The sequence below is a fragment of the Sphingobium sp. Cam5-1 genome (assembly GCF_015693305.1).
GTDB lineage: Bacteria > Pseudomonadota > Alphaproteobacteria > Sphingomonadales > Sphingomonadaceae > Sphingobium.
In genome coordinates this window covers 1,637,326-2,096,423 of record NZ_CP065138.1, presented here as the reverse complement: position 1 = coordinate 2,096,423, position 459,098 = coordinate 1,637,326, and the positions used below count along the sequence as shown (strand labels likewise).

Genomic DNA, 459,098 nt, shown 5'->3' with positions numbered 1-459,098 from the left:
GTCCGCTCAGGCGTCTTCCTTCATTTTCGACCAGTTTCCGGCCTTGGCGGAGATGATCCAGACTTGTCATTGACCCGCGCTCCTGCGATATGTGTTCATGAAATGTTCTATACGTCTCTTGATCCGTTCCCCCGGTTCGCGACCTTGGCGCAGGTCGAACACCAGACGGGGATCGCGAACGCTTTCACGGCCAAAGCGTGTCGCCGGAATGCCGTTGTCCCGCAGGAACTTCTCTACGGTGCGAATCAGCATGCCTTCCAATCTCCCTCTTCGATGCGATTCGCCCCCTGCGAATCCCTAAGTGTTTTCCTATTTCTTCCCCTATTTCCTACTTGTCTAGGAAAAATCCTATCATTATGGATGAATCATGGTCGGTAATGGAGAAGATCCGCGCGTGGTGCTGGAACGGCTGATTGCCGAGCGGGGGGAGAATTATGCCGATCTGTCCCGCCTGCTGAAGCGCAACCCGGCCTATGTTCAGCAGTTCATCAAGCGCGGCACGCCCCGCAAACTGGATGAGGAGGATCGGCGGGTGCTGGCGCGCTATTTTGGCGTTGCCGAAGACCTTCTGGGTGGGCCGGGGCGCCAGGCCCCGGTGGAAAGGAAATCGCGGCCCTTGCCCGCAGTGGTGCCTGTGCCGCGCCTGTCGCTCGGCGCGTCGGCCGGACCCGGTTCGCTTGACGAGGATGAGCGGGCGGCGGGTGTCATGGCTTTCGATGCGAATTGGTTGCGCCATCTGGGCGTAAAGCCTCAGAGGGTCTCCATCATCCGGGTGGATGGCGAATCGATGGCGCCGACGCTCAATGATGGTGACGAGATCATGGTCGACCATGATGATGACGCGATGCGACTGCGCGACGGCGTATATGTGTTGCGACTGGACGGCGTGCTGATGGTGAAGCGTATCGCGATGGGGCCACGTAGAGGGCTGTTCAGTGTGCGAAGCGACAATGTCCATTATCCCGATTGGGTGGACATCGACCCATCACTGGTGGCGATCGTCGGCCGGGTCGTGTGGACGGGGCGGCGGCTCGTCTAGCTTGGCGACGCATCGGCGACCTCCTATGTGCGATGGGCAAGGAGGCCGGGATTGAACGACAATGACGCGGTGATACGCAAGGCGATCGAGTGGCGTGGCGCGCCCATGGCGCTGGCAACGGTCGTATCGACATGGGGATCGGCCCCCCGGCCGCGCGGCAGCCACATGATCGTCCATCGCGACGGCCGTTTCGAAGGCAGCATTTCAGGCGGCTGTGTTGAGGTCGACGTCCTGCAACGCGCGGAGGAGGTGATTGCGGGCCGCCCGGCGCATATCGAACGCTATGGCGTGGCTGATGGCGATGCCTGGGCGGTGGGCCTTCCCTGCGGAGGCGAGATCAGCGTGCTGGTCCAGCCGGTGGAGGAGGGGAGCTTCGCGCCTGCGCTGTTTGACCGGATTGCCGATGCCCGCGATGAGGGGCAGTCTCTCACCCTTGCCACCGACCTTGGTACAGGCATCACCCGCGAGGCAGTGATCGAGGGTCAGTTCCATAACCGTTACGATCCGCCGCGCCAGTTGCTGATCGTGGGCGCGGTGCAGATCGCCCAGTCCTTATGCGCGCTTGCCCAGGCCATGGGCGTCAGACCCGTGGTGATCGATCCGCGCGGTCGCTTTCTGACAGAGGAACGGTTCCCCGGCGTCGAGTTGGACAATCGCTGGCCCGACGACGCGATCGCGACGCGCCGTCCGGGCGAAGCGACGGCAGTCGTGACGCTCAGCCATGATATCAAGATCGACGATCCGGCTCTGGCCGCTGCCCTGCGCGCGCCGACCGGCTATGTGGCCGCGCTGGGATCGCGAAAGAGCCAAGCGGCGCGGCTTGAGCGCCTGTCGGCAATGGGCTTTTCCGCAGAGCAGCTGGGGCGAATCGACGGCCCGGCCGGACTCGACATCGGCGCCGTGGGCGCGGCCGAGATCGCCCTGTCGATCGCAGCGGGCATGATCGCAGGCTTCAACGCCCGCAGTTGACCGCCGCCCTCAACAGCATTTGCCACCATTCTTTCCGCCATAGCGCGCCTCTTGCCGATCGCGGAAAAACTCGGTAGGCGTCATGACCGGCTCGCCGGGATGATGCATGTGCATGTGGCGGGCATAGCCCTCATAATCGGGCATACCCACCATCATCATCGCCATCCGGCGCATCCTGCCGAGCAAGCCGATCATTCCGCTGGCACCAGAGACGCGGGGATTTCGCGCGCCGTCGGCGCATCGGCCCGCCGAGCGGCAAGGCAGGTGCGGACGGTGAAGAACAGTAGCGAAAGCACCACCGTCAGGAAGATGGCGACCAGTCCGGCGTCCACCCGGTCGTTGAAGATGATCTGCTGCATTTCCGCCATCGACTTGGCAGGGCTGAGCAACTTGCCCTCATTCGCCGCTGCCGAAAATTTCGCTGCATGAGCAAGGAAGCCGACTTTCGCGTCGGTTGAAAACAGCTTCAGCAGTCCGGCCGACAATGTGCAGACCAGCAGCCAGGCGGTCGGGATCATCGTCACCCAAGCATAGCGGTTCCGCTTCATCCGGAACAATACCGCCGTCGCCAGCATCAACGCGATCGCCGCCAGCATCTGGTTGGAGATGCCGAACACCGGCCATAGCGTATTCACGCCGCCCAGCGGGTCTGTGACGCCCTGATAAAGGAAGAAACCCCAGGCCGCGACCGTCAGCGCGGTGGCTACCAATCCCGGCACGATGCCCGCACTATCCTTGCAGCGCGGCACGGCCAGCCCGATCAGGTCCTGCAACATGAAACGGCCCGCGCGCGTGCCTGCGTCAACCGCCGTCAGGATGAACAGCGCCTCAAACAATATGGCGAAATGATACCAGAAGGCCTTCATCGCCGGGCCGCCGATCACATGGGAAAAGATTTCCGCCATGGCCACGGCCAGCGTTGGCGCGCCGCCCGCGCGAGAGATGATCGTATGTTCGCCCACATCCCTGGCGGTTTGTGCGATCAGGTCAGGGGTGATGGGAAAGCCCATCGCCGTGACGGCGGCGGCTGCGCTGGTCGCGTCTGTGCCAATCACCGCCGCCGGGCTGTTCATCGTGAAATAAATGCCGGGATCGAGGATCGACGCACCCACCAGCGCCATGATCGCGACGAACGCCTCCATCAACATCGCACCATAGCCGATCAGCGGCGCGTCACTCTCGCTCGCGATCAGCTTGGGTGTCGTGCCGCTGGCGATCAGGGCATGGAATCCCGACACGGCCCCACAAGCGATGGTGATGAACAGGAAGGGGAATAGTCCGCCCGACCAGACCGTGCCATTGCCATTCACGAACTGCGTCACGGCATGCATTTTGAGCGGTGGCGCCATGATGACGATGCCGATGGCCAGCGCGGCGATCGCGCCGATCTTGAGAAAGGTCGACAGATAATCGCGCGGCGCCAGCAGCAGCCACACCGGCAGCACGGATGCCACCGCGCCATAGCCGATCAGGATCCAGCACAGTTGCACCGGCGTGAAGGTGAAGACCGGACCCCAAAACGGTGATTGCGCGATGGACTGCCCATATATGATCGCCGCCAGCAGGCCGATGAGGCCGATCAGCGACACCTCACCAATCCGCCCCGGCCTTATCCAACGCGTATAGGCGCCCATCAGCAGCGCGAGCGGCACCGTGGCGGCAACGGTGAACATGCCCCACGGGCTTTCCGCCAGCGCTTTTACGACGATCAGCGCCAGCACGGCCAGGATGATCACCATGATCATGAAGGCGCCGAACAGCGCGATCGTCCCAGCTGCTTGCCCCATTTCCATGCGGATAAGCTCGCCCAGCGACTTGCCGTCGCGGCGCATGGAAATGAACAGGACCATGAAATCCTGCACCGCGCCCGCCAGCACCACGCCCGCGATGATCCAGATGGTGCCGGGCAGATACCCCATCTGCGCGGCAAGGACCGGGCCTACCAAAGGCCCAGCGCCCGCGATGGCCGCGAAATGATGCCCGAACAGGACCACCCGGTCGGTTGGGACATAATCAAGCCCGTCGCCTCGCCTTAGCGCGGGCGTGGGCCGTGCAGGATCGAGCCGCATCACATGCCGCGCAATGTAGAGCGCGTAATAGCGATAGGCGACCAGGAAGCTGCTGACCGCCGCCACGACGATCCAGAGCGCATTGACCGCCTCGCCCCGGGATATCGCAACCACTGACAGAGCGATCGCCCCGACTATGGCCGTCAGGATCCAGGGGATGTGCCGGGTCATCGCTCTCTCTATCTTTATTCGTGGAATGCGGGCGCCACAGTAAGGCCGCCCATTTCAAAGACAATCATTGATATGGGACGTCACGCTTCCGTCCGAACGGCCATTCGACCACCATGCTGGCCCACAAGGCCCACCATATGATCACCGGCTGCAACAGCAGACGTGGGCCGTGATACCACCAACTCAAATGCACGCCGTTCAATGGAATATCCTTGAGCGCATGGTTGAGATTGGCCGGCCACACGCAAAGGGCGTAAAGGGCAAGGCCGATCCCCGCGGCCTTACGCAATCTTGGGATATGCAATCCCGCAGCACCCGCAATTTCCGCCACACCTGTCAGCGCGATGATGTCAGCGGGGTGGGGCACCCAATATGGCGTGATGGCTATGAAGCCGCCTGACCGGGTCAGATGAGCCACGCCCGCGATCAAATAAAATAAGGACAATATCCAGCGTGACGCCGTCCTGACGCGATCTCGCTTGTTCGCTCTTTCGTTAAGATCAGAGCTGGACCTCCCCTTCATCCTCTCCATCCCAATAATGCGCCCTTTCCGCGCTGACCTTGATCATCACGAGGCCCGGCGTGTCGATGCCTTCGTCGAACCAGCGGTCAAGGTCGCTGTTCCAATGCGCTTTGAACGCCCCCTTGTCACGGATAAGATCAGCGCGTCCTTCTATCGCCACGAATAGCGGGCGCTGCTTCAACAACCCGCTGGAGCCCTGAAAGGCCAAGCCAACCTTTGGGTCGCGCTCGATATCGTGGACCATGACGGTGTTGTCGGTGGTGAAATAATAGCTGTCGCCATCATAATCGACGTCGCGATTGTTGCTCATTGGCCGTGCGGCGATCTGGCCACCTTCAGCGCGGGTGGAAAGCATGGCGAAGTCGATATCCTTCATCTTGTTCGCCAGCTGCGGCAGCGTGAGGTGGGCCATCGGACACTCCTTGGTTGAGACCATGCCCAACGTCCGAGTGGCGGATCGGCTCCCGAGACTCGCTATCAGCGCAATAGGAACATATAGTGAACATATCAACTCGAAAGGATCAGCCATGCGCCATGACATGCGCGCCGACACCAAATATCGTCTCTTTTTCGCGCTGAAACCGTCGGCTGTCATCGCGCGGCAGACTGATCATTTCGCGGAGACACTGGGCGGCGGGGAGCGCCGCATACGGCTGGAGCATCAGCATGTCACGCTGGCCGTGACCGCCGATTATGTCGAATATCCCTATGCGGTGATCAAGGCGTTGTTGCGGGCGGGGACTATGGTGGAAGCGGAACCTTTTGACATGAGGCTCGACCGACTAAGCTTCAGTAATCGTTCCGCCGCCCTGCGCCCTTCGCGATCCCTGCCTTTGCTCAACCAATTACAGAAGTCGATCATCGACGCGATGCGGGCGGCGGGCGTGGCCTTGCGCCCCGGCTGGACCTTCAGCCCGCACCAGACGCTATTCTACAGGGATGGCCCTCCGGCGCAGCAAAGTATCGACGGCTTCCTTTGGTCGCTCGATCAGTTTGTCCTGGTTTGCAGCCATGTGGGCCGCACCCTGCACGATATTCTTGGCACCTGGACGCTCAAGGGAGACGGGCAATATGAGCTGTTCTGATCCCGGCCTTGGCTATTCGGGTATATGATAGCTTAAGGCGTCAGCGAAGGGAGGGCAGCGTCAACTGCCCCGCTTTAACAGAGTCTTGTCACCCTTCGGTGACGCTCGCCAGAACGGCAGCCCGAAGTTCCGCTATGCCCATGCCCTTTTCGCTTGAGGTCGGGATAATCTCCGGATGGGCAGCGGGCCGTTTCCGGACGGCATCGCCAGTCGCCTGTATAATTTCGGCGAGATGGCTGGCCTTTACCTTGTCCGCTTTGGTCAGGACAATGCGATAACTGACGGCCGCCGCGTCCAGCATGTCGAAAATCTCATTATCGACATCCTTGATGCCATGACGGCTGTCGATCAGCACGAGTGCGCGCTTCAGCTTCGCCCGCCCGCGCAGATAGTCGTTCACAAGGAAGCGCCACTGGCGCACCATGTCCTTGGGCGCGCGCGCATAGCCATAACCAGGCATATCGACGAGGCGAAAGCGCAGCGGGTCGCCGACATCGAAAAAGTTCAGTTCCTGTGTCCGTCCCGGCGTGTTCGACGTGCGGGCAAGCCCGTTGCGGCCCGTCAGCGCGTTCAGCAGGGACGATTTGCCGACGTTCGATCGGCCCGCAAACGCCACTTCATTGACCGACATGTCGGGCAGGAACTTCAAATCCGGCGCTGACTTGAGAAAGCTGATCGGCCCGGCGAACACCTTGCGTGCTTCCTCGATCAACTCTGCCTGTTCCTGCTCGTCCACTGGAATATCCGCCTTATTTCGCCGGAGCCGCGCTCAGCGCAGGGTGGCGCTTGTAGAGCCACCACTGCTGCAGCATCGACAGGCAGTTGTTGGTGATCCAGTAGACCAGCAGGCCTGCAGCAAACGGTGCCATGATGAACATCATCATCCACGGCATGATCGAAAAGATCTGCTGCTGCATCGGGTCCATCTGAGCCGGATTGAGCTTGAACTGGAAGAACATGCTGATGCCCAGCAGCAGCGCCAGCACGCCGATGCCCAGGAAGGCCGGGGGTGTGAAGGGGAGCATGCCGAACAGGTTGAGGATGTGCAGCGGATCGGGCGCGGACAGATCCTTGATCCAAAGGACGAAGGGCTGATGACGCATTTCGATCGTCAGCTGCAACACCTTGTACAGGGCGAAGAAGATCGGGATCTGGATGAAGATGGGCAGGCAGCCGGCGAGCGGGTTCACCTTCTCGCGCTTGTATAGCTCCATCATTTCCTGCTGGAGCTTGGGCTTGTCGTCCTTATATTTCTCCTGCAGCGCCTTCATCTTGGGCTGCACCGCCCGCATCGCCGCCATGCTGGCAAACTGGCGCTGGGCGACGGGGAACATAAGGGCCCGGACCACGAAGGTCAGGCAAATGATGGCCACACCGAAATTGCCGATATGCTCGAACAGCCAGTGCAGCAGCGCGAAGATCGGCTTTTCGAACCAGTAGAACCAGCCCCAGTCGATAGCCCGATCGAACAGCGGAATGCCCGCATCCTGATAGGCTTCAAGTGTCTTCACTTCCTTCGCGCCCACGAACAGGCGCACCGTCTGGGTGACGGCCTTGCCCGGCGCCAGCATGGTCGGAGCCAGGCTGTAGTCGGCCTGATACTGGATACCAGCACCTTTGCGGAACTGACCTTCAAATGCAGCCTTCTGATCGGGGACCAGTGCCGACAGCCAATATTTGTCGGTGAAGCCCAGCCAGCCGCCTGTGGACTGGAAGCTTTGGCTGGACGGACCCTTGTTCAGATCCTTATAATTCACATCATAATTGGCAGCGCCGTTGAACACGCCCATCGGGCCGATATGGATGGTCCAGGTGTCCGGGTCCTTGGGGATGCCTGTGCGATTGATGTAGCCATAAGGCTTCACCCCGACCACGCCTGTACCGCTGTTCACGACCTTCTGCCGCGCGGTGATCATGTAATTCTCATCGACCGAAAGACGGATTTCGAAAGCCTGGCCCGCACCATTGTCCCACCGCAGTGTCACGGGGCTGGTCGGCGTCAATTCCTTCGCATCGGCCGTCCAGACGGTGCTCGCGTCAGGCGCCTTCAACCCTTCGCCTTGCCAGCCGAAACCAGCGAAAAAGGCGTCCTTCGTGCCAGAAGGGCTATAGAGCCGGATCGCGGGCGAATTTTTCGCGATCGTTTCGCCATAGGTGGGCAGCACGATATCGTCGATGCGCGCGCCCTTCAGGTTGATGGAGCCGGTCAGCTTGGGCGTGCGGATCGCGACACGCGGGCTCTCTTTCAACACCAGGGCGCGATCGCGAATCGCGGACGGACTGCTCGCTACCGGGCTTGATCCCTGCGCCACCGGCGTGGTCTTGCCGCCTTCGATCTTCGTCGCGGGCGGGTTCGCGGCAGGGAAGAAATGCTTGGCGATATAGGGCCAGCCGAACAGGATCGCTGCGGTCAGTAGCACCGCCAGAACAATATTCTTCTTGTCGTCCACGCTTGTCGGCTCCGCCGTGTCTTGTGAAAATTCGTATCAGGGCACCGGGTCGTAGCCCGAACCGCCCCAAGGGTGGCATCGCATTAGCCGCTTCGTGGCGAGCCAGCTACCCTTCACCGCACCATATTTGCGGATGGCCTCTATGGCATATTGCGAACAGGACGGCGCATAGCGGCAGCTGGGGGGCAATATGCGCGACGGGCCGAGTTGCCAGAAGCGCGCGATCAGAATGAGCAAGCGAGCGATCATTGCTCCTGAGCGCTCTGTTCGCGGGAAGGTTTCTTTCGCGGAGGTCCTCGATGGGTGCCCGCAGGGCGGCTCATCACCTTGCCCAGGGCCTTTTCCAATTCCGACCGGAGCAGGGCGAAGTCGCGCTCGATACCTTCGGAACGGCCGATCAGCACATGGTCGGCGCCCGCGATCCCGTGGATGGGCAACAAGTCCCGCGCCAAGACGCGAAAACGGCGCTTCATCCGGTTGCGGATGACAGCGCCGCCAATCTTTTTCGTAACCGTGATGCCGATACGCATCGCCGGATCGCCATCGCCACGATCGCGCACCAGCAGGACAAAGCCCGGCATCGGTGCGCGCCGCCCACGATTCGCCGCCAGGAAATCAGCGCGCCGCCTCATCATGGCTGGCGCGCGATCCGGCGGCGCGTCGTTCAGGCGCTCAGGCTCTTGCGGCCCCGCGAACGGCGGGCGCGGATCACATTGCGGCCGCCGGGGGTCGCCATGCGAGCGCGGAAACCGTGACGGCGCTTCCGAACCAGATTGCTCGGCTGATAGGTGCGCTTCATCGTTCATTCCTCAAAGCAAAACGTCAAAATCGGGCGTGACAAAAAAGGGCCGCCGATGGGCGACCGCATGTCAGGGGGCGTCCGATAGGCAAAAGCGGGAGATGAGTCAATGGCGGAGGAGGGGGGATATGCTCAACATGTTCCCTCTCCCCTTTAGGGGAGAGGGCTAGGGAGAGGGGAGCAACGGATGTGCTGTGCGTTCCCCTCTCCCACCTTCGCTACGCTCGGCACCTCGGCCAGAGTCACGTGCCTCTGGCCGACCCCTGAAGGGGAGAGGGAGTGGTGGCCCTTACTTCGCCCGCGTCGCCGCGACAGCCTGCTTCAGCGCGTCATAGCCCACCGCACCATTCAACACCTGATCGCCCACGACGAATGTTGGCGTGCCCGTGGCGCGCAGCTTTTGCGCCAGCGCGATGTTCGACTGAATTTCACCATCATATTTGCTGTTGGCCATGGCCGCCTCCGCCGCCTTGCCGTCTATGCCGACCTTGGCGGCGGCGCCCAATATGGTGTCTCGCGTGACCTTCCCGCTCGCATACAGCGCCCGATGGAAAGGCATATACTGGCCTTTTTCCGCCGCCAGCAGCGACACCTTGGCCGCATCAGCGCTCTCGTCGGACAGGATCGGCAACTCGCGATAGACGACCTTCACCCCCTTGTCCTCGCTCACCAGCTTGGCGAGGTCGGGCAGGGACGCACGGCAATAGCCGCATGCGTAATCGAAGAATTCGACCACCGTGACATCCCCGTTGGCCGCGCCTTCCCACGCGCCCGCATAGGGCGTTTCGATGGCCTTGCGACTTTCGCCGATGCTGTCGGACACGCGTTTTGCCTGCAACCGCTCGACCGCTTCGGGAATGATTTCCGGATGCTCCAGTATATAGTCGCGCACGATCTTCTCGATCGCAGCCTTGTCTCCGGCGGCCACGCTTCCGCTACTCTGCATGCCTAGAGCCGCGCCAGCGGCAGTGGCGGCGATGAAGGCGAGGGCGCCAATCGTCATCTGGATGGTCCTGTTGGAAAGGGCGGCGCGAATGCCGGGTCGAGAGGTTTCGGTCATTTCTTCTTTCGCTTCTGCTCGACGGCTGCGCGGGACACCATGGCGATATCCTGCGCCCGCAGATAGTCAACCGTGCCGGGCTTCAATCCCTGCATGGCCGCGTCCGCGCTACGCAGCGCCATCTGGTCGTCACCCATCAGCGCATAGCGTTCCGCCGTGGCCAGCGCCGCGCGGGGCGTGTCACCGCGCCGTTCATAAACGACGCCGAGCTGATACCAGGCGAAAGGATTTTCCCGGTCGCGCGCCACAGCATTACGCAGCACCTGTTCGGCTTCGGCGAAGTTCTTGTCATCCTCCGTCGCGATAAGCGCATGGCCCAGCATCGTGGCGATCAGGGGCTGCTGCGTCAGTTTCACGGCCTCGCGCAGCGGCGGGATGGCGTCGGCGGGCTTGCCGCTTTCCAGCAGTACCTGGCCTTTCAGCTCCAAGAAATAAGGGTCATGCGGCTGCGCTGTCAGAAGGGCGTTCACCTCGGCGATCGCTTTGTCGGGATAGGCGCTTTTATGCCAGGCGTAGGCGCGCGCATAATGCGCCGGGATCGACTGATCGCTCTCGGGATATTTGATCAGCGTCTGAGTGGGTTCGGAAACGAAGCCGACCAGCTTGGCCTTGATACGTTCGAAGCGGGCTTCCAGCTTCGGGTCGATCGGTTTGTCCCACGCGGGATCGACCGTATACACTTCCCGCAGGACATTGATGCGTTCGCCGGATAGCGGATGCGTGCGGCCGTAGCTGTCGTCCTGCGGGATCGCGAGACGATATTCCTGGTTCTGCAACTTCTTGAAGAATTCCAGGCTGCCCTTGCCCGACAGGCCGGACTTGCTCAAATAGCGCGCACCTGCAAGGTCGGCCGAGCTTTCCTGCGCGCGCGAAAAGGCGAGATATTTGCCCATCGCCGCTTGCTGGCCCATTCCCAAAATGCCCATGCCCGCTTCCGCGCCGCCCGCCGCAATCGCAGCGGCGCCCAGAACCAGGCTGAGCAGGGTGATGCCGGTTGCGGCCTTCATGCCTTCCGAGGAACGGATGATATGGCCACCCTCGATATGGCCGAGTTCGTGGGCGACGACTCCTTGCAGCTGGTTCACATTGTCGGCCGCAGCGATCAGGCCGCTATGAACCCAGACATATTGGCCACCTGCCACGAAGGCGTTGATTTCCGGGTCGTTGAGAACCAGCACCTGGACATTGCGCGGCTCCATTCCAGCGGCGCTGACGAGGGGTCCCGACATGTCGGCCATGAAGGCTTCGGTCTCGGCGTCGCGCAGTATCTGCTGCGCCATCACCGGCTTGGCGACCAGGGCCAGCGATGCAACCGCGATCGCAGCGGCACGCAGCCAGCGGCGCATCATGGCCGATCACCATGGGGCAGGGACGTAGGCAGCATGCCCGCGCCCCTGCCAGCATCACCATGAACTCCGCCTGAAGCGAGAACGCCGCCGCCATTCCGGAAAACCGGCAAGGCGGCGGCGTTGCTCATCGGGCGGACGTCCTTACTGACCGAAGGTGCGCTGCCACCATCCACGGCGCGGTGCGCTTTCTTCGTCGGCCGTCTCTTCGCCATCTACCGTCGAGACCGCGCTCTCACCAGCATTTGCTGCCGTTGTTGCGTCAGCTTCCGGTGGGACGGCCCCTGCGATCGCGGGAGCCTCTGCCGCGTCCTGGGCAATGGCCTCAACCTTCTTGCGACGCGTGCGCTTGGGCTTGGCGGGCGCCTCGGCTTCCGGTTCCACGCTCACGACTGGTTCGGCTGGCGCTTCGGGAGTGGCCTCTGCCTTCTTGCGCCGAGTGCGCTTGGGCTTGGCGGGTGCTTCCTCGGCTGCCGCTTCGACCGGAGCCTCGGGGGTCTCCACGAGCGCTTCTACGACTTCCTTTGCCTTGCGAGCACGGGGGCGACGGCGCGTCTTTGGCGCCTCCTCCTCCGCAGGCGCGTCGGGCGCTGCTTCTGCTACCGTCTCGGCGACAGGCTCGACAGCGGCGGGCTCGGAAGCCTCGACGGCTTCGCTCGCCGCCTCGTCGGCAACCGCTTCGCCCTCGCGACGACGGCGTCCGCCACGGCGACCGCGACGGCCACGACGGCGACTGGCCTCTTCGCCTTCGCCATGGGCCTCGACAGGCTGTCCTTCCGTTTCTTCGTCAGCCGATTCGGCTTCTTCGCCAGTTTCGTCGACCGGGGCACCGGTAGCCTCTGCTTCGCCCTCGGCATGATGATCGTCACGCTGGCCGCCACGACGACGGCGGCGACGACGACGACGACGGCCGCCTTCGCGATCCTCGCCCCGGTCGCCGCGCTCTTCGCGCTCGGCCGCCTCGACTTCCTCGATTTCCTCTTCTTCCAGCTCCTCGACGATATCGAGGTCATCTTCTTCCTCGACGATCGGAGCATAGCTCACCACCCGTTCCGGACGCGGGCCGCTGGCTTCCACCGACATGCGCGCGCCTTCGACCTCGCCATCCGGCAGGATTGCGATGGTGACGCCGTAACGCTGCTCGATTTCGTCCAGCTCGCGGCGCTTGTTGTTGAGGACGTAGAAGGCCGCTTCCTGGCTCGCGCGCAGCGTGACCAAGTTGCCGCGACCACGCGCCGCTTCCTCTTCCAGCATGCGCAGCGCGCTAAGGCCCGCCGACGACGCCGTGCGGACCAGACCGGTGCCTTCGCAATGCGGGCACTGGCGGGTCGATGCCTCCAGCACGCCGGTGCGCAGGCGCTGGCGGCTCATTTCCATGAGGCCAAAGCCCGAGATGCGGCCGACCTGAATGCGGGCGCGATCGTCCTTCAGCGCCTCCTTCATTGCCTTCTCGACCTTACGGATGTTGGAGTTCATCTCCATGTCGATAAAGTCGATGACGACGAGGCCAGCCATGTCGCGCAAGCGGAGCTGACGCGCGATCTCGCGCGCGGCTTCAAGGTTGGTGGCGACGGCGGTCTGCTCGATGCCATGCTCACGCGTCGACCGGCCCGAGTTGATGTCGATCGACACCAAAGCTTCGGTCGGGTTGATGACGAGGTAGCCGCCTGATTTCAGCTGCACGACCGGATTGTACATCGCGGCCAGCTGATCCTCGACGCCTGCTCGCTGGAACAGCGAAACGGCGTCGGCATATTGCTGCACCCGGCGCGCATGGCTGGGCATCAGCAGCTTCATGAAATCCTTGGCGGCCTTATAGCCATATTCGCCCTCGACGATGACCTCTTCGATATCCTTGTTGTAGATATCGCGGATCGCGCGCTTGATGAGGTCGCTGTCATTGTGGATCAGTGCGGGCGCTTCGGACTTCAGCGTCTTTTCGCGAATCTCGTCCCACAGGCGGGCGAGATAGTCGAAGTCGCGCTTGATTTCCGGCTTGGTACGCTGAAGGCCAGCGGTGCGGACAATGCAGCCCATGGTCGAGGGCAGATTCATCTCCGCGACGATCGTCTTTAAGCGCTTGCGGTCGGCAGCATTGCTGATCTTACGCGAAATCCCGCCGCCATGCGACGTGTTCGGCATCAGCACGCAATAGCGACCGGCCAGCGACAAGTAGGTGGTCAGCGCCGCGCCCTTGTTGCCGCGCTCTTCCTTGACGACCTGTACCAGCAGCACCTGACGGCGCTTGATGACGTCCTGAATCTTGTAGCGGCGGCGCAGCGCCATGCGCTTGCGGCGCAGTTCGTCGGCGGCTTCATCGCCACCGCGCTTGCGACGGCTACCCTTTGCGGGGCCTTCGCTGCTTTCGGCGGCTTCGCCTTCATCCTCTTCATGGTGCGTGGCTTCGACCAGCTCCAGACCATCGTCGCCATGATGATCATCGTCATCCTCGAAATCGGCACGCAGCGCGGCCTCTTCCTCGGCATGCTCGCGCTCTTCACGCAGCAATGCTTCGCGATCTTCGCGCGGAATCTGGTAATAGTCGGGATGGATTTCGCTGAACGCCAGGAAGCCGTGGCGATTGCCGCCATAATCGACGAACGCCGCCTGGAGCGAGGGTTCTACACGGGTAACCTTGGCGAGGTAGATATTACCTTTGAGCTGCTTGTGCTCGGCCGATTCGAAATCAAACTCCTCGATCCGGTTACCTTTGACGACCGCGACCCGGGTTTCTTCCCGGTGGCGCGCATCGATCAGCATACGCATTGTCATTCATTATTCTCCGGCGAAGGCGGCCAGCGGCACTGGGCCGGGCTGCCACGCGATAGTGGGGGGACGAACGCAGTCGCGCCGCCAGCGGCGCGGGTGTTGCTATCGTCCGGTTTGACAGGAAAAACTGCGCTTCTGCTGCATCGGCAGGGCCGGGCAAATCGCCGGTCCGCTCCATCCACGCCGCATCGCCCGCTATCGGGCTCAGCGTGGAATGGAAATCATGCCTCATGCAGCGTCAACCTGTTCGTCGCATCGGGCCTCAAGCGCCTGGGCGCCCGCCGATGCTGCCGTGAAAGTTCCTGATGAAGAACCGGGCCTAATATGGGCGTTTCTTTCAGGAATGTGAATGGGTAGCAGCCTAAGGCCAGCCTAGCAACGTCCCCCGCAAAATTGTTTGGTCCAGGACGAATGCTGCCATTCCCGCGTTTAATCGCCCAACATGGTGAAGCAAAGGTAAACATGGCGGCAATGACCGCCGCTGAAATGGGGCTGGACGGCATGGGGCGGTGCGGGGCACAAGCGCGCCATGCTGCACGCCCTTGCCTTGGCAACTGCTTTTCTGGCCGGTCCTCAGGGAGCGGAGCGCATCAGCTTCGACAAGCCAGCGTCCATGGCGCCGCGTCCGGCCAAGCGGCTGCACAGCATCACCGTGCCGATCCCGCCGGTGGCGCGCGGACTCTCGCTTCCGCGGGTGGAAGGATCAGCCGACGCGTCACGCCCGCTGATCGTCATCGATGCGGGGCATGGCGGGCATGATCCCGGCGCGATCAACGCGGAAACCGGCGAGCGCGAAAAGGATCTGACGCTAGCGATCGCGAAGGCGATCCGGGATCAGCTGGTGAAGTCGGGCAGACTTCGCGTCGCGCTGACGCGGGATGACGACCGCTTTCTGGTCTTGCAGGAACGTTATGGCATCGCGCGGAAGATGAATGCGGACCTCTTCATTTCCGTCCATGCCGATTCGGCGGACAATCATGAGGCGCGGGGTGCGACAGTCTATACCCTGTCGGAAGTGGCATCGGATCGGGAAGCGGCGCGGCTGGCGGCGCGGGAGAACAGGGCGGACGTTCTGAACGGCGTCAATCTGGGCGGGCAGACTGACCAGGTGTCGTCGATCCTGATCGATCTTACTCAGCGCGAAACAATGAAGGAATCAGCGAATTTCGCCCGCCTTCTTCAGCGGGAGGGGGCCCCGTTCCTGACGTTTCGCAGCACGTTCCACCGCTATGCCTCACTCATGGTTTTGAAGGCGCCGGACACGCCGTCGGTCTTGTTCGAAACCGGCTATCTCAGCAATGCCGAGGATGCCGCCTTCCTGGCCTCGTCCGAAGGGCGCAGCCGCATTGCGAAGGGCGTTGCGAAGGCTGTCGAGATATATTTCGCCCGCAAGCTGCCCCTTGGCGGCGGCTGACCGGGGCGCGGCCCGACGATCCGCACTGGCGCTGGCCGCATTTTGACCTTAGAGCCTCCTCTCGTCATGGAAGAGGCCCGTCCCCACACCGCCCGCTTGTCCTTTGCCGACCGTTTGCGCGGGGGTGGACGCGCGTTCCGGGAAAGGCTTTCTCCCCTTTGGCAGCGGCGCTGGTTCCGCTGGGCGGCGATCGCGCTGGGCGGGATTTTTCTCGCCTTCCTGCTGTTCTGGATCATTTTCGCGCGGGGCCTGCCCGACGCGGCGACGCTGCTGGAATATGAGCCGCCGCTGCCCACGATCGTGCGCGACATCGATGGTCAGCCGGTGCACAGCTATGCGCGCGAACGCCGGGTCCAGCTGCAATATAGCGACTATCCGCCGCTTCTGATCCGCGCTTATCTGTCGGCGGAGGATAAGACTTTCTTCGAACATCATGGCGTCGATATTCCGGGCTTCTTCGGCGCCGTGTTCGACTATGTGACGAAGATCGGCTCCGGCCAGCGCGCCAAGGGCGGGTCGACCATCACCCAGCAGGTGGCAAAGAACCTGCTGATCGGCGATGAATATTCTCCCACGCGCAAGGTGAAGGAGATGATCCTCGCCTATCGCATGGAAGGCGTGCTGACCAAGCAGCAGATCCTCGAACTCTATTTCAACCAGATATTCCTCGGCCGGAACGCCTATGGCGTGCAGGCGGCGGCGCGGGCCTATTTCGACAAGGATGTGGGCGACCTGAAACTGCACGAGATGGCTTATCTCGCCATCCTGCCCAAGGGTCCGGCCAATTACCGCCCCGAAAGTCCGACCGGCCACGAACGCGCGCTCGACCGGCGCAACTGGGCGCTGGGCGAAATGTTCAAAAATGGCTGGATCAGCCAGGCGCAATTGGACGAAGCGCGGGCGCAACCGCTGGGCACGGTGCCACCGCATGGCTCCAGCTTCGACGCGCGCGCGGGCGGCTATTATATGGAAGAGGTCCGACGCCGCCTGATCGGTCTGTTCGGCGAAAAGGCGGAGGATGGCCCCAACAGCGTTTATGCAGGCGGCCTGTGGGTGCGCAGCCCCTATGATCCCAAGTTGCAGGAAGGCGTCGCGACGGCATTGCGCAACGGCCTGCTGCGTTTCGACGCGGGCAAGGGCTGGTCCGGTCCGGTGGGCAAGATCGACATGGCGCGCGGATGGAAGCGCGAACTGGCGGCAAGCTATATCGGGATCGATTATGCGGACTGGCGCATAGCGGCGGTTATCGACCGCAATTCTTCGGGCGCCGAAATCGGCTTTTCCGATGGATCGACCGGAACGCTGCCCGCCAGCGCCGCGCAGATGCCCTATCGCCGCGTGGGTGGCCCCGCATTCAACGGCATGAAGGCGGGAGACCTGATCGCGGTAGCCCGCAACGGATCGAGCTGGGCGCTGCGCAACGTGCCCGAAGTGTCCGGCGGGATGATGGCCGAACAGGTCCATTCCGGACGCGTCCTGGCGATGCAGGGCGGCTTCGACAGTCGCCTGTCCTCCTATAATCGCGCGACGCAGGCGATGCGTCAGCCCGGTTCGACCATCAAGCCGTTCGTCTATGCCGCCGCGCTCGACGGCGGGATGACGCCCGCCTCGATCATCGTCGATGGGCCGCTATGCGTTTATCAGGGTGCGGGCCTTGGTCAGAAATGTTTCCGCAACTTTTCCGGCGGCAGCGCCGGGCCGCAGACGATGCGCTGGGGCGTGGAGCAGTCGCGCAACCTGATGACGGTGCGCGCCGCCAGCCAGACCGGCATGGATCGCGTCGTGCGCACGATCAAGGCGATGGGGATCGGCGATTATCAGCCCTATCTCTCCTTTGCTCTGGGCGCGGGCGAAACGACGGTAGAGCGGATGGTGAACGCCTATGCGATGCTCGCCAATCAGGGACGCCAGCTGTCGCCCAAAGTGATGGATTATGTGCAGGATCGGCGCGGCAAGGTGATCTGGCCGCTGCGCTGGCGTGCTTGCGATGGCTGCAACATGGCAAACTGGGACGGAAAGCCCATGCCGCGCTTTGGCTTTGAAGGGCGGCAGGTGATGAACCCGATGACCGCCTATCAGGTCGTGCACATCGCCGAGGGCGTGATCCAGCGCGGCACCGCGACGGTCCTCGCCGACCTCAAGCGGCCACTGTTCGGCAAGACCGGCACTACCAACGGGCCGACAAATGTGTGGTTCGTCGGCGGATCGCCCGACATCGTCGCGGGCGTCTATATGGGCTATGACCAGCCGCGCAGCCTGGGCGGCTGGGCGCAGGGTGGCCGCATCGCTGCGCCGATCTGGAAGGCGGCGATGGCGCCCGTGCTGGAAACGATGCCCAAGACGCCCTTCGTCGCCCCCGCGGGCATCCGCATGGTCACGATCGATCGCCGGTCGGGCAAGCGCGTCTATGGCGTCTGGCCAACCGACGAGCCCAAGCCCGCGGTGATCTGGGAAGCGTTCAAGCCCGAAACGGAACCGCGCCGATCGATCCGCAAGGAAGAGGTGGCCGCTCAAGAACAGGCCGCCGCCCGGCGCGAGGCAGGGTCGCAGACGCGGCAGCGCACCGACAGCGACTTCCTGCAGGATCAAGGCGGGATTTACTAGGGCGTCGTGCTTTTTATCTGAACCCCTCAACCCGTTCGGGCTGTCCAAACGAGTCACTTGCCTCGTTTGGATGTCGAAGCCCCTTTCTTTCTAAAAAGAAGTGGAGCCGTTGGCTTCGCCGGCCTTCGGCTCGACAGGCTCACGGCGAACGGCAAAAGGAGGTGGTGGCGCCGATTTAGAGCTCGAAGCTCCAACCTCCCGCCTTTGCTGACCCGTTATTGCGCCTTTGCGCGCAACCCGCCGGAGAAGCGCTTCATCAGAAATGCAAGGCCCCCGACATAGGCTGCCGCTGTCACGATGGCGACGGCCGCAGCGGCGAAATCGGCGTCCCTTTCAAATATGATCGGGTTGCCGAGCGTCAGCAGCAGCATGAAGGCATTGTTGACTATCAGGCTGGCCTGGCCGCGAATGAGCAGATAAACGGCAATGACCACGCCAGCCGCCGCGATGGCCATTCCGGCCATGCCAAGCACAGTCGGTAGGCTGTGCACCAGAAATGCCAGCCCCAATCCGCCAAGGGCACCGCATAGCGCGGGTGCGAACTCCGCAGGATTCATGCCCTTGATACCAGCCCAATAAAGCACGAAGATAAAGCCGAAGAAAAGGAAGCTCGCCACGCCCAAGGCGGATCCGATGGCGTAGAAAATGCCGATGATCGGCACGAGCGCGAGTATCACGAGAACGGCCTGCGCCGGTGCGGGATGGGTAGATTGTCGTTCAGCCAAGATGTCGTTCCTCTCCTTGCGCCTCTTTTGGGCGTGGTCGAGGTGTATGGCATAGCCTCTGGAGGGACAAGGCTTGCCTGGCCTGTTGGGAAACTGGGCTGACATGGTTCCGAGGATTGAATCTTCCCAAATCCGCTGCCCTCGGATAGGGGCAGGCGTTTAGTGCGTTTCCTGCCTGATGCCGGGGAGCGCCCCGAATTGTCTGGAGAGTTCCCATGCGCGCCGAAGCGCAGCAATATATCGACCGTATCGACGCCGCGCTGGACCTGCTGCGCCGCTTCCTCGACTGGGATCGCGCGCTGCGCCGCCTCGACGAGTTGAATGCGCGCGTCGAAGACCCGACGCTGTGGGACAATCAGAAGATGGCGCAGGAAGTCATGCGCGAGCGGACGCGGCTGGAAGCCGCGATCGGCGCGACCCGTGCGATCGACAGCGAAAAGACCGACACCGCCGAACTCATCGAAATGGCCGAGGCCGAGGGCGATGAGGATATGGTCAATGAAGGCGTCGCGTCCCTGAAGGCGCTGGCCGATCGCGCGGACGAGGACAAGATCAAGGCGCTGTTGGCAGGCGAGGCCGATGCGAGCGACACCTATCTGGAAATCCACGCGGGCGCTGGCGGCACGGAAAGCCAGGACTGGGCCGAGATGCTGTCCCGCATGTACCGCCGCTGGGCGGAACGGCGTGGCTACAAGGTCGAACTGGTCGATTATCAGGCGGGCGATCAGGCGGGGATCAAGTCCGCGACCTTCCTGTTCAAGGGCGAAAATGCCTATGGCTATGCCAAGACCGAAAGCGGCGTGCACCGGCTGGTGCGCATCAGCCCCTATGACAGCTCGGCGCGGCGGCACACCAGCTTCTCGTCGGTCTGGGTCTATCCGGTGATCGACGACAATATCGAGATCGAGGTCAATGAAGGCGACCTCAAGATCGACACTTATCGCGCGTCGGGCGCGGGCGGGCAGCACGTCAACACGACCGACTCCGCCGTCCGCATCACCCACATTCCCTCGGGCATCATCGTCGCGTCGCAAAATGACCGGTCGCAGCACAAGAACCGCGCAACGGCGATGAACATGCTGAAGGCGCGGCTCTACGAAGCCGAGTTGCAGAAGCGCGAGGCGGCGGCATCGGGCGAATATCAGGCTAAGACCGAGATCGGCTGGGGGCACCAGATCCGTTCCTATGTGCTTCAGCCCTATCAGCTGGTGAAGGACCTGCGCACCGGCGTGACTTCCACCTCTCCCGACGACGTGCTCGACGGCGCGCTCGACCCGTTCATGGCGGCTGCCCTGTCGCAGAAGGTGACGGGCGAGAAGGTCGATGTGGAGGATGTCGACTGATGATGCGGGCGGCGCTGGCGGGATCATTGTTCCTGCTGGCAGGCTGCGGCCTGTTGTCATCCGCCAAGCAGGATGACCGGCCTGCCGCCGCGCGCGACTTTCCGAGGGCGGACAGGCCGGTCGCGCCCATCGTGTCGACCCGCTGGTCCAGCGAAGAGGCGCGCGATCGCGTCAACGAAGCCGAAGACATCATGGACCGGGCGGGCATCCGGCCAGGGATGACCGTGGCGGATATCGGCGCTGGCGAAGGCTATTATACTGTCCGCCTCGCAAACCGGGTGGGTGCCAAGGGCCGCGTGCTGGCCGAAGACATCATGCCCGAGGTGATCGAGGCGCTGTCCCGCCGCATCACGCGGGAGGATTGGCGCAATGTGAGTGTGAGGCTGGGCGCGCCGGAGGACCCGAAGCTGCCCGAAAACAGCTTCGACCGGATACTTATGGTCCATATGTATCACGAGATCGCGGAGCCCTATGCTTTCCTGTGGAACCTCAGCCCCGCGCTCAAGAAGGATGGCGAATTGATCGTCGTCGATGCGGACCGGCCGACCGGGCAGCATGGCACACCACCGCGCCTGCTGATCTGTGAACTCGCAGCGGTTGGTTTCCGGCTGGAGGAACTGGTGCCCAAGCCAACCGCGGGAGGCTATTTCGCCCGCTTTCGGCGAGTGACGGCCCGGCCAGCGCCGCAGAGTATCGTGCCCTGTGCCTTGAAAAACGAAACCAACGTAAATTAACGGTTTCTCACGGGCAAAAGGTAGCTAATGGCGAGTTAACCATGATTCTGTGCGCCATCTTGACCTTTCCATGGTTGGATGGCCCGTGGGAGAAGCTCGCTATGACGAACCAAAGCCCATTCCCGGCGGGTAACGCCGAACAGCGGCGGCACAGCGCACGGCACAAGATGTTCGGCCCGGTGACATTATGCGTAGGCGATGCCCAGATGCGCGGGCATTTCCTCGACCTATCCACATCAGGCGCGCTCGCCCATTGCGAAACACCGCCCACCGATGGCAGCTATGTCGAGGTGAAAGCCTTCGGTGTTGAAACCAGCGGCCGGGTCGTGTGGGCGCGGGGCAAGCGTTTCGGCATCCAGTTCAGCCAGCCGATGACGGATGAAGCGGTCGATATAGTCATCCGGGGCGGCTGAGCTTCAACCGCGCCTGCGCCATCTCCTGAAAAGCGAGGCGCTGACAAGGCCGCCGCCGATAAGGGCTGCGATCGCTCCTCCGGCTGATGCAAGCGCCCAGGCACCGGCGGCGAGCAGGCCGGTCAGAAAATCGACGATGATCAGCGTGAGGTGGATCATGGCAGAAGGACCGCTGGCCTAGCGGCCCAGTTCCTTTGCTTCCTGATATTTGAGTTCCAGGAAGCGGTTCTGCACCGCCAGCTTGTCGATGTCGCCGCTGGCCAGCGTCTCGCTGATCCGGGCGAGTTCGGTGTCGATGACGTTCAAACCCTCTACCAGTTGCTGCTCCGGAACGCGGCCGTTGCGTTCCTGGCGGCGCAGTGGGACGGGGATGGATTCATAGCCCGTGACCAGTTCGGGCAGGTGATCGGACAGCAGCTTGCGGATTTCCTGCGCCGCGGGTTCCCGCTCGCTGAGGCGTTCAAGCTGGGGGCCAAGCGTCTCCAGCTTGACGCCGATGCTGTCTGCTAATGTCACGGCGGGGGCGGGGAGGGCCTTGCGCTGGTTGTCGAGCCAGATTTCGGTCTGAAGCGGCAGGGCGGCAAGCGGCGCGGCTGCAAGCGCCTGCGTCCGGACGCGCGGTTCGGAGGGGAGGAGAGCGATCAGCAGCAGCGCCGCCATGATAAGCCCCAGCGCGATCATGACGCCGGTCGTGCCAAGTGGGACGAAAAAGCCCGTGACCATGCTGCCGATGAAGATGGCAAGCACTGACCAGAAGGCCCATTTCATCTTGCGCATCAGGGCAGCGCCCCGCCTCTGCCGCGCTCGTGCCGAAAGGCTGTGCCCGCGTTCGCCGTGACGGCGAAGCACTGCCTCGGCATCGGCCAGGACCCGGTCTGACCTGCTCACCGCCTCATGCCTCGATCGCGCTCAGCAGCGGGTTTTCGGCGCGCGCCTGCTCAGCGGCCTGCGCCTGACCTTCGGCGCGGGCGATATAGCCTTTCGACTTCTCGACCTCGGCCGTCAGCGTGTTCACCGTCGTCTTCATATTCTCCAGCGCTTTGGCCTTGAACGTGTCGATATTGTCCATCGTGTCGTAGATATTCTGGAAAGCGCGTTGCAGCGTTGCGATGGGGATCGTGCTGGACGCGGCCTGCTCATGGATTTGCGCCGTCTGGTTCTTCAGCATCTCACCGGTCGAATCGATCATGTTCGCCGTGGTCGTGTTGAGCGCCGTGATCTGTTCGAGGACCAGCTTCTGTCCCGCGAGCGCCTGCGCCACGGTGACGGCGGTGCGCAGCGCGGCGACAGTGGTGGTGCTGGCGCGATCGACGCCCTTTACCAGCTCGACATTGTTCTTCTTGACGAGGTCGAGCGCGAGATAGCCCTGCACCGTCACGGCCATCTGCGTCAGCAGGTCCTGTGTGCGCTGGCGAATGTAGAAGAGCGCGCTTTCCCGGATCGCCTTGGCCTTGGCGGGGTCGGCGGAGTCGAGTTCCAGCGCCTTGGCCTCCAGCCGCGCGTCGAGCGTCTTGGAGATGTGGATCATCTGCTCCAGACGGCCCATGGTCGCCCACATATTCTGCCGCTCGACGTCAATGGCGGCATTGTCCTTGATCAGCACGTCCTTGCCGCTGGCAAGGGAGCCTAGGATCGAGTTGATGTGGCCCTGCGCACTTTTGTATCCGTCGAAATAGTCGCGCAGCTTGTTGCCAAAGGGGATGATGCCGAACAGCTTCTTGGGCGCGAGCAGGCTCCCGCGCTTGCCGGGGTCGAGATCCTCGACCGTGCGGCGCAGCTCAGCAAGGTCCGCGCCCACCTTGTTGTCGCTGTCCATCGCGCGCACGGGACGATCGAGGAAGCGGTTGGAATGGCCCGCCGCCTCGGCAATTTCCTTGCGGCCCATATTTGTCAGCTGGTCCACCCGCTGTCCGAACTCCGGCGAGTTGGCGTCCTGCGCAACGAGATCGGCGATGAAGCCATCGACCTTCTCGTCCAGCTTGGAGCGCTTTTCCTCATCGAGCGGCACGAGACCCGCGGCCTTTTCCGGCGCGACCGGCGGCACCGGATCAGGCGGCGTCAAGTTGAGCGTGTCGGCTGTCGCCGTGGTGGGGGCGGTGCTGGCCATAACGTCTCCTTCAAGCTGTTATATGTAACTATAACAGTGGTGCTTCAATGCGGAATATGGTCCCGCGTTCCGGCCGATGCAAATGCGCCCCTCGCCCTTGCCGCAACGCATCATTTCCTGTAGGGGCGCGCGCGATACTCTGGTCAGGCGTGGTGCCGGCCGGGAAAACCAAAAATCCCGAAGGCAGATGCATGTCCCTGCGTAATATCGCGATCATCGCGCACGTTGACCATGGCAAGACCACCTTGGTCGACCAACTTTTCCGCCAGTCCGGCACCTTCCGCGACAACCAGCGCGTGGAAGAGCGTGCGATGGATTCCAACGACCTCGAAAAGGAACGCGGCATCACCATTCTGGCGAAGCCCACTTCGGTCGAATGGAACGGCACCCGCATCAACATCGTCGACACGCCCGGCCACGCTGACTTCGGCGGCGAGGTGGAGCGCATCCTCTCGATGGTCGATGGCGTCATCCTGCTGGTCGATTCGTCGGAAGGCGCGATGCCCCAGACCAAGTTCGTGACCGGCAAGGCGCTGGCGCTGGGCCTCAAGCCCATCGTCGTCGTCAACAAGGTCGATCGTCCCGACGAGCGCATCCAGGAAGTGCTGGACGAAGTGTTCGACCTGTTCGTGACGCTTGAAGCTAATGACGAACAGCTCGACTTCCCCGTCCTCTATGCCTCGGGCCGTAATGGCTATGCCAGCGAAGACCCGCAGCGCCGCGAAGGCACGCTGGAGCCGCTGTTCCAGAAGATCGTCGATCATGTGCCGCCGCCGTCGCTGGAGCAGGACGCGCCGTTCAGCTTCCTGGTGACGCTGCTCGACCGCGACAACTTCCTCGGCCGCATCCTCACTGGTCGCGTCCAGTCGGGCACGGTCAAGGTGAACCAGGCGATCCACGCGCTCGACATGGACGGCAAGGTGATCGAAACCGGCCGCGCGTCGAAGATCATGTCGTTCCAGGGCCTTGACCGCGTGCCGGTCGATGAAGCCAAGGCGGGCGATATCATCAGCCTTGCGGGCCTCACCGTCGCGACCGTCGCCAACACCATCTGCGACACGTCGGTCACCGTACCGATCCAGGCGCAGCCGATCGATCCGCCGACGCTGTCGATGCGCTTTGCCGTTAACGATTCGCCGATGGCGGGCCGCGAAGGCAGCAAGGTGACGAGCCGCATGATCCGCGACCGTCTCGCGCGCGAAGCCGAATCCAACGTCGCGATCAAGGTCACGGAAAGCGACGATAAGGACAGCTTCGAAGTCGCTGGCCGTGGCGAATTGCAACTGGGCGTTCTTATCGAAACCATGCGCCGCGAAGGCTTTGAACTGGGCATCTCGCGTCCGCGCGTGCTGTTCGGCGAAGACGAGAATGGCAACAAGACCGAGCCGTATGAAACCGTCGTCATCGACGTGGACGATGAATTTTCCGGCACGGTCGTGGATAAGATGAACATCCGCAAGGCCGAGATGACCGACATGCGCCCCTCGGGCGGCGGCAAGACCCGCATCACCTTCTCCGCCCCGTCACGCGGCCTCATCGGCTATCATGGCGAATTCCTGTCCGACACGCGCGGCACCGGCATCATGAACCGCTTGTTCGAGAAATATGGCCCCCACAAGGGCAAGATCGAAGGCCGCAAGAACGGCGTCCTCATCTCGAATGGCGCGGGCGAAGCCAATGCCTATGCGCTGGGTCCGCTGGAAGAACGCGGCATCCTGTTCGTCGGTGTCGGCGAAGCGCTCTACGAAGGCATGGTGATCGGCGAGAATGCCAAGCCCGAAGACCTTGAAGTCAATCCGATGAAGTCGAAGGCGCTCACCAACTTCCGCGCCAGCGGCAAGGATGACGCCGTCCGCCTGACCCCGCCCAAGAAGATGACGCTGGAGCAGGCGATCGCCTATATTGACGATGATGAAATGGTCGAAGTGACGCCCAAGAACATCCGGCTGCGCAAGCGCTACCTCGATCCGAACGAGCGCAAGCGAATGGCGCGCGCCAAGGCGGCTTGATGCAAAAAGGCCGGTGTCGAAGGACACCGGCCTTTTTCATTATGGGGTTCGGTCTGACGCTGGCGGTTGGGCCAAAGGCTCATCGGGTCGCGCGAAGGAAGCTACTACCGCCCGTCTATGAATTAAGTTATACTTAACCCATGGGGGACACACGCTTAATCGCGCTGGCAGCTATGCTGTCCGCGTTCATCGCATCGGCGCCGCTTACGGCTCAGACGCCTCGGCCCGGCACTTTGGAAACCTACAAGGACTGGACCATCGGTTGCGACAATCGCAGCCGGTGCGAAGCCGTGTCCTTGTTGCCGGAAGGCGCCGACTGGCCGGACAAGCCGGTCATGCTGAGCATTCAGCGGGACGCCGGTGGCGCGTCCGAGCCGGAAATCTCGATGAGCCGCGACGCAAAGGGGCAGGAAGAGGTCAGTTTCCTGGTCGATGGCCGGAAAATCGCGACGACGGCCAGCAGGGATGGGGAAGCCCAGCTGCAAGGACCGCAGGCGTCGGCGCTTGCCATCGCCATGGCGCGGGGGTCGAAGCTGGAGCTACGGTCGGCTGGCACGCTGATCGCGCGCCCCTCACTGGCCGGTGCCGCCGCCGCCATGCGCTATATGGATGCAAGGCAGGGACGCGCGGGCACGATGGCGGCGCTGGTCGCCACAGGTCCGCTGGCGGCCAGCGCCGTGCGTGCCGCGCCGCCGATGGTTACGATAAGGCGGGCGCCCATCCCGGCTGGCGCCGCTCCGGTGACGCTGTGGCGCGAGGAACTGGCGGCGCTTGGCAAGTTCACTGCCTGCGCCGACGAGATGCGCGACGCCTCCCCGCCGGAGCTTTACCGCCTCTCCCGAACCGAGACGCTGGTGCTGGTTCCCTGCGGCGCGGGCGCTTATAACTTTTCCGCAGTCCCGGTGATCGCGACCGGCATTCCGGGACGGCGCAGCTTCCGCTACGCGTCCTTCGACTATCAACCGGGGTGGAGCGAGAATGCGGCCAAGCCCATGCTGGTCAACGCATCCTGGACTCCCGAAAGCGCGTCGCTGGAAAGCTATGCCAAGGGCCGGGGCCTGGGCGATTGCGGCAGCAGCGAAAGCTATGTCTGGGACGGCGTCAGGTTCCGGCTGGCCTCCGCCAGCGCCATGGGCGAATGCCGTGGTGCGTGGCACTGGATCACCACCTGGTCGGCAAAGGTCGTGCAATAGGATTGCGGCGCCTTTGACGCACGCCTCTTAGCGAGAGGCGCCGGGAACCCATTTGATGTCGTCTGCGCCATTACCATTCAGGCGTCGGGCAAGGACGAAGAGCAGGTCGGACAGCCGATTGAGATAGGCGAGCGCCTGAGGGTTGAGCGCAACTTCCGTCGCAGCCGCCGTAGCGCTGCGTTCGGCCCGGCGCGTGATGGCGCGGGCGAGATGGACGGCGGCTGCGGCTGGCGACCCGCCGGGCAGGATGAAGCTGTCCAGCGGTTGCAAATCGGCGTTCATGGCATCGATCTGATCTTCCAGCCGCTTGACCTGCGTAGCGATGATCCGCAGCGCCCAGGGCACGTCCTGCCCATCCGGCACGGGGGTCGCGAGGTCTGCGCCCAGATCGAACAGATCATTCTGGATCGTCGTCAGCCATTCTGCTTCGGGCCGTTCGCCAATGGCCAGGATGGCAAGGCCGATCGCGCTGTTCGCTTCATCGACATCGCCGACCGCCTGCATGCGCGGCGCATGTTTGGGCAGGCGCGATCCGTCCACAAGGCCGGTCGTGCCCGCGTCGCCGGTGCGGGTGTATATCTTGTTGAGCTTCACCATTAGGGGATCAGCCGTTGCCCTTCATCAGCAACAGGATGGCGACGATGATGACAGCCGCTGCCTGAAACAGGATGCGGTTCATCATCATCTTGTTCTGCTTGAGGCTGGAAGGGCTGGGCGTGCCCTCCGGCGCGTTCAGCTGCTCCTTCGTTGTCTGAAGAAAGGCGATGATGCCCCGGATCAACGCAAAGAGCGTCGCGGCCATGGCAAGGATGAGGGCGATGACGAGAACGGTATTCATGGGCTGAATCTATGACTTCGCCAGTGAAATGCCAACCGGAAAGCGCGCCCCGCGCAGATCGGCGGCTAGGGCGGCGGGATCGACGCCCTGCGCGCGCAGGTCCGCAAGGGCGATCGAACCATCACGCTTGGCAAGACGCTTGCCGTCCGCGCCGACGAGCAGCGGATGGTGACAATAGACGGGCGTCGGCAAGTCGAGCAGCGCCTGAAGCAGCCGATGCACGTGCGTCGCGGCAAACAGGTCTTCCCCGCGCAGCACATGGGTCACGCCCATCGCGGCATCATCGAGGGTGCAGGAAAGATGGTAGCTTGCGGGTGCATCCTTGCGGGCGAGGACGACATCGCCTGCGGGCTGAGGCCTTGCTTCTATCATTTGTTCCCGAAGGGGCAGCGCGGAGGTGGGGAGGGACGCAGACTTCCAATACAGTTCCCTCGCGGCCGCAACCGCCTTCGCCATATCCAATCGCCATGCATGGGGTTCGCCCGCCGCGATCCGCCGTTCGCGCTCGGACGGAGGCAATGCGCGACAGGTGCCCGGATAAACAGGCCCCTCTGGCCCGTGCGGCGCGCTGGTGCTGGCCGCGATGTCGGCGCGGGTGCAAAAGCAGGGGTAGAGAAGGTCCATCTGCCGCAACCTTTCCAGCGCGGCTTCATAATGATCAAGCCGGTCGGACTGAAAAGCGATCTCACCATCCCACGCCACCCCCAACCAGTTGAGGTCCTCCACGATGCCTGCGACATGCTCGGGGCGGCTGCGGGTGCCGTCGATATCCTCGATGCGGAGGTGAAACGAGCCGCCATTGGCGCGGGCAAAATCCATGGCCAGCAATGCCGACCAGCCATGGCCGATATGCAGCCTGCCGGTTGGGCTGGGAGCGAAGCGCGTTACCACATGCTGTGGCGGTGAGGATTGGATCATACAGGCCCTTGACGGGTCGGGGTGGTTAATGCTGTCATGTTGCCGTCACGTTCCTGATCAATCAGAAACCTGGCAAATGGGGGTTCGAGGGTTCTTATGTACCATCCCGACCTGATACGACATCCGGAAAACTGTCCGGCGCTGGTCCTGAACGCGGACTATACGCCGTTAAGCTATTATCCGCTCAGCCTTTGGCCCTGGCAAACCGCTATCAAGGCGGTTTTTTTGGAACGGGTGGACATCGTCGCCAGCTATGAGCGGGAGGTGCACAGCCCCAGCTTGCAGATGAAGATCCCCTCCGTGATCGCGCTCAAACAATATGTGAGGCCATCGGAACATCCCGCCTTCACCCGGTTCAACCTGTTCCTGCGCGACCGCTTCACCTGCCAATATTGCGGGTCGCCCAGTGACCTGACCTTCGACCATGTCGTCCCCCGTCGCGCGGGTGGACGGACGACCTGGGAGAATGTGGCCACGGCATGCTCGCCCTGCAATCTGCGAAAGGGCGGGCGCACGCCGAAGGAAGCGGGCATGCGCCTGCATGTCACGCCGATCCGGCCGACAAGCTGGCAGTTGCAGGAACATGGCCGCGCCTTTCCGCCCAACTATCTGCATGAAAGCTGGCGCGACTGGCTGTACTGGGATGTCGAACTGCTGGCCTGAAAGCCTACAAGCCCGTCAGCTAAGGCCGGGAATCCAGTCCAGATCCATATCCTTGTGCCGATTGGTATAATGGCCAATCTCTTCCAGCCTCGCCATGTTCAGCAAGGTGATGCGACCGTTCGCCCGGCTGATCAGCCCTTCCTGCTCCATTTGCCGCACCATGCGGTTCACATGGACCGACGTCAGCCCGATGGCGTCGCCGATTTCCTCCTGCGTCAGCTTCAGGTCGAAACTGTCGGTAACGCCGTCATCCGTGACGCGCAGCCGATCGAAAATGTCGAGCAGGAAGGATGCGACGCGCGCCTTGGCCGACGTGCGCCCCAACGATGCGAGCCGATCGGTGAGGGCGACCTTTTCCGAACTGGACAGCAGAAACAATAGCGCCGCGACCCTGGGATATTCCTCCAGCAACCGGCGCAAGGCATGCTTGTCGAACGGGCAGACAATGGCGTCGGACAGCGCGACGAGCGATTCGGGCGCCTTGTTGTAGATCGTGCTGGCGGAACCAATGAAGTCACCAGGGAAATAGACGCGCAAAATCTGGCGGCTACCATCGGGCAGGATGACGAAGCTCATCACCCGCCCTTCACGCAACACGAACAATTCGGTCACGGTATCATTGACGCGCTGGATCATGGCTCCGCGCTTTATCTTACGCGGATTTTCCTCCAGCCTGGTCAGCGCGTTCCTCTCCTCGTCGGACAAGGGCACGTGCTTTGCGAGCCTGTCCGCGAAACAACCTGTCGCCACCCACAGCACCTTTATCAAATTTGTCGTTACGGTGGCAAAACGCCCCTTTCGCCTTTTGGCTGCATTTGCGGGCCGCGCACTAAACTCGATCAATTTCAGCGACCCGAAAGTGCAAATGTTTCGCGAGCCTATTCCGGGAAGCACTGTCGCGTTAACCGCAATGATCGCTCGCGCCTTGCGCCAGACGCAATTAGCGTTAAGACCCAGCCGATGGACCGCATTCAAATACGCGGCGGCAAAAAGCTCAGCGGCCGCCTTCCCATCTCCGGCGCCAAGAACGCCGCGCTGACCCTGCTGCCTTGCGCGCTGCTCACGGATGAGCCGGTCACGTTGCGCAACCTGCCGCGTCTGGCGGACGTCGACAGCTTTGGTCACCTGCTGAACCAGCTAGGCGTATCCACCATGATCGAAGGCGCGCGGCCGGAAGATTTCGGGCGCGTGATGACGATGCGCGCGGGACGGGTCACATCGACCGAGGCGCCCTATGACATCGTGCGCAAGATGCGGGCGTCGATCCTGGTGCTCGGCCCCTTGCTCGCCCGCGCGGGTGAAGCGCGGGTTTCGCTGCCCGGCGGCTGCGCCATCGGCAACCGGCCGATTGACCTGCACCTGAAGGCGCTGGAGGCGTTTGGCGCGGTGATAGAGATCAACGCGGGCTATGTGCGCGCCTCCTTGCCCGATGGTGGGTTGCCGGGAGGCATCTACACATTCCCAGTGGTGTCTGTGGGCGCCACGGAAAATGCCCTGATGGCCGCCGTCCTCGCAAAGGGCACCTGCGTGCTGGAAAATGCCGCGCGTGAACCGGAAATTGTCGATCTGTGCAAATTGCTCATCGCGATGGGCGCGGATATCGAAGGCGTTGGGACCGACAAGCTGATCATCCACGGTCGCGACCGGCTGCATGGCGCTACCTACAGCGTCATGCCCGACCGGATCGAGGCAGGCAGCTACGCATGCGCGGCGGCGATCACCGGCGGCTCGCTGGAACTGGCGGGTGCCTGCGCCGATGACATGCACGCCATTCTCGCCGCACTTCGCGATGCGGGTGTTCAGGTCGATGAGCTGAAGGACGGCATCAGAGTGTCGGCGGACGGCAAGCTGAAGCCGCTGACATTGTCTACCGCGCCCTTCCCGGCATTCCCGACGGACATGCAGGCGCAGTTCATGGCCATGTTGACCAAGGCCGACGGCGCATCAGTGTTGACCGAAACCATCTTCGAAAACCGCTACATGCATGTGCCCGAACTGGCGCGCATGGGGGCGGACATCGGGGTTAACGGCCGCACCGCAGTCGTGCGGGGCGTCGACCGTCTGGTGGGCGCGCCCGTGATGGCGACCGATCTGCGCGCGTCGATGAGCCTTATTCTCGCCGGGCTTGCCGCCGAAGGGGAGACGCAGGTCAATCGCGTCTACCATCTTGATCGGGGCTATGAGCGGCTGGAAGAAAAATTGTCGGCCGTGGGCGCGGATATCGAACGGGTCAGCGATGGCTGACGGCAGGGGGCTGGAGACGGATCGCGCGGCCGTGCTTGCGCGCTATGATCTGGATGCCGGCGGCTTTCAGACGCTGGACCAGATAACCGACTTCGCCTCCGCGCTTTGCGAAGCGCCGATCGCTCTGGTCAGCATCGTCGAGGACGAACGCCAACGCTTCCTGGCTCGCACGGGACTGGATGCGGAAGAAACGCCGCGTGATGTCTCCTTCTGCGCCCATGCCATGCAGGATGGCGCGATCTTCGTCGTGCCGGACGCCAGTGCCGATCCGCGCTTCGCGGCGAATTCCCTGGTGACCGGCCCGCCGCATATCCGTTTCTATGCCGGGGCGCCCTTGCTCAATGGCGAAGGCGTGCCGCTGGGCGCCCTGTGCATCATCGATGACAAGCCGCGGGGCGACCTCACATTGCTTCAGCGTCAGGGCCTTTCCCTGCTCGCGCGCCAGGTGATGATGGAACTGGAAGGCCGCCGTCGCGATCAGGATATCATCGCCCAGCAGGTCAAGGATGCCGAGGCGGTGGCGGAAAGCGACCGGCTGTTCCGCACATTGGCCGACACCATGCCGCAAATGGTCTGGTCCACGCTGCCCGATGGCTATCATGATTATTATAACGCGCGCTGGTATGAATATACCGGCGCGGCCGAACATTCGACGGATGGCGACGGCTGGAACGGCAACTTTCACCCGGACGACCGCGAACGCGCATGGAAGTGCTGGCGTCATTCGCTGAAAACCGGCGAGCCTTATGAGATAGAATATAGGTTGCTCCATCACAGCGGTGAATATCGTTGGACGCTGGGCCGCGCTCTGCCGATCCGCGATGATGAAGGCCGCATTACGCGGTGGATCGGCACCTGCACGGAAATTCACGAGCAGAAGCTGATGATGGAGGAGCGCGAGATTATCGCGCACGAACTGTCACACCGGATCAAGAATATCTTTTCGGTGATCGCGGGGCTGATCGGGCTATCGGCGCGTCAGGACCCGGCGATCCGCGCGGTGGCGGATGATTTGCGCGACCGGATCATGGCGCTGGGGCGCGCGCATGACTTCATCCGCCCGCACAGCGCGGAGGGCGACGAATATCTGCGGCACAGTCGCCTGCGCGGTATATTGGAGCAAATCTTCGCGCCCTACAGGGATGCGGGGGAAAGCCGCATCGTATTTTCCGGCGAAGATCCCGCGATCGATGACCGATCGGCCACGCCGATCGCGCTGCTTTTCCATGAACTGGCGACCAATGCGGCCAAATATGGCGCGCTTTCGGTGCCTTCAGGGCGTGTCCATATCGACGTCCGGCATGAGGACGCGGACATCTGCATCGAATGGCGGGAAGAAGGCGGCCCGCCGGTAAAGCCGTCGAGCCGGGAAGGCTTTGGCAGCCGCCTCATGGCGCTCAGTGCCGAACGGCAATTGGGTGGAAGGATGCAACGCGACTGGCGGCCCGAAGGGCTGGTGATCAGCCTGTGGATTCCATCCCGTTCCATGAGCCGGGCCGTGGCTGAAATGGCGTGAAGCCGTAAATATCGGCTGTCACCAAATCCCTTTGTTCAGACGCTGCGAGGCGAAGGGTTTCGGCAATGCTGTGCGGGCGAAACGGCTTGGTTATGACGCCCAGCGCGGCTTCGGCCGCGACACCGATCTGCGCGGGATTGGCGGTGACATAGATCACCCGAACGCCATATCGGGCGGCAAGCTCCATGCCGATGCCCGGCCCGGTAGGCCCGTCGCGCAGGTTCAAATCCACCAAAGCGATATCGCAGTCATTGGCGGCCATAAGGGCGCTTTCGCGGTCGGCGGCAATGGCGCTGACCGCGAAACCCGCGTCCTCCACAATCTGCTCGATTTCCAGTGCGACGAAAATTTCGTCCTCGACGATTAGAACCTTTTTATTCATGCCTCAGCCCGCGAAACTGGACCCGATAATGTCCAGTCCGCCATCTGGTTCCGCAACAATCGAAAAAAGTCAGGAAGACGCAGCGTCTTCCTGGTTCGTCCAGAGCGTATCGAACGTGGTTCCCTGCATCAGCAGGACGCTGGCGGGGTAGCCACCATCCCCGGCCTTGCGCGCCGTTTCGGTCGCGTTTTCGACAGCGGCGTCACGGGTGGCGAAGGGGCCATAATAGCGGTTGTCGAGATTGATCTTCCAGACGCCCTCATGTTCCAGGACGATGTAGCGGGCATGGGGCAGGGACATGGGTTTAGAGTACCTCCGTATTATAATGATGCCAGGCCATGATCGCGGCGGCGCCCCTATGGGGCCGCCACCGTTCGGCAAGCGCCCGCGTCTCGCGCTCGCTGGGTCGTTCGGGCAGGCCAAGGATGCGGCCCACCTCGATCTGTACGGCGAGGTCGCCCGCAGGCCAGATGTCGGGCCGACCTTCGGCGAACAGCAGATAGATTTCGGCTGACCAGCGGCCGATGCCCTTGATCTGGGTGAGGAGGGCAATCGCCTCCTCATCATCCTCTGGCAGGGCATGCAGGTCAATCTGCCCGCTGGTGACCAGTTCAGCGAGGCTCCGGGCATAGCCCTGCTTCTGACGGGACAGGCCGCAGGCGCGGAGCGCGTCGAGATCGCGGGAGAGCAGCTGTTCCGGCGCGCATCCCTCGCCCAGTTCCGCCTCCAGCTTGCGCCAGACGGCGGCGGCCGACGCTACGCTCACCTGCTGACCGACGATGGTGCGCAGCAGCGTCTCGTAGCCCGGCTCCCGCACGCGCGGCAGGGGATAGCCGACCCGCGCTAACGCAGCGGCAAAACCGGGTTCGAGGTCGGCGATCGCGTCCAGGCTTTCGCGCAGCTGTTCCGGGGTGGTGACCATGCTCTGCTTGTTTCCGGCTCTTGATTTATCGGCGCCCCCGCCTATGAGCGGCGGTGGAAAATTTTGGGATCGAGGTACATGCCTAAACTGATAGTGGTCAACCGTGCGGGTGAAGAGCAGGCTGTCGAGGGCGACAGCGGCCTGTCCGTGATGGAAGTCATCCGTGACAACGGCTTTGACGAGCTTCTGGCGCTGTGCGGCGGTTGCTGCTCCTGCGCCACCTGCCATGTCTATGTCGATCCCGCCTTCGCGGACAAGTTGCCTGCACTGAGCGAAGACGAAAACGACCTGCTCGACAGTTCCGATCATCGCAATGAGAGCAGCCGCCTGTCGTGCCAGCTGGTGATGAACGACGATCTGGACGGCCTGCGCGTCACCATCGCGCCGGAAGACTGATCCTCTCGATCGGGGCGCCCGTTACCGGCTGACGCGCAGCGTCGCCATGGGCGCCTCGCTCGTCAGCGGGGTGATCCGCCAGACGATCCGCTTGCCCGCGGTGGTGCTTTGCGCGCCATCCTCCTGATTCTGGCTGACGATTTCCGCGTTGGTGGTCAGCGTGAAGTGGCCGTCGAGCGCCTTTGACGCATCCTCTCCCGATCCGCTTTGCCCCATGGGTTCGCGGCTCTTGTCGAACCCGTTGGAATAGCCCGGAGCCTTCACACGTACCCTGTCGTCGCCGCGCAACTCGATCGCAACGAACGGCAGGACGATTTCCGCGTCGCTGTTGAAGGGGAAGAGGAAGCTGTGGGTCAGCCGCCCGCTGATCGCATAGTCGATCTCGAACCGATGGTTGCCCATATAGCGGGCGGAGCGAAAGCCCTTCTCCTTCGAAAGGGCAGTGGCGATCGCCTGCATTTGCGCCTCGTCCCCGGAACCGCTGCCACCGCCAAATCCTTCTTCATGCCCCTTCTGCATCGCGGTTTTGTGAAGAGCGCTGTCCTTCTTTTCCGGGGAACCGTCGCCGATGGGATCATCGCCGGGCGTGCTGGAGGAGGAGCCAAGTCCCTTCATCTCGGACGACAATATCTCGCCCTTATAAGTGAAGCTGAACTGCCGGTCGGCCCGGATGTCGAGGGTCGATTCGAACTTGCCCGGCGTCACGAGACAGGCGCCCAGCATCAGGCAGCAGGCTAAAGCGCCAGCGGTGCGAAGAAATGCGGCCATGTCGTCCCCCGTTCCCATGCGCCATGGAAGGCGCACCTTTGTGGCCCCGTTACCGGCTCGCGGCGGCGTACAGGGCGATCGCAGCCGCGTTGGAGACGTTCAGGCTCTCCATGCGCGGGCTGATCGGCAGTTTAGCCAAAATATCGCAATGGGCCATGCTGTTGTGGCGCAGCCCTTCACCCTCCGCGCCCAGCACCAAGGCAACACGCGATTCGCCTATAGCGTCGCCCAATGTCGTATCGGCCTCACCATCCAGGCCAATGCGCCAATATCCCGCCTCGGCAATCTCATCGAGCGCGCGCGCAAGGTTCACCACGCGCACCCACGGCACGATTTCCAGCGCGCCGGACGCGGAGCGAGCCAGCACGCCCGATTCAGGCGGCGCATGCCTGTCCTGCGTCACGATGCACAGCGCGTCGAACGCCGCCGCCGACCGAAGGATCGCGCCCACATTATGCGGATCGGTCACCTGATCGAGCACCAGCACGGGCCGCTTGTCGTCCTGACCCGCTTCCAGTGCGTCGCCAAGCCATACGTCATCCAGCGGCTCAACCTCCGCGACGATGCCCTGGTGCGGCGCGTCCGAAGGCACCATGCGGCCAAGGTCCGCCACATCGGCATAGACGATGGGCAGCACTGGCGGCAGGTCCAGCGCATTGAGCGCGTCGCGCGTGCCCCAGATTTTCCGGACCACCCGGTTCGGATTGGCGAGAGCTGCGATGACGGCATGCCGCCCGTAGAAGCGGGGGAAGTTGCCCTTGGGCTTTGCGCTGCGATGTCCTTTTTTCATGGAAGTGCTCTTTTCACATCCGGCCATTGACAGGCAAGCCTCCATTCGCCATTGAGCGCGCCTCCAGCGTGGTAAAGGCAGTTTTGCCCGCCGCGTCAGGGCACTGGACAGGTGGCCGAGTGGTTAAAGGCAGCAGACTGTAAATCTGCCCGGGTTTCCCGTACGCTGGTTCGAATCCAGCCCTGTCCACCACCCCTACAGCCTATTTGGCTTTTGGGCGCGCCGCCTCTTTCGGGTTTCCGGCTCGCGTGCCTTTCACCCGAGCCCGCCTGAAATAAGGAACGCTGGTCATGGCGTGGCTTGTGCTTGGCATTGCTATATTCACTGAAATTTGCTGGGCGCTCAGCCTTAAATGGGCGGCGACCGTCGGCAGTTGGCAGGCGTCGGCCGTGCCGATCGCCTTGAGCTTCCTCAATATGGGCCTGTTGGCGCTCGCGATGAAGGGCATTCCTGCGGGAACCGCCTATGCGATCTGGACCGGCCTTGGCGCCGTCGGCGTCATCATCGGTGGCATGATCCTGTTCGGCGATCGCGTCGCCCCTGTACAGGCCGGTTTCATGGCGCTGATCGTCATCGGCGTCATGGGGACGAAGCTGTTCGCCCCCACCTGATCGCGCGGCGGCACCATATGGCGGAGCCGGGCGTTGGCGCGGCAACAATCATCCGTTACGCTGCTGCGCAATGACCATCGACCGTCGCGCCTTCCTGGCTGCCGCCCTGTCCGGCTCCGTCGCCTTTCCCTTCGCGCACCGGGCGCTCGCCCAAACGGAAGTGGAGCGCGTCGATGCCCTGATCGCCCGCATGACGGTGGAGGAAAAAGCGGGCCAGATGACCTGCCTCACCGACAGCTTCCGCCCCTATAACCCGCCCAATCCCCAAGTCGGCATCCAGGATGAAAAGCGGCTGGCCGAAGAGGTGCGCAAGGGCCGGGTAGGGTGCCTGTTCAACGGCATCGGCGTGGCAGGCGCCCGCCGCGCGCAGGACATCGCCGTCAAGGAAAGCCGTCTTGGCATCCCCTTGTTGCTGGCGGGCGACGTCATCCATGGGCTAAAGACCATCTTTCCCGTGCCATTGGCGGAGGCCGCGAGCTTCGACCCCGCCCTTGCCGAACGCACCGCCCGTGCCATGGCGCAGGAGGCAAGCGCGGCGGGCCTGCATCTGACCTTTGCGCCCATGGTGGATGTCGCGCGCGACCAGCGTTGGGGCCGGGTGGTCGAAGGGGCGGGGGAGGATGTCTATCTCGGTAGCCTGTTCGCCGCTGCCCGCGTACGCGGATTTCAGGGGCGCGACCTGCGCCGGGACGATTCGCTGCTCGCCTGCCCAAAACATTTCGCCGCTTATGGCGCGGTCGCGGCCGGCCTTGAATATGGCAGCGTCGATATTTCCGAGGAAACGCTGCGCGAAACCCATCTGCCGCCCTTCGGTTCAGCCTTCGCGGCGGGAGCGCTCACGACCATGGCGGCGTTCAGCGAGATCAACGGCGTGCCCGCCACCGCCGACCGCGAACTGCTCACCGATCTGCTGCGCGGCGAGATGAAGTTCCGGGGCTTCGTCTTTTCCGACTATACAGCTGACGAAGAATTGGTCGCTCACGGCTTTGCGGAGGATGAACGCGACGCCGCGCGCCTCGCCGTGCTAGCGGGTGTCGACATGTCGATGCAGAGCGGCCTCTATATCCGCCACTTGCCCGATCTGGTGAAGAGCGGCGCGGTGCCGATGGGCACGCTCGACGTCGCCGTGCGCCGCATTCTCTATGTGAAGATGGCGATCGGCCTGTTCGACAATCCTTACCGCTCGATCAGCGAAGAGGCGGAAAGAACCCGCATATTTACGCCCGCCCATCGCGCCTTGGCGCGGGAAGCGGCGGGCCGCTCAATCGTGCTGCTCCAGAACAGCGGCGTCCTGCCGATCGATCCTGCCAAGCGCCAGAAGATCGCGCTGATCGGCCCGTTCGGTGAGGATCGGGACAATCTCTACGGCCCCTGGGCCTTTTACGGCGACAAGGGGAAGGGCGTCGACATTGCCGCCGGGCTGCGTGCCGCCATGCCCGACCCTACCCAGCTGAGCATAGCCAAGGGCTGCGACATCATGACGCCGATCGACGGCGGCATCGCTCAGGCGGTCGAGGCGGCAAAGGCTGCCGACATCATCCTGCTCGCCCTCGGCGAATCGCAGGACATGTCGGGGGAGGCGCAATCGCGCACCGTCATCGAACTGCCGCCGCCCCAGCAGGTGCTGGCCGACGCGGTGGCGGCCACCGGCAAGCCTGTCATCGTGCTGCTGCGTCACGGCCGTGCTCTTGCGCTGCATGGATCGGTCGGAAGCGCCCAGGCTGTCCTCGCCACATGGTTCCTGGGATCGGAAGCGGGCCATGCCATCGCCGACATCCTGTTCGGCCGGGTCGATCCTTCCGCCAAGCTGCCGGTCAGCTTCCCCTGGGAATCGGGGCAGGAACCTTTCTTCTACGACCGCAAGTCCACCGGCCGTCCGGTAATCGACAACCGCACCGAATATCGCGCGCGCTACATGACGACGGACAACAGCGCCCGCTATCCCTTCGGCCATGGCCTGAGCTACACCACATTCACCCTCGACAATCTGAAGCTGTCCGACACTGCCCTGCGCTGGGACCGCGCGATCGAGGTGACGGCGCGGCTGACCAACAAGGGCGACCGGCGGGGCAGCGAAGTGGTGCAACTCTATATCCGCGATCGCGTGGCCAGCCGTACCCGTCCCGTGCGCGAGTTGAAGCGAATCGAGCGTGTCACGCTCGGGCCGGGAGAGAGCAAGACGGTGCGCTTCTCCCTGTCTCGCAGCGATCTGCAATTCGTCGGATCGGGCAATCGCATCATTGCCGAACCCGGCCTGTTCGACCTCTGGCTCGGGCAATCGTCCGAGGGCGGCCTTCACAGCCAGTTCACTCTCTACGCGGAGGAGACTGCGCCCACGTCCGTCCGATAAGCACCTGACCTCCGCGAGGACCGAACAGGCATTGCGTCCCTCCGCCGCGCTTTCCTACAGGGGCCGATCCATGGCATGGCGCTATCGGCTCTTTCCCACCGTGAAACCCGTCCCCCAAGGGTCCGGGCGTCACTTCGCAAAAATTCTCCTATTGCGAAATCGACGCCACCCGTCCGTACCCACGCAAATGCGTCGGCCACAACGGTGTGAACTTTGCAACGCCTTGCGTGGCTGCAAAACTCCCCGCCCGCACCTTCACCACCTTGCGCGGCTCTGCTACAGGGCGCCCCATGCTGAATATCAGGGACATCACCGTGCGGCTGGGTGGCCGTACCATCATCGACCGCGCCAGTGCCGCACTGCCGCCGCGCAGCCGTGTGGGTTTGATCGGTCGCAACGGCGCGGGCAAGTCCACGCTGATGAAGGTCATGATCGGGCAACTCGACCCCGACGATGGCGGTTGCGACATGCCGCGCGACACGCGCCTTGGCTATATCGCGCAGGAAGCGCCCACCGGGACGGCGACGCCCTTCGAAACCGTGCTGGCCGCCGACAAGGAACGCGCCGCCCTGATGGCGGAGAGCGAAGCGACCCATGATCCCGATCGCCTCGGCCATATTTACGAGCGGCTGATGGCGATCGACGCCTATACCGCGCCCGCTCGGGCAGCCCGCATTCTCGTGGGCCTTGGCTTTGACGAAGAAATGCAGGGACGTCCGCTCGACAGCTACTCGGGCGGCTGGAAGATGCGCGTCGCGCTCGCCGCGCTGCTCTTTTCCGAGCCTGACCTGCTGCTGCTCGACGAACCCAGCAACCACCTCGATCTTGAAGCGACGATGTGGCTGGAAAGCTTCCTCAAAAATTATCGCGGCACCGTGGTTGTGATCAGCCATGAGCGCGACCTGCTCAACAATGTGGTCGATTATATCCTGCATCTGGAAGGCGGGAAGATCACCCTTTATCCCGGCGGTTACGATGCGTTCGAACGGCAGCGCGCCGAACGCCTGGCCCAGCAGGAGGCCGCGCGCGTAAAGCAGCAGGCCGAGCGCGAGAAGTTGCAGGACTATGTCGCCCGCAACTCCGCCCGCGCCTCGACCGCCAAGCAGGCCCAGTCGCGCGCCAAGGCGCTGGCGAAGATGCAGCCCATCGCCGCCGCGATCGAGGACCCGTCGCTGTCCTTCGCATTCCCCAGCCCGCCCGAATTGCGCCCGCCGCTCATCACCATGGACATGGCGGCGGTCGGCTATGGCGACACGCCTGTGCTGCGCCGGGTGAACCTGCGCATCGATCCCGACGACCGGCTGGCGCTGCTTGGCCGCAACGGCAACGGCAAGACCACGCTGGCCCGCCTGATCGCCGCCCAACTGGCGCCGATGGAAGGGGCGATGAACAGTTCGGCCAAGATGAATGTCGGCTATTTCACCCAATATCAGGTGGAAGAACTCGACATCGCCGACACGCCGCTACAACACATGACGCGCGTGATGAAAGGCGCGACGCCGGGCGCGGTCCGCGCGCAGCTTGGCCGCTTCGGCTTTTCGGGCGAGCGGGCTACGCAGCAGGTCGGCTCCATGTCAGGCGGGGAACGCGCCCGGCTCGCGCTGGCGCTGATCACCCGTGACGCGCCGCACCTCCTGATCCTCGACGAACCGACCAACCACCTGGACGTCGACAGCCGCGAAGCGTTGGTGCAGGCGCTCAATGAATATTCGGGCGCCGTCGTCATCGTCAGCCACGACCGCCACATGATCGAGCTGGTGGCCGACCGCCTCGTTCTGGTGGACGGCGGCACGGCCCAGCCCTTCGATGGCAGCCTGGACGATTATACCGACATCATCTTGCGCAAGGCGGATGGCGGCAGCAGCGGCGGGGACGCGCCCAAGGCAGATCGCAAGGCGGAAAAGCGCAACGCAGCCGAATGGCGCGAAAAGCAGAAGAGCCTAAAATCGACAATCAGCAAGGCGGAAAAGGAGATGGCCACGCTTTCCGCCGAACGCAGCCGGATCGATCAGGCGCTGTTCGACCCGAAGGCAGCGACGGGTGCCGAGGCGAAGATGACGACGACCGACCTCATGGTCCGCCGCGCTTCGGTCGAAAAGAAGCTCGAAGCGATCGAGGAAAGCTGGATCGAAGCGAGCGCGGCGCTGGAGGAATTATAAGGGCCTTCAGCCCGCATCGATGCGCAAGCGCGTCAGGCGAATCTCGCTGATGCGCCAGCCGTCGGCCAGCCGCACATAGCGCTCATGATAATGGCCATAGCCATGCATCCAGCGGAAGGGCAGGGGTGAGCCTTCCTGCACCCACAGCTTGTCCTCCATCGCCCAGATGCCGCTGGCTTGGCTGTCCGTTTCGATCTGGATCTCGGGCATATGGCCGTGATGAACGGTTGTGACCTGCTCCAGCATTGGCGCCAGGCGCGCGACATAAGGCGCCGCGCCGTGGATCAGCATGCTCTCGTCCCGCTCCCCGGCGGCGTCGCGGAAATCGGCGATGAGGTCGGGTGCAAAGACTGCCTCCAAGGCCCGCCAATCTTTATTGTCCATGGACCGGAAGTAGCGCGCTTTCAGAGCATATATCGCCAAAGTCGCAGCGAACTTGTCGGTTTCAGTCAAACGTTCCTCTCCCATTTGCCCACGACTTCCTGGCCGTCTGGAAGGAACCCTAACGCAAGGAGGTGCCGCGTTCCAATCGGGCCTTTTGCGGCCGCGCCAACGACGGGTGCGGTTGTGGCCCGCGTAAACCAACGCAGCCGGACATTGCCAAAACAACTGGAGCGCGCCGCGATGTGCGGGCGCGCTCCAGCTTCAAGATTGAGGTGGGCGCGGAGCAGCGCAACCGCTCCACGCCAATCGCGTCAGAACTCACGCAGGATTTCGCGCAGCGTCGTGCCTTCATATTCGGTGCGCACCGCGCCCGCCTTCTGAAGGGCAGGGATGACGCCGTTGACCAGTTCGGGAAGCTGGCGATTGTAACCCGACCCTTCGATCAGGAACCCGTCGCCGCCCACTTCGTCCATGACAGCCATCATCTTTTCGGCAACCTGCTCGGGCGTGCCGCTGAAGTCCATGCCGCTCGCGCCCTGGCCCATGGAGAACAGGTCGCGGATCGATTTTCCTTCTTCCCGTCCAGCCTTCTTCATATGTTCCAGCGCGCTGGTGTGGCCGCCTGCCACAATGTCCTGCGGCACGGGTACGTCGAGGTCATATTGCGAGAAGTCGACATCCAGCGACGACGACGCCATCACGATATTATGCTCGAACGCGGCCTGCTTTTCCGCTTCGGTCATTTCATGCGGTCCCTCGCCTTCCGGATAGATGTTGACCGGGGTGAGGAAGAAGACCTTGATGTCGTCGGGATTGCGGCCCTGCGCTTCGGCGCGGTCCCGAATATCCTGGCGATAGGCTTTCATCCCCGGAACGCCGCCGGTCATCATGCCCAGCACGACTTCGGCATTCTTGGACGAAAACTGGCGGCCACGCTCGGACGCGCCCGCTTGCGCCAGAACCGGATAGCCCTGCGGCGATCGCAGCGTGTTCAACGGCCCGCGCGACCGGAAATGCTTGCCCTCGAAATTGATGGTGTGGACCTTGGTGTGATCGACATAGACGCCGGTTTCGGGGTTCGCGACCAGCGCGCCTTCTTCCCAGCTATCCCACAGCTTCTTGCACAGTTCGACGAACTCATCGGCAATGTCATAGCGCTCGTTCGGTGGCAGCAGTTTCTCCATGCCGAAGTTCAGCGCCGCGTTCTTCTCGCTCGATGTCACCATGTTCCATCCCGCGCGCCCCTTCGTCAGGGAATCGATCGTCGAAAGCAGCCGGGCGAGCAGATAAGGCGGGTAGAAGGTGGTCGAAGCCGTCGCGATCAGGCCGATATGCGACGTGTCTTGCGCCATCACGGGCAACAGCGGCAGGGGATCGAGCTTGGGCGCCAAGGTCGCATTTTTGAGGTCAAGCTCCATGGAACCGGCATAGCGGTCACCCACGATCGTCGTGTCTTCGAAGAAGACGAAGTCGAACTTCGCCGCCTCCAGCATCTTGGCCAATTCCTTGTGATAGGAACCGTCCGCCCACTGCGAGCCAAACTCCTTGCCATCCCCCGGCCAGGACGTCGCGCCGAACTTCGTGAAATAGCCAAGGTGGAACTTCGTGTGGGCCATAGCCTGATACTCTCTCTAAGGTTTATCTCATTAGCTTTTCAAATGGTGGCCAGCCGCGTCCACGGCAGATCATCTGCTGAGACACAACTACCCGGCCATCTGCTCCTAATAGTTGACGAATATCAACCTTTGTCAAGTGGTAGAAATAATTCCGGTTCGAGGCGTTTCAAAAAAGGCAGCGTTTCGAGCATCGCTCGACGCTTCCGCGCTTCCCCGGCGTGCCCGTCTGGCGCACCCTTCACTCGTCCCGGAATGCCCGCGCGAACTGGTTTCTCAAAGGCTTTGTCAGGTAGGAAATCATTGTCCGATTTCCGGTTTCAATGAACAGTTCCGCAGGCATGCCGGGCTTCAGCCTCAGTTCGGGATGTTCCGCGAGTTGCGCCTCATCTATTTCAACCCGCACCGGGTAGAAACTTACCTTGCCCTCGGGGTCAGCCGTCCGGTCGGCAGCCACAAAGGTCACCTTGCCTCTAATTTCCGGCGTGGACGCGTTGTTGAAAGCCGTAAAGCGGATGCGCGCCGCTTGGCCGACGCGCACATGATCGATGTCGGCGGGAGAAACCGCGCCTTCGACCAGCAGCTGATCGCTGTCCGGCACGATCTCCATGATGACCTCTGCGGGCCGCACTACCCCGCCGATCGTGTTGAAGGCCAGCTTGTCGATCACCCCGCCATAGGGAGCCCGAAGCACGCTGCGGTCCTGCGCGTCGATCGCTGACACGCTGCGCATCTGCTGCTGATTCAGGGCTCCGTTCAATTGGGCAAGGTCTGTGCCGGCCTGCGACCGACGGGCCGCGCCCAACTGGATCATCTGCTCCTGCGCTTCGGTGATGCGCGCTTGCGTCTGAGCTATGTCGGCGCGCAATGCGCCGATGCTGCCCTGAAGGTCAACGGCGGTTCGCTCCACCTGATTGAGCCGACTGATAGTGACGAGCCCCTTGTCCCACAGCTGCTTCACGCCCTTGCGTTCTGGCTCGATCAGGACCGCCTGCTGCTCCAGCGCGCGGATTTGCGATTGATACGCGCTGATCTGCTGCCGATGCTGGCGAATGCGCGATTGCAACTGCGCGGCCAGCCCCGCCTGTTCGGACTGCCTTATGTGGAACAACCTGCTTTCATCGGTCATCGCCTGCTGCGCGGCAGGATCATGTCGCATCAGTTCGCTTGGAAAGGCGATGGTATCGGCACCCAGACGCTCCGCCTCCAGCCGGGCGCGCTGCGCCAGCAGCTGATCGACGCTCAGACTGGAATATTCCGCATCCGCTCCGGTAACTCGATCGTCGAAGCGCATCAGCACCTGCCCCTTGCGGACATGGGTGCCGTTTTCGACCAGAATGTCCGCGATCACGCCTCCGGCAGGATGTGCGATCTTCTTGATGTGCGATGCCAGCCCGATATGCCCCGACGCGATCACTGCGCCACCGATCGGGATCAGCGTCCCCGCCACGCCGAACCCCAGGAACAGCAGCGCCATGGCGATCAGAACGGTCTTCAGCTTCTTCTGAACATGCTCGGCCGGATCATAGTCGGCGCCACGATCATCGGCCATGAAGCCGGTGGCAAGATTGACGTTCATCTCACGAATTTCCCGCAGCTGCGCCCTGCATCGCCACGACATTTTCCTGCGCCAGCTTGGGTTTCTGCCGCAGCCGCGCCATTATTTGTGCCGCCGGACCAAATGCCTCCATGCGACCACCGCGCATCACCATGACATGGCTCACCCGCCCGAGCACGTCGGCCCGGTGCGATATCACCACCAGAATTCCTCCACGATTGCGCACCGTTTCGATCGCGGCGGCCAGTGCAGCCTCGCCCTCGCTGTCCAGATTGGAGTTTGGCTCGTCCAGCAATACGAAGAAGGGGTCGCCATATAATGCGCGGGCAAGGCCGATGCGCTGCCGCTGGCCACCGGACAGCGCTTCGCCATCAGCGCCCACGCGGGTGTCATAGCCCTGCGGAAGGCGTGTGATCAGGTCATGCACCGCCGCTGCCTTCGCCGCCGCCAGAACCGCTTCGGATGAAGCGCTAGGATCGAAACGGGCGATATTTTCCGCGATCGTTCCGTCCAGCAGTTCGACCGACTGTGGGAGATAGCCGACAAAGCCGCCGAAATCTTCTGCATTCCATTGGTCCAGCGATGCGCCGTCGAAGCGGATCGTCCCGCGCGCTGGCCGCCAGGCACCGATCAACGCGCGCGCGAGCGAAGATTTGCCCGCTCCGCTGGGGCCAATGACGGCGCAGGCATCTCCCGCGCTCAGCTGAAACTCGACCCCGTTCGCGGTTATCTGCCTGGTTCCGGGCGGCGCGATGGCGAGCTTTTCCACCGATAGCTTTTGCGCGGGCGGGGGCAAGCGCAGCGAAACCTGCGGGGGCGCCGGAACGCGCTTCAGCAACTCCGTCAGGGTGGCCCAGCCGGAGCGGGCGCTCATGAAGCTTTTCCAGTTCGCAATCGCCTGGTCCACGGGTGCCAAGGCGCGGGCCGACAGGATGGACGATGCAAAAATCACCCCCGCGCTTGCCTTGTCATCAAGGACCAGCAAGGCCCCAACGGTCAGGATCATCGATTGAAGCGCCAGCCGCAGCATCTTGCTGAGCCCGCCCAGCGCCGCGCCGGAACGGGCCAGCTTGTTCTGGGCCGCCCCGTACATATTGTTCAACCGGCCCCACCGCTGTTGCATGCGCCCCCGCATACCAAGCGCCGTCAGCAGTTCGACGTGGCGCAAATTGGTTTCAGCCACGTTGTTGCGATAGGCGGACAGCTGTGACAGCTGCCCGGCGGGCTGCTTCATGACGCGGTTGGTGACGAGGGTCAGTGAAAACAGGATGATCGCGCCGATCAGCGTCGTGAAGCCCAGCCAGACATGCAAGGCGAACAACACGCCCAGAAAGAAGATAATCCAGGGCAGGTCGATCATGACAGACGCGCCGCCCGACAGAAAGGCGCGCACATTTTCAAGATCGCGCATCGGGCCAAGGCCGTCGCCTGGCAATTTGTGACCAGCCAGCGCCAGTTGCGATATCGCGCTCTGGACCCGGCCCGACAATTGCTGCTCAAGGGAATTTGCGACATCGGCCAGCATGCCGGATCGCATATTCTCAAAAAATCCCTGGAAGGCGTAGACGATCATGATCAGGATCGCGAGCCCGACCAGCGTCGGGATGGATCGGCTCGGCAGAACCGAGTCATATACCATCATCATGTATAGCGAACTGCCCAGCAGCAGGACGTTAAGTATCGCGCTGACGCACAGGACGACGATGAAGACCTTTTTGTAGCTGCGGACGATGTCCCACAACTCGCCCTCACGTCTCCCCACCGCCATAACCACTTCAACAACCCTTCCGAACGTCGCGGAACTGGAACAGCCACCCCTGCCGCATGCAAAAATGGCCGCGACCGTTCGGGCGGGAGCGGCGGAGTCGAGGCTGCAATCGGCAGGCCGTGCCCGCTATCTCGGCAGACGCGGCCGGACCCGTCACACACTTTGCTTCTGTCCGCATGAAGCATGCCGCGCAGGCTATCGGCCGACGCGGTGCCTCTGAATATCGTCCCATGTCCTTCAGCTTCATCACCACGGACCCGCTGGCCGCTCCCCAGGGTCGACCGGCTGAAATCGCGCGCGCGAAAGAATCGCCCCTCCGTGAAGGCAGGCCATGCAGGGCTGCTGCCCGCCCACACAATGCCCGTGAGGCGAAGCGTTACAAAAGATGGCTGAGAATAGAACGGATCGGGGACCGGCAGGCGCACTTCTGCGCGAGGCGTTAGATGGTGTGCCAACTCTATGGCTTGCTGATCAAGCATCAGGTCGCTTGAGCAATATCGGAAACTCGCGTTGATAACCGCCCAGCGTGCCCGTCGAGGCCGTTTACTAAATCTGAACGCTGATCGGCGATATAGCCTTTGATATAGCTTTAAGGATGCCGCCGCGTGGCGATTTTACGCAGTATCTTTTACCCACTGAAAGCGGTTCGCCGCTTCGGTACGAACCTGTCGAAAGACAGGAAGGGTACGGCTGCCCTGGAATTCGCCATCGTCGCACCGGCTTTGCTCGCGCTGCTGTTCGCGATCCTATACACGATGATGATATATTTGGCGCAACAGATGCTGGAGACCGCGGCTCAAAGCGCAGGGCGCCTGCTGTTGACTGGCTCAGCCCAAACGACCCAGATGGCCAATGGGCACATGGGCATGACGTCCGATGACTTCAAAGACGCCATCTGCAATGGGTATTCCGGCACCAATTCGAGCGGGCAAGCCGTCAGCGTTCCCTCGCTCCTGCCGGCGATGCTCACCTGCTCGCGGCTAACGGTCAACGTTGCCACCGCAACCAGCTATAATGTGGGCAGCACTTCCGCGCCGACATTCACGTATGACAGCAATGGCGTGCTGACCTCGACAGGGACGGGCTATATCTACCAGTCGGGCGGTAGCGGCAAAAACCGCATCGTCGTTCTCCAGTTGGTGTATCTGTGGCCGACAGGAAAAGGGCCGCTAGGCTTGAACCTGATAAATCAGCCCAATGCCAATCGGAAGCTTGTGGCAACGTCGGTGTTCACGACGGAAGATTATTCATGCAACGCATCGCAAAGCTCATGCTGAAGCGCTTCACGCAGGATGCGCGCGGCGCAGTCATCGTGGAATTCGCGCTCTGTTTGCCGGTGTTCGTGCTTATGTACACGGGCGGGGTGTGCCTGTCGGACATGATTGCCTGCAACCGCAAGGTCACCATCGCGACCCGTTCGCTGGTCGATCTCACCAGCCGAACCATGTCTCCCACGGTCGTCTACAACGCGCCGCAGAGCGCCAATGCAAAATCCTATCTCAGCGCCAGTGCGGTGGTCCTGTCGCCTTACAAGCTCAACAACGCGACCGAGCAGGTCTCGCTGCTTCGGATCTGCGACGCCACCCATGCCTATGTCGTATGGACCCAGGCACAGACGCAGAATGTCGATGGCAGCGTCGTCACGCCCACAACTTCAGAACATACTGCCGGTACGCTTCCAACTGTCGAGGCGCAGTCGGCTAATGCCGTCATCTCGATCCCGGCCGATATGATCAATTCTACTATGGTGCCGACCTCACCGGACGGATCGAATGTCTGTCAGAATCTTGTTCCCGGCGTCGCCAACAAGACCCAGGTCGGTACTGCCGGAGGCTGGCTGTACATGGGCAAGATCACTTACAATTTCACGCCATCGGTCAGTTATATACCTATCCGGACCACGGCGCTCACCCACACCATCTACATGACTCCTCGTCTTTACTAGGTGCTTGACCGATGACAAAATCCTCTTGTCTCCGTTCTTCGGCAGCGATGGCCGGCCTCGCTGCTCGTCTAAAGGCCGATCAACAAGGCGGGGCCATGATGATCATGGCATTTTCGCTTGTCCCGCTGACCTTCGTCACCGGCTTTGGCATCGATTATTCTCGCGCCATGAGCCTCCAGACGCACCTGAACGCCGCGGCCGACGCAGCGGCGCTCGCGGCTGTCGGACCCTCGATGATCCTTCAGTCGAACAGTGACGCGACTGCTGCCGCGCGCACGATGTTCAGTGCTCAGGCCAGCCTCCTGAGCGGTTACCAGGACCTGCAGGTGACACCCACGATTACGGACGGGACGTCCGGCGGCAGCGGCGCACTGGGCTATCTTCGCAAGGCTACCGTCAGCTACACGGCCAAGTCGGTCAATGTATTCGGTGGCATTTTGGGGGCTGGCACTCTGACGGTCAGCGGAACATCCTCGGCAAGCGCCGCGCAGCCGCCCAATGTCGATTTTTACCTTGCGATGGACAATTCGCCATCCATGCTCCTGCCTGCGACCTCGGATGGAGTGAGCAAGATAATCGCGGCCACCAAGACGAGCGAAAACGCGAACGGCTGCGCCTTTGCGTGCCACGCGATGCTTCCGAAAACCGACAATATTTACGTCAAGGATCAGCAAGCCCGACACATATTGCTATCGGCAGGATATTATACGTCCGGCTCCACGACCCAGAATGTCTTCTACAGATGGGATTCGTCAGCTGACCTGGTATATGACAGCGCCGGTAATCTCATGACCTCAACTTCAACGCCGACGATCACAGGCCCCACGCGAACAACATCCGGGAGTGGAGCCAACAAGAAGAACATCGATACCACTGTCAGCACTTATAACGTCACTACTTATACTGTCGCTTCCAGTTCCAGCGGCGCGTCTACCGTCAAAAAGAAAGTGACGCCGACCACGACGACGACTGTGGTCTCCACGCCGACCAACGGGGGTGCCTCGACCACCACCACGAGCACGACTACGGGCATGCCAGTGTATTCCGACTATGACACCGGATACTGGGCTGACGGTTATTGGCTCACCCATAATTACGGCAGAATCTATGGTAGCCCTTCCAGCATTATCCTGCGCAAGGACGACATGGTCTCAGCCGCATCGCAGTTGATCCCATTCGCTGCAAGCCAGGCTTCCCAATATCAGGTTACCTATCGGGCACAGATGTTCTCGTTCGACTGGACGCGATCCGGCAATAGTTCACCTGTCAGGACGCTGAACAGTCTGACTAACGTCGCGTCATACGGCAGTGGCTTTTCGGCAGCATCCCTGTTTCCGGCGGATGATTATTGGTGGAAAAACTCGATGCCGACGAGCGGGAGCAATATAGACGATAAAGCGACCGAAGTGACGAACATGCTCACCACGATGAAAAATCTCATCCCCAATGCGGGGACGGGTGCCCCGGGAGCGACGCCACAAAAGATATTGTTCCTCATCACGGACGGTATGTTGGATCAACCAAATGGCGGGGGCCGATATTTCGGACCAATGCGGAGCAGCGACCTGACTGAATGCACGGCTATCAAGGCCAAGGGCATCAAGATCGCGATCCTCTATACGCAATATCTGCCGGAATCTCTTTCCGGCGACAGTTGGTCGCAAAACAATATTGCGCCGTTTTTGCCGCCTCCTCCTTCGCCCTATCCGGCAGGAAAGGCCGGGAGTTCCGATCAGGTTCTCACCGCGCTGCAAAGTTGCGCGTCATCCGGCGTCAATGGTTCTCCGTTGGTGCAGACCGTGACAGCCGATGACAGTATCACCACGGCCCTGCTGCAACTATTCTCCACAGCACTCCAGACGGCTCGACTGGTTCAGTAGCGATCACAATTGATGTTGCCGAGTAGAACCGGCACAAGAAGGGCACTGGCGAGACGTCATTAACGCGCTGCTAACTATCCGATGTTACGCTTCGGAAGATTGTTAAAAAGGCAGCGGGTCAGCGGCGAAAATGATTGATATTCAAAATCTTTTGCGTGCGCGGATGACGCGTATCATATTGGCGACCGCCCTGATCGGGGGTGGCGCCATGGGCTTCGCGCCCTATGTGTTGAACGATGTTTCCACCCAGGCGGCGATCAATGCTCCGCTGATCAGGCTGACGGCCGCCGCCGATGGGACAGTCGCCGATCTCCCGGCGAACGGCCACTATTTCGACAAAGCCACCGGCATACATCTGTTGGACCTGTCGCAGGATACGGGCGAGGTCGCCGAGCTAAAGGCTCAAGCCGAGATGGCGCAGACGGAAATGGCGCTCAGCGAACGGCAATTGGCCGAACTGAACGGCCAAGGTCAGCGGTTGGAGCAGCGCGCGACGCTTTTTTCCGGCGCGATGGCAACGCGCCTTACCGCTGATCGCGACTCCGCGCAGGCAGATCTCGCGGGATGCCAGGCCGAACGCGCAGAGCAAGCCGCCAATCTTGCCCGCACGCGCATTCTGGCGGCGCGGGGCTTCATATCGCCCGCCGGGGTGCAGAAGGCGGAAGCCGCCGCATCGCTCAAGAGCAGCAATTGCAGCAGCGCCGCCGCCAGGCTGCGGGCCATTCAGGTTACGCGTAGTGCCGCGCAATCCGGTGTGTTTATCGGCGACAGCTATAATGACGCGCCCTATGCGGTGCAGCAGGGCGATCGTCTGCTCTTGCAGAAGCAGGCGGTCGAAAAGACGTTGAGCGACGCGACTGCCCGTTACCGTCAGGCCAGTCTGAGATTGAAGGACGCGCTGGCCCGGGCGGGCTATCGTGCCCCGGCGGGGACTTTGGTATGGGCGGCGGTCGCCAGCCCCGGCGCCGCCATTCGCGCGGGCGAACCGGTGCTCGACCTGATCGATTGCCGCCGACGCTTCGTCCAAGTCACCCTTCCAGAACGGAAGGCTGAAGTCATCGGTCCCGGCACGCCCGCAGACGTTCGCATGATCGGCTCCGATCAGTGGCTTAAAGGGCAGGTCGTGAACATCACTGGCGCGGCGGGACGGCGCCGGGAGGAATTGCTGGCCGCATCCACCTATTCGTTGCCAGAGGATCGAGAAATACTGGTCGATGTCGCCCTGCCAGCGCCCGAGCCCCGGCGGATCGATGCCGGGCGCAAATGCGATGTGGGACGTTTGGCCGAGGTCCGGTTCAGCCGCAGGCTCTGACGGCCCATGTCCAGCATCGCCACCACCGCGCCCTTCGCGCCGCTGGCGTTGCTGGTGGGATTCCTGCTGCTTTTCGGCAAGATATGGCCGTGGCGTGCGGGGCTGGTCGCGACGATCGGGTGCACCATTGTCTATTATCTGCAGTGGCGGGTCTCCCAGACGATTCCGTGGGGCGAGGGTGCGGGCAAGCTATGGTGGCCGCTGATCTGCCTACTGGTGGAAAGTGCCGCGCTGTTCGATGGCGCGATCTTGCTGGCGATCCTCTCCCGGCCGCGCGACCGGTCGGCGGAAGCTGATGCGGGGGAGGCACGGCTGCGCGCTGCATGGGAAGAAGACCCGCTGAATTTACCCGCGGTGGATGTTTTCATCGCCACCTATAATGAACCGCGCGAAGTGCTGGAAAAATCCATCCTCGGCTGCCTCGCCCTCGACTGGCCGGACGCGCGCATATGGGTGCTCGACGATGGCCGACGACCCTGGGTGCGCGATCTGTGCCTGGCAAAGGGGGCTGGCTACATCAACCGGCCGGACAACAAAGGCGCGAAGGCTGGCAATATCAATCACGGGCTGACGGTCACCGACGCGCCGTTCGTGGCGGTGTTCGACGCCGACTTCGTGCCACGCCGAGACTTCCTGCTGCGGACCATGGGCTTTTTCGAGTCTGAGCGGATCGGCATCGTCCAGGTTCCGCACAGCTTCTACAATCACGACCCCATGCAGACCAATTTGGGCCTGCAACAGGCCATGCCGGACGATCAGCGATTTTTCTTCGAAGCGATCATGCCGGGACGAGACGGTTGGGACGCCGCCTTTTGCTGCGGATCGAACTCCGTGACGCGCAGGACCTTGTTTGAATCGATCGGCGGAGGGTTGCCGGAAGGATCGATCACCGAAGACATGTTGTTGACGCTGGCCAGTTTGCGACAGGGTTATGTTACCCGCTATCTGAATGAGCCTCTGGCCTTTGGTCTTGCTCCGGAAAGCACGACCGCTTTCTTTGTTCAGCGTCAACGCTGGGCGCAGGGCGCGATCCAGATCCTGTACCTGAAGGAAGGTCCTTTGGGGCCAGGATTGAAGCTGCGCTATCGCCTGCTGTTCCTGCCCAGCGCATGGATCACGCAGGGCCTCCAATCCATGTTTGCCGTGCTGACGCCCATTTGCTTCATGCTGTTCAATCTGGCTCCGATGGTCGGCATCGATCTGGAAGCGGTCATTCACTATGTCCTGCCACTGATCGTCGCCATGCTGAGCGGCATCACGCTTCTGGCGCCGGGGCGCTATTACCCGCTTGCCGCGCAAATTTTGTCGCTGTTCCAGACCTTCCGCATTCTGCCCGTTGCCCTGCAAACATTGTTCCGTCCGAAAGGCCTTGTCTTCAAGGTCACGCCCAAAGGGTCCGACGCGGGCGGGAATCCATGGGAGAGAACGATATTGTTCGTAGCGCTCGGCCTCCTGGCGCTCAGTTTCACTGGCCTGATGATCAATGTTACGCCGGAATATCGGGTCGTGTCGCAGGTCGGCTTGCTGCCGATGGTGACCTTCTGGACGATCGTGAACATGTTCATCCTGCTGCTGGTTGCCATGATGTGCCTGGAAAAGCCGCGTGTCCGGGGTGAGGAGCGCTTTGCGCTGCGACAGGCCGTGACGATTCTGAGCGCGCAGGGAGAGATGATCCGGTCAGACAAGGGCGACATCTCCATCTCCGGTCTTGGGCTGGAGCTCGCTGAACCGGCGGAGCTGAGCGTCGGCGAGCGCTTGGATGTCGTGTTGCCGGACGTCGGCCTGTTGCGCGGATTTGTACGCCGTTCGGGCAGGCGCCTCGGCATTGAATTCGACTTTCATTCAGAGGAAATCCGTGACCGGCTGATCGTCGCGCTGTTCACGAACGAAATCCGGATCAATACCGTTCGCCCCTCTGCGGCCGCCGCCGCTCTGGCGGTCGCCAAACGCCTCTGGCTGGCGGATCTTCGGACCACTGAAGTCCTTTCCCGTATCGCCGACAGGGATCCGGCGCCTGAGAAATTAAGCGCAACCACGCGTGTCGTACCAGCCGCGCCCCAAGGACCCAAAAGGGCGCCTGAGCGCGAGACGTTCGGCAACGATAGGGTAACTCGGGCAGCCTGATAGAGCATTTCGAAGCAGATGGCATTCATCTGCTGGCTCTGATCAGTGAGGCCCGACCCTAATCATGAAGCGGCAGAGCGGTCGTCGACTTGATCTCCTGCATGGCAAAAGACGAGCTGACATCATGAAGCGGCGCAGCCTTGGTAAGTTTGCGATATATGCGATCATAGTCCGCAATGTCGCGCACAACGATCTTCAAGAGATAATCCACTTCGCCGCTCATCCGATATAGCTCCACCACTTCCGGAATGACGGAAACACCTTCGGAAAAAGCCTGGCGCCATTGATCGCTATGGTCGGATGTTCGCACCTCGACGAATACCGTCACTCCCAAACCCAGCAGGTCGCGATCGAGAATGGCGACGCGGCGGTCGATAATGCCTCCCTGCTCCATGCGCTTAATTCTTTTCCAACAGGGCGTGCTGGACAGGCCCACCTTCTCCGCGATCTCGGCAATGGGAATAGTGACATCCCGCTGAAGGATATCCAATATGCGGCGATCAAATGCGTCCAGAACCATATTCGCCAATTCTCTAAAAAAATAGAATAGGATTCTATGTAAAAGGAGTTTTTGCGAAAACAAAGGAAATAAATTCCCCTGGCGCCTGCTATTCTGGCACCCGCAGCCAAGGGGGTCTTCACATGTTTATTCAGCGGATGTTCCGGGATCATCCACACTCTGTCGATGAAACTTATGGAGAGCATCTTCTTGCGGCGGGATCGTTCGGAACCACGATGGTGCTTGCAGGCCTGGCCTGCATAATCCACGCGCTTGTGCCGGGACTTTTCGTCAATTTCGGAAGCGCGGCCATCGAGCGCCTTCATGAACGGATGGTGGTCAACCGGCACCGGCACAGGGTGGGCGCTGCTCCGCTGGCAGGATCAGATGCGGCGGACCACCGTCGATGAGTTCCATCGTTGCGCCTGATCGGTACGGTGATGTGCCGGCAACGATCGGTTTTGGCTGGCGCGATCATGTTCCGGGCCTTTTGATCGTCGCGCTGGGGACATTGGCGGCAGGTTTTCTGTCGGACCATTATGGCGCTCCCCTGACATTGATGGCCCTGTTGCTGGGGCTGTCGCTCAATTTTCTCTCGGCGGATCCACGCCTGCATCCGGGACTGGGCTTTGCTTCCCATTCGCTGCTGCGCTGGGGAATTGTCTTGATCGGGGCACGGTTGACGGTCGGTCAGGTGGCGGGGCTGGGACCGATCGCCCTGGCGTCCGTTCTGGGCGTGCTCGTCGCCACGATGGGGGTGGGCATTCTGGTCGCCCGCAAACTGGGGTGCGGCGTGGCCTTTGGAACACTGGCCGGGGGCGCCGTCGCCATTTGCGGCGCCAGCGCCGCCATGGCGCTCGCCGCGACCCTGGGCAAAAAGCGGGTGAGCGAAGCGCAGTTGACGCTGGTGCTCGTCGGCATATCCGCCATGAGCGCTGCGGCGATGATCCTCTATCCCGTGGCCGCGCACATGCTGTCGCTGTCGAATAGCCAGGCCGGGTTTATGCTGGGAGCGTCCATCCACGACGTCGCCCAGGCGCTTGGCGCAGGCTATGCCTATTCGGAGCCAGCCGGTCAGATCGCCGCCATCGTCAAGCTGACCCGGGTTGCGTTTCTGGCGCCCGTGCTGGCGGTCATCGCGCTGTTTCTCAAAGATGGGAAAAGCCGCGCGAAAGGCCTTGGGCTGCCATGGTTCGTGATCGGTTTCTTTGCCCTTGCTGGCATCAATTCGCTCGGCGTCATTCCGGAGATGGCGGGAGTCGCTGCGAACAAGGCCGCCACCGCGCTGCTTGCCGCCGCAGTGGTGGCGACGGCCGTTCGTTCGCCCCTGCCGCTGTTGATCCAGACGGGGAGACGCCCCCTGATTGTTATTTTCTGTTCCACTTTCACCGCCTTCGTGCTCGCGCTTTCGGTGGCGCTGTATGTGGTTGGCTAGCCATTCGGGCGCGGTGCGTAGACCATGCCATGGACAAGGGCGGGCGGTTGATGGCAGAAGCTAATTCTGATAAGGAGTTACAACCTTGAAGCCGCGCCTTTTTTCGATCCCTGTCCTGTCATCCGGAATCCTGGCACTGTCTGCTTCCATGGTCCAGGCGGCGCCAGATAAGGTCGTTGCCGTTCACCGCCATGCGCTGGTGATCGATGCCCATGCGGACGTGTACAATCCTCTCGAATATCCTGATCAAACCACCACGATCGACGCCGGGTCGGAGGTAGACATCGACAAGCTCCGGCAGGGCGGAGTGGATGCCGTTTTCCTGTCGGTTCATGCTCCTCAAGAGGAAAATGACGTCGGCGGGCGTGAGAAGGAACGCCGCGTTGCGGAAGCGAAGCTGGCTGCGATCAAGGACATCGCGGCCCGTCACCCGGACAAGGCAGCACTGGCGAAAACACCGGCCGATGTTCGCAAGATTGCCGCTTCGGGCCGCACCGCCATTCTCATCAGCCTGTTGAACGGCGCACCCTATTCGCAAGACAAGAATGCGGTCCAGTATCTCTATGATCAGGGCGTTCGAATGATCGGCTTTGTCCATATGGGCAATAATGAACTGGCCGACTCCTCCCGGCCCTTCGCGCGTCAAAAGACAGGCGAAAATGGCGGACTGAGCTCCTTGGGCAAGCAATGGGTGGCCGACGCCAACAGGCTGGGCATCGTGCTGGACGTATCGCAACTTTCGACACAGAGCCTGATGCAGACCGTCGCTCTCAGCAAGGCCCCGGTCATCGCCAGCCATTCCGGCATCCGATCGGTCGTCGACACCAGCCGCAACCTCACCGACCAGGAGCTTGATGCGGTGGCGAAATCTGGCGGTGCAGTCTGCGTCGTCGCTTTCAGCGCCTACCTCGCCAAATCCTTGCCGCCGGGCACGGACATCGCCCGCATCACTTCGCTGGCGCAGACTTTTTCGAATGGCTACGAAGGAATGACAGTTGAACATCGCAAGGAAGTCTACGCCGAGTTAAACAGGCTGATGCCCCGCGCCAGTGTCGAACAATATATCGACAATATCGACGCGGCCGTCAAAAGGATCGGTGTCGATCACGTCTGCATCAGCAGTGATTTCAACCATGGCGTGACCGGGATCAACGGATGGCGAAACGAAGGTGAGGCGCCGAACGTCACCGCCGCTCTTTTGAAGCGCGGCTATAGCAGCCAAGACATAGACAAGCTGTGGGGCGGCAATGTGCTTCGCGTCATGGCGAAGGTGCAGGCGCTTCGCGCGCGCTGAAAAAGGCGAGTGTGACAGCGAGTGCCCATGCGCACTAGCGCCAACTTACGCAACGCCGATTTGGGGCTAACTAAACTTGCTTTAAAGAGGAGAGGGTAAATGAAAATCATCACTGGCAAGTTTAGTGGCAATAGAGCGGCAATTTTCGCCGTAGCGCTCATGGCAACTCTGTCGATGTCGGCTTCCGCACAACAAGCAGATCTTGTTATGCGCTCGGCAAGGTCCTTGCCTGAATTCTCGCCGTTCACAAAAACCGAACAGCAGACAATCCTGGGCGTGACCGAACTACTGGAACGCTATGTTGAGGCGTATTCCGGCAAGGGCGACAGTCGCGCCTACGCGGCCCTCTGGGCTTTTCCGAACGGAGGCTTTGCTGCGAACAACGTGCTGCTGCCGGGCATGTCGTCGCCTGAGGCCGTGGCCAACGGGGTTGCCCAGCATTTCGCCCATCGGACCAGCCCGCTCAAAACGGTCAGCTCCGAAATTACCGTGCATCCGATCAATGACATCGCGGCGATCGGCCAGGTTCGGTACAATTTCCAGGACACCCCCAACAGCACTCAGAGGTCATTCACCAGCGTCTATCTGTGCGTCAAGACGAAGGATGGGTGGCGGTTCTACGTGGCTATGGACGGCAAGGACAGCGGGACTTCCTTTCTGAACGTGGCCACGAGCCATCGCGAATGGAATTTTTAGACCGGTGAGCGACGGACGAGCAAATGACGGGCAAGCGCATCCTTAAGCTCGACCCCTTCCGCTGATTTGCGACCCGGTGAAACACGCAGTAGAAGGGTGGTTAGCATAATAAGTATCGGAGAAACGCATGGAGGGGTCGCTTGAGGGCAAGGCTATTATCGTCACCGGCGCGGGTGGCGGGATCGGCCGGGACAGTTCCCGCCTGTTCGCAGCCGCGGGCGCTCGGCTCATGCTTGCCGATATCGGGGAACAGGGTCTCCTCGAAACACAAGAGGCGATCAGGGCAGACGGCTTCGACGCCGACATAGTGATCGTCGATGTCGGCGCGGAAGATTCGGTGCGGAACATGGTAGCGCAGACGATAGCGCGCCACGGTCGGCTCGATGGAGCATTCAATAACGCCGCAGTGGAACAGGCAGGCAAGGCTTTGACCGACATCAGCCTGGCCGAATGGGAAAAGTCGCTCAGAGTCGACCTGACTGGCGTATTCCTGTGCCTCAAACACCAAATTCCCGCGATGCTCCAAAATGGCGGCGGCTCGATCGTCAATACGTCTTCAAGCATCGCTAATGCCGCGATCCCAAATTGCGCGGAGTATATATCGGCTAAAACCGGAGTTTTGGGCCTGACGCGAGCTGCGGCGGCCGAATATGGCAACCAGAACATCCGCGTCAACGCCATCCTGCCGGGCATCATCCGCACGCCGATGGTCCAGCGTTTGCTGGACGATCCCCAGATTCAGGTCGTGTTCGAACGGTCGCGCGAGCGCCATCTTGTCGGTCGGTTTGGCGAACCGAGTGAGGTCGGCGAACTGGCCAAGTGGCTGCTGTCGGACGCCTCCTCGTTCGTCCATGGCGCATCGATTCCCGTCGATGGGGGAGTCGGCATAAACGGAGGATAAGCCTCCCCGCTCGATCTTTCCCAGCCGACCTCCACGCGTCGCCCGTCTTGGTGTAGGTCCAACCGACCTCACCATCGCAGGCACCCGCCGCATGAGCACGGCGGCGACGTACCTGCGGGAAGCCAGATCGCGGCCCAGCCTGGAGATTGTGACCGGCGCCTTCGCCACCCGCCTGCTGTTCCAGGGTACGCGAGCGACAGGCGTTGAAATCTGTGCCTGCGCCCGCTGACCATCGCGCCCTATTATGCCATGCCCATCTATCCCGGCGATATCGGCACCAATGGCGGCTTGGCGACGGATGCCCGTGCTCGGGTGATGGACGAGGCGGGCCGTGTGATCCCCGGGCTTTATGCAGTGGGTAACAATGCGGGATCCGCCATGCGGGAAAGCTACCCGGGCGCGGGTGTGACCCTCAGCCCGGCGCTGACCTTCGGCTATCTTGCGGCATGTGACATGACGAGCGTCAACGCCTGACAGCCACGCAAGGGTCGGTCCCGGCAGCGTCCCGCTCCGCACGTGGCGGGACGCTCCCGTCAAGCGAACGGGATCAGCCGGGCGGACGCGACGGAGCCAATCATCCTCACCGATTTTCGTTTGTAAGGCTTTTAGTTCCTTGCGTCACGGCTTCAGCCGCTTGTGCGCGCGGCATCCCCTGAAGCGCATGGAAGCCCTCCGCCAGTTCGGGCGGCGTGATCACGGGGCCGTTCTGGATATTGTCGAGGCCGAACTGCGCAATGTCGTCCGGCTCAGCGGGTGGCGTTCCCATTCCATCCAGCTTGAGGCCCGCGCGTTCAATGAACGGCGTGCGCGTCGTGCCGATTACAAGCGAGAGCACATCGATGTTGGCGGGGCGCAATTCGGCCCATAAGCCTTCGGCGAGACGCTGACTGAATGCCTTCGTGCCCGAATAGACGGCCACGCCCGCCCCACCGGCAGCGCCCGCCACCGATCCCAGGATAATGATCCCGCCTCCACCGCGAGCGGACATCGTGCGACCGAAATGATGCGCGAGTTTCAACGGCCCGACGACATTCAGATTGACGGCATTCAGGGCGGAGTCCAACGGCGTATCGAGGAAGGATGCCGGTGCGACCGAGCCCGCATTATAGATCAGCAGGCCCACGTCGATGTCGGCGCTCGCTTCTGCCACGCGGTCCAGAAAATCCGCACGCGTGACATCCATCTGCAGGATACGGATGTCTGCCCCGTCGGCCCGCAGCGCCTCAGCAAGCTGCGTCAGTGGTTCGATCTTGCGCGCAACAAGTAACAGACCGAATCCGTCGGCCGCCAGCTTCCTTGCGAAGCTTGCCCCGACGCCCTCTGATCCGCCGATGATGACTGCCCATGGCCCGTATCGTTTCAAATCCACCTTGCGTTCCTCTTCATAATTTGCGGCGGGATGCTGCATCGTGAATATTCATCCTGCGCCGCCAGCTTATCATTTTGGCCCCTGCTATAGCTCACCGGGCCGTTGTGACTCCGAACCTGCGCCCCTTGGCGTCCGCGATGACGTTGGGCGAACTTATGTAGAAATGGCCTGCCATTGCGATCTCCTGGATGACAGGCGGATGGCGTCGGGGACGGCCTGACCGCGAACCGCGTCGTCGAAGGTCGCTGCCCGCTCTGGAAGGGTCGGCTCGCGGCCTTCTATTCTCGCCTTCATCTCGCCGAACAGGCGCGCATAGGGCGGAATGTCGAAGCCGCTGGTGTGCCAGCGGTCCATCGCCGTCCGGATCAGTTCCGCGACGGGAAAGGGGGTCGGCGGCGGACTGACCAGGTCGTCCGGCATCTCGACACGCCGCGATCCGGCGGCATTCGTCATCCAGACCTCTTCTGGATCGCCATAGTTCGCTCCGCTCCACGCTGGACACGCACGTTTGGAACGCGATCTTGTCGCGAACGCCATATTTGTGGACCATCTTGTTCAGGTAGGTTAGGAGTTCCGGACCCGTCGGGAAATAGCGCGACCAGGCCGAGTTCGGCTCAAACGAATAGGAATAGATCCGGCTCTCCGTATCAACCGCGGCGCCGGGATAGGTGTTGGTCAGCCAGGTGCCGCCGACGTCGGATTCGGCCTCGATCAGCTGGTAGGAGTAGCCAGCCTGCTGGAGTTTGATCGCTGCGTTGATGCCGATCATGCCCGCGCCGACGACCATCACCTTGAGATTGGCCGGGGGCATCCGCTCCGCTGGTGTACCCGGGTGTCGGTCACGAAACCGGCATGCTGGAGCCCGACGGGGATCGACGGTTCCGGCATGTCCGTCCCGGTGGCGAGGCGGGCCATCTCGTGGAACAGTGCCCGATCGGGTGTCTGGATCAACGGGCGCTGGCCGCGCCGCATGGCCGCCAGCAGGAGCTCGCGGACTTTGGCCGCTGCGGCTTCGTCGGCCGCGGCCGGCTCCTGTCCCGGGGGTGCCGGGACGAGCATCTCGCGGGCACCTTCGATCGCCGGGCCATATTCAGCGAGGAGCGTGCGATCGCCAGTGATCGGCACCAGGCTCAGCAGGGCGACGACCGGATCGAGGATGGCGATGGCCTCGGCCATCATGTTCTGCGGTTCGGTGCCGGGCGTTAATTCCGCAGCGAGCATCTGGACACCTCTTCCCTTAATGTTTTCTGGACGCGACGGATATTGATGCCGCCGGACCTATGAACGGGAGCCTTGTCGGCGGCGACGCATATTCAGGGGGCAGCTGGCGCAACTACGGTGCCCGAGAGCATTTGATTGAGCGTGGCGCGAAATTCGTCATCCCTCAAACGGACTAGGGTCGGCACATGCTGTAGATCTTACAGCCGGTAGCCTGCCCGCGTGGTTCAGCCAGGCCCCAAGGGAGCCTTCGCGATGCGAGGCTTCACCCATGCGCTCGCTGTCGAACGGGTGCTGTCAGACAAAAGCGCGCGGAATAGCGCCGCGTGGCGGAAAATTCCCTGACATTCTCAATGTTTTGAGACTGGGTGGCGGAGCGGGAGGGATTTTGGAGGCCTACTAACGAACTGAATTATTGATATAAAATATTTTCACGTCCGCCAGCCCCACACTGAACCCCACACATCCTTCAACCATTGCAAATCCGCTAACCGCTACAACGCCGATTTCCCGCCGAATGCTCAGTTCGAATGATCGTGGTCCGCTACCTCAACGTATCGAAGAATCTCGTCTTCGACTGGGAGCGGTGCAAGAAGAAGCCCTGTGGTCCCGGGCTGGGGCTGTTTTCGATCATCCCGCGCAAAAGATTTGAGGCGGTCGCCTGATCTGATCGGCCCTCAACATCGCTATCGGGGAATAGCGCTTTTTTGGGTTCTGCCTCCAAGAATGACCTTGTCGGTGAATACCTCCGACGCCTCCCAATGATCTTGAACTTAAGCTCTTTTTTGCAGGGCTTGCGTCTCGGCGTACCAGCAGTAATCTATCCGGGCGCCGTCGACGCATGGCGCCGAGGCGTGAGAACCTCGTGCGAGATAAAATGGATCCGCCATCATTCGGCCGGGTGGCCGACGCGCATGTCCAAGCCGTTCGCGGCCAAAGGCGTTGGCGCATGTTCTCGTGCATGTTCTCAACACCCGGCTTCCTGCCGGCACCGCCTCGCCCGCTGCGAGGAGATGAGATCGATGCGATCCCAGGCCATGATCGGCGCACTACGTCACAAGACATGCGGCCCGCGCTAGGCACGGCCCGCGTGCCGCTGGACGAGGGCGATCCGCTGCCACCTGCCGATGACCGGGTGGCAGCCCCGATCTGTGTGGACGATCTTTACCGGACAGAACGGCCGGGCCTCATGCGCTTCCTCCATCGCCGAACTGCCGATGATCGCGCCGAGGATATCGTCCAGCAGGTCTTTGCCCGCCTGGTCGCACGCGCGGAGACTGATGCCGTATCCCTCAATGCCCCCGGCGCCTATCTGCGCCAGGCGGCCCATAATCTCCTGCTCGACGAGGCGCGCGCCGCCGTCCGCACACATCAGGCCCAGCATGTGTCGATCGACGATGTCGAAATAGGCGACGGAGATCCTGTCGCCTCCCTGGAGGCGCGCGACCGCCTCGCCCGCATCGAACAGGCCGTCCTGCGTCTCAAGCCGCTGACCCGGCAAATATTTCTCGCTTGCCGCCTCGATGGCTATAGTTACGCGGAAATCGCGGAACAGACGGGGCTGAGCGTGCGAGGCGTGGAAAAGCAGATGAGCCGGGCAATCAAGCAACTCGGGCGGCACCTTCGCCACCATGACTGAAGCGCCCGGCCCGATTCCACGTCGTATCCATGATACCGCCGGCGATTGGCTGGTGCGCCGCCAGCAGCATCCCGGCCCGGAGGTCGAGCAGGCCTTTGCCGCCTGGATTGCCGCCGATCGCCGCCACCGGATCGCCTATGAGCAGATAGAGCTGCACTGGGCGGACAGTGGGGGGCTTACCGGTAGCGAAGTCGGCCGGACCCGAAAATTGGTTCGCGCGCCTTTCCTGATGCGGCACAGCACCCATGTCGCGGCCGCCAGCCTTGGCGTCGTCGTGCTTCTCGGCATCGGAACGGTCGGCCTGGTGCGATACGGGGCACCCTTTACGCTCGTCGCACCGGCACAAGCCGCAACTTATGAAACCGCGCTCGGCGAAATCAGGACTGTATCGCTAGCGGACGGATCGCAGCTCACACTCGACACCGCCACGCGCGTCCATGTCTCCCTTTCCGCGGGCGAACGCCGCGTCTCGCTGGAGCGGGGCCGCGCGCGCTTTCGCGTTGCACAGGACAGCAAGCGCCCCTTCACCGTTGAGGTTCCCGGCGGAACTGTCGCTGCGCGCAGCACACTGTTCGACGTCAGCGTCGTAAGCGGAAGTCCCGTAATTGCGGTGCTCGAGGGACGGGTCGATCTCACCAGCACGGGCAGCGCCGCCTCCCGTCCGGGCCGAACGCTTGCCGCAGGGCAGACGGTAGCCCTGGACAATGCTGAGATCCCCCATCCGACGCCGGTGGGCGAAACCCAATGGGTTTCCGGCATGCTGGCGCTCGACGGCAGCCCGCTTGGCGAGGCCGTCGCCGCCATCAATCGTTACAACCGCATCCAGATACGCCTTGCCGAGCCTGATCTGGCTCGCTTTTCTGTCACCGGGGCATTCCAGGTGCGCGATCCAGACGCCTTCGCTCAGGCCGTGGCGGCAACGTTTGGACTCAGCATCGACCGATCGGATCCGGGTGTGATCCTTCTGCGTCCCGGTTCGTAGGACACCTTAGCCCTTCGCTGAAAAAACCTGTCGGGGGTTTTCAGTCCCCGGCGTCTCCCCGCCAACCAGCCACGTCGTGGCCAGGGGGGAGACACATAGCAATGGTTCGATTTCACGCGAGTTATCTGTTCAACAGCATCGCCGCCGTGGCGCTGGTGGCGGGCCCTTCGGTCGCACGAGGACAAGACGTAAAGCGCCATTCCGTTGAAGTGCCAGCGCAGGGCTTGAGCGAATCGCTCAAGGCGCTGGCACTTCAATCCGGCATCACCGTGCTCGCCGACAGCACGGTTGTCGCGAACAAGCAGGCCCCGGCGCTTCACGGAACCTATACGATCGAAGAAGCGCTGCGCATCCTGCTCGATCAATCCGGGCTGACCTATACTCGCATCGATGGTGGCTTCGTCGTGCGGCAGGGCCGCGTCGGCAGCGACAACCGCCCTGCAAGCAACCCGCAGGATATCGTCGTCACGGGAAGCCGACTGCGCGGGGCCGCGATTGCTTCGCCGGTTGTCCGGATCGGCCAGGAAGAGATACGCGATTCCGGCCAAGCAGGCCTGGGCGATGTCGTCCGCCGTATCCCGCAAAGCTTCGGAGGCGGGCAGAACCCCGGCATCGGCATGAACGTCCCCGATGCCAGCGGTGTCGATGTTGGCGGGGGCTCGTCCATCAATCTGCGCGGCCTTGGGAGCGATGCGACCTTGACGCTGCTCAACGGCCGGCGTCTCGCCTACACAGCTGTCCGGCAGAGCGTCGATGTTTCGGGCATTCCCGTCGCGGCGGTCGACCGCATCGAGGTCGTTCCGGACGGCGCCTCGGCGATCTACGGCTCCGATGCGGTCGCGGGGGTAGCCAACATCATCCTGCGCCGTGACTATGATGGCCTGGAAACCAGCGTTCGCCTCGCCAGAACCACAGACGGCGGTGATTTCCAGCAGCAATATGGCGCACTGGCCGGGCGCAAATGGGCATCAGGCGGTCTGTTCGCCGCCTATGAATATGGCAGCAACACCGCTATCCGCGCGAGCCAGCGGTCTTATGCCGCGACACGCTCCCCGGGCCTTGATCTGTTCCCGGCACTGCGTCATCACAGCGTCGTAGCCAGCGGACACCAGGACCTGGGCGGCGGCCTCACCTTCTCGGTCGACGGGCTCTACAATATCCGCTGGAGCGACCTGACATTTCCGACGGTGGCAGGTGGCGATCTCGATGAAGGCAAGGCGACCTTCTCGTCCGTCGACAAGTCCTTCGGCGTCGCGCCGACCCTTACGCTCGATCTGTCCGGCGACTGGCAGATTGCGCTTGGTGGAACCTACGGCAGGGAACGGGTCGACTATCATCAAGTCGAATGCGCTCTGACGGTGTGCAGCGATTCCGGTCCCAGCTTCTATCGCAACACCGCCAAGTCGGTCGAGATCGATGCCAATGGCGATCTCTTCCGTCTGCCGGGCGGAATCGCCAAGATCGCCATTGGCGGCGGCTATCGTGACATCGGCTTCCGGCGGTTCGTCGGGACCGGAAGCGCAGTCAACACAATCGCGTCCCAGGACAATCTGTTCGCCTTTGGGGAACTCAGCCTCCCCTTGATCGGCCCGGGCCAGAATCTGCCGCTTGCGACGAAAGTCGATGCCAGTGCCGCTCTGCGCTATGAGCGCTACCCCGGCATCGGCGATGTGGCCACGCCCAAGCTCGGCCTGTCATGGGCCATGACGCCCGACATCAGCCTGAAGGGAAGCTGGGGAAAATCCTTCCGCGCGCCAACGCTCTATCAGCAGTACCAGCCCCGCGCGGTCTACCTGTTTCCTTCCGCAGCCCTGGGCGCGACGGGGACGTCAGCGACGGCCGGGGCTATTCTCATCCTTGGCGGCAATCCCGACCTCAAGCCGGAAAAGGCGACGACGTGGTCGACCACGCTTGCCCTGCATCCACGTGCTTTGCCCGGAGCAAGCCTCGAAATCAGCTATTTTACCGTGCGCTATCGCGACCGGATCGTCGCGCCGATCACTCTGCTGTCCCAGGCGCTGAGCAATCCCATCTATCAGGACCAGATCATCTTCAACCCGAGCGAGACCGCGCAGACCGCAGCCATCGCCAGTGCGGGCACGTTCCTCAACATCACCGGGGTGCCCTATGATCCGGCGAACGTCGTCGCCATCGTCGACAATGCCAATCTCAATGCGGGACGCCAGCGCGCACGGGGCGTCGATGTCCTGGCGAGTTACAGTGCCGCGATAGCACAGAACCAGCAACTGCGCCTCTCGCTGGACCTCGCCTATCTCGAAAGCGACCAGCAACTCAGCGCAGATCAGCCAACCTATGACCTTGCCGGCGCGATCTTCAATCCGCCCCATTGGCGAGGACAGGCGGCAGTCGCCTGGACCGGTGGGAACCTGACGCTGGCGGCCAACGCCAACTATACCGGGGGAGTCAGCGACACACGCTCGACATCGGCTGTGAGCATCGGAAGCATGACCACGCTCGATCTCACTGCGCGCTATCGGGCCGATCCAGATGCCCCGCTCGGCGGACTCGAGTTCAGCCTGTCGGTCCAGAACCTGTTTAACGACAAGCCTGATCCGATCGCGACCTCGATACCCTACGACACGCCTTATGACTCGACCAACTATTCACCGATCGGCCGGATGATCGCCTTCGGGATCACCCGGCAATGGTAAGCGTGAACTTCTGTTACCGCCTTGGTTTTGCGGCCTTGTGCCTGCTGTTTCCCATAACGGCGCAGGCAAACTGCGACGACGTTCTACCTTCGGATGAAGCCCCCGTCAGGACAGGGAAGCGCGACCTCACAGCAGCAGACCTTATCCAGCTCCGCGAGATTGGCGACCCCGACTCCGCAGTTTTCAATGGCCCGAGCCCCTTCGCGGTCTCGCCGGATGGCGACCGCATCGCCTATATCATCAACCGCGCCGATCTTGCGACGAACACCTATTGCCGAGCGCTGGTCGTCAGCAGGCTCACGGGGGGCGGTCCACCGAGCATCGTCGATCGGGGCGGCGAACTCATCAAGATCATGGACGTGCAGCGCGGCTTCTACCTGCCGAGCGGTGCCACGCGTACCATTGTGCCGTCCTGGTCTCCAGACGGCCGCATGATAGCCTATCTGCGGCGCGACAACGGCGCGACCCAGGCATGGGTCGCACAGGCCGATGGCAGCGGTGCGCGCACCGTCACGCGATCTGCCGTTGACGTGGAAGCGGTGGCCTGGAGCAGTGATGGGCTACGGCTGCTCTACGGCACACGAAAAGGCGCGGCAGCCGTGCAAGCTGCGATCGATCGCGAAGGTCAGTCGGGGTGGCTGTATGATCGACGAATTTCACCGGAGATCTCCGCGCGGCCGATGACCCCGGCAACTGATGCGCTGGACGTGAGGGCCATCGATCTGCGTACCGGGTCCTTCACGCCGGCGACAGCCGCTGAGCAGGCTGCGGTGTCGCATGCGGCGCCCGCTGATATGCCGATCGATCCGAAAGCGATCGGATCAGATGGAAGCAAGGCCTATCTCGAGCGTCAGGAGAGTTCACCGCTGGCACCCGCCAGACTGGTCGTAGCAAACAGCAAAGGCAGTCGTCGTTGCGATGCCGATGCCTGTGCAGGCGGCATTCTCTCGCTCTGGCGGCAAGGTTCCTCGGTGCTCTTTCTTCGCCGGGAAGGTTGGGCCAAGGAAACAATCGCGCTTTATCGCTGGCGACCGGGCGCTTCGCCTCCCAAGCCCATATTGCGCACGACAGATGTGCTGCACGGCTGCGTGATGGCCGGAGCGGAACTGATCTGCACGCGCGAGGACAGCGCGACGCCGCGCAAGATCGTAGCCATCGACACGACCACGGGCCGTATGCGTACCATATTTGACCCAAATCCGGAATTTTCCGGCATTCGCCTGGGCTCCGTCACGCGCCTCAAGTGGCACAACAACCTTGGTCTTGAGGCATGGGGCGATCTGATCCTGCCGCCCGGTCACAAGGCAGGAACGAAACTGCCGATGGTCGTCGTGCAGTATCACAGCGACGGCTTCCTGCGCGGCGGCACCGGGGACGAATATCCGATCTTCCTGCTGGCCCAGCGCGGCTTCGCTGTCCTCAGCACCGAGCGGCCCACCTTCTTCGCGGCGGCCTTTCCCCAGCTCAGGACCTGGTACCAGATCAATGCTGCCAACCAGAAGGATTGGGGCGAACGCCGCAGCCTTCTATCCTCGCTCCTGACCGGCGTGCACATGGCGGTAGATCACGGCGATGTCGATCCCGCACGCGTCGGGATCACCGGCCTGAGTGACGGCGCTTCGACCGTGGCCTTTGCTTTGATCAACTCGAAAGCTTTCGCCGCGGCTGCGCTTAGTACCTGCTGCATGGAGCCCAATACAACGGCGACCTATGGCGGGATCGCCTGGGCGGAATGGCTACGCGGAATGGGCTATCCGCCAGCGACCCACGACAACCCGGACTTCTGGCGGGATATGTCGCTGGCCCGCAACGCGGCTCGGATTGATGCGCCACTGCTCATGCAACTTGCCGACAACGAATTCCGGCTGGCGCTTGAAGCCTTCGGTGCCCTTCACGAGCAGAACAAGCCGGTGGAGATGTATGTCTATCCCGACGAATATCATGTAAAATGGCAGCCGATTCACCGGCTCGCCGTCTATGAGCGCAATCTGGACTGGTTTTCCTTCTGGTTGCAAGGGCGAGAGGATTCGGATCCCGGCAAGATTCCGCAGTATCGTAGCTGGCGATCCATGCGGTCTGGCTCTCCTCAACCGCCTGTGCCGGTGCCAATTCGCTAGAGTCACAGGTCAAATCCTGATGCGCATTCGGATACGACGGCGACCGTGCCAAACGGTACAATGAAAGCAGGCTAGTTGATGCCAAACTTCGGATATCGCCCAGAGTCGGCAATGGCGACAGGGGGCGATTGCGGAGTGTCAGCTTGGGAGCGATGGGTCGCGACTTGCTGCCGTTTGGCAAGCAACTTGGATTTGGATTTTCGCCGGGGGTTGCGTGTACCACGGGATGTGCAATTGGCGGACACAATCAGACCTATTGACGCTAATGACGACTTTCTCCTGGGTAAGATCTGACTGGATCTGCGAGATTCGCCCACTCAGACCAAAAATGGCTGCTGCGCGTCGAACGCCGTGTCGCGCGCGCCAATTCGGAAGATGCCAGGCGATTGCGTGGGGTTGTTCAGTGATTTTCGTATGTTGCCAATAAACTTGTCATATCCGTCAGCGTATTTCCCGCCGTTCCAAACGACCTTCAGCGCCCCTGTAAACGCCCCGTTGAACGGGCCATCCATCGAGAGCTGATAGTCTTGGCAGCCTGAGAGCAGGATGACCGACGCGGCGACGTGATTCTTGGCCTCGCTGAGTTCTTCGCGTGAACCGATCTCGTCGTAGAAGTCCTTGTTGGCTAGATAAACTCGGCTCATCACATCCTGCGGCATCACACGCGGAACGCCCCCGGAGAACGCATCAACCAATTCGAACGAGACGCTATCGTCGCCGACTGCGCGCGCGGCGAGTACCGCTTGGACGTTGAGCAGATTTCCATGAAGCGCTTGCATCGCTGCTGTCTTGACCACGCTCCCACTGTGACAACTGTCCGACACGACAATGATGCGCACACCTGCCTTGAAGGCTGAGAGCGCATAAGAGAGCTCGTCGTCAATGAGCTGTCCGTCATACAGGCACCAAGTCTCGTCCAGTCCGTCGGGCTCGTCGCTGTTCAGATCTGGCACCTGCCCTCCGAAGGCGGATGTCAAGTCTGGCGATGGTTGCTGGTGTTGGAAGAAAGAAGTGACTGAATGACTGACCGGCCGGAGGCCGGTAGGATCACGTGGAGGGGCTGAAGCCATCCTTGTGGGTATGGCGGTCCAGGTAACGCATGATGATGTCATCGGTGATGTTGCCGGATGTGGTTGAGAAGTAGCCACGTTGCCAGAAGCGTTGACCCCAGTAGCGTTTGCGGATGTGCTCGAATTCCTGCTGGATTTTTCGCGATGACCGTCCCTTGGCGCGGCGCACGAAGTCGCTGACAGAAACGTGCGGCGGGATCTCTACGAACATATGCACGTGATCGCGGGACAGCGCGCCATTGACGATGATGACGCCCATCTCATCGCAGACCTGCCGGATGATCTCCCGCACCCTGAAGCGCACATCGCCGATCAGCACCTTGTACCGATACTTCGGTGCCCAGACGAGATGGTAGCGATGATGGAATGTCGTGTGACAACCGCTCTTGTAGCGCATAGCCTGTAACCTCGGGAAAAACGGAAGCTTCACGCCTTCGACGGCTTCCGTTTTTCCCGAGGTTACAGGCTTGCACGCGAGTCCATGGCTGAAGCCAATATCCGACTGGAAGTCGGAGGGGTTCCTCCTCAGAAGAGGACTCTAAACAACGGTTTGAGCGGATGTCGGGTTCGCTCTTCAGGCCGATGAAAATCTCGCGTAAGCATGGCGTAAGCACCTCGCGAACGGTATGCACCCGTAGCTCAGCTGAATAGAGCGTCGCCCTCCGAAGGCGAAGGCCACAGGTTCGAATCCTGTCGGGTGCACCAAAAACTCATAAAAACAAACTATTATGAGCTCTCAAAGCGGCGATCCAAGCGGTCTTTTTTAGGATAGAGTTGGATTGGCTACTTCATGACATGTTTAAGGGACAAGAGAGAGGCTCCATGCAGCCGCCGTGTAGAGCTACTCCGTCCGCCCTCAATCTCCCACCTTAACCGGCAGCCAAGACAAATCCTCGTCCATTGCGCCTCGCTCGATTCATACCGCTTCACGCCCATTCATAACCTCGGCTCAAATCGCAGAATCCTATGAATCAGCACCCAACCCATTTAGGAATCCCAAATGCCGAGCTGGCCTATCCTATATGAAATTTTTTTATGGCAAAAAAGACGCGTGAGACGAGAGTCCGTCGTCACTCGCAATTCTCTATTACCATCGCAAGGCCCTGCCCGCCACCGATGCACATCGTGATGAGACCATAGCGCCCGTCCGTACGCCGGAGCTCATAGAGTGTCTTAACGGTCAGGATCGCGCCGGTTGCGCCGATCGGATGCCCCAGGCTGATACCTGACCCGTTGATATTGGTCTTCTCTGGATCGAACCCCAGTTGGCTTGCGACGCCGCACGCCTGGGCGGCGAAGGCTTCATTGGCTTCGATCACGTCGATCTGGTCAAGGGTGAGGCCCGCGCGCTCAAGTGCCACCGGCACGGCCTTGACCGGGCCCAGCCCCATCACGTTCGGCGCGACACCGGCATGTCCCCAGCCAAGGACCCTGGCAAACGGCTGGAGCCCAAGCCGGTTTACCGCCTGACCACTCGCTAGCACGACCGCAGCCGCACCGTCGTTGATGCCACTGGCATTGCCCGCAGTGACGGTACCGCCCGTCCTGAACACCGGTTTGAGGCCCGCCAGCGCCTCAAGCGAAACCTCCGGCCGCACATGCTCATCGGTATCGAACAGGGTCTCGGTCTTGCGCGTCCTGATTTCGACCGGGACAATCTGCTCCTTGAAACGCCCTTCCGCGATGGCGCGGGCAGCGCGCTTGTGACTTTCCACCGCGAGTGCGTCCTGCTCTTCCCGCGTGATCTGACAGCGTTCGGCGATATTCTCCGCCGTCACGCCCATATGGATATTCTCGAACGGGTCGTGCAATGCGCCCAACATCATGTCCTGCAACGCCATATCGCCCAGCTTCTGGCCGAAACGGGTGCCCTGCACCATACGCGGGGCGTTCGACATGACTTCCGCACCGCCGCCGATCGCAATGTCACACTCGCCCAGCCTGATCGCCTGCGCGACCGAGACAATGGCCTGCAAGCCCGAGCCGCACAGCCTGTTGACATTCATCGCCACCGCTTCGACCGGCACGCCTGCATTCACGGCGGCCACGCGGCTGACATAGGCGTCCGACGGCTGGGTCGGCACCACTGTGCCGATCGCCACCTGTTCGACCATTTCCGCGGCCATGCCGGCGCGCGACAGCGCTTCCCTGATAACGATACTCCCGAGGTCGGCCGGCCGGAACGCGGCAAGCGATCCGCCGAAGGTGCCAATAGCGGTACGCGCACCACCCATAATGTAGATGTCGCTTAACTGGGTCATGGTCGATCCTTCTTTTCCTCCATGTCCGGGGAAGGCCAAAAATGGTCCGGAATGGCAAAATCACGGGGGAAACTGGCTCCCTCTCGCTCCCTCTCTCCGGCGTGAGGGAAGCATATCCGCTAGCGCATCAACACCAGTTCCTCGGCCATGCTGGGGTGCAGCGCCATGGTCGCGTCGAAATCATCCTTGGTGAGGCCTGCCTTGACCGCGATCGCGGCGGCCTGAAGGATTTCGGGCGCTTCATGGCCCAGCATATGGAGCCCCAGCACCTTCCCAGATTCCGCGCAGACGACCATCTTGTAGAGCCCGCGCTCATGGCGTTCGGCGAAGATGTTCTTCATAGGCCTGAAGTCAGAGGAATAGACCCGGATATTGCCATGGTTCACGCGGGCCTGCGCCTCGGTGAGCCCCACCCCGGCCAGCGGCGGCTGCGAGAATACGGCGTTCGGAACGCAGCCATAGTCGATTACTCGCGGCGTGCCGCCGAAGACCGTGTCCGCAAAGGCATGCCCCTCGCGGATCGCGACAGGCGTGAGCTGGATGCGGTCGGTTACGTCCCCCACCGCATAAATGCTCTCGCAGCTTGTGCGATTATGGCCGTCGACCGGAATCTCGCCCCTGAAACCAAGCGCGATCCCGGCATTTTCCAGCCCCAGCCCGTTGACATTGGGCCGGCGTCCCGTGGCGACGAGCACGATGTCGGCCTCGATCGGATCATGGCCGTCGAAATGCACGACGCGCGCCTCGCCCTCGCGCTTCTCAATCCGCCGGATCGGGCAATGGAAGCGATAGTCGATGCCGCGTGTCATGGTGATCTGCAACAGGCGGTCGCGCAACGATTCATCATAGCCGCGCAGGATCTGATCCGAACGGTTGACCACCGTCACATGCGCGCCAAGGGCGTTGAAGATGCCGGCGAACTCCATCGCGATATAGCCGGCGCCCTGAATCAACACACGCCCGGGAAATGTGGGCAGGTGAAACACCTCGTTCGAGGTTATCGCATACTCGATTCCCTCGACCTCCGGCATGACCGGCACCGCCCCGGTCGCGATGAGGATCACTTTCGCGCTGATCTCACGTCCGGAGGCAAGGCGCACCGCATGCGGCCCCGCTATCGTCGCGCGCTCGTGAAAATGCGCCACCTCATGCGCGTCGAGCGTGTTGGTGTAGGTTATCTCGAGCCGGTCGACATCGCGCAGCACGGTATCCCGCAGGCTCGCCCAGTCGAAATGCATCGCGTCGATGGTCCATCCATAGTGCGACGCGTCCCGCAGCTCCTCGGCGAAGTGCGAACCATAGACGAGCATCTTCTTGGGGACGCAGCCACGGATCACGCATGTGCCGCCGACGCGGTGCTCCTCCGCCACCGCGACTCTGGCACCATGTGAGGCGGCCACCCGGCTCGCGCGCACGCCGCCCGATCCCGCGCCGATCACAAACAGGTCATAGTCATATTCCGTCATGATCTGCTCCTGCTACCCTGACGCCGCCTTGTGATGCGGTGCGCCAGCTGATCAAAAAATGGATGGCGTTGCAGCGGCACGCATACCGGAATGCGGCACCGGCCAACGGATCACGGAAGGGCGCGAACGAGACGCGGCCAGCGTCCGTGCAAGGATGCCCGGAGGAGGCGACCGGCGTTCAACAGGCCGGCTCGGTGTCGAAACCACCCTCTTTCGCGTCGTTGAACCCGCCGAGATTATGGACTTTCTCATAGCCCATGTCCTTGAGGATCTTGCCCGCCAGCGCGGATCGGCCCCCGGACGCGCAGTAGACAATGATGATGCTGTCCTTCCGGAACGCCGGATCGTGATAAGGCGTGTCGGCAGCCGCCCGGAACTCGATCATGCCCCGCGAGACATTGACGGCGCCCTTGATCTTGCCGGTCGCAGCGACCTCATGCGAGTCGCGCACGTCCACGATCAGCACGTCACCCTGGGCCAGCCATTGCCGCGCTTCTTCCGGCGTGATCCGCGGCACGATGGCACATGCCTCTGCAAGCATATCGTTGAGGGAAATCGGCATCGTCCTGCCTCCTGATTGTGCATGTCGTTCGATTGCAAACAGCCCCGCCAATGCCGGTCGAGACTCAATTCCGTGCGGGCCCCGGTCGCCGGGCAGCCCCCGCCGGCAGGGGCCGCCCGCACATCCGCGGGCGGCCCCGTCCGATCAGAAATTATAATGAGCGGTGATGCCGTAGGTGCGGGGCGGCGCGTGCACCAGATAGTCGAACCCGAAGGCGTCCCGCAGGTTCAGGCCGTACATGAAGTATTTCCGGTTAAACAGATTGCTGCCCCACAGGCGGATCGAGAAGCGGCTCGACTCCCACCCCAGCGTCGCATTGACCAGAACATGCGACGGCGAATGAAGGTTCTGGTTTCCGTCCTTGTCATTGAAGGGCGTGAAATACTGCTTGCTGGTATAGATCAGGTTGGGCGAGAAAATAATGTCTCCGCTCCCCAGATGAGCAGCCGTCCACTCAAGCCCGGCATTGACCGTGACCTTGGGGGCGTTGGGCAGCTTGTTGCCGTCCAGATTGACGCCGGACAGGACGAGCTTGTCATATTGGGCATCAAGATAGGTGAAGGCGAGGTTCCCCTTCACCGTTGACGCAAGCCTTCCCGCCAGTTCCAGCTCCATGCCCTTGATCGTCGATCCAGGTGCGGACCGTATATAGCCGGTGGTTCCGATGACCTCGTTGAGCTGCTGGTTCTTGTAGGTCGTGTAGAAAGCCGCCGTCGTCATGTTGGCCAGACCACCGAACAGCTTTGTTTTCAAACCGACTTCATAGGCATTGACCGTTTCGGGCGGCACGAAGTCGATCGGGTTGCCGGCATAGAACTGGCTCGAGAACGAGCCGGCACGATAGCCGCGGCTGAAACTGCCATAGACCATGGCGCCGCCGTCAAACGTATAGTTCAGGCCGACTTTGCCGGTGAGGCGGCTGCTCTTCTTCTTGCCCGCGTTCTCCGGAACGATCGTGCCGTCGGGCTGGATCGAGCCATGCGTGAAGAGGATTGCCGCGGCCGCCGGATTCTGGGGATCAAAACCATAGGTCTCGAACGACGGGGCGATCGCGGGATCGGCGAACATGGTCAGGAAGGAATAGGCATTGTAAAGCCGGTTCGTATCCTTGGTATAACGCAGGCCGATGGTCACCGCGAGCTGGTCTGTCAGATTCTGGTCAAGCTGTGCGAACGCAGCATAGGAATTCCGTTCCTGCTGATATCGCTGATAGAAATACATGACCTGAACCAGGCGGTATCTTTCATTATCGGTGATCTTGTCCCAGCCATAATAGAGGCCGGCCTGCAGGTTGGTCCCGTGATTCTGGTACATGACCTTCAGTTCCTGATTGAACTGCTTGTACACGTCCCCGAAATAGTCCTGCAGGAGACCGACTTCCGGAGAGCCCGTCCCCTCCTGAGTCAGCTTCTGTTTCGCCCAGTCATAGGCAGAGAGCGACTGGACAGACAGCGTATCGGACAGTTCGTAATTGGCGACGAACTGGACGCCCGCATTCTTGACGTCACTATAGCCGAGGTCGGGCTGGTTGGTCTCGAAAAAACTCAACCCGTCGCTGGACCGATAATAGGTCGAGACACCCGAATCATTGTTCAGATGATAGATGCCCGCCTGCGTCGGCCTGCTCCTGCCGCCGGTGAACTTGAGATACATGTCCAGCCGGTCGGTCGGCTTGGCACGAATGATCAGGCGGCCGGCGACGGAATTCTTCGAATTCGCATCGGGTTCTCCGGGGGCGATATTCTTGACGAAACCATCGGCTTCCACATAATTGGCGGATGCGCGAAACCCGAGAACATCATCGATGAGCGTTCCTTCGATGGCCCCCTGCCCCCGGACTTCATTGAAGCGACCATAGCCGACCTCCACATAGCCGGTTGTTCCCGGGGTAAGGCTCGGCTTGACGGAAATGAAGTTGATCGCGCCGCCGGTCGTGTTGCGGCCATACAGGGTTCCCTGCGGACCACGCACGGCCTCCACACGCTCCAGGTCGAACAGCTGAAGCCCGTGCATGGTACGTGCACTGAGATAGTTGTCGTCTGAATAAATGCCGACCGGAGAAACCTGGTTGGCACCATATTCATTGCCGACACCGATACCGCGCATGGTGAAATTGGGCTGGGCATCGCCGAAAGCACTGGTCACCTGCAGGGAAGGGACCGCGCCACTGAGATCAGAACTCGAGGTCACGCCCTGCCGCTCGAGATCGCCCGGAGTAAGGGCCGAAACCGCGACCGGTACCTTCAGGAGTGATTGCGAGCGACGTTGCGCCGTGACAATGATGGCGGCGCCATCATCCGCGCCTGCTTTCGCTTCCCCCTTGTCGGCCTGATCCGAGCTGGCTGGGGTGGCGGAGGTCGCCTGAGGATTAGCCTGAGCCCAGGAAGGCTGGGCAATAAAGGCGGAACTCGCAAGAAGCGTCAAAACATATGATGGAATTTACCTCAATTTATCCTCCCTATATTACAATTTATATTTAAAAAATTATTTATTATTATTTCAAAACCCATCGAAAAAAGGCACAAAAAAACAGGTGCGCCACAATCAGGTTGCAGCGATTACAAATCATCACGTAACAAGATCTCGGAGGGGTTCTCTTTTACCGGAGAAGAGGGCCCTTCCTCATCACCCTACGCCTCAAAACTCGCGCTGGTCTTGGCGGCGATTTCGTCAAGGGTCACCCCCGGTGCGCGCTCGATGAGGCGGAAGGGAGAGGCATGGTCGGGCCGCTGGAACACCGCAAGATCGGTAATGATCATGTCCACTACATTGCGCCCCGTCAGCGGCAGCGCGCATTCGGGAATGAACTTGGGTTCGCCATTCTTGCTCACATGTTCCATCAGCACGATGATCTTCCTAACGCCCGCGACGAGATCCATCGCGCCGCCCATGCCCTTGATCATCTTGCCCGGGATCATCCAGTTGGCGATGTCCCCGCCCTGGCTCACCTCCATCGCACCCAGAACCGTAAGATTGATATGCCCGCCGCGGATCATCGCGAAACTTTGCGCGCTGTCGAAATAGGCCGAATGCGGCAACTCGCTGATCGTCTGCTTGCCCGCGTTGATAAGGTCGGCGTCGACCTCGCCTTCATGGGGGAACGGACCGATCCCCAGCATCCCGTTCTCCGACTGAAGCGTAACCATCATTCCCGCCGGGATATGATTGGCAACCAGCGTCGGAATACCGATGCCGAGGTTGACATAGAAGCCGTCATGCAGCTCCCTTGCGGCCCGCGCCGCCATTTCGTCGCGAGTCCAGGCCATCAGGCGATCTCCCTTTCACGTATCGTCCGGAATTCGATCTTCTTGTCGTAAGGCGCCCCCATGATCATGCGCTGGACATAGACGCCAGGCAGGTGGATGCAGTCGGGGTCCAGGCCTCCCGCGGGGACGATTTCCTCAACCTCGACGACGCAGACCTTGCCGCACGTCGCAACCGGCACGTTGAAGTTGCGTGCGGTCTTGCGGAACACCACATTTCCGGTCTCGTCCGCCTTCCACGCCTTGACGAGCGCGAGGTCAGCGAAGATGGCCTTTTCAAGGATATACTCGTCCAGCCCGTCCGGCCCGTCGAACGTCTTCACCTCCTTGCCCTCGGCGATCAAGGTGCCGACGCCTGTCCTGGTGTAGAAACCGGGAATGCCAGCGCCGCCCGCGCGCATCCGCTCGGCGAGCGTCCCCTGCGGGCAGAATTCCACTTCCAGTTCCCCCGCGAGATATTGGCGCTCGAACTCCTTGTTCTCGCCTAGATAAGAGGCGATCATCTTCTTCACCTGCCGTGTGCGCAGCAGCTTGCCGATCCCCTCATTGTCGATGCCGGCATTGTTGCCCGCGAACGTCAGTTCCTTCACGCCCGAAGCGCGCACCGCATCGAGCAGACGCTCCGGAATACCGCAAAGACCGAAGCCGCCACTGGCGATCAGCAAACCATCACGAAGCAGCCCATCAAGTGCCGCATCAGCGTTCGGATAAATCTTATTCATCACATCACCTAATAAATCTGCATTTGCGCCCGAAGGTGGAATTTAATTCTGACAAAATTTGAAATATAAATTTCAGTTATATTTGTATAATGTAAATCCCTCATCCGATTCAGCGACGTAATTCCTACGATCGCTGCGTGCGAGGCAGTCCGCGACATACGCCCCCCAGGCGGCGATGGAGAGGCTCGGAGGCCCTCCAGGCGCCCCCGGAAAGGCCGCCGAATCCGCGACATAAAGCCCGGGACATCCAAAGACCTGTCCCGTTCCGTCGACCACCCCTTGCGTGGAAGTGGCGCCGATGCACGCACCGCCAAGGGGATGAACACTGATGGGAACCTTGGTCGAGAACACCTTGGTCGACGTCGCGGCCTCCAGCTCGCTGACCCAGTCCGCGACTTCCATCACGCCCGGGCTGACCTCTTTCTGGTAATCCAGATAATAGCGGCCATCGACAAACCGGGATGTTCCTTCCGCCTTTTCCGACGCCATCGCGATCAGGATCGATTGTCGCCGCAGCCAGCGCTTGATGAACCGCGGCAGCGGATAGCCATCGACACCCTGGAACCCGGCGCGGACCATATAACTTTCATAGAGGGACTTGGCGGGACGAAAGGCCGGCCCGACCGGCAGCCCCCGGGACAGGTCCAGCGGCGCGTTTTCCTTCCAGAAGCCGAAGAAATCGCCATTGCCGCCGATGCGCTGCCCGAGCCCCGGAAGATCCCTCAACCCTTTCGCGGAACCCCGACTGGCCATCAGCAGCCTGACGGAATTCAGGCCCCCGGCGGCCACCACGACGAAGCGCGCGCGGATTTCCTTGTCGGCATTCTTCTTCAGGTCACGAAACTTGACGACATATCGCGTGCCGTCGTCGTCGCCAGTACGAGCTTCCTCCGCCTCGTCGGTCTGGTGAATGGAGAGCGCCTCGCACATGTCCATGACGACAAGCCCATCCTTCATCGCCGGCCAGATAACCGCCGCGTCCAGCGTCGTCTTCGCGCCGGAGCCTGAGCCCAGAAAACTGTTATTGTCCATTTCGCATTCACGGCGCCGCACGTCGTTCGGCCCGACCTGAGCCTTGGGTGCCAGACCGGGTTCGGCCAGCAGGAAGCTCGCCGGCCGGCGCAGGGATTCGACCTCGCGCAAGGGCTGCCCTTCGCCGATCTGATAGCGCCAGCCGGCCTCTTCAACCCGTTCGGTAGGGTCGATCGGACGCAGCGTTTCCAGCACCTGATCATAATAGGGTTCCATGGTCTCGCTGGTCAGATCGGGATGGAAACCGTCCCAGAAATCCTCGACGAGCGGACGGGAGAGCAGGCCGGCAAAGGCATGGCTTCCTCCGCCGACATTCGAGGTGCAGAAAAGCCAGAGACCATGACCGAAAAAGCCTTCGAAGAAGCCGCGCTTGTTGAGTCTGATCTCCTTCATGCCGGAAACCGGAAGACGCACGGACCGCAGCAGATGCGTGAGCATTTTGCGCCCCTGCGGCAGCGGCGTCGGGTCAGCCACGCCGATCGAGGCGGTGGGCGTGGTTTTCCGCCATGGCCCACGTTCGAGCAGGACCACCTTATAGCCGGACCTAGTCAGGTTTCTGGCGGCGAACGAACCGCCAAATCCGCTGCCGATGACCAGCACATCCGCGTGATTCACTGTATCCACGATCCCCCTCCCAGGTCAGTTGTCGTTCGATGGTCCGGATGACTGGCGTGGCGACCAGAGACTATTGTCCGTTGCTCTGGCCGCCACGGCCCATCAGGTAGCGTTCGGGCTCACGCGCCGCGATTGTCGGATTCGAACGTCGGCTGAACCGGCATCACCGACCAGGGGCTGAGACCAAGCGCATAATGCCAGGAACCACGATCGAAGCTCTTTTCGAGCTGCATGATCTTCCCGTCCTTCAGCGTGAAGATCCAAGCACAGGTCCAGGTCGCACGCTTCCCGCTCGGTTCGATCATGCCATTCTCGCCCTTGACGGGAATACCGCAATGGGACGCGGTGGCCTGGAACTTGACGACAGCGATATTTCCCGCGTCAATCCCAAAGCGCCAGTTGAGAATCTCGAAGTCGGGAACGGTCTCGATGATCGGCCCCTGCTGGACGTCGATGAACTCCGCCATGGTGGTTTCGGTCATCGCATCCGAAAAGAAGCCGCCTTTCGGATCGACCAACTTCATCGCCTGATCCCGGAAGCCAGGCGTAGTCAGCACACCGACCAGAAACTTTTGACAATCCGCCGCGCAGCGGACTTCATCCAGCTCGATCATGGGTTTTTCGAAATCGACCGGACGCTTGATGGCAACCTTCTGATTCATTACACTCACTCCTTCATCATTGAACTTTCGCTCAGACAATTGTCCTGCTTGGGACATCGTACGCGATCACCGATGCACGCCGGCAAGTCGCTGAATTGACGTGGTCATTGCGATTAGGTGCACAAGCCGCCCAACACTGCGCGATCAGGGTGCATGCTTGCCGCCGCGCTGGGCCGGGCATTCATCCGCGAAAACCAGGCCTGGATGTTCCCCGCATCTTCCGGAATGGGTTGCCCCGCGTCCTTCAGGTAATCGAGGCAGCAGAACAGCACGAGATCAACCAGCCGGATCTCTTCCCCGGCAATGAACGGGCGCCCCTCGATCAGGCCATCAAGCCAGAGAAGCCCCTCCCTCGCGGCGGCCTTCAGACTTTCCGCAGCGCCAGGAATGACGAAGACCCGGTCCTCATAATGATGCAGCCCCTCGCAAAAACGGAACGCATCGAACATGTAGAGGACAATCTTCAGCTCGACGCGCCGCAACCATTGACGCGAGATCGCGCGCTCGACGATATCCGTGCCGACGAACGGCACATCGGGATACATCTCGTCGATGAATTCGCAGATCGTCACGCTTTCGCCGATGACGGTTCCGTCATCCAGCTCAAGCGCGGGAGTCTGGCCGGTCGGATTCTTCGACGTATAGGCCTCTCCGCGGTTCTCACCCGTCAGGACATCCCATTCCACCGTGGGAATGCTCACGCCCTTTTCGACCATCAACATGCGGACCACGCGAGGGTTCGGCCCCAGTGAATTATAAAGTCGCATATCCCTCTCCCGGACGCGCAGGCATGAACCGACAGTTCGGCACAGGCCTGACACACATTCATTTTTCGTATCGAGAGTTACACGCGGACCAGCTTCACATTCTGATATGCGTTCCCTGCCGGTTAGGCTTCATGAAGCCCGCGCCGCCGCTCAATACCCTCTCAACAGGATCGGTGTACGACGCATCCCACCTGTCCAAACCACCCGAATCGGGTGGGGCAGCCAAAACATGATATGGTACCTCCAAAAATCACCTGGGAGAGCACCATGCCGATCCGTGCGCAAATGTCAGAAAGACAAGCCGCCGACGCAAAACACCGGAAGCAGCGGAGCGGGCCGCGCCGCGCCGCTGCGACGCCGCCGACCAATGGCACTCCGCTTGTCGACCGCAGCCGTCTCATCAAACTCGCCCTATCTCCCGGTGCACCCGACATCGTTGTGCTGCAGGCGCCGGCCGGCTTCGGCAAATCAACCCTGATGCGGCAGATCGAGCAAACCCTGACCCAGGCAGGAAGCGGCATGACCGGCTGGATCACGCTCGACAAGCGGGACAATGATCGCCGCTGGCACGCGGAACATCTCCGCCAGCTCATCGACGCCCTGAAAGCCCCGACAACCCCGGCAAATGGCTCCGGCGCGCCACCGGTGCAGGACGCGGACACCTCTAAATCCCATTTGCAGCGGTCTGACTGGTTTATTTCGGAACTCCTGTCGATAGGAGATAATGTCACCCTCTTCATCGACGAATTCGAAGCGGTAACGGACAAATCCATCCTGCTGTTCTGGAAGGAGCTGCTGCATCGGATCCCCAAGGGCATCCGCATCATCATCAGCAGCCGAAATATTCCCGAGATCGGGATCGCGAGGCTGCTTGTGGGCAACAAGCTCCTTGTCCTGACATCCGAAGAGTTGTCCTTCACGAAAGAAGAAACAAATGATTTCTTCAAAAAGAACATAGACAGCGATCTGCACGACGCGGAAATTGACACCATATATCGAAGAAGCGAGGGATGGCCGGCCGCAGTCCAGCTGTTCAATCTTGGCGTTTCCTATTATGGCCGCCACGAAACCCTAAACGACTTCGAGCATGGCTGCCCCCAGGCCCTGACCGAATATCTGAAAGACTGCGTGTTAAGCGGCCTCCCCGAAGGGGACAGGGATTTCCTTCTGCAAATCGCCATTCTGGACAAGCTGAACGGCAAGCTCTGCGATCATGTTCTGGGACGCGACGATTGCACTCTGAAAATCTCCGAACTCGAGAAAAACGGCCTGTTCATCCATCCACTCGATCAGGACCATGAATGGCACAGAATGCATGGATTGTTCGCCGACCTTCTCATCAAGGAAAATGCGGTTCGGCGGTCCTTTGACCCCATACCATTGCACAAGAAAGCCGCGGAATGGTTCTTCGCCAACGAAAAATATGAGGACGCGATACGACACGCGGTCGAGGCCCGGGACTATCCACTTGCCGCCGAGATTCTGAAGCGCTGGGGGTCCATCCTGATCGCCAACGGGGAAATGGCCACAGTGGCACGATGGGCGGATCTCATTCCCGCCGAATATATCACGTCCGACACCGATCTTGCCGTCAGGGTCGCCTGGGCGATGATCTTCCTGCGACGACGGCGACAGGTCCGCCTCATCCTCGATTCCCTCTCTAATGCCGATCAGCACTGCAAGCTTCGCGTTGTCCTGGCCGTTTCGGACATGTCATCCGACAATCTGAAGGCAGCACTCCCCAGAGCAGAAGCCGCAGTGGCACAATTCATGCCATCGGATGAGTTCGCGGCGTTTGAGGGCGCCACCGCAGCGAAGATCGTTGCCTATGGAGACCTGCATCGCGGCAACTTCAACGGCGCCCTCGAAGGCCTGATGCTGGCCCGGTCGCTCAACGAAGGGACCGGCGCCTCGCTCAGCGCCGGTTATACGGCCTGTTTCGAAGGCGCAGTTCTGCTGCTTGAGGGAAAGACCCTCGAAGCGGCCCGATGCGTACGCAACGGCTTGGAAGCGCAGCAGAAAATTCTGGATTCCACCTATCTCAGCGGGGTGCTTGCCACCTGCTATCTGTGGATACTTTATGAGCGCAATGACATTGACGGCGCGGCCGAGGTCCTTTCCGAATATGGCGACATACTCGGAGACACGACCGCGCCCGATTTCTTCGCCATCGGCCAGATCTGCCACTCCCGCATTCTAACCATCCAGGGCGACGGGAATAGCGCCAAGGAGATCCTCGACAAAGCCCGATTTTCCGCCATGCGCAATGACTGGAAGAGAATAGAGCAGCTGCTTCTGATCGAACAGGCGCGCCATGACAGAATGTTGCTGACCAGTGGCGCCGTTGACCGGGCGCTATCCTATCTGGCCGACATGAAGCGCGACAATGGCTACTGGGTTTCCCCGACCGAACATCTCATCGCACCGACTATAAACATTCTGAAAAATTCCTGTTCGGAAGCTCAGGAGAATTCTTATTCAGCAAAGCCGCCATCCGCGCAGGAATGCCCGCCCAGCAACAAATATTGCATGATACAAAATCACACTTGCCGGGCGATCTATTACTATCATCGCAACGACAACATCATGGCGCAGCGTCAGCTGCGAAGGGCCCTTGATACCGTGCGCAGCACGGGCCTCATCAGGGCGATGATGGATTATGGTCAGGATGTGAACAACATCGCATCAGATATATTCAACAACTATTCAGACAACGATAAAGAAGATTACAAAAATATATTTGATGATGTATTCAACAGTACATACACAAAAATATCAAAAGACGAAAAACCTTTCACAAATGAAATTTTCACGAGTAAAGAAATGGAGGTAATACCATATCTCAAATCACCCCTGTCCAACAAGAAAATCGCTCGTGAGATGATGGTTTCTGAAAATACGATAAAATATCACATAAAAAACATATACGCTAAATTGAATGTATCCACCCGCAACGAAGTATATTCAGCGCTGAACAAGCTCGATGAAAGAAGATAGCCATCGGCATATGCCAAAAGGAAAGGGTTTTGAATTTACCATGCAGGAATCATATACCATTCCGGACGTCTGGCCCCATGATGAACAGGCGGGTACCAGCGACGCCGGAAACCGCTCCACAGCGGGGCCCCGGAAGAATTGCCAATTGCCGGTGGGAACCAACCCCTTTCAGCTCTATTCCCTAGGCACGCCCAATGGCCAGAAGGTTACGATCCTGTTCGAGGAACTGCTCGCGAGCGGACAGAGCGAAGCAGAATATGACGCCTGGATGATTTCCATAGGCAAGGGCGATCAGTTCGGTTCCGGCTTTGTCGAGATCAACCCCAATTCGAAGATCCCCGCACTGGTGGACCGCTCAGGCGCCACGCCATACAGGATCTTCGAATCCGGCTCGATTCTGCTGCACCTCGCATCGCGTTTCAAAACCTTTCTTCCGGTCGAGGAACAGGATCGGGCCGAATGCCTGTCCTGGCTTTTCTGGCAGGTTGGAAGCGCACCTTATCTGGGGGGCGGTTTCGGTCACTTCTTTCATTACGCCGCCAGCCCGATGGAATATCCGATAAACCGGTTTACGATGGAAACGAAACGACAGCTGGATGTCCTGGACCAGCAACTGCGCGAACGACCGTTCATCGCCGGCGATTATTCGATTGCCGACATCGCCATCTGGCCTTGGTATGGGCGATTGGTGCTTGATCAGCTATACCCGAATGCAGCCAGATTCCTGGCGGCTGACCGATACCGCAATCTGATCCGCTGGGCGGAAACCATCGCGGAACGCGACGCCGTCAAACGGGGCCTGCTCGTCAACAACTCGGACAACGGTATAGTCGAGCGGCACAGTCCGGCCGACATTGACGCGATTCTCGGGGGCATCGACACCTGATTGCTTTCGATACCAGCATCAGCGGTTATTTTTCTCATTTCGCCAGAGGCTTGAGCGAGTCCGCCTTCTTAGACTGCGGACAGCTAATCGCGGGCTTCACGCCACTTCAATTTGCAACTTCACAGCCTGGCACTGCTTCGGCCGAAGTGCAGCAAGTGGTTCCGACAGGCTGCATCCACAATGGATGCACCATCTTGGCCAAGATGGCGCTTAGCCTTGCCGGGGCTTTCCTTCAGGAAACGGACTAAGCTCAAAGCATCAGGCCTGCCCAGCCAGCGTATTTCCAGGGATTGACCGCGTTCAGACCGACATGAAGAGAGATTCCCTTGGCCATGTGCATTCTCCTTGCCGGTTCGCCCGGTTACTGCTGCTTGTCGAGTTCTGCTTCGAGATCCTGAATGTCCTTGCGCGACTTGAGCATCGCCGCCTTGCGCGCGAGTGCGTCAGCTCGCGCGTCACGAAGAGTGGTGCCGCCCTCGCGGACCGCGTCGATCGCGGACGCGACATCGGCGGCTCCTGGGTCAGAGCCGTATTTCAGCGACGTGGGAGCGCCGCTCGCGTCGAATTCCACCGCCACGGTTCGTGACCCAAACAAGCCACCACGTCCTATCGGAAGCCGGAAGAGACCGGAAAGCTGCAGGAATCCGACCGAGGAGTCGGTCGTCAGGGGGGCGGCCTCGGGAGTCTTTTCAATGATGCAGGTCTGGGACTTGTCCGATGCACGACCCGCCTCACGCTTGACGGGCGTCTTGTCGTGCTTCTTATTCCCGTTAAGCGTGCAGGGGACCATCGATATCGCGACTGGGACCGGCCTACGGTAGTAGATCACAGCATCGGGTGCTGACGGGAGCTTGGCCACGTCTTCCGGCTGGACGTAGGCTGCGCTAGTCAATGCTGTCTGCGCGGCAGAATTGATCTTCCAGCTCACGAGCGCTCCATCATCTCCAGGGAGCTTCGAGATATCTAACGGATTGATGCGGTCGAACCATTCGCCATAGTCCAGCGGGTCAGCACTGGCCGAACCGTCAGCCGTGGGATCGATCATCACCGGCTTCGAGCTCAGAGTCAGCGCATCATTGATCGCCGAGAGACGGTCGCGCGCGCTCGCAAGCTCAGCGGTCTCGCCGGCGGTCAGACCGCTCGCGGCGAGTCTCGCCTCCAATTTCGCGATGTTCTCGACGAGACCATCCCGCTCGACGAGGAATGCGGCGATCTGCGGTCGGCAGTGCATCGCGAGCTCCTTTGGCGGCTCGCCCCGGAGGCCGGGCGCCTTGGGCCCTCCGATAACGAGTGAAGCAGCGAAGGCCGCCAGCTTGACAGTCGACACGATCACTGCCGCCCCCTGCCCCTCTACGGTCGCGTTCACCGACTTCATCGTCCCATCCGAATTTAGCAGCAATTCGGTCGATCTCTTGGCGAGAAAGCCGACGCTCGCGTCAATGCGATATAACCGCATGTAGTCAGGGACAGTCTTCGCTAGGATTTGGGCATGGGTCTCGACCACGACCCGAGGGTCGTCCGTGGTCGGACAACGAACGAGTTGCTGCGAAAAGCTGGCAGCAGCCTTCGTCTTGGGGAGAAAATAACCGAGCGCGTAGCGATCGGCCTTACTTGGAGGCGACTTGCCATCTGGAGCCGCAACAGCTGCACTTGCAGATAAGAGCACCGCTATCGCAATCCCCCTCTCAAGACGCATGTTCGAAAGGTTCATCTCGATCCTCCCAATTCGGGTTTCGGTTTCGACATCACGGACGGTGCGAAGAAGCGTCTTCAACTCGGGATGCGGGCTTGTCGGAGCCGACTGTCTAAAAGAAATCCCAGAGCATCGCCCGCGGCCAGCCGCGCACGCGAACGAGTCCACAGCGAGCACGAGAGGCGCCATAATGGGCGCGACTCCTTGGTCGTGATGTCGATCAGCGTTCCGCCGTCAGCAACGATGGAGAGGTTTCAAGAAAACGTAAAAATGCCTTTTCGGACATGTCGCCCACCATAACATCATCACCGCAATTTCTTAATCGAGGGTGCCATTCTGCAAGTCTGTTGTATAATTAAATAACTTCAATCATCCGCCTATCGTTGCTCTGAATTTACTGGATGTTGTTAAGCCCAACGAGCGGACCAAAAGCCTACGAATGTCACGCCACCTCGGATCCGGGCGGCCTTCCTTCAGGCCGCTGCGTGCATGGGGCTCGTCGCCGTTAAACGAATGCACGCTGTGAAGCGGTTGTCCTTACCCTTCTTCGACCTTCGCCGCTTAAAAATTCGTCCCAAGTTGTGACGTTTAACTGCGAGCTGCGGCCCAAGCTTCGGCGTCGACCAGTTCCATGATCCCCACGAAGCGCAAATTGCGGACTGGTCCCGGTGTTGCGAACGCCTGTGAAATCTTGTTCCGGTCGATCAAGCCAAGGCTGGCCAGGTGGCCGCAGAGCAGCATGTCGCGAATGGTCTGCCGGTTTCGCTCGAAAATCGCCGCAACAAAGCCGGTGGGCGTGCCTTTTGATCGGCGCGAAACGATGGCCTCGGGAAGATCGGGTTCGAAGGCTTGGCGTGCGGCAGCCCGGTCCCGCCCCGGCGCAAGCCAATGCCAGCTCGGTATACGCAGGCAGGCCTCGACCACCGGCTGCGAGGCGAGCGGCGAAATCGCGCGCGTCAGCGCCTGGGCATTGATGGCCTCCACCAGATTCTGCGCCGGGGCGAGCAAGGCAACATGGCTGGCCCGGCCGGGGAGGACACCCGTCGGCGGCAGGAACCACGGATGTGTGGGCGCGTCATCGACCGTGGCGCGCGCCGCATCGGAGAGAAACTCGACCGCCGGCGGCTGACGGGGGGCTGGCGAGCGACACCAAGCGCGATGCGCCGCGCGACAGGCCAGCGCCCATGTCCCTGCCTGCCCGAGATCGCCAAGTGCCCGTGCAGCGTCCCAGAACCTTCTGTCGAAACCACTGAAAACAAGGCAGTCTGCGAGGATGGAGACGGTCCGGGAGGCAAAGAAGACATTGTCACCGCCGCCGCCATCCATGAGAACATCGGCTCCGCATCGTGCGGCGGCTTCGGCGGCGATCGCATCCTGGGCCTGCGTAAAGCAGCGATGCACCGGATAGGGCATATGGGCCGCACCGGAGCGGCGGACATCGACACGTTCTGCGTCGAATGTCCTGCTCAGCAGTTCGACACCGGCCGACCGGGCCACCATCGCGGCATAGTGCCTTTCGTCGCTCGCGGCATCGTCCCCGATGAGGTTGAGACCGACGACATCGGCGTCAGCCGCCTTCAGGCTTGCAGCGACGATCGCCGAATCCAGTCCGCCCGAGAGCAGCAGGACGAGGCGGCCGTGTCCGGCGGCACGAGCCCGCACGGCAAGATGAACGGCGTTGCGTACGGCGCGGGCGGCCTCGCGAGGATCCTCGATCATCCGGTCGCGGGTGACAAACGACCAGGGCGACCATAGCGTCTCGTGCTTCACGCCCTCCGCCGATGCCACCAGACGATCTCCGCCGCGAAGTTCCTTCAGGTTTTCCAGGCAGGTTTCAGTCCGGCGCCATTCGGGATGGGCGATATGGCGCGCGAGGGCATACGGATCGACGGCGAAGCGGCATCCGAGGTCTGACAGCAGCGCCAGATCGGAAGCGATCATCAGGACGCCATCCAATCGGATGTAATAGCATCCCAGATCACCCATCGGCGCTCGCAATATCGTCACCGCCGCATCGCCGGTAATGAAGGCGACATAGCTGCCCCAGTAGCGCTCGATCAGCTTCTGCCCGCGCGACTGGGCGATGGCGATCCACATCGTTTCATCAAGTGTGATTTCCGGCCGCGTACTGCCGCGGTCGAATATCTCGCCGATCACGGCATGGCCGGCAGCGTGTGCGATTCCGTGCCTGTGATCGCTCCACAACATGAAACGGTCTGTCTCGATCAGCGGTGTGAGCGAGGTCACGTCCTTGCGTGCCATCTCGATCCGGTCTCGAGGGATCGGCTGGTCCGTAATTGCCAGCATGGCGAGAAACCGCCGGCCCATCAGATGACCAGTATCGGCGTGAAGGTGCGAACCATGTCGAAGCGGTCGTTGACGAGCCGGTCGCCATACTGGACCCAGCAATGGGCCGAGAACGGCCCGAGTTGCACACCCAGCACAACCTGCGGCAGCAATCCTTTCGCAATCATGTGCGATGCCATCGCTATCGAATGGGCAAGGCAATTGTCGAACTGGCTGGAAAAGCGTGCCGCCGAGGCAAAACCGGCCGCGATCCGATCGGCCTGCCCGTCCGGTATCGCCCTGGAGCGTGGCAACCGCGCCTTGCGGGCGGACAACCAGGAAAGCGTCCGGCCGAAACCCGCCATCTTCAATCGCAGGCGGGCCGCAGCCAGGCAGGACAAGGCGCTGATTGTCCCGGTGAAGCCCGGCGGAGGAAGGCTCAGGTCCAGCATGCTTGCCTGCGGCACCCGGACCGGGCCGCCTGGGTGAGGTGCAGCTGAAGATGATGATGGGATCAGCAGACCGCGCGCAACCAGCCCCCGCAGATGTTCGTCCTCTTGCTGGGCACCGCTTTCCACGAGATCCATGAAGCTACGCTCGGCGGCCTGCGACAGACAGAAATACCGGTCAGCCAGAATGTCGAGGAAGATGGTCCGGTCGCCGACGCGGCAGAAGGAGATGCCGTCGCGCAAGGAGAAGCCCATGATCGAAGCCCGAAGATCGGCGCGCGATCCCGTGGAACCGCGCGCCGACACCGTCAGTCTTCGGCAATGCCGAAAGGCTGCTGGCCGTTCTTGGCATCGATGACCAGGCCCGCGCCGCCCTTGGTTTCGACGCTCGCGGTACCGAGTTCGATCACATCGTCTTCACGTTCCATGATGCACTCCTTCGTCCTGCTGCGAAATGCAGCCATGGCAGACTATGGAGCGCGACTGGCTATCCGAACTTTATATGGATTCTATATCGATTTTGTTTGGCGGGCCAGTGCGGCGGCCGGTGTCAGCCAGCCCGATAGACGGCGCGCACGATATCGGCTGCGGCCCTGCGGCGGCGGCGATGATAGCTGCGGCATAGGGTTTTCAGGTCCTTGCGTTCGGCGGTCCGGACGGCCAGCCACAGCGCCTCCAGTTCGGCGCCGGCCCCGTCGAGTACATGCTCTTCGACGGTCCGAACGGCATGAAGGCGGGCGTTGAGCCGGTCGACGGCAAGTGCGTGCTCGCGATTGGCCGAATGGCGGGCGATGGCCAGAAACATCGCCGCAGTCCGGTTGGCCAGAGCCGCGTCGTCCGGGATATCGCCGAGGGGCGGCGGTGTGGCCGGGCCTGGCCATGCCCGGATCGCCAGCAGCAGCAGTTCGGCCGACCAGTCATAGAGATCCTCCAGACCCGGTTCATCCATCGCCGGGACATGAAAGCCGCCGGCAGTGCGGGTCTCCACCAGCCCCTCGCCGGTGAGTCTGTGGAGCGCGTCGCGCACGGGTGTGACGCTGGAAGCCAGAGGCGCGGCGAGCAGCGCCGGGTCGAGCCTGTCACCCGGCCGGAACTCGCGGCTCATGATCTGCGCGCGCAGCGCCTCATGGACCCGTTCGGCGGTCGACCCTGCATTCATGGCGCCTCTCGCTGCCCTCGCATGTAGGCTTCGAGCAGAGCCTGCTGGTCGGGCCTCAGCGCATCGACGGCCCCCAGCGGCCGGACCGCGTGCGCACCCAGCAGCACCGAAGGACATTGTCCCTCGAAATTGCCGAGATTGGGCCGATGCTGGCGGTATCCGGCCAGCGCGGCCAGATCGCGCGGAAATGCGCGCGCGACTTCCGGCGGATAGGCCAGCCATTGATTCTCATAAGGCTTGAGCCAGCCCAGCGAATAGCCGATCACGATCCCGCGCCGCACGTCTCGCGTGCGGTTCGCCCCGGCACCGTGAAGCGTCGATCCCAGGAACAGGAGCGCCGCACCGGGTCGCATCCCGGCGGCGAAAGGAACACCGTCCACCTCGGTCAGGGCATGGACGCCGTGGCTGCCTGCCCAAAGGCGTGTGGCGCCGTTCTCGGCCGTGAACTCGGTGAGCGGCCACATCACGTTGACGAGATATTCGATCTCGCCCACCGGTCCGCGCCACATATCCTGGTCGCGGTGCGGCAATTGCGCCGGCGCGCCGGGATGGACCGCGATCGCCTGGGTCGTATTGAGCTGGATACACTCGCACCAAGGCGCGAGCACGGCCTCGACAATACCGAGAATGCACTGGTGCTGGACCAGTGCGGCGGCCCGCGGCGTTCGTTTGAGCAGGCGGCCGAACCGCTTGGTCGTGCTGCCATAGAAGCCGCCCTGGCCGAAGGGCGTCGCGGCGAAATCACCTGCCAGTTCATCATCGAGCGCGCGAATCTGCGCAGGCGGCAGGGCATCGGGGAGGATGCACCAGCCATGGTCGAGGAGGTCGCGCGCGCGGCGGGCGATCTCGCCGGAAAGGTCGGGCATGTCGATCATTGTCGTCCTCCCTTCGCTCAGGCTGCGATGCGCCGGCCGTCGCCGATTGTCGCCGCCGGGTGGATGCCTGCGGCGGCGAGCAGGCCCGGCGTGTCGGAAGCGATATCGATGCGCAGCCCGGCCAGCATCGCGCCATCGACGTGTCGCGGCAACCCGAGCGGACGGCAGCGCCAGCCGAAGGCCAGGATCTGCTGGAACCAGCCCATTTCAGCGATCGCGCTATAGGCGGTGATGCCGTGGTCCAGCGCATGATCGACCAGTGCGGTCACCAGCGTATCGCGCACCGCGCGGCGCTCGGGTGCCCGCAAGCGGCGGTCGAGACAGAAGCGGGTAATCTCGAAAATGTCCGGCGCGCGCGGCGGCGCCTCCTCGCAGAGATCCGGGTAGAGACTGTCGAGGATGTGCGGGCGCACGGTCGGCAGCAGGCGCGCCGAGCCCAGATGCGATCCATCGGGCTCGGTAAGGATCAGATAGGTCGCATTGAGGTCGTCGAACTGGTCGACTTTATAGCGGTCCTCGAGGACCGGGACGTCCCATTTGAGCAGGTCGACGAAGACCGACTTGCGCGCGGCGAACATCGCGCGCAGCACCGCGTCCGACGTGGAGGGCGGTGCGGATTGCAGGATATGCAGCATGGCTCTTGCTCCCTTGGCCGTGATCGGCCGAGGGTCGGCGAAATGCCGGTCTCCCGGCTATGCCCGAAAAGGGGCATAGCGACGGCGGAAGATATCCGAGAAAGTGAGCGTTCCGTCGAACAGCGTCCGGATCACCAGCAATGTCCGCTTGTTCACACCATAGCGCGCGCAGGCCTGCTTGATATGCCTGGCCACCGTCTCCTCGCTGATCCCCAGGATACGGCTGATTTCCCAGTCGCCCTTGCCGCGCGCGACCCACAGCACGCAGTCGCGCTGGCGGTCGGTCAGGACCGGGCCGCGCCGGAGCAGATGCCCGCCACGTCCTATCCAGAGCCGGCGCGCCGCTTCGAAGGCGAAATTACCGGCGAGCTGCGCCAGCGGCAGCATGGCCTGCGGAAGCGGCCGTCCCGCCTCGCTCGCAAAGGAGCAGGAACCGCGCGCTTCGCCCGGAACATGAGCCGGGACAGTGAAGCCGTCGCCGATGCCCTGCACTCTCCCGAGCGCCAGGATACGATGATCGCCCGGCGTCAGCGGAATCATCGCCGCCATCTGCGACCAGGGAAAGCCGATGCTGGTGACATGGCTGGCGCGGTGCACCGGATCGCTCACGCCCAGAGCGTTCTCGTCATAATAGTCCGCCCAGCGCTTGGGATAATTATGCAGACGAATGGCCGCGTCACCGGCAGCGGCGACATCGACATGATGGCTGAGCGCGAAATACTGAAAGCCCAGTTCCACGCTGATGGCGGCCATGGCCGCCGCAAGGTCGTCGGTGCTTTCGACCGTTTCGACGATGCGCGCAAGCTGCATCGCCATGCCCGAAAAAGGCATCTGGTCCTGTCGCGACCGTCGGCGGGGTCTCGTGGCGCCCGGATTCCGGCGATCGCCCTTCCTTCGTCCTGTGGGCCAGGCGGCGGGGCCTCAAGCCGTCGCCGGGCGACTCCTGTCATGGAAGTGTCATATCATGTTGGGCAGGCGCGCAGAAGTTGTCTTGTGCGATGCAACATGCGCGTCGCCGCGCTTTTCGCGGGTTCCAGCCCGTGACGCTGCTGCGGGTGTGGCGCGAGAGCACCGCTTATGCGCGTCTGCGCGGGATCGATCGTGCCGGCCTCATGTGGGAGTGGCTGCGTCGCGACCCCGACTATATCGCCTGGTACGCCCAGGCAAGCAGCATCACCCGCGGCAGCGCCGATCCGCGCGTGTGGGGGCTGCACTTTCGCTGAAGATCCGGCCCGGTCGGCACCCGAGGCACGGATCATCTGGCATGCCGATCTCGATCCCGCGACCCTCTGCGTTGCAGCGATCCCGACCGATCGCGCCGATCCCGATGGCCTCGATCTGCAGCGGGTCGCATCTTGGCTGACCGTCGTCACCGATTCGGGAGGACGTGACCATGCCGTCCTCTCGGACGGCCACCATCATATCCGTCTCGATGTCGCGCAAGGCCGGCTGGCGGGTGAGACGTTGGTCCATCTCCACTATCGGCTGAATGGGCTCGGCAGCGCCGAGGCGGGCATCCTGCCGCTGCGCCGTCTTCTCCACCTGTATCGCCATCGCCACTTCGCCCGCACGCTGTTTCCGCATGATCCCTGGGTCGACCGCGGTATCCGGTTGCTGCGTGTCCACGACGCGCTGGCCGACGGTGCAAGCCAGCGCGAAATCGGCGCCGTGCTGTTCGGCGAGGCGCGCGTAACCGAGGACTGGAACGACCGTTCCGACTCGCTGCGTTCGCGGATCCGCCGGCTGGTGCGCGAGGCGAAGGCTCTGGCGCAGGGCGGATATCGCGATTTGATGCGGCGGCATGTGCGATTGCCGGACAAGCTGCAGCGTGACGGTGAAGACCTGTGCAACGATCGAGACTGATCTGGGCGCCTCGCGCCTGACGGCGCGACCGCGCTCTATGGCTCGGCCACGTCAATGGCTTTCCGTCGCCTTCGCCACCGAGCCCCGGCTTTCACCGGGTCTCGTCCTGTCGGTAACGATCGTCTGGCGCGGGCGGACGGGCTGCGCCCGTCCTTGACGCGGCCGCCGCGCGGACGCGCGGCGGCGCTGTTGGCGGCCTCTCCCGGTCAAGCGCGGGTGGGCGGCGCTCCCTGCTAGGCCCGCCCGCGTCGCCGGCAAGCCGGCCCTCGGCTGCGCTCGGGACCGGCTCCTCCACTGTCGTTCCGGCCCTGCGCCACCCCATCGCTGGCGCGACGGGGCCCCGGCTTGGGTGCAGGCGCCGCTCGCGGCGGGCCTTTCCGGTCGCATCCTGCCGCCCACCCCCGCTTTTCGGGGAGGCCATGCTGGTTTTGGGGTGGTTTGAGGAGGTGAACGATGTGTGCTTCCACTGGCCATCGCGTGTCCGGCAAGGGCCGCAAACCCCAAGCGAACAAGGGCGGAAAGCCGGTCCCGGCCAAGACCCGGACGGAAAGCAGCGGGACCGAGACGAACCGCGCGAACCTTTATGACGAGGTGACGGCGCGGATCATCGGCGAGCTTGAGGCAGGCCGCTTCCCGTGGGTTCAGCCATGGGGCCAGCCCGACGCGGGCGGTAGCGCGATCGGTCCCGGTCTGCCGCGCAATGCGCTGACCGCGCGGCGCTATTCGGGCGTCAATGTCCTGATCCTGTGGGGTGCGGTCATCGAGCATGGCTATCCCTCGCAGGGCTGGTTGACCTTCAAGCAGGCGCTGGAAGCGGGCGGCTGCGTTCGCAAGGGCGAGCGCGGCACGACCGTCGTCTATGCCGACCGCTTCACCCCCGAGGCCGAGAAGGCGCGCGCCGTCGAAACCGGCGGCGACGCCAAGACCATTCCGTTCCTGAAACGCTTCACCGTGTTCAACGTCGCCCAATGCGAAGGGCTGCGCCCCGGCCTCGCCCCCGATCCGATCCCCTTGCCCGAGCGCCAGATCGTGCCGGTCGCCGAGGAAGTGATCGCAGCAAGCGGCATCGATTTCCGCGTCGGGGGCGACCGCGCCTTCTATGTCCCGGCGCATGATTATGTACAGGTTCCCGCACAACCGGCCTTCTTCGAGCAGATCAATTATTACCGCACCTGCCTGCACGAACTGACCCACGCGACCGGCCACGCTTCACGGCTGGCGCGCAATCTCACCACCGGCTTTGGCACCAAGGACTATGCCCGCGAGGAACTGATCGCCGAAATGGGATCGGCTTTCCTCTGCGCCGCGCTCGGTATCGTACCGACCGTCCGCCATGCCGACTATCTGGCGAACTGGCTGGACGTGCTGCGCGAGGATAATCGCGCGATCTTCCGCGCCGCAAGCGCGGCCAGCAAGGCCGCCGACTGGCTGCTGGCGAAGCACGCCGCCGCGCAGGTCGAGGCGGTTCAGGCCGAGGCCACCCAAGGCGGCACTGGCGAACGCCAAGCCCCGCAGGACGGGAGGCTCGCAGCATGATCCTGCTCACCCCCGAACTTCACGCGGCACTGCGCATCAACGCCGACCGCTCCGCCAAGAGCGATCACGACCCCGCGCCGGTCGTCAAATTGTTCTCGCCCGTAGGCGCGGCGACATGGCTCGCGACCGAACTGCTGGACGATGGCGATACACTGTTCGGCCTCGCCGACCTGGGGTTCGGCTGTCCCGAACTCGGCTATTTCTCGCTTGGCGAGATCGCGCGGCTCCATCTGCCGTTCGGAATGACCATCGAACGCGACATCGGCTTTTCGACCAGCACCAGCCTGTCGGTCTGGGCCGACACCGCGCGCCGCGCCGGTTCGATCCGAGAGGCCCAATCGATCATCTGGCGCATCGAAGCAGCGCCGGTTCCCGAGCTTCCGACCGATCCCGACGAGGGGAACGGCGGATGACGCGCGGCGCGTAACGCCGCTTTTCGCAAAGCCGGTCCGCCCACCCGGAAAGATCGACGGACCGGCACTCACAAGGAGTGCTGACATGAAACTCGAATTCATCCCGCTCGACAAGCTGGTCGTGAGCAAGGCCAACATGCGCTACGGCAGGAAGGCGCCCGATGTCTCCGACATCCTGCCGACCGTGCGCAGCCGTGGCGTCATCCAGCCGGTCATCGTCCGCCCGAACTGTGCGGCCCCCAAAGCTGAAGATGGCGCTTATGAAATCATCGCCGGAAGCCGCCGCTTCCACGCCGCGAGGATCGTCGCCGAGGAACGCCGCGCGGCCAGGGACGGCGCTGCCGAAGCCGATGCCGACATGGCGCTGCTGCCCTGTGCGATCCTCGACGCGGGCGACGATGCCGCCGCCGTCGAAGCCTCGCTGATCGAAAATCTGGCACGGCTCGATCCCGACGAGGTGACGCAGTGGGAAACCTTCACCCGGCTGGTCAAGGAAGGCCGCAAGGTCGAAGACATCGCCGCCACTTTCGGCCTGCCCGATCTTGCCGTCCGCCGCGTGCTCGCGCTCGGCAACCTGCTCCCCGCCATCCGCGAGCTTTACCGCCGGGAAGAGATCGACGCGACGACCGTGCGCCATCTGACCATGGCGTCAAAGAGCCAGCAAAAGGCGTGGCTGGCGCTCGCCGACGATCCCGACAGCTATGTCCCGACCGGCCATCAGCTCAAAGCATGGCTCTTCGGCGGGCAGTCGATCCCGGCGCGCCACGCGCTGTTCGACATCGAGGCGAGCGGGCTTGCCACGGTCGCCGACCTGTTCGGCGACGACCGTTATGTCGCCGATGCCGATGCCTTCTGGACCGCGCAGAATGCGGCCATCAAGGCGAAGCGCGCCGCCTATGTCGAGCAGGGCTGGGCCGATGCGATCATCGTGCCGCCGTCCGATCATTTCTCGACATGGGAGTATGAGAAGGCGGGCAAGCGCAAGGGCGGGCGCGTCTATTTCGATGTTCGCGCCTCCGGCGAGGTGATCGTCCACGAGGGCTATATCAGCCGCAGGGAGGCCGCGCGCCTCGCCAAGGCGGAAGGATCGGAGAACGGTGTCGGGGGTGGGCAGAAGTCCACGCGGCCAGAAGTGACATCGACGATGCAGACCTATATCGACCTGCATCGCCACGCCGCCGTCCGCGCCGTGATGCTCTCCCATCCGAGGATCGCACTGCGGCTGATGGTTGCCCATGCCATCACCGGCTCGCACCTCTGGTCGGTCAAGCCCGAGCCGCAACGAACAAGCAACGACGAGGTGCGCGAGAGTATCGACAACAGCCGCGCCGAGGCGACCTTCGACGAACATCGCCGCGCGGTATTGGCGGTTCTCGGCTTCTCGCCCGAGGAGCCGACCGTGACCGGCGGCAATGGTGATGACTATGGCGTCGTCGGCGTGTTCCAGCGCCTGCTCGACCTTCCCGACATGGTCGTCATGGACGTGATCGCCATCGTCATGGGAGAAACCCTGGCCTCCGGCAGCGCCGCCGTCGAAGCGGTGGGGATGGAGATCGGCGTCGATATGACCCGCTACTGGCAGGCAGATGATGCCTTCTTCGAGCTGATCCGTGACCGGGAAGTGCTGACCCGCATCGTCACCGAGGTGGCGGGCGAAAGCGTCGCCAGCGCCAATCGGCAAGAGAAGACCAAGACGCAGAAACGCATCGTGCGCGATCATCTGGACGGCACCAATGGGCGCGACCGGCGCGAAAACTGGGTGCCGCGCTGGATGGCTTTCCCGCCCACCGCATATACGGCGCGCGGCGGCGTCGGCACCGTCTCTGCCCATGCCAAGGCGCAGGCCGCGCGCGAGGTCGAGCGGCGGACGCCGGGCGATGATGACCCCGATCCCAGCGCACCGGGCACGGTTATGGCCTTGCCGGACCCCGACGAAGAGGCCGGGACCGACCGGCTCGCCGCCTGATCTGTCGCGGGCGGCGGAGCGCGAAGCGCCGCCGCCCGCTGCCTTACAACCCTTGAAAATTTCGACCGCGCGCCCTCGCCCTGTCGGGCTCGGGCGCGCGGAGAAAGGAGACCCTCATGGCCGACCGCGTATCCGCGAGCATCACGATCGGCGGCACCCTGCCGCGATCGCTCCTGCCTGAACTTGCTGCCCTTGTTGAAGCGGAGGCGCTGTCCACCGAATGGGATGGCGAGCCCTTCACGCTTGCCATGTTGCCTGAAGCCGCGCCGCTCGAACTCATGGCGCATGAAGTGGCCTGGGGCCGGTTCGAAGCGCTGGAAAGCTGGTGCGTCGCCCAGGGGCTGCCCTTCGCGCGCTGGTCCGGCGCCTATGCGGGCCAATGGGGCGCCGAGCGCGCGGTGTTCACCGGCACGGGCGAGGTGCAGTGCTATGCCGCCGACGAGGACGACTATCTCCTCATCGGCCGCTGCACCGTCGAGCGTCTCGGCAGCTACGAGGCTATCCTCGCCCACTTCGCGGCGGGCGATTTCGCCGTACCGCCGCTGCGTCTGATGCCCTGAATATCGACGTGCCCCGGCCTGCTGGCGCGGCCGAGATTGGCGTAGAGCCGGCGCAGCCCTGGCGGGCCGAGGGCGATGGCCGTCCTTGTGTTTGCCTTTGTCGCCATCCGTACCGGACCCGAACCTCTGGCCTGCCGCCATTGGCCACGGGGCCGGAAATGCGGGAAGCATCGCCGTAGCCTGCTGGGGGTCATCTGATCGCGTGGTGGCGCGTCCGCGCGGTCCTCGACCAGTCCATCGCGAGGATGAACCGGCGGCATTGTCGTCAGATTTCCTACTGTACCCCGCGCCGTTTCCGGCTCCTCGGGCGCATGACCTGGGACGGCCGCAGTCCCGCCAAACCATCGCCATGCGGCTTATTTCCCCGCCCGCGCTCACCCCATGCGGCAGGCCGCATGAGGACCCCGAGCGTGCGGGCTCCTCGCGGGCGCTTCGCTCTCAAATAAGCCGCTGGCTCCGGTCCTCCGCTACCGCTCCGGCCTACCGGTTCGCGTACCTGCTTCGCGCCGTCCCTTTGGTCCGCCCATCGCCCGGAAACGGTTCGGGGCGACTTTTCAAGGAGACGAACAATGCCAGCCATCGGTTATGTCACCCGCGACGGAAACGGCTTCAAGGGCCAGCTCAGGACGCTTTCGATCCGCACCGAGATCGAGATCGTTCCCAACACCCGCAAGTCCGGCGACACCCAGCCCGACTACCGCGTGTCGGCGGCAGGCGTCGAGGTCGGTGCGGGATGGGTCCGGCGCGGCGAAATGAGCGGCCGCGACTATGTGTCCCTGTCGCTCGCAGCCCCCGAATTCGGCCCGCGCCGGCTCTACGCCAATCTCGGCCGCGCTGCCGGGCAGGATGACGAGGATGCCTTCGCGATCATCTGGAATCCCGCTGACTGAGCAAACCGCCCCGCGCCCGAACCGGGCGCGGGGCACTCGCCGCCGGCCCTCAAAAGTCAGGGCAACAAGGGGGGCGGAATCGCATGGGCCGATTTGCGACCCTGCCGAAGACGGCCGGATCGATCCATTCCGCGCTCATCAGCTGGCGCACGAAGCGGCGGCATGGATGGACCGGAATCATGGACGACACCGCGAAAGATATCGGGGCACGCGCGCAGGCCGCGCGCGAGACTTGCCCCTTCCTGACCGCCAAGCAGGCGGCCTTTCATCTCGGCCTCGCCTATTCGACGCTGAAGCGCCTGCGTCAGATGGGAACGGGTCCGAAATGCCGTCTGCACGGCCGCACCTGGCGCTATCATATCGACGATATCGAGGCCTGGTCGGTGGCCCGCGCACGCGGAGGCAACCATGGTTGAGCCGCCTCCCAAGACCCGCCCGCTGCCGCTGTTCGCCTGGGAAAAGGAGCAGCGCGCGCAGCGCCAGCGCATGGCCCGGGTCCGCCGAAAGTGGCTGCGCCGGACAGTGCTGCTTGGGATCGGCATGGCTGCCTTGGGCCTCACGATTGCCCAGCCGCCGCTGCCGCGACTGGTCTGGAACGCCAGTGCCAGCGCGCCGATCGGCCTCTATGCCGTATCGCCCGGCACCGCACCTGGACGCGGCGACATGGTGATCGCCTGGCCGCCAGCCGCAGCACGGCAACTCGCCGCGCACCGCCGCTATCTGCCTGCGAACGTACCGCTGGTGAAGCGCGTGGTGGCGGTCGCCGGCGATACGATCTGCGGCACCGATCGCACCGTGACAGTGAACGGTAGACCGGTTGCCCTGCGCCGCGCAGCAGACGCCGCAGGCCGTCCGCTGCCCGCCTGGCAGGGCTGCATCCGGCTGGCCCCGGGCATGGTCTTTCTGCTCATGGCCGAGACCCCGGACTCGTTCGACGGACGCTATTTCGGGCCGACATCTGCGCGCGATGTCATCGGCAGGGCGATCCCGCTGTGGCTGCGCTGAAGACGCTCGCGCTTGGCCTCGCGCTGCTCGCCGCGGCGCCTGCCGGTGCCAACTCGCAAGGAAGCGATCCGGTATCCCGCTGGCACGCCGAGATCGCCGAAGCCTCGGCGCGGTTCGGCGTGCCCGTGGCCTGGATTGAGCGGGTGATGCGTGCCGAAAGCGGCGGCATGACCATGCTGGACGGGCGGCCGATCACGAGCCGGGCGGGCGCGATGGGGCTGATGCAACTGATGCCGGCGACCTGGAAGGCGATGCGCGCGACTTACGGCCTCGGCTTCAATCCTCACGATCCGCGTGACAATATCCTGGCGGGCACGGCCTATCTGCGCGCGATGTACGACCGCTTCGGCTATCCGGGGCTGTTCGGCGCCTATAACGCAGGTCCGGGCCGCTATGCCGCCTATCTCGCCACCGGGCGCCCGTTGCCGGGAGAGACGCGCGCCTATCTCGCCACGGTAACGGGTACGGCGCCGCAGGAATTCTCGTCCGCGCTATCGGCTACGCGCAGTTCGCCGCCACCGTTGTTCGTCGTGCTCAGCACCGCCGCGAAATCCGGCAACCTGCCACCATCGCGCACGCCGGATGCGTCACCAGATCCGCTGTTCGCCGTTCGCGCTCCCCGCTGAGCAAGCATGGGTGGCGGCGTCGCAAGGCGTTGGTCGCGAAGACGGTGCGCATGGCAGAGGTGGGAGGGGCTCGTCTCGAGCAAGGCCCAGTATGACGGGCGGCAAAGCGGCTGTGCAAGGCCGGCGGCCCCTCCAATTTTGCCGCGAAACGGAAGGCTGCTGCGCAGCCGAGTCTTTTCGTTTTTGGCGCAACAAAATCGGTTCCTCCGCCGCCGCTTCGCGGCGCTTCCGGCTACGCCTCCAGCGGCCCTGACAGCCGCTCCGCCACCCGTCTCCGGAGGTCTGTCCTCGATGATGAGGACGTCAAGCGAAGGAGGCGATCATGACCATATTTCAGACCATCGGTGCGGCATCGGCCAAAGAGAAGGATCACGTGATGGCAACGCTGGTGGCCGGGCTGGAAATCGAGTTCGGGCGGGGTGCCGGCGAGGCTTTGGCCGCACGGTTTCTGGAGGCCGAAGAGAGCGATTTCCTGTGGGATGCGAGGGTGTCGGAGCGCTGGCTCGGGGCATATCAAGCGCAGGACGAGGAGGACTTCGAACTCGATCGGGTGGCGATCATGGGCCGGCTGGATGGCCGCTGGTTCGTCGCGGTCAGCATCATCGATGGCGACGGAAACCCGCACGGATTGATGGGGCGGCGAGGCTTCGGAAGCGAACGCGAGGCGCGCGAAGCATTCGCGGTCACGCATTGATCGCGGCATCGGAACGCCGGGGCGCAGGTGCCGGATCGGCATCGGCGTCCCGGCTTCTTTTTGCCTCGGCTCGGGCGACATGGCGGGCAACAGGATGGTGGAAATGGGCGGCAGGAGCCGGTTCAGGCGGAAGGGCGGCGTAAGGCAAGATAAAGCTATGGCACTGCCGCTCCATAAGCCATTGTCTGCACATCGTTATTTGACCAGATTGACGGCACTGCCCTTGATGTACCGGTGCCATCGCCCGCGAAATCGGGGGGATTCCGCCACATTCAGTGGCACCGGTTTTCTTCTGTTCCGGCGCGGGTCATGCTCGCCCGCCCAAGCCTTTCGGAAGCAGTAAGATGGCCGACGACGACAGCTTCGAGCCGCACCTCGGGCGCCAGCGCAACCAGGGTGGCAAGCGCCCCCGGCGCTATCTCGGCCGCGTGCTCGCCGCGACCAATCTTGCGCGCGGCGGCGGGGTTAGAAGCAGGCCGGCCAGCGGTAGCTTCACCGGCAGCCGGATCGGGCGCGGCGCGGGCGTTGGCCGCCTGCTCGCCAGCCGAGGCGGTCTTGCCGCCGCGAGCCGGCGCCGTGTCATCGTCAAGGCGAGCGTGGTCAAGCTCGCCGGCAAGGGCGCGTCGGCCGCCGCCGCGCATCTGTGCTATCTCCAGCGCGACGGCACGACGCGCGATGGGACACGCGGCGCGCTCTACGGACGCGATGCCGATGCCTTCGACGGCAAGGCGTTCGGCGAGCGCGGGGCCGGTGATCGCCATCAATTCCGCTTCATCGTCTCGCCGGAGGACGGCGATCAATATGACGATCTGAAACCGCTCACCCGGAGGTTGATGGGCCGGCTCGAAGAGGATCTGGGCACGAAGCTCGACTGGGTCGCGGTCGACCATTTCAACACCGGCCATCCGCACACCCATATCGTCGTGCGCGGGAAGGATGATCGCGGTACCGATCTGATCCTTGCCCGCGACTATATGACCACCGGCATTCGCGAACGCGCCGCAGAACTGGTCGATCTCGATCTTGGTCCGCGCACGAGCCGCGAAATTCAGCAGTCGCTGCGCGCCGAAATCGAGCAGGAGCGTCTGACCTCGATCGACCGGGCCTTGCTCAAGGGCGCGGATGCCGAGCGGGTGGTCGCAAGCCATGCTCGCGATGGGTTCGACCAGACGCTGCGGGCTGGCCGGCTGGCGAAGCTTTCACGCCTGGGCCTGGCAGAGTCGCTCGGCGCCGGTCGCTTCCGGCTCGCCCCCGACCTCGCCGACTCGTTGCGGCGCCTGGGCGAACGCGGCGACATCATCCGCACCATGCAGCGCAAATTGTCGCGCGCCGCAGTTGGTCGGGCGCCGGTCGACCAAGCGATCTACGATCCCGCCGCGCCCGATGCGCGTCCGCTGGTCGGCCGCGTGCTGGCGCGCGGGCTCGCCGACGAGCATGCCGATCGTCACTACGTTATCGTCGACGGCACCGACGGGCGCAGCCACTATGTCGCGATCGGCCGAGGGGCGGAAACCGACATGAGTTTGCCACAAGGTGCGATCGTGCGGATCGAACCCGTCAGGCCGACGGTGCGGGAGGTCGATCGCACCATTGCCAGCATCGCCGCCGCCAACGGCGGGCGCTACGATGTGGATACCCATCTGCGCCACGATCCGACCGCGACCGAAGCCTTCGCCGAGACCCATGTCCGGCGGCTCGAAGCGATGCGACGGACGGGCGGCATCGTCGAGCGTGAGCCCTCGGGCCGCTGGATCATCGCGCCTGATCACCTCGATCGAGTGGAAGCCGATGAGGCGGCGCGCCTGCGGGACCGTCCAGTCGCGATCTCCTTGCTGTCGGCACAGCCGATCGAGCGGCTGGTCGATGCTGACGCCGCGACCTGGATCGACCGGGAGCTAGTGTCGGGCAAGCCCGAGCCCGTTCGGGACGCCGGGTTCGGCCATGATCTGCGTGAGGCCCAGACGCGTCGGCGTCAGTGGCTGGTGGCGCAGGGATTTGCCGAGGAAGCTGGCAGCGGGATGACGTTTTCGACTGGCATGATCGCAGCACTCCAGCGGCGCGAGTTGCTCCGGGTGGCGGAACAGCTTTCGGAGGAGCTCAAGATGCCGTTCCGGGAGGCGAATGAGGGCGCACGTGTTGAGGGCGTCTACCGGCGACAGGTCGATCTCGTCAGCGGGCGGTTCGCGCTGATCGAACGGAGCAGGGATTTCACGCTCTTTCCGTGGCGCCCGGTGCTGGAGAAGCAGATCGGGAAATCGGTCTCGGGATTAATGCGCGGCGACGGCATCAGCTGGTCGATCGGACGCGGTCGGAGCGGGCCGGGGATTTCATGAGCAGACACTGTGTTTGCGCGAGTCCGTTCTCTTTCAGAACCGCCCTTACTTTCAAACACTCCGGCCGCTAAACGAGATGCCTGATAGCTCGTATCTTCCGACACAGCCACCGACAGCGATACTTCGCAATCGGCTTCTGACACTATGTGAACAGCTGACAAGGATAGAATCCGTGATCAACGATGCAGTAGAGAACCGTTGGGCGATGTTGCCGGGCCAGAAGTGGGCTACACCTTTACAAGCAAAAACATGGCTTATCGAACAACGCCGCTTGCTCGGATGGTCACACAAGGACGTGGCCAACGCCTTTTTTGAATGCGCCGTGCGGAGCGATTTGTACAGCGGGCCTGGCGGTGGTGCCCTGTTCGATCGGGCAACCGAGAAACGCGTCGCCCGTTTTGAGCGGGAGGGCCAGCATATCCCGGACTGGGTATATTGGCTGCCGCTCGTCATCCAGCACGCCCAAGTGCCACTCGAAGATCGCTGGGAATGGGAACGCGAGAATATTCCCGAACACAGCGATTCGCGCCGCGATCGAGAGGAAGAGGAATATCATTCCCGGCTCTTCGAACTCGATGGCAATGAGATCGCGTTGATTACGCGTTTCCGCGAGATGGATGCAGATGAACGTGACGTCCTCCGCTTTGTCGCGGAGCCCAAGATGCTGCGATGGTGGATGGATATCGTGAAGCGTGCGGCTGAGCGGGACACGGATTTGGTCACGCTCCTGAACAAAGCGTTGTCGCAGCCCGGTGCCGGCGCCTGATGGAGATCAGGCGGTGACCGGGTTGTCCGTGCAAATTCTCATTCCCGTTATCGCCTCGCTCGGCGCCGCCCTAGTCGCCGGTATCGCGAGCTATGTCGCAGGGCGCGGGATGCGCTCGCATGAGTGGAAGCTTGGGCTCGTGCGCGAGCGGCTATTGGAGCGGCAACGGCTCTACGCGAAGTTCATCGCGGAAGCGGACCGCAATGTGCTGCTCATCGCAGGAGCCGGTGCGAAGTCGATCGACAACGTCATGCCGTTGCTTGCGCTCTACGCCGAGATATCCCTTCTCTCCACGGATGCCGTACAGCGGCGTGCGAAGCGGGTTTGCGATTTGGCGATTTCAGCCAACGGCATCGAAGGCAGTGGGCAGGATGGCGATCACTTCGCGGCGAAATCCGCGTTCGTTGATGCGGCCCGGAGCGAGCTGAGAACGATTGAAGCCGGCGCGCGCTCGGCAGCACCCTGATCGATGGTCCGGTCGTGCCGGATTTGGTCCTATTCGACGATCCTCAGCACGTATAGCGCTCATCGTCGCGGCTCCGGTATTGCAATTTGAATGGACCAGCGTAGTTTCTGGCACGCGCCGTCATCGTCGGCGCGGCCGCTGCCTTGGCGAAGGATCATTGATCCAACGAATTTTGCTCTGATGTGACCGCAACTTTATTCGGCCGCCAGAGAGATGAGCAGCGCATCTTCAAGGCCGGAATGAAGGATGCGACGATGTATTCTACTCTTGATGGCGCCAAGAAATGCGCCAAGCAACTCAAGCGCCTCCTGCAGGCGAGCGCGATGATTTTTCCGCTGTCCGAATGCCAGAATGCTGTCGCTTTGGCGGGCGGCTATCGCAGTTGGCACGACCTCAACGCCCGGATCGGCCAGCGGCAGGGCGCGGCCACCCCGTATGATTATTGGGGGAATCTGATTAAGGCGCTGCCGCAGCCTTGCCATCGTCCGGTTTCGGCCTTTCTCGACCAGAAGGCCAAGGGATCTCTGACACCTTCCGACCTGTGGGTGCGCGACGTCCTCCCCTATGCGGTCAGTCTTGAGATTGTTCTTCGGGCGAACGCATCGTTGCTGCGGCCTGGGTCGGGTCCGGGGCAGCGCCTGCGCCTTGCGATCGTTTCGGGAATGCTGCTGAATGTCGAAGGCGGTTCAGGCTTCACGCCAAAGCTTGATCCCAAGCGGCTAGGGCTGACCTTTGAGGGAACGCCTGCATCGATACTGCCGAAACTCGCGCACGATCCGAAATTCGATGTCGCCCTTCGCGCTCTGGTCGATGCCGACATCTTGATGGTCGAGAAGGACATGACGATGATCCAGATCGCGGAAAGTTCGGAACTGCGGGCAGAGATTCTGAGCCGGGCGTCGCAATGGGGACAGCCGCAGACACCGCCGGTCGACTATGAACAGATGGACGACGATTTGGCGGCCGCGCTCGCACATCAAGAGGGGATCGAATGGCGCGATGCTGGTCCCAAAGTCCCTTATGATGAACTGGAGTATAGAGGGATTCTCCTCCAGAGTCGCTATTCGGTCGCACGCGAATTCCAGACGACGAAGGCCGTCGTGGACGCCATGACTGATGACGTGCGGTTGCGTGTCTCAACAATCTGGTGTGATTCAAAGGCCTCCGCCGTCTACAGCGTCACGGTCACGCTCGGCATGGATCGACGCGGACTCGCCGATGACATCTGTGACTGTTTCCGCGCCGCTGCCAGCGGGTTCAACGGCATTTCCGTTGAACATGGCGACGACCAGCAATTCTTTGACCCCGAATGGCCAGGCGATGAACAGCTTGAGCTACTGGCTTAATCGCAAAGGCCCGGCCTGAAAGTCTATATACTCGCCGACGATGGGGATGAGCGCATCCGCCGTCGCCGGCGTGTAGGACGGCGAATGGCACAATAAGCCAACATCGAACGATGCGGTCGCGGCGAAGTCGTCCAGTGTCGCCATCGCAAATGGAACGGGCGACAGGGCTAAGTCCGGCGCCAGCTTGACGAGGCGCCAATAGTCTGGCGAGGCGCCGTCCGCTGGCAGGTCCGGGCGCGTATATGCCTTCATCTCGATATAGCCCGATTCAACGTCCCCATTGCGGAAGTGAATCGCTGTCAGATCCTTTCCGCGCCGGGCCGGATGGACGTAGGTCAGTCCCGAGATGAAGTCCGCGGCGAGCGCATAGGCGAGCCAACTGCCCAGACTAAGGGCATGGTCGCCGCGCTTCGGATCACGTCGCTCAGCAAGGGGCAAGGCCACATGCTTGATGAGGTGCACCCAGGATGCGTCGCCCATCCCGAGATCAGCGTGCGCATCGACATGGACGACCTCGAGCGGTCGGCGCGCATCACCCACCAGCGCGCGCATGACGTCGAAGGCGCCGTCATGATCGTCCACGAACCAGCCCGGAATCGGCTGGTCCCTAGACAGGCCGCACTGGCGCTCCAAGAAATCGCGCAGCCGCGCTTCCGTCCATGGCTGATAAGCCTCGGGATCGAGGCGCCCGCCACCGTTGCGATAGAAGGCGACGGAACTGAGGAAGGCATCAAGGTCGATATCGAGGAAGCGCATCGCGTAGGTTTGCCGGGTCGGTCGGAACGGCGCAAGCAGACGCCAACGGTCGTTCGCTCAATATGGCGGATTGGTAACGGCCAGCGGGTGCGGGTCGGCGAGCCCCCAGAACCGGGTGGTCGCACGGATATAGCGCACGAGGTCAGCCTTCCGAAGGCGAAGATGTTCGCTCGCAACGGACGTGCCCGGCAGCAGGTCGAGATAATCCGTGGCCGCGTCGTCCCACAACTCGGGCGCCAGCGCGCGCAGCCTGTCACAGGATGGCCCCTCACCGTGGCGCACGACATTGGCGACGACGAACATCTGGGTCAGATCCTCGCCCAGCCGATCGATTGCCAAATCGACCCCCGCCTCTCGCGCGCACCCTGCCAATAGCGCCTCGAACCCGCGCAGTCGGCTCATATCTGTCTGGCCCAGGTCGTGAATCGCGCATGCCCAGATGCTCATCTGCCGCTCGAAGACACCGGCCAAGGACAAGGTGAACGCCTTGGCGGCTTCGTTGCCCATGTAGTTGTCGACCTGCGCCGCGGCACGGTCGAGAAACTGATCAAGGGTCGCGGCCACCCCAGTCTCCAGCACGGGATGATGCGGCAGGCTATCCAGCGCGGGGAGGATGACCCGCTCGAACAGTCGCGCTAGATTGGCTTGGAAGACGCGCGGCAGCGCATCCTTGGTCGCGTCCATGCAAAATCCTCCCAGATCGTGTGTCTCGTGTTGAAGTGAATGATTATCGCCGGCTTGCGAATCGTCATAGCATCGCTGACATCTGGAGTGACGGCCGGGCAAGGATAAGCCTTGGCATCGGTAGGGATGCCACAACGGACGCAAGCGCGAGATGACCGATACGCCGCCCGATATTGAGCGCCTGATACAGGATGTGCTCGCCGATCTCGGCTTCGACGCCGATGCCGGGGAAGTCGCCAAGCGCGTGCGCAGACTCAATCATGGGCTCCCGGCCGAGGACGAATTTGCCGTTATCTGTGCCTGGCTTGGACGCACGCGACTGCTGCACAAGCTCGACCAGCACCAGATTCCGGCCCAGTCCAAGTCCGATTTCCAGGTGCCCGATATTCTGGCGATGTTCGAAGCTGGCGGGCCTTTCCTGATCGAGGTCAAGGTCTGCAACGATCGGACGCTGTCGTTCAAACCGGACTATCATGCCCGCCTCATGCGCTACGCAGATCAGATGGGCCTGCCACTGCTCCTTGCCTGGAAGCATTATTCCCTGTGGACCCTGGTGGACATTCGCCACGTCACGCTTGCTCGCAAGAATTTCAACATCAGCCATGGCGAGGCAATGCGGCAGAATCTCCTCGGCATCCTCGCTGGCGATGTCGCGTTCAAGCTGGCGGAAGGAGCCGGCATCCATCTCGACATCGCCAAGGAGCAATTGATCGAGACTCGCCCCACCGACGGTGGTTTCGAGGAGACATGGCAGATGCGGGTGACGGGCGTGCATTTCACGGTTGGAGGTGGCGCGGTGCGGACCAATCTCCATCCGGAAACCACCCAGCTCTTGGCGACATGGGATCTTCAATCCTCAGAAGAGCACTCGCCCACCCATATCCGCCAGAGCTTCACCGTGGGCGCGGAAGGCATCGAATTCGCGCACCGGGCGCTTGTTGGCTTGCTGGCGTGGGAGAAGCGTGCGGACGAGCCGACCAACTGGCGGACATTGCTTCGATCACCCGAGATCACCCGCAGCATCGCGCATTTCGGCGCTGCGCTTGAACGCGGGCTGGCCGAGGGCGTGGTTCACCACATCCTTCACCAGCACCCCGTCACCGTCCCGGACTTCATTCGTCAAGAAAACTGAGTTTTCATCTAGTAATTGAAAATATAACTCAGTTGATATACATCGACCTCAAAGGAGACTGCCGATGGCGATGATCGGAGACGAACTCAGAGCGATGCGCGTCCGCAAACGATGGACGCAATCGCAGCTTGCCACCCATCTGAAGGTCACGCCGCAATATGTCGGCATGATGGAGCGCGGGGAGAAGGACATTCAATCCCATGTCGAGGATGCGGCGCGCAGCGCGATGGGCGATTCCGATCATCCCGATCTCTACGTGCCCGATGGTGCGCTCTACCGAGAAGCACAGCAGGCCGTTCTCACCGCCCTGCGTCAGCATCCCGATCTGAGCCTGAATGGTTTTCGCTACACCGGCTTCGACAAGGATCCGTTCGAAGGCGCGAAATCCGAGCATGAGAGCCGGGCTCGGCTCTTTTCGGATGATAGCCTGGCGCAGGTCGCGACGGCCATCCGGTGGATCGACAGCGTCAAGAAGATCAAGACCTACAAATGCGGTTCCTATGGCGCGAAGCATCGAGCCGAAAAGTGGGGCAAGGAAAATGGCCTTGCTTCCTATGTCGCCAACGGCGCGCTCATCGCTGCGGCCGTTCATCGCAAGGTCGGCCTTCGCCGGGAACAGAACAATCCGAACGCCGAACTGGCCCTGGACCCCGATCCGATGCCGGAACCGAAGTCGGGCACCTTCGCGCACTGGCTGCATAAACAAGTCAAGCGGAACGACCCCGTCGGTGATCTCGCCCGCGATGCGGCGCAGGACCGCACTTTCCCGGTGGATACCAGCAGCGGCCCAAAGCTGCGATCCTATATGCGGTCCTGCTGGGCGAGCGACGCGGCGATCGACGCGCTTGAGGAGGCCCTGACGGAATGGCGCGGCACCAAGACACGCCGTGTCGCCAAACCCGCAACCGGCCTTTGACAGGGGGGCTCATGGGCGCGCGCAATCGGAAGCTCAGCACCGCAGAATTTCTCCTACAGCATCCTCGTTGCTGTTTTTGCGGAGGCCGCCGCCCGGCCGTCGAGCGGGACCATGCGCCGGCACGGATCGTGTTTCGCGGCAAGCACGGGCCTGACCAGTTCGAGTTTCCCGCCTGTGCGGAATGCAACCGCGCCGTGGCGCTGAGCGAGCAGGTCACGGCCTTCTATGTGCGCAGCATCGATCAAAGTTACGAGACGCTCGACGAGGAAGAGTATCAGAAGCTGATCGACGGCATCGTCAACAACGCCCCCGACGCGCTGCCCTACCAAGATCGGTCGCGGCCACCGGCGCCCTATACCCGCTATATCGCGCCGGATGCCGAAGAGCGCACGGTCTCGATCCCGAAGATCGCGAAGACGCATCTGGAGCTGTTCGGCACCAAGATGCTCTATGCGATGTATTATCGCGTGACCGGCACGCCGGCGTCCTCGTCGCTGCGGCGGCTGGTCCATTGGGCGCAGGCTGGCACTCCCGCAGCGGACCAGATTCGGCAAAATGCCAACCAGTGGTTCGATGATCTTCAGGTGGCCAAGCGCCCCAATGTCGATCTCGGCAACCAGTTTCGCTATCAGACCGGCCACAATCCGGCACATGGCTATCTGGGCCTGCATATGTCGTTCGGCGAGGCGCTGGTCTATTTCTGCGTCCTCGGCCCGGCCCGTGAGATGATCCGGCTCAAGCCCAAGCCCGAGCTCTATCAGAGCATCAAATCCCTCGGTGATCGCATCAGCGTGCGCAAGCCTTAGGAATGGCGCCGCTCAAGCTGCTGGGGTATCGGCGGGTTCGCCCGTCATCAGTGCGTCGGCCGCCACGATCAGGTCTTCACGGTCGGCGAGTGCGGCGGTCTGGCCGAAGGCGATCAGCGCCATCGTTGCCGAGAACTGGATGACCTCAAGCAAGGCGCCATCCTCGAAACAGGGTTCGATATAGTCGCCATCCAGCCGGCGCGAGACTTGGTGAATGCCGCCATGTGTATAGCCGTGCATCGCCTTCATGGCACTGTCCTTCACGTTCGACAGAAATTTGCTGTCAAAGCCCGGCTTCTGCTCGACCGCGTCGATCAGCTCTCCAAATGTTGGGTCGATCCGATCCTTGGCGCTGAAGGTCTCGATCTCGGCGTCACTGGCGCAATGGTGCAGCCAGGCGCCGCGTACGAAGCATTCGAATTCGCTGCGCACCAACGCGAAGGCGCTCGCGCAGATGTTTGCCCCAATCAGATTGTGGATGCCCGATCCGTGCTCGATCGCCAGATCGAAGAGCTGTGCTGGAATGCGATGACGGTGGTCGCCCTTCAACTCGATGCCGACGAGGTTTTCACGGATCCACGTGATCTGCCCACATGCGCTTTCGAGCGCAGCCTTGACCTCGTCAGAATGCGCCTTGACCTGCATCGTCCAATCCCCTGCGCTATAGCGCCCACACCGGCTTCGGCTTCCTAACTAGGCCGTTGCCTCTGCCCTTGGCGATGACAATGGCTCCGTCCCTTCGCTGAGGATGGCCAGGTATCGACGATAGCCAAACACGCGGCCTCGTCGCCTACCGGTGATCTCCTCGACCACCCCAAGCCGTTCGAGGTCTGAGAGCGCCGCATTGACCGTCGGCGCCGACAGCCCAGTCCGTCCGACCAATTGGTTCGCAGTAAGAAACGGGTTTTGCTGGAAGAGGTCGTGGACGCGCAACGCTGATCCGGCACGGTCGCTTTCGGCCGTGATGCGTTCGCGATCCTCCTTGAACAGATCGACGATGCGGGTGGCGGCGTCGAAGGCTTGGTTGGCGGTGTCAGCTACGCCGGCGAGGAAGAAGTCGAGCCAAGCCTCCCAAGCTCCCCGTTCGCGGACCTCCTGCAGCAGCCGATAATAGTCGTTCCGGTGAGTCTTCAGATACAAGCTGAGATAGAGCAGCGGCTTGCGCAGTACGCCGTTGACGCACAGGTACAGCGTCACCAACAACCTGCCGATGCGGCCGTTGCCGTCGAGGAAGGGGTGGATCGTCTCGAACTGGACGTGAAGCAGACCTGCCTTGATGAGTGCTGGCAGCCGAGACTCCTCCTCGTGCATGAACCGCTCGAGGGAGTCGAGGCAGCCATCGAGTTCCGTGGTTGGAGGCGGGACGAACAGCGCGTTGCCCGGGCGGGTGCCACCGATCCAGTTCTGCGACCGGCGAAACTCGCCGGGACTCTTGGTGCCACCTCGGCCGCTTTGCAGCAGTCGCTCGTGCATCTCGCGAATGAGGCGAAGCGAGAGCGGCATGTCTTCCAACCGTTCGAGGCCGTACATCATGGCATCGACGTAGTTCGATACCTCGCGAATGTCGTCGATCGGCTGCCCGGCCTGCGCCTCGGTTTCGAATCGGAGCAGGTCGGAGAGCGTCGATTGCGTGCCCTCGATCTGGGATGAAAGCACCGCTTCCTTCCTCACATACATGTAGAGGAAGAGTTCCTGACGCGGCAGCAGCATGGTGATGCCGTCGAGGCGGCCAAGGGCACGCTCCGCGAGGCTGAGCCGGTCGAGCAGCGTCAGCACGTCGATCGGCGGTTGAGGTGGGAGCGGCGGCGGCACGAATGCCCGGACCATCTCCCCGGCGACGGGAGTCTCCACGAAGCGGCCCAGCCGCGGATTCGGTTCTGGATCAGCCATGCGCACCAATATGCATGTCGCGCCTTATTTAAGCAATAACCACTTCACTTAATTAGCAAATGAGCTAAGATAAGCGGACTTAAATAAGGGAGACGGCAAGGTGCGCGATCATCTGGAACACACGCGGGATAGCGTTCGTGCGTGACGCGCGATCATCGGCGCACCGGTCAATGTGGTCAAGGCTTGCCAACGTCATGGTCTGCCGCGAGAATCCCCTTCATGCGGAGTGACATCGACCATCTACCCCCAGTCCAGCAAAGTGAACTGGACCGCGTGAAGCAAACGCTCATGGGCGAATTTGCCGATGCGATCGCGCGCGCGAACCAGCCGTGGAAGAAGAACGGCAAAATCCTCAAGATCATCCTGTTCGGCAGTTATGCCCGGAGCGACTGGGTGGATGAGCCGGAGAACGGCTACCAGTCGGATTTCGACCTGCTGGTCATCGTCAGCCACGCGGATCTAACCGACGTCGCCGATTACTGGTATGTCGCGGAGGACAAGATCCTGCACGACAGCGCGATCGCGCGGCCGGTGAACATCATCGTCCATACGCTGGACGAGGTGAATCAGGCGCTGAGCCGGGGCGAGTATTTCTGGACCGACATCGCCCGCGACGGGATCGTGCTCTACGAGTTGCCGGGCAACGCGCTTGCGACACCCAAACCGCTGACAGCCGCGGACGCCTATGAAATGGCGTCGGCCTATTTCGAAGATTGGGTTGAGAAGACCAACGACGCGATAGAGATAGCCGACTTCTGCATCTCAAGCGGGAAGCGAAAGGACGCAGCTTTCAACCTCCACCAAGCGACGGAACGCGCCTACATCTGCTTCCTGCTTGTCCGCACCCTCTATTTTCCTCGCTCGCACAACATCAAGTTCCTGCGTTCGCTTGCCGAAGACAGCGAACCGCGTCTGATCGAGGCTTGGCCGCGCGCCACCAGACTCGACCGTCGCCGGTTCGAATTGCTCAAACGCGCCTACGTCGAGGCCCGCTACTCGGCGAGCTATGAGATCGGCAATGACGATCTCGACGCCCTGTCGCAATCGGTCCGTGCCCTGCGTGACATCGTCGAGATCGTCTCGCCCGAACGCCTCGAAACACTGAAAGCCGACGCTGGCCTCTAATCGCTAGGCACCTGCTTTCGGATAGCCTTCCGTGCCGGCATCCAACCGGAACAGGCCGACACGAGCCCATCTGCGCCCATCAGCACCGTTCAATTTTCGGCGTCTGTCACCGAGTCTGAAACCGCCCGAACCGGTCCTTTCCGGCGGGCTGGAGCCTCGACGTGACACCCACCAAACTGCTCATCGGCCAGATCATCGTCGTCTTCGCCATCGTCCTGCTGGGCATCTGGGCGGCGACACAATGGGCGGCCGCCATGCTGGCCTATCAACCCGAACTCGGAGCGCCCTGGTTCCGGTTCGACGGCGTGCCGGTCTATCATCCCTGGGCGCTGTTCCCCTGGTGGTATCACTATGACGCCTATGCCCCGCACATCTTCGACCGCGCGGGCATGTTCGCTGGCGCCAGCGGCTTCATCGGCTGCGCTGCGGCAATCTTCGGTTCGCTGTGGCGCGCGCGCCAGTCGAGCAATGTCACCACATACGGTTCGGCTCGTTGGGCAAGCCGCCGCGAAATCGTGCGCGCTGGACTGCATCGCGACGCCGGCATCATGCTCGGCACGCTGCGCGGCCGCTATCTGCGCCATGACGGCCCCGAGCATGTCATGGCATTCGCGCCGACCCGCTCGGGCAAGGGCGTGGGCCTCGTCGTGCCCACCTTGCTCTCCTGGACCGGCTCGGCGGTCATCCACGATATCAAGGGCGAGAACTGGACGCTGACCGCCGGGTGGCGCGCGCGCTTCTCGCACTGCCTGCTGTTCAATCCCACCGATGCCGCCTCGGCGCACTACAATCCGCTGCTGGAAGTCCGGCGCGGCGTTAACGAAGTGCGCGACGTCCAGAACATCGCGGACATCCTCGTCGATCCCGAGGGCGCGCTCGAACGCCGTAACCATTGGGAGAAGACCAGCCATTCGCTGCTGGTCGGCGCGATCCTCCACATTCTCTATGCCGAGGAAGAAAAGACGCTCGCGCGGGTTGCGACCTTCCTCTCCGATCCGCAGCGCAGCTTCGTCGCCACGCTCCGCCGGATGATGACCACCAACCATCTCGGCGACGACAAGAATCCCAGGGTTCACCCCGTGGTGGCGTCCGCCGCGCGCGAACTGCTCAACAAAAGCGAGAACGAGCGCTCGGGCGTGCTGTCGACGGCGATGTCCTTCCTCGGGCTCTATCGCGATCCGACGGTCGCCGAGGTCACCTCGCGCTGCGACTGGCGGATCGCCGACCTGATTGAGGCCGCCCAGCCTCTATCGCTTTACCTCGTCATTCCGCCATCGGACATCAGCCGCACCAAGCCGCTGGTTCGGCTCGTGCTCAACCAAATCGGCCGCCGCCTGACCGAGCGGCTGGATCAGCCCGGCACTTCCGCGCGCCGTCATCAACTGCTGATGATGCTCGACGAGTTTCCGGCGCTCGGCCGCCTCGACTTCTTCGAGACCAGCCTCGCGTTCATGGCCGGCTACGGCATCCGCGCTTTCCTGATCGCCCAGAGCCTCAACCAGATCGAGAAGGCCTATGGCGAGCACAACGCCATCCTCGACAACTGCCATGTCCGCGTCGCCTTCGCGACCAACGACGAACGCACAGCCAAGCGTATTTCCGATGCACTCGGCACCGCGACCGAGCAACGCGCCATGCGCAACTATGCCGGGCACCGACTCGCGCCCTGGCTCGCCCATGTCATGGTCAGCCGCCAAGAGACCGCGCGCCAGCTGCTGACGCCGGGCGAAGTGATGCAGCTTTCGCCCGACGAGGAGATCGTGCTCGTCTCCGGACTTGCGCCGATCCGCGCACGCAAGCTGCGTTATTTCCGCGATCGCAATTTCACTGCGCGCGTGGCGCCCGCGCCGAAGCTGGCACAAGGGCGCTATGCCGATTGCCCGAAGCCGCGCGGCAATGACTGGTCCGACCGGGTGCGCGGCATCGATGCTCGGCTGCATCAGGCCGACGATGCCGCGGGTGGCGAAGACGATGGCGGTATGCAGCAGCAGCGCCATCCCGGCCTTCCCGAACAACCAGCCAAAGTCATCGACGCCGCCGAAACGCGCGATCCGCAACTTGTGCCTGACGATGATGATGTCGCGGCCGACAAGCGCGCCATGGATCAGGCGCAGGGTCTGAGCGCCGTCGCCCGCGGCTTTGCGATCAACGAGGGCGCCCACCGCGACCTCGTGCCCGGGCTGTGAGGCGGCGATGAAGATCCGCCAGAACCTCTATCTGGATCGCGAGATCGGCGACGCGCTTGAAGCGCTCGCCGCCGGCAATCGCGGCAACAAGAGCCACCTGGTCAACGACGCGCTCCGGGACTGGCTGGCGCGCCGGGGTTCCAAGGAAATTGACGATCTTCTGAAGGTCCGTCTCGACCGGCTGTCGCGCGAGCTCGACGGCGCGCGGCGCGACATCGATGTCCTGCTGGAAAGCCTGTCGCTGTTCGTCCGCTACCAGCTGATGGTCACGGCACCGCTGCCCGAGGCCGACGCCGCAGGCCGCGCGATCGGGCGTGACCGTTTCGAATCCTTCGTCGCCCAGGTCGGCCGCCAGATCGCGGCGGGTACACGCACGCTGGCGCCGCCCGAAGCGAAGGGAGGCAAGTCGTAATGTCGGCCCCATCCGATACTGTGTCTGCCGACCGTCGCCGCGCCATGCTGCGCACCGCGATGGGGCCGGCGATCGCGGCCGCGCTCTCCGATCCCCGCGTCATCGAAATCATGGTCAATCCCGACGGCGCGCTCCGCGTCGACATCCTCGGTGAAGGCCGGGTCGATACCGACGTGAAGTTCGACGGCTCCCAGGTCGAGCGGATCATCCGGCTGGTGGCATCGTATGCCCGTGCCGAGGTCCATGGCGAACGTCCCATCGTCTCGGCCGAGCTGCCGCCGCATGGGCAAGGCGCAGGCGAGCGCTTCGAAGGTATTCTCCCGCCGGTCTCGACCGCGCCCTGCTTCTCGATCAGGAAGCCTGCGGCGCGGGTCTATACCCTGATGGACTATGTGGCTGACGGCATCATGTCGGCCGAGGCTGCCCGTATGCTTTCGCTGGCAGTTGTCGATCGCCGGAACATCCTGATCGCCGGCGGCACCAGCTCGGGCAAGACCACGCTCGCCAATGCGCTGCTCGCCGAGATGGCGCATCTCGACGAGCGGATCATCCTGATCGAGGACACGCGCGAACTGCAGTCGCCCGCCCACGATACGGTGGCGCTGAGGACACGGGCAGACGCCGTCACCATGGGCGACCTGGTGCGCTCGACACTGCGCCTGCGGCCCGACCGCATCATCGTCGGTGAGGTTCGCGGCGGCGAAGCGCTCGACATGCTGAAGGCCTGGAACACCGGCCATCCCGGCGGGATCGCGACCGTCCACGCCAACAGCGCGTCTTCCGCGCTCTACCGGATCGAACAGCTCATCCAGGAAGCCGTCGTCACCGTGCCGCGCCGCCTGGTCGCCGAGGCGATCAACCTGATCGTCTTCATCGCCGGCCGCGGCACCGCGCGGCGCATCGAGACGATCGCCTGCGTCGCGGGCCTCGACCCCGATGGCGGCTACGCCGTCGTCGATCTCTCCCCAACCCCTGACCACACAGGAGACTGACATGCGCACCTTTCCCATTCCCAATCGTGACTGCCTTTTCCTGACCGGGCTGATGCTCGGCCTTTCGCTCACCCTGACCCGGACGGCCCATGCCAGCGGGTCCGGCATGCCCTGGGAACAGCCGCTCCAGCAGGTGCTGGAATCCGTGCAGGGACCCGTCGCCAAGATCGTCGCGGTGATCATCATCATCGTGACCGGCCTCACGCTGGCCTTCGGCGAGACGGCGGGCGGGTTCCGCCGGCTGATCCAGATCATCTTCGGCCTGTCGATCGCCTTCGCCGCCTCGAGCTTCTTCCTGTCCTTCTTCAGCTTCGGCGGCGGGGCGCTCGTCGCATGAGCCACATTGAAGGCTTCGAGGCGCCGATCCACGCCAGTCTGGGCTCGCCGATCCTGCTCGGCGGCGCGCCGCGCGCGATCGCGATCGTCAACGGCACGATCGCGGCCGCAGTCGGTCTCGGCCTCCAGCAATGGCTGGTCGGCATCGCCCTCTGGGCGGTCGGTCACAGCGTCGCAGTGTTTGCCGCGCGCCGCGATCCTGATTTCGCGCCCGTGCTGCTCCGCCATCTGCGCCAGAAGGGATATCTGGCATGTTGAACCTCGCCGAATACCGGTCGCGGGCCGACCGCCTCGCCGATCATCTGCCCTGGGCCGCGCTGGTCGCACCCGGCGTCGTCATCAACAAGGATGGCAGCTTCCAGCGCACCTTTGCCTTTTGCGGTCCAGACCTCGAAAGCGCGACCGAAGCCGAACTCGTCTCGGCCTGCGCGCGCGCCAACAATGTGCTGAAGCGCCTCGGTACGGGCTGGGCACTGTTCTTCGAGGCCGAGCGCCGCGGGAGCCAGGGCTATCCAGACAGCACATTTCCTGACGCCGCATCCTGGCTGGTCGACCAGGAACGGCGTGCCGGGTTCGAAGCCGAGGGCCAGCATTTCGAGAGCATCTATCACGGCACGCTGACCTGGCTGCCACCCGCCGACAGCAGCGACGCTGCCGGACGAAGCCTGGTCGAGCGGCCCGATGACGCGCAGGGCCGTGACTGGCGTGCCAGCCTTGCCGGTTTCATCGCCGAAACCGACCGCATCCTCGACCTCCTTTCCGGTTTCATGCCCGAAGTGCATGCGCTGAGTGATGCCGAAACGCTGACCTATCTCCACGGCGCGATATCCGATCGCCGCCACAGGGTCGCGGTGCCCGAAACGCCGATCTATCTTGATGCGCTGCTCGCCGACACGCCGCTTGTCGGCGGCCTCGAGCCCAGGCTTGGGCAGACCCACCTGCGCACCCTGACCGTGCTGGGCTTTCCGAATCTGAGCCGACCCGGCATCCTCGACGCGCTTAATCATCAGGATTTCGGCTACCGCTGGGTCACCCGCTTCATTTCGCTCGACAAGCAGGATGCGACCAAGGCGCTGACCAGGATCCGGCGACAATGGTTCAACAAGCGCAAGTCGATCACCGCGCTGCTGCGCGAGGTGATGTACAACCAGCCGGTCCAGCTCCTCGATACCGACGCGGACAACAAGGTGGTCGATGCCGATCTTGCGCTGCAGGCGCTCGGCGGCGATCATGTCGCCTTCGGCTACCTCACCACCACGATCACTGTCGCCGATACGGACCGGGCGCGGGTGGAAGACAAGGTCCGCGCAGTCGAGCGGATCGTCAACGGCCTCGGCTTCACCTGCGTGCGCGAGAGCCTCAACGCGGTCGAGGCCTGGCTGTCCTCGCTGCCCGGCCAGGCCTATGCCAACGTCCGCCAGCCGCTGGTCCATACGCTGAACCTCGCCCATCTCATGCCGCTGTCCTCGGTCTGGGCCGGGCCGGCGGAGAACCGCCACCTCGGCGCGCCACCGCTGCTCCATGCCCAGACCAGCGGATCGACGCCGTTTCGCCTGTCGACCCATGTCGGCGATGTCGGGCACATGCTGGTCGTCGGGCCGACCGGTGCCGGCAAGTCGGTCCTGCTCGCCCTGATCGCGCTGCAGTTCCGGCGCTATCCGCAATCCCAAGTCTATGTGTTCGACAAGGGCTTCTCGGCGCGCGCGGCGGTACTTGCGATGGGTGGCGCGCATCATGCCCTCGGGCTCGACGCGGACGGCGGCCCGGATGGCAAGGATGCCCTGGCGTTCCAGCCGCTGCGCCGGATCGACGATGCCGGTGAACGCAGCTGGGCGGCGGAATGGATTGCGGCGCTGCTGGCGCATGAAAAGGTCGTGGTTACGCCCGAGGTCAAGGACGCCGTCTGGTCGGCGCTGAACAGCCTCGCATCGGCACCGCCACAGGAGCGCACGCTCACCGGACTTGTCATGCTGCTCCAGTCGAATGCGCTTCGCACCGCGCTGACGGCCTACACGCTCGATGGTCCCTATGGCCGCCTGCTCGATGCGGCCGAGCAGAACCTCGCTCTGGCCGATGTCCAGTGCTTCGAGACCGAAGCGCTGATGGGCCAATCCGGGGTTGTCGCCCCGGTGCTGACCTATCTCTTCCACCGGCTCGAGGAACGCTTCGACGGCCGTCCGACCTTGCTGATCCTCGACGAGGCCTGGATCTTTCTCGACCATCCGCTCTTCACCGCCCGCATCCGCGAATGGCTGAAGACGCTGCGCAAGAAGAATGTCGCAGTGCTCTTCGCAACGCAGAGCCTCGCCGATATCGCCGACAGCAGCATTGCGCCGTCCATCATTGAAAGCTGCCCGCAGCGGATATTGCTACCGAACGATCGGGCGATCGAACCGCAGTCGCGCGCTGCCTATGAGCGGTTCGGCCTCAACGACCGGCAGATCGAACTGGTCAGCCGGGCGACGCCTAAGCGGCATTACTATTTGCAGTCGGCGCGCGGCAATCGCCTGTTCGAACTCGGCCTGGGACCGATCGCGCTGGCGCTCTGCGGTGCGTCCGATCCCGACAGCCAGAAGCGAATTGACGGCCTTCTCGCCGAGCACGGCGCAGAGGGCTTCGCGGCCCGCTTCCTGCGCTCCGCCGACCTCGCCTGGGCCGCCGACCTCATCGGCGAGTTTCCCGGCGCCGCCCGATCCACCGCTCCCCAACCTCCAGCCCCCGGAGAATGATCATGACCACAATGCCGCTCTTCAAGAAGCCCCTCATCGCCGGCGCGCTCGGTTGCGCCATTACCGGCTCGCTCGTCCTCGCGACGCTGGCGACGAGCGAGCCTGCCCAGGCGATCATCGTGTTTGATCCCTCGAACTACAGCCAGAATATCCTCACAGCCGCGCGCACGCTCGAGCAGATCAACAACCAGATTCGCATGCTGCAGAACCAGGCGCAGAGCCTCATCAACCAGGCGAAGAACCTGACGACGATCAGCTTTCCCGAATTGCAGGCGCTCAAGCAGACGATGCAGCAGATCGACCAGTTGATGGGACAAGCGCAGGGCATCCAGTTCAAGGTTGCAAGCCTCGACCAGCAGTTCCGCTCGCTCTACCCCGACAGCTTCGCGCAAAGCCTGACCACCAGCCAGCAGATGCAAAGCGCCCGGGCGCGGATGGACACCGCGCGCGGGGCTTTCGAGCAGACCATGACCGTCCAGGCGCAGGTCGTCGAGAATATCGCCGCCGACCAGGCGGCGCTGACGGGCATCATCGCGCGGAGCCAGAGCGCCGAAGGCGCGCTGCAGGCCAGCCAGGCGACCAACCAGCTCCTGGCGCTGGTCGCAAAGCAGCAGTTCCAGATCCAGACTCTCATGGCGGCACAATACCGCGCCGAGGCGATCGAACGCGCGAACCAGGCCCAGTCGCGCACCGATGCCCAGAGCGCTTCGGCGAAATTCCTCGGCTCCGGCAGCGCCTACACGCCCCAGTAGGCCCTGCCGGCCAGGGCGGCGGCGATCCCCGCGCCTCTGTCGCCGCCGTCGCCGCGGGGTCCGGCTCCCGCTCCTGCGAGACCGGGCCTCGCGGCATCCTTTGAACCAAGCATCAGGACGCGAAGCGCATGGGCGACCTCAACGTCATCGATCAATTCATGGCTGCCTTCATCCGCTACATCGACAGCGGGTTCGGCCTCCTGGGCGGCGACATCAGCTTTTTGACGCGCACGCTGATTGCGATCGACATCACGCTGGCTGGATTGTTCTGGGCGCTGGGCGGCGAGGACAATGTGCTCGGCCGCCTGATCCGCAAGATCCTCTACATCGGCGCCTTCGCGTTCATCATCAACAGCTTCTCAACGCTCAGCGACATCATCTTCCGCTCGTTCGCGCAGGCCGGGCTGACCGCAGGCGGTGGGACGATCACCGCTGCTGATCTGCTGAAGCCCGGCCGTCTTGCCGGGACCGGCTTCTCCGCTGCCTGGCCGCTGCTCCAACAGGTCAACCAGTATCTCGGCTTCACGACTTTCTTCGACAACTTCCTGACGATCGTTGTGCTGCTGGTCGCTTGGGTGATCGTGATCCTCGCCTTCTTCATCCTCGCCGTGCAGATGTTCGTCACGATCCTCGAGTTCAAGCTGACGAGCCTCGCCGGCTTCATCCTTGTGCCCTTCGCGCTGTGGAACCGCACCAGTTTCCTCGCCGAGCGCGTGCTCGGCAATGTCGTTTCCTCCGGCATCAAGGTCATGGTGCTCGCTGTCATCGTCGGCATCGGCTCGAACTATTTCACCCAGTTCACCACCGCGCTCCAGGGCCAGGAACCCGACATCGGCCAAGCCATGAGCCTGGTGCTGGCGAGCCTTGCTCTCTTCGGTCTCGGCATTTTCGGTCCAGGCATCGCCTCGGGTCTTGTCGCGGGCGCGCCGCAGCTGGGGGCGGGCGCAGCGCTCGGCACCGCGCTTGGCGCGGGCGGCATCATGTATCTTGGCGGCGCAGGGGCGGTCGGTGCTGCCCGCGGCCTTGCCGCCGCCGGCCTTGGCGCGATGCGTGCAGGCACCGCGATGGGCTCGGCGGCCTCGACCGCCTACGCGCTCGGGCAGGAGGGCGCCGGCTCCTCCAGCGTCGGCGCCGGTATCGGCGGGATGGCGAGCGCCGCGGCGGGTGCCGCGCGGTCGCGGATGTCCGCCGCGCTGGGGCTTGGCGAGGCCGCAGAGTCAGGCCGCCAGGCCGCATTCAACGCGATGACCGGCCGCACGGCATCCGCCGCCTCGGAAACGACGGATAGCGCATCGTCGATGCCCGGATGGGCGCGGGCGATGAAAGCGCAGCAGAGCGCCCGCCATCACCGCCAGACCGCCATGCATGCCGTGCAATCCGGCGACCGTGGCGGTCATGGCGCAACCCCCGACATCAAGGAAAGGGAGGACTGATCCTCATGATCTCGAATTCGACATTTTTCAGGCGCGCCGTCCAGCGATACGGACAGACACCCGAGCCCGAGACGCCCTATCAGCGCGCCGGTCAGCTCTGGGACGAGCGGATTGGCTCGGCCCGCGTCCAGGCACGAAACTGGCGGTTGATGGCCTTCGGCTGCCTCGGTCTCGCCACCGCGCTTTCGGGCGGCCTGCTCTGGCAGTCGCTGCAAAGCCGCGTCGTTCCCTATGTGGTCGAGGTCGACAAGCTTGGCGAGGCCCGCGCCGTCCAGCCCGCCGACAAGGATTATCAACCGACCGACAGCCAAGTTGCCTGGTTCCTCTCCCGGTTCATTGAGCATGTGCGGTCGGTCTCGCTCGATCCGGTGCTCATGCGCCAGGACTGGCTTTCAGCCTATGATTTCACGACCAAGCGCGGGAGCATATTTCTCGGCGATTACGCCCGCGCCGCCGATCCGTTCGGTCATATCGGCGAGCGCACCGTCTCGGTGCAAGTCACCAGTGTGGTACGCGCCTCGGACAAGTCGTTTCAGATCAAATGGGTCGAGACCGCCTACGAGCGTGGCGCCCAAGCAGGCACCTCGCATTGGACCGCGATCCTGACCACCCAGATGGTGGCACCGACCAGCGCCGATACGCTGAGGAAGAACCCACTCGGCATCTATGTCGATGCGATCGACTGGAGCCGCGAGCTCGAACCCACCAACACATCGTCAACGCAATCGGCCATTGCGCCAGCGCGCTCAGCACTGCCGCCGCCGGCAAGCATCCCCGCTGGATCGCCGCTCGATCCCAACCTCGGCGCAGCTACAAGTCAGGAAACCCAGCCATGAAAACCGCCCTTCTCGCGGCGACGGCACTTGCCTTCGCGGCTCCCGCTCTCGCCCAGAACGCGCCGACGATTCCGGCATTGCCTGCGAATACAGCGGTGCCGTCGGTTGCGGTCGCGATTCCGCCTGGCGCACCTGTCGTATCGTCACCACCGAAGGCTGCCATGCCGGTCCCGCACCGCCGCCATATGCCGCCATCGCCAGCCGAACTGCGCGTCCGGGCCGCCAATCGCGCCGCGACGCTCGAACCGGCGACCGGCGGCTATCTCAATGCAGTGCAGGTCTATCCCTACAGCGAAGGCGTGATCTACCATGTGCTGACCGCGCCCGGGCAGGTCACCGACCTCGCGCTTCAGCCCGGCGAGACGCTGGTGGCCGTGGCGGCGGGTGACACCGTGCGCTGGGTCATCGGCGATACCACTAGCGGTTCGGGTGAGACCAGGCGCACGCATGTGCTGGTGAAGCCATTCACTGCCGGGCTCGCCACCAACATCATCATCACCACCGATCGGCGGGCCTATCATCTGGCACTGACCAGCACCGCGCGCACGGCCATGTCGGCGCTTTCCTGGACCTATCCGCAGGACGCGCTGATCGCGCTGAAGGCCGCCGCCGAAGCGGCGCGCGCGGCGCAGCCGGTGGCATCGGGACTTGCCGTCGAGCAGCTGCACTTCGGCTATGTTATCACCGGCGACAAGCCCGTCTGGCGGCCGCTACGCGCGTTCGATGACGGGCGACAGACGTTCATCGAGTTCCCGGCCAGTCTCGGCGAAAGCGAGGCCCCGCCACTGTTCCTGGTCGATGCCAAGGGCAATGCCGAGCTGGTCAACTACCGCGTGCAGGGCCGCTACTACGTCGTCGACCGGATCTTCGATGCGGCAGAGCTGCGCCTCGGGCTCAAGCATCAGGACGTGGTGCGGATCAGCCGGACCGGTGAGGCGATCAGCCGGCGGAGGCCGTCATGACCGAGGGGACGACGGCACAGCCCGCCAAGCTCGATCCAGAGAGCCTGGCGCTCCGTTCGCGCCCGCCGCGAGCGATCCGGTTCAAGCGCGGCGTCATCATCGCCATCGCGGCGCTGGGATCGGTCAGCCTAATGACGGTGACATGGCTGGCACTGAAGCCACGTCTGTTTCACCGTGTCGCGGGGCAGGAGGAACTCTCCCAGCCCGATCTGCGTCCTGCCAGCGACACGTTGAACGGCTTGCCGGCAAGCTATGGCGACGTGCCCAGGCTCGGGCCGCCGCTTCCGGGCGACCTCGGCAAGCCGATCCTTGATCGCCAGCAACAACTTGCGACCGGGATCAACCCGAGCGACCAGCAACGCCAACAGGCCGAAGCAGCCGAGCGTGAGCGCCAGCTCGCCGAATTGAAGGCCGCGCGCGAATCCGGTGTGCTGGTGCAGAGCCGGCAGGTGTCCGCTGCCGAAATACCGGCTGCAAGCGTATCGGCCCCAGAAAGTCCCCAGCCGAGTTCGCCGAAACTAGCGCTCGATCCGGCGAACGATCCCAACGCGCAGGGACGCAAGGAAGCCTTCGTCGGGAACCTCGATCCGCGCGGCGACGTCAATCCCCATGTCCTGATGCCGGCGCCATCGCCCTACACCCTGTCGGCGGGCAGTGTGATTTCCGCGAGCCTGATCACCGGCCTGCGCTCCGATCTGCCAGGGCTGGTCACCGCGCAGATCACCGAGAACACCTATGATAGCGCAACTGGGCGGATCCTGCTCATTCCGCAAGGCGCGCGACTGATCGGCAGCTATGATTCGGTCGTGGCGTTCGGGCAGAGCCGCGCGCTGATCGTCTGGCAGCGGATCGTCATGCCCGATGGTTCATCGTTGCGCATAGATAACGTGCCCGCCACCGATCCCTCGGGCTATGCGGGCCTGTCGGACAAAGTCGATTTTCACACCTGGGCCCTGCTCAAGGGCGTGGCGATCTCGACCCTGCTCGGCGTGGGTGCGAACCTGACATTCACCGGCGAAAGCGACCTCGTCCAGGCGATCCGGGAGTCGACGCAGCAGAACGTGTCCCGTGCCGGCGACCAGATCACGTCCCGCAATCTTCAGATCCAGCCGACGATCACGATCCGGCCCGGTGCCCCGGTACGGCTGATCGTCCATCGCGATCTCATTCTCGCGCCGTGGCGCGAATAGGAGAAGGCCATGGTCGACCTCAAGCTTGCTCGCATTCCCGACCGAACCCCGGTGAAGCTCACCATCACGGTGATGCCTGACCTGCATCAGGCGCTCCAGGACTACGCCCTGATCTATGCCGAAGCCTATGGTCGCGAGGAGCCGGTCAGCGAACTGGTCCCGGCTATACTGTCCGCATTTCTTGATAGCGACCGCGCCTTTGTAAAGGCGCGCGAGCGTCTCGGAGCACGCGGCGGATGATAGAGACCGGTCCCCGTCTCGGTTGCAAAGACGCACTGACCATCCGCGTGCCGGACGCGGCGCGCATGCTGGGCATCGGAAAGACCAAACTCTACGAACTGATCACGGCACACGAGATCGACGTCATAAAGGTCGGGCGGGCCACGCTGATCGTGGTCAGGAGCCTTGAACGATTTGTCGAGCGCCAGTCCGTCGCGGCCGGCGCGGAGGCGCCGCAACCTCGGAAGCGCGGCCGACCACGGCATTCTTTCGCTCGGCTTGCTGCCGGGATCGGGTCTTGACGGGCGGAAGGCAAAAGTCGGCCCAGGCCTTCATCAGATCGCGCCGCTTGGCCAGGAAGTCCGTGCGCCGATAGGCCGCCTCGACCTTGTTTTCGAGTGTATGCGCCAGCGCCGCTTCGGCGATCTCGCGCGGCACATCCGTTTCTTCGGCGGCCCAATCACGGAAACTCGATCGGAAGCCATGCACGGTCGCCGGCAGGTCCATCCCGCGCACAAGTTCCAGCAGCGCCATGTCCGAAAGCGCCGAACCCGACGTGGCGCCCGGAAAGATCAGGTCACACCCTTTGATCCGTAGCGCCTGTGCCTGACGGAAAACGCCCGCGGCCTGCGCCGACAGGGGCACCGTATGTTCGACACCACCTTTCATGCGTTCGGCAGGAATGGTCCAGAGGGTCAGATCGTCATCGAGTTCGGACCATCTGGCTCCGCGTACCTCGCCGGATCGGACCGCCGTCAATATCAGGGCCTCGAGCGCCAACCTGCTGCTGCTGAGGCCGCGTGCGCGCAGGCGCTTCATGAACGCCGGCACCTCGGCGTGGGGCAGTGCGGCGAAATGTCCGGTCTTCCTGGGCTGGCGCGGAAGGCCCTTGGAAATGGAACGCATCGGCGCTTCGCAGGTCCGGAAGCCATTGGCATAGGACCAGTCGAGCACAGTACCGATACGCTGCCGGACCCGCCGGGCGGTCTCGGGAATATTCAGCCAGATTTCCGCAAGCACGTCGCGGATGATGGGCCCTTCGATCTGGTCGACCCTCAGCTTGCCGAGCTTGGGGTAAGCATAGAGTTCAAGCGTTTTGATCCACTGCTTGGTGTGCTTCCCGTTCTTCCAGCCCTTGACCATTTCCGCGTGTGCGCGCTTCGCCGCCTGCTCGAAGGTGGGGATGACGATCTCGACTTTCCGCCGCTCTTCGAGCGGGTCGATGCCGGACTTTGCGAGTTTCTTGATCGCAGCCGCCTCAAGCCTCGCATCGCGAAGGCTCACATGCCGGAGTTCACCCAGCCCGATGTCCCGGCGGCGGCCATTGACCTGGACCCGCATGAGCCAGCTTTTCCCGCCCGAAGGGGAAATCTGCAGGAGCAATCCCTCGCCATCGGAGTAACGCCCGGGCTCGGTGAGGTCCTTGATCATGGCTGCGGTCAGCTTTCCCATGGGCTGGAGGATACCATCTAAGCCCCCTGTTTTGAACCCCACCAACCCCTCACAGCCCCACACTCAGCCCCACATCAGTTTCCGGACTGCGGCGAACGGCCACGAACGCCAGCGGTCAAATCTAGCGTATTTTCAGATCTTTAATTGAATTTTCCGGGCTGTGGCGAACGCCCGCGAAGGGTGAAATGGCGGAGCGGGAGGGATTCGAACCCTCGATACGCTTTTGACGTATACTCACTTTCCAGGCGAGCGCCTTCGACCACTCGGCCACCGCTCCGCATGCACTGGAAGGCGGCTCCCTATCGTGCGGCGCGGCGGGTGGCAAGGGGATGCCGTGACTTTCCTGCTTTCAATTTCGCGGCGCTACTTCATCCGCCGTCGCGCTACGTAGACCGTGACGGATAGGCAAATGTCCGGCCGCAACCTACATTCAGGAACAAACGTCCCATTTGCGGCGATACCCTGTCCAGATGCGGCATCTATCCGGAACGGAAAGGCTGAACATGATTGTAGGCACGGTCAGGGAGATCAAGAATCACGAATATCGCGTCGGCCTGACGCCTGAAAGCGTGCATGAACTGGCGGCCCATGGCCATCGGGTGCTGGTGGAAAGCGGTGCGGGGGAGGGGATTGGCGCGCATGACGCGCTGTACGCCCGTGCCGGGGGCGAGATCGTCCCGAACGCAAGCGACGTGTTCGAAGCGGCCGAAATGATCGTGAAGGTGAAGGAACCGCAGCCCGAGGAACGCGCCGTGCTGCGCCCGGGCCAGATCCTCTACACCTACCTCCATTTGGCGCCCGACCCGGACCAGACCCGTGATCTCATGGCGTCGGGCGCTGTCTGCATCGCCTATGAAACGGTCACCGATGCTGGCGGCGGCCTCCCGCTGCTAAAGCCGATGAGCCAGGTTGCCGGGCGCATGTCGATTCAAGCGGGCGCGACAGCGCTGGAAAAGGCGAATGGCGGGCGGGGCGTGCTGCTGGGCGGCGTGCCCGGCGTCCTTCCGGCCAAGGTCTGCGTCATCGGCGGTGGCGTCGTCGGCTTCAACGCGGCGCAGATGGCGGCGGGCCTGGGCGCGGACGTCACCATCCTCGACCGCAGCCCCGAAGTGCTCGAACGGCTGGGCATCTATTTCGAGGCACGGGCCAAGACCCGTTTTTCCAACCGCGCCAATTTGGCCGAATGCGTGGCGGAGGCAGACCTCGTCATCGGCGCCGTGCTGATCCCCGGAGCCGCCGCGCCCAAGCTGGTCAGCGCCGACATGCTCAAGACCATGAAAAAGGGCTCCGTGCTGGTCGACGTCGCGATCGATCAGGGCGGCTGTTTCGAAACCAGCCATCCAACCACCCATGCTGATCCCACCTATATCGTCGATGGCATTGTCCATTATTGCGTCGCCAACATGCCCGGCGCGGTCGCGCGCACCAGCACCTACGCGCTCAACAACGTCACCCTGCCGCACGCGCTGCGCATCGCCGATCTGGGGTGGAAGAAGGCGCTGCAAACCGATCCGCATCTGCTCGCGGGGCTCAACGTCTGGGACGGCAAGGTGACCTATCAGGCGGTGGCTCAGGCGCTGGGCCTGCCCTTTACCCCGGCGGAGGAAGCGCTGGCCTGATGGCCGCCCCCTTTAATCCGCGTCCGGATTGCGAAAGTTCAACCGCCGGGTGACGGTGTAATCCACCACCCCCACCAGAAAATAGCTGATCCACTGCTTCACCAAAGTCAGCACCCCGCGCTGCGCCTTGTATCGTTCTAGCGTGATCTGTCGGCTTTCCTCTGCGCGACGGCTGATGAAGTCCCTCGCTTCGTCCGCCAGCGCCTTATCCTCGATCCGCAGCATGATCTCCAGATTCAGGAACAGGCTGCGCATGTCGAAATTGGCCGATCCGATGAAGACCGCGTCATCGATGACGATCAGCTTCATGTGCAGCTTGCGCTTCTGATATTCCCATATCTCCACCCCGCGCCGCAGCAGTGGTCCATACAGCAGCCGCGCCGCCGCCACCGTCGCGCCGTTGTCCGACCGGGACGGCAGGATCAGCCGCGCACCCTCCCGCCGCGCCGCGCGCGCAATGCGCTTCAACATGCCGCGTCCTGGCGAAAAATAAGCGGCCACCATGTCCACCCGCCGGGCATGTTCCAGGTCATGCTTCACCACCTGCGCCCAGGGGCTTAAGCGCCGGGTCGGCCCGCCGATCAGCCATCGCATCGGATCATCCGGGTCATGGTGCAGCGACGGATGCCAATGCCGCACCATCCGCCGCAACGTGCGGAAACGCTGTTTTTTGGTCGATACCCACCGCCACAGCTGCCCATACCAGTTGGTCATCGCCGCGACCTGCGGCCCGTCGATCAGAAGGCCCAGGTCCACCCAGGCATCCTCATCGGGCAATCCGAAATAGCCATCCTCCACATTGAACCCACCCAGCAGCAGCCGCCGATCATCCGCAATGGTCATCTTCTGATGGTTGCGGATCAGATAGCGGGTCGACCGCCGCGCGCCGAATCGGCCAAACCGTCCCCCCGCCTTGATCAGCGGGTCGAAGAAGGCGACGGGCGTGTCGGCCGATCCGAACGCATCGATCATCAACGTCACGGCAACGCCGCGCCCTCGGGCCGCGATCAGCCGGTCCAGCACCATCCGCCCGCTCTCATCGGCGGCGAAGATGTAATAATAAAGCTTCAGGCTGTCCCGCGCCCCATCGATCAGGCCGATCAGCGTCTCTCGCAGGGCGGGGCCATGTTCGATCACGTCCAGCCGGTGCCCCCGGATGGACAGGCCGATCCCGGCCTCGTCGCTCTTCGCTGGGGACTGCCGGTTGGTCGCCATATCCCGTTCATGCGCCTAATTGCCGCTATGCGCCACGGCTTTATGGGCTTTTCATTGACTCCGCGCCCGCCCGCTGATAGGCGCTCCCCTCACGATTTCCATCATTTTGCCAGGAGCGCCCGTTTGGCCCGCGTTACCGTCGAAGATTGCGTCGACAAGGTTACCAACCGTTTTGACCTCGTCCTGCTTGCGGCGCAGCGCGCCCGTGAGATTTCCGGTGGCGCTGAACTGACGTTGGACCGCGACCGCGATAAAAACCCGGTCGTCGCCCTGCGCGAGATCGCTGAAGAAACCGTTCTCCCGGCCGAATTGCATGATTCGCTCGTTGGGTCGCTGCAAAAGGTGCAGATCGACGACGACGACACGCCGGACGAAATCGGATCGATCGCCCAGTCGGCAGAGGCCCTGCGCCTCACCGCTGCAGCCCCGCCGCGCAACCAGAATGTCGGCGGCGACTACGACGGCTGATCCGTCCACCGGTTCGGAGAGGGAATGAGGCTCGGCCTGCGCAAGCAGGACCGGGCCTCGATCCGTTTTGGGGGGGGGCAAACTTCGTCATGCCAACGAAAGCTGGCATCTCAGGCGATAGTGCACGACCCAGCCTCACGAGATCCCAGCTTCCGCTGGGATGACGGGGTTATTTAGCTACGTCCATACTTCCCTCTCCCCTTCAGGGGAGAGGGTGCCGAGTGAAGCGAAGGCGGGAGAGGGGACTGTAAAGTCAACCTCGCTCCCCTCTCCCTAACCCTCTCCCCTAAAGGGGAGAGGGAACATCTCACCCCTCACCCCCCCAAACAAAAATCCCGCAAAGCCCGCGCATCATGCAGCGCATTATGCGGTATCCTGCTATTGGCCGCCGCACTAAATCCCGCCGCATTCACCAGCTGCAACTGCAACCCGTTCATATCCACCATCTGCCCCGGCCCGGTCACCAGCAGCGCGCAGAAATGCGCCAGATCCTCCGGCCAGTCGGCGACGATCACCGGCTCCGGATCGCCCGCCAGATAATCCGCCAGATGATGCGCAGCCTCGACCCGGCTCAATTCCATGTCGATCCCCGGCGGCACATGGCGCAGATAGGGGATGACGTTGCGCTGCACCCAGCCATGCGGCTCCTCCGCCAGCGGCAGCGACACGTAAAATTCATCGTCGCCAAATTCCGGCACCAGCGCGACGCTGATCAGCGCGCCTGCAAATCCGTTGAATTCGGTGTCGAGGAAATAGCGCATGAAAAAAGGACTGCCTGCTGGGGAAGGGGAAAGGGGGCTGTCCGCGAGATAGGGGCAGGGCGCCTCTTGCGCCAGCCTTTGATGATTTGCCTAGGATCAAGCAAGCTGCCATGCGGGGCCATCGACACAAGGACCTGCCAGTGACCCCTCGCATACTCATCGACACCGCCGCCGTGCCGGGCGGACAGGAACTGAAACTCTATAGCCGGGGCGGCGATCACATGATCGTTCTCGACCGCAACGAGCTGATGAGCAGCCGCATGAGCGGTTCGGAAAAGGCGCTAGCCGTCATGTCGCTTGAGCGTCTGAAGGGCCGAAAGGCGCCGCATCTCCTGATCGGCGGTTACGGCATGGGCTTCACACTGCGCGCGGCGCTTGCGGGCATGGGGCAGGACGGCCGCGCCACGGTGGTCGAACTGGTGCCCAAGATCATCGAATGGGCACGGGGTCCGATGGTGGAACTGGCGGCAGGTTGCCTGGACGACCCGCGAGTCACCCTGATCGAAAGCGATGTCGCGGTAGAGATCGCCGCAGGCCAGCAACGCTATGACGCGATCCTCCTCGACGTAGACAACGGCCCCGACGGTCTCACCGCGCCCGCCAACGACCGGCTCTATTCCTCTGCTGGCCTCTCCACCGCCAAGGCCGCGCTGAAGCCCGGCGGCATCCTCGCCATCTGGTCCGCCGCCCCCGACGCCGCCTTCACCCGCCGCCTCCGTGACGCGGGCTTTCTGGTCGATGAGGTAGCGGTCAAAGCCCGCGACAATGGCAAAGGCCCCCGCCACGTCATCTGGTTCGCCCAAAAACGCTGACTTAACCCTTCTCCCGCCAGCGGGAGAAGTTGGATGAAGGTGGGAACGCGACCCCTCACCCTCCCACCGCTTGCGCGGCGGGTCCCTCCCTCTCCCGCGAACGGGAGAGGGGCACGACGACCTCTTCCCGAAAACTCCGTCATCCCAGCGAACGCTGGGATCTCAGGCCACCAGACCGAACGCGACCTCCCAAGATACCAGCCTCCGCTGGCATCACGATCAGCGATCAATGCCGATCAAACCCCACATTCGGGCAAAGCCCAATCAATCGCCCCACGTCCCTTCACCTCCAAAAAGGCATTAGCCTGCGAGAAATGCCGACACCCCAAAAACCCGTTATGCGCCGACAGCGGAGAGGGATGCGCCGCCTTCAACACCAGATGCCGCGCCTGATCCACAAACGCCGCCTTCCGCTGTGCATAAGCACCCCACAGCAGGAACACGACCGGCTCCTCCTGGCCGTTGACCAGCCGAATGATCGCATCGGTAAATTCTTCCCAGCCGCGCTTCTGGTGTGACGCAGCGCGCCCCATCTCGACCGACAGCACACTGTTCAACAACAGCACGCCCTGCCGCGCCCAATGCTCCAGAAACCCATGACGCGGCGCGTCTATGCCCAGGTCGCTCTTCAGCTCCTTGTAGATATTCTTGAGCGACGGCGGCGTCCGCACCCCCGGCTGCACGCTGAAGCACAGCCCATGCGCCTGCCCCTCGCCATGATAGGGGTCCTGCCCCAATATCACCGCCTTCACATGGCCGAGCGGCGTCAGGTCCAGCGCGCGGAAATATTCGCTCCCCTTGGGAAATATGCGTTTTCCCTGCCGCTTCTCCTCTTCCAGAAACGTCTTGAGTCCCTGCATATAGGGGCGGTCGAATTCCTCGCGCAGCGGGGCGCGCCAGCTTTCGTCGAGTTTGATCGTTGCGGTCATGATCGCCTGATGACCTGCCCGGCAACGGCCTGTCAACTGCACGGCGGCCTTGCTCCGCGCCCGCAAATGAGGGAAAGGAAAATCATGCCACGCCTTTCCTTCACGACCGCCCTTTTGGCGGGCCTCGGCCTGTTTCTCGCACCGCTGCCCACGGCGGATGCCTTCGGTCCCCAGCCCAATGTGGTGCATCAAACGGCCCAATCGCGCCTGCTCGGCGAATTCTCCCGCTTCGCCGCGCTCAGCGACGGCACCGTCGGCATAGCGGTGCGCGACCTGCGCAGTGGCGAGACGCTGGAGCTGAACGGCGACACGCTCTTCCCCATGGCCAGCACGTACAAGGTCGCGGTGGCGGGCAAGATATTGTCGCTCGCCGACGCGGGCACACTGCGTTTCGATGAAAAGCTGCCGCGCCTCGGCACGCCGATGCCGGTCACGACCTTGCTCGACCTGATGCTCACCCGCAGCGACAATGAAGCGACCGACGCGCTCGTCGCCCGCGCTGGCGGGCCGCAGGCGGTCAATGGCTGGCTCCAGTCGCTCGGCATTCGCGGCCAGCGGGTGGACAGCAACACCGCCCAACTGCTCGCCCGCGCAAAGGTGGGAGCGAGCGGGGCAGGGGACGAGGTCGAAACCTCCCTGTCATCGCGCGCGCGGGATGCGCGGGACCTACCCAACATCGCCTTTGCCGCCGATCCTCGCGACACCTCCACGCCGCGCGCGATGAACGACCTCCTCTCGACCATCCAGCACGGCAGGGCGTTGAAGAAGGGCAGCACGGCCATGCTGCTCGGCATCATGGCGCGGTGCAAGACGGGCAAGGCGCGCCTCGTCGCCATGCTCCCGCCCGGCACGCCGATCGCGCACAAGACAGGCACGCTCAATGGCCTCGGCAATGACACCGGCATCATCACCCTGCCGGATGGCCGCCCGATCGCCATTTCCGTCTTCGTCATGAAGGATCATCGCGGCCACGCCGCGCGCGACCGCATCATGGCCGAAGTGGCGCGAGCGGCCTACGACTATTTCCTTTTCGCCCCTGAATCGCACACGGCCTGACGCATCGCTCTTAACATGGATTGAACTTGGCTCTAGCCCGTTCCTCCTCAGCGGGAGGATGGCATGCGCGATGTCGCGGCGTTCAGTGATTTCTGGCCTTATTATCTTCAGGAACATGCACGCCCCGCGACAAGGGCGATGCACTATGCGGGAACCAGCGCCGTTGTCCTGCTGCTCGGCCTGATGCCGTTGACTGGCCGCTGGTGGCTGCTTCCGGCCTTGCCTGTCGCCGGTTACGGCTTCGCTTGGGTGGCGCACGCTCTTATCGAAGGCAACCAGCCCGCGACCTTTCGTCATCCCCTCTGGTCCCTGCGCGCCGATTTCCGCATGTGGTTCCGCTTCCTCACGGGGCGCATGCGCCGCGATCTCGCCCACGCAGGCGTCCGCCCCGACGGATCGATCGACCCCGCCAAGCGCCTCAACCTCTAAGGCATCCCCTCCAGTGACTTGACCGCCCCCGCGGCTCTGCCACAAGAGGCGGCGATGGCCCTTACCGCCCACTTCTCCCCCTTGCCCGATCTCGCCGCGCTGGCCCCGCGCTGGCAAGCGCTTGAGGCAGCATCGGACGCCTCCTTCTTCCTGGGCTGGACCTGGACCAGCAGTTGGCTCGAAAGCTACGCCGTCCGCCCCGACCTGCTGAGCGTCACGGACGGAGAGGGCAGGGACGTCGCCCTCGCACTCACAGGCCACGCGATGCAGCCACGGCTGCTCGGCCGCTGCGCCACCCTCTCGCTCAACCAGTCGGGCGATCCCGCCGCCGACCGGCCTTATGTCGAATATAACGGCCTCCTCGCCAAACGCGGCCTGGAAACCGAATCCGCCCAAGCCTTCCACACGGCCCTCCAGCGCCGCACCGACTGGCGCGCCCTCCGCCTCAGCGGCATTACGCCCGGCTCTCCTTTGCTCGGCCTGCGCACCCACCGCGCCACCCGCCTTGACCGCTCACCCGTCTACCAAGCCGACCTCGAAGCCATCCGCGCCGCCAATGGCGACTATCTCTCCCTGCTCAGCGCCAACACCCGCAGCCAGATTCGCCGCGCCATCAAGGACCATAACGGCCTCCCCACTGTCACCGCCGCCACAGCAGACGAAGCCGCCACATGGCTCGAAGAAATGCGCGCCCTCAATGAAGGCCGCCACGATGACAATGCTTGGGAAGATCCAGCCTTCCGCCGCTTCCTCCAGACCCTCACGCGCAAAGGCATCCCCAGCGGCGAAGTCGAACTCCTCCGCTTCACCGATGAAGGCGGCCCCGTTGGCCTGCTGGTCAACTTCATCCACAGGGGCCAGGCGCTGAACTACCAGTCCGCCTTCGCCACCCCCCGCACGGCCAAGGACAAGCCCGGCTTCCTCTGCCACACCGCCGCCGTCGCGCATTATGCAGAGCGCGGCCTAACCCTCTACTCCCTCCTCGCGGGGAAGGACCGCTACAAGCAAAGCCTCGCCACGCGCGAAGAGGCGCTCGAATGGTGGGTGCTGGAACGCTTCTCGCCCGCGCTGGAAGCCGAAGCGCTGCTCCGCCGCCTGCTTAAGCGCCCAGCTTCCGCATGATCCGGTAAGCGAGCCGCCGAACGCCCTGCCGCTCCGGCGCCGCGCCGATCCGCCCCACCGGCAATCTCCGCCGCCGCAGCAGCGCGTTCAGCCCATGCAGCTCGCTCTCGGCGACGCTCCGCTCCGACCGCCAAGTCACCGACAGGCTGACCGACACGCACGCGCCATTCTCCACGAAATGCGGCGCCTTCACCGGCACATGGATTGCATCGCCGGGCAGCAGCTTCACCGCCGTCCCGCGCCCGCGAAATTCATCCCGCCAGTTCAGGTTACGATGTCCGCCCGCATGAAAAGCCTCGCTCTGCACCGCAGGCACCAACTCCTCGTCCCCCGCCGGAAAGACCGTCATCACCTTTTCGCCCATGATCTGGAGCAAAATATTATGCTCCGGGTCCATGTGAAACGGCGTCACGCTGCCCGGCGATGACAGGAAAATAAACGCCTCCCGGTTCAGCATCGGCCCCGTCCGCGCATCCACGATCGGCTCCAATTCCGCCAGCGCCGCGTCCAGCAGCGCGCGATAGGCCGCATCCCGCTCGACATTCTTCAGCACCGCCCAACTGCCATTGGTCTCGATCGTCCGGATCGTCTCCCCCAATGTCAGCCCGTTGGACGGCGTATCTTCCGGCCGCACGCCCAAAGGCAGCTTGCCCAGATTATATTCGACCGAAGCCGCAGGCATTCGCTCGGCAAGTCCCGCCAATGCCTCGATCGCCAGCAGCGGATGCCCAACAAGCCCATGATGCAACTTCACCGACGCATCCGGATAGGCGCCCGCGAATATCCTCCGCGCCTCCTCATCGAAAACCTGCGCGCTGATCGGCAAATGAGCAGTCATCCTTGTCCCTTCATATGGCTGGCGATCGCCTCGACGCCATTGGCCAGCGCGAAAGCCGCCGTCCGCCTGATCCGGTCGATCCCGCTCCCATGCAACGCCACGCGATATTGCACGATGGTCCGCCGCTCGGCCCACAGGCTGTCGATCATCGGATGATCGGGCGCGGCACAGCTGTCCATCCACCCGATCGCCGGATCACCCTGCACCGCATGCAGGTTCGCAAGCTCGATCAGCACGCCTGGCGAAAAACGCCCCATTTCCTCGTCAAAGGCGATCTTGAAGGAAAAGGCGCCCTCGCCATGGCGGAAATTCGCCAGCATCGCGATCGCCCGCCCGTCCAGGTCAATGCGCAGGAAATGCAGCAACCCGGCATCGAAAGCCGCCGCGCAAGCAGCCCGGAAAAAGGCTGCGTCCTGCGGAGAACAGCCAAGCGCCGACCCTTCGCGCCCCTTCCACCCCGACGCCTCCAGCGCAAGAAAATCGGCACACCAATGCGGCAGCTCCGCCCGATCCACCAGCAGGCGCTGGCTCACCGTGCCAAGGTCCGCCAGCCGCTTTTGCAGCCGCCTGATCTCCTTGCGCTTCTTCGCGCGCACATGCGTTTCCCAATAGGCATCCGCATCCAGATCGGATCGCAGCATGGCGCGATCATAACGATGCACCTCGCGCCGCCCCCGCCGCTGCTCGACGCACAGCGCCTCCAGCGCGGCGGCGTTCGCCCCCGCCGCGTCCAACCCCCGCAAATACAAAAATCCCGCCGCCCAATGCGCCTCATCCAAGTGCGCCAGCAATCCCCGCCAAGCCGCCACCTCATCACCCCGCCGGATCAACGGCGCGCCAAAGAAGCAATGCTCGTGCATCCAGTTGGTAACGCAGGAAAGCGGCAGGCGACCGTGCTGCGCCGCCACCGTCACCGGCAACAACCCGATCAACTTCCCTCCCGCATGTGCCTCGACCATTCGCACGCCCGGTGTCCCGGCCAGATGATCCAGCGCCGCGCACAGCATGTCCGGCGCGTAAAAGGCGTTCGCCTCCGCCGCCTCCGCCGCCAAAGCGGTCCAGCGAGCGCGCTGCGCGGGGCCATAGGCACGGGTGCCGTTGGGCAGGGGATGCGATGCCATGTCCATGGCAAAGCGCATAAACTTCAATGATTAGGGAAAGACTAAACTGCCTCATTTGGGGCAGCAGGCCGCCTCTTTGGGGGAAAGCCCTTTACATCGCGCGTCGGATTGTCTGTTAACGATGGGGCTAACCCGCGACGGCTGAAAGAGATTCCCCATGGCGACCCACCTGATCCTGTCACATAGCTTGGTGGCCGCATGACCATCCTCGTCACCGGGGCGGCTGGCTTCATCGGCATGGCCGTCGCCGACCAGCTGCTTGCCGCCGGGCGAGCGGTGATCGGCATCGACAATATGAACGACTATTATCAGGTCTCGTTGAAGCGGGACCGGATCGCCGCGCTGCAACAGCGGCATGGAAAGCTGTTCACCTTCGCCGAACTGGATTTCGCCGACATGGACGCGCTGCACGCCGCGCTCGCGGGGCAGACGGTGGAGGCGATCGTGCATCTGGGCGCGCAGGCGGGCGTGCGTTATTCGCTCATCAATCCGCATGCCTATGTCCGCTCCAATCTCGCGGGCCATGTCAACATGCTCGAACTGGCGCGCGAACGGCGGGTGCGGCACCTGGTCTATGCTTCATCCTCCTCGGTCTATGGCGGCAATGACAGCCTGCCTTTCCGCGTGGAGGATCGCGCCGATCATCCCGTCTCGCTCTACGCCGCGACCAAGCGCGCCGATGAATTGATGAGCGAGACTTACGCCCATCTCTTCCGCATTCCGATGACGGGCCTGCGCTTCTTCACCGTCTATGGCCCTTGGGGCCGCCCGGACATGGCGATGTGGATCTTCACCAAGAAGATCCTGGCGGGGGAGCCGATCCCCGTGTTCAACCATGGCCGGATGCAGCGCGACTTCACCTATGTCGACGACATCGTGAACGGGGTGATCGGCTGCCTTGATCACGCGCCTGCGGATGATGGATCGCTAAAGGCGGGGGGTAGCCGTTCGCCGCACCGGCTTTACAATATCGGCAACAATCGACCCGAAGAGCTGATGCATCTTATATCGGTGCTGGAGCAGGCGATCGGGCGCAAGGCGGAGATTGATTTCCAGCCCATGCAGCCGGGCGACGTGCCCGCCACCTTCGCGGACATCAGCGCGATCGCCCAGGATATCGGCTTCGCGCCAACCACCGGCATAGAGGTCGGCGTCCCTCGATTTGTCTCCTGGTATCGCGACTATCACGCAGGATAACAGGCAAAAACACGACACTACGCACGCTTCGGTGGAAAGTTCCGCCCCTCGACAAAGAAGCAATAATTTGCCGCGTATGTGGCAATAAAGGCGCGCAAATCTTCGCTCATGTTGGCAAATTGAATTGCCATTATGCCGTTAACGGTTCTATTCCCTTCGCCGGGACGGCTTCGAGCCGAATGGGTCGCTTATAACGAGGTTTAGGGCGGAGCGCCGGAATGGCGGCCGCGGCCATGCCGCATCGATCAGGAAGACCTGCCGTGCGTCATGGAAAAAAGGGCGAACTTGTGTCGACAGTATCGAAAATTGTGCCTTTTGGTTCCGGCAGCCGGATCGTGGAAACCGCCTGTAGAACCTTGTCCGTCGCTTCCCAGGGACTGAACGCGCTGGAGGCGAAATTCTCCGACCGCGACTTCGCCGCAATATTCCTGCGCGTCGCTGGCATGATCATGAGCGCGCGTGGGCGCCTGATCGTCACCGGCATGGGGAAAAGCGGTATCGTCGCGCGCAAGATGACGGCGACCCTGACCTCGACCGGCACGCCCGCGCTCTTCATGCACCCGGCCGATGCGGGTCATGGCGACCTTGGCATGGTGACGCCTGACGACATCGTGCTGATGCTGTCCCATTCGGGCGAATCCAACGAACTCGGCCCCATCATCCAATATTGCAAGCGGTTCGGCATCCCGCTGCTCGGCCTCACGGCGCGCGCGGACAGCACTGTCGCCAGCGCCTCCGACGTCTGTGTGCTGTTGCCCGCGGTTCGGGAAGCCTGCCCCAACGAACTGGCGCCCACCACGTCCACCACGGTCCAGATGGCCTTTGGCGACGCGCTTGCCATCGCGCTCATGGAAATGCGCGGCTTTTCGGCCGATGACTTCCACAAATTCCATCCCAATGGCCGCCTTGGCGCGCAGTTGCTGAAGGTTCGCGACCTGATGGCCGCCGGTGACAATGTGCCTCGCGTGGCCGAAGATGCGTCGCTGCTCGACGCCACCATCGAAATGACGCGCGCGCGCCTTGGCGGCACGGCGGTCGTCAACAGCGTTGGCGAACTGATCGGCGCCTTCACCGATGGCGACTTGCGGCGAACCCTCACCGATACGCGGCAACTGACCGAAACCGTCGGCCAGTTCATGACCGTGCCGCCCCTGTCCGTGGGGCCTGACGATCTCGCCTCTGAAGCACTGCGCCTGATGCACATGCATAACATCACGCTGCTCTTCGTCTGCGAAGGCGGGCGGCTTGCGGGTGCCGTCCACATGCACGACCTGCTGCACGCCGGGGTCGCCTGAACAGCATTATCGTCATTCCAGCGCGGGCGGGTTCGTCCCGTTTGCCGCGCAAGCCCCTGCGCCTGATCGCCGGGCGCACGCTGCTGCACCGGACCATCGCCATGGCGCGCGCCGCCATCTCGGGCATTGCCGACGCGGAACTGGTGGTGGCAACCGACGATCGCGAAATCGCCGATCACGCCAATGGTGCGGGCTGCGCCGCAGCCATGACCGATAGCGCCATCGCGACAGGCTCCGGCCGCGCGCTCGCCGCCGCGCTCCAGCGCCCGGCTCCCCCGCGCTTCGTCGTCAACCTGCAAGGCGACTCCCCCTTCCAGCCCCAAGGCGCCCTGCGCGCCGTCATCGCCGCGCTGCACGCAGGCGCTGAGGTCGCGACCCCCGTCATCGCCCTCGACTGGCAGGCGCTCGACGCCCTGCGCGACCATAAGCTCCGCTCGCCCTTCAGCGGCACCACCTGCGCCCGCGCCCCCGATGGCCGCGCCCTCTGGTTCTCAAAAACCATCATCCCCGCCATCCGCGACGAACAGGCCCTGCGCGCCACCCAACCACTCTCGCCCGTCTGGCGCCATGTCGGCCTTTACGGCTACACGCTCGAAGCCCTGACCCGCTTCGAGGCTACACCCCCAACCACGCTCGAACAGCTTGAGGGCCTCGAACAGCTCCGCCTCCTCGAACTCGGCATCCCCGTCACCACCGTCGCGGTCGACCCGCCCATCTTCGACAGCTCCGGCATAGATACCGAAGCCGACATCCAGCGCGTAGAGGCTCTCATCGCCACCCATGGCGACCCCACGCCCGCCTGACCTCATGCGCCGCATCTTCATCATCCGCCACGGCAACACTTTCGAAAGCAGCGCCACCGCCTGCCGCATCGGCGCGGGCACGGACCTGCCCCTCGTCGACAGCGGCCGCGCCCAAGCCGACCGCCTCGGCCAATGGTTCGCCGCGCAGGGCCTCACCCCCAACCACATCCACAGCGGCCCCCTCAGCCGCGCCCGCGAAACCGCAAGCCGCATCGCTGCCGCGCTCCACCAGCCCGTCACCGGCACGCTCCCCTGGCTCGATGAAATCGACCACGGCCCCGACGAAGGCCGCCCCGAAGCGCAAGTCCTCGCCCGCATCGGCGCACAGGCGCTTGGCGCATGGGACGAACAAGCCATCCCACCCCCCGGCTGGATCGTGAATGCGCCATCCCGAATCGCCGCCTGGCAAAGCTATTTCGCGCAAAGCGGGGAGGGCACGGACCTGCTCGTCACCAGCAACGGCGCCGCCCGCTTCGCCCTGCTCGCCCTCGGCCTCTCGCCCGCCTCGCTCAAGTTGCGCACCGGAGCCTATGGCGAGTTGACCGTCGCGCCTGACGGCGCCGTTACCCTCTGCAACTGGGACCAACGGCCCTAAACGTCGCCACAACCCAAAAAGCCTCTCCCCTTCAGGTTCAAACGAGGCAGGTGACTTGTTTGAAGGGTTGGGGCGCGGGCTCTCCCCGGATTCCGATTGCTCCTGTCAAACCACGCCGCTCACCCCACGGGCGTTGCGCTGGCCGTCACAGGTTGCAGCACGGCAGGCTTCGCCTCGGGCGCGGCAACAGATTTGTCCGCCGCCGCTTCCGGAGCCGCAGCCTGCGCCTTCAGGCTCGCCGCCGCATTTTGCAAAGCGACCGCCGCCGCTTCCAGCGCTGCCGCCGCAGAACCTGACTGTCCAGCCGGTTCCCCGGTCTTCGCGACAGTCACGCCCGCAGCCGTGATCGCCTCATGCGGAGCATCGACCCCTCCTGTCCCTCCAGCTTCTGCCGCACCCACCGCCGGAGCCGCTACCGCTGCCGGGGTTACTACCGCCGCCGTCACCACCGGCTGCGCCTCACACACCGCATCAATCCCCAGCGCGCTTTCAGAAAAGTTCGTCGCCAACTGCGGTAATTCCCGATCCTGCGCCTCGGTCGCCAGCGTCAGCAGCGTCTCGGTCATCTGGCAATAACTGCCCGCCTGCGCCAGTCCGGAATGGCTGTTGCCCAGCTTCGTGTTGAACTGCTCATAGGCGCGCTGCCCTTCGGCGATGCCGTTCACCCGCATGAAGCGCGTCTTCAGCACATTATTATAGCTGCTCAGCAGGCCCATCTTCTTCTCGACAAAGGCGGAATATTTCGCCTCTATCTCCTTGTTCACACCCTTGCAGCGCAAAGCCCCCAGCATCAGCATCACGTGCAGATCCCGGACCTTCGCCGCTTCAATCTCATAGGGTTGCCAGCATTGATTTGGACCGGAGGCGGCTACCTGGCCGGAAGAAAGCGCAACAAAACCACAGGCGGCAACTGCCGCCATCTGCAACCGTGACATGATGGACCTCGCAGAATCGAAAGAGGCGACCCGCTGATCCCGATGATAGCATTTTGCCCCAAAAATGCCATGTTTATTAATGGACAGAAGCCAGCCCGAGCGCCCGAAAAAGCGCCCCGCCACGCTCGCATTCAGCGCCCCTAGGCGCCCGTCAATTCTTCCGCTGCGGCACGGTAAAGGTGCCCGAAACCCGGCCTCCCGATCCGCCCGAAACCCCCGGCACGCCCCCGCCGGAAGACCGTCCGTCCACAGTCGACCGCCCGCTGGCAAGGTCAATCACCAACCGCCCGCCCGTCAGCCGGTTGCTGCCCTGCGTCAACGTCACATTGCCCAGCATCGTGATCAGGCGGCTGTTAAGGTCATAAATCGCCACGTTGCCGCGCGCGGTTTCATTGCCCTTGGTCACGACGACATTGCCCGAAGCGTCGATCCGGTCGACCTCCACGCCGTTCCCGCCCGTACCATTGCGATATGCGACGGTCATCCGCGCCGCAGTCAGCGTCATGCCCGCCTGGGTGACGACGACATTGCCGGACACCACCACCCGGTCGGCGCGGTCCTGCACCTCGATCCGATCGGCGGTGAAGTTTACCGGCGCGTTGCTGTCATGATTCTTCAGCACCTGCGCCCCGGCGCCCGCGAAAACCATCGCCGCGCCCAGGGCGCCAGCGCTCGACAGCAGGATCAGCGATCTTTTCATCACTTTTGCCCTTTGATGCCATTTTGTTCGATGCGCAAGCTCGCCCTGCCATTGAGCGTAACTGTCCGCGCGTTCAGGTCGGCATCCAGATGGTCGCCGCTGAACGTGCCGATGGGTATCCGGCCATCGACGCGCCCCGCGCTGCGCATGCGCCGGGTCTTGAGGTCGATGCCCACGTCCCGCGTCGTCAGCCTGTATCCGCCCGCCGCCTCGAACTGCACCGGCCCGTCCACCGCGACACGCTCCTTGTCCATGTCATAGCGCCCTTTGCGCGCGTTCAGCACCGCTGGCCCTTCGGACAGCAGGATGCGCGCCGACATGTCGTTGAGGTCCACGATCGGCTCGCGGGAGCTTTTCTGCACCGCGCTTCCCGCGCGCAACGAAAAGGGCTGCCCCTTGCTGTCCTCGCCCCGGTACAGCGCCTCGCTCACCCGCATGCGCTCCTTCGCCACCTCGACCTTGTTCTTGTCGAGCACGAAGCTCACCTTGTCCCCGCCGGTAAAGGGCGCCATCACCAGCAACGCTGCCAGCACGCCCACCGCGACCGGCAACCAGTTTTTCAGCCGCGCGACCAGCCTGTCATGGCTGCCACCCGGCCGCGCCCAATGGCGCCTGACATGACGTTGCTGATCGGCCTGTATGGACATGGGAAAGCGCTTCTAAGCCCCTTACATATGCGCGAAGATGTCGATCTCCGGCCATCCCGCCAGGTCCAGCTCGGCCCGGTGAGGAAGGAAATCGAAACAGGCCTGCGCCAGTTCCATCCGTCCTTCGCGGATCAACCGCTTGTCGAGTTCGGCCTTCAGCGCATGCAGATAGCGCACGTCCGACGCCGCATAATCCTTCTGCGCGTCCGACAGGGTGGGGGAACCCCAGTCGCTCGACTGCTGCTGCTTGCTGATTTCCTGCCCCAGCAATTCGCGCACCAGTTCCTTCAACCCATGGCGGTCGGTATAGGTGCGGATCAGGCGCGAAGCGATCTTCGTGCAATAGACGGGCGCGGCCACCACGCCCAGATAATGCTTGATCGCCGCAATGTCGAAACGCCCGAAATGATACAGCTTCAACCGTGCCGGATCGGCCAGCACAGCGCGCAGGTTCGGCGCGGCATAATCGCTGCCCGGCATGAATCGCACCAGATGCTCGTCCCCCTTGCCATCGCTGATCTGCACGACGCACAGGCGATCGCGCGGCGTGATAAGGCCCATGGTTTCGGTATCGACGGCGACGGGGCCGGGGGCAAGGACGTCTGCGGGCAGGTCCTCTTCGTGGAAATATACTGTCATCCAACCCCTCTATGGCGAAAGCGGCGGTAACTCAATCGACGCTTTTTCGGCGCTGCCAAAATGCCCCACGCTGGTTCATTCGGGCAAATGTGGCGGCAATCGGGCTAAAATCATTCGCGCATGGCTGAAAAGTTGATATAGTGATTCTCAAACCCGCATACGTGCGGTGGATTCTGCATGTCATTTCGCCCGGCATGTTTGTCCGATTTAGTCTGGGCGAAGCGAAAGTGACCAACAGGGCATGAGTTTTGATAGAGGTCGCCGCGGCGGGCGCGGCAAGGACAAGCGCGACGGTTTTGGCGACGACAATTTTTACGGCGGCGGTAACGATCGTGGCGGCTTCGGCGGTGGTTTCGGAGATCGTGGCGGTTTCGGCGGTGGTGATCGCGGCGGCTTCGGCGGCGGTGATCGCTTCGGCGGCGGCGGCGGTGGCTTCCGCAGCGGCGGTGGCGGCTTCGGCGGCGGTGGTGGCGGCTTCGGCGGCGGCCGTGGCGGCGGCGGCATGCCTGCCCAGGTCGTTGGCGAAGGCACCGGCGTTGTAAAGTTCTTCAACGGACAAAAGGGCTTCGGCTTCATCGTTCGTGATGACGGCGCGGAAGACGTGTTCGTCCACATCAGCGCCGTTGAGCAGGCGGGCCTCACCGGCCTCGCCGAAGGTCAGCAGCTCGGCTTCACCCTGGTGGACCGTGGCGGCAAGATCTCCGCGACCGACCTCAAGATCGAGGGCGAGCCCCTTCCGGTCGTCGATCGTCCGCGCGAACCCCGTGAACCCCGCGCAGGCGGCTTCGGCGGTGACCGTGGCGGCTTCGGCGGCGGTGATCGTGGCCCGCAGCGTCAGCTGACCGGCGAACGCGCCAGCGGCACGGTCAAGTTCTTCAACGCCATGAAGGGCTTCGGCTTCATCCAGCGCGACGACGGCCAGCCCGACGCATTCGTGCACATCAGCGCAGTCGAACGCGCAGGCATGTCCGCCCTCAACGAAGGCGACCGCCTGGACTTCGAACTCGAAGTAGACCGCCGCGGCAAGCACGCAGCCGTCAACCTTCAGTCGAAGGCCGACTGACACATAACTCTGCCCGCATAAGCGGAGAGGATAGAAGGGGTCGCCTGCCCGGCGGCCCCTTTTTTGTTGTGGGTTGCTGCGGCTTAGCGCCAATCGCGGTTGTTCGACCCGTCATTCAACGATCCTGAAGCCATCGTTCGTTTCTCTTGGCCCTAGGCGAGACGAACGGCGCAGATTGTAAAAATCGTGCATCTCGTGGCCCTCGTCCTTGATCAGAACAACCCATGAGGCACTACAGCTAAAGCCCGCTCCGATGGAACGCCTGGACCGGTGTAAATTCCTCTTGCCAGTATCACGCTGAGCCATCAGGTCGAGGTTAAAGCAACAAATTCACGGCTTTCGGTGGGGCATAATAATGACCGATAACGAGGACGCTGGCGAGAACACAGGAGGGACTGCTATTCTAAAAGAGATCGCAATCCCCGGCGTTGACGGAACATTGTCTGTTGCCATCGGCAAGCCGACCTTCATTCTCGGGCGCAACGGCACAGGCAAGTCGGCGCTCGTCCATCGTTTGGTGTCCGAACTGGCGCCCGATGTCGTTTATTTGCCTGGTTCGCGTCCAGCCTACTTCGATCAAGAAGGTCTGACGATGACCGCCGCGACCCGCCGCCAGTATGATCAGCATCGCCATGATTGGGACCGACAGCTAGAGACGCGTTATCGACCTGTTTCTGGAACTAATCGAAACGAAAAGGCAGTGTTTGACCTTCAGTCGAAGGAAGCGCAATATAGTCTCGACGCTACCGCCGATATCAAATTGCATGGTCGAGAATCGTCTGCCATCGACCGCCTGATGCTGCGAGATTCTCCGCTGGAGAAGGCTAATCAGCTTTTCGAGCAGGGTAATCTGCCGGTCCGCCTCAAAATGGTCAATGGTGAGGTGATGGCGACGCGGAGTGCCTCAAACCCGTACGGTATCGTGAAAATGTCGGATGGTGAGAGGTCGGCGATGATCCTTGCGGCAGAAGTGATCTCCGCTAAGCCGGGTTCCGTGCTCCTCATCGACGAACCTGAACTCCATCTACACCGTTCGATCGTAGTGCCGCTGCTGATAACGCTTATGAGTGAGCGGCAGGACTGTGCGTTTATTATCAGCACGCATGAGCTCTCGTTGCCCGCTGAGATCGAAAACGCGCAAGCACTGCTCGTGCGTGGCTGCACATGGACGGCAGCGAGCACCGTCGTCGGCTGGGAAGCCAATCTCTTGCCATCTATCGATGAAGTGCCCGAAGATATTCGTATTGATATCCTCGGATCACGCCGCAGAATTTTGTTCGTCGAGGGCGTTCAGAGTAGTATGGATCAACCGCTCTACGAAATCCTTTTCCCCGACGTGTCGGTCCGCCCACGCAATAATTGCGTCGAGGTTCAGAAAGCTGTCACGGGTCTCAGGGTGGTGGAAGCGCTGCATCATATTGATGCCTATGGGCTGGTCGATAACGACAGCCAGACGCCTGAACAAATTGCCTTGCTAGCTAAGAATAATATCTACGCACTACCCGCCTATTCCGTGGAAAGCCTCTACTACAGCGAAGAGGTGATGGCCGCGATCGCGGTGAGGCAGGTTTTGGAGACTGAAGAAAATCCAATGGCCTTGCTTGACGTCGCGAAAGCCAAGGCGGTGGAAAGCCTCACGGAAGCCCACATCGAGTTGTTGGCGGGGATGGTGAGCGCTCAGCATGTGCGCCAAGCGATCATTTCGCGCGCGCCAGATCGCCATGCACTGGTCGTCAACGGCGATGCTCCGCTGAACATAACCTTAGACACTCCCTATCCAGCGGAAGCGGCTCGCCTGCGTGCGCTGATCCAAGCGAAAGATTTAGCTGGTATCATCCAACGCTACCCCGTTAGGCGCACACAGATATTGAAAAGGCTGGCAACTGGCCTGCGCTTCAAGAATAGGGGCGAATATGAGAACGCAGCGCTCACCCAGATCGCAGCCGACCCAAATATCGCCAGCGCGGTGAGAAGCAAGCTAGGTACATTGGCAGCGGCCTTGATTCCGCCAGTCGTTGAGGCAGCAGAGGTAAACGAAATTGGTGCCCTATAAACGCCTGTGCGCGTAGGGTTGTTCCTGGGGCACGCATCGTAGCGCGTCTTATGTAGTTCGTCAGAACGCGTGTTCGCCTGCATAGCAGCCTGAATTATCTCCGGCCTAGCTTCAAGATCCATTGCCAGTTGGGGATCGTCGATCAGAGATGTCTGATTTCCAAGTGCGGCGGCCAGAAGCGGTCGTTCGCCAAGCGGCCATTGGCTGTCGTTCAGCACCGCCTGATCATCCGGCGTTTGCTGGCCAAAACCCGCATGAGGTATCGCTTCTGCAATGTAAAGATCAGCCTCGACGCCCGCTGCTCAGAGGGTGGCATGCATCCTGATGGTATCCGAGATCAACCGGTCACGCATTCCCGTTGTCAGATGCGTAGCAGGAAGGCGGCCCCCAATCCCCACGCCACCGCCGTAGCGAGGGCAGGCAAGGCCCCTCCCAAAATAGGAAAAATAGGAAACCCCCAAAAACGCGTTCAATTCGCCATTTCATTCATGACTTTGACCGGCGGCACGATCGTCACCGTCTCAAACCGCTCCTTCCGCCGCACTCCGTTCAGCGGCGGCGGAACATTCACCTGCTCCACTGGCACCCGCTGCCGCATGCATTCTCCCTTGTTCTCCCGCGCCGTCTGCCCGCAATTCCACAAGGCCCGCTGCAATCCCGTCCCGCTATTGTGAATATAGGCAAAGCTCATACTTTCCATTTGATCCCCCGACAGCGGAAACCCACTCGGAGCGCTCCCCGCCCGCCAGGCCATGATCCGACACTCCGGCCGCCCAGCGCAGAAAGTCTGCGCCATCATCGGCCAGTTATCGGGCGCCGTTCCCTTGCCAAGTTCCACCAGAAAGCTCCGCGCTCCCGGCGCGATCGCTATCAACCTTACGCCGCCGATCATTCGGCCCAGCGAGTCCGCGCCGATCGCTTCCTGCGGCTTGGCCGTCAAAGCCGCCAGACTGCTCCCACCTGACGCCAGAACGCCCGGCACCACGCTGTTCCCGTCCTGATGCGCCATCGACAGTCGGGCGATCCGCGCAATCACCGGCTCCACACTATCCCGCGCCAACCGGAAAGCAGGCGGCGTTCCCCACCATCCCCGCCAGCGAAAGAAAAGATGCGTCCCCACCGCCGTGATCTTGTCCAGGCTCCCGCTCCAATAGGGCACCACCCAATCCGTATGATAATGGGTGGCATAGCCGACCGGCTTGAACACCTTGCCCGCCAGCGCGGCCTTCGCGATCTGTCGCGCTCTGTTCCAGGCATCCTCCCCCGGTGTCCGCGCCAGCGCGCCATCGCAGGTGAAAGTGAACTGACAGCCGGTCGATCGTTCCTGCCCCTGAAACACGACCCCGCACACCGTTTTGGGGAAAGCGGGATGCCGAACCCGGTTCAGCACCACCTGCGCCACCGCGCGTTCGCCCACCGCGTCATCGCCCGCCTCGTAAAGCTGCGCCGCCGCCAGGCAGTCCGTGGCCCGCGCCAGATCGCTTTCCGAGCCAGTGAACACAAATGGCCGCGCTGCCGGGTTGGGGAGCCGCGAGAAAGGCACAGCCCCGTTGAACGCCCGCGCCTGATCACGATCCAGTGTGTAAAGTTCCACCGGCTGCACAACGGGTGCCGCTGTGGTCGGCCGCTTCATCAGCACGCGCTGCACCAGTGCCGACCGTGCCGCACGGGCAGCAGGCGCCCGTGCATCCCACCGCGCCACCAGCGCAGGCAAACCAGCGAACAGCAGGAGCCAGATCAGCCACATCGCGCGATGTGGCTGGCTGCTGGTAGAAGCGTCGATCATTCCTGACCCTGCGCCATCCTATTCGGGCAGGAAGTCAGGCACCGACAGATAGCGTTCACCAGTATCATAGTTGAAGCCCAGAACGCGGCTGCCGGGCGGAAGCTCCTTCAGCTTCTGCGCAATCGCGGCCAGGGTTGCGCCGGACGAGATGCCGACAAGCATGCCTTCCTCTCGCGCCGCGCGGCGGGCATATTCCTTGGCATCGGCCGGATCGACCTGGATCACCCCGTCCAGCAATTGCGTGTGCAGGTTCGCGGGGATGAAGCCAGCGCCGATACCTTGAATGGGGTGGGGACCCGGCTGTCCACCGCTGATGACTGGCGAAAGGGTAGGCTCAACCGCATAGACCTTAAGGTTGGGCCACAGCTTTTTGAGTACCTCGGCAACACCCGTGATGTGACCGCCTGTGCCGACCCCGGTAATCAGAACGTCAAGCGGGCTGTCGGCGAAGTCAGTCACGATCTCCTGCGCGGTCGTGCGAACATGTACGTCGATATTCGCGGCATTTTCAAACTGTTGCGGCATCCAGGAATTGGGCGTTTGCTCGATCAGCTCCAGCGCGCGCTCAATCGCGCCCTTCATGCCCTTCTCGCGTGGGGTCAGGTCAAAAGACGCGCCATAAGCCAGCATCAACCGGCGCCGCTCCACCGACATGCTTTCCGGCATGACGAGGATGAGCTTGTACCCCTTCACCGCCGCGACCATGGCCAGGCCAACGCCCGTATTGCCAGAAGTGGGCTCGATGATGGTTCCGCCGGGTTTCAGATCGCCCGACGCCTCAGCGGCCTCGATCATCGCAAGCGCGATACGGTCCTTGATCGATCCGCCCGGGTTTGAGCGTTCCGACTTGATCCAGACTTCGGTGCCTTCAGGCGCATCTGCAAACAGGCGGCTCGCCTGAATATGCGGCGTGTTGCCGATGGTTTCGAGAATATTGGCAGCTTTCATTTGGCCTTCTCCTGGCTAATCTCGGCCTCCCTTAAGTCGGGTGGGTCAAAGGTACGTGCAAGGCGCAATTCGGGAAAGAGCCGCGCCCATAAAATTGTGATGACTATAGCGCCTATCCCGCCGCCAATCACGGCCCCAACGGGACCAACCAGCGCGGCGAGGAAGCCTGACTCAGCTTCACCCAATTCGTTCGACGCCGAAATGGTGAGTTGTGAAAGGCTGGATACCCGGCCCCGCATCGCATCGGGCGTGTGAAGCTGGATCAGCGACTGGCGCACGTAAACAGACACCATGTCCGCAGCGCCCAGGAGCATCAGCGCGCCGATGCCGATCTCCATCGCAATATTGCGGGGAATGAAGGCTGTGGCGCCGAACAGGATCGTCGACAGCCCGAAGATCATGACAGCGCCCAGCATCTTCAATCCGACCTCCGACCGCATCGGCCGGAAGGAGAAGAAAAGGGCTACGATAGCTGCTCCGATGGCGGGAGACGCGGCCAGATGCCCCAGTCCCGCAGATCCAACCTTCAATATGTCGCGTGCGTAGACGGGCAAAAGCGCCGTCGCTCCTGCCAGCAGCACCGCGAACAGGTCCAGAGTGATGGTGGCCAGCACGAGCCGGTTCGATCGCACATAAGTCCACCCGTCAAGCATCTGCCGGACCGGATGGCGGCTTGTGTCGCGCGGCGGCTGTTTGACTGGAGCGATCAGCAACATGCCCCAAAGGGCAATCGCGAACAGTAGCGATGCAAAAGCATAAGCGCCCCAAGGCGTCATGGCGTAGACATAACCACCCAAGGCGGGACCGATGATCATCCCTGCCTGCCATGCGACGCTGGACAGCGCGATCGCATTGGGCAGTACGTCGCGCGGCACCAGGTTAGGTGCCAATGCGCTGTAGGCAGGCCCATTGAACGCGCGCGTAATTCCCACCACGCCGGCGATGCCGAAAATCAGGGGGAGGCCCACCCAGCCTTCATAGGTTGCAAAAGCCAGTAGCCCCGACGCCGCCATGAGCAGTGCCAAAGTCAGGCGCGCAATGGCGCGGCGGTCGAAATGATCCGCGACCCAACCCGTAAGCGGGGTCAGAAAGAAAAGAGGCACGAACTGCGCCAATCCGATCAGCCCGAGCTGAGCTGCGGCGCCCGACGTGCTCATGCTTTCGCGTGCGATATTATAGGCCTGCCACCCAAGAACGGTCATCATGCCATATTGGGCCAGTACGCCCGCCAGCCGCCCCAGCAGGTAGGCGCGGAAATCGCCGAAGCGCAACGGGTGACGGGAGTCGACGGGGGCCTTCATATGATTTCCTTACCGCCTGCATCGCATTACGCAATTACAGCGGTAGAGAATGGCAAAAGCAGTTTTTGCAGCCGCGAAACTCTCGCTTTCGTCCCCCCCTTGTTATTTTAACGGTTGGGGTCCAGCAGGATACCACTCACCGATCCATTGCGAACCGAACAGACAAAGGGAACAGACCGGCGCTCGTTGGCCGGGCCGACCGATCCTTCGACCTCCCATCCAGTCGACATGGATCTCGCTTCGACGCGACCCAATATGTGTGCACCCGGACCTGCTTCCTGACGCGCCTTGGCCGCGCAGGCATTGCGCGCTGCGGCTGCGCTATGGATAGAGCCATATCGAGGAGAGGCATAAGGTTGCCGCTTCGCGTCACGTTCCTCCTGCCGGTCACGAACGATATCGCTGACAATTGCTGCATCGGCCGCACGATGCAGATCGCGATAATCCTGCGCGTGGGCAGGTAAGGCACTCGCCAGGCTGATGGCGCAAACAGCCATGTTACCGATATGCATATCATGCCTCCTCTGAGGTTGGCCTTTATTTGAACAGGCTGCCCAATATGCCGCGCACCAGTTGTCCCGCCAAGCCGCCTGACGAGGAGCGGCGGCTGGTTCCTCCAAATACGGCCCGGCCGAGCTCATTGGCAACCTGCCGCCCGACCGAAGAGGCAGCCGAACGGGTGGCTGACTGAACGGCTCGGTCGAGGGCAGAGGGCTTGGCCGCCTCACGCGCGGCGGCCGCGTCGCGCCTTGCCTGCTCCTTGAGTTCTGCTTCCCGCTGTTTGGCCTCCAATTTTGCCTGCGCTGCGGCGGCCTTGTCTGCTTCGGCATTCGCCTTGGCGGCCTGTGAGGCAGCAGCGGCGGCTTGACCGCGGGCGGCCAATATCTCCTCGGCGGACTCGCGATCGATCGCGTCATCATATTTGCCCGCGCATGGGGAGATGGATTGAATGATCGCCCGTTCCTTTGCGTCTACCGGCCCCAAACGTGAACGGGGCGGGGCGATCAGGGTGCGCTGAACGATGCCGGGCGAACCATCCTCCTGAAGCAGCGAGACCAGCGCTTCGCCCACTTTCAATTCTGTGATCGCACTTTCAACGTCCAGGTCCGGATTGACGCGGAATGTCTCGGCTGCGGCCTTTATGGCCTTTTGATCGCGCGGGGTGAACGCGCGCAGCGCATGCTGAACGCGGTTGCCAAGCTGTCCCGCTACGTCTTCGGGAATGTCGATCGGGTTCTGGGTCACGAAATAGACGCCCACGCCTTTGGAACGGATCAACCGGACGACCTGCTCGATCTTGTCGGTCAGGGCCTTGGGGGCGTCGTCAAAAAGCAAATGTGCTTCGTCAAAGAAGAAGACCAGAACAGGCTTTTCCGGGTCTCCAACCTCGGGAAGTGTTTCGAAAAGCTCGCTCAGGAGCCAGAGGAGAAAGGTCGCGTAGAGCTTGGGGCTCTGCATCAGTTTGTCGGCGGCCAGAATGTTTACATAGCCGCGCCCTTGATCATCCACTTTCAGGAAGTCGTGAATGTCGAGCGCCGGTTCTCCAAAGAAATGGCCGCCGCCCTGGCTGTCCAGTTGCAGCAACTGGCGTTGGATGGTGCCGACGCTCGCCTTGGTCACATTGCCATAGCGGCTGGATAGTTCGTCGGCATTTTCCGCACAATAGGCCAGCATGGCCTGGAGATCGCCGAGATCAAGCAGCAGCAGTCCTTGGTCATCGGCATATCTGAAGGCGATGGAGAGTACGCCTTCCTGGGTTTCGTTCAGTCCCATGAGCCGGGCCAGCAACAGCGGACCCATTTCGCTGACGGTCGTGCGGATCGGATGTCCCTGCTCGCCATACAGGTCCCAGAAGATCGCTGGATTGTCGGCATAGCTGTAATTTTCGAGGCCAATCTCCTTGGCGCGAGCCACCAGCTTGTCGGCATTTTTTGCTGTCGGCGAACCGGCCATCGCGATACCCGACAGATCACCCTTCACGTCGGCAAGAAACACCGGGACACCCAGTGCGGAAAAGCTTTCGGCGATACCCTGCAGCGTTACCGTTTTGCCAGTTCCGGTAGCGCCTGCAATCAGTCCATGACGATTGGCACGGCGCAGGTTGAGCGTCTGTGGAATGCCGCCATCCTTGTCCGCCGCGCCAAGACCGATGAAAATGCCGTCGCTCATGCGTCATGCTCCCCAAAAGCGGCGGGCCGCGCCCGTCGGAAGTGCCGTCTTGCCATCTTAAGGGCGAGACAGGACTTCCGGCAAGCGCGACCCGCTATGATCCGTCCGATGCGCTGTTGCGGGTTATTTGTCCCGCAGGCGCACAGGCAAGAATACGGCAGGCTGGCCGCGACGTAGAACCTGCAACAGGATGGCATTGCGTCCTTGCGAAGACACTTGGCGCACGGCTGCGTCCAGCTCTGCCTGGCTAGCCACCGGCCGGTTGTTGGCGGTGATAATCACATCGCCCCGGCGCAGGCCCTTTGCTCCTGCGTCAGTCGAAGAATCCACCGCCGTGATCACGATTCCCCGTGTATCCGCCGCGATGCCCAATTGCCGAACGATGTTGGGCGTTAGGGGAATGGCCGAAATGCCCAGCGATTGCTGCGTGGCTTGCCCGCCGCTGGATTGGTCATCCTGCTGTTGATTGAAGTCATCATCCTGCTGCTGGGCGAAGCTGTTGAGCTCATCCTCTGACGGACGCTGGCCGACGATGGCGGTTACGGTCTGACGTTGACCATTGCGGAGCAGAACGATCGGCACGCGGGAGCCGATCGGCTGCGATGCAACGATGGACGACAGGTTCTGGTCCGGCGTCACTTCCTGACCGGCCACGCTGACGATGACGTCGCCCGCCTTGATACCGGCGCGGTCGGCGCCCTTGCCCGGTTCGACGCCTTGGACGAACTCGCCGCGATTTTTCGCAAGACCCAGGGAATCGGCGAGGTCTTCGCCCAGCGGACTGATCTGGATCCCCAGATAACCGCGCTTGACGCTCTGCCCTCTGCGCAAGGTATCGACGATCGGCGCCGCTTGTTCGGACGGAATCGCAAAGCCGATGCCGACGTTGCCGCCAGAGGGCGAAAGTATCTGGCTGTTGATACCAATAACATTGCCGCGCATGTCGAACATCGGGCCGCCGCTATTGCCCTGATTGATCGACGCATCGGTCTGGATGAACTTGTCGTAGGTGCCGCCGGTGCCGCGATGGACCGCAGAGATGATCCCTGCGGTCACGGTGCCCGACAAGGCGAATGGGTTGCCGATGGCGATGACCCAATCACCAACGCGCGCTTTCGTGCTGTCGCCGAACTTGACGAACGGCAAAGCCTTTTTCGGCTCTATCTTCAGCACCGCGATGTCGGTTGCCGGGTCACGGCCGATCAGCTTTGCCGAATATTCCTCGCGATTGGTGAGGGTAACCGTGATCGCATCCACCGACGCGCCTTCGGCGCCCGCGGACACCACGTGATTGTTGGTGACGATATAGCCATCAGCCGAGATGATGAAACCCGAACCGAGAGATTGGGCCTGACGGGTCTGCGGCTTGCCGCCCTGGCCCTGGCCGAACAGATCGCCAAAGGGCGTGCCAGCGAATGGGTTTTGAACCTGAACGCGCTGTCGGGTGGAAATATTGACGACGGCAGGCTGCAACTTTTCGACCATGTCGGCCAAGCTGGCAGGGGCGCCTGCGGGCGCGGCGGCCTGCATGCCCTCATTTTGCGCGACTTGCGCGCCGACATTCGGGCTGGAGGTTACGGCGATGGCGGTGCCACCAAGCAGCAGGGCGCCGGTAAGGGCATAAGCGTAACGCACTCGTGACGGTCCTCTCGTGAACTTTGGCGAAGGAAAGGCGGGACTCTGGGTAGAGTCGGATGCGCCGCCCAGCCTTAACCCTCATTGAATGAAGCTGGTTCCGAAATGATCTACAACCCTCTTCGGTATTTCACGGTTATCGATCCTTGCCTTGAAACTGTTTCAGGAACTCATTGTCGCGCGACAGCACCATCGTCGTCGAGCCCGGTCGATCGGGCGCAAAGGTCAGCCTGTAGGCCTGCATGGCGCGATAGAAATCATAGAATTGCGGGTCCTTGCCAAAGCTTTCCGAATAAATGCGCGCCGCATTTGCATCGGCTTCTGCGCGGATGATCTGCGCCTGCTTTGCGCCCTGAGCCCTGATCGTCAGCGCTTCCTGCTCACGGGCGGTTCGCATCCGGGTGAAAGCACTTTCCAGCGGAGCGCCGTCGGGCAGGTCTGCCCGTTTGATCCGTACATCGACGATCTGCGCCCCATATTGACGGGCTACGCGATTGAGACCGGCCTCAATATTGTCCATCACCTGACCGCGCTCGGGCGACAGCAACGCAGCGAAGGGACGTTTGCCAAGCTCGTTCCGAAGCGCCGAACCCAGGATCGGCCGCAAGGCATCGGAAACGCGCTCCTCATTCCCTGCCGCAATATACATGCGCAACGGATCGACGATCCGATAACGGGCGAAGGCGTCGACCTGCAAGCGCAGCTGATCGGTCGACAACACCTGCTGCCTTTCCATTTCCACTGACAGGACGCGCTTGTCGATCCAGACGATCTGATCGATGAACGGCCAGCGCAATATGACGCCCGCACCGGTCTTGCCGAACTCTTCGTTGGCACGATAGCGGTTCACGATCTTCTTCGGATCGCCAAAGCGCACGATCACACCCTGCTTTGTTTCGGGCACGATGGCAACGGTGCTGCCGATGAGCAGCAGCAGAGCTATGACGGATAGCGCCAAGGCGACGGGATGGCGAATAAGCGTCGGCATTACTGGCCCCCTTCCGCAGCGGCGGAGCCGGAAGAAGCGGACGCTCCTTGCGCGCGCCGCTTCAATTCCGGTAGCGGCAGGAACGGGGTGACATTGCCGCTCTCAACGATCGTCTTATCGACGTTGGACAGAACGCCCTCCATGGTTTCATAATACATGCGGCGGCGCGTCACGTCGGGTGACAGCTTATATTGCTCATACACCTTGTCGAATGCCGCAGCCTCACCTTGAGCCTTGGCGGTAACCTGCTGCGCGGCAGCACGGGCTTCGTTCAAATAGGTCTGGGCTGTCTGCTGCGCCGCAGATACCGCCTTGAACGCGTCGTTCACTGCGGTCGGCGGATCGGCCTGCTTGATCGCGACGCCCTGGACGCGGATACCGGACCTGTATCCATCCAGTATCGCCTGCATCCGCTGTTCGACCTGCTGCTCGATTTCAGTGCGCCCGGCACCCAACGCGTCGTCCAGGCTGGCGCTGGCGACAACCGATCGCATGGCGCTTTCGGCGACTTCCCTAACCGTTGCATCAGGGTCGGACAGCTGGAACAGATAAAGCTCAGGGCTGCGGATATTCCAACGAACCGAGTAAGCAAGGTCGATGATATTCTGGTCGCCGGTCAGTACCAGATTTTCGCTCTGGGCACTGGGTGAACCGATATCGATGGCCCGGATTTCCTCCACATCGACCGTGGTCACATTCTCGAAGGGCGCAGGCAGCGTCAGGCTGATCCCCGGCGACAAGGTCCGGCTATATTTGCCGAGCAGCGTCACGACACCGCGCTCCTGCGGGCCGACGCGGTGAAAGCAAGTGAGCACAAGCCACAGCAAGATGAGGATGCCGACGGCAGCGGGCCAAAGCGTCTTTCCGGTTGGTCGAGGCGGGAGGTTGCCAAACCCGCCGCCACCGCCTTGGCCGAAGCTTTCCCGGCTGCGGCGCAGCAGTTCTTCAATCGCGGAAGGCCCCTTGCCGCCCGGGGTCCTCCCCGGCTGCGTCCAGGGATTCCGCGGGCCGCCATCGCTTCCCTTGCCTGGACCTTCATCGCCACCCGGGCCATCGCTTTTGCCGCCCCAAGGGCCTTGGACCATTGCGCTAGCGATGCCAGGCATCCACCCGAAAAATCTCTTCATTCCGTCTCTATAGGAAGGCTGGGTCGCGAAAAACAGTGCCCTTCGCAACGATTATTGCCTAGGAGGCGCTGTCATGACCGATCTTGATAGTTTCGCCGCCCGCCTGAAGACCTTGACCGATGGCCGCGCCAGCACGCCCCGGATCAAGGATGGGATCATGAGCCTGGCGCTGGATGTAGGCGGTCTTTCACCCGAGCGGCGAGATGCCGTCGCTGCGGCTATCAGGGAAGGAGGACTGTCGGTGGCAGGTGTGCAGGATGTCCGGATCGCCATGACGGCCGAAAGAAAGGCTCTCCGTATCATTGCCGTTGCATCCGGCAAGGGCGGAGTGGGTAAATCCACCCTCTCGGCAAATCTTGCCGTTGGTCTCAAACGAATGGGTTTTGCGGTAGGTCTGGTGGACGCCGATATTTACGGACCGTCGCAGGCCAGACTGATGGCCAGCGAAGATAAAAAGCCCCAAGCGCGCGACAAGCATCTGATCCCCGTCGAAAGCCCATTAGGCATTCCCATGCTGTCGATGGCGCACCTGGTCGAACCCGGCAAGGCGCTGGCCTGGCGCGGGCCTATGGCGGGCAATGCGCTTTCGCAGCTGATCGATGCCGATTGGGGTGAGACCGAGGTGCTGGTCGTGGACATGCCGCCGGGAACCGGAGACGTGCAACTTTCGATGGTGCAAAAGCATAAGCCTGCAGGAGCGGTGATCGTATCGACGCCTCAGGATCTGGCGTTGATCGATGCCACGCGCGCGGTCAGCCTTTTCGAGCAGACGCAGGTGCCGTTGATCGGGCTGGTGGAGAATATGGCCGGGTATAGCTGTCCGCATTGCGGTGAGATATCCGATCCTTTCGGCGCTGGTGGGGCGGAAGCGGCTGGCTCAGCCATGGGCATGCCTTTCCTCGGGCGTATTCCCTTGGCGATAGACATTCGGCGCCGGTCGGATGCGGGCGACCCTCCAGCAGCGGCGGATGATGCCTCTGGTGAGGCTTTCCTTGCCATCGCCAGCAAAGTGGCGACCTGGTTGCGGGGCTAAAGGCGGGGTTTGGGAACGGTTTCATCGCATCCCGCGTCTTTAGGATGGCCAAGAAGGAAACAAGGACATGCCGCTTACGCTGCCGCAGGAAATCGCCGATCTTTTAAGGGAAACGCGGACCATCGCTTTGATTGGCATTTCCGATCGGCCCGGCCGTCCGAGCTACGGCGTCATGAAGTTCCTGCAGGACCATGGTTATCGCGTGTTGCCGGTCAATCCGCAGATTGCGGGAGAGCATGTGCATGGGGAGTTTGTCTGGGCGCGGCTTGCTGACATCGGTGTTCCAATCGACATGGTGGACATCTTCCGCCGCAGTGAAGTAGCGGGGGAGGCTGTGGACGATGCGATCGCCGCAGGGGCCAAGGCGGTATGGATGCAGTTGGGGGTAATCGATGAGGCCGCCGCTCGGCGCGCGGAGGCTGCCGGATTGAAGGTCGTCATGGATCGCTGCCCCGCCATCGACATTCCTCGTTTCAATATCCCGCCGATCAGCGCGCTTTAACGCTTTCCAGCTGCCCCAAGCCTCTTTATCAACGTCCTCATGACGCGCGCACTGCGGAGGCAGGCAAATCATAAAGGCACGGCAAGGGGGCTTGATCGGCGTACGCTTTTGGTGGGCGCTGGAGCGTCGGCTGGCCTGCTGCTGGCCTGGGGTGCATGGCCGCGCAGCTACCGCCCAAATCTGAATACAGCGCCCGGCGAAACCGTCTTCAATGCCTTTCTGAAGATCGATAAGGCGGGAAGGATCCTCGTCGTCGTGCCCCAAGCCGAGACGGGGCAGGGTGTGACCACACTACTGCCACAGATATTGGCGGATGAACTGGGTGCGGACTGGCGCACCGTAGGTGTGCAAAGCGCGCCCATCAGTCCGCTCTATGCAAACACGTTGCTGGCCAGCGAGTGGCTTGCGAGCGACTGGTCGAGGCTGGCGGGTGACTTCGGCAATTGGACGATCGAGCAATATGCGACGCGGCGTGCTCTGATGCTGACTGGCGCTGGGACGTCAGTGCCAATGTTCCACAGAGCCTATAAGGAAGCAGGTGCCGCCGCGCGCGTGCTCTTGTGTCAGGCCGCTGCGGCGCGCTGGGACGTGTCATGGGAAAGTTGCGACATTCAGAACGGCATCATTTCTGATGGCGGCCAGCGCACTTTAAAGATCGGCGAGGTAGCCGCTGAAGCAGCGGAATTCGAGCTGCCCGAGATATTGCCCTTCCGCCAAGATCAGGTTGACCGGCTCTTCGGACAGGATTTGCCGCGCCTCGACACGCCTTCGAAGATTGATGGCAGCCATAATTTCGCTGCCGATGTCCGGCTGCCGGACATGGTTTTCGCTTCCATCCGGCAGGGGCCGATCGGCGATGCCGTGCTTACAAGGGTGAACGAGCATGCTGCAAAGTCCGTCACCGGCTTTATCAAACTGGTGCGCACCGAACGGTGGGTGGCCGCTGTCGCAACCAACTGGTGGGCCGCCAACAAGGCGCTTGATCTTAGCGATCCGGTTTTTGAATTATCGAGCGCGCCGGTCAGCAGCGCTAACATTGATGCTTCGCTTGAAGAGGCCTTTTCGGGTTCGGATGGTCGGCGGCTTTATTCGCGCGGCGATCTCAAGCCGCTTTTCGACAACGCCACCATCCTCGCCAGCGAGTTTACCGTTGCTCCGGGGTTGCATCTGGCGCTGGAGCCTCCTTGCGCGACCGCGCGTGTGACCGACGGCCTCGCCGAGATATGGATGCCCGCGCAAGCACCTGCACTCGCGCGTGGCGCGATAGCGGATGCTCTCGATCTGCCTGAGCAGCAAGTGGTGCTATACCCCCTGCATGCCGGTGGTTCTTTCGGCCGGAAGATGGATTTTGAGGTGGGCGTCCAGGCTGCGTCGATAGCGAAAGACGTTGGGCGGCCCGTCCAACTGCTCTGGTCAAGGCTGGAAGATGTGATTCAGGATCGTCCCAGCGCTCCTGCCCATGCTCGTATGGCGGCAAAGCTCGGCCGCAACGGCGCGATTGAAGGATGGCTGGCGAAAGTGGCGGCGCCTTGTGCCATGACCCAGACATGGAATCGCATCGCTCACCGCAAATTGCCGCATGAAGCGAGCCGTGATACTGCCAACGCTTCCAGCCGTCTCGCTGTGGCGGGGATGGAACTGCCATATGCGTTGCCGAATTGGGCGGTCGATCATTTCCCGGCCGATGTTGGACTGCCGCTGGGCTTTGTACGTGGCAACGCTCATCTTCATGGCGCCTTTTTTACGGAAAGCTTCATCGATGAACTGGCTCATCTTGCCGGGATGGAGGCGCTCTCTTTCCGTATTCAGATGCTGGGCGGCAACCCGCGACTGGCTCACTGCCTGACGACCGTCGGATCGATGGGGGGATGGCAGGGAGGTATCGAAGGTAGCGGTCAAGGTCTGGCGGCGCATGTCATAGATGACGCTTATATCGCCGTCATGGTTGAGGCAGCGATCGAGGGTGGTCGGCTCAAGGTCGGGCGGATCATCGCTGCGGTAGATGGCGGGGAGCAGGTCAATCCGGACATCGCACGTCAACAAGTGGAAAGCGGCATCATTTATGGCCTGGCTTCTGCAATGGGGGCTTCGGTGCCTTATGCGAAGGGAATGCCCACGCGCTCGATCATCTCCCGCATGGGCCTTCCTCAGTTGCAGGATATAGGTGAGGTCACGGTGGAACTGATCCGTAGCACCGCACCCCCGGCCGGGCTCAGCGAGATTGGGGCGCCTGCGGTTGCACCGGCCATAGCGAACGCTCTCTTTACAGTTTCGGGGCAGCGATTCCGCCAGCTGCCGATCTTGGCGCGGACATGACATTGAATATGGAAAATATCGGCGTCCTTATCATCAATCTCGGCACGCCCGACGCACCAGACGCGGCGTCCGTGCGGCGTTATCTGGGCGAGTTTCTGTCCGACCCGCGAGTGGTGGAAATCCCCCAACTTCTGTGGCAGCCGATATTGCGCGGCCCGATCCTTCTTACTCGCCCGGCCAAGTCCGCGAAGGCTTACCGGGAGGTGTGGATGGAAAAGGGATCGCCGCTCGCCGTTTATACTTGTGAAACTGCTGCCGCGCTCCGGCAAATCACCGGGCCGGAGGTTAGGGTGGATTGGGCCATGCGCTATGGATCGCCGTCCATCGCCGAACGGCTGAATGCGATGATCGCCGCTGGATGCGACCGAATCCTGCTGGCGCCGCTTTACCCGCAATATTGCGCAGCAACGACGGCCACCGCTCTGGATGCTTGTTATACCGCGCTCGCGGGCCTGCGAGCCCAGCCAGCCATTCGCACGTTGCCCCCATATTTTGCGGAAGCAGCCTATATCGAGGCGCTGCGCAGTTCGACCGAAAGCCAACTGGCCGAACTGGACTTCAAACCGGATCTGCTCGTGGCCAGTTTCCACGGAATGCCTGAGCGAACGCGCGATTTGGGTGATCCCTATTATGATCAGTGCCGTGCCACCGCTAATCTGCTGCAGGAAGCGCTTGGCAGAGAAGTGAGGCTGTCGTTCCAATCACGATTCGGGCGAGCGAAATGGCTCGGTCCCGCAACGGATGAGACGTTGCGGGAGCTTCCCAGGCAGGGCGTTAGATCGGTTGCTGTGCTTACCCCCGGCTTTTCGGCCGATTGTCTGGAGACGTTGGAGGAAATCGCTATCCGGGGGCAGGAAGAATTCCTGGCGGCTGGAGGCGAGGCGTTCGCCCATTTACGCTGTTTGAACGCATCGCCGGAAGCTATCATTCTTTACCGCGAACTGATCGGCCGCGAACTGGCTGGTTGGGTTCAGGAAGAGTTTCGTCCAGTTCAACATGGGAGGTGATATGGGCAGAGTTGCTATCGTAACGGGCGGAACACGCGGAATCGGGGAAGCGATCAGCCTCGCGCTCAAACAACTGGGCTGCACAGTCGCGGCCAATTATGCCGGAAACGATGAAAAGGCGCGGGACTTCACAGAGAGGACAGGTATCGAAGCCTTCCGCTGGGATGTGGGAGATCATCAGGCTTGTCTGGACGGTTGTGCAGCGGTCGCCGAAAAACTGGGTCCGGTAGATATCGTCGTCAATAACGCGGGCATCACCCGCGACGGCGTGCTCGCCAAGATGAGTTTCGACGACTGGAATGAGGTAATGCGCATCAACCTTGGCGGTTGTTTCAACATGGCTAAGGCGACCTTCGGGGGAATGCGTGAAAGAGCTTGGGGGCGGATCGTCAATATCGGCTCCATCAACGGTCAGGCTGGCCAATATGGGCAGGTAAACTATGCTGCCGCCAAGTCTGGTATCCATGGATTTACCAAAGCGCTGGCGCAGGAAGGGGCGAAGTTCGGCGTTACCGTCAATGCGATCGCGCCGGGCTATATCGACACCGACATGGTGGCTGCGGTGCCTGCTCCGGTTTTGGAGAAGATCGTCGCCAAGATCCCTGTCGGCCGCCTCGGACAGGCCGAAGAGATCGCACGCGGCGTAGCCTTTTTGTGCAGCGAAGAGGCGGGCTTCGTCACGGGGAGCACGATGTCGATCAATGGCGGACAGCATATGTACTGATGGCGCAGGGCGACCATAGTGAAGGCGCGGTGCCGCCAACCGGGTTGCCCTTCTCGCCTCCCGTCAAGCGGAGCGTGACGATTGCGGGGCACCAGACCGCCATCAGTCTTGAACCCATATTCTGGCAGGCTCTCCGCACGGTCGCTGTGCGAGAGAGTTTGCCTCTCAATGCCTTAATCGCGCAGATCGATCTTGCGCGGTTGGCAGCTCCCAGTCCGCCTAATTTGGCCAGCGCCATACGATGCTGGCTCTTCGCTAATGCGCTGACCGGCGATAATAATTATTCGCAATAGCGTTGACTCTGCGAACAATTCGCAATAGCTGACCCCTGACGAATTAGTGAGAAAAGGGGTTTTCGTTTGATGTCCAGCAGTTCCAAATCGATCCCGTCCTTCCTGGCGCTTGGATGCGTAAGCGCAATTGCCTTTGCTTCGGCCGCCCAGGCGCAAGACGGCGCACCGGCGCCCAAGCTTGGCGGGATGACCGTAACGGACACCGCGATCGATGCCTCGGAGATCAAGGTCGAGCGAGCAGGGTCCCCTAAATATGTGCGCCCACTGCTGGACACGCCGCAGACGATCACAGTGATCAACAAGGAAACGATCCAGCAGCAGAATCTGCTCACATTGCGTGACGTGCTGTCGACTGTGCCCGGCATCACCTTCGGTGCTGGCGAGGGCGGTTTCGGTTATGGCGACCGCATCATCCTGCGCGGCCAGGACGCGAAGAACGACGTTACCGTCGATGGCGTCCGATCGGGCGCATTCCTGAATCGCAACGAAGTCTATAATATCGAGCAGGTCGAAGTTACCAACGGCGCGAACTCCGTGATGAACGGCGGCGGTTCGGTTGCGGGTACGATCAACCTCGTGACTAAGCGGCCGCTGGCGGATGACCAGACGATCCTGAATGCCGGGATCGGGACCGACAATTATTATCGCGCGACGGTGGATGCCAACAAGCGCATCAACGACCTGATCGCCGTGCGCGTCAATGCGGTATATCACGAAAATGACGTGCCCGGCCGCGACGTCGAAAATTACAAGCGCTGGGGCATCGCGCCTGCGATCACCATCGGCATCGACAGCCCGACCAGCCTGACGTTGCAATATGAGCATCTGGATGACGATGCGATGCCGCAATATGGCATTCGGTATTTCCCTGCGCTGGGTGGGATAGCGGATGGCTTTGATCGTTCGGGCTATTACGGTTTCGCCAATCTGGACAAGCAGGATAGCAAGACGGACACGTTGCAGGCGATCTTCAGCCATCAATTCAGCGACGCGGTCAAGTTTCGCAACCTGACGCGTTATGAGAATATTCGCCAGAACACCGTGACGAGCCAGCCCAACGGCGTATTCTGCCTGGATAACGGCACTGCTGGCGGCTTTAATCCAGATGCGGCCAACGGATCGTGCACGACCACTATCTATACAAGCCAAGCGGGTGAGACCCTGACAATCCCGGTAGGCTATTATTTGCCGACAGGCGGGCGCGGCAACCAACGCTTCATCCGTAATGAAACGGCCTATACCCAATTCGACCTCAGCGCAGATTTCGACACGGGTGGCGTCGAGCACAGCCTAGTCGTCGGTGCCTCGGCACTGTGGGAACGTTATAATCAGCGCCAGGGAAGCATTGGGCGCACGGCTGATGGCTTTGATCCCTATGCTGCTCCTTTCACAGTGCCTCGCGGTCAAAGCACCGCCATCCCCAACACGCTTTACAATGCCGCAGCCAGCCTGGGATTCTATAACCCGCTTGTAAGCATTGCCGATCCCAGCAGCACGATCGTCGGCCCTGCTGCAACATCCGGTCTGCAGCGTTTCTATGGCAGCAATGCTTATAACGGCCCCACCAACTTCATCCTGAGCAGCTACAATATCGGGCAGCAGACCAGCTATGCCGCATATTTGTTCGATGCCATGAAGGTCACGGACTGGTTCGAATTGAACGGCGGCCTGCGGTATGAAAAGGTCAAGGGCTGGAACCGCGCCTTCAGCTATGAGGTAGCCGGTCCCAACAGGGGGTTGTTGACGGTGCCCGCTGCGGGGGTCACAAATCCAACCTATACGTCGATCGATGACAACCTTTTCTCCTACCGTATCGGTGCAGTGTTCAAGCCGACGCCGAACACCAGCGTTTACTTGGCCTATGGCAACTCAAAACTGCCATCCAAGGCTTCGGTCGATGGCTCCTGCTCTGCAAGAAACGTTGATGGGGGCAGCGGCACTTGTAATGTGAAGCCGGAAAACACGAAGAATTACGAGATCGGCGCGAAGGCAGATCTGTTTGATGCGAAACTGCTGCTGACGGCTGCTCTTTTCCGCAACGACCGAAACCAGATCAAGGTGCTTTCCGGCGACCCACTGCTTCCTGACCAGGCATCCGACGGGCATCAGCGAGTTGAAGGGATTTCGCTGGGCGCTTCCGGTAACATCACGAGCAACTGGACGATCTCGGCGAACTACATGTATCTCAAAAGCAAGATCAAACAGGGAGTTTCCGATTACTGCCTAGCCAATCCCGGTACAAATGATCCGGCTGCTGGCAACTGCGGAAACAGCACTGCTTTCCCTGATCCAACTCGCGGATATTCACTCACCAATACGCCCAAGCATTCGGGCAGTCTGTTCACCACCTACCGCTTCGGGTTCGGCTTGGAACTGGGTTACGGCATCACTTACCAGGGCAAGTTTCTGCTCAACCAGCCAAACCTGGCACAGCTCGCGAGTGGGAACTATGTCGGTTATTACGTGCCGAGCTATACCATTCACAGGTTCATGGCCAACTACCCGATTACTGAAAACCTGAAGGCTCAGCTCAACGTCCAGAATTTCACGAACGAGAAATATGTGACGACCGTTCGTAACAACGTTGGCAACAGCTGGGCACAGCCCGCACCGACCCGTTCGGCAGTGTTGAGCCTGAACTACACTTTCTGATCACTCTCATCCCCCGGCATCGTCCCTTGCCGGGGGAAAGGGCGGATGGCGATGCACTCCTCCTCGGATCGCCATCCGCCCCGTTTCCGAAGAAATAATGGGAGTGCGATTGATTCGCATTAGAACCCGCGTTATGTGCTTGTTCCGCAGGGAATCGCCGTGAAAGGGAAAGTGGCATGCTCGATGCAGCGGAACGGTTCATTACAGATGATGCTGCATCCTCTGTTTCTCCGCTGCTCAGCCCGTCACCGTCTTCCTGTATCCAGATGCCGGAGGTCCGGACAGCCAATGCTTCGCGCTATGGTGAACGACGCCAGATCAATTTACCGACGATCCTGCTCATCACCCTCATTCACGGCGTTTTGATCTTCGCGCTCATTCATGCCCGACAACAAGTTCGGCACGTCCGCGAAGCGCGCTTGTCGGTCGTAAACTTGATGCCACCCCCGCCGCCGCCCGCTGCGGAAACGCCTCCGCCTCCGCCATCTGCTCCTCCGGTGGTCGCTCCCCCGGCGTTGGTTCAAGTGCCAGTTCCGCCGGTGCAGATCGCTACCACGCCTGATCCTTCTCCGGTCCCGGTCCCTCCAACGCCTGTTGTAATCCGGGCGCCTGTGCTGGCCGCGCCGATAGCTTCTGCCTCGCCGAGCACCGTCCAGGGCGGCGATCTTGCTACACAGATGGTGGCGGGCAAGCCGCCGCGCTACCCGATCGAAAGCCGTCGCAAGCGCGAGCAGGGAACTGTCATTCTGTCCCTGACGCTGGGCGTCGATGGGGCTGTGGAAAGCCTGACTATAGCACAGAGCAGCGGCTTTTCCCGTCTGGACGTCGCGGCGCGCGAAGCGGTGCGAAGCTGGCGGTGGAAGCCGATGATCCGGGACGGCCAGCCGGTGCGAGTCAAGGGCGTCGTTGAAATCCCCTTTGTCCTGCGCAGCGCGGACGCGTGAACAACAGGTGCTGATAGCGTTTCCGACATGCTGACCGTTATCCCCGACTTGCTCGATCCTGTCACTGTGCAGCGCGTCCGGACGCTCATCGCTGCCGCGCAATGGGTCGATGGCAATGTCACCTCAGGTCATCAGTCGGCGCTGGCCAAGCGCAACATGCAGCTTCCCGAGGATGCGCCCGAGGCGCGACAGGCGGGGCAGATCATCCTGGAAGCCTTGGGGCGCTCACCGCTGTTTATCGCTGCTGCCCTCCCGCTCAAGATATTCCCGCCCCTGTTCAACAGTTATGAAGGCGGCCAGGCGTTCGGAGTACATGTGGATAATGCCGTCCGGGTGCAGGCAGGCACCGGGTTCAGGGTACGATCCGACCTCTCGATGACCGTCTTCCTGGAAGATCCGCAACGCTATGATGGTGGCGAATTGACCGTCGAGACAAATTTCGGCGTGCAGCGGGTGAAGCTACCGGCGGGCCATGCAGTTTTATACCCTTCGTCGTCGCTTCATCGCGTTGAGCCGGTGACGCGCGGGCGACGGATTGCCAGCTTTTTCTGGCTGCAGTCGATGGTTCGGGACGATGCTGCGCGTCAGATGATGTTCGATCTCGATAGCAGCATACAGGCGCTGGCCGTCGATCTTGGCCATGATAATGTCCAGGTGATCCGCTTGACGGGCGTCTATCACAATCTGCTGCGGCGGTGGGCAGACGCCTGAAACGGCTGGCTGGCCTAATCGAGCATCGAAGCCAGAGCAGGCGTTATATATTCCTTGGCGCCGTCGTCGGTGCGGAGAATGAGGCGTGCGGCGATATCGTGACGTGTCGCCAACGCCATGCCGCGTTCATGCCCCAAGATCGTGATTGCAGTTGCCCAGGCATCTGCCAGCATCGCGCTTTTGTGCAGAACCGTGACAGAAGCGACATCATTGGCGATCGGTCTGCCAGTTGCCGGATCGATGCTGTGAGACAGGTGCGTGCCGCCCTTGGTCTGGAAGCGCACATAATCGCCTGAAGTGGCTACAGACAGGCCGCACAAGGCGATGCGGAGGGTAGGCACTGTGAGACCCGGCGGCGCCTCTACATCAACCCACCAGGGTTGGCCATCGGGCTTGAGGCCATCGCCGCGCAATTCCCCGCCGATCTCGACCAGAAAATGGCGAGCGCCCAGATCGCGGAGAGCTTCTGAAACCGCATCGACTGCGAAACCCTTTGCTATGCCAGAAAAGTCCAGCTTCACGTCAGCAAGGCGACGGGCGCTCTGATCCGCGATCTCGACCATGGTCCAGGGTGCAGGATGCGCAGGCACTATTTCTGGACCTGTTAGGCCCGATGGGCCGAAACCCCATCGTTCGACCATCTGTCCGATTGCCGGGTCAAATGCGCCGCCGGATAGATGCGCCATGGTCAACCCGGCCTTCAGGACTGTCATCATGTCTGACGGCAGCGCTGTCCAAGTCCCGGTCGGCAGTGCATTGAAGCGGCTGATGTCGGAATCGGCTTCCCAATTGCTCATCTGCGCGATGACGCAAGAAAGTACGTCATCGATTGTGCTCGCGCAGCCGGGTGGAGCATCGACGATCCGGGCCGACCAGCTTGTACCCATGGTCGGTCCGGAAAGCTCTGTAATGTATCCTGATCCGCCCCGCTGAGCCGATGGGGGCTGCGGGGGCGGCATGTCAGGAATGGCGATGCGAATGCCGGTCAGGGGGCCAGTACTTCCAAAGTGGTGACATAGGAAGCGCGGCGCGGTGCAGGAGCAGCGGGCGAAGTCGCCTGAGCGCCTTCGCCACCTTCGCGATTTCCGCCGACTGTGGCGTTCAGCCAGTACATGCCAGGCTGCGGCCATTTGATCGAAACTTTTCCGTCCTTGCCGGTGACCAGATCCTGCTGGCCCAACGTGTCGCGATAGCGGATACCGCCGGGGATCACCGTTACCTTGAGATCCGTGGCAGGCTTCCCGTCGAGAAGGAACTGGAAGGTCGCCGCTTCGCCTGTCACCAAATCGTTCGGATGGGTGACGGGCACCAATTCGATGCCAACGCCGGTCGGCTTGAATATGGTGGTGGTAGGCGCGCCCAGCGTCAGGAAAATCTCGTTGCGGTTGGTGGCTTCGATCGTCTGGATGTTGGTGGCTCCGGCCGGGATCGCTTCGGTCAGCTTCTCCTTGGTCGTGCCGCGAGGGAGGCGCTTTACTTCGCCGTTGAGGGTGTAGCTGCCCATGACTCCGGTCGAGACGCTGGCGACGCGATATGTGCCTGGCTGCGTCAGGTGAACATCGAAGGTGGAGCGATATTTGCCGGTGGCGGCGTTTTCGATCTTGCCTGCCGAGCCGTCCGGCTGTGTCACTGTGACCGCGTCGGTGCGCATAGGCATATGTTCGAAGTAGAAAAGGTCGTTGGAAACCGCCGCGTCAATGGTGACCCAGCTGTCCGTTCCGGACAGGGTTGTCGAGGACGGGAGCATCCACTGGCGGTGGGCTTGGGCAGCGCTAGTGGCCATGAGCGTGGCGAGGGTCGCTGCGATCAGATATCTGGCTTTCATGACAGTCCTCTTATTTGCTGACGCTGAGGCTGACCTGCCCCAATTCATTGTTGCCCTTTGCGCGGACGATAGCGCCGGGCTTTGCGGGCCAGCTGAAGGGCAGGCGGAGCAGTTCACGCCCGCCGACTTCGCGCGCGGCTTCCACCACTAGCGTGTAGTTGCCGGGTGAGAGTTGGCCGAGTGGGCCTTTACCTGGCGTGAAGGCGACCTTTTGCTCACCCGGAGCGCGGGTTGCTCCGGTGATACCGTCGGCGGGGACCTTCAGCGAACGGCCGGAGACGCGCCACCATTGGCGCAGGTCGCGGAGCCATTTGGTGCCTTCGCCCTTGGCCTTGTCGACATCATACCAGACCGACAGGGTGCGGGGGGTGGCGCCTTCCTTTTCCAGCCAGATGGCGACGTAGGGGCGGTGATATTCGGCGACGGAAAGGCGGGGGATGGTGACGTTGACGTTCAGCGTCTGGGCGGTGGCGGGGATTGCGGCTGCGCCGAAGGCGGCGCTGCTGCCGAGGATGAGTTTGTAGCGGATTTGCATGTGCTGCTGGTCCCCTGAATTAATGAAGGAAAAGGAGAATTAAAACGGTTGGGATGATGAGGCCTGCGCCGACGATGGGCCAGGTGCTAGGACGCTTGGCGGCGTGGAGCTGGAGGAGGAGGAGGCCGGTCATTGCGAAAACGAAACAAGCGACGGCGAAGATGTCGATGAACCATTTCCAGACGGTGCCGGTGTTGCGGCCCTTGTGGAGGTCGTTCAAATAGCTGATCCAGCCGCGGCTGGTGCTTTCGCTGGTCACCGCGCCGCTCTGCCGGTCGATCGAGACCCAGCCGTCGCCGCCGGGGCGGGGGAGGGCGAGGTAGATTTCGTCGGCGGACCATTCCGCTTCGCCAGTCGCCCGCGCGCCGATTTCCTTTTCGACCCATGCGGCGATGGGGGTGGGGAGCGGTTTCTTGGCGTCAGGGCGGTTGTCGGGGGCGACTTGTTTCAGGAGCGGCGCGGGGAGGGTCGCGGACTTTTCGATGGTCTGTGGTGAGGCTTCTACATCGGCGGCGTGGTTGAGGGTGATGCCGGTGAAGGCGAAAAGCAGGAGGCCGATGAGGCTGATCGCGGAACTGATCCAGTGCCAGCTGTGCAGCTGCTTCAGCCAGAAGGTCTTCTTCTTTTTCTTGGGCTGGAGGCGGGCAGGGGCGTGCATTGGGAGGTCGGTCCTGATGATGAGGTGGACCGGATAACGCGAACGACTCGCAATTGCAAACGCGGAGAGGGAGGAAATTGTATTAAAGTGTATGGGTTGGGTGTTTTGGGCGAGGGCGCGTGGTGGGGCGTGTTGAGGCACGAGATCCCAGCTTTCGCTGGGATGACGATGGAGGCTGAAATGAAATGCTGTTGAGGGGGCGGCGCTATTACCGCCCCAGCAGCCCCCTTGCTTGCCCCGCTATTTCCGCGAGCATCGCTACATTGGGTGCCGCAGCCGCCTTGGCGCGGTGGACGAGGGCGCGGAATTGGGTGATGCGGGGCTGCTTTTCGGCCAGCCATGCGTCGACATGGGCGAGGATGTCCTTGCCGTTGGATTTGCCGCCCTGTTCCAGGAAGTCGAGACGGACCTGCTGCATGTCGCGGGCGACGCCGGAAATGAGCAGCCTTTCCCATGGGTCGCTAGGGGCCATGCGGGCGGCGGTTGACTGAACCCAATCGATGCCGACCGTTTCGCCCAGATGGGTGAAGGCGCGGGTGAGGGCGACTTCATCGACCTTTAGCCGCACCGCAAGCGCGGCGATGCCGACGGCGCCGTCGAGCTTGAACAGACCGGCGGTGCGGCGCACAAGATCCTCTGGCGCGCCCAGCGAAGCCAAGCGGTCGATGACGGCATTGGTGCGGCGCAGGGCTTCGCTGGTGAGGAGGTCATCGACATCGTGGGCCAGCTTTTCCACGCCGCTGGCAAGCAGAGCGTGACCGGCGCCGGGCAGGGTCCCGGTGGGGAGGCTGCGCAAAATGTCGGCAATCTGTATCCGCACGCCGTTGGCGACATCGGCGAACAGGGCGAGGCGCGCCGCTTCCGACATGGCGGCGGCGTCGATGTCGGCCCAGAGGGTGCCGATGTCATAGAGACGCTCAGCGATCAGGAAGGCGCTGGCCAGATCGGCAAGCGAGCAGCCTTCCTCTTCGGCGAGTTCGAAGGGGTGGATGAGGCCTAGGCGATTGACGATGCGGTTGGCGACCTTCGTCGCGACGATTTCCTTTGCAAGAGCGTGGGCGGCAATGGCGTCCGCCTCCTTCTTTTGCATGGCGGGCGGGAAGGCAGCCGCGAGTTCCGGACCCATGCTGGGATCGAGGGCGAGCTGACCCTGTTCGATGGCATCCTGTAGCGCGAGCTTGGCCGTGGAGAGGAGGACCGCCAATTCGGGCCGGGTAAGACCAAGGCCATCCTGTCCACGCCGGAGCAGCATGTCATTGGCGGCGAGGCCCTCCACCTGCCGGTCGAGCCGCCCGCTTTCTTCGAAGGTTTCGATCAGCCGGACATAGCTGGCGAGGTCCGCCGTTCCGCCGGATTCGGCGATGGACAGGCCCAGCACCTGAAGGCGGTTATCCTCCAGCACGATGTCGGCCACGGCATCGGTCATGCTTTCGAGCAGTTTGTTGCGCGCGTCGAAGGTCAGGCGGCCTTCCGCCATTTCCTGATTGAGCGCGATCTTGATGTTCACTTCATTGTCCGAACAATCGACGCCCGCCGAATTGTCGATGAAGTCGGTGTTGATGCGGCCACCGCGCAGCGAAAAGGCGATGCGCGCGGCCTGGGTGACGCCGAGATTGGCCCCTTCGCCGACGACCTTGACGCGCAGATCCTCGGCATTGACGCGCAGACGGTCATTGGCGGGATCGCCGACATCGCCATGGCTTTGCGCTGCGGCCTTCACATAGGTGCCGATGCCGCCGAACCACAACAGGTCGGCAGGGCTTTTGAGGATGGCGCTGACAAGAGCCGCCGGTTCCATTTCGGTTTCCGGGACGCCCAGCATCGCCTGAACCTGAGCGCTTAGCGGGATGCTTTTCAATGTGCGGGGAAACACGCCGCCGCCTTTTGAGATCAGCGATTTGTCATAATCGTCCCAGCTGGACCGGGGCAGTTGGAACAGGCGGTTGCGTTCCTCCCAGCTTTTCGCCGGATCGGGGTCCGGATCGAGGAAGATATGGCGGTGGTCGAAGGCGGCGAGCAGCCGGATGGATTTCGACAGCAGCATGCCGTTGCCGAATACGTCGCCCGACATGTCGCCGCAGCCGACGACGCTGACCGGCTCGCTTTGCACATCGATGCCCATTTCGGCGAAGTGCCGCCGCACGCTGATCCACGCGCCGCGCGCGGTGATGCCCATCGCCTTGTGATCATAGCCATGCGAGCCGCCGCTGGCGAAGGCGTCGCCCAGCCAGAAGTCGTGATCCAGCGCTATGGCGTTGGCGACGTCGCTGAAGGTGGCCGTGCCCTTGTCCGCCGCGACCACGAAATAGGGATCGTCGCCGTCGTGAATCACGGTTTGCGCGGGATGGCGCACCTTGCCCTTCACGATATTGTCGGTGACCGACAGTAGCGCGCGGATGAAGATGCGGTAGCTTTCGGTGCCCTCCGCCATCCATGCGTCGCGATCGACCTGGGGGCTGGGAAGCTGCTTGGGGTAGAAGCCGCCCTTTGCGCCGGTCGGCACGATGACGGCATTCTTGACCCGCTGCGCCTTCATGAGGCCGAGGATTTCGGTGCGGAAATCATCGCGCCGGTCAGACCAGCGCAGGCCGCCGCGGGCGATCGGCCCCGCGCGCAGGTGGATGCCCTCGACGCGGGGGGAGTAGACCCAGATTTCGCGCCATGGCAGCGGTGCAGGCAGGCCGGGCACTTGCGCGCTGTCGAGTTTGAAGGCGAGCGCTTCGGCGGCGGCGTTGCTGAAGAAATTGGTGCGCAGGGTAGCCGTGATGACGGCGCGCAGCAGGCGCAGCACCCGGTCCTCGTCAATCGCGCTGACCTTTTCGAGGCCCGCATTGATGGCGGCCTGCGCCTGTTCGGCGCGGGCCGGGCCGTCCTTTGCGGCGGGGTCATGCAGTGCCTCGAACAGGGTGATGAGCTGGCGCGCAATCTCCTGTTCCCGGCGCAGCGTTTCGGCGAAGGTCGCCATGCCATAGGCCATGCCGGTCTGGCGCAGATAGCGGAACAGCGCGCGGAACAGGACGACGGCATGGGGGGCGAGACCGGCCGTCACGATCAGTTCGTTGAACCGGTCATTTTCGGCGCGGCCTTCCAGAACCTGCGCGATCGCTTCGGTCACTATGGCGGCGCGAGCGACGACTGCATCACCGCTGCCGCCCGTGGGGAGTTCAAGGACGAAGCGCTGCACATGGCCCTGTGCGCCGCCATCGACCGCTGTCGTCATTTCATCGATGACGCGGAAGCCGAAATTCTCGAACGCCGGGACGACTTCGGACAGGGCGATCACATCGTGGCTGTAGAGCTTCAGACGCAGTTGTTCGCGCGTGTCCTCACCATTGCGATAGATGCGGATCGACTTGTCGCCGGGGCCGCCAAGGCCGTGGAGCAATCGGATGTCGATGGCGGCTTCGGCTGGACCGGCGCCGTTGCGATAGGCCATGGGAAAGCCGGGCGCATAGCGTTGGGCAAGCGCGGCGGCGCGGCCGGGCTCTTCGGTTTCGGCAAGCGCTTCCTCGACGGCGGGAAGCCAGCCGCGCACCATTTGCTTCAACTGGCGGTCGAGCGGCACCTCGTCAGGCACCACGCCGCCATCGCGCAGGTCGAGCGTGATGCGCAGCAGGGCAAGGCCGCTTTCTTCAAGCGCGATCGACCAGCTGAGCACCGGCGCGTGGGCCGCTTGCGAGAGCATGTCCTGCACGGCCAGACGGCGGGCGGTGGTCAGTTCGTCGCGCGGCAGCCAGGCGAAGGCGTAGAGATGGCGGGGGAGGGCACTGGTGCCGAGCGCCAGTTTCGGACGCGGCCGGTCGGTCAGCGACATGAAGGTGAGCGCGAGCCGTTCCAGCGTTTCATGATCGAAGCCGATCAATATGTCGTGCGGCAGGGCGGTGAGCGCGTGAACGAGCACTTTGCCCGCATGGCCGCCGGGATCGAAGCCGAACTTGTCCATCAGCGCGGACAGGGCGGAACGGAGCAGCGGAACCTTGTCGGGGCTGGCCGACAGCGCCGCGCTGGTCCACATGCCCGCGTGGATCGAGAGGGCGACGACCCGCTTTCCTTCCCGCACCGGCACGATGATGAGGTCGAGCAGGACGGCGCGATGGACGCGGGAGAGCTTGTTCGATTTGATGATGAGTGGGTTACGCTTGCCTTCTTCAAACCAGGTGAAGGCCGCTTCGAGTGAGGCGGGCGCGAGCAGCGGCGTGTCATCCAGCGTGCAGATGCCCAGCTGATCCTCCGCCTTACCGTTGCGCAGGCGGCGTTCATGGCCCGTTTGCGTGAAGTGGCGCGCGAGGAACCAGCGCAGCAGCGCAGCCCCTTCGCCGTCGGGAATGGTGTCCGCGTCCCTGCTCATGGCGTCGCGCATTTTCGGCCAGTCGGCAACGGCAGCGCGGACATCGGTGAGCGTCTGGCGCAGCGATTTTTCCAGCGCGCGGCGGCCCTTCGCATCGGCACGATCCGCCTCGATATAGATCATCGATTCGCGGCGGGCGCCGGGGGCTTCGTCGTCCAGAATGGCGGTCAGCTTGCCCGCGTCGCTGCGGTCGATCGAGAGGACCGGGTGGAGCAGGCGGTAGATGGTGACGTCATGCGATGCCAGCGCATTGGCGATCGAGTCCACCAGGAAGGGCATGTCGTCATTGACGATGGCGATCCGCATGTAGCGGCCGGTTGCGCCTTCGCCGAGCGTTTCGATGGAAATGGCGAGCTGGCCCGATTTGCGGACATCGGCGGTGCGGCCGAGGAAGGCGGCTGCGGCGGCCGCTGCCTCATGATCGAAATCCTCGCTTTCGCCCGGGAGTGCGCCCCTTTCCAGCGCTGCCTCAAGCGCCTTGCGGATCGATGCGTTCACCTGCTTGGTCTTCGGCTCGGACAATGCCGTCATGCGTAACCTCTTCCCGCTGCGGCCACATGCCGCTTTGCCTGAACGGAGACGACGCTGGAACGTTGCCACACGACTCCCCGGCTCGCCTTGTTATGCGCTAGCGCCGGAAGAGGCTCAATTGGAGAAATGGAATAAAGTTACTGGCCGTCGAAATAAAATGAGCGTTGTCGTTCGCTTAGGCGGCGGCCGCGACGATCACCCGCTGACCAAGGTCCGATCCATCGGGAAGGGCGCCGACTATGGCCAGAGTGCCATCCGCTTCCCGCCGAGCGATGACGACGGCCAGGCCGTCTCCGTCGGTTGGAATGGCGAAGGGATCAATGGGCGCGGCGGCCTTCATCGCGGCGCGCGCGGTTTGGTTGGAGTCGGGCCGAGGGGGCAGGAGCGAGCGGCGCTGGGCGCGCTCGTCCCGGATCAGGGCCTTGAGGCCGCCGGGATATTCGCCGAGATAGTCGCCAAGCGTGCCGAGGCCGAGGCCCGCGCTCTTCGCATGTTCGAGTGCGGTCGCATATTCGGTGATGCGCGTCTTGTCATAGGTAGAGCCGAAGACCAGCTTCACCACGGCGGTAAGCGGGCTGCGCGCCTGGGGCTTGATCCCGGCGTCGGCCAGCATTTCGGCATAATCTTCGGGCGACGCTTCGCTCATCAGGGCGAAGTCATAGGCGAGGCCGATGGCGCGGTAGAGGGCGCCGTGGGTGCGGGCTTCGCTGGTGCGGGCCTGCTCCGCGCCGTCGCGGGCGAGGGCGAGCCAGTCGGCGAGCGGCGCGTCGTCGGCCGGGCTTTCCATGCCGGACAGGTCCAGCGTGTCGTCATCTTCGCCCGCCGCCGGACCATCGGCCCAGATCGGAGCTACGGCACCGGGCGCGGCGCTGCTGCGCAAGGCGGCATCGACTTCGCGGCCTAGCTCGTCGGCGACGGCCTGGCTCGCCAGTTCCTTCCAGCTGATGACGCCGAACACGAAATCGATCGTCTCGCCATCGGACGAAAAGGGCATGAGGATGCCGCGATAGAGGATCTCCGCCCCGCGCTGGTTGAGGAAGCCTGCTTCGAAACCGATCGGCGCGGCATTGGCGATGATCTGTAGATAATGGTCCGTCAGGCGCGACAGCAGCGAGCGGGACGGCACGTCGTTGATGAACTGGATGGCGCCGGTGACATCACACTCACGGCGTAGCGCGGATCCGAGATAGACGACCGCCGGGTTGTCGAGTCCGGTGCTGAAATCCAGAAGGACGCTGTTGGGGCCGAAATCCTCCAGATGATCGGGCGAAAGATCCTCGATCGACGGAAGCGTCCGGTCGCCCAGCAGCGACGCCCAATAATTATAGGCGCGCACCTGCATGCGTCGCTCGTCGGAGCCTACGCTGGACGGCGGCTCCATCGCCTCGTGATCGGCATAGTCGAAATCATCCTGTTCATTGGAGATTTCCTGCCCCCGCAGAGTGTCCATCCGGTCGGTCCTAATCCAGAAGAAAAGCTTTCCTGAGACTCGACACTGCCACGGGATGGTAAACATGCCGTGAAGAAGCGGCTCGCCTGACGCAGCTCGCGCGCCGCATGCCCCGGAAGAGATGATGCGCGAAGATGCATTGCCCGCTTGTCCTGCGCATCAACCGCTGTTATCTGGCCCACCCAACGCCGCTTTAGCTCAGTTGGTAGAGCACATCATTCGTAATGATGGGGTCACGTGTTCGAGTCACGTAAGCGGCACCAGAGCCTCTTCTCAAAACGTCCAAAAACGTTGATTTTCTGCGGGTTCCGAGAGATTCTGTTCTTCTCGGTGGTCTCGCTTTGTTCCAAGAAATGTCCCCAGATCTCATGAAAATGGGGGCATTTTTGGGGGCAGAGTGATGGGAAGAAGAGGAATGCCCCCAAATGGCCCTGAAAGCCGCAGAAATCCGCGCCTTTCCAGCACTTGATAGCGCCTATCGAAAGACAGATGCAAAAGGCCTCTATCTAGAGATTCGCCCGAACGGCGCGAAGCGCTGGTTCTTCAAATATCGAGTGCTGGGAAGTGAGAAACGCCTGACCCTCGGAGACTGGCCAGAGGTCAGCTTGGCTGAAGCACGCGATCTGCGTGACCAGGCCAGGCGAGAGGTTAAGGAGGGTGGAGATCCGCTCCACGACCGAAAGAAAAAGAAAATCATGGCGCGACTGAGCGCGGACAATAGCTTCCAGTCCGTTGCAGAGGATTTTATAGCCGTGAAATTCGTTGGCAACCAAAGAGCGGCGGCGACCATCGAGAAGGCGCGCTGGTATCTCTCGCAGCTTACAAAGCCGATCGGTGGCCGACCTGTCGCCGAGATAGAGCCATCCGAACTGCTCTCGGTGTTGAAGAAGCTGGAAAGGGCAGGGAAGAGGGAAACGGCGGTAAGGACGCGCGCCTTCGCCAGCCGCGTTTTTCGACACGGCGTGGCCATGGCGCTATGTAAGTCGGACCCTGCAGCGTTGCTTGGTGACGCATTGATGTCGCCGATCGTCAAGCATCATGCTGCTATTCTCGATCCTGTACAATTGGGAGAACTGCTCAAGGCCATCGACGAATATGGCGGCGGAGCGGTCGTCAAGGTCGCGATGCAAGTCTTGCCGCATGTCTTTGTCCGGCCAGGAGAGTTGCGGCTGGCTACATGGGACGAAATCGACTGGGAAGAGGCGGTGTGGCGTGTTCCGGCTGAGAGAACGAAGCTGCGCCGGCCGCACAGCGTTCCGTTATCCCGTCAATCTCTTGCACTGTTCAGAGATCTTCGCCTTCATACCGGTTGGATGGACTGGATGTTTCCGGGGGAGCGTAGCCACAAAAAGCCGATGTGTGAGAACGCCATCAACACAGCTTTGCGCCGGATGGGCTTCGATCGAAACACAGCTACAGCTCATGGTTTTAGGGCGACGGCCAGCACGCTTTTGAACGAGAGCGGTCTTTGGCATCCCGACGCGATCGAGCGAGCTTTAGCGCACGGCCACAGCAATGCAGTACGCGGCACGTATGCAAGAGGGCAGCATTGGGAGGAGCGCGTAAAGATGGCCCAATGGTGGAGCGATTATCTTGATGGTCTGAAGGTTCAAGCATTGGTGGGGCCCGTACACCAACTTAAAAGTGTCGCATGATCTTATCGAGTAGAGAACTGTAAGAAGACCCTTCTTCGTAGCTTAGTGGCCAAGTTGCATTCCCCAGTAGCGGACATATCATTGCCGCGCTTGGACCGGTCATCATGTCCGCTTTGTTTGGACAGTCCGGAACGGCTTCTCTCAGAGGCGCCGATTGGAGTAGCGGACGTTCCAGACGGCGAACGGACCTGTCAGCTTCGCGCCTTAAATCGGTCATTAGTTAGTCACAGTCGATTTTCCGAAAGTGGGGATCGACGCGATATGGTTGCAACGTCTGCAGTTGCAGACTGTTGGGAACGTCAGCATGCGTGTCGACGAAACTTTAGGGCTCCCTTAGCCCGAGCCTAGGTGACATTTCTTGTATTTCTTTCCGCTGCCGCAATAGCATGGGTCATTGCGCCCGAGCTTGGCCGGTCGCTCTAACGATAGGTTGATCCCCAATCGTTCTCCCTGACGCTCAAATTCTTCATCTCGCGCCCAAGGGAACTCTACCTTCTTCCCGGTTCGTATGCGCCCGTCGTTTGGAGATAGGCTCAGTCCATACCAAGCGGATGACCGTGTCCTGTATTTTCGGAGCCACATATGCCCCTCTAGCCGTTGCTCCGCCTCCACGTGCGGTAGATGATTGCTGTGCAATGTTAAGCCGGTTTCCCAGATCTGTTTTGGTTTTAGTGCCCGCTTTGCACCCACGGTTCTTCCGGCATTCCAAACAGGGCGCTTGCTGGCGGTGGTTTCGGTTTCAGGCATCTCCATGGTCGTTCTCCTATGGCCACATCGGCCATCTGCAGAACGCTCGCTGGCGAGGAGGCGGACGAATGGTTTCGGGGCTTACCGACCAAAGTCGGACTTCCGCAGATCTTCCAGTGAATGACGGCTTTTGACCAAAACTCTGCCGTTCGATAAGCGGCTTGGGAAGGGCAGCAATTTTCCCAAGCGCGTTAAAATGGCCCCTCGCGGGACGCGAGGAGCCAACGAGTCAGATTTCGGTGTTTTCGGCTAAGGCGAGCGCGTCTTCCACGTCGATCCCGAGATAGCGCACCGTATTCTCGATCTTGCTATGACCGAGGAGGATCTGGACGGCGCGAAGGTTGCCGGTTGCCCGGTAGATTATTGATGCCTTCGTCCGGCGAAGTGAGTGCGTGCCGTACTCGTTTCGCATCAGACCGACCCCTGTCACCCATTCATCGACGAGCCGGGCATACTGTCGGGTGCTGAGATGCCCATTATGATCAACCCTGCTCGGAAAGACATAGTCGTCCACCGTGCCGCCCCGCCGCTCAAGCCAGGCCAGTAGACTGGCCCTAGCGTCTGGAAGCAGCTCGAACTGAACAGGCCGACCTGTTTTCTGCTGCATCACGATCGCACGCGTTCGAATTTGTCCGCCGCTGACAAGGTCGCCGATCTTCATCTGCACCAAGTCGCAGCCCCTGAGTTTGCTGTCGATCGCCAGATCGAACAGCGCTCGATCTCGCAAACGGCGGCGCTGATTTAGGTAAAATCGGATCTCCCAAATCTGCTTCGGTTTCAGCGCACGCTTAGCGCCAACGGCCCTTCCGGCATTCCAGACCTGGCGCTTGGTGGCGGTGAGTTCAGTTTCAGGCAATTCCATGATCATTCTCCGATGGCCAGAGGAGTGGCCGCTCGAAGAACGCTTTGGCGCTCGATAAACAGGAAGACCCACGGCGCCTGGCGACCCCCTGAAGCCGTCCCGTGCCCGCTTGAATGGATGACCGGCACGAAACCGTCACAGATCCAGTGGGTCATGGCGTGCGCTGAGTTTTGCGAGCCGCTAACGCATGAGCCCGGCTGCCCGAAGTGCATCCTCAATCACTTTGCCCACTCCGCCGACTGCGGGCACGTCGATCAGCGGGCGCGCCGTAGGGATACCGGCACGTGGGGTTTCATTCACCGTGTTCGATCCAAATGTGAGAGCGAGGTTTTGTCTCGTAGGTCCCGCCTCGGCAGGTCTAACATGAACAGCATGCTTGTCGCTATTCACTAGGCCCCAGAATCGGCAGATGTGTCGTGTGGAGGAAATGCTGGCCTCCAGCATATAGGCACCGCTCCTGCCGCAGCCGTTCTCGCCCGCGGTGTCGAGCGGCGTACCATGGCCCATGCCGGTGATGCTGTATTCCTCGATTACCTCGTGGCCGGCGGCATCGCACCAGACGCGCCTGGGATATCCATCGACGGCCTCGATCCGCGCGGGATCGAGGCCGATCCCATGCAGAGCGCGCCACTGGGCTATGATGGCGTCGGCGTTTGTGGGGTTCACCGTCGGGTCGCCGCTGCCATGCCAGATCGAGAGGGTAGGCCATGGTCCCGGATGATCGGAGGCGCCGCGAATTAGCGCTGCAAGCTCGGCCTCACGCGGGACGTCGTGCCCGCGCATACGATCAAAAGCTTGCGGGATCGTGCTCGCGCAGCCGTAGGGCAGACCGGCGATGATCGCGCCGCCGGCGAACACCTCCGGATAGGTCGCCAGCATCACCGAGGCCATCGCCCCTCCCGCAGAAAGGCCTGTGACGAAGATGCGCGCCGGATCGATCGGGTGAGCACTGGCGACGGCGTCGATCATCTGACGGATCGAAAGCGCCTCGCCGGAACCACGGCGGCTGTCCTTCGGCGAAAACCAGTTAAAGCACAGGTTCGGGTTGTTCTGCCGCTGCTGCTCAGGAAACAGGAGGGCAAAGCCGTGCCGATCGGCCATCTCGGACCAGCCTGCCCCCACGTCGTAGCCGGCTGCCGTCTGGGTACAGCCATGCATGACGACGACGAGGGCTGCTCCATCGCAGAGAGTGGGCGGTACATAGATATGGGCGTGGAGAGCCCCAGGGTTCGAGCCGAAATTCGGAAGGCTTTCGAGGCGCCCGCTGGTCACTGCACTCATATCGGCTGCGTCACGCAGTGAAGCAAGCCGGGCTATAGTGTCGGAGAGTTTGCGCATGACAATCACCTTGGATGCAGATAGCCTGCAAAGGCGTGGTTATGACTATCTTGCTGCACCGCACAATAAATGGGGTGTCAGACCATTGATGCAAGGTACCCAAGTACTTCTTTCAGTCCGGTTGCGAAGAAACGTCCGAGTTTCCGGCGCTGACAAGTCGGACCGGCGGTCGACACCCGCGCGGCTTCACCTCCAACCGTGGGACGTCACCGTGTCATCGAACAAGGCCGGCTGGCCGTAGGTGATCTCATGTTGTGCGATCTCAACCTGCGCTGCGAGGGCTGCGTTAGGACGATGGAGATTTTGTATGCGTAACCGAAACGGTCGTCCCTGGGTATCCACCCTCGGTCTCAACGGTCGCATGCAACTGACTGGCCAAAGCTTCGACGATGCTTGTGCCGAGGCCTGGCTTCGCATCGGCCAGCGTCTCGGGCGTGCCAATGCCGTTGTCGCTGACCGACAAGGTCCAGCCGACATCGTGCATGTGATAATCGACGAGGATCCTGCCATCGCGCGCCCCGGGAAACGCATGTTTGAGCGCATTGATGACCAGTTCGGTGACGATCAGTCCCAGGCTCACCGAGATGTCGGCATTCACGCTGGTGCCGTCGGCGGTCACCGCGATCGACACCTTGTCATGATCGTGGATCATCGAGGCGCCCAGGCTTTTGCACAATTGGCTCAGATATTCCCGTAATTCGACCTCGCCCAGCCTTGATGCCACGAGTTGCTGCTGCAAAGTGGCGATCGACATCACCCGATTGTGCGCGTCGTGGAGATGCCCCCGCGCTTCATCCGATTGCACCCGCCGCGCGCTCTGCATCAGCACACTCGCAATAATCTGGAGACTGTTGGCGACGCGGTGCTGAAGCTCCTGGAGCAGGATCGCCTTCTCGCGGAGCAAGTTATCCTTGAGCTTCTCGCTAAGCCGGGCTTCCGTGACGTCCGAAATGGTCAGGAGCAGGCGGACCTGTTCCGGTTCGCCATAGTCGAGCTTGTGCGCACTCAAAACGAGGCGCCGGGGCGGCACTCCACCCTTGAGATCCATCTCATAGGCTTCGATCCTGACATGGCCCGAAAGGGTGGCGTCGAGCAGCGAGCGAAGCTGAGGCACGTTCCACTCCCCTGCGCCGAGCGTAAACACTGACTGTCCGCTGACATTCAGCGGATCAAGACCGAATGCGCGGTAAAAGGATGTGCTGCCGGCAATGACGGTCAAGTCCTCGTCGAGGAGCAACGCGGGCGCTGCGGAAGAAGTCAGGATCGCCAGCGCGAGGCCGTGCGCAACATCAGGGTGGACGGGCGGCTTCATAATGATGCCCCTTTCCGGGGAAGCCGGAAAGCTCACGGTAATGAAAGCTGCATCCGGTAATCGCGAATCGGACTTTCCTTTGAGGAGGTCGTAGACTCGTGGCTTGACCATAGCATCATCGTGCGTAAGCCCGGCATCTATTCAACGCCGGGCAGATGGTGCTGTCCCGAATTCGGGACAAGACCGGTCCAGATCAGCCATTGGCTGCCGGCGCTATCCTATAATAATCGGTCACGCGCCGACCATAGGTTTCGTCGAATAGAGGCGCCGAATCCGGCCGGAAGCTGGGGGCGCCTTCCAACAGGCGCTTGTCGATGGCGGCCACATATCCGCCCTCCGTCTCGCTGTGGCGAAAAGCCGACCAGGGAATGGGGTGATAGCTCTGCCCCAATCCGAGAAATCCCCCGGTGGACAGGATGATATAGGCGATCTGTCCGGTCCGCTCATCAAGGATAAGCTTGGCGATCGTACCCAGCTTGTCGCCATCGCGGCCATGCACGGCCTTGCCGCGAATGTCGTCGGCGGAGATCAGGACAACCGCGCCAAGGGGCGCGGCTGGTGCTTCTGCATTGGTGGCCATGGCTTGGCTCCTTTGAGTGAAAGCCAGGGGCAGCAAGCGCCACCCCGGACTGGACAAGCATTCTCAGGCAAGACTGTGCTTTAATGCGCTGGTCTGGTCGTGCCCGGCCTTCACAGAGGTGAAGGCGTCGCGAATGACGTCCCGTGTTGCGGGTTGCAGGTCGGTGTCCTTCAACGCGATTTCGAACTTGGCCTTGATATGATCCTCGCCGCGCTCGACTTCGTCGATGATCGCCTTGTCGTTCTTGCCAGTGAACGCCTGCTTGAGGTCCATGAAGCTGCGATGCGCCGCGCCCAGGAAACTGGAACTGTCCTCAGGCTCACCGCCGAGCCCGCGTACTTCCGCCTGCAGGGAAGCGACGACCTGTCTGCGATCAAGCGCGAAGCCGGCGAACAGGGTCTCAAAGCGCGTACTCTTAGCGTCTTCGGCTGCATCCTCGAAGCCTTTCAGGCTGTCGAGGGTCGTTGTGATCAGTCCGTTCAGAACCGAGATATCATGCTTGTCGCTCACGTTTTGTATCCTTTATTTGGGTAGTATTAAGAGCGGGAAGGGATGGCACCCTCCGGCTCCTCGTGGCGCTCAGTTTGCGGAGAGGGTCGATGGCAACAGCGCATCGCCCTGCTGGAGCTGTTGCTCGATGATCGGCACGCCGTTTCCGGCAACCTGTTTCAGCGACTGGTCGGCGCCGTCTTCGGCATAGCCCTTGTAAGTGGCCCAATTGCCCTGCTGAACGCGTGCGGACTGGGTGAGATAGAGGTTGTCAAACGATCCCCGCGGCGTGCTCCGCAACATCTTGAGCATCGAAGCTCGTTCTGCCGACAATCGGGTGGTCGGCCGGGCGATCCTGCGCTGGTCGTTGTTTAGCGAGGCGAGAAGCGTCTGCTGGGAGGTTTGCGCCTCCGAGATCATACGGCGCGCATAGTTCTTGACGTCGCCACGCTGTGAGCGCGCGAGGCTAAGCCGACTTGCCGCTATCTGAAACAGATTGGCATCGGATGCGGAGGCAGAGAAGGCCGGACCATCGAGGCCGTGGATGGGTGCGGCGCCCACGTCCGCGCTGGAATAGCTGCCCGTCATGGCGGGCATGGTGGACTGGGCTGGGGCGACCGTAGGGACGCTGAGCATTGCCGTCCCGAGCAGGACGGAGATCATTGAACATTTCATGTTATGTTCCTCGCGGACCCGAATCCACCAGTTGTTCCGGCAAGAAAAGGCACGTCCGCTCTTTGGCTGGAAACGCACCGTCCAGGATGGAGAGGTATCGCTTGCAGCTATCAGGGAACGATCGAGGTTCGATATCGTTGCAAATATTCCATATTTATATTTTCGGAAACGCCATGATTCACCTGCCGACTGATAGGTATTTACACATATAGAATATAATATTCATGGAACGGATGCCCCGTCCGATGATTTAATATACTCCGGGCGCGATATGCCGATGCGGCGAGATCGTCTTCTGGATTATGGATCACAGGAGAGCGATCATGGGAATCATCATGTGGCTTGTCGTCGGCGGCGTCATCGGCTGGCTTGCAAGCGTCATCATGCGCACGGATGGACAGCAGGGCATCATTCTCAATATCATGGTCGGCATCATCGGCGCCTTCATCGGCGGCCTGATTTTTGCGCGGGGCGAGATCAACAATGCGCCGCTCACGATCACGACATTTCTGGTCTCGCTCGTGGGGTCGATCATATTGCTCGCAATCGTCAACATGGTCCGCCGCGGATCGATACGCTGAGATCATCATCATCTATATGGGTACGCCGGCAATGCAGCGCTACCAGTGAAGCCATTTGAGCATGCTCACCATCAGGCACCGCACATCCTACCATTATAGGCAGCCGGTCCAGCTTGGCCCCCACCGGCTGATGTTGCGCCCGCGCGAAGGTCATGATCTCGAACTCGTATCTTTTGATCTCGATATCACGCCCGAGGCGAGCATTTCCTGGACCCGTGACGTCGCCGGCAACGCGGTTGCGACAGCGACCGTTCCAGTCATGACCGACAGCCCGATTGTCAAAAGCAGATCGGTGCTCGCCGTGAGCGCAGTCGCGTGGCCGGTGTTCGATATCGCTGCATCGGCGATCAATTATCCTTTTCGATACAGACGATTGGACGGACCTCGGCAGTTTGACCGTCATGCAGTACCCGGACGAGGCCCATCGGTTGCGTGACTGGACGCGAGGATTCGTCGCTGGAAATCCGACCGATACGCTTGCACTGCTAAAAGACCTGACCACCGGCGTTGGCAACGGGATCTTTTATCAGGCGCGAGAGGATGAAGGCACACAGTCCCCCGTGGAGACATTGAACCGCGGCTGGGGATCATGCCGCGATTTCTCGGTGTTGTTCGTCGAGGCAGCGCGCAGTCTCGGCTTCGGCGCGCGGATCGTCTCGGGGTATCTCGACAACCGGAAGGAAAACCTCGTCGGCCAGAATATGACCGGGTCCACCCATGCCTGGGCGGAGGTCTTTGTACCCGGCGCTGCCTGGATCACCTTTGACCCGACCAACCGCAGCGTTGGTGGTTTCAACCTTGTGCCTGTCGCGACCGGTCGAGGTATCTACCAGATCGCGCCGGTCAGCGGCAGCTATGCGGGGCCAACGAACATGCTGGACCATATGAGCGTGGAAGTCGAACTGCGCTGACCAGCATGCGCGGGTGGATAACAGGGTGGCTTGCCAAAAGGCCTCTCCGCCCATGGTATTTCGCAGTGCACACCCCATATCGAATTTACCGCACTCCAATGCCCAGGGCTCGAATGCGGCCGAGAGATAGTTCGTGCTCCCGCTCATGATGGAGACGAACGATGTCCTTTTTATCTATTGGCGAAACGAGTACGGACAGCGCGGTTCTTCCACTCGATCTTCCCATGACCCCGCAATCCAGCGGTGCGGAGGGTGACGCCGCGCGATCCCTGCGCGAGGACAATTGGGAGAATGAAGGCGGTCACGTCGCCGGAGCGAAGTCCCCGACGCCAACTCCCGCACTTTCCGCCAATGATGTCGAGACGCTCGAGGCTCAGGTTCGTCGCATGGAAAGCAAGCTGGCCAGCGATTTTGCCGATGGGCGGGTAGGGATGCGTTACAACACCTATGCAAATCGCTCTCGCGTCCTTCGCCAGCAAAAGGCGAAGCTTGATGTGCTGCGGGCCGGTGTTCAGTCGCAGGAGCAACCAGGATGAACGATCCTTCTGAACTAGACGAAGCCGCTGCGGCCGAGCAGATGGCTCATTACGAGATCACTCGCGTTCGGGTCGATCACTATCGCTACAAGGATTATCGCTACTCGAAGTTGAGCGACGCAGTTGCTCAGGCCAGACGTGACCAAAAGCCCTCCTGATCTTGGCCACCTGGGCATTGAGCTTTTGAAAGGACATCCCATGGAACTTTCATCGACCTTTTGCCGTATGCAGGAGATCATCCAGCGTGATCGCGCGATCAATGCGGTGTTGGAAAACATCCGCCGCGTGGCCGAGAAAGCGGCCAAGGCATGGGGCACCGTGGCTGTTGCCGCCGAACAACGCGAAGCTCGTCGCGAACGAACGCGCATCATTGCGGACATGGCCGCTCTCCAAAATGAGAGGTTGCCCAGCGAAGAGGACAGGCTGCTCAGCGAAAACCCGGACAGGGGGTTCGAAAGCCCCTGAACTGAGCCACCAAAAATCGGAGGAGATCCATCGCTTGTACGTTAGGATCCTGTGCCCGGCCATCACGGCATGCGCACATGCCGTTCCTGAATACTACAACCCTCAGGCCGCAGTATGAAGAGGCCGAGATGATCGATCCCGCAAATCCAGGCCTGCCGCACGAGTTTGCCGACCGACTAACGAAGCCGTTCACGCAGTTCCTCAGGGTCGAGGCCGCAGCCGGGGGATTGTTGCTGGTCGCTACGATAGTCGCATTGACCCTCGCAAATACGGCTTGGTCTGAGCAATTCCTGGCGTTCTGGGAGATGCAGATCGGGCTGCAGATCGGCCCCTTGGACTTTACCCGTTCAACGGGACACTGGATCAACGACGGATTGATGACCTTCTTTTTCTTCGTGGTGTCCCTGGAGATGAAGCGCGAGTTCGCTCTGGGCGAATTGCGAAACCTGCGAACGGCGGCCCTTCCTTTCGCAGCTGCGCTGGGCGGCATGATAGTGCCTGCTTCGATCTACATTGCGATTCTGGCCGGAAAAGCCGGCACGCACGGCTGGGGAACGGTGATGGCGACCGATACGGCGTTCGTCATCGGGGGGCTTGCGCTCTTTGGTTCGCGCGTTCCCCACAGCTTGCGCCTGTTCCTCATAGCCCTGGCGATTTTCGATGACATTGGCGCCATCCTGGTCGTGGCGATTGGGTACGGGAATGCCTTGAATTTCGGCGCAATCGGTCTTGCGTTTTTGGTCCTCAGTGTAATCGCCATCGCCGCTCGTCTGGGCATCAGAAGCATCCCAATATACTTTTTCTTCGGAGCCGCGTTTTGGCTGTGCCTTGACGCCTCCGGCATCCACGCGACGATCGCCGGTGTCATACTCGGGCTAATGACCCCGGCGCGAATCTGGGTGGGTGTGCCGCGCCTGCGCGCCATCCTCGGGAACGTCATGGAGCCGCGTGATCATGAGTGGAGTGGCGACACATCGGACCGCCGCGACCTTGTGGAAGCGGGCCGCGCCATCAGCGAATCCCTATCGCCGTTGGAGCGGTTGGAAATGATGCTGCACCCTTGGGTGGGGTTCGCAATCATGCCTCTCTTCGCTCTGGCCAATGCGGGGGTCGCGTTTTCAACGTCCGACATCCAACCTGTCACCGTCGCAATCTTTGTCGCGCTGGTCTTCGGCAAGCCGATAGGAGTTCTGCTCTTCAGCTGGCTGGTGCTGCGTTCCGGCCTAGCAACGCTCGGAGCAGGCCTGAACTGGTCTTTCCTCACGGCCGGCGCCTTCCTGACGGGGATAGGCTTCACTATGTCCTTTTTCATTGCGAACCTGGCTTATCCTTCGACGCTGCTGGCTGCGGCGAAGCTGGGAATTCTTCTTGCCTCGCTCGCATCGGCTGTCGTGGGCCTGTTGGCCGTTTATTGGGTGACGTGGCACAAACGAGGGAATGCCTGGTGACCATCCAACGATAAGTTCGGGCAGGGAGCTAAACTCTTTGGTCGGCGGCATCTTTGCCGGCTATGGCTATAGGATCATGCCGCAGATCATGGTCGACGCAGAAACGCGTTTTAGCGTCGGCGCGGATGATGCCATGTCGGCGGTGCCGCTAGCGGCAGATGAGACCAACCTCAGTCTACCAAAGATGATATTCGAAGTAGCCTCAAGCGGCTGCTCTTGCCGCAAGCCGTCATTCAAGTGACGAGCGGAGAACGGCGGCTTTGTCCCATCATTGACCGTTCGGCCCTCGATGAATGAACGACCGCTTTCAGGCATTGTCATCCAGTGATCGAATGACCGAGATGTTGGCGAATGCTGCGCTTCTGGGCTGGCTAGAGGCATGTATACTTACCGTAAAGCGTTTGGCTGTAAATCCGCGCCTCCCATCGTGATCGTCTGGATCCGTGGTGGTGAGTTGGCAACACCTGGATTTGAAGTGAGTAAGCGAAAAGACACCCTGACCGACGAACTCCGAGGGAAGCTCGAGAGGATCTTCGACCTTCTCGTCCGTAATCGACAATTCAACGAAGCGGTGCAGCACGCGGCCTATCGCCAGGACGTTCTGCCTTGGCCCGATACCGGTAGCAAGCTGCAATCATTGCTGCATTCCAAAGCTCATATGCAGTCTTCACCCAAGCTGGATGTACTAATGCCAACTTGGAAACAGCTGCATCAAAACTACGATGCCTTCAAAAAGGCTCGCTCACCTAGCGATTTAAACGAGGCGCTGTGGACCCTTGCCAAGCCGAATATAGTCCGAGATAGAGATAACCGACCAGTTTTTGAGGAAATTCGGACTGCGCTGGAGAAGGCGGCTGGCTTCGGTAAGAAGACGGCAGCCCTTTTCGTCAAGTCGATCGTCGAGATACACACCCTGCCAATCAATCACGACTTGCGGTTCTTGCCTGATTTCTCGATCGATCCGCAGGACAGACTCAAGATCCCTGTGGACACGGTGATCGAGCATATTTTCGGCTGTCTTGGTGCGCCGGGCGAGGACTTCACCTCCATCAATGTACTGATCGAGCAAAGCGGGCTTTCCTTCGCGGATCGACCGACCCTGTGGGATGACCTGTGGTTCTGGGGCTTCATCACGCAGATGAGCGGAAAGGAAACTGGGCGGGTAAACTGCATCAATGAACCCAAGTTCTGGTCGATCCTGGGAGCACCTGTCGATAACTGGGAACAGATCGGTGCCGCTGCTGAAGAGTTCCGGCAACTTGTTCAACCCGTGGAATATGCCTCTTTTCCAACGCTAGCTAAAGGGAACTCAGTGCGCGGAAGGCGGCCCATCCGGTAGTGCTGGCACCTGACCGAACGACCGGTTTCGAAAGCCGGCCGTGGCACTGTGAACGACTGTTCTGTCGGCGGCAGCGGACACCTCACTACACGCCTGTTCCTGTCAGCAATCGATACTGTGGTGCTTCGAAGTCGGCAATCGCGAAGCCCCAGCCGTACCGCCACGTCGCCTTTGATCACCTGGTGCCTGGCTCCGACTGCGCTATTGATCTGCTTGCTTCACCAAATCGCGCTTTGCTCAACCGATATCCCGATGAACAGCTGAAACAAGATCGGGTGCGAAGGTATAGTTGTCCATGACGTTGATGAACCCCGAGGCTCGCAGGCCGCTGTCAGCATTGACGAACGCCTTGCTGCCCGCAACGCCCAGCCAGCCATAATCGCCTTTGCCGGGGCCCGACAGGCCGACGCTGCCTCCCGCGCCAAAGCCGTCCCCGCTTGCCGGCCAATAATAGGAGGCCATGCTTGCGCCAGGCGGCAGGAGGTTAGACATTCCCAGCTTCACGGCGCTCGGTGGCATGACCGTAATTCCATCCAGCGTGCCATGGTTGGCCAGCATGGCCAGGAACCGGTCATAATCATGGGCGGACGAGACGAGCCCGGCGCCGCCAGCTGGATATGCCGGCGGATCAAGGAACACGGAATCGGTGCCGCCATCCACTTGCTCGAGGACACCATTCTTCAGCCGGTAGTTGGTGGCCAAGCGCACAGCCTGGTCGCGCGGCACCTGGAAGAAGCTGCTGCGCATCTTCAACGGAACGAAGAAGCGCTGCTCCAGCAGGCGATCGAAGGGCATGCCTGAGGCGACCTCCAGAACCCGGCCGAGAAGATCGAGGCCAACCGAATAGCTCCATTTTGCGCCGGGATCGGAAAGAAGCGGCAGCGTCGCCAGACGATCGGCGAACATCTCGAGGCTCGAAGCACTTGGTGCTGAAGCGCCATCCTGCTCCGCGCGGCTAACCCGGCTCGGCGCAAGTCCCGCACGCCGGTAGGCATCGGCAAGCGGCCCGGGCGAGGTCAGAGTGCCAAGCCCTGCGGTATGGGTCAGCAAGTGGCGTATGGTTATGGGACCGGTAGCTGGGCGGGCGTCGAGACTTTTCGCCGGATCAGTCAGCACCCGGATCGAGGAATAGGCTGGCAGGAAATCAGCGATCGGCTGATCCAGCTTTAGCTTGCCTTCCGCGATCAGCAGCATCGCCGCCATGCCGGTAATCGGCTTGGTCATCGAATAAACACGCCAGAGGCTGTTTTCATCGACGGCGTGACTGCTGCCGAACGCCAGCGTCCCACCGCTGACGTAGCGAGTTGGGCCGCTGCACTTGCCGACAGCCACCACCACACCGGGCGCAGCCTCTGTGGCGATCGTCTGATCAACCAGCACGTGAATGGCAGGATACCTAGGCGCACTGCGCGCCCAGGCGCGGTTCGGAAGCAGCTGCGCAGCGCTGGCGGCAACGCTCATCCCGAGCAGGCGTCGCCGGCTTGTCTCGCATGCAAAGCCTGGTCTCTGAGCCATCGTCTTCCCCCTCCGAACCTTGTTCTTGATGGAATGTGTCAGGCTGATGCGCCTGATTTGCAAGGGGATCGTGCCGATCTCCGCGTGCTGAGAGAAAATAACCCCGCCGGAGCAAGCTCGACGGCGGGGCCGAAGTTCAGGGAAGTGCCATTCCCAGGGGAGGGGGAGAGGGAACGACAGGAAACCAGATAGGGCGGATCGATGAACGTTCAATGAAGCTGGACGCCAGAACGGACTGGGGCCGCCGTCATCCATCCTCGACGCTGTAGAACATCGGGTTCCTCAGCCACTCGTCGATGGCGGATTCCCGCCATCCCATGCAGCGGCTGGCGATGCGGATTTGGCGGGGGAAGGTGCCGGCCGCCACCTTGCGGTAGAGGGTGGCGCGGCTGAGGCCGGTGCGGTCCAGCACGGTGTTGAGGCGGAGAATGCGGTCGGGCGGCTGAGCGGTCATGGCAAGATCCTGTATGCTGCGATGCGGTTTGCGTGCCCCTGGGCATCAGGATTGTGAGCGCTGGCCGCAGCGTCAAGCCCATGAGAATAAGGGCGTTGGGCCAGATCTGGGCATGGCGGACCATGTCGATCCACGGCGGGCCATATCGTACGCAGAAAATTTTTCGCCGATGGACTTTCCGGCCATCGGCGATGCAGCTGCTGAGCCTTTTTGAGACGGGGAGAGGCTGCGGCGCGCGCTGAGGATCAGCGCGCCTGTCTTGATTCGCGTCGTGGGTTGGTCCCTTCGGGACCGCAGGCGGTCATCGCGTAATGCGCGATGGCGTTAAGCCTCCGGCAGCGATCTGGCGGGGGAGCGTCGCTTACCCTTTAGGCCCGTCGCGCCGGCCCGCAACCGGAGCTTCGCTCCGGTCTTCCACATTCGTTGCAGCCCTGCGGGTGCAGCCCGCCTTCCTCGACGGGCCTGTTGGGTTCGCTCCTGCCGCTCCCCCGCCATTCCGGCGCCGGTTGCGGTGTTTTGAAGGAGTGAAGGCACATGGAACTCAAGCATATCGACATCGCCCGTCTGTCCGTCTCGGCCGCCAACATGCGCGCCAGGGGCAAGGCACCGGACCTTGGCAACATCCTGCCCTCCGTGCGGGCGCGGGGCGTGCTGGTACCACTGATCGTGCGGCCCAATGACCGACGATGACGATCCCGCTCTGCTCGCGCGGCTGGAGGATGCGGTGCTTCGATTGCCCCGTATCCAGCGCGATATCTTTTTGGCCGTGCGGTTAGATGCCCTGAGCTATGCCGAGATTGCCGAACGCACCGGCCTCACCACCGCCCAGGTCGAACGGCTGTTCGCCGAGGCCCTCGGCAATTTCTGCCGCAATCTCGATGACCCGACGCGGCATCGATGGCGGCGCTGGTTCCGCTGAACGACCCGCCTCGTCCGGATCATTCCGGTCGAGGTTGGCGCATCCCGAACTCCTCGCTAGGATCAACCCCATGAAAACCGGCCTCGATCATCTTCCTGCCAACAAGCAGCGCGAACTCGAACGGATCGTCCAGATCATCTTCGAGGAGTTCGAGGATGCCTTTGCGCTCTCGCGCCATGAGTGGAAGAAAGCGGGCCGGATCCTGAAAGTGATCCTCTATGGCAGCTATGCGCGCGGCACCTGGGTCGATGAGCCGCACACCGCCAAGGGCTACAAATCCGACTATGATCTTCTCATCATCGTCAGCGACAAGCGGCTCACCGATCGCATCAAATATTGGGCCAAGCTCGATGACCGGCTGATCCGCGAATATGGCATCACCGGCGGCCTCAAGACCCCGGTCAACTTCATCGTCCACACCCTGCAGGAGGTGAATGACGGCCTCGCACATGGCCGCTATTTTTTCATCGACGTCGCGAAGGACGGCATCGCGCTGTACGAGTCAGAGGCGAGCGAGCTCCACAAGCCGCAACCCAAGACGCCGCATGCCGCGCTGGAGATGGCCAAGGAATATTTTGAAGAGTGGATGCCGAGCGGCATGCAGTTCTTAGAGACTGCAAAATTTACGGCGGGAAGAGGCTGGAACAAAAAGGCTGCTTTCCTGCTCCACCAGGCCACAGAGAGCCTATACCACTGCGTCCTTCTTGTGTGCACCTTCTACACGCCCCATGTTCACAATCTGGCGTTCCTGCGCACGCAGGCCGAGCGGATCGACCGGCGGCTCTGTCATGTCTGGCCGAGCGACAATCGCCAGCAGCGCGGCCGGTTCGAGAAGCTGAAAGAGGCTTATGTGAAGGCCCGCTACTCCAAGCACTACCGCATCACCGAGGAAGAGCTGGCCTGGCTCGGCGAACAGGTTGAGGAACTCGGCCGCGTCGTGCACGCCATCTGTTCGGAACGCATCGACCATCTGGAACAGACGGCGCGGGACGCTGGCTGACGGCCTGCGCGTCGGTCAAGCCGCCCTGCCGATCTCCTTGCCCAGGGCGTCAGCAATCATCGCCGCCAGCGTCTCTTCGGCGCGTGCGCGCGCAGCGGCATCCTTCGCCACCAGATCATGCCTGATCCACTGCGGCGCGCGTTCGAGCACGCCAAGGATGATCGCTTTGGTCTCTTCGGTCATGAGTCCAGCCTATGGCCGGTCAGTCCTGATCCGGCAATGCGTCGGTAGCAAACATGCGTTGCCCGCGCCGCCGCCAGAGCATCAGCGCCCTGTCGCGCTCCCCAGTCCGTAGACGGCTTGCCGCTTCGCCGAGCAGCCCCAGGATCACCGCGCGATCGTCATCGGTAAGCGCGACAAGATCCGCCTTCATGATGAGCCCGCCGAGCTCGATCAGATGCCGCGTGCGCTCGCGCCGTTTCACCTGCCAGTCCCGCCTGTCATGCCGCGCCGCTCGGGCCTGCAGCCGGTGACGCGCGATCGCTACCCGGCGCAACGCTCCCCGGCCTGTCGCCAGCGCCGCTGCCAGCTTCATCGCGCTTGCCTGAAAAGAAGGCCGCGCCCCGTTTGCGCCACGCCTCCCGCTTCACGCTGTCGGTCGTCGTCGCGATCGCCAGCAGCGCGCCGGCGAGCTCCTCGGCGCTGAGCCCATCAGCGCCGGCCGCCATCACCAATTCGCCGAGCTGGCTCTGCTTACGGCTCTTCAAATGCCGCGCCTTATCGGTCAAGGCCTTGAGCTCGGCATCGAAGTCTCTTGGCTTGCGCATGGAGAATGTCCTTCTTGTGAACGGAAGGACATGTCAGTTATCGCTGCTCTCGATCAGCGGCAATGCTCTGGAATTTCCTGAGATCGCCGCTTCCCGAGAGTGATGAAATCTTTCGAGGGCGCGCTTATACGTCGTGCCGACGTGCGCTTTTGGGCGTATCTGGTGTGTCGCCATGGCGATCTACCATTTCTCCGCCAAGATCATCTCCCGCGCTGCGGGCTCCTCTGCCTTGGCCGCGGCTGCCTATCGCTCGGCCTCACGCCTGCATGACGAGCGGCTTGGCCGCCATCATGATTTCTCCAACAAACCAGGCGTCGTGCACAGCGAAGTGCTGCTGCCCGAGGGCGCGCCCGAAGAGTGGCGCGGTCGGGAGCAGCTGTGGAACGATGTCGAGGCCGCCGAACTGCGCAAGGACGCGCAACTGGCCCGCGAGGTGGAGTTCGCCATCCCGCGCGAGATGACTGAGGCAGAAGGCATTCGCCTGGCGCGCGACTTTGTCGAACGGGAATTTGTAAGCCGGGGCATGGTTGCTGACCTCAATGTCCATTGGGATGTCGCGGCCGATGGCAGTCCCAAGCCGCATGCCCATGTGATGCTCTCTTTACGCGAAGTGACGCAGGAGGGGTTTGGCGCCAAGGTGCGGGACTGGAACCGGACCGAACTGCTCACCCATTGGCGCGAAGCCTGGGCGGAACATGTCAATCAGCGCCTGGCCGAACTCGATATCTACGCGCGGATCGATCATCGCAGCCTGGAGGCCCAGGGGATCGATCTTGAGCCGCAGAACAAGATCGGCCCGGCTGCTTCGCGGATGGCAAGCCAAGGCCATGACAGCGAGCGGCTCGAAGAGCATCATGCCATCGCCCGCGCCAATGGCGAGAAGATCCTCGCCGACCCGAATATCGCGCTGGATGCGATCACGCATGGACAGGCGACCTTCACCACCCGCGACCTCGCCATGTTCGTGCATCGGCATAGCGAGGGAAAGGAGCAATTCGATCAGGTGATGGCGGCGGTGAAGGCGTCGCCCGATCTGGTCGCGCTCGGCAAGGATGGACGTGGCGATGAACGCTTCACCTCGCGATCCATGCTCGAGACCGAGCAGCGGCTTGAGCGTGGCGCCGCCGCGCTCGACGCGCGTCGCCATCATGGCGTCGCGTCGCGCCATGTCGATCATGCGCTCGCACGGGCAGGCAGACGCGGACTCGATCTCTCGGCCGAGCAGCGTGGCGCGCTTGAGCATGTGACCAGCGCGAACGGGCTTAGCAATGTCATCGGCTATGCCGGCACCGGCAAGAGCGCGATGCTGGGGGTGGCTCGCGAAGCCTGGGAGCATGCGGGATATGAGGTGCAGGGTGCAGCGCTCTCGGGGATTGCTGCTGAAAATCTCGAAGGTGGCTCTGGCATTGCGTCGCGCACCATCGCCAGCTTCGAGCATCAATGGGCGCAGGATCGCGAACTGCTGACCGACAGGTCCATCCTCGTCATCGACGAGGCCGGGATGATCGGCACGCGGCAGATGGAGCGGGTAATCAGGGAAGCGGAAAAGCGCGGCGCGAAGGTGGTGCTGGTCGGTGATCCCGAGCAGCTGCAGGCGATCGAGGCGGGGGCCGCGTTCCGCTCGGTGGCCGAACGGCATGGCAGTGTCGAGATCACCTCCATCCGCCGCCAGAGCGAGGAATGGCAGCGGGACGCGACACGGGCTCTCGCCACGGGACGGACGAGCGAGGCGATCGATGCCTATGACAAAGCGGGGCATGTCCATGCGGCCGAGACGCGTGATGACGCGCGGCGCGAACTGATCGATCGCTGGGAGAGGGACCGCGGCATCGACTCGCAAGCCAGCCGCATCATTCTCACCCATACCAATGACGAGGTACGGGCGCTCAACGAAGCGGCGCGCGAGCGGCTGCAGGGTGCTGGCGCGCTGGGCGAGGAGATTGAGCTCACCGTCGAGCGGGGGTCACGCAGCTTTGCAGCGGGTGATAGGGTCATGTTCTTGCAAAATGAGCGTAGCCTTGGGGTGAAGAATGGCACGCTGGCGACCGTGCAGAGCGTCAGCCAGGCGAGCATGGCGGTGATGCTCGACGATGGCCGGGCGGTGGCGTTCGGCCTCAAGGACTATGCCGCCATCGATCATGGCTATGCCGCCACCATTCACAAGGCGCAGGGCATGACGGTGGACAAGGTGCATGTGCTCGCCACGCCAGGGCTCGACCGTCATGCCGCCTATGTGGCGCTGTCCCGGCATCGCGGCACGGTCGATCTCCATTATGGCCAGGATGACTTTGCCGATCAGGGCAGGCTGGTGCGCACGCTGAGCCGCGAGCGGGGCAAGGACATGGTGTCTGACTATACACAGGCGCGCGATCCGGAGCCGCAGGCAGCGGCTGGCAGGTCGATCGCTGCTCCGGGAGGAAAAAGGCTCGGCGCCGATCCTCCAGAGAGGCCTGAGCCGCAGCAGGATATGATACAGGTGCGGGACCGCGCCATTGTCCGTCACGCCCGCGCCGTGCAGGCGATCTTCACCATGCAGGATCAAGGGCTCGACAGCACGCCCGATCAACTCCGCGCATTGAACGACGCACGCAAGGGGCTGAACGACCTGCGGCCGCATGCCGCGCTCGACGCCGAGACGGCCTATGCGCGTAATCCCTCGCTCGCAGCCTCAGCAGCACGGGGCGACACCGAGCCGGCGCGCGCCGCTATCCTCCACGAGAAGGAGGTTCGCACCAACCCCGAGCTTCGCGCCGACCGCTTTGTCGAGCGATGGAACCGCTACGCGAATGCCGCAGAACGGGCCTATGCATCAGGCGACTATGACAGCCGCCGTGCTTATCAGGATACGATGCGCAACATGGCCAAGTCGCTGGAGCGTGATCCGCAGATGGAGTCCATTCTTGCAGGTCGCAAGCGCGAACTGGGGATCGCCATCGACAGCGGACGCAAGTTGGGAGCAGAGCTGGCGTTCAATCATGGGATCGATCTGGGGCGCGGCCGGGGGCTTGGTATTAATATGTGAATGGAAGCAGATTGGCGGCTCTGCGCCAATCCAAGCCGTTTAACGCGATATCGTCACGCCTAGGAGCGGACCTTCAGATTACGACTTGGTCTGGGACATTTCTGCCCCCACAAGCGACATGTGGGACGGCAGCTCCTGTCAGCTGACATGCACTGTTTGCTCGCCCTGCATCGCAGAACGCCAGAAACGGGCCGCCAGGAGAATGTCGGCTCCCGCTCCTCGGGCGCGGATAAACAAAGCGTCTGAAGCAGCAACTGGGGAGTCCAGATCGATTAAGACGCACCCTATGGTCGGATTGAGCGTTGGGGGGTCATGAAGTTCCAAATACGCCATGAAACCACCTTTCGTTATCGGGATGCTGTGGGCCTGCAACCGCATCGCCTGATGCTTGTGCCGCGCAGTTCGCACGATCTGAGGGTGTTGGCGAGTTCTATCCGTCTGACGCCGGAAGCAGAGGTCGAATGGACGCAAGACGTGTTTGGGAACCTGGTTGCGACCGCCTGCTTTTCGGGCTCTGCGGACCAACTCGTCATATCAACGGACGTCACGGTGGAGCAGTTTGCTTCGGCATGGCCCATCTTCCGGATCGCGCCAGGCGCTCACTCCTACCCTTTCACTTATTCAGAAGAAGAAAGGGCCGATCTGGGCGCTCTCCTAAAGGCGCAACATCCGGATAATGGCGGAAGGTTTGATAATTGGGTACGCGCTTTCGTTCGCGCATGTCCGACAGACACGTTGTCGCTGCTGAAAGACATCAACAATGGCATCGCCGATGCGATCGCCTACCGAACCCGAGACGAGGATGGAACACAAGGTCCGCTGGAAACTTTAACGATGGGGAGTGGATCCTGCCGAGACATGGCGGCTCTATTCATCGAGGCGGTTCGCCACCTTGGCTTTGGCGGCCGTGCCGTCTCCGGCTATTTGCATGATCCAGACCAACTCCTGCATGATGCAGGATCAACGCACGCCTGGGCGGAAGTCTACCTTCCAGCGGCCGGGTGGATCGCATTTGACCCTACGCACCGGCGCACCGGCTCAGCGAACCTTATTCCCGTCGCAGTTGGCAGGTGTAACAAGCAGATCATGCCGGTCACTGGTGGGTACATTGGCGCAGCGGACGACTTTATCGGCATGGACGTCCACGTGAACGTCACGCTGACTTAATGGTGTAGCTGCGCGGCTTGGGTCGGTTCCAAAAAAGCTCGCTCGTTTCGGGAGAGACTATCAATGCTCGATTCTGGATTCTACGTCCAGATCCTGACCGGTATGGGCGCCATCATTTTGATGACCGCCTGGATTCCGATGGCCCTGCGGAAGATGCCTTTGTCGCTGCCGATCTTCTGCGTGGCCATCGGCGCAGCCCTGTTTACGATGCCGCGGTTAAGACCATTCGCGGTTCATCCACTGCAGTACCCCGTCCTGGTGGAGCGCCTGAGCGAGTTTGTGGTTGTGGTCGCGCTCATGGGCGCGGGTCTCAAGATCGACCGGCTCGTCGGTCTTCGCCGCTGGGTCCTCACCTGGCGTCTCCTCGCGATTGCAATGCCGATCACCATCCTGCTCGTTGCTGCACTCGCCTCCTCCCTTCTGGGGCTCGGCCTCGCGGCCGCCCTGCTCCTGGCATCGAGTCTTGCCCCCACAGATCCGGTGCTCGCGAGCGACGTCCAGGTCGGCGCACCAGGGGAGGGGGAAGAAGATGAGGCCCGTTTCGCGCTCACGTCCGAAGCGGGACTGAACGATGGGCTTGCGTTTCCCTTTGTCAACCTCGCAATTGCGCTGGCGGGCCTGTCCTTTGGAACCCAAGCGTTTGGACACTGGCTCATCGTTGACGTGATCTGGAAGGTTCTTGCTGGTCTCGGCATGGGCTATGTCATTGGAATGGGCCTGGGCTTCGTTACTTTCCACCTGCCCAACGCCGCCAAGCTGTCCCGAACAGGTGACGGTTTCGTAGCCTTGGGCGCCGCGCTCCTTGCATATGGTCTCACGCAGCTGGCACATGGGTATGGCTTTCTCGCCGTCTTCGTCGCGGCGCTTTGCCTTCGCCATGCCAGCCGCGACCACAGCTACCATCATCGTCTGCATGCATTCGCCGAAGAAGCCGAACGCCTGTTGATGATGCTGGTGTTGGTGCTGTTCGGCGGCATGATCACCCATGCAGGGCTATTCGCGCATCTGGATATTTGGACGATCTTATTCACCGCCCTGACAATCCTCGTCGTTCGCCCATTCGCTGGTCTCATCAGCCTTGCCGCATTGGAACTTCCGTGGCGGGAGAAGCTCGTAATTTCCTTCTTCGGAATACGGGGTGTGGGCACGATCTACTATCTCGCCTTCGCCCTCAATCAAGCCAACTTCCCCGAGGCGGAGAGGCTCTGGAGCGTCGCTGCCCTCGTCATTCTCGTTTCCATCGTTCTACATGGCATCACCGTGACTCCGTCCCTGCAGCTGCTCGATCAATGGCAGGCGCGACGTCAATCCTCGCGATGATGGCTGGAACGGACAAGCTGTTCCGTTTGCACTCCGATGCCGAACAGAAAGCACTCTTGTCCCCGATGGCGATGTGCTATTGTGACGTATCCCGGTTCGACTCATCCAGACAGGCCGGGGCTGAGAGACACAGGCGCTCCCGTTTGGCGAGGAGTGCACAATGTCCGCAAATGAAAGCTCTAATCCATCATTATCACTTCGCCAGGCCCGCAGTCAGGCTAATGCCGAACGACGGTGGCTCGCCCTTGGAGCCGCGCGAGAACGATCGCGGAGCGCGGCTGCCATTTCGCGTGACCGTAAGCGCCAGCTAACGTCGGCGATCGACAGCTGGGAGAATGAGGGTGGAACGGCAATTGGCGTTGCTACGTCATCGAGACCCAAGCCTCTCCGGCTCACTAAGCTGCAATGGTGCGCTGATCTATTTCGTGACGATACCACGATGCGTGCGGCCATAATCAACGGCCTGCTCATGGTGATAGCAGCAACAGTAGCCATCATATTGCTAAACAATTGAGCTGACCCAACTTTACAGCGATTGGCAGAAAAATGGATGCTACACAAAAAGGATTGGCGAGTACCGAGGTTCGATCGATGCCCGGACCAGGCGGAGGCCTCGACAAGCTACAGGAACTTCACAATCTCCTCTATGCTGCCCGCGACGCACTAGCACGTGGAGAAGCGCTGTCTACGGTCGAGAGGCAGCGATTGAACGGTGCGCTCGACAACCTCATGGCCTTGAGAAAGAGCAACAATGTGACACCGGGTGCCTCCCCGAAACGCACCTGAATAAGCGAAGCAGTACAACCCCTACATCTGACGTCCAATGCAGAGGAACACATCATGGCCAAAAGCCAGAAAAGATCCAACCGTGAAGTTCGCAAACCAAAGGCGGAGAAAACCAAAAAGCAGAATGCTTCCAACCCGTCGCAGAAACCCGGTGCGCTCGGCATCGTTACCTTGAAAAGCTGATTTGGGGGGGGCGGGTGCTTCAAAAGCGCCTGCCAACTCGTCGATCAGGGCCGATCAGGCAGGCCGCCCATGCTGTGCGGCCACCCACCAGCCAAATTGCTCCACCTCTCCGTTCATCAGAACTTCTCCTCGCCACGGCCGGGGGTGAGGAGGCTATCTCCCTCATCGCCAGCGCGGCTCCGAGCCTCATCCTCCTCTTCCAACCGGAATTCCAGAGCAATCGCTGCGTCTTCGGGGCTGAGGGCGACAGGCGCTCCCGCCTCGCGGGCCTCAGCCTGGACAGCCTCAGTCTCCCAAGCGCTTGCGGCCTTCAGCGCTCTCTGACGCACCTTATCAAGAGGCGATGCGGTAGCGACCTGTCGATGGTGCGCCGCCTCTCGTCTGCACATGGCTGAGCTGTTGGACATGGCGGGCCTACCGGCTTCCGCCCGGCGGAGCATTCCGGACCCACAGAGAAACCCAACGGGCGCGACCAGGTCGTGCAGTGTCAGATGTCGGGGCCTGCTCTGTCACGGCCGCGGACGGCAGTGCAGTGGATCGCGCCCGTTGATCGCGTTCCAGTGCCGCGGCGAGATGCGCCGGATCGATCGGATGATGCTCGACGACTGATCCTCTTTCGACCCGCAGCGTAGTAGCGACCCGATGATAGGCTGTATGGCCGTTGCCCTCCAGCATCTCTTCGTCAGTTTCCACTTCGTAGGAACCTGCTGGCAACGGTTCTGCGAACCCCGGCAGTTGAAATGGCGCTGTGAACGTTGCCGTTTTGCGTGTCGTGCGGATGGTCATGATCGCTTTCCCTCATCGAGAAGAGCGCTGTCTAGGGCAGCAGACACTGAATATCTCCCGGTTGCAGGCGGGAGCACGATGGTCTCTCTGTCACGATATGCCTGCGGCACGATCAGGGTGATGGTCTGTTATATCACAGGCCGCTCCATCACTCGCATCTATTCGTCGGAGCACGGAGGGAAAATGCCGCTGCCCTAGAATCCTATGCCTGAATGCGCACCATCGGCACTGCTGCCGCCCTCCATGCGATCAGCAATTGCCGCTTCTGTGGTGATCAGCAGCCCGGCGACTGACGCGGCATCCTGCAACGCGGTTCGCACAACCTTGGTAGGATCGATGATGCCGGATTGGAAAAGATTTTCATATTGGTCGCTTTGCGCGTTGAAGCCAAGATTCTCGTCTTTCCCATCCAGGAGTCTACCGGCGACCACGCCGCCATCAAAACCTGCATTCTCGGCGATCTGGCGAACTGGCGCCTGCAGCGCCCGGCGGACGATTTCGATGCCACGCCGCTGATTATCATTGACGGGACAGATAGCGTCCAGCGCCTTCGACGCATAAAGCAGGGCGGTGCCGCCGCCCGGCAATATACCCTCTTCGACCGCTGCCCGCGTCGCGTGCAGCGCGTCCTCGACCCGATCCTTCCGCTCCTTGACTTCGAGTTCGGATGCCCCGCCGACTTTTATGACGGCAACGCCCCCGGCCAGCTTAGCGAGCCGCTCCTGCAGCTTTTCCCGGTCATAGTCGCTTGTCGCAGTCTCGATCTGCCGTCGGATCGTTTCAACACGGCCCTGAATGGCGTCGGGCCTGCCGGCCCCGTAGACGATCATGGTCGTGTCCTTCGAGATCGACACACGCTTTGCGGTGCCCAGCATTTCGAGCGTGACATTCTCCAGCTTGACGCCAAGTTCCTCGGTCACAACGTTACTCGCCGTCAAGATCGCAAGATCTTCGAGCATCGCCTTGCTACGATCACCGAAACCCGGCGCCCTTACCGCCGCGACCTTGAGCCCGCCGCGCAACTTGTTGACCACCAACGTCGAGAGCGCATCGCCTTCAACATCCTCGGCGACGATAAGAAGCGATCGGTGCGCCTTTGCTACCGCCTCCAGGACGGGAAGCATCGCCTGCACGTTCCCCATTTTCTTCTCATGGATTAGGATATACGGATCCTCTAACTCGACCGACATCTTCTCGCTGTCAGTGACAAAATAGGGCGACAGATAGCCCCGGTCGAACTGCATGCCTTCGACCACATCCAATGCGAACTCAATCCCGGGGGCCTCCTCGATCGTGATCACGCCCTCCTTGCCCACCTTTTCCATGGCCTCGGCGATCCTGTTTCCGACGACCTCATCGCCATTGGCCGAGACGATGCCCACCTGAGCAATCTCCTGGTTGTTCGCAACGGGCTTGGATCGCGCCTTGAGTTCGGTCACCACGGCGGTGACAGCGAGATCGATGCCGCGCTTGAGATCCATGGGGTCGATGCCGGCGGATACCGCCTTCATACCCTCTCGAACGATCGCCTGCGCGAGTACGGTGGCGGTGGTGGTCCCGTCTCCAGCGTGATCATGCGCTCGGGATGCTACGGCGCGCATCATTTGCGCGCCCATGTTTTCAAACTTATTGGCAAGCTCGATTTCCTTGGCGACGGTCACGCCATCCTTGGTAATCCGGGGCGCTCCGTAGCTTTTATTGATCAGAACGTTGCGGCCCTTGGGGCCAAGTGTAACGCGCACTGCGTCGGCAAGGATGTTGACGCCCCGTGCCATGCCCTCGCGGGCCTGTTGGGAGAATTGTACGTCTTTAGCTGTCATGGCTTAAGCCCGACTTTCCTGTCGCTGGTCCGCGATCATATTGTCGCTTTCACAAGCCGGAGCCAGCGCTACCATCTGCGAGTTGGGACTCCCGAAGCGAGAGCGCCAATTAGCCTCATATGCGCCCTACCAGGGACGCTGACAAGCTTGCCAGCCGAGCAGCACCTCACATGCTCGAGACGCGAATACCGCGACAGCTTTCAGGTTGCGCACCTCGCAGCCTGAATGACCGTAGATGGCGCGTCGCCGCCCGCTGGGTCGCCGGCAGGCGATTGGCCGCCAAAGAAAATGAGATGGCCGACATACCTTCCGTCTTTTCGCCCAGTCGAGGAACTGATCTGGCTCCGGCCAGTCCTGCTATCTGCAATGAAAGGATCGGCAGATGTCAGGGCCCAGGGACCAGGTAGGTGCTACCGAAAAGGGCGCGCTTGCAGAAACGCCGCGCCAGATCCCTTGGGCCGGTTGGAAGCCCATTTTGAAGCGGGCGTGGGTGAACAGCGGGCGGCATAATCTCAGCCTGCTCTCCGCTGGCGTAGCCTTTTACGCTTTCCTCTCCTTTGTTCCTCTTCTCGGTTCACTCGTCATGACCTACGGTCTCGTCGCTGATCCAGCTACGGTCGCCAAGCATATGCGTGCTATCGTGGACCTTGTGCCAGCCGATGCGGCACGACTGATATACGAACAGCTAACGCAGCTCACCACAAGCGCAGCTGAAAAGAAAGGAATCGCCCTTCTTCTGGCACTGGCGGTCTCGATCTACGGCGCGTCCCGTGCCTCAGGGGCAATGATCGGATCATTGAACATCATCTATGAGCAGGAGGACCGTCGATCCTTGATCCGGACGGCTCTGATTGCTGCTGCGCTTGCCGCTGGCGCCGTTATCGTGGGCTTGATCGGCATCGTCGCTGCATCGATGCTCAATTTCGCCCAAGGGCTTGTAGAAGGCCTTGGAACCGTTGGTGCCGTGGCCCTGCAGGCAATCACCTGGACCATAGCCGCCGCGCTGTGCAGCTTAGCGCTCGGAGCGATGTATCGCTTTGCTCCAGACCGAGCGGATGCACGCTGGCAATGGCTTAGTCTGGGCTCCGGCTTGGCAACGCTGCTGTGGCTTCTGACGACGCTCGGCTTTGGCCTCTATGCAAGCTGGCTTGGGGATTACGACGCAACCTATGGTTCGCTTGCCGCTGTCGTAGTCCTTCTCATGTGGCTCTATGTTTCCGCATACGCCATGCTGATTGGGGCTCTAGTCAATGCCGAGGTTGAGCGGCAGACCTCGCGCGACACGACTACTGGGCCGGAAGAGCCGATGGGTGAACGTGGCGCGACAATGGCTGACACCAGCGCCGCGCTGGACCAATAAGCTTTTCGATGGTCATTGAACTTGCCTACAGGGCGCTTGGATCAATGTTGTTCCATTTCGAGTGACAGCCATCGCCTCTCATCCCATGCTGGCGAATTGGTACGCCTGGTACGGAGGGAATGGGCTTGGCCCACGACAGAGCCTCAGAGCGGCGGGATCGTAAAGGCCCAACCCGTGGGATCTTCCGTGAGTCTACGCTGGCTACGATGAGCAAGGGGATCCGCATGTGGAAGATCCGGGCGATGGGTCCCGCAGGCGGATAGAGCCATGCCCGCTAAAAATGACCCGGCCATCCTAAAACGGCCGGGTCAGTAGAAGAATTCTTTTGAAATCCTTCTGGGTCGCACCAATGTTGTGAACTCGTTTTTCTGAAATAGATAGCTTTAAATCTATCCTAGACCTTAAATATCGTTAACCTTTGGAGCTGAAACGACTTTTTTGCTATTCACTTTAATATCATGCTACCAAAAAATTCTTTGGAATTCTTATTACAGAAGAGGCGATCTGTCTTACGATGGCCATATCGAGTTACGCGTTTGCCCTGAACCGGCTATTTCCGACCAGGTGGGAACGTCCATCCGCTCTCTACGTAATGCGGGTAAAACAAGACTCTTCGGGTTCGCTCAATTGTGATAAGGTGAAACATCACCCGGTTCTAGTCGCAAGCATCCCGTGACTGAGAGACTCGAGCGCTCCCGCTTGCTGACCCGGAGTGCATCATGATTATTGATACTAAAAACAAGGCGGGACATGCCGAATGGGCAGATTATGTCATCCGCGCTGCTGCTGGAATAGCCAGTGCCGCATCGATCTTCGGCTATGAGAAAATCGTCGCTGCCGGGATTTGGCTGGCCGAACGCCACGGGCGTTCGCGGGCAAAGGCTGCTGACAATGAGTTGCGCGGTCAGCCTTGGTGGAGCAGGGGAAGGAGAGATGAACTCGCCACTGCTCTCGACGAATGGGAGAACGAGGGCGGTGGCATTTCGAGGTAGGGGAACGAAGAGCCCGCACCGCCGTATGTTCGGTAAAGCGCGAGCTTTTAGTGCAGGCCCTCGCGGCTTTATACTGTGTCGGCCTGTCGCGCTATCGCCAGTTCAATCTCCCTGATGAATTGGTCACCATACTGCTGCGTGGACACATAATCCTGTTCATCCTCCCCCAAGACATGACCTCTGCTGAACGTTTGTTTGAGGCGCATCAGAATGTCGGGCTGCTCTTCTGCGATATGACGGATCAAGGCCCGTAAAATGCGTTCATGGGCCAGTACCCGGCGTTCCAGATCAGTGTTTTCAATATTCATTGCTGAGACATTCCTTTGTTCACGCTTCTGGGAAGCCGTTGGTGATGCGGCTTTCTGCTGAAGCACGTATTTTAAACGGCCTTCTGCTGCCGCGTTTCGTTTGACAGCCATCCCTACTTCTTCAGCTGCCGATCGAAAGGCGCTAAAGCGCCTGCGCCCTCCTTGCGCATCAGACATATTCTCACCTCCGGTTGAGGAGCGCTTCGATTTAAAAGCGAGTTCCAGGAATCGCAGTTTCCTTCTGTGGACTGAACAAGCCAGGGGGCTTGCCCCGCGTCTTTACGGCGCCGCCAGGTCGTCGAAAGCCTTGTTGAGCCTGCCTACTTCGGTTTGAGTAGTCTCTCAGTCACGGCCGCCATGGACGGAGTCGAAGCCGGGATGCGCCAGTATACCACGTCCCACGTGGCGATCCTAAACCCGTTTTCGTGAATGAATGGCATCCCGAATTCGTGGCGTCCCGAGGCAAGCCGATCTGCGGGGTTTGGAATCAGGCTGGTGCGGAGGAGCATGGAACAATGGCTTGGCGATACGTCTAATACTACGAGGCGAGTCGCGGATTGATCGTGAGTGCCAAACTGAGTCGTATGGCGGCTTGATGGTCGGCCGCCCTTCTGCCTTTTGACGCCAGCTTAGGTGCATGCAAGCGAGCCTGGCCTAGTAGCCTTCTTGCCCCTCATTAGGCAATTCCTAAGCCGCTAAGATCGCTCCCAAGTTCAGCTTCTCCGAGACGCTGTGACGTAGCCACGAAGAGATGTCGCAGGAAAGGCCGCAGTTTGGCCGGAACGGAATGGTCGCTACTGGGATAAAGCGCCTGCCAGACTGGATAACGCGCTAAGATAGGCTAAGGTCGTGCTTGATGACAAACTTCGTCGAACAATCCGAGCTCGTAACCCAGTCCGAAGTACCCCAACCTCCGGCGCGTGACAGTCTTGAACGGCGGGTCTTTCGGGCGACAGCCGTCGTGATCCTAACGCTCGCTGCGGCCTACGTGCTGTGGATGCTCGTGGACCTGCTGTTGCTCCTATTCGCTTGCACCCTGGTCTCGCTGATCCTGCTGACCGGAACCAATGCCCTGCGCGGGAGGGTCCGGATGCCACTCAGCATGGCCTTGGCAGTCACAGTCATCCTGTTCATCGCAGTGATCGGTGGGGCCTTCGCGTTCTTCGGCGCCACGATGCAGGCGGAGTTCGGCGAGCTTGCCCAGCGGCTGCCGACCGCATGGGTAGGCCTGCAAGGCCGTATTGCGGCCTTGCCCATCGGCGCGGCCATCTTAGAGCGAGCGCAAGGATTGGCGCCCAGCAGCGAGGCCATAGTCAGCGCGGCGAGGACAGCTCTAGCGGCGGTTGGCGGAGCCCTGTCGTTGCTGCTGATCGTTCTCGTGGGCGGCGTGTACCTTGCGGCTCAGCCGACGCTTTACTCCACCGGCCTGCTTCGGCTCATCCCGCTCAGTGCAAGAAGTCAGTCGGCCGAAACGCTCGACGCGATCTCGATCTCGCTGAAAAACTGGTTGAAGGGACAGGCCCTAGGCATGCTGTTCGTCGGCGTTGCGACGGGCTTGGCGCTGTGGCTGGTTGGCGTGCCGGCCGCCTGGGCGATAGGCCTAGTGGCGGGTCTGGCCGAGTTTGTGCCCTACCTTGGCGTTCTAATCGCAGGGGTTCCCGCCGTGGTGCTGGGGTTCGGACAGGGAACCGCGACCGGGCTGTGGACGCTGGGCCTGCTGCTGGCTGTCCAGCAGGTACAAGGCAGCCTGATCATGCCGCTCGTCCAGAACAAGATGGTGGACCTGCCACCAGCGATCACGATTTTCGGGATCATTGCGGCCGGCATTCTCTTTGGAGTCGCCGGGGTTCTGCTGGCTACGCCGCTGACCATCGTGGTGCTCGTAATCGTGCGCCGCCTTTACCTCCACGAGGACAAGGAGGAGGTCCTCGCGAGCGCAGACGCGGCGGAGGACAGAACCGCGTGATCTTGTACTTGCAAGCGGCTTGTCGGACATGGCGGCTTTTCGATCGCCAAACCGACTGCCTGACTTGAACAAGTAGCTTGTGCTGAGAGCCGAAACGAGCAGTTGGACCGCGAGAAGTGGCGCGATGCCGATGGTCCGCTTCGTCGATGCGATCGATTGCTTCCGGCGGAACCGGACGTTTATCGGATCAGGCGCGAACGGCTGAGTCCGGTCGCATGCCGTCGAAGGGCGAGCAAAGATATGCTCCCCCTTTCATAAGCCTATGGCTTCGCGGCGACGGGCAGGCGGAATGGCGCGCCCAGTCGATTGAACGCGTTCATCGCCGCGATAACTAGCGTGAGATCGACCAAGTCCTTCTCAGCAAAGGCGGCGGCAGCGGCCGCATATGCTTCGTCCGAAGCATGGGTCGTGCTGATGTTGGTCACTTCCTCAGCCCAGGCCAGCGCTGCTCGATACTGGTCAGAAAACAGATGCGGCACCTCGGCCCAGACGGGGACCAGCACGACTTTGTCGATCGCCATGGTTTTGAGCAGGTCACGGGTGTGCATATCGATGCAATGGGCGCAGCCATTGATTTGCGACACACGTAGGAAGACGAGATGGATCAGCTCTTCAGGAAGATCCGTCTTCTGGGTTACATAATGATGGACCCCGAACAGGGCCTTGGCGCCCACGGGGGCGATTTCCGACCAGTTCAAACGCTTCGTATCGGTCATGCTGCTTTCCTCGTCACTGGCACCGATCATCGGCGCTCGCTGACTTGACGAGGGAAGCCTGTGCATCGTGACATCATGGCGCAGATATTTTTTGATCCTGCTGTCGTCATGTCACACCGGTGGCGGCCATCTCGTCATGCAGGCAGACACTTGCATCGGAGAATGGACATGAAGATCGTTATCATCGGTGGCACCGGGCTGATCGGCCGGCCGCTCGTCGGTCTGCTGCGGGCCGAGGGCCATGAGGTCGTCGTCGCCTCACCTAGCACAGGCATCGATGCGCTGACCGGCGCCGGCCTGGCGCAAGCGCTGACGGATGCCGCCGTCATGGTCGACGTCAGCAATGCCCCCTCGTTCGAGGACGCGGCCGCTCTCGCTTTCTTCCGCGGCACGACAACCAACTTGCTGGAAGCAGCACGCAACGCGGGATTGCGCCACGTCGTCGCACTTTCGGTGGTGGGGACCGATCGTCTTCAGGCATCGGGTTATTTTCGCGCTAAGCTGGTTCAGGAGCAACTGATCACGGCCGGCGGCATACCCTACACGATCGTGCGCGCCACGCAGTTCTTCGAGTTCCTATCAACCATCGCGGATGCCTACACGAGGGACAGCGCCGTGTATTTGCCACAGATTGCGCTCCAACCGGTCGCCGCAGCTGATGTCTCGGCCCTGCTTGCCGAGATCGCCACAGCTGCCCCGATCGGCGGCATCATCGAAGTGGCAGGACCCGAGCGCGCACCCCTGGCCGAGTTCACCGCCAGTTGGCTAGGCGCACGGGACGATCCACGCCGGATCAACGTCACCGCCGAACGTGACTATTTTGGCGCCCCCGCCAACGACTGCTCGCTTGTCCCGGATGAAAATTCACGGATCGCGCCCACGCGTTTCGATGAGTGGCTTGCCGCTCGCGCGGCGGAAAGCGCAGCATGAGCCGGAACCTTCCGCTCGCACTGGCCGCAGTGCTCGGTCTCGGGGCCGCCGCCAATGGCCTCTTCATGCTGATCTCACCTGGGAAATGGTACTTCGCGGTACCGGGCGTCACCACGACCGGTCCATTCAACCAGCATTTCGTGCGCGACATCGGGTTGATCTTCCTGCTCGTCGCAACCGCGATGCTCGCAGGTGTTGCTCGGCCGGCGTCGCGCGTCCCTCTGTGGTCTACCGCTGCCATCTCGCTTGCCGGCCATGCACTGTTCCATTTCTGGGAGGTGGCGGTCGGCATCTGTGGGACAGGTGCACTGGCTCAGGATTTTCCTGCGGTGACCTTACCAGCTATAGCGACGACCGCTCTGGCCCTCTGGGCCTGGCGCGATAACCAAGCATTGTCGGAGTGGGAAACTCTTGCTGCACAGTGATGAACGTCTCGCGGATTTTGAGGCTGAGCGGCCCCGACTGCTTCGCCTTGGCTATCGGATGCTTGGCTCTCTCAGCGAGGCGGAAGATATCCTGCAAGAAGCGTGGCTGCGTTGGGCGGCAACGGTGCAGAGCGTTGACACGCCGGCAGCCTATCTGACCCGCATCGTCACTCGGCTTTGCCTCGATCAGCTCAAGTCCGCCCGGGTGCGCCGGGAGACCTATGTCGGTGCCTGGCTGCCTGAACCGTTGATGGGTACTATTGAGGAAGAAGAGACGATCGCCGACGACGTGACGCTCACACTGATGCTTGCAATGGAGCGTTTGTCCCCGCTGGAGCGTGCCGCCTTCCTGCTCCACGACGTTTTCGACATGGCGCTCACCGATGTCGCGAGGACATTGGGACGCGAGCCCGCCGCCGTCCGGCAGCTTGCCTCACGCGCACGCAGGCACGTACAGCATGCGCGACCGCGTTTCACCGTGGAGGCAACTGAGGCCGATCGGATCGCGCGCGCCTTCTTCGCTGCCGCCCGCGATGGTGACGCTACCGCGCTGTCTGCGATACTGGCGCGCGATGTCGAAATACATTCCGATGGCGGCGGTAAGGTTATAGCCTTCCGCAATGTGGTGCGCGGGATCGAGCGAGCGCTTCGCTTGTTCGCCGGGCTGCGTCGCAAGTACACGTCAGCACCGACGCTACTGCGCACCGCGACGATTAACGGCCTGCCCGGTTACGTCAGCATTGATCGTGGCGACGTGCTCCAGACGACCGCGCTCGACGTGCGCGATGGGCGCATCGCGGCAATCTATATAGTTCGTAACCCGGACAAGCTTCGTCATCTGGCGGCAGCTTTCGGCACAGACCGTCATCCGCAGCACGGCCCTGAAGGTCGTGAGTTGGTCGCGAGCCGACGCCACGCGAACGGCAGCTATCCCCATATCGACGCTGCAATCCGGACATTCGCCTACCGGCCATAAGACGCCTTCCAAAATGCATAAAATCGCTTCTCGATGTACGGGTAGGGAAGGGGCGATGGCCCCCTCTAGTCTTAAAGAAAATCGCTGTGTGAGTCACAATTTGGTAAACAAACTCCAACGATATCAAGGTATTAGAACAATTTTGGGGGCAGTCTTGGGGGCATTGTCCAGGCGTGATTTAGAAAAATTTAATAGAAACAAAAGGTTAGGATAGGTATTTGGGTCCCGTAAGCGGCACCATTACCTTGCCAAAGCTACTTAAGAGCGGTTCAAACGCTACTTAATGCGCCATTTTGGCAAGAAGAAGCCCGGTCGGGGTACCCCCCGCCGGGCCGTGATCCAGCAATCCCCAGCAGTTAGGTTCGCGAGAGCGCCTTCAGCGCCGACGTGCGCAACCATCCGAAGTCGTCGCTCCGCGGGCAACCTTCACTCTCGAGCAGTGCTTCCAGCTTCGCCCCGTTCATGTCCACCCGCGCGCTCATCTCGGTGAGCGTGATCCGGTCACCGGCGAAACGCAGCACGTCGCCCCAATCCATTAGCCATTCGTCATCCGCTCCAGCAAATCGCTTGAGGAGGTGGGCGTGCTTGGCCGGCAGGTTGAGGATCTCCAGTGCATCGCGTTGCGAACAGCGGGGTGCGATTACGCCCGGCTGGGTGTGACGCAGGTCCAGATTGCGCAGCGCGCGCGCGTCCGCTGCCGAGATGCAGATCCTGTTGATCGACCCGCCGGTCATGCTGAACGCGATGCGATCGGTTGCCGAGGCATCTGTTAGCATGCGAGAGAAGATCACGCCCCAAGGCTTGAGCCCTCCCCCAATGGCGCGTGCGGCGCGGTGCAGCGGAATCGGATTATCGATGGCGTCGGAGGGGACCTGAGCCGCCTGGAGGGCGGCCACGAACTCGGCCAGCTCGCGTTTATGGAGCTGATGGGCGTCAAAGAGTGAGATCACGAACGGATGCTTTTCGATCGTGAGGAGGCCGGCATCGGCGAGCTGGGGAACCGCATACCGGGGGAGATGGAGCGCGGAGGAGAGGGCCTCGGCGCTTTTGCGGTTGTCGCGGAAGTCACGAAGCCAGACGACCTCGGCCCGGTCGAGGGCGGGGAACACGCGGTTGGCGCGGAAGCATATGCGGGTCTTCAGACGGCCGGCGCGGCGCTCTTCGGCGAGGGTGCCGAGCGGCCACCCGGAGAGGTCAACGGCATCCATCATCGCGATCTGGTCGTCGGGCGTGGTGCCTGCAGCGGTGGCGATGGGCGCCAGCACGCGGTTGATCTCCTCGCGGACGATGGTTGGCAGCACCTCGCTGTCGAGCGCAGGGATGTAGTCGGCGATGCCGGTGTAGCGGACGTTGCGCCGTGAAAGGGAGCGGTCGACGACGGCAGCCTCCAGCGCCGGAACCAGGGAATGCGGCCAGCCGCGGACGAGATCGGCGGTCTGGGAGAGCGCCTGGGTGTAACACAGCAGGTCGTCGTCGGGAGGCTGATGCCCTCGACGGGGGATGTAGGACGTCGCGGTGAGGTTAGTCAGAGCGAGCGCAAGTTCGAAGACCATGCCACCGTCCCATTCGTGCAGCGCGCCAGGAAGGTGGGCGCGTGCCGCATGGCGGGCATCTTCGGCTGGATCGATCAGGCCGATGAGGAAGGCCAGTCCGTCGCGAAAAGACGGATCGACCGTGTCGGCGGGCACGTGCGCGAGCGGCCGACAGCACCGGTCGCAGCGGTCAAGATGGTAGGCCGCGCGCCAGCTCTGGACGGCTCCGCACCGGCAGGCGTTGACGAGGTACTCCCACGTCCCTGTGTCGCAGGGCACCATCTTGTGCGACCAGGTCGCGCGGATATGGGGGCTGGCGGCGACGGCGTTAGGTGCGAAGCGGCGACGGCGGAAGACCAGCTCGTCCGCCCGGACGGTGACGCCAAAACTTTGGACAAAGCCCTCGACGTCGGAGGGCGCGTGCCGCCGCTCGGTGACTTCTTCGACGGGCTGTCGCAGGATGCTGGCAAGCAGAGCTTCGTCCAGCTTGGCGGCGATGGCGGCAGTGGGGTTCTGGGCGTGTGGGGCCCCGACCTGCTCCAAGATGACATGGGACGATGGCAAGACGTTCCTGGCCACCACGCGGGTGACCAAGCTCATCAAGGTTTCGCCCGGGATCGGTTCGATCCCGAATAGGACGGGGCCGGGCACGATTACTTCGCCTCGCCGGTGCGACGCAGGCGCAGGGGGTTGTGGTCGATGGTGCCGTCCGCAAGGCACCAGGCGTCGATCGCCTCGACGAGGCGGTCGTAGCTGAGGTGCGACTCGCCTGCGAGCAGTGCCGGTTCGAGGGCGGAAAGCACGATGTTATGGAATTCGCCGATAAGACCGTTGCTGGCCTCGCACAGGTCCTTCGCGAGCGTCGGATCGTCTAGGCCGGACTTCTCTTCGAGGATGCCGCGCGAGGCCATGCCAGCGTCGATGCGCTTCATGAACTCGATCCAGACGGGCAGATCGTTGTCCTCGTCCGTGAAGTCGTAGGGGCGCAGGATGTCTTGAGGCGCGCAGCGGTTCTTGAGCTCACGATTGTTGGCGAACAGCGACTGCGCCTCGTCTGTCCCCATCAGGACGATTGGAGCCCAGCCAAGGGTGAGGATGTTCTTGATGGTGTTGGCGGCGTCGGCTGCGAGGTGCTTCTGGCGGAAGTGGTTAAGCTCGTCGATGATGAGCAGCTCCACTCCGAACTCCTCGATGCAGAGCTTGACCCGCTCGAGGAGGAGGTCGGCCTCGCCGCGGCCGGCGTATCCGTCCCCGAACGCGGAGAGGATCGAGGTGGCGAGGCTCTTCGGCGTTCCGGTGGTGGAGAGGGTGACGTGGAGGACCGGCTTCTTGGACGGATCGCGACCGGGCTGGTTCTCCACGGACTTCTTAAGCAGCTTCGCGCAGGTGCTCTTCCCGGCACCTGAGGGCTGGAGGAACCGGTAGGCGCGGCGCTGCACGCTGCTGGCCTGATGGAGGCCCATGTGGCGGAGCGTGTCCATCTTGCGCATGGTGGCGATCTGGGCCGGGGTCGGGAAGACCATGTCTTCGAAAATGGCGAGCTTGGCGCCGACCTCCTCGGCGAGGTCCGACTGCTTCGGGGGCGTCGACGGCTGGAGAGGAGCCGCCGGATAGGAAACCACCAGCGCAGACGCGGCGCCTTCGATGGGAGCGGGCGCCTCAGGGTCGTAGAGGGCGTGGGCATTGAAAGACGGAAGCGGCTCGGCGGTGCGACGCGCATTATCGAGGCGGCGCGGAGCGGTGGTGCGCTTGTGGCGCGGGGCCGCCTTGCGGGCCTTGGGCAAATTCTCGGCCTCGTCCTTTTCCGGCTTGGGGGCGGGGTTCGTCATGGGCAGTCTCCTTCGGTGGTAAAACTGGGTGGTGTTGGGCGGACTGGGATCAGGAGCCGTAGCTGCTGTCGTCCCAGGAGGGGTCGCTCCGGCGGGCGCCGTAGGCGGCGTCCCTACGATTCTGCTCGGCGACGGTCAGTTCGGGCGCCGGCGTGCTGTGCGGCGCGTCGCGTCTGTCGCGGGAGTTGACGCTGCCCCTGCCGCCCTTGCCGCCACGCCTGGCGTCGCCGCCCTTTGCCCCGCCGGCAGCGCTGCGCGGCATGCGGCGCTTCGCGTCGCGGCGCGTGGAGGTGCGGACATCGTGCTCGACCACGGTCTCCATTCCGGTTGGCGACGACTTGATGCGCAGAAGCTCTGCGGTGTCGCCCAGATAGGTCTGAGCCTCCTGGGTGTCGTTGAGGCGCGCGGCGGCCCGTCGGTCGGCTAAGTCGGCTTCGGGCACATGGCGGGCGACCATCTTCGCATACTCCTCGCGGACGTGGAGCATCTCGTTGTCCTCCTCGAAGGCGAGGCCCTGCGCCTTGGCGTAGGCCTTGACCCGTTCATGGAGCCAGAGCGGCAGGTTCTCGGAATAGCGGGGCGTCGTGCACGGGACCGCGACGTATTCCTCGGTGAGCTCGTCGAAGATCCACGCCTGGCTGAGGTCGTTGGGATCGTATTTGACCTTCACCTCGTCAAACGTGCGCTTCTTGGTTTGCGCGACTGTGCCGCGCGCGAGGGCGAAGTGGTGGAGGAAGTCTTCGTTCGACTGCGGAAAGCGGTCGTTGGTCCCATTGGTGCCGTAGCGCAGGCCCTCCTTGATCCGGAAGCCATCACCGCGGAACTGGACCTCGTCGTAGCGGCCGACGGCGCGCTGGAAGTGGTCGGGATCGCGGACCCAGTCCCGGCCGTGCTCAGTCACCTGCTCGATCCAAACATCGAGCGGGGGACGGTCGGTGAGCCCGGAGTGGCCGTGGGTGTGGTAGTACGCCACCACCTCGGCGAAGACTTCGCGGAACTTCGCGATGGTGACGACCGCGACCTCGGCAGGATTGTAAGGCGAAGCTGGGTCCGAACAACGCGCATCTGCTCGACCATGTCGACTTCGTATTCATCGCCATCGACGTCGGCGTCTCGCGCCGGATCATCGTCGAGCAGCTCGAACGGCGGGGACTGCCATTCATCGACACGGGCATCGGTCTGGAGGCGACCGACGCGGGCCTGACGGGCGCCGTCCGCGTGACCACCAGCACGCGGGACATGCGCGAGCACGTTCGCGATGCCGCCCGAATCCCGATGGCGGTCGCCGGCGAGCACATCTACGGCTCCACCGCGCAGGTGAGCGACATGAACATGCTGGCGGCCGCGCTCGCCGTGATCCGCTTCAAGAAGCACTTCGGCTTCTATCTCGATCTGGAGCGGGAGCATCATTCGGTCTTCCAGATGGACGGGGCGCATCTGATCAACGAAGACAGGCCGGAGGAAAGCCATGAAGGATGAGGCCGCACGCAGGACCGCGATAGATGAATCGACCAGGCTGGAGCTGGCCACGCTCGCGCTGGAGGTGGGCGCGCGCCGGGTCCAGATCTACCGTAGCCATCTGGCCCGCTCGATCCGGCTCGCGTCGCCGCTGCTGATCGACGCCTGCACGTCGCAGGAGCTGGACGAGGCGGCATGGCGGGTGAAGCCCAGTGCCGACTGGCCGCACGGACCGGACGGCCGGATCGCGGTGCGCGGCTGGTCCGCCAGCGGCCGCTGCCACGATCGTCAGCGGGTGAGCGCGGTCAACCGCATGACCGGCGAGCGGTTCGAGGTGATGGACAAGCTGGTCCTTCGGATGGGCGCCAACACCGCCCACATGGTCCTCAGCGTCGGCTCGCTCGCGATAATTACGAGACGTCGCGGCGGTATTCTCTCGCTGCCCTGCGTGCTCGGCGACGCCGAACGGGCCGCCCTCGTCGGGGCGATGCTCGATCGAGCCGTCGAGCATCCGATCCTCGTCGGGCGCCCTTATCCGATCGTGGAGGTGGCGCCGCCGCGCTCTGCCCGCATGACCCTGATCAGGTTCGAAGCGGCGCCGGCCGAGTGGCGGGTTCCCTGGGCGCGGCCGTGGGAGGTGCCGTACTGACCGCGGTCATCTCACCACCAGCCCATGCGCCGGCTCAGCTGGTCGAACGCATTCAGGCATCCGGCCCAATGCTCGGCTGATCCGCGGCAGAAGCCGACGGCAAGGATCTGCGGCTGGACGTCGGGCGCCTGTAGCCTTTCCACGATGGCGGCGCGGGCGTCGACGTTCCAGCCTGTCTGACCACATGGCATCCAGATGGGATCGTTCAGTTTGGAGAGGTATTCCGCGTCGGATCCGGTCAGATTGGCGAAGCCGCCGAGCACCTCAAGCGTATGGAAGTTGTCGACTGCCTCGCCGCCGATCAGCCCGAAGTCGCGCGACCACGGCACGATCGCATCTATCATGTGGTCCGCCCACGCCGTTTTGCGCCGGTCCAGACCAGGCCATCGCTTCCACCAGTCCAACTCGACGCCGTCCCAGTACGAAAGGAAGATCGAATTTATGGCCAGCGAAGTTTGCCGGTGTCGCCGGGTCAACGGCATCGTGAACCACCTGAACAGGTCCTTCCAGCGCTCCGCCTTTGTCATGCCAAGGGCGTAGGTATGATAGAGCAGGTAGGCAGGATAGTTCGCAACACCGATGAGGGCCTGATTGCCGTTATCGGGCTGGCTCCCGACGATCGCCTTCACGGCAGATCGCATATGGTCGAACTCGCTCCCATCGCCCCACCGACCTGCGATACCGCCCATCCGGGCGAGCGGCTCGGCGACGGCTTCAAGCGCCTGCCATCTCTCTATGAGCACGTCGTTCGTCACGCTGGGGTGCTGGACCGGAAACTCCTCACTCTTGATCCGCCTGATCACTCGCTCTGCCTCGTTCGCGATCATGTCGCCGAGTTCGATCCTCCGTTCGGGGGAAGCAAGGTTCCGCTTCGTTGCGGCGATCAGCATCTCGATCGTCTCCGGCGCCGGCCGCCGGGCCTTCTCCAGAACCTCGACCCCATCGGCCAGCTGGACGAAGAAGCTGTCGGCGTCAGTGACCGGGATGACGGTGGCGGCGCGCGCGGATATTAGATCGTCGGCGGCGGTGGACGGCTCGCCCCGTGATGCCCACCATGTCGGGTAGCGCCGGTTGGGAGCACGCGTTAGCGCCGACCGTAGCGCCGGATCCCAATCGCCGGACCAGCCCGACACGATCAATCCATATTCGTCGAGGATGCGATCGAGCAGTGCATTATATTCGCCGGGGTAGGCGGCCAGTTCGTCCTCGGTATTGAGGATGCGATTGTCCAGATAGTCGCCGTGGATCTTGAGCAGATAGCAGCGGCTGTGGGGAAGCGGGCTAGCGCCGGCGAGATCGTCCACCGATTTGATGACGATCGGCTCGACGCCCACCATGCTCAGCGCCGTCTCCATTAATCGGTCGAAGTTCGTCGTGACCACGACCTTTATGAAGCCAGACTGCACCATACGGGCAATCGCATGATGCGCCAGTGTCGGGATGCGTCGCCCAGCATCCAGGTCGTCCTGCGACGGCTCGATGTAATGGTGCAGGATCGACCGGCGCTCCGTTGGCGTGACCGACAGCGCGTCGAGCAGCGAGGAATAGCCGGGCTCGCCCCCGAACTTCTCGATGTGCCATGCGGCCCAGTCGGACACATCCGTCACACCCTCTGCCGCGGCGACCCGCCGGACCAGATCGAGCGTGATGTCCCACCCCGTCGGTATCTCCGCCGCGCGGGAAATGCCTGACCCCAAGAGAAGCGCATAGACGCCAGGGTTCTCTACGACGGAAAATGCAAGGCGGGTATTCGGGTCGATCAACGGCTGTCTCCAGGGAGGGGGCATCGTTGTATCGGGCCCGGCGGGCTAGGCAATATGGGCGGGGCCAAGGGCCGGGATATTGCTTTTTCGGTGCACCACCGTTAAGTAGCAGATCGCTGAGTTCTTATGGTCCATTAAGTAGCACAATCGCCGATCCGACCAGGATTTCCGGGGTGCTACATAAACCGGCCTTAAGTAGCCTTGGCATACCTCCTCCGCCAGCATCCACTTCAGGTTGAAAAAACGGCGGAAATCTGCTAAAAATTCACTCTTTCTGGTCAGGTGCGTTTGTCGCCGTCCATGCCTGTCCGTTCCCCATTGGGGGTATCGGGAAGGGGTATGAGGCTAAAGCGTGAAACGCGATACCCCCAGGAAGCGGTCGAGGCAGATGGGATGATCGACTGATGGCGCTTTCGGACGCGAGAATCAGGGGGCTGAAACCTCAGGACAAGCCTTACAAGGTCGCTGACGAGCGCGGCCTTTTCCTCCTGATCAGCCCAAATGGCAGCCGGCTATGGAGATTGAAATTTCGGATCGATGGGCTTGATGCCCAAGGACGGTTCAAGAAGGTCGAAAAGCTACTCTCGCTTGGCGCTTATCCGGATGTGTCTCTCAAGCGAGCCCGTATATTGCGGGACGAGGCGCGGGAGGTGCATGCTACTGGCTTGGACCCCGCTCTCGAAAAGCAGAAGGCTAAGGCAGCCGCCAGGATCAGCGCGGAAAACAGCTTTTCCAAGGTGGCCGAAATGCTTCTGGAAAAGCAGGAGCGCGAGGGGCTTGCGGAAGCGACCATCAAGAAAAGGCGCTGGTTCATCAAGCTCGTCTTTCCTGTTCTGGGGAAGCGGCCAGTCTCCGAAATCCAGCCGATGGAGGTGCTGCTAGCTCTGCGGCCAATCGAGAAGAAGGGACGGCATGAGAGTGCGAAACGTGCGCTGAATTTCATCGGGCAGGTATTTCGTTACGCAGTGGCATCTCAATGGGCGGCTGGAGATCCGACGCGCGATCTTCGTGGTGCGCTGACCATACCCAAGGTCAAGCATCACGCGGCCATTCTCGATCCCGAACGGGCGGGCGAGATGCTACGTGCCATAGATGGATATGAGGGGCAGCCGCTGACGCGCTGGGCCCTGCAGTTGTCGGCGCACCTTTTCGTTCGGCCGGGGGAACTCCGGAAAGCCGAATGGACAGAGATCGATGTGGTGAAGTCCGTCTGGCGCATTCCGCCCGCAAAGATGAAGGGACGGGTCGAACATCAGGTGCCTCTGTCGCGGCAGGCTTTGGCGATCCTGACGGAGATCAGAAATCTAACCGGGAGGGGGAAGTATGTTTTTCCTTCGATCAGAAGCGCGGCAAATCCGATGTCAGAGAATACCGTCAATGCGGGCCTGCGGCGGCTGGGTTATTCAGGCTACGAGATGACGGCGCATGGCTTTCGGTCCATGGCGTCCACTCTCCTGAATGAGTGCGGTAAGTGGCATCCGGATGCGATTGAGCGGGCGTTAGCGCACAAGGATCGCGATTGCGTTCGAGCGGCTTATGCTCGTGGACCCGTCTGGAATGAACGTGTCGAAATGGCGCAATGGTGGAGTGATTATCTGGATCGGCTGAAGGACGAGCGGAAGATACTGCGTCCAAGGGACGCAAGGACCGCAACGCCATGCTCTCACCGCACCTGCTGGACTTGCTCCGTCAATGGTGGCGCGAAGGCAAGCGGCGCGGAGTGATGCTACCTCATGGCTGGCTGTTCCCCGGCCGCAGCGGCACGGATCCGGTCTCGGCTCGCCAGTTGCACCGCGTCGTGCAGTAAGCGGCCGAGCGCGCCGAGATCCACAAGCGGGTAAGCCCGCATACACTGCGCCACTCGTTTGCCACACACCTGCTCGAGCAAGGCGTCGATATCCGGGTCATCCAGGTGCTGCTGGGACACGTGAACATCAACACGACCGGCATCTATACCCAGGTCTCGAGCAAGACGATGCGGGCGGTGGCCAGCCCGCTCGACCAGATCGTGGCCGTGATGGAAGGCAGGGCACCTTCCGGTTGAGCCGGTGCGTGGGTTCCTGCACTGGAGGCTTTCGTACGCAAGCGCCCGAAACCCTTCACAGATCAGGACATTTCGTAGCCCAACCTTGAACGGCTGCTCTCGTCCAAACCAGTCACTCGTGACTGCAGATAGGGTAAAGGATCGCCTCTAAAGCTGTTTTGATGGACCCAGCCGGAGATCCATGCCCCGAGTTTGGGAAGCTTACCTCGCCAGCGCCCGTGATGCAGGTGCGTAACTTCAAGTCTGTCACTGGCAAAACCTTTGAAATTGGGTCGCGGCATGAACCACGAGTGGTTGGCGGCTACCCTCGCCGGGGTATTGCCGAACCACACAAACGCATCCACCCCTCATGTAGATCGGAAGCAGTAGATATCGGTTAGAAATGAGTACCGACCGGAAAAGGCTGTCAATTCCGTGCTGCATAACGACCCTTCTTCCGTAAATGCCAAGTGCGGTGGGGATCTTTGCAAGTCTATAGGAGGCACTATGGCAAACCCTGAATTTTATCCCCTTCCGACCTGGAGCCCGTTCTATGAACGCCCCAAGCACATATTCAAGAATTCTTCGCTTATAACGATCATAGGAAAGGCCAGACCCGGCACACTCTCTGATTTAGTCGCTTGGCCTTTAAAGCCGGAGATAGCCGAAGGTGAGTATTTCTGTCTCTGGCTAAGTCATTTTGATCGGATATTGATGGAGAATGCCACCGAACGCAACGCGCTGCTGTTTGATATTGGTATGCCTGTGTCTTACGGTGAGATGCGTGGCCGCCACTGCTTTCTTGAATATTTAAACAGTGGATTTGGAGTATCGGCCGGCCGAGAGCTTTGGGGCTGGCCGAAAAAGCATGCGGAGCTCAGTTGGGTCGAGCATGATGGGCGCTTCCATATCGAAGTTAAGAAGGACGGCTACACACTCGCCATCATCAACTTCGAAGAAAGGGAACCGCTGAACGCAAGCGCATGGCCCCACATCCCCGGCTTTGGCGACTCGGACCCTTACCTTCAAGTGCGTCCACATGGGCAGGTGGATGCGAGCGGAGCTTTGCCTCTGGATGTTATCGCTACGGACCCCGACGACGCTGCCGTGTTTCACTCTGTGAATGGCGGCGACGCAAACATCCAGTTCTTTGACGGGCCGACCGATCCGCTTTCGTTTCTGGGCCCGGTCGAAATCGTCGCGGCGCGGATCGACCGTTATGATTTTGAATTCGGTTGGCCACGAGTCGTAGCGACCGAGAATTTGCAAAATCCGAGGCAGTATTCTCAGGAACGGATGGCTTTGGCCAAGAAGCTGCGCGCACAAGCTGGATTTGGCCACTCGGACAATCCTACGCGTCTTTGACCTTTTCAGAGGAGCTGACTGATACCCTCATTACGGCGCAGATCTTGGCCACAAAGCAAAATTTCAGGGGAGGAATATGAACAAGATGACTAGATTGCTGTGCCGCCGACCTCTAACAGCAGCACTCCTGGCAACATCGATAGCAAGCAACGCGGCCTACGCGCAGCAAGCTGATGAACCTAAGGAAAAGACGTCGGCAGTGGAATCGACAGAGATCGGTGAAATCACCGTGACAGCACAACGGCGCGTCCAAAATATCCAGAAAGTAGGAGTTGCCATTTCGGCCATCGGTGCTGATGGTCTTGCTTCGTTGGGCAGGCAAGACATAAGCGCCATTACTAATCAGATACCGAGCGTACAGGCAAACACATACAGCGCGACCCAAGTCGTGTTTAATATCCGGGGCGTATCACAAAACGACTTTGCCGATTCCCAAGAGGGACCGGTCGCGTTCTATAACGATGAGGTGTATGTCGCATCGCTGGGAGCAATTAGCGGCCAAAACTTCGACCTTGAAAGAGTCGAAACCCTTCGCGGACCACAAGGTTCCTTGTTCGGTCGCAATGCTACCGGCGGGCTAGTCCAGGTATTCACTGCCAAGCCATCTCGCGAACTTGAAGGCTTTGGAACGCTCACCGTCGGCAGTTATGGCCAGATTAGCACTGAAGCAGCGATAAGTGGCCCAGTCAATGACAGCGTGCGCGCCCGCTTATCGATCTCCACGAACCATAACGATGGCTATCTGAGCAACGATCAGGGCCGCGACAAGGGCTATACCAATTTCTATGCTGGCCGTCTGCAGCTAGCGGCTGATGTCGGACCATCCACTACGCTGCTCGTGAAGGGCCAGTTGCTGCGTAACGCCAATGATTCAGCCGGATTGTATGGCCACACGACAACAATCCAGAATGAATTTGGCGTCGGCGCACCAGTAGGTCCCAACGATAATCCGTACGGCACCTGCAACGGCTGCGATCTTTTTGGTTACAAAGATGCAAATGATGACATTTACGTCAGCAATACGAACCGGCTAGGCGTGTTTGACCGTACTTATTATTCGGCTACCGCACGGCTTACACATGATTTCGGCTTTGCGACCCTCGCCTCAATTACCGACTATCAGAATCTGAAGAAGCTATATCAGGATGATGGAGACGGTAGTCCCAATGACATATTTACTTATGACTCCCGTCAACAGCTAGAGCAATGGTCTGAAGAGCTCCGCCTAAGCGGTGAGACCAGCGGGATAAACTGGACCGTCGGGGGATATCTTTTCCGTTTAAAGACTGCCAACCAATACGTTGCAGACTTTCCTTTATTTTTCGACCGTCTCGACTATTATACAGATATCCGAACCCAATCTGAAGCTGTATTCGGTCAAGTCGAATATCCATTCTCCAACGTTTTTTCCGCAATAGTGGGCGCACGGTACAGTTGGGAACGAAAGACGCTTGACTATGGAGTATCAGACAACGGTGTCCTAAATACAGTTGTAAACCGCATAACGCACCCCGAAATTTCATCTAAGACTTTCAACAATTACAGTGGCAAGGTGGAGTTAGATTTCAAGCCTAGCAATTCGGCACTTTTCTACGTGAGCGCAAATCGCGGTACTAAAGCAGGCGGATTCGGCACTCTGGGCTATGTCCCGCCAGATATTGACCGAATTAATTACGGTGAAGAAATTTTGACAAATTACGAGGGAGGTTTCAAGCTAACTCTATTTGATCGAAAACTGCACTTTAATGGATCGATATTCCATTATGATTATGATGGCTATCAAGCCTACTCGGTTATCGGTACGACCCAGTTCATTACGAACAAAGATGCGCGAATCGATGGTGTAGAACTTCAAATAGACGGAAGGGTGTCAGATGCTTTAACCTTCAGCCTGTTTGGCACCTATTTGGACGCCAAGGTCCGCGATATAGCAATGCCGACTGGCGAGCGCTTAAGCCGCCGCATGCCCCAGGCACCCAAGTGGAGTTTTGGCGGCATGGCTCGCTACGAGTGGAATGTTGGGTCAAACGAGATGGCCCTTCAGACCGACTGGAAATGGAATTCAACCCAATATTTTGATACGTTTAACTCCCCGATTAGCCTGCAGAAGGACTATGCAATTGGCAACATTCGCGCGGAGTTCAAGCCCTCTAAGGCGCCGTTCGACATTGCAGTCTTTGTCCAGAACGTTACTGACCAGAAGTACCTCGTATACAGCACCGATCTGTCTTTTATCTCGCTTGCCCAACATGTATTTGCCCGGCCACGATGGGTTGGTGCATCGATTACATTCAAATTGAGATAAGAGGCGCCGCCGGGTAGCTACCTAAGAACAGGACTCATTGATTAATCCAGAAGATGACGATTGCAGCGATGCAGATGGCCGACATGAAGGTGTGAGCGCGGCGGGTCGTAGCGGGTATGGATGCGGCGCCAGTCCTTGAGCCTGTCGAACCTATTCTCGATCTTGTGACGCTGGCGATATAGCATAGCGTCTTGCGGAATCGGCACCTTCCGGTTCCGCTTTGACGGGATGCAGGCCGTGATGTTGCGTTCGGCGAGGGCCTTGCGGAACCAGTCGGACGCCTCGAAAAACCTCTGGCGGTTACCCCGGCGTCGTGATTCACTTGCTTTCGCGATGATCGGAGGCGGTGATGGCGCGGCAGGCAGGTTTTTGGAATTACGAGGAACATCTGGCGCGGCTTACCAAGGGCGGCGATCCGCTGGTGACATTGGCCGAGGTGGTCGATTTCGAGCCGTTCCGCTACCGTCTGGAGAAGGCGCTGAAGCGCTCGGATGGGGCGAAGGGCGGCAGACCGCCCTATGATCCCGTTATGATGTTCAAGGTGCTGGTCCTCCAGGTGCTGTACAATCTGTCGGACGATCAGGCGGAGTTCCAGATCCGGGACCGGCTGTCGATCCTGCGGTTTCTGGGCCTGACGCCCAATGTGCCGAGCCCCGACGCCAAGACGATCTGGCTGTTCCGCGAGCACCTGGTGCAAGCCCGAGCGATCGAGAAGCTGTTCGCGCTGTTCGATGCGCGGCTGAATGCCAGCGGTTATCTGGCGCAGGGCGGCAGATTATCGATGCGACGGTGATCGCCGCACCGCGCCAGCACCTGACCGACGAGGAGAAGGCCTTGATCAAGGAAGGCAAGGCGGCGGACGAGATTTGGCCGGACGAACCGGCCAAGGCGAACCAGAAAGACATCGACGCGCGCTGGACGATGAAGCGCGGCAGTCTCAAGCGAAGAGGGTGTCATCACCGTCACCAAGGCCGATCCGGGCCAACATGCTTCGCTCATTGAGCGGCTACGCACGCTGTCCCGGCTCGGCCTGGCCGAGGAAGGCAGGAACGGTCGCTGGACGCTCGACCGTGAACTGGAGCCCACGCTGCGGCGCATGGGCGAGCGCGGCGACATTATCCGGACGCTGAACCGGGAGCTTCGGGAAGCAGGCATCCATCGTCCGCCCCACAACCATGCCCTGTACGATCCCGCTCAGGGCAAGACGATCACCGGCAGGGTCGTCGCCACTGGCCTGTCCGACGAGCATCGCGACCGGCGCTATCTGATCCTCGACGGCATTGATGGCCACAGCCACTATGCCGATATCGGCGAGGACCAGCAGGCTGTTCGAACGGGCAGCATCGTCCGCCTGTCGTCGGCACCGGTCGAGGTACGCGATGTCGATCGCACGGTGGCTAAAATCGCTGCCCAGCATCAGGGCCGATACAGTGTCGACCTCCATCTCGCGCAAGACAGGACGATAACCGAGAGCGCAGCAGAGATGCATGTCCGTCGGCTCGAGGCCATGCGGCGTCTGATTGGTGCGCCCGACCGCCAAGCTGACGGCAGTTGGGTCATCAGCCAGGACCATCTGGCTAACTCCGAACGCTATGAACGGGAGAAGGGCCGACGCCTGCCGGTTCGCATCGAGACCCTGTCGGTCAGGCCACTCGAACAGCTCGCCACTCATCAAGGCGCGACGTGGCTCGACCGCGAGATGGCCAGCGATCATCCGCAGCAGCTTTCCGGTGGGTCGGGGCGGATGTTAGGAAGAGCCTTGTCCAGCGGCAGGCATGGCTCGTGGAGCAAGGGCTGGCAGAACAGGAGGGACAGACTGTCCGCCTCCGCCGTGATTTGCTTGTCGTCCTCCAGCAGCGCGAGCTCAGCCGAACCAGCCAGCAGATCGAACAGGAAACCGGGCTGAGACATGTCACGCCGCGGCGCGGTGAGCCGATCGAGGGCATCTATCGCCGCGCCGTGGCCCTTGGGGACCAGCGCTATGCCGTGATCGAGAGGGCGCATGAGTTCAGCCTCGTGCCCTGGCGCCCGGTTCTCGAGCGGGCCGTCGGCAAGCCCGTGTCTGGCGTCATGCGTGAGGGTCCGATCAGCTGGACCATTGGCGGCAGGAGTAGGGGATTGGGCATCAGCTGACCGGCCGCCCTCCGACGGGCACCTCACGGCACCATGGAGACACTGTCGCCCCGTGGCGACTTGGCGGATGTTGCGGGCCATGAAGACGTTCAAGACCCGCCATCAATTCTACCTTCCCGATCACCTGTCGGCTAAGCTGGATGCATTGACCGCCAGCCCCGGCACGTCGAAGACGCAGATATTGACCGACGTGCTTAATGCTTGGCTTGAGCGCAGGGGCGCGCAGGAACTGGACCAGCGGTTAGGGCCGGCTTGACCGGCAGAACCGGACGGCCGAGCGGCTCGAGCGCAAGGTCGATGCGCTGACCGAAATGCTGGGTCTGTTCATCCGGCACCAGCTGACGCTGGTGGCAGACCAGCCGCCCTTCGACAGCGACACCGCCCGCCTGGGAAGGGCGCGCTATGTCAGCTTCATGAAGCTGGTCGAGCAGCGCCTGGTGCGACAGTGGTGAGGTGACTGCCCTTGCGAAGCCGGAGGAACAGCCATGAGCATCGAGCCATGCCCCGCGCCGATCACGGTCCGCATTAAGGATGCCTGTCGCATGACCGGAATCGGCAGGTCCAAGCTCTACCTGCTCATTGCTGAGGGCGAGATCGAAACCATCAAGGTGGGCAGTATGACGCTCATACCGGTCGCATCGCTTGAGACCTTCCTCCGCAGCATGCAGCAAGGCAGCTAAGCGCCAATTTTGGTCGTAGCCGCGGCAGGATTATGAGCTCCGAACCCGCCGTTCGCTTCAAGTGTCAGAGCGATGCTGCGCTTCAGCGTCGTCATCAAGATGGCGCGATGACGGCGTGGGTGCGATGTGGCGCTGCTCAACAGCCATATGTCTGTTCGGCAGTGTTGCCCAACGATCCGACAACGTGACCGGGTCGGATATGTGCGTGCCGAGAACAAACAGCATGGCGCCGCTTGTGACGCTGAGGAAACTTGCAGCCGCAACGACCATTTCTGTGATAGTCGCCTCATGCGCGGGCGGAAGATTCACCACCCGAAATAGCAGCTTCAGTCCCAGCCCGCCGACGACAATAAGCAAAAGCCCGGCCAGCCTGAGGCACAGATTTTGCTTTAAGCTCTTCTTCCTTACCGTCATGCCGCCCTCCATCGTGGCGTCATGGGATTTACGGAGCGGCGTATATGCTTTCGAGCGGCTGAAGTTCAGATCATCATAGTATTTGCATAGGCTTTGCCGACGCGGCGATGCGACCCGCAGCTAATCCGCCATCAGCCGGTATCCAATGCCGAGTTCATTGACGATCATCGACGGCTGTGCCGGGTCTGCCTCCAGCTTCTGCCTCAGATTGCGCACGACGATCCGCAAATAGTCGATCCGGCGGTCATGATCGTGCGGCCACGCGGCTTCGAGTATCCGCTGATGGGTCACGACACGTCCGGGGTGGAGCGCCATTTGGGTGAGGACGTCGAACTCCTTGCGGGTCAGATGCACTTCCTCGCCATCGCGCAAGATAAGTCGATTGGCGAGGTCAATTTGCACAGCACCGGAATGGACAACGGGTGCGGCGCCCTGAGCCGCCACGCGTTCCCGCAGCGAGGCGCGAAGGCGGGCGAGAACTTCCTCGCTGTCAAACGGTTTGGTGACATAGTCATGCGCGCCCAAATCGAGTGCGGCGACCTTCTGCTCGGTCGCTTCGCGAGCAGAAACGACGATGATCGGCGCGGCCAGCGCCGCCTTGAGTAACTGGATGATCTCCAGACCATCGCGGTCCGGCAGGCCAAGATCCAGGAGGATGGCATCGGGTTTTGCCCGGCGGGCCTCCTCCAAAGCTTCTGTCGCGTTGACTGCCTCAACCACGTCATAGCCGGCTCGCTTCAGCGTGCCCTGCAACAGGCGGCGGATATGCACTTCATCATCGACGACGAGAATCCGCTGGGTGCTCATATATGCTGATCCTGCTCGGTGGTGCGGGTGAGGAGATGGTCGGGGAAATGCAGGCTGAACCGGGCGCCGCTGCCATCGGTACGGTTACCGGCATCAACGCTTATGCCCATGGCTTCGGCGAAGCCCTTCACGATGGCGAGACCAAGTCCAGTGCCGCTGATCAACCGATCGGATCCCTCCAATCGCTTGAAGGTGTCGAAAACCTCCTTCTCCTGCCCTGCGGGAAGCCCAGCCCCCTCGTCCACCACCGACAGGACGAGTTCGCCATAAGTCCGTTCGGCGCGGATCGTGATCGGGGTTCCCGGATCGCCATAGCGGCCGGCATTGTCCAGCAGGTTGAGCAGGCAGTGATGGAAAAGCTGTGCATCGACATTAACGAGAGGCAGGTCGGGTGGAACGTCGAGCTGGATCGGATGCCCTTCAAGCGATCGGCGCGTGTCATGGACGGCCCTGCTCACAGCATCGGTCAGATCGACCGGTTCGATATGCAGGCGGAGCGCCCCCGCCTCCACCCGCGCCATGTCGAGCAGATTGGCGACAAAGCGGTTGAGGCGCAACGCCTCGCTTTCGATCGTGTCCAGCAGGGGGTCGTGACTGCGCTTGCGTAGTTCCGCCGCCGCGCCAAGAACAGCCGTCAGAGGTGTGCGCAGGTCATGGCTGACGGACGACAGCAGCGCGGCGCGCAGCCGGTCGCGTTCGCGCACCTTGTCGAGATCGCGCATTTCGCTTTCGAGGCGCAGCCGCTCCAGTGCGAGCGAGGTTTGATCCAGAAGGCTGGTGAGCAGCGGAAGCTGATCCGATCGGATCGGGTCCCTGCCGTCATCGCGTGCGAAGCCCATGACCGCCAGAACGCGCTCGCCTGCGCGGAGCGGCTGGAACTGCCAGTCCGATGCCGTCAGGCTGCCCGTTCCCCTCCCGGCGGGTTGGCCTGTGTCCAGCACCCATTGCGCCGCGGCCAGTTCCATCGTCTCGACGTTTACGCCCGGTTCGCTTGCGGCTTGTACGATAAGCCCTGTTCGGTGTCGCTCAAGGATCAGCACGCGCAGATTGAGCAGGCGGCCGATTTCCTGGCAGGCGGTTTTCCCCACCTCATCCCTATCGCCGAGCGCAGTCAGTTGCCGCAGATAGCCGGCGAGCGCTGCATTCGTCCGCGCGCTGGAAGCGGCGAGGTCGGCCTGCGCGCGCACACGGGCCGTCAACTGGCTGGTGACGATGGCGACGCCCAACAACACAAAGATCGAGATGATATTTTCCGGGTTGTTGATCGTCAGCGTGCCGGTGGGAGGCAGGAAGAAGAAATTATAGGCGAGGCTGGAGGCTATCCCCGCGAAGAGCCCCGTTCGCAGGCCAAAGAGGCTGGCCGCGACCATGACCGGGAGCAGATAGAGCAAACCGACATTGCCTAGGTCCAGAATATGAAAAAGCGCTGACCCGAAGGCCGTCACCCCCGCGACAAGCAATGTGGTCCAGACATATCCAGTGGGTTTGCCCCAGTGGCCGCGATGCCGTGGCCCAACGGTTCTGGCGGGACCTGTTTCATCCAGCGGCAGGACATGGACCGCCACGCCCGGCGTTTCCCGGACCAGCCGGTCCACGATTGATCCATGCCGGAATTCGAACCAGCGGGAGCGCAGGGACTTGCCGACGACAAGCTGGGTGGCGCGCGCTTCATCGGCGTAGCTTTTGAGGCCTTCGACCACGGTGGGTGCAGGCAGCGTGGCGACCGTCGCGCCAAGGCTGGAGGCAAGATTGAGCGCTGATGCGATGCGGCGCATCTCCTCCTCGCCGAAATGCTGCGCGCGGGGGGTTTCGATATGGATCGCGCTCCAGGGCGCGTGGGCGGCGTCGGATATGCGCTTGGCAGCGCGCACCAGCGCCTCTGTGCCCGGCAGTTCGCTCACCGCCACCAATATGCGCTCACTCCCCGCCCAAGTGCCGCCCAGGGCCTGCGCCCGCAGATCCTCCAGCATTTGCGCGTCGACCGTCTGCGCGGCGCGCCGCAGCGCCAGTTCGCGCAGGGCCGACAAATTGGTTTTTGAGAAGAAGTGCGCGAGTGCGCGAGTTGCCTCCTGCGGCAGATAGACCTTGCCGTCCTTCAGACGTTCGATGAGTTCGGCGGGCGGGATATCGACGACCTCGATCTCGGCCTGTTCGAGGATGCTGTCGGGAACGGTTTCACGCACCCGAACGTGGGTGAAGGAGGCGACGACGTCGTTCAGGCTCTCCAGATGCTGGATGTTGAGCGTCGAATAGACGTCGATCCCCGCGTCGAGCAGCTCCTCCACATCCTGCCAGCGTTTGGGATGGCGGCTTTCCGGAGCGTTGGTGTGGGCTAACTCATCGACCAGCGCCAGCGCGGGGCGCCGCTCCAGCAGGGCGTCGATGTCCATCTCGGTCAGGACATGGCCCTGATAGTCGATGGACCGGCGCGGCAGTACTTCCAGCGCGTGAGTCAGCGCTTGCGTTTCGGAGCGGCCGTGTGTTTCCACAATGCCAACGACGACATCGATCCCTGCCTTCTGTCGTGCAGCCCCCTGCACCAGCATTTCATATGTCTTGCCAACGCCGGGGGCGGCCCCCAGAAATATCTTGAGCCTGCCGCGGCCCTCCTGTTCCGCCGCGCGCAGAAAGGCTTCGGGTGCGGGCCGTTCCCGTTCGTTCAACGCGCCCTGCCGGAGAGTTGATCAAGCTGTCGGTTGAGCGCGAGGACGTTCACATGATCCTCACCCAGAAATCCCAGCAAAGGCTGTTCAATGTTGCGGCGAACGAGATCGCGCACCCGATTTTCTTCAAGCCCGCGCACCTGCGCTACGCGGGGCACCTGCGCCATTGCGGAAGAAGGCGAGAGATCGGGATCGAGGCCCGAACCGCTTGCCGTGACCAGATCGGCCGGGATCGGGCCGGATACGCCCTCCGCGCGGCGCTTCTCAGTATCGGTCTTTACGCGATCGGCCAACGCCTGCGCCGCCGGACCGAAATTGGAGCCACCCGAAGCGCGGCCGTCATATCCTTTGCCCGCCGCCGATGGCCGCGTCTGAAAATAGCGGTCGGAGGTGAAGGCCTGCCCGATGACGGTTGAGCCGATCACCCGGTCGCCGTCGTCGCGGATCAGGCTGCCATTGGCTGCGCTGGGGAAAATGGCCTGTCCGATCCCGGTCATCACCAGAGGATAGGCGATTCCGAGCAGCAAGGCGAACAGGATCGTCATGACGATCGCAGGCCGCAGCGAAGAGAGGAAGTCCTTGCCCATGAGAAGTTCCTTTATGCGAGACCGAGACCGCCGACGACCATGTCGATGATCTTGATGCCGACGAACGGCGCTGCCAGACCGCCAAGGCCATAGATGGCGAGGTTGCGCGCCAGCAGCGGGCCTGCCCCCATCGGTTTGTAGGTCACGCCCCTCAGCGCCAGCGGAACCAGCAGCGGAATGATGAGCGCGTTAAAGATGATAGCGGAGAGGATCGCGCTTTCCGGCGTGGCGAGGCCCATGACGTTGAGAACGCCGAGGCCCGGATAGAGCGCCACGAACATGGCCGGGATAATCGCGAAATATTTGGCGACGTCATTGGCGACCGAAAATGTGGTAAGCGCGCCGCGGGTCATCAGCATCTGCTTGCCGAGCCCGACCACCTCGATCAGCTTGGTCGGGTCGCTGTCGAGATCGACCATATTGCCTGCCTCGCGTGCGGCCTGCGTCCCGGTGTTCATGGCAACGCCAACGTCGGCCTGCGCGAGCGCGGGCGCATCGTTGGTTCCGTCGCCGCACATGGCGACCAGCTTGCCACCCTGCTGCTCCCGGCGGATGAGGTCCAGCTTGTCTTCCGGCGTCGCCTGCGCGAGGAAATCGTCCACGCCTGCCTCGGCGGCTATTGCGGCGGCAGTCAGGGGATTGTCGCCGGTGATCATGACGGTGCGGATCCCCATGCGACGCAGTTCGGCGAACCGTTCCCTTATCCCCGCCTTGACGATGTCCTTGAGCGCGATCGCGCCCAGCAGCCGGCCGTCCTGCGCAACCGCCAGCGGGGTCATGCCCGCGCGGGCAATCTCGTCGGTGATGCGGCGCAACTCGGTCGCGGCGGCGGTTTCGTCGAGGCCCGGATTGGCCTTCAGGATCGAGTCCACCGCGCCCTTCTGAATCAGCGTTCCGCCGGCTTTTACGCCCGATATACGGGTTTGAGCGGTGAAGGGGATGACCGTTGCATCGGCGGGCAGGTCCGCCCTCCTCACGCCGAATTTCTCTCGCGCCAGCACGACGATGGAGCGGCCCTCCGGCGTCTCGTCGGCCAGGCTGGCGAGCAACGCGGCCTCAGCGAGCTGGCCCGGCTGTGTGCCGTCCACAGTTCGGAATTCGGACGCCTGCCGGTCGCCAATGGTGATGGTGCCGGTCTTGTCGAGCAGCAGCACGTCGATGTCGCCCGCCGCCTCGACCGCCCGGCCCGACTTGGCCAGCACGTTGAAGCGCACCAGCCTGTCCATGCCCGCTATACCGATGGCGGACAGCAGGGCTGCGATGGTCGTCGGAATCAGCGTGATGAGCAGCGCGGCGAGGATCGCGACGGGGATCGTGCCGCCAGCATAGCTGGCAAAGCCGGGGATCGTTCCAACCGCGATCAGGAAGATGATCGTAAGGCCGACGAGCAGGATAGTGAGGGCGATCTCATTGGGCGTTTTCTGCCGCTCCGCGCCCTCGACCAGCGCAATCATCCGGTCGAGAAAGCCTTGGCCCGGATCGACCGTGACCCTGACCCCGATCTCGTCGGAGATGACGCGGGTGCCAGCGGTCACGGCCGAACGGTCGCCGCCCGCCTCGCGGATCACCGGCGCGGACTCGCCCGTGATGGCGGATTCGTTGACGGATGCTACGCCCTCGATCACTTCGCCGTCGGCCGGGATCAGGTCACCGGTGGTGACGAGCACGATGTCGCCCGCGCGCAACTGGCTGGCGGGCAGTTCCTCGATGCGGCCATTCTTAATCCGCTTTGCGACCAGTTCCGCCTTTGTGGCACGCAGCGAAGCGGCCTGCGCCTTGCCACGCCCTTCGGCCAGCGCCTCGGCGAAGGTGCCGAACAGCACGGTCAGCCAAAGCCAGACGGCCAGTTGCAGCTTGAAGCCGATTGCCAGCGCGTCGCTGCCGATGACGAGCAGGATCGTCAGCAGCAATGCAACGCAGGCGGTGACGAACATCACCGGGTTGTGGATCAGTTGCCTGGGATGGAGTTTGAAGAATGCGTCACGGATCGCAGGCACGATCAGTTCCGCCGTGAACATGGATTTGCTGGTTGGGCGTGCCATCGAGCGCTCCCTTTAGAAACGTTGTCCACTGATCATCGCGAGATGATCGGCGACGGGTCCGAGCGCGAGGCTCGGCAGGAAAGTGAGACCGCCCACGATCAGGACGATGCCGACCAGCAGCCCGACCCACAGGCCGCCCGTCGTGGGGAAGGAACCCGCGCTTTCCGGCGTGTATTTCTTGGCAGCCAGGCTGCCCGCGATCGCCAGCGTCGGTACGATCACGAAGAAGCGCCCCAGCCACATCGCGATCCCAAGCAGGCCGTTGTAAAAGGGCGTGCCGGCCGTCAGCCCAGCGAAGGCAGAGCCGTTATTGCCGGTGGCGGAGGTGTAGGCGTAGAGGATTTCCGAAAAGCCGTGCGGCCCCTTGTTGAGCGGCCCGGCAAGCCCGGCGGGCAGAACGGCGCTCAGCGCGGTCAGCCCAAGTATGCAGAGCGGCAGAATAGCAATCGCGAGCACCGCCAGCTTCACTTCCCGCGCCTCGATCTTCTTGCCGACATATTCCGGTGTCCTGCCGACCATCAGCCCAGCAACGAACACGGCAAGGATGGCAAATAGCAGAAACCCATATATACCCGCGCCGACGCCGCCGATAACGACTTCTCCCAACTGCATGTTGAACAATGGGATCATGCCGCCGAGCGCTGTAAAGCTGTCATGCATGGCGTTGACCGCGCCGCAGCTCGCCGCTGTCGTGACCACCGCGAAAAGGGCGGAGGCGGCGATGCCGAACCGGACTTCCTTGCCCTCCATATTGCCGCCGACAACACCAAGGTTGTGAAGAACGGGATTGCCCGCCGCCTCCTGCCAGTAAGTGACGGCCACGCCCAGGAGGAACAAAAACGTCATGGCCGACAATATCGCCCAGCCTTGCCGGGTGTTGCCAACGGCCTTGCCGAAGCACCAGGTAAGGCCGAAGCCGATCACGAAGATGGAGAGCATCTGAACAAAATTGGTAAGCGCGCCCGGGTTCTCGAACGGATGCGCAGAGTTGGCGTTGAAGAAGCCCCCGCCGTTGGTGCCCAGCATCTTTATCGCTTCCTGAGAAGCAACCGGGCCGAGCGCTAGCACCTGCTTTGCACCCTCCAATGTTGTCACATCTACCGAGGCGGCCAGCGTCTGCGGCACGCCAGAGGCAATAAGAAAGACGCCATAGACGATGGAGATAGGCAGCAGCAGATAGAGGGTGATGCGCGTTACGTCCGCCCAGAAATTACCGATACTGGCTGCCTCCCGCCGGGCAAAGCCGCGGAAGAAGGCAAAGGCGAGCGAGATGCCAGTGGCCGCCGACAGGAAATTATGCAGCGTCAGCGCCAGCATTTGCGACAGGTTCGACATCGCCGCCTCGCCCGAATACCATTGCCAGTTGGTATTGGTCGTGAAGCTGATCGCGGTGTTGAATGCGCCGTCCGGGCCGATTCCGGCATAGCCCATATCATTGAGCGGCAGCAGACCCTGGAGTCGTAGCACGGCATAGGTGAAGATAAGCCCGACGAAATTGAACAGCAGCATATGGACCGCATATCGGCGCCACCCCTGCTCCACAGCCGGGTCGATGCCGGACAGTTTGTAAAAGCCTTTTTCAATTGGTCCAAGCACGGCATGAAGCGGTGTGCGGCGCCCCTCGTAGAGCGCGAACAGCCACAGGCCGACCGGCTCGGTCAGCGCCACCAATATGCCGATGAAAGCGACTATCAGCATCCAGCCCTGGATGGTCATGGTCCAAGCTCCCCGTCAGAAGCGTTCGGGGCGGATGAGCACCGCCACGAGATAGAGAAGAAGGCCGATCGCGGTGAGCGCGGCCAGCGAGAGGTCAAGCGTCATCGCCGTCTCCCTCACGCATGGTCGCACAATCGGGCATAGGCGAGCGTTGCCGCCAGCAACCCGAGTAACGCGCCGATCCAAAGCAGATCTTGCATCGTCTCTTCCTTCTACCAAGCTGGTGCCAGCGCCGAGCGCAGAAGGGATAAGATGGCTATAATCCTGGTCATGCCGATTTCCCCAAAGACGCGCCGCGCTGATATCGGCAGCGATTCGTGAGGGATTTCAGATATTGCCGATGACCATTGCTTATCGAGATCGAGAGGCGGCGATCTTCATAGTATTTGCATAGGGTTGGCGATATTTCATCAGCTCTGGGAAAGTTTATTGCCCTTGGGTATTTCGCTGGACTTAGGCGAACTTCTCCTCCCGCTGAATCGCAGTCGAGACGTGTGGGGCGACCGGCTGGCGCTGGCAAAATGAGGGAGAGTGGCAGCTTGCCTCGTTCTACTATCTTACCCGGCCATTCCGCAAACGGCCAGCCGATGCCATTGAGTGCCTGCCAAACGACGTTGCCTTGCACGAGTTTTCAGAGAATCGGGCGTCGATGATTCTGAGTTTTGACGGAATTGTGACTCGAACGCGTGCCGGAAGTCGTCAAAAATGTCGGGGGGTAAGGGCGGGGTTGTCGGTCAACCTGACTTTTGAGAAAGTCGAGAAGACCAGCCATATCAAGGCGCTATTCGAGTCACGTAAGCGCACCGTAGCCTTGGCTTTATCGGCCGGGCCTCCCCCACTGAAAGCGCTGTGAGATGGTCCCTCGTGGTCCCAGTGGGAGTCGCGTTGGGCTTATGATTCGGCAGGACTGAGGGAATGGCGGTTAAATCGGCGCTCCATTTTTCATAGGCCGACTATAAGCTTCTGTGCCCTGAGGTAGCGCAGCCAATCGTTCGCTGCCGTTTCGAACATCGTAAGGCTGTCATGAGCGTGACCATCCTCCGCATGATAAATCAAGGCGAACTCTCGATCGGTATCAGCCAAACCCGGCATGTGAACCAACTCGACGGTTCCTCCGAGCCAATTTTCCTCACGGTAGGCACCGTGCTTCGCGGTGTTGGCGATATCACGAAATGCTGGCTGCATCGGGACCGCTGCCTGGATATCTTTCCGGTACTTGGCTGAATTGAAGCCGTTGCGTCGTTCTCGCTGTTGCAACTCCTTGCTCGCCCAGTCTTCCAATGCGCGGGCTGTAATCGCAAAGTTGATTGCGCCAAACATCAGTGAAATAGCATCCACTGGCCGCTTGCCATGAGCGTCCTTGATCAGGTTCGCCTCCCATCGCAATTTGATCCACATCGTCTGCGCACCGTCGCCGATCGCAAGATGGCGGGACGGGAGTGACTTACTTTTGGAGCCGGGACGCAACGGAAAACCTTCATTGAGAGAGTTGAGTAGCGCGATGGCTAAGTGGATTAGAACCCGTCATTATCGGCCGGATCTTCCGTACTGCAAGGCCTGCGAGATGGGGCCGTCGCGGATTCTCACCATATTCGTTCATCACTCAAACGCTTGGAGCGATGTAGCCCAGCCGTCCGCCCGATCACGGGAGGAAAAGACCCTACTCGATAAAGGCCAAATAGAGGTCGAAATTGCCATATTGTGCGCTGCGATAACCGGTGAAGGCCGTGCTTGTGTCACGAGGGTAACAAATCTGAGTTCAGTTCGAATTTTCTCGATAGAATGATCGCTTGTGGGAGGGGCGGGACTCATCAGGGTAGTATAAAGCTCCGGCAAAAGTCTGATAACTGCGACTAATTTGCGCGACCTTACATTGTTTGACGGCCTCGCTTGAAATGCGCATATATGTGCGCATGAATCTGAGGAGGCTCTCATGGGCAGGCGCGAGTATGATTTGGCGACGCAGGCTCGCAAGCCGACCAATGTGTCACTGGATATAGCTCTGGTAGCTGAAGCGAAACGGCTGGGCATCAATATTTCCCGCGCCTGTGAGGTTGGATTGGCTGAGCAGATTGCGATGGAGCGGGGCCGCCTCTGGAAAGAGGAGAATGCTGCCGCGTTAGAAAGCTCGAACAGCTATGTTGAACAGCACGGTCTGCCCTTGAGTCAGCATCGTCGGTTCTAATGGCTAAGTTTGATGTGTACCGATTGAAGCAGGGCGGTTCGTATGTGCTCGATTGTCAGGCAGACCTTCTGAGCGATCTCAACACTCGTTTGGTGGTCCCACTGTTGCCGATCAGCGAGGCTCCGAAACCCGCTATACGATTGAACCCGATTTTGGCTGTGGAAAGCGAAAGGCTGGTAATGGTGACGCAGTTTGCAGCGAGCGTCCCGACCCGTGAACTGGGGGATGCCGTCCAATCCCTCACTTCTGAACAAGACGCTGTTAGTGCTGCGTTGGATATGCTGATTATCGGATTTTGAAAGGGCAATCGGGTCGATTGTCGTGGCGGTCCGCAGCTATGGCGCAGGTCGCATTCGGACTTCGCATCGTACCAAAGTACCTTCAATAGGAAGTGATGGCGATCGCCGACTCCCGCTGATCCGGGTCTGCGAGATGCTCGTGAGGTTGTGCTTTACCTCTCGACCTACATCATCGTGGCGCCATTCGTATCGCGCCGTCCAGCCGGATCACTTCCCCGTTCAGCATCGGATTGCGGATGATGGCTTCGACCAGCTGAGCATATTCCGATGGCTTGCCCAGTCGGCTTGGATGCGGAACCTGGGCACCGAGCGCATCCTGCACGTCGCGCGGAAAGCCTTCCACCATCGGAGTCAAAAATATGCCGGGAGCGATGGCCATGACGCGGATCTTATGGGGAGCAAGATCGCGCGCGACCGGCAACGTCATGCCCGCTACCCCGGCCTTTGACCCCGCATAGGCAGCTTGGCCGATCTGCCCTTCATAGGCTGCGACCGAGGCGGTATTGACGATCACGGCGCGTTCGCCGTCCATCTCCTCCAGATCCGCCGCCCGAGCGGCGAACTTGGACAGCAAGTTGAAGGTGCCGATGAGGTTGATCTCTATCGTCTTGCGAAAAAGCGCCAGCTGGTGGGGGGCATTTTCCTTGCCGACCGTCTTCATCGCGGGCGCGATGCCTGCGCAATTGATGAGGATCCGCGCCACGCCATGGGCCTGTTCGGCAGCGTCCAGACCCGCCGAGACGCTGGCTTCGTCAGCTACGTCAACCTGAACGAAATGGCAGCCAATCTCAGTCGCGGTGGCGCGTCCTGCCTCTTCATTCAGATCGAAGATCGCGACCCGCGCCCCTTTGTCCGACAGCATGCGAGCCGTGGCTTTACCCAGCCCTGAAGCGCCGCCCGTGACGACGGCAGCGAAATCCTTGATGTTCATGCTTTTCTCCGGTCAGATCAGTTCGATAGCCATGGCCGTAGCCTCGCCGCCGCCTATGCACAGGCTCGCCACACCGCGCTTCAGGCCCCTATTTTCCAGCGCCGCCAACAATGTCGCGAGGATGCGCGCGCCTGATGCGCCGATGGGGTGGCCAAGCGCCGTGGCTCCGCCGTTGATGTTCAGCTTGTCCACGGGGATGTTGAGGTCCCTCGCCGCGATCATCGCCACGACAGCAAAGGCTTCGTTGACCTCGAACAGATCGACGTCTTCGACGCGCCAGCCAGCTTTATCCATCACCTTCCGCATCGCGGGTACGGGAGCGGTTGTGAACAGCGCGGGCTCATGAGCGTGCGCGGCGCTGGCGACGACACGGGCGATCAAGGACAATCCCATCTGCTCCGCAACGCTCCGCCGCGTCATGACGAGAGCGGCCGCGCCGTCCGATATCGATGAGGCGTTCGCCGCCGTTATCGTCCCGTCAGTCACGAAGGCGGGTTTGAGGTGCGGTATCTTCTGCGGCTGCGCCCGGCCAGGCTGCTCGTCGGTATCAACGATATTGTCGCCGCTACGTCCTGTGACCGTCACTGCTGCGATCTCGCGCGTGAATGCCCCGCTGGCGATCGCTTCATTGGCACGGGCGAGGGAGCGTATGGCGTAATCATCCTGTTCTGCGCGGCCGAACTGATATTCGCGCGCGGCTCGTTCGGCAAAGACACCCATCGCCTTGCCCGGCTCATAGGCGTCCTCCAGCCCGTCCATCATCATCGTGTCGATGATGCGGTCATGCCCGATGCGCGCGCCCGACCGGTGCTTGGGCAGGGCATAGGGGGCGTTGCTCATGCTCTCCATCCCACCGGCGATGATGATATCGGCCGCGCCGGATGCCAGCGCCTCCTGCGCCATGATGGCGGCCTGCATGCCCGACCCACACATTTTGTTGATGGTGGTCGCTTCGGTATTGAGGCCAAGGCCCGCAGCCAACGCCGCCTGCCTCGCTGGCGCCTGGCCGAGTCCAGCGGGAAGGACGCAACCCATGTAGATGCGGTCGACGGCGTCCGGCGACAGTGCTGCCCGCTCCATGGCGGCCTTGATGGCGGTGGCGCCAAGCTCCGTCGCCTTCAACGAGGACAGTGCCCCCTGAAAGCCGCCCATGGGCGTGCGGGCATAAGCTGCAATGACGACGGGATCCCGTTCCATAATTCAACCTTCAATAGTCAAGGGCAGCGCCCTTCGAGTTGCCAGCGGGCGTGAGCGGCCAACCTGCATGCAGTCTTACGTTGAGCGGACGATGCTGCTCAAAAACTGAACGCGCCGGTCTACGGCCTGGGTGGCGATGGCCAAGGGCAGCCAATCGAAGCCGTGCACCCCGCCGGGGTACACTTCCAGGATGGCTGCCTTGCCCGCAGCGCGCCAGCGTTGCTCCATGAACAGCGTGTCGTCGAGCAGAGGATCGTGCGTGCCCACTGTGAACAAGGCGGGCGGCATCCCAGCGATGCTGCCGTATAGCGGCGACACTTTGGGATCGAACCTGTCCTTGCCGGGGGGCAGGCCCAATCGGTGCATAATTTCGTCATGCCAGTCGAGAGGGGTAGTTTCGGCCCATGCAGCCGGACGCTGGGCGTCATGTTGAAATCATAGACGCCGTAGACAAGATCGGCTCCCACGAACGGCGTGAGGTTCGCTTCGTCGCGAAGACGCTGAAGGGTCAGCGCCGCCAGATGACCACCAGCGGAATCGCCGCCCATCACGAACGGGCCGGAAAATTCCTTCTGACCGGAGGTAAAGAGCCACCTCGCCGCTGCCAGAACATCGTCTGGCCCTGCCGGAAAAGGATTTTCGGGCGCCAGACGATATTCCGGAGCGACGACTGCGACTTCCGCCTCCCGGCAGAATCTCCAGAGGAATGACAGATAATCTTCCGGCTTTTGCGCAACCCAGCCGCCGCCATGCACATAAAAATAGGTGCCCCGTGCCTTGCCGGGTGGCTGGAGGATCATCAGACGAACAGGCTTGGCTGATGGACCCGGGATCAGCTTTTCACTGACAGCCGATTTTGGCGGCATCGGCATCAGCTTCATGCCCGGCGTACCGGCGGCTGCGACATCTGGCGTCCAGGCGGGTGGACCGTAGAAGAGCTTTCTGATCTCCTTCACATCGCTCAAAAGCTTCAAATCAGCATCATCCGCCTCAATGATAGCATTGACCCGCCTGGTCGCTTCATCGATCGAACTGGGCAGGAACCGTTGATCCAGCGTCGGCGCAAGGTCGCCTTCCGCTGGCGATTTCGCTACCGCCGCCTGTCCGAAAGCTGCCTGCGCGGCCAGGATCCCGGCAATGCTGCCAGCGAACAACTCACGCCGGGAAGTTTGCATATCCACTTTCGAATTGCTCAAGTGACCCTCCACGCAAATGACACAGGGACTTTAAAATTTGGCCTGGGCCGGTTGCGGACCAGGCCGTGATCCGATCAATATTTGAAGCCGACGGTGAATCCATAAGTTCGTGGCGCGTCCAGAACCACGGCCGTCGACAAAGTCGTCGTCGCCAGGAAATTGACGACCTTTTCATTGGTCAGATTTTCGCCCCATAGCTTCACGTAAACGCGATCCCCCGGAAGCGTGTAGCGTATGTTTGCGGCCAATAATGTATAGGCCGGTTGACGCAGCCTGTTGTCGACTTCCGTGTAAAAGCCAGAATTATGGGAGACCGTACCGACCAGTTGCCATTCACCATGGTCGGTTGGAATCTTGTAAACGCCTGTGAGAGAGCCGGTAAAGCCCGGAGCGAGCGGAAGCTTGTTGCCCCGCGCATTGTCGGCATATTGCTCATATCCGCCGCCAGGCAGGGGGCGGTAGAAGACCGCCTGATCGAAATCTCCAAACTTTGACTTCATCAGCTCAAAGTTACCCGACAGGGTCAGGCGCGGCGTGACCTGCGCATCTATGTCGACATCAGCCCCGTAAATCCTGGCTTTGGGTCCATTATAGAGCACCAGGCTGGTCGCACCCAGCCCGACGATCTGGATATTGCTGTAATCATAGTAGAAGCCCGCAACATTGAGCCTCAATTTCCGGTCGAGCAGGCTCGTCTTCACGCCCGCTTCGTAGGATATGAGCTCCTCCGCCTTGTAAGGAGGGTTTGTGATGACGTCCAAATTGAACCCGCCACTCTTGAAGCCCTTGTTGATGGAGGCATAGCCCAATGTGTCCGGCCCGAAATCATGATCGATCGCGGCGCGCCATGTCACCACGCCCTGCGACACCCTTTGATCGACGTTGGCGACTTCAACGTCTTCGGTTCCGCCGCCTGCAAGGGGCAAGGTGGCGATTTCGATCCCGTTCATCTTGCGCCGTTCCTTCGTGTAGCGCAGTCCAAGGGTAAGCCGCGTGTCGTCGGTCAGCTTGTACGTGCCTTGGCCATAAGCGGACAAGGACCGCGTGCGCTGCCGGGCATGTGCGACATCCAGAAGGGCTGGGGCGAGCAATCCGCCTTCCAGATATGTGTCCACCTGGTCGCGCGATGACAGGAAATAAGCGCCGAGCTGCCACTGGAGTCTAGACCCGGGATTGCCGATCAACTGCAATTCCTGCGTGAACTGGCGGTTTCTAAGATCGTTTGTTACGTTGACGGCATAGATCGGCGTCGCATCATAATCCAGGTCCTTTGGCAAAGCGTGGGTCTTGCGATAGGCGGTGAGGCTGACGAGCGTTGCGAAGCCCAAATCCTGCTCGATCTTGGCTGAAACGCCGCCGGACTCGCTCTTCTGCCTATCGATCGTATCGACATTGGAATCCCAATCCTTCGCCGTCTCCCTGGTGCCGAAGGCTGAAACGGTGCCCGTGACCTGATGCGGGGTCAGTCCGCCAACGGACTTATATTGCTCATAGTCGCCCGTGAGCGTGATCTTGGTTCCGTCGGTGGGTTCAAGCAGCCATTTGCTCCGCGCGGAAAAGACCAGCGGCTTGCGATGGACGTCCCGTCCGTCCGGCAGGTTGCGGCCCCAGCCATCGCCCTGGCGGCTTGCCTGAAGCGCCAAATTAGCTTTGATACCGTCCGCCAACGGCCCGCCAGCGTAGAATGATCCTTCGACTGTATCGTAATTACCGTACCCAGCTTCTCCCTCAGCCTCGAAGCGATCCGTAGGCGACCTTGTAATGACCGAAATCAGACCCCCGGTGGAATTGCGGCCGAAGAGCGTTCCCTGAGGCCCCTTCAACACTTCAACGCGGTCGACATAGTTGATGGCCAGGACGGCGGGGTTGAAGGTGGGGAGGAAAACGCCATCGATCGAATAGGCCACTGCGCTGTCATTGCCATCGACATTCGTCTGACTGCCGACCCCGCGCAAATGAGGCGGGCGGTTCGAGTTGTCTCCTGGTCCGGCGAACCCGGATATCATAGCGGTCAGGTCGTTAAGTTGAGTGACGCCTGTATTTGCCAGGGCTTCGGAAGTCATGGCGCTGATAGCGATCGGCACCTTTTGCAGGTTTTCGGAGCGGCGTTGGGCAGTTACGATGATATCGCCTAATCCCTGTTCGGGCGATGCTGAGGATGCCGGAGCATCAGGATAGGCTGGATCAGCAGGCGTCGGGGCGGCGTATACCGCCGTGGTGCTGCTCATCGTCGCAATCAATGCCATCAATTTCAGATTTTTCGACATTTTATTCCCCTCAAAATACGTTATTTATTTTGTGATCAGTTATAATCCTGATCGTTATTCAGGCCGTTTATTCAGTCTCTTTCCCGAAGAAGAAAGCGCTGTACTTTCCCGCTAGGTGTTTTTGGGATTTGATCGACAAAAGTGATTTCGCGCGGATAGGCATGTGCCGAAAGGCGTGACTTGACGTGAAGCTTCAAAGCTTCGGCCAATTCAGCGTCGGGTTCAAAACCATCGTTGAGGACTATGAAAGCCTTGATGATCTCCGTGCGTTGAGGATCCGGCTTGCCGACAACTGCCGATTCAAGAACAGCCTCATGCTCCAGCAGGGCGCTTTCGACGTCGAAGGGGCCTACGCGGTAACCTGAGGTCGTAATCACATCATCGGACCGTCCGATGAAGGAAATGCTGCCATCTTCGTTCCGTTCGCATGTATCGCCGGTGAGATACCACCCATCGACCAATGCCGATGTTTCCCGCCCTAAATAGCCGTCGAACCACATGAGCGGAGAGCGCGCACTGTCCAAGGCAAGGACGCCTGGCTCCCCCACGCCTCGTTCCAGCATTTGATCATCAAGCACCGCAATATGATGGCCGGGCAGGGGATAGCCCGCCGAACCTATGGCCACCGGGTGGGTCAGGCCATGGTGATTGCAAAGAACAATGCCTAGCTCAGTCTGGCCGTAATGATCCCGCATCGGCGCATTCAGATGTTCGGCAAACCAGCGGACCAGTTCGGGATTGAGGGGCTCGCCAGCGCTGCTGATAGCCCGCAATTGTCCGCGGACGGCGGCGGCAGGTTCCGGACCTGCGCCCATCATCATCCGGTAAGCTGTCGGCGACCCTGCGAGACTTGTCACACCAAAGGATTTGATCGTCTGGTAAGTGTCAGCAACGGAAAATGAACCTTCGAAGAATGTGGTAGCAAACCCGAGGGAAAGCGGCCCCACCACGGCATAATATAAGCCATAGGCCCAGCCGGGATCGGCCATGTTCCAGAAGACATCGTCACGGCTCAATCCGATGCCATCGAGCATGTAACGCTTGAAGGCTGCAATCGCCCGAATGGGCACATGAAGAGCCTTGGGCAGGCCAGTTGTTCCAGATGTGAACATCATCAGGAACGGATCATCCAATGTGCACGATGCCGGACTTAAGTCTCGTTCCAGACCGACAGCCTCTGACCAGAAGTCATGGTCACTTCCTTTAGGCGCAGAGGTCGTCAACACCGGGATGGCGGCAGCGCCGCTGATCTTGCTGCGATGTTCTGCGCTGGTGACGATTGCCTTCGTTCCGGCTTCGATCAGACGGTGATCGATTGCTTTAGGACCAAAGGCGGTGAATAGTGGTTGGTAAATGGCGCCGATCCGCCAGGCCGCCAAAGCGGTGATCAGTAATTCGGGCGTTCTGGAAAGTAGCCCGGCGATGCAATCGCCCTTCTTGATACCCAGCGACGCGAGGAGCCGTGCAAGCCGTTCCGAATGGATTTTGAGAGAATCGAAAGTCCATTCACTTTGCACGCCAAGAGAGTTCCGGTAACGAAGTGCGACCGCCGCCTTGTCGTCAGCATATCGATCACAGCAAATCTCGGCTGCGTTTACATGCTTGCTATCTCGTTGACGCAGTTCTCGAAGTTCTGATTCAAGATCGAATTCGCTTATCGCAGAGGCATAACTTTTGCCGTTCGGCGTCACCTGTCCCGCTCCTTTATTCAGCCGGAATTCCGATGACATCTGCCGATCGGTAATTTGTTTATGTCGCTCACCCTGGTTGCGGAGCGTGGCTGTCGTCTGATAATCGCTGCGGCGGTGAGCGAAGTCCAAGACGAATCCTCACTCGACTATGTCGAAAATCGTCTTTATCTCTTCTTTGAACGACCATCCGGGAGCGTCAGATGCGGATCGATCCGCGCCTTCTTATCGAGTTTGCAGCTGTCGCAGATGAAGCATCTTTCGCCAAGGCGGCCGCTCGTCTGCGCATCGCACAGCCTTGGCTGTCGGCACGGATCCGGCGGTTGGAAGACCTTCTAGGCTTCGCTCTCTTCACCCGCACGACCCGCAGGGTGGTATTGACGGCGCGCGGCGCCGAATTCCTCGTTGCGGCCAAAGCGGTGGCTGATGCTGTTGAGGCAGCGAACGCCCTGGCAATGGGGTTGCATCAGCCAAAATCCAAGTTGTTGCGGGTGGGCGCGGCGCCATATTCCAGGCCGATACATCAGCGCCGGATGCTGATTGAACAATTTGCAGCCCAGTACCCCAATGTCAGTTTGGAAATAGATATAGGCTGGAGCCTCGCACTTCTGGAACGGTTAAGGCAGGGCAGCATAGATCTCACTTTCATGATGGGGTCTTTCGACGAAAAGGAGTTCGAAGGAATCACGTTAAGGCGGTTTGGCCTGGCCATAACGATGTCTCGGTCGCACCCGCTGGCATCGCGGTCGTTGATTACGTCCGCTGATCTCGCAGGGCAGCGAGTTCAGGTCTTCACGAGAGGATTGAACCCGCGTTTGTGGGATGAACTTTATAAGCCGTTGCCCGCGCAGAGCGTGAGGTTTGTGGAAAATCCCGAGATGGCCGAAGGTCCCCCCGAGGAAATTGAAGATGATCTTCTCGCAGCCTTTTTCGACTTCGAGGGAGATTCACCATCGCTCCCTTCGGTCGTGCGCATAGCTTTCGATCACGCGCCCTGGTTGCCTTTCTCTTTGTTGAGACGGCATGCGGCGCTCAGCCCATCTGCAGAAGCATTTTGGACAGCGGCTAAGCTGGCAGCCGCTTAAGCCGGTTGGCCGACGAGGATGCGAGGCCCGAGGGGAGCGCTCTCGTTGTCGATCATCTGTCCCCCTTTAGGGCCGAGCCGATACGGAGCAGATCTTTCCGCGCGCGATGCCCGGTCGCAGCGATCGCAATATCAAGATGTTCGTGCAGGCCTTCTTCACTGGCATGGTTTCCGCCCGACCCTATGCGAGCACCGGACTGGTTGCTTCAATCGCCTTGCACTCGGTTCGTGCGCCCAACAATAGCGGCACGGCCATAACTTCGCTTTGCAGAAGGTCCCGCAGCTCGTCTAAAGGCAGGCCGTCAGGACTTTGAACCACAATGAATTATCGCCATTCCTTCCATGCTGGCAATAGCGCCGATGTCGTAAAGCACAGCCTGCTGATCGCCCTGGTGCGGGCCTTGCAGCACAAGCCGGGTCCGCTGACCCTGATCGACACCCATGCCGGCTGCGGGCTGTACGACCTTGGCGGCGACGAAGCCCAACGCACCGGCGAAGCCACGCAGGGCGTGCTGCGGGCCTTTGCCGATCCCAACCCGTTGCTGGACGAATACCGTGCCGCCGTACGGGCGGTGAATGTGGGTGACGAACCGCGGCTTTACCCCGGCTCACCGCGATTTCTGGCCCAGCTTTTGCGCCCGCAGGATTTCCTGATCCTGAACGAAAAGCATCCGGAAGACGCTTACACCCTGCGCGGCGCGATGCGGGGCACCAGCGCGGCTGTGCATGAACGCGACGCCTACGAACTTTGGCTGGCTATGCTGCCGCCCCGCACCGCGCGCGGCGTGGTGGTGGTCGACCCGCCCTACGAGCAGCCGGACGAACGCGCGCGTATCACCGCCACCCTCGCCGCCGCTTACCGCAAATGGGCGCATGGCGTGACGGTGATCTGGTATCCGCTGAAAGACAGCGCCACGCATTGGCGGTGGAAGCAGCAGTTACGCAAGCTCGGCATCCCGAAATTGCTGTTGGTGGAGCATTGGCTATACGATAGCGAGCAACCCGGAATCTATAACGGCGCGGGTCTCTATATCGTCAATCCGCCCTACGCTTTCACGCAGGCGCTGCCGCCACTGTTGCAGGCTTTGCGCGCCACGTTAGCGCCCGAAGGGCATAAGGGCGAGATTATATCCGGTTGGTTGGGCGATTAAAATAAGCCCTGACTACCCCCTTCACCCAAAGGGGAATTGCAGCGATTGAGGACGACTGAGAGCGTCGAGAAAAGCTGCGATACCACGGATGGAGTAAAGCTGCTGACATGCTAAGGGTATGACATGTTTCAAGCACCCGGCCGCAGCGGCACTGTAGAGATCGACGGTTTCAAATATGATTGGGAACTCTTGAGCGAGCCTCAATTGTCCTCTTCCGATGGCTGGAAGGGAATGACTGTCTCCCTACGTCAGAGAGACATGCCGCGCGAAGCCGTGCTGCAATTTCCGGCACCCAAGCGCCTGATGAAAGGATTGCCGAAAGGGCGTTTGCACATCAACGATGCGATTGCTTCGCGGGGGGTGCGGGCAGCATTATCGGCAGGATGGGATCCCGGGTCGCGAGGCAAACCCACGGTTTTCATGGTTGATGCCAATGGCGACTAGAGCATCGTGCGCAAAAGTGGGAACCGATTTTGCGCTTAAAACGATGCGATAGCAAAAAACTAGAGCGCGCGATCTGCGTCCTATTAAACGCAGCGCGCTCTAAGGGGGCGTCATGACGACCACCGGAATTACCGCCATTCCGAATGGTCGGCCAATCTCAATCTCAGCCCTCACCGAACAGAGCCCGCTGCGACGACTCGATTTCCTCAAAATATCTGCGTCTCGCATGTTTTTCGGTTAGCAGACCTAACATTCGGCCAGAATCGTCAACTATTGCCAGTTCGTCGGCCTCCCATCGGTCGAACAGTGGCAGGATGGTCTGGATATTGGCATCTGAACGGAGCGTCGCGTCGCGCAGCGTTGCAAGCTCGGCCACTCGCGCATCCCCCTCGAGCTCTGGCGCATATACTGCCGGCGTCGATACAATCCCGCGATAATGGCCGACCGCATCGGTGATGACGGCCTTGCTCGTCGATCCTAGCGGCACTCTTTTCCGAAACTCGGCCACGGTGCAATTCTCATCCAGCGATACCCAGTCCCGGCGCATCATGCGCGCGGCAGTCAGGTTTAGCACCCAGCCGATGTCGCGCGGACCGCGAATGCTTGATCCACGGAGATGAAGCCGCCACGTCGAGAAGGAATAGCCAAACAGCTCTCTTGTCACCGCGCTCGACAGCAAGGAAGCGGTCAGCACGACAGCCATCAGTCCGAAATCATGGGTTGTTTCCAGCATCAGCAGGGCCAAGGTCATCGGTCCGCCGACGATCGATACGCTCAGACCCGCCATGCCGACAAGGGCCGCATCTACAGGGTTGAGCGAGAGTCCGGTTCCTGACGCGTTGACAATGCCAGCGAAAATCTGCCCCGCCAAAGCCCCCAGGAACAGCGAGGCGAAGAACAGACCGCCCCGGAAGCCGAAGCTCAGGGAAATCACAGATGCGGCGATCTTGAGGCTCAATATAAGCAGCAGGAGACCGACGGCAGGCTTCAGGATGAGGTCGAGGTGCAATGCCCCATGCCCCGCCGACAGGGTTTGAGGAGACGCCAGAGCGAGAGGCATCAGCAGCAGTCCGCCGATCAGCGGCTTCCATCGCCCCAGTCTGACCCAGCCCTGGACCCGCACCTCTGCGAAAGTGACGAGCCGCATGATCGTGATGCCCAACAAGGCGCATAATATGCCCAGCAAGGCAAACAACAGATAATCCTCTGTAGCAATGACCCTGTTGGCAGTCGTTGCAATCAGCCAAGGTTCCACGCCCAGCGCTCGCGACACAGAAGCACCGGCCAGAGCGGCCGCGATGACGGGCGCAATTGCCGAGGGAGTATAATGGCCGATCACGATCTCGAAAGCGTAGAAGGCGCCAGTCAGCGGAGCGCCGAAAGCCGCCCCGATCGCTGCGCCAGCACCTGCCCCGACTAACGTACGCAGATCGTTACGCCGAAGTTTCAGCCACTGCCCCAGCAGCGAAGCGACGCCGCCGCCCATCTGGGCGAAGGCCGCCTCCAGCCCCACTGAAGCGCCCATTCCGTTGGAGATCACGGTTTGTGTTGCGATAACAAGATTGTCGGTCGCTGGAATACGTCCTCCATGGAGGGCATTCGCCTCGACGACGTCAATCGGCTCCCGCTTACGTCCCTTCAGCAGGAGCGCGAAAGACATCAACATCATTCCGCCCAGCGGAAGCGCCAGCAAGCGCAAGGGATGATGAATCGTTTCCAGCGCGCTCAACCGGTTGATCGTCACTCCGTAAAATATGTGCTGTAAAGCGTGCGCCAGCCCTTGCTGCACATTGGTCATCAGTCCCGCCGCGGCCCCGGCTGCGGCGGCGAGCAGGATGAAAGCTGCCTCGCTTTCACGAAGGCGCAGTCGCTGCCTGATCACGAATGACTTGATAAGCGCTTTCCAGTTTTGCCGCATTGTCCCAAAACGCCCTACAGCAGTTGTCATTCAAGACGATGAAGGAACTGCGCGCAAGCGTTCCCTGGCGCAAGGGAAACCGACGCCCTTCCCGATGTCGATCTATGACTATCGCTTTTGGCGTGCGCATCTATCGCCGTAAGACCAAGGCGGAGATGGACGTTTTCGTGGAGAAGGCGCTCCGCCGCGCCAGCGGGGAGTAGCTCGCGCTTATGCTTCGGTGGAGGGAAAAGGCTCGCTCTTGCTAATTCGAGAGCGTGACACCGCGCGTCCATCTGGTCCAATGTGAGCCTCGCCCCAAAGTGATCTCCTTAAATTCCCGGCGTGGAGCGTTCTTCGCCACCGGATGCGACTGTTCTTCCGGCCTCGCAGGCATTCGCAAGTGCAATAAATTCGCGTTGACGGGGTTGCGCTTCACCGTTTCGCGGTCCTTATTCCTATCCTCCGATGAGGAAAATTTATCTAGCGCGTGTCAGTTTTTTGGTGATTTGGAGCGCTAGGACGATGCCAGCTGAATTTGGATATCTGTTCAACGTAATGCGGATTAAAATCCGCCATATAAAGCGCATTATGCGAAGAAATAACGCATATATTTGATAAATAGTAAGTAGGCGGGCCAAAATTTACAAAAATATGACGGTGAGGGTTGCGGGGTGCCTGCGCGATCGTTAGCAGTTGTCAACATTGTCGGGCTGGCTTCTGCCAAGAAAAGGAACGCTGTCATGAAACAGGGAAAGACTCTTTCTGCATTGTTGTGCGGTGCAGCGATGACCGTGCCGACCGCTGCCTGGGCGCAGGATGCGGCCGATGGTGGTGGCGAGATCGTCGTCACGGCGACGCGCGAAGCCCGATCGCTTCAATCAGTGCCTATGAGCGTCAATGTGGCGACCGGCGAGCAGTTGCAGAAGCTGAACATTTTCGACGCCAAGGACGTTCAGCAGCTCGCTCCGGGCCTGGAGATGACCAACACTACGGGCCGTAACAATTCGACGACGCTGCGCGGTATTTCGTTCGATCCCGACCAGGGCACCGACCCTGCGGTCCAGGTCTATTTCAACGAAATTCCGACCGATGCGCAGACGGTCTACACGGCCCTTTACGATATCAAGCAGATCGAAGTGCTGCGCGGTCCCCAAGGCTTGCTGCGCGGCATCTCCGCCCCCGCAGGTGCGATCACCATCTCCACGGCGCGCCCCAGTTTCGATGAGATCGAAGGCTATGCGCAGACTACCGCTACCACGCGTGGAGGCTATAATGTGCAGGGCGGGGTTTCCCTGCCTTTCTCTGACAAGATCGCGCTGCGCGTTGCTGCACTGGTTGACGGCAATCGCCTGAACAACGTCCGCAATGTCAACACGGGCGAACGGTCGCGCAGCCGCACTGAAAGCGCCCGCTTGACCTTGGGCCTTCGTCCAACGGACAATCTCACTGCCTATATCACTTATCAGTATCTGTATGCGGACAATAGGCAGATGCAGCAGGTTATCGGATCAGGCAACACGTCGACGTTCGAAGCTGGCCCATTTCTGGGTGGTGCGCTGGTTCCGAACGCATCAACGCGTTCCGGTCCAGCCCTGGGTGTCGATGACTATGCCGCCGTCGCAGAGGGTACGAGCCGCAATATCAGTGAAAGTCACATCGTTAACCTGGCAATTGACTGGGATTTGGGTCCGGCAACATTGTCGTTTGTAGGGGCGCATCAGGATTCACGTCTGAAGGGCCAGCGTGATCTGGATGTCGGCAATGCAGTGCCCAATTACGTCTCCAACTCCTTTGGTCCAACTCCCTTCGTATACGACACGGTCGAAATGCGTTTGGCCACGAATAACAAGGAGGGCCTGGGCGGCGGCATTGGCGTCTTCTACAATAAGATGGGGGGAACGACGCGCATCTTTCAGCCAGGCGACAGCTTCATTTTCCCGTTTGAACAGAATGATAGCCTGAACACTCTGGGCGCGCTGCCTTATCTGCCCATCGCCACCCAGATTACCGTTCCGGTAGATCGGAGCATTTGGTCGTTCAACGCCAATCTTAACTTTCGTAGGGGCGGCTTGGCGATCGAAGGCGGCCTGCGTTACTCGATCATCAAGTCGGTGAATGTCAGCCGACTGGGGTTGAGCACGCCGGGCAACAGCTTGCTGTGCACCGGCGATCCAATTGTTGATGCTGTGTCCTTTGGCTGCTTACCGGCGTCCTACCCGGCAACGGACATCATTCCAGCCAGCCTGCGCAATACGTCTGACAAGCCGATCACGGGCGGCCTGACGATCAGTTACCAGTTGATGCCGTCGATGAATATCTTCGCCTCCTACGGCCACTCCTTCCGCGCCGGGAGCGTCAGCTCCGGCCTGCCCGATGGCCTCAGCGACGACCTGATCCTCACCCAGCCGGAAAAGACGGACTCGATCGAAGCAGGCGTCAAAGGCAGCTTCGCCGGACGCCGCCTGCATTATGCGGTGTCGGTCTACTATCAGAAGCTCGATAACTTCCTGAACCGTTTCAGCGGCATCTATTATCAGTCCGCCGTGGCCGCGCCGCCCACCGGCTTTTTCGATTTCAACTATAATGGCGACGCACGGATCAAGGGGATCGAAGGATCGCTGGACGGCCGGATCACGAGAGACTGGGACTTCGGCGTTAGTGCTGCCTATACTCGCGCCCGTTATCGCAACGCCCTGCTGCCGTGCAACGACTTCGCTGGAACTGGCCGCCCGAACCGGGACGGACCGGCGACCGTTACGGGGCCGGGCAATGTCAGCTTCTGCGCCAGCAACGGCCGCATCGGCGAGACGCCTGATTTCAGCCTGACCGCCAACACGGAAGTCCGTTTTCCGATGGACAGTGCTACGCCGTTCCTGCGTGGATTGTTCACGTACCGGCCCGGCTTTTATTCTGACCGGATCGATTATGATTATCGTAGCCGTGAAATGCTCAACCTGTTCGTTGGCCTTCGTGCCGAGGACAGCAAATGGGAATTCACCTTGTTCGCGAAGAATGTGCTGAACCAGAAGCGGATCGCCAACATCAGCCAGGGCAATGCCGTAGTCGGCACGTCCAGCGGCGTGGACTATGACTCGGGCTACCGCACGGTCAATGTTACCAATCCACGCGAGTTTGGACTGACGGGCAACTTCAAATTCTAAGATCAAGGCAGGGCCGGTCGGATCACCAACATATGAAGCAGCTTCATAATGATCCGGACCGGCCCCAGCGGCTGGGGTCACGTGTTCAAGTGACGTAAGCGCGCTATTCCTTTCCCTATGGAATCGTTGAGAATCTGCGGATCGAGTAGATACCAAGGTCATTTATAGTCGGCTTTTATGCATTGCCGTAATAAATTTCGTGATTTCTTAGAAAGAAATACAAATATATATTAATTTGTTATTTAAACAATATCAGAAATTATAATGAATATATTTAAAATGACGCGAATATGAAATGATATTTGTTTTTATATGACAATGTTTGTCACAAAAATGTTGTGATGGCCTCCTAATGGTGACCCCGCAAAGCATCCACTTGATGGATTTTTAAAGGGGTAATCATGAGTCGCTCTTCCACTATCCTGCTTCGGACTTCGATGAGTGCGTTGTTGCTGGGATCTGTATCCGCACCGACGCTTGCCAGTGCGGCAACTGCCGAGGCGACCGCCGCTGCTCCCGCCGCCGATACGGCGGACAGCGAGGGCATGGCCGCCATTGTCGTCACCGCCACCAAGCGGGAAACCGATTTGCAGGAAACGCCGATTTCCATGGCAGTCGTCGACACACAGGCGCTGGAAAACAGGCATGTGCAGAGCATGTACGATTTCGCGGACGGCGCCGTTCCGTCGTTGCGCGTCGCGACTTTCGAAGCGCGCCAGTCCGCGCTCACCATCGGCATTCGCGGCATCGTTCCGCTCGACGCCAACCAGCCCGCCCGTGAACAGGGCGTCGGCATCTATGTCGACGGCGTCTATATGGGCCGCCAGCATGGCCTGAACGCCGCACTGTTCGACATCGAGCGCGTCGAAGTGCTCAAGGGTCCGCAGGGCACGCTGTTTGGCCGTAACACCGAAGGTGGCGCGCTCAGCATCGTCAGCAAGGCACCGACCGGCGAATGGGGCGGCCGGATCGAAGCGGGCGCTGGCAATTATGGTAGCCGCACCGCCGACTTCCACCTCGACCTGCCGAAGGTCGCTGGCTTCTCGGTCAAGCTTGACGGCGTGATCCAGCATCAGGACGCAACCACTGAAAACCCGCTCGCGGGGCAGGTCGGCTGGAACTATTACAACCGCAAGGGCGCGCGCGCGGCCGTGCGCTGGCAGCCGACCGACACCATCACCAACGACTTCGCCTATGACGTCGCGAAGGACGAGAATACGCCCTTCTACAGCCAGCTGCTGAACTATAATCCGAACAATTGCGCCAACGGCACCCAGGCATCGCAGCCCGCCTGTACCCTGCCCGGCACGGCCTACACCAACCTGACCGGCGGCCCCGTCAAGCCCTTGCTGCCCGGTGTCGTCGTGAACGGCGACACCCGCATGGGTCAGGCCGACATCGGCGTGCCGCAGCAGGTCAGCGTCGACAAGACCCACGGCTTCACCAACACGCTGAAGTGGAACCTTGGCGACGAACTGGAGCTGCGTTCAATCACTGCATGGCGCGGCGTTGACGCGACCCAGTGGGACAATTCGGGCGGCGCGCACCGTCCGCCGCTGGTAAACCCGCCGCTCGGCAGCACTGCCGCTGGCTGCACCACGGCCGCACCCTGCGCATTCAGCCGCTACAGCCTCGCCGACCTGCGCCAGCGCCAGTTCAGCCAGGAACTGCAGGCGGTCGGCACCGTCGGTTCGATCGACTATGTTGCGGGTCTGTTCTACTTCAACGAACATGTCAGCGATGACGCCGCCACGCCCAGCTCCATGGGCGCGGTCGCCATTCGCGACGGGGCTGGCGTAATTACCGGCTACAATTATGCGCCGATCCCCTTCTGCACAGCGTCGACCCCGGCCTTCGTCGGCAAGGCCGTCAACGGCTGCTCAATCGACCGCGCTTCGGAAGTCTGGTCGAAGAGCTATGCCGCCTATGGTCAGCTGACCTGGAACGCGACAGACGCGCTGCACATCACGGTCGGCGGCCGCTACACGCATGACGAGAAGAAGGGCGTGCTGCACTATTCGCGCAACGTGAATTATGACACCGCCACTGCGGCTTTCCTGACCGGCGTTGGCTACCAGCCGCTGGACGCGACGTGGAACCGCTTCAACCCGATGGCAACGATTGCCTATGACGTCAGCAACGACCTGCACGTCTATGCGAAATATGCGACCGGCTATCGCGCTGGCGGCGCAAGCTCGCGCACGTCCAACTATCAGGCGTTCGATCCTGAAGATGTGAAGTCCTACGAAGTCGGCCTGAAGTCGGATTTCTGGAACAACCGCGCCCGGTTCAACCTCGCTGGTTACATCATGGACCGCAAGGACAGCCAGGTCGACATCAGCTCGATCCAGTTTGTCGGCAACACCAGCTTCAACAACCTGGTCACGATCAATGCGCCCGGCACCACGAAGATCCGCGGGATCGAGGCGGACCTGACGCTGAACCCGATCGAGGGCCTGACGCTGAATGCGTCTTACGCCTATACCTACACGAAGATCCCGCCGGTGTTCATCAACGCGACGGGCGTCTATCAGAACTTCTACATCGTGTTCACGCCGCGTAACGCCGCGAGCGGGTCGATCGACTACAGCCTGCCGATCGGCAGCGAAGACACGAAGCTGAAGTTCCACTTCGATGGCAACTATTCGCAGGCCACCCAGGCCTTCGACCAGTTCGCGACAAAGAATGACAGCTCGCTGATCTTCAACGGCCGCATCTCGCTGGCGGACATCGGGACCGGCGGAGGCCGCAACCTGACGCTCAGCCTGTGGGGACGTAACCTGTTCAACGAACAGCATGTCTTCCGCCGCGATCCGTCGAACAGCTTGCCGGCCGCACCGACGAACAGCACGGTCAATGGCGACATCAAAAACGTGCTTGGTGATTATGGCAACTTCAACGCGCCTCGCACCTACGGCATCGAAGCGTCCGTCAAGTTCTGATCATCTGATCTTCGCAACCTTTTGTGGCGCGCCGCCCCTTCGCGGCGCGCCATTTTTTATGCGGCTGGCAGCGTTACCGAAACCTGGAGGCCCGGGCGCGCATCGCCCAGTTCGATCGAGCCCCCATGCAACCGCGCGATCGATGCGACCAGCGGCAGGCCGAAGCCATGCCCCTTGACGTCGCCGCCGCCGGACAAGCGGCCGAAGCGATCCAGTGCTTTCGCGCGATCCGCAGGCGCGATGCCGGGGCCGTTGTCGGACACGATCAGAATTGCCCAGCCAGCTGACGCGCCCGATAGAGTGATGCGTATTTCCGAGCCCGCCGGGGTGTGGCGTACCGCATTTTCCACGAGATTGACGATCATCTGCGATAATAGCTGGGCGTCGCCGTTGACGATGGCGGGCTCCAGGCTGAGTTCTGCTATCGGATGCCCGCTGTCATCCAGCACGGCGTCCAGCGCCTCGACGCATTCGGCGACTAGATCGGCAAGGTTCACCGTCGCGAAATTCTCGCGCCGCGCCCCGCTGTCGATTTCGGCGATGCGCAGGAGTGCCGAAAAGAGGTTGAGCAATCCGTCGGCCTCGGCCTGTGCTTCATCGATCCTGTCGCGCACGGGGGCGGCCTTCGGATCATGGGCGATAAGGTTCAGCTGATTGCGCAGGCGCGCCAGCGGCGTCCGCAATTCGTGCGCCACCCCATTAGTGACGTTGCGAATTTCCTCCATCAGATGATTGATGCGGTCCAGCATGCGATTGAAAGCCTGCGCCTGTTGACCGAAGGCCGTGTGAGGATCGCTTCCGGGCACACGCTGCGACAGGTCGCCTTCGAAAATCGCATCGACGGTGCGGCGCATCTCGATGATCCTTTGGCGGATGATCAGCGTGAAAGTCGTCGCCGCCGCCAGCGCGATCAGGATGATCGAGCCGAAACCCAATAGGTAGATGCGCTTGCGGGCTGCGTTGTAATTATCAAAAGGTTCCGTTTCGGCGATCACCGCCAGCTTCAGTCCGCCTCCCAAATCCCGGACCATGACGCGGCCGTGAGAAAGACCTTTGATATCGTCCGCCAGATCGACGCTGGAGACGCCAAGGGGCAGGGGCCGCGACACGCGCACATTGCCTGCGATCTGCCGTCCATTTTTTAACAGGATGAAGCCAAGATCGGCGGTGTCGCGGTCATGTGCCGCGACGCGGATGCGGCGGCTGATCCCGCTGGCGCTGAAACCCCCGCCCTCGGGCGCCAAAGTTTCGCTCATGCCTGTGATGCGCTGCACCACCATATGGTCGATGGTTCGCAGCGTCGCGAAGTAGATGCCAAAGCCCGTGGTCAACGTGGCGAGGACAAAGAAGAACAGAAAGACGAGCGTGAGTGTGCGCAAGGACCGGGAAATCACCCCGGGATCATATAACCCAGTCCGCGAATAGTCACGATGGGATCGTCACCACCAAATTCCATCAACTTGATGCGCAGGCGGCGGATATGGGCTTCAACCAGATTAGTGGCCGGTTCGAAATCATAATTCCAGACACGTTCCAGCATCATGGCGCGAGTAACAGGCGTACCGGCATGGCGGACCAATTCCACCAGCACCTTGAATTCGGTCTTCTGTAACCGCAGCGCCTGCCCATCGCGCCAGGCGCTGTGGCGAGAGGGGGTGACCACGAGATCGCCCGCGCGCAGCGTTTCGTTGGCGCCCTTGTCCGTCCACTCCCTCGCGCGCACCAGCGCGTTGAGCCTGGCGTTCAATTCGGCCGGATCGACCGGCTTCACGACATAATCGTCAGCCCCGCTCTCCAGCCCCTCCACCTTTTGCCGTGATTGGCCGAGCGCCGTCATCATGATGACGGGGGTCAGAATATTATGTTCGCGCAATCCTTTGAGCAATGTCACGCCGTCGACCATCGGCAATATCCGATCAAGGATGATCGCGTCGAAATGCTGCGCGGCTACCATCTGGTTTGCGCATCGACCGTCTCCGACAATTGTGGAGTCATGGCCGAACACGCTGAGTTGCTCGCGCAACTGCGTCGCGAGTTCCTCGTCATCCTCGACAATCAATAAGTTCAGCGGCAATGGTCGGTCCCGACAGTGAAGCCTCGCATGAGTCTTCCCTATGACGATCGAGTTTCAAATCGATGACAGTTTAGCAGGACGTCGAGCAGGCGCTGGACCATCCCATATGCCTCGCCGCCGGATAAAGCTTTTGCGAGAGAAGGCAGGGGCTGTCGTGCCCTGTAATTATTTCCTTACAAGAAAGAGTGATTAGCGATTTTATAGCCTACCGCTGTATTTCAGCTGGTTCTACAATGCAGGCGAGAAGAAAGGAACGCGGTCGTGTCGCTTGTCATGCCGGAACCGGACCAAATCACGCTGGCGCGTCGTGGGGAGATCGTCGCCGCGCTTCGGCAAATCGTGCCCGGTGAAGGGGTGATCGACCATCCCGATGGTCTGCGCCCCTATGAGTCCGACGGTCTGACCGCCTATCGCCAGCCGCCGATGGTCGTCGTGCTGCCCGAGACGACAGCGCAGGTGTCGGCTGTCCTCGCCTGGTGCCACGCCAACCGGGTCAAGGTGGTGCCGCGCGGTTCGGGGACTTCGCTTTCCGGTGGCGCCTTGCCGCTCGCCGATGGCGTGCTGTTGGGCCTTGGCAAGTTCAATCGCGTCCTGGGGATCGATTATGACGATCGGATCGCCGTGGTGCAGCCGGGCGTCACCAATCTCGCCATCACCCGAGCCGTCGAGGATCGGGGTTTCTATTATGCGCCCGATCCATCGAGCCAGATCGCCTGTTCGATCGGCGGCAATGTCGCGGAAAATTCAGGCGGTGTGCATTGCCTGAAATACGGTCTTACCACCAATAATGTGCTGGGCTGCGAGATCGTTCTGATGGATGGCGAGGTGATCCGCATTGGCGGGCGTCAGCTTGACCCGGCGGGGCTCGACCTGCTGGGTGTCGTGGTCGGGTCGGAAGGGTTGCTGGGCGTCGTCACCGAAGTCACTGTTCGCATCCTGCCCAAGCCCGAAACCGCGCGGGCGCTGTTGATCGGCTTTGCCACCGTTGAGGGGGCGGGCCAGTGCGTTGCCGACACGATCGCGGCCGGGATCATACCGGCGGGCATGGAAATGATGGATCGCCCTGCCATCCACGCGGCAGAGGCTTTCGTGAATGTCGGCTATCCGCTGGATGTGGAGGCGCTGCTGATCGTCGAACTTGACGGGGTCGAGGCGGAATGCGCGCACCTGCTGGGCGAGGTTGAGCGGATCGCCCGCGCCAATGGCGCGGTATCGGTGCGGGCGTCCACCAGCGAGCAGGAGCGCATTGCCTTTTGGGCGGGCCGAAAGGCAGCGTTCCCGGCGGTGGGTCGGCTCGCGCCCGATTATTACTGCATGGATGGCACGATCCCGCGTCGACGACTTCCCGAAGTGCTCGAACGGATGGAGGAACTGTCCGATCACTATGGCCTTGGCGTCGCCAATGTGTTTCACGCGGGCGACGGCAATCTGCACCCGCTGATCCTGTATGATGCCAATGTTCCGGGTGAACTGGAACGGGCCGAAGCGTTCGGCAACGACATATTGCGGCTGTGCGTCAAGGTTGGCGGCGTGTTGACCGGCGAACATGGCGTCGGCGTCGAGAAGCGGGACCTGATGCCCGAAATGTTCAGCGAGACTGACCTCAAGCAGCAGCAGCGCCTGAAATGCGCCTTCGATCCTGAATTGCTACTCAATCCCGGCAAGATGTTCCCGCAACTACATCGCTGCGCCGAATTGGGGCGGATGCATGTCCATCGGGGCGAACTGCCCTTTCCCGAATTGCCGCGCTTCTGATGATGGAGCAACCGTCTCTTCCGACCCGCGAGGACGAACTCGCCGATGTGATCGCGGATGCCGCTCGTGAGGGCGTGCGGTTGGCGATCACGGGTGGTGGCAGCAAGTCCGGCTTTGGCGCGCCGATCGAGGCTCGGCCGCTGTCGATGCGGGGATTTGCCGGTGTGGTCGATTATGATCCCGCGGAACTGGTGCTGACGGTGCGCGTCGGTACGCCGCTGGCCGAGGTGGAAGCTCTGGTGGCGGAGCAGAACCAGATGCTGGCCTTCGAACCTTTCGATCATGGGCCTATTTATGGCGCGCCTGCCGGGGCCGCCACGATCGGTGGTACGGTTGCGGCAGGCGTGGCTGGGTCGCAGCGCCTTTCGCATGGCGGCGCGCGCGATCATCTGCTGGGTTTTCGGGCCGTGTCGGGGCGTGGCGAACCTTTTGTGGCGGGCGCAAAGGTCGTCAAGAATGTCACAGGCTACGATCTTCCCAAGCTGGCGGCGGGCAGTTGGGGGCGACTGTTCGCGATGACCGAAGTGACGCTCAAGGTCTTGCCGCATCCGCGCGCCTACGCCACGCGAGCGATCGAGGGGTTGGATGAGGCGCAGGCGGTGAAGGCGATGGCGGTCGCCATGGGGTCGCAAGCGGAGATCGCGGCGGCAGCGCATCTGCCCGGCTGTGGCCGGAATGGCCGGGCGCTCACGGCATTCCGTATCCAGGGTGTCGGCCCATCGGTGGCCGCGCGCGGGGCCATGCTCGACACGCTGCTCGCCGCTTTCGGCAAGGTTGAGGCGCTCGACGAAACGGAGGGCAAGCGGGTCTGGGACGGGTTGCGGACACTCAGCCCGCTACCCGCCAATCAGCCATTGTGGCGGATCAACGTTGCGCCAAGTGCCAGCCTGGCGGTGGTGTCCGCGCTGCGGCCATTGGGCGCGCAATGGCTGTTCGATTGGGCGGGCGGTTTGATCTGGATGACGTTTGATGGTGATCCTCAGGCGGTTCGCGCTGCGGCTGCGGCGGCTGGGGGGCATGCCACGCTGGCGCGGGCGCCCGCTGCTACACGCGCCGCCGTGCCCGCCTTCCACCCGCAAGCGCCGGGTGTTGCGGCGCTGGAGGAGCGGGTGCGGCGTGCCTTCGATCCGGCTAGACTGTTCGAGACGGGACGCTTTTAAGATCATGCAGACCAACTTCCCGCCTGCGCTGCTCGCCGATCCTGCAATGGCCGCGTCCGAAGCAGTGATCCGCAAATGTGTTCATTGCGGCTTCTGTACCGCAACTTGCCCGACCTATGTCCTGCTGGGCGACGAACTCGATAGTCCGCGTGGCCGCATATACCTGATGAAGGACATGCTGGAAAATGAGCGGGAGCCGACAGCGGAGATCGTGAAGCATATCGATCGATGCCTGTCGTGCCTGTCGTGCATGACGATCTGCCCGTCGGGCGTGAACTATATGCATCTGGTGGATCATGCGCGGGCCTATATCGAGGAGCGATACCGGCGGCCGTGGCGTGAGCGATTAATCCGCGCGCTGCTTGCCGCCGTGCTGCCCTATCCGGCGCGTTTTCGGGTTGCGCTCAAGTTGGCGCGGCTGGCCAAACCGGCGGCGCCGTTGCTGGAGCGGGTGACGGCGCTCAAGCCGCTGGCTGCGATGCTCGCGCTTGCGCCCGGTCAGGCTTTGCCGAAATCCAGAGCCAATCCGGTTCCCCAGCCGGTGCCCGCCGCGCGCGGCCGTGTGGCGCTGCTCCAGGGATGTGCCGAACCCGTGCTTAGGCCCGAAATTCGCGAGGCGACGATGCGCGTGCTGGGCCGCGCGGGCTTCGATGTCGTGTTCGCCCGGGGGGAGGGCTGTTGCGGGGCGCTCGTCCATCATATGGGCAAGGATGCTGCCAGCCTGGAGGCCGCGCGCCGGAATGTCGATGCCTGGACCCGCGAGATCGAAGATGGCGGTTTGAGCGCGATCGTTATTACCGCCTCGGGTTGCGGCACGACGATCAAGGATTATGGCTTCATGCTGCGCGATGACCCGGCTTATGCCGACAAGGCCGCGCGTGTGTCCGCGCTGGCAAAGGATGTGAGCGAGGTCCTGATCGACGCTCCGCTGCCTGCGGAAGAGGGACGGGGGATGAGCGTCGCCTATCATGCCGCCTGTTCGCTTCAGCACGGGCAGAAAGTGACGGAGGCACCGCGCCGATTGCTGGAGGCCGTGGGCTATACGGTTCGCACGCCGATGGAAGCGCATCTTTGCTGCGGATCGGCGGGGACCTACAATATCCTGCAACCGGAGATCGCCGGGCAGCTCGGCGAGCGCAAGGTGGCCAACCTCGCGCGGCTCAATGCCGATGTGATCGCGACGGGCAATATCGGCTGCGCGATCCAGATCGGCCAGCGGGCGGCCCTGCCGGTCGTCCATGTCATCGAACTTATCGATTGGGCGACGGGTGGTCCTGCGCCCCATGCCCTGACCCTGCTTCAGAAAGGAATCCCCACGTGACCCACATCACCCTTGATCAGGCCAACATGATCATCGCCGCTGGTTTGGCCCATGGACGCGAAATCGGGCTGAAGCCGCTGAGCATCGCTGTGCTGGATGCCGGTGGACATCTTCTCGCCTTCCAGCGGCAGGATGGGGCGTCGACGCTTCGGCCGCAGATCGCCTGCGCCAAGGCTGCGGGTGCGCTTGGCCTTGGCGTTTCGTCGCGCAAGATTGGCGATATGGCAGCCGAACGGCCGACCTTCATCGCGTCGCTGGGGCCGATCGCGCCCCATGGTGTGGTTCCAGCGGCGGGCGGCGTCATCGTCGTCGATGGCGCGGGTGCGCCGATCGGTGCGGTAGGCGTGACGGGCGACACGTCGGACAATGACGAAGCCTGCGCGTTGGCGGGGATCAGTGCAGCGGGTCTTCGCGCACAGGGTTAGGCGCTTTGCGGTCGGGTCTCCGGGGATGGGAGGCGATGGTCACCATCGCCCGGAGCTGGTCTGCCATGCGAGCTGAGCCTCATGGCGCGCCCATCAGCGTGCGGACGACGAGAAAGAAGACCGAAGGCACCACCAGACAGCCCAGCCCGGTGTGGAATGTGGCTGTCAACGCCCCATAGGGCACGAGCCGACGATCGGTCGCTGCCAGCCCGCCCGACACGCCGCTGACCGTGCCCATCAATCCGCCGAATACCATGGCGCTGCGCGGATTGTTGAGGCCGATCGCCTTGGCGACGAAGGGCGTGCCGATCATCACCAGCACAGCTTTGAAGACGCCCGTCGCGATCGACAAGGCGATGACCGACGAACTGGCCCCCAAAGCGGCGCCGGTCACCGGCCCGACGATATAGGTAACCGCGCCTGCGCCGATCGTCGTCAGTGAAACGGGATCGGTAAAGCCATAGGAATAAGCCACCGCGAGGCCCACGATGAAGGGCAGCACCGTGCCGAGCGTCAGGGCGACCGCCCCGATCAGTCCGGCCTGCCGCGCCTTTGCCACGTCGACTTCAAAAGCGGTCGCGACGATCGCGAAATCGCGCAGCATCGCGCCACCCATGATGCCGATGCCCGAGAGCATCGGAATGTCCGACAGGCCGCTCTTGCCGCCCGTGGCGATACCGCCGACGAAAGCCAGCGCAAGCCCGATGATGATCGCGATCGCCGATCCGTGGATACGGCCGCCCGTCAGAGTGCGCGATATCCAGCCGGACAGCCACATCACCAGCCCGACCAGAGCGAAGGCGACAATCAGGTTATTGGCATCGGCCACATGATCGATGATGGCGGACAAGGACGTCATGCGACGGCACTCGACGCGAGAGCCTTTGCCGCCGCCTCGCGCGCCTCGATCTCGTCCATCGTTTCGGCGTCCTGATCCATTCGGCTGATGATGGCCACGGCGGCAAAGCAGACAGCCACCGCAAGGATGGCGGCGATGGCGACCAGCGGCCCCGATTTGACGGCGGCGACCACATTCTGGTTGGCCGCCATCGCCACGACGATCGGGATATAAAGGGTGCCCCAGAATTCGACGCCCAGCATTACGCCCCTATTCATGGCTCCACGTTGCGCCAGCCATAATCGCGCGGCGATGAGCATCATCATGGCGATGCCGACGCCCCCCACATTGGCTTTCACGCCCAGCAGGGCGCCAAGAAGGTCTCCGCAGAACGCACCCACCAGCGTGCAGATTGCAAGAAGCGCGACGCCCGAGATCGTCACTGCGTCACCATTGAAACAATGTGCGGTCGTTCAGCGAACAAGGTCTTTCCGCCAAATATCCCCTGCATGATCCGTCCCCCATTTCGCCGATCACATCTCATATTGCGGCTGTTCAATCATCGTGTATGCACGACATTCGAAATCCGCAATCCTTGGTACGAAGCGTGGGAAAATCTGGCGGCGTGAAGCATGCGCCGATGTTCACACATTCTCGGGAAATGTTCGGGCTCATCCTTGCCGAGCCTCTGTGAAAGCTGCCTGCCATGACCAATCTTTACACCAGCCTCCAAGCCTGCTTCCCGGAGGATCGCCGTCGTCCGTTCGCCCATATGCTGGATGGAAACGTCATCAGTTACCAGGATGTCGAAGAGCGTTCGGCCGCCTTCGCCAACGCCATCGGCCAGCTGGGCGTGAAGGTCGGAGACAGGGTTGCGGTGCAGGCGGAAAAGAGCATCGACATGCTTATGCTCTATCTGGGTTGCTTGCGGGCGGGGGCGATCTTTCTGCCGCTCAATACGGCCTATACGGCTGGCGAGCTCGACTATTTCATGCGTGATGCCGCCCCGGCGCTGTTCGTCTGCGATCCAGTGAACCGGCCCGCGATTGCCGATCTTGCGAGCGAGGCCGGGGTTGGCTGCGTGGAGACCATGAGCAGCGATGGCGACGGCAGCCTGGTCGAACTGGCACGCGAAAGCGCTACCCAATTTGCGACAGTCGACCGTGACGATAGCGATCTTGCCGCGATCCTCTACACGTCCGGCACCACGGGACGGTCGAAGGGCGCGATGATAAGCCACGCCAATCTGGCGTCCAACGCGATGACGCTGCGGGATTATTGGCGCTACACGGCGGATGACGTTCTGCTGCACGCGCTTCCGATCTTTCATACCCACGGGCTGTTCGTGGCGACCAATGTCGTGCTCGCATCGGGCGCGTCGATGATATTTCATCCACGCTTCGATCTGGAGGCGGTGTTGCGATCGCTCCCGGCTGCTACGACCATGATGGGCGTGCCCACTTTCTACATACGCCTGCTCGGCGATCCACGCTTCGACCGGGCGCTCGTGCGGCATATGCGTTTGTTCGTGTCGGGATCGGCGCCGCTTTCCGCCGACATTCACCGCGAATTTCTGGAACGTTCGGGTCACGCCATTCTGGAACGCTATGGCATGACCGAAACGAACATGAACGCGTCCAACCCCTATGACGGCGAACGCATCGCGGGCACTGTGGGCCTGCCGCTGCCGGGAATTTCGATCCGCATCACGGACCCCGAAACTGGCCAGGAGCTGAAACAGGGCGATGTCGGGATGATCGAAATCGCTGGTCCCAATGTGTTCCAGGGATATTGGCGCATGCCCGAAAAGACCGCCGCCGAATTTCGCGACGGCTATTTCATGTCAGGCGATCTGGGATTGATCGATCAGCAAGGCTATGTCTCCATAGTAGGGCGCGCCAAGGACCTGATCATTTCCGGCGGGTACAACATCTATCCCGCCGAAGTCGAAGCCGCTTTGGACGAACTGGAGCAAGTCCATGAATCGGCCGTCGTGGGCGTGCCGCATCCCGACCTGGGCGAGGGTGTCGTCGCCGCGATCGTGGCGCGCGATCCGTCCTTCACCGACCAATCGGCCATCGCCGCAGCACTGGCGGACAGGCTCGCACGCTTCAAACAGCCGAAAAGGTTCGTGTTCGTGCAAGAGTTGCCCAAGAATACGATGGGGAAGGTCCAGAAGACGGTGCTTCGCGAAACCTATCGGGATAGCTTCAAGGCGACTTGAAGGGTTAAAGGTCCCTCAAACGTCCTGTGATTGCTGAGAGGAGGGGCGTTCCGGGGATGAAGCGTTCAGAGCCTGGCCAACCGCGCCGCGCCAACCCTCGATGAGGCGCTCCCTCTGAACAGCGGGCAGTGTTGGGCTAAACCGCCGGTCGGGCGACACGCGCGACGCGGCTTCGGGGAGTGTCGTCCAGACCCCCGTCGCCGATCCGGCGAGGAAGGCGGCGCCCAGTGCCGTGGTTTCTATGTTGGCGGGTCTGATGATGGTGAGGTTCAATATGTCGGCTAGGAACTGGCACAACCAGTCGTTGGCCACCATTCCGCCATCCACCTTGAGCTCATTAGGCTGGACGGCGCTGTCGAGTGCCATGGCGTTCAGCAGGTCCGCGCATTGGTAGGCGACGCATTCCAGCGCCGCACGCACGATATGTTCAGGACCCGTGGCGAAGGTCATCCCTGTCAGCATCGCCCTTACATGTGGGTTCCAGTGCGGAGCGCCCAAGCCGACAAAGGCGGGGACGAGATAGACGCCGCCATTATCGGGCAAGGACCGCGCCATGATTTCGGTCTCTGCCGCCGTGGCGACCAGGCCTAGCTTGTCCCGCGTCCACCGGACGGCCGCACCCGCGACGAAGAATGCCCCTTCGATCGCGTAGCTGACGCTTCCATTGGAATAGCAGGCGACGGTGGACAGCATCCGGTGCTTCGACCGGCAAATCTGCCCGCCTGTGTTCAGCATCGCGAACCCGCCCGTTCCCAGCGTGACCTTTGCGCCGCCCCGGTTCAGGCACCCCTGGCCGATCAACGCGGCCTGTTGATCCCCGACCATTCCCGCGATGGGCAGCGATACGCCCAGGATATTCTTGTCCGATGTCCCGAAGAGGCAGTCATTCTCCCGCACTTCAGGCAATATCTGCATGGGAATGCCGAACATTCGGCACAGGTCCGGACACCATGCCATCTTGCCAATGTCGAACAGCAAAGTGCGGCTGGCGTTGGTGGCGTCGGTCGCGTGCACCTTGCCCGCCGTCAGGCGCCACAGCAGGAAAGAGTCGGTGGTGCCGAACGCCAGTTGCCCCTTTTCGGCGCGGTCGCGGGCGCCGGGGATTGTTTCGAGCAGCCAGGCGAGCTTGCTGGCCGTAAAATAGGAATCGAGCAGAAGGCCGGTGCGGCTCGTGACTTCAGGTTCGAGACCATCCGCGATGAACCGGCTGCACAGGTCCGCGCCGCGCCTGTCCTGCCAGACGATGGCTGGATGGATGGGCTGTCCGCTTTCACGGTCCCACAGCAGGCAGGTTTCGCGCTGGTTGGCGATCCCGATGGCGGCGACGTCCAGCCCCGTGCGATGCGCCTCGTCCAACGCCGCACGCGCGGTCGCCACGACGTCGCGCCATATCGCTTCGGGATCATGTTCGACCCATCCGTCGGCCGGATAATATTGTTTCAAGTCGATCTGCGTGGCGCTTCGCACGGCGGCTGTTTCATCAATCAGCAGCGATCGGGTGGATGTGGTCCCCTGATCGATCGCGAGCACCGCCTTCATTCTTCCCCTCCGCGCTTGTGGTTCACGCCTGGTGCGTCGTCGCGCGGAGCGATGTGGAGGGTCACGACTTACGCTGCTGCTTAATCAAGACTGCCTGCTGCCATCGCCCCGGCGCCTTGTCCGAACGATGGATGCAGCCAGCCCAGCAGCACGGGCGTCTCTTACCCTCCAGCAGTTCCTCGCGGGTTCGTTCAATGCGGCGCTGTCGGGTCTTTGATTGCTTCGCGTCATTCACCCAGCAGATGAATTCATTCCTGCCTAGCGGCGTAAGGCTTTCCCACAGCGCCAAGATATTCGCGTCTGATCGCAAGGCGGCCTGAAGGTCTTCGTCTGCTTCGTGGACAGTGCCGTGTAGAAACGCGTTCACTACGAAAACCTCCGGGACATATGGCTAGCGGCTTAATTCCCTTTTCGCAACGCTGGGCGTGCCCACATAATTGGGGTGGTTGCGCTCGGGTTGTCCAGCTTCTGCCCGTCCGGGTGCTTTCGATATTCCTGTAAAAAACTTCCTCTGACCCCATTCACCGAGGTGGTGAACGGGATCAGAGGAATATCATTATGCCTGTTCAGTTACAGAACAGCGGGTACGATCAGAAGGAAACCCGCGTCTGGATACCGAATTCACGACGCTGGTCATAGTTGATCGCGGTGTAACCGGTCGGCGAGCCGAACAAGCTGAATATCTGACCCGGATCTACGTTGTCCCGGCGCTGATCGAAGACATTCCGGACGAAGAAGTTGAGTTCCGCCCCAATCGGCGTCCTCACACCCGCAAACGCATCCATCTTGAACGAATTGGGATAGCGGATGTTGGAGTTCGGATTGACCCGCTTGCCCTGGTAACGGCCCAGGACGCGGACGAAGGTCTGGAAATCATCCGGAAGATCTATGCTATATTCAGTGTTGAACGATGCCTGGAACTTGGGCAGCGCCGACAATGCACTGTTGGATGAGCAGACACTGACGTAGCGGCCCGGCTGGACCGAAGGCGTCCCACCGAAGTCTGGTTGCCCGTCGTTATTATAGTCGTTGCAGGGGATGTCCGCGTTGTCATATTTGGCATCGGTATAGGATGCCGACAACTGAGCGTTCCAGTTGCGGGTGATTTGACCGCGCAGTTCCATTTCAACACCACGGACGATCGCGTCACCATTATAGGTGAGATTGACCGTTGAACATGCACCTGGTGCCGTCCCCCCAGCGGGATCATAGTTACAGGCAACATTGTTGACGCGATTTATGAAGTTGTTGAACTTCTGGTAGAATGCCGACACGGCATAGGTCATGCGATTGTTAAACAGCGCGCCCTTCGCACCAACTTCAAAAGAGTCGGACTTTTCCGGGCTCCAGGTGAAGAAGGAAGCGGGAAGGCCATTCGGGCCGCCATTGGTAGCGGCAGCGGTCGTATCAAATCCTCCGGGGCGGTAAGCGCGGCCGTAATTTCCATAGACGATCAGGCTATCGGAAAATTCATGCTTGTAGCTCGCGGAGCCAGTCCACGCATGATAGCGCGACGGGTTCGTCGGATCATTCACCTGCGTCGTCGAGTAGCGCAAGCCGAGGTCCACCGTATCCTTGTCGGTGAAGTTGAAGGTCTGCGTCGTGAAATAGCCGCGATCATGCGATTTCGTCGGCGTCCCGCCGCCGAGCGTCAGGCAGGGCAAGCCAAAACCCGCCAACGGGCCGGGCGCGGTCTCGCACGCACCGTTCGCGCCGGTATAGTCGACAAGCCCGGTGAAAGGCGTCTTCACGTCGTTGAAGTAAACACCGAAGCGATAAATCCAGAAATGATCGCCCGTCCGTTCGAAGCGGACTTCGTTGGTCAAGGTCTTCGTCTTGATATCGATCTGCTGGAACAACTGAACCGGTAGCCGGAACCCAGGACCGAACGACAGCAAGCCGTTGCCAAGATCAAGATCGCGAACGGTGTTGAAGTCATTATTCTGATAGCTACCGATGTAGCTCAGCAAGTGTCCGCCAAAATCGTAGCTGGCATTGACGATGGTGGAGCGACCCTTGGTGACGAACAGATTGTCGCCGTCGGTGATCGCCGCTCGATCATCCGGGCCGATGAAACCGAACTCACCAACTGGCTGGCCTTCCGCGCTAACTACTGGGCGCAGCTGTCGCACCTTTGAACGGAACTGCTGGTGCATCACGAGGATGTTCAGATCCTCGGTCGGTTGCAGCAACAAGGATATGCGTCCAGCGTAAGACCGTGAACGATCCGTGTCGCCAGTGAGGATGTTCCTCACGCCGTTCCCATAGTTGAGGTCATACAGGCCAGCGATGCGGACTGCCACCTTGTCGGTCACAACAGGGATGCTGACGCCGCCCTGCAAGTTGACGGCTTCACGATCGCTGTAGCTTGCGCTGCCGCTTACCTCGACCTTTTGCAGGCTGGGCTGGCGGGTGCCGATAAGGATCGCGCCGGACGGACCCGTGCCGCCGCGCAACGTTCCCTGAGGACCACGAAGCACCTGGATCGATCCGATATCGAATTGAGCCTGAAGCGCCTGTGTAGGGTCAAACGGCACTTCATTCAGGTAGATATCGACCGAGCGGTTCGTCTGGCTATCCTGATCGAATGCTACGCCGCGCAGGGACACGGCCTGCTGCCGACCATCGCCCGAGGAAATCGAAAGACCCGGCACGAACTTCGCGACATCTTCGAAGCGCGTGATATTGAAGCGCTCCAACTGATCGCCACTGACCACATTGACGGTCTGCGGCGTATCGATCAGGCGCTCCACGCGCTTCTGGGCTGTCACGACGATGTCAGCCGCAGTGCCACTATCAGCGGCCTCAACATTTTGCGCTTGGGTTGCTGGCTGCGCGAACGCCGGTGCGCTCGCCAGCATGGTGCCCAACAATAATAAAGCCTTATTCACGTTCACCCTCCCTAAATTCCCCGAGTCCAAAATCGGGTATTCTTTTTATGGCCTTGCCCGCTGTCTCAATCCGTTATCCGGACAGCGTTGTCACAATCTGGCCAAACAAATCCGGGCGTTCCCCGATTTGCGCCGCGCCCGGATGGTTATTCCCATATGCTAATTTCAACAGACCTTATCCGGAGCGATAACGTCAGATTCGATCAACATCAAGCAAAACCATGTCAGATTAGCGCGGCCCTGATCAATCACGGTTCCCCATCTGCTCCCGATACGGCCAGGCACGTTCGGAAGGCTTTCCAGCCAGATAATGGTGCGTGCCGTTTCATCAGGACTTGGGGCCTTAGGTGACCACGGCCTTGGGCACGATGCGGCGCGGCAAACTTTGCTATCACTGGGCCGCTTCCCTTGCCTAATCAGATGGCTATAGAGGCGGCCTTCCGGGACAGAGCGCTATGTAGCGAATATCCTTGGCGGATTCACAAACAGGGGTAAAGCGTTGCGCGATTATCAAGCTGATTTCATTGTCGTGGGAAGTGGGGCGGGTGGCCTGGTCGGCGCGATTGCCGCCAAGTTGAATGGCCTCAATCCGCTGGTCATTGAGAAAACCGACCGTTGGGGCGGGACGAGCGCGCTTTCTGGCGGCGGGGTCTGGATACCCAATAATCCGCTGATGGAGCGGGACGGGGTGGAAGACAGTTTCGAGGCCGCGCTTGCCTATATGGAAGCGACTATCGGAGATGTCGGCCCGGCGAGCAGTAAAGAGCGCAAGGTGGCCTATCTGAATGTTGGTCCGCAGATGGTGCTGGCCCTGGAGCAGCAGGGCCTTGGTTGGGTCCGGGCACCAAGATACCCTGACTATCATCAGGATCAGCCGGGCGCGCGCGTGGGCCGGACGCTGGAGGGTGTGAACTTCGACGGCAAAAAGCTGGGCGACTGGCTTAAGACGATGCGCAAATCGGAAATGCCATCGATGGTAATGGGCACCGATGACGCGCCTGTGATACCGGTGATGTTGCGGTCGTTAAAGGCGTTCTCCAGGTTCATGGGTATCATCGCGCGCACGGCCGCATGGCGCGTGCGGGGGCGCGAGCCGTTGTGCCTGGGCGGGACATTGATGGGGCAGCTGATGGTCATCGTTCAGCACCTGGGCATACCCGTTCTTCTCGACAGCCCGCTCAAGTCGCTGATCCAGGATGGCGATAAAGTGGTGGGCGTCGTGATCGGCGAGGGGGAGGCCGAACGGCGGATCATGGCGCCGCGCGGCGTGCTGCTGACCACTGGCGGATTTGCGAAGAACAGCCAATATCGCCAACAGTTTCAGGAAGTCAGCGGCGAATGGAGCCCGGCCAGCCCCGGCGATACCGGCGACGCGCACCAGATCGGCGCGGAGGTGGGTGCCGAACTCGCCCTGATGGATGCTGCCACATGGTATCCCGTGTCGATCCTGCCGAACGGCACCATCAATGTCGGCATCTGGGAACGCACCTTGCCCGGATCGATCATCGTCGATGCTTCGGGGCAGCGCTACACGAATGAGGCGGCGTCCTATGTCAACGCCGGGCGGGCCATGCTGGACCGCGACAAGACCGTGGGAGCAGTGCCGAGCTGGCTGATCTTCGATGCCCGCTATCGCAGCCGCTATTTCTTCGGAGACACACCGCCGGGGATGAACGGGGATCTGGTGAAAAACGGCTTCTTCATCAAGGCGCCGACGCTTGATCAGCTTGCCGCGAAAATCGGGATCGATGCGGCGGGCCTCAACCGGACGGTCGAGCGCGTGAATGCCATGGCCGCGACCGGCGTCGATGAAGATTTCGGTCGTGGCAACAATGTGTACGACCAATATTATGGCGATCCCGGCAATCAGCCGAACCCGTCGTTCGGTCCCATCGACAAGGCGCCATTTTACGCGACGCGCTTTTACCCCGGTGACCTCAGCACCAAAGGGGGACTGATGGCCGATGAACATGCGCGGGTGCTGCGCGCGGATGGCAGTGTCATCGAAGGGCTGTACGCCGCAGGCAATTGCGCTGCCCCGGTCATGGGCAGAACCTATCCTGGCGCAGGCGCGACGTTAGGCCCGGCTATGGTATTCGCCTGGATTGCGGGTCATCACAGCGCAGCGGCGGCTGCGTAAAGATTGGGCAGGCCAGCGATCTTTAGGGCAATTGGCGCCGTCGTCGCGTAGATATGCGAGACGACGGCCCCATGTCCTCTGCACCGCGCGGGCGTTAGCGATATCGCGCTATGGAAAGATCGGCGGTTTCGATCGCCGGTTTCCGGTTGGAAATAATGTCCGCGATCACATGGCCGGACCCGCAGGCCATGGTCCAGCCAAGCGTGCCATGGCCGGTGTTGAGGTAGAGGTTCGGAATATGCGTAGGGCCGATCACGGGTGTGCCGTCCGGCGTCATGGGACGCAGGCCCGACCAGAAGCTGGCACGGCCAAGATTGCCGGACGCCGGAAATAAGGACTCAACCGAATATTCCAGCGTGTCGCGCCGTTTGTCGGGAAGGTTTGTCGAGAAGCCTGAAAGCTCTGCCATGCCGCCCACCCGGATACGGTCGCCCAGCCGGGTGATGGCAACCTTGAAGCTTTCATCCAACAGCGTGGAAACAGGGGCGCGTTCCGCATCGGTGATGGGAACGGTTATCGAATAGCCCTTCACCGGATAGACTGGCAGCTTGATCCCCAGCGGCGCCACCAGCAGCGGGGAATAGCTGCCCAGCGCGACGATGAACGCATCTGCCTTGATCGGTCCCTTGTCGGTTTCGACATGATCGATCGCGCCATTATCGGTGACGAGGCGCTCGATCTTGTGGTCGTGCAGGAAAGTGACGCCCGCCGCCTTTGCCATGACGGCAAGAGCGTTGGTGAACTTGAAGCAATCCCCCGTTTCGTCATTGGGCAGGCGCAGGCCACCCACGATTGGCGATGCGCTGTTCGCAAGGCCTGGTTCGGCCGCGATGCAGCCTGCCCGGTCGAGCACTTCGAAGGGAACGCCATCAGCCTTCAGCACGGCGACATCCTTGCCGATACCGTCCATTTGCTTCTGTTCGCGAAACAGCTGGAGCGTACCTTGTGTCCGTTCATCATAGGCAATGCCGGTTTCGTGGCGGAGTGCAATAAGCTGATCGCGGCTGAACTCGGCCAGGCGCACCATGCGGCTCTTGTTCACGGTATAGGCCTTTTCCGTGCAATTGCCGAGCATGGCCACCATCCAGCGCCACATGGCGGCATCGAATGTCGGGCGAAGGATGAGCGGCGCGTGCTGCATGAACAGCCAGCGCAGCGCCTTCATCGGTATGCCCGGCGCGGCCCAGGGGGAGGCATAGCCCGGCGAAATCTCTCCGGCGTTGCCGAAGCTGGTTTCCAGCGCCGGGCCGGACTGCCGGTCGATCACGACGACTTCATGGCCCGCTTTGGCGAGATACCAGGCCGAAGTTACGCCGATGACCCCGCTTCCCAGAATGGCGACCTTCATGCTGTCATACTCCGCTTTTGCTCGATGGCCTGCGCGGCGTGATATTCACGGGCGTATCGGTGGCCGAGTTGGGTGAGGATTTCGTAGGAAATGGTGCCCGCGTCGGCCGCGACATCGTCGATCGACTGATGGGGACCGAGCAGTTCGACAGGCGCGCCGGGATAGAGCAGCATGTCGGGAACGTTCGTCACATCGAGTGTGATGCTGTCCATCGACACCCTGCCGACGATCGGCACCCTGATATTGCCGATGAAGGCCGCGCCGCGGTTGCTGAGATGGCGCGGCCAGCCGTCCGCATAGCCGACAGGAATGGTTGCGATGTGCGATACGCGCTCTGCCGTGTGGGAGAGGCCATATCCAACGCCTGTTCCGGGAGTGACAGTGCGTAGCTGCGCGATCCGCGCCTCCAGCGAAACGACCGGGCGCATGGGATTGAGTCCGTTCTGCGGCGCCCCGCCGTAAAGTGCGATCCCGGCGCGCACGACCTCATAATGGGAATGGTCCAGAAAGCTGCCGCCGCTATTGTCGAGCGAACGCGGCACGTCGGGGAAGTGGCGGGCAAAATCGTCGAAGGCCACGACCTGCCTGTCATTGAAGGCGGAAGACGGGTCGTCGGCGCAGGCGAGGTGACTCATGATGAGCACGAGGTCGATGCCGTTCAGGAGCGATCGGTCAGCAAGGATCGCCTTCGCTTCGTTCGGGGAAAGGCCGAGCCGCGACATGCCGCTATCGACCTGAAGCGCTGCGGGAAGGGGGCGGCCCGTTGCCTGCGCGAGGCCCGACCAGCGTCTGATCTGATCGAGGGAATTGAGGACGGGCGTCGCGCTTGCGTCCCGGCACTGCCGTTCGGCTCCGGGCTGGAGGCCGTTCAGCACGAAAAGCTGCGCTGAACCCGGAAGGTCAGGTCTGAGCGCCAGCGCCTCGTTCAGTTGCGCCACGAAGAAGCGGCGGCAACCCGCGTCCAGCAAGGCGGATGCTACCGCCGAAGCGCCAGTGCCATAGGCATCCGCCTTGACGACGCCAGCCACCTCCGCAGGTGCCACGCGGCGCGCAATGATGCGGTAGTTTTCCACAAGGGCGTTCAAATCGATGCGTAACACCGCGCCCGCGCAATCCAGCGATCCCATTTAGCGATCCCCCTCATGCATTTTGTAGAAGGGGGATTATGCCTTTTTCTCCCAAAGTGACGCAGTATGTTCTACAATGTCGATATTATTGAGAGAATGTGCGAAGGAATTGGGCGAAATGGCCGTAGGACTGGATCAGACCGACCGTGCGATCCTGCGCTTGCTAAGGCTGAATGCGAGACGTCCCAACTCCGAGATAGCCGAGGAAGTCGGGCTGTCGCCGTCAAGCTGTCACCGGCGGATCAAGCTGCTGGAAGATGCGGGGGTCATTCGCGGCTATACGGTGCTGACCAGCCCCTTGCGGGTCGGCGAGAATAGCGTGAACATATTGGTGCAGGTGACGCTCGACAGGCAGACCGAAGATTATTTGGCACGTTTTGAACATGCCGTCAGACAATGTCCGGAAATTCGCGAATGCTTCCTGATGACGGGCGGGACGGATTATTGGCTGCGCGTTGAAACGGAAAGCGTTGCCGCCTATGAAATCATCCATAGCGAAATCCTGTCCCGGATGCCGGGCGTAGCGCGCATCAATTCAAGCGTCGCGATGCGCGATGCGCTGAGCCCGCGATCGGCGGGGCCGAGGGGCCGGTAGGGCAGGGCGTTCCCCGGGTGCAAATCGGTCAGCCTGGCTCCGCGACGGCGTCCGTTTGTACCATTCTGGGGATTTCGACGGGGAATCGACCGAGTGCGGCTTCCGGGGGCATGATGTCGCTATGCTGCCCCGTCTTGAGCGGATCAGTGTAAAAGCCCAGTGAATAGTTGCCGAAGCTGTAACCGATGAGGTCGGTGAGTTGCTGGTCGAAATGGCGAGCGATTTCGGGCGGGCAGGAGAGATATTGATTTTCTCCTGTCGCAGCCAGCCGAGCGTATAAGTGACGTTCAGGGCCTTGCGCGCGACGGTGCTGCAGTTTTCGCCGCCGCTGTGAATGACGGTGCCGTTATAGAGTAGCACGGAGCCCGCCTTCATCACCGCCTGTACGCTTTCGTCGCGGCGCGCCTGACGGGTGAACGGCCATTTATGACTGCCCGGCACGACGTGCGTGGCGCCATTTTCCTCGGTGAAGTCCTCGACGGCCCAAATGCCATTGCATTGCGGTTCGATGGCTTCAGGAATGACGCCGCCGCTGTCATCGCCGCCCCATACGAAGCGATCGCGGTGGAGGGGCTGCGCGCCCTGACCGGGCATGATCGTGATGAGTTGGGTGATGTTGAGCTGGATCTTCGAGCAATAGGGGCGCAGTGTGGCGTTGGCAGCGCCCAGAATGAGGGGGTCAACCGCGATTTCACGCACCGTTGGGCAACGCGCGATCAACCCGCCTGTGCGCTTCGTCTTGCGCCCCGCCCATTCGTCCCGCCCATTCGCGGTCTGTTCGATCCAGGGCGCGACATCCTCCTGAAGCGCCTTCAATATTTCGGGTGAGAGCATGTCCCTTATGATGCACGCACCGTCACGGTTCATTGCGGCGACTAGGTCTTCAACGCTGCAATCGGGGCTGAAAGTTTGAAGGCCCATAAATTTCCTCTCTTGGGGCTGACATGAATCCTGGCCCTTTTTCAACTGCGTCATTTTGTCCCATCGATGTTGACTATCGTCAACATTTTCGACCAATTTCCGCTCAGGCGGAACGATGGCGCGATCATTACATATTTCTAATTTTTGACACAGTTGACGATCGTCAACTTATGGTCCAACATCCGGTTAGCGCATCCCTTCGACTCGCGGCGGGCCAACGGCATTTCCGGGCGATTGGAGTGAGACGACGTCCAGTTTATCAATGGAGTGCCTGATGACCACCGACATTGCCGACCAGTTCCGTCCGTTTGCGCCGCCCTATGTGATCGAGAATGCCTACACGGAAGATCAGCGTCAGCGGATATTCAAGGTTGTGCGGGAAAATGGCCCGTGGCCGCTTATTCTGGCCGAGAATTTCAAGTCACCGGAAGAAGTCATCGCCGCCGTAGGTGGCGTAATCCCTGAAGGCGTGACCCTTACCTGGGACATGATACTGCAAGGCAGCGGCACGTTTCGTGGGTACATCGCCCGTCAGGGTGTATGTTTCTATCCAGAACTGAACGATTGCTATTATAACTCCAAGTTCCTCGAAATGTCGCGCAACTATTGGGGCGCGAAATATGCTGAGCCAGAGACGTTTCTGATCAACATTCAGGGGCCGACCCTTATCGGTGGGCCGCCGCATCTCGATGGGACGGTCTTCCGCGGAATGACCATGGAAAACACGCCGATCTGGCTTCTGTTGACGATGGCCAAGTCGCGCCTGTTCGAGCAGTGGCGGAGCAAGAAGATGCAGGTCACCGGCTGGTATTATAAGGGCAATATCGGCGGCGGCTTCAACTATTGGCCGGATGGTCCTCGTGGGGAGCCCAAGCAGATCACCGCGCCTATGTGGGGTCGCGCGGTCGTTGCCGAGAATGAAATGATGTTCCACCATGCTCAGGCGACCGGCCCGCTTGCGATGCGTCGTTCCGAAGGTCTGGATATCAGCAGCGTGATGGCACCCGATCCAACGGTCGAAGGCGGCTGGCGGATTGAGACCAACGGCGTGGTCAATCAGCAGTTGCCGGCAGATGAAGTGCGCCTGCTGGTTCATTGGGGCGCACGAGTGTTCATGGACATGGCCGACCTGAAGCGGACGTTCGACCACACGGACGACATCACGCACGACCAGGCTTTGAACATGCTGATGGACGAAGCCCGCAACCGTGGCGCTCAGTTTGAAACGCCGACCGATCCGCTGACCGACCGCGCGTTCATCGGCATGCTCAGCCAGGTGTTCGCCGTGAACGGCCCGACGAACATTCCGGCTGACATGGACGAGGCGCCGCTCGCGGCCTGATAGCGGATCGTCCGCATATCATAAGGTACGAACGAATGGCGGGTCGGGAACGGCTCGCCATTTGCGTTTCGGGGCGTGCGATGGCGCGTGCCGCCCATGATGCCAGCCATAAATGTAATTTTCCGTGGGCGTGGGCCGCAATGATTTCGCCTTGACAATGGTTGAAATACGTCAACTATTACACAGGCGAAATTGGGATCGGTCAGTCAAAGCGCTGATTGGAAGAACATAAATCCCGATCGCCGACGAACCGGTAAATATTACAGTGCCAGTTACCGCGATGTCCTGGGTAGATAGGACATTGCTACAAAAGGGGAGTAGCAATGATGCGATCAGTTCAAAATGGAATGAAGATTCTTTACGCGTCCGGCATGACGGCGTTGTGCATTGCGGGAGCCGCGCAGGCACAGGCCCAATCGGCCGCTAGTTCAAGCGTGAACACGGCCCCGGATGAAATCGTCGTTACCGCGCAGCGCCGTGACGAGCGCGCGCAGGACGTTCCCATCGCGATTACGGCATTTTCGCCAGAGCGTCTTCAGCAGCAAGGCATAACGCAGCCGCAAAATTTGCAGGCGACGGTTCCCTCTCTGGTGGTTGGCAACAACGGCAATCCCTCACGTGAAGCGCAAAGCTTTACGATCCGAGGGCAGGGTGCGACCTTCCAGGCGTCGCCTGGCGTGGTTGTCTATCTGAACGAAGTGCCGCTGCCTGCGCCGATCTCAATTCCTCAACAAGGCGGTGCCGGTAATTTCGTAGATCTGGAGAATGTCCAGGTCCTGAACGGCCCGCAAGGAACCTTGTTCGGACGTAACACGACTGGCGGCGCAGTGCTGCTCGTTCCAAAAAAGCCGACGAACGACTTTGAAGGTTATGTTCAAGGCAAGTTCGGCAATTACGACAACAAGGAGCTTGAGGGCGCGATCAACGTTCCGATCGTGGACGACAAGGTCCTGCTGCGGGTTGCCGGAGCCTATCAGGATCGTGATGGCTACACGCGGGACGTGGTCTGGAACACCGATCGCGATAATTTGCACTGGTATTCGGGGCGCGTTGGGCTGACGCTGCGGCCGACCGAGACTTTTGAAAATTATACCATGGCCTATGGGGCGAATTCCCGGACCCATGGGACCGGTACGGTCAACACGCATCTCAACGTTGCGGGACTGGCGGCCACGAGTTTTGTCGGCCTTCCTTTCTGCGTTGAAGGACCGACAATCCCTGGCTTTAGCGCATCGTGCGACGTCTACAGGGCGGCTAGCGCGGAAGCAGATGCTCGTGGACCCAGACAAACAGCCCATGGCACCAATTCGTTTCAAAGGACGAAGACCTGGGGTGTTACCAATACTTCCACGCTCAATCTGAACGAAGAGCTGACGCTGCGCAACATCATCAGCTATCAACGCTTCAAGACGACATATAGCGTCGACAGTGACGGCACCATCTTCCAGTTCGATGATGGCGATCCAAGAAGCTATCCGGCTCCCGGCGTAGTCACTTTGCCCGGCGACGGCACCCCGGTCGTCTACGATAATGCTTCGCCGACACGCCTGCCGCGCGATGATATCAAGGTTTTCACCGAAGAATTGCAGCTTCAGGGCGATTTGTTCGACAAGCTGCTCACCTTTACCGCGGGCGCGTTCTACTATGATCAGCGTCCGGCCGGGACTCAGGGGGCGGGTGCAACCGGTTTCTGTCCAGCTTTGTTCACGGGCAACCCATTGGTTTGCGGCGTGTATGATATAAGATATGCGATCACCAATACGTCCAAAGCGCTATACGCGCAGTCGACGCTGGATTTGGGACTGGTTTCGCCTGCATTGCAGAACCTGAAGGTCACCGGCGGCATTCGGTACACTTGGGATAGGGTCAGCGGCTCGGCGGGTCTGTATCAGGTAATTGCTCCAGGAGCATTCTTCTGCTTCGCCGACAATACGATCGCACCAGACGCTGCCGGTTGCTCATTCGAGGCGAATCTGAAGACCAATGAGCCGACCTGGAATATTGGTGTAGATTACAGATTCTCGCCTGAGCTCCTCGTCTATGGCAAGATCAGCCGTGGCTATAAGGCCGGTGGCATAAATGCCAATGCGGTGTTTACGACCACCCGCACTTTCCCGCCGGAGTTCGTCACATCCTATGAAGCGGGCTTCAAGTCAGATGTGCGACTGGCGGGCATGCCGCTTCGGCTCAACGCTACCTATTATTATCTGACCTATAAGGGCATTCAGCGCGCGACCGGTGACTTCAATCCCGACACTGGAGCCGCTGGCGCAAGGGTTCTTTCCGCAGATGCGCGCATCCAGGGCATAGAGGCGGAAGCGTCGCTGCGGCCGATTGCCGGTGTCGAAATCGGCGGTACATTCAGCTATACAGATGCCAAATATAAGAAATATGAGTTCGCGCCGAGCAGCCCCACTCAGGACTGTACCGGCAATGTCATAAGTGCTCCGGCGACTGTAGATCTGACCTGCATCCCGTTCCAATATGTGTCGCCGTACATCTACAGCTTCCACGTGTCCGCAGAGCAGCCGCTTGGCAGCGATCTCGGCACACTTGCGATGTTCGTCAACTATTCACACACGTCGGCGCAGCATACGGCGGGGACCAGCCTTCCTGGGGATCAGCCGGGCGAGCGGCTTGAACCATTCGGAACGCTGAACCTGTCGCTCGATTGGCGGAATGTTGCAGGTAGCCGCGTGGACGTAGGCTTCTACGCCACCAACCTGACGAACAAGCTGTATCGCGTCAGCAACAGCAATACCTATAACAGCCAATTCTTTACGGCGACGTTATATGGCGAACCCAGAATGTACGGGGTGCGTCTGCGCTACTCATTCGGAAAATGACTTGAAGTTCCGAAGAGTTGAATATGCTTAAAAATGAAGAGCGATGATATGTCAGATGTGAATAAAGTAGTTCCTTTAGGCTTCACCAAGCTGATCGTGCAGGACCTTGACAAGGTTGCGGCTTTCTATGGCGCCGTATGCGGCCTGGTCGAGGAAGCGCAGGCCGATGCGGAGATCGCAGGGCGTCCCATTCGGGAACTGTACTTCAAGTCAAATCCGCCGGGCACGGGGAACTTCACGCTGACGAAATTTCTCGACGTAGAAAAATCGACCACAGAGTCGGTTATCCTGGGGTTCATCGCCGATGATATCCACCGGTTCGTGGAAAGTGCCGCCGCCGCAGGAGGTGTTGTGGTCGTGGCTGCTTATCCCCAGCCCGAACATGGCGTACATGTGGCCTTCGTCAAAGACGTCGAAGGCAATTTGATCGAGGTGGTCCAGCTCATGTGAGGCGCGTGCCCATCACGCGTGCAAATGTGAGCGATCATCTTGTGACGTCCAGCGCCTGAAGGCTTCTGGATCAGGGGAAAGGGGGAGGTACATGGTGCCTCCCCCCACTTTCATAATGGCGCTTGTCGATCGATGATCGGCGCCGCAGTTTCAAGTCAGCCGCGGAAGTTGCCGGAATAGGCAATCTCTTCGAGAGGCTTGCGGTTGCTGGGTTCTTCGCGCGCCTGCAACTTTTCCGGAAGAGACGCGGGGTCGCCCATGCGGCCAATCGCTACGGCGGCCTCTATCCGGAACCCGTCCGGAACGCCCAGCTCCGCCCTGGTTTTGTCCATATCGATCCCGACCATGCCATGGGCGTGATAGCCCATCAGGGTCGATTGCAGCGCGATGGCCGACCAGGCGGCGCCAGCGTCAAAACTGTGCGAATGGCTGGGCTTGTCCGGCGACCCCATCGTCGTTTCGCTCAGGATGAACAAAAGGACCGAGGCTTCCTTGGCCCAGATCGCGTTGAAGGGGATCAGCAAATCGAGGAAGCGCGCCCAATTGGCGGCATCGTCACGCGTCGCATAGAGAAAGCGCCAGGGCTGATAATTGAAGGAAGAGGGCGCCCAGCGTCCGGCATCCAATATGGTGCGCAGATCGTCAGCGGCCATGACGGAGCCATCAAAGGCGCGCGGCGACCAGCGATTTAGAAACAAAGGGTCGAGGGCCGTATCGGTTTCCCGGTTGAGCGTCATGTCGTTAAGGGTCCTTTGCAAACAAGATGGATTTTACACAGGCTTTCGCCGCAGATCACCAGAAATGCTTGACTAAAAGTTGTCGCATGTCAACGTCCTGATGGCGGCGACGATCGCAGGGCCGCGCTTCGGACCATTATGTTCTGCGGTTACTATTGATCATGGTTGCCCGAGGGTCTTCGGCGCGTGCAACCTTCGTAACTGGATAGCGGAAAGTTGGAGTGGGGAGCCCTTTGATAACCCATGTCGCGACCGGTGAATAACGCTATCGACTTTTCATAAGCTGAAAGGTCAGATGACATGCGAGCAGAACTTTTCATCAATTCAAATCAGCGCTACGGGGGAGTATGACTGATCTTAAGGTGAAAAAGGCCAAGCTTGTCGCTCCTCCTCGCCCGGGAGTATACTCCCGGGGTTCCGACACGGTCGATGCAATCCTGAAGGCCGCGTTGCACGTTCTCGTCGATGAGGGCGCATCGGCGTTCACCCTTCGCCGGATTGCTGCCGAATGTGGGATGAAGGTCGGAAATGTGAGCCGTCATTTCCCGCGTAAGGAAATGCTGGTTCAGGTGCTGCTGGACGAACTGCTGAGCCCGACCGTGGGGGAGGCGAGGGTCAGCCTCACCAATCAGGGATTACCCGCCGAAGAAGCGCTCGCGCTGGTCATCGGGGGCACCTTGGACGAAACGAAGACGAAGAAGATGACCCACCTGTTTACAGAATTGTGGGCGATGGCGAACCACAATCAGTTCGTCGCGGAACGGGTCGAGATGGTCAACCAGTATATGCACAATCTGATGGCTTCCTATGTCGCCGAACTCAACCCGGCGCTTTCCCCCGAGGAAGTCGACATCGTGACCCTGTTCATCAACACGTCGATCGAAGGGTCAACGATATTGGCGGGATATGGCAAGCCGTGGGAGGCCAAGATGCCGCAACTGAAGGCCTTTGCCGTGAAATCTCTGGTCAATCTTGCCAAGACCATCACTCCCGAGGAAGTGAGAGGGCTTCGCCCGGCTGCGTGACGGTAATTGGGGGCGGGAGCAGGAGCTCTTGGCCGCGGCCATACATCAGGCGATTAAAGCGGATGCAAGTCTGCCCACTCTGAGCAGGAGGCGGCGATAGCGCCGACGATAGCCGACAGCGCGAGCAATCCCGCGATCAGCCGTTCCTGCCAAGCGAAGCGGCGTGCTGTATATAGGCGTTGCCCATTCAGATACGCATTGCCTTGATCATCGAGGCCGATGAGTGCCAGGCCGTCCAGTGAGATGACGCGAAGGTTTTCCGGCCAGTGACGTGGCCGGATGTTGGTGCGCCAATGTCTCAGGTCCGCGTAGAAGTCAGCTTCTGATATTTCGTGAACAGGAAGAGCGGCTTGTCGCTTGATTGTGACGCCACTTTGGATGCTCCTCTCACGTCAGCTGGCGGATTGCGTCAGGCGCCCATCGACCCTTTGCTTCCACCGCGATCAGTCATCAAGCCCAATGCCTCCGCCAAACACCAGCGATCGGCCAGAGAAGGTGATGGCCAAGTTCATAGATGGCATAAATTTTCTAGATTGCCGAATGTTTGGATGCCCGACAAGGATTCGAACCTTGATTGACGGAGTCAGAGTCCGCTCTCTTACCATTAGAGGATCGGGCACCAAGGCGGGTGTAGCCCGCATCGGAAGCGCGCAAATAAGCTGGTTGGATCGGCTGGTCAAGGGGCTTGCGCCGGAAAATGCCGCATAGTCCGGTCAGGAAAAAGCCCGCCGGACTGCTGACGCGTCCGGCGGGCTCTTTCACCTTCCCTTGCGGGATCGATGGGCTTGGGAGCCGCTATCCAAGATAGGAAGCGGTTCCCGTGATTTCAAAGCGTCAGTCGAGATCCTGGGTGGTAAAATCCTCACCCTGGACCGCGCCGAGCGGATCGTCGCCAATGGCGGCTTCCGGACCCTGCGCCAGTTCTGCGGCATGCTCTTCAGCAGCCGTCTTGGGCGCGATCAGATCGACCTGGCTGGAAGCGCGCAGAGCGGCCCGCATCGCTGCGTCACGCGACGAGGCGGCAACGCGCATGCGGTTCATGCCCGCGCCAGTACCCGCCGGGATGAGGCGGCCGACGATGACGTTTTCCTTCAGACCAACCAACGTGTCCTTCTTGCCCTGAACCGCCGCTTCCGTGAGGACGCGGGTGGTTTCCTGGAAGGAGGCCGCCGAGATGAACGAACGCGTCTGGAGCGAGGCCTTGGTGATGCCGAGCAGCACCGGCTTGCCAGCGGCGGGCGCGAAGCCCGGCTGGAGCTTGGCGTTGATCTCGTCCATTTCCTCGCGGTCGATCTGCTCGCCAACCAGCAGAGTGGTGTCGCCGGACTCGATGATCTCGACCTTTTGCAGCATCTGACGAACGATCGTTTCGATGTGCTTGTCGTTGATCTTCACGCCCTGCAAGCGATAGACTTCCTGGATTTCCGCGACCAGATATTCGGCCAGCGGCTCGATGCCGAGAACTTCCAGAATGTCATGCGGATCGGGCGAACCGCCGATCAGGTTATCGCCGCGCTTCACGAAGTCGCCTTCCTGAACGTCGATCACCTTGCTCTTGGGGATCAGATATTCGACCGGCTCGCCGCCGTCCTCGGGATTGATGGCGATCTTGCGCTTCGCCTTGTAATCCTTGAGGAACTGCACGCGGCCCGACACCTTGGCAATGATCGCATTGTCCTTTGGCTTGCGGGCTTCGAACAGTTCGGCGACGCGCGGCAGACCGCCGGTGATGTCGCGGGTCTTCGCGGCTTCGCGAGAGACACGCGCCAGCACGTCACCGGCCTGCACCTGTGCACCATCATCGACCGAGAGGGTCGCACCCACCGCCAGCATGTAGCGAGCAGCTTCGCCCGACTGATCGTCGAGCAGGGTGAGGCGCGGGCGCAGATCTTCCTTGGTACGGGCGGAACCGCGATGTTCGATGACCACGCGCTGGGCGATGCCGGTCGCTTCGTCGGTCTGCTCGGTCAGCGTCTTGTTGTCGATCAGGTCGACATATTTCACGATGCCCGGCTTTTCCGTGATCACCGGCATGGTGAACGGATCCCACTCGGCGAAGCGCTCACCCTTCTTCACGGTGTCGCCATCCGCAAACAGGATGGTGGCGCCGTAAGGCAGGCGGTGCGTTTCGCGTTCGCGGCCTTCGGAGTCGATGATCGCGATCTCGCCATTGCGGGCGAGCGACAGGCGACGGCCATTCTTGTCGGTGATGGTCGGCATGTCGCGCAGCTCGATCGTGCCGTCCGACAGGGCTTCCAGGTTCGACGTTTCGTTGAAGTTCGCCGCGCCGCCGATGTGGAAAGTACGCATGGTGAGCTGCGTGCCCGGTTCACCGATGGACTGCGCCGCGATGACGCCGACCGCTTCGCCGATATTGACCGGCGTGCCACGGGCGAGGTCACGGCCGTAGCACTTGCCGCACACGCCCATCCGGCTTTCGCAGATCAGCGGGCTGCGGATCTTCACCGCCTGGGTGCCGATAGCCTCGATCTGCGCGATCATAGCTTCGTCGAGCAGGGTGCCGATCGGGATGACGATGCTGCCATCTTTGCTGTCGACGATGTCCTGCGCCGTGGTGCGGCCCAGGATACGCTCGCCCAGCGAGGCGATGACGGAACCGCCCTGAACGATGGCCTTCATCTCCAGCGCCTTTTCGGTGCCGCAATCTTCCTCGACGATGGTGCAGTCTTGGCTGACGTCAACCAGGCGGCGGGTCAGGTAACCCGAGTTCGCCGTCTTGAGCGCGGTGTCGGCCAGACCCTTACGAGCGCCGTGGGTGGAGTTGAAGTATTCAAGGACTGTCAGGCCTTCCTTGAAGTTCGAGATGATCGGCGTTTCGATGATCTCGCCCGAAGGCTTGGCCATCAGGCCGCGCATACCGGCAAGCTGCTTCATCTGGGCCTGCGAACCACGGGCACCGGAGTGCGCCATCATGTAGATCGAGTTGATCTGGGCCATGCGGCCGGTCTGCGGGTCCTTGGGCTGGGCCTTGATCTCGTCCATCATGGCGTTCGCCACCACGTCGCCGCAACGGCTCCAGGCGTCGATGACCTTGTTGTACTTTTCCTGCTGCGTGATCAGGCCGTCCTGATACTGCTGCTCATAGTCAGCCACCAGCGCCTTGGTTTCGGCGACGGTGCCTTCCTTCGAATCCGGGATCACCATGTCGTCCTTGCCGAACGAGATGCCCGCCTGGAACGCGTGGCGGAAGCCCAGCGCCATAATGGCGTCGGCGAACAGCACCGTGTCCTTCTGGCCGGTGTGGCGATAGACTTGGTCGATGACGTCGCCGATTTCCTTCTTGGTCAGCAGGCGGTTGACGACGTCGAAGGGCACCTTGTGGCTCTGCGGCAGGCATTCGCCCAGCAGCATGCGGCCTGGCGTGGTCTCGAAGCGCTTCATATACTGCTGACCGTTTTCGTCGGTCTGCGGCACGCGGCTGACGATCTTCGAATGCAGCGTCACCGCCTTGGCATAGAGGGCCTGATGGACCTCCTGCATGTCGGCCAGCAGCATACCTTCGCCCGGCTCACCTTCGCGCTCCATGGACAGGTAATAGATACCCAGCACCATGTCCTGCGACGGAACGATGATCGGCTTGCCGTTCGCGGGCGAGAGGATGTTGTTGGTCGACATCATCAGCACGCGGGCTTCCAGCTGGGCTTCCAGCGAAAGCGGCACGTGGACGGCCATCTGGTCACCGTCGAAGTCGGCGTTGAAAGCCGAGCAGACGAGCGGGTGCAGCTGGATCGCCTTGCCTTCGATCAGCACGGGTTCGAACGCCTGGATCCCCAGACGATGAAGTGTCGGTGCACGATTCAACATGACCGGGTGCTCGCGGATCACCTCGTCCAGGATGTCCCAGACTTCCTTGCGCTCCTTCTCGACCCACTTCTTGGCCTGCTTCAGGGTCATGGACAGACCCTTGGCGTCGAGGCGGGCGTAGATGAAGGGCTTGAACAGTTCGAGCGCCATCTTCTTGGGCAGGCCGCACTGGTGCAGCTTGAGTTCCGGGCCGGTCACGATGACCGAACGGCCCGAATAGTCGACGCGCTTGCCGAGCAGGTTCTGACGGAAGCGGCCCTGCTTGCCCTTGAGCATGTCGGACAGCGACTTGAGCGGACGCTTGTTCGCGCCGGTGATGACGCGGCCACGGCGGCCATTGTCGAACAAGGCGTCAACGGCTTCCTGCAGCATGCGCTTTTCGTTGCGGACGATGATGTCCGGCGCGCGCAGTTCCATGAGGCGCTTGAGGCGGTTGTTACGGTTGATGACGCGACGATAGAGGTCGTTCAGGTCCGAGGTCGCGAAACGACCGCCGTCCAGCGGCACCAGCGGGCGCAGTTCGGGCGGAATGACCGGCACGACGTCCAGGATCATCCATTCGGGGCGGTTGCCCGATTCCAGGAAGCTCTCAACCACCTTCAGGCGCTTGATGATCTTCTTGGGCTTCAGTTCCGATTTGGTGACGGCCAGCTCATCGAGCAGCGCCTGCTTCTCGCCCTCAAGGTCGAGGTCCATCAGCATCTGCTTGACCGCTTCCGCGCCGATGCCGGCGGAGAAGGCGTCCTCGCCATATTCGTCCTGCGCGTCGAGCAGTTCGTCTTCGTTCAGAAGCTGGAACTTTTCGAGCGGGGTCAGGCCAGGCTCGGTGACGATGTAACTTTCGAAGTACAGTACGCGCTCAAGCTGCTTGAGCTGCATATCGAGCAGCAGGCCGATGCGCGACGGCAACGACTTCAAGAACCAGATGTGCGCGACCGGGGCGGCCAGTTCGATATGGCCCATGCGCTCGCGGCGGACCTTCGACACCGTGACTTCGACACCGCACTTTTCGCAGACGATGCCCTTATATTTCATGCGCTTATACTTGCCGCACAAGCATTCATAGTCCTTGATCGGACCGAAGATGCGGGCGCAGAACAGGCCGTCACGCTCGGGCTTGAACGTGCGATAGTTGATGGTTTCCGGCTTCTTGATCTCGCCGAAGGACCAGGACCGGATGCGCTCGGGCGAGGCAAGGCCGATCTGGATCTGGTCGAAGGTTTCGGCCTTCTGGACCGGGTTCGCGAAGTTCGTCAGTTCGTTCATAATTCAAGTCCCTCTAGAGGGTAAATTGTTCGGGGCGAGGGCAGGGAGGGGCACTGTCTTGGGGAGACAGTGCCCGACGGTTCCCTTATTCCGCCGCCTGCGCGAAGCCGTCGCCGTCTTCCTCGATCTCGTCCATCGCGGCGAGTTCGACGTTGAGGCCCAGCGAGCGCATTTCCTTGACCAGCACGTTGAAGCTTTCGGGAATGCCGGCCTCGAAGGTGTCGTCGCCCTTGACGATCGCTTCGTAGACCTTGGTACGGCCGACCACGTCGTCCGACTTCACCGTCAGCATTTCCTGCAAGGTGTAGGCGGCACCATAGGCCTGAAGCGCCCACACCTCCATTTCACCGAAGCGCTGGCCACCGAACTGCGCCTTACCGCCCAGCGGCTGCTGGGTGACGAGGCTGTAGGGGCCGATGGAACGAGCGTGGATCTTGTCATCGACCAAGTGGTGCAGCTTCAGCATGTAAATGATGCCGACGGTCACCTTGCGGTCGAAGCGGTCACCCGTGCGGCCGTCGAACAGGTCCGACTGGCCTGAGCTGTGCAGGCCCGCCAGCTCCAGCATCGCCGACACGTCGGCTTCGCGGGCGCCGTCGAACACCGGGGTCGCCATCGGGATGCCGCGCTGCAAATGCTCGGCCAGGTCGATGATCTGCTCGGCGGTGCGACCTTCGATCTGATCGGCATATTGCGGGCCGTAGGATGCCAGCAGCCGTTCCTTGACCGCGTCGGGCATGGTGCCCGGCTGCGGGTTCGGATTGGCTTCACGCCATTCCTCCAGCGCGTGCTTGAGCTGCTGGCCGAGGCCACGGGCAGCCCAGCCCAGATGCGTTTCGAAGATCTGACCGACGTTCATGCGCGAAGGCACGCCCAGCGGGTTGAGCACGATATCGACGTGGGTGCCGTCTTCCAGGAACGGCATGTCTTCGATCGGCAGGATGCGCGAGATGACGCCCTTGTTACCGTGACGGCCAGCCATCTTGTCGCCCGGTTGCAGCTTGCGCTTCACCGCGACGAAGACCTTGACCATCTTCAGCACGCCCGGGGGCAGCTCGTCGCCGCGCTGGAGCTTGTCGACGCGATCCTCGAACTTCTCGACGATCAGCTTCACCGCTTCGTCATACTGCGCCTTGACGGCTTCGATGCCAGCCTGACGGGTATCGTCCGCGACGGCGAACTTCCACCATTCATGACGTTCGACTTCGCCCAGCAGGGCCTCGTCGATCTCCACGCCCTTCTTGATGCCCTTGGGAGCAGCCGCAGCGGTCTGGCCGAGCAGCATTTCCTGAAGGCGATTGAAGGTCGCGCGGTTGAGGATGGCGCGTTCGTCCTCGCGGTCCTTGGCGAGGCGGTCGATTTCCTCCCGCTCGATCGCCATGGCGCGTTCGTCCTTGTCGATGCCATGACGGTTGAAGACGCGGACTTCGACGACCGTCCCGGCGACGCCAGGCGGCAGACGCAGCGAGGTGTCGCGCACGTCGCTCGCCTTTTCACCGAAGATCGCGCGGAGCAGCTTTTCTTCCGGGGTCATCGGCGATTCACCCTTAGGGGTGATCTTGCCGACCAGAATGTCGCCCGGCTCCACTTCGGCGCCGATATAGACGATGCCCGCCTCGTCGAGGTTGCGCAGCGCTTCTTCACCGACGTTCGGAATGTCGCGGGTGATGTCTTCCGGACCCAGCTTCGTATCGCGGGCCATGACCTCGAACTCCTCGATATGGATCGAGGTGAAGACGTCATCCTTCACGATCCGCTCGGAGATCAGGATGGAGTCTTCGTAGTTGTAGCCGTTCCAGGGCATGAACGCGACCAGCGTGTTACGGCCCAGCGCCAGCTCGCCGAACTCGGTCGACGGGCCGTCGGCGATCACGTCGCCACCCTCGATCAGGTCGCCCACCTTCACCAGCGGACGCTGGTTGATGCAGGTGTCCTGGTTCGACCGCTGGAACTTCTGCAGCGTGTAGATGTCGACGCCCGACTGGCCGGGTTCGATATCGCCGGTGGCGCGGATAACGATACGGGTGGCGTCGACCTGATCGACGATGCCGGGACGCTTGGCGGCGATCGCCGCGCCGGAATCACGCGCAACCGTACCTTCCATGCCGGTGCCGACGAAGGGCGCTTCGGCATTGACCAGCGGCACGGCCTGACGCTGCATGTTCGATCCCATGAGCGCGCGGTTGGCGTCATCGTTCTCCAGGAACGGAATGAGCGAGGCCGCGACCGATACCAGCTGCTTGGGGCTGACGTCCATCAGGGTGATGTGGTCCTTGGGCGCCATCAGGAATTCGCCCGCCTCACGCGCCGAGATCAGGTCTTCGGCCAGCGTGCCGTCGTCGTTCAGCTCAGCGTTCGCCTGCGCGATCGTGTGCTTGGCCTCTTCCATCGCCGACAGATAGACGACCTCATTGGTCACCTTGCCATCGATCACCTTGCGGTAGGGCGTTTCGATGAAGCCGTACTTGTTGACGCGGCTGAAGGTGGCCAGCGAGTTGATAAGGCCGATGTTCGGGCCTTCCGGCGTTTCAATCGGGCAGATACGGCCATAGTGGGTCGGGTGAACGTCGCGGACTTCAAAGCCAGCGCGCTCGCGGGTCAGACCGCCCGGCCCAAGCGCCGACACGCGGCGCTTGTGGGTGACTTCCGACAGCGGGTTGGTCTGGTCCATGAACTGCGAGAGCTGCGAGGAGCCGAAGAATTCACGAACGGCAGCCACGGCGGGCTTCGCGTTGATAAGGTCGTTCGGCATGACCGTCGACACGTCGACCGACGACATGCGCTCCTTCACAGCACGCTCCATGCGGAGAAGCCCGACCCGATACTGGTTTTCCAGCAGCTCGCCCACCGAACGGACACGGCGGTTGCCGAGATTGTCGATGTCGTCGATCTCGCCCTTGCCGTCCTTCAGGTTCACCAGTTCCTTGACCACGGCGAGGATATCCTCGGTGCGGAGCGTGGTGACGGTGTCCTCGGCATCGAGGTCGAGACGCATGTTGAGCTTCACGCGGCCCACGGCCGAGAGGTCATAGCGCTCGGGATCGAAGAAGAGGCCGGCGAAGAGGGCTTCGGCGGTTTCCTTCGTCGGCGGTTCGCCGGGGCGCATGACGCGATAAATGTCGGACAGGGCCTGGTCGCGCTCTTCGGCCTTGTCAGCTTTCAGCGTGTTGCGAATCCAGGGGCCGGTGGTGACATGGTCGATGTCGAGCAGTTCGAGGCGGTCGATGCCCGCCTTGTCCAGCTTTTCGAGGTTTTCAGGGCTGACTTCGTCGCCCGCCTCGATGTAGATTTCGCCGGTCTTCTCGTTGATGAGGTCGTAGGCGCTGTAGCGGCCATAGACTTCCTCGGTCGGGATCAGCAGGGTCTCAAGACCATCTTTCTCCGCCTTGTTCGCGGCGCGAGGGCTGATCTTGTGGCCAGCGGCGAACACGACTTCGCCCGACTTGGCATCGACGATGTCGAAGGCCGGCTTCTGGCCGCGCCAGGCTTCGGCGAGATAGGGAATCTGCCAGCCGCCTTCGCCACGGACGAAAGTGACCTTGTTGTAGAAGAAGCCGAGCATGTCTTCGGCGGTCAGGCCGAGCGCATAGAGCAGTGCCGTCACCGGCAGCTTGCGCTTGCGGTCGATGCGGACGTTGACGATGTCCTTGGCGTCGAATTCGAAGTCGAGCCACGAACCACGATAGGGAATGACGCGCGCGGCGAAGAGATACTTACCCGACGAGTGGGTCTTGCCACGGTCATGGTCGAACAGAACGCCCGGCGAACGGTGCATCTGCGACACGATGACGCGCTCAGTGCCGTTGACGATGAAGGTGCCGTTGCCCGTCATGAGCGGCATGTCGCCCATGTAGACGTCCTGCTCCTTGATATCGAGCACGGAGCGGGTTTCGGTGTCCTGATCGACTTCGAACACGATCAGGCGAAGCGTGACGCGCATCGGCGCTGCATAGGTGATGCCGCGCTGACGGCATTCCTCGACGTCGTACTTCGGCTCTTCCAGCTCGTAATGGACGAAGTCCATTTCGGCGGTGCCAGCGAAGTCGCGGATCGGGAAGACCGAGCGCAGGGTCTTTTCCAGGCCCGAGACATAGCCGATCGACGGGTCCGAACGCAGGAACTGCTCATAGCTCTCCCGCTGGACTTCGATCAGGTTCGGCATCTGCACCACTTCGTGGATGTCGCCGAATACCTTTCTGATGCGCTTCTTCGCGCCGGTATTGCTGATCGTGGGGAGAGCTTTGGTCGCCATTGCGTTTCCTGCCTGTAATTCGTCGCATTTTTTCGCATCGCAGCGAAATTCAGCCTGACGAGACGGGTGAAAGGGCTGATTCGCCCTTCTGCCGCCACGCAAAAAAGTGCGGGCCGGGACTGTCCGATCCGCACTGTCAGCACCTTGTGACCCACCAAATGTCGCCCAATCCCGCCGGTTTCGCGCGCCATTCGAAACCGGTCCCCGGGCGATCCAGGGGACGGTTCATGCTTGCCGGAAGGCTTGCAGGAACCGGATTTTCAAAACGCCATATAGAGACCATGCCCGCCTTTGTGAAGGGCGGATTGTCTCAATAACGATCCTGATCCGATCGCTGCGGCGGATCAGAACAGTCGTGTCAGGCCGTAGAAGCCGGCGCCGATCAGAGCGGCGGCGGGCAGCGTCACCACCCAGGCGATTACGATGCTGGAGGCCACGTTCCACCGGACGGCCGACAGGCGGCGAGATGCGCCGACGCCGACGATCGCGCCGGTAATCGTGTGCGTGGTTGAAACAGGCACGCCTAGATGCGTCGCTAGGAATAGCGTCATTGCCCCGCCCGTCTCAGCGCAGAAGCCTTGAGCCGGAGTAAGGCGCGTAATCTTCGACCCCATCGTGTGGACGATCTTCCATCCGCCGAGCAGCGTGCCAAGGCCCATCGCCGCCTGACAGGAAATCACTACCCAGAAAGGAACGTGGAAACCGCCGGTCAACATGCCCTGCGAATATAGCAGAACCGCGATGATCCCCATCGTCTTCTGCGCATCATTGCCGCCATGGCCGAGCGAATAGAGGGACGCCGATACGAGCTGGAGCTTGCGGAAGACCCGATCCGCGCCTTGGGGCGTGAAGCGGCGGAATATCCAGCTGATGATCAGGACCAGCAGCAGCGCCAGGATGAGGCCGATCGCAGGGGAAAGGACGATAGCAGCACTGGTCTTGAACACGCCGCTCCATACCACCGCGCCTAGCCCGGCCTTGGCGGTTCCTGCGCCCAGCAGGCCACCGATCAGCGCATGGCTGCTGGAGGAGGGGATGCCCAGGCCCCATGTGATGAGGTTCCAGGCGATGGCGCCCATCAGCGCACCGAAGATAACCGGCGGGTCGATAATGCTGGCGTCAACGATGCCTTTGCCCACGGTTTCGGCGACATGCAGGCCGAAGAAGAGGAAGGCGATGAAGTTGAAGAAGGCGGCCCAGGCCACCGCATATTGCGGCTTCAACACGCGCGTCGATACGATCGTCGCGATCGAGTTGGCGGCATCGTGCAGGCCGTTCAGGAAGTCGAAGGCGAGCGCGATACCGATCAGGGCGACGAGCAGTGGAAAGGCGAGATGGGCTTCCATCAGATCAGGACTCGAATGGAGCTAAGGATCAGGCGTGGTCTATGACCAGGCCGGAGATTTCGTTTGCTACGTCCTCGAACCGGTCGGTCACCTTCTCCAGATGGGCGTAGATTTCGTTCCCGACGACGAAGTCCATGGGGTTACCTTGCCGTGCCTGATTATACAGTGCCTTGAGGCCCGCCTCATGCAAGATGTCGGCATGCCCCTCCAGCTTCACCAGCCGCTCGGTCAGCTCATGCAGCCGCACCGAGTTGAGGTTCAGCGAACGCAGCAGCGGCATGGCTTCGGCCGTGATGCGGGCGCACTCCACGATAAGAGCGCTCATATCCTGCATCTGGGGCGCGAATTCCTTGACCTCGAACAGCGCAATCGCCTTCGCGGTCTGGTTCATCTGGTCGATCGCGTCGTCCATCACGCCGATCAGGCCGGTGATGGCGCTGCGGTCGAAGGGCGTCACGAAAATGCGGCGCACATCCTGTAGCACTTCGCGAATGATGTCGTCCGCTTCATGCTCGCGCGCGGATATCTCCTCGATATGCGCGTCCATGTCCGGGCCGCCCTTCAGCAGCTTGGCGAGCGCATCGGCCCCGGCGACAAGCGTCACCGCATGATCCTCAAACTGTTCGAAGAAGCGCCCCTGCTTGGGCATCAGCGCGTGAAACCACCGCAGCATTCCAGTCCTTTCGGCTTGCCATTCCTTGACCCGCAGCAGCATTCGGATGAACCAGCCCGGATCGCGCGGCGGTTCGCGAAAGGCCGCGATGATCGTTTGAAGATCGGGTTCCTCGACCGCTTTCGCGGCCTCTGCGACCGGAAACCAGCGCAGTTCCCTCTGCCCCTGCTCGGGCCATTGCGACAACTGGCCGGTCACTGCAAGGGGGAAAACTTCAACCGTGGCTTCGCGTGTATCGCCCTTTCGGCGGCGCTTGTCATAGCGGTAGCGGCCCAAAGGAGCGGGGCAGGCGATGCCGTGAATGCCCGCTTCCTCATAGGCTTCGAGTTCGGCGGCGCGGTGGCCTGCCATGCCCTTGATGCGGTTGCCCTTGGGGATGACCCATCGGCGGGTTTCGCGCGAAGTGATGAGCAGAATGCGCATCGAGCCATCGGGGTCGGCGGCATAGGGAAGGGCGGCGATCTGGCGCATTACCAGCCCGCCCCCGCGACCTTAGCCATAAAATGCCCCTCATCCATATGCGCCTTGTAACCAAACCGTCACATTGCGCAATGAACTAGGTTGGTCAGATGGATAGTCGAGCCGTCAGGCGAATATCCCGTCCGGTCAGTGGCGCATAATCCTTGAGGAAGCTGGCATGTCGCCGCGCCTCGACATCGAATATATTGTTCGCCGACAGGCTGATGGTGGTCCGGTCATTGCCTTTGATCGGCTTGAAGGACAGCGATGCGTTGACGAGCGTAAAGCCGTCGGTGCGGGTTTCGGTCGATGCGATCCTGTCCTGCGCAAAGCTATGTTCGACCTCGCCACGGAAGCTCAGGCGGTCGCCCTGAAGTTCGATCCCTCCGAGCAAACGCAGCGGCGGGATGCGGGGCGCAGGGCCTGAGCCGGTGATGGTTGCGCGGACATAATCGGCGAGGCCATCCAGATTGACCTTGTATCCGCCGACTTCCCCCAGCTTTACCGATGCCTCTGCTTCAAAGCCGAGATAGCGCGCATTGGCCTGATTATATTGGAAGCAGGGGAAATCCAGCGGCTTTCCGCCATTCACCGCCATGCAGGCGCTGTCATCGACCAGCGCATCGTAAATGTAGCCGTTGAACCAATTGTGATAGGCCGATAGCGACATGGTGTAGCCGGGGCCTTCACCGCGCAGCGTGGCTTCAACGCCCCAGCTTTTTTCCAGGTCGAAGTTCGGATTGCCAAGCTCGAACGCTTGCGTTCCGGCGTGATTACCACGCGCGAATAGCTCTTCAGCCGAGGGCGCGCGTTCGGTTCGGGCGAGGTTCAAGCCGACGCGCCAGCCGGGACGTATTTCCTGGCTGGCGCCGATCGACCCGGAAAAGGCGTCGAAGCTGCGCTGATAGGCGGGATTGAACAAGGTCGCGTCCGCATCCGCCCCCACCTTATTATGCTCATAGCGGCCACCCAGTTCGATCCGGCTGCTGCCCAGGTCGAAGGATTGAAGGGTGAAGAAGCCGAGTTGCTCTGTCCGGTTGCGGGGCAGGAATTTCTCTTCACCCTCGACATGGAAATTGCGGGCGAAGAATTGGGCGCCGACAGCGCCATCCCATCCGCCGCGCTTGGCCTGCACCAGTTCCAGCCGCGATTCAATCGACTGGTTATAGAATGTGGTGCCGACGTCCCCGGACGGTTCGATCTCCTGATGCTGATAGTCGGCGAAGCCCGCGCGGAGGCGGATGGAATCCAGAAAGCCGCCGTTGACGGGCAGTTCGGCGCGCATGTCGGCGCGGTCCTGCTTCATGTGGAGGCGGACCTGTTCGGCCTCTGATCCCGGCTCGACCGAATAGCGGACGGGGACGCCGTAGAGATTGTCCGTGTGGGCGATCGAGAAGCCGAGGTTGCCGCCATCGGTCACCAGCGCCGCCCCGCCAGCCACTTCCCAAGTGCGGGCGGCGCTGTTGGGCAGCTTGCCTCGCAGATCGGCGATGGGCGTGATGGCGGGGTCTCCGCTTGCTGCGGCTTGGGCGCGCAGGGCTGGGGTCAGGATGTAGTTGCCGGTGTCGAGATCGCCGCTCTTCGAATAGCTGCCGTCGAAGTGGACGACGATCTTGTCCGTTACCGGCGCTTCGATTTCGGCTGAACCGCTGCGTTCGTTGGCGGCGCTGCCATAATTGGCGATGCCATCGATGTGGACGGGCTCGTCAGGCACGCGGCGGGGTATGCGGCTGTCGATTACATTGACCACCCCGCCGATCGCGGAGGAGCCGTAAAGAAGGGCGGCGGGGCCGCGCAGCACTTCGATCCGGTCAGCGGTCAGGGGATTGATCGCGACGGCGTGATCGACCGAGGTGTTGGATACGTCGAAGCTGCCTATGCCGTCGGTGAGGATGCGCACTCGTTCGCCCTGAAGGCCGCGAAGGATCGGACGGGAGGCGTTGGGGCCGAAAGAGGTGGCGGAAACGCCGGGTTGATGGGCGAGGGTTTCGCCGATGGTGGTCCGCAGGTCACGTGTCAGCTCGGCGCCGGAAAGGACAGAGGTGCCGGACAAGATGTCGCCCTGGCGGCGGGGGATGATGGCGGTGACGACGATGTTGGGCTGATCATCATGATAGGTGCCGGGTTGGATTGATGACGATTGAGCGAGGCTGGGAGAGGCGAGGCAGATTGCGGTGAGGGCGCAGCTGGCGCGGAGGAGCGGCAGGGGGGAATTCATGAAGGAAACCCTTAATTGAAACGGCTTGTGAGGCGCCTCTATCCTAAATGCTATAACGTATCAATGGGGTTGGGCTTATGTTTCGAGCGGATTATCGAGGAAGGGCCAAGATCCATAATGGACCCGGGATGACAGATCAGAGGAAGAGGAATTCCGCGAGCGCGCTCACTGGCGAGTCTGTGTCGGCGCGGGTGCGCAGGGCCTGTCTGACCTCGATGGAGGGGAGGGGGCGTTCCAGGGGCAGGCGGCGGATGCCGTTCATGCGGCCGAGGTCACGCGCGAGGGGGCCGAAGGCGGCGAAGCAGCCTGCGCCTTCGCGCAATATGGTCATGATATCGAACATATTGTCGGTTTCGAGCACCGGCGCGCCCATGATGATGCCTTCCCGGTCGAGCGCTTCATCGATGATGCGGCGCAGACCGTTATTCGGCTCCATCGCGAGCGTGGGACTGATCCGCAGATCGTCGGTCGTGACGATGTCGCGCCGGGTGAGGGGATGATCCGCCCCGGCGTAAAGGTTGATCTGTTCCGACCAGCCATAGCGGGAGGCGAAGCCCGGCTGTTCCCCCAATGCGTAGAAATAGGCGATATCGACGCGGCCCTGCTCCAGTGCCGCACGCGCTTCATCGGCGAGGTGGATGGAGAGGTCGAGCGTGATCGCGATATCCTCATTCGCGGCCTCGAACGCGGCGAGCGCTTCCTGGAAATGGCCGAAAACGGGCGCGGGGGCGGCAAGGGTGATCGCCTGCCGCGCTGGTGCGGGGGATGGCTCCGCAGGCGCGGCTTCAGGCGCGACGGGCGGAGGGGAAGCAGGGGCCGGTTCGTCCGGCGCCCAGCTGTCGGACTGATCCTGCGACAAGAGGGTCATCGCCTCGGCGGTCTTGCGCCCGGCGGCAGTCAGCCGTTGATGGTCAGGCGGACCTTCAAACAGATGATAGCCAAGACGCATTTCCAGAGAGGCGATTGCGCGGGCAATGTCTTCGACCGGGACGCCCAGATCGCGGGCGCAGCGCGACATGCTGCCCGCCGCCACCATCTGCGCAAAAATGTCGAGTTGACGCAGGGAAGGCGTGGCCATGCGGCGGTGATAGTGCAATTGGGACGCGGGGTTAAGCGCGATCTTTGGCGGTGGTCAGGCGATGTCAAACTGGGGGTGGTGCGAGGCCCATCGCCGTTTGGATGAAAATCCTCAATCGGCAAGATCATGCTTGGCATTCCGGCGAGAAGGGGGAATAGCGACGATATGCCCCGCCGCAAGGATATCTGGAGATGTGGATTGGTGACGGAGCCAATCGACATTGTCCTGTCTAAAGGCCGCATCGAGGGTCCTGTCACCTGGTTGGCGGAGGAACCCGACTTTCAATTTATCGCAGACCCCTTTGGATGGCGGGATGAAGCCGGTCATCTTCACGTGTTCGTGGAACATTATGACTATCGAACGCGCCATGGCACGATCGAAGCGAGGGTCTTCGACGACAAGATGCGACTGGTTTCGCGCCATCCCTGCCTGAAGGAGCCATGGCACCTTTCCTACCCGCAGATATTCAGCGCGGAGGGCGCGGTCTGGATGCTTCCGGAAGCGCACCGATCCGGGCGGTTGATCCTGTACCGGGACAAAGGCGGGCTGGCCGACTGGCGCGCGGAATGCGACATCGAACTCGACTGCGTGGCTGTCGACGCCAGCATTTTTCACGACGGTCAGCGTTGGTGGCTTTTCTATTCGCCCGCAACGAGCCGAGCGACGAAGCAGTCGCACCTGCATGTGGCCTGGGCGGACAGTCTATGTGGGCCCTGGACCCCCCATCCGGGCAATCCGGTTCGGATCGATCGCGCGTCGGCGCGTCCTGGCGGCACGCCTGTGATGATCGGAGGCAGGATCATGCTGCCCGTTCAGGATTGCACCACGACCTATGGTGGAGCCATCCGCCCCCTTTGGATCACCCGTTTGAACGAGAAAGAGTTTGAGGCGGAGGCAGGCGATGCGCTGGGTCTTCCGGGATCAGCGGGCGCGTATCAGGATGGCATGCACACGTTGAGCGCTTGTGGTGACATGACATTATTCGACGTCAAACGCGTCGATACTTCGTTGCGCGGCCTTGCCCTTGATCTGCGCCGGAAGCTTGGCGGATATGGTCGAGGATGAGGGCTCCCGTCGCCGCGAACTTTTCCCAAGAATAACGATCCAGCATGACGTTGCGCGCCCGCTCGCCCATCGCGCTGAGCTTCGCTGGGTCGCCGAGTGTGTCGCGCAAGGCGGCGGCCAGCGCGTCCGGTTTTGCTGGCGGCACGGTAAAGCCGGTCTGCCCCTGTTCGATTGACCAGGGCAATTCCCCTACCGCCGAAGCGATCACCGGCAGCCCGGCGGTCATCGCCTCATGCGCGGCGATGCAGAAACCTTCGGAACGGGACGGCTGAACATACAGATGAAGATGCGAGAGGAAGGTTTGCGGACTGGCTGTGTAGCCGGAAAAGGACAGGTTCGATATTCCGGCCTGTGCCGCAAGGCTTTCCAGCCTGTCCCGCTCCGCGCCATCGCCTACGATGGAAATTTCGAAGGGGCAGGGCGCCGAAAAACCTTCCGACTTCAGCTTGGCGAGGGCGGCAATCAGGACATCATAGCCCTTTACGGGATGGAGCCGCCCGAGGGAGCCGATGCGGAGCGTCTCGCCGGGGGACCATGCCGTTGCCGGGGGCAGGGCGGGATCGGCCGCGAAAATCGGCCAGCACATCAGGCGATTTTTGGGCACGTTCAGGCGCTCTGCGGTCAAGGCGGTGACGGATCGCGAATCGCCGATCCAAAGGAGCGCCCGGCTTTGCAGCCGCCGCATGAGCCGCCTGTTCCATGGCTTCAGGAAAGCGGCGTGCTGCCAGCTGATTACGGGCAGGCCGAGCATTGGTCCGAGCAGAAGGCCGAGGATCGTGGCGCGCGAAAGAGAGGTCCAGATGTGGGTCGCGCCCCAATCCTGCAATTGCCGCTTCAACCACAAGGCCGCGGCAAAATGGTCGCCCGTTCCGCCCTCTCTGATAAGCGGGTCGAGGCCCGCTTCGATCATCGCGGGCGCCCCCCGCCGGTCGCGCGGGGTGAGTGCAAACACCCGTACGGTGGCTCCCTGATCACGCAGGACGCGGGTGATGGCCGGAACCGGCCGAGAGGCGCCGCCGCCCTCGACCGAGTTGATCACATAGGCGATCCGCATCGCGCTCAATGCGCGAGGCTCCTGCGCCAGGTGAGGCCAGCGAGAAGACCGCTGGCCAACAATGCTTGCCCAAGGGCCTGAATACCCGCGCCCATCAGTCCCCATTGATGGAGTAACCAGGGAAGGACGGGCAGAAAAAGCAGTCCGGCAAAGAGATTGGCGCTCATGGAGAGCGCGGGATAGCCCATTGCGGAGAGGGCGGAACTGCATGGCGGGCCGACGATCGCTATGGCGCGCGCGGCGACGAGCACGATCATGACACTGCCCGCTGCGGCATAGGCGGGACCGGCGAGCAGTGTGATGATCGAGGTGGGGAACAGGGCCACGATGAACACGACCGGGGCCGCCGCCCCGAGAGCGATAAGGATTACGCGGGTGAGCGTCTTGCGGAGCGAATGGCCGCCTTCGCCAGCCGCTATCATCCTGGCGAGTTCGGCATAGGCCGTGTTGCCCAGGATTTGCGCGGGTTGCGCGATGATGACGGTTGCGCGTTGAGCGATTGCGAACAGGCCCGCCATGGCCGGACCAAGGACCCAGCCGATGATGAGGGGCGCGATCCGCCCGGTCAGTTCGTTCAGGGTGATGTCGGCATTGCTGGCGATCATGAACCGCCATATGCCGGGATTTTCCAGGCGAGCGTTCCCCGGTCCCGGTTGAAACAAGGCCGGTCCCATTCGTCGATAGGCCTGCCAGATACCCATCGCCCAAAGGACCGCGAATTCCGCCAGCGCGGCGATGAGCCATGCGGCGAGGAAACCTTTCAGGCCCCAGCCGAACAACAAGACGAGGCTGGCGCCCATCAGGCGAACCGCAGGCTGCACCAGATTGTGAAGCGCGAGCAGGTCAAATCGGTTGATCAGCTGGAGATAGCCCGCCGGGGCGGAGCGAACGGAGCCCAGCACGGCAAAGCTGTAGGGAATGGCAAAGGCGACGGTTTCTGGCGGCCAGCCCAGGCGCGGCCCGACAAAGGGTGCGAGCACCATCGCGGCAAGGATCGCGGCAACGCCGCCTATCAACTCTGTCGCCGTCCCGAAGCGCAGCAGTCGCGCCAGACGGGGCATTGCGCTTTCCTCGCCCGCTTCCGCGCCATAGCGGACGATGGCCTGCCAGGCTGGAAATTCTATGATGCCGCAGACCGCCGTGACATAGCCGTGGACCAGGACGAGCAGCCCATAGTCGCGCGGCCCCAGCGCGCGGGCCGCGATGATCAGGTAAACAAGGCTGATGATCCCGGCACCGGCCTTGCCGCCCAGGACCAGGCCCATGCCTTTGAAGATGCGTCTGACGGTTATCATTGGTTCCGGGTGCCGGGAAAATAGCGTGATCGCCACCCATTATCTCCATGGATGGTCAAAAGTCGCGTTCCCGCAATTTGGCCTGTACCAAGCCTCTGTTCGCGAAGCGGTTCGCCAGGAACCTGTAGAAAAACCACCCTTTCAGTTTCGCGGGGGTGAAACGGTAAACGGTTCGCTCCGCCCAGGTCCAGCCCACTGATTGTCGATCCGATCGTCGATCCGATGGGAAGCAATAATGATCCCGGCTGTACCGGATGACGCCCTGGTGTCGCATCCGTTCGTACAGTTCATGATCATATAGAAGATAAGGCCATCCGGCGCTCTCAAACCCGCCGACTGCCCGCAGCGGGTCCGTGCGATAGGCATGGGCATAGCCGCCCCAATGGCATTGGCTGCGAAAGAGGCGTGCTTTGCGCATGATCTTGTTGATACGCCGCGTGCCAGCGGGGCTGGATGCGGGGGCGTAAAGGTCTATCGCCATCACGCCGACTACCGGCGCGGCAGCGGAATGCGGCGCCTCTTCGAACAGGGTCAGGCAATTTTCGACATATTGGGGCGGGTAGATGGTGTCGGCGTCGCATGAAGCGACATAGGGCGTGGTCACGGCCCCAAGACCTAGTTGCAGCGTCGGCAATTGTCCCGGCACCGCGTTGTGCAGGAAGTGCGTTTCGAGGTCGGGATAGCGGGCCATGGTCGCTTGAGCGATTTCGCTGCTGCCATCGCTGGAACCGTTATCAACGAGGATGAGAGAGAAGTGCCGGTTTGTCTGCCGACCGAAAGAGTCGAGCGTTGCTGCCAGATAGTCACGCTCGTTATAATAGGGAATGATGACCGAAAGCTTGGCAGTCATGCGGTAAGAACTTTCGGCTGCAGGGTTTTGCCGGAAAGTGCTCCGGCCAGCGTCGCGATGACCTCTGCCGCGCGCTGCGACGATGGGCGGCCGTCGAGATCGAAGCTGTCCTTGAACATCTGCTCCTGAACCGCACGATATTGGCTGGTGTGCAACTGGTCCGCGCGGGATAGGGCATCATGCAGTTGGGATGGATGGGTGATGACCTCACCCGCTCGCCAATGCGCGAAATTGGGATCGCCCTCCCAATCGATGCCGTGGCTGTTCAGGAAGATGCAGGGCCGGGGGCGCAGCAGGAATTCATAGACCTGACTGCTGGCATCGCCCAGGTAAATGTCCGCCGCCATCGTATAGCTCATGTCGGTCGAGGCTTTGCTGCCCAGATCCACATGGATGTTGTCACCATGGAGATAGCGGTTCCCGATCGTCCCGGCCCGGTTCACGCTCAGCCGGTCGATTGTCACTACGAATGGCCGTTCAAAGAGCATGACGTGCGGGGCGAACAGGAGTTCGCGGTCGTCCCTCTCGCGAAAATAGTCGAGTATGTCCCGGCCATGCCGATACCAGGATGACAGATGCGGGGAGGGGTGGGGATTATAAAGGACCACCGGCCTGCCTCGGTTCAGCGGGTGGCTTGTACCCGGTTGAGGCACCATGTCGAATTTGGGATAACCCACGATGCTGATTCTGGCGGGATCGACTTGTGCCTCGCTTATCAGGCGGCGGCGAATTTTCTCGCCCGAGCAAAGAACATGGTCGAAACCGGCGCTGGCCTTGTCAAACCCGATGGCGCGGTCCCCGGCGCCATGTCGGGTGTGCACCATGAAAAGGTCTTTGAGCCCGTACCGCGATTTCAGCAGAAGGGATGTCTTTTCCGCCACGATCAGCATGTCGAGGCTGCGAAAAAAGGGGAGATTGTCGCGATAGACGAGGAGTTTGGAGGCGGGGACCAGGCGGCCGAACAGGCGGGACAGGCGCATGGAGCGCGGCGCCAGCTTCAATTCGACATGCTGGATGCGCGTGCCCAGCCATTCCCCGGCGATCCGCTGAACTTCCGCTGACAAACGGGGGTTGGTCGTGGCTACGATGATCTCGCCAGGGAAACCGCCTTTGGCCATCGCTATGGCGACAGGAAGGCTGTGGGCGATCTGGTGTATCTGATCGTGATTGAACAGGAAACCTATGCGCAAACCACTGCTCCCAAGCAGATGCGAGATAGCAGTTCCCTTATTGCCGATCCCGAGCGGCCTGCCTCGCATTTGAGCCCCCTTAGATGGTTTCTGCATGTTTACAAGATGCCATGGCCAGGTTCTGAAAGGAGCCGTCGAAGCATTGTCCTGGCAAGTCCGCAGTTGCTGGCCTAGTCTTGGGGTTTCGATCAAAAAGGCGCGAACAGATGGGGTTTTGAGCAGCCATGGCGGACATCATCAATTTGCGGCAGGCGCGTAAGGCCAGGGCGCGGAAGGATAAGGAGAAGGTGGCGGCTGCAAATCGGGCGAGGTTCGGCCAGACCAAGGCTGAGCGTGAGGTGCGGCGGATCGAGGACGCGCGGCAGGATCGGGTGTTGGACGGTAGCCGACGAGATAGTGACGTTGACCCGGTGGAATAGTGTTTGGGGCGGCAAGCAGTCTTTAAAGGCTTTTTAGCTCTAATGAGATGAATGGATGTTCATCTCTCGCGCTTCTGCAACAATTCGTCTCTTTGTAAAATCAACTCATCGTGAATCCGTGACCATGTCTGCGGTCAATTGAAAAGTTTGTTGGTTCAGCTTGAGCTATGAGAGGATATATTCAATCTGCTCGCCCGGCTGGTGCCGCGATTGCCGCTGTTCTGGCCCTTGGTTCAACCTGTTCTTTCGCGCAGGAAACTGTTCCTGATGCGGTCTCGCCGCCTGTTGTCGTGCCGCCGGCGGTTGTAGCCCCTGCCGCGTCGGCCCCGCAGCCGATGGTCCAACCGACCGCTTCGGTTGAGGAGCGGCTGGGTGCTGCGGTGGCTGCTTCGGAAGCCGAGACTGCGGCGAAACCTGCTGCTGGTCGGCCAAAGGCGCGGATGGCTTCCACGCCGGTTCGAACTGCACCGCGGGCGCAAGTTGAACGGTCTGCTGCTGCTCCGTCGGTTGAACGGGCGGAGGCACGGCCTATGGCGGCAGCGCCCGAGCGTGAGGCCGCCGTTGGTCCGGCGCCTGCGGTGAGCGAGGCTGCGCCCGCCACACCGCCTTCCGCTGAGGCGCGCGATCTGGGCGCTGCCGATACTGGCACAAAGGAATCGCTCCTGTGGGCCCTGGGCGGTGGCGTGTTGCTGCTCGCGGGGCTGGGCGGGGCTGCCGTCGTCCGTCGTCGTCGCAACATTGCGGAGGTTGACGAGGAGGAGGTCATTGCGGCCCCGGTCACTCCGCTGGTCGAAAAGCCTGTTGCGCAAGCTCCCACCTTTATGGAGCGGGAGCCGGTGGCTGAGCCTGCCGTTGCGCGTGCGCCCATTGCGGCCGGGGCTGCTTACGGCTCCAGTCTGGAGGCGATGGTCGCCGCCGCTCCGAGCGCGGAGAATCCTTTCCGCACGCATCGCAAGCGGCTGGCCCGGGCTCGGTTCCTGCTGGCGCAACAGGAGAGGGGCGAACGAGCATCCTTTACCGATGCGCCCGCCCATGTGCCGCCGCAGACGATCCATGCCGAACCGCAAATGCAGACCGTCTATCGGATGGGCGCGGATCGGAATCGCGGGATGACATTCAAGCCGCAAACGCGCTAAGTCATCGGACCATCAGCCAGACTGGGGCGGCATCGCAGGGTGCCGCCCCGTTTGCATGACCTGCGCACGTCGATTCGGTTGCACTTGGGGCCGACCCCTGATACCGGCGCGCCGGTAATTTCGCGCCAGCTTCAAGGAAGGTCGCTCCACCCATGTCCGATAAGATCAACCGCATTGTCCTGGCCTTTTCGGGAGGGCTCGACACCAGCGTGATCCTGAAATGGTTGCAGCAGACCTACAGTTGCGAGGTCGTGACCTTTACCGCCGATCTGGGGCAGGGCGAAGAGCTGGAGCCTGCGCGGCAGAAGGCCAAGCTCATGGGCGTCAAGGATGAGCATATCTTCATCGACGACCTGCGCGAAGAATTTGTGAAGGACTATGTCTTCCCGATGATGCGCGGCAACGCGATGTATGAGGGGCTGTATCTGCTGGGCACTTCGATCGCCCGCCCGCTGATCGCCAAGCGGCAGATCGAGATTGCGAAGATGGTTGGCGCGGACGCCGTCAGCCATGGCGCGACCGGCAAGGGCAATGATCAGGTGCGGTTCGAGCTGGGCTATTATGCGCTGTCGCCCGACATCAAGGTCATCGCGCCGTGGCGGGAATGGGATCTCGCCAGCCGCACCAAGCTGATCGAGTTCGCCGAGCAGCATCAGATTCCGATCCCCCGCGACAAGCGTGGCGAAAGCCCGTTTTCGACCGACGCGAACATGCTGCACACCTCGTCCGAGGGCAAGGTGCTGGAAGATCCGTGGGAAGAAGTGCCCGACTATGTCTATTCGCGCACGGTGAACCCGGAGGACGCGCCCGACGCGCCGGAATATATCACGGTCGATTTCGAGCGTGGCGACGGCGTGGCAATCAATGGCGTGGGCATGAGCCCGGCGACGCTGCTGGAAACGCTAAACGAATATGGCCGCAAGCATGGCGTCGGTCGGCTTGATCTGGTCGAGAACCGCTTCGTCGGCATGAAGTCGCGCGGCATGTATGAAACGCCGGGCGGCACCATCTATCACCTTGCCCATCGCGGTATCGAGCAGCTGACGCTGGATCGGGGCGCGGCGCATCTGAAAGATGAGCTGGCGCCCAAATATGCCGAGCTGATCTATAATGGCTTCTGGTTCTCGCCCGAGCGTGAGATGTTGCAGGCAGCGATCGATTATAGTCAGGAGAAGGTGACGGGGACCGTCCGGCTAAAGCTGTACAAGGGTGGCGTTCAGGTCGTTGGGCGGAAATCGCCTTATTCGCTCTACAGCGAAAAGGTTGTGACGTTCGAGGATGATGCGGGCGCCTATGACCAGCGGGATGCGGCGGGCTTTATCAAGCTCAACGCGCTTCGGTTGCGGCTGCTGGGTCGGCGGGACGGCTGATTATCTCGTCATCCCAGCGCAAGCTGGGATCTTGTGCGGCCTGGCGCCTTGCCTCCTGAGATCCCAGCTTGCGCTGGGATGACGGGTATGGGGATGAGGCTCGCCCCCGTTACATATTGCGACAATTTAGCCCGTGACATGACAAGTTTGCGGGACAAGTCTTCCTCATAAGGGGTTTCAGGAGCGGCGATGGCCGTTCGTTATCCCTTGGAAGGAAGAGATGAGATGATCCGCAAATTTTTGGGCACTGCTGCTGTCGGCGCGCTGTTCGTCGGTGGGCTGGCCGCTTCGCATCTGGCGCTTGCGCAGCCGGGCGATGCTGGTCCGGGCGGCCGACATGGCGGCATGATGGCGATGGCCGATGCGAACAAGGACGGCAAGATCAGCAAGGCTGAACTGACCGCAGCGCTTGATGCGCGGTTCGCGAAGATGGACGCCAATCACGACGGCAAGCTGACGAAGGAAGATCGGGAGATCAGCCGTCAGGCGCGGCTTGACCAGCGCTTTGCCGCGCTGGACACCGACCGCAACGGGCAGATCAGCAAGGCCGAGTTCGTCGCCGGACATCAGGGTCGCTGGGGTCGCGGGGATGGCGATCGCGAGGGGCGTGAGGGCCACCGCTTTGGTGGGCGCGGTCATCATGGCTTTGGCGGCGGCATGATGTTTCATGGGCGTGGCGGCCGAGGTGGCGAGGCGATGAAGGACGGCGTCCTCACCCGCGCCGAGTTCATGGCCCGGCCTATCGCGATGTTCGACAGGGCGGACAGCAACAAGGACGGCTTCGTCACGGCGGATGAAATGAAGGCCGCGCGTCAGGCGATGCGCGAAGCATGGCAGGCCCGTCGCGGTGCGGACGCTGCGCCGAACAACTGATCATAGGGGAAGGGTGGAGGCAGCGTCGTTCACCCTTCCAAGCTGCTGATAGTCGTGACAGATATTCCTCATGAGCGAAAAACCCCATCTGCTGCTCGTCGATGATGAGCGTTCGATCCGCGAGCCGTTGGCGCAATATTTGTCGCGCAACGGGTTCCGTGTGACCGCCGTCGAAAGCGCGGCGGAGGCGCGGGTGCGGCTCAATGCCAATGCGATCGATCTGGTGATTCTGGACATCATGATGCCGGGCGAGGATGGATTGTCGCTGTGCCGCCATATTCGCGAGACGAGCGAGATTCCGGTGATCCTGCTGACTGCCAAGTCGGAGGAAACGGACCGGATCGTCGGGCTGGAAATGGGGGCGGACGATTATGTGCTGAAGCCCTTTTCGCCGCGTGAGCTGGTGGCGCGGATCAAGGTGATCTTTCGCCGGGTGGCCACGGGTGGCCAGCGGGTGACAGCGCCGGATGGGGCGACCTATGCCTTTGCAGGTTGGCTGCTCAAGACGCAGGAGCGGGTGTTGGTGGATCAGGAGGGCGTGGCGCTGCCGCTGTCGACCGCCGAATATAATCTGATGATGGCCTTTGCGACGCGGCCCAATCAGGTGCTGAGCCGGGATCAGCTACTCGACATCACTCAGGGGCGCGAGGCCAATGCCTTTGACCGGGCGATCGACAATCAGATCAGTCGGCTCCGCAAGAAGATCGAGCCGGAGCCGAAAAGCCCGACGCTGATCAAGACGGTGTGGGGCGGCGGTTACACCCTGTCCGCCGATGTGAGGAAGCTGTGAGGCGCTTTCGCCTTTGGCCGCAGAGCCTGGTGGGGCAGATTATCGTCCTGGTGGCAATCGCGCTGTTCGTGGCGCAGGCGATCAATTTCGGGCTGCTGCTGCGGGAGCGCAATCGGTTGACGCTGACGGCGCAGACGGCGCCGGGGGTCTATCGCATCGTCGATGCGCTGGACAGCCGGGGTGAGCCGCCCGCGCGCAACCGGCCGCCACGGGCGCGCTTCTTCGATGCTGCGCCGACGTTGACGGGCGAGCGGCGGCCCGAGGTCGAGCGGCGTGCGCTGGCGATGTTTGCCGATGTGGGGCTGCCCATGCGATCGGTGCGCGTGGTGGAGGAGGATCAGCGTCCGCCCCTGCGCCGGATCGACAGCATCAGGATGCGCGCCATGGGTGACATGCGTGGCGCGGCGCGCGGCGGCCGGCTGACGATGGCGGCTGAATATGCACCGGGACAATGGGTCGTGACCCAGACGCGGGCGGGCAACCGGGCGCCGCGCTTTGGCGGCTGGCTCGTGTGGCAGACGCTGATCCTTTATGTGATCGTGCTGTTGCCCCTGCTGTGGGTCGGGCGACGGCTGGCGCGGCCTTTGGGGCAGTTGACGCGGTCGGCGCAGCAATTTGCGCGCACGGGATCAGCCGACGCGGTGGAGGAGCGCGGGCCGGGCGATGTGCGCGAGCTGACCACCGCGTTCAATGCGATGCGCGGCCGGATCTTTGCGATGTTGGATGAGAAGGACCGGATGCTCGGCGCGATCGGCCATGATTTGCGCACGCCGCTGGCGTCGCTGCGGGTGCGGGCGGAGTCGGTGGAGGATGAGGGCGAGCGGGCGCGCATGTCGCAAACGATCGACGAGATGAACCGGATGCTGGAGGATATCCTGTCGCTGGCGCGGGCCGGGCGGAGCACGGAGGCGGCGCAGAAGGTTGATCTTTCCGCGCTGGCTGATGCCGTCGTGGAGGATTTCATCGAGCTGGGATCGCCCGTTGAGATGGCGGATAGTGCGCGGGCGGTGGCTTCGGTGCGGCCGCAGCAGATCAGGCGGGCGCTGCGCAATTTGATCGAGAATGCGATCGTTTATGGCGAGCGGGCGCATGTGTCCGTGGTGCGCGAGGATGGCGCGATCCGGCTGGTCGTGGCGGATGATGGGCCGGGTATCGCTGAGGATCGGATGGAGGAGATGATGGAGCCGTTTACGCGGCTGGAGGGATCGCGGAACCGGGAGACTGGTGGGGCTGGGCTGGGGCTGGCGCTGGTGCGGGCGATCATGGCGGAGCATGGCGGCGCGCTGAGGCTGGCGAACCGGGTTGGCGGCGGGCTGGAGGCGAGTTTGGTGTTGCCGGTTTGAGGGGGGATGGTGGCAGATACGAATTTCCCTCCCGCAGGCAGGAGGGGCTAGGGGTGGGTGCGAGCGCAGCGAGCTTTCGGGCTAGCCGGTGAAGACGAAGCTCGGGCGTTGCGCTAGCCCACCCCCAACCCCTCCCGCCTGCGGGAGGGGAGCAAAGTCAATCAGTGCTTGCCCGGCTTGCTCGATGTGCCGGGGGCGGTTGGGTTGAGCAACTGGACCCCGCTAGGCAATCCGGTGCCGCCCATGTCGATCCTGGTCACCTCTTCGCGCGCTACCCGCGCCGGGTTGTCGCGTTCCTTGATGGCGGCCTTGGTTTCCTCGTCCTGCCCCTGATCATCGCCGTTGTCGCCGCCACGGGTCCAGCCGAGGATGATCGACATGCGGCGGTTGCGCGGGTCGTAGATATTGCCCTTGGCGAAGGGTTCGCGGTCGGCGACGCCTTCGATGCGGGCGAAGCGGTCGTTGCCGATGCCGCTCGCTGCCAGCGTCTTGCGCGTGGCTTCGGCGCGGGCCGACGATAGCATCCAGTTGTTCATGCTCTGGCCCGAGCTGTAGGGCAGGCCGTCGGTATGGCCGCGCACGATCAGCGGGTTGGGCATGCCGCGCACGACGCCCGCCACTTCGCTCACCAGCTCACGTGCTTGTGGGAGCAGGTTGTCCGTGCCCATGGCGAACATCGCGAAATTGGATTCGTCGATCAGGTCGATGCGCAGCCCCTCGCGCGTTTCGGTGAAGCGGACGTTGCGGCGCAGCTTGTCCATGCCCTTCTTGCGGGCCATGCGCGCTTCCAGTTCCTTCTTCACCGCTTCGAACTTGGCGCGGTCGGCGGCGCGGGTGGCCTTGCCGCCCTGATCCTTGGTGCCGGTCGCGTCGCGCGGGATGGTGATGGCGAGATTCCCTTGACCGCCGGTGGTCGGGTAATTTTCCTTGCTGACCATGGAGTCGCCGCCGAACAGGCCGCTTGACCCGGCCGAGGCCATCTTCAGTTCGACCAGCGTCGGCGTGAAATAGTCGGCGAGGCCCTTGCGCTGCTTTTCGGTGGTGGCGCCGAGCAGCCACATCAGCAGGAAGAAGGCCATCATCGCCGTCACGAAGTCGGCATAGGCAACCTTCCACGCGCCGCCATGATGGCCGCCATGGCCATCGACGATGATTTTCTTGACGATGATGGGCCGGGGTTCGGGCTCGTTCCCGCCGCGCTTCTTGTCCGCCATGGCTTATTTGCCCCGCATGCCGTCGAACACCTCGGCGAAGGCCGGCTGGTTGGCGTGGGTCAGGCTGGAGCGCGCCGCTTCGATGACCAGCGGCTGGGGATGGCCGTGCAGCGAGGCGATGATGATCTGCTTGACGACATGGTACATGGCGCCGTCCGCCTCAATCACCGCGCGGCAGCGATTGGCGAAGGGGCCGACCATGCCATAGGCGAGCAACACGCCAAGGAAGGTGCCGACGAGCGCCGAACCGATCATGCCGCCCAGGATGGCCGGGGGCTGGTCGATCGATCCCATGGTCTTCACGACGCCCAGAACCGCCGCGACGATGCCGAGCGCTGGCAGGGCGTCGGCCAGGCCCTGAAGATTGTCGGCGGGCTTCAGCGCTTCGTGATGATGGGTCTTGAGGGCATTATCCATGACCTCTTCGACCGCATGCGGATCGAGCGTGCCCGAGGACACGACGACGAGGCGCAGCGTGTCGCTCATCAGGTGGATCAGCGTCTTGTCAGCCATCAGGCGGGGATATTCGGAAAAGATCGTCGAGCTGGCCGGATCTTCGATATGCGGCTCCAGCGCCACGGGGCCTTCGACGCGCAGCGTCTTCATCAGGCGCGAGACGAGGAAGATGCAGTCGAGAAAATCCTGCTTCTTATATTTGGGGCCTTTGAAGACCTTGCCGAGGCCGCCGCCCAAAGCTTTCAGGTCAGCGCCCGAATTGCCGATGATCAGCGCGCCGACGGCGGCGCCGCCGATGATGAGCATTTCATGGGGCAGGGCGTGGAGAACGGGACCGATGTCGCCGCCCGTGAAGATGAAGCCGCCAAATACCATGGCGAGCAGCACGACCAGGCCAATGAGTGCGAACATGAGTACCCCTGAAAATTCTGCCCGCCGGGCTTTCACCCGACGACGCAAGATGCGCTTTCGTCAGATGGTTAACGCGCAATGGTTAGCGGGAGGTTTAGGACGAGAGGTTTTTTGCACCAAATCCGCCTCTTCTTCGTCATCCCAGCGGAAGCTGGGATCTCGGGCAGCGTGGTGCGCCCTCTCCTGAGATCCCAGCTTTCGCTGGGATGACGGAATGAGGGAGCGTCGCAGGCTGAACCTTAGCGAATCAGGTCGAACAGCGTCTGCTGGTTGATGCGTGCGAAGGCTGATTGCGCGGCTTCGAGCTGGAGCAGCTTGCTCTTCACCGAAGAGATGACTTCGGAAAGGTCGGTCGATTCCAGGCCCTGACGGCGTTCCTTGAGGTCCAGGTCAACGCTGGTCAGCCGGTTCTCGGTTGTATCCAGCCGGTCGCTGCGAACACCTTGCTTCGCCTGTTCGATGGTGATGTGGCCCTGCCCAGCCTTGATCGCGCCCAACGCCGATTGAAGGTCAGCGTCTGTGCCGCCCTGCAAGGCGGTGAGCGCCTGGCCTAATATGCCGTCCAGCGTCATGGGCGTTCCGCCGACGTCGATCCCTTCCGAAACCTCCTGCCGGGTGCCGACCACCGCCAGCTTCAATCCACGGCTAACCGGAACCAGCACGCTCTGCGTGTCGTCGAATACCGGCACGCCTTGATAGTCGGCCTGATTGAGCAGCGAACTGATCGCATCGCGGACACCTTTTACATCCTCGAAGATCGCGGCGCGCTGTGCATCGCTCAGTGATCCGTTGCGGGCAGAGGTGACCAGTTCCTGCGCGCTGATGAGCAGGGTGTTGATTTGGTCCAGATTGGATTCGGCGTTGGCCGCGCGACCCTGACCGTAGCTGACATTGGACTGCCAGGCCGATTGCTGCGCCTGCTCCTTGCCGATTTCCGACACCTGCACCCAAGCCAGGGAATTGTCCGATGGCTTGGTCAGTGTGATGCCGGTCGAAATGGCGGTCTGCCCTTCGATAATGCCTTGAGACAATGTCTGCTGACGACGGATTTCGGCGATCAGCGTCTTGTTGGTGATGCCTACCATGGGTCAGCCCTTTCAAATGATCTGCAGAATGGCGTCGACGGTTTCCTTCGCGATCTGAAGGATTTTCGCCGAGCCGGAATAGGCCTGCTGCAAACGGAGCAATTCGGCCGCTTCCATGTCGAGATCGACGCCGCTGACCGCTTCGCGCGCGGCGATCGCCTGGTCGCTGCGGCCCTGCGCGGTTGTCTGTTCGGCCTTGATGGACGCGAGCAGGTTCGCCTGCGTCGCGATGATCGATGTCCAGCCCTGTTCGACGCTGCCATTGCCACGCAGCACGGTCGACGCGTTCAGCAGATTGCCGTTCAGCGTACCGTCCGTGGACTTGGTCGCGAGCGCTGCCGGATCGGTGATAAGAGCCGTGACGCTAGCCGCCGTCGTCCCGGACAGGAGGGGCGCGCCCGCCGCATTGGCATCGGTGCGCCCCTGCGCGTGCCAATTGTTCACGTCCGTCACGAACTGCTGCGCCAGCGTGTCCAGGCTGTTGCGGCGCTGCGCCGTTGTGTCAGCCGAGGAAAAGAGGCCGCCAAGCGTCCCGTTGGACGGTGCAGTCAGCGCCGTGCCGCCAGCGGTGGCGAGCGCCAGCGTGCCATCGGCATTGACGGTCAGCGCCAGCGCGGTTGCATTGTCGCCCTGCACGATCGTTGTGCCATTATAGTTGATCGTAGCCACGTCATGCGCGCCGAAGCTGATGTCGACATTCAAATTGGCCGACAGCGTGTTCAGCGCCGCGTCGCGGCCATCCAGCAGTTGCGCATAGGCGGATGTGCCGGGCTGCGCGCGTAGCAGGCTGTTGTTGATGCCCGCCAGCTGGGACAGCGACCGGTTGATGGTTTCGACCGACGCGGTCGCTTCGGTGGCGATGCCGCTGGATACTTGCGACAGGTCGGCCGAGGTGCGCTGGAACGCTTCGGCAACACGGCTGATGCTGTCGAGCGTGGTGACGCGCAGCGACCGGTCGCTGGGGCTGGCGGCGAGCTTGTCGATATTCTGGTACATGCCCGTCATCAGCTTACCGATGCCGGTGTCGGTATCGTTGAGCGCGCCTTCCAGATCGGTCATCCAGCGCAGCCGGGCAGTGGAGCTGCTGAGCGCCATGCCGCTGTTACGCACGGCCGCGTCCAGATAGGGATCGGATGCGCGGTTGACGCCCTGCACCTCGGTCCCGCCGAAATTCGCGCGGGCGATATAGGTCGCCATCGTCGCCGTGGACGAACCGGATTCGACGGTGGTCAGCGAACGGCGCGAATAGCCTTCCGTGCTGGCGTTCGCGATATTTTCCGAAATCGCGGCCATCGCCTGGCGGTAGGCTTTCGTGCCTGAAGCGCCGATGATGAAGAGGTCGCTCATTCGCCCTTATCCGGTGTGACCGGAGCGGCGGGGGCTTTCGGCAGGCGACTTTCATATTGGCGCAGCAGCATCTCCGCGATGCCAAGTGCGCCCTTTTCCGCCATCGTGTCTGCGGTGCGCGCGTCGGACATGTCGCGAAACTGTTCGGTCGCGCTGGAATCGAAGATGCCTTCCCCGCCGCCAGACTGGCGCATGGTGCCGATCATCTGGCGCAGGAAGATCGCCTCGAACTGCTTGGCGGTCTTCTCCAGCTGCGCCTTTTCCGGCGATGCGCTGGGCTGAACCCCTGTGGAAATCGCGTTTATCTGCATCACAACACCACCAGTTCAGCCTTCATCGCGCCCGCCTGCTTCAAGGCTTCGAGGATCGCGACCATGTCTGCGGGAGAGGCGCCAATGGCATTCACCGCCTTCACTATATCGGCCAGCGATGCTCCACCTTTAAAATTAATCATTGGTTTCTTTTCCTGATCGATCGAAATCGAGCTGGAAGGCTCCATGGCGGTGCGCCCTTGGGAGAAGGGTGCGGGCTGGACGATGCGGGGGCTTTCGTTGACGCTGACGGTCAGTTTGCCGTGCGCGACGGCCGCCGGATGGATCCTGACCGCGCCGTTGATGACGACGGTGCCGGTGCGGGCGTTGACGATGACCTTGGCGGGCGCGTCGGCGGGCTTGATCTCGATATTTTCGATCATGCCCATCATCATGATGCGGTCGGTCGCGCCGGGGGCGGCGGTGATGTCCACCGATACCGCGTCGGTCGCGCGCGCGCGATGATCGCCAAAGGTCTGGTTGATGCCATCGGCCACGCGCAGGGCGGTGGTCAGGTCGGCTTCGGCGAGGTTGAAGGTGAGGGTGGGCGCCGTGTCGAAGCCGGTAGCTACCGCGCGCTCGACCGTCGCGCCACCGGGAATGCGGCCCGCGGAGGGAATGTTGACGGAGACCTGACTGCCGTCCGCGCCCGATACGCCGAGGCCGCCGACCGCGAGGTTGCCCTGCGACATGGCGTAGATTTCGTTATCCGCGCCGCGCAGGGGCGTCATGATCAGCGTGCCGCCGCGTAGCGACTTGGCCTTGCCGAGGGCCGAGACGGTGACGTCGAGGCGCTGACCGGGCTTGGCAAAGGCGGGGAGATCGGCGGTCACGAGAACCGCCGCTGCGTTCTTGAGCGAGGGATTGATCCCCTGCGGCAGCGTCAGGCCGAAGCGCGAGACCATGCCCTTTACGCCCTGCGTCGCATAGTCGAGGCTGTCGTCGCCCGTGCCTGCGAGGCCGACGACGATGCCGTAGCCGGTCAGCTGGTTGGGGCGCACGCCCTGGAAGGTGCCCAGGTCCTTGATCCGTTCGGCATGGGCGGGGGTGGTGAGGAGAGTGGCAGCGGCCAATGCCATGCCAAAAAGGTTACGCAGTCGTCCTCCAAATCCGTTCGCCCTGAGCCTGTCGAAGGGCCTTTCTTCTTTCTTTAAGAAAGTAAGGGGCTTCGACAAGCTCAGCCCGAACGGTGGTTTTATACCCGAGGGGGAGGAGATGCGGTCGAGGATGGTCATGGCTCTGCCGGTCTCCATCAGAAGGGGCTGATCATCGAGAAGAAGCGTTGCAGCCAGCCCTGGCGGCTGGCGCGGGCGATTTCGCCCTTGCCGGTGTAGATGATCTTGGCGTCGGCCACGCGGGTCGATGCGATGCGGTTGTCGGGCGTGATGTCGGCCTGACGGACGAGGCCGCTGATCTGGATGAACTCGTCGCCGCGGTTGAGCGTCAGCGCCTTTTCACCCTTCACCAGCATCGTGCCGTTGGGATAGACCGCCGCGATCGTCACGGTGATTTCGCCGTTGAGGGCGTTCGACTGCGTCGCGTTGCCCTTGCCGGTGAAGCCCTGATCGCCGCTGGCGGCAACGTCGCTGGGCGAGAACAGCTTCGAGAACAGGCCCGTGCTGGGTGGCGTCAGGCCGATGCTGCCGCTGCGGCTGGTGTCGGCCGAATTGGTCTTGGTCGCCTGCGTGCGTTCGACGAGGACGATGGTGATGATGTCGCCGACGCTCTGCGCCCGCGCGCCGCTGGTCAGCGGGGTGTAGCCCATCGATGCCTGGAAGATCGAACCGTTCGCCGGAGGGGCGGCAGGAGCGGCAACGATGGTGGGGGCAAAAAATTGCCGCTCGGCATCGCGCTTTTTGCCGGCCATTGCCGGGGTGGTGGCAAGGGCCACCGCTCCGAGGAAAATAAGAGCCGTTCGCGCTGAGCCTGTCGAAGCGTTCTTCTTCTTTTGAAGAGAAGGGAAGGGCTTCGACAGGCTCAGCCCGAACGGGTTATGGGGGGCGGGCATCATCCGGCTCACAGCTGCTGGTTCACATATTGCAGCATTTCGTCCGTCGCCTTGATCATCTTGCTGTTCACCTCATAGGCGCGCTGCGTTTCGATCATGTCGACCAGTTCCTCGACGACATTGACGTTCGAGGTTTCGAGATTGCCCGAGCGGATGACGCCGCGACCGTCCAGCCCTGCGACGCCGACCTGCGGCGTGCCGCTGGCTGCGCTTTCGGTCAGCAGATTGCCGCCGATCGGCTGGAGGCCTGCCGGGTTCATGAAGCTGGCGAGTTCGATCTGGCCGAGCTGGGTCGGTTCGGTCTGGCCCTGAAGCGTCGCGGTGACGGTGCCGTCATTGCCGATGGTGATGCCGGTCGCGCCCTGGGGCACGGTGATCTGCGGGATCAGGGGCAGGCCATCGCTGGTGACGATCGCGCCTTCCGCCGTGGTGCTGAAATTGCCCGCGCGCGTATAGGCGATGGAGCCGTCCGGGCGCTGGACCTGAAAGAAGCCGGAGCCTTCGATCGCCATGTCGAGCGCGTTGCCGGTCTGCTGCAACGTGCCCTGCGTGTTGATCTTGCTGGTGCCCTGCATCGCGACACCGGAGCCGAGGTTGAGGCCGGTGGCGAATTTGTTCTCGCTGTCCGAATTGGCGCCTGCGGCCACCATCTGCTGGTAGGCGAGGGTTTCAAAGTCGGCGCGGTCGCGCTTGAAGGCGGTCGTGTTGACGTTCGCCAGGTTGTTGGCGATCACGCGCATCTTCGTGTTCTGCGCGTCGAGGCCGGTGCGGGCGACATGAAGGGCTGCGTTGGTCATGGTCTAACTCCGTGATGCCGTCAGGCTTGCCCAATGGCTATGCTCAACGAAAAGCAAGGTTCGTGCCAAATTAACCATCAAGCCGCATGAGCGATGCGCCGCCGTCGTCCAGCTGCTTGGCGGTGTCGATCAGCTTCACCTGCGTTTCCCACGCCCGGCTGGCTTCGATCATGTCCACCAGCGCGGAGGTCGCGTTGACGTTCGACCCTTCGATCGATCCGCCAGTGACGGTCGCGAGCGGGTCGGTCGGTAGGACGCCGCCATTGGTTTCGCGGAACAATCCGTCGGTGCCCTTGGCGATGCTGGAGCCGACCGCGCGGACGAGCTTCAAGCCATCGACGCGTTGCGGGTTCGCCGGGTCGCCGCCTTGGGGCACGCCCCAGATGCCGCCGTCCTGCGAGATGGAGACGCTGTCCATCTGCGGCAGGGTGATCGGGCCGCCTTCGCCCAGGACAGGCAGGCCGTCGCCGGTGGTGAGGAGGCCGCTGTCGGAGACTTTGAGGTCGCCGCGGCGCGTATAGGCTTCGCTGCCGTCCGCGGCCTGAACGGCGAGCAGAGCATCGCCGTTCATGGCCACGTCCAGCGGATTGCCGGTTTCGACGACCGCGCCCTGCGCCATGTCGGACGCGATCACCTGTTCGGACGCTTGCGCCCGCGTTTCGAAACCATCGCCCTTGATCCAGCGCGTCTCTGCATTGGCGATCTCCGCCCGGAAGCCAACCGTGTTGACGTTCGCAAGATTGTTGGAAATCGCCGCTTGCCGCGCCATCGCGCCGCGCATTGCGGTGAGTGCCGTGTTGACGAGCCGGTCCATGGGTTTGTCCTGTTTCTAGCGGGCGTTAGCTTGGCTTAGGTGCGCATGTTCACGATGGTGGTCGAGAGCGTATTGGCTGCTTCGATCGCCTTCGAGTTCGCCTGGAAGTTGCGCTGGGCCGAGATCAGGGCGACCAGTTCTTCCGTGATGTCCACGTTGGCGCGTTCGAGGGCGCCCGAGCGGACCGAACCATAAAGGCCGCTGTTGCCGGTGCCAAAGCGCGGCTCGCCGCTGGCCGACGTCGAGGTCCAGTGCGCGTCGCCCATCTGGCGCAGGCCGTCCTGGCTGTTGAAGGCGGCCATGGCGGTGGTGCCGAGATAGACGGTCGTGCCATCGGCATAGACGCCGGTGATTGCGCCATCCTTGCCGACGCCCACGCTGTTCAGCTGATTGCCGGTGCCGCCAGCGGGCCAGTTGGTCGGCACCTGCAGGTCGGACAGGTCGGCCGAAGTCAGGGTGCCAGCGGCAAGACCGGCAGCGATCGCCGCGCTGGGCTGGCCGGTGGTGGGATCGACCGGGATGACCTGAACGCGGGCGCCGGTGGTGTCCACGACGAAGCGGTCTTCGGTCAGCGACAGCGCGCCGTTACGCGTGAAGCTGACCTGGCTGTCGCCGGTGCGCTTGACGGTGAAAAAACCTTCGCCGGTGATGGCGAGGTCGAGCGTCTTGTCCGTGCCCTCAATCGTCCCTTGCGTGAACTGCTGGGTGATGCCCTGCACGCGCGCACCCTGACCAGCGACCTGCGTGGTCGTCTGCATCGGCGCGGCGGCGAAGATGTCGCCGAACACGGCCTTGCTCTTTTTAAAGGCGGTGGAGTTCACGTTCGACACATTGTTGGCGATGGTGGCCAGATCGGTCTGTGCGGCCTTCAGGCCGGAAAGCGAGATGTAGAAGGACATGGCGTTACTCCTTGGGTGAAAAGGATTTGGGTGATGAGGTTAGGAGAGTGAAATGGCGTCCGATGGGCTGTAGCTGCCCAATGCTGTGATGAGTTTGGATGCGCTTCCGTCAGCGGGTGATTGGACGGCGGCGATGGTGGCCCAGCTGGCGACACGGGAAGGCGTTGCGCCGTTGACGCGAATCTTGAGTGCGTCGGTGGCGACCCTGTTTCCGGCTTCGTCCTTGCCGTCCCAGTAGAAGTTGACGTCGCCTGCGGATCGGTTGCCGAGGTCGATGGTCTTCAGGACATTGCCGTTGCCGTCCATCAGATCGACGGTCGCGCCGCTGGTGGCGTCCTTGAAGCTCACTTGGCCAGTATATTGGCCATAGGAGTCAGGCGCGACGATGTTGCTTTGGACCAGCATCGACTTGCCGATCCAGCTGGCGGCGTCGCCGAGGCGCGAACCCGTCAGCTGAGAGGCGAGGCCTTTCAGCGTCTGGTTCATTTCCGCGATGCCGCTGGAGTTGGTGATGGTCGCCATCTGGGCCACCATCTGCGCGTTATCCATCGGTGCGAAGGGGTCCTGCGTCTGCATCTGCGCGGTGAGCAGGCGCAGGAAATCCGCCTGGCCCATCTCCGCCTTGCCGGTGCCGACAGTCTTGTACGGATTATAGGCGGTAAGGCCCGCGCTGTCGGTGACGGTGTTGGTCGTGCTCATTTGCCGATCCTTATGGTTTCGAGCATCAGCGATTTGGCGGTGTTCAGCACCTGCACATTGTTCTGGTACATGCGGGCGGTCTCGATCATGTCGACCAGCTCCGCGCTGCTATCCACGGCCGCTTCCCACACATCGCCGTTCGCGTCGGCGAGCGGGTGATTGGGGTCGTGGCGCTTGGTCGGCTTGGCGTCGGTGGTGAGGACGTTGGCGACCTTCACCGTGGAAACGCCGGGCTTGTCGGTGACTGATTGGAACACAGGCTTGATGGCGCGATAGGCTTCCGCCTCGCTGCCGGTGACGTTGCCTGCATTCGCCATGTTGGAGGCGGTGGCGTTCAGGCGCACCAACTGCGCGCTCATGGCGCGGCCGGCGATGTCGAAGACGTTCATGGGACCAGAGCCGCTCATGCTCATTCTCCCTTCAGGGCGCGAGTGATGGTGTTGATGCGGCCCTCAAGGAAGGAGAGGGTCGTGCGATATTTGACGGCATTTTCGGCGAACAGCGTCTGTTCGGTGCTGAGTTCGACGGTGTTGCCGTCAAGGCTGGGTTGAAGCGGGACGCGATAGCCCATGCTGTCGTCCACGGCCTTGCTCACATCCGCGATGCCGCTGCCCTGCTGGCGCGTCGTCGCTTCCTTGAGCGCTGACTCGAAATCGATGTCCCGCGCCTTGTAACCGGGGGTCGAGGCGTTCGCGATGTTGGACGCGAGCAGGGACAGGCGTTGCGAGCGAAGCGCCAGCGCCTTTCCATGTATCCCGAACAGTCCGTCTTCCAGCGACATTTCCGTCTTTCCGTCTTTTTGCCCCGAGGGGCCTAAAAGTTGTGGGTCATTCGCCGTTCTGAAGCCTGAAGGCGTGAACCGCGGGTGATCCGAACGGGTATTCGCAAGAGCCGTGCCAATTTGCGTGGGTGACGCATCGGCAGGGACAAAAATGGCGGAAATCCTTGGGTTCGGATTGCGGTGGCGGCAGGGGCGGCAATATTTTGCCGGTCTCTGGCAAGGCTTTGCCGCAGGTGATCCGGGTGAATGGGGGATTGGTTGATGTTCGGGTTTTTGGCGCAGCTATTTGATCCCCTGACGCTGATCATCATGATCGCGGGCGTGGGCGCGGTGGCGCTTTTCCAAAATGGTGGTCCGGCGATCGGGCGGGGGTTCGTGGCTCTGGTGCCGCTGCTGCGCGCCGATCCGGACAAGGATCAGGCGACGGCGCGAGCGGCCTTGCTGAAGATCGATCAGGTTGCGCAGCTGCGCGGCCTTGCCTGCACCGATCGGGTGAAGACGGCCAATCCCTTCCTGGCTGAGGCAGCGCGCCGCCTCGCCAACAGCGAAAAGACCGAGCAGTTCGAGATTTGGGCGGCGCAGGCGCTGGCCGACCGGGCGCGCCGTCATGGCTGTGCGCGCAATGTCTGGCTGTCGATTGCCGATGCTGCGCCCGCATTGGGCATGGCGGGCACGATATTGGGCCTGATCGGCATGTTTGCGGCGATGGATGATCCGGCGGCGTTGGGGCCTTCCATGGCGCTGGCGCTACTGACGACGCTCTATGGCGTGGTGGTCGCCAACGTCATTGCTGCTCCCATAGCGAGCCGCCTCGCCGACCTGTCCGAACGCGAGTTGGCGTGGCAAAAGGAGGCGGTCACCCGCATGGTCGCTATCGCACGGCGGGAAAATGTGACGACGCTGCGGGCGTCCATCCGCGAGGTTGCGTGATGACCGCTGCTGCGTCGCAAGCCCGGCGCAATCGCTGGGCGGTGAGTTTCGCCGACCTGCTATTGCTGCTGCTCGGCTTCTTCATCTTGCTTCAGGCGAGCGGGCAGAAGCGCGACGCGATGCTGGCGCAGGTACGGCAGCAATTTGGTGGGCGGGCCGTGGCCAAGGATATGGAATTGCGCGCGGCGGAGCTGTTCCTGCCGGATGAGGCTTTGTTGTCCGATCGGGGCAGGGCGGCGGTTGCCAGGGTCGGGGCTGGTTTGCGGCGGGGAACAAGCAGGATCGACGTGAGCAGTATCGGCACCGATCCGGCGCGGCGGCGTTTCGATCCGTGGGATCTGGCTGCGGCACGACTGGGCGCGGTGGCGCGTGAGTTGAAGGCGCAGGGGCTGGCTGACGATCGGCTGCGCATTCGGGGCCTTGATCAGATGGATGGCGGCACCGGCAAGGGGCAGGTGATCCGCATCGGTGAAGCTGCCGGGCGGCGTTAACGACTTGTTAGCCATGTCGGATGCTTAATGCGTGGCATGAATCTGCCTGCATCCGGAGACCTTCTGTGAACAAGCTGCCCTTCATTGCCGTCATGGTGCTGGCCGCAGCGGCTGCTCAGCCTGCGCTGGCGCAGCAGAAATTCGAGAATCTCGATCGCCTGGACGGGCTGGTCGCGATGACCGTGGGCGCCAATATTGGCGAGCCGGGCGGGCCGATTGCGCCTGTCGATCGGCGGCTGCGGCTGGCGGCTTGTCCGGTGACGCCTAGCGTCGAAGGGCCGACTTTCGGCGCGGCGATCGTCAAGTGCGATTCCCTTGGCTGGCGCATACGCGTGCCGCTGAGTGGTGGTGCTGCTGCTGCTGGTGCTGTGGCGCCGGTCGCCCGTTATGGCGCGGTGGCCCGGCCTGCGCAGCGCGATATGGTTGTGAAGCGGGGCGACCCGGTCCAGCTGATCGCTGGCAATGCGAGTTTCAGCGTGTCGCGCGTGATGATCGCGGATGAAGATGGCGCCGTGGGCGACACCATCCGCGTGCGCGAGGACAAGAAAGCAGCGCCGGTTCTGGCGCAGGTCGTGGAAATGGGCACTGTGCGCATTCCGGGATTTAATGATTTTTGAACCCGGCCGTTATAGATAGGGCGGGACGAGTGAAGGATTGTAAGCCATGATCAAATCTGTCGGCCAGAATATGAGCGCCGCCATAGAGGCTTCCCGCCTGCGGGAAGGGGGCAAGACGCGGACCTTTTCAGACAAGGGATCGGTAAGCGTGTCGTCATTTTCAGCATCGGCCAGCCCGGCTGCGCGCATGGCTGCGGAAGGTGCGCCGGTCGATATGGACCGCGTCGCGGCGATCAAGGCGGCCATTGCGTCGGGCAACTATCCGGTCGATCCGGCTGCGATCGCCGACAGGATGCTCGCGCTCGACCTGCCGGTTAACGGGTAATCCTTCCCATGCCGCTCGGGCTTGCAGCGCTGGATGACCTCTTCTCCGCTTTTGAGGAGTTGCGCACGGCGCTTGATGGCACCGACGTGGCGGCGATCGATGCCGCCGCATCTCATGTGAGCAAGAGCGCTGCCGCAGTGCGCGCGATCGGCGCGTGGCGTGCGGATGACGCGATTCGTGAACGGGTGACGGCGCTGCTTCCCCTGATCGAAGCGGCGCGGGTGCGAATCAATGTGCTGACGGATCATGCGGGGCAGCGGCTGTCGTTGCTGGCGGCGCATGGGTCGACTCAGGCTCCGTTGGTTTACGGGCGGTAACCTGATTTCCGTTCGCCCTGAGCCTGTCGAAGGGCTCTACTTCTTGAAGAAGGAAAGGGCTTCGACAAGCTCAGCCCGAACGGTTGTACAGTTTTTGATATTGGAAATGAGGCGCCCCAGAGGCGCCTTTTTCTTTCATGCTGAACGCGGCATCAACATTTATGGAGCGCGCGTTAACCAAATCTTGGCATAAGGCTTGCTCTAATGCTCCCCGGTACCAACGGGGAATTTTCATTTGTCGGCTTTTGCAGACATAGCAGCGACAGGCGCATCGAGCGGCAACCGCGTGACGAACGCGATCGCTATGGCGAGCCGCAGGACGGGCGTGGACTTCGCCTATCTGCTTGGCCAGGCCAAGATCGAAAGCAGCCTCAATCCCACAGCGCGCGCGACCACGTCGTCCGCGACGGGCCTCTATCAATTCATCGACCAGAGCTGGCTTGCCGTCATCGACAAGCATGGCAGCGAATATGGGCTGGGCTGGGCCGCCGACATGATCAGCCGGGGGCAGAATGGCCGCTATTATGTCGCGAACCCGGAGATGCGCCAGCAGATACTGGACCTGCGCAATCATCCTGAAACCGCGTCCGTCATGGCCGCGCAGCATGCCGCCGACAACAAGGCCTATCTGGAACAGCGCCTTGGCCGCGAGGCTGAGCCGGTCGATCTCTACCTAGCCCATTTCCTGGGCGTCGGCGGGGCGAGCAAGTTCCTGTCCGTGCATGATCGTGCGCCTGACGCGACGGCGGCCTCCATGTTCCCGGCGGCTGCGCGGGCGAACCGCTCCATTTTCTACGATCGCTCCGGCAGTCCCCGTAGCTTCGCAGAAATCCGGGACCGGTTCGCGTCGAAGCTCCAGCGCGGTGTCGATTCGATCAACGCCGGACCCATCCAATATGCTGATGCTTCGCTGCCCGAAGGCGCGAAGACGGTGCAGCCCGCCGATTATGTGCGGATCGAAACCCAGCGCCTTGCGAACGCGGCGGACGTCTCTGTCCGGCCCGACCCGCAAACCGCGCGCCTCGCCTATCTCATGCTCGCCACCCTCGGAAGGTAACGGCCCGATATGACTCCCGCCCAAGTCAAAGCGAAGATCTGGATGAGCGCCGCCAAGGGGGCCGTGCTGCCCGTCGCGACGCTGATGGTCGTGCTGTTCATGATGGTGCCGGTGCCCGCGTTCATGCTGGACCTGGGTTTCATCACCAACATCATGATTTCGCTGGCGGTGCTGATGGTAGCGTTGAACGCCGCCAAGCCGCTCGATTTTTCGAGCTTTCCCACGGTGCTGCTGTTCGCGACTTTGTTGCGGCTGGCGCTGAACGTCGCATCGACCCGCGTGGTGCTGGTGTCGGGCCATGAAGGATCGGACGCGGCGGGGCATGTGATCGAGGCGTTCGGTCACTTCCTGATCGGCGGCGACTATGTCGTCGGCATCTTCGTCTTTGCGATCCTGATGATCATCAACTTGGTGGTCATCACCAAGGGTGCAGGCCGCGTGTCGGAAGTCAGCGCGCGCTTCACCTTGGACGCCTTGCCCGGCAAGCAGATGGCTATCGACGCAGACCTGAACGCTGGCCTGCTGACGCCTGAAGAAGCCAAGGTCCGCCGCCGCGAAGTCGCGACCGAAGCCGATTTCTACGGATCGATGGACGGTGCGTCCAAGTTCGTGAAGGGTGACGCGGTCGCGGGTATCCTGATCCTCGCCATCAACATCGTCGGCGGCATCATCCTGGGCGTCGTCAGCCACGGCCTCAGCATGGGTGAAGCTGCCCAGACCTATATCGTCCTCGCCATCGGCGACGCGCTGGTGGCGCAGGTTCCCGCGCTGCTGCTCTCCATCGCTGCCGCCGCCATCGTGACGCGCGTAGGCAGCGAGCAGGAGCTTTCGGACCAGATCACCGGCCAGTTCGGATCGAGCAAGGCCTGGGCGCCGGTCGCCGCGATCCTGACCTCCCTCGGCATCCTGCCGGGCATGCCGCACATGATCATCCTGCCTGCCGCAGCCGTTGCGGGCTATATCGCCTGGCACCTGCGCAAGAGCGCGAAGGCCAAGGCGGCCGAGCCTGCGCCTATGCCGGAGCCCGCCAACCCAGCGCTGATCGAATGGAATGACGTGTCGGACGGCGCGATCCTCGGTCTGGAGATCGGCTATGGCCTCATTTCTCTGGTCGACGAGCGCAAGGGCGCGCCGCTGATGGCCCGCATCACCGGCATTCGCCGCCAGCTTTCCAAGGAGTTGGGCTTCGTCGTGCCGATGGTGCGTGTGAAGGACAATCTGGCGCTGGAGCCCAATCAATATCGCATCACCATTGCTGGCGTCGTCGTTGGCGAGGACGAGATTTATCCCGACGATCTGCTGGCGCTCGACAGCGGCGCGCTGGAAGGTGTGGTGTCCGGCCGCGAGGCGAAAGACCCGACCTTCGGCCTCGACGCCGTGTGGATTTCGCCCGCCAAGCGCAGTGAAGCGGTTGTCGCGGGCTATACCGTGGTCGATCCGCCGACGGTCGTCGCCACGCACCTCAACCAGCTGATTGCCATGAACGCCAGCGAGATGTTCGGCCTGGACGAAGCGCGCAAGCTGCTCGACAACCTAAAGGACGCCGCGCCGCAACTGGTCGATGGCCTGACGCCCGGCACGCTAAGCCTGACGCAGATTTCGGCGCTGTGCCGCGCGCTCCTGTCAGAAGGGATCGCGCTCAAGGACTTCCGCCGCATCTGCGAAGCGATGGTCGATGCCGCTCGGCCCGACATGAGCCATGAGCAGTTGGTCGAGGCTGTCCGTCAGCGCATCGGCGCGCTCATTATTCAGGGTCTCGTGCCGGTGAAGATGCCGCTGCCGGTCATCACGCTGGACGGCGATCTGGAAGCGCTGCTCGCGCAGGCGATGCGGGTCGCAGGCGATGCCAAGCATCCGATCGAACCGGCGCTCGCCAACCGTATCATCGAAGCGGTGGTGCAGGCGGCGCGGCCCATCATGGGGCAGGCGCGTAATTTCGCCATTGTGACCTCGCCGGTGGCGCGCCGCGCGCTGGCCCGCCTGTTCAAGCCGCATCTACCCGAAACGCCAGTGCTGTCCTTCCTTGAGATTCCCGATGGCAAGGGTGTGGAAGTCGTCGCTGTCGTAGGTGGCGAACAGCGGCCCGCGCCCCGTCACGATCCGCTTCCCACTCGCGAACGCGTCGCCTGAGGATAACTGACCCATGTTCATGAAGAAGGTCATCGCCGGTTCCGACGTCAATACCTACGGCCGGTCGAACAACAGTCCCGAGCAGCTCGCCCGGCGCTATATGCCGCTGGTGCGCAAGATTGCGTGGCATGTGCATGGCCGCGTATCGAGCGCGGTGGAGGTTGAAGACCTGTTGCAGATCGGCATGGTTGCGCTGGTCGAGGCGGCCAACGGTTTTGAGGATCGCGGCCTGGGTTTCGCCTCCTATGCGCAGATGCGCGTGCGTGGGGCGATGATCGACCATCTGCGACGCGGCGCGACGATCGCCCGGTCGGCGATGGCGAACCGCAAGCAGCTGGCTGCGGTCCGCAACCGGCTGGAACAGCAATTGCGCCGCGCCCCGCTGGAAGCCGAGATGGCAGCGGCAATGGGCATGGAGGCCGCCGCCTATCGCGAGCTCGCCGATGGATGCGAGATGGTGCAACACACCAGCATGGATGAGGTCTATTCCGACCAGTCCATGTGGTTCGCCGATGTGGAAGACCGCGCCGACGATGTGATGGAGCGAGAGTCACTGAAAGCCGCGCTCGCCAATTGCATCGGCGAACTGCCGCAGCGTGAGGCGCTGGTGTTGCAGCTCTATTTTGTTGAGGAATTGAACCTGGAGGAAATCGGCCAGGCGCTGGATATTGGCGCGGCGCGGGTCTGCCAGATTAAGAAAGCTGCATTGGATAAGCTGCGCGAGAAATTACGCGAGTGGGACTGACATATGCGTCATCCCAGCGAAAGCTGAGATCTCGTGAGGCTATGTCGCTTGCTCTCGCCTGAGATGCCAGCGTTGGCTGACGCCGCCCTCCGGGTCGCTGGCATGACGATGTTTGCTAACGATCGTTCGCGACCGCCTGCTGAAGCGGAGCCGCCCCCCGGACCTGCTCGGGATAGTGCGGTGGACGATAGCTTTGTGCCCGCCACCATGGCTCTGCCACCTGGAACAGCCCGCTGCGTTCGGCCTTCTGCCCCAAATCCTTGCGCGCAGTGACAGCGGCAAGGACAGGTGCCAGCACCAGGCCCGCGACCACCGGCATGATCCACCCGACGGACGTACCGCCCCTGATCGCCAGCACGGTTAGCAAACCGCCCAGCATGATATGATATTTGAATAGCCAGATGGCGCTGGTGATCGACATGCCGTCGCGGTCGCGGATTTGGCCGCTCCAGCTGCTTTTCCGGCCCATCAATATGCCGAATAGGTTGATCGTCTGGGTCAACATGCTGACGGGCGCCATCAGGATCGAAAGCGCGATGTCGGCGATGACTCCCCGGCTCATGCGGGCTGCTCCGCCAAAGCCGATGCGGCGGGCGGGGTCGGCCATCGCCCACCCCATCGCCAGCAGCTTTGGACCGAACAGCAGCACCGCCGTCAGCGCCAGCAGGCCGCCCGATGGCAGGATCGCGCTCGGCGGCCAGACGCCAGCCAGTGCACCGCCCAGCACCACGAGCATCAGCGCGAGCCAGAGCGGCGACGTGCAATAGGCTGAAGCGCCGACCAGCAGCTGGAAGCGGCTGACCAGATGCAATCCCCTGATCCGGGGGATGAGCGGCACATGCTGGATATTGCCCTGGCACCAGCGTCGGTCGCGGGTCGCCAGGTCGGGCAGGGAAGGGGGAAATTCCTCGAAACTGTCATCGGCCATGACCATGTGCACGTCCCAGCCACGGCGGCGAAGCAGCGCGGCCTCGATCATGTCATGGCTCATGATATGGCCGCCAAATGGCGCGCGTCCGGGCAATTCGGGCAGGCCGCAGCTTTGTGCGAACGCCTTGGTCCGCAGGATCGCATTATGCCCCCAGAACATGCCTTCGGACCCTGCCCACCAGATCATGCCCGCAGCGGAAATGGGGCCGAACAGGCGGCTGGCGAACTGCTGCCAGCGCGCGAAGAAGGTCGTCGCGCCGACGACCGTCGGCACTGTCTGGATCAGGCCGACATGCGGGTGGCGTTCCATGTCCAGCGCTAGGCGCGCCATGGTCTGGCCGCTCATCACGCTGTCTGCGTCCAGCACGATCATATAGTCATAGCCGCCACCGAAACGCTGCACCCATTCGGCGATGTTGCCCGGCTTACGCCCGATGTTGAGCGCGCGTCGGCGATAATGGACGGGGCGCGAGAAGCCCTTGCGCATTTCCAGATAGGCCTGGCGCTCAATCTCGCCATTGGCGGGGTTGGAATCGCTCAGGATGAAGAATTCGAAGCGTTCATGGCCCATGACCTGCGCCAGCGAGCGTTCCATGAACGACAGGCGGCCCATGACGCCCAGGAAATCCTCATTACAGACGGGTAGAAGCACGGCGGTGCGGCCCCGGATCGGACTAGCGAACAGCGCGCGATGGGGTTGGGCGCTTGGGCCCTTGCCCAAGGTAAGGGTGAGGAAGCCGATCAGGCTGGTCGCAAAGCCGAAGGCGATCCACGCGAACAGCGGAATGAAGAGCGCGAGATAGACGCCTTCCCATAGCGAAATGCCGTCCAGACCAATCGACCGCCGCATCTCATGAGCCGCAATGGAGGCGGGGAGTAAAGCCAGCAGCACGACCAGCATGCGCCGCGCCCATTGGTCGATATTCAGCGGCCGATGGGGGAAGTCACGCGGATGTTCCCGGAAATCCTGTTCCGGCATGGCGAGGGGCATTTCGGCGGGCACATGCTCGAACCCGCGCGCAACGGCTTGCGCCGCTTCGCCGCTCGTCTGTCCGCCACTGATTGCCATCTTTGTGTTTCCGTTCTGTGATCGTAACGGACGCAACGCGCCCGGTCTTCGCCGGTTTCTTCAAGCGCCTAGCGGATAATGCACATATTCGCTGAGCGCGGTATTGCCGGAGCGAAGCTGAACCCGGATATCGGCCGCTTTGCCGCCATCCCGCCGCAGATCGAGGGCGACACGGAAGAGGCCGGGCTGATGCAGGACCGGATAGCCGCCCTTCCTGATCAATGCAGCGCCAGCCGCATCGACCCAGATGTCCGGCCGTGCATCTTGCGCAACGCCGGAAAAGTCGAGGATCAGGCGGTCCACGCCCGCTTCGTTCGCCTGTCCGGTCCAGATGTTGGCGAGCACCGCGCCGCTGTTCGCCGGTCCACCCGCGGACGACCAGTCCAGCCGGTAGCTGGCATCGATCCTGCCGCCCGCGCGCACCGCCGCCGCCGGGGTCCAATAAGCGCAGACATTATCGACATACTCGCTGGTGGTGGGAAATTCATAGAGCCGCACTTGCCCGGCACCCAATGGCTTGCGCGACGATGCCCAGAGCGAGGGGCGACGCTCGTAGAAAACGCCGTCATCCTGATAATGGTCGAAATTCCGGTCCCGCTGCATCAGGCCGAAGCCCTGCGGATTGCGTTCGGTGAAGGCGTCGACGCGCGGGGCGGACGGATTGATAAGCGGACGCGCATGGGTCGTGCCATCGGCGCTGCCGATCGCGAGCAGGTCGGAATCATGGATTTCCGGGCGCCAGTCGGTGCGCGACGCGCGGCTTGCCTGATCATACCAGAACATGCTGGTCATCGGCATCAGCCCAAGTTCGGCAATTGCGCGGCGGGGGAACAGGGCGGTGTCCACATCCTGCCGCACGCCCTGCGAGGTCAGCTCGCTTACGAAGCGATAGGCCCCGGTTATGGAGGCGCCGTCGAGCAGGGCATAGATGGTGATACTGCTGCGGCCGGTGCGCTCCAGCCAGAAATGGGTGAAGCGGGGGAATTCCTCCTTGCCCTGTATGCTGGTGTTGATGGCGATCGCACGGGCGGACAGGCCGAACTGCTTGGAGGCGCCGGGGGAGCGGAAATAGCTGGCCCCGAGGAAGGACAGCCAGTCGCCATTGCGAGCGGCATTCATGACGCGAAACCCGGCATAGCCTGCGTCCGGCCCCAGCTGTTGCACCGCATTGTCCGCGGGGGCGTCGAACATCGTCGGATCGTATCGCAGGGGCACGGCGCGGCCGTTTTCGACCAGCTCGATTTCCACTGGCTGTTCGGCCGAGGCGCTCAACGGGAAAAGCTGAACCCCCGTGTCGCCGGGCAAATTGCCCCAGATGGTCCGGTCTTCGCGGAAGCGCGCTTTGTAGAGGGCATCATAGTCGACCTTGCGTGCGCCGGGATGATGCGGCGTTTCCCGATAGGGCTGCCGCGCGAGCCTTTGGGCGCGAGCGATCACCATATTCCATGAAAAGCGCTCGCGCCCCTGCTGGGCCAGGGCCGATCCGGGCAGGAGAAGGGTGGCGCCTGAGGCGGCGATCATCGCGCGCCGGTCGATCTTCATCATGACCGTAATGATGGGCGCATGACCGCATATTGCAAGCCTGAGCGGACCAAAATGCGGTGAAGCCTCCGCCCGGGGGGACGGAGGCTTCGATATGCTGGCCGTTTGATCGAAGGTGGTTGCCCGGCGCGGTGGGGACTGTTGATGCGCCGGGTTCCCGTGACTGGCTGTCAGGTGACCAATACCCCGCCTGTCAGTTCAGCTATTCCAGATTACTGGATCAGCTTCAGGACGTTCTGCTGGCTCTGGTTCGCCTGAGCGAGCATCGCCGTCGAAGCCTGGTTCAGGATCTGCGCCTTGGCGAGGGCGGTCGTTTCGGCCGAGAAGTCGGCGTCTTCGATGCGGCTGCGGGCGTCAGAGAGATTGGTGATGTTGTTGGTCAGACCATTGACCGTCGATTCCAGCTGGTTCTGAGCAGCACCGAGCGAAGCGCGGGTCGTTGCGACATCCTTCAGCATGGTGTCGACGTCGGTCAGGGCGGTTGCCGCGCCGGTCGTCGTGCTGACGTCCGAAGAAGCAAGGTTGGTCAGTGCCGCGAAAGCGATGTTCACCACGTCGCCGGAATTGGCGCCAGCCTGAATGTTCACGTTGCCCGCTTTGGCAGTGTAGGTTGCGCCAGCCGCGCTGTTGAAGATGCGGACGCCGTTGAATTCGGTTGTGGCGAGGACGCTCGTGATCTGCGTCTTCAGCGCGGTCGCTTCAGCGTTCAGGTTGGTGCGATCGGTGGCCGAGTAGGTTTCCGACTTCGACTGGACGGCCAGTTCGCGGATGCGCTGCAGCATGTTGGCGACTTCGCCGAGCGCGCCTTCCGCCGTCTGGGCCAGCGAGATACCGTCATTGGCGTTGCGGATGCCCTGGGTCATGCCCTTGATCTGCGAGGTCATCTGCGAGCTGATCGCGAGGCCTGCTGCGTCGTCCTTGGCGCTGTTGATGCGCTTGCCGCTCGACAGACGCTCCATGGCGGTGCTCAGCGACTTGCCTGCGAGAGCCGAAGCGTTGGCGGCGCGCAGAGCAGAAGAGTTGGTTCCGATAACAGTCATGATATTCCCTTTCTATGTCCTATCAGGTCGCTGCCATCAGGATGCTTGCGGCCTCGAAAGGGGATAACGGCGGCGCGAAAAAAGCTTTTAGGGCTGAGCGCGATTTTTTCTTCTGAATCTTAAAAACCGAGGAAAAACGGAGGCTTGCCTGCGCATGTTTTTGAAGAGGGGGCCGCAGAAGAAGGCAAATGCGGAAGAAAATTGCCGCCGACCGGCAAGGTTATTGCCGCATTAACCAGATGATAACCATGCGAAGGGCATTTGTAAGGGCATCGAAGGGGGTTGGAACGTGCGGGGGCACAATCCGGCCAAAATGATTGGGGACTTTCATGGCATCGTTAGACGTCAGCCGAGGAGTCTGCGCCCTCGTTCCGGGCCTGCAGCACTGGCTGGAAAATGCCTTTTACATGGTACGCATTGTCGATGCGCAAAGCCCGCGTGAGCGTGATGATCGTCGCGTGCTGCTGGCGACCGAGATCGGCCATGCCACCCATCGCGACATCCTGATCAACATGATCGACGGCACGCCTTCGCTTGTGCCTGCCGCCAACGGCCTGCCCGCCCGCGTGGCATTCGGTCTTGAAGACATGGCCTTCGCCTTTGCCCTGATCGCTGAGCTGGCCCGTCCCGCGAGCGTCCCGGCAGTAGGTGACGCCGCCAGCACCCGCCTGATGACGCTGGCTGGCCGGGTTGCGCGCAGCGACGCCACCGTCCTGATCCAGGGCGACACCGGCACGGGTAAGGAAGGCATGGCCCGTTTCCTTCATGCGCAGTCGGGCCGCATTTCCCACGACTTTATCGCCGTCAACTGCGCCGCGCTTCCTGAAACCATGATGGAAGCGATGCTGTTCGGTCACAAGAAGGGCAGCTTCACTGGCGCGGCCAATGCTTCGGACGGCCTGTTCCTGGCGGCTGATGGCGGCACGCTTTTCCTCGACGAAATCGCCGAACTGCCGCTGCCGCTTCAGGCAAAGCTGCTGCGCGCTCTGCAGGAAGGCGAAATCCTGCCCGTCGGCGCGACCCATCCGGTGCCGGTCAATGTCCGCATCATCGCCGCCTGCAACCGTGACCTCGCCGCCGAAGTCGCTGCTGGCCGCTTCCGTGAAGATCTTTACTGGCGTCTCAACGTCATGCCGCTGGAACTGCGTCCGCTGGCCGAGCGTGCTGGCGACGTGACCGCGATCGCCGCCGCCATGCTGCTGCGTCATCAGGATTTCGTCTGGCCGACCGCCGCCGCGCTGGAAAAGCTGGCCGCCCATGTCTGGCCCGGCAATGCCCGTGAGCTGGGCAATGTGCTTCAGCGCGCCATCGTGCTGCGCGATGGCGAGCGGATCGACGCAGACGACCTGCACATCGCCAGCGCGCCCCAGCTGCGTGTCGTGGGCGCGCCTGCCCCGGTCGAGCCGGTTCGCCTGCGCGACGTCGCTCACCAGTCGAAACTGGAGGCAGTTCGCGCCGCGCTGCGTGAGACGGACGGCCACCGCGCCGCTGCCGCCGCCAAGCTTGGCATTTCAGAACGCACCCTGCGCTACCGGCTTGCCGAGATGCGCGAACTTGCAGCGGCTTGAGGGAGGTAAGGCATGACCAGCATTTCCCCGACTGACAGCGTGATGGCGATACGCAACGCCATCCTTCAGAAGAACGCCGCCCTGCGCGACGTTGCCCAGACCGGCACGGTCGGCGGCGGTGTGGGTGTTGGCGGGGCCGAGGGCACGAAGCCCGGCGGCTTCACCGAAGCGCTCAACTCCGCGCTCCAGCAGGTGAACGGCCTGCAGAGCCAGGCTGGGGAGGCGGCTTCCGCCTTCGAACGGGGCGAAACGACTGACATCGCCGCCGTCATGCTGGCCAAGCAGCAGGCTTCGGTCAGCTTCGAAGCGACCCTTCAGGTCCGCAACAAACTCCTGTCCGCTTATAAGGACATCATGAGCATGCCGGTATAATCCATGAGCGAGAACGCACTCACCCTCGATGGCGGCGCCGCCGCCCTCCCCGCCACCAGCTCCGCCGGTTTCGGCGGCGCGAAGGGCGCCGATGCACTCAAAGCGCGCTTCACGGGCTTCATCAAGCAGCCTGCGGTGGCGAAAAGCCTGCCGCTGCTTGGCCTGCTGGGCGTCGTCGCCACGGCTGGCGCGGCATGGCTTGCGCTGCGCGAACCGCCGCAGCGCGACCTGTTCCGCGGCCTGCCCGATGCCGACAAATCGGCGGTTGCGCAGGTGCTGGACCAGAACGGCCTCGCCTATGACTTCGACAAGTCGGGCGCAATGACCGTGGCCGAGGACGATTATTTCAAGGCGAAGATGATGCTCGCCGCGCAGGGGCTGCCAAAGAGCGCGCCCGACGGCAACAGCATGATCGACAGCCTGCCGATGGGGGCATCGCGCGCCGTCGAAGGCGAAAAGCTCCGTTCGGCCCGCGAAATGGACCTTGCCCGCACGATCGAGGCGATCGACAGCGTTGAGAGCGCCAAGGTTCACCTCGCCGTCGAGCCGCCCAGCGTCTTCCTGCGGGATCGTGCCAAGCCTTCGGCATCGATCATGCTCCGCCTTGCGTCGGGTCGCACGTTGACCGACGCGCAGGTAAGCGCGATCGTTCACCTCGTCGCGTCCTCGGTGCCGGAACTCAGCCCCGACCAGATTTCGCTGGTCGATCAGAATGGGCGCCTGCTCAGCAATAATGACGGCAACGCTGCCGATGATCGTCAGCTGGCCGTGCAGGGCAAGATCGAGGATCGCTACCGCCAATCGGTGATCGCGCTGCTGACCCCCATCCTGGGCGAAGGCAAATTCTCGACTGAGGTGCGCGCCGAACTCAATTTCGCCGAACGCCAGGCGACCCGCGAAAGCTTCCCGCAGGATGAGGCGCGCCTTCGCACAGAGCAGGGGACATGGGCATCCGATCCGCGCGGTCAGGGTGCTGGCGGCGAAGCAAGCGGTGTTCCGGGCGCGCTGAGCAATCAGGCGCCGGTCAACCCGACCGTCACGCAGACTAATCCCAACGGCCAGGCCGTCAGCCAGGGCACGCAGGCCAATCAGCCCGCCACCCCGGCGAGCGCGCCGATGAAGACCGAGGAAACCTTCAACCGCAGCTTTGAGCTGGGTCGTGAAGTGTCGGTCACCAAGGATGCCGTCGGCACCGTCAAGCGCCTGTCGGTCGCTGTCGCGCTCGACAATGGCGCGGATGGCAAGCCTCGTTCGGCGCAGGAAATCGCCGCTCTGGAAGCGCTGGTGAAGGGCGCGGTCGGTTTCGATCAGGCGCGTGGCGACGTGGTCGCCCTGTCCTCGCGCAGCTTCGTGAAGGCGGAGGAAGTCAAAACCCCCTGGTATGAGGCCGACTGGGTCTCGCCGCTGGTGCGCAACCTGTCCGCCCTCGCCGTCGCGCTGCTCGTCATCTTCGGCATCGGCCGCCCGCTGCTCAAGCGCCGCGCCGCCGCTCAGGAAGCCGCCGCTGCCAACATGGCTGCGCAGGGTCAGAAGATCGGCCGCGAAATCTCGACCGAGATTGGGCGGCAGGCCAGCGTGGCCCCTGCCGGAGGTCAGGCTGTCACGCTCGACATGATCTCCTCCACTTATGACTATGCGCAGCGCGCCGACCTCATCCGCAATTTCGTGAAGCAGGACCCGGATCGTGCCGCCCTCGTCGTCCGCGACCTCCTGAAAGAAGGGAAGAAGGACAATGGCTGAAGCCATGGAAGCCCCAAATGGTCTTGGTGCGATCAAAGGTAGCGCTGCCGCCGCCGTCCTCCTGATGCTGTTCGATGAGGATGAAGCCGCGCAGATCCTCTCGCGCCTGGAACCCGACGAAGTCCGCCAGCTTGGCTATGCGATGTACGATGTCGCCGATGTCGCGGTCGAGGAAGTCAATGAGGCGCTCGACCATTTCGTGACCAAGGCGAAGAAGCGCACCACCATCGGATATGGCGCGACCCGCCATATCCGCGGTGCGATGACCAAGGCGTTGGGCGAAGAACGCGCGGAAACCATCCTGGCGCGCATCACCCCGCCAACCCGCTCCACCCAGCTGGAAATGCTGAAGTGGATGGACGCCAAGGAAGTGGCTTCCCTGATCGAGGCGGAGCATCCGCAGATCATGGCGATCGTGCTCGCTCATCTGGAAGCGCCCGTCGCCGCCGATGTGCTGCAACTGCTTCCCGCCGAATATCAGGAAGAGATCGTCTATCGCATCGCCACGCTCGGCCCCGTGTCGAACGAGGCGCTTGACGACCTGGAGCAGCTTCTGCTGCGCGGTTCCACGTCCAAGAAGCAGGGTGCGGCATCGCAGCGCGGCGGCACGATCGAAGCGGCCGCGATCATGAACAATGTCCGCAAGGAAAATGAGCAGCGGATCATGAAGGCCGTCGCCAAGCGCGACAAGATGATCGCGCAGACGATCGAAGAAGAGATGTTCGTGTTCGATAACCTGATCGACATGGATGACAAGAATATGGGCACGCTGATGCGCACCATCGACAGCTCCGTGTTGGTCGTGGCGCTAAAGGGCGCGAACGAGATGCTGAAGGGCAAGATCTTCGGCGCCATGTCCGCCCGCGCGGCGCAGGCGATCGCCGACGAGATCGAGGAACGCGGCCCCATTCGCCTTGCAGAGGTGATGGAGGCGCAAAAGCTCATCATCGCCACCGCGCGCCGCATGGCTGACGCGGGAACCATCATGCTGGGTGGCAAGGGGAACGACTTTGTTTAAGGTCTGGGACGCCAGCAGCTGCCAGGATGCGTCCAGCATCCCCTTGGGCGGCATGGGACAGGTGAAGAGCGGCAGCTTCCGCAGCCTCTATTCCGACGCGGCTCCCGCGTCCGGCAGGGCGATGCACGATACCGTGCCCGCCATGACCGACGAAGACATTATCGAGCAGGCGCGGATGGAAGCCTTCACCCTCGGCTTCGATGAAGGATGTCGGGTCGTCGGCGACGCCGCAGCCGCCGATGCCGAAGCGCGCGCGCGCTTGGCGGAAGCGCTGGAAAATCTTTCCCCCGCGCCCAGCGGCATGCTGTCCACCATGTTGTCGGCCACGGTCGTCCGGCTGGTCGAACAGATCGTCGGCGAGGTCGAAATCGATTTGGAGCGGCTGGTGCAGCGCTGCGACGCTGTCGCCGCCTTTATCGAGGATAATGAGGACAAGAGCGCGCTGCACCTGCATCCCGACGATGTCGCCATGCTGGAAGGCGAGGCAATCGGCGTGAAGCTGGTCGGCGACCCTGCCATGCATCGTGGTTGCGTACGTCTCGAAACGGCTGACGGCTGGGTCGAGGATGGCCCGGACGTGCGCCTGTCGCGCCTGCGCGCGCTGATGGACGATATGGAAGGTCGTTCATGAAGGGGATTTGGGCATGATCAAGGCTTCGCTTGCCCAGGCCGAAAGCCTGTTCGACCATCTGCAAGTCCAGAACCGTGCACCCCGCCATGTGGGACGGCTGGTCAGCCACGACGCAGGCATGCTGGAGGTCACAGGCTTCCGCAAGCCGATCGGCGCGGGCGCGCGGGTGATCGCATCGGACGGCACAATCTGCCGCGCCGAAGTCATCGGCTTTCGTGGTGACAAGACGCTGCTCGTGCCGCTCGACAATGATGTGCCGCTGGAAAATGGCGCGCGCGTCGAACCGGACAGCCAGGCGAATATGGTGCAGGTGGGCGAGGGCCTGATCGGCCGCGTCATCGACGCCATGGGCCAGCCGCTCGACCGCAAGGGACCGATCATCGCGGGCGGCAGCTGGCCGCTCAACGGCGTGAAGGGCAACGTCCTCGACCGTGGCCGCGTCACCGAACCGTTCGACCTTGGCGTCCGTGCCGTCAACGCGCTGCTTACCGCCGGGCGCGGCCAGCGTATCGCCATCATCGCAGGGTCTGGGGTCGGCAAGTCGGTCCTGATGGGCCAGATGATCGCCGGAGCCGAAGCCGACATCGTCGTCGTGGGCCTGATCGGCGAACGTGGCCGCGAAGTCAGCGACTTCCTTGAAACCAAGCTCAAAAATTCGATGAATAAGTCGATCGTCGTCGCCGTGCCCGCCGACCATCCTCCGGTGCTGCGCCTGCGCGCCGCCGCCCGCGCCACCGCCATCGCCGAATATTTCCGCGCACGCGGCAAGAAGGTGCTGCTGCTAATCGACAGCCTCACCCGCTGCGCCCATGCCCAGCGCGAGATCGGCCTCGCTCTTGGTGAACCGCCCGCAATGAAGGGCTATCCGCCCTCCGCCCTTGCGCTGATTCCCCGTTTGGTGGAACGCGCTGGCGTCGATGCCCGCACCGGCGGTTCGATCACCGCGCTCTACACCGTTCTCGCCGATGGCGACGATACCGACGACCCAATCGTGGACGCTGCCCGCGCCATCGTTGACGGGCATTTCGTTCTGTCGCGCCATCTGTCGGAACAGGCGATCTTCCCGGCCATCGACATCGGCAAGTCGCTCTCGCGCGTCATGGCCGATGTGGTGCCGGACGAGCATCGCATGGCCGCCGCCGCCTACCGCCGCCTCTGGGCCGCTTATGAGGAAAATCGCGACCTCATCCTGATGGGTGCTTATCGTCCCGGCAATGACCCGGTGATCGACGAAGCCGTGCAGCGCCGACAGGAAATCCTCGACTTCATCCGGCAGGATCAGAAGAGCCGCATCGACCTCGACACCAGCGCTGGCGCGCTGATCGCTGAGTTTGGCGCGTGAAGGGTCCGCTCAAAACCCGCCAGCGCGTGCTGCGCGTCCGCCATGTGCAACATGCCATGGCTGTCGCTGAAACCGCCCGCGCCCGCGACGAAGCAGACGGCATCGAGCGTAACGCCGACAGGCTGCGGAAGGTGCGGAGCGATCTTTTTTCCAATCCCGGCATGGCAACTGGCGCGAATTTTGCAGCAATGCAGGAACTTGCTGGTCGGCTGGAGCAGGCTGGCCGTCAGCTGGATGGTGCGCTCTACGATGCGCGCCGCAAGGTTGAGGCGAAGGAAGGCCTTACCCTGGCGGCCAATCGGGATCGCGAAATCGCCGAAAAGCTCAAGGATCGCGCCCGCGCGGACCTGGAGGAATGGCGGGAAACCAAGCTGGCGGCGCTGCCGCGCTACCGCCGGATGCAGCGGACAGGAGATGTATGATATGAACATGCTTTCCAGCCTGAAGGCACTGCTTTTTTCCTCGGCCTCGCCGGGCGTCGCGGCGATTCAGCCAGCCGCACCGGGCGATACGGCGGACTTCGCCGCGCTGCTTAATGGCACCATGGTCGAAGAGCCTGGCGCTTCTCCGGCCCTGCCGCAGATTGACGCGCAGGATGCCGCCGTCGCCCTGCCAGAGATTCCCGGCGTTGAGGGGCAGGATGCTGCTGCAACCACCCCGATTCTTCCCATGAACATCGGTCAGCCAGAGGCCACGCCTGCGCATGGTCATGTGCCGCACGGGCTTGCCATAGCGGTTGCCGCTGGCAAGGATTTGCCGTCATCATTGCCGCCTGGCCGAGCGCTGGGTCTCATCAAGCAGGCTGCTGATGCGCCAATCGATGAGCAGGCACAGGTCGAGCCTGCCGGACTTCCCGTGAAGTCTGAGGCAGGTTTGCCGAACGAAGCGCCCATTCTGCCTGAAGCCGCATTGCCGGAACAAGCGAAACAAGCGGAACAACCGGAACAAGTGGTCGAACCCCTTCACTTGCCCAAGCCGCGCCCGGACATCCGTAAGGACGACGCAGCGCCGGAAGCGATCAGTCCGGTGGTAGAGGACGCTCCTCAGGTCCCCACAAAATCTTCCCGCAAGGAAAAGGCGAAGACTGAACTGCCGCAGCAGGATGCCGTGACTGTGGCGCCAGCGCCGCAACCCGTCGCGGTAGCTGCGGATGTTCCGCCGATCGCTTCCGTGCCGGTGGTCGCAGATCAGGCGTCGGCGGACAATCCGCAAGACACCGCCGCTACGTCAAACATGCCCGCGATGGCGGGGGCGACGCCACCGGCGCCGAAAGGCTCGCCGCTACCGCGCGAAGCTGGAGGGATCGTTCCTGACAAGCAGGCCGCGCGCCGTGAGGGCAAGATTCCGTCAGCGGTTCCCGAGGCACCCGTTGCAACTGCCGGAAACGAAAGCCCGGCGCCCGAACCTGCCGTGGCAGCAGCGCCAGTCCTGAACGGCAAGCCAATGAAGGCAGAAGCGATTGCCCTGCTGCAAATCGTGCGTGAACAGGTGGCCGCGCGCCAAACGGGCGCGTCGGTGCGGGTTGGTGAACAGGTCTCGGCCGCCGCTCATGCGAAAGCCGATGCATCGGCTCGTCCTGCCGACACAGCGTTCGATCCCTCCATCCTTCCACCGCCCTCTGACGTGGTTCCGACCGTTCCTGCCGCCTCTGCGCCGCAGGGCGCCGCGCCGTCCTTGGCAATCGCCTCGCCCTCGCCTGACCTGTCCGCCAGCCTTGGCGCTCAGGTCGTCGACATGGGCGTATCGGGCCAGTGGATCGACGGGCTGGCCCGCGATATCGCCGGGCTGTCCGCAAATGGCGCGCAGGGGCGTTTCCAGATCGATACGCACCATCTTGGCGCCGTGCAGGTGGACATTCGCCATGATACGGATGGCGCCGCTGTCAGCCTGACCGTTGCCAGCGAGGCGGCGGAAATGGCCTTGCGTCAGGATAGCGACCGGTTGAAGCTGGACGCAGGCCTCGCCGCCGTGCGTATCGCCGAGGTGAAGGTCGAACGTGCGCCCGCTGTCGCCGAAGCGCATCGCGCCGAGACGGCCAGTCAGTCCTCGTCGCAGCAGCAGCAGCAACAGTCGCAGCAGGGCTCTCAAACGTCCGCCTGGGCGCAGAATGGCGGCCAGAATATGGGCCAGCCCCAGGGTCATCAAAACCGCTGGCAGGGGCGCGAAAATAACGGCTTTGGCCCTAAAGGTTCCGGCGATCCTGCCGTTCTTAACCATGCAGACGCGCAGCCCGCCGCCCATGACAGGGCGCGCGCGCGGTACGCATAGGATTTAAGGACATTCGGGGGACCGGTAGATGAGCGACGAGGCGAAGGCGAAGAAGAAAAAGGGCGGGGGCATGAAGATGATCCTGCTGGCCGCCGCCGCGCTCGTTCTGGGTGGCGCGGGAACAGCTGGCGGGCTTTATGCCGCCGGTTTCTTCAGCGCCAAGGAAGAAGGCCCCAAGGAAGATCCCAACAAGCCGGTCCTCGTCCTGGCGGGCGAGAGCGCCGAGGAAGTGGCCAAGGCCCATGGCATGGGTGGTGAAGGCCATGGCGAAGGCGGCGAAGGCGGAGGTGGCGGCACGCATGCGCCCGCGCACAAGCCGGGCAAGGGCATCGACCTGCCCACGCCCGCCAATCCGGCCGCCTATCAGGCGACCTATTTCCAGTTGCAGGCGCCCTTTACCTCCAACATGTCGGACACCGACGCCTTCGCCCAGATTTCGGTCGCTGTATCGACCTATTACGACCTGCGCGTGATCGAGGCGATCAAGACCCACGAGATGGCGATTCGCAGCCAGGTTCTGATGATGCTCGCGCAGCAGCCCGAAACGATGCTGGCGACGCCCGAAGGCAAACGCCAGCTCCAGGGGCGCATAAAGGGCGTCATAAACGATATTTTGAAGCAAAAGACGGGCTATGGCGGCATAGATAACGTTTATTTTACAAATTTCGTGATCCAATAGCCTGAAAACATTGGATTTCATGTTAATTTTTCCGTCACTCCATGCGACAAAACGTCGCATGGAAAATTAACAGATTAATGAGCCAGAAACAGCGAGTTGGCGGCGGCCGTCGCATCGGAAATCCTGGTCACCCAAGTGACCAATTGGGACGGGAGGTGGACTGATGCGCCATATGCTACTCGTTCGCGCGCAAGCGGCGCCACTCAGCATCATACGATGCCGGACGAACGGAGGCCTCTCGCGCATCAGTTCGGCAAGATTAACCTCGCGGGAAATTTCCCCAGCAATCTTTTGAGGCCGTTCTTGAACCGGAAACTCTACTTCGACAGCAACATATTTTCGCGGATCGCTCGAAAGGGCGAACTAGAAGAAGTTTGCGATTGGATTCAGTCCAATGCTGCAGCAGTCATCTTTCCAGATGCCGCCATCGCTGAAATGGACCGTATACCGGACCTTCAAGTCCGGCGGGAGCGATACCTTTCAGTAGGTCGGATATGTACGTTTCTTGACGACTGGATCATCGAGCTAGTCGCCCAGGAATTCATCGGTGAAGTGCGCAGGTGCAGACCAGAATGGTTGACGCCGCTGGTTTCTACTTCTTCGCGCTTGGAAGGTGTGAAGGAGGGACGTCGAGTGGTCTTCGATGACCTGCGCCACGGCTCAACTGATGCGGTCGAGCAAAGAGCTCAGGTCGCCCAACGACATCACTGGCTCAAAGATGAGACGAAGGGCGTTCAAAAAAACTCTCAGAGAAAGGAGTTTGATGGGATCGTTTTCGACAAAGTAACCGGAAAGGAGGTGCGCCGTTGGCCCATAGACAATTTTGAGGATAAATGGCGTATCGATTTTATGATTACATGGTGGCAGTCCGTTGGTGAGCGCCTTGCCGGTGGATTAGACTTTCAGATATGCACAGACCATGTCATTGCTTCCGACGCTTTGCGATCGACTAAAGAGTTCGATATATTCTGCTTTTCAGAGGTAAAAGCGGAAAACGTCCCCTTAAATATATTGAGAGCTGCGATTTGGGAAGCTCAACTGGAACAGCGCATTAAAGCTAGTAATGCAGGCGACAACCTGCATGCCGTCCACCTTTTCAAGACTGATTTATTTTTTACGGCAGACAAGCCGTTTTATGATCTTTTGATTGATGCAAGAAATCTAGTATCGTTTCCTGCTAAAATCATATTTGTTGACCGCGATGAGGGTCGGACGGTTGACTACTTGCAGGCCGCGTGGACGAACGCCGCGTCATGATATCCAGGGTTCGATACAAGCGCAGCTCGCGGACGCGCTGTCTGTTGCCTCATGGATCTAACCTTCTCGTAATAAGGTGCGCGTCGTAGAAAATTAATCGGTAACCGTGGTCCCTTCAGCAGGCGGGCTGCGCCCGAGTTCCATGCGATAAAACAACGCTTTAAGAGCGATGTCGCATAATCTGAAAGGGTTAAGTGACTGTTTTTAAAGAATTCGATTTAACGTTTATTTTACCAATTTCGTTATTCAATAGGGGTGCCTGAAAGGTCGGGAAGTCCCCCGGTCCACTAGGGCAGGGGACTATCATGACCGACGTTCAGACCTACGCCCTTGGGCGCGGGGAATCGCAGACACCACAGCTGCTGTCCGGACTAGACCGGCTGGGCGAAAAGCTCGGCCGACGTTTGCGTGCCTTGATCGAGCCTATCTCCGGCGTGCGCCCGCACATCGCGATGCTCGACGCGCGGGTGCTCGATTTCGGCGAATGGTCGGCGGAAGTGCCCGCCTTTTCCAGCATCGGCGTCTATCGCATCACGCCGCTCAAAGGGCAGATGCTGCTGCGCATGGACGCGGCCATGATCTCGACCCTGGTAGATTGCTTCTATGGCGGCCCCGGCAATCGCCCGTTGCCCGCGCGCGGCGAGTTCACGCCGACCGAGGACCGCCTGATCAGCCGTATTTCCGAAGGCGTGATCGCACGTCTCGTCGAAAGCTGGGCCGATATCCTGCCGCTGGAAATTGGCCTCATCGTCCGTGAAGCGGGCATCGGCTTCGCGTCGGCCGCGCAGCCGGGCGAACAGATGGTGCTGCAACGCTTCATGCTCAGCATCGCGCGCGATCAGGAATGGCCGATCGACCTGCTGTTTCCGCTTTCGTCGCTGCGTGCGGTGGAGCCGCTTATGGGCGCCAAGGCCAAGGTCGATGAAGAACGCATCGATCCCGTGTGGCAGGCGCGCATCGCTAATCGCATGCGCGACATCCGCCTGCCTGCCCGAACCGTGCTGGCACGCCCCAACCTCTCCCTCGCCGACCTCATGCAGTTGAAGACCGGCGACATCATTCCAGTAAATATCAGCCGCAGCCTGCCGCTGATTGTGGGCGATCGTATCGTCGCTCACGGATCAATCGGCGAGCAGGACGGCCGCGCCGCATTCCAGATCGAAAAGATAGCACAGGGACCTGACCAATGAGTGACATGAGCGACGCGCCGCGGATTGACGGCTTTGCCGAAGAAGGGCTGAGCCGCATGGCGAACAACCGCCAGTTCCGGCTGCTGGCCGACATTCCCGTCCGCATGTCGGTGGAGGTCGGCTCCACTTCGCTGCGCCTGGCGGAGGTCATGGACTTGGCCGAAGGCAGCATCGTGGAACTGGACCGTCAGGCCGACGACCTGCTCGACATCATGGTCAACGGCGCCCTGATCGCGAAGGGCGAGGTCGTCACGGTGAATGGCCGCTACGGCATCCGCATCGTCGATATCGCCGCCGCCGAAAGCCGCCTTGCCGGGGTCGAACGGCGCGGCTGATCGCGATCAATGCCTTTTTCTCTTGCTGCGCGCCGATCTTTCTGATTCGGAAAGGCGATTAACCATGAAAGCGGATCGCGCCCCATGTTCTGGTACTTCGTCAAACTGCTGATCCTCCTGCCGCTGGTTGGCGGGATGGCCTTTGGCGCGCTGTGGCTGTGGCGCAAATATCAGCCCGGCATGATGGCGGGGCAGGACGGCCGGTCCCTGAAGATGCTGGAGGCGCTGCCGCTCGGCACCTTCGGCAAGCTCGCCGTCGTGGAGTTCGAGGGCAAGAAGATCCTGTTATCGGTCACACGCGGCCGGATCGAAAAGATCGCGGAAGGCGATCCCTATCGTGCGGGGCGCTGAGCTTCTCCCCTCCGTTCGCCCTGAGCCTGTCGAAGGGCATCCCTTCTCTTTAAGAAGTGAAGGGCTTCGACAAGCTCAGCCCGAACGGGTGTCAGGGCGTCTGGTGATCGCCCTTCTGGTCGCAGGGCTGCTGTCTTGGTTGTTCTTAACGACTCCCGCGCTGGCCCAAGCCGCCGCCCCCGCCGCTCCCGTCGATAATGGCGGCGCGCTGACCAAGGCGATGGGCGCGATTTCGGGCGACGGCCGTTCGCTGTCGCTATCGCTGCAAATCCTCGTCCTCATGAGCCTGCTGTCGGTTCTGCCGTCGCTCGTGCTCATGATGACCAGCTTCACCCGCATCATCATCGTTCTGTCGCTGCTGCGCCAGGCGCTCGGGCTGCAACAGACCCCGCCCAATCAGGTGCTGGTCGGCCTCTCGCTCTTCCTCTCGCTCTTCGTGATGCGCCCCGCGATCGACCAGATCAACGCGCAGGCCTTCGACCCCTATGGCAAAGGACAGATCAGCATCGAGGAAGCGGTCGGCCGCTCGGGCAAGGTGCTGCACGGCTTCATGACCAAGCAGACGCGCGAAACCGACCTCAAGCTGTTCGCTAATCTTGCCGAAGCGCCTACTTTCCGCTCGCCTGCGGACATTCCCTTCTCGATCCTGCTGCCTGCTTTCGTGACGTCGGAGCTTAAGACGGCATTTCAGATCGGCTTCATGATCTTCCTGCCGTTTCTCATCATCGACCTTGTCGTCGCCTCCACGCTGATGGCGCTCGGCATGATGATGTTGTCGCCGACGATCATCTCCATGCCGTTCAAGCTGCTGCTGTTCGTGCTGGTCGATGGGTGGGCGCTGACCATGGGGTCGCTGGCGGGATCGTTTGCGACGTGAGCAAGGCAATTTCCTCTCCACCGTTCGCCCTGAGCTTGTCGAAGGGCTTCTCTTCTTTTGAAGAAGGAAAGGGCTTCGACATTCGAACGAGGCGAGTGACTCGTTCGGACAGCCCGAACGGCTTCTTGGGACGGGGATAGAAGGTGGACAACGCCGACTTCTTCATGGGCCTCGCCCAACAGGCGCTCTGGATCACGGCGCTGGCCGCCGCGCCGATCCTGATCCCCGCGCTTATCGCAGGCGTCCTCATCGGCATGGTGCAGGCCGCGACCTCCATCAACGAACAGACGTTGAGCTTCATCCCCAAGATCATCGTCGTCGGCGCGATGCTGGTGCTGTTCGGTGGGTCGATCCTTGTCCTGATCGCCGATTTCACCCGCGAGATATTTGAACGCATCCCGGACCTGCTGCAATGATCGCACCGGGCTTCGCGAATGTGGAGACGCAGCTGTGGATCTGGCTGATCGCCATGATCCGTCCGGGCGCGGCCTTCATCGCGGCGCCCGTGTTTGGCGCGCCTTCCGTGCCGCTGCCGCTGCGCTTCATCCTGTCGCTTGCCCTTGGCATGGCCGCCCTCAACAGCGTCACCATCCAGCTGCCGCAGGACGGCGTGGCCAGTTTCGCAGGCGTCATGCTGGTCGCGGGCGAGGTGCTGGCGGGCCTCGCCATGGGGTTTGCGGTGCAGATCGGTTATGCCGCCGCCTTCGTCGCGGGGGAGACGATCGGCAACGCCATGGGCCTCAACTTCGCGGCCATGGTCGATCCTTCCTCGGGCCAGCATACGCAGGCGGTCGGCACATTCCTGTCCATCCTCGCCACCTTCCTGCTGCTCGGCATGGACGGCCACCTGATGCTCGCCAGCTTCGTGGTGCAAAGTTACAAGGCGCTGCCGCCGGGCGACGCAATGCTGAGCAATGATGCGGTCTGGCACCTCGTCCAGTTCGGCGGCTCCCTGCTCGGAGCGGGCGTGACCGTCGCGCTGCCGGTCGGCTTCGCGCTGATCCTCGTGCAGATCATCATGGGCATGCTCGCCCGCAGCGCGCCCTCGCTCAACCTGTTCGCCGTGGGCATGCCGGTCGCCGTCATGGCGGGCCTCATCCTGCTCGCTGTCGCCGCGCCCGTCATGGGCGAGGGGCTGACCGCCGCGCTCAAGGCTGGCCTCGATCAGGCCCAGTCGATCGCGGAGGGCCGCTGACATGGCGGGCGATAATGGCGGCGGCGAAAAGACCGAAAAGCCAACACAAAAGAAATTGCAGGATGCGGCCAAGAAGGGCGACATCCTCCAGTCCAAGGAACTCGCAACCGCGCTTGTCGTGATGGCGGGCATTGGCTGGATCGCGGTGACAGGGCCGTCCGTCGTCGAATCCCTGTCGCAGATGCTGATCGAGGCGCTGCGTTTCCGCCGAGAGGACATTACCGATTTTGCGCCTGCCGCGCGTGGCATGAGCCTGCTCACCGGCATCGCCCTGCCGGTCGGCGGCATATTGCTCGCGACGACGCTCGCCGCGATCGCCGGGCCAGCCATCCTCGGCTCGCTCGGCTTCCGCCCCGGCGCCTTCGCGCCCAAGGCGTCGAAGCTCAATCCGGCGGCGGGCCTCAAGCGTATGTTCGGCATGCAGGGCCTGATCGAACTGATGAAGTCGGTCGCCAAGGTCACGCTGCTCGGAGCGATCGGCGTCTGGCTAATCTGGGACCGGCTGACCGCCATCATCGGCCTCGGCTCGCAGGGCCTCGCGCCTGCCATGTCCGACCTCGGCAACATGTTCATCATGACCTGCCTCATCATGGCGGGCGGCCTGTTCCTGATCGCTGGCATCGATGTGCCCGCCCAGATCATGCAGCGGTCCAAGCGCCTCGGCATGAGCAAGCAGGACATCAAGGACGAGCATAAGGAAAGCGAAGGCTCGCCGGAGCTGAAGGGCCATATCCGCCGCCGCCAGTTCGAGGTGCTGAGCGGATCGACGCGCAAGGCCGTGGCCGAAGCCAGCGTCATCATCACCAACCCGACACACTTCGCCGTCGCCCTGCGCTACAAGCCGGGGCAGGACGCGGCGCCAGTCGTGGTCGCGAAGGGCTGCGACGCGATCGCCGCCGCCATTCGCGAGCTGGCCGACCAAAATGGTGTCACCGTCCTGCAATATCCCGACCTTGCCCGCGCCATCTACTTCACCTCACGCGCCGGGCAGATCGTCAATGAAGGCCTCTACATGGCGGTCGCGACCGTCCTTGCCTTCGTCTTCCGCGTGGAAAACCGGATGGCGAGCGAGATTGATCGGCCCTTCATCAGCGTGCCCGACGATCTGCGCTTCGATGCCGATGGCCAGAAGCTCTGAACAAAATTCTCAAGGTGAACTAAATCTTAGGTATTGCTGGCCGTAATATATTCATGGGGACGCATTAGGATGGTGCGTCATGAACGAGTATGTTTCACGGAGCGACTTAACGCAGGTTGATCGGGCATCATCCCGAACGCCTTCGGCCGTGCCCGCAGTCCAGCCCATTGCAGCCCAGCAAGGCGTCGATCCGCATGCGAGCAAGCCCCAGAGCGGCGACCCGCACTCCACTCTGTCCGAAAATGATCTCGCCAGCGCGGCGGAATATGCCAGGGTGCATGCCCGCGTGGCCGACATCCTGGCACAACTGCGATCGACCTCGGCCGGGCCCACGGTTGAAGGGGCTGAGGCCGAAATTCAATCGCTGCTGCCCACACCGATGATCCTGGTGCCGTTGCCGCCCGCGTCGAAGGAAGTGGTCGAAAGCGCCGTCACCTTGGGCAAACGCATTGCCGAGCAGGCAAGCTATGCCCATGCCGCGCAGGCGCATCTGCGCCGTGGCACGGTGGATCAGCTGCTTTCAATCGAGGGTTGAGGAAAGATCGCCGCGCGCGATCTTCCTGACCCCATGAAAATCATTCCTAAAGGTCTTCGTCCTAGAGCCGTTCTCATCCTCGAAAGGACGGACGATGACCTCGGTAAGCAGCAGCATTTCAACAGCGCTCGGCATTGGGTCCGGCATCGATACCGGAGCGCTGGTCACCAGCCTGGTGAGCGCCGCCCGCGACCCGAAGCAAAAGGTCATCACCGATCGCCAGACCACCAACAATGCACGGATTTCGGCGCTCGCATCGGCCTCCAGCTCGCTCGATACTTTTGCCAACGCGCTGAACAGCCTGCTCGCCGGAACGGGTTTCGCGGGTTCGCCCGCTTCCAATGATCCCAGCATCGCGGCCGTCAGCCTGCTGCCGGGCGGCGTGCCAAAGCTGCCAGCGCAGCTTCAGGTGCAGCAGCTTGCTTCTGCGCAGACGATTGCGTCGGCGCCCGATTCAGGCGCAACCGCCGCCACCGTGCTTGGCGCGGGCAGCTTCTCGCTGACAGTGGGCACGGGCGCCGCTGTCCCCATCACGCTGGGTGCGGGTGCGACCTATGCCGATCTTGCCGCCGCGATCAACGCAGCCGGGACAAGCGTCAGCGCCAGCGTCATCACCGACAATCAGGGCACGCGCCTGGTGATGAAGGGCGCGACGGGCGACGCGAACAGCTTTACCTTCACCAACACCTCTTCGCCTGCAAACGCGGCGCTCGACGCCTTCACATGGGATGGCGCGACCGGCGGGATGACGCGTCAGGTGCAGGCCAAGGATTCGATCATCTTTCTGGACGGCGTCGAGCAGCATTATAGCAGCAACACGATCGACACCGCCATCGCCAACCTGCGCATCGACCTGAACAAGGCCGCGCCGGGCACCAACGTCACGCTGGCGACGACCGAGCCGACCACGTCGATGCGCGACCTGATGGTCGAGTTCGTCGATGCCTATAATACGCTGATGAAGGCGTTGAACACCGCCACGGCGGCTGGGGGCGACTCGTCCAGCGCGGGCGCGTTGAACGGCGAGGCATCGATCCGCGACATGAAGCGGCAGCTGTCGCAGATGACGTCGGCCGTGCTGGCGCCCACGGGAACCTACACGACGCTGTCGTCCATCGGTGTCAGCACCAATCGCGACGGCACGCTGAAGCTGGACACTGCCATGCTCGACAAGGCGCTTCTCGCCGACCCCGCCGGGATCACCCAGATGCTGAACCCGGCGGTCAAGTCGGACACGAAGCCCGGCCTCGCTGGTCTGATGGACAGCGTGCGCGACAAGATCCAGCAGACGGACGGGCCGCTGGCCACGGCGAAGAGCAAATATGAAAAGCTGGGCGAGGCGCTGACCGCGCAGCTGGAAAAGCTGAACGACCAGATGACCGACTATCAGGCGCAGCTTTCGAAGGTTTATTCGGAAATGGACAAGCGTCTGGCGGCCTTCAAGGCGACGCAGAACTATCTGGAACAGCAGGTCGCCATGTGGACCAAGAGCGATAATTGATAACAGGGGTCAGGTAAGATGTTCTACTCTCAACAGGGCTATGCAGGCAATCGCGCGGCGCGCGGCTATGCGGCGGTGCATTCGGGCAGCCGGATCGAAGGCGCGACACCCCATGCGCTGGTCAAGGTGCTGTTCGACGAACTGCTGATCGCGCTGGAAGCCACCGCGCTCGCCGAACGCAACAACGATCGTCTCAAGGTTTCCGACAAGCAGGCGCGCGCCATGTCGATCCTCATCGCGCTCGAATCCAGTCTCGACTTCGACAAGGGCGGCGACATCGCCATGGGTCTCGCCCAAATCTACCGCGAAGCGCGCCGTCTGCTGCTGCTCAGCGCCAAGGAACGCTCGGCCGATCATGCAGAGCAGGCCCGCGACATCATCGCGGAAATCGCCGACGCCTGGAACCAGATCGGGTAAGGGCTGGCGCCTCCACAGCGCACTTGCACCACCCCGGCGGCGCTAGTATAGGCGACGCTCGCAAAGGGCGGCCCGGCGGGGGCCGCCTTTTTGCGTTTTGAGACTTTTTCATCAGCCCCAGCGAAGGGAGGGCCACCATGTCGATTACGCCGCTCATGCCCGTTTACCCCCGGTGCGATGTCCGCCCGGTCCGAGGCGAGGGCTGCTATCTGATCGGCGAGCGTGGCGAGCGTTATCTCGACTTCGCCAGCGGCATCGCGGTCAACCTGCTCGGCCATGGTCACCCGAGGCTGGTGAAGGCGATCGCGGATCAGGCCGCGACGCTGATGCACACGTCGAACCTCTACGGCATGCCGCTCGGCGAGAAATTCGCGCAGCGTCTGGTCGATTCGACTTTCGCCGACACGGTCTTCTTCACCAATTCGGGCGCTGAGGCGGTCGAATGCGCGATCAAGACCGCGCGCCGCTACCATTATGCCAATGGCGAGGCGCATCGCCACAACATCATCAGCTTCGACAACGCCTTCCACGGTCGGACGCTGGGGACCATTTCGGCCACCAGCCAGCCCAAGATGCGCGACGGCTTCGAACCGCTTCTGCCCGGCTTCACCGTCGTGCCGTTCAACGATCTGGAAGCTGCCGCCGCTGCCGTCGATGAGAACACGGCCGGTTTCCTCGTCGAAACCGTGCAGGGCGAAGGCGGCGTGACGCCCGCGACCCAAGAGTTCCTCGCCGGCCTGCGCAAGCTGTGCGACGAAAAGGGCATGCTGCTGATCCTGGACGAGGTGCAGTGCGGCTATGCCCGCACCGGCACCTTCTTCGCCCATGAGCAATATGGCGTGAACCCCGACATCATGGCCGTCGCCAAGGGCATCGGCGCGGGCTTCCCGCTCGGCGCCTGCCTCGCGACGGAGGAAGCGGCCAAGGGCATGGTGTTCGGCACCCATGGCTCCACCTATGGCGGCAACCCGCTCGCCATGGCGGTCGGCCTGACTGTCCTGGACGAAGTGCTGGGCGAAGGCTTCCTCGATCATGTGAACAGCATTGGTGCGCGCCTGCGTTCGGCGTTGGAGCAGCTTATCCCCAACCACGACATGTTCGAGGATGTGCGCGGCCTTGGCCTGATGCTCGGCGTCAAACTCAAGGACAGCAGCGACGCGCGCGAGTTCGTGGCTCATCTGCGCGACAATCATGGGTTGCTGGTGGTGTCGGCGGGGCAGAATGTCGTCCGCATCCTGCCGCCGCTCATCATTGACGAGAAGCATGTCGCCGAATGCATCGAAAAGCTGTCCGCTGGTGCCCGCAGCTTCGCGGAGGCTTCAGCGGCATAGTACCAACTTCCGTTCGCCCTGAGCTTGTCGAAGGGCATTCCTTCTTCTGAAGAAAGAAGAGGGCTTCGACAGGCTCAGCCCGAACGGGTTGAAGGGTTTGATCATGACCAGACATTTCCTGAATCTATCCGACGCTGGCGCCGACGCGCTCGCCGCTATGCTTTCCGACGCCATCGACCGGAAAACCGCCCGCAAGGCCCTGCCAAAGGGCCAGGCCGACGCCGACGCGCCGCTCGCTGGCCATACGCTGGCGATGATCTTCGAAAAGAACAGCACCCGCACCCGCGTCAGCTTCGACATGGCGATCCGCCAGCTTGGCGGCACCTCGCTGATCCTCGATGGCGCGACCAGCCAGCTTGGCCGGGGCGAAACCGTGGCGGACACGGCCCGCGTGCTCAGCCGCATGTGCGACATGATCATGATCCGCACCGACGATCATGCAAAGATCGAGGAAATGGCCCGCTATGCCACCGTCCCGGTCATCAACGGCCTCACCGACCTGTCGCACCCCTGCCAGATCACGGCGGACCTGCTGACGCTGGTCGAACATGGCGTCGCCTTGCCCGGCAGCCAGTGGGCATGGCTGGGCGATGGCAATAATGTCCTCCACTCGATCATCGAAGCGGCGGGCCTTTTCAAATTCGACCTGCGCATCGCCGTACCCGAAGGCTATGAGCCCGATCACGCCTTCATCAAGGAAGCGCAGGCTCTGGGCGCGGGCATCACGCTCACGCGCGATCCCGTCGAAGCGGTGGCAGGTGCCGACGCCGTCGTCACCGACACCTGGATTTCCATGGGTCAGGCGCATGCGGACGAAAAGCTCAAAGCCATGATGCCCTATCAGGTCACGCAAGAGCTGATGGCAAAGGCAAAGCCCAGCGCGAAATTCCTGCACTGCCTGCCCGCCCATCGCGGCGAAGAGGTCGTGCCAGAGGTCATCGACGGCCCACAATCGCTGATCTGGGATGAGGCGGAAAACCGCATTCATGCGCAAAAGTCCGTGCTGCTATGGGCGGCGGGCCGCCTTGGTTGAGTTTGCCGGACATATTCCTATCTAGCAGCGAACCGGCCGGGCGATAACGCCCGGCCGCCGCTATATTCCCGCCCTGCACCGGGACTAACGGAGCTTGTCTTGAACGCATCCGATATCGATCAGGCCCTGGGCTTCACCATTCCGTCGCGTCATGCGCGCGGGCGCATCCTTCGCCTTGGGCCGGTGCTGGATCAGGTGCTTGCCGCCCATGCCTATCCCCCGCCAGTCGAAAGGCTGCTCGCCTCCGCGCTGGTCCTCGCGGCGCTGCTCGGTTCGACGCTCAAGGATGCGGGCGGACAGCTGACGCTTCAGGCGCATAACGAACATGGCGTCGTCAGCCTGCTCGTCGCCGATTACAAGGGCGGCGAAGTGCGCGGTTACGCCAAGTTCGATGCCGATCGGCTGGCGGAGCTGGGGCCTGATCCGACGCTGTTCGGCCTGTTCGGCAAAGGCTTTCTCGCCATCACCTTCGACCAGGCGGTGACTGGTGAGCGCTATCAGGGCATCGTCCCGCTCGACGGCGATTCGCTCGCGCAGGCGGCCGAACATTATTTCTTCCAGTCCGAACAAATCCCCAGTGTCGTCCAGATCGCTGTCCGCCACGAAGCGGGGCAGGGCTGCTTCGCCGCAGGCATGCTGCTCCAGCATCTGCCCGAAGGTGAAGTGGGCCGCGAACGGCTCCACACGCGGCATGATCATCCCGAATGGGAACATGTTCAGGCACTGGCCGTCACGCTCAGTGATGATGAACTTACCGACGAAGCGCTGCCGCTGACCGATATCGTCTGGCGCCTGTTCCATGAGGAAGAGGTGGTGCGCGTCACCGATCCGGTCGCCCTGACCAAGGGTTGCCGCTGCGATCTGGCCCATATCCGCAGCGTGATCGGCCGGTTCCCTGCCGAAGAACGTGCCCAAATGGCTGATGAACAGGGGGTCATTGGGGTGGATTGCGCCTTTTGTTCGCGTTTGTTTCCAGTTTCGCTGGACAGTTTCGCGCAAGGCTGACACGAATTTATTGCGACTTCGGAGCAGGTTGGGGCGTTAGCGGGGGCTGGCGCTATCAACCCGCCGGATTTGGGTGCATGAAAGGCGGTGCCGCCATGCACGCGGCGAGCCGCTCCGGAGTTCGGGATGAAATACGGGGGCTATCGAATGACGTCAGGTCTGCATGCCTTGAGCGCGGCCATCGCGATGCTGATCGCTGCATCGCCGGTCGGGTCGCAGGCGCTTTCCGAACCGCCGCTCAGGGGGCTGGAACCGGGCGAATGGGAATTGCGCGAACGGCCGGAGGAAGGCGGGAAGGGCGATATACGCCGTATCTGCCTTACCGATATTCGCCAATTGATCCAGCTTCGTCATGCTCGCAGCAGCTGCAAAAGGCTGACGATCGACGAAAGCGCCAAACGGCTGACGGTCAGCTACGATTGCGCTGGGGCAGGGGGCGGGCGCACCGACCTGCGCATCGAAACGTCCCGGCTGGTGCAGATCCACGCTCAGGGGATTGCGGGCGGCGCGCCCTTCTCCTTCAGCATGGAAGGACGGCGCATCGGCGCCTGCCATTGACCGCACCCGCTTGCGCCAGCGCGCCGGTGGCGGTAGCGGAGCGCCCATGACTGCCAATGATGGGAAAATCGCTGTCGTCCTGCTGTCGGGCGGGTTGGATTCGATGGTCGTGGGCGGCCTCGCGCGCGAGGCGGGCTATGAACTGGTGGCGCTGACGATTGATTATAATCAGCGGCATCGCGTCGAATTGAACGCGGCTGCGCGCATCGCCGCTGTTCTTGGGGTCCGGCGGCATATCGTCCTTCCGCTCGATCTCACTGCCTTTGGCGGCTCGGCGCTGACGGCGGACATCGCAGTGCCGAAGGACGGGGTGGGACCGGGCATTCCCAACACCTACGTGCCCGCCCGCAACACCATCTTCCTGTCGCTGACGCTTGGCCTTGCCGAAGTGTCGGGCGCGAACGACATCTTCATCGGCGTCAACGCGCTTGATTATTCCGGCTATCCCGACTGCCGTCCCGAGTTCATCGACGCCTTTCAGAACATGGCGGCGCTGGCAACCAAGGCGGGTGTGGAGGGGCATCCCGTCCGGATCAACGCCCCGCTCCAGCATATGAGCAAGGCCGACATTGCGCGCGAGGCGAACCGGCTGGGGATGGATGCCGGGATGAGCTGGTCCTGCTACGATCCCGCGCCGGGCGACCAGCATTGCGGGCTTTGCGACAGCTGCCGCCTTCGCTCCAGGGGTTTTGAGGAAGCGGGCCTGCCCGATCCCACCCGCTATGCCGCCAGGCCGTAGGGAGTGGTGGGATGAGCTATGCCGTCAAGGAAATGTTCCTGACGCTTCAGGGCGAAGGCGTCCATAGCGGCCGCCGCGCCGTCTTCATGCGCTTTGCCGGGTGCAACCTCTGGACCGGCCGCGAGGAGGACCGGCGTAAGGCCGTGTGCCAGTTTTGCGACACCGATTTTGTCGGCACCGACGGTGACGGCGGCGGCAAATTCGCCGATGCACAGGCGCTCGCCGACGCGGCGCTCGCCTTCTGGGGGGGCGGTGAAGAGGGCCGCTACATTGTGATGACGGGCGGGGAGCCCATGTTGCAGGTCGATGATGCCCTGATCGATGCGCTTCACGCGCATGGCTTCACCATCGCCATTGAAAGCAACGGCACGATCGCGGCGCATCCCGGCATTGATTGGGTCTGCATCAGTCCCAAGGCAGGCAGCGACGTCGTGCAACGCAGCGGCAATGAACTGAAGCTGGTCTGGCCGCAGCCGGGTAAAGGGCACAGCATCGCCGATGTGGAGGCGATGGAAGGCTGGGCTTTCGACAACCTGTTGATTCAGCCACTCGACAGCGCGGAGGCCGCGGCGAACATGCAGGCGGCGATCGATCTTGTCATGGCGCGGCCGAAATGGCGGTTAAGTCTTCAGTCGCATAAATATCTGGGGCTTAGGTAAGGTCAGGATTTTAATCATACTGCCCTCTCCTCCGTTCGCCCTGAGCTTGTCGAAGGGCTCTACTTCTTAAAAAAAGAGAAGGGCTTCGACAGGCTCAGCCCGAACGGGTTAAAGTGCAATGCTCACTAGATAGAACAAAAGAGCGGAGGCCCTACGGCCCCGCTCATCCCACCTACTTAGCCGCCACCTTCTGCTCATAAGCCACCTGGCATTCCGGCCGCAGCTTGTCCTTCTTCCAGCATTTCTTATCGAACGAGGGCAGGGTCAGCGCATAGCTCCGGCCCGGATCGCCGTAAAATTGCTCACCCGCCAGCACCAGCGACTTCTTGATCGATCCAAGACCCGTGCGCGCCACCTCATGCAGCGACCCGCGATTGGCGAAGATCGCCTGCCGCCCGACCTGACCCGCCGCCTGGCAGAAGCCGCGCTGCGCCTGGACGGTCGAATAGCCCGAATAGATGCGCGTGCCATATTTGTCGGACGCGGCCTGACCCGGCTTGCCCTTGCCAACGGTGCGCTGGAAATAGCCGAGCAGGGCTGACTGGGCGGCATCCAGTTCCGCGTCATGGTGCGCGATCATCGCATTATAATTGCTGATCGACAGCAGCGTCGGTTCGAACTGGCACTGAAGCGCCGCGACGTTGAGCGCGGCGCGCAGGTTCCACACCAGGCCCGCGCGAATTTCTTCCGCCGTGGCGCCGGGCAGGCCGAGCGCGGTCGCCGCGTCCGCGTCCGTCAGCGGCGGGCTGGAAAAGTCGGGCGGCGACCAGAAAAACTGGGCGGCGGCCGGTTGAGCCAACAGCGGCGCGGCGGCAATCATCAACCCGGCACAGATCCGGCGCAGCGTGGAACAGGATGTCATGACTTCCCCTTTTAGAATGGCGGCCTTTGTGAACGACGATCGGGCAGGGCTTCTCTTATATATGCCTCGCGTCCGGCGCCTGTATTGCGCCTGAACGTCTTGCTCCGTCTATTGATCCGACAGCACCTCCGCCTCGCCCTGCGTCGCATTGGCTGCGGCAGGTTCCGGCTGAGGCGCGGCAGCGGCGCTGTTATTCCCTCCGGCAGAGGGCAGGGCGGCCGACGGCGCTTCGCTCTGCACGCCGTCCAGGTCCGTCATGGCGTCGGTAGTCGTGCCATCGACGACCTCCAGATCCTTCATCTGGACCGTGTTGCTCCCCTTGTCGTCCTTGCCGCACGCTGCCAGCGCGGTGCAGCCGGTCAGCAGCAAGGCGGTAAAGATCATCCTCGCTTTGCAGCGCATCCGGGTCTCCCAAACATGTGATGCCCGGCGGCCCCCACCCGGCGAAGGCGCAGACCCTAGCCGTCCGATCCGCATTGCTCAACCCCCGCGCCACAGCGCCGCAACCGGCCCAGAAAGGCAGGGAAATGCGCCTTCAAAGCCGCATCCAGATCGGCCATCGAGGCATATTTGCCCAGCGCCGCGATGCTGGTGACGGGATATTCGGCAAGCCCGCACGGCACGATGCCGCCAAAATGGGACAGGTCGGGGTCCACATTGATCGAAAAGCCATGCAGCGTCACCCACCGCCGCACCCGGATGCCCAGCGCGCCGATCTTCGCCTCGCGCCCGTTGAGGTCATCGGTCCAGATACCGATCCGCCCCTCCGCCCGTCGTGCGGCAATGCCAAGGTCGCCCAGCGCATCGATCATCCATCCTTCCAGATGATGGACGAAGTTGCGCACATCCTTGCCCCGTTCCCGCAAATCGATGTTGAGATAGCCGATCCGCTGCCCCGGCCCATGATAGGTATAGCGCCCACCGCGCCCCGCATCATGCACCGGAAAGCGCGGATCGATCAGCTCTGCCGGATCGGCGCTCGTTCCCGCCGTATAAAGCGGCGGATGTTCGAGCAGCCACACCCGCTCGCCCGCCTCCCCCTCAAAGATCGCCGCCGCCCGCGCCTCCATGTCGGCGAGCGCTTCCGGGTAATCGACCGGCGCCGAATCGACCCGCCATTCGATCTGGTCGGCCACCGCAGGCGAAGGGGAAGAGGATGACATGGCACTTCCTTGACTTGGGCGAGGGGAGCGATCAAGTCTCCTCCCCGATTTTAAGTACGGGAAAAGGCGAAGATATGGCGGCGATGTCGATCGGCAAGGCATGGGAAGAAGCGGTCGCCTTCGTCGCGCGCGAACGCAGCCTGCTGTTCCCTGTCGCCCTGCTCTTCGTCGCGCTGCCCGGCCTCATCCTTCAGGAGATGACGCCGCCCGAACTCGCCGCCTGGACGATGGAAAAGGGCGCCATGCCCGACATCCCGCCCAGTTTCATCCTGTCCACGCTGATCGGCGTCATCATCATCTGGTTCGGATCGCTCGCCCTGTTCGCGCTGGCGTTAAGGCCCGGCATCAGCGTCGGCGAAGCATTGCGGCTCAGCCTCTCCCGCCTGCCCGTGCTGCTCGGCACGGCGCTTGTCGTGATCGGCGTGCTGCTTGGCATAGCCATCGTCGGCATGATCATCGTCGTCGCCTTCTCCATGGTGGCAAAGCCGGTTGCCGCAGCCCTTGCCGCGTTGCTCGTGACCGCTGGCGGCGCCGTCATGCTCTTCGCCAGCGTGCGCCTCCTGCTGCTCAACCCGGTAGTGATCGACGGCCATGAAGGCGTGATGGCCTCGCTTCGGCACAGCTGGGCGCTGACGCGCGGCCATTTCTGGCGGCTGCTCGGCTTCATCCTGGTGCTGACGCTGCTCTCGGCCATCGTGGGGTCGGCCGCGCAAGTCATCTTCGGCCTGTTCGGCCGCCTGATCGCCGGAGCGGAAGGCGCACGGCTCGTCGGCGGTGTCGCAGCTGCCGTCGTCTCGACCGTGGTGCAGGTCTATATGCTCGTCATGCTCGCCCGGCTTTATCGTCAGGCGGAGGCGGGCTGACCCAGCATCGGCACATGCGGCGCCGCATCGGCGCTCAATAAACCGGCCAGCCGAGGATCAGCGAAAATCTCGACCTCCCGCTTATAGGGCGCAAATCCCGCCCGCTGATAAAAGCCGAGCGCGCGCGGACTATCCAGCGTGCAGCTATGCACCCAGAAACGGTGCACTTCCTTGCGCCATGCTAGCGACTTGGCCTGCGCCATCAGCCATCCGCCAAATCCCTTGCCGGTCAGCTCAGGGATAAGGCCAAGGAAGCTCAGTTCGCAGTCCGGCAGAGCCCGGAAATCCAGCTCCAGCAATCCCACTTCCACGCCGCGCGGATCGGTGATCGCAAAAATCTGCACCGCCGGATCATGGATGATCGCGGTCAATTCCGCATCACTCATGACCAGGCGAGAGAACCAGAGCCACGGCTCCCCCACCCGCCGGAACAGCGAGCGATAGACTTCGGGCGCTGGCGCCTTCCACGGCACCAGCCGCAACGGAGCAGGCGGAATCGGCGCAGGCCGGGGACGCTCCACCATCTCCAGATAGGTCACGATCGTCGCAATCTGATCATTGGCGACCGGCGTCAGCGGCATGGGTTCAGCTCCAGCTCGCCATCGGCGGCAGGCTCATCAAAATCGCATCGACATTGCCCCCGGTCTTCAGCCCGAACAGCGTGCCCCGGTCATGCACCAGGTTGAATTCCGCATAGCGGCCACGCCATTCCAGCATTGTCCGATATTCTTCCTCGCTCCAGCTTTCGCCCATTCGCCGCCGCACGATCGGGGGAAAGGCTTTCAGGAACGCCTCGCCCACCGACCGGGTAAAGGCGAAATTCGCTTCAAATCCGGCATAATCCCCGCACTCCAGATGGTCGTAGAAGATGCCGCCAACGCCCCGATGCACGCCGCGATGAGGAATGAAGAAATACTCGTCAGCCCACGCCTTGAAGCGGGGATAATAGTCCGCATCATGCGCGTCACACGCCGCCTTGAACTCGCCATGAAAGCTCGCCGTGTCCTCGTCCCGGGGCAGGGGAGGGTTAAGGTCCGCGCCACCGCCAAACCAGCTTTTGGACGTGATCAGATAGCGCGTGTTCATATGCACGGCGGGCACATGCGGATTGGCCATATGCGCGACCAGGCTGATCCCCGTCGCGAAAAAGGCCGGGTTCTCTCCCGCGCCATGGATGGTCTTGGCAAAATCCGGCGCGAACTCGCCCGAGACGGTCGATACATTGACCCCGACCTTCTCGAATATCTTGCCCTTCATGACCCCGCGCACACCGCCGCCGCCGTCGCCCGGCGTCAATCCCGGCGCTTCGCGGTCCCACGGCGTATAGACAAAGGAGGCATCGCTGCCCGCCTCGCGCTCGATCGCCTCGAATTCCGCGCAGATGCGGTCGCGCAGCGATTCGAACCAGTTGCGGGCAGCCTGCTGTTGGGGATTGAGGACCAAGGTCATTGGGAAATCTCGATCATGTTGGGAATTGTCCAGTCTGGCGAAGGGCTTCGGCAACCGCGATGCCCGTGGAAACGGCAATGTTCAAGGACCGGAAGCCCGCAGCCATGGGGATTCGGACGCGCAGGTCGGCCATGTCCCGCACCGCGTCGGGCACGCCCGCACCTTCCGATCCCATCAACAGCACGTCATTTCCGTCAAAACGCACCTCCGGCAGGGGTTGCGATGCATGGCTGCTCATCAGCACCAAACGACGGCCCTCCGCACGCCGGACCTGGTCAAACGCCTCGAAATTGGCGTGGCGAGTCACCTCCGCCGCCGCGCCATAATCCATCGCGGCGCGTTTCAACTTGGCGTCGGAAAAGGCGAATCCCATCGGCATGATGATGTCCACGGGCACGGAAAAACAGGCGGCCAGCCGCAATATGGCGCCGACATTTCCCGCGATCTCGGGTTGGTAAAGAGCAATACGCATGGCCCGCGCATAAAGCAGCAGGGCAAATTGTCATAGCCATCGCCAGTTTGCTGTTGGCAAAGAAGCCACAGTGGGTCTATCAGGCCCCCGAACCACGCCAGGGGGAAAGGCGAGGCCCATATTCCGTGGGCGGCGCTACTCTCTCGATAATCAGGGCCGGAAACGGCAATGTGGCGGGTAACAGGGACGTCTTTGCAAGGGTTGAGGTGCATGGCGAGCGTTGAACATACGGACAGCCAAGGTCTATCCGGCGAAGGTGGAGTGCGTCGTCGCGACTTCATCAATATCGCCGCAGTAAGCTTCGCGGGGGTCGGGGCTGTCGCCGTCGTCATTCCGCTCGTGGATCAGATGAACCCCAGCGCGGACGTGCTGGCGCTGGCATCGACGGAGGTTGATATCTCGTCGATCCAGCCGGGTCAGGCGATCAAGACGACCTTCCGCTCGCAGCCGCTTTTCGTGCGTCATCTGACGGACAAGGAAATCGCCGAAGCCGACAAGGTTGACGTGTCCTCCTTGCGCGATCCGCAGACGCTGGAAGAGCGCACCGTTGCTGGCAAGAAGCAGTGGCTGATCACCATGGGCGTCTGCACTCATCTGGGCTGCGTGCCGCTGGGTGCCGGTGAAGGCGAGAATCGCGGTGAATTTGGCGGCTATTTCTGCCCCTGCCACGGTTCGTCCTACGACACGGCGGCCCGCATCCGTAAAGGCCCCGCGCCCAAGAACCTGGAAGTGCCGAAGTTCAGCTTCACTTCCGACACCGCCATTCTCGTAGGCTGAGGTAAGAAACCATGAGCTTTCCCTGGGCTGAGCATTATACTCCCAAGCATCCCGCGATGCAGTGGATCGACGAGAAGCTGCCGCTTCCGCGCCTCGTCTACAACGCGATTGGCGCCGGTTATCCGGTCCCACGCAACCTCAATTATTTCTGGAACTTCGGTGTTCTCGCTGGCCTCGCGCTGGTGATTCAGATCGTCACCGGCGTGATCATGGCCATGCATTATGGCGCCAACACGCTGGTCGCGTTCGGCACCGTTGAACAGACGATGCGTGACGTGAACGCGGGCTGGCTGATGCGCTATGCGCATGCCAACGGCGCCAGCTTCTTCTTCATCGTCGTCTATCTCCACATCTTCCGCGGCCTTTTCTACGGCTCCTACAAGGCGCCGCGCGAAATGGTCTGGCTGCTCGGCATCGTCATCTTCCTCCTGATGATGGCGACCGCGTTCATGGGCTATGTGCTTCCCTGGGGGCAGATGTCCTATTGGGGTGCGAAGGTGATCACCGGCCTGTTCGGCGCGATCCCGGTCGTTGGTGAGCCGATCCAGACCTGGCTGCTCGGCGGCTTTGCTCCTGGCAATGCTTCGCTCAACCGCTTCTTCTCGCTGCACTTCCTGCTGCCCTTCGTGATCGCTGCGGTCATCATCCTGCACATCTGGGCGCTGCACATTCCGGGTTCGTCGAACCCGACCGGCGTGGAAGTGAAGGGTCCGCAGGACACCGTTCCGTTCCATCCCTATTATACGGCGAAGGACGGTTTCGGGGCGGGCGTGTTCTTGATCCTCTTCGCGATCCTGTTGTTCTTCGCGCCGAACTATCTCGGCCATCCGGACAACTATATCGAAGCGAACCCGCTTTCGACGCCTGCGCATATCGTTCCTGAATGGTATTTCTGGCCCTTCTACGCGATCCTGCGCGCCTTCACCGTGGACTTCTTCTTTGTCCCCGCGAAGCTGCTGGGCGTGCTGGCGATGTTCAGCTCGATCCTGATGCTCTTCTTCCTGCCCTGGCTGGATACCTCGCCGGTGCGTTCGGGCAATTATCGTCCGACCTTCAAGAAGTTCTTCTGGATCCTGATCGTTGACGTGCTGATCCTGGGCTATTGCGGCGGCGCGCCTGCTGCCGAACCCTATGTGATGATCTCCCAGATTGCGGGCGCTTATTATTTCGCCCACTTCCTGATCATCCTCCCGCTGATCTCGCGCTTTGAACGGCCGCTGCCGCTGCCGGGCTCGATCACCGAATCCGTGCTCAACCGCTATAACATCAAGGGCGAACAGGATGCGCTTCCCGGAATGGGTGCGGATCCGCAGCCGTCGAACGCCGGCTAATAGGGGACAAGATCAACATGGTTCGCATCGGCGCATTTCTCGTCGGCCTCTTCTTTGCTGGCTGGCTGCTGATCTCCTTCCTGGTGGGCGCGGTGGCCTATGTCTCCGAACCGCCCGCCGCGACGGTGGAGCATGAATTCCACAAGCATCCCAAGGAAGTGGACTTCTCCTTTAACGGCCCCTTCGGCAAGTTCGATCAGCCCCAGCTGCAGCGCGGCTTCCAGGTGTTCAAGGAAGTCTGCTCGGCCTGCCACAGCCTGAAGTTCGTCGCTTTCCGCGACCTCAAGGGCATTGGCTACAATGAGGCGGAGATCAAGGCGATCGCCAAGCAGTGGGCGATCAAGACGCCTGACGTTGATCCCAAGACGGGTGAGATGTCGACGCGTGCTCCGGTCCCGGCGGATTACTTCCCCAAGCCCTTCGCCAACAATGTTGCGGCGATGGCGGCGAACAACAATGCGATCCCGCCGGATCTGTCGCTCATGACGAAGGCGCGCCATGATGGGTCGGCCTATGTCTACTCGCTGCTGACTGGCTTCCAGAGCCAGCCTGCTGAGCTACTGAAGCACTTCCCGGATGCCAAGACGCCGCAGGGGCTGCACTACAACCCCTATTTCGCCAACCTGAACCTGGCCATGGCTCCCCCGCTGACGGCTGACGGTCAGGTGACCTATGGCGACGGCACCAAGGCAACGGTTGACCAGATGGCGAAGGACGTGGCCGCGTTCCTGACCTGGACCGCCGAACCCAAGCTTGAGAACCGCCGCCGCGCGGGTCTGGCGACCATCGTGTTCCTGCTGATCGCAACGGCGCTGGCCTATATGTCCTACCAGAATATCTGGGCCGACAAGAAAAAGGCCGCCTGACCGCCTTTCGGCCAAGGGAATGAATAGGGAAGGGGCGCGGCGTCATGATGACACCGCGCCCCTTTTTCATTGGGAGTTTACATGGATCTAGATGAACTCGCCGCGCTGGTCCGGACCATCCCCGACTTTCCAAAGCCCGGCATCCTGTTCCGCGACATCACGACGCTGCTCGCCGATGCGGATGGCTTCTCGGGGCTCGTCAGCGGGCTTGCCGCGATCGCCCGGCCGCTCGACGCTGACATCGTCGTTGGCATTGAGGCGCGCGGCTTCGTGCTTGGATCGGCACTCGCTCATGCGCTTGGTCTCGGCTTCGTTCCGATCCGCAAATCGGGCAAGCTACCCGGCAAGACCGTCGGCATCGATTATGTGTTGGAATATGGCACCGACCGCCTCGAATTGCATGAAGGACAGATAGGGCAGGGCGCCCGCGTCCTGCTGGTCGATGACCTCATTGCCACCGGCGGGACCGCTCTCGCCGCCGCCCAGCTCCTCCGCGAACAAGGCGCCACTTTGCTCCTGGCCCTCTTCGCCATCGACTTGCCCGACCTCGGCGGCCGCTCCGCCCTCGAAGCCGACGGCATCGCCACCGCCGCCCTCCTCAAATTCCCCGGCAATTAACGGTTTCCTTCATGAATTTCCCCCGCCAACCAAATTGCGAACTAATCGCCGGAAAGCGCATCCTCTTCCTAATGGCGATCGAGGATGAATACGGCCCGCATCTCCGTTCCCGCTTCACGCCACTAATGACAGGCGTTGGCCCCATCGAAGCCGCGATCACAACCAGCCTGGCGCTTCAGCAACTTCACCAACATGATGCTCTGCCTGACCTTGTTGTGTCACTGGGCTCAGCTGGCTCCCGCGCCTGTCAGCTGGGGGAGGTCTATCAGGTCGCAAGCGTGTCCTGGCGTGACATGGACGCCTCCCGCCTCGGTTTCGCAAAGGGGGTGACTCCGTTCATAGATCACCCCGTCGATCTACCGCTGCACGCCCCTCTCGACATTCCCGCGGCGCGACTTTCAACCGGTGCAAACATCATAGGCGGCGAGGAATATGCACTTATAGACGCCGATATGGTCGATATGGAAACCTTCGCCATCACCCGAGCCTGCCAGCGCTTCACCGTCCCCCTGATGGGCCTGCGCGGCATATCCGACGGCCCAGGAGAACTGAACGATATGCTCGGTTGGACACAACTCCTCGCATTGCTTGACGAGCGGCTAGCGGTAGCAGTTGATTTACTAGCCGACACGTTGAACCAGGTGAGCAGCTAATTTCGCAAAAAGATAGCAGAGACATGCAAAACCCATCAGTCGTTCGCTGAATCGAATGTCAGTGTTGCGCGTGCCCGACCGAACTTGCGACCCCTGCGATGTCAAGGCGATGGCAGGTGCCAAATTTTTCCATATAAATCAAGGGTATAAGCTGATTTCGTGGCGGTTCTGCCCCAAATTTGCCCAGTTCGGCTGTAAGATCAAATCGTCCCAAACCGTCACCTTCATTTGCCACAATTTTGGGTTCGTCAAGAGTGTATGGGATTTTGGCGCTTTCATCACCGGCATTTGGTACCTGTATTCCCCGATGCCGGATCTTTTGTAAGCCTTCATTGATTCTTGTGGGATCGGCTTGCTGAAGAAATCTATGCTCCTCTTTCGAGCAGCGAACGGGCGCGGCCCACACGACGCGGAGCGCCGCTGTCTGCTAGGCATGCCGTGCAATTCGTTTCGTCCTGACGCTTCGCTGGACCGGTCGCCAAGTCGCTTTAAGTATTGACGAAGGCGCCGCAAAACTGGCAGTGCGCTTCCTCCTGACGGGCGGGTATAGCTCAATGGTAGAGCACTAGCCTTCCAAGCTTGTGATGCGGGTTCGATCCCCGCTACCCGCTCCAGTCAGAAACCCTTGGAAATTCGACGTTTTTTCTCCATCGCTTTTAGCATGGAGCATCTGACCTCGCGGTATCGTCGCAGTAAGCGCCGGGGCGAGGGCCTCGATCTCGTCGATAATCTCCTGTGTGGTGCGGAGCGCGAGGCCTAAAATGGCCGGATCCGGGCTGGTGTAAATGTCGCTGATCGCGAACGGGACATGGCCCAGCATGTTTCCCTGCCGCCGGTTCGCCTCTCCGATGCGGCGGCGGACCAGTGCGGGACATCAACCAGAAAATGAGTTTCGGGCCAGCCTGACGATCGCCCGGCAAGTCCGATCCCCGCTCTCCTCTTGTCCCAGGTCCGGCGGATGGTGGTGGCCACAATCCAGTGGTCGTCGGCTACGGCCACTGTCCGGGCGCGGACAGAGGTTGAACATCGCGGCCAATGTGGGAATGTCCGCACGGTAGGGGATCGGGTCACCTCAATCTGCTGACGCGCCTTGAACTGTGCCTTCTGCCCTGGATTGTGTTGATGGCGGCGGCTAGCTGCAGGACGCGGGATAGCGATCGTTCGCGCAGGACCAAGTCTTTCGGGCTGATAACCGGCCTCTGTATGGCCCATTTGCGGAAATGATCCACCCAATGACAGCGCACGCCAAATCGGGATCAGTTTTTGCCACATAGTCAATGACATACGCCAGACGATGCCGCGCGGCCTCCTGACCCGCCTTACCTTCCATCAGGATCACATTAGGGCGTAAACTCATAAGCGCGCTTGAGGTTTGTCGCTCGGCATGATTCAGGCTCCCGATCTTGGGAGATGTTGGATGGCGCGACGGCGGTATGAGCTGACGGACAGAGAGTGGCTGATTATCGAGCCATTGTTGCCGAACAAGCCGCGTGGCGTGCCGCGCGTCGATGATCGCCGGGTGTTGAATGGCATTCTCTGGCGTTTCCGATCGGGCGCTCCGTGGGCAGAGATCCCGGAGCGCTATGGACCATCGACGACCTGTTACAACCGGTTCGTCCGCTGGCGAAAGGCTGGGTGTGGGATCGGCTGCTGGCGGCGGTTTCCGCAGGCTACAATGGCGAACTGGTGATGATTGATTCCACCTGCATGCGCGTCCACCAACACGGTGCGACGGGTAAAAAGGGGGAGCCGGAGATCATGGCATGGGACGTTCCAGGGGAGGCTTTACGACCAAGCTCCACGCTCTTGTCGACGCTGATGGACGTCCTATCGGCCTGAGACTGACCGGAGGGCAGGTTCACGATGCCTGTAAAGCCGAAGCATTGATCGAGAGCATTCCTGAAGGCGCCACCCTTCTGGGCGACAGGGCTATGATAGCACCGCCATCCGCGAAGCTGCGGCCGCCAGGAACATCTGGGCCAACATCCCCAACCGTTCCAACCGAACACAGCGCTTCGGATTTTCGTCCTGGCTCCACCGCCAGCGCAATCTCGTCGAACGTTTCTTCAACAGGATCAAGCAGTTCCGGGGCATCGCCACCCGATACGACAAGAACGCTGCCAACTATCTCGCCGCCATCAAGCTTATCTGCGCGCGCCTGTGGTGCAACGCGTGATGGGTCATCGCGTAATTGCGGCTGCTTCCCTCGGGCCTCGGTTGAGGCGCACACTTCTGGTCGTCGAATCCTGAAGGAAGGAAGCAGCCATGAAGCATTATGCCGGATTGGACCTGTCGATGGAAACCACGCAGGTCTGCATTGTCGACGAAAACGGTCGCAAGCTCGTGTCGGAGAAGGAGGAGAGCTCTCCAGAAGCGATCGCCACGCTGCTGGAGCGGTATGGCCCGATCGAACGCGCGGTGATCGAGACTGGCCGCATGTCGCCGGCGATCTGCCTTGGCCTTCGCGATCTAGGCGTCCCGGTGGTGTGCATTGATGCCCGGCAGGCGCACCAGAGCCTGAAGGCGATGAAAGCGAACAAGACCGATCCCCACGACGCCGCCGGGCTCGCGCAACTGGCGCGGACGGGGTTCTACAAGGAAGTGCACGTCAAATCCCCGACAGCCCATGGCGTGCGCAGCGTGATTACCGCGCGTGGTCACCTGGTCGAGGCACGCGTCCGGCTCGACAACATGATCCGCGGTCTTTGCGCCACGTTCGGCTATCGCCCAGGTGCAGGGCAAGGAAAGGCATTCCTTGAAAGGATCATGCAGGCGGCACACATCCCGGGCCTAGGCGATGCCATCACGTCCTTGCTGTCCGTACGAGCCGAGCTGGTCGAGCAGATCAAGGAAATGGATCGCCGCCTGCGCATCATCGCCAGCCAATCGCAGGCCTGCGAAATCCTCCTGACCATCCCGGGCGTCGGCGTGCAGACATCGGCCGCCTTCGCCGCCGCGGTGGATGAGGCGGGCCGCTTCCGACAATCACGCAATGCTGGCGCCTACTTCGGCCTAGTGCCCAGACGCCATCAATCGGGCGAACTCGACTGGACGGGCCGGATCACCAAGCAAGGTGACGGGACCGTGCGCAAGTTGCTGTATGAAGCTGCCAACTCGATCCTCACCCGAAGCCGGGAGACCTTTGCCCTGAAGACATGGGCCATGAAGATCGCCAGGCGTCGTGGCCTGAAGAAGGCCCGTGTCGCGCTCGCCCGCCGCCTCGCAGTGATCATGCACGCCATGCTGCGCGACGGCACTTTGTTCCAAGCATGAGATAGAGTAGAACCTGTTTGCCAGCGGTGAAGCGTCAAGGCTGATCCGAGGGCGGTGTCCCAAGAGGGAACGCAGGGACGAGCGATCTGCGAAGGTGGTCAGATGGGCCGAAGAGCCCGCATCGAGTCAATGCAACGTTCGCCTCTGTGAGACCCGATACAGCACGACCAAGCTCCGGCTCGGCCAGTGCGGACAGATCCATGAAACCCTCAAGGGATCACACCGCCCCGCTCTGCAATTACAGATCTGCGCCCTAGTCCCCGATTGCGTCGATCACACCGGGGAAGGGTGGTCCGGGGGCGATGTCAAGGCGGCGCGTCGTTGGAATTTCTTCCCAGAAAATCAACGGAATAAAGGAATTTCTCGGAGTGTCTGCTCAGAATTTGCCCAAGTCGGTCATCGGAACGGTTCCTTTGGCGAAGGGTTGCATTGAGGAGGTGTCGGGTCAAGCTGTTCCTCATCGCAGTCAAATGAGATCAATGATTGGAGTTGATGGAGCCGAGCGCGGATACGCCATCCTCCGATCTGCAATGACCGCTAAATCTGTTGGTTAGGCGAAAGATTCTCGCATGAGTTCGCACCCAATCTCCCTTGCGGACGCATCTATTTTTTGCAACAGCACCATCGCGGTTGATTCAGGGAAGTATAATGAGAATTTGTATCGTTGGCGCAGGCTTTTCGGGAGCCACAATAGCACGCTATTTGGCCGAAAATGGTATCGCCAGCCTTGTCATCGACGAGCGAAATCACTTGGCCGGCAACTGCCATACCGAGCGTGACCCCGAAACGGGTGTTATGGTCCACAAATATGGCCCACATATCTTCCACACCGGGATCGAGCGCGTGTGGGAATTCATCAACCGCCACGGTGTGATGATGCCCTACGTCAACCGCGTAAAGGCGAACGTTGCAAACAAGGTCTATTCGCTGCCGGTCAATCTGCACACGATCAACCAGTTCTTCGGCAAGGCGTTATCGCCGAAAGAAGCGCGCGCCTTTGTGGAGTCCAAGGCACGCATGGACATTGTAGATCCGCAGACCTTCGAAGATCAGGCTCTGCGCTTCGTAGGCAACGACCTCTACGAAGCGTTCTTCAAGGGCTATACCCGCAAACAGTGGGGCTGCGAGCCAAGCGAGTTGCCCGCCTCGATCCTCAAGCGCCTCCCGCTGCGCTTCAACTACGACGACAACTATTTCAATCACCCCTACCAGGGCATGCCGCGCGATGGCTATACCGCGATCATCGCCGACATCCTCAACCATCCGGGAATCGACGTGCGCCTTGGCGTACGCCACGAGGATCTGGCCGAGGACTTCGCGCACACATTCTATTCCGGCCCGCTCGATCGCTACTTCAACTATGATCTGGGCCGCCTCGGCTACCGCACGCTGGATTTCGTACCGGAGCGCGCCGAGGGCGACTATCAGGGCGCTGCGGTTATCAACTACCCGGACGAGAGCGTCCCCTTCACCCGCATTTCCGAGCATAAGCATTTCGCGCCTTGGGAAGCCGCGAGCTTCGAAAAGACCATCGTGTTCCGTGAATACAGCCGCCTTTGCGGCCCGGACGACATCCCCTATTACCCGATCCGCATGGTCGCTGAGACAAAGTTGCTGGAACAATATGAAGCGCGGGCTGCGCAGGAACCGAATATAACATTTATTGGCCGATTGGGCACTTATCAATATCTCGATATGGATGTGACGATCGATCAGGCGATGGATGTGGCTGAAGCGTGGCTAGCCAAGGCCAAGGTCGCCAGCTTGTGATCTCTGATCGTTCTGGATCTGAGGCTATCACAGTAACGAATATGACATCACATGACTCGCGTTTGGACATTCTGAAACAGATAGGGCGGAGAATATGGGCCGCTCCGGGGGGCGTGGCAGTGCTGCCAGCAGGTCTTCTGCTGGCGGCGTATGCCACAGGTCTTTTCCAGTCCGAGATCGCACGCGCCCAGGACGAGCCCATTGTACGGCGCGAAGGTACGCTGACATATACGACGATACAGAATAATGGAGGAAAGAAGCAGGTTGGCGGGAATTACGCCGCGCTTCAGTTTTCCAATGATGCCAGTTCCGCCTTTTACGGCTGCTACAAAAATCGCAAGGCTGACAAGCGATCTGGCGGCGCCACCGTTCTTGCCGGCGACGACCTGTGCGAAGTTCAGGCGAACGGCTGGGATGGCGCCACCTATAATACCAGCGGAACGTTGAATTTTGCCGTCGATGGGCCTGTGGGCCGAAATGCGGTGCCGACAAATTTCGCAGTCTGGCTGGGAACCGCCAAGGACTCCGGGATCTCGCGAAATCAACTCGGCTTCCTGATCGATCAGCATTCCAACGCCTATTTTCGCAACGGCAATGTCGGCATCGGTTCGATCTTTGGTTACAATCCGCCCGCAACCTATGATGAAAAGCGCGCTCCGCCATTTCCCCTGACGATTGCGACCCAGAAACCAAGTGCCGCATTGGCTGCCTTTCAGGCAGGGCAATCCACCGGCGGCGCCCAAATCAATACTGAAAACGGCTATTCCGCGTCACACCCGATTTATGGTTTCTGGGGCGATCCAACAACCGGCCTTGGCCATTCGGCCGCCGGCACCGTCAACATCATTGCTGCCGAACGCGAAGTTGCTCGTTTCGATGCCAAGGGGACTATGCAAATAGCCGGCACAGCCGAGAGCGAAGCGGTGCGGCTGCGCCCGATCCGTTATGCGTCTTTACCTGCCTGCGATGCCGCCAATGCCGGGACTGTTGCCTATGTCGCTGACATTCTCAAACCCGTTACTGCCTGGCGCCAACGGATCAACGCCGGTGGTGGAAAATATTCGGCGTTCATTGCCTGTGATGGTGAGGGCTGGCATGCATTTTAGCTGAAACATCGCTGATATAGGCCCCTGACATCGTCATGATTGTCACTAGGGAAGCTCACAGGGGCTACAGCTTTCGCTATTTGAATTTTTCGACACGCACGGCAGAGCAAAACAAGGAAGTCGAAGGTATTCCATGAACGTTTCGATGGATGTAGTTGTAACAACGCATAATGATGCAGAGTTTTTGCGGGAAGCTTTGCTATCCATAATATATGGATCAAAAGGAACCAACCTTGTCCAGAGCATAGTAGTTGTAGATGATGCCTCTCGCTCATCCGAAGCAGAAATGGCCGATAGAATCGTTGATGAAATACGCCTGATTCACAGCGATATTATACTTATCCGGAACAGTGGAAATTGTGGCCTTTCTCATTCGCGCAACCGCGGTCTGCGCTTCTGTTCCGCAGAATATGTTACTTTCCTGGACGCCGATGACCTGAAGCCCGCTGGATGGGGCGCCATGGTGAAGGATATCCTTGAAGCTGAAAAGCCAGATTATCTTTTCACCGCTTCGGCATTAATCGATGATCAGCAGAATTTTTTGCCCTTTTATGACGAGGACAGATTTTCGCGCCTGTTCAAAGGGAAATCCATTCAAGCATTCGGATCCAATACACGATTTATTCCGCTTATTCTGGAGCCGCAGATCGGAAACAAATATTTCAAGCTTGAGTTTATTAACAAATACCTATTCCCTATTGGACGAAAGTTCGAAGATCTCTATCTCATTGCGAGAATGACTCTCGATCTCGACAATGTCTTGGGTGCAAATGTTATAACGCATCTTTATAATGTGACTGAACGGTCCAGCCGCGTCACTATGATGCCAAAGCTCAAAGGGGATATTATCGGCAATCTTGCAGGTCTGTCCGCGATTTACGCACATCATTTCGATTCCAAGGCAGACAAGCTACGGCTCGAACGCAATCAGGCAGGGAGCTTGAGCGCCAAGAATCTGGATCGCCAGTTGCGTGTACTCGATCTTGAACGTCAGCTAGCTTTCGCAGCGCTGAAATGCGCATTTGCCCGCATGCTCGATTGGTCGATCAACACGATCGGGATCAGCGACGTGGAAGCTTTTGCTGATCGCGCGGCCCGTGTCTTGCAGAGCATGCCGACGAATCCCTCGGTTGCCAAATTGCTGGGCGATGTCGGTGATCCCACCACGTTCAAATGGTATGACGACCTAGTAAACATTCTGATCAATGGTGACCGTGGCTACCTCGGCCAAGTCTACGCATAAAGGTGCGGCAATGAGCTCCAATATCAATAAATTGACACGAAAATTGAGCAGAAACCTGCGCAGCCTTGGCGTAACCGATGCAAAAAAATATACAGATGATGGCGAAATATGGCCTCGTTTTAACACACTTGCCGAGGCTATGAGCGGCTGCAAGGATGGAACGCGGGCGATCGAATATTATAAGACGCTGGCCGTCGGCAATGAGGTCATCCGCCCGATTGTTTCCGATAGCATCGAGCGTTTTCTTTCGGTTTATCGACCGACGATCCTGCTTCCAATTGCGCAGGATGGCGTCATCGTCGATATCGGCGCAGGCTGCGGCCTGTTTGCTGTCTTTGCCGCGCTTCTCCATCCGGACAAGCAGGTCTGGGCGTTTGAAGCAGATTCCCAGCTTTGCGATATTGCGCGCGAAGCTGTCGCCAATCTGGCCATCAAGAACATCGAATTGGTGAATAAGGCCGTCGTACCGCAGGATTGGCCAACAACCCAGAACCAGATCAATGTGTTCGAAGATGGCGTCTTCCGGTCACTGCGCACCAAGGGCAAGCAGGAGGTCGCGCTACTCAGCGTCAATGATCTCCCCTTTGGCACCACCACCCCAATCGCGCTGCTCAAGCTGGTTGCCCCAGGCATGTTCCTGCAACTGGCCTCGGAACTGGTGGAGCACAGCCAGACGCTGTTGGGTGAAGTCTGGAAGGCTGACTACGGCGCCAAAGATCATGCCATGATTTCCGCACTTCTCGACACGGTGCCGTCAGGATGCGTTCGGGACGCCGAAAGCGGACTGCTCTACAAGACCCATGCGTCTAGGCGGACCACCCGCACAAAAGCGTCATGGTCTCCGGCCATTTTCCCGGCAAAGGCGGAACCGCTGAATACGGTGATCATTCCCGTATATAATATTGGAGACCTGGTTGAACCATGCGTTGAGTCCATCATCAAATCGATCGATCGGCCAACTGAAATTCTGGTGATCAACGATGGCAGCGCCCAGGCCGAAACGCTGCAGTCGCTGGCGAAAGTCGCCAAGATGGCTCATACCAAGGTGATCGACAAACCCAATGGCGGTTGCGCTTCCGCACGCAATCTGGGCTTGCAGATTGCTCAGGGTAAATATGTCACCTTGATCGACGGCGACGATTTTGTCGAAGAATGTTTCCTGCCGCTGCTTAATGAAGCAATTTATGTCGGAGCCAGCAATATAGCTGAGATCGGATTTGCAGATTATAGCAGTATAACAGGGGAAGTATCCGACAATATCGAGCCCTATACGGACCGAGCTCTCAGAAGTGGGATGATCGGTTACGAAAGCAACATGTGGAACATTTTGCGGCGCCAGCCTGCAATATGGCGTCGCCTGTATCGCACAGAATGGTTGCGTCAGAATGGCCTGAATTTTCCTGAGCGCATTAAAGCTTATGACGATATGGAGTTTCAGTTCATCTCCCTTTATCTAAATGGGGGTGTTTCATACGCCAATGCGCGGGGTTATTATTATCGCAAGGATCGTCCGGGCCAAGATGTCAAAGCATCGGATACACGCCATTTCGGTACGTTCCAGATGCTTGTTACGATGGAAAATTTTCTGCGTAACCGACGGGCACCGCGCGACCATTTCGTGCTGTTCGACCTGTTCACCCTTGATTGTTTGAGCTGGTCCTATTCATTGATCCACCCTCAACTCCGCACGCCTTTCCTTGAAGCATCGCGGGTTTTCATGATGGGCGGCAAGAGCTTCGATCGCGCTGCCAATGTTCATTGGGAGATCAGTCAGCGTATCAATTCGCCTGATAGCGACTTTGCGCGCGATTTTTGCGCCGAAATGCCGGATCACAATGCTCTCGAACGATTCCATAGCAGCGCCCCTGCCTATATGGATCATATCTATGACTATCATTTCCCTCTGGAGGTCAGCAGCTAATCATGATGCTGACGGATCCGGGCCTTGAAACGTTACAATGCCGCGCGAATTGACGTCGGGTTGGATGAGTGAAACCGTCGAATTCTATGAAATAGAAGGGGCGCATTATATGATTCTCAGTGAGTTTGGAATTGGCCACCATTATTGGCACGAGGAGAGGCGGACAGCTATTTGTGTGCCACCAAAATGTGGTTGCTCGGCAATAAAATATGCGCTGCTGATGGCCAGCAATCCACATCTGGGTTCGCTGTTCGCGCAAGATATGTCGCGCGTTCACAACTATTCCCATTTGGTTATGGCAAAAACACCCTCGCAGATTTCGAGATCATCGCGACGTGTTTTTGTCACGCGAGATCCTATTGATCGGGTAATTAGTGCATTTGTATCTAAATTTATTATGGCTCCTGAAAATATAGTTATAAAGAATATTTGTGATATTTCGGAAGTTCCATCCGATCTCATGACATTCCGTACCTATGTTGAAACAATATCTAATATGCCGGACTCTTATCTTGATCCTCATTTTAGATCACAGGAAAGCTTTCTCGCTCTTCCTCCGGAGGAGTACGAATTTTTATCTTTGGATTTCGGCGATAAAAAAAAATATTCGGAATTTTTGGAAGGTATATATTCCGGATCAAGTGAGGAATATCTAAAATTAAATGAAAAGCATGAAGATGTTCGGGCTGGCCTATCAGCTAACTATGATTTTTTGGCTGTTCTCGGACAATTTTCAGATTTTCCAGTGAAAAAGATTCGATATTTGCGTGAAAATGGAAGCAATATACGGAAATCTTTTTTCATGTTTGATGGACTCTCGGACATAATCCGCAAAAGGTTCGATTTTGATTTTGAATTGAATGAAAAAATTTGAACCTGATTTTGCTGCCTTTTATGTAATGTATAACCTTCGTTATTTCGCGATACAGGAAGTCATGCACGGAACTGCCTTTGTCTGATCAGAATTTCGTACAATCAATATACCTGAGAGAACCGTGCGACAAGCTGGTTATGAAGATGTATGGAAATGCCCATGTTCTTGAACAAGCACTGATCTGTTCTGCAGGTAGTAAAATAAAGATTGATGGGTTATTTGGTCGTTTCTTTGCAAGCCATTGGTTCAATGAAACAAATATAGACAGGGTATTCTTTTGTTTCCGATTTCGCGGTGATATAGCTATCAGCATAATCGCTCAGGACATGGTTACGGGGCGCGAATGGATCGTTACGCAATATGCTTGCCAAGCTGATGATGAACGTGAAATCGCTTTGCCGATCGACCTTCAAGAATGCGCCCAAGCCTCGCTCTACGCGCAATTCTCCTGCAATCTTCCTTCTTCCGTCCACGATCCGCGCTGGACGAGCGATGCCCCTCCTTTGCGCTCTTGCTCACTGGCGTTGGTGGCAATTGTATCGGAGGCGCCCGAAGGTGTCTTGCACCCGGTTGAAGCTCTGGCGCGCCGTATTGCCGCAGCAGATCGCTCCGCTGTAATTGACATTCATATCATTGACCTGACGGTCGATCAGTCCTGCGCCGAAGCTGTAGCGCAAATTTCGTCGATCTGTGATTTGCCTCCTATCCGCGTGGATCCTTTTGCTCCAGGGCAGGGAGTATTGCAGCGAGCATTGGCTGTAGTGGCTTGCGGGCGCGCGACACATATTCTGATCTTATCGGGCGAAGCATCTATCGAACCGTCCTTTTTCGATCGTGTTCGGTACATATTATGCCATGCCAGAGAAGATATCAGGCTGAGCGCCACCTACCTCGATCGTCATTCGCTCCGAATTCCTGTCATGGTCGGTCCCGGATTTGCGAGAAGCCCGATCGATGCGAACGCTTGCCAACGGCCGGATTCTGATGGTTGGGGCGCCATCGCGCTTCCCCGCGAGGATATTTGTAGACATGGCCTTCCATTTCCGCTTCACGACGATGCACGCGAATATCGCCAGCGTTTGATGGACGGCGGCAGGAAGATGCTGGTTTGGCCCGATGTGGCTGTTTCAGGGCGACCGCGGTTACAGACCAGCCCGCCTTGGGCAGCATTTTATGAGGCTCGCGATGCCCTGTTCCTTCGCGTCTGGCAGAGGCGGAGCAGAACGGCAACCGCTCTTGAACTCAGCGGCAAGCTGCTGACACATCTCATTCATTATGATTATTTGCGCGCAAATCTTATGCTGAAGGGCATGGCCGCCTATCGCGCCGGCGCCCCGGCTCTACTGGCCTGGAGCGGCAAGGATCATGCTGAACTGGTTGCAGGTGCGGCACCCCGTTACAGGTGTGAAGGACAGCGCTTTCCACCATTACGCACCCGTCGTCTTTCTCCTCGCGCGTCTGGGAGATGCGCCTGGAAAATGATCAGGGCGTTAATGTCAGACCTTTTCCTACCAGGCCTCAAGCCGCTGATCCGACGTGGTTTTGTGCGAGCAGAAAATTTGACACCTTATTTCGAGCCGCGGCCAAAACTGATACTCATTCGCCATGCCGCAACCCGACGCCTAGAAGAACGGCAGTATGATTGGAAACGGTGCTGGTCTCTGGTGGCAGGTTTTGTTTGCCTGATGGTGAGGCTGGCCCTGCGCCGACGCACGGAATTTCATCTGAACTCCATGGCGTCGTTTGATTTCTGGAACGTTCATTCTGACGCCCAGCGGCAACCCAACCCTTGACTGACATGAAAAAATGACCTGGAATCGGCTCCAAAGCCTGGCTCTGCCAGATCGCACGAGGGATATATCCGCAGCCCTCTACGTCCGATCCGATCTCGGCAACCTGGTGATAGACGATCATGGCGCTGTCATCCTTCATGACGGCCAATCGGTCCGCACGGACACTTTCTTCAATGGCCTGTCTGTCGAGAAGTGGAAAGCCCATTGCCCGGTCCAGCGATTGGCGTTGTGTCTCAGAGGAGAAGGGCAACTCATCGTCCGCTTCGGGCTGCGCCGGACCGGCATGGATCGACAATGGATATATGAACGTCCGACCGATCTGAACGACGGCGAAACCGTTATCATCGACCTATCCTTTTGGCCCGACCTGCACGCCGGCTTGCTTTATTTCAGCCTGGAAGGAAAAGGCGGCCAAGCCAGTATTTATGACTGTTGGTATGCCACCAGCGATCCACCATTGCGTCCCGTTCGCATCGGCATGGTTATCACCCATTACAATCGGCCGACACATGTCCTTCCCGCCGCGCAGCGCATTGCTCAGGAATTGCTGACTGATCCTGCTTATCAGGACCAGGCAGCGCTCATAATTGTCGATAATTCGCGCAATCTCGATCCATCCGACATTCCCCAAGCGATGGTGATCCCCAACCGAAACCTCGGGGGTTCAGGCGGCTTCATGCGTGGCCTCCTCTATCTCAAAGACACCGGCAGATTCACACATGCCCTGTTCATGGATGATGACGCGGCTTGCGAGATTGAGTCCATCCGGCGCAGCATAGCGGTTTTCACCTACGCCATCACACCCCGCCTTGCCATTGCGGGCGCACTACTGAGCGCGGCCGATCCCCATCGCTTGATCGAGAAGGGAGGCAGTTTTGAAACATATTGCCACGCCCATCATACTGGGCTCGATATGCGGATTGTCGACGATTTGTTGAGCGCAGAACAAGAATCGGAGGTCGCCAATTATGGCGCATGGTGGTTTTTTGGCTTTGCGATCCATGATGTGGAACATTTCGCATTCCCCTTCTTTCTACGGGGAGACGACGTCCAGTTTTCGCTTGGCAACCGCTTCAATATACTGACTATGAACGGTATTGCATGTTGGGGTGATGACTTTGGTATAAAAGATACGCCATTCTATAATTATTTTGATAACAAGCATCACCTTATACATGCACTGTTAGGTGCCAGCGATGCAAAGTCAGCCTCTCGCGTCGCGCAAGGATTCTTCGGCGGTAAACTAAAATCCTATTGCTATGCAGCTGCCGCAGCTGTCTCACTTGCCGTCGAACATGTTTCAAAAGGGCCGCAGATCTGGGCTGATAATCCGGATATGGAGGATATTCGAAACGAATTGGCCGAATTATCTTCAAAGCAGAAAATGGCGCCGATATCTCCGGCACCCACATATTGCCTTCCAGTGCACCGCAAGTTGGGAGGCATGGGTCGAGCGCTTCGCTCGATCTCTCGCAACGGATTACGTTTGCCGCGCTGGTTGCTGCGCAACAAACCCGTTGCGCAGAGGGTGACGGCCATGGCCAATAACGCAGCGATCTTCGGCTATCGGCGCGTCTTATATTTCGACGATATGACCGGCATGGGGTTCATAGCGGAACATGATGCCCGCAAGGCGAAACGGGAGCGGGCCTTGTTCAAGCAGCGTCTGCGGCATTTTGAAGATCATTTCGATTCGCTGCGCGTCGCTTATGTGGAGGCCTTGCCCCATCTGACATCCCAAGCTTTTTGGGAAAGCGCGTTCAATGAAGGAAAGCATCCGTCAGCCATTCAGCCGGGCAAATGACCGTTCATGATACTCTATGCCCTGATCTATATCAGAAAAAGAGCGCAACATACCGTTTTCTACGACATAGACGGCATTACAGTTTTCGCGAATGAAATGCATTTCATGAGTGATGATGACCATCGCCTTATCACGACGTTTGTTCAGCAATTCATTACGACTCTTTTCCTGGAACCGCTGATCGCCGACGGCAATCACCTCGTCGATAATCAGGCAATCGAAATCAATTGCCATCGATATAGCAAAGGCGAGGCGCGCGCGCATGCCAGCGGAATAGCTTTTGACAGGCTCGAAAAGGTAATGGCTAAGTTCGGAAAATTCTTGAACATAGGACAGCAACTGACGATGATCTTCGCCATATATGCGGCAAATGAACTTGAGATTGTCGTATCCTGTGAGGCTTGACTGAAAACCGCCAACAAAGCCGAGCGGCCACGATACACTCATCGAGCGCTTGACCGTACCTCTGGTCGGCTGCTCTGCGCCGCTAACTATTCGAACAAGAGTCGATTTACCAGCGCCATTTGGCCCCAAAACGCCGATTTTCATGCCCGGTTCAATTTTCATCGACACGTTGTCGAGCACCCGATGTGGACCTCGGCGAGTATGATAGACTTTCGTGATGTTGTGGAGGGCTATCATTCCGGTGTGATCGATCGACTCATTTTGCGAATCTGCAACAGTCCCATTAATGTCAATATCGCGTTGAACCAGACCGTGTAGGATACATCATAATGCGCTTGAAATTTGGATCCGAAAAAGCCCTCACGAACGATTTCTAGACCATTGACGGTGGGTAGCAAGAGGGCAAGCGATTGTGCGCTTGTAGGTAGGACATCGACTTGGAATGCAGCTCCAGACAGGGGCACCAGCAGATATTGAGCGGGATGCCAAAGTTTTTCGATAAACTCCAGGTCTTCCGATAGTGCGCCAATGAACATTGCTAGTCCGACGCCGAACCAAGCTAGCAGTATCCAACCAAATATCACTTCCGCAACATTTTCTGGCCAGGTTATGCTGCCAGAAAAAAATGCAAAGATGAAACATAGGGCAATAAAAGCTGTCGTGGCACCGACGATCTCTAGAATGAGGCGCGAGAAATATATATCAATCGGCTTGATGTTCCGATGATACATTAGTGAGAGGTTTGGTAGCATTGAGCCAATGCAGCGAAATGTCATATTACGCCAAAGCAGGATACTTGAATAGCCTGTGATGGCAAAAGCAACGATCGGTAGGTTAGAGCCATGCACAGCCTTGAGGGCAGTCCAGATCGCCGCAACCCCCGCAGTGAATAGCATCGGTTCCACGAACAGCCACAGAAAGCCAATATTGTGCCGACCATAACGAGTCAGCACCTCGCGCATAAGCAAGGCGTAAAGCACCCGCCCCTGAACACGCATGGAGCTGGTCAGAACGCTCACTCCATATGATCCTTGAAACTGGCTAGCAGCATCGACAATATACCCCAGATTATGAGGCCCATCGCCAAGGTTGAAAAGATTCCGCGCAGTCGATGAGGTAGTGCGGCATCATCAGGCAAACTGGGCTGAACGATACGTTCGACATATGCCTGTTTACGTAAGGTATCGAGCCTCGCTTCTTCAAGCGCGGTCAGCGTCGCCGCCAATTGTTTCTGAGCAAACTGATCATCGAACAAGCGGCGCTGATATTCCGCTGCTGCATTGGACAGGGATTTTTTCCCGCCGGCCGCCCGCTGCATTTCTTCCGCAATCGCATTTTCGAGACCGTCTACACGCCCCTCGAGCGGAGCGATTTCTGAACTTGCCGGTGCGAGCGCTCGCAATTGTTGTAATTGAATGCGTGAGGCAATCAACTCGTCCTGTAGCTTGGAAACCATTTGGATCTGGCTAACCGCCTGCTTTTCGGGATCCACGACGCCCGCTCTGTCACGATATTCGGCCAGAGCGCTTGCTGCCTGCCTTGCCTCGGAGCGCGAGCGATCAACTTCCTTTTGCGCAACATCGAGTAGATCATTCCGCGCTCGCCCGTTCAGCCTGTTCACCAAGCCTTCAGCTTGCTCCAGAAGTTTCTCATTAAAACGGCGTGCATCCTGAGGATCGAATGCCTTGACGCTCAGCCTGCTGATTGACGTAGAACTTTCATACTGTATTTCGACTTTCTTATTGAAATACTCATACAAAGATTCAAACGAATTATCCCATCCAAACGGGTTAAACCGATTGAATAGAGATATATTCGAATCCCCATAAGAACGCGCAACATTGCTGTTGCGATTAAGATCGCGCAGAGCATCTCGTGATAAAAGATAATCATTGGCCGCATGAATTTCGTCGCCACTTGAAAACCCTGAATTCTTCAGTAACGTACCAAATGGATTGGTTTCAGGCTTACTTGGGCTGCGTACGATGAATCGTGACTCCGACACATAGATGTCGTTTGCAAATATACCAAAGTAAAATATGGAAACTAAAAATGGCACAGTTACACACAAGTGAAACAATCGACCCATGCCAATAGCATTTTTCAGAACTGACTTGAATTTGCCTTGCATGTAACCGTCTTTTCATGTTCAAGAATTAATTTACTTATATAAAGTATTTATCTTATATTGCAAGTAATTCCAAAAGCTGTGAAATTCTCCCAATATATCTGGCAGAATAGCGGGGAAACATCAGAGCCCAGCAGCTTGAATCGTCACAATCGGATATATTGCTGCCCCGATGATGTTAACGAATTTCTGGACATCGCTAATCGGTGCATTGGTGACGTATACCATGTCGTGATTTTGCATCATAAACCGCTGCGCAGCAAAAAATGATACCGGATCGCGCAAATTGATCCGATAAATTACTGGTATCTTCCCATCAGGGTTGACCGGAATATTATGCCCAGCATCGCCCAGAGCCGCAGGATCTTCCAAGCGAAATATAAAGACACCACGCGGATTGGCACGATCATCACGCAATCCGCCCATGCGTCCAAGCGCCTGGGCCAACGTGATGCCCCGCGCCTCGAATTCGATTTCGTCGTTTCGTCCTGTTGCGCCAAGAACCGTAAAGCTGGCAGACTTGTAGGAAATGGTCACGACATCGCTTGGACGAAGATATATATTCTGGTCAGGCTGTGCTATCAGATCATTCAGGGCCATGGTCGCGTGACGTGAGCCGCGCGTCAATTCAAGACTGACCTTGTCAACAGGTTGCTTGCTTCCTCCGGCTGCTGCCAGCGCGTCCAGCAGGCGTTCCCCCTTAAAGGTCAACGGCATCCGAGTGGTGGCCGCCACTTCGCCAACGATCGTTACCGCTGAGGCGGCGTCTTTGGAAATATTAACCACAACCTGTGGATCGTGCGCCTTGCCACGAAGACGAGAGACGATCTGAGCAGCGACTTCCCTTGGGGAGCGCCCTATCACATTAATGCGCCCGGCAAAGGGAACATCCACCTGCCCCGCGTCGTCAACCATTAGTTCTGGAAAGCTGGTACCGCGCTGACCATTGCCTATCTGCATGGTGTTGCCGGTTAGTTGAGGCGAACCGAACAAAAGCGCCGGAGGTGCTTCAAACAGGGTGATCTGCAAATTATCGCCGGACCCAATCAATGCGCCGTAGGGCTGACCCAGGCCAAATTTTTCGGCAAATCCGGCGGCCTTATAGGCTTCGCTCACCTGACGCGCGATGCCATCCGTCACTTCGATCAACAAAGCGCTCTGACCCGCATCTGTAGTGCGTTTGATCTGGCCCAGCGAAGGACCGTCACGGCTGACAAAAGAAGAATTAGCGCAGCCCGACAACAGTCCCATGACAAGAATCATGGCCATTTTGCTGGACCGCGCAACGCTCAAAGATCGCCTAGTGCGTCTTTCTCTAATCGCTGTGGTTATCAATGCGATCGAACTCCAATGGCGTAGCCCGAGCGCCTTAGCTCAGCCCCCTAGGCAACACAAGCTTGGCCTCCCCTCTGTAATCTGGTGTTGGTTTGGGGACCGCCAGAAGCAAGTTGGGAAAGCTGCGCACCAGAGTGCAGCGCTTGTGATAAAGAACTTTCGGCGAAGGCCTCGCCTTGATGAGCCTGGCAGCAAGGGGAGGGCGAATATAGATTTGCTGATCCAGTTCACCACCAATGCCGGAATAGGTTTCAACGGGGGATGAAAGTCAGCTAAGGGGCCGATGACCATGACAACAGCAGGTAATGAGTTGGCCGACAATCTTTGTCTTATGCGCTGTCTGATGTCTCCGGACCTCGCTCAACCCTCCCTGCTAAAGGGATGGAGCGCTGAGGAGGGCGCATTATATTGTGGCGAAGGCGCCCAGCGCCTGGGCGGCTTGTTCGACGCCTTTTTCGAGAGCTACTGGCGAGAGTTTTCCTCTTTGCGCCAGGTGGAATGGCGTGGCACGCTATATGGGGCTGCCCGTGTTACCCTCTTGCGGCGCGATGCGGAGAGCCGCGACGAACAAGTCTTGGCCCAATGGTGCGGACATGGTGGCGACGAAGGGGCACTTGTTGTCCTGTCAGTTCCCTTGGCCGAAGCTGGCGAAAGTAGCCTGCAAATCGAAATCGACGACGCTCGGGGTGCAACTTTGAGGGCCATGGGTTGGTGTGCGCCGGTTCCACCGCCGCGTCAGGTCCGACTTGGATTGGTGATAACGACCTATGAGCGAGAAGCTTTTCTTCGAGAAAATCTGAAGAAATTGGCCGGTCAACTCTCCGATCATGAACTATTGATCGTCAATCATGGCGCTCCGGGTCTAGGCGAACGTTTGTCGGACGCCGCGCCTTCTCACATGCCGGTACGCTTCATTGATCAGGAAAATCGCGGGGGCGCCGGCGGATTTACGCGCGGAATGTTGGAGCATTATTGCGCCGAACGGGCCAGCCACATAATATTGATGGATGACGATATCGATCTACCAACAGATATCGTGCCGCGCATGGCGGCGATACTGGCTTGGAGCGACAAACCATTCTGCGTGGGCGGCGCCATGTTTGACTATCACGCCCGCTCCCATCTTTTTTCAGCTGGCGATTATTTGCAGCCAGGCGGTTTTGGCATCCATCATGTCGCGCCCAAAGGGGGCTGCGATGTCGCCGACGCGACCGGCGTCGATTTCCTCGCCCGCATCCACAAACCGGATTTCAATGGCTGGTGGTGCTTTGCACTCCCCCTGGAGGCTCTCGACATTGTTGGCTTGCCCATGCCGTGTTTCATTCGTGGCGATGATGTCGAATATGGCTATCGCCTGAAACGAGCAGGCCTGCCGACAGTGGGTTGGCCAGGAATAGCGGTATGGCACCTGCCCTTTGCTGCGAAATCGGCAGCATGGCACATGTTCTATGATCGCAGGAACAGCTTGTTCGCCAACGCCATTCACCGTCGCGTGGGGCGATCCGCAGCAATTCGCAAACTGCTAGCCGGCTTCTATCATCATCTGCTACGTTATGATTATGATCGCGTGCGGGCAATGACGCTTGGCATTTGTGCGTTCAACGCCGGTCCTGCGGCCATGGCGGCTTGGACCTATCGCGAGCATAATGCTCTGCTGGCCGATACGCGTCGTCATGGCGACGCCGCGCTCGCTTCGATAGGAACTGTGCATTCGATGGCCGAGCCGAGGCGTCTACATGGGTTGCGTCGATCCCTGACGATGAAAGGGCGCCTGCTTGCCGATCTGCTTTTGCCTCGGCGAAAGACGGCGGCGCTGAGCCTTCCGCCTGATACAGTCTGGCGGCCTGATTATGTCAGCCGTCCTTCCTTTGTCGTGGAACATGACAAAGACGGCAACATACGTGGCGCTTTTCGATACGATCGGTGGGCTACTTGGCGGGCGCTGTGGCTATGCGCATGCGCGCTGACGGGAATGATGCGATATTTTGCCCAGCCCGTTCCTCTGGCGCATGTCCCGAAATTACGTTGATTGTGGAAGGGTCCATGTCGTTTGCCTGAAGCAAATGATCGCGATATTTGAGATGATCAAGCGAGCCGAAGGAGGAAAAACTCCCTCGTGATTCAGCATCACAGAGGTTGGTATAAATCGCAGAACCATCATTGCATAGGGTCATGAGATATGATCTAGGCAACCCCTTCTGAGTTCTGAAGGGGCGTGATGAAACCGAATCCGATCCGCAAAGCCGTCTTCCCCGTGGCGGGTCTCGGCACACGCTTCTTGCCTGCGACCAAGTCGGTGCCCAAGGAGCTGCTGCCGGTCGTTGACCGCCCGCTCATCCAATATGCGGTGGACGAGGCGCGGGAAGCTGGCATCGAACAGATGATCTTCGTCACTGGCCGCGGCAAAGGGGCGATCGAGGACTATTTCGACATGGCTTATGAGACCGAAGCCACACAGCGGGAGCGGGGCAAGGACCTGTCCGCGCTGGACGGCACCCGTCTGGCGCCGGGCAATGCCGTGTTCCTGCGCCAGCAGGAGCCGCTGGGCCTGGGCCATGCGATCTGGTGCGCGCGCGATATTGTCGGCGACGAGCCCTTTGCCATCCTGCTGCCCGACGAGTTCATGAAGGGCAAGCCGGGACGCGGCTGCCTAAAGCAGATGGTCGAAGCCTATGACAAGGTTAGCGGCAATCTGGTCTGCGCGCTCGAAGTGCCGATGGCGGAGACGCCAAGCTATGGCGTGATCGATCCGGGGTCGCGCGACGGTGCGCTGACCGAGGTCAAGGGGCTGGTGGAAAAGCCGACTCCGGGCACTGCGCCCTCCAACCTGATCCTGCCGGGCCGCTATATCTTGCAGCCCGAGGTCATGAAGATACTGGAAACGCAGGAAAAGGGTGCGGGCGGCGAGATCCAGCTGACCGACGCCATGGCGTCACTGATCGGCAAGCAGCCTTTCCACGGCGTGACCTTCGATGGCCGCCGCTTCGACTGCGGCTCCAAGGCGGGCTATATCGAGGCCAATCTGGTGCTGGCACTGGAGCGCGAGGACTTGAGCGAACAGGTCCGCCGCTTCGCTCTGGCCGAACTGGGCTTCAGCGAGGTCGCGGCTACAGCTTGATAATTGAACTGCTATCGTTAGGTGGGGTGGATGAATTAGTTAACGTTGTGGAGGCGCATGCAGGTGGAATCGATCATCACCGACTCGCCGTTGAAGCCGACGGAATCCGTCAGTCCTAGCTTATCAATCGACCCTCGCATGTGATCGGAGCTCACGCTTGGCGTAGCGCTGGGCCATCCTAAGCGACTTCCAGCCACCCATATGCATGATGGTGATGAGATCGATGCCGGTCATCACACAGTGCGACGCCCAATGATGGAGCCAGTCATAGATAGTGAAGTCGTCGATCCCGGTCCGCTTGCAGGCCATCTTGTGCTGGTTCTTGAGGGGATTGCCGCCTGGCATCGGTGTAAGCCGGGTGTCCTGGCCGTCAGGCGCATGGTCGGTAAGGTAGGTCGTAAGGTAGGTCCGCCGGAATTGCCCCCATGCCTGCTTGGGTTCCTGTAGCGACAGCTCGCCGATCCGTTCATTGAGCTTGCCGATCCGCAATATGTCGGGCAGGGCGGTCGAAGGCGTCGGCGATAATTCCCTGCGCGACCAAACATCAGCTGATGCCGCAGCTTGGTCTCATATTCGGCCATCAGGTGTGACGCAGCATCCGCGTCACTCGTTCTTGAACTGAACTCTTTGACGTCGATGCGCTTATCGCCGAGCGTGACTGAGCTTTGGATATAGTAAATGCCGTTCTTCCCACGGTGGCGAAGGGAGAGTATGTGATCTTTTCCAATAACATCTGATATTGTCGCTCCGTCGCACGCACCTTGCCGCTCGCGCGGACGTAGGGAACGCCATGTTTCGCGAAGGTACGTCGCATCCATTTGGCGGGATCGGCACTGGTCAAGTTGAGCCGTGTCAGTATGTCGCGCGGGGTGAGGAGGGACTCGCCGGAAGCGGTAGTGGATGCGCGAGGCGACGATCTGCCTCCGTCGGAAGCGGAGATGGTGGCGCCGTGAGGTTCAGGGGATGCCATCGGCATCACGCCAGTGTGTTGCGCCTCATGAGGGGCTGCCGCATCGGGCGGGCGGACGGCCGCCTTCGCAGGTTCTTTTATCGACACGACGAAGCAAACCATTTAGCTGTAGCGGGCGGTGCAACTCGGCCACGGTAAATGCCACGGCTGCGTGCAGCTCCAGCGACGGGTTTCGGAACGCGAAACCATTTATTGAACTGCGGAAGAACGCCCACCGGAACTAGCGTCATGGTGCTGTCTCAAGGTCGCTAGACTGGACCAGCTGATAGTATCGGGAACGGTTGAGACCAGTGATGCGCACCGTAGTTGCCACGCGAGCCGTGAGCGGTTGTAAGGCCTTTGCTGCCTGAGGATCCATCATATGCGCCCCCGCCGCGCCGCCGCGCCGCCGCGCCGCCTCGCGTGTCCGAACGAAGTTGCGATCACTTTCGAGGAAAGCCGCCAGCATCGCCGGGATCAGCTCGACGACGGGTTCTTCCGTGCCATAGGCCTGGGTATAAAGGGCAGCATATTCCCGCAGGGCATTCTGCAGGTCGGGCGTGATGGTGATCGCGAGCTTTACCGGCGTCCGATCGGGTAGCTTGCCAAGCTTCAGATCCGCCATGTCTATCCTCCGTTATTGCTACGCCAGGGCGCAAGAATGAGATCGCGCGTGACCAGAACCCGGACCGGCGCGCCCGGCCGGACCATGATGGTCGGCTGGATATCGAGATTGCGCTGCGTGATCTGGTCTCCGGCGCGAGCGGTGTTCGACTGGGCGGATTCCCGGATCGCCTGCACGAGGTCGCTCTCGCCCGCGATCGACAGTTCCGAGCCGACACCGAGCATGGTAGCCACGCCCACGCCCTTGAGCAGCGTCCAGGTGTGGAAATCGACCTTGTCGGCCAGCCCGGCGTAACCTGATGTGTCGGTTGCTGGCATATTGTCGAGCCTGAGCGAACTGCCATCAGGCAGGATAAGCCTTTGCCAGATTACCAGAGCCCGCCGCTGCCCGAACGCGACCACGCTATCATATTTGCCGATGAGGCGGGCGCCCTGCGGTATGAGCAGGATGTCGCCTGTCACTGTATCGAAGACGTTTTGCGTCACCTGTGCGGTGACCATTCCCGGCAGGTCGGAATTGAGACCGGTGATGAGGCTTGCCGCGATCACGCTGCCTGCAAGCAGACTGTTGGGTGATATCGGCGCCACCAGCCCTCTGGAATTGAGGTCACCGTCCGTATCCCGCGTCGAAGCGAATTGCTCCTTGCGGGTGCCAACGGCAGTTGGATTGGCGGTTGGGGCACCGGACATGGCTACGGTTGCGTCGGACGAGGCTGGCGTCGCGGCACTGCGGCCGGTCGTGGTCTGCGCCATGAGACCGGACTCCCGCGCCGCCTTGATGTCGGCGAACCGCTGTTGTCGTGCCGCCGCCGCTGTATCGACCTGTGCGGGTCCGACAGCCGCTTCGGTCCGTTCCTGGGCACGCAGGATCGGACGCCCCAGGTCGCCGGGCAGGGCCGGGCCGAGCTTCGGCGCATCTCCGTAACTGCTTGGGAGGCCCGAAAGCGCATCCGAAGCTGGCTTTGCCATCGGCTGTGACAGTTCGCTTTCCTGCACGACATGCCGGAGCACCTGCGGTTTCAATGCCATCCAGGCGATACCCACGAGGCTGGCCGACCCAACGGCGGCTATGCCGATGATTACGCCGCGTCGGAAGCGGATGGCCCGCGCGGGGCGGGAGCGAATGCTCAATGTCTCTGGATCGACCTTCGGCATGGGAGCGGGCTGGTCGGCGATGGCGGGCTCGGTCATGTGCCCCTCCGCCTGGTCGTGGGTGCGACGCGGTCGATGCGAACCACCTGCTGTTTCTTCAGCCCGAGCCGCAGTTCGGCCGCGTCGAATATCCGGTCTATGACATAGAAGCGGTCGCGCAGCCGGTAGTTTACCAGTTCGGCCTTGCCATCTGCCCCGAGGATGAAGAGCGGCGGTGCCTCGCCAACGCCAAGCGACGCCGGAAACTCCACATAGGTTTTCGATCCGTCGTCGAACGCCCGCAATGGTCGCCATGTCGGCTTGTCGCCGCTGATCGCATAGTTGAAATGCAACTGTTCGATCGCGAGGCCGGTCGCGACCGGTGCTGCAGCCTGCACCGCTTCGGCCTTGCGCTTGAGGGCCAGCAGTTCGTCCTGCGGATAGGTCCAGCGCATTGCCGACAGTGCGGTGCCGGCGGTGCTGACCAGCCGGACATGATAGGCACGGCGATCAGTGGTGATGACGAGGTTGGTCAACAGGCCGGCCGAGAAAGGCTTCACCAGCACATGCGTCTGCTTACCCTCGCCCGAGCCGCTTGTGGTATCGCCGATCACCCATCGGGCCGTATCGCCACTCGCAACGGCCACCAGGGTTTCCCCGGGCTGGAGCACAATGTCGGTGACCAGCCCCGGCGCGGCAAGACCCATGAAGATCGTGCCCTCGCCATAGGGGTAGACCTGTGCCCCGCTTACGAAGCCGGCCGCAGACGGTGCGACCGTGGCGCTTTTCGTGGCGGACTGCACAGTCTTGAGCGACGGATGCGAGGATTGGCCGTGCGCGATTGCAGGGCACGCCAGACCCAGGCCGGCAATTGCCGGCAACATAGCCAGTTTCATGGATTGGTCTCCTGGAGGTTGGACGGTTGCACACCGAGACTGGGATCGGACGGCGCACTGACGGTTGGCGCTGGGGCGGAATGCGTAGCGGCCGCTGACGTGGGTACTGCGTCCAGTTCGCGGCTCCAGTCGATGGCATCGACATAGATGCCGAGCGGGTTCTTGCGGAGCACATCGGCCGAGGCGGGTGGACGGGTGACCGTGGTGAGGATCGCGGTCCAGCGACTGGTCCCCGCCTCGGACCCGCGCTCGAAGGCTGTCTCGGTCCACTTGACCTGGAACGACTTGTCAGATGCGCGCACCACGCTGGTAACCTGCACCGACACGGTTCGCTCGCCGACATGGGCGAAGGGCGATGCCGAGTGCGCATATTGCCCAAGGAACTGCGCTCCGCGTCTGGTCGCGAAGTCATAGGCCTCGAGCCAGTCCCGGCGCATCAGCACCGGGTCGAGCGACACCGAGCGGACGTTGGTGATGAAGTGCGAGAGATGCCAGGCGACCTGCGGGTCGGTCGGCCGGTATTCGACATCGGCAGCCTGCACCGCACGCGCCTCGCCGAGCCGGTCGACCTCGACGACATAGGGCGTGATCCGGCTTTGCAGCGACTGCCAGGCGAGACCCGCCGAGGTGCCGGCGGTCAGGAACAGGCATCCGAAGGCCATCAGCCGCCAGTTGCGTGCCTGCACCCTTGCCGAGCCGATCCGCTCGTCCCAGAGCTGGCCCGCGCGCTGATAGGGCGTCTCGGGTGGCGGCGTCCGTCCATAACGCTGCATGCTTCGTTTGAAGAACATGGTTCAGTCGTTCCTTTCCTTGATGTCGGGCGTGGCGGACGCACCGCCGCGGTCGCCCTGGCTGATGGCATGGACCGCAAGCTGCCGTTGATGGCGGCTGGTCTGCTCGGCCCGCATCGCGCGCGCCCAGGCGGGTGCGCCGCTGGTCTCCCCGCCGCCGGGCTTCGGCGACGGAGAGTTCTGGTTGAGCGCATCCCATGCGGCTTGCCGCCCGCCAGCAACGGCCTCGCTGAGGCCGAGCGCGCTGCTGGCTCGTGACCGGGCGGCATGGTCGGCGGCGCGCGCCACGCCCGCAAGACCGGCGCCCGTCGAAGGACTGGCGGCGGTTTCGCGGCCGAGCTGGTAGGCAGTCGATGCGGCCGAGCCCATCGCCGTGCCCGAGCGTATGGCACCGAGCGCGGCTCCACCGATGGCACGGGCGCTACCGGCGGCTGCGCCGCCGGCAAGCATGGTCATGCCGGCTGCGCCGATCGTCGTGCCGAGGGCCGCGCCGGCGCCGAGCTGCGGCGCCCCCGATACCAGCCCGGAGGCGATCGCTGGCCCGAAGATGCCGAGGCCGAAGAGGGACAGGCTCGCGAGCACGAGGCTCATGGCCTGGCCGATGTCGGGCTCCTGGCCCTGGAGCGCGTTGGTCAGCTCGGTGAAGAAGTTGGAGCCGATGCCGACGATGACGGCCAGCACCATCACCTTTATGCCGGAGCTGACCACATTTCCCAGCACGCGCTCGGCAAGGAAGCTCGTCCGGTTCCACAGCGCGAAGGGCACGAGGATGAAGCCTGCCAGGCTGGTCAGCTTGAACTCGAGGATGCAGACGAACATCTGCACCGCGAGGATGAAGAAGGCGACGATCACGAGCCCCCAGGCGAACAGCAGCACCATGATGGTCAGGAAATTGTCGAAGAAGGTGGTGAACCCGACCATCTCGCTGGCCTGTTCGAGCAGCGGCCACGCCGCCGAGAAGCCGGTCCCGGCAAGGCGCCCGGGCTTCAGAAGGTCATCAGCCGACAGCGTCCCGCCGCCTGCCGTCAGGCCGGCCTGTGCGAACGAGCGGAAGATGATGTCGACCAGCGTCGAGAAGCTGTTCAGGATGAAGGCGAACGCGCCGACATAAAGGATTTTCCTGAGGAACCGGCCAATGACATTGTCCTCGCCGCCCATCGCCCAGAACAGGCCGGCAAGCGTGATGTCGATGCCGATCAGCGTCGCGGTCAGGAAGCCGACATCCGGTCCCAGCAGCCCGAAGCCGCTGTCGATGTAGCTGATGAACGCGGCCAGGAAGCGGTCGATGACATTGAGGTCGTTCAAGGGGCACGTCCTGCTGGAGTGAAGGGATGTCGCGGGGCATGGCGGGGAGCGGGCCACGCCCCGCGACGGCGATCGACGGCATGAGAGGGGGCACCGCCGACCGCTGGCCGGACCGGCTTTCGAGCCGAAGGGGGCTATTGCGGCGTGTAGGCCGATCCGGAGCCGAGGAACTTGCGTGTAGCCGCGCGGGCTTCCGCGGCCTGCGTGGCACGCCGCGCCTGCTCGATCGCTTCGCTGCGGAATTGCGCCGCCATCATGTGCTGGATTTGGAACTGCTGTTTGGCGGTCAAGGCGAGAAGCTGGTTCGTCGCTTGCTGGGCTGCAAGCGAGCCCTCAGCGCCCTGGCTGCGTGCCACGATCGCGGCGAGCGTTTGCGAGTCGGACTGGATGTTCTCGACCACATGAGCCTGCACCGTCATCGTCTGGCGGAACGCGCCCATGCTGGCATCGAGGCGTGCCCGGGCATCGCGCACGCGGGTGTCGCTGCGCAGTGCGGAGGAGAAATCCTGTGGGAACAGAGACTGGAACTTGTCGTCCAGCTGGTCGATCCGGAAGTCGATCGCCTGCGCGCGGCCCATCAGCCGGTCGATCTCGGCGAGCTTTTGGCGGAGGGCATCAAGCTGGGGAAAGTCGATGCGGCCCAAGTTCTTGCCCATGTTGACCAGCATCTGCGCCTCGTTTTGGAGTTGCTGGATCTGCTGATTGACCTGTTGGAGCGTGCGCGCGGCGGTCAGGATGTTCTGCGCATAGTTGCTCGGATCGAAGACGATGATGGCCTGGGCGGGCGTTGCTGGCATCATGACGCACATGGCGAGGGAACCGCCGGCGCCCAGGCCAAGAACGGCTGCGATCACATGCTTTCGGGTGAGGACGGGCATCAGATTTCTCCTTGCTGGGGCGTTTGAGCGGGAAAGTCGGCGGCGAGATCGGCCGCCCAGTCGAGGCCGGCGTCACGCAGGAAGGTTTCGGCGAAGCGACTGCGACCATGTTGGGCAAGCAGCGCGTCGATCCGGGCCTGCGCTGCCGGGTCGGAGGAGCCGCAGAGCGCCAGCGCGACAGGGCCGAGGCCAAGTTCGAACAGACGGTTGCCGCGCGCGGACTGGAGGTAATAGTGGCGCTTGGGTGTGGCCCTTGCGATCAGCTCGATCTGGCGGTCATTGAGGCCGAAGCGCGTGTAGATGTCATGGCCCTGCGGTTCGATCGCGCGGTCGTTGGGCAGCAGGATGCGCTGCGGGCAACTCTCGATGATGGCGGGTGCGATTGCGGCCCCGGCGATGTCGGCAAGGCTCTGCGTCGCAAACAACACCGCGACGTTTTTCTTGCGCAGCACCTTCAGCCACTCGCGAATGCGCGCCGCAAACAGCGGATGGTCGAGGAAGATCCATGCTTCGTCCAGGATCAGCAGCGTCGGCCGGCCGTCGAATCGTTCTTCCAGCCGGTGGAAGAGATAGGTCAGCACCGGTGCGACCGCCCCGGACTGGCCCATCAGCGCCTCGGTCTCGAAACATTGGACATCGGCTTGGCCAAGCTGCTGCTGCGCCGCATCGAGCAGCCGACCATGCGGCCCTTCCAGCGTATAGGGCTGGAGCGCTATGCGCAGGGCGTTCGACTGGAGCAGAAGGGCCAGGCCCGTCATCGTCCGCTCCTCGCGCGGTGCCGAGGCGAGGCTGCCCAGCGCAGTCCAGATCGCGTCCTTCACCTCTGGGGTGACCGGCACATTTTCATGCGCCAGTAGCGACGCGATCCATTCCGCCGCCCAGCCCCGCTCTCCAGCGTTGTCGATACCGGCGAGCGGCTGGAAAGCGAGTGTCTCGCCGTCCGCCTCCGCCGACCCGAGCGCATGGTGTGCGCCGCCCATCGCCAGCACTGCGGCCCGCGCGCTATTGCCCTTGTCGAAGATATAGACCTGGGATTGGGGATAGCGGCGGAACTGGAGCGCGATCAGGCTCAGCAGCACCGACTTGCCAGCGCCGGTCGGTCCCACCACCATCATGTGGCCGACATCGCCGACATGGGTGGAGAGCCGGAACGGGGTCGAGCCTGCGGTCTTGGCGACCAGCAGCGGCGGGCCGTCGAGATGGACGTTGCGCACCGGCCCGGCCCATACCGACGACAAGGGCATCAGGTGCGCGAGATTGAGCGTATGGACCAGCGGCTGCCGGACATTGGCGTAGACATGACCCGGCAGCGACGACAGCCAGGCCTCGACCGCATTCACGCCCTCGCGCTTGGCTGTGAAGCCGAGCCCATTGATGATCCGTTCGACCGCGCGGACCTTCTCCTCGACCGCCGCCCTGCTTCTGTCGGTGACCGTGATTGTCGTGGTGAGGTAGCCGAAGGCGACATGATCGCCGCCGAGCGCCTGGAGGGCCTGGTCGGCATCCACCACCTTGTTGTCGGCGTCGCTGTCGAGCAGTTGGGCGGGGCTGTTGTAGAGCACCTCGCGCAGCAGGGCGGTGACCGACTTGCGCTTGTTGAACCATTGGCGGCGCAGCGACGTGAGCGTCTTGGTCGCCAGTGTCTTGTCCAGCGCGATGAAGCGCGTCACCCAGCGATAGTCGAAGTCCTGGTGGTTGAGGGCATCAAGGATGCCTGGACGGCTGAGGCTCGGAAAACCGAGAATGGTGAGCGTGCGGACATGGAGGTCACCCAGCTGAGGCTCCAGCCCACCAACCAGCGGCGTGTCGGCCAGGATGCCGTCGAGATACATCGGCGTCTCGGGAACGGCGACGGGATGAGGGCGATCCGAGATCGTGCCGTGGAGAAAGGTCAGCGCCTCGCCATCGTCCAGAGGATGGACATCCGCCATGAAGCCAGAGAGCAGGTCGAGGACGCGGTCAGTTTCAGCGATGAAGCTTTCCAGCGTGCCACGCCAGTCACGTTCACCGTTCCCGTCGGGTCGTTCGATCAGCGAGCGCCCGGCACGATCGGTCGCGTCGGCGGGTGGCAGCCAGATCAGGATCAGGTGATAGCGGCTCTCGAAATGCGTCCCTTCTGCTTCGAATGCCGCCTGCCGCTCGCGATCGACCACCCAACTCGCCGCATCGGGAAAGTCACTGTCGGGGTAGGCCTGCGCTTCCCGCCGCTCGGCGTCGAAGAACAGTGCCCAGCCACTGCCGAACCGCTTGAGGACATTGTTCGCCCGGGCACAGGCGCCGACCAGTTCGGCCTCGGTCGCGGATTCCAGATCGGGACCGCGGAAGGCCAGTACACGGCAAAAGCTGCCGTCCTTGTTGAGGACAATACCCGGCGCAACCAGCGCCGCCCAAGGAAGATGGTCGGCCAGCCGTCCTGCGGTCGGTCGATATTCACGCAGATTCAGCATGCGAAATATCCCTTCTGGCGAATGTGGCGGAGGAGGACGGGCGCGAAATCGGGATCACGGCGGGCGGCCATCACGGCGACGCTGTGCCCGACCGCCCAGAGCAGAAGCCCGGCCAGCCATTGCTGGAGGCCGAGGCCGACCGCTGCCGCCAGCGTCCCGTTGACGATCGCCAGCCCGCGTGGCGCCCCGCCAAGGAGCAGCGGTGAGCCCAGCGAGCCGTGGATCGGCACCTCGAAGCCTTCGATATGCTGGCCGCTTGCCATCACGAGATCAGCGCCCCGCCGCCGAAGCTGAAGAAGGAGAGGAAGAAGGACGAGGCCGCGAACGCGATCGACAGGCCGAACACGATCTGGATCAGGCGACGGAACCCGCCGGCGGTCTCGCCGAATGCGAGGGTGAGGCCGGTGACGATGATGATGATCACCGCGACGATCTTGGCGACCGGCCCCTGCACCGATTCCAGCACCTGCTGGAGGGGTTCCTCCCAGGGCATCCCTGAGCCTGCCGCCTGGACCTGTGTGGTGACTGCGAGCGCGAGCAGGCAAACAGCGCTGGAGAGGAACGGGCGGTGAAACGAGTGACGGGAGGGTTGGATGGGAGGCATGAGTCAGGTCTCCTTGCGGCTGGGGGTTTGAAGATCGGCGAGGGCGTAGGCGCCGGTTTCGGGCACGAGACCGGTGACGCGGGCGATGGTCGACACGCGGCGCGTTGTGCCACGGCCGGAGATGAACACGATGATGTCGATGGCCTCGGCGATGAGCTGGCGTGGCACGGTGACCACCGCCTCCTGGCAAAGCTGCTCGATGCGATAGAGGGCGGCGGGCGCGCTGTTGGCGTGGACGGTCGCGATGCCGCCAGGATGGCCGGTGTTCCAGGCCTTTAGCATGTCGAGCGCCTCGGGGCCGCGGACCTCGCCCACGACGATGCGATCAGGGCGAAGGCGCATCGTCGAGCGCACCAGTTCGGTCATCGAGACATGCGGCGGCCGCGTGCGCAGGGCGACCGTGTCGGGCAGCGGACATTGCAGCTCGCGCGTATCCTCGATCAGGATGACACGGGCGTCGATCCAGGCCATTTCGGCGAGCAGCGCATTGGCGAGCGTGGTCTTGCCCGAACTGGTGCCGCCCGCGACCAGGATGTTGTAGCGCTGGGAGACTGCGGCGCGCAGCATGTCGGCCTGCCCCTTGGACATCAGCCCATCGGCGACATAGTCGTCAAGTGTGTGCAGCCTTGTGGCCGGTTTTCGGATCGAAAAGCAGGGCGCCTGGCTGACCGGCGGCAGCACGCCTTCGAACCGCTCGCCGGCGCGTCCCTCGACATGCGGCGGCAACTCAGCCGAGATGATCGGATGCTGGGCATCGACCTCGGCGCGGGCATGGCTTGCCACCAGCCGGATGATCCGCTCGACCTGTTCGGGTTCGATGCGGACCTCGGTATCGACACGGCCTTCGCCGAGCCGGTCGAGCCGCAGGGCGCCGTCGGGATTGACCATGATCTCAATGACCAGCGGGTCGCGCATGGCCGCAGCGATGTCCATGCCCAGTGCCGTGATCAGCATTCGGCGGCGACGTTCGGCGGAAAGCTGGGCGGTCATTCGCCGTGATCCGACGTCGCGGCGAGCGTGCGCCGCCCGGTCGAGACCTGGCGGCCGACCTGCGTGACGAAGGCTTCGAACCGCTTGGCGCCGAGCGCGCGGCCGGCCTGATCGTTCTCCGCGAGCGGAGTCTGGATCGCGAGCTCGAAGCGGATAAACAGCGCCAGCGTCTCGAGGATCACGAAGGTGTCGCGGTCGACGCGCCCGATCGCCTGGGTCAGCCGGTCGAGCCGGATCGCGAAGCGGTCTTCCAGTTCCGACGCGCCGCGGCGGTTGAGCCACGCGGTGACCGCGTCGACAAGGATCGCCGATTTGCTGGCGCCGGGCTTGGCGGCGAGCTCTTCAAGTCGATCGGAGAGCGGCTTGGGCAGGAAAAGCTGGTGGCGTATTCTGTTGCTGGCCTTTTCCATGGGTCAGAACCCCAGCTGCAGGTCGTCGGGTCGGCCGGAGGCTGCATCAAGGCCGTAGACCGTGCGCGCCGTGCCGAGCGCCTGGACCCTGTCCATCGCGCGGCGTTCGGCAGCCTGGTCGCCGTCGTCCTCGCCAAGGCCAAGCGGGTCGGCGATCTCCGGTTCGACCATGACGACCGGCTCGATTTCATGCGCTGGATGCCGGGCCTGTTCGAGGCCGCCAGCGTCGGCGCCTTCGTCGCCATCGGGGCCGCCGGCGAGGCGCATATCGGCACCGCGAACCTGTCCAGCCCAGTCATCGGGACGCGCAGCCGGAAGGTCGCGATAGCCTGCGGGGGCTAGCGTCGGGGCGGGCAGGACGCGCGCGGTATAGCGACGGTCCTCATAGTAGCGCAGCTTCTTCGCGCGGATCGGCGGTTGCCCCGAGAGCAGCACCAGCTCGTCGGTCGGCGCGAGTTGCATCACCTCGCCCGGAGTCAGCAGTGCCCGCGCGGTCTCCTGCCGGCTGACCATGACATGCGCCAGCCAGGGCGCGAGGCGGTGCCCGGCATAATTGCGCATGGCGCGCTGCTCTGTCGCCGTGCCGAGCGCATCCGAAATTCGCTTGGCGGTGCGTTCGTCATTGGTCGCGAAGGCAATGCGGACATGGCAATTGTCGAGGATGGCATTGTGCTCGCCATAGGCCTTCTCGATCTGGTTGAGGCTCTGCGCGATGAGGAAGGCGCGCACGCCATAGCCAGCGAGGAAGGCGAGGCTCGTCTCGAAGAAGTCCAGCCGCCCCAGCGCCGGGAATTCGTCGAGCATCATCAGGAGGCGATGCCGCCCCTTTGCAGCCTCGCCGTCCTTGCCTGTGCCGTGCAGTTCCTCGGTCAGGCGGCGGCCGATCTGGTTGAGGATCAGGCGGACCAGCGGTTTCGTGCGGCTGATGTCGGAGGGCGGCACGACGAGGTAGAGCGAGACCGGATGGGCCGCCTCGACGAGATCGGCGATCCGCCAGTCGGAGGCTGAGGTGACAGCTGCAACCGTCGGATCGCGATAGAGGCCGAGAAACGACATGGCGGTCGACAGCACGCCCGAGCGCTCATTCTCGCTCTTGTTCAAAAGCTCCCGCGCAGCCGAGGCGACGACCGGATGGACTTGCGGCGCGTCCTGCGTGCCGAGATGGTTGGTCGCCATCATCCGGCGCAGCGTTGCGGCGAACGGGCGCTGGGGGTCGGAGAGGAAGGTTGCGACCCGGGCGAGGGTCTTCTCTTCCTCAGCGTAGAGAACGTGGAGGATCGCGCCGACCAGCAGCGAATGGGAGGTCTTCTCCCAGTGGTTGCGGCGCTCGAGCGCGCCTTCGGGATCGACGAGGATGTCGGCGATGTTCTGGACGTCGCGGACTTCATTTGTGCCACGGCGCACCTCGAGCAGCGGATTGTAGCGGGCCGAGCGCGCGTCGGTGGGGTTGAAAAGGAGACAGTGCGAGAAGCGCGAGCGCCAGCCGGCGGTCAGCTGCCAGTTCTCGCCCTTGATGTCGTGGACGACAGTCGAGCCGGTCCAGGACAGCAGAGTTGGCACGACGAGGCCCACGCCCTTGCCGGAACGGGTCGGCGCGAACGCCATGACATGCTCGGGGCCGTCGTGGCGCAGGTCATCGCCGCCGATGCGGCCGAGCGCGACACCTTGGCTGTCGAGCAGCTTGGCATCCTTGATGTCCTTGTGCGTGGCCCAGCGCGCAGAGCCATAGGTCGTGAGATTGTTCGACTGCCGCGCACGCCACAGGGAGCCGAAGATGGCCGCGCCGCAGCCTATGAAACCGCCGGTTGCAGCGATGGCGCCCGCTTCGTCGAAGATGATTGGGGCATAGGCGTCGAACGAGAACCACCACGGGAAGATCGACCAAGGATGGTAGACCGGCACGCCGAACAGGACGAACCACGGCCCCCCGAGTTGGGGTTGATAGGCGAGGCTGGCCGCCGCCCATTGCGTTGCCGTCCAGATGCTCGCGACAATGATTGCCAGCACGACGAATATCTGTCCGATGAGCAGCTTGGTCGGGGTCATTTGAGCCTCCTGCGCGTGACGAGTTCGTCCGCAAGTTGAGCTCAATTTGTCAGGATGGCAGGCCGCGCATCAGTCACCTGCTGGTGACGCCAGGTGCATCCATGGGGCCATGCGAGCAGGACAGGGGTTCGATATGTGCGCTTGTTCGCCCGCGGGCAGCCAGGGTCAGTCTTGCCCATGATTCGATAAATGCCGGCATCGCCGATTGAACCGGGCCGCCGCTGCATCGCGAGGTTGATCCGAGCGGGTCGGTGGCGAATGCCATCATCGTCGCCAAGACAGGAACTGCCGATCCGGTCGAGCGCGAAACCTCGCCCATTCGCCGAGCCGGCAAGCGGCTCCGGATTGTACGGGGAGATTCTTCATTCGATCGGCAATGCAGGGAACGCCGATCGACCTAAATTGCCGACCGGGCTGGCGAAAGCGCCCGTGAGGATGTTTCCTGCGACGTGGAACGCTTCGCCTAGGGGCGAATTTCCCAGGACAATGCCGCCCGGGCCTCCGCCATCGCAGCGTCGAGCGTGGCCCTGTCCGGGGCGCTTGCGCTCAGGACGCCCAGATAGTCCTTGTTTGAATGGGTTATGGCCACCCGCTCGCCGGGTCTGCGCAGTGAACGATATTCGACGCGAAGGCCGCCATGTGTTCGCAGAAACGCCTCCGGCGCGGAGACGATCTCGCCCGCCTCGTCGGCCGGAAAATAGCGGATCGCGGCTACCCTGGCGGCAAGTGAGCACTGGCCGAGCGGTTCGCCGAGATGAAGACGAAGAATCTTTTCGAACAGCGCCATGTCCAGCGTGTGCTCGAGCATGAACTCCATATGGTCGCCGACCGTCCGGTAGTTGATCTCGACGATGCGCGGCCCCTTTGGCGTCATGACGAATTCGGTATGGCAGGAGCCGAAGCCGACACCGACCGCCTGTATTTGACCGAGTACCGCATCCTTCTGTTCAGCGGTCAGCCAGCTGCCCCAGCGTCCCTCTATCTCCACGAAATCGGGGGGCGGGCTGAGCGCCACGTGGAAACCGCCTAGGACGGCGATGTCCTTCCCGTCGCCCAGCGTTTCCAGGGTGTAGAGTTCGCCGGCCATATAGTCCTCTATCAGCACGGCCCGACCGGGATCGGCCCGCCAGACCTGTCGGCAATGCGCGACCAGCGCAGCCTTCTCTTCGCAAAAGCGGACTAGTTGACTGCCCACCCCCTCGCGGGGCTTTGCCACGCAAGGGAAAGGCACGCCGCATAGCGCGGCCAGACCGTCTTCATCAGTCACAACGGCGTGCCACAAGGTATCGATGCCCAGATCGCGCAGATGACAGCGCATCGCCGCCTTGTTCTTGGCCCGATAGGTGGTTTTCCAATCTTTGCCGGGCAGGCCGAAATAGTCAGCGGCGAGCGCGGCGCTGGTTTGCAGATGGTCGCTGTTCGAGAAGATGGCCGCAGGCCGCTCAGTACAGCGGCTGATCTCGTTGATGACCGCCACGGGGTTGAAAACGTCGCATTCGACGATCTTGTCGGGGTAGGCGGGCCGATCCGCAGCCGCGAAGTGGCGGTGATGCGCTTCGGCCTGATCGGTAAGCAGGGTTACCTCTAGGCCGAGGCGTCGCGCTGCCGGAAGAAAACCCTCGTTGACGGCGTCCGTCGGCACATGGGCGAGCAGGATGAGTGTCGGCATCGGGCAAGACCTTTCAAATTCCTGTTTTCATAGCTGCTGCTGCCCCATGAGCAGAGAAAGCTGAATGAGCGAACCGCATAATAACTGCAATTGACTCTCAATAGCGAATCATTTTATGTCATTGAAGCGGCTTGGGAAATTGATTGGGCCTGAATAGCGAGTAGCGGCGATGTCGCCGCGCCATCCGGATTGGGAAGGAGCTACAATGCAATCTTCAGCGGAACTGTCCGTCGGCAACACGCCGCTTATTGCCCTGGATCGCATGTTTCCGCCGGATATGGTTCCGGTATTCGCCAAGCTGGAAATGCTCAATGTCGGCGGCAGCGTGAAGGACCGCACCGCACATTACATGGTGTCCCAGGCGCTCGCCGCAGGCCGGATCACGCCGGAAAGCCACCTCGTCGAAAGTTCTTCCGGCAACCTCGCCATAGCATTGGCCATGATAGCCAAGCGCGAGGGCATTCCCTTCACGGCGGTCGTCGATCCCAATCTCGCCCCTGCCAACCGCTGCCTCATCGAGGCGTTCGGCGGGCACATCGACCTCGTGACGGAGAAGGATGAGGCAGGCGGCTATCTCCATACCCGCGTTCGCCGGGTCGATGAACTGGTCCGTACCATCCCGGGCGCGGTCTGGCTAAACCAATATGCCAATCCCGACAATTGGCGCGCCCATTATATCGGGATCGGCGAGGAGATCGTCCGTGAGATGCCGGTCGAGCCCACGCATGTGGTCGCGGCAGTCTCGACCTGCGGGACATTGATGGGTCTGGCGCGCCGCCTGCGCGAGCGTTGGCCGAACATCGAGGTCGTGGCGGTCGATCTGGAAGGGTCCGTCATCTTTGGCGGGACAGGCGGCAACAGGCAGATCCCGGGAATCGGCGCCAGCCGCGTGCCGGAGCAACTCGCCCTGCCCGAGGTGGATGCCGTGATCTATGCGACGGACTGGGAGTCAACGCTGGCCTGCCGCCGTCTCGCCGAGAGCCAGGGCATATTGGCCGGCGGCTCGTCGGGTACGGTCATGGCGGCGATTGCCAAGCTGATCCCGAACCTTCGCAAGGGATCATGCATCGTCACCCTGCTGCCCGATCGCGGCGAACGCTATCTCGACACGGTCTATGATCCTGACTGGCCAGCGCAGGAACGCCGCCTGACCAGGCCTTTCGCGGCATCCTTCCGCCGCTTGGGCGAACGGCCCGCGCAGGCGTCCCAACCTCGGCGCCCCAGCGCGGCGGCGTCTTCATGGATGCCGGAGGCTCATATCTTGTCGGCCAATACTTTGTCGGAGGGAGCGGCGCGATGAACACGGCTACTCTGCGATACCTGTCCCGCTCGGACGTCGCTGCGCTCGGCGGGGACCATTCGGCCCTCTATATGAGTGCGATCGAGGCGGCCTTCCGCAGCCATGCCGTCGGCGATTTCGTACAACCGCTAAAACCCTATCTGCGCAGTCCCCGTACCCAGCATATTGCGGATCGGATCATCGCCATGCCGGCCTGGATCGGAGGCGAGCAACCCGTTGCGGGGCTCAAATGGATCGGCTCCAAGCACGACAACCCGGCCAAGAGGGGGAGGGAGCGGGCGAGCGCCGTTATCGTGCTGAACGATCCCGAGACCAACTATCCCATCGCGATCATGGAAGGTGGACTTCTGAGCGCGATGCGGACCGCCGCCGTCACCGGCGTCGCCACGCGGCATCTGGCGCGGAAAGGCTTTGATGAAGCAGCCATTATCGGCTGCGGACCGATCGCCGAGCGGCAGGCCCAGATGCTGCTCGAGCAATTCGCGGACGTGAAAGCGCTGCGGCTGTTCGATTTGCGCGAAGATACGGCGAACGCGCTTGCCGCCCGGCTGCGGCGGCGCTTCGGCGACCTAGTCGTTACCGTCACGACTAGCGCCGAAGCTGCGGTTCGCGATTGTGCGGTCGTGATCACCTGCACCGTCACTGACAGGCCCTATCTCGCCTTCGACTGGCTCAGCAGGGGTAGTTTCCTGGCCAACGTTTCGATCATGGACGTGGAACGCGACGTGTTCCTTAAGGTCGACAAGGTTGTTGTCGACGACTGGGACCAGTCGAACCGGGAGAAGAAGATCATCAACCTGCTTGTCGAAGCGGGTGAGTTCTCACGCGAGCGACTGCATGCGGAGCTTGGCCAGATTATCGTCGGGTCCAGGCCCGGTCGCGAGACGGATGACGAGATTATCCTGCTCAATCCGATGGGGATGGCGATCGACGACATCGCCTGCGCGCAAGCTATCCTCCGCCGGGCCGAGGACAGGAATATCGGCACGCTCCTGCCTCTCTTCTAGGCGGATATCTCGTTGCTGGCACTTCCAGCACCTGCCGCCACGTCCCTTTTTAACGCCATCGAAAGACGCGTCTGATGACGACAGCCCTGCCCGTGCCGCGAACAACTGAAGATGCCGTCGCCATCCGCGCCGGTATCGCCGTGGAGCGCCTGCTCAACACATGGCTGCGGGAGCGCATGGCTGGCTGCATGCCGATCAAGGGGGAAACCTGCATATTGGAGGTGGGCGCGCACAGGGTGCGCGCCTCGTGCGTGCGCTCATCGCCGGGAGGTTTCCATCGCTGGCGGACGCCTGTGCTGATCGAAGGGGATGATGGGTCCGTAAAGGATACGGGTGACCCAGTTCTGGTGGCCGGCCTGATGGCGGACGCGCTCTTGCAGGAAAATGGCTTTATCTCGTCGGCCATCAAGGACCGTCTCATTAAAGCTGTCGAGGGCGCGGAGCAGCACGCGTTGGCCTGTGCAGCGCGTTCAGCAGAAGCTTCCCCCATAGGGTTGGAACAAAGCCTCTGGCATGGGCATCCCTTTCACCCCTTTGCCAAGAGCATAGACGGCTTTTCGGCGGACGATATCGAACGCTTTGCGCCGGAGCGCGCCAATGGCTTCCAGTTGCGATGGATCATCGCGGAGCCCGGCGTTGGCGCCGCCCTGTGGCGCGACAGGCAGGCCCAGGACCGCGTAAGTTCCATCCTCGCCGATCTTTCCGGCCTGCCGGAAAAGGCGATCGGCGGGCGGCTTCTGATCCCAAGCCATCCCTGGCAGGCCGCTCGCCTCGAAAATGACCCATCATTCGCCGATCTTGTTGCGCAAGGACGAGCGATCCTCACCCTGCCTACCGGTGCGACGATGCAGCCGACGTCATCGGTTCGAACCGTTTTCGCACCAAGCGCGAATATCTTCCTCAAGCTTCCGATCGCCGCACGGATCACCAATTTCGCGCGCACCAACCCGCTCGACCAGATCGGCCGGAGCATGGCCGCGGGACGGGCGCTGGCAGCGATCTCAGCAGAGGTTGCCGCCTGCGGCCTCGACATGCTCGACGAGCCCGGCGCCATCTGGGTCGATCGCCCGGGCCTCGAAGCAATCACGGGCGTCGTCCTTCGCGATGCGCCTGCGCGAGAAGCATTCGTCCTGGCAGGTCTGCTCGAGCCGTCGCCGCATGATGGCCGTCCGATGCTGGCGGCCATGGGTTGCATCCTTTCCGGTCTCGCCGAGGCGCAAGCCTGGCTACGCGCTTACGTCCAGACGGCCATCCTCCCGCCGCTCCGGCTGTTCGCCCGAACCGGCGTCAGCCTGGAGGCGCACAGCCAGAACAGCCTTCTGGCATTGGACCGGGGAAATCCGGCCCGTCTGATCGTTCGCGACCTCGAAGGGGTGAGCATCGACCGTGAGCGCTTCGAAAGTATCGCGCCCAAGCCCAGCCTTCACCTCGACCTCGATCCGTCCGTGTTCTTCCCGGCCGAGGAAGCACGCCATCGCCTGGTCTATTATCTGGTCAGCAATCAGTTGAACCATGTGGTCGCGACAATCGCGCGCCTGGCCGATATGTCGGAAACCGGCCTTTGGCGCGCCGTTATCGAGATATTGTCCACCACTGCCGAGGACGCGGAGACGGCTGGCCTCGTCACATGGCTTCTCGCTGCGAAAACCCTTCCTGCGAAAGCGAACTTCACAAGTTGCTTCGCAGGGCGCGGTGAGCGTCCGGACTATGTGGCCATCGCCAATCCTCTGCGGCTTGCCGTGCAGGAAAAGATCGCGGGACAGCAACCGACGGCGCTATTGTCATGACGTTGCTGAGGCCGACTATGACGCAGATCGCCGCTGTCGTGGACAGCGAACGACCGGTCTGCGCCTTCCTGCACGATCTCGATGCGCTGCGTCGCCACGTGCTGCGTATCGTGGGATCGCTGCCGGCCGAAGCGGAGCTCTTCTACGCCATCAAGGCCAACAACGATCCCCGGATATTGCGGATGCTTGCGCCGCATGTCGCTGGGTTCGAGGTCGCCTCCTCGGGCGAAATCCTGAGGGTACGTGAGGCGACCGGTCCCGATGTCCGGATCATCATGGGCGGGCCCGCGCGCACGAACGACGATATCGAACTGATCCTGGCGCAGGGGGTGGAGCGGCTTCACGTCGAGAGCCTGCACATGTTGCGTCTCGCGAACGCCGTGGCGGCGCAGGCAGGCACGGTACTGCCCATATTGCTGCGCGTGAATCTTGCCGGCCCAGTGCCGGGAGCTACCCTCACCATGGGAGGAGCGGCGACACAATTTGGCATAGCGCAATCCGACATCCCCGACGCGCTGAGGCTCATGAAGAACTGCCGCGCACTTCGGTTCGAGGGCTTCCATTTCCATACCGTGTCGAACAATCGGGATGCTGCCGGACATGCTGCGCTTTGCGCGATGGAACTCGATCTTGCCCGGTCCTGGGCAACCGAGCATGGGCTGGACTTGGCGGTAGTCAATCTCGGCGGTGGCTGGGGCGTCGACTATGACGATCCGGACTGGCGGTTCGACGTTGAAGGCTTCACCCGCGCGCTCGCGCCGCATGCGGCCGGTGATCTGAACCTGCAGTTCGAATGCGGCCGGATTCTCACCGCCTATCATGCCGTCTATGTCTGCGAGATTCTCGACATCAAAGCTGTCCATGGACGTGCCTTCGCCCTGCTGCGAGGTGGCACCCATCATTTCCGGCTGCCGAGTTCCTGGGCGCACAACCATCCTTTCGTGATCCTGCCCCGCGACGCCTGGCCTCATCCCTGGCCCAGGCCCGAATGCACCGACAGCAATCTGACGCTCGCCGGCGAGCTATGCACCCCCAAGGATGTGCTGGCCCGCGATGTGCCTGTCGCGCGGGCGCGGGTCGGCGATCTCGTCTGCTTCCTCATGGCGGGTGCTTATGGCTGGGATATCTCCCATCATGACTTCCTGTGCCACGCCCATCCCGAGAGCATCTATGTTGACGAGGCGGTGGCATGAGCGCGGCAATCCGCTCATCTTTTCAAGTAGCTGGGAGACGCGGGACACGCCACCGGTTCGCCGCCGCCCTTGACTTCGATCGCAATGCTGCCCTAACAGTCATTCATGCGAACGATTCGCATTATCATATATTTGGGGGCACTATATGCTTGCGATTACTTCCAGCGCCGCTCGGGCGCGCGGCGCCATCTCGACACTGGCCTTGATGGGGGCGATGGTGTCGTCACCGGCCTTTGGCGCGGAGCGCGCGGATGATGAAGCTGCGGCGGCCGGTTCGGCACGCGACGATATCGTGGTAACGGCCACGAACCCGGAATATCGCACCCCCGACACCACCGCGCTCAAGATCGACGCGCCGCTGCGCGACATCCCCCAGACGATCGACGTCATCCCAAGTCAGGTGATGCGCGACCAGCGCGCCTTGTCGCTGCAGGACGCGGTCAAGAACGTGGCCGGCATCGGCATGGCGACCGGAGACGGCCAGCGGGACCAATTCGTGATCCGCGGCAATATCGCCTATGGCGATCTCTTCATCGACGGCGTGCGCGATGATGCCCTCTATTTCCGAGACCTGTCGAACATAGAGCGGATCGAAATCCTGAAAGGCCCGGCATCCGTCCTCTACGGACGTGGTTCCTCCGGCGGTCTCATCAACCGCGTTTCCAGGAAACCGGGCACGGAAGGTGGTGAGATCGTTCTGAGCTATGGAAGCTGGGACGACAAGCGCGGCGAGATCGACCTTGGCCATGTCTTTACCGGCAATGACTTAGCAGTGCGACTGACCGGTGCGATCGAACGGTCCGACAGCTATCGTGATCAGGGGTTCCTGAAGCGCGAAGCCATCTCGCCGTCCATATTGTTCGCGCCGAGCGACCGCACGCGGATCCTCCTCCAGGCTGATTATCTGCGCGACCGCCGTCTGACCGATAACGGGATTCCGGCCTTTCAGGGGCGCCCGGTCGATGTGCCGGCATCGACCTATTATGGTGCCGCCAACGGCAGGGACGTGGACTTCAGCCAGTCGGAAGTGTGGTCCACGACGGCGACCCTGGACCATGAGTTCAGCGATCGGCTCAAGCTGCACAACGCCTTCCGCTATTATGACTATACGCTCGATCGGCAGAACACGATCCCGAACACCGTCAACGAAGCTGCCCGGACGGTGACTCTCAATCGCCAGAGCACCGATCGCGCCGAGCATGGCTGGTCCAACCAGTTCGAACTGTCCGGCACATTCTCCACCGGAGCGCTGGAGCACAGGCTGCTGATGGGTTTCGAGGCAGGCCGGCAGTCGAAATATGAGCTGCGGATCGACCGCGCCAATATCGCCACGGTCGATCTGTTCGACCCGGTGCTTCCGGTTCTGCCATTGGAAGTCGCCGGCAATCCGGGCACACACCGGACGGGCGTCTACAAGACCCTTGGCTTCTATGCCCAGGACATGATCTCTCTGGGTGAGCATTGGAAGGCGCTGGCTGGCCTGCGTTATGACCGCTTCCGGCAGGAGGTCCACCAGCGGATAGCCGGACAGCCCGATCTCGGGCGAACCGATACGTTCTGGAGTCCCCGCATCGGCCTGGTCTGGCAGCCCACCCCGGCCCAGTCCTACTACGTCTCCTGGAACAAGTCCTACCAGCCTTCTGGCGAGACATTCGCGCTCTCGACGAGCAGCGCGGACATCGCGCCGGAAAAGACGATCAACCGCGAAATCGGGGCCAAGTTCGAATTCTTCGACGGCAAGCTGTCAGCGACGATTTCGGCCTTCAACCTCAAGCGGTCAGACATCAAGGCGACCGATCCTGTCCTGCTCAAGGTCGTACCCGTGGGCGTGCAGCAAACGCGGGGAATCGAACTCTCGGCGCAGCTGGAATTGTCCGAAGGGTGGCAGGCCATCGCAAGCTATGCCTATCTCGATGCGCGCATCACCAAGTCACCGGCGCTGGATGGCGGCGTGCCTATCCAGGGCAACCGGCCGACGCTGACGCCCGTAAACAGTGCGAGCCTTTGGCTGATGCGCAGCTTCGGGGATCGCTTCGGCCTTGGCGGCGGCCTCAATTATGTGGGCGACCGCCAGGCGAACCTCGCGAACAGCGTGGTCCTGCCGGAATATGTCACCGCCGATGCGATGGCATGGGCGCGCCTGGGCAAGCTCAAAGCACAGCTCAACATCCGCAACATCTTCGACCGCGATTATATCGTGTCGGGCCACGGCACGGTTGGAAACCTCAACATGCCGGGCGCGCCGCGCTCGGCGATGCTCACGCTGCGATACGCGATCGACTAGCCCGCCGTCCGGCCACGCCCTCAGGAGAAAAGCCATGAACATCGCCACCGCTGTCAAACCCGCGCCATCGGTTCGGGATCACGGCCGCTATATCCTGAGGCGCGTGGCCGATTGCTTCGTGCGCGAAAATTACCGGGAGATCGCGCTCGGCAAGATCGTTGCTGCCAAGAACGCGCCCTTTGACAGGCTGATCGCGCAGACCGAGCATTACCTCGCCCATGAGGTTCCCGATGGCGGCACGCTCTTCCTGCCCGTCGAGCCCGACGGGTTCATGCAGGCATGGCGCGTCGGCGCCCCGCCTTTCGTTCATGTCGCCCGCCAGGGCGCGCGTCTTATCGACAGCATTACCGAGTTTCTCGAAATCATGAAGGCGGGGCTGGAGTGGGAGGACAGCGCGAACATCTCCGCCTTCCTCACAGAATGCCAGGCCGCGATCGAGCAGGGCGCGATCTGCGACGCGGTGCGGCATAGAGTCTCGCCTGCCGCGCAACGCTTGGCGAGCCATCCCGAATGGCATAGGGCTATGCTGGCCAACGACCGGCTCGCGTCCTTCCTCGATCATCCTTTCTATCCCACGGCGCGGGCGAAGCACGGCTTTGCCGCCAATGACCTCATCGCCTACGGCCCGGAATATCAGCAGGCATTTCGCCTTGCCTGGCTCGCTCTTCCCAAGGACGGCTTGTCGGTACAGGGCGAGCTTCCCAAGCAATGGCCGTCCTTCGCTGATGTGGGGCTCGACCCAGCGCACGAACAAACACACGCGCTCATGCCCGTTCATCCGTTCATGCGTGGCGAGAGAATGGATCGGATCCTGGCCGGGGCGGGACTGAGTGATTGCGCGTATATGGCGCCCAAGGACTATCTTGAGGTCGTGCCTACGCTCTCGGTGCGGGCTTTGGCCATCGTCGAGGAACCCGGCCTTCATATCAAGCTCCCGCTCGCTATCAGCACGCTCGGCCGCCTCAATCTGCGCGCGATCAAGTCCGGCACGATCAATGACGGCCATGTCGTCCATTCCCTGCTGGAGGCGATACGCGCCAAGGACGCAATGCTTCAGACGAAGCTGCTCCTGACAGACGAAAGCGGCGGAGCCCATCATGGCGGGGAGCGGTTCCTCGCCTATATCATCCGCCGCTATCCTGAAGGGCTTGATGCCTGCGAGCCGGTGCCGGTCGCAGCGCTGATGGCGCCGATGCCCGATGGTCGTCCCTATGCGCTGCATCTCACCGATCGCTATTATGAGGGGGACGTCGAGCGGTTCCTGGGCGAGTTTTGCGATCTCCTCCTGGGCGTCCATCTTCGCTTGGCGGCGCGCTATGGCATTGAACTGGAGGCCAATCAGCAGAACTCCGTCCTGCTCGTCGATCCGCGCGGCGCGGGCCTGCGCCTGCTGCTGAAGGACAATGATTCGCCGCGGATCGACGCGTCAGCCCTGCTTGCGGCTTTTCCCGGAGCGGATGCCTGGACCGGCAGGATGCAGGACGCGCGCATAACCCAGACAGATGCGGCCGCCGCCGCGCAGATGCTGATCACTATCACGATCCAGCTCAACCTGGGCGCGGTGATCGAGGGACTGGGCCGGCATCTGGGCCGGCCTGGCGCGTACAGAAGACTGCTGCGTACCGTTATCGAGCGGCAACTCGACTTGCTGGAGCGCGAGGGCATTGCTGCCGGGCCGCTTCGTTCTGCATTGCTGGAAGCGAGCCAGTTCCCGATCAAATATCTTTTGCGCGCTGCAACGCTGGAGTCGCGCAAGGGAACCGGCGCAGCCGACGTCAACAAGGCCTATGGGCATAGCGCGCCCAATTTTCTCCTTTCGGAGAGCGGAAAATGAGCCCAGGCCGCATCAAGGCCACCGTTCTCGCCTGTCATTTCGCGGGGGCGTTCGGCCCGATGGGCTTGCCGCCCTTTCTGGGTCTCATCCTGGCCGGAATCGCACCCGGCGCAAGTGAGCGCCTCATTGGCTGGCTCTACATCGTCCCAACTGCATGCCTTGCCATCTCCGCGCCTCTATGGGGCCGCCTGGCCGACCGGTGGGGCCGAAAGCCGCTACTCCTGCGCGCGCAGATCGGCTTGGCCATCAGTTTTGTCGTTGCCGGTCTCGCCGGATCGCTGCCGCTGTTCGTCATCGCACTTTGCCTCCAGGGTCTCCTTGGCGGCACGTTCTCGGCCAGCAACGCCTATCTTTCGGAAGCCCTGCCGCGCGAGCAACTGTCGCAGGCGCTGAACCTTACCCAGGCCAGCGCGCGTCTCGCGCTCATCCTGGCTCCCGCGGCAGTGGGTTTCCTGATCGACCGGCATATCGCTCCGCAGAATGTCTATCTCATCGTGGCGTTGCTGCCGCTGATCGCCGTCCTTATGCTGTTGCCTCTTCCCGCAAGGGGCGATGCCGGAACCCCTGCGATCGCAGACAACGGGGCGCGGGAGATGCCTCGCCGACAACTGCTGTCGCGCGGTGCGATCATGGCCGGGCAGACCGGCTTCACGCTCGCCATGGTCTCCACCTTTCCGTTCCTCGTGCCCTACAGCACGAAGACATTCGGCGTCGGCGCGGGCACGGCTGGATGGCTCTTCGGCCTGCCCCACATCGTCTACCTCTTCGCCTGCCTTCCGCTTGGACGACATTTGCGCGACCGCGATCCCGCTCCCTGGTTCGCCGCCGGATGCCTGATCGTGGGCGGCATGCTCGCGGTGCAGGCGTTCACCTCCTCGCTGCCGGTCTTTGCGATAGCTCGGCTCCTGCTCGGGGTGGGCATGACGCTCGGCTATGTCGGCCTCAATGCGCTGATAGCCCACACGATCGAGGACGCGAGCGCCGGCCGGACATTCGGCTGGTTCGATAGCGGCGCCAAGCTTGCAACGATAGTCGCCAGCGTGAGCGGAGGCATGATCGCGGCCACAGCCGGGGTAGGCCCGCTGTTCTTCGCCGCAGCGCTATGCGGGGTGCTGACCGCTGCCATGGTCATGCTGCTGCGCGGCACGGAGGCGTTCACCCGCTCCGCCGCTCTCAAATGAAGGCCGTCTCCATCCGAAAGACGCGCCGCACCTGACAAGGAGACAATCATGCTGATGTCCGAACCCCTCACGCCCGCTCGCGGTCACCAGGGTGACAGCCGACGCCCGATCAAGCTCAATCTCTATCGCGACTATGAGGTCGAGGCGGTGGCGCAAGCCATGGCTGGCAGTCCTGTCCTCCAAATGGGCATTCGGCTCGATTGCCTCATGGTCTCCGATTCCTATCTGATGACGCATCTCGGGCGTGACAGCACCCGGCTGGCGAGGGGCGAACAGGCGCTGTTCCTCGAAGTCATGGCGGGCCTGGTCAGGGAAGTCTCCCACCGGGCAAGGCAACTCTTTCCCTCTGAAGCTCCCTACATCGTTGGCGATATGCCGGATGGGTCGGTCACGAATGGCGATATCGCCCTGCGCAGCGCCGACAGGATGCGAAGGGCGGGTGCCGATGTCGTTAAGCTGGAGGTTCATTCGGAGGCCGTCCTTGCTGTCATCGAGCGGCTGGCCCGGGAAGGTTTCCGGGTCATGGCCCATCTGGGTTATACGCCGCAGGGCGGCGGTGGTGGTCGGGTCGGTGGATCACTCGATGGCGCGCGCGCGCTCTTCGCTTCGGCGCGGCAGGTCCGAGACGCGGGCGCTGAAAGCCTGGTGCTGGAGAAGCTGGACGAATTCGTGCACCGCGCCCTCGTCGATCGGCCGGAAGCCTTGCCGAGCTATGCGATCTTTAGCGGGAAGTCGGAAACCGGGGGGCAGTCACTCAATATCTGGGACTCTGTTTTTAAGCCCGGCTTTCGCGCGCGCTATTTCCCCCCTACGGCGCAGGAAACCGTCGATGCGTTTCCCATGGCCTATTCGGTCGAGGCAATTGCAGCGCATATCGGGACATTGCTCGGCCTGACGGCTGCAGGCGAATTCCCGCTATCCCCGCCTACCTTGCTCTCCATCGAGGACGTGGTCGCGCTCGCTTCTTGTGATCCTTGGGCGGCATGAACGAAACCAACTGGTCGCGGCGACTGATCGCGAGTGCGATGATCATTTGACCTATCAGCAGTTTCACCGGAGTCACGCTACCCGGCCAAGCCAGCATCGATGAAGCAGGGCATTAGGATGAAGACCCGTTGATGCCGACTCGTGCCTTTCTGGTGCAACCGGGAACAGCGGTAGGTGGTCCCTCTTGATTTTCGCCCTGCGCTCGGGCGTTCGCAGCGAGCGGGCTATCCCCTTTCAGTCGCTAACGCGTCTATCCGGGCAGCGGACGACAGCTGTCTTCCAAGACGGAGGTTCCAAAGTCGTCAGCTGACAGATGGCCGTCACGCATGGCTGCCGCGACGAGCTGCGCCCTGCGCTTTACGCCATAGCGGAGCCGCGCCGCTTCAATATATTCCCGGATGGTTTGGGGGCTGAGGCCGAGCTCGCAAGCAATAGCCCGGTCGGTCATTCCCCGTGCCAGCAGCCGGATACAGTCGAGCTGCCGCGGACTAAGCGTCACGACCTCGGCCTGGGACGGTTCGCTCCTTGCCAGCCGGTGAGCCTGAGCAAAGACGATGCCGCCCATCAGCCTGGCGGCCAATATGGCAAAGGGCTTGGGGACGGTACAATCGCGCATGGCCAGGGAGAACATCGCGCTCGGCAGGCCGGGCACGCGGAAGGGCAGGGTGATGCCCTTGGCGAGCCCATGTCCGGATGCGAGCGACAAGGTTTCGCGCTGGTGATCGGAAAGAGCCATGAACTGACCGATCGCCGTCCAATTGATACCATCGACGGATCGTGCGGCTGCCGCGTGAGCTGGATCGTCGAGATGCCGCTTCTCCTGGAAAATCCTGCTTATCCATCTCTCAGGGTAGGTCGTGAGGAAGATCGGGGCGTGGCCGGCCATGGCAGGCTGCGGCCGGAAAAGGGTGAAGCAGCTAAAGCCGAGCGAGCGCGCCAACGGCTCGGTGAGCGCTCCTAGCCGTTCGAGGGAAGAAGCGTTCAGCGCTTTTCGTTCAAACTCGACCAATGTCTCGAACATGAGCCTCTCCGGCAGGATCTACGTTGCAGCAGCGGCTTTGTCGCCTCGACAGCCAGTAGTAACCGCGAACGCCAAAGGAGTAACCCCCACAGATGTGGGGATTTAATCATCATCCCACATCGTCTATCTGATTCGATGTGGAGAGATCATTGCAGAATGCTCATCTGCCGATCGTCCTCAAGGCATCATAGAAAGACTTTAATCCATTGGATTCTGCGCACGCAAGTGCCGCAGCTGCATCTCCTATGATGTCGATGACCGACAAGTTTCTCCACTTCACTTCATCAAGAGGAGACGCATATGAGTGACATCGCGAATATCATCGACGAGACGCTTCCCGATGAGACCGGCAGGCGCATGGGTGAACTTCTCTTGGCGATCGGCGAATCCAGCTATGACAAGCTGACCAATGCTCTTGTGGAAAAATTCGGCCTGGACTTGGATGAAGTGGATCATCATCCCCTCAACATCAAGGCGATCATCAAGGGCAGGAAGATAACGTTTGCCAAGTCGGTCTCCTGGCCGTCGCGCACTTTCATGCTGCTGCATAGCCTTGGACATTATTATTTCATATGCGAGGCCAAGCGCAAGAATATCGAGCGATACGCCTATATATACGATCTCCGGGGCGTTCAGGCGGCGCTGCATTATTATGAGCATGAGGGCAGCGGCAACGGCCTTGATGCGCCACCCGAGATGACTGACGAGAAGCGGAAGGACCGGGTCTCTTTCGAAGTTGGCGCCAATAATTTCGCCGTCGAGATGCTGCGTTCGCTCGGCCTCTCCGCCTATGTCCCGATCATCCGGACCTATGAAGCGGGCGACATCCACTACATCGTTGATGTGTCGCGCTATGGCAAACAGGCGATCACCAGCAGCGACATAAACTATCTCCAGAAATATGTATTCGCCGGGCACAGCGTCGATCCGGCCGACGCCTATGACGATGGCGTCTTCGACGCATCACTGTTCGATGTCGATGCCATCGACTGGACATTTCTCGAAGACATCAAGCTCGAGATCCACTTCTTCTAATCCTTGCCTAATGGAGGTGTTTCCATGTTCCAGAGCCTCGCTGCTCCTGCCCTTGTGCGACCGACCGCGGAGGAGGCGGAAAACGCCGTCCGAACCTTGCTGCGATGGGCGGGTGACGATCCTGGCCGCGAAGGCCTTTCCGGTACGCCGGAACGGGTCGTCCGGTCCTACCGGGAATTTTTCGCAGGCTATGCCATGGAGCCGGTCGATGTGCTCAGCCGCACCTTCGAGGAAGTGGAAGGCTATGACGATGTCGTCGCGCTTCGTGACGTGCGCTTCGAAAGCCATTGCGAGCATCACATGGTGCCGATCATCGGGTCGGTCCACATCGCCTATCTCCCGGCCAAGCGGGTCGTCGGCATCTCCAAGCTCGCCCGCGTCGTGGAGGGCTATGCCAAGCGCTTCACCATCCAGGAGAAGATGACCGCGCAGATCGCCAATGCCATCGACCAGACATTGCGGCCCCGCGGCGTCGCCGTCATCGTCGAGGCAAGCCATCAATGCATGACCACCCGTGGCGTCCACAAGGCTGGCGTCGCGATGGTCACCAGCAGGATGACGGGCGTCTTCCGGGATGATTTCCGCGCGCGGATGGAATTGTTCGCTCTCCTCGGCTTGCCTGCCGTGCCCTGACTCGGGGCCATGTCTCTTTTGCATCTCAAGGAGTTGCTTCAGCCCAGATGTCGCGGATAGATGTCGCCTCGATGACCGGACATCGTCTTGCGGCGCTTTGGCTTTGCCTGTTCGTGATCGGATCAGCGGAGGTGGTCGCTGGTCCGATCATGCAGGTTATGGGCGATGCTTTTGGCGTTCCGGCCAGCGCAGTCGCCTATCTGCCCGCAGCCTATGGCTTCGCCTATGCTGTCATCGCATCGATCGCCGGCCCAATCTCCGACCGCTGGGGGCGCAAATGGCCCCTCATGACCAGCCTGTCGGCTTTTTCGCTATTGTGCGGCGTGCTGCCGAGTTCAGGCAGCCTCGCGACCGCCATCGCGTTGTCTGCAGCATTGGGCATGATGGCGGCGATCATCCAGCCGGTAAGCCTCTCGCTCGTCAGTGACGTCACGGCTCCCGCCGACATGGCCCGGCGCATCGGCCAGGTCTTCATAGGTCTAATGACGGCCTTCATCGTGACCCCGGCGGTGTCGGGTCTGGTCGCTGCGCGATTTGGCTGGCAGGCCAGCTACTATCTCCTGGCTTTAATCGCCGCCATTGCCGCCCTCCTCGTTGCACGGCTGTTTCCCGCCGATCGGGCGAGGTCGCGCGCGCATGTGCCGCTGCTCGCGATGCTTCGCGGAGCCCTTCGGCTCGACGAGATCAAGGTCCGGCTCGCCGCCAGCTATCTCTGGCTCGGATGGATGGCGGGGATCGGCGCGGTGGCGGCGGAAATCGCGCGGCGCAAGCTGGAAACTGGCCCTGCAGAAGCCGGGGCCGTTGCGGCCTTCTGGGGCGCGCTCATCATGGCGGGCAATCTGAGCGGGCATCGGATAGAGAAGCGTCTGGCGGGAGGAGCCTTGCCGATCATGGCCGGCATGGCGGCGATCGGCGTTCTCGCCCTCATGCTTCCTGTCACCTCCGCTATTGTCCTGGCGGGAGCCGGCGCAGCCTGGGCATTTGGCTATGGTTGCGCGGGACCGCTTCATCACGCCCGGCTCAGCAACCTTTCGGAGGAATATCGCGGGACCGTCAATTCCTATCACGCCAGCCTCCTCAACCTCGGGATTTTCTCCGTGTCGAGCCTTTACGCACTGACGCTTGGGGCGCTTTCCCTCAACATCTTCATCGCGGCCGTGGCCGCCATGGGTTCAGCCGGCGCCTTCCTCCTCATCATGGCCGCCCGGCCTCTTGGCCTCGGCAAGGCGCGGTCTGCGCAAAGCTGAACCTGTAGCGGCATGCTCTTGCAAGGCTTGCTCTCCAGCAACCGAGATGCTTGATTGACAAGGCGAATTTCCATGGGCGCCGCAGGTGACCCGCGCAGAACAGGTGCAGCTTACCGGAACCGGCGTCGGCGGTTCGTGCGGCGTCACCCAGGAGAAGGCCGCTGAGACGACGAGGGGGTGGGTCGGCGCGTTCGCCGGTGAATATCGACGATGCGAGCCCCGTGGGTCTTGCGGCGGCCGTGTCTGTCGCGGACTGCGTGCTGCGTTGCCTTGCCAGGGCTGCCTCGCGCGCGGAGCTCGCCAATGTCATGGAAGCGATCACCCGCGAGCTCGGTTTTCGTCACTATGCACTGGTCCATCATGATGATCTGCGCGGCGATCCTCCAGGACGGGTCAAACTCCTCAACTATCCCGCGGCCGCCATGGAACGGATCATCGGCCAGGGGCAGTGGCGGAGTGATCCGGTCATGCGCGGCTGCGTTTTCGCACGACGCGCATTTTGCTGGGATGAATTGCCCGGCATCATCATGATGGACCGGCGCGATCAGGAATGCTTCGCGGTGGGTCGGCGGCTTGGGCTGAAGCAGGGCATCACCATTCCCTATTTTGCCCTCGGCGAGCCGGTCGGCTCCTGTACCTTTGCGGGCGGTGGGTCACGCACATCGGTCCGCCGCTGCCTTGGCGTCGCCCAGATGGTCGGCGTCTTCGCCTTCCAGGCGGCCAAGCGAGTGAGCGGGTTGCCCGAACCGATCGCCGCGCCGCGTCCGCGCCTTCATCCCCGTCCAAGGGACTGCATCGCGCTTGCCGGGCGGGGCATGTCCAACAAGCAGATCGCCCGGGAGCTGAAGATCACGCCGCGCACGGTCGATGGTTATCTGACAGACGCTCGCCGCCTGTTCAACGTGCATGACCGGACGGAACTGGTCGTCAGCGCCATTCTCGCAGGAGAAGTCGGCCTTCATGAATTGAAGCCACGTCAACCCGAGTAATTACCCGGTCTGTTGGGACTCTCTTCCCCCTGCTTCCTTTGGATGCGTCAGTCACGATCCGGGGATGCCCTCATGCTCCATATAATCGACAATCATCTGGCAGCCGGTTGCCAGCCGCTCCTCAACTCCATGTTCGCCGACCGCAAGCGGCTCTTCATCGATCTCTTCGGCTGGGACGTGCCCGTGGTCGAGGGGCGATATGAACTGGACCAGTTCGACACCCAAGGCGCAGTCTACATCATCCTGACCGAGGACGGGGAGCATGCCGCGTCCCTCCGGCTATTGCCCACGAACCGCCCGCACATGATGGGAACGATTTTCCAGCATCTTTGCCCAGCCGGCGTTCCCGCCGGCGACGGGATCTGGGAGAGCACGCGCCTCTGCCTGCCGCAGCGCCATGGGGCCGAGCGGCGGCGGATCTTACGCAACCAGCTGATCTCCGCCATGGTGGACTTTGGCCTGGAGCGGGGGATCGAGCGCTATACCGGCGTCATCCCCGACGCATTCCGAAAGGAAGTTCTCTCCATGGGCTGGCGAGCAGAACCGCTGGGTCCTGCCGTGCCGATGCCAGGCGGGCCAGCCGGCGCCTTCATGGTCCACATTGATGAAGACACGCCGCTGCGCCTCGCATGGACCGGCACCTACGTTCCCCAAAAGCCAGAGGTGACGGCATGAGCGCGCTTGTCGATCACAAGGCTGCGACGCTCCGCCGCGATGGGTGGTGTGTCATTCGCCATGCGCTCGATGCCTCCGGGCTGAACGCTCTGCAGGCCGACCTCGAACCCGTCTTTGCCGCTACGCCGCTTTGCCAAGGCCCATTTTATGGCGAGCGGACCCGGCGCTTTGGCGGCCTGCTCGCGCGATCACCACTGGCCGAGCGCCTGGTCATGCATCCGCTGGTCCTCGATGTAGTGAGCAAGATGCTGCTCCCCTGGTGCGAGCGGTTCAACCTCAACCTCACCCAGGCGATCGAAATCCATCCCGGCGCCCTGCCGCAACTGCCGCACCGCGACCAGGACATGTGGCAGGGCCCCAAGGGCTCGGTCGAATATCTCGTCAACGTGATGTGGCCGTTGACACCTTTCAAACAGGAAAATGGCGGAACGCGCCTTTGGACCGGCAGCCATCTCCATCAGGACGCCGCCCTGCTGCCCGAAGAGGAGGCGGTCGTGCCATTCGTCGAACCCGGCGACGCGCTGCTGTTCCTGGGGTCAACGCTTCACGGCGGCGGCGGAAACGAGACCGCCGCGCCCCGGCGCGGCATCATCATGAGCTACTGCCTGGGTTGGCTCAAGCCCTTCGAGCTCCAATGGCTCGTCTATCCGCCCGGAATCGCGAAGCATTTCTCGCCCGAGCTCGCCGCTCTCGTGGGTTACGCGCAGCATCGCCCGAACCTCGGCAATGTCGAGGGACAGTGCCCCTCAATCCTTTTGCGGGGCGATATTCCCGATCATATCCCGGCCATCGACGCGCTGCGGCCTGACCAGGAGGGGGCGGTGGCCGTCTTCCTTCGCGGGCAAATGGGCGAGATGGGGTGACATGATCGCCGCATCGCCCATCGATCCCGATGCGCAGGATGCCGTAAGGCGGCTCGGTCGCTCGGCGCTGGCCTGGGAAGTGCTTCGCCGCGACCCGGCCTATCGCGCGGCTTACAGCGCCCTGTTGTTGAAGCGGGAAGGGCCGATGGCGGCCGCTCCGGCTTTCACTGCGCGTTGGGGGTTGCACTTTCCCTGAGGATCCGGCGTGCTCCTGCGCCCATGTCCTGCCGGTCTGGACGGCGGGCGTCGATCCGCGCGTCATTACGGTGGAGCTGCTGCCTGATTGCGACGGTTCAAGTCGGTGGCGGCTCGACCTTCGACGTCATGGTGTCCGTGTCATCAGCGGTATGGTGGGCCATCACATTCGCATAGACAAAGCCGGCCACGTCATCCGCCTGGACGTGGTTAGTGATATGCTCGCCGGCCGTTCCATGGCTCTGCGGGTGGTGCTGGATGTCGGGCCGAACCTGCCGTTGCAGACTGAAGCTGCCCATGCGCTGCACCGTCTCATGTCAGGGGCGCTGCGGCCGAATATCTTTCATGAGCGGCGGGCAGGCGCTTTGCTCGGGCTGTGGAGCGTTGACGCCCGCCGGGCTGGCGCGAGCTTGCGCGACATAGCTGATCTCCTCCTGGGTCCAGGGGATTGGCCGGGCGATGGTGAATACCGCAAGTCGCGGGCTCGGCGGCTATTGGCGGCGGGCGAGGCGATGATCAGGGGCGGGCCAAGCGCGATATTGAGGTGAGGGCCTATCTTATCGGGCGATTAGAATGCTCGGGTCCACATTTAGTGCGTCCGCCAGTTTTCCCAAGATCGTGACGCTGGCGGACACCCGCGCTCGTTCGATGGCCCCGACATAGCGAGCGCTGATCCCGGTAAGCCCGGCAACGTCCTCCTGCGTCAAGCCGCGCTCGTAGCGCAGCCGACGAAGATTGATCGCCAGGGCCTCCTTCAAATCCATCTGACAGCGATCAATCAGCAGGAACGAAGGTTCTAGGAACGATCGTTCCGATTCGTTATGATCGATCAGTCGATGAAGATGAAAATCCTAGGGCGAGCAGCATGATAGCGATGGTCGCAAGAACGGCCCCGGTCGGAAACAATGTCGTCGAATATGATCAGCAGCACCTGGCGCTCTATGCCGCCATCCTTGATGCTGATGCCGCGGGGCTGGACTGGAGGGACGCCGCTCCGCGCCTGATGGGCATCGACGTCATGGACGCTGGCGCGCGGGCATGTTGGGCATCGCATCTGGAGCGAGCGCGCTGGATCGTCGGCGATGGATTAGGAAATGCTATCCTGGCGTTCGGACAGCAAGAATAGCCAGCAGGATCGGCGCCTCGCGCTGAAGCGCGACCGCGCTCTACGTCTCCCTGCGCTCGCCGCCGAGCCCCTTCGGGTCTCAGCCTGACGGTGACGATCGCTGGCGTGTTTGCGGGCGCCGCGCTCCTGCGCGGCGGCGCTGTTTCTGCCTCTCCCGTATCGGCGGGTGCGGGCAGCGCTCCCGGCTAGGCCCGTCGCGCCCGGGGGCAACCCCGGCGCTGCGCTTGGGGTGCTCCACTCCCGTTCCGCCCTGAAGGTGCCCCCGGCCGCTGGAGCCGGGCCTCTTGGTCGCTCATGCCGCCCACCCCCGCCTTTGCGGGGAGGCCTTGTGTCTTTTTAGGGTGGCGCAGGAGACAGAGCATGCGTGAACCCCGGAGCCGTCGTGCACTTCGGAAGGGTGCTTGCGAAGATCGTAAGGAGGAAAGCCGGACGAGCCTCTACGACGAGGTGACAGCCCGGATCATCACCGAATTGGAGGCCGGGCGTTTGCCGTGGGTCCAGCCTTGGGGCGAGCATGGTGGAGCGGGTCCCGGCCTGCCGCGCAATGCGCTCACCGGCCGCAGCTATTCCGGCGTAAATGTGCTCCTTCTTTGGGGCGAGGTCATCGAACATGGCTGGCCTTCGCAATCGTGGCTCACCTTTCGGCAGGCGCTGGAGGCGGGCGGCAGTGTGAGAAAGGGCGAGCGCGGCGTGACCGTCGTTTATGCCGACCGCTTTACGCCGGAAGAGGAGAGGGAGAGGGCGTCTCGAGAGGGCGGCGATCCCAAGGCCGTACCGTTCCTCAAGCGTTTCACGGTCTTCAATGCCGCGCAGTGCGAGGGTTTGCGGTCAGGGCTTGCCGGTGATCCGGACCCCCTGCCCAAACGCGAGATCGTGCCCGTGGCCGAGGAGGTGATTTCCGCCTCAGGCGTCGAGTTTCGCGTCGGTGGCAGCGAGGCATTCTATGCGCCCGCGCAGGATTTCGTGGCTGTGCCGCCGCAGCCAGCCTTCTTCGATCAAGTCAACTATTACCGGACCTGCCTTCATGAACTGACCCATGCGACCGGCCACGACAAGCGGCTGGGCCGCAATCTCCTCAACGCTTTCGGCAGCAAGGACTATGCCCGCGAGGAACTGGTCGCCGAGATGGGATCGGCCTTCCTCTGCGCGGCGCTCGGCATAGCGCCTACGGTCCGCCATGCCGATTATATCGGCGCGTGGCTGGAGGTGCTGCGTGACGACAGCCACGCGATCTTTCGCGCGGCCAGCGCGGCCAGCAAGGCGGCGGACTGGTTGCTCGCCCGTCACCGTGAGGCGCAGGTCGCGCGTGAAGAGGGGAGGGTGGCGGCATGAAGCTCCTCACTCCCGAACTGCGCTTTGCGCTCCGCGCCAACGACATCGCCCGCCGCGCTCATGAAGCAAAGGGTGAGGGCTTCGACCCGCCGCCCGTCATCAAGCTCTTCAATCCGCTTGGAGCCGCGACATGGCTCGCGACCGAACTGGCGGAGGATGGCGATGCTCTGTTCGGGCTGGCCGATCTTGGCTTCGGCTGTCCCGAACTCGGCTATTTCAGCCTGGCCGAAATCGCCGCTGTCCGGCTTCCCTACGGCCTCTCCATCGAGCGCGATCTGGGCTTCGAGAGCAATTTGCCGCTCTCCCTCTGGGCGGAACAGGCCCGCCGCGCTGGTTCCATCCTCTGGGCCGAAACCCTGATCCGCCGCGCCGCCCGGCCGGGCGCGCTCCCTAATTCTCCCTTGCCCGATCCGGACAAGGGATGACGTGAAGGCGGCACGTCACGCCGCCACCCCAGTGAAAACCGGCCCCCCGACGCCGCGAAGTGTGAGGGGCCGGCACTCCAAAGGAGCAACGCCATGACACTCGTTTTTATCGATCAAGACAAGCTCTGTGTGAGCAAGATGAACATGCGCTTTGGACGGAAGGCTCCCGATGTTAGCGACATCCTGCCGACCGTACGCAAGCGCGGGGTCATCCAGACGCTCCTCGTCCGGCCCAATGGCGCCGAGGGCCATTTCGAGATTGTAGCGGGCGCGCGGCGCTTTCATGCCGCCCGCATCGTGGCGGAGGAAACGGGCGAGGCGGAGCCGTTGCCCTGCCGCATCCTCTCTGAAACCGACGATGCTGCCGCGATCGAGGCGTCCATGATCGAAAATCTTGCCCGGCTTGACGCGGACGAGGTGACGCAATGGGAAACCTTCACCCGGCTGGTGAAGGAGGGGCGCGAACTGGATGACATCGCCGCGACCTTCGGCCTGCCAGACCTCACCATCCGCCGCGTCCTCGCGCTCGGCAATCTCCTGCCCCGCATTCGCGGGCTCTACCGCGCCGAGCAGATCGACCGCACGACCGTCCGCCACCTGACCCTTGCGAGCAAAAGCCAGCAAAAGGCGTGGCTCGCGCTTCATGATGATCCTGACAGCTATGTTCCCACAGGGCACCAGTTGAAGGCGTGGCTGTTTGGCGGCCAGTCCATTCCGGCGCGCTTCGCGCTGTTCAGTCTCGACGATTACAAGGGTGCGACCGTTGCCGACCTGTTCGGCGACGACCGCTATTTCGCCGATGCAGACGTTTTTTGGGCCGCGCAGAATGAAGCTATCGAAACCCGCCGTGCCTGCTATCTGGAGCAGGGCTGGAGCGATGTCATCGTCGTTCCTCCATCAGAGCACTTTCAAAGTTGGGAATATGAGAAGGCGGCCAAGAGGAAGGGTGGTCGCGTTTATGCCGATATCCGCGCGAGCGGCGAGGTCGTTTTCCACGAAGGATATGTAACGCGAAAGGAAGCCCGCAAGGCCGAGCGCGGCGAGGTGGCGGACACAGCCAAGCCGCAGCGTCCTGAGCTTACCTCGACCTTGCAGACCTATGTCGATCTGCACCGCCACGCCGCCGTCCGCGCCGCCATGCTGGGTCATCCCGGCATCGCGTTCCGGCTCATGGCGGCCCATGCCATCACCGGATCGCCGCTCTGGACCGTGCGGCCGGAGCCACAGACGGCCCGCAATGATGGTGTGCGCGAAAGCGTTGAGACATCGCACGGCGAGACGGTCTTTGACGAACGTCGCCGCGCCGTTCTCGCCCTGCTGGACTTCTCTTCCGAGGAGCCCACGGTCACCGGCGGCAATGGCGATGAACATGGTCTTGTGGCCCTGTTTTTCCGCCTGCTGGAGCTTCCCGATCCGGCGATCATGGAGGTGGTCGCGGTCGTCATGGGCGAAACGCTTTCCGCTGGCAGCGCCGCCGTCGAGGCGGCGGGCACCGAGATCGGCATCGACATGGCCGACTGGTGGCAGGCCGATGAGGCTTTGTTCGGCCTGATCCGCGACCGCGAACTGCTAGGCCGGATGGTTGCGGAAGTGGCGGGCGAAACGGTCGCGACCGCCAACGCCGGAGAAAAGTCCCAGACGCTGAAGCGGATCATGTCCGATCATCTGAACGGCGCTGAGGGGCGGACGAAAGCAGAGCGCTGGGTCCCTCGCTGGATGCGGTTCCCGCCGAGCGCCTACACCCAGCGGGGCGGCGTCGGCACGGTCATGGCTCATGCCAGGATGGTTGCAACGCGCGCCCCCGCCACCGGACCAGAACCCGAAGAAGAGGTCGCGCCGCTTGCGCAGGCCGCGTGAACAGAGAGCGGGCGGGATTTATCCCGCCCGCGCTTGCGGCGAAAAAATCGGCCGCGCGCCTCCGCCGTCCCGGCGTCGGCGCGCGGTGTTTCCAAATGACAAGAGGAAGGCCGCCAGCGCACTATTCCAGGGCGCGGCGGGTTCGTCGATACCGGCCTCCTCGAAGCGGGAGCAGACAAACGGGCGCCAACGCCGAAGGTTTGCATGGCGTGCTCTGCCGGGACAAAAAGGCGTTGCCGGATTCGCGGACGCAGGCCGGATGACGCCGCCGATATCGTGCTGGAAGTTCCATCACATACGCCCCTCGGCGACGGGAGGAGCGACGGAGATGCCCAACCTCATGACGCTCTGCCAGAGCTGCCATGCTGGGCTCGATCCACATTTTGACCGCAGCTCGTTCGACTATGTGAACCCGTTCGACGCGGCGAAGCTGTTGCCGTGTTTCGAAGATGGCGTAGCCAACTACCGGCGCGTGACCGCATAGCAGACCGTGGCGCAGGGCATCCCCTGAAGGCCTGCGCAGCAGCGCCCGGCGGCCTCTCTTCATGGCAGGTCTGGCGCCTGCACGACTTGTCCGCGCAACGGCTTCGCCGACTTTCTTCCCCGCCCTGCGGGCTTCCTCGCGGACCAAGAAACCCGGCTCTGGCCGTCCTTCGCTGGCGCTGCGGCCTACGGTGCACGGCGTCGTACGCGCGCCTGATCGACTGCCATCGAGGCCGCACGGGGCGGCATTCGAGCAAGCACAAGGAGATTTTCCATGGCGCAGATCGGCAGCTTCACCCGCAACGAGGACGGCGTCTACACCGGCGAAATCCGCACCCTTACCCTTCGCGTCAAAGCCACGATCCGGCCCGTTGATCGCGAGCATGACAAGGCTCCAGACCACCGCGTCAGCGCTGGGGCCGTCGAGTTTGGCGCTGGCTGGACCAAGGCTGCGCGCGAGACTGGGGCGGAATATCTGAGCCTCAAGCTCGACGATCCATCCTTCCCCGCGCCCATCTATGCGACGCTCACCCAAGGGGACGACGGCGAGCACAAGCTTATCTGGTCCCGCTGATCCAGGCGCCCCGCGCCGATCGGCGCGGGGTTGCCGTCCAAGGGTGTCGAATTCAAGGCGATGGTTTTCGACACTGATGCTGCGGTGTCTTGGCCGCCATCCTCAGTGCAGCGATCGCGCTGTTGCGGTTCGCAGCCACAGGATACCGTTCCATGGAAACCGATGACGATATTGCCCGTGCCAATCGCGCCAAACGCGGCTCGCCTTTCCTCAATACCGATCAGGCAGCCGCTTACTTGAAGCTTTCGAGCCGGCTCCTCAAACGCCTGCGCCGCGACGGAAAAGGCCCGGTCTTCCGCCGCCACAGCCGCTTCGTCCAATATCATATCGACGACCTCGATACATGGTCCGCCGAGCATTCCGGCCGGGAGATCGGCGCGTGACGCGGGCACGCAAGGTGGGTGGGGATGCGCCACTCCTGGCCTGGGGTGATGAACTTCGCGCAAAGAAATTGCATCGCAAAAGGCGCGTTCGCCGCTTCGCACTTGGCGGCGCGGGTTCCGCGCTGCTTCTCGTTTCCGCCGCCTTTCCGCCTGCGCCGCGGCTTGTCTGGAACGCGAGCGCCAGCGCGCCCAGGGGCCTCTATATCGTCTCACCCGCAGCGCTGCCCGGCGTCGGCGACATGGTGATCGCGCGGGTGCCTTGGCGCTATCGCCAACTTGCCGCCGAGCGCCGCTATCTGCCCTTGAATGTGCCGCTGGTGAAGCGCGTTGCGGCCAGTGCTGGCGATGAGGTTTGCGCCTGGGGCATGGTAATCCTCGTCAACGGTCGCCGGATCGCCGATCGGCAACGCACCGACCTTCGGGGGCGATCCATGCCGCTCTGGGAGGGATGCATGCGTCTTCGAGGACGCCAGTTGTTCCTCCTCATGAACAATCGCCGCTCCTTCGACGGCCGCTATTTCGGATCGACCGAGGGTGAGGACGTCATGGGGAAGGCAGAGCTGCTGTGGCGGCGCTGAGGCTCGCCTGCGTCACGCTGATGCTCGCCATGGCCGTTCCATCGGCAGCACAGCCGACGGTCCGCTGGCGAAACCTAATCTATGAGGCATCGGACCGGTGCGGCGTGCCGGTCGCCTGGATCGAGCGCGTGATGCGCGCGGAAAGCAATGGCGACACGATGCTCGGCGGAGGGCCCATTCGCAGCCGTGCCGGTGCGATGGGGCTCATGCAATTGATGCCCGGCACGTGGGATGAGATGCGCCGAAGCCTCGGTCTGGGTAGTGATCCCGATGACCCCGCCGACAACATCATGGCAGGCAGCTGCTACCTCAGGCAGATGTATGATCGCTTCGGTTACCCCGGTCTGTTTGCAGCCTATAATGCCGGTCCGGCCCGCTATGCCGCGCATCTTGCAACCGGTCGGAAGCTGCCGGGCGAAACCATCGCCTATCTTGGCAAGGTGACGGGCTCGGCCTTGAGCGCGCCAGTTTCGCCATCAAACCCTGCGCGCGAGGGGCTGTTCGCGATCCAGCGCCAGGTCTCCGTGACCACGCGGGACGTGACCGCTGAGCCATTACAATCATCGCTCTTCGTGGTGCGCAATCATGTCCCCTGAGGCGCCGTTCCACATCACCGAAAGGGGGGAGGCTCGTCTCGATAGACCCAGCATGACGGGTGGCGGAGCGGCCATCAAGGCCCGCGGGTGCCCCCCAATTTGCTGCGCAAATCGGTTCCCCCCACGTCCGCTTCGCGGCGCCGCCCTGCGCGCAGCGGCCCTGACAGCCGCTCCGCCACCCATCTCCATGACGCCGTTCTCGATGGTGAGAACGCGAAGCGAATGGAGATCATCATGGACATGGTTCAGAGCATCGGAACGGCGTCGGATCACATCATGGCAGCACTGGTCGCCGGACTGGAAATCGAATTTGACCGCAGTGCCGGTAAGGCTTTGGCGGAGAGATTTCTTGAGGCAGAGGAGAGCGATTTCCTGTGGGACGCGAGGGCCGGGGAACGCTGGCTGGGTGCCTATGAAGGGTTTGGATCGGATGACGAAGAGCTCGACAGGATCGCGATCTGGGGCAGGCTCGATGGCTGCTGGTTCATGGCAATCATGCTGGTTGATGGCGAGGGGATGCCGCAGGGAACAATCGCGCATCGGGTCTGTGGTAGCCGAAAATCTGCGCAACATGCCATGGCCGAAGCGCGCTGAGGATGCCGCGATCGGCGGGGAGAGGCAGCGTCGGTCTGGCACTGCCCTTTCCCTTTTGCTGGGGCGAAGTGGTGAGGGAAAGGGGGAGAAGGGGAAACAAGATAAAGGCAGTGTCTCGCGACACTCCGTAAGTGATTGTCTGCACATCCTTTTTCCGCGAGACAGGCGAGCGTCGGCACGAGACATGTTGCTCAGGAATGGCGGAAATCCGCCATTGCCTGCCCGAAATCGCGAGATCGGAGGGCGTCCGGATGTCTGACGATGATCTCACGCCAAAGCTCGGTAATACGCGCGGCAATGATGGCAAGCGGACGCTCAAATATGGCGGGCGGATCCTGGCTGCGACACGGCTCGCCGGCAAGAAGACGGGCATAAAGTCGCGGCGCTTCGATGGCAGCCGCATCGGGCGCGGCGCGAGCATGGGGCGGCTCCTTTCCAGTCGCGACAGGCTAGGTGGCTATCGCGGTCGCCGCGCGATGGTGAAGGCAAGCTTGATACGGCTGCAGGGCAAGGCCGGCCAAGCCGCTCGCGCGCACATGCGCTACATTCAGCGCGACGGGGTCACGCGCGAGGGCCTGCCGGGCGAACTCTACGGCCCGGAAACCGACCGCGCCGACGGCGATGATTTCCTGAAGCGGACCGCCGGCGACCGACACCAGTTTCGCTTCATCGTGTCGGCCGAGGACGGTGCCGAATATCCGGACCTCAAGCCCTATGTCCGTCGCCTCATGACGCAGGTCGAGCAGGACCTCGGCACCAGGCTCGAGTGGGTCGCTGTCGACCACTTCAACACCGAACGCCCGCACACCCATATCGTGTTGCGCGGCGTGGATGACCGGGGCGACAATCTGATCATCGCGCGGGAGTATATTTCTCATGGCCTACGCGAGCGCGCGTGCGAGCTGGTCACGCTCGACCTTGGGCCGCGCACCGATCGGGAGATCGAGGACCGCCTCCGCCACGATGTGGATCAGGAACGGCTGACCGCGATCGACCGGCGTCTGCTCCGGCGGATGGACGCCGATCGCTCGGTGGCGGCGACCGACAACGACCCCCTCCAGCAATCGGTGGCGGCGGGGCGCCTGCGTAAGCTCAAGGCGATGGACCTCGCAGAGGACATGGGTGACGGGCACTATCGGCTCGCGGAAGGGCTGGAGGACACGCTCCGCCGCATGGGTGAGCGTGGCGACATCATCCGACTCATGCAACGCGAACTGACCGCGCGTCGGCTCGACCGCGCTGGGGTCGAGCAGGTGGTCGCCACCGATCTGCGCGAGCCGATCGTCGGGCGGTTGATCAGCCGGGGCTTTTCCGACGAGCATCGCGACCGCCATTACATGATGGTCGATGGCATCGATGGGCGGGTCCACTATATCGATATAGGACGCGCGGACGCGACCCCTTTGGTGCCTGAGGGCGCGACGGTGCGGATCGAGCCGACGAAGGCCGAGTCGAGGACCGCTGACCGAACTGTCGATGCGGTTGCTCGCGCCAATGGCGGACGCTATTCGGTCGATTTGCATCTGCGGCATGATCCCCATGCCAGCGAAGCTTTCGCCACAAGCCATGTCCGGCGCTTGGAGGCAATGCGCCGCACGGGTGCCGGACCGGAGCGTCAGCAGGATGGAAGCTGGACCATCCCAAGCGATCATTTGGCGCGGGCGGAAGGCTTCGCGCAACGACAACAACGCGACCGCCCTGTGGCGCTCGCGATCCTGTCTCCGCAGCCAGTCGGCGATCTGGTGGGAGTCGAAGCGGCTACTTGGCTCGATCGGGAGCTGGCATCTGGCGCATCCGTTGCGGTGCGCAACGCCGGGTTCGGACGCGAGGTGCGGGACGCATTGGCAACCCGGCGGCAGTGGCTTGTCGAGCAGCAATTAGCCGATGGCGACGGGCACGCTTTCCGGTTGCGGAGAGGGGCTTTGGAAAGCCTTCGTTTGCGCGAGTTGGAGAGCGTCGGCGAGCGGCTTGGCCGGGAGCTGGGAAGGGCGTTCGAGCCGGCCAGGAATGGCGAGCGCGTCGAGGGCGTCATTGCGCGGCGCTTGGACCTGGAAAGCGGCGCTCATGCACTGGTCGAGCGCTCGCGCGATTTCACGCTCGTGCCTTGGCGCGATGTGTTCGACCGCAATATAGGCAAGGATGCGGTCGGGATATTGCGCGCGGACGGGACTGAGTGGCGGTTAGGGCGCGGGCGAAGTGGGCCGACAATCTCCTGACATCTGAGAAGGCGTGCTACGGCTTCCGACAAACCGCTCTGATGCTGCGTGTTGGCCCGCCTTTTTCCCATATTTTTCACATTTGGGGAAAGCGAGCTTTTTTAGCGTGCGATCATAAAGTAACGCAGAGCAATGGGCGACCAAGAAATCATTGAAAAGCATTTATATGCCAAGCGGAGATTGGCGGTAATGCCGGGGCATTTGGCAGGTCACGCTTCTAAAATAAAGGAAAAGAATTTCTCTTTGGAAGGACGGCTGCCCTCTGCGGTTATCCTTTTGACAGTAGCGGTGGTCACCCGTGCAGCATGCATCGCTGATCCCGCGGTCCATATGGACGAAGAATTCTATCTGCTCGTAGCCGATCGCATGTGGCACGGGGTTCTCCCCTATGTCGATATTTGGGATCGTAAGCCTATCGGACTGTTTCTGGTTTACGCATTGCTGCGCCCGTTTAGCCCTAACGGGGTGGTCGCTTATCAACTTGGGGCCTTGATGAGCGCTTTTCTGACGGCACTAATCGTCAGGCGGATTTGTCTGCATTTCTGCAAGAATGTCTGCGCAACCTTGAGCGGTGTCCTGTATTTGCTCTTTATGCCTTTGCTGGGAGGGGTGGGCGGCCAGGCACCGGTTTTTTATAATCTTCTGATGGGGTGCGCCGCATTACTCGTTCTGCGAGTTCAAGATTCTTCCTGCGGCGGGCAGCCGCGCATTAGCTCTTATATGGCGATGGCGCTTTGCGGCGTTGCCTTGCAGATCAAATATACTGTTGTCTTCGAAGGAGTAACTTTTGGGTTATGGCTTTTGTGGAGAGAATGGCGTGAAAGTGCTTCAGCTGCTGCTGTGATCCGACATGGGTTTCTCCTAATTTGTATCGCGGTAGGGCCCACGGTGGCCGTTGGCCTTTTCTATGCATCAATCGGCTATTTTCCCCAATTTTTTGATGCAAACTTCCGCTCGATCACCAGGGTAGTATTGCCTGAAGGTGCTCTGAGACTACAATTTCTGGCCGGTACTATATATTCGATCCTGCCCTTGCTGATTATGGGCTTGATCGCCGCAGTACCGCTTGTTCATCGACCGTTCCACAATAGAAACCTCTTTCTCGTATCTTGGACGATAGCTGCGGTCATCGGATTTTTTGCAGTCGGCAACAATTATCCGCATTATGCACTGCCCGCCCTGATGCCGTTGAGTGTCTTAAGCGGGACTCTATTCAAGCGAGGAGGTGCGGCTGTCGGTTTGGTGGCGGGCGGCGTGTGGTACATAGTCCTGTTCGGACTTGTAATTTGGGGCGCAACGGTTGAACGTCGGCACCGTGTAGACACGATGGTCGCTGCCCTGCGCCCCTACGCCGCACACGGATGCATCTATGTAAACGACGGCCCTACCGTTCTCTACCTGCTCACGTCTTCATGTCTGCCGACCCCATATATCTTCCCTGAGCATCTGAACAATGCTGGCGAAAATGCCGCCGTTGATGCACCTTTGCAGATGAGAAAGCTGCTGCAGACACTTCCTGCAGCTATTCTGCTCGCGGATAGGGAATTGGATCATCCCCGCAATCTGATCACTGCTGGCATGGTCGAGCAAACCATCAGAAGACATTATCACAAGGTCGCTCGCGTGCCGGACGTGTTTTCGGGTAGGCAGCAAATCATATATGCCAGGAACGATCTTAAATGAGCAGCCGAACGCAGATTTGCCTTTTGCTGCTCTTGGCTTTTTTCGTTCGTGTTGCGGCACTCCTGCCCTTTTCAATGCATCATCCGGATGAGATATTTCAGTATCTAGAACAGTCACACCGGCTCGTATTCGGGTATGGCACAGTGCCTTGGGAATACCGATATGGGATGCGAAGCTGGCTGGTTCCGTTACTCGCCTCGCCGCTGGTGGCACTTGGTCATTTCGTGGCTCCATCGACGATCTTGTACGCGAAGTTACCCGCGCTTCTTCCCATAGCATCAGGCCTGTCGATCACATGGTCGGCTTGGACTTTCGGCCGGCGCATGGGCCCGCTTCAAGGGCTGGTCGCCGGATTTGTAGCCGCGACTTGGTTTGAGCAGATATTCTTCTCGGTCCATCTGTTGACTGAGGTACTGGCGACCGGGTGCATTTTGCCGGCCGCCGTTCTTCTGACAGGAAAGGACGTGTCGCATCGGCAATGGCTGTTGGCTGGATTTCTTCTCGGATTAGCGTTCATATTGCGCTTCCAATATGCACCGGCGATCGCACTTTTGCTTCTTTTAAGCAGCGGCGCCCACATCCGACGCTGCTGGATACATATTGTTGCCGGTGGCCTGGTTGCAATGATCCTCTCAACGGGGGTGGATTTGACGATGGGCCAGGTACCCTTCAGTTGGATCATAGAGAACGTTCAGCAGAATCTACTTTTGAACCGTTCGGCCAATTATGGCGTCGACCCCCCAACAGCTTTTTTCAGTATGATCTGGCAATATTGGGGATGGACCGCAGCGCCCATATTCTTGTTTCTGCTTCCTGTCATTGAGAAAAACAGGGTGATCTTTTATACCGCTCTCATCAATATTTTGATTCACATGGCTATAGGGCACAAGGAATACCGCTTCATATTTTTGAGCGTTACCATCCTTGTCATTCTAGCTGCTATGGGTACCGCGGAGCTGGCTGCCCGATACGCGACCAATCGAAAATTCGTTAAGCTCGCGCTTCTTCTTCTTTGGTTTGGTAGTTCAATCAGCTTGGGTTTGGCCGAACCGATGATATCGCGTTGGACGGCCTTCGGATCGGGCATGGAACTTGCCAGGAAATATGGCACGTCCTCCGGGAGTTGTGGGATCGCACTGCATCGAATCACATTTTGGCAGACTGGCGGATACAGTTATCTCCATCGCGATATTCCTACTTATCTTACCGGCTGGAGTGATGATGATCGAATGAGTCTGCGCGATTTCAGAAATGCAGCGCGCGGGTTCAACGCGGTTATTGCTCCTCAAGGCGCGATACCGGATGGATACGGTTTTCGTCGATTGGAATGCGCTCCCCCAGAAGCAGGATGGAGTCCGGAAGATGGTCATCTTTGCCTGTACGTTCGACCGGGCGGGTGCGAGCCGCACGCAGCCGAGCATTGGGCCGTTCAGAATGTTCTCCTGAGACATGATCAATGATTTCGCGATCTTTGCTTTTCCTTTCATTAACCGGTACGGTATATTGGTGATGCAGCGACCTCCGGGGGGATTTCATGCAGCACGCTCTACAACGGCCCGACATTAGCACTGTCTTGCGTCCGCTAGAGTTGTGCGTCGTTGTGCCGGTGCTTAATGAACGCCCGAATATTACCGAACTGATCGACCGTGTAGCCAATGCCTTAGTTGAAATCGAATGGGAGATCATGTTTGTCGATGACGGCTCTCGTGACGGTACCCCGGAACTTGTTAGTCAACTAGCCGCCACAGATCGGCGCATTCGCCTCATCCGACGGTTCAACCGACGCGGACTTTCGTCCGCTGTGATTGAAGGGATGATGGCATCTACAGCTCCGGTTGTCGCCGTGATTGATGGCGATCTGCAACATGACGAGATGCTGTTGCCAAAACTCTATCGAGCCATCGCAGAGGACCGCAAGGAGGTGGCCGTAGGAACCCGCTACTCGAGTGAGGGCTCGATCGGTAAATGGGATCAAAGGCGCGCGCGGATCAGCGCATTCGCGACAAGGCTCGCTGAAGTGATTGCACGAACGCCGCTCAGTGATCCGATGAGCGGTTTCTTTGCTGTCAGACGCGACACGTTGACGGAATTGGCGCCCCGTTTGTCCGGGATCGGCTATAAAATCTTGCTTGACATTATGGCATCGGCATCACGACCGCTAGACGTTGCAGAGTTTCCGTACACCTTTCGCACCCGTCAGCATGGCGAAAGTAAACTGGACAGTACAGTTGTTCTGCAATATCTGGAGATGCTTGTAGAGAAAAAAATCGGCCATCTGGTGCCCATCAAGTTCCTCAAGTTCAGTTGCGTAGGTGCCATTGGTTTGGGCATCCACATGGTGGTATTGTTCACTTTATTATCGCGATTTTCTTTCGGTACCGCCCAAACAGTAGCAGTACTGTCTGCTATGACATTTAACTTCCTATTGAACAACAGCTTTACTTATCGCGATCAGAGGCTGGCGGGACTACGAATGCTGACGGGCCTCCTCAGTTTCTATGCGATTTGCGGTCTGGGGGCGATCGCCAACGTCGGGGTGGGCAAAATTCTATTTGGATCGCATTATGACTGGTGGTTGGCGGGATTGGCCGGAGCAGTGGTGGGATCAGTATGGAACTATGTGATGGGCAGCCTGTTCACCTGGCGTAAGTCAAGTTGAGGCTCCATCATCGGGGGAATTCCGCTTGATCTGCCGCCTGTTCCTTCTTTAGCCGTATCTGTACATCGTATGTACCTTTTCATCGGTCTATTGCTAGCCGATATTGCGCCAGAACTCTGACCGGTTCAGGTAAATGCTTTCTTTTCGTAGACAGTGACGATCGCCCGCCCATCCCACACATAGCACAGGTGCCGCTCTTGGCGGCAGTTGGCGAGCAGGCGAGGGCGGAAAACCGCTACGCACTCGCCGCCATCGTGGCGCACGCTTTGGTAGGCGATCCCGTTTGAACCTTGGCTGCGCAGTTCCATCGCAAGAGCCTGGCTGGCGGCATAGCTGTCCGTAGCATAGAGAGCGGCATGCTCTTCACGTAGATTACGGATGTCGTGCAGCAGCGCATCTAAATCGGCCGCATACACGCGCATGTCGAGTTCCTGCGCAGGTTCCGAAGTGTATGCCATGAACCGCGCGCGGTGATGGCTGGTTTCCGCAACCGCTGTCTCGATCTCCCTGGCGGCATAGAACGAGCCGAAGCTGCCATCGGAAAACCGGCTTCCATCTGGATTGAGATGGGTGAAGGCGGCCATGATCGCGGAGGCGCCCGGGCCCGAGACACGATCCTCCGGCGGTACTAGCGTAAGGTCCCCCACCTCGTCCCGCAGCCGATCATTAGTCAGCGCTTCAATCGCGTACACCGCCTCAAGATCGGCTGGATCGGTTACGTCCTCGAACAGCGATATCGGGGGAAAGCGGCTTGCGACGATCCGGTAGCACGGCTGCCAGCGCACCAGCGCCGTAGAAATGACCTTCATCAGCCGCGCTGAGCGTCGATATATTGGCGCACCACATAGAGATCTGCGACATTGCCCGAGGTCATCCGTTCGATCGCGGAACGCCCAGCAAACAAGGGAGCTTCATTGGGCTTGCGGACCCATGCGTCAGCGGTGCGGGGCAGAAGTATCTGCAGGCCCTTGTAGATACCCAAAACGTAGGAAATTCGCTCCAGCGCATCCTTGGGAATCGCTGCAACCGCCCCACGCTTCCAGGTCTGAAAAGTGGAGCGGTTATCGAGCCCGAGAAGTTTCATCTGCTCAGCTTCCTTGAGGCCCCACGCCTCCGCAATGCGGAAGAATGTGCGCAATGCCGGACCTGTGAGATCCTTGCGGCTATGGGCTGTGGCTTGGGTGCCGACGTGGACTGTTGTCGCCATTAGCCAATCTCCTTCTTGCTGCTTATGTATAATATCTGTACATAATATCAAGATTGACCGATTTCTATTCTGCCGCCTAGCAAGGGCGAAGGTGAAGGCATGAACCTCTTCATCGTAGGGGGCGAGAGCTAACGGCAATCCGCGAAGCGGTCCCCAGATGAGATTTCGTTACTGAAGGCTGCCCAGCGCCAACTCGCGATGACGAAGGAATTGCAGAGGGCCTGCCGTTGGTTAAAGTGATAGGAAAGAGCGATCGTCATGAGGAAAATGATCGGCTGGGACGCAAGTGTCGACCAGCAATCATAGCGTCTGTAAATCGTGAACTGAGCGGGAGCCTCATCGCACACCGATCTCGATCGCTGTTGGAACCTACCGGGTGTGCTGGCGGAACCAGTCAGCCATTTCTTCTTCTGACAGTTCGCCACCCGCGAGTGCGACGAAGGCCACCACAAATTCGGCATCCGTGGCGGTCAGCTGGCTTCCATTGAGCATGAGAAATGTTTCGCTCACCACTGCTGCGGTCCTTTTGTTGCCGTCGACAAAAGGATGGTTCCGCGCGATGCCGAAGGCATAGGCAGCAGCTAAATCTGCGGCATCGGGTTGGCCGTATCCCGCGAGATTCATAGAACGGGCCAAGGCACTATCAAGTAGCCCCTCGTTCCGTATGCCGCCGTCCCCGCCATGTTCGGCCACCTGCTCGGCATGAGCGGCGATGGCGACTGCAGAAGTAACCCATATCCAACCCTGCATTGGTTATTTGGCAAGCTCACGGAGCGCGCGCTTGCGCCGAAGCATTACCTCGCGCGCCGTCGCCATCTGGGCTTCAAAATCGGAAGCAGCCGCACTTAATTCTATGCCTCGGGGCGTGGTAACCACTGAAAGGGTTTCACCCACCTGGACATTGAGGTGCGCCAAAAGATCGCGAGGTAGTATGACGCCCGCGCTATTACCAATCTTTGTGATCTTGAGAGCGCTGTTCATACGGCGGTTATAACTTATCCGCACCTAGGCGGCAAGGGCAGAATTGCTCCTACTTCAACCATCCCGGCGGATCGCGTGAGCGTTGATCGCCCCCTGGGCCGAGGCGATCGTGATGCTCGTAATTGTTGAGATCCTCGAAGCGCTTGAAGCGAGATAATCCTTTCGCGGGCGGCGCTATATGTCCAATGTCACCGTGGTCGAAGCCTGCGATGAGCTTGCGGCCCTGCCAGCCGATATCCTGACGACGAGATTGGAGGGCTTCATCGAAGCCGGCTGCTTCACCGGACGTTACGAGGGGCCGGCGCGCGGCGCGATGGAGCAAAGCTTCGAGCAGAACCTTGCGCGGATATTCGCCCGCGCCGAGACGCCGCGCCTATCGGGCGTCCAGATGAAGGCGCCGATGCACCTCGCACCCGATGGCGCTCTCCTCCCGGCCGTTGACCTACCGTTCACTCATATTTTGAAGCCTGCCGGAACCGCGGGCTTCGAGATGCTGCCGATATCGAATGGCTCTGTCTGGAACTGGGGCGCGCCGCCGGCTTTGCGACGCCCAATATCGTGCTCACTCCGATGCCGGACGGCATGTCGCCCGCGCTCATTGTCGAGCGTTTCGACATTCGACACGGCGCGGACGATCAGCGCCGGCTCGCGCTGGAGGATTTCTGCTCGGTCCTCGATCTTCCGGCATCGGCGAAATATCAGGGCATCATTGAGCGCATAGCACGCGGGCTGCGGCCGCTCTCGACGGATCCCGCTGCCGACCTCGACACTCTGTTTCGTCGCGCGATGTTCGCTTGGCTGATCGCTGACGGCGATATGCACCGCAAGAATCTCGCGCTTCTCAAGATCGCCGCACCGGATGCGAAGCCTTCACGTCGGTTCGCTTTGCGCCGCTTTATGATGCGGTTACGACGCGAGTCTTTCCCGGACTTGGCGGCGACCGGATGGCGCTCAAGCTCAACGGCAAGGATGATCGACTGGCACGCCGAGACTTCATGGCGCTCGCGCGCACCATTGGCTTGCCTCAGGGCGATGCCGATAGGGCCATTTTCGAACTGATCCACCGTCTTGCAAGCGCGGTCGAAATCGTCAGGCTTCCGGGCTTCGCGACGGACCCCGAGGCTGCTGCTACTGCGCAAGGCCAAGTGTTGGCGCTCGTCGGCGAGCGCTGCGCTATGCTCGTGAGCGATGCCCAATAGATCGGGCTTGCCCGGTGGGCATGGGCATCGTGGATGCGAGTTAACCGTGGAAGAGAAGCGAGGGAGGGCCCCGACCGTTAGATCGATAGTCGCCTCTTTCATAAATCATAAATCACGCATATCATGATTTATAGAAAGGCGTTTCATCGATCATGCTTTGGAACTGGCAACTCTCTGACTGGACCCAATTCGGCTTCGACGAGGCCCTCTTGCGCGATCGGGAGGCGCGGTTTCTCAAGGGCGCCGGTGTCATCGTCGGATCGATGCATCATCTCGATGGGGAGGCGCGTCAAGGGATCGTGATCGAGCTGATCTCGCAGGAAATGGTCGATAGCTCGGCCATTGAGGGTGAGATTCTGGATCGTTACAGCGTCCAGTCCTCCATTGCCCGCCAACTTGGCTTTGCGGCCGACAAGCGTCGTTCCAATCCAGCTGAGGCCGGTGCGGCCGAGTTGATGGCTGACCTCTACAGGCGCTATGCCGAGCCGTTGACCGATCGGCTCCTGTTCGACTGGCATAAGATGCTGATGAATGGGAGGCACGATCTGGCAGCCATCGGCACATATCGGACCCATGCCAATCCCATGCAGATCGTGTTCGGCGCGCTGCATGCGCCCCGCGTTCATTTCGAGGCGCCGCCGTCAGGCCGGGTGGCAGAAGAGATGGAGCGGTTCATCACTTGGTTCAACGATAGCGCGCCGCAGGCCAACTTGCCCGTGCCTGCGATCACGCGGGCGGCGATAGCCCATCTCTGGTTCGAGACCGTCCACCCTTTCGAGGATGGCAATGGCCGCCTGGGTCGCGCCATAGCGGAAAAGGCGTTGGCGCAAAGTCTGGAGGCGCCGACGCTCACCGCCTTGGCGACCACCATCAACCGCCACAAGAAGGCCTATTATTCGCAGCTGCATCAGGCTAGCCGGACCAACCAGATTGATGCCTGGATGGGCTGGTTTGCCGACATCGTGCTGGAGGCGCAGGGGCGTACCATTGAGAGCATTCGGTTCTTGATCGAAAAGACCCGCCTGCTTGACCGTCTGCGTGACAGGATCAATGCACGGCAGGAAAAGGTGTTGATCCGCATGATGGCGGAAGGACCGGACGGCTTCGTCGGAGGCCTGAGCGCCCACAATTATCGTACGATCACCGATGCCGCCTCGGCGACCGCAACCCGTGATCTAGCGGAACTTGTCGAACTTGGCGCGCTGGATCGGGTCGGCGAGCGGCGCTACGCGCGCTATCATCTGACGATCGCCAGCAAAAAAGGGCGGTGACGGCGCGGACGGGTACGTCCAATTCAGTGGGCCGAGTGGCGCATCTGTTTCACTTGGTGCGATAATGGCCCGGACAATGTTGAAATCGTGGACTACCATTGAAAGGAGAACGCTCATGACCATGCTGCAAGTGCCGGTCCATCCCGGCGAAATCCTGAAGCATGAATTTTTGGAGGAAATGGGTATTAGCGCGGGGAAGCTGGCAAAGCATATCCATGTACCCCGCACGCGGATCGAGCGCCTATGTGCGGAGGAGACTTCCGTCACCACTGATACCGCTATGCGGCTGGCGCGGGCGCTGGGCACGACCGCTGAGTTCTGGCTAAACCTTCAGGCGCATTATGACCTACTGGTGACGGACGCAGCGGACATAAAGGAAATAGATCCGCTGCTTGCAGCCTGACCCTCTGTCATGCCATCCCGAGCGGCCATTCTTCTCCAAGTGGAGCAAAAAAGTGGAGCCGGTTCCCGCCGCCGATTCCACCTTTTGGCCCGCTCCCTTCAGCTCAATTTGTTGATGGACTCGCGCATGTGATCCACGCTGACGCTGGAATAGCGCTGGACCATCCGCAGTGACTTCCAGCCGCCCATGTTCATGATGGTGATGAGATCGATGCCCGCCATGACGCAGTGAGACGCCCAGTGATGGCGCCAGTCATGAACGGTGAAATCCTCGATCCCCGCGCGCTTGCAGGCCGTCGCATGCTGGTTCTTGATCGGATTGCCGCCGGGGATCTTCGACTTGCGCGTGTCCGAATATGGTTTGCCAAACCGGTTGAGAAAGACGTGGCCCTTTGTCGGCCGTCCTCGTTTTTCCCAGATCGGCCGAAGCACATCGAACAGGCGAGGATGCATCGGCACCGACTTGATGACTGCGTTCTTGCTGTGATTGAGCCGGATCGATCTTTCCTTCATGTCGATCCCGTCGACGCCCCACTGTATCTGCAAGGCTGTCTGGATCCGCGGACCCTGGAACGCCAGCATGATGATAATCGGCTGGATGTGAGGTGAATAGGCTGCGATCAGCCGATCGCGGTCTTCCTTGCTAAGGAAGCGCACCCGCTCATTGTTGAACGGGATTGCCTTGATCCGCAGCGGCGGAAGATCGTGCAGATCGTAATGGACATTGATCGCTGCCTGAAACACCGACCGATAACGATCCTGACCACCCGGGTCATGGCCGGTCAGGTAAGCGCGGCGAAAATGCTCCCATGCCTGTTTGGGTTCGCGCAGGCTGAAGTCGCCGATGATGCCATTCAGTTTGCCGATGCGCAGGATGTCGGACGCGCAAGGAGGCTTGGCCTTTGACAGATAGCTATCGAATGCGTCGGCGATGGTTCCTTGAGCGACGAGCGCAGCGGGACCGAACATGAGCTGGTGACGCAGCTTCGTTTCATGCTCCGCCATCAGATGGGCCGCCGCATCGCGATCGGTTGTCCTCAGGCTGAACTCTTGGACCTCGATATGCTTGTCCCCAAGCGAGACCGAACCTCGAATATAGTAGATGCCTTTCTTCCCACGGGTACGGATTGAAAGCATGTGATCTTTTCCAGTCGGATGTGATGTCGCGCCTCCGCCGCGCGGATTTACCCGCATTCCTGAAGGCGAGACACGCCATGTTTCGTGAAGATGTGGCACATTCCGGTGCACGCACGGCGTCGGCCATGCTGGCCTAAGAAAGAGTGCCACGAGACTTCGAAGGCTTGTGTGTGTTGGGGGATCGCGGGCTCTATGGAGCTCGAAGGCAGCGTGTCTTCTTTTGCCTGCAGGTGAGATTGCCTGCTTTGTGGTGACGCAGCACCGTTTCGCTGGCGTAATATGCGCCCGATGCGCAACCGTAGAAACGACCCGTCCGTCGGTCGATGATGAGGCATCATGCGGCTCTGCGCGACCGCGTCTGCGAGGCGCGAACGAATCGGGATTTCGCGGGGTTCGCCCGGCATTTCCATGCCCAGAATTTGCCCAAACAGGGTGCAATTTGCCCAAAATTTGCCCAGAAAAGTCGTGGGCACGGCAGGACTGAACGCCGTCTTCGGGCAAACAAAAACCCCGCCAAACCGTTGATTTGACGGGGTTTTCGATGGTGGGCGTGGCAAGGATTGAACTTGCGACCCCTGCGATGTCAACACAGTGCTCTACCACTGAGCTACACGCCCACGGGAGTTGCGCCAATAGCGGGGGGTGGTGGGGTGTGCAAGCGCGAAATTCGCTTAAAAGCTAATTCTCTGGACAGAGGGTGTGCAGCCCATATTGTGCGGGGAAAACAGGGGGCGCCGTCGGCATGAAGGACATCCACAACGCAGCGGGAGGAGCAGCCGCGCCGCTGCCCTTTTACCGCCAGCTTTACGTGCAGGTGCTCGCCGCCATCGCGATCGGGGTACTGATCGGCCATTTCTTCCCGCAAACGGGCGTTGCGCTCCAGCCGCTTGGCGACGCCTTCATCAAGCTGGTGAAGATGATCATCGCGCCGGTCATCTTCCTCACCATCGTGACCGGCATCGCGGGCATGAAGGAATTGGGCGCGATCGGGCGGGTGGCGGCGAAGGCATTCGCTTACTTTCTCACCTTTTCCACCCTTGCGCTGATCGTCGGGCTGATCGTCGCCAATGTCGTGCATCCGGGCGCGGGGCTGAACGTCGATCCGGCGACACTCGACGCGGGCAAGGTCGCGGAATATCAGCAGCAGGCGCATGACCGGTCGCTCATCGGCTTCCTCATGGACATCATCCCCGCCACGTTGATCTCGGCCGTCGCGGATGGTCACAACATCCTTCAGGTGCTGTTCGTGGCCATATTGTTCGGCATCGCCCTGACCCTGATCGGTGACAAGGCGGATCCGCTCATGCAGATACTGGAATCGGCCAGCCACGCCATTTTCAAGCTGGTGTCGATCCTGATGAAGGCGGCCCCTATAGGCGCGCTTGGCGCCATGGCCTTCACCATCGGCAAATATGGCGTGGGCGCACTGGCGAACCTCGCGGAGTTGGTCGCGACCTTCTACCTCACATCCTTGTTGTTCGTGCTGGTCGTGCTGGGCCTTGTCGCCAAGCTGATCGGCTTCAATATCCTGCACCTCATCCGCTATCTGAAGGCGGAACTGCTGCTCGTCCTCGGCACATCTTCATCGGAAGCCGCGCTGCCCAGCCTGATTGAGAAAATGGAAAGGGCAGGGTGCCGCAAGTCAGTCGTCGGGCTGGTGGTGCCGACGGGGTACAGCTTCAACCTCGACGGCACCAACATCTACATGACGCTGGCGGCGCTGTTCATAGCGCAAGCGACCAACGTCCATTTGAGCATCGGGGACCAAATCCTGCTGCTGCTGGTCGCTATGTTGTCCAGTAAGGGCGCGGCGGGCGTTACGGGCGCAGGTTTCATCACGCTCGCCGCCACGCTCTCGATCGTCCCGTCCGTGCCGGTCGCGGGCATGACCCTGATCCTCGGCGTCGATCGGTTCATGAGCGAATGCCGCAGCCTCACCAACTTCATCGGCAATGCGGTCGCGACGGTGGTCGTGTCGGCGTGGGAGAAGGGCCTCGACCGCGAGCGTTTCGCGGCTGCCATGGCAGGCAAGCCACTGCCGCCGACCCCCGACATGGAAGAAGTCGTCCCGGGCTAAGCGGCTTTCAGTTCAGCTCGCTCATGCTGGTGCTGCCGAAAAGCCGGTCGATCTCCATCACCAGGTCGCGCAGGTGGAACGGCTTGGACAGCACCTTGGCCTGCGGCACAGCTTTTCCCGCCTTCAGCGTCACGGCCGCAAAGCCGGTGATGAACATGATCCGCATGTCCGGCGCGACCGTGGCCGCATGCTGGGCCAGCTCAATCCCGTCCATCTCGGGCATGACGATGTCGGTCAGCAACAGGTCGAAATGATCGTCGTCGATATGCGGCACGGCCTGCGCGCCGGTGGCGACCGCCACCACCTCATATCCCGACCGCTCCAGCGCGCGGGCGAGATAGACGCGCATGCTGTCATCATCCTCGGCCAGCAAAATACGAACCATCGCTTGGATCAATCTCGTCTCTGGCCGGTGTCGGCCGATCTCGTGCGGCACCCCTCGCGGGTGGCGCTGTATGCCATTATATGCGACAACCGGCATATATATCCAGCCGGGTAACCATTTTTGCCGCGCCCTGTGGAAGGAGATGATTTGAGCTATCCCGCACCGTGCGCCCCGGCCCAATCCACAGCCTCTCATGATCTTTACGGACCCGACCGCCCGATCGCTCCGGTGGTTATTTCGGTGCCCCATGCCGGGCGCGAATATTCCCCCGCTCTGCTGGGCAGCGCCAGAGTCGCGCCGGACATATTGCGACGGCTGGAGGATCGCTGGGTGGACCTGCTCGCCCATCCGTTGATTGAGCGAGGCTATCATGTGCTTGTCGCGCGCGCGCCCCGCGCGATGATCGACCTCAATCGCCATGAACGGGAAATCGATCCCGCGATGGTGACGGGCCTGCCCCGCGATGTCCCCCTTCAGAGCAGCGCCAAGCTGCGCGGTGGCCTTGGCCTTCTACCCCGCCGCCTGCCGGGCGCCTATGAACTGTGGCAGCGGCCCATCGGGTGGGACGAGGTCCGTCGCCGGATCGACACGATCCATCGGCCCTACCATGATGCATTGACGCGCATGCTGCGTGCGGCGCGCGAAATCCATGGCCACGCCGTACTGATCGATCTCCATTCAATGCCGCCGCTCCCCGCTGCTGCTGCCGGACAGCCTGCGCCCAGCGTGGTGCTGGGGGATCGCTTTGGCCGGGGTGCGTCGGCGCGGCTCATGACGCTGGCGGCCGATGTACTGGAGGGCCATGGGCTGACGGTGGCGCAGAATCATCCCTATGCGGGCGACCATATGATCGAACGCCATGGGCATCCGGCCCATGACTTCTATGCCATGCAGGTGGAGGTTGACCGCAGCCTTTATCTCGATGCCGCCTTGGACAACCCCGGTCCCGGCCTGCCAAGGGTTCAGACAGCCATCAGATCCTTGATCGACGCGCTGGCCAGCGAAGCGCCGCGCGCGGCCTATCCGCTCGCCGCTGAATAGCCACATATGCAAAAGGCCAGGGCGCTACCTGCGCCCCGGCCTTTGCCTTGCTTGCATCTCTATGCGCGCATCATTCCAGATGCTGATCAGGCAGCGCGTGCGTCGGCCTTGAACCCCAAAGGGCGTAGAAGAGGATGTAGAGTTCGCAGACGGCCGTCAGCAGGAAGCTGTTTTGCAGGCCATAATTGTCGGCCAGCCATCCCTGCACCACTACCAGCGATCCGCCAGCGATCGCCATGATCAACAGGCCCGAACCTTCCTCGGTCAGCGGCCCCAGGCCGCGGATGCCCAGGGTAAAGATGGTCGGGAACATGATCGAATGGCCCAGGCCCACCAGGATCAGCGACCACATGGCGACCGGCCCGTGGGTGAAAACCGTAACCAGCATCACGATGAAGGCACCCGTCGCGAAGAAGGCCAGCACCTTGCCCGCGTCCACCTTTTGCATGATCGCCGATCCGACGAAGCGGCCGACCATCATGCCGCCCCACAGGAAGCTCAGGTAACGGCCTGCCTGCTCATGCGTGAGGTTGGCGATATCGGGCTGGCTGACGAAGTTCACGAACAGGTTGGCGACGCCAATTTCCGCGATCAGGTAGATGAAGATGGCGGGGATGCCGAAGACAAGGTTGCGGTGCGCCCAGAGCGAATGCTTCTTGCGTTCTTCCTTGGCCAGCCGGGTCGCCGACGATCCCATGGCGGGCAGGGGAAAGCGGGCGATCACGATCGCGAGGACCAGCAGGACCATGGCGACCAGAGCGTAGGGCAGGATCACCGATTGGGCATCCGCCAGCCGTTCCGCCGGGGTCAGAACGATGTCGGCGCTCGATGTGCCGCCCTTGGAACGTCCCAGGATCAGATAGGCGCCGAACAGCGGAGCCAGCATCGTGCCCGCCGAATTCATCGCCTGCACCAGATTGAGGCGCGAAGAGGCCGTCTCGGGCTTACCGACGACGGCCACATAGGGATTGGCCGCGACCTGCAACAGGGTGATGCCGCTCGCGATGATGAACAGCATGGCCAGTGTGACGCCATAGGATGGCAGGCTGGCCGCCAACATCATGCCCAATGATCCCGCCGCCATGATCAGCAGCCCGATGACCAGCGATTTCTGGTAGCCTACGCGTTCGATGAGCTTGGCCGACGGGATCGATGCCACGAAATAGGCGATAAACCAGACGGACTCGATCAATGTTGTCTGGGTGTAGTTCAGTTCGAACACGCTGCGCAGGTGCGGCAGCAACGTGTTGTTGATGACGGTGATGAAGCCCCACATAAAGAACAGGCTCGCCAGCAGCGTGAGGGCAGGCCCGTATCGGGCGGTGGGGTGGTCGCCCGCCGTCAGAGTGGCTGATGATGATGGAAGTGCAGGCATTCATCTTCTCCAACAGGCGCCAACAGGCTTGTGCTGCTTCAATTTGTCCGAGTATATAGCTGCCCGTCGGGCGTCAATATACCCCGGCGATAGGGGGATCCTATGCACAGGGGCTGGATCAGCCATGCTTTTCGAACATCGTCGTCCTATTATTTTGCATGTCTGATGGCAAGCACGTCAGCGTGGGCGGGTGAAGCCAGCCGCGCTCCCGCAGGACAGCTTCCAGACGGCACGGCGGTCGAAGCGATCACGCTCTCTAACGACCACGGCGTTTCGGCCCGCATTCTTACCTATGGCGCGACTTTGCAATCGCTGACGGGGCCGGATCGGGACGGGAAGCAGGCCGATATACTGCTCGGTTATGATGATCTGGCGGGCTATCTGGCTCGGCCCGATTATTTTGGCGTGACCGTTGGCCGCTATGCCAACCGCATCGGGCAGGGTCGCTTCACTCTGGATGGTCAGACCTACCAGTTGCCCCTCAATGACAAGGGCAATACGCTGCATGGCGGCGGCAAGGGGTTCGACAAGCAGGTATGGAAGGTCGTGTCGGTTCGCCGCGAACCACGGCCCGAAGTCGTCCTCTCCTACAGCAGCCCGGATGGGGAGGCGGGCTATCCCGGCCAGCTTGACACGCGCATCAGCTACGCACTGGACGAAAGCGGCGGCCTGACCATCAGTTTCGAGGCGAAGACGAGCAAGCCCACGATCGTCAACCTCACCAACCATGCCATATTCAATCTGGCGGGCGAGGGCGCACCGGGCGGTGCCCTTGGTCATTTGCTGACGATACCGGCCAAAGCCTACACGCCCGTCGATGCGGGCCTCATTCCCACTGGCGAGATCAGGCCGGTCGCGGGAACGCCGTTCGACTTCCGCGTCCCTCGCCGCGCGGACGATGCCGTGCGCGATGGTAGGGATCAGCAAATCAGATTCGGACGCGGCTATGATCATAATTGGGTGCTGGACAAGGGGCAGACGGCGACGCCGGAACTGGCTGCGCGTCTTGAGGACCCCGGCTCAGGGCGCGTGCTTGAAGTGCTGAGCACGGAACCTGGCCTTCAATTCTATTCCGGCAATTTTCTCGACGGGACATTCCTTGGTAAAAATGGTCATCTCTACCGCATGGGCGACGGCTTCGCGCTTGAGCCGCAGAATTTCCCCGATGCGCCCAATCATCCGAACTTCCCTTCGGCCCGCGTCGATCCCGGCAAACCCTATCGCCACGTCATGATCTATCGCCTCTCGGTAAAGCGCTGACCCATGGCGCAATGGCAACTCATCAAACGCGACATGCGCGACATGCTGGGCGAGGGCACTCTCTGGTCCGCGCGCGACAATGCCGTCTATTGGACCGACATCATCGCCCCCGCGCTCAACCGCCTGTCACTGACCGATGGCCGCATCGACCGCTGGGCCATGCCGGAGCCGATCGGCTGGGTCGCCGAGCGGCAGGGGCGCGGCTTCATCGCCGGATTGCAGAGCGGTTTCGTGCGGCTCTCCCTCGATCCGCTAACGATCGAACCGTTCGGTGATCCCGAACAGCATCTCCCCGGCAACCGCATGAATGATGGCAAGGCGGATGCGCAAGGGCGCATCTGGTGTGGCACGATGGATATGGAGCAGGAAGCGGACAGCGGCGCCTTTTACCGGCTTGATCCGGACGGCCGCTGGACTCAGATGGACAGCGGTTATCGCGTGCCCAACGGTCCTGCCTTTTCGCCCTGCGGCAACTGGCTTTATCACACCGACAGCGCGCGCCGCATCGTCTACCGCTTTGCCCGTACCGAAGGCGGCGGCCTTTCCGCGCGGGAAGTCTTCATCCAGTTCGGCGACGCGGACGGCTATCCCGACGGCATGACGGTGGATGCGGACGGCCATCTCTGGATCGCGCATTGGGGCGGCAGCCGCATCAGCCGCTTCACGCCGGATGGCAAGCTCGACCGTGCCATCGCCTTGCCCGCGCAGCAGGTGACGAACATCTGTTTTGCAGGCCCCGCGCTCGATCGCATGTTCGTGACTTCGGCGGCCGTTGGATTGCCGGACAGCGACTATGACGGCGGCCTGTTTGAGGTCGATGCGGGCGTGAAGGGCATGCCGACGCCGCTCTACGCAGGCTAGGCGGCGGGCGGGGCGGAGCTTTCCCGCCGCACCAGCTCGAAATCGAACTGCGGCGCCTTGGCGGGCCGGTTGATCAGCGCGTCGATCACGGCCGCCCCCATCTGCGCCAGCGGTTGCCGCACGGTCGTGAGCGGCGGCCAGGCCGTCGCGCTGGCGGGCGTATCGTCGAACCCGACCACCGAAAGATCGTCCGGCACCCTCAAGCCCCGCTGCCGCGCCAGTTGCAGAACGCCCAGCGCCATGTCGTCGTTGGTCGCAAAGATCGCAGTCGGCGGCTCTGCCAGCCCCAACAGCATCTCGCCCGCAGCGATCCCCGACGGATAATCAAACCCGCCCTCGACGAACAATTCAGGCTCCTCGGCCAGCCCCGCTGCCGCCAGCCCCTCACGGAACCCGTCCACGCGATGCGTCGCCGCCTCATGCGCGGGCGGGGGCGTGATGACGCCGATCCGGCGATGGCCGAGGGCAAGCAGATGATCGGCCACCATCCGTCCCGCAGCCCATTCCGGTGTCACGATATTCAGGCTCTGTCCGCCATTCGGCCCCGCAATCCGCGCGCAGGGCAATTTCTTGCCAGCAAGCCATTCCAGCACGGCGGGGTCGTCGGACAGGGGAGGCGCCAGGAATACGCCATCGGGGCGTAGCGCCGCCGCCAGCCCCTCCAATATGTCGAACCGCTCTTCACCCGCCAGCGGGATCAGCTCGACCACCAGATGGTATCCCAATTCCCGGCACCGATTGACGGCACCCGCCTGAATGCCGCTGATGTAGCTTGCCACCGGATTATTGTAGAGGAAGGCGATCATGAACGATCGTCCGCCAGCCAGCCTCCGCGCGGACTGGTTCGGGCGATAGTCCAGCTCTGCTATCGCCGCGGTCACCCGGTCCCGCAGTTCCTCGCTGACATTGGGCGCCTTGTTGACCACGCGCGAGACCGTCTTGATCGAAACGCGCGCCAGTGCCGCCACGTCATTGATGCTGGCCATGAAACTCCCGGCGAATTGCGCCCAATCCTGTGTGACAGCCCCATTGCATCTTTCCGGCCTTGGCACGGAAAGGCCGCCCGGCACAAGGCTGAGGCGCACGGAGCCCGGGATCGCGCCGGATTTTCGGCTTCCAAAGCAAAAAGGGACTTGATCGATCAAGCCAAATGTCTAAAGAAAGACAGCGTTGTCATTCCCTGAATGGCGATGAGGTCATCCCGGACGGCTACGGGCTAACTGCACGAGCACGCGGCTGTCCGGGATGCGCTTTCCCGTCATCATCGAAAAGCTCGGCGGGCATCTGGCGCGGGCGATCCATGTCCGCCATGCCGCCTCCCGGCCATTTTGCTGAACGATGCGAATCGCTCGTTCTGCCTCGGCGTGATCATAGCCGATTGCCCGCTTCGCCGCCCTGACCTTCATCAACCCCGTTTATGCAACCAGGGTTAAGAGCTTTTCACCATCTTGCGGCAATTCGGGCGGTTGGCGGTTCAAAAACAAAGCGTTATGCTGGGGCGTCCCAATTTTTCGAAAGCTGCTTTGTTGGACATGGTGCTGCCCGCTCAAGACGCTCCTCACCGATGGACGCCATTGTTCGCGGCAGCAGAGCGTCTGGCGAACGCCCGTTCGCTGGAGGATGTGGTGGAAGTCGTGCGGACGGCGGCGCGTGTCATCGCAGGGGCGCAGGGCATCACGGTCGTGCTGGCGGAAGGCGATGACTGCATCTACGTCGCCGAAGATGCCGTCGAACCCCTGTGGAAGGGGCAAAGGTTCCCGCGTTCAGCCTGTGTTTCCGGCTGGGTAATGGCGCATGGGGAGGCAGCGGTCATCCCCGATATTTTCGCCGACGCGCGCGTTCCCCATCAACTATATGCGGACACCTTCGTTCGCAGCATGGTGATGACGCCGGTCGAAACCGGATCGCAGCCGATGGCGATCGGCGCTTATTGGTCGCGCGCAAATGCGCCGGACGATTTTTCGGTCGATTTGCTCGGCCAGCTTGCCCGGCTTGTCGGGGCGGCCGTGCGCAACGTGTCGTTGCAGACCTCGTTCGAGATCATCAATCGCATAGGCGCCGCTGTCGCCGCCGAGTCAAATCTGGACATAGTCGTTCAGACGATCACCGACGCCGCCGTGGAACTGACCGGCGCTGAATTCGGCGCCTTTTTCTATAATCTGATCGGCCAGCAGGGTGAGAGCTACATGCTCTACAGCCTTTCGGGCGTTCCGAGGGAAGCCTTTGCCGACTTTCCCATGCCGCGCAACACGGCCGTTTTCGCGCCCACTTTCCTGGGCGAGGGCATCGTCCGATCCGATGACATCCGGCAGGACGCCCGTTACGGCCACAATGCCCCGCACAAGGGCATGCCGCCCGGCCACTTGCCCGTCACCAGCTATCTCGCGGTGCCGGTCATCTCGCAAAGCGGCGAAGTGCAGGGCGGCCTCTTCTTCGGTCATCATCTGCCCGGCCGCTTCACCGCCGAACATGAAAAGATCATGACCGGGGTTGCCGGGCACGCGTCGATCGCCATCGATAATGCCCGCCTCCACCACAAGGCGCAGCGGGAAATCGCGGCGCGAACGGTGGCGGAAGGGGAATTGCGCCAGCTGAACGCCACGCTGGAACAGCGGATCGAGCAGCGTACCGAGCAGATCCGCGCTGCCTTCAGCGAACTGGAACAAAGCGAACGGCGCTTCGGCCTGCTGGTTCAGGGCGTGACCGATTACGCCATGTGCATGCTGGACGCGAACGGCACGATCACCAACTGGAATGCCGGGGCGGAACGGATCAAGGGCTATACGGCCCATGAAATCGTCGGGCGTCACTTCTCCTGCTTCTACACTGATCCGGACCAGCAAGCGGGCATGCCTGCCCACACCCTTCAGGTCGCGGCCAGCGCCGGACGGTTTGAGGCTGAAGGCTGGCGAGTGCGCAAGGATGGGTCCGAATTCTGGGCCAGTATCATCGTCGACGCCATTCATGACGATCAGGGCCGTCTGATCGGATTTGCAAAGGTGACGCGCGACCTCACCGAAAAACGGGCGGTCGAGGAACAGCTGCGTCAGGCGCAGAAAATGGAGGCGGTGGGGCAACTCACCGGCGGCATCGCGCACGACTTCAACAACCTGCTGACCGTCATCAACGGCAATATCGAACTCGCGCAGCGCAATCTGGAAACGGGATCGGACCCGGCCAAGATCAGCCGTGCGATCGCCAATGCGCGGCAGGGGGCGGAGCGTGCGGCGTCGCTCACCCAGCGGCTGCTCGCCTTTTCCCGGCGGCAACCCTTGTCGCCCAAGCCGCTGTATCTGGACCGGGTGGTGGACGGGCTTTCTGATCTGCTGAAGCGTGCCCTTGGCGAGCTTATCGAGCTGAAAACGGTGAGCGGGCCGCATCTATGGCTGGTAGAGGCTGATCCCAACCAGATCGAAAGTACGCTGCTAAACCTCGCGGTCAATGCCCGCGATGCCATGGCGGACGGTGGAACGCTGACGATCGAAACCGGCAACGCGCATCTGGACAGCGGCTATACCGCCGCTTGTGGTGACGTGACGCCGGGCAATTATGTGATGATCGCGGTCAGCGACACCGGCACCGGCATGGCGCCCCCTGTTCTGACGCGCATCTTCGAACCCTTTTTTACCACAAAGGAAATCGGCCGGGGTACGGGGCTCGGCCTCAGTCAGGTCTACGGCTTCGTCAAGCAATCGGGCGGCCATGTCGAAGTGCTGTCGAAACAGGGGCAGGGGACCACCGTCAAAATCTACCTGCCGCGCTTTATCGGAGAGGCGGATGAGGCGCGGGAGGAAAAGGCCGCCGCGCACGACCTGTCAGCCAATGGCGAAACCATATTGGTGGTGGAAGATGACGACGGCGTGCGCGCCTATTCCGTCGAGACTTTGCGCGAACTTGGCTACCGGGCTCTGGAGGCAGCCGACGGCAACGCTGCACTGCGCCTGATCGAAGCGGAGGATCAGCCGATCGACCTGCTTTTCACCGATGTGGTCATGCCGGGAATGTCCGGCAAGGAGTTAAGCGAAAAGGCCCGCGCATTAAGGCCTGATCTCAAAATCCTCTATACCAGCGGCTACACCCGCGACGGCTTCCTACGCGACGGAAAGCTGGACCCGGGTATCTCCCTGCTCGCAAAACCCTTCACACTACAGGAACTGGCAAGCCGCCTACGCGACCTGATCGATCAAAGCTGATCGGGAGCCAAAAAGCTCCCGGTTGCCCTACAACCTCCGTTCGCCCTGAGCCTGTCGAAGGGCTCTACTTCTTATAAGAATGGTCATGCTTGGCCCGGCATGTGGGGAGCAGGATTCAGGGGATCAGCATTTTATTGGCGCAGAAGCGCAGAGGGGCTGCGGGTTGGGCGGTGCCGCGCGTTGAAAAGCGAGCGGGATCGGGGTTTGCCGCCGACGGGAGGCGCGTGGGTCGAAAAGTCTCGAATTCCTCTGCGATCTCTGCGCCTCTGCGCGAACAAAGATGGTTGCTCTCGCCATGCGGCGGCGCTCAATGCTCTAAGAACCCGCCCCCGGCCCGGAAAGCGCAACATCCATATCCGCCAGCGCCAGCCGCAACAGCTCCGCCATCGCAGATCGCGCCCCGTCCGCATCCCGCGAGGCAATCGCATCGAACACCGCACGATGATCCGCGAAAGGATCGCGCGGCGGCGACTTCTTCCGCTGCTTGAATGTCGTGGTCCAACTGACCGCCGCGCCCACCGAACTTGCCAGCGCAGCCAGAGCGTCATTTTGTGTCGCGGCAAGGATAGCGTGGTGAAAACGCTGGTCGGCCGCACGTCCCTCTTCGGACGAAAGGCCATGATCGCGCATGCTCATCAACGCCTGCTCCATCGCCGAAAGCTGTTCATCGGTGCGCCGCCGCGCCGCCAGCTCCGCCGCTGCCGGTTCGATTACGCCGCGCAGTTCAAACAGATCGCGGACAAAGGCCGGGTCGGCTTCTCCCGCGAACATCCAGGCCAGCATTTCCGGGTCCAGCACATTCCAGCGGCTGCGCGGCAGGACGCGCGTGCCCGCCTTGGGTCGGCTTTCCAGCATGCCCTTGGCCACCAGAATGCGCACCGCTTCCCGATAGGCGGTGCGGGATACGCCCAGTCGTTCGGCGGCCTCGATCTCGCCTTCGAAAATATCGCCGGGCTTGTGGACTCCCGCGACGATGGCGGTGCCCAGCTGCCGGGCGATGGCCTGATGGATGCGAAGCCCGCCTTCCTCATGTCCGAACTTGCGTTCGGCTGGACGCTGGTCTTCGCTCCCCAATGCCTTGCTCCTTTGGTCTAATCGTCGAACGCCGCCGTAGGGCAATGCTTGCCGCAAAGGAAGGCGTCAGCCACCAGTCGCAGCGGGCTGGTATCCGCATTGATCGCGCCTTGCCCCACCAGCTCGACGAACAGCCGGTACATATCGGGATACTCATGGTCGGGTGCCTGCACCATGACGTCCCCGTTCAGCGTCAGGCGGTTTCCGCCCTCTGACAGGATCAGCGCGCCATCGTCTGTCTCGACCGCGATGTCCCATGTCTGCGGGCCGGTCTGCCGCCAGTCGAACGCTGCATTGATCGGCGCGCCTGACGCGCTCGCCATCTTCAGGGCGGCGGCGATGGGGGCGTCCTTATTGGATGGAACTTCCAGGCTGGCGGACAGCATCGTCACCGGCTCCGGCATGATTTCGGTCAGGATCGACAGCGCATTGATGCCGGGGTCGAACACGCCAAAGCCGCCCGCTTCCCAAATCCACGGCTGGCCCGGATGCCAGTGCCGCACATCTTCGCGCCATTCGATCGAAACACGCGTGACCTTGCGCACGGCGAGCCATGCCTTTGCCTGCCCCACGGCGCCGGCATGGCGACTGTGCCAACTCGCATAGAGCGTCACGCCCTGCGCCTTCGCCAGAGCGATCAGCGCCTCGACCTCCGTCACCGTCGCGCCGGGGGGCTTTTCCAGAAACACATGCTTGCCCGCCAATATGGCCTTGCGCGCGGCCTCGTACCGCACCTGCGGCGGCTGGCACAGGATCACCGCATTCATGTCCGGCTCTCCCGCCAGCATCGCGTCGAGCGTAGGGTAATTGTTCACCCCGTCCGCCCGCGCGTTGCGGCTGGCGACCGCCACCAGATCGATGCCGCTTGTCTGTTCGATAGCGGGCAGATGCTGATCGCGGGCGATCTTGCCCAAGCCAACCAGTCCCGCCTTGATGATCCCGCTCATGGCGTCTCCTTAGCTCTTAATGATTGTCGCGCGGCAGGCCTTGAGTCTGCGCAATCCGCTGGAATTTCTCCGCACCCTCCAGGATCGCGCCCTTGTCCAGCTGCCCCACCAGCGCCCGCTGGATTTCCTGCCACGGCGTCTGCGAAGCGGGATAGGCATAACCCCCCTCTGCCCGCAGCGCCGCGCGCCGCGCCTCCAGCTCCTCGTCGGGAATAAGCACATTCACCTTCCGCGCCTCCAAATCCATCCGCACCCGGTCCCCGGTCTTCAGCAGCGCCAGCCCGCCCATCGCCGCAGCCTCCGGCGACGCGTTGAGGATCGAAGGGCTTCCCGAAGTCCCCGACTGTCGCCCATCGCCGATGCAGGGCAGGGCGGACACGCCTTCGGTGATGAGGTAAGCAGGCGGCCGCATGTTCACGACCTCCGCCGCGCCCGGATAGCCGATCGGCCCCGCGCCGCGCATGAACATCAACGTGTCTGGCGTGATGCCCACCGCCGGATCATCGATGCGCGCATGATAATCCTCCGGCCCGTCGAATACGACTGCTGGCCCCTCAAAGGCGTTGGGATCGGCAGGGTTGGACAAATAGCGCTGGCGAAATTCCTCACTGATGACGCTCGTCTTCATGATCGCCGCGTCGAACAGATTGCCCGATAGCACCAGAAACCCCGCCTCCTCCTTCAAAGGCTGCGCAAAGGGCCGGATGACATTCTCATCCTCGATCGCCACCCCTCGGCAATTCTCCCCCATCGTCCGCCCGTTGACAGTCATCGCGCCCTCGCGGATCAGGCCCTGCGCGATCAGCTGCCCCACCACCGCAGGCACGCCACCCGCGCGATAATAATCCTCGCCCAGATATTCGCCCGCAGGTTGCAGGTTCACCAGCAGCGGCACGCTATGCCCCACCGTCTCCCAATCCTTCAGCGGAAGTTCAACACCGACATGCCGCGCAATCGCCGCCAGATGGATCGGCGCATTGGTCGATCCCCCGATCGCCGAATTGACCACGATCGCGTTATGAAAGGCATCCAGCGTCAATATGTCGGACGGCTTCAAATCCTCCGCCACCATCTCCACGATCCGCTTGCCGGTACGCCACGCCGCTTCCTGCCGATCGCGATAGGGCGCGGGGATCGCCGCCGTTCCCGGCAACATCATCCCCAGCGCTTCGGCCAGCGAGTTCATCGTGGTCGCCGTGCCCATCGTGTTGCAATAGCCGGTCGAGGGCGCCGACGACGCCACCAGCTTGATGAAGCCCTCATCATCGATCTTACCCGCCGCCAGCAGCTGCCGCGCATGCCAGACGATCGTGCCCGACCCCGTCCGCTGCCCCTTGTACCAGCCGTTCAGCATCGGCCCGACAGAAAGCGCGATCGCAGGAATATTCACCGTCGCCGCCGCCATCAACAGCGCAGGCGTCGTCTTGTCGCACCCCGTCGTCAGAACCACGCCATCAATCGGATAGCCGTACAGCGCTTCGACCAGCCCCAGATAGGCAAGGTTGCGGTCCAGCCCCGCCGTCGGCCGTTTGCCCGTCTCCTGGATTGGATGCACCGGAAATTCCAGCGCGATCCCGCCCATCTCGCGAATGCCCTCGCGGATGCGCTCGGCCAGCACCAGATGATGGCGGTTGCAGGGCGACAGGTCGCTCCCCGTCTGCGCGATGCCGATGATCGGCTTGCCGCTGCGCAACTCTTCCAGGCTCAGGCCGAAATTCAGGTAACGCTCCACATAGAGCGCCGTCATGTCGATATTGTCGGGATTGTCGAACCAGGCGCGGCTGCGCAATTTCCGGTCGGGCTGAGACGAAGCGGCCATGAGGGTTCCTGAAAGACATGAGGTGCGCGACGCATTGACGCTATCGGCCGTTGCATATACTCATACAAATAAGCAGACAAGAACGGAAATGACGTGCGCATGAGCAGCTACGACGTCGTCGGCGACTGGGGCACCAGCCGCCTGCGCCTCTTCCGCATGGAGCAGGGGCAAGTCACCGCGCGCCGCGAAGGTCCCGGCATTGCCGAAGCGGGCGCGAACGCCGCGCAAGCCTTTGCCCAAACCATCGCGCCCTGGCTGGAAGACGGCACGCCCGGCAGTATCCGCCTGTGCGGCATGGCGGGCGCACGCGACGGCTGGGTGGAGGCGCCCTATGCCGACTGCCCCGCCACCGCGCAGCAATGGCGCACTGTTGCCGTCCGCTTCGAATGGCAAGGCACGCCCGTCACGATCCTCGCGGGCCTGGCCTGCACCGACAAGGACGGCATACCCGACGTCATGCGCGGCGAAGAAACGCAAATCTTCGGCGCGATGCATCGGAATCCTGACCTTGCGGAGGGCCGCCACCTCATCGTCCTGCCCGGCACCCACAATAAATGGTCGCTGGTGGAGGATGGCCGCATCGTCAGCTTCCGCACCGTGCCCACTGGCGAACTCTTCGCCCTGCTGCGCGATCACTCCACCCTCGGCCCCAAAGCCGCCCCCACCCAAGCCGCCGAAGAGGCGAAAGGTTTCGCCGAAGGTCTCGACGCGGCAGGGCAGGGCCGCCTCCTCACCAACCTCTTCGCCGCCCGCGCCAAGCGCCTGCGCGACGGACGTTCCCCGGATTGGACCGCTGGCTATCTCTCCGGCCTTCTCATCAGCTGCGAAATAACCGAAGTGCGCGCCATGCTCGGCGAAGTAGGCGGCATCACCCTCATCGGCGACCAGCGCCTTTGCGCCCGCTATGCAGAGGCGCTGGAGGCGCAGCGCCTCGCTTCCCGATCCTTAAGCGGCGACGATTGCGTCCTCGCTGGCCTCACCCTTCCGGAGAATGCCGCATGACCCTCGATTCCCTTCTTGCCGCCGGAGCACCCCCCATCGCCGCTATCCTCCGTGGCCTTCGCCCCGAAGAGGCGGTGGAGATCGGCGCGGCCCTGATCGACGCGGGCATCCGCATCATCGAAGTACCGCTGAACTCGCCCGAACCCTTCGAAAGCATCACCGCGCTCCAACAGGCGTTCGGCGCGACCGCGCTGATCGGCGGCGGCACCGTGCTGACGGTCGAGGCGGTGGACGACCTCCGCCGCACCGGCGGACGCATCATGGTGACGCCCAACACCGATCCAACCGTCATCGCCCGTGGCGCGCAATATGGCTTCGACATGCTGCCCGGCTTCATGACCCCCAGCGAAGGCTTCGCCGCCGTCCGCGCTGGCGCCCGCCGCCTGAAACTGTTCCCGGCCGCCAGCCTCGGCCCCGCCTATATAAAGGCCATCAAGGAAGTGCTGCCGCGCCAAGTCGGCCTCTGGGCAGTGGGCGGCACTGGCGCCGACACGATCGGCCAATGGCTCGGCGCAGGTTGCGAAGGCATCGGCGTCGGCGGCGCCCTATACCGCCCCGGCGACAATGCCTCGACGGTAGCGGAGCGCGCGAGGGCGTTGGTCGCGGCATGGCAAGCGCTGGGCTAACGTGCGCCACCCCTCCCACCACCGTTCGCCCTGAGCTTGTCGAAGGGCTCTACTTTCTTCATTTTAAAAAAAGTGGGCTTCGACAAGCTCAGCCCGAACGGGTTTAGGATGTAAAATTCTCCGTTCAATTGCGTCCAGCCCAGCTGAGCAAAGTCGAAGCCCATCCCCAATCCACTACCCCACCCGCTGCTCTTCCCGCCGGTCCAACACCTCACGCACCTTCCCCGCCAATTCCGCGTAAGTGAAAGGCTTGGTCAGCAACTCCACCCCCGGGTCCAGCCGCCCATGGTGGAAAATAGCATTGCGTGCATATCCGGTCGCGAACAGTATCTTAAGCTCCGGCCGCCTCGCCGCCGCTTCCCGCGCAACGTCCGCGCCTGTCATCCCACCGGGCAGCACCACATCTGTAAATAGCAGATCGACCGGCACCGGGGCCTGCTCCAACGCATCCAGCGCCGCCGCGCCGTTGCTGGCTTCGATCACCCGGTAGCCTAGCTCGTTCAGCACCTCGACAGCATAGGCGCGGACTTTATCGTCATCCTCGCACACCAGAACCGTCTCATCGCCCCCGCTCACGACCGGGCGCGGCGCCTCCTCCAACTGATCATTGGCTGGAACAAGGCCATGGAAACGGGGGAGGTAAATCTTGACGCTCGTCCCTTCGCCGACCTCCGAATAAACCCGGATATGGCCGCCGGATTGCTTGATGAAACCATAGACCATGGACAGCCCAAGCCCGGTGCCCCGGCCCACCTCCTTGGTGGTGAAGAACGGCTCGATCGCATGGCTCAATGTCTCCGCATCCATGCCCTGTCCCGTATCCGACAGGCTGATCAGCACATATTGGCCGGGCTGCACATCCTCTTCCTGCGCTGCGTAACGGTCATCGATATGTGTATTGGCGACCTCGATGGTCAGCTTGCCGCCCTCGGGCATCGCATCGCGCGCATTGACCGCCAGGTTCAACAGCGCATTTTCCATCTGATTAAGATCGACTTCGATCGGCCAGGCCCGTGCAGCCTGAATCGTCTCAACCTCAATCCGCTCGCCCAATGTGCGGATCAGCAACTCCGACATGCGGCTCACCAGCCGATTGGGGTCCACGCGCTCGGGCGCCAAAGGCTGGCGGCGGGAAAAGGCGAGCAACCGCTGCGTCAGCATCGCCGCACGTTCCGCGCCCGCCATCGCATTATCCGCCGCGCGCCGCATCCGCTCATTATCTTTGAGGCCGCGCTGGAGCAGTTCAAGATTGCCCGTCACGACCTGTAGCAGATTGTTGAAGTCATGGGCCACGCCGCCGGTCAACTGGCCCAGCGTCTCCATCTTCTGCGCCTGCCGCAACGCAGCCTCCGCCTCGGCCAGCGCGCGGGCATGGGCGCGCTGTTCGGTGACATCGCGCGCCACGCAATAAATCAGCCCATTGTCGGGCACCGCCGTCCAGCTGAAGTTACGATAATCGCCGTCCTTTGTTCGGAACCTGTTTTCAAAGCGTCGCGTGGGAATGCCTTGCTGGAGCATATCAACCTCGTTCCGGACGTGCGCGACATCATCGGGATGCTCCATCCACTCCGACGTGCGGCCGATCAGTTCCTCCTGGCTCCATCCCAATATGTCCGTCCATGCAGGGCTGGCCGACAGCCACACGCCGTCCATGTCGGCGATCAGAAAAGGGTCGCGGGCCAGCGTCCATAATCGGTTGCGATCCGCCAGCATCTCTCGCTCGGTTCGGACGCGCTGCGTTGTCTCACTGACGATGCACAGCGCCCCGCCGATCGACCCGTCCGCTTCGAACACGGGGGAATAGCTGATGTCGAAATAGACTTCCTCGCCCCGGCCGCCGTCCCGCTCGATGTAAAAGGGGCGGTCCTTGGCATGCACCGTCTCACCCTTTTCCAGTACCGACAGCAGCAGAGGCTCCAGATCGTCCCATAGTTCGGCCCAATTCTCCCGCGCCGGACGGCCCAGTGCCCCCGGATGCTTGTCGCCAATCGTCGGCGCATAGGCTTCATTATAGAGCGCGCAGAGTTGCGGCCCCCAAAACAGCACGATCTCCGCCTTGGAAGACAGCATCAGCCGTACGGTTGAAATCAGCGCAGGCGACCATTGGCCGACAGGCCCCAGAGGGGACCCGTCGCCGATGCGCGCCGTCAGACCCCCGATCGGACCTTGTGCAGCGATCATTCCGGCAATGTCGGTCGCCGGGGCGCTCATCGATTATCCTCTGTTAAGAAGTGCATAGACGGGATACGCCTGTCCGTTGATTTGTATCCGCTCGTTACGGATCGTTGCGACCTTTTGTCCTATGGGCGCCCTCTTGCAACAATCCGGGCATCGGCGCATGGATCGGCGCCATGACTGAACTTGCCCTTCGCCCGGCCATGGATGTTTCCCGTCCCGTCGCGATCGCCCGCTGGCTACTCACGGTGGCAGCGCTCGTTTTCTGCATGGTGGTGGTGGGCGGCATTACCCGGCTTACCGAATCGGGCCTGTCGATAACGCAGTGGAAACCGATCACCGGCGCCATTCCGCCGCTGACCCATGATCAGTGGATGGACGCGTTCCGCCTCTATCAGCAGATCCCCGAATATCAGCAATTGCGGCAGGGCATGACCCTGTCCGATTTCCAATTCATCTTCTTCTGGGAATGGGTGCACCGGCTGCTTGGACGATTGATAGGCCTGGCTTTTGCCCTGCCGCTCCTGTGGTTCGCCTTTCGCCGCACTATCCCGTACGGCTATGGCTGGCGTCTCGTCGCTTTGCTGGCGCTCGGCGGACTTCAGGGTGCGATTGGTTGGTGGATGGTGACTTCTGGCCTCTCCGTGCGCACCGACGTCAGCCATTACCGGCTTGCGGTTCATCTGCTGACCGCGCTCTTCATCATGGGTGGCCTCATCTGGACCGCGCTTGATCTGTTTGGCCTCGCGCGGAACCCTGCCGCCCGTCCGGCCGCGCTCAGGCCCTTTGCGCTGGTCGCCCTGCTGGTGCTGCTGGTCCAGCTGATGTTCGGCGCTTTCACCGCCGGGCTCGACGCCGGTTATGTCTCGAACACATGGCCGCTCATGAACGACCATCTCGTGCCTGAGGGGATTTCGTGGCTGGGATCGCTTTGGGCGACCTTGTCCAGCGACCCTTATCTCGTCCATTTCATCCATCGCTGGTGGGCATGGGTTGCCGCCGCGATGTTGATCCTGCTTGCGCGTAGGGCAAAGCGGGCGGGACGGCGCGGTCCCTCGATCGCCATCAATGCCGCCGTCGGCACGCAGATCGCGCTGGGCATCGCCACCGTCGTCAGTGGCATCGCCTTGCCACTAGCGGTGCTGCATCAGGCGGTCGGCGCCCTCGTTGTCGCTTCCGCCGCCTGGGGCGCGCATGCGGTCGGGTCGCGTCGGGCGTGAGCGGCGTCGCGCTCGTCTACACGCTCTTCGGCTCGGCGGAGGCCGCCGACCGCGTCGCGCGCCAGCTTATCGGGGAAGGGCTGGCCGCCTGCGCCAACATGCTCGGGGCTGCGACGTCGCTCTATGAATGGAACGGCGTGCTGGAAAGCGCGGCGGAGTTTCCGGTGTTGTTCAAGACCACGCTCTCACGCCGCGACGCGCTGATGGCGCGCATCGCGGAACTTCACGACTATGAAGTGCCCGCGATCCTCGCATTGCCGGTGGAAAGCGCGAACTTAAGCTATGCAAAATGGGTCGCTGAACAGATCGCAAAATGACGGGTATTATTTTACCCGTCAGGAAACCCGCCGAATCTCTTGACTTCTCGAACCTCGCCGGTCATTAGCGCCCATCTTTGATCGCCCTCAAAACGCGTTCAATTCACTATTTCATTCTGGAGATTGGCACCATGAAGGCGCTGATGAAGACCACAAAGCCGGCAACCCCGGCAACGGTCGAAAAGAAGTGGATCCTGATCGACGCGGAAGGTCTCG

General features: G+C 61.7%; 432 protein-coding genes, 7 tRNA genes and 8 pseudogenes (2 of these 447 only partly in view). 249 read left to right on the top strand and 198 right to left on the bottom strand.

The window, feature by feature from the left end; genetic code table 11:
- Together IZV00_RS10445 and IZV00_RS10440 are read right to left on the bottom strand one after the other, a co-directional pair.
- Positions 1-70: the 5' portion of a hypothetical protein gene (locus IZV00_RS10445; protein WP_196224585.1), read on the bottom strand. Its footprint begins 302 nt before the window's first position; 70 of the gene's 372 nt are visible here — the first part of the coding sequence; it begins with the start codon at positions 68-70; its stop codon lies beyond the left edge, outside the window.
- A complete protein-coding gene (locus tag IZV00_RS10440) occupies positions 67-252 on the bottom strand; it encodes a hypothetical protein (RefSeq protein ID WP_196224584.1) in 186 nt (61 codons plus the stop codon). Before IZV00_RS10440 ends, IZV00_RS10445 begins: the two co-directional genes overlap by 4 nt.
- Before the next feature lie 115 nt (positions 253-367).
- Between IZV00_RS10440 and IZV00_RS10435 the strand changes: the two genes are divergently transcribed.
- Together IZV00_RS10435 and IZV00_RS10430 are read left to right on the top strand one after the other, a co-directional pair.
- A complete protein-coding gene (locus IZV00_RS10435) occupies positions 368-1,039 on the top strand; it encodes a S24 family peptidase (RefSeq protein WP_196224583.1) in 672 nt (223 codons plus the stop codon).
- A 51-nt stretch (positions 1,040-1,090) separates the two neighbouring features.
- Positions 1,091-2,008 carry an XdhC family protein gene (locus IZV00_RS10430; RefSeq protein ID WP_196224582.1) on the top strand — a complete coding sequence of 306 codons (918 nt, stop codon included), beginning with the start codon at positions 1,091-1,093 and terminating at the stop codon, positions 2,006-2,008.
- 9 nt (positions 2,009-2,017) lie between these two features.
- Here IZV00_RS10430 and IZV00_RS10425 read toward each other — a convergent pair whose 3' ends face one another.
- The 4 genes from IZV00_RS10425 to IZV00_RS10410 form a co-directional block, all read right to left on the bottom strand.
- Positions 2,018-2,203, bottom strand: a complete 186-nt coding sequence (locus tag IZV00_RS10425) for a YbdD/YjiX family protein (RefSeq protein WP_196224581.1) — start codon at positions 2,201-2,203, stop codon at positions 2,018-2,020.
- A complete protein-coding gene (locus IZV00_RS10420) occupies positions 2,200-4,248 on the bottom strand; it encodes a carbon starvation CstA family protein (RefSeq protein ID WP_196224580.1) in 2,049 nt (682 codons plus the stop codon). The genes IZV00_RS10425 and IZV00_RS10420 overlap by 4 nt, the downstream gene beginning before the upstream one ends.
- A gap of 64 nt (positions 4,249-4,312) precedes the next feature.
- Positions 4,313-4,771, bottom strand: coding sequence for a DoxX family protein (locus IZV00_RS10415; RefSeq protein WP_196224579.1), 459 nt, complete (start codon positions 4,769-4,771; stop codon positions 4,313-4,315).
- On the bottom strand, positions 4,749-5,183 hold the full coding sequence (locus tag IZV00_RS10410; RefSeq protein WP_196224578.1) for a pyridoxamine 5'-phosphate oxidase family protein: 435 nt from the start codon (positions 5,181-5,183) through the stop codon (positions 4,749-4,751). Before IZV00_RS10410 ends, IZV00_RS10415 begins: the two co-directional genes overlap by 23 nt.
- A gap of 115 nt (positions 5,184-5,298) precedes the next feature.
- Here IZV00_RS10410 and IZV00_RS10405 point away from each other — a divergent pair, with 115 nt between their 5' ends.
- Complete coding sequence (locus IZV00_RS10405; RefSeq protein WP_230463179.1) at positions 5,299-5,856, top strand: 2'-5' RNA ligase family protein; 558 nt, start codon at positions 5,299-5,301, stop codon at positions 5,854-5,856.
- Positions 5,857-5,944: 88 nt separating this feature from the next.
- On the opposite strand, the gene yihA is transcribed toward IZV00_RS10405, so the two are convergent.
- The 8 genes from yihA to IZV00_RS10365 form a co-directional block, all read right to left on the bottom strand.
- Positions 5,945-6,592: a ribosome biogenesis GTP-binding protein YihA/YsxC gene (gene yihA / locus IZV00_RS10400; protein WP_196224577.1), complete on the bottom strand. Its 648-nt coding sequence runs from the start codon at positions 6,590-6,592 to the stop codon at positions 5,945-5,947.
- Between the two features lie 13 nt (positions 6,593-6,605).
- A complete protein-coding gene (gene yidC / locus IZV00_RS10395) occupies positions 6,606-8,306 on the bottom strand; it encodes a membrane protein insertase YidC (protein ID WP_196224576.1) in 1,701 nt (566 codons plus the stop codon).
- Positions 8,307-8,342: 36 nt separating this feature from the next.
- Positions 8,343-8,555 (bottom strand): membrane protein insertion efficiency factor YidD, encoded by a 213-nt coding sequence (gene yidD, locus IZV00_RS10390; RefSeq protein ID WP_066526720.1) that lies wholly within the window; start codon positions 8,553-8,555, stop codon positions 8,343-8,345.
- The gene (gene rnpA / locus IZV00_RS10385) at positions 8,552-8,938 is read right to left on the bottom strand and encodes a ribonuclease P protein component (RefSeq protein ID WP_196226611.1); all 387 of its coding nucleotides are present in this window, start codon (positions 8,936-8,938) and stop codon (positions 8,552-8,554) included. The genes yidD and rnpA overlap by 4 nt, the downstream gene beginning before the upstream one ends.
- A 32-nt stretch (positions 8,939-8,970) precedes the next feature.
- Complete coding sequence (gene rpmH / locus IZV00_RS10380; RefSeq protein ID WP_013848777.1) at positions 8,971-9,105, bottom strand: 50S ribosomal protein L34; 135 nt, start codon at positions 9,103-9,105, stop codon at positions 8,971-8,973.
- A gap of 289 nt (positions 9,106-9,394) precedes the next feature.
- Positions 9,395-10,165, bottom strand: coding sequence for a DsbA family protein (locus tag IZV00_RS10375; RefSeq protein ID WP_196224575.1), 771 nt, complete (start codon positions 10,163-10,165; stop codon positions 9,395-9,397).
- Positions 10,162-11,511, bottom strand: a complete 1,350-nt coding sequence (locus tag IZV00_RS10370; RefSeq protein WP_196226610.1) for a M48 family metalloprotease — start codon at positions 11,509-11,511, stop codon at positions 10,162-10,164. The genes IZV00_RS10375 and IZV00_RS10370 overlap by 4 nt, the downstream gene beginning before the upstream one ends.
- A 144-nt stretch (positions 11,512-11,655) precedes the next feature.
- Positions 11,656-14,283, bottom strand: a complete 2,628-nt coding sequence (locus IZV00_RS10365; protein ID WP_230463178.1) for an Rne/Rng family ribonuclease — start codon at positions 14,281-14,283, stop codon at positions 11,656-11,658.
- 478 nt (positions 14,284-14,761) lie between these two features.
- On the opposite strand from IZV00_RS10365, the gene IZV00_RS10360 reads away from it, so the two are divergent.
- Both IZV00_RS10360 and IZV00_RS10355 read left to right on the top strand, forming a co-directional pair.
- Positions 14,762-15,694, top strand: coding sequence for an N-acetylmuramoyl-L-alanine amidase family protein (locus IZV00_RS10360; RefSeq protein ID WP_230463366.1), 933 nt, complete (start codon positions 14,762-14,764; stop codon positions 15,692-15,694).
- A 66-nt stretch (positions 15,695-15,760) separates the two neighbouring features.
- Complete coding sequence (locus tag IZV00_RS10355; RefSeq protein ID WP_196224573.1) at positions 15,761-18,298, top strand: penicillin-binding protein 1A; 2,538 nt, start codon at positions 15,761-15,763, stop codon at positions 18,296-18,298.
- A 215-nt stretch (positions 18,299-18,513) separates the two neighbouring features.
- Here the strand turns inward: IZV00_RS10355 and IZV00_RS10350 are convergent, their stop codons facing one another.
- Positions 18,514-19,023: a hypothetical protein gene (locus IZV00_RS10350; protein ID WP_196224572.1), complete on the bottom strand. Its 510-nt coding sequence runs from the start codon at positions 19,021-19,023 to the stop codon at positions 18,514-18,516.
- Positions 19,024-19,238: 215 nt separating this feature from the next.
- On the opposite strand from IZV00_RS10350, the gene prfB reads away from it, so the two are divergent.
- The 3 genes from prfB to IZV00_RS10335 all read left to right on the top strand — a co-directional run bounded on the left by prfB (position 19,239) and on the right by IZV00_RS10335 (position 21,513).
- A complete protein-coding gene (prfB, locus tag IZV00_RS10345) occupies positions 19,239-20,366 on the top strand; it encodes a peptide chain release factor 2 (RefSeq protein WP_196224571.1) in 1,128 nt (375 codons plus the stop codon).
- Positions 20,366-21,100, top strand: a complete 735-nt coding sequence (locus tag IZV00_RS10340) for a class I SAM-dependent methyltransferase (RefSeq protein WP_196224570.1) — start codon at positions 20,366-20,368, stop codon at positions 21,098-21,100. Before prfB ends, IZV00_RS10340 begins: the two co-directional genes overlap by 1 nt.
- A gap of 101 nt (positions 21,101-21,201) precedes the next feature.
- Positions 21,202-21,513 carry a PilZ domain-containing protein gene (locus IZV00_RS10335; protein ID WP_196224569.1) on the top strand — a complete coding sequence of 104 codons (312 nt, stop codon included), beginning with the start codon at positions 21,202-21,204 and terminating at the stop codon, positions 21,511-21,513.
- A 3-nt stretch (positions 21,514-21,516) separates the two neighbouring features.
- On the opposite strand, the gene IZV00_RS10330 is transcribed toward IZV00_RS10335, so the two are convergent.
- Genes IZV00_RS10330 through IZV00_RS10320 form a run of 3 tightly spaced genes read right to left on the bottom strand, consistent with a single transcriptional unit; the run spans position 21,517 to position 23,620 of the window.
- The gene (locus IZV00_RS10330; RefSeq protein ID WP_169802846.1) at positions 21,517-21,672 is read right to left on the bottom strand and encodes a hypothetical protein; all 156 of its coding nucleotides are present in this window, start codon (positions 21,670-21,672) and stop codon (positions 21,517-21,519) included.
- Between the two features lie 18 nt (positions 21,673-21,690).
- Positions 21,691-22,401 (bottom strand): hypothetical protein, encoded by a 711-nt coding sequence (locus IZV00_RS10325; RefSeq protein ID WP_196224568.1) that lies wholly within the window; start codon positions 22,399-22,401, stop codon positions 21,691-21,693.
- 4 nt (positions 22,402-22,405) lie between these two features.
- A complete protein-coding gene (locus IZV00_RS10320; protein ID WP_196224567.1) occupies positions 22,406-23,620 on the bottom strand; it encodes a toxic anion resistance protein in 1,215 nt (404 codons plus the stop codon).
- Between the two features lie 191 nt (positions 23,621-23,811).
- Between IZV00_RS10320 and typA the strand changes: the two genes are divergently transcribed.
- Positions 23,812-25,629, top strand: coding sequence for a translational GTPase TypA (gene typA, locus IZV00_RS10315; protein WP_196224566.1), 1,818 nt, complete (start codon positions 23,812-23,814; stop codon positions 25,627-25,629).
- A gap of 140 nt (positions 25,630-25,769) precedes the next feature.
- Positions 25,770-26,822, top strand: a complete 1,053-nt coding sequence (locus tag IZV00_RS10310; protein WP_196224565.1) for a DUF1176 domain-containing protein — start codon at positions 25,770-25,772, stop codon at positions 26,820-26,822.
- A gap of 27 nt (positions 26,823-26,849) precedes the next feature.
- On the opposite strand, the gene IZV00_RS10305 is transcribed toward IZV00_RS10310, so the two are convergent.
- From IZV00_RS10305 to gluQRS, 3 genes are read right to left on the bottom strand one after another with little or no spacing between them, the layout of a single operon-like run.
- Positions 26,850-27,419 (bottom strand): cob(I)yrinic acid a,c-diamide adenosyltransferase, encoded by a 570-nt coding sequence (locus tag IZV00_RS10305; protein WP_196224564.1) that lies wholly within the window; start codon positions 27,417-27,419, stop codon positions 26,850-26,852.
- A gap of 7 nt (positions 27,420-27,426) precedes the next feature.
- Positions 27,427-27,660, bottom strand: a complete 234-nt coding sequence (locus IZV00_RS10300; RefSeq protein ID WP_196224563.1) for a twin transmembrane helix small protein — start codon at positions 27,658-27,660, stop codon at positions 27,427-27,429.
- A gap of 9 nt (positions 27,661-27,669) precedes the next feature.
- Complete coding sequence (gluQRS, locus tag IZV00_RS10295) at positions 27,670-28,578, bottom strand: tRNA glutamyl-Q(34) synthetase GluQRS (RefSeq protein WP_196224562.1); 909 nt, start codon at positions 28,576-28,578, stop codon at positions 27,670-27,672.
- Between the two features lie 96 nt (positions 28,579-28,674).
- Between gluQRS and IZV00_RS10290 the strand changes: the two genes are divergently transcribed.
- Positions 28,675-29,241 carry an HNH endonuclease gene (locus IZV00_RS10290; RefSeq protein WP_196224561.1) on the top strand — a complete coding sequence of 189 codons (567 nt, stop codon included), beginning with the start codon at positions 28,675-28,677 and terminating at the stop codon, positions 29,239-29,241.
- 15 nt (positions 29,242-29,256) lie between these two features.
- On the opposite strand, the gene IZV00_RS10285 is transcribed toward IZV00_RS10290, so the two are convergent.
- On the bottom strand, positions 29,257-29,952 hold the full coding sequence (locus IZV00_RS10285; protein WP_230463365.1) for a Crp/Fnr family transcriptional regulator: 696 nt from the start codon (positions 29,950-29,952) through the stop codon (positions 29,257-29,259).
- Between IZV00_RS10285 and IZV00_RS21210 the strand changes: the two genes are divergently transcribed.
- From IZV00_RS21210 to IZV00_RS10275, 3 genes are read left to right on the top strand one after another with little or no spacing between them, the layout of a single operon-like run.
- On the top strand, positions 29,861-30,280 hold the full coding sequence (locus IZV00_RS21210; RefSeq protein ID WP_230463382.1) for a hypothetical protein: 420 nt from the start codon (positions 29,861-29,863) through the stop codon (positions 30,278-30,280). The genes IZV00_RS10285 and IZV00_RS21210 overlap by 92 nt on opposite strands.
- Entirely contained in the window at positions 30,202-31,485 is a 1,284-nt protein-coding gene (gene murA, locus IZV00_RS10280) for a UDP-N-acetylglucosamine 1-carboxyvinyltransferase (RefSeq protein WP_196224560.1), read from the top strand. Before IZV00_RS21210 ends, murA begins: the two co-directional genes overlap by 79 nt.
- A complete protein-coding gene (locus IZV00_RS10275; RefSeq protein WP_196224559.1) occupies positions 31,478-33,001 on the top strand; it encodes a sensor histidine kinase in 1,524 nt (507 codons plus the stop codon). Before murA ends, IZV00_RS10275 begins: the two co-directional genes overlap by 8 nt.
- On the opposite strand, the gene IZV00_RS10270 is transcribed toward IZV00_RS10275, so the two are convergent.
- From IZV00_RS10270 to IZV00_RS10260, 3 genes are all read right to left on the bottom strand, one after another.
- On the bottom strand, positions 32,946-33,383 hold the full coding sequence (locus tag IZV00_RS10270) for a response regulator (RefSeq protein ID WP_196224558.1): 438 nt from the start codon (positions 33,381-33,383) through the stop codon (positions 32,946-32,948). The two genes, IZV00_RS10275 and IZV00_RS10270, sit on opposite strands and share 56 nt — an antisense overlap.
- Positions 33,384-33,452: 69 nt before the next feature.
- Complete coding sequence (locus IZV00_RS10265) at positions 33,453-33,683, bottom strand: DUF2188 domain-containing protein (protein WP_196224557.1); 231 nt, start codon at positions 33,681-33,683, stop codon at positions 33,453-33,455.
- Positions 33,684-33,687: 4 nt separating this feature from the next.
- On the bottom strand, positions 33,688-34,305 hold the full coding sequence (locus IZV00_RS10260; RefSeq protein ID WP_196224556.1) for a DNA-3-methyladenine glycosylase family protein: 618 nt from the start codon (positions 34,303-34,305) through the stop codon (positions 33,688-33,690).
- 78 nt (positions 34,306-34,383) lie between these two features.
- Between IZV00_RS10260 and IZV00_RS10255 the strand changes: the two genes are divergently transcribed.
- Positions 34,384-34,701 (top strand): 2Fe-2S iron-sulfur cluster-binding protein, encoded by a 318-nt coding sequence (locus tag IZV00_RS10255; RefSeq protein ID WP_196224555.1) that lies wholly within the window; start codon positions 34,384-34,386, stop codon positions 34,699-34,701.
- A 21-nt stretch (positions 34,702-34,722) separates the two neighbouring features.
- Here the strand turns inward: IZV00_RS10255 and IZV00_RS10250 are convergent, their stop codons facing one another.
- The gene (locus IZV00_RS10250; RefSeq protein WP_196224554.1) at positions 34,723-35,469 is read right to left on the bottom strand and encodes a hypothetical protein; all 747 of its coding nucleotides are present in this window, start codon (positions 35,467-35,469) and stop codon (positions 34,723-34,725) included.
- A gap of 49 nt (positions 35,470-35,518) precedes the next feature.
- Positions 35,519-36,259, bottom strand: a complete 741-nt coding sequence (rlmB, locus tag IZV00_RS10245) for a 23S rRNA (guanosine(2251)-2'-O)-methyltransferase RlmB (protein ID WP_196224553.1) — start codon at positions 36,257-36,259, stop codon at positions 35,519-35,521.
- Between the two features lie 105 nt (positions 36,260-36,364).
- On the opposite strand from rlmB, the gene IZV00_RS10240 reads away from it, so the two are divergent.
- From IZV00_RS10240 to IZV00_RS10225, 4 genes are all read left to right on the top strand, one after another.
- Positions 36,365-36,451, top strand: a tRNA-Tyr gene (locus IZV00_RS10240).
- Positions 36,452-36,549: 98 nt separating this feature from the next.
- Positions 36,550-36,870: a DMT family transporter gene (locus tag IZV00_RS10235; protein WP_196224552.1), complete on the top strand. Its 321-nt coding sequence runs from the start codon at positions 36,550-36,552 to the stop codon at positions 36,868-36,870.
- Between the two features lie 70 nt (positions 36,871-36,940).
- The gene (locus IZV00_RS10230) at positions 36,941-39,220 is read left to right on the top strand and encodes a glycoside hydrolase family 3 N-terminal domain-containing protein (protein WP_196224551.1); all 2,280 of its coding nucleotides are present in this window, start codon (positions 36,941-36,943) and stop codon (positions 39,218-39,220) included.
- A 290-nt stretch (positions 39,221-39,510) separates the two neighbouring features.
- A complete protein-coding gene (locus tag IZV00_RS10225) occupies positions 39,511-41,379 on the top strand; it encodes an ABC-F family ATP-binding cassette domain-containing protein (RefSeq protein WP_196226607.1) in 1,869 nt (622 codons plus the stop codon).
- A 6-nt stretch (positions 41,380-41,385) separates the two neighbouring features.
- Here IZV00_RS10225 and IZV00_RS10220 read toward each other — a convergent pair whose 3' ends face one another.
- From IZV00_RS10220 to IZV00_RS10205, 4 genes are all read right to left on the bottom strand, one after another.
- Complete coding sequence (locus IZV00_RS10220) at positions 41,386-41,847, bottom strand: nuclear transport factor 2 family protein (RefSeq protein WP_196224550.1); 462 nt, start codon at positions 41,845-41,847, stop codon at positions 41,386-41,388.
- A 227-nt stretch (positions 41,848-42,074) separates the two neighbouring features.
- On the bottom strand, positions 42,075-43,379 hold the full coding sequence (locus IZV00_RS10215) for an NtaA/DmoA family FMN-dependent monooxygenase (protein WP_196224549.1): 1,305 nt from the start codon (positions 43,377-43,379) through the stop codon (positions 42,075-42,077).
- Between the two features lie 238 nt (positions 43,380-43,617).
- Complete coding sequence (locus IZV00_RS10210) at positions 43,618-44,955, bottom strand: HlyD family type I secretion periplasmic adaptor subunit (protein WP_196224548.1); 1,338 nt, start codon at positions 44,953-44,955, stop codon at positions 43,618-43,620.
- A gap of 1 nt (position 44,956) precedes the next feature.
- Complete coding sequence (locus tag IZV00_RS10205) at positions 44,957-46,702, bottom strand: type I secretion system permease/ATPase (RefSeq protein WP_230463364.1); 1,746 nt, start codon at positions 46,700-46,702, stop codon at positions 44,957-44,959.
- Between the two features lie 605 nt (positions 46,703-47,307).
- On the opposite strand from IZV00_RS10205, the gene IZV00_RS10200 reads away from it, so the two are divergent.
- The 5 genes from IZV00_RS10200 (at position 47,308) to IZV00_RS10180 (ending at position 53,963) form a co-directional block, all read left to right on the top strand.
- Positions 47,308-47,979, top strand: a complete 672-nt coding sequence (locus IZV00_RS10200) for a TadE/TadG family type IV pilus assembly protein (RefSeq protein WP_196224546.1) — start codon at positions 47,308-47,310, stop codon at positions 47,977-47,979.
- Positions 47,952-48,647: a TadE/TadG family type IV pilus assembly protein gene (locus IZV00_RS10195; protein ID WP_196224545.1), complete on the top strand. Its 696-nt coding sequence runs from the start codon at positions 47,952-47,954 to the stop codon at positions 48,645-48,647. The genes IZV00_RS10200 and IZV00_RS10195 overlap by 28 nt, the downstream gene beginning before the upstream one ends.
- Before the next feature lie 95 nt (positions 48,648-48,742).
- A complete protein-coding gene (locus IZV00_RS10190) occupies positions 48,743-50,527 on the top strand; it encodes a pilus assembly protein TadG-related protein (RefSeq protein WP_196224544.1) in 1,785 nt (594 codons plus the stop codon).
- Positions 50,528-50,690: 163 nt separating this feature from the next.
- Complete coding sequence (locus IZV00_RS10185; protein WP_196224543.1) at positions 50,691-51,839, top strand: HlyD family secretion protein; 1,149 nt, start codon at positions 50,691-50,693, stop codon at positions 51,837-51,839.
- Between the two features lie 6 nt (positions 51,840-51,845).
- Complete coding sequence (locus IZV00_RS10180) at positions 51,846-53,963, top strand: glycosyltransferase (protein WP_196224542.1); 2,118 nt, start codon at positions 51,846-51,848, stop codon at positions 53,961-53,963.
- A 58-nt stretch (positions 53,964-54,021) separates the two neighbouring features.
- On the opposite strand, the gene IZV00_RS10175 is transcribed toward IZV00_RS10180, so the two are convergent.
- Positions 54,022-54,483 (bottom strand): Lrp/AsnC family transcriptional regulator, encoded by a 462-nt coding sequence (locus tag IZV00_RS10175; protein ID WP_196226606.1) that lies wholly within the window; start codon positions 54,481-54,483, stop codon positions 54,022-54,024.
- A gap of 122 nt (positions 54,484-54,605) precedes the next feature.
- Between IZV00_RS10175 and IZV00_RS21205 the strand changes: the two are divergent.
- From IZV00_RS21205 to IZV00_RS10145, 7 genes and pseudogenes are all read left to right on the top strand, one after another.
- Positions 54,606-54,740, top strand: a pseudogene (locus IZV00_RS21205) (DUF6356 family protein); the annotation flags it as partial.
- 128 nt (positions 54,741-54,868) lie between these two features.
- On the top strand, positions 54,869-55,897 hold the full coding sequence (locus IZV00_RS10170; protein ID WP_196224541.1) for a YeiH family protein: 1,029 nt from the start codon (positions 54,869-54,871) through the stop codon (positions 55,895-55,897).
- A gap of 85 nt (positions 55,898-55,982) precedes the next feature.
- Positions 55,983-57,191 carry a dipeptidase gene (locus IZV00_RS10165; protein WP_196224540.1) on the top strand — a complete coding sequence of 403 codons (1,209 nt, stop codon included), beginning with the start codon at positions 55,983-55,985 and terminating at the stop codon, positions 57,189-57,191.
- 99 nt (positions 57,192-57,290) lie between these two features.
- On the top strand, positions 57,291-57,887 hold the full coding sequence (locus IZV00_RS10160; RefSeq protein ID WP_196224539.1) for a nuclear transport factor 2 family protein: 597 nt from the start codon (positions 57,291-57,293) through the stop codon (positions 57,885-57,887).
- Positions 57,888-58,014: 127 nt separating this feature from the next.
- Complete coding sequence (locus IZV00_RS10155) at positions 58,015-58,788, top strand: SDR family NAD(P)-dependent oxidoreductase (RefSeq protein WP_196224538.1); 774 nt, start codon at positions 58,015-58,017, stop codon at positions 58,786-58,788.
- A 91-nt stretch (positions 58,789-58,879) separates the two neighbouring features.
- Positions 58,880-59,017, top strand: coding sequence for a GMC family oxidoreductase N-terminal domain-containing protein (locus IZV00_RS21200; protein ID WP_230463176.1), 138 nt, complete (start codon positions 58,880-58,882; stop codon positions 59,015-59,017).
- Positions 58,999-59,262, top strand: a complete 264-nt coding sequence (locus tag IZV00_RS10145) for an FAD-binding protein (RefSeq protein ID WP_329604499.1) — start codon at positions 58,999-59,001, stop codon at positions 59,260-59,262. The genes IZV00_RS21200 and IZV00_RS10145 overlap by 19 nt, the downstream gene beginning before the upstream one ends.
- A 106-nt stretch (positions 59,263-59,368) precedes the next feature.
- On the opposite strand, the gene IZV00_RS10140 is transcribed toward IZV00_RS10145, so the two are convergent.
- The 4 genes and pseudogenes from IZV00_RS10140 to IZV00_RS10125 all read right to left on the bottom strand — a co-directional run bounded on the left by IZV00_RS10140 (position 59,369) and on the right by IZV00_RS10125 (position 61,378).
- Positions 59,369-60,196 carry an SDR family NAD(P)-dependent oxidoreductase gene (locus IZV00_RS10140; RefSeq protein ID WP_196224536.1) on the bottom strand — a complete coding sequence of 276 codons (828 nt, stop codon included), beginning with the start codon at positions 60,194-60,196 and terminating at the stop codon, positions 59,369-59,371.
- A gap of 114 nt (positions 60,197-60,310) precedes the next feature.
- Complete coding sequence (locus IZV00_RS10135) at positions 60,311-60,610, bottom strand: hypothetical protein (RefSeq protein WP_196226684.1); 300 nt, start codon at positions 60,608-60,610, stop codon at positions 60,311-60,313.
- Between the two features lie 145 nt (positions 60,611-60,755).
- Positions 60,756-60,944: pseudogene (locus tag IZV00_RS21530) on the bottom strand (NAD(P)-binding protein); the annotation flags it as partial.
- Entirely contained in the window at positions 60,944-61,378 is a 435-nt protein-coding gene (locus IZV00_RS10125; protein WP_196224535.1) for a hypothetical protein, read from the bottom strand. The pseudogene IZV00_RS21530 and the gene IZV00_RS10125, both read right to left, overlap by 1 nt.
- A 527-nt stretch (positions 61,379-61,905) precedes the next feature.
- Here IZV00_RS10125 and IZV00_RS21345 point away from each other — a divergent pair.
- The 5 genes from IZV00_RS21345 (at position 61,906) to IZV00_RS10105 (ending at position 68,785) form a co-directional block, all read left to right on the top strand.
- Positions 61,906-62,040, top strand: coding sequence for a hypothetical protein (locus tag IZV00_RS21345; protein ID WP_268934760.1), 135 nt, complete (start codon positions 61,906-61,908; stop codon positions 62,038-62,040).
- Positions 62,041-62,438: 398 nt separating this feature from the next.
- Complete coding sequence (locus tag IZV00_RS10120; RefSeq protein WP_196224534.1) at positions 62,439-63,014, top strand: RNA polymerase sigma factor; 576 nt, start codon at positions 62,439-62,441, stop codon at positions 63,012-63,014.
- Positions 63,007-63,996, top strand: coding sequence for a FecR family protein (locus tag IZV00_RS10115; protein ID WP_196224533.1), 990 nt, complete (start codon positions 63,007-63,009; stop codon positions 63,994-63,996). Before IZV00_RS10120 ends, IZV00_RS10115 begins: the two co-directional genes overlap by 8 nt.
- Positions 63,997-64,097: 101 nt before the next feature.
- Complete coding sequence (locus IZV00_RS10110; RefSeq protein ID WP_196224532.1) at positions 64,098-66,668, top strand: TonB-dependent receptor; 2,571 nt, start codon at positions 64,098-64,100, stop codon at positions 66,666-66,668.
- Complete coding sequence (locus IZV00_RS10105) at positions 66,662-68,785, top strand: Atxe2 family lasso peptide isopeptidase (protein WP_196224531.1); 2,124 nt, start codon at positions 66,662-66,664, stop codon at positions 68,783-68,785. The genes IZV00_RS10110 and IZV00_RS10105 overlap by 7 nt, the downstream gene beginning before the upstream one ends.
- A 317-nt stretch (positions 68,786-69,102) precedes the next feature.
- On the opposite strand, the gene IZV00_RS10100 is transcribed toward IZV00_RS10105, so the two are convergent.
- Both IZV00_RS10100 and tnpA read right to left on the bottom strand, forming a co-directional pair.
- Positions 69,103-69,855 carry a caspase family protein gene (locus tag IZV00_RS10100; RefSeq protein ID WP_230463175.1) on the bottom strand — a complete coding sequence of 251 codons (753 nt, stop codon included), beginning with the start codon at positions 69,853-69,855 and terminating at the stop codon, positions 69,103-69,105.
- Positions 69,833-70,252, bottom strand: coding sequence for an IS200/IS605 family transposase (tnpA, locus tag IZV00_RS10095; RefSeq protein WP_196224529.1), 420 nt, complete (start codon positions 70,250-70,252; stop codon positions 69,833-69,835). Before tnpA ends, IZV00_RS10100 begins: the two co-directional genes overlap by 23 nt.
- Before the next feature lie 231 nt (positions 70,253-70,483).
- Between tnpA and IZV00_RS10090 the strand changes: the two genes are divergently transcribed.
- Positions 70,484-70,560: transfer RNA gene (locus IZV00_RS10090), tRNA-Arg, on the top strand.
- Positions 70,561-70,925: 365 nt separating this feature from the next.
- On the opposite strand, the gene IZV00_RS10085 is transcribed toward IZV00_RS10090, so the two are convergent.
- From IZV00_RS10085 to IZV00_RS10045, 9 genes are all read right to left on the bottom strand, one after another.
- Positions 70,926-72,116: an acetyl-CoA C-acyltransferase family protein gene (locus IZV00_RS10085; RefSeq protein WP_196224528.1), complete on the bottom strand. Its 1,191-nt coding sequence runs from the start codon at positions 72,114-72,116 to the stop codon at positions 70,926-70,928.
- Positions 72,117-72,235: 119 nt separating this feature from the next.
- Entirely contained in the window at positions 72,236-73,582 is a 1,347-nt protein-coding gene (gene gorA / locus IZV00_RS10080) for a glutathione-disulfide reductase (RefSeq protein ID WP_196224527.1), read from the bottom strand.
- A 178-nt stretch (positions 73,583-73,760) separates the two neighbouring features.
- Positions 73,761-74,144, bottom strand: coding sequence for a rhodanese-like domain-containing protein (locus tag IZV00_RS10075; protein WP_196224526.1), 384 nt, complete (start codon positions 74,142-74,144; stop codon positions 73,761-73,763).
- 144 nt (positions 74,145-74,288) lie between these two features.
- Positions 74,289-76,568 carry a TonB-dependent receptor gene (locus tag IZV00_RS10070; RefSeq protein WP_196224525.1) on the bottom strand — a complete coding sequence of 760 codons (2,280 nt, stop codon included), beginning with the start codon at positions 76,566-76,568 and terminating at the stop codon, positions 74,289-74,291.
- Positions 76,569-76,774: 206 nt separating this feature from the next.
- On the bottom strand, positions 76,775-77,410 hold the full coding sequence (locus tag IZV00_RS10065; RefSeq protein ID WP_196224524.1) for a CoA transferase subunit B: 636 nt from the start codon (positions 77,408-77,410) through the stop codon (positions 76,775-76,777).
- Entirely contained in the window at positions 77,410-78,129 is a 720-nt protein-coding gene (locus IZV00_RS10060; protein ID WP_196224523.1) for a CoA transferase subunit A, read from the bottom strand. The genes IZV00_RS10065 and IZV00_RS10060 overlap by 1 nt, the downstream gene beginning before the upstream one ends.
- A gap of 72 nt (positions 78,130-78,201) precedes the next feature.
- Entirely contained in the window at positions 78,202-79,785 is a 1,584-nt protein-coding gene (locus tag IZV00_RS10055; RefSeq protein WP_196224522.1) for a GMC oxidoreductase, read from the bottom strand.
- A 110-nt stretch (positions 79,786-79,895) separates the two neighbouring features.
- Complete coding sequence (locus IZV00_RS10050) at positions 79,896-80,438, bottom strand: hypothetical protein (RefSeq protein WP_196224521.1); 543 nt, start codon at positions 80,436-80,438, stop codon at positions 79,896-79,898.
- A gap of 113 nt (positions 80,439-80,551) precedes the next feature.
- The gene (locus IZV00_RS10045; protein ID WP_196224520.1) at positions 80,552-81,205 is read right to left on the bottom strand and encodes a glutathione S-transferase family protein; all 654 of its coding nucleotides are present in this window, start codon (positions 81,203-81,205) and stop codon (positions 80,552-80,554) included.
- Positions 81,206-81,472: 267 nt separating this feature from the next.
- Here IZV00_RS10045 and IZV00_RS10040 point away from each other — a divergent pair, with 267 nt between their 5' ends.
- On the top strand, positions 81,473-84,202 hold the full coding sequence (locus tag IZV00_RS10040; RefSeq protein WP_196224519.1) for a LuxR C-terminal-related transcriptional regulator: 2,730 nt from the start codon (positions 81,473-81,475) through the stop codon (positions 84,200-84,202).
- Between the two features lie 40 nt (positions 84,203-84,242).
- Positions 84,243-85,088, top strand: a complete 846-nt coding sequence (gene yghU / locus IZV00_RS10035) for a glutathione-dependent disulfide-bond oxidoreductase (protein ID WP_196224518.1) — start codon at positions 84,243-84,245, stop codon at positions 85,086-85,088.
- A 361-nt stretch (positions 85,089-85,449) separates the two neighbouring features.
- Here yghU and IZV00_RS10030 read toward each other — a convergent pair whose 3' ends face one another.
- The 8 genes from IZV00_RS10030 to IZV00_RS09995 form a co-directional block, all read right to left on the bottom strand.
- Entirely contained in the window at positions 85,450-86,862 is a 1,413-nt protein-coding gene (locus IZV00_RS10030) for a hypothetical protein (RefSeq protein ID WP_196224517.1), read from the bottom strand.
- 507 nt (positions 86,863-87,369) lie between these two features.
- A complete protein-coding gene (locus tag IZV00_RS10025; protein WP_196224516.1) occupies positions 87,370-89,109 on the bottom strand; it encodes an asparagine synthase-related protein in 1,740 nt (579 codons plus the stop codon).
- The gene (locus tag IZV00_RS10020) at positions 89,109-89,822 is read right to left on the bottom strand and encodes a lasso peptide biosynthesis B2 protein (protein ID WP_196224515.1); all 714 of its coding nucleotides are present in this window, start codon (positions 89,820-89,822) and stop codon (positions 89,109-89,111) included. Before IZV00_RS10020 ends, IZV00_RS10025 begins: the two co-directional genes overlap by 1 nt.
- 2 nt (positions 89,823-89,824) lie before the next feature.
- The gene (locus IZV00_RS10015) at positions 89,825-89,944 is read right to left on the bottom strand and encodes a benenodin family lasso peptide (protein ID WP_196224514.1); all 120 of its coding nucleotides are present in this window, start codon (positions 89,942-89,944) and stop codon (positions 89,825-89,827) included.
- Between the two features lie 122 nt (positions 89,945-90,066).
- The gene (locus tag IZV00_RS10010) at positions 90,067-90,675 is read right to left on the bottom strand and encodes a GntR family transcriptional regulator (RefSeq protein WP_196224513.1); all 609 of its coding nucleotides are present in this window, start codon (positions 90,673-90,675) and stop codon (positions 90,067-90,069) included.
- Positions 90,672-91,550, bottom strand: a complete 879-nt coding sequence (locus IZV00_RS10005) for a phytanoyl-CoA dioxygenase family protein (RefSeq protein ID WP_196224512.1) — start codon at positions 91,548-91,550, stop codon at positions 90,672-90,674. Before IZV00_RS10005 ends, IZV00_RS10010 begins: the two co-directional genes overlap by 4 nt.
- Positions 91,551-91,567: 17 nt before the next feature.
- Positions 91,568-92,185 carry an acyl-homoserine-lactone synthase gene (locus IZV00_RS10000; protein ID WP_196224511.1) on the bottom strand — a complete coding sequence of 206 codons (618 nt, stop codon included), beginning with the start codon at positions 92,183-92,185 and terminating at the stop codon, positions 91,568-91,570.
- A gap of 57 nt (positions 92,186-92,242) precedes the next feature.
- A complete protein-coding gene (locus IZV00_RS09995; protein ID WP_230463173.1) occupies positions 92,243-93,016 on the bottom strand; it encodes a LuxR family transcriptional regulator in 774 nt (257 codons plus the stop codon).
- 167 nt (positions 93,017-93,183) lie between these two features.
- Here IZV00_RS09995 and IZV00_RS21525 point away from each other — a divergent pair, with 167 nt between their 5' ends.
- The 15 genes from IZV00_RS21525 to IZV00_RS09925 all read left to right on the top strand — a co-directional run bounded on the left by IZV00_RS21525 (position 93,184) and on the right by IZV00_RS09925 (position 106,649).
- Positions 93,184-93,408 (top strand): transcriptional regulator domain-containing protein, encoded by a 225-nt coding sequence (locus tag IZV00_RS21525; protein WP_443020080.1) that lies wholly within the window; start codon positions 93,184-93,186, stop codon positions 93,406-93,408.
- 241 nt (positions 93,409-93,649) lie between these two features.
- Positions 93,650-94,048, top strand: a complete 399-nt coding sequence (locus IZV00_RS21520; protein WP_443020042.1) for a DNA -binding domain-containing protein — start codon at positions 93,650-93,652, stop codon at positions 94,046-94,048.
- A gap of 453 nt (positions 94,049-94,501) precedes the next feature.
- Positions 94,502-95,584 carry an ArdC family protein gene (locus tag IZV00_RS09985; protein WP_196224509.1) on the top strand — a complete coding sequence of 361 codons (1,083 nt, stop codon included), beginning with the start codon at positions 94,502-94,504 and terminating at the stop codon, positions 95,582-95,584.
- On the top strand, positions 95,581-95,997 hold the full coding sequence (locus tag IZV00_RS09980) for a DUF2958 domain-containing protein (protein ID WP_196224508.1): 417 nt from the start codon (positions 95,581-95,583) through the stop codon (positions 95,995-95,997). Before IZV00_RS09985 ends, IZV00_RS09980 begins: the two co-directional genes overlap by 4 nt.
- A gap of 85 nt (positions 95,998-96,082) precedes the next feature.
- Positions 96,083-97,963, top strand: coding sequence for a ParB/RepB/Spo0J family partition protein (locus tag IZV00_RS09975; protein WP_196224507.1), 1,881 nt, complete (start codon positions 96,083-96,085; stop codon positions 97,961-97,963).
- Positions 97,964-98,079: 116 nt separating this feature from the next.
- A complete protein-coding gene (locus tag IZV00_RS09970; protein ID WP_196224506.1) occupies positions 98,080-98,523 on the top strand; it encodes a hypothetical protein in 444 nt (147 codons plus the stop codon).
- A gap of 569 nt (positions 98,524-99,092) precedes the next feature.
- On the top strand, positions 99,093-99,413 hold the full coding sequence (locus IZV00_RS09965; protein WP_196224505.1) for a DUF736 domain-containing protein: 321 nt from the start codon (positions 99,093-99,095) through the stop codon (positions 99,411-99,413).
- An 83-nt stretch (positions 99,414-99,496) separates the two neighbouring features.
- Positions 99,497-99,829 carry a helix-turn-helix transcriptional regulator gene (locus IZV00_RS09960; protein WP_329604456.1) on the top strand — a complete coding sequence of 111 codons (333 nt, stop codon included), beginning with the start codon at positions 99,497-99,499 and terminating at the stop codon, positions 99,827-99,829.
- On the top strand, positions 99,822-100,418 hold the full coding sequence (gene traF / locus IZV00_RS09955; protein WP_230463172.1) for a conjugative transfer signal peptidase TraF: 597 nt from the start codon (positions 99,822-99,824) through the stop codon (positions 100,416-100,418). The genes IZV00_RS09960 and traF overlap by 8 nt, the downstream gene beginning before the upstream one ends.
- Positions 100,406-101,044 (top strand): lytic transglycosylase domain-containing protein, encoded by a 639-nt coding sequence (locus IZV00_RS09950; RefSeq protein WP_196224504.1) that lies wholly within the window; start codon positions 100,406-100,408, stop codon positions 101,042-101,044. Before traF ends, IZV00_RS09950 begins: the two co-directional genes overlap by 13 nt.
- Before the next feature lie 322 nt (positions 101,045-101,366).
- Entirely contained in the window at positions 101,367-101,738 is a 372-nt protein-coding gene (locus tag IZV00_RS09945) for a hypothetical protein (RefSeq protein ID WP_196224503.1), read from the top strand.
- A 344-nt stretch (positions 101,739-102,082) separates the two neighbouring features.
- Positions 102,083-104,071 (top strand): relaxase/mobilization nuclease RlxS, encoded by a 1,989-nt coding sequence (gene rlxS, locus IZV00_RS09940; protein ID WP_196224502.1) that lies wholly within the window; start codon positions 102,083-102,085, stop codon positions 104,069-104,071.
- Positions 104,072-104,243: 172 nt separating this feature from the next.
- Positions 104,244-104,837, top strand: a complete 594-nt coding sequence (locus IZV00_RS09935) for a hypothetical protein (RefSeq protein ID WP_196224501.1) — start codon at positions 104,244-104,246, stop codon at positions 104,835-104,837.
- Between the two features lie 13 nt (positions 104,838-104,850).
- Positions 104,851-105,303 carry a hypothetical protein gene (locus IZV00_RS09930; protein ID WP_196224500.1) on the top strand — a complete coding sequence of 151 codons (453 nt, stop codon included), beginning with the start codon at positions 104,851-104,853 and terminating at the stop codon, positions 105,301-105,303.
- Between the two features lie 254 nt (positions 105,304-105,557).
- Complete coding sequence (locus tag IZV00_RS09925) at positions 105,558-106,649, top strand: hypothetical protein (protein ID WP_196224499.1); 1,092 nt, start codon at positions 105,558-105,560, stop codon at positions 106,647-106,649.
- On the opposite strand, the gene IZV00_RS09920 is transcribed toward IZV00_RS09925, so the two are convergent.
- Both IZV00_RS09920 and IZV00_RS09915 read right to left on the bottom strand, forming a co-directional pair.
- A complete protein-coding gene (locus IZV00_RS09920; protein WP_196224498.1) occupies positions 106,638-107,405 on the bottom strand; it encodes a UPF0489 family protein in 768 nt (255 codons plus the stop codon). The two genes, IZV00_RS09925 and IZV00_RS09920, sit on opposite strands and share 12 nt — an antisense overlap.
- Before the next feature lie 57 nt (positions 107,406-107,462).
- On the bottom strand, positions 107,463-108,089 hold the full coding sequence (locus IZV00_RS09915) for a hypothetical protein (protein WP_196224497.1): 627 nt from the start codon (positions 108,087-108,089) through the stop codon (positions 107,463-107,465).
- A gap of 151 nt (positions 108,090-108,240) precedes the next feature.
- Between IZV00_RS09915 and IZV00_RS09910 the strand changes: the two genes are divergently transcribed.
- From IZV00_RS09910 to IZV00_RS09900, 3 genes are all read left to right on the top strand, one after another.
- Positions 108,241-109,221: a restriction endonuclease gene (locus tag IZV00_RS09910; protein ID WP_196224496.1), complete on the top strand. Its 981-nt coding sequence runs from the start codon at positions 108,241-108,243 to the stop codon at positions 109,219-109,221.
- A 64-nt stretch (positions 109,222-109,285) separates the two neighbouring features.
- Positions 109,286-110,137, top strand: coding sequence for a YozE family protein (locus IZV00_RS09905; RefSeq protein ID WP_196224495.1), 852 nt, complete (start codon positions 109,286-109,288; stop codon positions 110,135-110,137).
- A 128-nt stretch (positions 110,138-110,265) separates the two neighbouring features.
- Positions 110,266-110,943: a hypothetical protein gene (locus IZV00_RS09900; protein ID WP_230463171.1), complete on the top strand. Its 678-nt coding sequence runs from the start codon at positions 110,266-110,268 to the stop codon at positions 110,941-110,943.
- 12 nt (positions 110,944-110,955) lie between these two features.
- Here IZV00_RS09900 and IZV00_RS09895 read toward each other — a convergent pair whose 3' ends face one another.
- Positions 110,956-111,588, bottom strand: a complete 633-nt coding sequence (locus tag IZV00_RS09895; RefSeq protein ID WP_196224493.1) for a DUF6988 family protein — start codon at positions 111,586-111,588, stop codon at positions 110,956-110,958.
- A 48-nt stretch (positions 111,589-111,636) separates the two neighbouring features.
- On the bottom strand, positions 111,637-112,833 hold the full coding sequence (locus IZV00_RS09890; RefSeq protein ID WP_196224492.1) for a Fic family protein: 1,197 nt from the start codon (positions 112,831-112,833) through the stop codon (positions 111,637-111,639).
- A gap of 219 nt (positions 112,834-113,052) precedes the next feature.
- Between IZV00_RS09890 and IZV00_RS09885 the strand changes: the two genes are divergently transcribed.
- The 14 genes and pseudogenes from IZV00_RS09885 to IZV00_RS21425 form a co-directional block, all read left to right on the top strand.
- Entirely contained in the window at positions 113,053-113,958 is a 906-nt protein-coding gene (locus IZV00_RS09885; RefSeq protein WP_196224491.1) for a HEPN domain-containing protein, read from the top strand.
- A 161-nt stretch (positions 113,959-114,119) separates the two neighbouring features.
- A complete protein-coding gene (locus IZV00_RS09880) occupies positions 114,120-116,144 on the top strand; it encodes a conjugal transfer protein TraG (RefSeq protein ID WP_196224490.1) in 2,025 nt (674 codons plus the stop codon).
- A 7-nt stretch (positions 116,145-116,151) separates the two neighbouring features.
- Positions 116,152-116,556 (top strand): CopG family transcriptional regulator, encoded by a 405-nt coding sequence (locus IZV00_RS09875; RefSeq protein ID WP_196224489.1) that lies wholly within the window; start codon positions 116,152-116,154, stop codon positions 116,554-116,556.
- The gene (gene trbB / locus IZV00_RS09870; protein ID WP_196224488.1) at positions 116,556-117,548 is read left to right on the top strand and encodes a P-type conjugative transfer ATPase TrbB; all 993 of its coding nucleotides are present in this window, start codon (positions 116,556-116,558) and stop codon (positions 117,546-117,548) included. Before IZV00_RS09875 ends, trbB (IZV00_RS09870) begins: the two co-directional genes overlap by 1 nt.
- 1 nt (position 117,549) lies before the next feature.
- On the top strand, positions 117,550-117,885 hold the full coding sequence (locus IZV00_RS09865) for a TrbC/VirB2 family protein (protein WP_196224487.1): 336 nt from the start codon (positions 117,550-117,552) through the stop codon (positions 117,883-117,885).
- Positions 117,882-118,142, top strand: coding sequence for a VirB3 family type IV secretion system protein (locus IZV00_RS09860; RefSeq protein ID WP_058736506.1), 261 nt, complete (start codon positions 117,882-117,884; stop codon positions 118,140-118,142). Before IZV00_RS09865 ends, IZV00_RS09860 begins: the two co-directional genes overlap by 4 nt.
- Positions 118,136-120,613: a conjugal transfer protein TrbE gene (trbE, locus tag IZV00_RS09855; RefSeq protein ID WP_196224486.1), complete on the top strand. Its 2,478-nt coding sequence runs from the start codon at positions 118,136-118,138 to the stop codon at positions 120,611-120,613. The genes IZV00_RS09860 and trbE (IZV00_RS09855) overlap by 7 nt, the downstream gene beginning before the upstream one ends.
- Positions 120,610-121,365, top strand: a complete 756-nt coding sequence (trbJ, locus tag IZV00_RS09850; RefSeq protein ID WP_443020041.1) for a P-type conjugative transfer protein TrbJ — start codon at positions 120,610-120,612, stop codon at positions 121,363-121,365. Before trbE (IZV00_RS09855) ends, trbJ (IZV00_RS09850) begins: the two co-directional genes overlap by 4 nt.
- A gap of 128 nt (positions 121,366-121,493) precedes the next feature.
- Positions 121,494-122,798, top strand: a complete 1,305-nt coding sequence (trbL, locus tag IZV00_RS09845; protein ID WP_196224484.1) for a P-type conjugative transfer protein TrbL — start codon at positions 121,494-121,496, stop codon at positions 122,796-122,798.
- Between the two features lie 5 nt (positions 122,799-122,803).
- Positions 122,804-123,634 (top strand): conjugal transfer protein TrbF, encoded by an 831-nt coding sequence (trbF, locus tag IZV00_RS09840; RefSeq protein ID WP_196224483.1) that lies wholly within the window; start codon positions 122,804-122,806, stop codon positions 123,632-123,634.
- Positions 123,631-124,596 (top strand): P-type conjugative transfer protein TrbG, encoded by a 966-nt coding sequence (gene trbG / locus IZV00_RS09835; protein WP_196224482.1) that lies wholly within the window; start codon positions 123,631-123,633, stop codon positions 124,594-124,596. The genes trbF (IZV00_RS09840) and trbG (IZV00_RS09835) overlap by 4 nt, the downstream gene beginning before the upstream one ends.
- Entirely contained in the window at positions 124,593-125,786 is a 1,194-nt protein-coding gene (locus IZV00_RS09830) for a TrbI/VirB10 family protein (protein ID WP_196224481.1), read from the top strand. The genes trbG (IZV00_RS09835) and IZV00_RS09830 overlap by 4 nt, the downstream gene beginning before the upstream one ends.
- 9 nt (positions 125,787-125,795) lie before the next feature.
- Positions 125,796-126,026 (top strand): DUF2274 domain-containing protein, encoded by a 231-nt coding sequence (locus IZV00_RS09825; RefSeq protein ID WP_037524522.1) that lies wholly within the window; start codon positions 125,796-125,798, stop codon positions 126,024-126,026.
- Positions 126,023-126,157 (top strand): annotated as a pseudogene (locus tag IZV00_RS21425) (hypothetical protein); the annotation flags it as partial. The gene IZV00_RS09825 and the pseudogene IZV00_RS21425, both read left to right, overlap by 4 nt.
- Positions 126,158-126,182: 25 nt before the next feature.
- Here IZV00_RS21425 and IZV00_RS09820 read toward each other — a convergent pair.
- Both IZV00_RS09820 and IZV00_RS09815 read right to left on the bottom strand, forming a co-directional pair.
- Positions 126,183-127,457: a tyrosine-type recombinase/integrase gene (locus IZV00_RS09820; RefSeq protein ID WP_196224480.1), complete on the bottom strand. Its 1,275-nt coding sequence runs from the start codon at positions 127,455-127,457 to the stop codon at positions 126,183-126,185.
- A gap of 186 nt (positions 127,458-127,643) precedes the next feature.
- A tRNA-Ser gene (locus IZV00_RS09815) sits at positions 127,644-127,734 on the bottom strand.
- A 226-nt stretch (positions 127,735-127,960) separates the two neighbouring features.
- On the opposite strand from IZV00_RS09815, the gene ald reads away from it, so the two are divergent.
- Complete coding sequence (ald, locus tag IZV00_RS09810; RefSeq protein ID WP_196226601.1) at positions 127,961-129,076, top strand: alanine dehydrogenase; 1,116 nt, start codon at positions 127,961-127,963, stop codon at positions 129,074-129,076.
- 12 nt (positions 129,077-129,088) lie between these two features.
- Here ald and IZV00_RS09805 read toward each other — a convergent pair whose 3' ends face one another.
- Positions 129,089-130,291, bottom strand: a complete 1,203-nt coding sequence (locus tag IZV00_RS09805; RefSeq protein WP_196224479.1) for a phospholipase D-like domain-containing protein — start codon at positions 130,289-130,291, stop codon at positions 129,089-129,091.
- A gap of 123 nt (positions 130,292-130,414) precedes the next feature.
- Here IZV00_RS09805 and rpoZ point away from each other — a divergent pair, with 123 nt between their 5' ends.
- The gene (rpoZ, locus tag IZV00_RS09800) at positions 130,415-130,759 is read left to right on the top strand and encodes a DNA-directed RNA polymerase subunit omega (RefSeq protein ID WP_196224478.1); all 345 of its coding nucleotides are present in this window, start codon (positions 130,415-130,417) and stop codon (positions 130,757-130,759) included.
- Positions 130,760-131,073: 314 nt separating this feature from the next.
- Here the strand turns inward: rpoZ and IZV00_RS09795 are convergent, their stop codons facing one another.
- Positions 131,074-131,520, bottom strand: coding sequence for a hypothetical protein (locus IZV00_RS09795; protein WP_196224477.1), 447 nt, complete (start codon positions 131,518-131,520; stop codon positions 131,074-131,076).
- Positions 131,521-131,660: 140 nt separating this feature from the next.
- On the opposite strand from IZV00_RS09795, the gene IZV00_RS09790 reads away from it, so the two are divergent.
- Positions 131,661-132,332 (top strand): spermidine synthase, encoded by a 672-nt coding sequence (locus tag IZV00_RS09790; protein ID WP_196224476.1) that lies wholly within the window; start codon positions 131,661-131,663, stop codon positions 132,330-132,332.
- 236 nt (positions 132,333-132,568) lie between these two features.
- Here the strand turns inward: IZV00_RS09790 and ung are convergent, their stop codons facing one another.
- Positions 132,569-133,261 (bottom strand): uracil-DNA glycosylase, encoded by a 693-nt coding sequence (gene ung, locus IZV00_RS09785; protein ID WP_196224475.1) that lies wholly within the window; start codon positions 133,259-133,261, stop codon positions 132,569-132,571.
- An 84-nt stretch (positions 133,262-133,345) separates the two neighbouring features.
- Here ung and IZV00_RS09780 point away from each other — a divergent pair, with 84 nt between their 5' ends.
- From IZV00_RS09780 to IZV00_RS09770, 3 genes are all read left to right on the top strand, one after another.
- Positions 133,346-134,317 (top strand): serine hydrolase, encoded by a 972-nt coding sequence (locus IZV00_RS09780; RefSeq protein ID WP_196224474.1) that lies wholly within the window; start codon positions 133,346-133,348, stop codon positions 134,315-134,317.
- Positions 134,318-134,380: 63 nt separating this feature from the next.
- Entirely contained in the window at positions 134,381-134,746 is a 366-nt protein-coding gene (locus IZV00_RS09775; RefSeq protein WP_196224473.1) for a DUF962 domain-containing protein, read from the top strand.
- Positions 134,747-134,800: 54 nt separating this feature from the next.
- Positions 134,801-135,868 carry a GNAT family N-acetyltransferase gene (locus IZV00_RS09770; RefSeq protein ID WP_196224472.1) on the top strand — a complete coding sequence of 356 codons (1,068 nt, stop codon included), beginning with the start codon at positions 134,801-134,803 and terminating at the stop codon, positions 135,866-135,868.
- Here IZV00_RS09770 and IZV00_RS09765 read toward each other — a convergent pair.
- Together IZV00_RS09765 and IZV00_RS09760 are read right to left on the bottom strand one after the other, a co-directional pair.
- A complete protein-coding gene (locus tag IZV00_RS09765) occupies positions 135,846-136,706 on the bottom strand; it encodes a cupin-like domain-containing protein (protein ID WP_196224471.1) in 861 nt (286 codons plus the stop codon). The genes IZV00_RS09770 and IZV00_RS09765 overlap by 23 nt on opposite strands.
- On the bottom strand, positions 136,703-137,833 hold the full coding sequence (locus IZV00_RS09760; protein WP_196224470.1) for a GNAT family N-acetyltransferase: 1,131 nt from the start codon (positions 137,831-137,833) through the stop codon (positions 136,703-136,705). Before IZV00_RS09760 ends, IZV00_RS09765 begins: the two co-directional genes overlap by 4 nt.
- Before the next feature lie 192 nt (positions 137,834-138,025).
- On the opposite strand from IZV00_RS09760, the gene IZV00_RS09755 reads away from it, so the two are divergent.
- The 4 genes from IZV00_RS09755 to IZV00_RS09740 all read left to right on the top strand — a co-directional run bounded on the left by IZV00_RS09755 (position 138,026) and on the right by IZV00_RS09740 (position 141,717).
- On the top strand, positions 138,026-139,024 hold the full coding sequence (locus tag IZV00_RS09755; RefSeq protein ID WP_196224469.1) for an NAD-dependent epimerase/dehydratase family protein: 999 nt from the start codon (positions 138,026-138,028) through the stop codon (positions 139,022-139,024).
- 287 nt (positions 139,025-139,311) lie between these two features.
- Positions 139,312-140,319 carry a KpsF/GutQ family sugar-phosphate isomerase gene (locus tag IZV00_RS09750; RefSeq protein WP_196226600.1) on the top strand — a complete coding sequence of 336 codons (1,008 nt, stop codon included), beginning with the start codon at positions 139,312-139,314 and terminating at the stop codon, positions 140,317-140,319.
- Between the two features lie 8 nt (positions 140,320-140,327).
- Positions 140,328-141,122 carry a 3-deoxy-manno-octulosonate cytidylyltransferase gene (locus IZV00_RS09745; RefSeq protein WP_443020079.1) on the top strand — a complete coding sequence of 265 codons (795 nt, stop codon included), beginning with the start codon at positions 140,328-140,330 and terminating at the stop codon, positions 141,120-141,122.
- 4 nt (positions 141,123-141,126) lie between these two features.
- Entirely contained in the window at positions 141,127-141,717 is a 591-nt protein-coding gene (locus tag IZV00_RS09740) for a histidine phosphatase family protein (RefSeq protein ID WP_196226599.1), read from the top strand.
- A 119-nt stretch (positions 141,718-141,836) separates the two neighbouring features.
- Here the strand turns inward: IZV00_RS09740 and IZV00_RS09735 are convergent, their stop codons facing one another.
- From IZV00_RS09735 to IZV00_RS09720, 4 genes are all read right to left on the bottom strand, one after another.
- Positions 141,837-142,652, bottom strand: a complete 816-nt coding sequence (locus IZV00_RS09735) for a hypothetical protein (RefSeq protein WP_230463170.1) — start codon at positions 142,650-142,652, stop codon at positions 141,837-141,839.
- Positions 142,653-142,803: 151 nt separating this feature from the next.
- Positions 142,804-143,352: an LptA/OstA family protein gene (locus IZV00_RS09730; protein ID WP_196226596.1), complete on the bottom strand. Its 549-nt coding sequence runs from the start codon at positions 143,350-143,352 to the stop codon at positions 142,804-142,806.
- Positions 143,352-143,999 carry an LPS export ABC transporter periplasmic protein LptC gene (locus IZV00_RS09725; protein WP_196224468.1) on the bottom strand — a complete coding sequence of 216 codons (648 nt, stop codon included), beginning with the start codon at positions 143,997-143,999 and terminating at the stop codon, positions 143,352-143,354. Before IZV00_RS09725 ends, IZV00_RS09730 begins: the two co-directional genes overlap by 1 nt.
- A 21-nt stretch (positions 144,000-144,020) precedes the next feature.
- On the bottom strand, positions 144,021-144,638 hold the full coding sequence (locus IZV00_RS09720; RefSeq protein WP_196224467.1) for a ribonuclease D: 618 nt from the start codon (positions 144,636-144,638) through the stop codon (positions 144,021-144,023).
- A gap of 241 nt (positions 144,639-144,879) precedes the next feature.
- On the opposite strand from IZV00_RS09720, the gene IZV00_RS21420 reads away from it, so the two are divergent.
- Together IZV00_RS21420 and IZV00_RS09710 are read left to right on the top strand one after the other, a co-directional pair.
- On the top strand, positions 144,880-145,701 hold the full coding sequence (locus IZV00_RS21420; RefSeq protein WP_196224466.1) for a cold-shock protein: 822 nt from the start codon (positions 144,880-144,882) through the stop codon (positions 145,699-145,701).
- 355 nt (positions 145,702-146,056) lie between these two features.
- On the top strand, positions 146,057-147,754 hold the full coding sequence (locus tag IZV00_RS09710; protein WP_196224465.1) for a DUF4435 domain-containing protein: 1,698 nt from the start codon (positions 146,057-146,059) through the stop codon (positions 147,752-147,754).
- Between the two features lie 469 nt (positions 147,755-148,223).
- On the opposite strand, the gene IZV00_RS09705 is transcribed toward IZV00_RS09710, so the two are convergent.
- From IZV00_RS09705 to hflK, 8 genes are all read right to left on the bottom strand, one after another.
- A complete protein-coding gene (locus tag IZV00_RS09705; RefSeq protein ID WP_196224464.1) occupies positions 148,224-149,540 on the bottom strand; it encodes a cell wall hydrolase in 1,317 nt (438 codons plus the stop codon).
- Between the two features lie 18 nt (positions 149,541-149,558).
- Positions 149,559-150,488 (bottom strand): cysteine synthase A, encoded by a 930-nt coding sequence (gene cysK / locus IZV00_RS09700; RefSeq protein WP_196224463.1) that lies wholly within the window; start codon positions 150,486-150,488, stop codon positions 149,559-149,561.
- Entirely contained in the window at positions 150,485-151,789 is a 1,305-nt protein-coding gene (locus IZV00_RS09695) for an MFS transporter (protein WP_196224462.1), read from the bottom strand. Before IZV00_RS09695 ends, cysK begins: the two co-directional genes overlap by 4 nt.
- A 107-nt stretch (positions 151,790-151,896) precedes the next feature.
- A complete protein-coding gene (locus IZV00_RS09690; RefSeq protein WP_230463169.1) occupies positions 151,897-152,301 on the bottom strand; it encodes a hypothetical protein in 405 nt (134 codons plus the stop codon).
- Positions 152,302-152,326: 25 nt separating this feature from the next.
- Positions 152,327-153,958, bottom strand: coding sequence for a helicase HerA-like domain-containing protein (locus IZV00_RS09685; RefSeq protein WP_196224461.1), 1,632 nt, complete (start codon positions 153,956-153,958; stop codon positions 152,327-152,329).
- Positions 153,959-154,081: 123 nt separating this feature from the next.
- Positions 154,082-155,593, bottom strand: coding sequence for a Do family serine endopeptidase (locus IZV00_RS09680; protein ID WP_196224460.1), 1,512 nt, complete (start codon positions 155,591-155,593; stop codon positions 154,082-154,084).
- Between the two features lie 136 nt (positions 155,594-155,729).
- Entirely contained in the window at positions 155,730-156,581 is an 852-nt protein-coding gene (gene hflC / locus IZV00_RS09675; protein ID WP_196224459.1) for a protease modulator HflC, read from the bottom strand.
- Positions 156,581-157,708: an FtsH protease activity modulator HflK gene (hflK, locus tag IZV00_RS09670; RefSeq protein ID WP_196224458.1), complete on the bottom strand. Its 1,128-nt coding sequence runs from the start codon at positions 157,706-157,708 to the stop codon at positions 156,581-156,583. The genes hflC and hflK overlap by 1 nt, the downstream gene beginning before the upstream one ends.
- 73 nt (positions 157,709-157,781) lie before the next feature.
- On the opposite strand from hflK, the gene IZV00_RS09665 reads away from it, so the two are divergent.
- The 9 genes from IZV00_RS09665 to IZV00_RS09625 all read left to right on the top strand — a co-directional run bounded on the left by IZV00_RS09665 (position 157,782) and on the right by IZV00_RS09625 (position 167,890).
- A complete protein-coding gene (locus IZV00_RS09665) occupies positions 157,782-158,741 on the top strand; it encodes an Mrp/NBP35 family ATP-binding protein (RefSeq protein ID WP_196224457.1) in 960 nt (319 codons plus the stop codon).
- 67 nt (positions 158,742-158,808) lie between these two features.
- Positions 158,809-159,243 (top strand): CoA-binding protein, encoded by a 435-nt coding sequence (locus IZV00_RS09660; RefSeq protein ID WP_196224456.1) that lies wholly within the window; start codon positions 158,809-158,811, stop codon positions 159,241-159,243.
- Positions 159,244-159,282: 39 nt separating this feature from the next.
- A complete protein-coding gene (locus IZV00_RS09655; RefSeq protein ID WP_196224455.1) occupies positions 159,283-161,559 on the top strand; it encodes a xanthine dehydrogenase family protein molybdopterin-binding subunit in 2,277 nt (758 codons plus the stop codon).
- An 8-nt stretch (positions 161,560-161,567) separates the two neighbouring features.
- On the top strand, positions 161,568-162,566 hold the full coding sequence (hemH, locus tag IZV00_RS09650; protein WP_196226594.1) for a ferrochelatase: 999 nt from the start codon (positions 161,568-161,570) through the stop codon (positions 162,564-162,566).
- A gap of 1 nt (position 162,567) precedes the next feature.
- Positions 162,568-163,290: an acetoacetyl-CoA reductase gene (gene phbB, locus IZV00_RS09645; protein ID WP_196224454.1), complete on the top strand. Its 723-nt coding sequence runs from the start codon at positions 162,568-162,570 to the stop codon at positions 163,288-163,290.
- On the top strand, positions 163,290-163,583 hold the full coding sequence (locus tag IZV00_RS09640) for a ribbon-helix-helix domain-containing protein (RefSeq protein ID WP_196224453.1): 294 nt from the start codon (positions 163,290-163,292) through the stop codon (positions 163,581-163,583). Before phbB ends, IZV00_RS09640 begins: the two co-directional genes overlap by 1 nt.
- Before the next feature lie 69 nt (positions 163,584-163,652).
- The gene (locus tag IZV00_RS09635) at positions 163,653-166,235 is read left to right on the top strand and encodes a TonB-dependent receptor (RefSeq protein ID WP_196224452.1); all 2,583 of its coding nucleotides are present in this window, start codon (positions 163,653-163,655) and stop codon (positions 166,233-166,235) included.
- 176 nt (positions 166,236-166,411) lie between these two features.
- Positions 166,412-167,179, top strand: a complete 768-nt coding sequence (locus IZV00_RS09630; protein WP_196224451.1) for an energy transducer TonB — start codon at positions 166,412-166,414, stop codon at positions 167,177-167,179.
- 27 nt (positions 167,180-167,206) lie between these two features.
- Positions 167,207-167,890 carry a Fe2+-dependent dioxygenase gene (locus IZV00_RS09625; RefSeq protein ID WP_196224450.1) on the top strand — a complete coding sequence of 228 codons (684 nt, stop codon included), beginning with the start codon at positions 167,207-167,209 and terminating at the stop codon, positions 167,888-167,890.
- Positions 167,891-167,904: 14 nt separating this feature from the next.
- On the opposite strand, the gene IZV00_RS09620 is transcribed toward IZV00_RS09625, so the two are convergent.
- From IZV00_RS09620 to IZV00_RS09595, 6 genes are all read right to left on the bottom strand, one after another.
- The gene (locus IZV00_RS09620; protein ID WP_196224449.1) at positions 167,905-168,777 is read right to left on the bottom strand and encodes an FAD:protein FMN transferase; all 873 of its coding nucleotides are present in this window, start codon (positions 168,775-168,777) and stop codon (positions 167,905-167,907) included.
- A gap of 98 nt (positions 168,778-168,875) precedes the next feature.
- On the bottom strand, positions 168,876-169,715 hold the full coding sequence (locus IZV00_RS09615; RefSeq protein ID WP_196224448.1) for a DUF4198 domain-containing protein: 840 nt from the start codon (positions 169,713-169,715) through the stop codon (positions 168,876-168,878).
- A gap of 10 nt (positions 169,716-169,725) precedes the next feature.
- Positions 169,726-170,250 (bottom strand): DUF2271 domain-containing protein, encoded by a 525-nt coding sequence (locus IZV00_RS09610; protein WP_196224447.1) that lies wholly within the window; start codon positions 170,248-170,250, stop codon positions 169,726-169,728.
- Positions 170,251-170,269: 19 nt separating this feature from the next.
- On the bottom strand, positions 170,270-170,908 hold the full coding sequence (locus IZV00_RS09605; protein ID WP_196224446.1) for a PepSY-associated TM helix domain-containing protein: 639 nt from the start codon (positions 170,906-170,908) through the stop codon (positions 170,270-170,272).
- 208 nt (positions 170,909-171,116) lie between these two features.
- Positions 171,117-175,787 (bottom strand): NAD-glutamate dehydrogenase, encoded by a 4,671-nt coding sequence (locus IZV00_RS09600; RefSeq protein ID WP_196224445.1) that lies wholly within the window; start codon positions 175,785-175,787, stop codon positions 171,117-171,119.
- Between the two features lie 175 nt (positions 175,788-175,962).
- Positions 175,963-177,237: a PAS domain-containing protein gene (locus IZV00_RS09595; RefSeq protein WP_196224444.1), complete on the bottom strand. Its 1,275-nt coding sequence runs from the start codon at positions 177,235-177,237 to the stop codon at positions 175,963-175,965.
- Positions 177,238-177,424: 187 nt separating this feature from the next.
- Between IZV00_RS09595 and IZV00_RS09590 the strand changes: the two genes are divergently transcribed.
- Both IZV00_RS09590 and IZV00_RS09585 read left to right on the top strand, forming a co-directional pair.
- Positions 177,425-177,500: transfer RNA gene (locus IZV00_RS09590), tRNA-Thr, on the top strand.
- A 162-nt stretch (positions 177,501-177,662) separates the two neighbouring features.
- On the top strand, positions 177,663-178,892 hold the full coding sequence (locus IZV00_RS09585) for a tyrosine-type recombinase/integrase (protein WP_196224443.1): 1,230 nt from the start codon (positions 177,663-177,665) through the stop codon (positions 178,890-178,892).
- A gap of 333 nt (positions 178,893-179,225) precedes the next feature.
- Here the strand turns inward: IZV00_RS09585 and IZV00_RS21515 are convergent, their stop codons facing one another.
- The 7 genes from IZV00_RS21515 to IZV00_RS09550 all read right to left on the bottom strand — a co-directional run bounded on the left by IZV00_RS21515 (position 179,226) and on the right by IZV00_RS09550 (position 184,895).
- Positions 179,226-179,474 (bottom strand): SEC-C metal-binding domain-containing protein, encoded by a 249-nt coding sequence (locus IZV00_RS21515; RefSeq protein WP_443020078.1) that lies wholly within the window; start codon positions 179,472-179,474, stop codon positions 179,226-179,228.
- 394 nt (positions 179,475-179,868) lie between these two features.
- Positions 179,869-180,501 (bottom strand): tyrosine-type recombinase/integrase, encoded by a 633-nt coding sequence (locus IZV00_RS09575; protein WP_196224441.1) that lies wholly within the window; start codon positions 180,499-180,501, stop codon positions 179,869-179,871.
- Between the two features lie 180 nt (positions 180,502-180,681).
- Positions 180,682-181,839: an extracellular catalytic domain type 1 short-chain-length polyhydroxyalkanoate depolymerase gene (locus tag IZV00_RS09570; protein WP_196224440.1), complete on the bottom strand. Its 1,158-nt coding sequence runs from the start codon at positions 181,837-181,839 to the stop codon at positions 180,682-180,684.
- Positions 181,840-182,125: 286 nt separating this feature from the next.
- Positions 182,126-183,151, bottom strand: a complete 1,026-nt coding sequence (locus tag IZV00_RS09565) for a sensor histidine kinase (RefSeq protein WP_196224439.1) — start codon at positions 183,149-183,151, stop codon at positions 182,126-182,128.
- Between the two features lie 193 nt (positions 183,152-183,344).
- Positions 183,345-183,731 carry a PRC-barrel domain-containing protein gene (locus IZV00_RS09560; protein ID WP_196224438.1) on the bottom strand — a complete coding sequence of 129 codons (387 nt, stop codon included), beginning with the start codon at positions 183,729-183,731 and terminating at the stop codon, positions 183,345-183,347.
- Between the two features lie 63 nt (positions 183,732-183,794).
- Entirely contained in the window at positions 183,795-184,241 is a 447-nt protein-coding gene (locus tag IZV00_RS09555; protein ID WP_196224437.1) for a ferritin-like domain-containing protein, read from the bottom strand.
- A 69-nt stretch (positions 184,242-184,310) separates the two neighbouring features.
- Positions 184,311-184,895 (bottom strand): DUF4142 domain-containing protein, encoded by a 585-nt coding sequence (locus tag IZV00_RS09550; protein WP_196224436.1) that lies wholly within the window; start codon positions 184,893-184,895, stop codon positions 184,311-184,313.
- Positions 184,896-185,218: 323 nt separating this feature from the next.
- On the opposite strand from IZV00_RS09550, the gene IZV00_RS09545 reads away from it, so the two are divergent.
- The 9 genes from IZV00_RS09545 (at position 185,219) to IZV00_RS09510 (ending at position 190,175) form a co-directional block, all read left to right on the top strand.
- Entirely contained in the window at positions 185,219-185,476 is a 258-nt protein-coding gene (locus IZV00_RS09545; protein ID WP_196224435.1) for a GlsB/YeaQ/YmgE family stress response membrane protein, read from the top strand.
- A 61-nt stretch (positions 185,477-185,537) separates the two neighbouring features.
- Positions 185,538-185,912 carry a transglutaminase N-terminal domain-containing protein gene (locus tag IZV00_RS21175; protein WP_230463168.1) on the top strand — a complete coding sequence of 125 codons (375 nt, stop codon included), beginning with the start codon at positions 185,538-185,540 and terminating at the stop codon, positions 185,910-185,912.
- Positions 185,905-186,387, top strand: coding sequence for a transglutaminase-like domain-containing protein (locus IZV00_RS21170; protein ID WP_230463167.1), 483 nt, complete (start codon positions 185,905-185,907; stop codon positions 186,385-186,387). The genes IZV00_RS21175 and IZV00_RS21170 overlap by 8 nt, the downstream gene beginning before the upstream one ends.
- A gap of 161 nt (positions 186,388-186,548) precedes the next feature.
- Positions 186,549-186,923: a hypothetical protein gene (locus IZV00_RS09535; protein ID WP_196224434.1), complete on the top strand. Its 375-nt coding sequence runs from the start codon at positions 186,549-186,551 to the stop codon at positions 186,921-186,923.
- On the top strand, positions 186,920-187,081 hold the full coding sequence (locus tag IZV00_RS09530; protein WP_196224433.1) for a hypothetical protein: 162 nt from the start codon (positions 186,920-186,922) through the stop codon (positions 187,079-187,081). Before IZV00_RS09535 ends, IZV00_RS09530 begins: the two co-directional genes overlap by 4 nt.
- A gap of 40 nt (positions 187,082-187,121) precedes the next feature.
- A complete protein-coding gene (locus IZV00_RS09525; protein WP_196224432.1) occupies positions 187,122-187,388 on the top strand; it encodes a hypothetical protein in 267 nt (88 codons plus the stop codon).
- A 128-nt stretch (positions 187,389-187,516) separates the two neighbouring features.
- Complete coding sequence (gene nhaA, locus IZV00_RS09520; RefSeq protein ID WP_196224431.1) at positions 187,517-188,836, top strand: Na+/H+ antiporter NhaA; 1,320 nt, start codon at positions 187,517-187,519, stop codon at positions 188,834-188,836.
- 37 nt (positions 188,837-188,873) lie between these two features.
- On the top strand, positions 188,874-189,077 hold the full coding sequence (locus IZV00_RS09515) for a hypothetical protein (protein WP_196224430.1): 204 nt from the start codon (positions 188,874-188,876) through the stop codon (positions 189,075-189,077).
- A 138-nt stretch (positions 189,078-189,215) separates the two neighbouring features.
- A complete protein-coding gene (locus IZV00_RS09510; protein ID WP_196224429.1) occupies positions 189,216-190,175 on the top strand; it encodes a hypothetical protein in 960 nt (319 codons plus the stop codon).
- Positions 190,176-190,412: 237 nt separating this feature from the next.
- On the opposite strand, the gene IZV00_RS09505 is transcribed toward IZV00_RS09510, so the two are convergent.
- Together IZV00_RS09505 and IZV00_RS09500 are read right to left on the bottom strand one after the other, a co-directional pair.
- On the bottom strand, positions 190,413-191,636 hold the full coding sequence (locus IZV00_RS09505; RefSeq protein WP_196224428.1) for a serine hydrolase domain-containing protein: 1,224 nt from the start codon (positions 191,634-191,636) through the stop codon (positions 190,413-190,415).
- A 301-nt stretch (positions 191,637-191,937) separates the two neighbouring features.
- The gene (locus tag IZV00_RS09500; RefSeq protein WP_196224427.1) at positions 191,938-192,144 is read right to left on the bottom strand and encodes a helix-turn-helix transcriptional regulator; all 207 of its coding nucleotides are present in this window, start codon (positions 192,142-192,144) and stop codon (positions 191,938-191,940) included.
- Positions 192,145-192,678: 534 nt separating this feature from the next.
- Here IZV00_RS09500 and IZV00_RS09495 point away from each other — a divergent pair.
- The 3 genes from IZV00_RS09495 to IZV00_RS09485 all read left to right on the top strand — a co-directional run bounded on the left by IZV00_RS09495 (position 192,679) and on the right by IZV00_RS09485 (position 194,063).
- Positions 192,679-192,834 (top strand): hypothetical protein, encoded by a 156-nt coding sequence (locus IZV00_RS09495; RefSeq protein WP_196226683.1) that lies wholly within the window; start codon positions 192,679-192,681, stop codon positions 192,832-192,834.
- Positions 192,821-193,063, top strand: coding sequence for a sigma factor-like helix-turn-helix DNA-binding protein (locus IZV00_RS09490; RefSeq protein ID WP_196224426.1), 243 nt, complete (start codon positions 192,821-192,823; stop codon positions 193,061-193,063). Before IZV00_RS09495 ends, IZV00_RS09490 begins: the two co-directional genes overlap by 14 nt.
- 70 nt (positions 193,064-193,133) lie before the next feature.
- Positions 193,134-194,063 carry a HEPN domain-containing protein gene (locus tag IZV00_RS09485; RefSeq protein ID WP_196224425.1) on the top strand — a complete coding sequence of 310 codons (930 nt, stop codon included), beginning with the start codon at positions 193,134-193,136 and terminating at the stop codon, positions 194,061-194,063.
- Positions 194,064-194,078: 15 nt separating this feature from the next.
- Here IZV00_RS09485 and IZV00_RS09480 read toward each other — a convergent pair whose 3' ends face one another.
- The 3 genes from IZV00_RS09480 to IZV00_RS09470 are packed head-to-tail and all read right to left on the bottom strand — an operon-like array spanning position 194,079 to position 194,830.
- Entirely contained in the window at positions 194,079-194,246 is a 168-nt protein-coding gene (locus IZV00_RS09480; protein ID WP_196224424.1) for a DUF6771 family protein, read from the bottom strand.
- Positions 194,247-194,265: 19 nt separating this feature from the next.
- Entirely contained in the window at positions 194,266-194,487 is a 222-nt protein-coding gene (locus IZV00_RS09475; protein WP_230463166.1) for a conjugal transfer protein TraD, read from the bottom strand.
- Between the two features lie 16 nt (positions 194,488-194,503).
- Positions 194,504-194,830: a conjugal transfer protein TraD gene (locus tag IZV00_RS09470; protein ID WP_196224422.1), complete on the bottom strand. Its 327-nt coding sequence runs from the start codon at positions 194,828-194,830 to the stop codon at positions 194,504-194,506.
- A 172-nt stretch (positions 194,831-195,002) separates the two neighbouring features.
- Here IZV00_RS09470 and traA point away from each other — a divergent pair, with 172 nt between their 5' ends.
- The 5 genes from traA (at position 195,003) to IZV00_RS21340 (ending at position 201,308) form a co-directional block, all read left to right on the top strand.
- A complete protein-coding gene (gene traA / locus IZV00_RS09465; RefSeq protein WP_196224421.1) occupies positions 195,003-197,852 on the top strand; it encodes a Ti-type conjugative transfer relaxase TraA in 2,850 nt (949 codons plus the stop codon).
- Positions 197,853-198,164: 312 nt separating this feature from the next.
- Entirely contained in the window at positions 198,165-199,019 is an 855-nt protein-coding gene (locus IZV00_RS09460) for a transglutaminase family protein (RefSeq protein ID WP_196224420.1), read from the top strand.
- 63 nt (positions 199,020-199,082) lie between these two features.
- Positions 199,083-200,339, top strand: a complete 1,257-nt coding sequence (locus tag IZV00_RS09455; RefSeq protein ID WP_196224419.1) for a cation:proton antiporter — start codon at positions 199,083-199,085, stop codon at positions 200,337-200,339.
- 546 nt (positions 200,340-200,885) lie between these two features.
- Positions 200,886-201,125 carry a hypothetical protein gene (locus tag IZV00_RS09450; protein WP_196224418.1) on the top strand — a complete coding sequence of 80 codons (240 nt, stop codon included), beginning with the start codon at positions 200,886-200,888 and terminating at the stop codon, positions 201,123-201,125.
- Between the two features lie 54 nt (positions 201,126-201,179).
- Positions 201,180-201,308 carry a hypothetical protein gene (locus IZV00_RS21340; protein WP_255254834.1) on the top strand — a complete coding sequence of 43 codons (129 nt, stop codon included), beginning with the start codon at positions 201,180-201,182 and terminating at the stop codon, positions 201,306-201,308.
- Positions 201,309-201,424: 116 nt separating this feature from the next.
- Here the strand turns inward: IZV00_RS21340 and IZV00_RS09445 are convergent, their stop codons facing one another.
- Positions 201,425-201,715 carry a hypothetical protein gene (locus IZV00_RS09445; RefSeq protein ID WP_196224417.1) on the bottom strand — a complete coding sequence of 97 codons (291 nt, stop codon included), beginning with the start codon at positions 201,713-201,715 and terminating at the stop codon, positions 201,425-201,427.
- 573 nt (positions 201,716-202,288) lie between these two features.
- Positions 202,289-203,914 carry a chaperonin GroEL gene (gene groL, locus IZV00_RS09440; RefSeq protein WP_196224416.1) on the bottom strand — a complete coding sequence of 542 codons (1,626 nt, stop codon included), beginning with the start codon at positions 203,912-203,914 and terminating at the stop codon, positions 202,289-202,291.
- Between the two features lie 382 nt (positions 203,915-204,296).
- Here groL and IZV00_RS09435 point away from each other — a divergent pair, with 382 nt between their 5' ends.
- Entirely contained in the window at positions 204,297-205,274 is a 978-nt protein-coding gene (locus IZV00_RS09435; protein ID WP_230463165.1) for a YihY/virulence factor BrkB family protein, read from the top strand.
- A 719-nt stretch (positions 205,275-205,993) separates the two neighbouring features.
- Positions 205,994-206,266 (top strand): hypothetical protein, encoded by a 273-nt coding sequence (locus IZV00_RS09430; protein WP_097093049.1) that lies wholly within the window; start codon positions 205,994-205,996, stop codon positions 206,264-206,266.
- A gap of 68 nt (positions 206,267-206,334) precedes the next feature.
- Here the strand turns inward: IZV00_RS09430 and IZV00_RS09425 are convergent, their stop codons facing one another.
- Positions 206,335-206,751: a hypothetical protein gene (locus IZV00_RS09425; RefSeq protein ID WP_141397866.1), complete on the bottom strand. Its 417-nt coding sequence runs from the start codon at positions 206,749-206,751 to the stop codon at positions 206,335-206,337.
- 679 nt (positions 206,752-207,430) lie between these two features.
- Between IZV00_RS09425 and IZV00_RS09420 the strand changes: the two genes are divergently transcribed.
- Complete coding sequence (locus tag IZV00_RS09420) at positions 207,431-208,540, top strand: AI-2E family transporter (RefSeq protein ID WP_097093052.1); 1,110 nt, start codon at positions 207,431-207,433, stop codon at positions 208,538-208,540.
- Between the two features lie 260 nt (positions 208,541-208,800).
- On the opposite strand, the gene IZV00_RS09415 is transcribed toward IZV00_RS09420, so the two are convergent.
- Positions 208,801-209,256: a carboxymuconolactone decarboxylase family protein gene (locus tag IZV00_RS09415; RefSeq protein ID WP_196224415.1), complete on the bottom strand. Its 456-nt coding sequence runs from the start codon at positions 209,254-209,256 to the stop codon at positions 208,801-208,803.
- 168 nt (positions 209,257-209,424) lie between these two features.
- On the opposite strand from IZV00_RS09415, the gene IZV00_RS09410 reads away from it, so the two are divergent.
- From IZV00_RS09410 to IZV00_RS09400, 3 genes are read left to right on the top strand one after another with little or no spacing between them, the layout of a single operon-like run.
- Complete coding sequence (locus IZV00_RS09410) at positions 209,425-210,186, top strand: SDR family oxidoreductase (RefSeq protein WP_196224414.1); 762 nt, start codon at positions 209,425-209,427, stop codon at positions 210,184-210,186.
- Entirely contained in the window at positions 210,183-210,611 is a 429-nt protein-coding gene (locus tag IZV00_RS09405; RefSeq protein WP_196224413.1) for a hypothetical protein, read from the top strand. The genes IZV00_RS09410 and IZV00_RS09405 overlap by 4 nt, the downstream gene beginning before the upstream one ends.
- Positions 210,598-211,587: a sigma-70 family RNA polymerase sigma factor gene (locus tag IZV00_RS09400; protein WP_196224412.1), complete on the top strand. Its 990-nt coding sequence runs from the start codon at positions 210,598-210,600 to the stop codon at positions 211,585-211,587. Before IZV00_RS09405 ends, IZV00_RS09400 begins: the two co-directional genes overlap by 14 nt.
- Before the next feature lie 356 nt (positions 211,588-211,943).
- Here the strand turns inward: IZV00_RS09400 and IZV00_RS09395 are convergent, their stop codons facing one another.
- From IZV00_RS09395 to IZV00_RS09385, 3 genes are read right to left on the bottom strand one after another with little or no spacing between them, the layout of a single operon-like run.
- Complete coding sequence (locus IZV00_RS09395; RefSeq protein WP_196224411.1) at positions 211,944-213,719, bottom strand: hypothetical protein; 1,776 nt, start codon at positions 213,717-213,719, stop codon at positions 211,944-211,946.
- A 53-nt stretch (positions 213,720-213,772) separates the two neighbouring features.
- Positions 213,773-214,948 (bottom strand): ATP-binding protein, encoded by a 1,176-nt coding sequence (locus IZV00_RS09390; RefSeq protein ID WP_196224410.1) that lies wholly within the window; start codon positions 214,946-214,948, stop codon positions 213,773-213,775.
- Between the two features lie 49 nt (positions 214,949-214,997).
- A complete protein-coding gene (locus IZV00_RS09385; RefSeq protein ID WP_196224409.1) occupies positions 214,998-215,921 on the bottom strand; it encodes a Mu transposase C-terminal domain-containing protein in 924 nt (307 codons plus the stop codon).
- 245 nt (positions 215,922-216,166) lie between these two features.
- Between IZV00_RS09385 and IZV00_RS09380 the strand changes: the two genes are divergently transcribed.
- Both IZV00_RS09380 and IZV00_RS09375 read left to right on the top strand, forming a co-directional pair.
- Positions 216,167-216,427: a hypothetical protein gene (locus IZV00_RS09380; RefSeq protein ID WP_196224408.1), complete on the top strand. Its 261-nt coding sequence runs from the start codon at positions 216,167-216,169 to the stop codon at positions 216,425-216,427.
- On the top strand, positions 216,417-217,055 hold the full coding sequence (locus tag IZV00_RS09375; RefSeq protein ID WP_196224407.1) for a hypothetical protein: 639 nt from the start codon (positions 216,417-216,419) through the stop codon (positions 217,053-217,055). Before IZV00_RS09380 ends, IZV00_RS09375 begins: the two co-directional genes overlap by 11 nt.
- Positions 217,056-217,066: 11 nt before the next feature.
- On the opposite strand, the gene IZV00_RS09370 is transcribed toward IZV00_RS09375, so the two are convergent.
- Positions 217,067-218,818, bottom strand: coding sequence for an SIR2 family protein (locus IZV00_RS09370; RefSeq protein WP_196224406.1), 1,752 nt, complete (start codon positions 218,816-218,818; stop codon positions 217,067-217,069).
- A 404-nt stretch (positions 218,819-219,222) separates the two neighbouring features.
- Here IZV00_RS09370 and IZV00_RS09365 point away from each other — a divergent pair, with 404 nt between their 5' ends.
- From IZV00_RS09365 to IZV00_RS09350, 4 genes and pseudogenes are all read left to right on the top strand, one after another.
- On the top strand, positions 219,223-220,542 hold the full coding sequence (locus IZV00_RS09365; RefSeq protein WP_196224405.1) for a tyrosine-type recombinase/integrase: 1,320 nt from the start codon (positions 219,223-219,225) through the stop codon (positions 220,540-220,542).
- Positions 220,452-220,862: pseudogene (locus tag IZV00_RS09360) on the top strand (tyrosine-type recombinase/integrase); the annotation flags it as partial. The gene IZV00_RS09365 and the pseudogene IZV00_RS09360, both read left to right, overlap by 91 nt.
- Positions 220,863-221,348: 486 nt before the next feature.
- Positions 221,349-222,206 (top strand): acetoacetate decarboxylase family protein, encoded by an 858-nt coding sequence (locus tag IZV00_RS09355; protein ID WP_196224404.1) that lies wholly within the window; start codon positions 221,349-221,351, stop codon positions 222,204-222,206.
- Positions 222,207-222,282: 76 nt separating this feature from the next.
- The gene (locus tag IZV00_RS09350) at positions 222,283-224,511 is read left to right on the top strand and encodes a TonB-dependent receptor (protein WP_196224403.1); all 2,229 of its coding nucleotides are present in this window, start codon (positions 222,283-222,285) and stop codon (positions 224,509-224,511) included.
- Between the two features lie 41 nt (positions 224,512-224,552).
- Here IZV00_RS09350 and IZV00_RS21510 read toward each other — a convergent pair whose 3' ends face one another.
- A complete protein-coding gene (locus tag IZV00_RS21510) occupies positions 224,553-224,741 on the bottom strand; it encodes a transposase (RefSeq protein ID WP_443020077.1) in 189 nt (62 codons plus the stop codon).
- A gap of 119 nt (positions 224,742-224,860) precedes the next feature.
- Here IZV00_RS21510 and IZV00_RS09340 point away from each other — a divergent pair, with 119 nt between their 5' ends.
- The 6 genes and pseudogenes from IZV00_RS09340 (at position 224,861) to IZV00_RS09320 (ending at position 227,324) form a co-directional block, all read left to right on the top strand.
- Positions 224,861-225,304, top strand: a complete 444-nt coding sequence (locus IZV00_RS09340) for a transposase (RefSeq protein ID WP_196224402.1) — start codon at positions 224,861-224,863, stop codon at positions 225,302-225,304.
- The gene (locus IZV00_RS09335) at positions 225,301-225,513 is read left to right on the top strand and encodes a hypothetical protein (protein ID WP_196224401.1); all 213 of its coding nucleotides are present in this window, start codon (positions 225,301-225,303) and stop codon (positions 225,511-225,513) included. Before IZV00_RS09340 ends, IZV00_RS09335 begins: the two co-directional genes overlap by 4 nt.
- A pseudogene (locus IZV00_RS21505) lies at positions 225,467-226,644 on the top strand (DUF3363 domain-containing protein). The gene IZV00_RS09335 and the pseudogene IZV00_RS21505 overlap by 47 nt, the downstream one beginning before the upstream one ends.
- Positions 226,645-226,723: 79 nt before the next feature.
- Complete coding sequence (locus IZV00_RS21155) at positions 226,724-226,900, top strand: hypothetical protein (protein ID WP_230463162.1); 177 nt, start codon at positions 226,724-226,726, stop codon at positions 226,898-226,900.
- Between the two features lie 55 nt (positions 226,901-226,955).
- Positions 226,956-227,096, top strand: coding sequence for a hypothetical protein (locus IZV00_RS21150; RefSeq protein ID WP_230463161.1), 141 nt, complete (start codon positions 226,956-226,958; stop codon positions 227,094-227,096).
- A 33-nt stretch (positions 227,097-227,129) separates the two neighbouring features.
- Positions 227,130-227,324, top strand: coding sequence for a helix-turn-helix domain-containing protein (locus IZV00_RS09320; protein WP_196224400.1), 195 nt, complete (start codon positions 227,130-227,132; stop codon positions 227,322-227,324).
- A 57-nt stretch (positions 227,325-227,381) separates the two neighbouring features.
- On the opposite strand, the gene IZV00_RS09315 is transcribed toward IZV00_RS09320, so the two are convergent.
- The 8 genes from IZV00_RS09315 to IZV00_RS09280 form a co-directional block, all read right to left on the bottom strand.
- Positions 227,382-227,738 carry a hypothetical protein gene (locus IZV00_RS09315; protein WP_196224399.1) on the bottom strand — a complete coding sequence of 119 codons (357 nt, stop codon included), beginning with the start codon at positions 227,736-227,738 and terminating at the stop codon, positions 227,382-227,384.
- Between the two features lie 120 nt (positions 227,739-227,858).
- A complete protein-coding gene (locus tag IZV00_RS09310) occupies positions 227,859-228,545 on the bottom strand; it encodes a response regulator (RefSeq protein ID WP_196224398.1) in 687 nt (228 codons plus the stop codon).
- On the bottom strand, positions 228,542-231,208 hold the full coding sequence (locus IZV00_RS09305) for a sensor histidine kinase (RefSeq protein ID WP_196224397.1): 2,667 nt from the start codon (positions 231,206-231,208) through the stop codon (positions 228,542-228,544). The genes IZV00_RS09310 and IZV00_RS09305 overlap by 4 nt, the downstream gene beginning before the upstream one ends.
- Positions 231,205-231,795 carry a potassium-transporting ATPase subunit KdpC gene (gene kdpC, locus IZV00_RS09300; protein WP_196224396.1) on the bottom strand — a complete coding sequence of 197 codons (591 nt, stop codon included), beginning with the start codon at positions 231,793-231,795 and terminating at the stop codon, positions 231,205-231,207. Before kdpC ends, IZV00_RS09305 begins: the two co-directional genes overlap by 4 nt.
- Before the next feature lie 11 nt (positions 231,796-231,806).
- Positions 231,807-233,837, bottom strand: a complete 2,031-nt coding sequence (kdpB, locus tag IZV00_RS09295) for a potassium-transporting ATPase subunit KdpB (protein ID WP_196224395.1) — start codon at positions 233,835-233,837, stop codon at positions 231,807-231,809.
- Between the two features lie 12 nt (positions 233,838-233,849).
- Positions 233,850-235,553: a potassium-transporting ATPase subunit KdpA gene (kdpA, locus tag IZV00_RS09290; protein WP_196224394.1), complete on the bottom strand. Its 1,704-nt coding sequence runs from the start codon at positions 235,551-235,553 to the stop codon at positions 233,850-233,852.
- Positions 235,554-235,568: 15 nt separating this feature from the next.
- On the bottom strand, positions 235,569-235,658 hold the full coding sequence (gene kdpF / locus IZV00_RS09285) for a K(+)-transporting ATPase subunit F (protein WP_143761320.1): 90 nt from the start codon (positions 235,656-235,658) through the stop codon (positions 235,569-235,571).
- Between the two features lie 837 nt (positions 235,659-236,495).
- Positions 236,496-236,951, bottom strand: coding sequence for a hypothetical protein (locus tag IZV00_RS09280; RefSeq protein ID WP_196224393.1), 456 nt, complete (start codon positions 236,949-236,951; stop codon positions 236,496-236,498).
- Between the two features lie 535 nt (positions 236,952-237,486).
- Here IZV00_RS09280 and IZV00_RS09275 point away from each other — a divergent pair.
- On the top strand, positions 237,487-237,738 hold the full coding sequence (locus IZV00_RS09275) for a type II toxin-antitoxin system CcdA family antitoxin (protein WP_196224392.1): 252 nt from the start codon (positions 237,487-237,489) through the stop codon (positions 237,736-237,738).
- Positions 237,738-238,037 carry a CcdB family protein gene (locus IZV00_RS09270; RefSeq protein ID WP_196224391.1) on the top strand — a complete coding sequence of 100 codons (300 nt, stop codon included), beginning with the start codon at positions 237,738-237,740 and terminating at the stop codon, positions 238,035-238,037. The genes IZV00_RS09275 and IZV00_RS09270 overlap by 1 nt, the downstream gene beginning before the upstream one ends.
- Positions 238,038-238,206: 169 nt before the next feature.
- Here the strand turns inward: IZV00_RS09270 and IZV00_RS09265 are convergent, their stop codons facing one another.
- The 5 genes and pseudogenes from IZV00_RS09265 to IZV00_RS09245 all read right to left on the bottom strand — a co-directional run bounded on the left by IZV00_RS09265 (position 238,207) and on the right by IZV00_RS09245 (position 245,448).
- Entirely contained in the window at positions 238,207-238,968 is a 762-nt protein-coding gene (locus IZV00_RS09265) for an SDR family NAD(P)-dependent oxidoreductase (RefSeq protein WP_196224390.1), read from the bottom strand.
- Between the two features lie 12 nt (positions 238,969-238,980).
- Positions 238,981-240,165 carry an acetyl-CoA C-acyltransferase gene (locus IZV00_RS09260; protein WP_196224389.1) on the bottom strand — a complete coding sequence of 395 codons (1,185 nt, stop codon included), beginning with the start codon at positions 240,163-240,165 and terminating at the stop codon, positions 238,981-238,983.
- A 75-nt stretch (positions 240,166-240,240) separates the two neighbouring features.
- Positions 240,241-240,965: pseudogene (locus IZV00_RS21500) on the bottom strand (alpha/beta hydrolase).
- Between the two features lie 470 nt (positions 240,966-241,435).
- Positions 241,436-243,607, bottom strand: coding sequence for a TonB-dependent receptor (locus tag IZV00_RS09250; protein ID WP_196224387.1), 2,172 nt, complete (start codon positions 243,605-243,607; stop codon positions 241,436-241,438).
- A gap of 92 nt (positions 243,608-243,699) precedes the next feature.
- Positions 243,700-245,448 carry an AMP-binding protein gene (locus IZV00_RS09245; RefSeq protein WP_230463159.1) on the bottom strand — a complete coding sequence of 583 codons (1,749 nt, stop codon included), beginning with the start codon at positions 245,446-245,448 and terminating at the stop codon, positions 243,700-243,702.
- A 71-nt stretch (positions 245,449-245,519) separates the two neighbouring features.
- Here IZV00_RS09245 and IZV00_RS09240 point away from each other — a divergent pair, with 71 nt between their 5' ends.
- The 3 genes from IZV00_RS09240 (at position 245,520) to IZV00_RS09230 (ending at position 247,995) form a co-directional block, all read left to right on the top strand.
- Positions 245,520-246,401: a LysR family transcriptional regulator gene (locus IZV00_RS09240; RefSeq protein WP_196224386.1), complete on the top strand. Its 882-nt coding sequence runs from the start codon at positions 245,520-245,522 to the stop codon at positions 246,399-246,401.
- Positions 246,402-246,720: 319 nt separating this feature from the next.
- Positions 246,721-247,551, top strand: coding sequence for a 23S rRNA (adenine(2030)-N(6))-methyltransferase RlmJ (locus IZV00_RS09235; protein WP_196224385.1), 831 nt, complete (start codon positions 246,721-246,723; stop codon positions 247,549-247,551).
- Between the two features lie 123 nt (positions 247,552-247,674).
- Positions 247,675-247,995, top strand: a complete 321-nt coding sequence (locus tag IZV00_RS09230; RefSeq protein WP_196224384.1) for a hypothetical protein — start codon at positions 247,675-247,677, stop codon at positions 247,993-247,995.
- A 163-nt stretch (positions 247,996-248,158) separates the two neighbouring features.
- Here IZV00_RS09230 and IZV00_RS09225 read toward each other — a convergent pair whose 3' ends face one another.
- Positions 248,159-249,913 carry a chloride channel protein gene (locus IZV00_RS09225; protein WP_196224383.1) on the bottom strand — a complete coding sequence of 585 codons (1,755 nt, stop codon included), beginning with the start codon at positions 249,911-249,913 and terminating at the stop codon, positions 248,159-248,161.
- 722 nt (positions 249,914-250,635) lie between these two features.
- Here IZV00_RS09225 and IZV00_RS09215 point away from each other — a divergent pair.
- Positions 250,636-253,056, top strand: a complete 2,421-nt coding sequence (locus IZV00_RS09215; RefSeq protein ID WP_196224382.1) for a TonB-dependent receptor — start codon at positions 250,636-250,638, stop codon at positions 253,054-253,056.
- A gap of 401 nt (positions 253,057-253,457) precedes the next feature.
- The gene (locus IZV00_RS09210; protein ID WP_196224381.1) at positions 253,458-255,998 is read left to right on the top strand and encodes a TonB-dependent receptor; all 2,541 of its coding nucleotides are present in this window, start codon (positions 253,458-253,460) and stop codon (positions 255,996-255,998) included.
- Between the two features lie 56 nt (positions 255,999-256,054).
- Here IZV00_RS09210 and IZV00_RS09205 read toward each other — a convergent pair whose 3' ends face one another.
- Complete coding sequence (locus tag IZV00_RS09205) at positions 256,055-257,377, bottom strand: HAMP domain-containing sensor histidine kinase (RefSeq protein ID WP_230463158.1); 1,323 nt, start codon at positions 257,375-257,377, stop codon at positions 256,055-256,057.
- A gap of 11 nt (positions 257,378-257,388) precedes the next feature.
- On the bottom strand, positions 257,389-258,072 hold the full coding sequence (locus tag IZV00_RS09200; RefSeq protein WP_196224379.1) for a response regulator transcription factor: 684 nt from the start codon (positions 258,070-258,072) through the stop codon (positions 257,389-257,391).
- A gap of 261 nt (positions 258,073-258,333) precedes the next feature.
- Here IZV00_RS09200 and IZV00_RS09195 point away from each other — a divergent pair, with 261 nt between their 5' ends.
- From IZV00_RS09195 to IZV00_RS09180, 4 genes are read left to right on the top strand one after another with little or no spacing between them, the layout of a single operon-like run.
- Positions 258,334-259,827 (top strand): FAD-linked oxidase C-terminal domain-containing protein, encoded by a 1,494-nt coding sequence (locus IZV00_RS09195; RefSeq protein ID WP_196224378.1) that lies wholly within the window; start codon positions 258,334-258,336, stop codon positions 259,825-259,827.
- On the top strand, positions 259,827-260,987 hold the full coding sequence (gene glcE, locus IZV00_RS09190; RefSeq protein ID WP_230463157.1) for a glycolate oxidase subunit GlcE: 1,161 nt from the start codon (positions 259,827-259,829) through the stop codon (positions 260,985-260,987). Before IZV00_RS09195 ends, glcE begins: the two co-directional genes overlap by 1 nt.
- A gap of 4 nt (positions 260,988-260,991) precedes the next feature.
- Positions 260,992-262,308, top strand: coding sequence for a glycolate oxidase subunit GlcF (gene glcF, locus IZV00_RS09185; protein ID WP_196224377.1), 1,317 nt, complete (start codon positions 260,992-260,994; stop codon positions 262,306-262,308).
- Entirely contained in the window at positions 262,305-262,733 is a 429-nt protein-coding gene (locus IZV00_RS09180) for a GlcG/HbpS family heme-binding protein (RefSeq protein WP_196224376.1), read from the top strand. The genes glcF and IZV00_RS09180 overlap by 4 nt, the downstream gene beginning before the upstream one ends.
- A gap of 79 nt (positions 262,734-262,812) precedes the next feature.
- On the opposite strand, the gene madM is transcribed toward IZV00_RS09180, so the two are convergent.
- Both madM and madL read right to left on the bottom strand, forming a co-directional pair.
- Positions 262,813-263,592 carry a malonate transporter subunit MadM gene (madM, locus tag IZV00_RS09175; protein WP_230463156.1) on the bottom strand — a complete coding sequence of 260 codons (780 nt, stop codon included), beginning with the start codon at positions 263,590-263,592 and terminating at the stop codon, positions 262,813-262,815.
- Entirely contained in the window at positions 263,589-264,014 is a 426-nt protein-coding gene (gene madL, locus IZV00_RS09170) for a malonate transporter subunit MadL (protein ID WP_196224375.1), read from the bottom strand. The genes madM and madL overlap by 4 nt, the downstream gene beginning before the upstream one ends.
- 263 nt (positions 264,015-264,277) lie before the next feature.
- Between madL and IZV00_RS09165 the strand changes: the two genes are divergently transcribed.
- The gene (locus IZV00_RS09165; protein WP_196224374.1) at positions 264,278-265,795 is read left to right on the top strand and encodes a malonate--CoA ligase; all 1,518 of its coding nucleotides are present in this window, start codon (positions 264,278-264,280) and stop codon (positions 265,793-265,795) included.
- Between the two features lie 15 nt (positions 265,796-265,810).
- On the opposite strand, the gene glpK is transcribed toward IZV00_RS09165, so the two are convergent.
- From glpK to IZV00_RS09150, 3 genes are all read right to left on the bottom strand, one after another.
- On the bottom strand, positions 265,811-267,334 hold the full coding sequence (gene glpK / locus IZV00_RS09160) for a glycerol kinase GlpK (RefSeq protein ID WP_196224373.1): 1,524 nt from the start codon (positions 267,332-267,334) through the stop codon (positions 265,811-265,813).
- A 61-nt stretch (positions 267,335-267,395) separates the two neighbouring features.
- Positions 267,396-267,701 carry a YdeI/OmpD-associated family protein gene (locus IZV00_RS09155; protein ID WP_196224372.1) on the bottom strand — a complete coding sequence of 102 codons (306 nt, stop codon included), beginning with the start codon at positions 267,699-267,701 and terminating at the stop codon, positions 267,396-267,398.
- Between the two features lie 223 nt (positions 267,702-267,924).
- Positions 267,925-270,225, bottom strand: coding sequence for a TonB-dependent receptor (locus IZV00_RS09150; protein WP_196224371.1), 2,301 nt, complete (start codon positions 270,223-270,225; stop codon positions 267,925-267,927).
- Between the two features lie 499 nt (positions 270,226-270,724).
- Here IZV00_RS09150 and IZV00_RS09145 point away from each other — a divergent pair, with 499 nt between their 5' ends.
- Positions 270,725-272,365 carry an FAD-binding protein gene (locus IZV00_RS09145; RefSeq protein ID WP_196224370.1) on the top strand — a complete coding sequence of 547 codons (1,641 nt, stop codon included), beginning with the start codon at positions 270,725-270,727 and terminating at the stop codon, positions 272,363-272,365.
- A gap of 94 nt (positions 272,366-272,459) precedes the next feature.
- On the opposite strand, the gene IZV00_RS09140 is transcribed toward IZV00_RS09145, so the two are convergent.
- Both IZV00_RS09140 and alr read right to left on the bottom strand, forming a co-directional pair.
- On the bottom strand, positions 272,460-273,713 hold the full coding sequence (locus tag IZV00_RS09140) for a D-amino acid dehydrogenase (protein ID WP_196224369.1): 1,254 nt from the start codon (positions 273,711-273,713) through the stop codon (positions 272,460-272,462).
- Positions 273,710-274,840 carry an alanine racemase gene (gene alr, locus IZV00_RS09135; RefSeq protein ID WP_196224368.1) on the bottom strand — a complete coding sequence of 377 codons (1,131 nt, stop codon included), beginning with the start codon at positions 274,838-274,840 and terminating at the stop codon, positions 273,710-273,712. Before alr ends, IZV00_RS09140 begins: the two co-directional genes overlap by 4 nt.
- Positions 274,841-274,958: 118 nt before the next feature.
- Between alr and IZV00_RS09130 the strand changes: the two genes are divergently transcribed.
- Positions 274,959-275,435: an Lrp/AsnC family transcriptional regulator gene (locus IZV00_RS09130; RefSeq protein ID WP_196224367.1), complete on the top strand. Its 477-nt coding sequence runs from the start codon at positions 274,959-274,961 to the stop codon at positions 275,433-275,435.
- On the opposite strand, the gene IZV00_RS09125 is transcribed toward IZV00_RS09130, so the two are convergent.
- Entirely contained in the window at positions 275,376-276,356 is a 981-nt protein-coding gene (locus IZV00_RS09125) for a phytanoyl-CoA dioxygenase family protein (protein ID WP_196224366.1), read from the bottom strand. The genes IZV00_RS09130 and IZV00_RS09125 overlap by 60 nt on opposite strands.
- A gap of 274 nt (positions 276,357-276,630) precedes the next feature.
- Here IZV00_RS09125 and IZV00_RS09120 point away from each other — a divergent pair, with 274 nt between their 5' ends.
- The 3 genes from IZV00_RS09120 (at position 276,631) to IZV00_RS09110 (ending at position 280,994) form a co-directional block, all read left to right on the top strand.
- Complete coding sequence (locus IZV00_RS09120; RefSeq protein ID WP_196224365.1) at positions 276,631-277,698, top strand: hypothetical protein; 1,068 nt, start codon at positions 276,631-276,633, stop codon at positions 277,696-277,698.
- Positions 277,699-278,045: 347 nt separating this feature from the next.
- Positions 278,046-280,544: a TonB-dependent receptor gene (locus IZV00_RS09115; protein ID WP_196224364.1), complete on the top strand. Its 2,499-nt coding sequence runs from the start codon at positions 278,046-278,048 to the stop codon at positions 280,542-280,544.
- A gap of 33 nt (positions 280,545-280,577) precedes the next feature.
- Complete coding sequence (locus IZV00_RS09110; RefSeq protein ID WP_230463155.1) at positions 280,578-280,994, top strand: VOC family protein; 417 nt, start codon at positions 280,578-280,580, stop codon at positions 280,992-280,994.
- 155 nt (positions 280,995-281,149) lie between these two features.
- Here IZV00_RS09110 and IZV00_RS09105 read toward each other — a convergent pair whose 3' ends face one another.
- Positions 281,150-281,731 carry a nitroreductase family protein gene (locus IZV00_RS09105; RefSeq protein WP_196224363.1) on the bottom strand — a complete coding sequence of 194 codons (582 nt, stop codon included), beginning with the start codon at positions 281,729-281,731 and terminating at the stop codon, positions 281,150-281,152.
- A 347-nt stretch (positions 281,732-282,078) separates the two neighbouring features.
- On the opposite strand from IZV00_RS09105, the gene IZV00_RS09100 reads away from it, so the two are divergent.
- Positions 282,079-282,756, top strand: a complete 678-nt coding sequence (locus IZV00_RS09100) for a TetR/AcrR family transcriptional regulator (RefSeq protein ID WP_196224362.1) — start codon at positions 282,079-282,081, stop codon at positions 282,754-282,756.
- A gap of 545 nt (positions 282,757-283,301) precedes the next feature.
- On the opposite strand, the gene IZV00_RS09095 is transcribed toward IZV00_RS09100, so the two are convergent.
- The 7 genes from IZV00_RS09095 to IZV00_RS09065 all read right to left on the bottom strand — a co-directional run bounded on the left by IZV00_RS09095 (position 283,302) and on the right by IZV00_RS09065 (position 297,873).
- A tRNA-Gln gene (locus IZV00_RS09095) sits at positions 283,302-283,375 on the bottom strand.
- 215 nt (positions 283,376-283,590) lie between these two features.
- Complete coding sequence (rpoC, locus tag IZV00_RS09090; RefSeq protein WP_196224361.1) at positions 283,591-287,847, bottom strand: DNA-directed RNA polymerase subunit beta'; 4,257 nt, start codon at positions 287,845-287,847, stop codon at positions 283,591-283,593.
- 85 nt (positions 287,848-287,932) lie between these two features.
- Positions 287,933-292,099 (bottom strand): DNA-directed RNA polymerase subunit beta, encoded by a 4,167-nt coding sequence (gene rpoB / locus IZV00_RS09085; protein WP_196224360.1) that lies wholly within the window; start codon positions 292,097-292,099, stop codon positions 287,933-287,935.
- 344 nt (positions 292,100-292,443) lie between these two features.
- Positions 292,444-293,445 (bottom strand): inorganic phosphate transporter, encoded by a 1,002-nt coding sequence (locus tag IZV00_RS09080; protein ID WP_196224359.1) that lies wholly within the window; start codon positions 293,443-293,445, stop codon positions 292,444-292,446.
- A 28-nt stretch (positions 293,446-293,473) separates the two neighbouring features.
- Positions 293,474-294,589 (bottom strand): DUF47 family protein, encoded by a 1,116-nt coding sequence (locus IZV00_RS09075; protein ID WP_196224358.1) that lies wholly within the window; start codon positions 294,587-294,589, stop codon positions 293,474-293,476.
- A 94-nt stretch (positions 294,590-294,683) separates the two neighbouring features.
- Complete coding sequence (locus IZV00_RS09070; RefSeq protein ID WP_196224357.1) at positions 294,684-296,795, bottom strand: TonB-dependent receptor; 2,112 nt, start codon at positions 296,793-296,795, stop codon at positions 294,684-294,686.
- Positions 296,796-296,931: 136 nt separating this feature from the next.
- Positions 296,932-297,873 carry a LysR family transcriptional regulator gene (locus tag IZV00_RS09065; protein ID WP_196224356.1) on the bottom strand — a complete coding sequence of 314 codons (942 nt, stop codon included), beginning with the start codon at positions 297,871-297,873 and terminating at the stop codon, positions 296,932-296,934.
- 201 nt (positions 297,874-298,074) lie between these two features.
- On the opposite strand from IZV00_RS09065, the gene IZV00_RS09060 reads away from it, so the two are divergent.
- Positions 298,075-298,938: a glucosamine inositolphosphorylceramide transferase family protein gene (locus IZV00_RS09060; protein WP_230463154.1), complete on the top strand. Its 864-nt coding sequence runs from the start codon at positions 298,075-298,077 to the stop codon at positions 298,936-298,938.
- Here the strand turns inward: IZV00_RS09060 and IZV00_RS09055 are convergent.
- The 4 genes from IZV00_RS09055 to IZV00_RS09040 are packed head-to-tail and all read right to left on the bottom strand — an operon-like array spanning position 298,862 to position 303,327.
- Positions 298,862-299,992 (bottom strand): glycosyltransferase family 4 protein, encoded by a 1,131-nt coding sequence (locus tag IZV00_RS09055; protein ID WP_196226586.1) that lies wholly within the window; start codon positions 299,990-299,992, stop codon positions 298,862-298,864. The genes IZV00_RS09060 and IZV00_RS09055 overlap by 77 nt on opposite strands.
- A gap of 5 nt (positions 299,993-299,997) precedes the next feature.
- On the bottom strand, positions 299,998-301,287 hold the full coding sequence (locus IZV00_RS09050) for a lipopolysaccharide biosynthesis protein (protein WP_230463153.1): 1,290 nt from the start codon (positions 301,285-301,287) through the stop codon (positions 299,998-300,000).
- A gap of 55 nt (positions 301,288-301,342) precedes the next feature.
- Positions 301,343-302,137 (bottom strand): glycosyltransferase family 2 protein, encoded by a 795-nt coding sequence (locus IZV00_RS09045; RefSeq protein WP_196224354.1) that lies wholly within the window; start codon positions 302,135-302,137, stop codon positions 301,343-301,345.
- Entirely contained in the window at positions 302,134-303,327 is a 1,194-nt protein-coding gene (locus IZV00_RS09040) for a hypothetical protein (protein WP_196224353.1), read from the bottom strand. The genes IZV00_RS09045 and IZV00_RS09040 overlap by 4 nt, the downstream gene beginning before the upstream one ends.
- Before the next feature lie 224 nt (positions 303,328-303,551).
- Here IZV00_RS09040 and IZV00_RS09035 point away from each other — a divergent pair, with 224 nt between their 5' ends.
- From IZV00_RS09035 to IZV00_RS09010, 6 genes are all read left to right on the top strand, one after another.
- Positions 303,552-303,746 carry a DUF4169 family protein gene (locus tag IZV00_RS09035; protein ID WP_196224352.1) on the top strand — a complete coding sequence of 65 codons (195 nt, stop codon included), beginning with the start codon at positions 303,552-303,554 and terminating at the stop codon, positions 303,744-303,746.
- A 167-nt stretch (positions 303,747-303,913) separates the two neighbouring features.
- Positions 303,914-304,882 carry an LPXTG cell wall anchor domain-containing protein gene (locus IZV00_RS09030; protein WP_196224351.1) on the top strand — a complete coding sequence of 323 codons (969 nt, stop codon included), beginning with the start codon at positions 303,914-303,916 and terminating at the stop codon, positions 304,880-304,882.
- Positions 304,883-305,034: 152 nt separating this feature from the next.
- Complete coding sequence (locus tag IZV00_RS09025) at positions 305,035-306,252, top strand: argininosuccinate synthase (protein ID WP_196224350.1); 1,218 nt, start codon at positions 305,035-305,037, stop codon at positions 306,250-306,252.
- A 225-nt stretch (positions 306,253-306,477) separates the two neighbouring features.
- Positions 306,478-307,125 carry an EF-hand domain-containing protein gene (locus IZV00_RS09020; RefSeq protein ID WP_196224349.1) on the top strand — a complete coding sequence of 216 codons (648 nt, stop codon included), beginning with the start codon at positions 306,478-306,480 and terminating at the stop codon, positions 307,123-307,125.
- A 70-nt stretch (positions 307,126-307,195) separates the two neighbouring features.
- Positions 307,196-307,915, top strand: a complete 720-nt coding sequence (locus IZV00_RS09015; protein ID WP_196224348.1) for a response regulator — start codon at positions 307,196-307,198, stop codon at positions 307,913-307,915.
- Positions 307,912-309,258 carry a sensor histidine kinase gene (locus IZV00_RS09010; protein ID WP_196224347.1) on the top strand — a complete coding sequence of 449 codons (1,347 nt, stop codon included), beginning with the start codon at positions 307,912-307,914 and terminating at the stop codon, positions 309,256-309,258. The genes IZV00_RS09015 and IZV00_RS09010 overlap by 4 nt, the downstream gene beginning before the upstream one ends.
- A 161-nt stretch (positions 309,259-309,419) precedes the next feature.
- On the opposite strand, the gene IZV00_RS09005 is transcribed toward IZV00_RS09010, so the two are convergent.
- From IZV00_RS09005 to flgB, 13 genes are all read right to left on the bottom strand, one after another.
- Positions 309,420-310,472: a flagellar motor protein MotB gene (locus IZV00_RS09005; protein WP_196224346.1), complete on the bottom strand. Its 1,053-nt coding sequence runs from the start codon at positions 310,470-310,472 to the stop codon at positions 309,420-309,422.
- Between the two features lie 3 nt (positions 310,473-310,475).
- Positions 310,476-311,339 (bottom strand): flagellar motor stator protein MotA, encoded by an 864-nt coding sequence (gene motA, locus IZV00_RS09000; RefSeq protein ID WP_196224345.1) that lies wholly within the window; start codon positions 311,337-311,339, stop codon positions 310,476-310,478.
- Positions 311,340-311,578: 239 nt separating this feature from the next.
- Positions 311,579-312,424 carry a flagellin gene (locus tag IZV00_RS08995; protein ID WP_196224344.1) on the bottom strand — a complete coding sequence of 282 codons (846 nt, stop codon included), beginning with the start codon at positions 312,422-312,424 and terminating at the stop codon, positions 311,579-311,581.
- Positions 312,425-312,436: 12 nt separating this feature from the next.
- The gene (gene flgK / locus IZV00_RS08990; RefSeq protein WP_196224343.1) at positions 312,437-313,771 is read right to left on the bottom strand and encodes a flagellar hook-associated protein FlgK; all 1,335 of its coding nucleotides are present in this window, start codon (positions 313,769-313,771) and stop codon (positions 312,437-312,439) included.
- Positions 313,768-314,082 (bottom strand): rod-binding protein, encoded by a 315-nt coding sequence (locus IZV00_RS08985; protein ID WP_196224342.1) that lies wholly within the window; start codon positions 314,080-314,082, stop codon positions 313,768-313,770. Before IZV00_RS08985 ends, flgK begins: the two co-directional genes overlap by 4 nt.
- Entirely contained in the window at positions 314,082-315,161 is a 1,080-nt protein-coding gene (locus IZV00_RS08980; protein ID WP_196224341.1) for a flagellar basal body P-ring protein FlgI, read from the bottom strand. Before IZV00_RS08980 ends, IZV00_RS08985 begins: the two co-directional genes overlap by 1 nt.
- 173 nt (positions 315,162-315,334) lie before the next feature.
- Positions 315,335-315,949, bottom strand: a complete 615-nt coding sequence (locus IZV00_RS08975) for a flagellar basal body L-ring protein FlgH (protein WP_196224340.1) — start codon at positions 315,947-315,949, stop codon at positions 315,335-315,337.
- 149 nt (positions 315,950-316,098) lie between these two features.
- Positions 316,099-316,887, bottom strand: a complete 789-nt coding sequence (gene flgG, locus IZV00_RS08970) for a flagellar basal-body rod protein FlgG (RefSeq protein WP_196224339.1) — start codon at positions 316,885-316,887, stop codon at positions 316,099-316,101.
- A 70-nt stretch (positions 316,888-316,957) separates the two neighbouring features.
- Positions 316,958-317,701 (bottom strand): flagellar basal body rod protein FlgF, encoded by a 744-nt coding sequence (locus IZV00_RS08965; protein WP_196224338.1) that lies wholly within the window; start codon positions 317,699-317,701, stop codon positions 316,958-316,960.
- 35 nt (positions 317,702-317,736) lie between these two features.
- Positions 317,737-318,600, bottom strand: a complete 864-nt coding sequence (locus IZV00_RS08960; RefSeq protein WP_196224337.1) for a flagellar hook-basal body complex protein — start codon at positions 318,598-318,600, stop codon at positions 317,737-317,739.
- A 39-nt stretch (positions 318,601-318,639) separates the two neighbouring features.
- Positions 318,640-319,299: a flagellar hook assembly protein FlgD gene (locus IZV00_RS08955; protein WP_196224336.1), complete on the bottom strand. Its 660-nt coding sequence runs from the start codon at positions 319,297-319,299 to the stop codon at positions 318,640-318,642.
- On the bottom strand, positions 319,296-319,706 hold the full coding sequence (flgC, locus tag IZV00_RS08950) for a flagellar basal body rod protein FlgC (protein ID WP_196224335.1): 411 nt from the start codon (positions 319,704-319,706) through the stop codon (positions 319,296-319,298). Before flgC ends, IZV00_RS08955 begins: the two co-directional genes overlap by 4 nt.
- 2 nt (positions 319,707-319,708) lie before the next feature.
- On the bottom strand, positions 319,709-320,080 hold the full coding sequence (flgB, locus tag IZV00_RS08945) for a flagellar basal body rod protein FlgB (RefSeq protein ID WP_196224334.1): 372 nt from the start codon (positions 320,078-320,080) through the stop codon (positions 319,709-319,711).
- 261 nt (positions 320,081-320,341) lie between these two features.
- Between flgB and IZV00_RS08940 the strand changes: the two genes are divergently transcribed.
- The 8 genes from IZV00_RS08940 (at position 320,342) to IZV00_RS08905 (ending at position 326,692) form a co-directional block, all read left to right on the top strand.
- The gene (locus tag IZV00_RS08940; protein WP_196224333.1) at positions 320,342-321,010 is read left to right on the top strand and encodes a MotA/TolQ/ExbB proton channel family protein; all 669 of its coding nucleotides are present in this window, start codon (positions 320,342-320,344) and stop codon (positions 321,008-321,010) included.
- Positions 321,010-321,501 carry a flagellar motor protein MotB gene (locus IZV00_RS08935; RefSeq protein ID WP_196224332.1) on the top strand — a complete coding sequence of 164 codons (492 nt, stop codon included), beginning with the start codon at positions 321,010-321,012 and terminating at the stop codon, positions 321,499-321,501. Before IZV00_RS08940 ends, IZV00_RS08935 begins: the two co-directional genes overlap by 1 nt.
- Positions 321,502-321,593: 92 nt before the next feature.
- Positions 321,594-322,118, top strand: a complete 525-nt coding sequence (locus IZV00_RS08930) for a flagella basal body P-ring formation protein FlgA (protein WP_196226585.1) — start codon at positions 321,594-321,596, stop codon at positions 322,116-322,118.
- Positions 322,119-322,164: 46 nt separating this feature from the next.
- Positions 322,165-322,443 (top strand): flagellar biosynthesis anti-sigma factor FlgM, encoded by a 279-nt coding sequence (gene flgM / locus IZV00_RS08925; RefSeq protein WP_196224331.1) that lies wholly within the window; start codon positions 322,165-322,167, stop codon positions 322,441-322,443.
- 8 nt (positions 322,444-322,451) lie between these two features.
- Positions 322,452-322,760 carry a hypothetical protein gene (locus tag IZV00_RS08920; protein ID WP_196224330.1) on the top strand — a complete coding sequence of 103 codons (309 nt, stop codon included), beginning with the start codon at positions 322,452-322,454 and terminating at the stop codon, positions 322,758-322,760.
- 235 nt (positions 322,761-322,995) lie between these two features.
- On the top strand, positions 322,996-323,817 hold the full coding sequence (locus tag IZV00_RS08915) for a lytic transglycosylase domain-containing protein (protein WP_196224329.1): 822 nt from the start codon (positions 322,996-322,998) through the stop codon (positions 323,815-323,817).
- 9 nt (positions 323,818-323,826) lie between these two features.
- Positions 323,827-325,947, top strand: coding sequence for a flagellar biosynthesis protein FlhA (gene flhA / locus IZV00_RS08910; protein ID WP_196224328.1), 2,121 nt, complete (start codon positions 323,827-323,829; stop codon positions 325,945-325,947).
- Positions 325,948-325,960: 13 nt separating this feature from the next.
- Positions 325,961-326,692, top strand: coding sequence for a FliA/WhiG family RNA polymerase sigma factor (locus tag IZV00_RS08905; protein ID WP_196224327.1), 732 nt, complete (start codon positions 325,961-325,963; stop codon positions 326,690-326,692).
- Between the two features lie 115 nt (positions 326,693-326,807).
- On the opposite strand, the gene mdoH is transcribed toward IZV00_RS08905, so the two are convergent.
- From mdoH to IZV00_RS08890, 3 genes are all read right to left on the bottom strand, one after another.
- The gene (gene mdoH, locus IZV00_RS08900) at positions 326,808-328,691 is read right to left on the bottom strand and encodes a glucans biosynthesis glucosyltransferase MdoH (protein ID WP_196224326.1); all 1,884 of its coding nucleotides are present in this window, start codon (positions 328,689-328,691) and stop codon (positions 326,808-326,810) included.
- Between the two features lie 60 nt (positions 328,692-328,751).
- Complete coding sequence (locus IZV00_RS08895; RefSeq protein ID WP_196224325.1) at positions 328,752-330,236, bottom strand: glucan biosynthesis protein; 1,485 nt, start codon at positions 330,234-330,236, stop codon at positions 328,752-328,754.
- Positions 330,237-330,445: 209 nt separating this feature from the next.
- Positions 330,446-331,273: a flagellin N-terminal helical domain-containing protein gene (locus IZV00_RS08890; RefSeq protein ID WP_196224324.1), complete on the bottom strand. Its 828-nt coding sequence runs from the start codon at positions 331,271-331,273 to the stop codon at positions 330,446-330,448.
- 329 nt (positions 331,274-331,602) lie between these two features.
- Between IZV00_RS08890 and IZV00_RS08885 the strand changes: the two genes are divergently transcribed.
- The 26 genes from IZV00_RS08885 (at position 331,603) to queE (ending at position 355,012) form a co-directional block, all read left to right on the top strand.
- The gene (locus tag IZV00_RS08885; RefSeq protein ID WP_196224323.1) at positions 331,603-332,841 is read left to right on the top strand and encodes a sigma-54 interaction domain-containing protein; all 1,239 of its coding nucleotides are present in this window, start codon (positions 331,603-331,605) and stop codon (positions 332,839-332,841) included.
- 12 nt (positions 332,842-332,853) lie between these two features.
- Positions 332,854-333,213, top strand: coding sequence for a flagellar hook-basal body complex protein FliE (gene fliE, locus IZV00_RS08880; protein WP_196224322.1), 360 nt, complete (start codon positions 332,854-332,856; stop codon positions 333,211-333,213).
- Between the two features lie 3 nt (positions 333,214-333,216).
- Positions 333,217-334,953 (top strand): flagellar basal-body MS-ring/collar protein FliF, encoded by a 1,737-nt coding sequence (fliF, locus tag IZV00_RS08875; protein WP_196224321.1) that lies wholly within the window; start codon positions 333,217-333,219, stop codon positions 334,951-334,953.
- Complete coding sequence (gene fliG / locus IZV00_RS08870; protein ID WP_230463152.1) at positions 334,946-335,971, top strand: flagellar motor switch protein FliG; 1,026 nt, start codon at positions 334,946-334,948, stop codon at positions 335,969-335,971. Before fliF ends, fliG begins: the two co-directional genes overlap by 8 nt.
- A gap of 52 nt (positions 335,972-336,023) precedes the next feature.
- Positions 336,024-336,602 carry a FliH/SctL family protein gene (locus tag IZV00_RS08865; RefSeq protein WP_196226584.1) on the top strand — a complete coding sequence of 193 codons (579 nt, stop codon included), beginning with the start codon at positions 336,024-336,026 and terminating at the stop codon, positions 336,600-336,602.
- 13 nt (positions 336,603-336,615) lie between these two features.
- Entirely contained in the window at positions 336,616-337,944 is a 1,329-nt protein-coding gene (locus IZV00_RS08860) for a FliI/YscN family ATPase (protein WP_196224320.1), read from the top strand.
- 56 nt (positions 337,945-338,000) lie between these two features.
- Complete coding sequence (locus IZV00_RS08855; protein ID WP_443020076.1) at positions 338,001-338,366, top strand: hypothetical protein; 366 nt, start codon at positions 338,001-338,003, stop codon at positions 338,364-338,366.
- A 1-nt stretch (position 338,367) separates the two neighbouring features.
- On the top strand, positions 338,368-340,212 hold the full coding sequence (locus IZV00_RS08850; protein WP_230463151.1) for a flagellar hook-length control protein FliK: 1,845 nt from the start codon (positions 338,368-338,370) through the stop codon (positions 340,210-340,212).
- Between the two features lie 28 nt (positions 340,213-340,240).
- Positions 340,241-340,891, top strand: a complete 651-nt coding sequence (locus tag IZV00_RS08845; RefSeq protein WP_196224317.1) for a flagellar basal body-associated FliL family protein — start codon at positions 340,241-340,243, stop codon at positions 340,889-340,891.
- A 96-nt stretch (positions 340,892-340,987) separates the two neighbouring features.
- Positions 340,988-342,148 (top strand): hypothetical protein, encoded by a 1,161-nt coding sequence (locus IZV00_RS08840; RefSeq protein WP_196224316.1) that lies wholly within the window; start codon positions 340,988-340,990, stop codon positions 342,146-342,148.
- Positions 342,149-342,453: 305 nt separating this feature from the next.
- Positions 342,454-343,338 carry a flagellar motor switch protein FliM gene (locus IZV00_RS08835; protein WP_196224315.1) on the top strand — a complete coding sequence of 295 codons (885 nt, stop codon included), beginning with the start codon at positions 342,454-342,456 and terminating at the stop codon, positions 343,336-343,338.
- Positions 343,335-343,673, top strand: coding sequence for a flagellar motor switch protein FliN (gene fliN / locus IZV00_RS08830; RefSeq protein ID WP_196224314.1), 339 nt, complete (start codon positions 343,335-343,337; stop codon positions 343,671-343,673). Before IZV00_RS08835 ends, fliN begins: the two co-directional genes overlap by 4 nt.
- An 84-nt stretch (positions 343,674-343,757) precedes the next feature.
- On the top strand, positions 343,758-344,024 hold the full coding sequence (locus IZV00_RS08825; RefSeq protein WP_021236401.1) for a FliO/MopB family protein: 267 nt from the start codon (positions 343,758-343,760) through the stop codon (positions 344,022-344,024).
- A gap of 103 nt (positions 344,025-344,127) precedes the next feature.
- Positions 344,128-344,901: a flagellar type III secretion system pore protein FliP gene (gene fliP / locus IZV00_RS08820; protein WP_329604455.1), complete on the top strand. Its 774-nt coding sequence runs from the start codon at positions 344,128-344,130 to the stop codon at positions 344,899-344,901.
- A 143-nt stretch (positions 344,902-345,044) separates the two neighbouring features.
- Complete coding sequence (gene fliQ / locus IZV00_RS08815; protein ID WP_066527003.1) at positions 345,045-345,317, top strand: flagellar biosynthesis protein FliQ; 273 nt, start codon at positions 345,045-345,047, stop codon at positions 345,315-345,317.
- Complete coding sequence (gene fliR / locus IZV00_RS08810) at positions 345,314-346,096, top strand: flagellar biosynthetic protein FliR (RefSeq protein WP_196224312.1); 783 nt, start codon at positions 345,314-345,316, stop codon at positions 346,094-346,096. Before fliQ ends, fliR begins: the two co-directional genes overlap by 4 nt.
- 1 nt (position 346,097) lies before the next feature.
- A complete protein-coding gene (gene flhB / locus IZV00_RS08805; RefSeq protein ID WP_196224311.1) occupies positions 346,098-347,234 on the top strand; it encodes a flagellar type III secretion system protein FlhB in 1,137 nt (378 codons plus the stop codon).
- Between the two features lie 79 nt (positions 347,235-347,313).
- Positions 347,314-347,769 (top strand): hypothetical protein, encoded by a 456-nt coding sequence (locus tag IZV00_RS08800; protein WP_196224310.1) that lies wholly within the window; start codon positions 347,314-347,316, stop codon positions 347,767-347,769.
- A gap of 94 nt (positions 347,770-347,863) precedes the next feature.
- Complete coding sequence (gene fliD, locus IZV00_RS08795) at positions 347,864-349,270, top strand: flagellar filament capping protein FliD (RefSeq protein ID WP_196224309.1); 1,407 nt, start codon at positions 347,864-347,866, stop codon at positions 349,268-349,270.
- Between the two features lie 18 nt (positions 349,271-349,288).
- The gene (locus IZV00_RS08790; protein ID WP_196224308.1) at positions 349,289-349,687 is read left to right on the top strand and encodes a flagellar export chaperone FliS; all 399 of its coding nucleotides are present in this window, start codon (positions 349,289-349,291) and stop codon (positions 349,685-349,687) included.
- Positions 349,688-349,824: 137 nt separating this feature from the next.
- Positions 349,825-351,018: an aspartate aminotransferase family protein gene (locus tag IZV00_RS08785; RefSeq protein ID WP_196224307.1), complete on the top strand. Its 1,194-nt coding sequence runs from the start codon at positions 349,825-349,827 to the stop codon at positions 351,016-351,018.
- 103 nt (positions 351,019-351,121) lie between these two features.
- Complete coding sequence (gene argF / locus IZV00_RS08780) at positions 351,122-352,051, top strand: ornithine carbamoyltransferase (protein WP_196224306.1); 930 nt, start codon at positions 351,122-351,124, stop codon at positions 352,049-352,051.
- A gap of 99 nt (positions 352,052-352,150) precedes the next feature.
- Entirely contained in the window at positions 352,151-353,056 is a 906-nt protein-coding gene (gene hslO / locus IZV00_RS08775; RefSeq protein WP_196224305.1) for an Hsp33 family molecular chaperone HslO, read from the top strand.
- Between the two features lie 147 nt (positions 353,057-353,203).
- Positions 353,204-353,614 carry a DUF3617 domain-containing protein gene (locus IZV00_RS08770; protein WP_196224304.1) on the top strand — a complete coding sequence of 137 codons (411 nt, stop codon included), beginning with the start codon at positions 353,204-353,206 and terminating at the stop codon, positions 353,612-353,614.
- 46 nt (positions 353,615-353,660) lie between these two features.
- A complete protein-coding gene (gene queC / locus IZV00_RS08765) occupies positions 353,661-354,353 on the top strand; it encodes a 7-cyano-7-deazaguanine synthase QueC (protein ID WP_196224303.1) in 693 nt (230 codons plus the stop codon).
- A gap of 11 nt (positions 354,354-354,364) precedes the next feature.
- On the top strand, positions 354,365-355,012 hold the full coding sequence (gene queE, locus IZV00_RS08760; protein ID WP_196224302.1) for a 7-carboxy-7-deazaguanine synthase: 648 nt from the start codon (positions 354,365-354,367) through the stop codon (positions 355,010-355,012).
- A gap of 172 nt (positions 355,013-355,184) precedes the next feature.
- Here queE and IZV00_RS08755 read toward each other — a convergent pair whose 3' ends face one another.
- From IZV00_RS08755 to lipB, 3 genes are all read right to left on the bottom strand, one after another.
- On the bottom strand, positions 355,185-355,874 hold the full coding sequence (locus IZV00_RS08755; RefSeq protein WP_196224301.1) for a hypothetical protein: 690 nt from the start codon (positions 355,872-355,874) through the stop codon (positions 355,185-355,187).
- Between the two features lie 108 nt (positions 355,875-355,982).
- The gene (locus IZV00_RS08750) at positions 355,983-356,276 is read right to left on the bottom strand and encodes a hypothetical protein (protein WP_196224300.1); all 294 of its coding nucleotides are present in this window, start codon (positions 356,274-356,276) and stop codon (positions 355,983-355,985) included.
- A gap of 56 nt (positions 356,277-356,332) precedes the next feature.
- A complete protein-coding gene (lipB, locus tag IZV00_RS08745; RefSeq protein WP_196224299.1) occupies positions 356,333-357,037 on the bottom strand; it encodes a lipoyl(octanoyl) transferase LipB in 705 nt (234 codons plus the stop codon).
- Positions 357,038-357,111: 74 nt separating this feature from the next.
- Between lipB and IZV00_RS08740 the strand changes: the two genes are divergently transcribed.
- The gene (locus IZV00_RS08740) at positions 357,112-357,900 is read left to right on the top strand and encodes a glycerophosphoryl diester phosphodiesterase membrane domain-containing protein (protein ID WP_196226582.1); all 789 of its coding nucleotides are present in this window, start codon (positions 357,112-357,114) and stop codon (positions 357,898-357,900) included.
- On the opposite strand, the gene IZV00_RS08735 is transcribed toward IZV00_RS08740, so the two are convergent.
- From IZV00_RS08735 to IZV00_RS08725, 3 genes are read right to left on the bottom strand one after another with little or no spacing between them, the layout of a single operon-like run.
- Complete coding sequence (locus IZV00_RS08735; RefSeq protein WP_196224298.1) at positions 357,882-358,481, bottom strand: GNAT family N-acetyltransferase; 600 nt, start codon at positions 358,479-358,481, stop codon at positions 357,882-357,884. The genes IZV00_RS08740 and IZV00_RS08735 overlap by 19 nt on opposite strands.
- A gap of 4 nt (positions 358,482-358,485) precedes the next feature.
- Entirely contained in the window at positions 358,486-359,349 is an 864-nt protein-coding gene (hemF, locus tag IZV00_RS08730; protein WP_196224297.1) for an oxygen-dependent coproporphyrinogen oxidase, read from the bottom strand.
- A 13-nt stretch (positions 359,350-359,362) separates the two neighbouring features.
- Positions 359,363-359,821: a tRNA (cytidine(34)-2'-O)-methyltransferase gene (locus IZV00_RS08725; RefSeq protein WP_196224296.1), complete on the bottom strand. Its 459-nt coding sequence runs from the start codon at positions 359,819-359,821 to the stop codon at positions 359,363-359,365.
- A gap of 210 nt (positions 359,822-360,031) precedes the next feature.
- Here IZV00_RS08725 and petA point away from each other — a divergent pair, with 210 nt between their 5' ends.
- The 5 genes from petA to IZV00_RS08700 all read left to right on the top strand — a co-directional run bounded on the left by petA (position 360,032) and on the right by IZV00_RS08700 (position 364,066).
- Complete coding sequence (gene petA, locus IZV00_RS08720; protein ID WP_196224295.1) at positions 360,032-360,598, top strand: ubiquinol-cytochrome c reductase iron-sulfur subunit; 567 nt, start codon at positions 360,032-360,034, stop codon at positions 360,596-360,598.
- 11 nt (positions 360,599-360,609) lie between these two features.
- Entirely contained in the window at positions 360,610-361,929 is a 1,320-nt protein-coding gene (locus IZV00_RS08715; protein ID WP_196224294.1) for a cytochrome b, read from the top strand.
- A 17-nt stretch (positions 361,930-361,946) separates the two neighbouring features.
- Positions 361,947-362,795: a cytochrome c1 gene (locus IZV00_RS08710; RefSeq protein WP_196224293.1), complete on the top strand. Its 849-nt coding sequence runs from the start codon at positions 361,947-361,949 to the stop codon at positions 362,793-362,795.
- Positions 362,796-362,876: 81 nt separating this feature from the next.
- On the top strand, positions 362,877-363,413 hold the full coding sequence (locus IZV00_RS08705; RefSeq protein ID WP_196224292.1) for an adenine phosphoribosyltransferase: 537 nt from the start codon (positions 362,877-362,879) through the stop codon (positions 363,411-363,413).
- An 11-nt stretch (positions 363,414-363,424) separates the two neighbouring features.
- Positions 363,425-364,066: a 5'-methylthioadenosine/S-adenosylhomocysteine nucleosidase gene (locus IZV00_RS08700; RefSeq protein WP_196224291.1), complete on the top strand. Its 642-nt coding sequence runs from the start codon at positions 363,425-363,427 to the stop codon at positions 364,064-364,066.
- Between the two features lie 58 nt (positions 364,067-364,124).
- Here IZV00_RS08700 and IZV00_RS21145 read toward each other — a convergent pair whose 3' ends face one another.
- Positions 364,125-364,472, bottom strand: a complete 348-nt coding sequence (locus tag IZV00_RS21145; RefSeq protein ID WP_230463149.1) for a hypothetical protein — start codon at positions 364,470-364,472, stop codon at positions 364,125-364,127.
- A gap of 134 nt (positions 364,473-364,606) precedes the next feature.
- Between IZV00_RS21145 and IZV00_RS08695 the strand changes: the two genes are divergently transcribed.
- From IZV00_RS08695 to IZV00_RS08650, 10 genes and pseudogenes are all read left to right on the top strand, one after another.
- Positions 364,607-364,680: transfer RNA gene (locus IZV00_RS08695), tRNA-Gly, on the top strand.
- A gap of 803 nt (positions 364,681-365,483) precedes the next feature.
- Positions 365,484-366,242 (top strand): annotated as a pseudogene (locus tag IZV00_RS08690) (IS5 family transposase).
- An 89-nt stretch (positions 366,243-366,331) separates the two neighbouring features.
- Positions 366,332-367,339, top strand: a complete 1,008-nt coding sequence (locus IZV00_RS08685) for an IS110 family transposase (RefSeq protein WP_196224290.1) — start codon at positions 366,332-366,334, stop codon at positions 367,337-367,339.
- A gap of 591 nt (positions 367,340-367,930) precedes the next feature.
- The gene (gene glf / locus IZV00_RS08680) at positions 367,931-369,109 is read left to right on the top strand and encodes a UDP-galactopyranose mutase (protein WP_329604454.1); all 1,179 of its coding nucleotides are present in this window, start codon (positions 367,931-367,933) and stop codon (positions 369,107-369,109) included.
- A gap of 113 nt (positions 369,110-369,222) precedes the next feature.
- A complete protein-coding gene (locus IZV00_RS08675; RefSeq protein ID WP_196224288.1) occupies positions 369,223-370,215 on the top strand; it encodes a hypothetical protein in 993 nt (330 codons plus the stop codon).
- Between the two features lie 133 nt (positions 370,216-370,348).
- On the top strand, positions 370,349-371,458 hold the full coding sequence (locus IZV00_RS08670) for a glycosyltransferase family 2 protein (RefSeq protein WP_196224287.1): 1,110 nt from the start codon (positions 370,349-370,351) through the stop codon (positions 371,456-371,458).
- 10 nt (positions 371,459-371,468) lie between these two features.
- The gene (locus IZV00_RS08665) at positions 371,469-373,379 is read left to right on the top strand and encodes a glycosyltransferase (protein ID WP_196224286.1); all 1,911 of its coding nucleotides are present in this window, start codon (positions 371,469-371,471) and stop codon (positions 373,377-373,379) included.
- A gap of 37 nt (positions 373,380-373,416) precedes the next feature.
- Positions 373,417-374,253 carry a sulfotransferase family 2 domain-containing protein gene (locus tag IZV00_RS08660; protein ID WP_196224285.1) on the top strand — a complete coding sequence of 279 codons (837 nt, stop codon included), beginning with the start codon at positions 373,417-373,419 and terminating at the stop codon, positions 374,251-374,253.
- A gap of 77 nt (positions 374,254-374,330) precedes the next feature.
- Positions 374,331-376,046 (top strand): hypothetical protein, encoded by a 1,716-nt coding sequence (locus IZV00_RS08655; RefSeq protein WP_196224284.1) that lies wholly within the window; start codon positions 374,331-374,333, stop codon positions 376,044-376,046.
- Between the two features lie 13 nt (positions 376,047-376,059).
- The gene (locus IZV00_RS08650; protein ID WP_196224283.1) at positions 376,060-377,850 is read left to right on the top strand and encodes a hypothetical protein; all 1,791 of its coding nucleotides are present in this window, start codon (positions 376,060-376,062) and stop codon (positions 377,848-377,850) included.
- On the opposite strand, the gene IZV00_RS08645 is transcribed toward IZV00_RS08650, so the two are convergent.
- The 4 genes from IZV00_RS08645 to IZV00_RS08630 form a co-directional block, all read right to left on the bottom strand.
- Complete coding sequence (locus IZV00_RS08645) at positions 377,827-378,435, bottom strand: ABC transporter ATP-binding protein (protein ID WP_230463148.1); 609 nt, start codon at positions 378,433-378,435, stop codon at positions 377,827-377,829. The genes IZV00_RS08650 and IZV00_RS08645 overlap by 24 nt on opposite strands.
- A 53-nt stretch (positions 378,436-378,488) precedes the next feature.
- Positions 378,489-379,274: an ABC transporter permease gene (locus IZV00_RS08640; RefSeq protein ID WP_443020040.1), complete on the bottom strand. Its 786-nt coding sequence runs from the start codon at positions 379,272-379,274 to the stop codon at positions 378,489-378,491.
- Entirely contained in the window at positions 379,271-380,386 is a 1,116-nt protein-coding gene (locus IZV00_RS08635; RefSeq protein ID WP_230463147.1) for a hypothetical protein, read from the bottom strand. The genes IZV00_RS08640 and IZV00_RS08635 overlap by 4 nt, the downstream gene beginning before the upstream one ends.
- 120 nt (positions 380,387-380,506) lie before the next feature.
- Positions 380,507-381,652, bottom strand: coding sequence for a polysaccharide biosynthesis/export family protein (locus tag IZV00_RS08630; protein WP_196224281.1), 1,146 nt, complete (start codon positions 381,650-381,652; stop codon positions 380,507-380,509).
- A 409-nt stretch (positions 381,653-382,061) separates the two neighbouring features.
- Between IZV00_RS08630 and IZV00_RS08625 the strand changes: the two genes are divergently transcribed.
- Both IZV00_RS08625 and IZV00_RS08620 read left to right on the top strand, forming a co-directional pair.
- Positions 382,062-383,747 carry a glycosyltransferase gene (locus IZV00_RS08625; RefSeq protein WP_196224280.1) on the top strand — a complete coding sequence of 562 codons (1,686 nt, stop codon included), beginning with the start codon at positions 382,062-382,064 and terminating at the stop codon, positions 383,745-383,747.
- A 189-nt stretch (positions 383,748-383,936) separates the two neighbouring features.
- The gene (locus tag IZV00_RS08620) at positions 383,937-384,836 is read left to right on the top strand and encodes a UTP--glucose-1-phosphate uridylyltransferase (RefSeq protein WP_196226579.1); all 900 of its coding nucleotides are present in this window, start codon (positions 383,937-383,939) and stop codon (positions 384,834-384,836) included.
- Positions 384,837-384,959: 123 nt separating this feature from the next.
- Here IZV00_RS08620 and IZV00_RS21140 read toward each other — a convergent pair whose 3' ends face one another.
- The 14 genes and pseudogenes from IZV00_RS21140 to IZV00_RS08550 all read right to left on the bottom strand — a co-directional run bounded on the left by IZV00_RS21140 (position 384,960) and on the right by IZV00_RS08550 (position 399,576).
- Positions 384,960-385,325 carry a tyrosine-type recombinase/integrase gene (locus IZV00_RS21140; protein WP_230463146.1) on the bottom strand — a complete coding sequence of 122 codons (366 nt, stop codon included), beginning with the start codon at positions 385,323-385,325 and terminating at the stop codon, positions 384,960-384,962.
- An 866-nt stretch (positions 385,326-386,191) separates the two neighbouring features.
- Positions 386,192-386,410, bottom strand: a pseudogene (locus IZV00_RS21135) (DUF2274 domain-containing protein); the annotation flags it as partial.
- 2 nt (positions 386,411-386,412) lie between these two features.
- Complete coding sequence (locus tag IZV00_RS08605) at positions 386,413-387,600, bottom strand: TrbI/VirB10 family protein (RefSeq protein WP_196224278.1); 1,188 nt, start codon at positions 387,598-387,600, stop codon at positions 386,413-386,415.
- Positions 387,597-388,436, bottom strand: a complete 840-nt coding sequence (trbG, locus tag IZV00_RS08600; protein WP_196224277.1) for a P-type conjugative transfer protein TrbG — start codon at positions 388,434-388,436, stop codon at positions 387,597-387,599. Before trbG (IZV00_RS08600) ends, IZV00_RS08605 begins: the two co-directional genes overlap by 4 nt.
- A complete protein-coding gene (trbF, locus tag IZV00_RS08595; protein ID WP_196224276.1) occupies positions 388,433-389,227 on the bottom strand; it encodes a conjugal transfer protein TrbF in 795 nt (264 codons plus the stop codon). Before trbF (IZV00_RS08595) ends, trbG (IZV00_RS08600) begins: the two co-directional genes overlap by 4 nt.
- Positions 389,228-389,230: 3 nt before the next feature.
- Positions 389,231-390,532: a P-type conjugative transfer protein TrbL gene (gene trbL / locus IZV00_RS08590; RefSeq protein WP_196224275.1), complete on the bottom strand. Its 1,302-nt coding sequence runs from the start codon at positions 390,530-390,532 to the stop codon at positions 389,231-389,233.
- Positions 390,533-390,666: 134 nt separating this feature from the next.
- Complete coding sequence (trbJ, locus tag IZV00_RS08585; RefSeq protein ID WP_196224274.1) at positions 390,667-391,410, bottom strand: P-type conjugative transfer protein TrbJ; 744 nt, start codon at positions 391,408-391,410, stop codon at positions 390,667-390,669.
- The gene (gene trbE, locus IZV00_RS08580; protein WP_196224273.1) at positions 391,410-393,857 is read right to left on the bottom strand and encodes a conjugal transfer protein TrbE; all 2,448 of its coding nucleotides are present in this window, start codon (positions 393,855-393,857) and stop codon (positions 391,410-391,412) included. Before trbE (IZV00_RS08580) ends, trbJ (IZV00_RS08585) begins: the two co-directional genes overlap by 1 nt.
- Entirely contained in the window at positions 393,851-394,120 is a 270-nt protein-coding gene (locus IZV00_RS08575; protein WP_443020039.1) for a VirB3 family type IV secretion system protein, read from the bottom strand. Before IZV00_RS08575 ends, trbE (IZV00_RS08580) begins: the two co-directional genes overlap by 7 nt.
- Entirely contained in the window at positions 394,120-394,461 is a 342-nt protein-coding gene (locus tag IZV00_RS08570) for a TrbC/VirB2 family protein (protein WP_196224271.1), read from the bottom strand. Before IZV00_RS08570 ends, IZV00_RS08575 begins: the two co-directional genes overlap by 1 nt.
- A 3-nt stretch (positions 394,462-394,464) precedes the next feature.
- The gene (gene trbB, locus IZV00_RS08565) at positions 394,465-395,451 is read right to left on the bottom strand and encodes a P-type conjugative transfer ATPase TrbB (protein ID WP_196224270.1); all 987 of its coding nucleotides are present in this window, start codon (positions 395,449-395,451) and stop codon (positions 394,465-394,467) included.
- Entirely contained in the window at positions 395,448-395,861 is a 414-nt protein-coding gene (locus tag IZV00_RS08560) for a CopG family transcriptional regulator (protein ID WP_196224269.1), read from the bottom strand. The genes trbB (IZV00_RS08565) and IZV00_RS08560 overlap by 4 nt, the downstream gene beginning before the upstream one ends.
- Before the next feature lie 3 nt (positions 395,862-395,864).
- The gene (locus IZV00_RS08555) at positions 395,865-397,907 is read right to left on the bottom strand and encodes a conjugal transfer protein TraG (RefSeq protein WP_196224268.1); all 2,043 of its coding nucleotides are present in this window, start codon (positions 397,905-397,907) and stop codon (positions 395,865-395,867) included.
- Between the two features lie 463 nt (positions 397,908-398,370).
- Positions 398,371-399,576, bottom strand: coding sequence for an ATP-grasp domain-containing protein (locus IZV00_RS08550; RefSeq protein WP_196224267.1), 1,206 nt, complete (start codon positions 399,574-399,576; stop codon positions 398,371-398,373).
- Positions 399,577-399,781: 205 nt separating this feature from the next.
- On the opposite strand from IZV00_RS08550, the gene sbnA reads away from it, so the two are divergent.
- The 8 genes from sbnA to IZV00_RS08510 all read left to right on the top strand — a co-directional run bounded on the left by sbnA (position 399,782) and on the right by IZV00_RS08510 (position 411,149).
- Positions 399,782-400,876, top strand: a complete 1,095-nt coding sequence (sbnA, locus tag IZV00_RS08545; RefSeq protein ID WP_196224266.1) for a 2,3-diaminopropionate biosynthesis protein SbnA — start codon at positions 399,782-399,784, stop codon at positions 400,874-400,876.
- Positions 400,873-401,883 carry a 2,3-diaminopropionate biosynthesis protein SbnB gene (gene sbnB, locus IZV00_RS08540; protein WP_196224265.1) on the top strand — a complete coding sequence of 337 codons (1,011 nt, stop codon included), beginning with the start codon at positions 400,873-400,875 and terminating at the stop codon, positions 401,881-401,883. Before sbnA ends, sbnB begins: the two co-directional genes overlap by 4 nt.
- A 74-nt stretch (positions 401,884-401,957) precedes the next feature.
- Entirely contained in the window at positions 401,958-403,670 is a 1,713-nt protein-coding gene (locus IZV00_RS08535) for an IucA/IucC family protein (RefSeq protein WP_196224264.1), read from the top strand.
- Positions 403,667-404,863: a type III PLP-dependent enzyme gene (locus tag IZV00_RS08530; RefSeq protein WP_196224263.1), complete on the top strand. Its 1,197-nt coding sequence runs from the start codon at positions 403,667-403,669 to the stop codon at positions 404,861-404,863. The genes IZV00_RS08535 and IZV00_RS08530 overlap by 4 nt, the downstream gene beginning before the upstream one ends.
- A gap of 145 nt (positions 404,864-405,008) precedes the next feature.
- Positions 405,009-407,147, top strand: coding sequence for a TonB-dependent receptor (locus tag IZV00_RS08525; RefSeq protein WP_196224262.1), 2,139 nt, complete (start codon positions 405,009-405,011; stop codon positions 407,145-407,147).
- A 34-nt stretch (positions 407,148-407,181) separates the two neighbouring features.
- Complete coding sequence (locus tag IZV00_RS08520; protein WP_196224261.1) at positions 407,182-408,981, top strand: IucA/IucC family protein; 1,800 nt, start codon at positions 407,182-407,184, stop codon at positions 408,979-408,981.
- The gene (locus IZV00_RS08515; RefSeq protein ID WP_196224260.1) at positions 408,978-410,162 is read left to right on the top strand and encodes an MFS transporter; all 1,185 of its coding nucleotides are present in this window, start codon (positions 408,978-408,980) and stop codon (positions 410,160-410,162) included. Before IZV00_RS08520 ends, IZV00_RS08515 begins: the two co-directional genes overlap by 4 nt.
- A gap of 54 nt (positions 410,163-410,216) precedes the next feature.
- Positions 410,217-411,149, top strand: coding sequence for a 3-methyl-2-oxobutanoate hydroxymethyltransferase (locus IZV00_RS08510; protein WP_196224259.1), 933 nt, complete (start codon positions 410,217-410,219; stop codon positions 411,147-411,149).
- Positions 411,150-411,399: 250 nt separating this feature from the next.
- On the opposite strand, the gene IZV00_RS08505 is transcribed toward IZV00_RS08510, so the two are convergent.
- Positions 411,400-412,170 (bottom strand): helix-turn-helix transcriptional regulator, encoded by a 771-nt coding sequence (locus IZV00_RS08505; RefSeq protein ID WP_196224258.1) that lies wholly within the window; start codon positions 412,168-412,170, stop codon positions 411,400-411,402.
- 300 nt (positions 412,171-412,470) lie between these two features.
- On the opposite strand from IZV00_RS08505, the gene IZV00_RS08500 reads away from it, so the two are divergent.
- The 8 genes from IZV00_RS08500 to IZV00_RS08465 all read left to right on the top strand — a co-directional run bounded on the left by IZV00_RS08500 (position 412,471) and on the right by IZV00_RS08465 (position 418,355).
- Positions 412,471-413,205, top strand: coding sequence for a hypothetical protein (locus IZV00_RS08500; protein ID WP_196224257.1), 735 nt, complete (start codon positions 412,471-412,473; stop codon positions 413,203-413,205).
- A 24-nt stretch (positions 413,206-413,229) separates the two neighbouring features.
- Complete coding sequence (folE, locus tag IZV00_RS08495) at positions 413,230-413,838, top strand: GTP cyclohydrolase I FolE (protein ID WP_196224256.1); 609 nt, start codon at positions 413,230-413,232, stop codon at positions 413,836-413,838.
- 47 nt (positions 413,839-413,885) lie between these two features.
- A complete protein-coding gene (locus IZV00_RS08490) occupies positions 413,886-415,085 on the top strand; it encodes an MFS transporter (protein ID WP_230463145.1) in 1,200 nt (399 codons plus the stop codon).
- A 197-nt stretch (positions 415,086-415,282) separates the two neighbouring features.
- On the top strand, positions 415,283-416,074 hold the full coding sequence (locus tag IZV00_RS08485) for a LuxR family transcriptional regulator (RefSeq protein WP_230463144.1): 792 nt from the start codon (positions 415,283-415,285) through the stop codon (positions 416,072-416,074).
- A gap of 72 nt (positions 416,075-416,146) precedes the next feature.
- Complete coding sequence (locus IZV00_RS08480) at positions 416,147-416,749, top strand: acyl-homoserine-lactone synthase (RefSeq protein WP_196224255.1); 603 nt, start codon at positions 416,147-416,149, stop codon at positions 416,747-416,749.
- Positions 416,746-417,612: a phytanoyl-CoA dioxygenase family protein gene (locus IZV00_RS08475; RefSeq protein ID WP_196224254.1), complete on the top strand. Its 867-nt coding sequence runs from the start codon at positions 416,746-416,748 to the stop codon at positions 417,610-417,612. The genes IZV00_RS08480 and IZV00_RS08475 overlap by 4 nt, the downstream gene beginning before the upstream one ends.
- 1 nt (position 417,613) lies before the next feature.
- Positions 417,614-417,808, top strand: a complete 195-nt coding sequence (locus IZV00_RS08470; protein ID WP_196224253.1) for a transcriptional regulator domain-containing protein — start codon at positions 417,614-417,616, stop codon at positions 417,806-417,808.
- 235 nt (positions 417,809-418,043) lie between these two features.
- Positions 418,044-418,355, top strand: a complete 312-nt coding sequence (locus IZV00_RS08465) for a DNA -binding domain-containing protein (protein ID WP_196224252.1) — start codon at positions 418,044-418,046, stop codon at positions 418,353-418,355.
- 9 nt (positions 418,356-418,364) lie between these two features.
- Here IZV00_RS08465 and IZV00_RS08460 read toward each other — a convergent pair whose 3' ends face one another.
- Entirely contained in the window at positions 418,365-418,571 is a 207-nt protein-coding gene (locus IZV00_RS08460) for a helix-turn-helix domain-containing protein (RefSeq protein ID WP_196224251.1), read from the bottom strand.
- Between the two features lie 101 nt (positions 418,572-418,672).
- Here IZV00_RS08460 and IZV00_RS08455 point away from each other — a divergent pair, with 101 nt between their 5' ends.
- The 14 genes from IZV00_RS08455 (at position 418,673) to IZV00_RS08390 (ending at position 432,313) form a co-directional block, all read left to right on the top strand.
- Positions 418,673-418,933 carry a hypothetical protein gene (locus IZV00_RS08455; RefSeq protein ID WP_196224250.1) on the top strand — a complete coding sequence of 87 codons (261 nt, stop codon included), beginning with the start codon at positions 418,673-418,675 and terminating at the stop codon, positions 418,931-418,933.
- A gap of 360 nt (positions 418,934-419,293) precedes the next feature.
- Positions 419,294-420,265, top strand: coding sequence for an ArdC family protein (locus tag IZV00_RS08450; protein ID WP_196224249.1), 972 nt, complete (start codon positions 419,294-419,296; stop codon positions 420,263-420,265).
- Positions 420,262-420,690, top strand: coding sequence for a DUF2958 domain-containing protein (locus IZV00_RS08445; RefSeq protein WP_196224248.1), 429 nt, complete (start codon positions 420,262-420,264; stop codon positions 420,688-420,690). The genes IZV00_RS08450 and IZV00_RS08445 overlap by 4 nt, the downstream gene beginning before the upstream one ends.
- Positions 420,691-420,783: 93 nt before the next feature.
- Complete coding sequence (locus tag IZV00_RS08440; protein ID WP_196224247.1) at positions 420,784-422,547, top strand: ParB/RepB/Spo0J family partition protein; 1,764 nt, start codon at positions 420,784-420,786, stop codon at positions 422,545-422,547.
- A complete protein-coding gene (locus tag IZV00_RS21415; protein WP_329604453.1) occupies positions 422,465-423,031 on the top strand; it encodes an HNH endonuclease signature motif containing protein in 567 nt (188 codons plus the stop codon). Before IZV00_RS08440 ends, IZV00_RS21415 begins: the two co-directional genes overlap by 83 nt.
- A 273-nt stretch (positions 423,032-423,304) precedes the next feature.
- Positions 423,305-423,604 (top strand): DUF736 domain-containing protein, encoded by a 300-nt coding sequence (locus IZV00_RS08430; RefSeq protein ID WP_062118080.1) that lies wholly within the window; start codon positions 423,305-423,307, stop codon positions 423,602-423,604.
- A 152-nt stretch (positions 423,605-423,756) separates the two neighbouring features.
- Complete coding sequence (locus tag IZV00_RS08425) at positions 423,757-423,987, top strand: helix-turn-helix domain-containing protein (protein WP_062118077.1); 231 nt, start codon at positions 423,757-423,759, stop codon at positions 423,985-423,987.
- Positions 423,984-424,565: a S26 family signal peptidase gene (locus tag IZV00_RS08420; protein ID WP_230463142.1), complete on the top strand. Its 582-nt coding sequence runs from the start codon at positions 423,984-423,986 to the stop codon at positions 424,563-424,565. Before IZV00_RS08425 ends, IZV00_RS08420 begins: the two co-directional genes overlap by 4 nt.
- The gene (locus IZV00_RS08415; RefSeq protein ID WP_443020038.1) at positions 424,553-425,161 is read left to right on the top strand and encodes a lytic transglycosylase domain-containing protein; all 609 of its coding nucleotides are present in this window, start codon (positions 424,553-424,555) and stop codon (positions 425,159-425,161) included. The genes IZV00_RS08420 and IZV00_RS08415 overlap by 13 nt, the downstream gene beginning before the upstream one ends.
- A 234-nt stretch (positions 425,162-425,395) precedes the next feature.
- Complete coding sequence (locus IZV00_RS08410) at positions 425,396-425,755, top strand: hypothetical protein (protein WP_230463141.1); 360 nt, start codon at positions 425,396-425,398, stop codon at positions 425,753-425,755.
- A gap of 251 nt (positions 425,756-426,006) precedes the next feature.
- Positions 426,007-427,971, top strand: a complete 1,965-nt coding sequence (gene rlxS, locus IZV00_RS08405; RefSeq protein WP_230463140.1) for a relaxase/mobilization nuclease RlxS — start codon at positions 426,007-426,009, stop codon at positions 427,969-427,971.
- Positions 427,972-428,103: 132 nt separating this feature from the next.
- Positions 428,104-429,654 (top strand): hypothetical protein, encoded by a 1,551-nt coding sequence (locus IZV00_RS08400; RefSeq protein WP_196224242.1) that lies wholly within the window; start codon positions 428,104-428,106, stop codon positions 429,652-429,654.
- Positions 429,651-431,114: a hypothetical protein gene (locus IZV00_RS08395; protein ID WP_196224241.1), complete on the top strand. Its 1,464-nt coding sequence runs from the start codon at positions 429,651-429,653 to the stop codon at positions 431,112-431,114. Before IZV00_RS08400 ends, IZV00_RS08395 begins: the two co-directional genes overlap by 4 nt.
- Positions 431,115-431,188: 74 nt before the next feature.
- Positions 431,189-432,313, top strand: a complete 1,125-nt coding sequence (locus tag IZV00_RS08390) for a glycosyltransferase (RefSeq protein ID WP_196224240.1) — start codon at positions 431,189-431,191, stop codon at positions 432,311-432,313.
- A 125-nt stretch (positions 432,314-432,438) separates the two neighbouring features.
- Here the strand turns inward: IZV00_RS08390 and IZV00_RS08385 are convergent, their stop codons facing one another.
- The 4 genes from IZV00_RS08385 to IZV00_RS08370 all read right to left on the bottom strand — a co-directional run bounded on the left by IZV00_RS08385 (position 432,439) and on the right by IZV00_RS08370 (position 434,501).
- Positions 432,439-433,122 (bottom strand): RES family NAD+ phosphorylase, encoded by a 684-nt coding sequence (locus IZV00_RS08385; RefSeq protein WP_196224239.1) that lies wholly within the window; start codon positions 433,120-433,122, stop codon positions 432,439-432,441.
- Positions 433,122-433,520, bottom strand: a complete 399-nt coding sequence (locus IZV00_RS08380; protein WP_196224238.1) for an antitoxin Xre-like helix-turn-helix domain-containing protein — start codon at positions 433,518-433,520, stop codon at positions 433,122-433,124. Before IZV00_RS08380 ends, IZV00_RS08385 begins: the two co-directional genes overlap by 1 nt.
- A gap of 369 nt (positions 433,521-433,889) precedes the next feature.
- On the bottom strand, positions 433,890-434,270 hold the full coding sequence (locus tag IZV00_RS08375) for a type II toxin-antitoxin system death-on-curing family toxin (protein ID WP_196224237.1): 381 nt from the start codon (positions 434,268-434,270) through the stop codon (positions 433,890-433,892).
- A 3-nt stretch (positions 434,271-434,273) separates the two neighbouring features.
- Positions 434,274-434,501 (bottom strand): AbrB/MazE/SpoVT family DNA-binding domain-containing protein, encoded by a 228-nt coding sequence (locus tag IZV00_RS08370; RefSeq protein ID WP_062118025.1) that lies wholly within the window; start codon positions 434,499-434,501, stop codon positions 434,274-434,276.
- Between the two features lie 501 nt (positions 434,502-435,002).
- Here IZV00_RS08370 and IZV00_RS21130 point away from each other — a divergent pair.
- The 3 genes from IZV00_RS21130 (at position 435,003) to IZV00_RS08355 (ending at position 437,374) form a co-directional block, all read left to right on the top strand.
- Positions 435,003-435,560, top strand: coding sequence for a HipA domain-containing protein (locus tag IZV00_RS21130; protein ID WP_329604498.1), 558 nt, complete (start codon positions 435,003-435,005; stop codon positions 435,558-435,560).
- Between the two features lie 292 nt (positions 435,561-435,852).
- Entirely contained in the window at positions 435,853-436,971 is a 1,119-nt protein-coding gene (locus tag IZV00_RS08360) for a Fic family protein (protein ID WP_196224236.1), read from the top strand.
- Between the two features lie 115 nt (positions 436,972-437,086).
- A complete protein-coding gene (locus IZV00_RS08355) occupies positions 437,087-437,374 on the top strand; it encodes a HigA family addiction module antitoxin (RefSeq protein ID WP_196224235.1) in 288 nt (95 codons plus the stop codon).
- A 98-nt stretch (positions 437,375-437,472) separates the two neighbouring features.
- On the opposite strand, the gene IZV00_RS08350 is transcribed toward IZV00_RS08355, so the two are convergent.
- Entirely contained in the window at positions 437,473-438,510 is a 1,038-nt protein-coding gene (locus tag IZV00_RS08350; RefSeq protein WP_196224234.1) for a tyrosine-type recombinase/integrase, read from the bottom strand.
- 542 nt (positions 438,511-439,052) lie between these two features.
- Positions 439,053-439,127 (bottom strand) — tRNA-Val (locus IZV00_RS08345).
- Between the two features lie 125 nt (positions 439,128-439,252).
- Here IZV00_RS08345 and IZV00_RS08340 point away from each other — a divergent pair.
- Positions 439,253-440,587, top strand: coding sequence for a dicarboxylate/amino acid:cation symporter (locus tag IZV00_RS08340; protein WP_196224233.1), 1,335 nt, complete (start codon positions 439,253-439,255; stop codon positions 440,585-440,587).
- A gap of 7 nt (positions 440,588-440,594) precedes the next feature.
- On the opposite strand, the gene cpdR is transcribed toward IZV00_RS08340, so the two are convergent.
- Positions 440,595-440,972, bottom strand: coding sequence for a cell cycle two-component system response regulator CpdR (gene cpdR / locus IZV00_RS08335; protein WP_196224232.1), 378 nt, complete (start codon positions 440,970-440,972; stop codon positions 440,595-440,597).
- Positions 440,973-441,119: 147 nt separating this feature from the next.
- Here cpdR and IZV00_RS08330 point away from each other — a divergent pair, with 147 nt between their 5' ends.
- On the top strand, positions 441,120-442,013 hold the full coding sequence (locus IZV00_RS08330) for an N-formylglutamate amidohydrolase (RefSeq protein WP_196224231.1): 894 nt from the start codon (positions 441,120-441,122) through the stop codon (positions 442,011-442,013).
- A gap of 70 nt (positions 442,014-442,083) precedes the next feature.
- Here the strand turns inward: IZV00_RS08330 and IZV00_RS08325 are convergent, their stop codons facing one another.
- Positions 442,084-443,388 carry a sugar MFS transporter gene (locus tag IZV00_RS08325; protein WP_196224230.1) on the bottom strand — a complete coding sequence of 435 codons (1,305 nt, stop codon included), beginning with the start codon at positions 443,386-443,388 and terminating at the stop codon, positions 442,084-442,086.
- A gap of 165 nt (positions 443,389-443,553) precedes the next feature.
- On the opposite strand from IZV00_RS08325, the gene IZV00_RS08320 reads away from it, so the two are divergent.
- Entirely contained in the window at positions 443,554-444,648 is a 1,095-nt protein-coding gene (locus IZV00_RS08320; protein ID WP_196224229.1) for an aldose epimerase family protein, read from the top strand.
- 3 nt (positions 444,649-444,651) lie between these two features.
- Entirely contained in the window at positions 444,652-445,509 is an 858-nt protein-coding gene (locus IZV00_RS08315) for an SMP-30/gluconolactonase/LRE family protein (RefSeq protein ID WP_196224228.1), read from the top strand.
- Here IZV00_RS08315 and IZV00_RS08310 read toward each other — a convergent pair.
- Positions 445,506-446,495, bottom strand: coding sequence for a LacI family DNA-binding transcriptional regulator (locus IZV00_RS08310; protein WP_196224227.1), 990 nt, complete (start codon positions 446,493-446,495; stop codon positions 445,506-445,508). The two genes, IZV00_RS08315 and IZV00_RS08310, sit on opposite strands and share 4 nt — an antisense overlap.
- Positions 446,496-446,705: 210 nt before the next feature.
- Positions 446,706-446,915: a hypothetical protein gene (locus tag IZV00_RS08305; RefSeq protein ID WP_196224226.1), complete on the bottom strand. Its 210-nt coding sequence runs from the start codon at positions 446,913-446,915 to the stop codon at positions 446,706-446,708.
- Between the two features lie 126 nt (positions 446,916-447,041).
- On the opposite strand from IZV00_RS08305, the gene IZV00_RS08300 reads away from it, so the two are divergent.
- Positions 447,042-449,702 carry a GAF domain-containing hybrid sensor histidine kinase/response regulator gene (locus tag IZV00_RS08300; protein WP_230463355.1) on the top strand — a complete coding sequence of 887 codons (2,661 nt, stop codon included), beginning with the start codon at positions 447,042-447,044 and terminating at the stop codon, positions 449,700-449,702.
- 315 nt (positions 449,703-450,017) lie between these two features.
- On the opposite strand, the gene IZV00_RS08295 is transcribed toward IZV00_RS08300, so the two are convergent.
- From IZV00_RS08295 to IZV00_RS08285, 3 genes are read right to left on the bottom strand one after another with little or no spacing between them, the layout of a single operon-like run.
- Positions 450,018-450,776 (bottom strand): FadR/GntR family transcriptional regulator, encoded by a 759-nt coding sequence (locus IZV00_RS08295; RefSeq protein ID WP_196224224.1) that lies wholly within the window; start codon positions 450,774-450,776, stop codon positions 450,018-450,020.
- Positions 450,777-450,793: 17 nt separating this feature from the next.
- Complete coding sequence (locus IZV00_RS08290; RefSeq protein ID WP_196224223.1) at positions 450,794-451,723, bottom strand: Gfo/Idh/MocA family protein; 930 nt, start codon at positions 451,721-451,723, stop codon at positions 450,794-450,796.
- Between the two features lie 16 nt (positions 451,724-451,739).
- Complete coding sequence (locus IZV00_RS08285) at positions 451,740-453,542, bottom strand: IlvD/Edd family dehydratase (protein ID WP_196224222.1); 1,803 nt, start codon at positions 453,540-453,542, stop codon at positions 451,740-451,742.
- 99 nt (positions 453,543-453,641) lie between these two features.
- On the opposite strand from IZV00_RS08285, the gene IZV00_RS08280 reads away from it, so the two are divergent.
- Complete coding sequence (locus tag IZV00_RS08280; RefSeq protein WP_196224221.1) at positions 453,642-454,544, top strand: 2-dehydro-3-deoxygalactonokinase; 903 nt, start codon at positions 453,642-453,644, stop codon at positions 454,542-454,544.
- Positions 454,541-455,170 carry a 2-dehydro-3-deoxy-6-phosphogalactonate aldolase gene (locus IZV00_RS08275; protein WP_196224220.1) on the top strand — a complete coding sequence of 210 codons (630 nt, stop codon included), beginning with the start codon at positions 454,541-454,543 and terminating at the stop codon, positions 455,168-455,170. Before IZV00_RS08280 ends, IZV00_RS08275 begins: the two co-directional genes overlap by 4 nt.
- Before the next feature lie 174 nt (positions 455,171-455,344).
- Here the strand turns inward: IZV00_RS08275 and IZV00_RS08270 are convergent, their stop codons facing one another.
- Positions 455,345-457,381 (bottom strand): hybrid sensor histidine kinase/response regulator, encoded by a 2,037-nt coding sequence (locus IZV00_RS08270; RefSeq protein WP_230463139.1) that lies wholly within the window; start codon positions 457,379-457,381, stop codon positions 455,345-455,347.
- Between the two features lie 140 nt (positions 457,382-457,521).
- Here IZV00_RS08270 and IZV00_RS08265 point away from each other — a divergent pair, with 140 nt between their 5' ends.
- The 3 genes from IZV00_RS08265 to rplM all read left to right on the top strand — a co-directional run.
- Positions 457,522-458,565 carry a COX15/CtaA family protein gene (locus IZV00_RS08265; RefSeq protein ID WP_196224219.1) on the top strand — a complete coding sequence of 348 codons (1,044 nt, stop codon included), beginning with the start codon at positions 457,522-457,524 and terminating at the stop codon, positions 458,563-458,565.
- Positions 458,562-458,882 (top strand): divalent-cation tolerance protein CutA, encoded by a 321-nt coding sequence (cutA, locus tag IZV00_RS08260; RefSeq protein WP_196224218.1) that lies wholly within the window; start codon positions 458,562-458,564, stop codon positions 458,880-458,882. Before IZV00_RS08265 ends, cutA begins: the two co-directional genes overlap by 4 nt.
- A 131-nt stretch (positions 458,883-459,013) precedes the next feature.
- Positions 459,014-459,098 carry the beginning of a 50S ribosomal protein L13 gene (gene rplM / locus IZV00_RS08255; RefSeq protein ID WP_097092068.1) on the top strand. Its footprint extends 395 nt past the window's final position, so the window shows 85 of its 480 coding nt (coding positions 1-85); its start codon is at positions 459,014-459,016; its stop codon lies off the right edge, out of view.

Coding starts and splice junctions, on each gene's coding strand:
- IZV00_RS09565 (WP_196224439.1), bottom strand. CDS start 183,151: ATGAAGCCGCCCGTCCACCCTGATGTTGCGCACGGCCTCGCGCTGGCG.
- IZV00_RS09490 (WP_196224426.1), top strand. CDS start 192,821: ATGACCGACGATGACGATCCCGCTCTGCTCGCGCGGCTGGAGGATGCG.
- hflK (WP_196224458.1), bottom strand. CDS start 157,708: ATGAAGAGATTTTTCGGGTGGATGCCTGGCATCGCTAGCGCAATGGTC.
- IZV00_RS08715 (WP_196224294.1), top strand. CDS start 360,610: ATGAGCTTTCCCTGGGCTGAGCATTATACTCCCAAGCATCCCGCGATG.
- alr (WP_196224368.1), bottom strand. CDS start 274,840: ATGGGATCGCTGGATTGCGCGGGCGCGGTGTTACGCATCGATTTGAAC.
- IZV00_RS08890 (WP_196224324.1), bottom strand. CDS start 331,273: ATGACTGTTATCGGAACCAACTCTTCTGCTCTGCGCGCCGCCAACGCT.
- IZV00_RS21150 (WP_230463161.1), top strand. CDS start 226,956: ATGCTGGGTCTGTTCATCCGGCACCAGCTGACGCTGGTGGCAGACCAG.
- IZV00_RS08500 (WP_196224257.1), top strand. CDS start 412,471: ATGAGTGACATCGCGAATATCATCGACGAGACGCTTCCCGATGAGACC.
- IZV00_RS10420 (WP_196224580.1), bottom strand. CDS start 4,248: ATGACCCGGCACATCCCCTGGATCCTGACGGCCATAGTCGGGGCGATC.
- hflC (WP_196224459.1), bottom strand. CDS start 156,581: ATGCCGACGCTTATTCGCCATCCCGTCGCCTTGGCGCTATCCGTCATA.
- IZV00_RS10310 (WP_196224565.1), top strand. CDS start 25,770: ATGGGGGACACACGCTTAATCGCGCTGGCAGCTATGCTGTCCGCGTTC.
- IZV00_RS21155 (WP_230463162.1), top strand. CDS start 226,724: ATGAAGACGTTCAAGACCCGCCATCAATTCTACCTTCCCGATCACCTG.
- IZV00_RS09720 (WP_196224467.1), bottom strand. CDS start 144,638: ATGACAGTATATTTCCACGAAGAGGACCTGCCCGCAGACGTCCTTGCC.
- trbE (WP_196224486.1), top strand. CDS start 118,136: ATGTTGAACCTCGCCGAATACCGGTCGCGGGCCGACCGCCTCGCCGAT.
- IZV00_RS10120 (WP_196224534.1), top strand. CDS start 62,439: ATGCGGCCCGCGCTAGGCACGGCCCGCGTGCCGCTGGACGAGGGCGAT.
- IZV00_RS09775 (WP_196224473.1), top strand. CDS start 134,381: ATGCGCGATGTCGCGGCGTTCAGTGATTTCTGGCCTTATTATCTTCAG.
- IZV00_RS08980 (WP_196224341.1), bottom strand. CDS start 315,161: ATGGCATTGGCCGCTGCCACTCTCCTCACCACCCCCGCCCATGCCGAA.
- IZV00_RS09830 (WP_196224481.1), top strand. CDS start 124,593: ATGACCGAGGGGACGACGGCACAGCCCGCCAAGCTCGATCCAGAGAGC.
- IZV00_RS09925 (WP_196224499.1), top strand. CDS start 105,558: ATGTATTCTACTCTTGATGGCGCCAAGAAATGCGCCAAGCAACTCAAG.
- IZV00_RS21420 (WP_196224466.1), top strand. CDS start 144,880: ATGAGTTTTGATAGAGGTCGCCGCGGCGGGCGCGGCAAGGACAAGCGC.
- IZV00_RS09865 (WP_196224487.1), top strand. CDS start 117,550: ATGCGCACCTTTCCCATTCCCAATCGTGACTGCCTTTTCCTGACCGGG.
- motA (WP_196224345.1), bottom strand. CDS start 311,339: ATGTTCGCACTCATTGGCCTGGTCGTGCTGCTCGCCATGGTATTTGGC.
- IZV00_RS10435 (WP_196224583.1), top strand. CDS start 368: ATGGTCGGTAATGGAGAAGATCCGCGCGTGGTGCTGGAACGGCTGATT.
- IZV00_RS09615 (WP_196224448.1), bottom strand. CDS start 169,715: ATGAAAGCCAGATATCTGATCGCAGCGACCCTCGCCACGCTCATGGCC.
- IZV00_RS09395 (WP_196224411.1), bottom strand. CDS start 213,719: ATGAGCTTGGTCACCCGCGTGGTGGCCAGGAACGTCTTGCCATCGTCC.
- IZV00_RS10365 (WP_230463178.1), bottom strand. CDS start 14,283: ATGACAATGCGTATGCTGATCGATGCGCGCCACCGGGAAGAAACCCGG.
- argF (WP_196224306.1), top strand. CDS start 351,122: ATGACCAGACATTTCCTGAATCTATCCGACGCTGGCGCCGACGCGCTC.
- traA (WP_196224421.1), top strand. CDS start 195,003: ATGGCGATCTACCATTTCTCCGCCAAGATCATCTCCCGCGCTGCGGGC.
- IZV00_RS10045 (WP_196224520.1), bottom strand. CDS start 81,205: ATGCGACTTTATAATTCACTGGGGCCGAACCCTCGCGTGGTCCGCATG.
- IZV00_RS10275 (WP_196224559.1), top strand. CDS start 31,478: ATGGCTGACGGCAGGGGGCTGGAGACGGATCGCGCGGCCGTGCTTGCG.
- IZV00_RS08460 (WP_196224251.1), bottom strand. CDS start 418,571: ATGGATTTGAAGGAGGCCCTGGCGATCAATCTTCGTCGGCTGCGCTAC.
- IZV00_RS08360 (WP_196224236.1), top strand. CDS start 435,853: ATGCTTTGGAACTGGCAACTCTCTGACTGGACCCAATTCGGCTTCGAC.
- IZV00_RS09895 (WP_196224493.1), bottom strand. CDS start 111,588: ATGCAGGTCAAGGCGCATTCTGACGAGGTCAAGGCTGCGCTCGAAAGC.
- IZV00_RS08510 (WP_196224259.1), top strand. CDS start 410,217: ATGTCCGAACCCCTCACGCCCGCTCGCGGTCACCAGGGTGACAGCCGA.
- murA (WP_196224560.1), top strand. CDS start 30,202: ATGGACCGCATTCAAATACGCGGCGGCAAAAAGCTCAGCGGCCGCCTT.
- IZV00_RS08370 (WP_062118025.1), bottom strand. CDS start 434,501: ATGAACAGCGCTCTCAAGATCACAAAGATTGGTAATAGCGCGGGCGTC.
- IZV00_RS09055 (WP_196226586.1), bottom strand. CDS start 299,992: ATGCGGATCGCCTATGTGATCAACTCGGTCGAGGGCGGCGGCGCCTCT.
- IZV00_RS08305 (WP_196224226.1), bottom strand. CDS start 446,915: ATGAAGGTCAGGGCGGCGAAGCGGGCAATCGGCTATGATCACGCCGAG.
- IZV00_RS08290 (WP_196224223.1), bottom strand. CDS start 451,723: ATGAGCGGGATCATCAAGGCGGGACTGGTTGGCTTGGGCAAGATCGCC.
- IZV00_RS08955 (WP_196224336.1), bottom strand. CDS start 319,299: ATGAGCACGACCAACACCGTCACCGACAGCGCGGGCCTTACCGCCTAT.
- IZV00_RS10290 (WP_196224561.1), top strand. CDS start 28,675: ATGTACCATCCCGACCTGATACGACATCCGGAAAACTGTCCGGCGCTG.
- flgC (WP_196224335.1), bottom strand. CDS start 319,706: ATGAGCGGCTCTGGTCCCATGAACGTCTTCGACATCGCCGGCCGCGCC.
- queC (WP_196224303.1), top strand. CDS start 353,661: ATGACTGCCAATGATGGGAAAATCGCTGTCGTCCTGCTGTCGGGCGGG.
- fliG (WP_230463152.1), top strand. CDS start 334,946: ATGGCTGAAGCCATGGAAGCCCCAAATGGTCTTGGTGCGATCAAAGGT.
- IZV00_RS21415 (WP_329604453.1), top strand. CDS start 422,465: ATGCCAGGATGGTTGCAACGCGCGCCCCCGCCACCGGACCAGAACCCG.
- IZV00_RS10330 (WP_169802846.1), bottom strand. CDS start 21,672: ATGATCCACCTCACGCTGATCATCGTCGATTTTCTGACCGGCCTGCTC.
- IZV00_RS08930 (WP_196226585.1), top strand. CDS start 321,594: ATGGTGCTGGCCGCAGCGGCTGCTCAGCCTGCGCTGGCGCAGCAGAAA.
- IZV00_RS08670 (WP_196224287.1), top strand. CDS start 370,349: ATGAACGTTTCGATGGATGTAGTTGTAACAACGCATAATGATGCAGAG.
- IZV00_RS10305 (WP_196224564.1), bottom strand. CDS start 27,419: ATGGTGAAGCTCAACAAGATATACACCCGCACCGGCGACGCGGGCACG.
- trbJ (WP_443020041.1), top strand. CDS start 120,610: ATGATCATGACCACAATGCCGCTCTTCAAGAAGCCCCTCATCGCCGGC.
- IZV00_RS10050 (WP_196224521.1), bottom strand. CDS start 80,438: ATGAATCAGAAGGTTGCCATCAAGCGTCCGGTCGATTTCGAAAAACCC.
- IZV00_RS08995 (WP_196224344.1), bottom strand. CDS start 312,424: ATGGTAGGCATCACCAACAAGACGCTGATCGCCGAAATCCGTCGTCAG.
- IZV00_RS09405 (WP_196224413.1), top strand. CDS start 210,183: ATGAGCCGGAACCTTCCGCTCGCACTGGCCGCAGTGCTCGGTCTCGGG.
- kdpC (WP_196224396.1), bottom strand. CDS start 231,795: ATGGGCAAGGACTTCCTCTCTTCGCTGCGGCCTGCGATCGTCATGACG.
- IZV00_RS08505 (WP_196224258.1), bottom strand. CDS start 412,170: ATGTTCGAGACATTGGTCGAGTTTGAACGAAAAGCGCTGAACGCTTCT.
- traF (WP_230463172.1), top strand. CDS start 99,822: ATGGTTGAGCCGCCTCCCAAGACCCGCCCGCTGCCGCTGTTCGCCTGG.
- rpmH (WP_013848777.1), bottom strand. CDS start 9,105: ATGAAGCGCACCTATCAGCCGAGCAATCTGGTTCGGAAGCGCCGTCAC.
- IZV00_RS08835 (WP_196224315.1), top strand. CDS start 342,454: ATGACCGACGTTCAGACCTACGCCCTTGGGCGCGGGGAATCGCAGACA.
- IZV00_RS09235 (WP_196224385.1), top strand. CDS start 246,721: ATGAATTATCGCCATTCCTTCCATGCTGGCAATAGCGCCGATGTCGTA.
- IZV00_RS09420 (WP_097093052.1), top strand. CDS start 207,431: ATGACAAACTTCGTCGAACAATCCGAGCTCGTAACCCAGTCCGAAGTA.
- IZV00_RS09450 (WP_196224418.1), top strand. CDS start 200,886: ATGGATGCTACACAAAAAGGATTGGCGAGTACCGAGGTTCGATCGATG.
- IZV00_RS08850 (WP_230463151.1), top strand. CDS start 338,368: ATGAACATGCTTTCCAGCCTGAAGGCACTGCTTTTTTCCTCGGCCTCG.
- IZV00_RS09975 (WP_196224507.1), top strand. CDS start 96,083: ATGAAACTCGAATTCATCCCGCTCGACAAGCTGGTCGTGAGCAAGGCC.
- sbnB (WP_196224265.1), top strand. CDS start 400,873: ATGAACACGGCTACTCTGCGATACCTGTCCCGCTCGGACGTCGCTGCG.
- IZV00_RS08490 (WP_230463145.1), top strand. CDS start 413,886: ATGTCGCGGATAGATGTCGCCTCGATGACCGGACATCGTCTTGCGGCG.
- IZV00_RS10110 (WP_196224532.1), top strand. CDS start 64,098: ATGGTTCGATTTCACGCGAGTTATCTGTTCAACAGCATCGCCGCCGTG.
- IZV00_RS10215 (WP_196224549.1), bottom strand. CDS start 43,379: ATGGCCCACACGAAGTTCCACCTTGGCTATTTCACGAAGTTCGGCGCG.
- IZV00_RS08455 (WP_196224250.1), top strand. CDS start 418,673: ATGATAGCGATGGTCGCAAGAACGGCCCCGGTCGGAAACAATGTCGTC.
- IZV00_RS08400 (WP_196224242.1), top strand. CDS start 428,104: ATGGGCGACCAAGAAATCATTGAAAAGCATTTATATGCCAAGCGGAGA.
- IZV00_RS08515 (WP_196224260.1), top strand. CDS start 408,978: ATGAGCCCAGGCCGCATCAAGGCCACCGTTCTCGCCTGTCATTTCGCG.
- IZV00_RS09005 (WP_196224346.1), bottom strand. CDS start 310,472: ATGGCGGACAAGAAGCGCGGCGGGAACGAGCCCGAACCCCGGCCCATC.
- tnpA (WP_196224529.1), bottom strand. CDS start 70,252: ATGCGCTACAAGAGCGGTTGTCACACGACATTCCATCATCGCTACCAT.
- IZV00_RS08905 (WP_196224327.1), top strand. CDS start 325,961: ATGTTCATGAAGAAGGTCATCGCCGGTTCCGACGTCAATACCTACGGC.
- IZV00_RS09535 (WP_196224434.1), top strand. CDS start 186,549: ATGTCCTTTTTATCTATTGGCGAAACGAGTACGGACAGCGCGGTTCTT.
- kdpF (WP_143761320.1), bottom strand. CDS start 235,658: ATGACGCTTGACCTCTCGCTGGCCGCGCTCACCGCGATCGGCCTTCTT.
- IZV00_RS09655 (WP_196224455.1), top strand. CDS start 159,283: ATGACGCGCGCACTGCGGAGGCAGGCAAATCATAAAGGCACGGCAAGG.
- IZV00_RS08735 (WP_196224298.1), bottom strand. CDS start 358,481: ATGCCGCTGACGCCGGTCGCCAATGATCAGATTGCGACGATCGTGACC.
- IZV00_RS09315 (WP_196224399.1), bottom strand. CDS start 227,738: ATGACGGTAAGGAAGAAGAGCTTAAAGCAAAATCTGTGCCTCAGGCTG.
- IZV00_RS09340 (WP_196224402.1), top strand. CDS start 224,861: ATGGCGCGGCAGGCAGGTTTTTGGAATTACGAGGAACATCTGGCGCGG.
- IZV00_RS09710 (WP_196224465.1), top strand. CDS start 146,057: ATGACCGATAACGAGGACGCTGGCGAGAACACAGGAGGGACTGCTATT.
- IZV00_RS09140 (WP_196224369.1), bottom strand. CDS start 273,713: ATGAAGGTCGCCATTCTGGGAAGCGGGGTCATCGGCGTAACTTCGGCC.
- IZV00_RS09635 (WP_196224452.1), top strand. CDS start 163,653: ATGTCCAGCAGTTCCAAATCGATCCCGTCCTTCCTGGCGCTTGGATGC.
- IZV00_RS09755 (WP_196224469.1), top strand. CDS start 138,026: ATGACCATCCTCGTCACCGGGGCGGCTGGCTTCATCGGCATGGCCGTC.
- IZV00_RS09505 (WP_196224428.1), bottom strand. CDS start 191,636: ATGAGCGTTGCCGCCAGCGCTGCGCAGCTGCTTCCGAACCGCGCCTGG.
- IZV00_RS08965 (WP_196224338.1), bottom strand. CDS start 317,701: ATGGACCGGCTCGTCAACACGGCACTCACCGCAATGCGCGGCGCGATG.
- IZV00_RS09075 (WP_196224358.1), bottom strand. CDS start 294,589: ATGCGCCAGATCGCCGCCCTTCCCTATGCCGCCGACCCCGATGGCTCG.
- IZV00_RS09560 (WP_196224438.1), bottom strand. CDS start 183,731: ATGGCCACCAATGCAGAAGCACCAGCCGCGCCCCTTGGCGCGGTTGTC.
- IZV00_RS09500 (WP_196224427.1), bottom strand. CDS start 192,144: ATGACCGCTCAGCCGCCCGACCGCATTCTCCGCCTCAACACCGTGCTG.
- trbF (WP_196224276.1), bottom strand. CDS start 389,227: ATGTTCTTCAAACGAAGCATGCAGCGTTATGGACGGACGCCGCCACCC.
- IZV00_RS09690 (WP_230463169.1), bottom strand. CDS start 152,301: ATGCATATCGGTAACATGGCTGTTTGCGCCATCAGCCTGGCGAGTGCC.
- flgB (WP_196224334.1), bottom strand. CDS start 320,080: ATGTCGCTGGAAGACGGACTGTTCGGGATACATGGAAAGGCGCTGGCG.
- IZV00_RS09625 (WP_196224450.1), top strand. CDS start 167,207: ATGCTGACCGTTATCCCCGACTTGCTCGATCCTGTCACTGTGCAGCGC.
- IZV00_RS08350 (WP_196224234.1), bottom strand. CDS start 438,510: ATGCTTTCAATCCGTACCCGTGGGAAGAAAGGCATCTACTATATTCGA.
- IZV00_RS10065 (WP_196224524.1), bottom strand. CDS start 77,410: ATGGCCTGGACTCGCGACGAAATGGCGGCGCGGGCCGCAAGGGAGCTG.
- IZV00_RS09960 (WP_329604456.1), top strand. CDS start 99,497: ATGGGCCGATTTGCGACCCTGCCGAAGACGGCCGGATCGATCCATTCC.
- IZV00_RS08740 (WP_196226582.1), top strand. CDS start 357,112: ATGGCGGCGATGTCGATCGGCAAGGCATGGGAAGAAGCGGTCGCCTTC.
- IZV00_RS08725 (WP_196224296.1), bottom strand. CDS start 359,821: ATGCGTATTGCTCTTTACCAACCCGAGATCGCGGGAAATGTCGGCGCC.
- IZV00_RS09115 (WP_196224364.1), top strand. CDS start 278,046: ATGAAGATTCTTTACGCGTCCGGCATGACGGCGTTGTGCATTGCGGGA.
- IZV00_RS09685 (WP_196224461.1), bottom strand. CDS start 153,958: ATGAGCGACGGCATTTTCATCGGTCTTGGCGCGGCGGACAAGGATGGC.
- glcE (WP_230463157.1), top strand. CDS start 259,827: ATGATGGAGCAACCGTCTCTTCCGACCCGCGAGGACGAACTCGCCGAT.
- IZV00_RS10230 (WP_196224551.1), top strand. CDS start 36,941: ATGACCATCGACCGTCGCGCCTTCCTGGCTGCCGCCCTGTCCGGCTCC.
- fliE (WP_196224322.1), top strand. CDS start 332,854: ATGACCAGCATTTCCCCGACTGACAGCGTGATGGCGATACGCAACGCC.
- IZV00_RS08470 (WP_196224253.1), top strand. CDS start 417,614: ATGATCGCCGCATCGCCCATCGATCCCGATGCGCAGGATGCCGTAAGG.
- IZV00_RS09480 (WP_196224424.1), bottom strand. CDS start 194,246: ATGACCGAAGAGACCAAAGCGATCATCCTTGGCGTGCTCGAACGCGCG.
- IZV00_RS08935 (WP_196224332.1), top strand. CDS start 321,010: ATGACCGCTGCTGCGTCGCAAGCCCGGCGCAATCGCTGGGCGGTGAGT.
- IZV00_RS09390 (WP_196224410.1), bottom strand. CDS start 214,948: ATGACGAACCCCGCCCCCAAGCCGGAAAAGGACGAGGCCGAGAATTTG.
- trbF (WP_196224483.1), top strand. CDS start 122,804: ATGATCTCGAATTCGACATTTTTCAGGCGCGCCGTCCAGCGATACGGA.
- IZV00_RS09240 (WP_196224386.1), top strand. CDS start 245,520: ATGCGGATCGATCCGCGCCTTCTTATCGAGTTTGCAGCTGTCGCAGAT.
- IZV00_RS08940 (WP_196224333.1), top strand. CDS start 320,342: ATGTTCGGGTTTTTGGCGCAGCTATTTGATCCCCTGACGCTGATCATC.
- IZV00_RS09320 (WP_196224400.1), top strand. CDS start 227,130: ATGAGCATCGAGCCATGCCCCGCGCCGATCACGGTCCGCATTAAGGAT.
- IZV00_RS08265 (WP_196224219.1), top strand. CDS start 457,522: ATGACTGAACTTGCCCTTCGCCCGGCCATGGATGTTTCCCGTCCCGTC.
- yidD (WP_066526720.1), bottom strand. CDS start 8,555: ATGATCGCTCGCTTGCTCATTCTGATCGCGCGCTTCTGGCAACTCGGC.
- fliD (WP_196224309.1), top strand. CDS start 347,864: ATGACCTCGGTAAGCAGCAGCATTTCAACAGCGCTCGGCATTGGGTCC.
- IZV00_RS09695 (WP_196224462.1), bottom strand. CDS start 151,789: ATGAAGGCCCCCGTCGACTCCCGTCACCCGTTGCGCTTCGGCGATTTC.
- IZV00_RS08570 (WP_196224271.1), bottom strand. CDS start 394,461: ATGCCTCCCATCCAACCCTCCCGTCACTCGTTTCACCGCCCGTTCCTC.
- folE (WP_196224256.1), top strand. CDS start 413,230: ATGTTCCAGAGCCTCGCTGCTCCTGCCCTTGTGCGACCGACCGCGGAG.
- IZV00_RS08800 (WP_196224310.1), top strand. CDS start 347,314: ATGAACGAGTATGTTTCACGGAGCGACTTAACGCAGGTTGATCGGGCA.
- IZV00_RS09020 (WP_196224349.1), top strand. CDS start 306,478: ATGATCCGCAAATTTTTGGGCACTGCTGCTGTCGGCGCGCTGTTCGTC.
- IZV00_RS09530 (WP_196224433.1), top strand. CDS start 186,920: ATGAACGATCCTTCTGAACTAGACGAAGCCGCTGCGGCCGAGCAGATG.
- trbE (WP_196224273.1), bottom strand. CDS start 393,857: ATGCTGAATCTGCGTGAATATCGACCGACCGCAGGACGGCTGGCCGAC.
- IZV00_RS08790 (WP_196224308.1), top strand. CDS start 349,289: ATGTTCTACTCTCAACAGGGCTATGCAGGCAATCGCGCGGCGCGCGGC.
- flgM (WP_196224331.1), top strand. CDS start 322,165: ATGATCAAATCTGTCGGCCAGAATATGAGCGCCGCCATAGAGGCTTCC.
- IZV00_RS09730 (WP_196226596.1), bottom strand. CDS start 143,352: ATGAAAAGATCGCTGATCCTGCTGTCGAGCGCTGGCGCCCTGGGCGCG.
- IZV00_RS09780 (WP_196224474.1), top strand. CDS start 133,346: ATGCCACGCCTTTCCTTCACGACCGCCCTTTTGGCGGGCCTCGGCCTG.
- IZV00_RS10100 (WP_230463175.1), bottom strand. CDS start 69,855: ATGGCTTCAGCCCCTCCACGTGATCCTACCGGCCTCCGGCCGGTCAGT.
- IZV00_RS08895 (WP_196224325.1), bottom strand. CDS start 330,236: ATGATGAAGATCGACCGGCGCGCGATGATCGCCGCCTCAGGCGCCACC.
- IZV00_RS09445 (WP_196224417.1), bottom strand. CDS start 201,715: ATGTCCAACAGCTCAGCCATGTGCAGACGAGAGGCGGCGCACCATCGA.
- madM (WP_230463156.1), bottom strand. CDS start 263,592: ATGACGTCCTTGTCCGCCATCATCGATCATGTGGCCGATGCCAATAAC.
- IZV00_RS09795 (WP_196224477.1), bottom strand. CDS start 131,520: ATGCGCTATTTCCTCGACACCGAATTCAACGGATTTGCAGGCGCGCTG.
- IZV00_RS09035 (WP_196224352.1), top strand. CDS start 303,552: ATGGCGGACATCATCAATTTGCGGCAGGCGCGTAAGGCCAGGGCGCGG.
- IZV00_RS09905 (WP_196224495.1), top strand. CDS start 109,286: ATGGCGATGATCGGAGACGAACTCAGAGCGATGCGCGTCCGCAAACGA.
- sbnA (WP_196224266.1), top strand. CDS start 399,782: ATGCAATCTTCAGCGGAACTGTCCGTCGGCAACACGCCGCTTATTGCC.
- IZV00_RS21200 (WP_230463176.1), top strand. CDS start 58,880: ATGAGCACGGCGGCGACGTACCTGCGGGAAGCCAGATCGCGGCCCAGC.
- IZV00_RS09605 (WP_196224446.1), bottom strand. CDS start 170,908: ATGCACGCCCCTGCCCGCCTCCAGCCCAAGAAAAAGAAGAAGACCTTC.
- IZV00_RS08535 (WP_196224264.1), top strand. CDS start 401,958: ATGACGACAGCCCTGCCCGTGCCGCGAACAACTGAAGATGCCGTCGCC.
- IZV00_RS08320 (WP_196224229.1), top strand. CDS start 443,554: ATGGCAAGCACGTCAGCGTGGGCGGGTGAAGCCAGCCGCGCTCCCGCA.
- IZV00_RS10320 (WP_196224567.1), bottom strand. CDS start 23,620: ATGGCCAGCACCGCCCCCACCACGGCGACAGCCGACACGCTCAACTTG.
- trbG (WP_196224277.1), bottom strand. CDS start 388,436: ATGAAACTGGCTATGTTGCCGGCAATTGCCGGCCTGGGTCTGGCGTGC.
- kdpA (WP_196224394.1), bottom strand. CDS start 235,553: ATGACCATCCAGGGCTGGATGCTGATAGTCGCTTTCATCGGCATATTG.
- IZV00_RS08620 (WP_196226579.1), top strand. CDS start 383,937: ATGAAACCGAATCCGATCCGCAAAGCCGTCTTCCCCGTGGCGGGTCTC.
- typA (WP_196224566.1), top strand. CDS start 23,812: ATGTCCCTGCGTAATATCGCGATCATCGCGCACGTTGACCATGGCAAG.
- IZV00_RS09600 (WP_196224445.1), bottom strand. CDS start 175,787: ATGACGGCATTGTCCGAGCCGAAGACCAAGCAGGTGAACGCATCGATC.
- IZV00_RS08325 (WP_196224230.1), bottom strand. CDS start 443,388: ATGCCTGCACTTCCATCATCATCAGCCACTCTGACGGCGGGCGACCAC.
- IZV00_RS08385 (WP_196224239.1), bottom strand. CDS start 433,122: ATGAAGGTCATTTCTACGGCGCTGGTGCGCTGGCAGCCGTGCTACCGG.
- IZV00_RS09270 (WP_196224391.1), top strand. CDS start 237,738: ATGGCTAAGTTTGATGTGTACCGATTGAAGCAGGGCGGTTCGTATGTG.
- IZV00_RS09065 (WP_196224356.1), bottom strand. CDS start 297,873: ATGGCCACGCCTTCCCTGCGTCAACTCGACATTTTTGCGCAGATGGTG.
- IZV00_RS10195 (WP_196224545.1), top strand. CDS start 47,952: ATGCAACGCATCGCAAAGCTCATGCTGAAGCGCTTCACGCAGGATGCG.
- IZV00_RS08440 (WP_196224247.1), top strand. CDS start 420,784: ATGACACTCGTTTTTATCGATCAAGACAAGCTCTGTGTGAGCAAGATG.
- gorA (WP_196224527.1), bottom strand. CDS start 73,582: ATGACGGAATATGACTATGACCTGTTTGTGATCGGCGCGGGATCGGGC.
- kdpB (WP_196224395.1), bottom strand. CDS start 233,837: ATGGCACGCCCAACCAGCAAATCCATGTTCACGGCGGAACTGATCGTG.
- gluQRS (WP_196224562.1), bottom strand. CDS start 28,578: ATGATCCAATCCTCACCGCCACAGCATGTGGTAACGCGCTTCGCTCCC.
- IZV00_RS10185 (WP_196224543.1), top strand. CDS start 50,691: ATGACGCGTATCATATTGGCGACCGCCCTGATCGGGGGTGGCGCCATG.
- fliR (WP_196224312.1), top strand. CDS start 345,314: ATGATCGCACCGGGCTTCGCGAATGTGGAGACGCAGCTGTGGATCTGG.
- IZV00_RS09260 (WP_196224389.1), bottom strand. CDS start 240,165: ATGGAACGGGATCCCGTCGTCATTGCAGCTTATGCCCGCACGCCCATG.
- IZV00_RS08635 (WP_230463147.1), bottom strand. CDS start 380,386: ATGCAAGGCAAATTCAAGTCAGTTCTGAAAAATGCTATTGGCATGGGT.
- IZV00_RS09045 (WP_196224354.1), bottom strand. CDS start 302,137: ATGACTGCCAAGCTTTCGGTCATCATTCCCTATTATAACGAGCGTGAC.
- IZV00_RS09230 (WP_196224384.1), top strand. CDS start 247,675: ATGTTTCAAGCACCCGGCCGCAGCGGCACTGTAGAGATCGACGGTTTC.
- IZV00_RS09310 (WP_196224398.1), bottom strand. CDS start 228,545: ATGAGCACCCAGCGGATTCTCGTCGTCGATGATGAAGTGCATATCCGC.
- fliN (WP_196224314.1), top strand. CDS start 343,335: ATGAGTGACATGAGCGACGCGCCGCGGATTGACGGCTTTGCCGAAGAA.
- IZV00_RS10405 (WP_230463179.1), top strand. CDS start 5,299: ATGCGCCATGACATGCGCGCCGACACCAAATATCGTCTCTTTTTCGCG.
- IZV00_RS10270 (WP_196224558.1), bottom strand. CDS start 33,383: ATGAATAAAAAGGTTCTAATCGTCGAGGACGAAATTTTCGTCGCACTG.
- IZV00_RS10415 (WP_196224579.1), bottom strand. CDS start 4,771: ATGAAGGGGAGGTCCAGCTCTGATCTTAACGAAAGAGCGAACAAGCGA.
- flgG (WP_196224339.1), bottom strand. CDS start 316,887: ATGACCAACGCAGCCCTTCATGTCGCCCGCACCGGCCTCGACGCGCAG.
- trbJ (WP_196224274.1), bottom strand. CDS start 391,410: ATGCCCGTCCTCACCCGAAAGCATGTGATCGCAGCCGTTCTTGGCCTG.
- IZV00_RS08285 (WP_196224222.1), bottom strand. CDS start 453,542: ATGGCCGCTTCGTCTCAGCCCGACCGGAAATTGCGCAGCCGCGCCTGG.
- IZV00_RS10060 (WP_196224523.1), bottom strand. CDS start 78,129: ATGAATAAGATTTATCCGAACGCTGATGCGGCACTTGATGGGCTGCTT.
- IZV00_RS09820 (WP_196224480.1), bottom strand. CDS start 127,457: ATGGGAAAGCTGACCGCAGCCATGATCAAGGACCTCACCGAGCCCGGG.
- cysK (WP_196224463.1), bottom strand. CDS start 150,488: ATGAAAGCTGCCAATATTCTCGAAACCATCGGCAACACGCCGCATATT.
- IZV00_RS09920 (WP_196224498.1), bottom strand. CDS start 107,405: ATGCGCTTCCTCGATATCGACCTTGATGCCTTCCTCAGTTCCGTCGCC.
- IZV00_RS10250 (WP_196224554.1), bottom strand. CDS start 35,469: ATGGCCGCATTTCTTCGCACCGCTGGCGCTTTAGCCTGCTGCCTGATG.
- IZV00_RS09375 (WP_196224407.1), top strand. CDS start 216,417: ATGAAGGATGAGGCCGCACGCAGGACCGCGATAGATGAATCGACCAGG.
- IZV00_RS08475 (WP_196224254.1), top strand. CDS start 416,746: ATGAGCGCGCTTGTCGATCACAAGGCTGCGACGCTCCGCCGCGATGGG.
- IZV00_RS09585 (WP_196224443.1), top strand. CDS start 177,663: ATGGCCCTGAAAGCCGCAGAAATCCGCGCCTTTCCAGCACTTGATAGC.
- IZV00_RS08555 (WP_196224268.1), bottom strand. CDS start 397,907: ATGACCCCGACCAAGCTGCTCATCGGACAGATATTCGTCGTGCTGGCA.
- IZV00_RS08755 (WP_196224301.1), bottom strand. CDS start 355,874: ATGACATCCTGTTCCACGCTGCGCCGGATCTGTGCCGGGTTGATGATT.
- IZV00_RS10160 (WP_196224539.1), top strand. CDS start 57,291: ATGAAAATCATCACTGGCAAGTTTAGTGGCAATAGAGCGGCAATTTTC.
- IZV00_RS09070 (WP_196224357.1), bottom strand. CDS start 296,795: ATGAATTCCCCCCTGCCGCTCCTCCGCGCCAGCTGCGCCCTCACCGCA.
- IZV00_RS08845 (WP_196224317.1), top strand. CDS start 340,241: ATGAGCGACGAGGCGAAGGCGAAGAAGAAAAAGGGCGGGGGCATGAAG.
- rlxS (WP_196224502.1), top strand. CDS start 102,083: ATGGCCGACGACGACAGCTTCGAGCCGCACCTCGGGCGCCAGCGCAAC.
- IZV00_RS08355 (WP_196224235.1), top strand. CDS start 437,087: ATGACCATGCTGCAAGTGCCGGTCCATCCCGGCGAAATCCTGAAGCAT.
- IZV00_RS09770 (WP_196224472.1), top strand. CDS start 134,801: ATGGCCCTTACCGCCCACTTCTCCCCCTTGCCCGATCTCGCCGCGCTG.
- IZV00_RS08920 (WP_196224330.1), top strand. CDS start 322,452: ATGCCGCTCGGGCTTGCAGCGCTGGATGACCTCTTCTCCGCTTTTGAG.
- IZV00_RS09705 (WP_196224464.1), bottom strand. CDS start 149,540: ATGATCGACGCTTCTACCAGCAGCCAGCCACATCGCGCGATGTGGCTG.
- IZV00_RS10440 (WP_196224584.1), bottom strand. CDS start 252: ATGCTGATTCGCACCGTAGAGAAGTTCCTGCGGGACAACGGCATTCCG.
- IZV00_RS09885 (WP_196224491.1), top strand. CDS start 113,053: ATGCGGAGTGACATCGACCATCTACCCCCAGTCCAGCAAAGTGAACTG.
- IZV00_RS10265 (WP_196224557.1), bottom strand. CDS start 33,683: ATGTCCCTGCCCCATGCCCGCTACATCGTCCTGGAACATGAGGGCGTC.
- IZV00_RS09470 (WP_196224422.1), bottom strand. CDS start 194,830: ATGCGCAAGCCAAGAGACTTCGATGCCGAGCTCAAGGCCTTGACCGAT.
- IZV00_RS08315 (WP_196224228.1), top strand. CDS start 444,652: ATGGCGCAATGGCAACTCATCAAACGCGACATGCGCGACATGCTGGGC.
- hemF (WP_196224297.1), bottom strand. CDS start 359,349: ATGACCTTGGTCCTCAATCCCCAACAGCAGGCTGCCCGCAACTGGTTC.
- lipB (WP_196224299.1), bottom strand. CDS start 357,037: ATGTCATCCTCTTCCCCTTCGCCTGCGGTGGCCGACCAGATCGAATGG.
- IZV00_RS09610 (WP_196224447.1), bottom strand. CDS start 170,250: ATGCAAATCCGCTACAAACTCATCCTCGGCAGCAGCGCCGCCTTCGGC.
- IZV00_RS08825 (WP_021236401.1), top strand. CDS start 343,758: ATGTTCTGGTACTTCGTCAAACTGCTGATCCTCCTGCCGCTGGTTGGC.
- IZV00_RS08410 (WP_230463141.1), top strand. CDS start 425,396: ATGGACATGGTTCAGAGCATCGGAACGGCGTCGGATCACATCATGGCA.
- IZV00_RS09660 (WP_196224456.1), top strand. CDS start 158,809: ATGCCGCTTACGCTGCCGCAGGAAATCGCCGATCTTTTAAGGGAAACG.
- IZV00_RS10235 (WP_196224552.1), top strand. CDS start 36,550: ATGGCGTGGCTTGTGCTTGGCATTGCTATATTCACTGAAATTTGCTGG.
- trbG (WP_196224482.1), top strand. CDS start 123,631: ATGAAAACCGCCCTTCTCGCGGCGACGGCACTTGCCTTCGCGGCTCCC.
- IZV00_RS09570 (WP_196224440.1), bottom strand. CDS start 181,839: ATGCGCAAACTCTCCGACACTATAGCCCGGCTTGCTTCACTGCGTGAC.
- IZV00_RS10125 (WP_196224535.1), bottom strand. CDS start 61,378: ATGCTCGCTGCGGAATTAACGCCCGGCACCGAACCGCAGAACATGATG.
- IZV00_RS10170 (WP_196224541.1), top strand. CDS start 54,869: ATGAGTTCCATCGTTGCGCCTGATCGGTACGGTGATGTGCCGGCAACG.
- IZV00_RS08310 (WP_196224227.1), bottom strand. CDS start 446,495: ATGGCCAGCATCAATGACGTGGCGGCACTGGCGCGCGTTTCGATCAAG.
- IZV00_RS10085 (WP_196224528.1), bottom strand. CDS start 72,116: ATGACCCAGTTAAGCGACATCTACATTATGGGTGGTGCGCGTACCGCT.
- petA (WP_196224295.1), top strand. CDS start 360,032: ATGGCGAGCGTTGAACATACGGACAGCCAAGGTCTATCCGGCGAAGGT.
- prfB (WP_196224571.1), top strand. CDS start 19,239: ATGCGCGCCGAAGCGCAGCAATATATCGACCGTATCGACGCCGCGCTG.
- IZV00_RS08855 (WP_443020076.1), top strand. CDS start 338,001: ATGGCTGTCGCTGAAACCGCCCGCGCCCGCGACGAAGCAGACGGCATC.
- IZV00_RS10015 (WP_196224514.1), bottom strand. CDS start 89,944: ATGGAACGTGAAGACGATGTGATCGAACTCGGTACCGCGAGCGTCGAA.
- IZV00_RS10135 (WP_196226684.1), bottom strand. CDS start 60,610: ATGACGAATGCCGCCGGATCGCGGCGTGTCGAGATGCCGGACGACCTG.
- IZV00_RS09430 (WP_097093049.1), top strand. CDS start 205,994: ATGATTATTGATACTAAAAACAAGGCGGGACATGCCGAATGGGCAGAT.
- IZV00_RS08710 (WP_196224293.1), top strand. CDS start 361,947: ATGGTTCGCATCGGCGCATTTCTCGTCGGCCTCTTCTTTGCTGGCTGG.
- IZV00_RS10010 (WP_196224513.1), bottom strand. CDS start 90,675: ATGAATGCAGGGTCGACCGCCGAACGGGTCCATGAGGCGCTGCGCGCG.
- IZV00_RS08750 (WP_196224300.1), bottom strand. CDS start 356,276: ATGCGCTGCAAAGCGAGGATGATCTTTACCGCCTTGCTGCTGACCGGC.
- IZV00_RS10115 (WP_196224533.1), top strand. CDS start 63,007: ATGACTGAAGCGCCCGGCCCGATTCCACGTCGTATCCATGATACCGCC.
- IZV00_RS10335 (WP_196224569.1), top strand. CDS start 21,202: ATGACGAACCAAAGCCCATTCCCGGCGGGTAACGCCGAACAGCGGCGG.
- IZV00_RS09080 (WP_196224359.1), bottom strand. CDS start 293,445: ATGGAAGCCCATCTCGCCTTTCCACTGCTCGTCGCCCTGATCGGTATC.
- IZV00_RS08340 (WP_196224233.1), top strand. CDS start 439,253: ATGAAGGACATCCACAACGCAGCGGGAGGAGCAGCCGCGCCGCTGCCC.
- IZV00_RS09280 (WP_196224393.1), bottom strand. CDS start 236,951: ATGTGGATCAAATTGCGATGGGAGGCGAACCTGATCAAGGACGCTCAT.
- IZV00_RS10355 (WP_196224573.1), top strand. CDS start 15,761: ATGGAAGAGGCCCGTCCCCACACCGCCCGCTTGTCCTTTGCCGACCGT.
- IZV00_RS10375 (WP_196224575.1), bottom strand. CDS start 10,165: ATGACCGAAACCTCTCGACCCGGCATTCGCGCCGCCCTTTCCAACAGG.
- IZV00_RS10155 (WP_196224538.1), top strand. CDS start 58,015: ATGGAGGGGTCGCTTGAGGGCAAGGCTATTATCGTCACCGGCGCGGGT.
- IZV00_RS09210 (WP_196224381.1), top strand. CDS start 253,458: ATGAGTCGCTCTTCCACTATCCTGCTTCGGACTTCGATGAGTGCGTTG.
- IZV00_RS08430 (WP_062118080.1), top strand. CDS start 423,305: ATGGCGCAGATCGGCAGCTTCACCCGCAACGAGGACGGCGTCTACACC.
- IZV00_RS09985 (WP_196224509.1), top strand. CDS start 94,502: ATGTGTGCTTCCACTGGCCATCGCGTGTCCGGCAAGGGCCGCAAACCC.
- IZV00_RS09575 (WP_196224441.1), bottom strand. CDS start 180,501: ATGGAATTGCCTGAAACTGAACTCACCGCCACCAAGCGCCAGGTCTGG.
- IZV00_RS08660 (WP_196224285.1), top strand. CDS start 373,417: ATGCCGCGCGAATTGACGTCGGGTTGGATGAGTGAAACCGTCGAATTC.
- IZV00_RS08650 (WP_196224283.1), top strand. CDS start 376,060: ATGACCTGGAATCGGCTCCAAAGCCTGGCTCTGCCAGATCGCACGAGG.
- IZV00_RS10140 (WP_196224536.1), bottom strand. CDS start 60,196: ATGCAGCATCCCGCCGCAAATTATGAAGAGGAACGCAAGGTGGATTTG.
- IZV00_RS10000 (WP_196224511.1), bottom strand. CDS start 92,185: ATGCTGCATATCCTGCAATCCGCACCGCCCTCCACGTCGGACGCGGTG.
- IZV00_RS10005 (WP_196224512.1), bottom strand. CDS start 91,550: ATGATCGACATGCCCGACCTTTCCGGCGAGATCGCCCGCCGCGCGCGC.
- IZV00_RS09485 (WP_196224425.1), top strand. CDS start 193,134: ATGAAAACCGGCCTCGATCATCTTCCTGCCAACAAGCAGCGCGAACTC.
- IZV00_RS09165 (WP_196224374.1), top strand. CDS start 264,278: ATGACCAATCTTTACACCAGCCTCCAAGCCTGCTTCCCGGAGGATCGC.
- IZV00_RS08975 (WP_196224340.1), bottom strand. CDS start 315,949: ATGGCCGGCAAAAAGCGCGATGCCGAGCGGCAATTTTTTGCCCCCACC.
- IZV00_RS10105 (WP_196224531.1), top strand. CDS start 66,662: ATGGTAAGCGTGAACTTCTGTTACCGCCTTGGTTTTGCGGCCTTGTGC.
- fliF (WP_196224321.1), top strand. CDS start 333,217: ATGAGCGAGAACGCACTCACCCTCGATGGCGGCGCCGCCGCCCTCCCC.
- IZV00_RS09735 (WP_230463170.1), bottom strand. CDS start 142,652: ATGTCACGGTTGCAGATGGCGGCAGTTGCCGCCTGTGGTTTTGTTGCG.
- trbL (WP_196224484.1), top strand. CDS start 121,494: ATGGGCGACCTCAACGTCATCGATCAATTCATGGCTGCCTTCATCCGC.
- IZV00_RS09620 (WP_196224449.1), bottom strand. CDS start 168,777: ATGGGTACAAGCTGGTCGGCCCGGATCGTCGATGCTCCACCCGGCTGC.
- IZV00_RS10025 (WP_196224516.1), bottom strand. CDS start 89,109: ATGGGCCGGCGGTTTCTCGCCATGCTGGCAATTACGGACCAGCCGATC.
- IZV00_RS09875 (WP_196224489.1), top strand. CDS start 116,152: ATGAAGATCCGCCAGAACCTCTATCTGGATCGCGAGATCGGCGACGCG.
- IZV00_RS09665 (WP_196224457.1), top strand. CDS start 157,782: ATGACCGATCTTGATAGTTTCGCCGCCCGCCTGAAGACCTTGACCGAT.
- IZV00_RS09945 (WP_196224503.1), top strand. CDS start 101,367: ATGACCATATTTCAGACCATCGGTGCGGCATCGGCCAAAGAGAAGGAT.
- IZV00_RS09510 (WP_196224429.1), top strand. CDS start 189,216: ATGTATACTTACCGTAAAGCGTTTGGCTGTAAATCCGCGCCTCCCATC.
- IZV00_RS08575 (WP_443020039.1), bottom strand. CDS start 394,120: ATGGCAAGCGGCCAGCATATCGAAGGCTTCGAGGTGCCGATCCACGGC.
- trbB (WP_196224270.1), bottom strand. CDS start 395,451: ATGACCGCCCAGCTTTCCGCCGAACGTCGCCGCCGAATGCTGATCACG.
- IZV00_RS09120 (WP_196224365.1), top strand. CDS start 276,631: ATGACCACCGACATTGCCGACCAGTTCCGTCCGTTTGCGCCGCCCTAT.
- IZV00_RS09410 (WP_196224414.1), top strand. CDS start 209,425: ATGAAGATCGTTATCATCGGTGGCACCGGGCTGATCGGCCGGCCGCTC.
- IZV00_RS08525 (WP_196224262.1), top strand. CDS start 405,009: ATGCTTGCGATTACTTCCAGCGCCGCTCGGGCGCGCGGCGCCATCTCG.
- IZV00_RS08625 (WP_196224280.1), top strand. CDS start 382,062: ATGTCTCCGGACCTCGCTCAACCCTCCCTGCTAAAGGGATGGAGCGCT.
- groL (WP_196224416.1), bottom strand. CDS start 203,914: ATGACAGCTAAAGACGTACAATTCTCCCAACAGGCCCGCGAGGGCATG.
- IZV00_RS09350 (WP_196224403.1), top strand. CDS start 222,283: ATGAACAAGATGACTAGATTGCTGTGCCGCCGACCTCTAACAGCAGCA.
- IZV00_RS21345 (WP_268934760.1), top strand. CDS start 61,906: ATGATCGTGGTCCGCTACCTCAACGTATCGAAGAATCTCGTCTTCGAC.
- hemH (WP_196226594.1), top strand. CDS start 161,568: ATGGAAAATATCGGCGTCCTTATCATCAATCTCGGCACGCCCGACGCA.
- IZV00_RS09860 (WP_058736506.1), top strand. CDS start 117,882: ATGAGCCACATTGAAGGCTTCGAGGCGCCGATCCACGCCAGTCTGGGC.
- rpoB (WP_196224360.1), bottom strand. CDS start 292,099: ATGGCGACCAAAGCTCTCCCCACGATCAGCAATACCGGCGCGAAGAAG.
- IZV00_RS08860 (WP_196224320.1), top strand. CDS start 336,616: ATGATCAAGGCTTCGCTTGCCCAGGCCGAAAGCCTGTTCGACCATCTG.
- IZV00_RS09365 (WP_196224405.1), top strand. CDS start 219,223: ATGGCGCTTTCGGACGCGAGAATCAGGGGGCTGAAACCTCAGGACAAG.
- IZV00_RS09825 (WP_037524522.1), top strand. CDS start 125,796: ATGGTCGACCTCAAGCTTGCTCGCATTCCCGACCGAACCCCGGTGAAG.
- IZV00_RS08530 (WP_196224263.1), top strand. CDS start 403,667: ATGACGTTGCTGAGGCCGACTATGACGCAGATCGCCGCTGTCGTGGAC.
- IZV00_RS08425 (WP_062118077.1), top strand. CDS start 423,757: ATGGAAACCGATGACGATATTGCCCGTGCCAATCGCGCCAAACGCGGC.
- queE (WP_196224302.1), top strand. CDS start 354,365: ATGAGCTATGCCGTCAAGGAAATGTTCCTGACGCTTCAGGGCGAAGGC.
- IZV00_RS08605 (WP_196224278.1), bottom strand. CDS start 387,600: ATGACCGAGCCCGCCATCGCCGACCAGCCCGCTCCCATGCCGAAGGTC.
- IZV00_RS09525 (WP_196224432.1), top strand. CDS start 187,122: ATGGAACTTTCATCGACCTTTTGCCGTATGCAGGAGATCATCCAGCGT.
- rlxS (WP_230463140.1), top strand. CDS start 426,007: ATGTCTGACGATGATCTCACGCCAAAGCTCGGTAATACGCGCGGCAAT.
- IZV00_RS09425 (WP_141397866.1), bottom strand. CDS start 206,751: ATGTCTGATGCGCAAGGAGGGCGCAGGCGCTTTAGCGCCTTTCGATCG.
- IZV00_RS08985 (WP_196224342.1), bottom strand. CDS start 314,082: ATGCAGATAAACGCGATTTCCACAGGGGTTCAGCCCAGCGCATCGCCG.
- IZV00_RS09110 (WP_230463155.1), top strand. CDS start 280,578: ATGAAGAGCGATGATATGTCAGATGTGAATAAAGTAGTTCCTTTAGGC.
- IZV00_RS09250 (WP_196224387.1), bottom strand. CDS start 243,607: ATGGCATTGATTGCGACGATGAGCAGCACCACGGCGGTATACGCCGCC.
- IZV00_RS09630 (WP_196224451.1), top strand. CDS start 166,412: ATGCTCGATGCAGCGGAACGGTTCATTACAGATGATGCTGCATCCTCT.
- IZV00_RS09105 (WP_196224363.1), bottom strand. CDS start 281,731: ATGACGCTCAACCGGGAAACCGATACGGCCCTCGACCCTTTGTTTCTA.
- IZV00_RS09265 (WP_196224390.1), bottom strand. CDS start 238,968: ATGAACATCAAGGATTTCGCTGCCGTCGTCACGGGCGGCGCTTCAGGG.
- IZV00_RS08865 (WP_196226584.1), top strand. CDS start 336,024: ATGGGACAGGTGAAGAGCGGCAGCTTCCGCAGCCTCTATTCCGACGCG.
- IZV00_RS21515 (WP_443020078.1), bottom strand. CDS start 179,474: ATGTGGCTCCGAAAATACAGGACACGGTCATCCGCTTGGTATGGACTG.
- IZV00_RS09025 (WP_196224350.1), top strand. CDS start 305,035: ATGTCCGATAAGATCAACCGCATTGTCCTGGCCTTTTCGGGAGGGCTC.
- IZV00_RS09215 (WP_196224382.1), top strand. CDS start 250,636: ATGAAACAGGGAAAGACTCTTTCTGCATTGTTGTGCGGTGCAGCGATG.
- IZV00_RS09640 (WP_196224453.1), top strand. CDS start 163,290: ATGGCGCAGGGCGACCATAGTGAAGGCGCGGTGCCGCCAACCGGGTTG.
- IZV00_RS08885 (WP_196224323.1), top strand. CDS start 331,603: ATGGCATCGTTAGACGTCAGCCGAGGAGTCTGCGCCCTCGTTCCGGGC.
- IZV00_RS09460 (WP_196224420.1), top strand. CDS start 198,165: ATGAAGTTCCAAATACGCCATGAAACCACCTTTCGTTATCGGGATGCT.
- IZV00_RS08685 (WP_196224290.1), top strand. CDS start 366,332: ATGAAGCATTATGCCGGATTGGACCTGTCGATGGAAACCACGCAGGTC.
- IZV00_RS08770 (WP_196224304.1), top strand. CDS start 353,204: ATGACGTCAGGTCTGCATGCCTTGAGCGCGGCCATCGCGATGCTGATC.
- IZV00_RS08520 (WP_196224261.1), top strand. CDS start 407,182: ATGAACATCGCCACCGCTGTCAAACCCGCGCCATCGGTTCGGGATCAC.
- IZV00_RS08280 (WP_196224221.1), top strand. CDS start 453,642: ATGAGCAGCTACGACGTCGTCGGCGACTGGGGCACCAGCCGCCTGCGC.
- flhB (WP_196224311.1), top strand. CDS start 346,098: ATGGCGGGCGATAATGGCGGCGGCGAAAAGACCGAAAAGCCAACACAA.
- IZV00_RS08665 (WP_196224286.1), top strand. CDS start 371,469: ATGAGCTCCAATATCAATAAATTGACACGAAAATTGAGCAGAAACCTG.
- IZV00_RS09355 (WP_196224404.1), top strand. CDS start 221,349: ATGGCAAACCCTGAATTTTATCCCCTTCCGACCTGGAGCCCGTTCTAT.
- IZV00_RS21175 (WP_230463168.1), top strand. CDS start 185,538: ATGCTCACCATCAGGCACCGCACATCCTACCATTATAGGCAGCCGGTC.
- IZV00_RS08390 (WP_196224240.1), top strand. CDS start 431,189: ATGCAGCACGCTCTACAACGGCCCGACATTAGCACTGTCTTGCGTCCG.
- cpdR (WP_196224232.1), bottom strand. CDS start 440,972: ATGGTTCGTATTTTGCTGGCCGAGGATGATGACAGCATGCGCGTCTAT.
- IZV00_RS21525 (WP_443020080.1), top strand. CDS start 93,184: ATGCAACATGCGCGTCGCCGCGCTTTTCGCGGGTTCCAGCCCGTGACG.
- IZV00_RS08445 (WP_196224248.1), top strand. CDS start 420,262: ATGAAGCTCCTCACTCCCGAACTGCGCTTTGCGCTCCGCGCCAACGAC.
- IZV00_RS08450 (WP_196224249.1), top strand. CDS start 419,294: ATGCGTGAACCCCGGAGCCGTCGTGCACTTCGGAAGGGTGCTTGCGAA.
- IZV00_RS08480 (WP_196224255.1), top strand. CDS start 416,147: ATGCTCCATATAATCGACAATCATCTGGCAGCCGGTTGCCAGCCGCTC.
- IZV00_RS09275 (WP_196224392.1), top strand. CDS start 237,487: ATGGGCAGGCGCGAGTATGATTTGGCGACGCAGGCTCGCAAGCCGACC.
- IZV00_RS09225 (WP_196224383.1), bottom strand. CDS start 249,913: ATGCGGCAAAACTGGAAAGCGCTTATCAAGTCATTCGTGATCAGGCAG.
- IZV00_RS08300 (WP_230463355.1), top strand. CDS start 447,042: ATGGTGCTGCCCGCTCAAGACGCTCCTCACCGATGGACGCCATTGTTC.
- IZV00_RS09550 (WP_196224436.1), bottom strand. CDS start 184,895: ATGAAATGTTCAATGATCTCCGTCCTGCTCGGGACGGCAATGCTCAGC.
- glpK (WP_196224373.1), bottom strand. CDS start 267,334: ATGAAGGCGGTGCTCGCGATCGATCAGGGGACCACATCCACCCGATCG.
- flgK (WP_196224343.1), bottom strand. CDS start 313,771: ATGAGCGACCTCTTCATCATCGGCGCTTCAGGCACGAAAGCCTACCGC.
- IZV00_RS09100 (WP_196224362.1), top strand. CDS start 282,079: ATGACTGATCTTAAGGTGAAAAAGGCCAAGCTTGTCGCTCCTCCTCGC.
- IZV00_RS09130 (WP_196224367.1), top strand. CDS start 274,959: ATGGCCGTAGGACTGGATCAGACCGACCGTGCGATCCTGCGCTTGCTA.
- IZV00_RS09765 (WP_196224471.1), bottom strand. CDS start 136,706: ATGACTGCTCATTTGCCGATCAGCGCGCAGGTTTTCGATGAGGAGGCG.
- IZV00_RS10370 (WP_196226610.1), bottom strand. CDS start 11,511: ATGCGCCGCTGGCTGCGTGCCGCTGCGATCGCGGTTGCATCGCTGGCC.
- mdoH (WP_196224326.1), bottom strand. CDS start 328,691: ATGGCAATCAGTGGCGGACAGACGAGCGGCGAAGCGGCGCAAGCCGTT.
- IZV00_RS08785 (WP_196224307.1), top strand. CDS start 349,825: ATGTCGATTACGCCGCTCATGCCCGTTTACCCCCGGTGCGATGTCCGC.
- IZV00_RS10175 (WP_196226606.1), bottom strand. CDS start 54,483: ATGGTTCTGGACGCATTTGATCGCCGCATATTGGATATCCTTCAGCGG.
- IZV00_RS08465 (WP_196224252.1), top strand. CDS start 418,044: ATGGCTCTGCGGGTGGTGCTGGATGTCGGGCCGAACCTGCCGTTGCAG.
- IZV00_RS10040 (WP_196224519.1), top strand. CDS start 81,473: ATGCCGATCCGTGCGCAAATGTCAGAAAGACAAGCCGCCGACGCAAAA.
- IZV00_RS09915 (WP_196224497.1), bottom strand. CDS start 108,089: ATGGACGCGACCAAGGATGCGCTGCCGCGCGTCTTCCAAGCCAATCTA.
- IZV00_RS09125 (WP_196224366.1), bottom strand. CDS start 276,356: ATGGGCCTTCAAACTTTCAGCCCCGATTGCAGCGTTGAAGACCTAGTC.
- IZV00_RS08275 (WP_196224220.1), top strand. CDS start 454,541: ATGACCCTCGATTCCCTTCTTGCCGCCGGAGCACCCCCCATCGCCGCT.
- IZV00_RS10210 (WP_196224548.1), bottom strand. CDS start 44,955: ATGAACGTCAATCTTGCCACCGGCTTCATGGCCGATGATCGTGGCGCC.
- phbB (WP_196224454.1), top strand. CDS start 162,568: ATGGGCAGAGTTGCTATCGTAACGGGCGGAACACGCGGAATCGGGGAA.
- IZV00_RS10220 (WP_196224550.1), bottom strand. CDS start 41,847: ATGGGAGAGGAACGTTTGACTGAAACCGACAAGTTCGCTGCGACTTTG.
- IZV00_RS09015 (WP_196224348.1), top strand. CDS start 307,196: ATGAGCGAAAAACCCCATCTGCTGCTCGTCGATGATGAGCGTTCGATC.
- IZV00_RS10300 (WP_196224563.1), bottom strand. CDS start 27,660: ATGAATACCGTTCTCGTCATCGCCCTCATCCTTGCCATGGCCGCGACG.
- rpoC (WP_196224361.1), bottom strand. CDS start 287,847: ATGAACGAACTGACGAACTTCGCGAACCCGGTCCAGAAGGCCGAAACC.
- IZV00_RS08630 (WP_196224281.1), bottom strand. CDS start 381,652: ATGGCCATGATTCTTGTCATGGGACTGTTGTCGGGCTGCGCTAATTCT.
- IZV00_RS10180 (WP_196224542.1), top strand. CDS start 51,846: ATGTCCAGCATCGCCACCACCGCGCCCTTCGCGCCGCTGGCGTTGCTG.
- IZV00_RS09970 (WP_196224506.1), top strand. CDS start 98,080: ATGGCCGACCGCGTATCCGCGAGCATCACGATCGGCGGCACCCTGCCG.
- IZV00_RS09455 (WP_196224419.1), top strand. CDS start 199,083: ATGCTCGATTCTGGATTCTACGTCCAGATCCTGACCGGTATGGGCGCC.
- rnpA (WP_196226611.1), bottom strand. CDS start 8,938: ATGAGGCGGCGCGCTGATTTCCTGGCGGCGAATCGTGGGCGGCGCGCA.
- IZV00_RS09050 (WP_230463153.1), bottom strand. CDS start 301,287: ATGATAACCGTCAGACGCATCTTCAAAGGCATGGGCCTGGTCCTGGGC.
- IZV00_RS10340 (WP_196224570.1), top strand. CDS start 20,366: ATGATGCGGGCGGCGCTGGCGGGATCATTGTTCCTGCTGGCAGGCTGC.
- IZV00_RS09760 (WP_196224470.1), bottom strand. CDS start 137,833: ATGGACATGGCATCGCATCCCCTGCCCAACGGCACCCGTGCCTATGGC.
- IZV00_RS09415 (WP_196224415.1), bottom strand. CDS start 209,256: ATGACCGATACGAAGCGTTTGAACTGGTCGGAAATCGCCCCCGTGGGC.
- flhA (WP_196224328.1), top strand. CDS start 323,827: ATGACTCCCGCCCAAGTCAAAGCGAAGATCTGGATGAGCGCCGCCAAG.
- IZV00_RS08395 (WP_196224241.1), top strand. CDS start 429,651: ATGAGCAGCCGAACGCAGATTTGCCTTTTGCTGCTCTTGGCTTTTTTC.
- IZV00_RS10075 (WP_196224526.1), bottom strand. CDS start 74,144: ATGCCGATTTCCCTCAACGATATGCTTGCAGAGGCATGTGCCATCGTG.
- IZV00_RS08700 (WP_196224291.1), top strand. CDS start 363,425: ATGAATTTCCCCCGCCAACCAAATTGCGAACTAATCGCCGGAAAGCGC.
- IZV00_RS09595 (WP_196224444.1), bottom strand. CDS start 177,237: ATGGACACTCTGCGGGGGCAGGAAATCTCCAATGAACAGGATGATTTC.
- IZV00_RS09740 (WP_196226599.1), top strand. CDS start 141,127: ATGCGCCGCATCTTCATCATCCGCCACGGCAACACTTTCGAAAGCAGC.
- IZV00_RS08960 (WP_196224337.1), bottom strand. CDS start 318,600: ATGTCCTTCTACATCTCGCTTTCCGGCCTGAAGGCCGCACAGACCGAT.
- yghU (WP_196224518.1), top strand. CDS start 84,243: ATGCAGGAATCATATACCATTCCGGACGTCTGGCCCCATGATGAACAG.
- trbB (WP_196224488.1), top strand. CDS start 116,556: ATGTCGGCCCCATCCGATACTGTGTCTGCCGACCGTCGCCGCGCCATG.
- glcF (WP_196224377.1), top strand. CDS start 260,992: ATGCAGACCAACTTCCCGCCTGCGCTGCTCGCCGATCCTGCAATGGCC.
- IZV00_RS08560 (WP_196224269.1), bottom strand. CDS start 395,861: ATGGAAAAGGCCAGCAACAGAATACGCCACCAGCTTTTCCTGCCCAAG.
- IZV00_RS08375 (WP_196224237.1), bottom strand. CDS start 434,270: ATGCAGGGTTGGATATGGGTTACTTCTGCAGTCGCCATCGCCGCTCAT.
- IZV00_RS09805 (WP_196224479.1), bottom strand. CDS start 130,291: ATGGCGACCAACCGGCAGTCCCCAGCGAAGAGCGACGAGGCCGGGATC.
- nhaA (WP_196224431.1), top strand. CDS start 187,517: ATGATCGATCCCGCAAATCCAGGCCTGCCGCACGAGTTTGCCGACCGA.
- ung (WP_196224475.1), bottom strand. CDS start 133,261: ATGACCGCAACGATCAAACTCGACGAAAGCTGGCGCGCCCCGCTGCGC.
- IZV00_RS10190 (WP_196224544.1), top strand. CDS start 48,743: ATGATGATCATGGCATTTTCGCTTGTCCCGCTGACCTTCGTCACCGGC.
- ald (WP_196226601.1), top strand. CDS start 127,961: ATGATTGTAGGCACGGTCAGGGAGATCAAGAATCACGAATATCGCGTC.
- IZV00_RS10255 (WP_196224555.1), top strand. CDS start 34,384: ATGCCTAAACTGATAGTGGTCAACCGTGCGGGTGAAGAGCAGGCTGTC.
- IZV00_RS10225 (WP_196226607.1), top strand. CDS start 39,511: ATGCTGAATATCAGGGACATCACCGTGCGGCTGGGTGGCCGTACCATC.
- IZV00_RS10205 (WP_230463364.1), bottom strand. CDS start 46,702: ATGGCGGTGGGGAGACGTGAGGGCGAGTTGTGGGACATCGTCCGCAGC.
- IZV00_RS10410 (WP_196224578.1), bottom strand. CDS start 5,183: ATGGCCCACCTCACGCTGCCGCAGCTGGCGAACAAGATGAAGGATATC.
- IZV00_RS10425 (WP_196224581.1), bottom strand. CDS start 2,203: ATGATCGGCTTGCTCGGCAGGATGCGCCGGATGGCGATGATGATGGTG.
- IZV00_RS09030 (WP_196224351.1), top strand. CDS start 303,914: ATGAGAGGATATATTCAATCTGCTCGCCCGGCTGGTGCCGCGATTGCC.
- IZV00_RS09980 (WP_196224508.1), top strand. CDS start 95,581: ATGATCCTGCTCACCCCCGAACTTCACGCGGCACTGCGCATCAACGCC.
- IZV00_RS21340 (WP_255254834.1), top strand. CDS start 201,180: ATGGCCAAAAGCCAGAAAAGATCCAACCGTGAAGTTCGCAAACCAAAG.
- IZV00_RS08380 (WP_196224238.1), bottom strand. CDS start 433,520: ATGGCGACAACAGTCCACGTCGGCACCCAAGCCACAGCCCATAGCCGC.
- IZV00_RS08705 (WP_196224292.1), top strand. CDS start 362,877: ATGGATCTAGATGAACTCGCCGCGCTGGTCCGGACCATCCCCGACTTT.
- rlmB (WP_196224553.1), bottom strand. CDS start 36,259: ATGAAAAAAGGACATCGCAGCGCAAAGCCCAAGGGCAACTTCCCCCGC.
- IZV00_RS09495 (WP_196226683.1), top strand. CDS start 192,679: ATGGAACTCAAGCATATCGACATCGCCCGTCTGTCCGTCTCGGCCGCC.
- IZV00_RS10260 (WP_196224556.1), bottom strand. CDS start 34,305: ATGGTCACCACCCCGGAACAGCTGCGCGAAAGCCTGGACGCGATCGCC.
- IZV00_RS08550 (WP_196224267.1), bottom strand. CDS start 399,576: ATGCCGACACTCATCCTGCTCGCCCATGTGCCGACGGACGCCGTCAAC.
- IZV00_RS08270 (WP_230463139.1), bottom strand. CDS start 457,381: ATGAGCGCCCCGGCGACCGACATTGCCGGAATGATCGCTGCACAAGGT.
- IZV00_RS09725 (WP_196224468.1), bottom strand. CDS start 143,999: ATGTCCATACAGGCCGATCAGCAACGTCATGTCAGGCGCCATTGGGCG.
- IZV00_RS09435 (WP_230463165.1), top strand. CDS start 204,297: ATGTCAGGGCCCAGGGACCAGGTAGGTGCTACCGAAAAGGGCGCGCTT.
- IZV00_RS09910 (WP_196224496.1), top strand. CDS start 108,241: ATGACCGATACGCCGCCCGATATTGAGCGCCTGATACAGGATGTGCTC.
- IZV00_RS09890 (WP_196224492.1), bottom strand. CDS start 112,833: ATGGCTGATCCAGAACCGAATCCGCGGCTGGGCCGCTTCGTGGAGACT.
- IZV00_RS09965 (WP_196224505.1), top strand. CDS start 99,093: ATGCCAGCCATCGGTTATGTCACCCGCGACGGAAACGGCTTCAAGGGC.
- IZV00_RS09995 (WP_230463173.1), bottom strand. CDS start 93,016: ATGCCTTTTTCGGGCATGGCGATGCAGCTTGCGCGCATCGTCGAAACG.
- IZV00_RS09545 (WP_196224435.1), top strand. CDS start 185,219: ATGGGAATCATCATGTGGCTTGTCGTCGGCGGCGTCATCGGCTGGCTT.